At 61.1% G+C, this 461373-nt stretch carries 420 protein-coding genes, 4 tRNA genes, 1 other RNA gene and 6 pseudogenes (2 of these 431 running past the window's edge); 217 read left to right on the top strand and 214 right to left on the bottom strand.

Translation table 11 applies throughout. The annotated features are described in order from the left end of the window. Window positions 1–249, top strand: the 3' portion of a protein-coding gene (gene cobM, locus ACMTA2_RS12210) for a precorrin-4 C(11)-methyltransferase (protein ID WP_413795047.1). 498 nt of this gene lie to the left of the window's left edge; 249 of the gene's 747 nt are visible here — the last part of the coding sequence; the start codon falls outside the window, past its left edge; it ends in the stop codon at window positions 247–249. 121 nt (window positions 250–370) lie between these two features. On the opposite strand, the gene nfuA is transcribed toward cobM, so the two are convergent. Both nfuA and ACMTA2_RS12200 read right to left on the bottom strand, forming a co-directional pair. Then, a complete protein-coding gene (gene nfuA, locus ACMTA2_RS12205) occupies window positions 371–955 on the bottom strand; it encodes a Fe-S biogenesis protein NfuA (protein WP_003182850.1) in 585 nt (194 codons plus the stop codon). Window positions 956–1070: 115 nt separating this feature from the next. Then, entirely contained in the window at window positions 1071–3362 is a 2292-nt protein-coding gene (locus ACMTA2_RS12200; RefSeq protein WP_413795046.1) for a fatty acid cis/trans isomerase, read from the bottom strand. 156 nt (window positions 3363–3518) lie between these two features. Between ACMTA2_RS12200 and metH the strand changes: the two genes are divergently transcribed. Both metH and ACMTA2_RS12190 read left to right on the top strand, forming a co-directional pair. Beyond that, window positions 3519–7229, top strand: a complete 3711-nt coding sequence (gene metH / locus ACMTA2_RS12195; protein WP_413795045.1) for a methionine synthase — start codon at window positions 3519–3521, stop codon at window positions 7227–7229. 54 nt (window positions 7230–7283) lie between these two features. Further along, complete coding sequence (locus tag ACMTA2_RS12190) at window positions 7284–7502, top strand: DUF2970 domain-containing protein (protein ID WP_413795044.1); 219 nt, start codon at window positions 7284–7286, stop codon at window positions 7500–7502. Window positions 7503–7587: 85 nt separating this feature from the next. Here ACMTA2_RS12190 and ACMTA2_RS12185 read toward each other — a convergent pair whose 3' ends face one another. Continuing rightward, window positions 7588–8715, bottom strand: a complete 1128-nt coding sequence (locus ACMTA2_RS12185) for an ABC transporter substrate-binding protein (protein WP_413795043.1) — start codon at window positions 8713–8715, stop codon at window positions 7588–7590. A gap of 501 nt (window positions 8716–9216) precedes the next feature. On the opposite strand from ACMTA2_RS12185, the gene ACMTA2_RS12180 reads away from it, so the two are divergent. Both ACMTA2_RS12180 and ACMTA2_RS12175 read left to right on the top strand, forming a co-directional pair. Beyond that, window positions 9217–10875, top strand: a complete 1659-nt coding sequence (locus ACMTA2_RS12180) for a nitrite/sulfite reductase (protein WP_413795042.1) — start codon at window positions 9217–9219, stop codon at window positions 10873–10875. After that, complete coding sequence (locus tag ACMTA2_RS12175; RefSeq protein ID WP_042728924.1) at window positions 10859–11353, top strand: DUF934 domain-containing protein; 495 nt, start codon at window positions 10859–10861, stop codon at window positions 11351–11353. Before ACMTA2_RS12180 ends, ACMTA2_RS12175 begins: the two co-directional genes overlap by 17 nt. A 478-nt stretch (window positions 11354–11831) precedes the next feature. On the opposite strand, the gene sohB is transcribed toward ACMTA2_RS12175, so the two are convergent. Continuing rightward, window positions 11832–12863, bottom strand: a complete 1032-nt coding sequence (gene sohB, locus ACMTA2_RS12170) for a protease SohB (protein ID WP_413795041.1) — start codon at window positions 12861–12863, stop codon at window positions 11832–11834. A 226-nt stretch (window positions 12864–13089) separates the two neighbouring features. On the opposite strand from sohB, the gene ACMTA2_RS12165 reads away from it, so the two are divergent. The 4 genes from ACMTA2_RS12165 (at window position 13090) to ACMTA2_RS12150 (ending at window position 17029) form a co-directional block, all read left to right on the top strand. After that, window positions 13090–13800 carry a histidine phosphatase family protein gene (locus ACMTA2_RS12165; protein WP_413795040.1) on the top strand — a complete coding sequence of 237 codons (711 nt, stop codon included), beginning with the start codon at window positions 13090–13092 and terminating at the stop codon, window positions 13798–13800. Between the two features lie 52 nt (window positions 13801–13852). Then, complete coding sequence (locus tag ACMTA2_RS12160; RefSeq protein ID WP_214509083.1) at window positions 13853–14167, top strand: SCP2 sterol-binding domain-containing protein; 315 nt, start codon at window positions 13853–13855, stop codon at window positions 14165–14167. 216 nt (window positions 14168–14383) lie between these two features. Further along, complete coding sequence (locus tag ACMTA2_RS12155; protein WP_413795039.1) at window positions 14384–16102, top strand: hydrogenase maturation protein; 1719 nt, start codon at window positions 14384–14386, stop codon at window positions 16100–16102. A 63-nt stretch (window positions 16103–16165) separates the two neighbouring features. Next, entirely contained in the window at window positions 16166–17029 is an 864-nt protein-coding gene (locus tag ACMTA2_RS12150; RefSeq protein WP_003200177.1) for a LysR family transcriptional regulator, read from the top strand. Window positions 17030–17209: 180 nt separating this feature from the next. On the opposite strand, the gene ACMTA2_RS12145 is transcribed toward ACMTA2_RS12150, so the two are convergent. Then, entirely contained in the window at window positions 17210–17446 is a 237-nt protein-coding gene (locus ACMTA2_RS12145) for an HP1242/YdcH family protein (RefSeq protein ID WP_413795038.1), read from the bottom strand. Window positions 17447–17663: 217 nt separating this feature from the next. Here ACMTA2_RS12145 and ACMTA2_RS12140 point away from each other — a divergent pair, with 217 nt between their 5' ends. Then, window positions 17664–18185 carry a DUF4142 domain-containing protein gene (locus ACMTA2_RS12140; protein ID WP_413795037.1) on the top strand — a complete coding sequence of 174 codons (522 nt, stop codon included), beginning with the start codon at window positions 17664–17666 and terminating at the stop codon, window positions 18183–18185. Between the two features lie 223 nt (window positions 18186–18408). Here the strand turns inward: ACMTA2_RS12140 and ACMTA2_RS12135 are convergent, their stop codons facing one another. The 7 genes from ACMTA2_RS12135 to ACMTA2_RS12105 all read right to left on the bottom strand — a co-directional run bounded on the left by ACMTA2_RS12135 (window position 18409) and on the right by ACMTA2_RS12105 (window position 28001). Then, window positions 18409–18690, bottom strand: coding sequence for a hypothetical protein (locus ACMTA2_RS12135; protein WP_413795036.1), 282 nt, complete (start codon window positions 18688–18690; stop codon window positions 18409–18411). Window positions 18691–18796: 106 nt separating this feature from the next. After that, window positions 18797–20908, bottom strand: a complete 2112-nt coding sequence (locus ACMTA2_RS12130; protein WP_413795035.1) for an ATP-binding protein — start codon at window positions 20906–20908, stop codon at window positions 18797–18799. 162 nt (window positions 20909–21070) lie between these two features. Beyond that, on the bottom strand, window positions 21071–24169 hold the full coding sequence (locus tag ACMTA2_RS12125) for an error-prone DNA polymerase (RefSeq protein WP_413795034.1): 3099 nt from the start codon (window positions 24167–24169) through the stop codon (window positions 21071–21073). Continuing rightward, window positions 24145–25566, bottom strand: coding sequence for a Y-family DNA polymerase (locus tag ACMTA2_RS12120; protein WP_413795033.1), 1422 nt, complete (start codon window positions 25564–25566; stop codon window positions 24145–24147). The genes ACMTA2_RS12125 and ACMTA2_RS12120 overlap by 25 nt, the downstream gene beginning before the upstream one ends. 7 nt (window positions 25567–25573) lie before the next feature. Continuing rightward, window positions 25574–26206: a translesion DNA synthesis-associated protein ImuA gene (gene imuA / locus ACMTA2_RS12115; RefSeq protein ID WP_413795032.1), complete on the bottom strand. Its 633-nt coding sequence runs from the start codon at window positions 26204–26206 to the stop codon at window positions 25574–25576. Next, the gene (gene lexA / locus ACMTA2_RS12110; protein ID WP_413795031.1) at window positions 26206–26823 is read right to left on the bottom strand and encodes a transcriptional repressor LexA; all 618 of its coding nucleotides are present in this window, start codon (window positions 26821–26823) and stop codon (window positions 26206–26208) included. The genes imuA and lexA (ACMTA2_RS12110) overlap by 1 nt, the downstream gene beginning before the upstream one ends. Window positions 26824–26957: 134 nt before the next feature. Further along, window positions 26958–28001, bottom strand: a complete 1044-nt coding sequence (locus ACMTA2_RS12105) for an AraC family transcriptional regulator (RefSeq protein ID WP_413795030.1) — start codon at window positions 27999–28001, stop codon at window positions 26958–26960. Between the two features lie 206 nt (window positions 28002–28207). Between ACMTA2_RS12105 and ACMTA2_RS12100 the strand changes: the two genes are divergently transcribed. Further along, a complete protein-coding gene (locus ACMTA2_RS12100) occupies window positions 28208–29152 on the top strand; it encodes a SphA family protein (protein ID WP_413795029.1) in 945 nt (314 codons plus the stop codon). Between the two features lie 278 nt (window positions 29153–29430). On the opposite strand, the gene ACMTA2_RS12095 is transcribed toward ACMTA2_RS12100, so the two are convergent. From ACMTA2_RS12095 to ACMTA2_RS12085, 3 genes are read right to left on the bottom strand one after another with little or no spacing between them, the layout of a single operon-like run. Then, complete coding sequence (locus ACMTA2_RS12095; RefSeq protein WP_413795028.1) at window positions 29431–30828, bottom strand: efflux transporter outer membrane subunit; 1398 nt, start codon at window positions 30826–30828, stop codon at window positions 29431–29433. Then, window positions 30825–33971, bottom strand: a complete 3147-nt coding sequence (locus ACMTA2_RS12090; RefSeq protein WP_413795027.1) for an efflux RND transporter permease subunit — start codon at window positions 33969–33971, stop codon at window positions 30825–30827. The genes ACMTA2_RS12095 and ACMTA2_RS12090 overlap by 4 nt, the downstream gene beginning before the upstream one ends. 2 nt (window positions 33972–33973) lie before the next feature. Further along, the gene (locus ACMTA2_RS12085) at window positions 33974–35167 is read right to left on the bottom strand and encodes an efflux RND transporter periplasmic adaptor subunit (protein WP_413795026.1); all 1194 of its coding nucleotides are present in this window, start codon (window positions 35165–35167) and stop codon (window positions 33974–33976) included. Between the two features lie 112 nt (window positions 35168–35279). On the opposite strand from ACMTA2_RS12085, the gene baeS reads away from it, so the two are divergent. Both baeS and ACMTA2_RS12075 read left to right on the top strand, forming a co-directional pair. Continuing rightward, window positions 35280–36698 carry a sensor histidine kinase efflux regulator BaeS gene (gene baeS, locus ACMTA2_RS12080; protein WP_413795025.1) on the top strand — a complete coding sequence of 473 codons (1419 nt, stop codon included), beginning with the start codon at window positions 35280–35282 and terminating at the stop codon, window positions 36696–36698. Between the two features lie 2 nt (window positions 36699–36700). Next, window positions 36701–37384 carry a response regulator gene (locus ACMTA2_RS12075; RefSeq protein WP_413795024.1) on the top strand — a complete coding sequence of 228 codons (684 nt, stop codon included), beginning with the start codon at window positions 36701–36703 and terminating at the stop codon, window positions 37382–37384. Between the two features lie 146 nt (window positions 37385–37530). Here the strand turns inward: ACMTA2_RS12075 and ACMTA2_RS12070 are convergent, their stop codons facing one another. From ACMTA2_RS12070 to ACMTA2_RS12060, 3 genes are all read right to left on the bottom strand, one after another. Further along, a complete protein-coding gene (locus ACMTA2_RS12070; RefSeq protein ID WP_413795023.1) occupies window positions 37531–37980 on the bottom strand; it encodes a hypothetical protein in 450 nt (149 codons plus the stop codon). A 107-nt stretch (window positions 37981–38087) separates the two neighbouring features. Next, window positions 38088–39350, bottom strand: a complete 1263-nt coding sequence (locus ACMTA2_RS12065) for an ATP-binding protein (RefSeq protein WP_413795022.1) — start codon at window positions 39348–39350, stop codon at window positions 38088–38090. Next, entirely contained in the window at window positions 39347–40030 is a 684-nt protein-coding gene (locus ACMTA2_RS12060) for a response regulator (protein WP_413795021.1), read from the bottom strand. The genes ACMTA2_RS12065 and ACMTA2_RS12060 overlap by 4 nt, the downstream gene beginning before the upstream one ends. 225 nt (window positions 40031–40255) lie before the next feature. Between ACMTA2_RS12060 and bamA the strand changes: the two genes are divergently transcribed. The 4 genes and pseudogenes from bamA to ACMTA2_RS12045 all read left to right on the top strand — a co-directional run. Next, a complete protein-coding gene (bamA, locus tag ACMTA2_RS12055) occupies window positions 40256–42622 on the top strand; it encodes an outer membrane protein assembly factor BamA (RefSeq protein WP_413795020.1) in 2367 nt (788 codons plus the stop codon). A 137-nt stretch (window positions 42623–42759) separates the two neighbouring features. Beyond that, window positions 42760–43023 carry a hypothetical protein gene (locus ACMTA2_RS12050; protein WP_003203536.1) on the top strand — a complete coding sequence of 88 codons (264 nt, stop codon included), beginning with the start codon at window positions 42760–42762 and terminating at the stop codon, window positions 43021–43023. Between the two features lie 81 nt (window positions 43024–43104). Then, on the top strand, window positions 43105–43191 hold the full coding sequence (locus ACMTA2_RS31540; protein ID WP_442087941.1) for a small membrane protein YohP: 87 nt from the start codon (window positions 43105–43107) through the stop codon (window positions 43189–43191). Window positions 43192–43259: 68 nt separating this feature from the next. Then, window positions 43260–43532, top strand: a pseudogene (locus ACMTA2_RS12045) (DKNYY domain-containing protein); the annotation flags it as partial. Here the strand turns inward: ACMTA2_RS12045 and ACMTA2_RS12040 are convergent. The 11 genes from ACMTA2_RS12040 to urtA form a co-directional block, all read right to left on the bottom strand. Beyond that, the gene (locus ACMTA2_RS12040; RefSeq protein WP_413795019.1) at window positions 43529–44569 is read right to left on the bottom strand and encodes a zinc-dependent alcohol dehydrogenase family protein; all 1041 of its coding nucleotides are present in this window, start codon (window positions 44567–44569) and stop codon (window positions 43529–43531) included. The pseudogene ACMTA2_RS12045 and the gene ACMTA2_RS12040 sit on opposite strands and share 4 nt — an antisense overlap. 15 nt (window positions 44570–44584) lie before the next feature. Further along, window positions 44585–45070 (bottom strand): NAD(P)/FAD-dependent oxidoreductase, encoded by a 486-nt coding sequence (locus tag ACMTA2_RS12035; RefSeq protein WP_413795018.1) that lies wholly within the window; start codon window positions 45068–45070, stop codon window positions 44585–44587. A 150-nt stretch (window positions 45071–45220) separates the two neighbouring features. Beyond that, window positions 45221–46264, bottom strand: coding sequence for an AAA family ATPase (locus ACMTA2_RS12030; RefSeq protein ID WP_413795017.1), 1044 nt, complete (start codon window positions 46262–46264; stop codon window positions 45221–45223). Between the two features lie 3 nt (window positions 46265–46267). After that, window positions 46268–47311, bottom strand: coding sequence for an aliphatic amidase (locus ACMTA2_RS12025; protein ID WP_413795016.1), 1044 nt, complete (start codon window positions 47309–47311; stop codon window positions 46268–46270). 14 nt (window positions 47312–47325) lie between these two features. Next, on the bottom strand, window positions 47326–47673 hold the full coding sequence (locus ACMTA2_RS12020) for an FmdB family zinc ribbon protein (RefSeq protein ID WP_413795015.1): 348 nt from the start codon (window positions 47671–47673) through the stop codon (window positions 47326–47328). Between the two features lie 36 nt (window positions 47674–47709). Then, window positions 47710–48939 (bottom strand): formamidase, encoded by a 1230-nt coding sequence (fmdA, locus tag ACMTA2_RS12015; protein ID WP_413795014.1) that lies wholly within the window; start codon window positions 48937–48939, stop codon window positions 47710–47712. 153 nt (window positions 48940–49092) lie between these two features. Then, window positions 49093–49782: an urea ABC transporter ATP-binding subunit UrtE gene (urtE, locus tag ACMTA2_RS12010; protein WP_413795013.1), complete on the bottom strand. Its 690-nt coding sequence runs from the start codon at window positions 49780–49782 to the stop codon at window positions 49093–49095. A gap of 10 nt (window positions 49783–49792) precedes the next feature. Continuing rightward, complete coding sequence (gene urtD / locus ACMTA2_RS12005; RefSeq protein WP_413795012.1) at window positions 49793–50551, bottom strand: urea ABC transporter ATP-binding protein UrtD; 759 nt, start codon at window positions 50549–50551, stop codon at window positions 49793–49795. Further along, the gene (urtC, locus tag ACMTA2_RS12000; RefSeq protein WP_413795011.1) at window positions 50548–51735 is read right to left on the bottom strand and encodes an urea ABC transporter permease subunit UrtC; all 1188 of its coding nucleotides are present in this window, start codon (window positions 51733–51735) and stop codon (window positions 50548–50550) included. The genes urtD and urtC overlap by 4 nt, the downstream gene beginning before the upstream one ends. A gap of 10 nt (window positions 51736–51745) precedes the next feature. After that, on the bottom strand, window positions 51746–52663 hold the full coding sequence (gene urtB, locus ACMTA2_RS11995; protein WP_413795010.1) for an urea ABC transporter permease subunit UrtB: 918 nt from the start codon (window positions 52661–52663) through the stop codon (window positions 51746–51748). Between the two features lie 116 nt (window positions 52664–52779). After that, window positions 52780–54024, bottom strand: coding sequence for an urea ABC transporter substrate-binding protein (urtA, locus tag ACMTA2_RS11990; RefSeq protein ID WP_058542510.1), 1245 nt, complete (start codon window positions 54022–54024; stop codon window positions 52780–52782). Between the two features lie 319 nt (window positions 54025–54343). Here urtA and ACMTA2_RS11985 point away from each other — a divergent pair, with 319 nt between their 5' ends. The 3 genes and pseudogenes from ACMTA2_RS11985 to ACMTA2_RS11975 form a co-directional block, all read left to right on the top strand. Next, window positions 54344–57736, top strand: a complete 3393-nt coding sequence (locus tag ACMTA2_RS11985; protein ID WP_413795009.1) for an ATP-binding protein — start codon at window positions 54344–54346, stop codon at window positions 57734–57736. Then, window positions 57711–58403 (top strand): response regulator, encoded by a 693-nt coding sequence (locus tag ACMTA2_RS11980; RefSeq protein WP_413795008.1) that lies wholly within the window; start codon window positions 57711–57713, stop codon window positions 58401–58403. The genes ACMTA2_RS11985 and ACMTA2_RS11980 overlap by 26 nt, the downstream gene beginning before the upstream one ends. A 398-nt stretch (window positions 58404–58801) precedes the next feature. Further along, window positions 58802–59128, top strand: a pseudogene (locus ACMTA2_RS11975) (NAD(P)-dependent oxidoreductase); the annotation flags it as partial. A 157-nt stretch (window positions 59129–59285) separates the two neighbouring features. On the opposite strand, the gene ACMTA2_RS11970 reads toward ACMTA2_RS11975, so the two are convergent. Continuing rightward, on the bottom strand, window positions 59286–59876 hold the full coding sequence (locus tag ACMTA2_RS11970) for a TetR/AcrR family transcriptional regulator (RefSeq protein ID WP_413795007.1): 591 nt from the start codon (window positions 59874–59876) through the stop codon (window positions 59286–59288). Between the two features lie 100 nt (window positions 59877–59976). Between ACMTA2_RS11970 and ACMTA2_RS11965 the strand changes: the two genes are divergently transcribed. Together ACMTA2_RS11965 and ACMTA2_RS11960 are read left to right on the top strand one after the other, a co-directional pair. Further along, a complete protein-coding gene (locus ACMTA2_RS11965) occupies window positions 59977–60735 on the top strand; it encodes an SDR family oxidoreductase (RefSeq protein WP_413795006.1) in 759 nt (252 codons plus the stop codon). Between the two features lie 258 nt (window positions 60736–60993). Next, window positions 60994–61728 carry an NADPH-dependent F420 reductase gene (locus ACMTA2_RS11960; protein ID WP_413795005.1) on the top strand — a complete coding sequence of 245 codons (735 nt, stop codon included), beginning with the start codon at window positions 60994–60996 and terminating at the stop codon, window positions 61726–61728. A 422-nt stretch (window positions 61729–62150) separates the two neighbouring features. On the opposite strand, the gene ACMTA2_RS11955 is transcribed toward ACMTA2_RS11960, so the two are convergent. From ACMTA2_RS11955 to thrS, 9 genes are all read right to left on the bottom strand, one after another. Beyond that, window positions 62151–62227: transfer RNA gene (locus ACMTA2_RS11955), tRNA-Pro, on the bottom strand. Window positions 62228–62316: 89 nt separating this feature from the next. Continuing rightward, window positions 62317–62673 (bottom strand): MerR family transcriptional regulator, encoded by a 357-nt coding sequence (locus tag ACMTA2_RS11950; protein WP_003179985.1) that lies wholly within the window; start codon window positions 62671–62673, stop codon window positions 62317–62319. Next, window positions 62654–62956, bottom strand: a complete 303-nt coding sequence (gene ihfA, locus ACMTA2_RS11945; protein WP_002553164.1) for an integration host factor subunit alpha — start codon at window positions 62954–62956, stop codon at window positions 62654–62656. Before ihfA ends, ACMTA2_RS11950 begins: the two co-directional genes overlap by 20 nt. Before the next feature lie 3 nt (window positions 62957–62959). Beyond that, complete coding sequence (gene pheT, locus ACMTA2_RS11940) at window positions 62960–65338, bottom strand: phenylalanine--tRNA ligase subunit beta (protein ID WP_413795004.1); 2379 nt, start codon at window positions 65336–65338, stop codon at window positions 62960–62962. A gap of 179 nt (window positions 65339–65517) precedes the next feature. Then, window positions 65518–66534, bottom strand: coding sequence for a phenylalanine--tRNA ligase subunit alpha (gene pheS / locus ACMTA2_RS11935; protein ID WP_003203624.1), 1017 nt, complete (start codon window positions 66532–66534; stop codon window positions 65518–65520). A 109-nt stretch (window positions 66535–66643) separates the two neighbouring features. Further along, entirely contained in the window at window positions 66644–67000 is a 357-nt protein-coding gene (gene rplT / locus ACMTA2_RS11930; protein WP_002553161.1) for a 50S ribosomal protein L20, read from the bottom strand. Window positions 67001–67030: 30 nt separating this feature from the next. Continuing rightward, a complete protein-coding gene (gene rpmI / locus ACMTA2_RS11925; RefSeq protein WP_002553160.1) occupies window positions 67031–67225 on the bottom strand; it encodes a 50S ribosomal protein L35 in 195 nt (64 codons plus the stop codon). Window positions 67226–67285: 60 nt separating this feature from the next. Beyond that, on the bottom strand, window positions 67286–67837 hold the full coding sequence (gene infC, locus ACMTA2_RS11920; protein WP_169432615.1) for a translation initiation factor IF-3: 552 nt from the start codon (window positions 67835–67837) through the stop codon (window positions 67286–67288). Continuing rightward, entirely contained in the window at window positions 67837–69759 is a 1923-nt protein-coding gene (gene thrS, locus ACMTA2_RS11915) for a threonine--tRNA ligase (RefSeq protein ID WP_413795003.1), read from the bottom strand. The genes infC and thrS overlap by 1 nt, the downstream gene beginning before the upstream one ends. 370 nt (window positions 69760–70129) lie before the next feature. Between thrS and ACMTA2_RS11910 the strand changes: the two genes are divergently transcribed. Continuing rightward, a complete protein-coding gene (locus ACMTA2_RS11910; RefSeq protein WP_018608945.1) occupies window positions 70130–70432 on the top strand; it encodes a hypothetical protein in 303 nt (100 codons plus the stop codon). A gap of 289 nt (window positions 70433–70721) precedes the next feature. After that, window positions 70722–70934 (top strand): cold-shock protein, encoded by a 213-nt coding sequence (locus ACMTA2_RS11905; protein WP_003179963.1) that lies wholly within the window; start codon window positions 70722–70724, stop codon window positions 70932–70934. 68 nt (window positions 70935–71002) lie between these two features. Here the strand turns inward: ACMTA2_RS11905 and ACMTA2_RS11900 are convergent, their stop codons facing one another. Together ACMTA2_RS11900 and ACMTA2_RS11895 are read right to left on the bottom strand one after the other, a co-directional pair. Next, window positions 71003–71317 carry an I78 family peptidase inhibitor gene (locus ACMTA2_RS11900; RefSeq protein ID WP_413795002.1) on the bottom strand — a complete coding sequence of 105 codons (315 nt, stop codon included), beginning with the start codon at window positions 71315–71317 and terminating at the stop codon, window positions 71003–71005. Window positions 71318–71473: 156 nt separating this feature from the next. After that, window positions 71474–71779 (bottom strand): hypothetical protein, encoded by a 306-nt coding sequence (locus tag ACMTA2_RS11895; RefSeq protein ID WP_186706636.1) that lies wholly within the window; start codon window positions 71777–71779, stop codon window positions 71474–71476. 130 nt (window positions 71780–71909) lie between these two features. On the opposite strand from ACMTA2_RS11895, the gene ACMTA2_RS11890 reads away from it, so the two are divergent. Further along, window positions 71910–72107: a hypothetical protein gene (locus ACMTA2_RS11890; protein WP_413795001.1), complete on the top strand. Its 198-nt coding sequence runs from the start codon at window positions 71910–71912 to the stop codon at window positions 72105–72107. A 44-nt stretch (window positions 72108–72151) separates the two neighbouring features. Here ACMTA2_RS11890 and ACMTA2_RS11885 read toward each other — a convergent pair whose 3' ends face one another. The 8 genes from ACMTA2_RS11885 to ACMTA2_RS11850 form a co-directional block, all read right to left on the bottom strand. Then, entirely contained in the window at window positions 72152–73180 is a 1029-nt protein-coding gene (locus ACMTA2_RS11885) for a nucleoside hydrolase (RefSeq protein WP_413795000.1), read from the bottom strand. 30 nt (window positions 73181–73210) lie between these two features. Then, a complete protein-coding gene (rbsD, locus tag ACMTA2_RS11880; RefSeq protein WP_413794999.1) occupies window positions 73211–73615 on the bottom strand; it encodes a D-ribose pyranase in 405 nt (134 codons plus the stop codon). Then, window positions 73612–74526, bottom strand: coding sequence for a ribokinase (gene rbsK, locus ACMTA2_RS11875; RefSeq protein WP_413794998.1), 915 nt, complete (start codon window positions 74524–74526; stop codon window positions 73612–73614). The genes rbsD and rbsK overlap by 4 nt, the downstream gene beginning before the upstream one ends. 23 nt (window positions 74527–74549) lie before the next feature. Then, on the bottom strand, window positions 74550–75569 hold the full coding sequence (locus tag ACMTA2_RS11870) for a LacI family DNA-binding transcriptional regulator (protein WP_413794997.1): 1020 nt from the start codon (window positions 75567–75569) through the stop codon (window positions 74550–74552). A gap of 3 nt (window positions 75570–75572) precedes the next feature. After that, window positions 75573–76550, bottom strand: coding sequence for an ABC transporter permease (locus tag ACMTA2_RS11865; RefSeq protein WP_413794996.1), 978 nt, complete (start codon window positions 76548–76550; stop codon window positions 75573–75575). Further along, complete coding sequence (locus ACMTA2_RS11860) at window positions 76547–78100, bottom strand: sugar ABC transporter ATP-binding protein (protein WP_413794995.1); 1554 nt, start codon at window positions 78098–78100, stop codon at window positions 76547–76549. Before ACMTA2_RS11860 ends, ACMTA2_RS11865 begins: the two co-directional genes overlap by 4 nt. A gap of 55 nt (window positions 78101–78155) precedes the next feature. Beyond that, complete coding sequence (locus ACMTA2_RS11855) at window positions 78156–79115, bottom strand: sugar ABC transporter substrate-binding protein (protein ID WP_413794994.1); 960 nt, start codon at window positions 79113–79115, stop codon at window positions 78156–78158. Between the two features lie 133 nt (window positions 79116–79248). Continuing rightward, window positions 79249–79695: a hypothetical protein gene (locus tag ACMTA2_RS11850; protein ID WP_413794993.1), complete on the bottom strand. Its 447-nt coding sequence runs from the start codon at window positions 79693–79695 to the stop codon at window positions 79249–79251. Window positions 79696–79899: 204 nt separating this feature from the next. Here ACMTA2_RS11850 and ACMTA2_RS11845 point away from each other — a divergent pair, with 204 nt between their 5' ends. Both ACMTA2_RS11845 and ACMTA2_RS11840 read left to right on the top strand, forming a co-directional pair. Further along, entirely contained in the window at window positions 79900–80199 is a 300-nt protein-coding gene (locus ACMTA2_RS11845) for a DUF1654 domain-containing protein (protein ID WP_413794992.1), read from the top strand. 5 nt (window positions 80200–80204) lie between these two features. Then, on the top strand, window positions 80205–80894 hold the full coding sequence (locus tag ACMTA2_RS11840; RefSeq protein ID WP_413794991.1) for an endonuclease: 690 nt from the start codon (window positions 80205–80207) through the stop codon (window positions 80892–80894). A gap of 155 nt (window positions 80895–81049) precedes the next feature. On the opposite strand, the gene ACMTA2_RS11835 is transcribed toward ACMTA2_RS11840, so the two are convergent. Next, the gene (locus ACMTA2_RS11835; RefSeq protein WP_413794990.1) at window positions 81050–81415 is read right to left on the bottom strand and encodes an SPOR domain-containing protein; all 366 of its coding nucleotides are present in this window, start codon (window positions 81413–81415) and stop codon (window positions 81050–81052) included. A 247-nt stretch (window positions 81416–81662) separates the two neighbouring features. Between ACMTA2_RS11835 and csrA the strand changes: the two genes are divergently transcribed. Continuing rightward, complete coding sequence (csrA, locus tag ACMTA2_RS11830; RefSeq protein WP_003179932.1) at window positions 81663–81857, top strand: carbon storage regulator CsrA; 195 nt, start codon at window positions 81663–81665, stop codon at window positions 81855–81857. Between the two features lie 191 nt (window positions 81858–82048). Here csrA and ACMTA2_RS11825 read toward each other — a convergent pair whose 3' ends face one another. The 3 genes from ACMTA2_RS11825 to ACMTA2_RS11815 all read right to left on the bottom strand — a co-directional run bounded on the left by ACMTA2_RS11825 (window position 82049) and on the right by ACMTA2_RS11815 (window position 85810). Next, window positions 82049–82510 (bottom strand): DUF2214 family protein, encoded by a 462-nt coding sequence (locus ACMTA2_RS11825; protein WP_413794989.1) that lies wholly within the window; start codon window positions 82508–82510, stop codon window positions 82049–82051. Between the two features lie 198 nt (window positions 82511–82708). Next, window positions 82709–84091, bottom strand: coding sequence for a cysteine--tRNA ligase (cysS, locus tag ACMTA2_RS11820; protein WP_413794988.1), 1383 nt, complete (start codon window positions 84089–84091; stop codon window positions 82709–82711). Window positions 84092–84112: 21 nt separating this feature from the next. Further along, a complete protein-coding gene (locus tag ACMTA2_RS11815; RefSeq protein ID WP_413794987.1) occupies window positions 84113–85810 on the bottom strand; it encodes a glutamine--tRNA ligase/YqeY domain fusion protein in 1698 nt (565 codons plus the stop codon). A 249-nt stretch (window positions 85811–86059) separates the two neighbouring features. Between ACMTA2_RS11815 and ACMTA2_RS11810 the strand changes: the two genes are divergently transcribed. Then, a complete protein-coding gene (locus tag ACMTA2_RS11810) occupies window positions 86060–86563 on the top strand; it encodes a peptidylprolyl isomerase (RefSeq protein ID WP_413794986.1) in 504 nt (167 codons plus the stop codon). Further along, on the top strand, window positions 86560–87309 hold the full coding sequence (gene lpxH, locus ACMTA2_RS11805) for a UDP-2,3-diacylglucosamine diphosphatase (RefSeq protein ID WP_413794985.1): 750 nt from the start codon (window positions 86560–86562) through the stop codon (window positions 87307–87309). The genes ACMTA2_RS11810 and lpxH overlap by 4 nt, the downstream gene beginning before the upstream one ends. A 129-nt stretch (window positions 87310–87438) precedes the next feature. Here lpxH and ACMTA2_RS11800 read toward each other — a convergent pair whose 3' ends face one another. The 7 genes from ACMTA2_RS11800 to ACMTA2_RS11770 form a co-directional block, all read right to left on the bottom strand. Then, on the bottom strand, window positions 87439–88968 hold the full coding sequence (locus ACMTA2_RS11800; protein WP_413794984.1) for a DHA2 family efflux MFS transporter permease subunit: 1530 nt from the start codon (window positions 88966–88968) through the stop codon (window positions 87439–87441). 163 nt (window positions 88969–89131) lie between these two features. After that, window positions 89132–90331 (bottom strand): efflux RND transporter periplasmic adaptor subunit, encoded by a 1200-nt coding sequence (locus ACMTA2_RS11795; protein ID WP_413794983.1) that lies wholly within the window; start codon window positions 90329–90331, stop codon window positions 89132–89134. 15 nt (window positions 90332–90346) lie between these two features. Beyond that, window positions 90347–91816: an efflux transporter outer membrane subunit gene (locus ACMTA2_RS11790; RefSeq protein ID WP_413794982.1), complete on the bottom strand. Its 1470-nt coding sequence runs from the start codon at window positions 91814–91816 to the stop codon at window positions 90347–90349. Continuing rightward, window positions 91813–92286, bottom strand: coding sequence for a MarR family winged helix-turn-helix transcriptional regulator (locus tag ACMTA2_RS11785; protein ID WP_122568152.1), 474 nt, complete (start codon window positions 92284–92286; stop codon window positions 91813–91815). The genes ACMTA2_RS11790 and ACMTA2_RS11785 overlap by 4 nt, the downstream gene beginning before the upstream one ends. Window positions 92287–92443: 157 nt before the next feature. Continuing rightward, entirely contained in the window at window positions 92444–96130 is a 3687-nt protein-coding gene (locus ACMTA2_RS11780) for a translocation/assembly module TamB domain-containing protein (RefSeq protein ID WP_413794981.1), read from the bottom strand. Then, entirely contained in the window at window positions 96127–97854 is a 1728-nt protein-coding gene (locus ACMTA2_RS11775; protein ID WP_413794980.1) for an autotransporter assembly complex protein TamA, read from the bottom strand. Before ACMTA2_RS11775 ends, ACMTA2_RS11780 begins: the two co-directional genes overlap by 4 nt. Before the next feature lie 65 nt (window positions 97855–97919). Further along, window positions 97920–98564 (bottom strand): GNAT family N-acetyltransferase, encoded by a 645-nt coding sequence (locus ACMTA2_RS11770; protein WP_413794979.1) that lies wholly within the window; start codon window positions 98562–98564, stop codon window positions 97920–97922. Window positions 98565–98741: 177 nt separating this feature from the next. Between ACMTA2_RS11770 and xthA the strand changes: the two genes are divergently transcribed. Next, window positions 98742–99554 (top strand): exodeoxyribonuclease III, encoded by an 813-nt coding sequence (gene xthA / locus ACMTA2_RS11765; protein WP_003203684.1) that lies wholly within the window; start codon window positions 98742–98744, stop codon window positions 99552–99554. A gap of 195 nt (window positions 99555–99749) precedes the next feature. Continuing rightward, the gene (locus ACMTA2_RS11760) at window positions 99750–101084 is read left to right on the top strand and encodes a substrate-binding domain-containing protein (RefSeq protein ID WP_413794978.1); all 1335 of its coding nucleotides are present in this window, start codon (window positions 99750–99752) and stop codon (window positions 101082–101084) included. Window positions 101085–101278: 194 nt separating this feature from the next. Here ACMTA2_RS11760 and ACMTA2_RS11755 read toward each other — a convergent pair whose 3' ends face one another. Together ACMTA2_RS11755 and ACMTA2_RS11750 are read right to left on the bottom strand one after the other, a co-directional pair. Then, window positions 101279–102517, bottom strand: coding sequence for a M20/M25/M40 family metallo-hydrolase (locus tag ACMTA2_RS11755; protein ID WP_413794977.1), 1239 nt, complete (start codon window positions 102515–102517; stop codon window positions 101279–101281). An 85-nt stretch (window positions 102518–102602) separates the two neighbouring features. Beyond that, window positions 102603–103688 (bottom strand): diguanylate cyclase, encoded by a 1086-nt coding sequence (locus tag ACMTA2_RS11750; RefSeq protein WP_413794976.1) that lies wholly within the window; start codon window positions 103686–103688, stop codon window positions 102603–102605. Window positions 103689–103953: 265 nt separating this feature from the next. On the opposite strand from ACMTA2_RS11750, the gene ACMTA2_RS11745 reads away from it, so the two are divergent. The 3 genes from ACMTA2_RS11745 (at window position 103954) to ACMTA2_RS11735 (ending at window position 107198) form a co-directional block, all read left to right on the top strand. Next, window positions 103954–104883, top strand: coding sequence for an alpha/beta fold hydrolase (locus tag ACMTA2_RS11745; RefSeq protein WP_413794975.1), 930 nt, complete (start codon window positions 103954–103956; stop codon window positions 104881–104883). A 123-nt stretch (window positions 104884–105006) separates the two neighbouring features. Continuing rightward, window positions 105007–106383, top strand: a complete 1377-nt coding sequence (hglS, locus tag ACMTA2_RS11740; RefSeq protein ID WP_413794974.1) for a 2-oxoadipate dioxygenase/decarboxylase HglS — start codon at window positions 105007–105009, stop codon at window positions 106381–106383. Between the two features lie 296 nt (window positions 106384–106679). Next, window positions 106680–107198 carry an Hcp family type VI secretion system effector gene (locus ACMTA2_RS11735; protein ID WP_413794973.1) on the top strand — a complete coding sequence of 173 codons (519 nt, stop codon included), beginning with the start codon at window positions 106680–106682 and terminating at the stop codon, window positions 107196–107198. Window positions 107199–107561: 363 nt separating this feature from the next. Here ACMTA2_RS11735 and ACMTA2_RS11730 read toward each other — a convergent pair whose 3' ends face one another. The 6 genes from ACMTA2_RS11730 to ACMTA2_RS11705 all read right to left on the bottom strand — a co-directional run bounded on the left by ACMTA2_RS11730 (window position 107562) and on the right by ACMTA2_RS11705 (window position 114399). After that, window positions 107562–107735, bottom strand: coding sequence for a hypothetical protein (locus ACMTA2_RS11730; protein WP_413794972.1), 174 nt, complete (start codon window positions 107733–107735; stop codon window positions 107562–107564). A gap of 24 nt (window positions 107736–107759) precedes the next feature. After that, window positions 107760–108002 carry a hypothetical protein gene (locus ACMTA2_RS11725; protein WP_413794971.1) on the bottom strand — a complete coding sequence of 81 codons (243 nt, stop codon included), beginning with the start codon at window positions 108000–108002 and terminating at the stop codon, window positions 107760–107762. 65 nt (window positions 108003–108067) lie between these two features. Continuing rightward, on the bottom strand, window positions 108068–109138 hold the full coding sequence (locus tag ACMTA2_RS11720) for a lipocalin-like domain-containing protein (RefSeq protein ID WP_413794970.1): 1071 nt from the start codon (window positions 109136–109138) through the stop codon (window positions 108068–108070). After that, window positions 109128–111596 (bottom strand): ABC transporter permease, encoded by a 2469-nt coding sequence (locus ACMTA2_RS11715; protein WP_413795637.1) that lies wholly within the window; start codon window positions 111594–111596, stop codon window positions 109128–109130. The genes ACMTA2_RS11720 and ACMTA2_RS11715 overlap by 11 nt, the downstream gene beginning before the upstream one ends. Beyond that, a complete protein-coding gene (locus ACMTA2_RS11710; protein WP_413794969.1) occupies window positions 111596–112264 on the bottom strand; it encodes an ABC transporter ATP-binding protein in 669 nt (222 codons plus the stop codon). Before ACMTA2_RS11710 ends, ACMTA2_RS11715 begins: the two co-directional genes overlap by 1 nt. Window positions 112265–112701: 437 nt before the next feature. Further along, the gene (locus ACMTA2_RS11705; RefSeq protein ID WP_413794968.1) at window positions 112702–114399 is read right to left on the bottom strand and encodes a sulfatase-like hydrolase/transferase; all 1698 of its coding nucleotides are present in this window, start codon (window positions 114397–114399) and stop codon (window positions 112702–112704) included. A gap of 375 nt (window positions 114400–114774) precedes the next feature. Here ACMTA2_RS11705 and ACMTA2_RS11700 point away from each other — a divergent pair, with 375 nt between their 5' ends. The 16 genes from ACMTA2_RS11700 (at window position 114775) to ACMTA2_RS11625 (ending at window position 133171) form a co-directional block, all read left to right on the top strand. Beyond that, window positions 114775–116139, top strand: a complete 1365-nt coding sequence (locus ACMTA2_RS11700) for a UDP-glucose dehydrogenase family protein (RefSeq protein WP_413794967.1) — start codon at window positions 114775–114777, stop codon at window positions 116137–116139. Further along, window positions 116136–117191 (top strand): NAD-dependent epimerase, encoded by a 1056-nt coding sequence (locus ACMTA2_RS11695; RefSeq protein ID WP_413794966.1) that lies wholly within the window; start codon window positions 116136–116138, stop codon window positions 117189–117191. The genes ACMTA2_RS11700 and ACMTA2_RS11695 overlap by 4 nt, the downstream gene beginning before the upstream one ends. Beyond that, the gene (locus ACMTA2_RS11690; protein WP_413794965.1) at window positions 117188–117934 is read left to right on the top strand and encodes a sugar transferase; all 747 of its coding nucleotides are present in this window, start codon (window positions 117188–117190) and stop codon (window positions 117932–117934) included. Before ACMTA2_RS11695 ends, ACMTA2_RS11690 begins: the two co-directional genes overlap by 4 nt. Further along, complete coding sequence (locus tag ACMTA2_RS11685) at window positions 117935–118579, top strand: CpsD/CapB family tyrosine-protein kinase (RefSeq protein ID WP_413794964.1); 645 nt, start codon at window positions 117935–117937, stop codon at window positions 118577–118579. A 20-nt stretch (window positions 118580–118599) separates the two neighbouring features. Further along, window positions 118600–119622: a polysaccharide biosynthesis/export family protein gene (locus ACMTA2_RS11680; protein ID WP_413794963.1), complete on the top strand. Its 1023-nt coding sequence runs from the start codon at window positions 118600–118602 to the stop codon at window positions 119620–119622. A 15-nt stretch (window positions 119623–119637) separates the two neighbouring features. After that, the gene (locus tag ACMTA2_RS11675; RefSeq protein WP_413794962.1) at window positions 119638–121230 is read left to right on the top strand and encodes a GumC family protein; all 1593 of its coding nucleotides are present in this window, start codon (window positions 119638–119640) and stop codon (window positions 121228–121230) included. Further along, window positions 121227–122330 carry a glycosyltransferase family 4 protein gene (locus ACMTA2_RS11670; RefSeq protein ID WP_413794961.1) on the top strand — a complete coding sequence of 368 codons (1104 nt, stop codon included), beginning with the start codon at window positions 121227–121229 and terminating at the stop codon, window positions 122328–122330. Before ACMTA2_RS11675 ends, ACMTA2_RS11670 begins: the two co-directional genes overlap by 4 nt. Continuing rightward, window positions 122327–123697 carry an O-antigen ligase family protein gene (locus ACMTA2_RS11665; protein ID WP_413794960.1) on the top strand — a complete coding sequence of 457 codons (1371 nt, stop codon included), beginning with the start codon at window positions 122327–122329 and terminating at the stop codon, window positions 123695–123697. Before ACMTA2_RS11670 ends, ACMTA2_RS11665 begins: the two co-directional genes overlap by 4 nt. Beyond that, window positions 123694–124662, top strand: a complete 969-nt coding sequence (locus ACMTA2_RS11660; RefSeq protein WP_413794959.1) for a glycosyltransferase — start codon at window positions 123694–123696, stop codon at window positions 124660–124662. The genes ACMTA2_RS11665 and ACMTA2_RS11660 overlap by 4 nt, the downstream gene beginning before the upstream one ends. After that, complete coding sequence (locus ACMTA2_RS11655) at window positions 124655–125791, top strand: glycosyltransferase family 2 protein (RefSeq protein WP_413794958.1); 1137 nt, start codon at window positions 124655–124657, stop codon at window positions 125789–125791. Before ACMTA2_RS11660 ends, ACMTA2_RS11655 begins: the two co-directional genes overlap by 8 nt. A 9-nt stretch (window positions 125792–125800) precedes the next feature. Next, a complete protein-coding gene (locus ACMTA2_RS11650) occupies window positions 125801–126817 on the top strand; it encodes a polysaccharide deacetylase family protein (protein WP_413794957.1) in 1017 nt (338 codons plus the stop codon). Next, a complete protein-coding gene (locus ACMTA2_RS11645) occupies window positions 126814–128118 on the top strand; it encodes an oligosaccharide flippase family protein (protein ID WP_413794956.1) in 1305 nt (434 codons plus the stop codon). The genes ACMTA2_RS11650 and ACMTA2_RS11645 overlap by 4 nt, the downstream gene beginning before the upstream one ends. A gap of 113 nt (window positions 128119–128231) precedes the next feature. After that, window positions 128232–130166: a hypothetical protein gene (locus ACMTA2_RS11640; protein ID WP_413795636.1), complete on the top strand. Its 1935-nt coding sequence runs from the start codon at window positions 128232–128234 to the stop codon at window positions 130164–130166. Further along, a complete protein-coding gene (locus ACMTA2_RS11635) occupies window positions 130163–130852 on the top strand; it encodes a GNAT family N-acetyltransferase (protein ID WP_413794955.1) in 690 nt (229 codons plus the stop codon). Before ACMTA2_RS11640 ends, ACMTA2_RS11635 begins: the two co-directional genes overlap by 4 nt. A 5-nt stretch (window positions 130853–130857) precedes the next feature. Further along, a complete protein-coding gene (locus tag ACMTA2_RS11630; RefSeq protein WP_413794954.1) occupies window positions 130858–132021 on the top strand; it encodes a GNAT family N-acetyltransferase in 1164 nt (387 codons plus the stop codon). 211 nt (window positions 132022–132232) lie between these two features. After that, entirely contained in the window at window positions 132233–133171 is a 939-nt protein-coding gene (locus ACMTA2_RS11625; RefSeq protein ID WP_413794953.1) for an alpha/beta hydrolase, read from the top strand. 169 nt (window positions 133172–133340) lie between these two features. Here ACMTA2_RS11625 and ACMTA2_RS11620 read toward each other — a convergent pair whose 3' ends face one another. Continuing rightward, window positions 133341–134054, bottom strand: coding sequence for a FadR/GntR family transcriptional regulator (locus tag ACMTA2_RS11620; RefSeq protein WP_413794952.1), 714 nt, complete (start codon window positions 134052–134054; stop codon window positions 133341–133343). 379 nt (window positions 134055–134433) lie between these two features. On the opposite strand from ACMTA2_RS11620, the gene gudD reads away from it, so the two are divergent. Further along, window positions 134434–135780 carry a glucarate dehydratase gene (gene gudD, locus ACMTA2_RS11615; protein WP_413795635.1) on the top strand — a complete coding sequence of 449 codons (1347 nt, stop codon included), beginning with the start codon at window positions 134434–134436 and terminating at the stop codon, window positions 135778–135780. 182 nt (window positions 135781–135962) lie between these two features. Here the strand turns inward: gudD and glgB are convergent, their stop codons facing one another. The 3 genes from glgB to ACMTA2_RS11600 all read right to left on the bottom strand — a co-directional run bounded on the left by glgB (window position 135963) and on the right by ACMTA2_RS11600 (window position 143720). Then, window positions 135963–138197 (bottom strand): 1,4-alpha-glucan branching protein GlgB, encoded by a 2235-nt coding sequence (glgB, locus tag ACMTA2_RS11610; protein WP_413794951.1) that lies wholly within the window; start codon window positions 138195–138197, stop codon window positions 135963–135965. 11 nt (window positions 138198–138208) lie between these two features. Further along, window positions 138209–141553 carry a maltose alpha-D-glucosyltransferase gene (treS, locus tag ACMTA2_RS11605; protein ID WP_413794950.1) on the bottom strand — a complete coding sequence of 1115 codons (3345 nt, stop codon included), beginning with the start codon at window positions 141551–141553 and terminating at the stop codon, window positions 138209–138211. 169 nt (window positions 141554–141722) lie between these two features. Next, window positions 141723–143720 carry an alpha-1,4-glucan--maltose-1-phosphate maltosyltransferase gene (locus ACMTA2_RS11600; protein WP_413794949.1) on the bottom strand — a complete coding sequence of 666 codons (1998 nt, stop codon included), beginning with the start codon at window positions 143718–143720 and terminating at the stop codon, window positions 141723–141725. 211 nt (window positions 143721–143931) lie between these two features. Between ACMTA2_RS11600 and ACMTA2_RS11595 the strand changes: the two genes are divergently transcribed. The 5 genes from ACMTA2_RS11595 (at window position 143932) to ACMTA2_RS11575 (ending at window position 149134) form a co-directional block, all read left to right on the top strand. After that, a complete protein-coding gene (locus ACMTA2_RS11595) occupies window positions 143932–144096 on the top strand; it encodes a hypothetical protein (protein ID WP_171061344.1) in 165 nt (54 codons plus the stop codon). 691 nt (window positions 144097–144787) lie between these two features. Next, a complete protein-coding gene (locus tag ACMTA2_RS11590) occupies window positions 144788–145645 on the top strand; it encodes an McbB family protein (RefSeq protein WP_413794948.1) in 858 nt (285 codons plus the stop codon). Beyond that, window positions 145642–146436 carry a SagB/ThcOx family dehydrogenase gene (locus ACMTA2_RS11585; protein ID WP_413794947.1) on the top strand — a complete coding sequence of 265 codons (795 nt, stop codon included), beginning with the start codon at window positions 145642–145644 and terminating at the stop codon, window positions 146434–146436. The genes ACMTA2_RS11590 and ACMTA2_RS11585 overlap by 4 nt, the downstream gene beginning before the upstream one ends. Then, entirely contained in the window at window positions 146433–147632 is a 1200-nt protein-coding gene (locus ACMTA2_RS11580; protein ID WP_413794946.1) for a YcaO-like family protein, read from the top strand. The genes ACMTA2_RS11585 and ACMTA2_RS11580 overlap by 4 nt, the downstream gene beginning before the upstream one ends. Before the next feature lie 737 nt (window positions 147633–148369). Next, window positions 148370–149134 carry an AAA family ATPase gene (locus ACMTA2_RS11575; protein ID WP_413794945.1) on the top strand — a complete coding sequence of 255 codons (765 nt, stop codon included), beginning with the start codon at window positions 148370–148372 and terminating at the stop codon, window positions 149132–149134. Here ACMTA2_RS11575 and ACMTA2_RS11570 read toward each other — a convergent pair. Continuing rightward, window positions 149085–149582: an MgtC/SapB family protein gene (locus tag ACMTA2_RS11570; protein ID WP_413794944.1), complete on the bottom strand. Its 498-nt coding sequence runs from the start codon at window positions 149580–149582 to the stop codon at window positions 149085–149087. The two genes, ACMTA2_RS11575 and ACMTA2_RS11570, sit on opposite strands and share 50 nt — an antisense overlap. A 139-nt stretch (window positions 149583–149721) precedes the next feature. Here ACMTA2_RS11570 and ACMTA2_RS11565 point away from each other — a divergent pair, with 139 nt between their 5' ends. The 3 genes from ACMTA2_RS11565 (at window position 149722) to mapR (ending at window position 153274) form a co-directional block, all read left to right on the top strand. Next, a complete protein-coding gene (locus ACMTA2_RS11565; RefSeq protein ID WP_413794943.1) occupies window positions 149722–149958 on the top strand; it encodes a DUF3203 family protein in 237 nt (78 codons plus the stop codon). 317 nt (window positions 149959–150275) lie between these two features. Then, the gene (gene ccoG / locus ACMTA2_RS11560) at window positions 150276–151688 is read left to right on the top strand and encodes a cytochrome c oxidase accessory protein CcoG (protein WP_413794942.1); all 1413 of its coding nucleotides are present in this window, start codon (window positions 150276–150278) and stop codon (window positions 151686–151688) included. Window positions 151689–151864: 176 nt separating this feature from the next. Continuing rightward, a complete protein-coding gene (mapR, locus tag ACMTA2_RS11555) occupies window positions 151865–153274 on the top strand; it encodes a GntR family transcriptional regulator MpaR (protein ID WP_413794941.1) in 1410 nt (469 codons plus the stop codon). A gap of 114 nt (window positions 153275–153388) precedes the next feature. On the opposite strand, the gene ACMTA2_RS11550 is transcribed toward mapR, so the two are convergent. Both ACMTA2_RS11550 and ACMTA2_RS11545 read right to left on the bottom strand, forming a co-directional pair. After that, a complete protein-coding gene (locus tag ACMTA2_RS11550) occupies window positions 153389–154135 on the bottom strand; it encodes an SDR family oxidoreductase (protein WP_413794940.1) in 747 nt (248 codons plus the stop codon). A gap of 78 nt (window positions 154136–154213) precedes the next feature. After that, entirely contained in the window at window positions 154214–155092 is an 879-nt protein-coding gene (locus tag ACMTA2_RS11545) for a Dyp-type peroxidase (protein WP_413794939.1), read from the bottom strand. A gap of 227 nt (window positions 155093–155319) precedes the next feature. On the opposite strand from ACMTA2_RS11545, the gene ampC reads away from it, so the two are divergent. Then, complete coding sequence (gene ampC, locus ACMTA2_RS11540) at window positions 155320–156468, top strand: class C beta-lactamase (protein ID WP_413794938.1); 1149 nt, start codon at window positions 155320–155322, stop codon at window positions 156466–156468. 165 nt (window positions 156469–156633) lie between these two features. On the opposite strand, the gene ACMTA2_RS11535 is transcribed toward ampC, so the two are convergent. The 3 genes from ACMTA2_RS11535 to ACMTA2_RS11525 form a co-directional block, all read right to left on the bottom strand. Then, window positions 156634–157179 (bottom strand): DUF4174 domain-containing protein, encoded by a 546-nt coding sequence (locus ACMTA2_RS11535; protein WP_413794937.1) that lies wholly within the window; start codon window positions 157177–157179, stop codon window positions 156634–156636. Window positions 157180–157443: 264 nt separating this feature from the next. Next, complete coding sequence (locus ACMTA2_RS11530) at window positions 157444–158229, bottom strand: sulfite exporter TauE/SafE family protein (protein ID WP_122568104.1); 786 nt, start codon at window positions 158227–158229, stop codon at window positions 157444–157446. 107 nt (window positions 158230–158336) lie between these two features. Next, complete coding sequence (locus ACMTA2_RS11525) at window positions 158337–159041, bottom strand: hypothetical protein (protein ID WP_413795634.1); 705 nt, start codon at window positions 159039–159041, stop codon at window positions 158337–158339. 341 nt (window positions 159042–159382) lie between these two features. Here ACMTA2_RS11525 and ACMTA2_RS11520 point away from each other — a divergent pair, with 341 nt between their 5' ends. Both ACMTA2_RS11520 and ACMTA2_RS11515 read left to right on the top strand, forming a co-directional pair. Next, entirely contained in the window at window positions 159383–160531 is a 1149-nt protein-coding gene (locus ACMTA2_RS11520) for an aldose epimerase family protein (protein ID WP_413794936.1), read from the top strand. A 129-nt stretch (window positions 160532–160660) separates the two neighbouring features. Next, window positions 160661–161482: an aldo/keto reductase gene (locus ACMTA2_RS11515; RefSeq protein WP_413794935.1), complete on the top strand. Its 822-nt coding sequence runs from the start codon at window positions 160661–160663 to the stop codon at window positions 161480–161482. Between the two features lie 170 nt (window positions 161483–161652). Here ACMTA2_RS11515 and ACMTA2_RS11510 read toward each other — a convergent pair whose 3' ends face one another. Continuing rightward, complete coding sequence (locus tag ACMTA2_RS11510; RefSeq protein WP_413794934.1) at window positions 161653–164016, bottom strand: DNA polymerase II; 2364 nt, start codon at window positions 164014–164016, stop codon at window positions 161653–161655. 312 nt (window positions 164017–164328) lie between these two features. Between ACMTA2_RS11510 and ACMTA2_RS11505 the strand changes: the two genes are divergently transcribed. From ACMTA2_RS11505 to ACMTA2_RS11485, 5 genes are all read left to right on the top strand, one after another. Next, window positions 164329–164769, top strand: coding sequence for a CBS domain-containing protein (locus tag ACMTA2_RS11505; RefSeq protein ID WP_413794933.1), 441 nt, complete (start codon window positions 164329–164331; stop codon window positions 164767–164769). Window positions 164770–164838: 69 nt separating this feature from the next. Further along, window positions 164839–165435: a paraquat-inducible protein A gene (locus ACMTA2_RS11500; protein WP_413794932.1), complete on the top strand. Its 597-nt coding sequence runs from the start codon at window positions 164839–164841 to the stop codon at window positions 165433–165435. Continuing rightward, a complete protein-coding gene (locus tag ACMTA2_RS11495; protein ID WP_413794931.1) occupies window positions 165432–166091 on the top strand; it encodes a paraquat-inducible protein A in 660 nt (219 codons plus the stop codon). The genes ACMTA2_RS11500 and ACMTA2_RS11495 overlap by 4 nt, the downstream gene beginning before the upstream one ends. Further along, on the top strand, window positions 166072–167730 hold the full coding sequence (locus ACMTA2_RS11490) for a PqiB family protein (protein WP_413794930.1): 1659 nt from the start codon (window positions 166072–166074) through the stop codon (window positions 167728–167730). The genes ACMTA2_RS11495 and ACMTA2_RS11490 overlap by 20 nt, the downstream gene beginning before the upstream one ends. A 17-nt stretch (window positions 167731–167747) precedes the next feature. Further along, complete coding sequence (locus ACMTA2_RS11485; protein WP_413794929.1) at window positions 167748–168284, top strand: PqiC family protein; 537 nt, start codon at window positions 167748–167750, stop codon at window positions 168282–168284. A gap of 35 nt (window positions 168285–168319) precedes the next feature. Here the strand turns inward: ACMTA2_RS11485 and ACMTA2_RS11480 are convergent, their stop codons facing one another. The 6 genes from ACMTA2_RS11480 to ACMTA2_RS11455 form a co-directional block, all read right to left on the bottom strand. Next, window positions 168320–168949: a glutathione S-transferase family protein gene (locus ACMTA2_RS11480; RefSeq protein ID WP_413794928.1), complete on the bottom strand. Its 630-nt coding sequence runs from the start codon at window positions 168947–168949 to the stop codon at window positions 168320–168322. A 60-nt stretch (window positions 168950–169009) separates the two neighbouring features. Further along, on the bottom strand, window positions 169010–169729 hold the full coding sequence (locus tag ACMTA2_RS11475; protein WP_413794927.1) for a hypothetical protein: 720 nt from the start codon (window positions 169727–169729) through the stop codon (window positions 169010–169012). 114 nt (window positions 169730–169843) lie between these two features. Continuing rightward, window positions 169844–170938, bottom strand: coding sequence for a DUF1615 domain-containing protein (locus ACMTA2_RS11470; protein ID WP_413794926.1), 1095 nt, complete (start codon window positions 170936–170938; stop codon window positions 169844–169846). A gap of 210 nt (window positions 170939–171148) precedes the next feature. Then, on the bottom strand, window positions 171149–172123 hold the full coding sequence (gene hemB, locus ACMTA2_RS11465; RefSeq protein ID WP_413794925.1) for a porphobilinogen synthase: 975 nt from the start codon (window positions 172121–172123) through the stop codon (window positions 171149–171151). A gap of 116 nt (window positions 172124–172239) precedes the next feature. Continuing rightward, window positions 172240–173097: a PhzF family phenazine biosynthesis protein gene (locus tag ACMTA2_RS11460; protein ID WP_413794924.1), complete on the bottom strand. Its 858-nt coding sequence runs from the start codon at window positions 173095–173097 to the stop codon at window positions 172240–172242. Next, window positions 173094–173792, bottom strand: coding sequence for a glutathione binding-like protein (locus ACMTA2_RS11455; protein ID WP_413794923.1), 699 nt, complete (start codon window positions 173790–173792; stop codon window positions 173094–173096). The genes ACMTA2_RS11460 and ACMTA2_RS11455 overlap by 4 nt, the downstream gene beginning before the upstream one ends. A 315-nt stretch (window positions 173793–174107) precedes the next feature. Here ACMTA2_RS11455 and ACMTA2_RS11450 point away from each other — a divergent pair, with 315 nt between their 5' ends. Beyond that, on the top strand, window positions 174108–174782 hold the full coding sequence (locus ACMTA2_RS11450; RefSeq protein ID WP_413795633.1) for a histidine phosphatase family protein: 675 nt from the start codon (window positions 174108–174110) through the stop codon (window positions 174780–174782). A gap of 122 nt (window positions 174783–174904) precedes the next feature. Here ACMTA2_RS11450 and mnmH read toward each other — a convergent pair whose 3' ends face one another. Together mnmH and selD are read right to left on the bottom strand one after the other, a co-directional pair. Beyond that, window positions 174905–176011 (bottom strand): tRNA 2-selenouridine(34) synthase MnmH, encoded by a 1107-nt coding sequence (mnmH, locus tag ACMTA2_RS11445; RefSeq protein ID WP_413794922.1) that lies wholly within the window; start codon window positions 176009–176011, stop codon window positions 174905–174907. After that, entirely contained in the window at window positions 176011–177045 is a 1035-nt protein-coding gene (gene selD / locus ACMTA2_RS11440; protein ID WP_413794921.1) for a selenide, water dikinase SelD, read from the bottom strand. The genes mnmH and selD overlap by 1 nt, the downstream gene beginning before the upstream one ends. A gap of 297 nt (window positions 177046–177342) precedes the next feature. Between selD and ACMTA2_RS11435 the strand changes: the two genes are divergently transcribed. The 5 genes and pseudogenes from ACMTA2_RS11435 to ACMTA2_RS11415 all read left to right on the top strand — a co-directional run bounded on the left by ACMTA2_RS11435 (window position 177343) and on the right by ACMTA2_RS11415 (window position 180843). Next, window positions 177343–178293, top strand: coding sequence for a nucleoside-specific channel-forming protein Tsx (locus ACMTA2_RS11435; RefSeq protein WP_413794920.1), 951 nt, complete (start codon window positions 177343–177345; stop codon window positions 178291–178293). A 46-nt stretch (window positions 178294–178339) separates the two neighbouring features. Then, entirely contained in the window at window positions 178340–179365 is a 1026-nt protein-coding gene (locus ACMTA2_RS11430; protein WP_413794919.1) for a purine-nucleoside phosphorylase, read from the top strand. 250 nt (window positions 179366–179615) lie between these two features. Then, window positions 179616–179897 carry a hypothetical protein gene (locus tag ACMTA2_RS11425; RefSeq protein ID WP_413794918.1) on the top strand — a complete coding sequence of 94 codons (282 nt, stop codon included), beginning with the start codon at window positions 179616–179618 and terminating at the stop codon, window positions 179895–179897. A gap of 57 nt (window positions 179898–179954) precedes the next feature. Next, window positions 179955–180158: pseudogene (locus tag ACMTA2_RS11420) on the top strand (hypothetical protein); the annotation flags it as partial. Window positions 180159–180255: 97 nt separating this feature from the next. Next, a complete protein-coding gene (locus ACMTA2_RS11415) occupies window positions 180256–180843 on the top strand; it encodes a DcrB/PsbP domain-containing protein (RefSeq protein ID WP_413794917.1) in 588 nt (195 codons plus the stop codon). A gap of 123 nt (window positions 180844–180966) precedes the next feature. Here the strand turns inward: ACMTA2_RS11415 and ACMTA2_RS11410 are convergent, their stop codons facing one another. The 5 genes from ACMTA2_RS11410 to ACMTA2_RS11390 all read right to left on the bottom strand — a co-directional run bounded on the left by ACMTA2_RS11410 (window position 180967) and on the right by ACMTA2_RS11390 (window position 185501). Then, window positions 180967–181683: an alpha/beta hydrolase gene (locus ACMTA2_RS11410; RefSeq protein ID WP_413794916.1), complete on the bottom strand. Its 717-nt coding sequence runs from the start codon at window positions 181681–181683 to the stop codon at window positions 180967–180969. A gap of 65 nt (window positions 181684–181748) precedes the next feature. Beyond that, a complete protein-coding gene (locus ACMTA2_RS11405; RefSeq protein ID WP_413794915.1) occupies window positions 181749–182861 on the bottom strand; it encodes a succinylglutamate desuccinylase/aspartoacylase family protein in 1113 nt (370 codons plus the stop codon). 104 nt (window positions 182862–182965) lie between these two features. Beyond that, on the bottom strand, window positions 182966–183745 hold the full coding sequence (locus ACMTA2_RS11400; protein ID WP_413794914.1) for an ABC transporter substrate-binding protein: 780 nt from the start codon (window positions 183743–183745) through the stop codon (window positions 182966–182968). A gap of 976 nt (window positions 183746–184721) precedes the next feature. After that, window positions 184722–184859 (bottom strand): hypothetical protein, encoded by a 138-nt coding sequence (locus ACMTA2_RS11395; RefSeq protein ID WP_413794913.1) that lies wholly within the window; start codon window positions 184857–184859, stop codon window positions 184722–184724. Between the two features lie 207 nt (window positions 184860–185066). Beyond that, window positions 185067–185501, bottom strand: coding sequence for a rhodanese-like domain-containing protein (locus tag ACMTA2_RS11390; RefSeq protein ID WP_413794912.1), 435 nt, complete (start codon window positions 185499–185501; stop codon window positions 185067–185069). Window positions 185502–185603: 102 nt separating this feature from the next. On the opposite strand from ACMTA2_RS11390, the gene ftrA reads away from it, so the two are divergent. After that, window positions 185604–186572 (top strand): transcriptional regulator FtrA, encoded by a 969-nt coding sequence (gene ftrA, locus ACMTA2_RS11385; protein ID WP_413794911.1) that lies wholly within the window; start codon window positions 185604–185606, stop codon window positions 186570–186572. A 162-nt stretch (window positions 186573–186734) separates the two neighbouring features. Here the strand turns inward: ftrA and cobF are convergent, their stop codons facing one another. Together cobF and ACMTA2_RS11375 are read right to left on the bottom strand one after the other, a co-directional pair. Continuing rightward, window positions 186735–187490 (bottom strand): precorrin-6A synthase (deacetylating), encoded by a 756-nt coding sequence (gene cobF / locus ACMTA2_RS11380; protein WP_413794910.1) that lies wholly within the window; start codon window positions 187488–187490, stop codon window positions 186735–186737. Further along, a complete protein-coding gene (locus ACMTA2_RS11375; RefSeq protein ID WP_413794909.1) occupies window positions 187487–188065 on the bottom strand; it encodes a histidine phosphatase family protein in 579 nt (192 codons plus the stop codon). The genes cobF and ACMTA2_RS11375 overlap by 4 nt, the downstream gene beginning before the upstream one ends. A gap of 299 nt (window positions 188066–188364) precedes the next feature. Here ACMTA2_RS11375 and ACMTA2_RS11370 point away from each other — a divergent pair, with 299 nt between their 5' ends. The 8 genes from ACMTA2_RS11370 (at window position 188365) to ACMTA2_RS11335 (ending at window position 196652) form a co-directional block, all read left to right on the top strand. Then, a complete protein-coding gene (locus ACMTA2_RS11370; RefSeq protein WP_413794908.1) occupies window positions 188365–189219 on the top strand; it encodes a MurR/RpiR family transcriptional regulator in 855 nt (284 codons plus the stop codon). A gap of 2 nt (window positions 189220–189221) precedes the next feature. Further along, window positions 189222–189866 carry a cysteine hydrolase family protein gene (locus ACMTA2_RS11365; RefSeq protein ID WP_413794907.1) on the top strand — a complete coding sequence of 215 codons (645 nt, stop codon included), beginning with the start codon at window positions 189222–189224 and terminating at the stop codon, window positions 189864–189866. Further along, complete coding sequence (locus ACMTA2_RS11360; protein ID WP_413794906.1) at window positions 189863–191212, top strand: type I glutamate--ammonia ligase; 1350 nt, start codon at window positions 189863–189865, stop codon at window positions 191210–191212. Before ACMTA2_RS11365 ends, ACMTA2_RS11360 begins: the two co-directional genes overlap by 4 nt. Beyond that, on the top strand, window positions 191196–191948 hold the full coding sequence (locus ACMTA2_RS11355; protein ID WP_413794905.1) for an N-formylglutamate amidohydrolase: 753 nt from the start codon (window positions 191196–191198) through the stop codon (window positions 191946–191948). The genes ACMTA2_RS11360 and ACMTA2_RS11355 overlap by 17 nt, the downstream gene beginning before the upstream one ends. A gap of 71 nt (window positions 191949–192019) precedes the next feature. Next, entirely contained in the window at window positions 192020–193369 is a 1350-nt protein-coding gene (locus tag ACMTA2_RS11350) for an APC family permease (protein ID WP_413794904.1), read from the top strand. Window positions 193370–193479: 110 nt separating this feature from the next. Continuing rightward, window positions 193480–194496 carry an arginine N-succinyltransferase gene (locus ACMTA2_RS11345; RefSeq protein ID WP_413794903.1) on the top strand — a complete coding sequence of 339 codons (1017 nt, stop codon included), beginning with the start codon at window positions 193480–193482 and terminating at the stop codon, window positions 194494–194496. 61 nt (window positions 194497–194557) lie between these two features. Beyond that, the gene (astA, locus tag ACMTA2_RS11340; protein WP_413794902.1) at window positions 194558–195592 is read left to right on the top strand and encodes an arginine N-succinyltransferase; all 1035 of its coding nucleotides are present in this window, start codon (window positions 194558–194560) and stop codon (window positions 195590–195592) included. A 190-nt stretch (window positions 195593–195782) separates the two neighbouring features. Next, complete coding sequence (locus ACMTA2_RS11335) at window positions 195783–196652, top strand: isocitrate lyase/PEP mutase family protein (RefSeq protein ID WP_413794901.1); 870 nt, start codon at window positions 195783–195785, stop codon at window positions 196650–196652. Between the two features lie 219 nt (window positions 196653–196871). Here ACMTA2_RS11335 and ACMTA2_RS11330 read toward each other — a convergent pair whose 3' ends face one another. Then, complete coding sequence (locus ACMTA2_RS11330) at window positions 196872–198101, bottom strand: acyl-CoA dehydrogenase (RefSeq protein ID WP_413794900.1); 1230 nt, start codon at window positions 198099–198101, stop codon at window positions 196872–196874. A 178-nt stretch (window positions 198102–198279) separates the two neighbouring features. On the opposite strand from ACMTA2_RS11330, the gene ACMTA2_RS11325 reads away from it, so the two are divergent. The 3 genes from ACMTA2_RS11325 (at window position 198280) to ACMTA2_RS11315 (ending at window position 200780) form a co-directional block, all read left to right on the top strand. Next, on the top strand, window positions 198280–199209 hold the full coding sequence (locus tag ACMTA2_RS11325) for a LysR family transcriptional regulator (protein WP_003200002.1): 930 nt from the start codon (window positions 198280–198282) through the stop codon (window positions 199207–199209). A gap of 119 nt (window positions 199210–199328) precedes the next feature. Further along, on the top strand, window positions 199329–199730 hold the full coding sequence (locus ACMTA2_RS11320; protein WP_057447765.1) for a MerR family transcriptional regulator: 402 nt from the start codon (window positions 199329–199331) through the stop codon (window positions 199728–199730). A gap of 150 nt (window positions 199731–199880) precedes the next feature. Beyond that, window positions 199881–200780: a hydroxymethylglutaryl-CoA lyase gene (locus ACMTA2_RS11315; RefSeq protein WP_413794899.1), complete on the top strand. Its 900-nt coding sequence runs from the start codon at window positions 199881–199883 to the stop codon at window positions 200778–200780. 653 nt (window positions 200781–201433) lie between these two features. On the opposite strand, the gene ACMTA2_RS11310 is transcribed toward ACMTA2_RS11315, so the two are convergent. After that, window positions 201434–203131 carry an AMP-binding protein gene (locus ACMTA2_RS11310; RefSeq protein WP_413794898.1) on the bottom strand — a complete coding sequence of 566 codons (1698 nt, stop codon included), beginning with the start codon at window positions 203129–203131 and terminating at the stop codon, window positions 201434–201436. 262 nt (window positions 203132–203393) lie between these two features. On the opposite strand from ACMTA2_RS11310, the gene ACMTA2_RS11305 reads away from it, so the two are divergent. From ACMTA2_RS11305 to ACMTA2_RS11290, 4 genes are read left to right on the top strand one after another with little or no spacing between them, the layout of a single operon-like run. Continuing rightward, on the top strand, window positions 203394–204557 hold the full coding sequence (locus tag ACMTA2_RS11305) for an isovaleryl-CoA dehydrogenase (protein WP_413794897.1): 1164 nt from the start codon (window positions 203394–203396) through the stop codon (window positions 204555–204557). 11 nt (window positions 204558–204568) lie between these two features. Then, window positions 204569–206176, top strand: a complete 1608-nt coding sequence (locus ACMTA2_RS11300; protein WP_413794896.1) for a carboxyl transferase domain-containing protein — start codon at window positions 204569–204571, stop codon at window positions 206174–206176. Between the two features lie 13 nt (window positions 206177–206189). Continuing rightward, window positions 206190–207008: a gamma-carboxygeranoyl-CoA hydratase gene (locus ACMTA2_RS11295; RefSeq protein ID WP_413794895.1), complete on the top strand. Its 819-nt coding sequence runs from the start codon at window positions 206190–206192 to the stop codon at window positions 207006–207008. Next, the gene (locus ACMTA2_RS11290) at window positions 207005–208954 is read left to right on the top strand and encodes an acetyl/propionyl/methylcrotonyl-CoA carboxylase subunit alpha (RefSeq protein WP_413794894.1); all 1950 of its coding nucleotides are present in this window, start codon (window positions 207005–207007) and stop codon (window positions 208952–208954) included. Before ACMTA2_RS11295 ends, ACMTA2_RS11290 begins: the two co-directional genes overlap by 4 nt. 29 nt (window positions 208955–208983) lie before the next feature. Here ACMTA2_RS11290 and ACMTA2_RS11285 read toward each other — a convergent pair whose 3' ends face one another. Continuing rightward, window positions 208984–209631, bottom strand: coding sequence for a LexA family protein (locus ACMTA2_RS11285; protein ID WP_413794893.1), 648 nt, complete (start codon window positions 209629–209631; stop codon window positions 208984–208986). 130 nt (window positions 209632–209761) lie between these two features. Here ACMTA2_RS11285 and ACMTA2_RS11280 point away from each other — a divergent pair, with 130 nt between their 5' ends. Together ACMTA2_RS11280 and ACMTA2_RS11275 are read left to right on the top strand one after the other, a co-directional pair. Continuing rightward, window positions 209762–210103: a DUF6124 family protein gene (locus ACMTA2_RS11280; protein WP_413794892.1), complete on the top strand. Its 342-nt coding sequence runs from the start codon at window positions 209762–209764 to the stop codon at window positions 210101–210103. 492 nt (window positions 210104–210595) lie between these two features. Next, window positions 210596–211747: a M14 family metallopeptidase gene (locus tag ACMTA2_RS11275; RefSeq protein ID WP_413794891.1), complete on the top strand. Its 1152-nt coding sequence runs from the start codon at window positions 210596–210598 to the stop codon at window positions 211745–211747. A gap of 201 nt (window positions 211748–211948) precedes the next feature. On the opposite strand, the gene ACMTA2_RS11270 is transcribed toward ACMTA2_RS11275, so the two are convergent. Together ACMTA2_RS11270 and ACMTA2_RS11265 are read right to left on the bottom strand one after the other, a co-directional pair. Next, on the bottom strand, window positions 211949–212485 hold the full coding sequence (locus ACMTA2_RS11270; protein WP_413794890.1) for a cytochrome b: 537 nt from the start codon (window positions 212483–212485) through the stop codon (window positions 211949–211951). Then, complete coding sequence (locus ACMTA2_RS11265) at window positions 212482–213564, bottom strand: catalase family peroxidase (RefSeq protein ID WP_413794889.1); 1083 nt, start codon at window positions 213562–213564, stop codon at window positions 212482–212484. The genes ACMTA2_RS11270 and ACMTA2_RS11265 overlap by 4 nt, the downstream gene beginning before the upstream one ends. A gap of 168 nt (window positions 213565–213732) precedes the next feature. On the opposite strand from ACMTA2_RS11265, the gene ACMTA2_RS11260 reads away from it, so the two are divergent. Then, window positions 213733–214239 carry a sigma-70 family RNA polymerase sigma factor gene (locus tag ACMTA2_RS11260; protein ID WP_060738305.1) on the top strand — a complete coding sequence of 169 codons (507 nt, stop codon included), beginning with the start codon at window positions 213733–213735 and terminating at the stop codon, window positions 214237–214239. Beyond that, window positions 214236–214988, top strand: a complete 753-nt coding sequence (locus tag ACMTA2_RS11255) for an anti-sigma factor family protein (RefSeq protein WP_413794888.1) — start codon at window positions 214236–214238, stop codon at window positions 214986–214988. Before ACMTA2_RS11260 ends, ACMTA2_RS11255 begins: the two co-directional genes overlap by 4 nt. A gap of 134 nt (window positions 214989–215122) precedes the next feature. Here the strand turns inward: ACMTA2_RS11255 and ACMTA2_RS11250 are convergent, their stop codons facing one another. Beyond that, complete coding sequence (locus ACMTA2_RS11250) at window positions 215123–215959, bottom strand: IclR family transcriptional regulator (RefSeq protein WP_413794887.1); 837 nt, start codon at window positions 215957–215959, stop codon at window positions 215123–215125. Window positions 215960–216206: 247 nt separating this feature from the next. Between ACMTA2_RS11250 and ACMTA2_RS11245 the strand changes: the two genes are divergently transcribed. The 8 genes from ACMTA2_RS11245 to ACMTA2_RS11210 all read left to right on the top strand — a co-directional run bounded on the left by ACMTA2_RS11245 (window position 216207) and on the right by ACMTA2_RS11210 (window position 224461). Continuing rightward, on the top strand, window positions 216207–217232 hold the full coding sequence (locus ACMTA2_RS11245; RefSeq protein ID WP_413794886.1) for an ABC transporter ATP-binding protein: 1026 nt from the start codon (window positions 216207–216209) through the stop codon (window positions 217230–217232). Beyond that, window positions 217229–218098: an ABC transporter permease gene (locus ACMTA2_RS11240; protein ID WP_413794885.1), complete on the top strand. Its 870-nt coding sequence runs from the start codon at window positions 217229–217231 to the stop codon at window positions 218096–218098. The genes ACMTA2_RS11245 and ACMTA2_RS11240 overlap by 4 nt, the downstream gene beginning before the upstream one ends. A gap of 6 nt (window positions 218099–218104) precedes the next feature. After that, window positions 218105–218899 carry an ABC transporter permease gene (locus tag ACMTA2_RS11235; RefSeq protein ID WP_413794884.1) on the top strand — a complete coding sequence of 265 codons (795 nt, stop codon included), beginning with the start codon at window positions 218105–218107 and terminating at the stop codon, window positions 218897–218899. A 7-nt stretch (window positions 218900–218906) separates the two neighbouring features. After that, on the top strand, window positions 218907–219197 hold the full coding sequence (locus tag ACMTA2_RS11230) for a (2Fe-2S)-binding protein (protein WP_413794883.1): 291 nt from the start codon (window positions 218907–218909) through the stop codon (window positions 219195–219197). Window positions 219198–219354: 157 nt separating this feature from the next. Then, window positions 219355–220710 carry an FAD/NAD(P)-dependent oxidoreductase gene (locus tag ACMTA2_RS11225; RefSeq protein ID WP_413794882.1) on the top strand — a complete coding sequence of 452 codons (1356 nt, stop codon included), beginning with the start codon at window positions 219355–219357 and terminating at the stop codon, window positions 220708–220710. Continuing rightward, window positions 220707–221822 (top strand): NAD(P)/FAD-dependent oxidoreductase, encoded by a 1116-nt coding sequence (locus ACMTA2_RS11220; RefSeq protein ID WP_413794881.1) that lies wholly within the window; start codon window positions 220707–220709, stop codon window positions 221820–221822. Before ACMTA2_RS11225 ends, ACMTA2_RS11220 begins: the two co-directional genes overlap by 4 nt. An 18-nt stretch (window positions 221823–221840) precedes the next feature. Further along, on the top strand, window positions 221841–222902 hold the full coding sequence (locus tag ACMTA2_RS11215) for an ABC transporter substrate-binding protein (RefSeq protein ID WP_413794880.1): 1062 nt from the start codon (window positions 221841–221843) through the stop codon (window positions 222900–222902). A gap of 233 nt (window positions 222903–223135) precedes the next feature. Next, window positions 223136–224461, top strand: a complete 1326-nt coding sequence (locus tag ACMTA2_RS11210) for a leucine-rich repeat-containing protein kinase family protein (protein ID WP_413794879.1) — start codon at window positions 223136–223138, stop codon at window positions 224459–224461. Between the two features lie 202 nt (window positions 224462–224663). Here ACMTA2_RS11210 and ACMTA2_RS11205 read toward each other — a convergent pair whose 3' ends face one another. After that, window positions 224664–225368 (bottom strand): YebC/PmpR family DNA-binding transcriptional regulator, encoded by a 705-nt coding sequence (locus ACMTA2_RS11205; protein ID WP_003183149.1) that lies wholly within the window; start codon window positions 225366–225368, stop codon window positions 224664–224666. A gap of 218 nt (window positions 225369–225586) precedes the next feature. Between ACMTA2_RS11205 and ACMTA2_RS11200 the strand changes: the two genes are divergently transcribed. Both ACMTA2_RS11200 and ACMTA2_RS11195 read left to right on the top strand, forming a co-directional pair. Further along, complete coding sequence (locus ACMTA2_RS11200) at window positions 225587–226993, top strand: type VI secretion system Vgr family protein (RefSeq protein ID WP_413794878.1); 1407 nt, start codon at window positions 225587–225589, stop codon at window positions 226991–226993. A gap of 126 nt (window positions 226994–227119) precedes the next feature. Beyond that, a complete protein-coding gene (locus ACMTA2_RS11195) occupies window positions 227120–227668 on the top strand; it encodes a cytochrome b (RefSeq protein ID WP_413794877.1) in 549 nt (182 codons plus the stop codon). 6 nt (window positions 227669–227674) lie between these two features. Here ACMTA2_RS11195 and ACMTA2_RS11190 read toward each other — a convergent pair whose 3' ends face one another. After that, window positions 227675–228583, bottom strand: a complete 909-nt coding sequence (locus tag ACMTA2_RS11190; RefSeq protein WP_413794876.1) for a 1-aminocyclopropane-1-carboxylate deaminase/D-cysteine desulfhydrase — start codon at window positions 228581–228583, stop codon at window positions 227675–227677. A 188-nt stretch (window positions 228584–228771) separates the two neighbouring features. Then, window positions 228772–230811: an oxidoreductase gene (locus tag ACMTA2_RS11185; protein WP_413794875.1), complete on the bottom strand. Its 2040-nt coding sequence runs from the start codon at window positions 230809–230811 to the stop codon at window positions 228772–228774. A gap of 240 nt (window positions 230812–231051) precedes the next feature. Here ACMTA2_RS11185 and ACMTA2_RS11180 point away from each other — a divergent pair, with 240 nt between their 5' ends. Next, window positions 231052–232182 carry a nitrilase-related carbon-nitrogen hydrolase gene (locus ACMTA2_RS11180; protein ID WP_413794874.1) on the top strand — a complete coding sequence of 377 codons (1131 nt, stop codon included), beginning with the start codon at window positions 231052–231054 and terminating at the stop codon, window positions 232180–232182. A 2-nt stretch (window positions 232183–232184) separates the two neighbouring features. Continuing rightward, the gene (locus ACMTA2_RS11175; RefSeq protein WP_413794873.1) at window positions 232185–233222 is read left to right on the top strand and encodes an AraC family transcriptional regulator; all 1038 of its coding nucleotides are present in this window, start codon (window positions 232185–232187) and stop codon (window positions 233220–233222) included. Between the two features lie 279 nt (window positions 233223–233501). On the opposite strand, the gene ACMTA2_RS11170 is transcribed toward ACMTA2_RS11175, so the two are convergent. The 10 genes from ACMTA2_RS11170 to ACMTA2_RS11125 all read right to left on the bottom strand — a co-directional run bounded on the left by ACMTA2_RS11170 (window position 233502) and on the right by ACMTA2_RS11125 (window position 244106). Then, window positions 233502–234407, bottom strand: coding sequence for a DUF2242 domain-containing protein (locus ACMTA2_RS11170; protein ID WP_413794872.1), 906 nt, complete (start codon window positions 234405–234407; stop codon window positions 233502–233504). Window positions 234408–234807: 400 nt separating this feature from the next. Further along, entirely contained in the window at window positions 234808–236679 is a 1872-nt protein-coding gene (locus ACMTA2_RS11165) for a SurA N-terminal domain-containing protein (RefSeq protein ID WP_413794871.1), read from the bottom strand. A gap of 224 nt (window positions 236680–236903) precedes the next feature. Next, window positions 236904–237176 (bottom strand): HU family DNA-binding protein, encoded by a 273-nt coding sequence (locus ACMTA2_RS11160; RefSeq protein ID WP_002552737.1) that lies wholly within the window; start codon window positions 237174–237176, stop codon window positions 236904–236906. A 149-nt stretch (window positions 237177–237325) separates the two neighbouring features. Then, on the bottom strand, window positions 237326–239722 hold the full coding sequence (lon, locus tag ACMTA2_RS11155) for an endopeptidase La (RefSeq protein ID WP_014339302.1): 2397 nt from the start codon (window positions 239720–239722) through the stop codon (window positions 237326–237328). 188 nt (window positions 239723–239910) lie between these two features. Then, window positions 239911–241194 carry an ATP-dependent Clp protease ATP-binding subunit ClpX gene (clpX, locus tag ACMTA2_RS11150; protein ID WP_024778305.1) on the bottom strand — a complete coding sequence of 428 codons (1284 nt, stop codon included), beginning with the start codon at window positions 241192–241194 and terminating at the stop codon, window positions 239911–239913. 107 nt (window positions 241195–241301) lie between these two features. Beyond that, a complete protein-coding gene (gene clpP, locus ACMTA2_RS11145; RefSeq protein WP_003183177.1) occupies window positions 241302–241943 on the bottom strand; it encodes an ATP-dependent Clp endopeptidase proteolytic subunit ClpP in 642 nt (213 codons plus the stop codon). A 93-nt stretch (window positions 241944–242036) separates the two neighbouring features. Continuing rightward, entirely contained in the window at window positions 242037–243347 is a 1311-nt protein-coding gene (tig, locus tag ACMTA2_RS11140; RefSeq protein WP_003199860.1) for a trigger factor, read from the bottom strand. Window positions 243348–243769: 422 nt separating this feature from the next. After that, window positions 243770–243854 (bottom strand) — tRNA-Leu (locus ACMTA2_RS11135). A gap of 58 nt (window positions 243855–243912) precedes the next feature. Next, window positions 243913–243988 (bottom strand) — tRNA-His (locus tag ACMTA2_RS11130). Between the two features lie 41 nt (window positions 243989–244029). After that, window positions 244030–244106, bottom strand: a tRNA-Arg gene (locus ACMTA2_RS11125). 281 nt (window positions 244107–244387) lie between these two features. Here ACMTA2_RS11125 and folD point away from each other — a divergent pair. Next, on the top strand, window positions 244388–245242 hold the full coding sequence (gene folD, locus ACMTA2_RS11120; protein ID WP_413794870.1) for a bifunctional methylenetetrahydrofolate dehydrogenase/methenyltetrahydrofolate cyclohydrolase FolD: 855 nt from the start codon (window positions 244388–244390) through the stop codon (window positions 245240–245242). Between the two features lie 331 nt (window positions 245243–245573). Beyond that, window positions 245574–246512, top strand: coding sequence for a D-alanyl-D-alanine endopeptidase (gene pbpG / locus ACMTA2_RS11115; protein ID WP_413794869.1), 939 nt, complete (start codon window positions 245574–245576; stop codon window positions 246510–246512). A gap of 44 nt (window positions 246513–246556) precedes the next feature. Here pbpG and ACMTA2_RS11110 read toward each other — a convergent pair whose 3' ends face one another. Beyond that, on the bottom strand, window positions 246557–246751 hold the full coding sequence (locus ACMTA2_RS11110) for a DUF6021 family protein (protein ID WP_413794868.1): 195 nt from the start codon (window positions 246749–246751) through the stop codon (window positions 246557–246559). A 100-nt stretch (window positions 246752–246851) separates the two neighbouring features. Further along, window positions 246852–247529 (bottom strand): peptidase C39 family protein, encoded by a 678-nt coding sequence (locus tag ACMTA2_RS11105; protein ID WP_413794867.1) that lies wholly within the window; start codon window positions 247527–247529, stop codon window positions 246852–246854. Between the two features lie 223 nt (window positions 247530–247752). Here ACMTA2_RS11105 and ACMTA2_RS11100 point away from each other — a divergent pair, with 223 nt between their 5' ends. Then, complete coding sequence (locus tag ACMTA2_RS11100; protein ID WP_413794866.1) at window positions 247753–247917, top strand: hypothetical protein; 165 nt, start codon at window positions 247753–247755, stop codon at window positions 247915–247917. Window positions 247918–248002: 85 nt separating this feature from the next. On the opposite strand, the gene ACMTA2_RS11095 is transcribed toward ACMTA2_RS11100, so the two are convergent. Continuing rightward, on the bottom strand, window positions 248003–248752 hold the full coding sequence (locus tag ACMTA2_RS11095) for a TerC family protein (RefSeq protein WP_413794865.1): 750 nt from the start codon (window positions 248750–248752) through the stop codon (window positions 248003–248005). Between the two features lie 26 nt (window positions 248753–248778). Next, window positions 248779–249030 (bottom strand): hypothetical protein, encoded by a 252-nt coding sequence (locus tag ACMTA2_RS11090; RefSeq protein ID WP_413794864.1) that lies wholly within the window; start codon window positions 249028–249030, stop codon window positions 248779–248781. 138 nt (window positions 249031–249168) lie between these two features. On the opposite strand from ACMTA2_RS11090, the gene nhaR reads away from it, so the two are divergent. Continuing rightward, window positions 249169–250065, top strand: a complete 897-nt coding sequence (nhaR, locus tag ACMTA2_RS11085; RefSeq protein ID WP_413794863.1) for a transcriptional activator NhaR — start codon at window positions 249169–249171, stop codon at window positions 250063–250065. Here nhaR and ACMTA2_RS11080 read toward each other — a convergent pair. Continuing rightward, window positions 250062–251222 carry an MFS transporter gene (locus tag ACMTA2_RS11080; RefSeq protein ID WP_413794862.1) on the bottom strand — a complete coding sequence of 387 codons (1161 nt, stop codon included), beginning with the start codon at window positions 251220–251222 and terminating at the stop codon, window positions 250062–250064. The genes nhaR and ACMTA2_RS11080 overlap by 4 nt on opposite strands. 282 nt (window positions 251223–251504) lie before the next feature. On the opposite strand from ACMTA2_RS11080, the gene sstT reads away from it, so the two are divergent. Further along, window positions 251505–252737, top strand: a complete 1233-nt coding sequence (gene sstT / locus ACMTA2_RS11075; RefSeq protein ID WP_413794861.1) for a serine/threonine transporter SstT — start codon at window positions 251505–251507, stop codon at window positions 252735–252737. Between the two features lie 210 nt (window positions 252738–252947). Here sstT and ACMTA2_RS11070 read toward each other — a convergent pair whose 3' ends face one another. Further along, on the bottom strand, window positions 252948–253457 hold the full coding sequence (locus ACMTA2_RS11070) for a DUF1993 domain-containing protein (protein ID WP_413794860.1): 510 nt from the start codon (window positions 253455–253457) through the stop codon (window positions 252948–252950). Between the two features lie 130 nt (window positions 253458–253587). On the opposite strand from ACMTA2_RS11070, the gene ACMTA2_RS11065 reads away from it, so the two are divergent. Further along, the gene (locus ACMTA2_RS11065) at window positions 253588–254232 is read left to right on the top strand and encodes a YceH family protein (RefSeq protein WP_413794859.1); all 645 of its coding nucleotides are present in this window, start codon (window positions 253588–253590) and stop codon (window positions 254230–254232) included. Between the two features lie 3 nt (window positions 254233–254235). Here the strand turns inward: ACMTA2_RS11065 and ACMTA2_RS11060 are convergent, their stop codons facing one another. Further along, window positions 254236–255057 (bottom strand): shikimate 5-dehydrogenase, encoded by an 822-nt coding sequence (locus tag ACMTA2_RS11060; RefSeq protein ID WP_413794858.1) that lies wholly within the window; start codon window positions 255055–255057, stop codon window positions 254236–254238. 259 nt (window positions 255058–255316) lie between these two features. On the opposite strand from ACMTA2_RS11060, the gene ACMTA2_RS11055 reads away from it, so the two are divergent. Continuing rightward, complete coding sequence (locus ACMTA2_RS11055; RefSeq protein WP_063322141.1) at window positions 255317–255667, top strand: hypothetical protein; 351 nt, start codon at window positions 255317–255319, stop codon at window positions 255665–255667. Between the two features lie 96 nt (window positions 255668–255763). On the opposite strand, the gene ACMTA2_RS11050 is transcribed toward ACMTA2_RS11055, so the two are convergent. From ACMTA2_RS11050 to ACMTA2_RS11030, 5 genes are all read right to left on the bottom strand, one after another. Continuing rightward, window positions 255764–257284, bottom strand: a complete 1521-nt coding sequence (locus tag ACMTA2_RS11050) for a nucleobase:cation symporter-2 family protein (protein ID WP_413794857.1) — start codon at window positions 257282–257284, stop codon at window positions 255764–255766. Window positions 257285–257408: 124 nt separating this feature from the next. Next, the gene (locus tag ACMTA2_RS11045) at window positions 257409–258233 is read right to left on the bottom strand and encodes an arylamine N-acetyltransferase family protein (RefSeq protein ID WP_413794856.1); all 825 of its coding nucleotides are present in this window, start codon (window positions 258231–258233) and stop codon (window positions 257409–257411) included. Window positions 258234–258347: 114 nt separating this feature from the next. Then, a complete protein-coding gene (gene xth / locus ACMTA2_RS11040; protein WP_413794855.1) occupies window positions 258348–259142 on the bottom strand; it encodes an exodeoxyribonuclease III in 795 nt (264 codons plus the stop codon). Between the two features lie 69 nt (window positions 259143–259211). Then, window positions 259212–261788: a bifunctional diguanylate cyclase/phosphodiesterase gene (locus ACMTA2_RS11035; protein WP_413794854.1), complete on the bottom strand. Its 2577-nt coding sequence runs from the start codon at window positions 261786–261788 to the stop codon at window positions 259212–259214. Window positions 261789–261993: 205 nt separating this feature from the next. Continuing rightward, on the bottom strand, window positions 261994–263565 hold the full coding sequence (locus ACMTA2_RS11030; protein ID WP_413794853.1) for a GGDEF domain-containing protein: 1572 nt from the start codon (window positions 263563–263565) through the stop codon (window positions 261994–261996). A gap of 274 nt (window positions 263566–263839) precedes the next feature. On the opposite strand from ACMTA2_RS11030, the gene chrA reads away from it, so the two are divergent. Continuing rightward, entirely contained in the window at window positions 263840–265198 is a 1359-nt protein-coding gene (chrA, locus tag ACMTA2_RS11025) for a chromate efflux transporter (protein ID WP_413794852.1), read from the top strand. Here chrA and arsN2 read toward each other — a convergent pair. After that, window positions 265195–265626, bottom strand: coding sequence for an arsenic resistance N-acetyltransferase ArsN2 (arsN2, locus tag ACMTA2_RS11020; RefSeq protein WP_413794851.1), 432 nt, complete (start codon window positions 265624–265626; stop codon window positions 265195–265197). The genes chrA and arsN2 overlap by 4 nt on opposite strands. A 239-nt stretch (window positions 265627–265865) precedes the next feature. On the opposite strand from arsN2, the gene ACMTA2_RS11015 reads away from it, so the two are divergent. Then, a complete protein-coding gene (locus ACMTA2_RS11015; RefSeq protein ID WP_413794850.1) occupies window positions 265866–266354 on the top strand; it encodes a hypothetical protein in 489 nt (162 codons plus the stop codon). A 45-nt stretch (window positions 266355–266399) separates the two neighbouring features. On the opposite strand, the gene ACMTA2_RS11010 is transcribed toward ACMTA2_RS11015, so the two are convergent. Beyond that, window positions 266400–266636, bottom strand: a complete 237-nt coding sequence (locus ACMTA2_RS11010) for a hypothetical protein (RefSeq protein ID WP_413794849.1) — start codon at window positions 266634–266636, stop codon at window positions 266400–266402. Between the two features lie 144 nt (window positions 266637–266780). Further along, entirely contained in the window at window positions 266781–267998 is a 1218-nt protein-coding gene (locus ACMTA2_RS11005; protein WP_413794848.1) for an MFS transporter, read from the bottom strand. Window positions 267999–268199: 201 nt separating this feature from the next. On the opposite strand from ACMTA2_RS11005, the gene ACMTA2_RS11000 reads away from it, so the two are divergent. Further along, window positions 268200–269108, top strand: a complete 909-nt coding sequence (locus ACMTA2_RS11000; protein ID WP_413794847.1) for an AraC family transcriptional regulator — start codon at window positions 268200–268202, stop codon at window positions 269106–269108. Between the two features lie 114 nt (window positions 269109–269222). Here ACMTA2_RS11000 and ACMTA2_RS10995 read toward each other — a convergent pair whose 3' ends face one another. Then, window positions 269223–269498 carry a hypothetical protein gene (locus ACMTA2_RS10995; protein ID WP_413794846.1) on the bottom strand — a complete coding sequence of 92 codons (276 nt, stop codon included), beginning with the start codon at window positions 269496–269498 and terminating at the stop codon, window positions 269223–269225. A gap of 661 nt (window positions 269499–270159) precedes the next feature. On the opposite strand from ACMTA2_RS10995, the pseudogene ACMTA2_RS10990 reads away from it, so the two are divergent. Continuing rightward, window positions 270160–270354, top strand: a pseudogene (locus ACMTA2_RS10990) (BrnA antitoxin family protein); the annotation flags it as partial. Between the two features lie 92 nt (window positions 270355–270446). On the opposite strand, the gene ACMTA2_RS10985 reads toward ACMTA2_RS10990, so the two are convergent. Continuing rightward, the gene (locus ACMTA2_RS10985; RefSeq protein WP_413794845.1) at window positions 270447–271298 is read right to left on the bottom strand and encodes a TIGR03915 family putative DNA repair protein; all 852 of its coding nucleotides are present in this window, start codon (window positions 271296–271298) and stop codon (window positions 270447–270449) included. Then, the gene (locus ACMTA2_RS10980; protein ID WP_413794844.1) at window positions 271289–272509 is read right to left on the bottom strand and encodes a putative DNA modification/repair radical SAM protein; all 1221 of its coding nucleotides are present in this window, start codon (window positions 272507–272509) and stop codon (window positions 271289–271291) included. Before ACMTA2_RS10980 ends, ACMTA2_RS10985 begins: the two co-directional genes overlap by 10 nt. Before the next feature lie 222 nt (window positions 272510–272731). Here ACMTA2_RS10980 and ACMTA2_RS10975 point away from each other — a divergent pair, with 222 nt between their 5' ends. Continuing rightward, on the top strand, window positions 272732–273454 hold the full coding sequence (locus ACMTA2_RS10975) for a metallophosphoesterase (RefSeq protein ID WP_413794843.1): 723 nt from the start codon (window positions 272732–272734) through the stop codon (window positions 273452–273454). Window positions 273455–273497: 43 nt separating this feature from the next. Here the strand turns inward: ACMTA2_RS10975 and ACMTA2_RS10970 are convergent, their stop codons facing one another. The 4 genes and pseudogenes from ACMTA2_RS10970 to ACMTA2_RS10955 all read right to left on the bottom strand — a co-directional run bounded on the left by ACMTA2_RS10970 (window position 273498) and on the right by ACMTA2_RS10955 (window position 276428). Continuing rightward, window positions 273498–273875, bottom strand: a complete 378-nt coding sequence (locus tag ACMTA2_RS10970; RefSeq protein WP_413794842.1) for a c-type cytochrome — start codon at window positions 273873–273875, stop codon at window positions 273498–273500. A 102-nt stretch (window positions 273876–273977) separates the two neighbouring features. Further along, window positions 273978–274394 (bottom strand): annotated as a pseudogene (locus ACMTA2_RS10965) (IS5 family transposase); the annotation flags it as partial. Between the two features lie 128 nt (window positions 274395–274522). Continuing rightward, window positions 274523–274951 (bottom strand): hypothetical protein, encoded by a 429-nt coding sequence (locus tag ACMTA2_RS10960; protein WP_413794841.1) that lies wholly within the window; start codon window positions 274949–274951, stop codon window positions 274523–274525. Next, entirely contained in the window at window positions 274929–276428 is a 1500-nt protein-coding gene (locus ACMTA2_RS10955; protein ID WP_413794840.1) for a polymorphic toxin type 44 domain-containing protein, read from the bottom strand. Before ACMTA2_RS10955 ends, ACMTA2_RS10960 begins: the two co-directional genes overlap by 23 nt. A gap of 829 nt (window positions 276429–277257) precedes the next feature. On the opposite strand from ACMTA2_RS10955, the gene ACMTA2_RS10950 reads away from it, so the two are divergent. Then, on the top strand, window positions 277258–277473 hold the full coding sequence (locus tag ACMTA2_RS10950; protein WP_413794839.1) for a hypothetical protein: 216 nt from the start codon (window positions 277258–277260) through the stop codon (window positions 277471–277473). A 167-nt stretch (window positions 277474–277640) separates the two neighbouring features. Here the strand turns inward: ACMTA2_RS10950 and ACMTA2_RS10945 are convergent, their stop codons facing one another. The 3 genes from ACMTA2_RS10945 to ACMTA2_RS10935 form a co-directional block, all read right to left on the bottom strand. Continuing rightward, window positions 277641–277832, bottom strand: a complete 192-nt coding sequence (locus ACMTA2_RS10945; RefSeq protein WP_413794838.1) for a hypothetical protein — start codon at window positions 277830–277832, stop codon at window positions 277641–277643. Window positions 277833–278760: 928 nt separating this feature from the next. After that, the gene (gene umuC, locus ACMTA2_RS10940) at window positions 278761–280038 is read right to left on the bottom strand and encodes a translesion error-prone DNA polymerase V subunit UmuC (RefSeq protein ID WP_145132686.1); all 1278 of its coding nucleotides are present in this window, start codon (window positions 280036–280038) and stop codon (window positions 278761–278763) included. Next, entirely contained in the window at window positions 280031–280456 is a 426-nt protein-coding gene (locus ACMTA2_RS10935) for a LexA family protein (RefSeq protein ID WP_014338712.1), read from the bottom strand. The genes umuC and ACMTA2_RS10935 overlap by 8 nt, the downstream gene beginning before the upstream one ends. Window positions 280457–280553: 97 nt before the next feature. On the opposite strand from ACMTA2_RS10935, the gene ACMTA2_RS10930 reads away from it, so the two are divergent. Both ACMTA2_RS10930 and ACMTA2_RS10925 read left to right on the top strand, forming a co-directional pair. Then, window positions 280554–281258, top strand: coding sequence for an SOS response-associated peptidase family protein (locus tag ACMTA2_RS10930; protein ID WP_413794837.1), 705 nt, complete (start codon window positions 280554–280556; stop codon window positions 281256–281258). Window positions 281259–281380: 122 nt separating this feature from the next. Beyond that, complete coding sequence (locus tag ACMTA2_RS10925) at window positions 281381–281770, top strand: hypothetical protein (RefSeq protein ID WP_307571325.1); 390 nt, start codon at window positions 281381–281383, stop codon at window positions 281768–281770. 23 nt (window positions 281771–281793) lie between these two features. Here ACMTA2_RS10925 and ACMTA2_RS10920 read toward each other — a convergent pair whose 3' ends face one another. Then, entirely contained in the window at window positions 281794–282819 is a 1026-nt protein-coding gene (locus ACMTA2_RS10920; RefSeq protein WP_413794836.1) for a phage portal protein, read from the bottom strand. Then, window positions 282816–284576, bottom strand: coding sequence for a terminase ATPase subunit family protein (locus ACMTA2_RS10915; protein ID WP_413794835.1), 1761 nt, complete (start codon window positions 284574–284576; stop codon window positions 282816–282818). The genes ACMTA2_RS10920 and ACMTA2_RS10915 overlap by 4 nt, the downstream gene beginning before the upstream one ends. A 167-nt stretch (window positions 284577–284743) precedes the next feature. On the opposite strand from ACMTA2_RS10915, the gene ACMTA2_RS10910 reads away from it, so the two are divergent. From ACMTA2_RS10910 to ACMTA2_RS10855, 12 genes and pseudogenes are all read left to right on the top strand, one after another. Further along, window positions 284744–285574, top strand: coding sequence for a GPO family capsid scaffolding protein (locus tag ACMTA2_RS10910; RefSeq protein WP_413794834.1), 831 nt, complete (start codon window positions 284744–284746; stop codon window positions 285572–285574). A 43-nt stretch (window positions 285575–285617) separates the two neighbouring features. After that, a complete protein-coding gene (locus ACMTA2_RS10905) occupies window positions 285618–286625 on the top strand; it encodes a phage major capsid protein, P2 family (protein WP_413794833.1) in 1008 nt (335 codons plus the stop codon). A 10-nt stretch (window positions 286626–286635) separates the two neighbouring features. Continuing rightward, window positions 286636–287334, top strand: a complete 699-nt coding sequence (locus tag ACMTA2_RS10900; RefSeq protein WP_413794832.1) for a phage terminase small subunit — start codon at window positions 286636–286638, stop codon at window positions 287332–287334. A gap of 104 nt (window positions 287335–287438) precedes the next feature. Further along, window positions 287439–287900, top strand: a complete 462-nt coding sequence (locus ACMTA2_RS10895) for a head completion/stabilization protein (RefSeq protein WP_208667013.1) — start codon at window positions 287439–287441, stop codon at window positions 287898–287900. Then, the gene (locus ACMTA2_RS10890) at window positions 287900–288112 is read left to right on the top strand and encodes a tail protein X (protein ID WP_122567996.1); all 213 of its coding nucleotides are present in this window, start codon (window positions 287900–287902) and stop codon (window positions 288110–288112) included. The genes ACMTA2_RS10895 and ACMTA2_RS10890 overlap by 1 nt, the downstream gene beginning before the upstream one ends. A gap of 45 nt (window positions 288113–288157) precedes the next feature. After that, window positions 288158–288481: a phage holin, lambda family gene (locus tag ACMTA2_RS10885; RefSeq protein ID WP_003183304.1), complete on the top strand. Its 324-nt coding sequence runs from the start codon at window positions 288158–288160 to the stop codon at window positions 288479–288481. Continuing rightward, a complete protein-coding gene (locus ACMTA2_RS10880) occupies window positions 288478–289320 on the top strand; it encodes an N-acetylmuramidase domain-containing protein (RefSeq protein WP_413794831.1) in 843 nt (280 codons plus the stop codon). Before ACMTA2_RS10885 ends, ACMTA2_RS10880 begins: the two co-directional genes overlap by 4 nt. Then, on the top strand, window positions 289317–289523 hold the full coding sequence (locus ACMTA2_RS10875; RefSeq protein WP_413794830.1) for a hypothetical protein: 207 nt from the start codon (window positions 289317–289319) through the stop codon (window positions 289521–289523). Before ACMTA2_RS10880 ends, ACMTA2_RS10875 begins: the two co-directional genes overlap by 4 nt. Beyond that, window positions 289520–289963, top strand: a complete 444-nt coding sequence (gene lysB, locus ACMTA2_RS10870; RefSeq protein ID WP_339490604.1) for an Rz-like lysis system protein LysB — start codon at window positions 289520–289522, stop codon at window positions 289961–289963. The genes ACMTA2_RS10875 and lysB overlap by 4 nt, the downstream gene beginning before the upstream one ends. Then, window positions 289875–290063 (top strand): annotated as a pseudogene (gene lysC / locus ACMTA2_RS10865) (Rz1-like lysis system protein LysC); the annotation flags it as partial. The gene lysB and the pseudogene lysC, both read left to right, overlap by 89 nt. Then, entirely contained in the window at window positions 290060–290536 is a 477-nt protein-coding gene (locus ACMTA2_RS10860; protein ID WP_025569509.1) for a phage tail protein, read from the top strand. The pseudogene lysC and the gene ACMTA2_RS10860, both read left to right, overlap by 4 nt. After that, window positions 290533–291000 (top strand): phage virion morphogenesis protein, encoded by a 468-nt coding sequence (locus ACMTA2_RS10855; RefSeq protein WP_413795632.1) that lies wholly within the window; start codon window positions 290533–290535, stop codon window positions 290998–291000. Before ACMTA2_RS10860 ends, ACMTA2_RS10855 begins: the two co-directional genes overlap by 4 nt. Here ACMTA2_RS10855 and ACMTA2_RS10850 read toward each other — a convergent pair. Further along, complete coding sequence (locus ACMTA2_RS10850) at window positions 290997–292214, bottom strand: hypothetical protein (protein WP_413794829.1); 1218 nt, start codon at window positions 292212–292214, stop codon at window positions 290997–290999. The genes ACMTA2_RS10855 and ACMTA2_RS10850 overlap by 4 nt on opposite strands. 123 nt (window positions 292215–292337) lie before the next feature. Here ACMTA2_RS10850 and ACMTA2_RS10845 point away from each other — a divergent pair, with 123 nt between their 5' ends. From ACMTA2_RS10845 to ACMTA2_RS10770, 16 genes are all read left to right on the top strand, one after another. Next, window positions 292338–292910 carry a phage baseplate assembly protein V gene (locus ACMTA2_RS10845; RefSeq protein ID WP_413795631.1) on the top strand — a complete coding sequence of 191 codons (573 nt, stop codon included), beginning with the start codon at window positions 292338–292340 and terminating at the stop codon, window positions 292908–292910. Beyond that, on the top strand, window positions 292907–293251 hold the full coding sequence (locus ACMTA2_RS10840) for a GPW/gp25 family protein (protein WP_310663073.1): 345 nt from the start codon (window positions 292907–292909) through the stop codon (window positions 293249–293251). Before ACMTA2_RS10845 ends, ACMTA2_RS10840 begins: the two co-directional genes overlap by 4 nt. Further along, complete coding sequence (locus tag ACMTA2_RS10835; RefSeq protein ID WP_413794828.1) at window positions 293248–294159, top strand: baseplate J/gp47 family protein; 912 nt, start codon at window positions 293248–293250, stop codon at window positions 294157–294159. The genes ACMTA2_RS10840 and ACMTA2_RS10835 overlap by 4 nt, the downstream gene beginning before the upstream one ends. Further along, entirely contained in the window at window positions 294159–294776 is a 618-nt protein-coding gene (locus ACMTA2_RS10830) for a phage tail protein I (RefSeq protein ID WP_413794827.1), read from the top strand. Before ACMTA2_RS10835 ends, ACMTA2_RS10830 begins: the two co-directional genes overlap by 1 nt. Continuing rightward, the gene (locus ACMTA2_RS10825) at window positions 294773–296917 is read left to right on the top strand and encodes a phage tail-collar fiber domain-containing protein (RefSeq protein ID WP_413794826.1); all 2145 of its coding nucleotides are present in this window, start codon (window positions 294773–294775) and stop codon (window positions 296915–296917) included. Before ACMTA2_RS10830 ends, ACMTA2_RS10825 begins: the two co-directional genes overlap by 4 nt. Window positions 296918–296922: 5 nt before the next feature. Continuing rightward, window positions 296923–297324 (top strand): phage tail assembly chaperone, encoded by a 402-nt coding sequence (locus tag ACMTA2_RS10820; protein ID WP_413794825.1) that lies wholly within the window; start codon window positions 296923–296925, stop codon window positions 297322–297324. Window positions 297325–297435: 111 nt separating this feature from the next. Continuing rightward, on the top strand, window positions 297436–298605 hold the full coding sequence (locus ACMTA2_RS10815; RefSeq protein WP_413794824.1) for a phage tail sheath protein: 1170 nt from the start codon (window positions 297436–297438) through the stop codon (window positions 298603–298605). A 57-nt stretch (window positions 298606–298662) separates the two neighbouring features. Further along, window positions 298663–299178: a phage major tail tube protein gene (locus ACMTA2_RS10810; protein WP_413794823.1), complete on the top strand. Its 516-nt coding sequence runs from the start codon at window positions 298663–298665 to the stop codon at window positions 299176–299178. 50 nt (window positions 299179–299228) lie between these two features. After that, window positions 299229–299558: a phage tail assembly protein gene (locus tag ACMTA2_RS10805; protein ID WP_413794822.1), complete on the top strand. Its 330-nt coding sequence runs from the start codon at window positions 299229–299231 to the stop codon at window positions 299556–299558. 8 nt (window positions 299559–299566) lie between these two features. Further along, entirely contained in the window at window positions 299567–299686 is a 120-nt protein-coding gene (locus tag ACMTA2_RS10800) for a GpE family phage tail protein (protein WP_003183333.1), read from the top strand. Continuing rightward, a complete protein-coding gene (locus ACMTA2_RS10795) occupies window positions 299676–302621 on the top strand; it encodes a phage tail tape measure protein (protein WP_413794821.1) in 2946 nt (981 codons plus the stop codon). The genes ACMTA2_RS10800 and ACMTA2_RS10795 overlap by 11 nt, the downstream gene beginning before the upstream one ends. Before the next feature lie 5 nt (window positions 302622–302626). Next, window positions 302627–303067: a phage tail protein gene (locus tag ACMTA2_RS10790; RefSeq protein ID WP_027912651.1), complete on the top strand. Its 441-nt coding sequence runs from the start codon at window positions 302627–302629 to the stop codon at window positions 303065–303067. Further along, window positions 303064–304329 (top strand): phage late control D family protein, encoded by a 1266-nt coding sequence (locus tag ACMTA2_RS10785; protein ID WP_413794820.1) that lies wholly within the window; start codon window positions 303064–303066, stop codon window positions 304327–304329. The genes ACMTA2_RS10790 and ACMTA2_RS10785 overlap by 4 nt, the downstream gene beginning before the upstream one ends. Window positions 304330–304460: 131 nt before the next feature. Further along, complete coding sequence (locus ACMTA2_RS10780) at window positions 304461–304883, top strand: TIR domain-containing protein (protein ID WP_413794819.1); 423 nt, start codon at window positions 304461–304463, stop codon at window positions 304881–304883. Further along, on the top strand, window positions 304880–305851 hold the full coding sequence (locus ACMTA2_RS10775; RefSeq protein ID WP_413794818.1) for a caspase family protein: 972 nt from the start codon (window positions 304880–304882) through the stop codon (window positions 305849–305851). Before ACMTA2_RS10780 ends, ACMTA2_RS10775 begins: the two co-directional genes overlap by 4 nt. A gap of 23 nt (window positions 305852–305874) precedes the next feature. Continuing rightward, entirely contained in the window at window positions 305875–306396 is a 522-nt protein-coding gene (locus ACMTA2_RS10770; RefSeq protein ID WP_413794817.1) for a hypothetical protein, read from the top strand. Window positions 306397–306552: 156 nt separating this feature from the next. On the opposite strand, the gene ACMTA2_RS10765 is transcribed toward ACMTA2_RS10770, so the two are convergent. The 3 genes from ACMTA2_RS10765 to ACMTA2_RS10755 all read right to left on the bottom strand — a co-directional run bounded on the left by ACMTA2_RS10765 (window position 306553) and on the right by ACMTA2_RS10755 (window position 307520). After that, on the bottom strand, window positions 306553–306714 hold the full coding sequence (locus ACMTA2_RS10765; protein ID WP_413794816.1) for a hypothetical protein: 162 nt from the start codon (window positions 306712–306714) through the stop codon (window positions 306553–306555). Window positions 306715–306843: 129 nt separating this feature from the next. Beyond that, on the bottom strand, window positions 306844–307188 hold the full coding sequence (locus tag ACMTA2_RS10760; RefSeq protein ID WP_039011012.1) for a DUF2511 domain-containing protein: 345 nt from the start codon (window positions 307186–307188) through the stop codon (window positions 306844–306846). A gap of 11 nt (window positions 307189–307199) precedes the next feature. Continuing rightward, window positions 307200–307520 carry a helix-turn-helix domain-containing protein gene (locus ACMTA2_RS10755; RefSeq protein ID WP_256452446.1) on the bottom strand — a complete coding sequence of 107 codons (321 nt, stop codon included), beginning with the start codon at window positions 307518–307520 and terminating at the stop codon, window positions 307200–307202. An 84-nt stretch (window positions 307521–307604) separates the two neighbouring features. Between ACMTA2_RS10755 and ACMTA2_RS10750 the strand changes: the two genes are divergently transcribed. From ACMTA2_RS10750 to ACMTA2_RS10690, 13 genes are all read left to right on the top strand, one after another. Continuing rightward, window positions 307605–307817: a DNA-binding protein gene (locus ACMTA2_RS10750; protein WP_027912655.1), complete on the top strand. Its 213-nt coding sequence runs from the start codon at window positions 307605–307607 to the stop codon at window positions 307815–307817. A gap of 29 nt (window positions 307818–307846) precedes the next feature. Beyond that, window positions 307847–308320, top strand: coding sequence for a YmfL family putative regulatory protein (locus ACMTA2_RS10745; RefSeq protein WP_039011009.1), 474 nt, complete (start codon window positions 307847–307849; stop codon window positions 308318–308320). Next, entirely contained in the window at window positions 308317–308607 is a 291-nt protein-coding gene (locus tag ACMTA2_RS10740; protein WP_003183346.1) for an Ogr/Delta-like zinc finger protein, read from the top strand. Before ACMTA2_RS10745 ends, ACMTA2_RS10740 begins: the two co-directional genes overlap by 4 nt. Continuing rightward, entirely contained in the window at window positions 308604–308975 is a 372-nt protein-coding gene (locus tag ACMTA2_RS10735; protein WP_003199719.1) for a hypothetical protein, read from the top strand. The genes ACMTA2_RS10740 and ACMTA2_RS10735 overlap by 4 nt, the downstream gene beginning before the upstream one ends. A 75-nt stretch (window positions 308976–309050) precedes the next feature. Then, window positions 309051–309284, top strand: coding sequence for a hypothetical protein (locus tag ACMTA2_RS10730; RefSeq protein ID WP_413794815.1), 234 nt, complete (start codon window positions 309051–309053; stop codon window positions 309282–309284). A gap of 12 nt (window positions 309285–309296) precedes the next feature. After that, window positions 309297–312020: a toprim domain-containing protein gene (locus ACMTA2_RS10725; protein ID WP_413795630.1), complete on the top strand. Its 2724-nt coding sequence runs from the start codon at window positions 309297–309299 to the stop codon at window positions 312018–312020. A 25-nt stretch (window positions 312021–312045) separates the two neighbouring features. Beyond that, window positions 312046–312393 (top strand): DUF7673 family protein, encoded by a 348-nt coding sequence (locus ACMTA2_RS10720; RefSeq protein WP_413794814.1) that lies wholly within the window; start codon window positions 312046–312048, stop codon window positions 312391–312393. Further along, window positions 312363–312596 (top strand): hypothetical protein, encoded by a 234-nt coding sequence (locus tag ACMTA2_RS10715; protein WP_413794813.1) that lies wholly within the window; start codon window positions 312363–312365, stop codon window positions 312594–312596. Before ACMTA2_RS10720 ends, ACMTA2_RS10715 begins: the two co-directional genes overlap by 31 nt. A 58-nt stretch (window positions 312597–312654) precedes the next feature. Further along, window positions 312655–312924: a hypothetical protein gene (locus tag ACMTA2_RS10710; protein WP_413794812.1), complete on the top strand. Its 270-nt coding sequence runs from the start codon at window positions 312655–312657 to the stop codon at window positions 312922–312924. Next, the gene (locus ACMTA2_RS10705; protein ID WP_413794811.1) at window positions 312917–314911 is read left to right on the top strand and encodes a DNA cytosine methyltransferase; all 1995 of its coding nucleotides are present in this window, start codon (window positions 312917–312919) and stop codon (window positions 314909–314911) included. The genes ACMTA2_RS10710 and ACMTA2_RS10705 overlap by 8 nt, the downstream gene beginning before the upstream one ends. After that, window positions 314904–315530: a hypothetical protein gene (locus tag ACMTA2_RS10700; RefSeq protein WP_258690709.1), complete on the top strand. Its 627-nt coding sequence runs from the start codon at window positions 314904–314906 to the stop codon at window positions 315528–315530. Before ACMTA2_RS10705 ends, ACMTA2_RS10700 begins: the two co-directional genes overlap by 8 nt. Continuing rightward, a complete protein-coding gene (locus tag ACMTA2_RS10695) occupies window positions 315527–315778 on the top strand; it encodes a hypothetical protein (RefSeq protein ID WP_258690708.1) in 252 nt (83 codons plus the stop codon). The genes ACMTA2_RS10700 and ACMTA2_RS10695 overlap by 4 nt, the downstream gene beginning before the upstream one ends. Before the next feature lie 8 nt (window positions 315779–315786). After that, a complete protein-coding gene (locus ACMTA2_RS10690) occupies window positions 315787–316062 on the top strand; it encodes a pyocin activator PrtN family protein (RefSeq protein ID WP_413794810.1) in 276 nt (91 codons plus the stop codon). Here the strand turns inward: ACMTA2_RS10690 and ACMTA2_RS10685 are convergent. Further along, a complete protein-coding gene (locus tag ACMTA2_RS10685; RefSeq protein ID WP_413794809.1) occupies window positions 316037–317188 on the bottom strand; it encodes a site-specific integrase in 1152 nt (383 codons plus the stop codon). The two genes, ACMTA2_RS10690 and ACMTA2_RS10685, sit on opposite strands and share 26 nt — an antisense overlap. Before the next feature lie 92 nt (window positions 317189–317280). Here ACMTA2_RS10685 and dusA point away from each other — a divergent pair, with 92 nt between their 5' ends. After that, window positions 317281–318300 carry a tRNA dihydrouridine(20/20a) synthase DusA gene (gene dusA / locus ACMTA2_RS10680; protein ID WP_413794808.1) on the top strand — a complete coding sequence of 340 codons (1020 nt, stop codon included), beginning with the start codon at window positions 317281–317283 and terminating at the stop codon, window positions 318298–318300. Between the two features lie 177 nt (window positions 318301–318477). Beyond that, the gene (gene tal / locus ACMTA2_RS10675; RefSeq protein ID WP_413794807.1) at window positions 318478–319404 is read left to right on the top strand and encodes a transaldolase; all 927 of its coding nucleotides are present in this window, start codon (window positions 318478–318480) and stop codon (window positions 319402–319404) included. A gap of 200 nt (window positions 319405–319604) precedes the next feature. On the opposite strand, the gene rssC is transcribed toward tal, so the two are convergent. From rssC to ACMTA2_RS10660, 3 genes are all read right to left on the bottom strand, one after another. Beyond that, the gene (gene rssC / locus ACMTA2_RS10670; RefSeq protein WP_025212773.1) at window positions 319605–320087 is read right to left on the bottom strand and encodes an anti-sigma factor antagonist RssC; all 483 of its coding nucleotides are present in this window, start codon (window positions 320085–320087) and stop codon (window positions 319605–319607) included. Next, window positions 320087–321268 (bottom strand): two-component system response regulator RssB, encoded by a 1182-nt coding sequence (rssB, locus tag ACMTA2_RS10665; RefSeq protein WP_413794806.1) that lies wholly within the window; start codon window positions 321266–321268, stop codon window positions 320087–320089. The genes rssC and rssB overlap by 1 nt, the downstream gene beginning before the upstream one ends. Before the next feature lie 345 nt (window positions 321269–321613). Further along, window positions 321614–322303, bottom strand: a complete 690-nt coding sequence (locus tag ACMTA2_RS10660; protein WP_413794805.1) for an MlaA family lipoprotein — start codon at window positions 322301–322303, stop codon at window positions 321614–321616. A 202-nt stretch (window positions 322304–322505) separates the two neighbouring features. Here ACMTA2_RS10660 and pcrP point away from each other — a divergent pair, with 202 nt between their 5' ends. Beyond that, the gene (gene pcrP, locus ACMTA2_RS10655; protein ID WP_413794804.1) at window positions 322506–323126 is read left to right on the top strand and encodes an HAD superfamily inactivated hydrolase PcrP; all 621 of its coding nucleotides are present in this window, start codon (window positions 322506–322508) and stop codon (window positions 323124–323126) included. Between the two features lie 109 nt (window positions 323127–323235). Beyond that, window positions 323236–323499: a DUF4404 family protein gene (locus ACMTA2_RS10650; protein ID WP_413794803.1), complete on the top strand. Its 264-nt coding sequence runs from the start codon at window positions 323236–323238 to the stop codon at window positions 323497–323499. A 187-nt stretch (window positions 323500–323686) separates the two neighbouring features. Here the strand turns inward: ACMTA2_RS10650 and queF are convergent, their stop codons facing one another. Together queF and copI are read right to left on the bottom strand one after the other, a co-directional pair. Beyond that, window positions 323687–324517 carry an NADPH-dependent 7-cyano-7-deazaguanine reductase QueF gene (gene queF, locus ACMTA2_RS10645; protein ID WP_013692631.1) on the bottom strand — a complete coding sequence of 277 codons (831 nt, stop codon included), beginning with the start codon at window positions 324515–324517 and terminating at the stop codon, window positions 323687–323689. 61 nt (window positions 324518–324578) lie between these two features. Then, entirely contained in the window at window positions 324579–325124 is a 546-nt protein-coding gene (copI, locus tag ACMTA2_RS10640) for a copper-resistant cuproprotein CopI (protein WP_413794802.1), read from the bottom strand. A 157-nt stretch (window positions 325125–325281) separates the two neighbouring features. Between copI and ACMTA2_RS10635 the strand changes: the two genes are divergently transcribed. Both ACMTA2_RS10635 and ACMTA2_RS10630 read left to right on the top strand, forming a co-directional pair. Further along, window positions 325282–325962: a heavy metal response regulator transcription factor gene (locus ACMTA2_RS10635; protein WP_413794801.1), complete on the top strand. Its 681-nt coding sequence runs from the start codon at window positions 325282–325284 to the stop codon at window positions 325960–325962. Continuing rightward, window positions 325959–327317, top strand: a complete 1359-nt coding sequence (locus ACMTA2_RS10630) for a heavy metal sensor histidine kinase (protein WP_413794800.1) — start codon at window positions 325959–325961, stop codon at window positions 327315–327317. The genes ACMTA2_RS10635 and ACMTA2_RS10630 overlap by 4 nt, the downstream gene beginning before the upstream one ends. Window positions 327318–327485: 168 nt before the next feature. On the opposite strand, the gene ACMTA2_RS10625 is transcribed toward ACMTA2_RS10630, so the two are convergent. From ACMTA2_RS10625 to ACMTA2_RS10615, 3 genes are all read right to left on the bottom strand, one after another. After that, window positions 327486–328730, bottom strand: coding sequence for a lipoprotein-releasing ABC transporter permease subunit (locus tag ACMTA2_RS10625; RefSeq protein ID WP_413794799.1), 1245 nt, complete (start codon window positions 328728–328730; stop codon window positions 327486–327488). A 63-nt stretch (window positions 328731–328793) separates the two neighbouring features. After that, window positions 328794–329477, bottom strand: coding sequence for a lipoprotein-releasing ABC transporter ATP-binding protein LolD (lolD, locus tag ACMTA2_RS10620; RefSeq protein ID WP_162843734.1), 684 nt, complete (start codon window positions 329475–329477; stop codon window positions 328794–328796). Window positions 329478–329484: 7 nt separating this feature from the next. Further along, complete coding sequence (locus tag ACMTA2_RS10615; protein WP_413794798.1) at window positions 329485–330735, bottom strand: lipoprotein-releasing ABC transporter permease subunit; 1251 nt, start codon at window positions 330733–330735, stop codon at window positions 329485–329487. A gap of 94 nt (window positions 330736–330829) precedes the next feature. On the opposite strand from ACMTA2_RS10615, the gene ACMTA2_RS10610 reads away from it, so the two are divergent. Then, window positions 330830–331426, top strand: a complete 597-nt coding sequence (locus ACMTA2_RS10610; protein ID WP_413794797.1) for a PilZ domain-containing protein — start codon at window positions 330830–330832, stop codon at window positions 331424–331426. Then, on the top strand, window positions 331423–332145 hold the full coding sequence (locus ACMTA2_RS10605; RefSeq protein ID WP_413794796.1) for a glycerophosphodiester phosphodiesterase: 723 nt from the start codon (window positions 331423–331425) through the stop codon (window positions 332143–332145). Before ACMTA2_RS10610 ends, ACMTA2_RS10605 begins: the two co-directional genes overlap by 4 nt. Before the next feature lie 42 nt (window positions 332146–332187). Here ACMTA2_RS10605 and sthA read toward each other — a convergent pair whose 3' ends face one another. Then, complete coding sequence (gene sthA, locus ACMTA2_RS10600) at window positions 332188–333582, bottom strand: Si-specific NAD(P)(+) transhydrogenase (protein WP_003183399.1); 1395 nt, start codon at window positions 333580–333582, stop codon at window positions 332188–332190. Between the two features lie 211 nt (window positions 333583–333793). Continuing rightward, window positions 333794–334843: an FAD:protein FMN transferase gene (locus ACMTA2_RS10595; RefSeq protein WP_413794795.1), complete on the bottom strand. Its 1050-nt coding sequence runs from the start codon at window positions 334841–334843 to the stop codon at window positions 333794–333796. 173 nt (window positions 334844–335016) lie between these two features. Between ACMTA2_RS10595 and ACMTA2_RS10590 the strand changes: the two genes are divergently transcribed. Continuing rightward, window positions 335017–336315 carry an MFS transporter gene (locus ACMTA2_RS10590; protein WP_413794794.1) on the top strand — a complete coding sequence of 433 codons (1299 nt, stop codon included), beginning with the start codon at window positions 335017–335019 and terminating at the stop codon, window positions 336313–336315. A 170-nt stretch (window positions 336316–336485) separates the two neighbouring features. On the opposite strand, the gene ACMTA2_RS10585 is transcribed toward ACMTA2_RS10590, so the two are convergent. Then, the gene (locus tag ACMTA2_RS10585; protein ID WP_122567948.1) at window positions 336486–337949 is read right to left on the bottom strand and encodes a glyceraldehyde-3-phosphate dehydrogenase; all 1464 of its coding nucleotides are present in this window, start codon (window positions 337947–337949) and stop codon (window positions 336486–336488) included. 168 nt (window positions 337950–338117) lie between these two features. On the opposite strand from ACMTA2_RS10585, the gene mfd reads away from it, so the two are divergent. Genes mfd through ACMTA2_RS10570 form a run of 3 tightly spaced genes read left to right on the top strand, consistent with a single transcriptional unit; the run spans window position 338118 to window position 344849 of the window. Further along, the gene (gene mfd / locus ACMTA2_RS10580; RefSeq protein WP_413794793.1) at window positions 338118–341567 is read left to right on the top strand and encodes a transcription-repair coupling factor; all 3450 of its coding nucleotides are present in this window, start codon (window positions 338118–338120) and stop codon (window positions 341565–341567) included. A 10-nt stretch (window positions 341568–341577) separates the two neighbouring features. Further along, window positions 341578–342144 (top strand): CsiV family protein, encoded by a 567-nt coding sequence (locus ACMTA2_RS10575; protein WP_413794792.1) that lies wholly within the window; start codon window positions 341578–341580, stop codon window positions 342142–342144. Between the two features lie 11 nt (window positions 342145–342155). After that, a complete protein-coding gene (locus ACMTA2_RS10570; protein ID WP_413794791.1) occupies window positions 342156–344849 on the top strand; it encodes an SNF2-related protein in 2694 nt (897 codons plus the stop codon). A 231-nt stretch (window positions 344850–345080) separates the two neighbouring features. On the opposite strand, the gene nagZ is transcribed toward ACMTA2_RS10570, so the two are convergent. Then, complete coding sequence (gene nagZ, locus ACMTA2_RS10565; RefSeq protein ID WP_413795629.1) at window positions 345081–346079, bottom strand: beta-N-acetylhexosaminidase; 999 nt, start codon at window positions 346077–346079, stop codon at window positions 345081–345083. 184 nt (window positions 346080–346263) lie between these two features. Next, the gene (locus ACMTA2_RS10560; RefSeq protein ID WP_063322182.1) at window positions 346264–346971 is read right to left on the bottom strand and encodes a TetR/AcrR family transcriptional regulator; all 708 of its coding nucleotides are present in this window, start codon (window positions 346969–346971) and stop codon (window positions 346264–346266) included. 241 nt (window positions 346972–347212) lie between these two features. Here ACMTA2_RS10560 and lexA (ACMTA2_RS10555) point away from each other — a divergent pair, with 241 nt between their 5' ends. Both lexA (ACMTA2_RS10555) and sulA read left to right on the top strand, forming a co-directional pair. Then, on the top strand, window positions 347213–347821 hold the full coding sequence (gene lexA, locus ACMTA2_RS10555; RefSeq protein ID WP_003199651.1) for a transcriptional repressor LexA: 609 nt from the start codon (window positions 347213–347215) through the stop codon (window positions 347819–347821). 10 nt (window positions 347822–347831) lie between these two features. Then, window positions 347832–348305, top strand: a complete 474-nt coding sequence (gene sulA, locus ACMTA2_RS10550; RefSeq protein ID WP_003199648.1) for an SOS-induced cell division inhibitor SulA — start codon at window positions 347832–347834, stop codon at window positions 348303–348305. A 71-nt stretch (window positions 348306–348376) separates the two neighbouring features. Here the strand turns inward: sulA and ACMTA2_RS10545 are convergent, their stop codons facing one another. From ACMTA2_RS10545 to ACMTA2_RS10515, 7 genes are all read right to left on the bottom strand, one after another. Further along, the gene (locus ACMTA2_RS10545; protein WP_003183419.1) at window positions 348377–348610 is read right to left on the bottom strand and encodes a hypothetical protein; all 234 of its coding nucleotides are present in this window, start codon (window positions 348608–348610) and stop codon (window positions 348377–348379) included. Window positions 348611–348716: 106 nt separating this feature from the next. Next, window positions 348717–349241: a DUF6586 family protein gene (locus ACMTA2_RS10540; RefSeq protein WP_413794790.1), complete on the bottom strand. Its 525-nt coding sequence runs from the start codon at window positions 349239–349241 to the stop codon at window positions 348717–348719. A 207-nt stretch (window positions 349242–349448) separates the two neighbouring features. Further along, window positions 349449–352061: a type I DNA topoisomerase gene (topA, locus tag ACMTA2_RS10535; RefSeq protein ID WP_413794789.1), complete on the bottom strand. Its 2613-nt coding sequence runs from the start codon at window positions 352059–352061 to the stop codon at window positions 349449–349451. 115 nt (window positions 352062–352176) lie between these two features. Continuing rightward, entirely contained in the window at window positions 352177–352413 is a 237-nt protein-coding gene (locus ACMTA2_RS10530) for a DUF1653 domain-containing protein (RefSeq protein WP_025212748.1), read from the bottom strand. 110 nt (window positions 352414–352523) lie between these two features. Continuing rightward, window positions 352524–353699: an acetyl-CoA C-acyltransferase FadA gene (gene fadA / locus ACMTA2_RS10525; protein ID WP_186636541.1), complete on the bottom strand. Its 1176-nt coding sequence runs from the start codon at window positions 353697–353699 to the stop codon at window positions 352524–352526. A gap of 30 nt (window positions 353700–353729) precedes the next feature. Continuing rightward, window positions 353730–355877 carry a fatty acid oxidation complex subunit alpha FadB gene (gene fadB / locus ACMTA2_RS10520; protein ID WP_413794788.1) on the bottom strand — a complete coding sequence of 716 codons (2148 nt, stop codon included), beginning with the start codon at window positions 355875–355877 and terminating at the stop codon, window positions 353730–353732. Between the two features lie 487 nt (window positions 355878–356364). After that, window positions 356365–356802 carry a hypothetical protein gene (locus ACMTA2_RS10515; protein WP_413794787.1) on the bottom strand — a complete coding sequence of 146 codons (438 nt, stop codon included), beginning with the start codon at window positions 356800–356802 and terminating at the stop codon, window positions 356365–356367. Window positions 356803–356902: 100 nt separating this feature from the next. Between ACMTA2_RS10515 and ACMTA2_RS10510 the strand changes: the two genes are divergently transcribed. After that, window positions 356903–357343, top strand: coding sequence for a universal stress protein (locus ACMTA2_RS10510; RefSeq protein WP_413794786.1), 441 nt, complete (start codon window positions 356903–356905; stop codon window positions 357341–357343). Between the two features lie 111 nt (window positions 357344–357454). Here ACMTA2_RS10510 and ACMTA2_RS10505 read toward each other — a convergent pair whose 3' ends face one another. Beyond that, complete coding sequence (locus ACMTA2_RS10505; protein WP_413794785.1) at window positions 357455–359371, bottom strand: ATP-binding cassette domain-containing protein; 1917 nt, start codon at window positions 359369–359371, stop codon at window positions 357455–357457. Window positions 359372–359597: 226 nt separating this feature from the next. Between ACMTA2_RS10505 and ACMTA2_RS10500 the strand changes: the two genes are divergently transcribed. Beyond that, on the top strand, window positions 359598–361526 hold the full coding sequence (locus ACMTA2_RS10500; protein ID WP_413794784.1) for a transglycosylase SLT domain-containing protein: 1929 nt from the start codon (window positions 359598–359600) through the stop codon (window positions 361524–361526). Window positions 361527–361682: 156 nt separating this feature from the next. On the opposite strand, the gene ACMTA2_RS10495 is transcribed toward ACMTA2_RS10500, so the two are convergent. Further along, window positions 361683–363455 carry an ABC transporter transmembrane domain-containing protein gene (locus tag ACMTA2_RS10495; RefSeq protein ID WP_413794783.1) on the bottom strand — a complete coding sequence of 591 codons (1773 nt, stop codon included), beginning with the start codon at window positions 363453–363455 and terminating at the stop codon, window positions 361683–361685. 257 nt (window positions 363456–363712) lie between these two features. On the opposite strand from ACMTA2_RS10495, the gene ACMTA2_RS10490 reads away from it, so the two are divergent. Further along, window positions 363713–363892 (top strand): PA1571 family protein, encoded by a 180-nt coding sequence (locus ACMTA2_RS10490; RefSeq protein WP_053183318.1) that lies wholly within the window; start codon window positions 363713–363715, stop codon window positions 363890–363892. Between the two features lie 228 nt (window positions 363893–364120). Here ACMTA2_RS10490 and pdxB read toward each other — a convergent pair whose 3' ends face one another. After that, the gene (gene pdxB / locus ACMTA2_RS10485; protein WP_413794782.1) at window positions 364121–365263 is read right to left on the bottom strand and encodes a 4-phosphoerythronate dehydrogenase PdxB; all 1143 of its coding nucleotides are present in this window, start codon (window positions 365261–365263) and stop codon (window positions 364121–364123) included. A gap of 288 nt (window positions 365264–365551) precedes the next feature. Here pdxB and ACMTA2_RS10480 point away from each other — a divergent pair, with 288 nt between their 5' ends. After that, the gene (locus ACMTA2_RS10480; protein ID WP_413794781.1) at window positions 365552–366979 is read left to right on the top strand and encodes an MATE family efflux transporter; all 1428 of its coding nucleotides are present in this window, start codon (window positions 365552–365554) and stop codon (window positions 366977–366979) included. Here ACMTA2_RS10480 and tusA read toward each other — a convergent pair. Beyond that, a complete protein-coding gene (gene tusA / locus ACMTA2_RS10475) occupies window positions 366952–367203 on the bottom strand; it encodes a sulfurtransferase TusA (protein WP_003183455.1) in 252 nt (83 codons plus the stop codon). The genes ACMTA2_RS10480 and tusA overlap by 28 nt on opposite strands. A gap of 188 nt (window positions 367204–367391) precedes the next feature. Beyond that, a complete protein-coding gene (gene rlmM / locus ACMTA2_RS10470; protein WP_413794780.1) occupies window positions 367392–368465 on the bottom strand; it encodes a 23S rRNA (cytidine(2498)-2'-O)-methyltransferase RlmM in 1074 nt (357 codons plus the stop codon). Between the two features lie 172 nt (window positions 368466–368637). Between rlmM and acnA the strand changes: the two genes are divergently transcribed. The 3 genes from acnA (at window position 368638) to ACMTA2_RS10455 (ending at window position 374062) form a co-directional block, all read left to right on the top strand. Next, the gene (gene acnA, locus ACMTA2_RS10465; protein WP_413794779.1) at window positions 368638–371379 is read left to right on the top strand and encodes an aconitate hydratase AcnA; all 2742 of its coding nucleotides are present in this window, start codon (window positions 368638–368640) and stop codon (window positions 371377–371379) included. Window positions 371380–371630: 251 nt separating this feature from the next. Next, a complete protein-coding gene (locus tag ACMTA2_RS10460; protein ID WP_413794778.1) occupies window positions 371631–372419 on the top strand; it encodes a CPBP family intramembrane glutamic endopeptidase in 789 nt (262 codons plus the stop codon). A 77-nt stretch (window positions 372420–372496) separates the two neighbouring features. After that, entirely contained in the window at window positions 372497–374062 is a 1566-nt protein-coding gene (locus tag ACMTA2_RS10455; protein ID WP_413794777.1) for a methyl-accepting chemotaxis protein, read from the top strand. Between the two features lie 162 nt (window positions 374063–374224). Here the strand turns inward: ACMTA2_RS10455 and ACMTA2_RS10450 are convergent, their stop codons facing one another. Further along, window positions 374225–374914, bottom strand: a complete 690-nt coding sequence (locus ACMTA2_RS10450) for an alpha/beta family hydrolase (protein WP_413794776.1) — start codon at window positions 374912–374914, stop codon at window positions 374225–374227. 96 nt (window positions 374915–375010) lie between these two features. On the opposite strand from ACMTA2_RS10450, the gene ccoN (ACMTA2_RS10445) reads away from it, so the two are divergent. The 18 genes from ccoN (ACMTA2_RS10445) (at window position 375011) to ACMTA2_RS10360 (ending at window position 391548) form a co-directional block, all read left to right on the top strand. Further along, window positions 375011–376435 carry a cytochrome-c oxidase, cbb3-type subunit I gene (ccoN, locus tag ACMTA2_RS10445; RefSeq protein WP_339476824.1) on the top strand — a complete coding sequence of 475 codons (1425 nt, stop codon included), beginning with the start codon at window positions 375011–375013 and terminating at the stop codon, window positions 376433–376435. A 10-nt stretch (window positions 376436–376445) separates the two neighbouring features. Continuing rightward, window positions 376446–377054 (top strand): cytochrome-c oxidase, cbb3-type subunit II, encoded by a 609-nt coding sequence (ccoO, locus tag ACMTA2_RS10440; RefSeq protein WP_053120686.1) that lies wholly within the window; start codon window positions 376446–376448, stop codon window positions 377052–377054. A gap of 3 nt (window positions 377055–377057) precedes the next feature. Continuing rightward, complete coding sequence (locus ACMTA2_RS10435; RefSeq protein ID WP_413794775.1) at window positions 377058–377261, top strand: cbb3-type cytochrome oxidase subunit 3; 204 nt, start codon at window positions 377058–377060, stop codon at window positions 377259–377261. After that, on the top strand, window positions 377258–378211 hold the full coding sequence (ccoP, locus tag ACMTA2_RS10430) for a cytochrome-c oxidase, cbb3-type subunit III (protein ID WP_413794774.1): 954 nt from the start codon (window positions 377258–377260) through the stop codon (window positions 378209–378211). The genes ACMTA2_RS10435 and ccoP (ACMTA2_RS10430) overlap by 4 nt, the downstream gene beginning before the upstream one ends. A gap of 480 nt (window positions 378212–378691) precedes the next feature. Beyond that, window positions 378692–380134, top strand: coding sequence for a cytochrome-c oxidase, cbb3-type subunit I (gene ccoN / locus ACMTA2_RS10425; RefSeq protein WP_413794773.1), 1443 nt, complete (start codon window positions 378692–378694; stop codon window positions 380132–380134). Then, on the top strand, window positions 380134–380742 hold the full coding sequence (ccoO, locus tag ACMTA2_RS10420) for a cytochrome-c oxidase, cbb3-type subunit II (RefSeq protein WP_053120680.1): 609 nt from the start codon (window positions 380134–380136) through the stop codon (window positions 380740–380742). The genes ccoN (ACMTA2_RS10425) and ccoO (ACMTA2_RS10420) overlap by 1 nt, the downstream gene beginning before the upstream one ends. 5 nt (window positions 380743–380747) lie before the next feature. After that, window positions 380748–380933 (top strand): CcoQ/FixQ family Cbb3-type cytochrome c oxidase assembly chaperone, encoded by a 186-nt coding sequence (locus ACMTA2_RS10415; protein ID WP_003183474.1) that lies wholly within the window; start codon window positions 380748–380750, stop codon window positions 380931–380933. Then, window positions 380930–381913: a cytochrome-c oxidase, cbb3-type subunit III gene (ccoP, locus tag ACMTA2_RS10410; RefSeq protein WP_413794772.1), complete on the top strand. Its 984-nt coding sequence runs from the start codon at window positions 380930–380932 to the stop codon at window positions 381911–381913. Before ACMTA2_RS10415 ends, ccoP (ACMTA2_RS10410) begins: the two co-directional genes overlap by 4 nt. Before the next feature lie 147 nt (window positions 381914–382060). Further along, window positions 382061–382315 (top strand): type II toxin-antitoxin system Phd/YefM family antitoxin, encoded by a 255-nt coding sequence (locus ACMTA2_RS10405; protein ID WP_413794771.1) that lies wholly within the window; start codon window positions 382061–382063, stop codon window positions 382313–382315. Then, window positions 382315–382725, top strand: a complete 411-nt coding sequence (locus ACMTA2_RS10400; RefSeq protein ID WP_413794770.1) for a type II toxin-antitoxin system VapC family toxin — start codon at window positions 382315–382317, stop codon at window positions 382723–382725. The genes ACMTA2_RS10405 and ACMTA2_RS10400 overlap by 1 nt, the downstream gene beginning before the upstream one ends. Before the next feature lie 327 nt (window positions 382726–383052). Beyond that, window positions 383053–384468, top strand: a complete 1416-nt coding sequence (ccoG, locus tag ACMTA2_RS10395) for a cytochrome c oxidase accessory protein CcoG (protein ID WP_413794769.1) — start codon at window positions 383053–383055, stop codon at window positions 384466–384468. Window positions 384469–384479: 11 nt separating this feature from the next. Next, on the top strand, window positions 384480–385019 hold the full coding sequence (locus tag ACMTA2_RS10390; protein ID WP_413794768.1) for a FixH family protein: 540 nt from the start codon (window positions 384480–384482) through the stop codon (window positions 385017–385019). Window positions 385020–385152: 133 nt separating this feature from the next. Next, the gene (locus tag ACMTA2_RS10385; protein ID WP_413794767.1) at window positions 385153–387603 is read left to right on the top strand and encodes a heavy metal translocating P-type ATPase; all 2451 of its coding nucleotides are present in this window, start codon (window positions 385153–385155) and stop codon (window positions 387601–387603) included. A gap of 24 nt (window positions 387604–387627) precedes the next feature. Beyond that, window positions 387628–387846 carry a cbb3-type cytochrome oxidase assembly protein CcoS gene (gene ccoS, locus ACMTA2_RS10380; protein WP_413794766.1) on the top strand — a complete coding sequence of 73 codons (219 nt, stop codon included), beginning with the start codon at window positions 387628–387630 and terminating at the stop codon, window positions 387844–387846. Beyond that, window positions 387839–388522: a sulfite exporter TauE/SafE family protein gene (locus ACMTA2_RS10375; RefSeq protein WP_413794765.1), complete on the top strand. Its 684-nt coding sequence runs from the start codon at window positions 387839–387841 to the stop codon at window positions 388520–388522. The genes ccoS and ACMTA2_RS10375 overlap by 8 nt, the downstream gene beginning before the upstream one ends. A 189-nt stretch (window positions 388523–388711) precedes the next feature. Next, the gene (hemN, locus tag ACMTA2_RS10370) at window positions 388712–390094 is read left to right on the top strand and encodes an oxygen-independent coproporphyrinogen III oxidase (protein ID WP_413794764.1); all 1383 of its coding nucleotides are present in this window, start codon (window positions 388712–388714) and stop codon (window positions 390092–390094) included. A gap of 94 nt (window positions 390095–390188) precedes the next feature. Further along, entirely contained in the window at window positions 390189–390923 is a 735-nt protein-coding gene (fnr, locus tag ACMTA2_RS10365; RefSeq protein ID WP_413794763.1) for a fumarate/nitrate reduction transcriptional regulator Fnr, read from the top strand. Between the two features lie 76 nt (window positions 390924–390999). Next, window positions 391000–391548 (top strand): adenine phosphoribosyltransferase, encoded by a 549-nt coding sequence (locus ACMTA2_RS10360; RefSeq protein ID WP_046065271.1) that lies wholly within the window; start codon window positions 391000–391002, stop codon window positions 391546–391548. A gap of 126 nt (window positions 391549–391674) precedes the next feature. On the opposite strand, the gene recR is transcribed toward ACMTA2_RS10360, so the two are convergent. The 4 genes from recR to dnaX all read right to left on the bottom strand — a co-directional run bounded on the left by recR (window position 391675) and on the right by dnaX (window position 396168). Continuing rightward, window positions 391675–392277: a recombination mediator RecR gene (recR, locus tag ACMTA2_RS10355; RefSeq protein ID WP_413794762.1), complete on the bottom strand. Its 603-nt coding sequence runs from the start codon at window positions 392275–392277 to the stop codon at window positions 391675–391677. A gap of 66 nt (window positions 392278–392343) precedes the next feature. Beyond that, window positions 392344–393378 (bottom strand): NADP-dependent oxidoreductase, encoded by a 1035-nt coding sequence (locus ACMTA2_RS10350; protein WP_413794761.1) that lies wholly within the window; start codon window positions 393376–393378, stop codon window positions 392344–392346. 275 nt (window positions 393379–393653) lie between these two features. After that, window positions 393654–393992, bottom strand: coding sequence for a YbaB/EbfC family nucleoid-associated protein (locus ACMTA2_RS10345; RefSeq protein ID WP_003183512.1), 339 nt, complete (start codon window positions 393990–393992; stop codon window positions 393654–393656). A 64-nt stretch (window positions 393993–394056) separates the two neighbouring features. Continuing rightward, on the bottom strand, window positions 394057–396168 hold the full coding sequence (gene dnaX / locus ACMTA2_RS10340; protein WP_413794760.1) for a DNA polymerase III subunit gamma/tau: 2112 nt from the start codon (window positions 396166–396168) through the stop codon (window positions 394057–394059). Between the two features lie 143 nt (window positions 396169–396311). Between dnaX and ACMTA2_RS10335 the strand changes: the two genes are divergently transcribed. After that, the gene (locus ACMTA2_RS10335) at window positions 396312–397082 is read left to right on the top strand and encodes a substrate-binding periplasmic protein (protein ID WP_413794759.1); all 771 of its coding nucleotides are present in this window, start codon (window positions 396312–396314) and stop codon (window positions 397080–397082) included. Here ACMTA2_RS10335 and ACMTA2_RS10330 read toward each other — a convergent pair. Next, window positions 397028–398776, bottom strand: a complete 1749-nt coding sequence (locus ACMTA2_RS10330) for a putative bifunctional diguanylate cyclase/phosphodiesterase (RefSeq protein WP_413794758.1) — start codon at window positions 398774–398776, stop codon at window positions 397028–397030. The two genes, ACMTA2_RS10335 and ACMTA2_RS10330, sit on opposite strands and share 55 nt — an antisense overlap. A gap of 337 nt (window positions 398777–399113) precedes the next feature. Here ACMTA2_RS10330 and ACMTA2_RS10325 point away from each other — a divergent pair, with 337 nt between their 5' ends. Next, a complete protein-coding gene (locus ACMTA2_RS10325) occupies window positions 399114–399428 on the top strand; it encodes a helix-turn-helix domain-containing protein (RefSeq protein WP_053120652.1) in 315 nt (104 codons plus the stop codon). A gap of 187 nt (window positions 399429–399615) precedes the next feature. On the opposite strand, the gene ffs is transcribed toward ACMTA2_RS10325, so the two are convergent. The 6 genes from ffs to ACMTA2_RS10295 form a co-directional block, all read right to left on the bottom strand. Next, an RNA gene (gene ffs / locus ACMTA2_RS10320) (signal recognition particle sRNA small type) lies at window positions 399616–399712 on the bottom strand. A 288-nt stretch (window positions 399713–400000) separates the two neighbouring features. Continuing rightward, complete coding sequence (locus ACMTA2_RS10315; protein ID WP_413794757.1) at window positions 400001–401161, bottom strand: zinc-binding metallopeptidase family protein; 1161 nt, start codon at window positions 401159–401161, stop codon at window positions 400001–400003. A gap of 111 nt (window positions 401162–401272) precedes the next feature. Then, complete coding sequence (ligA, locus tag ACMTA2_RS10310) at window positions 401273–403630, bottom strand: NAD-dependent DNA ligase LigA (protein WP_413794756.1); 2358 nt, start codon at window positions 403628–403630, stop codon at window positions 401273–401275. A 255-nt stretch (window positions 403631–403885) separates the two neighbouring features. Beyond that, the gene (zipA, locus tag ACMTA2_RS10305; protein ID WP_413794755.1) at window positions 403886–404731 is read right to left on the bottom strand and encodes a cell division protein ZipA; all 846 of its coding nucleotides are present in this window, start codon (window positions 404729–404731) and stop codon (window positions 403886–403888) included. 257 nt (window positions 404732–404988) lie between these two features. Next, window positions 404989–408477 carry a chromosome segregation protein SMC gene (gene smc, locus ACMTA2_RS10300; RefSeq protein WP_413794754.1) on the bottom strand — a complete coding sequence of 1163 codons (3489 nt, stop codon included), beginning with the start codon at window positions 408475–408477 and terminating at the stop codon, window positions 404989–404991. 2 nt (window positions 408478–408479) lie between these two features. Then, the gene (locus ACMTA2_RS10295) at window positions 408480–409139 is read right to left on the bottom strand and encodes a GntR family transcriptional regulator (RefSeq protein ID WP_053186814.1); all 660 of its coding nucleotides are present in this window, start codon (window positions 409137–409139) and stop codon (window positions 408480–408482) included. 382 nt (window positions 409140–409521) lie between these two features. Here ACMTA2_RS10295 and xdhA point away from each other — a divergent pair, with 382 nt between their 5' ends. The 4 genes from xdhA (at window position 409522) to guaD (ending at window position 415659) form a co-directional block, all read left to right on the top strand. Then, a complete protein-coding gene (xdhA, locus tag ACMTA2_RS10290; protein ID WP_413794753.1) occupies window positions 409522–410976 on the top strand; it encodes a xanthine dehydrogenase small subunit in 1455 nt (484 codons plus the stop codon). Beyond that, on the top strand, window positions 410969–413368 hold the full coding sequence (xdhB, locus tag ACMTA2_RS10285) for a xanthine dehydrogenase molybdopterin binding subunit (RefSeq protein ID WP_413794752.1): 2400 nt from the start codon (window positions 410969–410971) through the stop codon (window positions 413366–413368). Before xdhA ends, xdhB begins: the two co-directional genes overlap by 8 nt. Window positions 413369–413492: 124 nt before the next feature. Then, window positions 413493–414335, top strand: coding sequence for a xanthine dehydrogenase accessory protein XdhC (gene xdhC, locus ACMTA2_RS10280; RefSeq protein ID WP_413794751.1), 843 nt, complete (start codon window positions 413493–413495; stop codon window positions 414333–414335). A 19-nt stretch (window positions 414336–414354) separates the two neighbouring features. Then, on the top strand, window positions 414355–415659 hold the full coding sequence (guaD, locus tag ACMTA2_RS10275; RefSeq protein WP_413794750.1) for a guanine deaminase: 1305 nt from the start codon (window positions 414355–414357) through the stop codon (window positions 415657–415659). Window positions 415660–415782: 123 nt separating this feature from the next. Here the strand turns inward: guaD and ACMTA2_RS10270 are convergent, their stop codons facing one another. Next, window positions 415783–416547, bottom strand: a complete 765-nt coding sequence (locus ACMTA2_RS10270; protein ID WP_003183531.1) for a GntR family transcriptional regulator — start codon at window positions 416545–416547, stop codon at window positions 415783–415785. Between the two features lie 326 nt (window positions 416548–416873). Here ACMTA2_RS10270 and ACMTA2_RS10265 point away from each other — a divergent pair, with 326 nt between their 5' ends. After that, window positions 416874–418064, top strand: a complete 1191-nt coding sequence (locus ACMTA2_RS10265; RefSeq protein WP_413794749.1) for a benzoate/H(+) symporter BenE family transporter — start codon at window positions 416874–416876, stop codon at window positions 418062–418064. A gap of 165 nt (window positions 418065–418229) precedes the next feature. Here the strand turns inward: ACMTA2_RS10265 and ACMTA2_RS10260 are convergent, their stop codons facing one another. Continuing rightward, window positions 418230–418574 carry a YggL family protein gene (locus ACMTA2_RS10260; RefSeq protein ID WP_212796847.1) on the bottom strand — a complete coding sequence of 115 codons (345 nt, stop codon included), beginning with the start codon at window positions 418572–418574 and terminating at the stop codon, window positions 418230–418232. Window positions 418575–418805: 231 nt separating this feature from the next. Here ACMTA2_RS10260 and dacB point away from each other — a divergent pair, with 231 nt between their 5' ends. Further along, the gene (gene dacB / locus ACMTA2_RS10255) at window positions 418806–420272 is read left to right on the top strand and encodes a D-alanyl-D-alanine carboxypeptidase/D-alanyl-D-alanine endopeptidase (protein ID WP_413794748.1); all 1467 of its coding nucleotides are present in this window, start codon (window positions 418806–418808) and stop codon (window positions 420270–420272) included. A 167-nt stretch (window positions 420273–420439) separates the two neighbouring features. Here dacB and ACMTA2_RS10250 read toward each other — a convergent pair whose 3' ends face one another. Together ACMTA2_RS10250 and rlmKL are read right to left on the bottom strand one after the other, a co-directional pair. After that, window positions 420440–422824, bottom strand: coding sequence for a sensor domain-containing diguanylate cyclase (locus tag ACMTA2_RS10250; protein ID WP_413794747.1), 2385 nt, complete (start codon window positions 422822–422824; stop codon window positions 420440–420442). Between the two features lie 141 nt (window positions 422825–422965). Then, on the bottom strand, window positions 422966–425236 hold the full coding sequence (gene rlmKL, locus ACMTA2_RS10245; RefSeq protein WP_413794746.1) for a bifunctional 23S rRNA (guanine(2069)-N(7))-methyltransferase RlmK/23S rRNA (guanine(2445)-N(2))-methyltransferase RlmL: 2271 nt from the start codon (window positions 425234–425236) through the stop codon (window positions 422966–422968). A gap of 530 nt (window positions 425237–425766) precedes the next feature. Between rlmKL and rmf the strand changes: the two genes are divergently transcribed. Further along, on the top strand, window positions 425767–425982 hold the full coding sequence (gene rmf, locus ACMTA2_RS10240; RefSeq protein ID WP_003223300.1) for a ribosome modulation factor: 216 nt from the start codon (window positions 425767–425769) through the stop codon (window positions 425980–425982). A gap of 321 nt (window positions 425983–426303) precedes the next feature. Here the strand turns inward: rmf and ACMTA2_RS10235 are convergent, their stop codons facing one another. The 28 genes from ACMTA2_RS10235 to ACMTA2_RS10100 form a co-directional block, all read right to left on the bottom strand. Beyond that, window positions 426304–427323, bottom strand: coding sequence for a quinone-dependent dihydroorotate dehydrogenase (locus ACMTA2_RS10235; RefSeq protein WP_413794745.1), 1020 nt, complete (start codon window positions 427321–427323; stop codon window positions 426304–426306). 98 nt (window positions 427324–427421) lie between these two features. Beyond that, complete coding sequence (locus ACMTA2_RS10230) at window positions 427422–428783, bottom strand: hypothetical protein (RefSeq protein ID WP_413794744.1); 1362 nt, start codon at window positions 428781–428783, stop codon at window positions 427422–427424. 45 nt (window positions 428784–428828) lie between these two features. Then, window positions 428829–429266, bottom strand: a complete 438-nt coding sequence (locus tag ACMTA2_RS10225; RefSeq protein ID WP_413794743.1) for a hypothetical protein — start codon at window positions 429264–429266, stop codon at window positions 428829–428831. After that, window positions 429256–429957, bottom strand: coding sequence for an HrpE/YscL family type III secretion apparatus protein (locus ACMTA2_RS10220; RefSeq protein ID WP_413794742.1), 702 nt, complete (start codon window positions 429955–429957; stop codon window positions 429256–429258). The genes ACMTA2_RS10225 and ACMTA2_RS10220 overlap by 11 nt, the downstream gene beginning before the upstream one ends. Beyond that, a complete protein-coding gene (locus tag ACMTA2_RS10215) occupies window positions 429929–430495 on the bottom strand; it encodes a secretion system protein (RefSeq protein ID WP_413794741.1) in 567 nt (188 codons plus the stop codon). The genes ACMTA2_RS10220 and ACMTA2_RS10215 overlap by 29 nt, the downstream gene beginning before the upstream one ends. Next, window positions 430482–431204 carry an EscJ/YscJ/HrcJ family type III secretion inner membrane ring protein gene (locus tag ACMTA2_RS10210; protein ID WP_413794740.1) on the bottom strand — a complete coding sequence of 241 codons (723 nt, stop codon included), beginning with the start codon at window positions 431202–431204 and terminating at the stop codon, window positions 430482–430484. Before ACMTA2_RS10210 ends, ACMTA2_RS10215 begins: the two co-directional genes overlap by 14 nt. Beyond that, entirely contained in the window at window positions 431201–431509 is a 309-nt protein-coding gene (sctI, locus tag ACMTA2_RS10205; protein ID WP_413794739.1) for a type III secretion system inner rod subunit SctI, read from the bottom strand. The genes ACMTA2_RS10210 and sctI overlap by 4 nt, the downstream gene beginning before the upstream one ends. Window positions 431510–431568: 59 nt before the next feature. Next, a complete protein-coding gene (sctF, locus tag ACMTA2_RS10200) occupies window positions 431569–431829 on the bottom strand; it encodes a type III secretion system needle filament subunit SctF (RefSeq protein ID WP_304553118.1) in 261 nt (86 codons plus the stop codon). Window positions 431830–431836: 7 nt separating this feature from the next. Beyond that, entirely contained in the window at window positions 431837–433012 is a 1176-nt protein-coding gene (locus ACMTA2_RS10195) for a PrgH/EprH family type III secretion apparatus protein (protein WP_413794738.1), read from the bottom strand. A gap of 129 nt (window positions 433013–433141) precedes the next feature. After that, complete coding sequence (locus ACMTA2_RS10190; protein ID WP_413794737.1) at window positions 433142–433636, bottom strand: transglycosylase SLT domain-containing protein; 495 nt, start codon at window positions 433634–433636, stop codon at window positions 433142–433144. Next, the gene (locus ACMTA2_RS10185; protein ID WP_413794736.1) at window positions 433633–434895 is read right to left on the bottom strand and encodes a winged helix-turn-helix domain-containing protein; all 1263 of its coding nucleotides are present in this window, start codon (window positions 434893–434895) and stop codon (window positions 433633–433635) included. Before ACMTA2_RS10185 ends, ACMTA2_RS10190 begins: the two co-directional genes overlap by 4 nt. A 180-nt stretch (window positions 434896–435075) precedes the next feature. Beyond that, entirely contained in the window at window positions 435076–435342 is a 267-nt protein-coding gene (locus tag ACMTA2_RS10180) for an acyl carrier protein (RefSeq protein WP_413794735.1), read from the bottom strand. A gap of 12 nt (window positions 435343–435354) precedes the next feature. Continuing rightward, window positions 435355–436446 carry an IpaD/SipD/SspD family type III secretion system needle tip protein gene (locus ACMTA2_RS10175; protein ID WP_413794734.1) on the bottom strand — a complete coding sequence of 364 codons (1092 nt, stop codon included), beginning with the start codon at window positions 436444–436446 and terminating at the stop codon, window positions 435355–435357. A 13-nt stretch (window positions 436447–436459) separates the two neighbouring features. Then, the gene (locus ACMTA2_RS10170) at window positions 436460–437512 is read right to left on the bottom strand and encodes an IpaC/SipC family type III secretion system effector (protein ID WP_413794733.1); all 1053 of its coding nucleotides are present in this window, start codon (window positions 437510–437512) and stop codon (window positions 436460–436462) included. Window positions 437513–437540: 28 nt separating this feature from the next. Then, window positions 437541–439301 carry a type III secretion system translocon subunit SseC family protein gene (gene sctE, locus ACMTA2_RS10165; protein WP_413794732.1) on the bottom strand — a complete coding sequence of 587 codons (1761 nt, stop codon included), beginning with the start codon at window positions 439299–439301 and terminating at the stop codon, window positions 437541–437543. A 2-nt stretch (window positions 439302–439303) separates the two neighbouring features. Next, on the bottom strand, window positions 439304–439786 hold the full coding sequence (gene sicA, locus ACMTA2_RS10160) for a type III secretion system translocator chaperone SicA (RefSeq protein WP_413794731.1): 483 nt from the start codon (window positions 439784–439786) through the stop codon (window positions 439304–439306). Window positions 439787–440071: 285 nt separating this feature from the next. Then, the gene (locus ACMTA2_RS10155; protein ID WP_413794730.1) at window positions 440072–441106 is read right to left on the bottom strand and encodes an EscU/YscU/HrcU family type III secretion system export apparatus switch protein; all 1035 of its coding nucleotides are present in this window, start codon (window positions 441104–441106) and stop codon (window positions 440072–440074) included. Beyond that, window positions 441081–441884, bottom strand: coding sequence for a type III secretion system export apparatus subunit SctT (sctT, locus tag ACMTA2_RS10150; RefSeq protein WP_413794729.1), 804 nt, complete (start codon window positions 441882–441884; stop codon window positions 441081–441083). The genes ACMTA2_RS10155 and sctT overlap by 26 nt, the downstream gene beginning before the upstream one ends. A 3-nt stretch (window positions 441885–441887) precedes the next feature. After that, the gene (locus ACMTA2_RS10145) at window positions 441888–442142 is read right to left on the bottom strand and encodes an EscS/YscS/HrcS family type III secretion system export apparatus protein (RefSeq protein WP_413794728.1); all 255 of its coding nucleotides are present in this window, start codon (window positions 442140–442142) and stop codon (window positions 441888–441890) included. A 9-nt stretch (window positions 442143–442151) separates the two neighbouring features. Beyond that, window positions 442152–442811 carry an EscR/YscR/HrcR family type III secretion system export apparatus protein gene (locus ACMTA2_RS10140; RefSeq protein ID WP_413794727.1) on the bottom strand — a complete coding sequence of 220 codons (660 nt, stop codon included), beginning with the start codon at window positions 442809–442811 and terminating at the stop codon, window positions 442152–442154. Next, a complete protein-coding gene (locus tag ACMTA2_RS10135; RefSeq protein ID WP_413794726.1) occupies window positions 442804–443712 on the bottom strand; it encodes a FliM/FliN family flagellar motor switch protein in 909 nt (302 codons plus the stop codon). Before ACMTA2_RS10135 ends, ACMTA2_RS10140 begins: the two co-directional genes overlap by 8 nt. After that, window positions 443709–444524 carry a SpaN/EivJ family type III secretion system needle length determinant gene (locus ACMTA2_RS10130; protein WP_413794725.1) on the bottom strand — a complete coding sequence of 272 codons (816 nt, stop codon included), beginning with the start codon at window positions 444522–444524 and terminating at the stop codon, window positions 443709–443711. Before ACMTA2_RS10130 ends, ACMTA2_RS10135 begins: the two co-directional genes overlap by 4 nt. Before the next feature lie 10 nt (window positions 444525–444534). Further along, window positions 444535–444999, bottom strand: a complete 465-nt coding sequence (locus ACMTA2_RS10125) for a type III secretion protein (protein WP_413794724.1) — start codon at window positions 444997–444999, stop codon at window positions 444535–444537. Then, on the bottom strand, window positions 444983–446269 hold the full coding sequence (gene sctN, locus ACMTA2_RS10120) for a type III secretion system ATPase SctN (RefSeq protein WP_413794723.1): 1287 nt from the start codon (window positions 446267–446269) through the stop codon (window positions 444983–444985). Before sctN ends, ACMTA2_RS10125 begins: the two co-directional genes overlap by 17 nt. A 15-nt stretch (window positions 446270–446284) precedes the next feature. Next, on the bottom strand, window positions 446285–448333 hold the full coding sequence (locus ACMTA2_RS10115) for an EscV/YscV/HrcV family type III secretion system export apparatus protein (RefSeq protein ID WP_413795628.1): 2049 nt from the start codon (window positions 448331–448333) through the stop codon (window positions 446285–446287). A 23-nt stretch (window positions 448334–448356) separates the two neighbouring features. After that, window positions 448357–449463, bottom strand: a complete 1107-nt coding sequence (sctW, locus tag ACMTA2_RS10110; RefSeq protein WP_413794722.1) for a type III secretion system gatekeeper subunit SctW — start codon at window positions 449461–449463, stop codon at window positions 448357–448359. Next, window positions 449460–451091, bottom strand: coding sequence for a type III secretion system outer membrane ring subunit SctC (sctC, locus tag ACMTA2_RS10105; protein WP_413794721.1), 1632 nt, complete (start codon window positions 451089–451091; stop codon window positions 449460–449462). The genes sctW and sctC overlap by 4 nt, the downstream gene beginning before the upstream one ends. Window positions 451092–451095: 4 nt before the next feature. Beyond that, on the bottom strand, window positions 451096–451827 hold the full coding sequence (locus ACMTA2_RS10100) for a helix-turn-helix domain-containing protein (protein WP_413794720.1): 732 nt from the start codon (window positions 451825–451827) through the stop codon (window positions 451096–451098). Window positions 451828–452052: 225 nt separating this feature from the next. Here ACMTA2_RS10100 and ACMTA2_RS10095 point away from each other — a divergent pair, with 225 nt between their 5' ends. From ACMTA2_RS10095 to ACMTA2_RS10065, 7 genes are all read left to right on the top strand, one after another. Then, on the top strand, window positions 452053–453264 hold the full coding sequence (locus ACMTA2_RS10095) for a CmpA/NrtA family ABC transporter substrate-binding protein (protein WP_413794719.1): 1212 nt from the start codon (window positions 452053–452055) through the stop codon (window positions 453262–453264). A gap of 14 nt (window positions 453265–453278) precedes the next feature. Then, window positions 453279–453854, top strand: a complete 576-nt coding sequence (locus tag ACMTA2_RS10090) for an ANTAR domain-containing response regulator (protein ID WP_060738484.1) — start codon at window positions 453279–453281, stop codon at window positions 453852–453854. A gap of 389 nt (window positions 453855–454243) precedes the next feature. Next, a complete protein-coding gene (locus ACMTA2_RS10085; protein ID WP_413794718.1) occupies window positions 454244–455455 on the top strand; it encodes a nitrate/nitrite transporter in 1212 nt (403 codons plus the stop codon). 9 nt (window positions 455456–455464) lie between these two features. Then, on the top strand, window positions 455465–457135 hold the full coding sequence (locus ACMTA2_RS10080) for a bifunctional protein-serine/threonine kinase/phosphatase (RefSeq protein WP_413794717.1): 1671 nt from the start codon (window positions 455465–455467) through the stop codon (window positions 457133–457135). A gap of 313 nt (window positions 457136–457448) precedes the next feature. Beyond that, window positions 457449–459902, top strand: coding sequence for a nitrite reductase large subunit NirB (nirB, locus tag ACMTA2_RS10075; RefSeq protein WP_413794716.1), 2454 nt, complete (start codon window positions 457449–457451; stop codon window positions 459900–459902). Beyond that, complete coding sequence (gene nirD / locus ACMTA2_RS10070) at window positions 459899–460216, top strand: nitrite reductase small subunit NirD (RefSeq protein ID WP_413794715.1); 318 nt, start codon at window positions 459899–459901, stop codon at window positions 460214–460216. Before nirB ends, nirD begins: the two co-directional genes overlap by 4 nt. Beyond that, window positions 460216–461373: the 5' end (the start) of a nitrate reductase gene (locus ACMTA2_RS10065; protein WP_413794714.1), read on the top strand. The gene runs 1560 nt beyond the window's last position; 1158 of the gene's 2718 nt are visible here — the first part of the coding sequence; the start codon lies at window positions 460216–460218; the stop codon falls past the right edge of the window. Before nirD ends, ACMTA2_RS10065 begins: the two co-directional genes overlap by 1 nt.

The following is a 461373-nucleotide window of genomic DNA, read 5'->3' as shown; positions in this document are numbered from 1 at the left end:
CACCTGGAAAAAATCGTCAGCGAACTGCTGCCCCACTACGGCGCCGACTGCCCGATTGCGGTGATCCACCGGGCGACGTGGCCGGATCAGGATTGGGTGATGGGGACGCTGGCAGATATTGCCGAGAAGGTGCAGGCCAAGGGTTTCCGCCGAACGGCGCTGATCCTGGTGGGAAGGGTGCTGGGCAATGATGTGTTCAGCGCGTCGTCGCTGTACCGCGCCGGGCATGCGCATCTCTATCGGCCCTGACACAATCGGCAGAGCCAACTTGGGAACCCCTGTGGGCACAGGCTGACGACTGAAACTAGTGTGGCGAGGGAGCTTGCTCCCTCGCCACACGCCGTTTCTTTCTATCCGCAGCGAACACCTATCAGTAGTAGGCGTTTTCTTTCTGCGTGTGGTCGGTCACGTCGCGTACGCCCTTGAGCTCCGGGATACGCTCGAGCAAGGTGCGCTCGATGCCTTCCTTCAAGGTCACGTCCGCCTGGCCGCAGCCCTGGCAGCCGCCGCCGAACTGGAGCACGGCGATGCCGTCTTCCACCACGTCGATCAACGAAACCTGGCCGCCGTGGCTGGCCAACCCCGGGTTGATCTCGGTTTGCAGGTAATAATTGATACGCTCGTTGACCGGGCTGTCGGCATTGACCATCGGCACCTTGGCGTTCGGTGCCTTGATGGTCAGCTGGCCGCCCATGCGGTCGGTGGCGTAATCGACGACCGCATCGTCCAGGAAGGCTTCGCTGAACGAGTCGATGTACGCGGTGAAGCTCTTGAGCCCCAACGCGGTGTCTTCGGGTTTTTCTTCCCCCGGCTTGCAGTAGGCAATGCACGTCTCTGCGTACTGGGTGCCGGGCTGGGTGATGAAGATGCGGATTCCGATGCCTGGGGTGTTCTGCTTGGACAGCAGGTCGGCCAGGTAATCGTGGGCGGCATCGGTAATGGTAATAGCGGTCATGGAAACTCCTCGCAGGCTTGCCGGCAGTTTACGCCAATCATCGCGCCGGACAAAGTCCTAGTATTTTTGTCAGGAAAGCATCCGACGGCACGGAGTTTGCCGCCGGACCTGTCGATCAGAGGTTCTGGTAGCGATTCATATCGAGCACACCGCTTTCCACAGGCTCCGTCTCCTGGATGTACTGGCTCAGGTCATGGAAGTAATGCCAGAACTGCGGATGACTGCGACGAATGCCCCAGCGATCGACGATCCGCTCGAACGCCGGCGCATCCTGGGCACTTTCCATTGCCTCGACGAACGCCGGCACTTGCCCGGCCGGAATGTTGAACATGAAGTTCGGATAGCTGCTGAGCACGCCCGGGTAGACCGTGAGCGTGTCCAGCCCCGGCTGGTAGCGCGCCTCCTCGCCCAGCAGGAACGCCACGTTGCTGTGGGCGCGGTTGCGCAACAGGCTGTAGACCTCTCGGTGACCGCTGGCGGTTTCGATGCGCAGCAGGGTCGCTTCCGGAAGTTGGTCGATTACCTTGAGCCCCGCCGCCGGGCGCGACACCAGTCGGCTGAGGGCCTGCTCGGCGTTTTGCAGTGTCGAATCGATGTTCGGGCGCGAGCAGTAGGCCCCGTCGCAACGGTTGATCGGATCGGGGTGCGCATTCAGATCGCCATAACGGGCCAGCAACTGCTGGGTGAAATCACGCTTGGGGTCACGTTCGTCAAGCTTGAGAGCGGTCGGTTTGTCATCGTCGATGGCCTCGTAATCGAGCCACATCTTGAATTTGCCGCCGGCCTGGTACCAGTCGTCAAGGTAGCCCTCCCGGGAGTCGGCCGGCATCAGGCGCAGGAAGTTCTGCTCCGCCCCATTGCGGATCAAATCGAAATACAGCCGGGTCTGGGCCTGGTGGGACACGTTGCCGAACACATCGAAATTCACCGCCAACTGATAATAGGTACGCTCCAGCAACGGGAAGTCGAACAACCACATCGTCTGCGGCACCTCCCCGATCAGCCCCTTGGTGACCGAAGCACTGTCGAAATGCCGGAAAATGCTCAGCAGTGCGTTGTCGTTGCCCGCCCACAGCGTCGACCAGCTCGGCGCCGGCAACTCGGCATAGCTGTCACGGCGCAGGGCTTCGTACTCGTTGCGTTTGTCGCGATAGTCGATCCACAGGCTGACGACGCTGCCCACATCGTCGTTCTGCCCCGGCATTGCCAGCAGCGGCGTGGCCTGGCCTCGGTAGTTCGGGTCTGTAATGTACAGGTCATGTTCGGGGGCCTGGAACAGTGCCCAGAAATTGTCGCGAATCACGTCCGTGGCAATCTGGCCCCGGCACACCGGCCCACGAATGAACGTACGCACGAAATACTCGGCGTTATCGAGCATGAACTGGTAGCGAGCCTGGGCCGGGATCGCTTCGAAGGTGGAAAACGGGTTGGCCCGGCGCTCCGGACCGTAGCCCGGCAATGCGGTAACCTGCCATTTGCCGCTGTAGAACAGACTTTTGATCCGCGCCATCTTCGCCGCGCTCAAGCCATAGGTGATATGGGTCTTGTGCACGATCACCCCTTGCACCGGCCAGAGCCGGTAATAGACGCGAGTGCCGGGATCGTCGTTCGGACGGCGGGTGTTGATCAGGTCAATGGGTTGGCCGGTGGGCGTGCGCGAACGCACCCACTGGAAGAAATGCCCCGGCTCGCCGCCCTTGAAATAGATGTGCGCCAGGAACCAGTGTTCGAACAACCAGCGGCCCACCAGGCTTTCCCGGGCGCCAGGGGCATTGAGCAGGTTCTCCCACTGCACCACCTGCAAGGCTTCGGCGGCGCTGGGTGCCAGGGCTTGCTGGTCGATCGGGGCACCGGCGGCCAGCCAGCGTTGCAGGGTCTGGTATTGCTGCTCGGTCAGGCCGGTGACCGCCAAAGGCATGCCTTCCCTGGGATGAGCACCTGCATATTCGTCGAATTGACCCGGCATCGCGCAACTGTTGTCACGTTCGAGGCCCAGGACGATGTCTTCCGGCAGCTTGGCGTTGGGCTGCAACGGCGTGCGGTGACCCAACTCCAGCATGCGCGCCATCAGCGCAGCCTGGCTGCCCTGGGCGTCAAGCACTGAGTAGAAGCCCTTGCGCTGCCAGGCGCGTGGGCCGGAGGCGTCATAGAACAAGCGGGTCGGATCGGCCGCCTGGCGCCGCTCGCCGTCATACACCGACAGCTTGCTCGCCCCCCGCGCCGCGCCTTCGCCACTGCCCAGGTTCAACTGGCAAGCGGAGTCGTAGCAGGCATGACAAGCCACGCATTTTTCCGTGAAAATCGGTTGGATGTCGCGGGTGTAGGAGATCGCGGGAGCGGGACTCCCGGCGGCTGCGGTAAAACACAACAGCAGCAACAGACTGCCGAATAAGACGCGGTACGGCATGTCTCGGGTCCCTAAGAGATAATCCGCCGATTCTACCGGGCCAGCATCGCCTTGCAAACATGAGCGATATTCATGCAAAAGCCCCTCATGATCAAATCCTGCGCAGGTTTGCTATCATCCCGACCTTCGTAATGGTCTTTTTTTCCAGGTAGTCCTATGTCTGATCGCAGCGCTCGCCTTTATCTTCTCCAGCAAGCCCTCAAGGAACGCATCCTGATCCTCGACGGCGGCATGGGCACGATGATCCAGAGCTACAAGCTGGAAGAACAGGACTACCGCGGCAAGCGTTTCGCCGACTGGCCGAGCGACGTCAAGGGCAACAACGATTTGCTGGTGCTCAGCCGTCCCGACGTGATCGGTGCCATTGAAAAAGCCTACCTGGATGCCGGCGCCGACATCCTGGAAACCAACACCTTCAACGCCACCCAGGTGTCCCAGGCCGACTACGGCATGCAGGGCCTGGCCTACGAGCTGAACCTGGAGGGCGCGCGCCTGGCTCGCCAGGTAGCCGACGCCAAGACCCTGGAGACCCCGGACAAGCCGCGCTTCGTCGCTGGCGTGCTCGGCCCGACCAGCCGCACCTGCTCGCTGTCGCCGGATGTGAACAATCCCGGCTACCGCAACGTGACCTTCGACGAACTGGTGGAAAACTACACCGAGGCCACCAAGGGCCTGATCGAAGGCGGCGCCGACCTGATCCTGATCGAAACCATTTTCGACACGCTGAACGCCAAGGCGGCGATCTTCGCCGTGCAAGGGGTCTACGAAGAACTGGGCGTCGAACTGCCGATCATGATTTCCGGCACCATCACCGACGCCTCCGGCCGCACCCTCTCCGGCCAGACAACCGAAGCCTTCTGGAACTCGGTGGCCCACGCCAAGCCGATCTCCGTGGGCCTGAACTGCGCCCTCGGCGCCAGCGAACTGCGCCCCTACCTGGAGGAGCTGTCGAACAAGGCCAGCACCCACGTATCGGCTCACCCCAACGCCGGCCTGCCCAACGAATTCGGCGAATACGACGAACTGCCGGCCGAGACGGCCAAAGTCATCGAAGAGTTTGCCCAGAGCGGCTTCCTGAACATCGTCGGCGGCTGCTGCGGCACCACCCCGGCGCACATCGAAGCCATCGCCAAGGTCGTGGCCGGCTATGCGCCGCGGCAGATTCCGGAGATTCCCCGGGCTTGCCGCCTGTCGGGCCTGGAACCGTTCACCATCGACCGCAGCTCGCTGTTCGTCAACGTCGGCGAGCGGACCAACATCACCGGCTCCGCCAAGTTCGCCCGGCTGATCCGCGAGGACAACTACACCGAAGCCCTGGAAGTGGCCCTGCAACAGGTCGAGGCCGGCGCCCAGGTGATCGACATCAACATGGACGAGGGCATGCTCGATTCGAAGAAGGCCATGGTGACCTTCCTCAACCTGATTGCCGGCGAACCGGACATCTCCCGGGTGCCGATCATGATCGACTCCTCCAAGTGGGAAGTGATCGAAGCCGGCCTCAAGTGCATCCAGGGCAAGGGCATCGTCAACTCCATCAGCATGAAGGAAGGCGTCGAGCAGTTCATCCACCACGCCAAGCTGTGCAAGCGCTACGGCGCCGCCGTGGTGGTGATGGCCTTCGACGAAGCCGGCCAGGCCGACACCGAGGCGCGCAAGAAGGAAATCTGCAAGCGCTCCTACGACATCCTGGTCAATGAAGTGGGCTTTCCGCCGGAAGACATCATCTTCGACCCGAACATCTTCGCCGTCGCCACCGGTATCGAAGAGCACAACAACTATGCCGTGGACTTCATCAACGCCTGCGCCTACATCCGCGATGAACTGCCGTACGCGCTGACCTCCGGCGGGGTGTCCAACGTGTCGTTCTCGTTCCGCGGCAACAACCCGGTGCGCGAGGCGATCCACTCGGTGTTCCTGTTGTATGCGATTCGCGCGGGCCTGACCATGGGCATCGTCAACGCCGGCCAACTGGAGATCTACGACCAGATCCCGGTGGAACTGCGCGACGCCGTGGAAGACGTGATCCTCAACCGTACCCCCGAAGGCACCGACGCCCTGCTCGCCATCGCCGACAAGTACAAGGGTGACGGCAGCGTCAAGGAAGCGGAAACCGAAGAGTGGCGCGGTTGGGAAGTGAACAAGCGTCTGGAGCATGCACTGGTCAAGGGCATCACCACCCACATCGTTGAAGACACCGAAGAATCGCGACTATCGTTCGCCCGGCCGATCGAGGTCATCGAAGGCCCGCTGATGGCCGGCATGAACATCGTCGGCGACCTGTTTGGCGCCGGCAAAATGTTCCTGCCCCAAGTGGTCAAGTCCGCCCGCGTGATGAAGCAGGCCGTGGCCCACTTGATTCCGTTCATAGAGGCGGAAAAAGGCGACAAGCCGGAGGCCAAGGGCAAGATCCTGATGGCCACGGTCAAGGGCGACGTCCATGACATCGGCAAGAACATCGTTGGCGTGGTGCTGGGTTGCAACGGCTATGACATCGTCGACCTGGGCGTGATGGTGCCGGCGGAGAAGATCCTGCAGGTGGCCAAGGAGCAGAAATGCGACATCATCGGCCTGTCCGGGCTGATCACCCCGTCCCTGGATGAAATGGTGCATGTGGCGCGCGAGATGCAGCGCCAGGACTTCCACCTGCCGCTGATGATCGGCGGCGCCACCACCTCCAAGGCCCACACGGCGGTGAAGATCGAACCCAAGTACAGCAACGACGCGGTGATCTACGTCACCGACGCCTCCCGTGCCGTGGGCGTGGCGACCCAGTTGCTGTCCAAGGAGCTCAAGCCGGCGTTCGTCGAGAAAACCCGCCAGGACTACATCGACGTGCGCGAGCGCACTTCCAACCGTAGCGCCCGTACCGAGCGCCTGAGCTACCCTGCCGCCGTGGCCAAGAAACCACAGTTCGACTGGAGCAGCTACCAGCCGGTCAAGCCGACCTTCACCGGCGCCAAGGTGCTGGACAACATCGACCTGAACGTCCTGGCCGAATACATCGACTGGACGCCGTTCTTCATCTCCTGGGACCTGGCCGGCAAGTACCCGCGCATCCTCACCGACGAAGTGGTCGGCGAAGCCGCCACCGCGCTGTACGCCGATGCCCGGGCGATGCTGCGCAAGCTGATCGACGAAAAACTCATCAGCGCCCGCGCCGTGTTCGGCTTCTGGCCGGCCAACCAGGTGCATGACGACGACCTGGAAGTCTATGGCGACGATGGCAAGCCACTGGCGCGCCTGCATCACTTGCGCCAGCAGATCATCAAGACCGACGGCAAGCCGAACTTTTCCCTGGCCGACTTCGTCGCACCCAAGGACAGCGGCGTGACCGACTACGTCGGCGGCTTCATCACCACCGCCGGCATCGGCGCCGAAGAAGTCGCCAAGGCTTACCAAGAGGCCGGCGACGACTACAACTCGATCATGGTCAAGGCCCTGGCCGACCGCTTGGCCGAAGCGTGTGCCGAATGGTTGCACCAGCAGGTGCGCAAGGAACATTGGGGGTATGCCAAGGACGAAAGCCTGGACAACGAGGCGCTGATCAAGGAGCAATACACCGGTATCCGCCCCGCTCCCGGCTACCCGGCCTGCCCGGACCATACCGAGAAGGCCACCCTGTTCCATCTGCTCGATCCCCAGGCCAGTGAAATGAAAGCGGGGCGTAGCGGCGTGTTCCTCACCGAACACTACGCCATGTTCCCGGCGGCAGCGGTCAGCGGCTGGTATTTCGCCCATCCCCAGGCGCAGTACTTTGCGGTGGGTAAGATCGATAAGGATCAGGTGCAGAGTTATACCGCACGCAAGGGTCAGGAGTTGAGTGTGACGGAGCGCTGGTTGGCGCCGAACCTGGGTTACGACAACTAAGTCCGCAGCTATTGGCTATGCTCTCCACATACGACCTTGTGTATGGAGAGCATCATGGACGAACCGACCGAAAATAAGGCGCCCACCCTCTGGCAAATGCTCCACAGCATTGGAGCGGCGGCCTTCGGCGTGCAAAGTGGAAAAAACCGCGCCCGCGACTTCACCCATGGCAAGCCGAGCCACTTCATCATCCTCGGCATCCTGTTTACGGTGATTTTCGGGTTGACGTTGTATGGGATCGTCAATCTGGTGTTGTACTTTGCGGGCGTATAGAACGCATCTGCACAGTGTGGAACCAGGTCTCTTTCGAACCGAAACAGTCCTATTGCCCGTCTCGCCAGCCTCGATCTGAGTCGCTCTAGCGCCGCCCCAGTGCATCGAGCGAAAACGCGTAGGGCTCGCCATCCGGATGGGACACCAGGCTGAAGCGCTTGAAATCCAGGCGATAGTCCTTGGCAGGATTCATGTTCAGCCACGCTCGAGCGCGGGCCGGATCGAGCGATTGCATCAGGTCGATCTGCTGGTTATAGCCGCCATGACGCGCGAGGTCGGTGCCCATTGCGTGATCATGGAGTAGCACCATGGCCCACCCTCCCAAGCTGAAGTGCCCGGTGAACAGCACGCTCAAACGCCCGTCGATACGGGCCTGGAGCGCCGCCCTGGAACTGTTCATGGCGCTGAACAACACATCCTTGCCCGGCTGGCGACCCGCCTCCTCGAACGCCTGCATGGCGCCCAGGGCCATTTCATCGTTGGCCGACCAGACCAGCGCGGTCTGCGGATAGCGCTTGACCAACTGGCTCGCCTGCTCATGAGCCCGTTCGCGATTCCACTCGCCATAGACCAACTGGCGCAGATGCACTTGCGGGTGCTCGGCCAGCGCCCGGAGCAGGCCTTTCTCGCGCAGTTGCGCCGAAGGGGTGAGCTTCTTCCCGGAAAAAGCCAGCAAATCGAGCGTCTGCCCAGGTGCCAGCGGCCCATGCTGGCGCAACAGCTCGGTGAGCATCAGGTAGCCACTGCGCTCGTCGTCGGGCACCAGGCTGCCAAGCAGTTCGGGAGGCGGCGCGCCCTGCTGTGCCAGCAGGCGGGTCTGGTCGCTGGTCAGCGTGTTGTTGACCAGGAACAGCTTGATCCCGCTGCCCTGGGCCAATTGCAGGATGCGCGGGGCAACATACTGTTCGTTGACCAGCACCAGGTAGTCCGGACGGTCAACCGACGTGATGACGTCTTGAGCCTGGCGGATCATGCGCTCGGGATCGCGCTCGCCGTACTCCACACGCAGGCGCAAACCCAAGCCATTAGCCGCGGCCTGCATGAACTCGCTATAGCTGACCCAGAACGTCTCGGTCGAACGCCCCGGATTGAGGAACACCACCGAAATCGCAGCCCTGGCCTGGGCTGAAGGAGAGACAGTGCCAGCGGCCTGCACTGGCAACCAGAATGACAGGCATAACAACGCTACCAGCCTGCAGATAAGCTTAAACATCCCGCCTGCCCCGAATAATACGCCACCCAGTATAACGACCCAGGTGGCGAACGGGCACCTGAACTTGGGCCCTTCATGGGTGCAACGGTTCGAGCGTTATTGATGACTGACCCAGAACACCGCGGTGCCCACCACCAGGATAATCAGGAACAAAATGGCCCAGGCATCAACGGTACTGTCGCTTTTCCTTGCTTTGGTCGGATTGCTCATTGCATCGCCTCTTGTCGGTTTTGTAGGTGATTGCATAGGGACTCGACCACAGTTAAGACGATGATTGCCCGCACGACAAATGTGGGTTAGGCAATAATCAATCTCATTAGTCGATTTGGTTCTTTACATATACTCAAACATCACTTTTGCGCATAACTCAAAACAGGTATCTTGCACCGGCTCCTCTAGGAGTGCGCGGCCGTGCGCGCAGAATTGCCGAGGCAGAACCCGATTCCAGCGAGCCAACATGCAGCTGTTTCTGATCGGCCCAAGCCTGAGACCGAGACTTATATGTACGTATATGACGAGTACGATCAGCGAATCATCGAGGACCGCGTCAAGCAGTTCCGTGATCAGACCCGACGCTATCTGGCAGGCGAGCTGAGCGAAGAAGAATTCCGCCCTCTGCGCCTGCAGAATGGCCTGTATATCCAGCGCTTCGCCCCGATGCTGCGCGTGGCTGTGCCTTATGGCCAGCTGACGTCGCGCCAGGTGCGCAAGCTGGCGCAGATCGCCCGCGACTATGACAAGGGCTATGCCCACATCAGTACCCGGCAGAACGTCCAGTACAACTGGCCGGCCCTGGAAGATGTGCCCGAGATCCTCGCCGAACTGGCCACCGTGCAGATGCATGCGATCCAGACCAGCGGCAACTGCCTGCGCAATGTCACCACCGACCAGTTCGCCGGTGTCGCGGCCGACGAGTTGATCGACCCGCGGCCGTGGTGCGAGATCGTTCGCCAGTGGACGACGTTCCACCCGGAATTCGCCTACCTGCCGCGCAAGTTCAAGATTGCCATCAACGGCTCGACCTCGGACCGTGCGGCCATCGAAGTCCACGACATCGGCCTGGAGACGGTCTACAACGCGGCCGGCGAGCTGGGCTTCCGCGTGCTGGTGGGCGGCGGCCTGGGGCGTACCCCGGTGGTCGGCGCATTCATCAACGAGTTCCTGCCGTGGCAGGACCTGCTGAGCTACCTCGACGCCATCCTGCGGGTGTACAACCGCTACGGCCGTCGCGATAACAAGTACAAGGCGCGGATCAAGATCCTGGTCAAGGCCCTGACACCTGAAGTGTTCGCCGAGAAGGTCGAAGCCGAGATGGCTCACCTGCGCGGCGGCCAGACCACCCTGACCGAAGCCGAAGTCCATCGCGTCGCCAAGCATTTCGTCGATCCAGACTACAAGGCCCTGAGCAATCAGGAAGCTGAGCTGTCTGCCCTGGACAAGGAACATCCTGGCTTCGCCCGCTGGCGCACCCGCAACACCCTGGCCCACAAGAAGCCGGGTTATGTCGCCGTGACCTTGTCCCTGAAACCGACCGGCGTCGCGCCGGGCGACATCACCGACAAGCAACTGGACGCCGTGGCCGACCTGGCCGAGCGCTACAGCTTCGGTCAACTGCGCACCTCCCACGAGCAGAACATCATCCTGGCGGACGTTGAACAGAGCCAGTTGTTCACCTTGTGGGGCGAGCTGCGCGAACAAGGTTTCGCCACGCCGAACATCGGCCTGCTGACCGACATGATCTGCTGCCCGGGCGGCGACTTCTGCTCCCTGGCCAACGCCAAGTCGATCCCTATCGCCGAATCGATCCAGCGTCGTTTCGACGATCTGGATTACCTGTTCGACATCGGCGAGCTGGACCTGAACATTTCCGGCTGCATGAACGCCTGTGGTCACCACCACGTCGGCCACATCGGCATCCTGGGCGTGGACAAGAAAGGCGAAGAGTTCTACCAGGTTTCCCTGGGCGGCAGCGGTAGCCGCGACGCCAGCCTGGGCAAGATCCTCGGCCCGTCGTTTGCCCAGGATGACATGCCTGACGTGATCGAGAAGCTGATCGACGTGTACATCGAGCAACGTACCGAAGACGAACGCTTCATCGACACTTACCAACGTATCGGCATCGACCTCTTCAAGGAACGCGTCTATGCAGCGAATCATTAAGAACAACGAGGTCATCGACGAAACCTGGCACCTGCTGCCAAAGGACGCGACCCTCGATGGCATCTCCAACTGCGACGACCTGATCGTGCCGCTGGCCCTGTGGCGCGATCACGCCCACGCCCTCAAGGCCCGCGACGGCGGCCTGGGTGTGTGGCTGGACGCCGACGAGGAAGCCGAGGAAATTGGTGATGATGCCAACCAGTTGCAGGTCATTGCCCTGAACTTCCCGGCCTTCACCGACGGGCGCAGCTACTCCAACGCCCGCCTGCTGCGTGACCGTTATGGCTTCAAGGGTGAACTGCGGGCCATTGGCGACGTGCTGCGCGACCAGTTGTTCTACATGCGCCGCTGCGGCTTCGACGCCTTTGCCTTGCGTGCAGACAAAGACCCCTACGAAGCCCTCGAAAGCCTCAAGGACTTCTCGGTGACCTACCAGGCTGCCACTGACGAGCCGCTGCCGCTGTTTCGTCGTCGCTGAAACAGCCCCATGAAAAAGCCCTGAGCCGGTTGTACCGGTTCAGGGCTTTTTTGTTGCTGAATGATCGATGCCCAGCTCAGCCCCCGCCCCCCTGTGGGAGCGGGCTTGCTCGCGAAAGCGTCAGGTCAGCCAGCATCCATGTTGACTGATACACCGCTATCGCGAGCAAGCTCGCTCCCACAAGGGATTTGTGGTGGACGCATATCCCGCAATCACCCGGGATCAAACTGTGGGAGCGAGCTTGCTCGCGAAGGCGTCAGGTCAGCCAGCAGCAATGTTGACTGATACACCGCTATCGCGAGCAAGCTCGATCCCACAAGGGACTTGTGGTGGACGCATATCCCGCAATCACCCGGGATTAAACTGTGGGAGCGAGCTTGCTCGCGAAGGCGTCAGGTCAGCCAGCAGCAATGTTGACTGATACACCGCTATCGCAAGCAAGCGCTCCCACAGGGGGATTGACGGTTCCGCCCCAAAGTTACCAGAACCGCTGCTGGGTCAGGCGGCTCCACCAATTGAGCAGCACGCGATCCACCGAACCGCTGGCCGCCATGCCGATCCGTTCCTGCAGGCTTTTGCGTTCGGCGTAGTGCAGGTGGTACAGCTCGGCACCCTTGGCGCGTTCGGCCAGGTATTCATCGCTGGTTTTCAGCTCGTCCACCAAGCCCTTGCCCTGCGCCGCGACACCCAGCCAGACCTCACCGGTCGCCACTTCATCAATGGCCAGTTGCGGGCGGTAGTTGGACACGAAGTTCTTGAACAGTTCATGGGTGATGTCCAGGTCCTCCTGGAATTTCTCCCGGCCCTTCTCGGTATTTTCGCCGAACACCGTCAACGTGCGTTTGTATTCGCCGGCCGTCAACACTTCGAAATCGATGTCATGTTTCTTCAGCAGCCGGTTGACGTTGGGCAATTGCGCGACGACGCCGATGGAACCCAGGATCGCGAAGGGAGCGCTGATGATCTTCTCGCCGATGCACGCCATCATGTAGCCACCGCTGGCCGCGACCTTGTCAATGCAGACCGTCAACGGCACGCCGGCCTGACGGATCCGAGCCAGTTGCGACGAAGCCAGGCCGTAGCTGTGGACCATGCCGCCGCCACTTTCCAGGCGCAGCACCACTTCATCCTTCGGCGTCGCCAGGGTCAGCAGCGCGGTGATTTCATGACGCAGGCTCTCGGTGGCCGAGGCCTTGATATCACCGTCGAAGTCCAGCACGAACACCCGGGGCTTGGTCGCCGGCTTGTCCTTGTTTTTCTTCCCGGCCTTTTCAGCCTTGCCTTCGGCCTTGCGCAAAGCCTTGAGCTGATCCTTGTCCAGAAGCGTCTGTTCCAGGCGCTCGCGCAGCCCCTTGTAGAAATCGTTGAGTTTGCTCACCTGCAACTGGCCGGCCGACTTGCGCCGCCCCTTGCTGCGCAGTGCAGCAAAACTGGCCAGCACCACCAGGATGGCGATCACCAGCGTCACGGTCTTAGCCAGGAAACCGGCGTATTCGATGAAAAACTCCACAGCAACTCCTTAAATGCAATGCGCCACTGAACGCAGGCGCGTGACAGCCCCAGCATACCCATGCGCCTGCGTCGCGACCAGCCAAGAAACCTATGGTTACCTTGACGCGAGCGAGCCAGGACAAGGCCGCAACGGACATTTCAAACAAGCGTATGTTTTTTCATTGACAGCTCACCGCCATCCCCATAACCTCGCCAAACCTTCAACGTACCGGGATGACGCGGACGTGGGCAGTATCTACCTGATTCGACATGGCCAGGCCTCCTTTGGTGCGGACGACTACGATGTCCTCTCGCCCAACGGCGTACGCCAGGCGCAAGTGCTCGGCGACCACCTCGCCGAGCTCGGTGTCGTATTCGATCGCTGCCTCTCGGGTGACCTGCGTCGCCAACAGGATACCGCCGTCGGTGCACTGGGCCAGATGTCTGCCGCCGGCATGCCGGTTCCCGAGCTGGAAATCGACACCGCGTTCAACGAGTTCGATGCCGACGCGGTCATTCGTGCCCTGCTGCCGGACATGCTCCCCCAGGAACCCGAGGCGCTGCATATCCTGCGTAACGCCGCGCAGAACCGCGCCGAATTCCAGCGCATCTTCGCACTGATCGTCGAACGCTGGCTCAGCGGCCAGTATGACCCGCCGGGCCTGGAAAGCTGGCTGGGTTTTGTCGAGCGGGTCCAGGCGGGCCTGCACCGCATCCTGGAGCAAGCCGACAACACCCATAAAATCGCCGTGTTCACCTCCGGCGGCACCATCACCGCCCTGCTCCACCTGATCACCCGGATACCGGCCCGACAGGCCTTCGAACTGAACTGGCAAATCGTCAACACCTCGCTCAACCACCTGAAATTCAGGGGCCGCGAGGTGGCCCTGGCTTCCTTCAACAGCCATGCCCACCTGCAACTGTTGAAGGCCCCGGACCTCATCACCTTTCGCTGAGTCCGGATTACTTGTAGACCCTTGCTGTACCACCCAAATAAGGATCGAAACCATGACCTCCGTAGCCGACGCCGTACAAGCCATGAAAGCCAAGTTCAACCCAGCCGCCGCTGCCGGCCTGGACCTGGTATTCGGTTTCCGCATCGACGACACCAAGAATTTCTCGCTGGTCGTCAAGGACAGCACCTGCGAACTGCAGGAAGGTGAAAACCCGGACGCCCAGGTGACCCTGGTGATGGACGGCGAAACCCTGCAAGGCATCGTCGACGGCAGCACCGACGGCATGCAAGCGTTCATGAGCGGCAAGCTGCGCACCGAAGGCGACATGATGCTGGCCATGAAACTGTCCGAGCTGTTCCCAGGCTGAGACTGCGCTCGCGTTCTTCGCGAGCCCTTGATTGCAAACGAATCCCGCCCCCGTGGCGGGATTCGTGTTTCTGCCCTCCGCTGATTCTGCCTTGCACTCATAACCTTGATCCCTGTCAGTTGTCGCGCCTCCCCCAGCCGCTAACGTAGCGCTTCCATCAAGCCAGGGACGGCACATCGGGAGCCGGCGCCTGCTCATCTCACGGAAGAGAGACTCATGCCCACACTGAAGATCATTTTGCTGTCGAGTGCCTTCAACGGCCTGACCCAACGCGTCTGGCTGGACTTGCGCGAGGCTGGCTATCGTCCCAGCGTCGTGTTGTTCACCGATCCTGCCTCGGTCTGCCGGCAAATCGAAGAAAGCGGCGCCCACCTGGTGATCTGCCCGTTTCTCAAGGACCGTGTACCCGAGCAGTTATGGCGCAATCCGCGGCGCCCGGTGGTGATCATTCATCCCGGAATTGTCGGCGACCGCGGCGCCAGCGCCCTGGACTGGGCGATCACTCGGCAGCCCGAACGCTGGGGCGTCACGGCATTGCAGGCGGCAGAGGAGATGGACGCCGGGCCGGTCTGGGCCACTTGCGAATTCGACCTGCCCCAAGGCCTGCGCAAATCCGAGCTGTATAACGGCCCGGTCAGCGACGCAGCCATTCGTTGCATCCGCGAGGTCGTGGAGAAGCACCTCGATGGTTTCATACCGGTGCCACTGGACTATGGCCGTCATGACGTGGTCGGACGCCTGCAACCGAACATGACCCAGGCCCATCGCACCTTCAGCTGGCACGACAGCAGCGCTTTCATCAAACGCCGCATCGACGCCGCCGACGGTCAACCCGGCGTACTCGCGAGCCTGGCCGGCGAACAGTTTTACCTGTACGACGCCCATCCGGACGTTCGCCACGGCCTGCCCGGCGAACTGCTGGCCGTGCGTGACGATGCGGTGTTGGTGGCGACAGGGGATACAAGCCTGTGGATCGGCGCCCTGCGCCGCAAGCCGCAGCCCGGCGACCAGACCTTCAAGCGTCCGGCGCGCCATGTTTTGTCGAACCGCCTCGAAGGCGTCCCGGTGCTCGACGGTTCCCTGGCCCGCCAGCCGTTCAGCGATGAGTCTTATCAGCCCATTCGCTACCGGGAATGCGGCCATGTGGGAGAGCTGACGTTCGAGTTCTACAACGGGGCGATGAGCACTGAGCAATGCCAACGGCTGGTGGCGGCATTGCGCTGGGCCAAGTCCCGCGACACCCAGGTGCTGTTGATCCGCGGCGGGCGCGGCAGCTTTTCCAACGGCGTGCACCTGAACGTTATCCAGGCCGCCGCCGCACCCGGCCTGGAGGCCTGGGCCAACATACAGGCTATCGATGACGTTTGCCTTGAGTTGTTCAGCGCACGGCAACTGGTGGTCAGCGGTCTGACGGGGAACGCCGGGGCCGGCGGTGTAATGTTGGCTCTGGCGGCCGATATCGTGCTGGCGCGCCGTGACATCGTGCTCAACCCGCACTACGCGACCATGGGCCTGTACGGCTCTGAATACTGGACCTACAGCCTGCCCCGCGCGGTCGGGCCGGACATGGCCTGGAAACTCACCCAGGACTGCCTGCCGATCAGCGCCCTCCAGGCGTTGCGCTACGGCATGGTCCAGGAGATCGGACCACGTTGCCCCGACGAGTTCGGCCTGTGGCTGCTGCAACGAGCCAACAGTGCGCTGCTCGATCCGAACTATGAAAGCATCCGGGTTCGCAAGGCCGAGCGGAGCTTGTCAGCGATCCAGGCGTGCCGCGATGGTGAGCTCGTGCAGATGCGACATGACATGGTGGACAATCGCCACGGCTTCGCCGACAAGTGCCGTGGTTTCGTCTTCAAGCACAAGGCCTGCCGCACACCAGAACGCCTGGTCGCCCCTTGGGCGCGAACAGCACAGGTCCAAGCCGTCCAATAATGTCCGGTATCGGCGAGGCGCGGCAGCTCTTACAATGCCCGCTTCCCCCGTATCGGCCTGAACATGGACATCGATCTCGCCCGCACCTTCCTGGAAATCGTCCGCCACGGCAGCCTCGCTGCAGCGGCCGAAAAGCTGCACGTGACCCAGACCGCGATCACCGCCCGGGTCCAGAAGCTCGAAAGCCAGCTTGGCTGCGCGCTGTTCGTACGCAACCGTGCCGGCGCGCGCTTGACCAGCGACGGCGAGGCGTTCGTGGTCTACGCCAACCAGCTCGTGCAGACCTGGGAAGCGGCCCGTCGGGACCTGCCACTGCCCGAAGGCTATCGCAACGTCTTGCACCTGGGGGGCGAGGTCAGCCTGTGCAATCCCTTGATGCTCGCCTGGGCCGGCGAGCTGCGCCAGAAAATTCCCGGCCACGCCCTGCGCATGGACATCCGCGACGGCGAGAAACTGCTGCAACAGCTGGAGCTGGGCCTGCTGGACGCGGCAGTGGTGTATCAGCCCGAATACTGGCCGCGCCTGCAGGTAGAACAGCTGCTGGAAGAGAAACTCATCCTCGTACGCCTGGCCGCCCGTCCCGAGCCCTACGTGTACATCGACTGGAGTGCTGACTTCCGGCGCCAACACGACACCGCGCTACCGGACAAGGCCAAGGCTGCCGTGACCTTCAACCTCGGCCCCCTGGCCCTGCAGTACATCCTGGAAAACGGTGGCAGCGGCTACTTCCGCACCCGAGTCGTGCAGAGCTACCTGGACAGCGGCATCCTGGAACGGGTGCCCAAGGCACCGGAATTCAACTACCCCACCTACCTGGTCTACTCCCGCGATCGGGATTCGGCGGCGTTGCAGCAGGCATTCGAGGTGTTGCGAGAGATCGTCAAGACCGGCAGCGACTGGTCGCAGCGCTGGGATCCACTGACCTGACAATGGGTGAGGCAAGACTTGCCTGGATGAGGACCTGTCGTGACGAGGGAGCTGGCTCCCGCTCGAGTGCGTAGCGCTCGCAAAATCCGGGAGCCGCTGCGCAGCCAGCGGGAGCAAGCCACTCCCTCGTCACAAAAGCCCTTCGCAATACGAAGGGCCCTCACAGGCTCGGTCCTGGGGCTACCGCTGCATCTGAGCCACGATCTTGTCCTTGACCAGTAATCGCTTCTTCTTGAGCGTCTCCAAAGCATCGTCGGACAACGCGCCGGAGGACGGTTTCTCGGCTTCGACCACCTCGGCATCAAGTTGGGAGTATTTTTGAAGTAACGAGTCGAGCCTTGGATTCTCGCTGCGTTTTTGCTGGATATGGTCTTTTGTGCATTTGAGATCCTGGCACAAATCGTGGGACACCGGCATGGAACACCTCCTTCGATGGGTCGGTGGCAGACGCCCTTGCGGCGCCCGTCGATTATCAGGATGGCCTCCTGGACGGGGTTCTGTCGACCGCCAATCCGACCAGCGGTGACCGTTCGTCGTACCGGATCGCTTGGCGATCAAACCTTTGCCGGTACGTCGCCCTCCATTGAACAGAGACGACAAGAATCGCTCGTTCAACTTGTGTGGAGACTTACCTATGGACAGATTCACCCTGCGTCAACTCGGCCTGGCAGTTGCCCTGAGTACCAGCATGGGCATGGCATGGGCCGCGACTTCCAACGACTTTGTCGACAACGCGGCGGCCGGTGGAATTGCAGAAATCGAGACCAGCAAACTGGCCTTGGAAAAAAGCCAATCGGCGGACATCAAGGCATTCGCCAACAAGATGATCACCGACCACACCAAGGCCAACGAAGAGCTGAAAGCCCTGGCGCAAAAGCATGACATCGAGGTACCCGACGACACCACGTTGATGAAAAAAGCCAAGGCGAAGATTCTCGACGTGCGCGATGAGTCTTTTGATGCGGCCTATGCCAACAACCAGGTCAAGGCCCACGAAGAAACCATCGCCCTGTTCAAGAAAGAAGCCGAAACCGTTACCGACGACAAGAAGGCTGGCAATACCGAACTCAAGGCGTTCGCCCAGAAAATGCTGCCAGACCTGCAACATCACCTGGAAGCCGCCAAGAAACTCCAGGCTGCGCATCCAAGCAAGTAGAGCGAGGCACGAAAAAAGCCCGGCGCTTGGGTCGGGTACTGCTCACTTAAAGAAAAACGGCGCCTCCCTTGGAAGGGAAACGCCGTTTTTTTCGAAGCGCCCCCCTGTGGGAGCGAGCGTGCTCGCGATATCGGTGGTTCAGTCACAGTGATGTCGAATTTGCCACAGTCATCGCGAGCAAGCTCGCTCCCACAACGAATCGGTGTCGCGCATCCTTGATGGGCTAGCCACCATCAGTGTCGATATCAGCGTCGGTATCCTCGCCAGATTTCGGCCGATCCGGATCAGGCTTGAAGCCGGGACTGAAGGTGTTGTCATTGTCCTGATGGTGGTGCTTCTGATCGACCTCAGTGGCGGCGCTGTCGGCCTGGTCTGTTCCGGCAGGGTCGACTGGCCGGGCGCTCGCAGGCTTGTCCGGGACTTGGGGATCGATGGCCGGATCGTTACGGGGGGACGGCGTCTGCGCCTGGCCTTGTTGCTGGGTGTTTGCGGGATCGTCGTTCATAGGCACCTCGTTCATGGCAGGGCCGGATGGATGACCGGTCTTGAACATTCGAAGGTGACGCGACGGCTTCGGTTCCATTTGTTTGCAGCTGCCTGCAGCGCCGCGATCAGCCGCCCAGCACACTCCTTACCATCCGGGTCAGCGCGTCCGGGCCGTAGGGTTTGCTCAACAAATGGGTATCGGGGCTCAGCTGATGATTCCGGGAGATGATGTCCCGGGTGTGCCCCGAGGTGAATAGCACCGGGACCGGCGGTTTCTGCATCTTGGCCCAGGCGGCCAGGTCGGAACTCTTGATCAGGCCGGGCATGACGACGTCGGTGAAGATCAGGTCGACCGAGATGCCTTCCAGCAGCAGCTTCATCGCCTCATCACCGTTGGCGGCCGTGAGGGTCCGATAACCGGACTGTTCCAGCAGTTCCACCGAGGCGCTGCGCACCTCGTCGTTGTCCTCCACCACCAGGATCGTCTCTTGCCTGCCGGACTGAAGCACGTCGTGTTGCTCGGCTTCGCCCGCTTCGGGCGCAAGGCTTCGAGGGAAATACATCCGTACTCGCGTGCCCTCGCCCAGATCGCTGGAGATCTCGATATGGCCGCCACTCTGCTTGACGAACCCGAACACCATGCTCAACCCCAGCCCGGTGCCCTGGCCATCGATCTTGGTGGTAAAAAACGGTTCGAACACGTGCTGCAGGACATCGGGCGGCATGCCGGCACCGCGATCGATCACCGACAGCCGGACATAGTCGCCGGCCGGGATCCCCCTGCCGGCACAGAACGCTTCATCGAGCCCGATGTTCTCGCCGATCAGGCGAATGGTGCCCTCGCCACCCATGGCGTCACGCGCATTGATCGCCAGGTTCAACAAGGCATTTTCCAGTTGATTGCGATCGACATGAATGCACCAGGGCGCATGGGGCAGGCTCACTTCAATGTGGATGGTTTCGCCCAAGGCCCGTTGCAGTAATTCACCCATGCCCTCGTAGATGCGCCGAGGGTTGTAGACCGCCGGTGACAAGGGCTGGCGCCGGGCAAAGGCCAGCAGTTGCGATGACAACTTGGCCCCCCGCTCCACGGCTTCGATGGCGGCACTGACCCGCCGTTGCACATTGACGTTGTCCCGTTCGTGGCGGGCCAGCAAGTGCAGGTTGCCAGCGATCACCTGCAGCAAATTGTTGAAGTCGTGGGCCACGCCACCGGTAAGGCCGCCAATGGCCTCGAGCTTCTGCGACTGGCGCAACTGCTCTTCCGCCGCCAACCTCGCCTGCACCTCGGTGGTGACGCGCTGCTCCAGGTCGCGGGTGAATTTGAGCAGGGACGCTTCGGCCGCCTTGCGCTCGTTGATATCAATCAGCACCCCCGGAAAACGCAGGGGCTTGCCCGTCCCATCGAACTCACATCGACCGCTGGCCAGCACCCAGCGATAGTGACCGTCGAGGCGACGAACCCGATACTCAGCGCTGTAAGGCACGCCGGTGCGCACGGTCAGTTCGACCCGCTGGTTGACCTCGTCAAGGTCCTCCGGGTGGATGCCCCGACGGGCAATCTCGATCGGCAGTGCCTCCAGCGAACAGTCGGGTGGGTAGTTGAAGGTACGGGCAAAACGCTCATCGCCCGACAGCGTGTCGGCCTGGATGTCCCAGACGAACGACCCCAGCAAGGGCCCGGCCGAAAGCGCCAGCTGGATGCGCTCATTGACCGCGCGGTAACTGCGCTCCGCCTCTTGCCGGGCACGCTCGGTCAATACGAGCTCCGTGGTTTCCACCACAATCGCCAACACGCCCGCCGGGGACTGGTCATCATCGGGCACCGGGCTGTAGTAGAGGTCCATCCACACGTCTTCAGGCTTGCCATCGCGCAACAGGACCAACTCTTTGCTGCGGTAGGACAAGGTGCCGCCAGCCAGGCAGACGTCCAGTACATGGCGATTGAATTCGGCGACCTCCGGCCAACCCAACTCCACTGCGCACCCCAGCAGGTAAGGATGGCGGCCACCGGCGAACTCGGCATAGGCATCGTTGTAGATCATGAAGCCCTGGCGGCCCCACAACATCACCATCGGCAGGGGCGAAGCCAGCAACAACTGGACGGCACTGCGCAGGCTGGCGGACCAGTGCTCGATGGCGCCCAACTCGGTCCGGCTCCAATCGAACGCCCGGATACGCCCGGCCATCTCACCGCCCCAGCCAGGGCAGCCGTGATTCTGGGATAAAAACGCCATGGTCGACTCTGAACCTCAAAATGCCTGCTGGGGATCGCCCACACAAATCCCTTGCGATCAGAGCTTCGAGCGCCGGGTTGGCGTTTGGTTTCATGGTGAGGTCATGACGCCGGCCTGTCTGGGCTGGGCACATGTTTCCCGTGGCGAGGAGCGGCAGTCGGTTTAGTGGAAGTCACGACTGCGAACATTGATACCCGCCAGCAATCCAGTCAGGTCGCTCAAGCGCCCGGCGATCAGGTGGCGGACCTCGCCGATGCTTTCCCAACGCCCGTCGACCTTGAGCAGTTGCGAGCCCACCAGGGTCTTGCGCTGGCGCTCGGCCAGGTCGCGCCAGACCACCACGTTGAGGTTGCCGAATTCATCTTCCAGGGTCACGAAGGTCACGCCGCTGGCTGTGCCCGGGCGTTGACGGCCGGTGACCAGCCCGGCGACGCTGACATTGCGGCCATGCTCCACGTCCTGCAGTTCCCGAGAGCTGCGACAGCGTCGGGCGCGTAGCTCGGGACGCAGCAGGGCCAGCGGATGAGGGCCCAGTGTCGTGCCCAGCGTGGCGTAATCGGCAAACAGGTTTTCTCCCAGCGTGGGTTCGGGCAGGGCCACGGGCGGTTCTTCCTGGTTGGGCAAACCGGCGAACAGCCCCAGCTGTTTCTGCACCCCGGCCACTGCCCAGCGGGCCCGATGGCGATCACCGGCCAAGCCCTGCAAGGCACCGGCGTCGGCCAGTTGCGCCAGGGCCCGGGCGTCGAGTTGCGCACGTTCGCCCAAGTCGGCGACATCCGTGAAGCCCCCCTGCCGCCGAGCTGCTTCGATACGGCGGGCATCGTCTTCCCGAAAGCCCTTGACCAGGCATAGGCCCATGCGGATCGCCGGTTGTCGGCCTTCCAAGGGTTCGAGGCTGCACGCCCAATCGCTGGCGCGCACGTCCACCGGACGGATCTGCAATTGATGACGGCGAGCATCCTGGAGGATCTGGTCAGGGCTGTAGAAGCCCATGGGCCAGCTGTTGATCAAGGCACAAGCGAACGCCGCCGGCTCATGGCATTTGAGCCAACTGCTGGCATAGGTCAGCAAGGCGAAACTGGCGGCGTGGGATTCGGGAAATCCGTAATTACCGAAGCCTTTGATCTGTTCGAAGATTTGCGCGGCGAACTCAGCGGTGTAGCCATTTTTCTTCATGCCGTCAGCCAGACGCTCCCGGTGGGGTTCCAACCCGCCGTGACGTTTCCAGGCGGCCATGGAGCGCCGCAATTGGTCGGCTTCACCCGGGGTGTAATCGGCCGCGACGATGGCGATCTGCATGACCTGCTCCTGGAACAAGGGAACACCCAGGGTGCGGTTGAGCACTGCCTTCAACGCTTCAGAGGGATAAGTCACCGCCTCTTCTTTGTTTCTGCGGCGCAGGTACGGATGCACCATCCCACCCTGGATCGGCCCGGGGCGTACGATTGCCACTTCGATGACCAAATCGTAGAACGTCTCGGGCCTCAGCCGAGGCAACATCGACATCTGCGCCCGGGACTCGATCTGGAACACACCGATGGTATCGGCGCGGCTGATCATTTCGTAGGTCGCCCGATCATCCTGGGGCAGCGACGCCAGGGCGTAGCGCTGGCCCCGGTAATGCTCGATCAGGTCGAAACAGCGACGAATCGCGCTGAGCATGCCCAAGGCCAGGATGTCCACCTTGAGTAGCCCGACCGCGTCCAGGTCGTCCTTGTCCCACTGGATGATGGTGCGCTCGGCCATGGCGGCGTTTTCCACCGGCACCAGGGTGTCCAGGGGCTGTTCGGAAATCACGAAGCCGCCAGGGTGTTGGGATAAGTGCCGGGGAAAGCCGATCAATTGCTGGGTCAGGCCCAGCACCCGGCGCAACACCGGGCTGTCCGGGTCGAAGCCGCCTTCACGCAAGCGCTCCACCGGCGGTGCCTCGTCGCTCCAGCGGCCACAGCAATCGGCCAGGGCGTTGACCTGGTCCGGCGGCAGGCCTAGGGCCTTGGCCACATCGCGCACCGCCCCGGCGCCGTGGTAAGTGCTGACCACCGCCGTCAAGGCCGCACGATGGCGGCCGTAGCGCTGGAACACGTATTGCAATACTTCCTCGCGACGGTCGTGTTCAAAATCGACGTCGATGTCCGGCGGCTCGTTGCGCTCCCGGGACAGGAAGCGTTCGAACAACAGGCAGGTGAGGCTGGGGTCGATTTCGGTGATACCCAAGGCAAAGCACACCGCCGAGTTGGCCGCCGAACCGCGCCCCTGGCAAAGGATATGGCGGCTGCGAGCAAAGCTGACGATGTCCTGCACGGTGAGGAAATAGCTGTCATAGCCCAACTCGGCGATCAGGCTCAGCTCCTTGTCGATCTGCACCCGCACCTTGTCTGGCACACCTTTTTTCCAGCGCTCGCGCATGCCACGCTCGGTCAGTTCCCGCAGCCAGGACGCGGGATCATGCCCTTCGGGCACCAGTTCGCGGGGGTATTGGTAGCGCAGTTGACCGAGATCGAAAGTGCAGCGCCGGGCGATGTTCAGGGTTTCATCGAGCAAGGTCCGTGGGTAGAGCGCGGCCAGATCCTTGTGGCTGCGCAAGTGACGTTCGCCGTTGGGGTGCAGGCGCTGGCCGGCCTCGGCTACCGTGACGTGGTGACGGATAGCGGTCATGGTGTCCTGCAAGGCGCGCCGGCCGCGCACGTGCATGTGCACATCGCCACTGGCCACGGCCGGGAGGTTCAAGCGCTCCGCCAACGCCAGCAAGTCCGACAGCCGACGCCGGTCGTCTTGCCCGCAATGCAACTGCACCGTCAACCACAGGCGCCCGGCAAAGATCGACTGGAGCCAGCGGCCGTGCTTTTCGGAATCCTGGCCATCGGGCACCCACAGCGCCAGCAGCCCGGGCAAGGGCTCGTCGAAATCCTCCCCCACGATGCGGTAGTGGCCCTTCTCACTGCGACGCCGGGCGCGGGTGATCAGCCGGCACAAGGCTTGATAGCCCTCCAGATTCTCCACCAGCAACACCAGTTTCGGACCGTTCTCGACCTGAATTTCGCTGCCGACGATCAACTGCAGCTCCAACTCCCTGGCCGCCTGCCAGGCCCGGACGATCCCGGCCAGGGTGCATTCGTCGGTGATCGCCAGGGCCTGATAGCCCTGCTGCTTGGCGCGACGGCACAACGCCAGGGCACTGGAGGCGCCGCGCTGGAAGCTGAAGTTCGACAGGCAGTGCAGCTCGGCATACTCAACGCTCATGCGAACCAGCCCTGCAGCCACAGCGGCCCGCCCTCGCCCACCGGCCGATAGGCCCAGCCCCGTTGTCCGCTGCGGGTCTCGATCAGATAGTAGTCACGGCGCACATCCGCGCCGTCCCACCAACCGGTCTCGATACGCTCGGGGCCCATGAGAATCCGTGCCTGGCCTTGCGGCAATGCCTGGGGGGCATCCAGCAGCCAGCCGGGACGTTGCACGCCATCGCGCACCGGACAGGCCTGGGGGCGGGACTGGGGTGTCATCTGCCAGGCGCATTCAGGTCGATGGTCGTCGCGAAACCCCAGGCCTTGCACCGCGTCATCCCCGAGTCGGGCCCGCAACCGTTCCCGCAATTGCTCCCAGGGCAATGACTGTTGCGGGCGTTCGTCGAACAGCTCCAGGCGCTGGGGCACGAAACTCGGCAGGTCTTCGGCGCTCAAGCGAAAGCCCCGCACCGGAGCCTCGACCTGCACCTGTTCCAAGCGACCGCGGGCCAGTTCGAAAAGCATCGCAGGATCCCGTTCGGCGCTGAGCAAGCCGACCTTGATCAGCGTATCCGGCAAACCGGCGTGCTCCAGGTGCAGGTCAAAGCGCTGCACGCCGCTGTCGCGTCCGCACAGGAAAGCCGACAAGTCACCGGTCAGCCGGCGCAACGGAAACAGCAGCGCCTGATGGGACTGAACGTCGTAGTTGAGTTCGATGCGCACATCGAAACGGTCCGGTGGCAGGTAGAACGACAGCGCCAGGGTACGACTGCCCGTCAACGCGTCGAGGTGCTTGAGCACCTGGGCCTCGAAACGGCGCGCCAGGGTGTACCGGGGCAAGGCCTGGACCTGGCTCAAGCGGCGCAGTCCCATGCGCGACAACGCCGTGGCGACGTCGGGCTCCAGGCCGATTCGCTCCACGGGCATGTGACCCAGGTATCGCTGCAAGGTCTCGGCATCGGGCACCACCAAGGCGTCATGGGCATTGGCCAACACCCGTGCCGCCACCGGGTTGGGGGCGGCGACGATACGATGACGAAAGCCCAGCTCGGTCAACTCGGCCCGCAAACGCGCCTCGAACACCGGCCAGGGCCCGAACAGGCCCAGGCTCGACTCGATCTCGAACAGCAGCGTGCGCGGGTAATGCACACTGACCTGGGCGCTGAAACGGTAGGCCCAGGCCGCCAGGAACTGTTGCCAATGTTCGATCTGCGCCGCGTCGTATTCGGCGGTGGCAAAGCCCTTGCTCAAGGCCTGGGCGGCAGTCATGGTCTGGCCGGGACGCAAGCCCAGGGCCCGGGCCGGCGCGTTCACCGCTTGCAGCACACGGCGCTGGGCCGGACCGGTCAGCAATGCCAGGGGTTGGTCGGGATCGGGGCGCTGGCGCAGCGCGGCGTCCAGCGCCAATTGCGGGAAAAGAATACAGACCCAGCGCATCCCAACCTCAATGCCCGGTTTGCGGGACGAGCGTGGCAAAGGCAATCGGCGCCGAACGGGCCAGCCCGCCCCGACACTTGAGCACGCGCAACTGCGCAGGCCGGGTATCGATGGCGATGCGCAAGGCCGCCGGCGACGGGTTGATGGCGTCCTGGATCGAGCGCCAGGCAAATGCCAGGGTCTGGCCGGTTTCCGCCGCCACTTGCAAGCGGCGCAAGGCCCGGTCGTCCGCCTGGCGGGGCCAGCACAGCACCGCGCCACAACTGCCCGAACGCAGGCATTGTTCGGTGGCCCACAGGGCATCACGCTCATCGGCGCGGATCACCGACAACTGGCGCAGGTCGACGCCAGCGTTCTGCCAGGCCTGGGGATAGGGCACGAAAGGTGGCGCCACCAACACGATCCGCTCCCCCGCCGCCGACAGCCGCGCCAGGGTCGGCCACACCAATTGCAACTCACCCACGCCCGGTGCGGCGATAAGCAGTTCCGTCAACGCCGCTTCCGGCCAGCCACCACTGGGCAACGCCGCATCCAGTGCTTCGTGGCCAGTGGGTTGCGGGCTGGCGGCTGGCGGCGCAGGCCGGCCCTTCCAGACCTGGCCGCCGTTGAACAGCGTGTCCAGCGCAACGACTGCGCCCATCAGCCTTGCCTCACCAGGCCACAGAACACCCCTTCTATCGCCAGGTCCTGGTCGGCCTCGACGATGATCGGCTGGTAGGCCGGGTTGCGCGGCAGCAAGCGCACCCGTTCGCCGATGCGCTCGAAGCGCTTGATGGTGACTTCGCCATCCAGGCGCGCCACGACGATCTGGCCGTTGGAGGCTTGGGGCATGCGCTGTACGCCCACCAGGTCGCCGTCGAGAATGCCATCCTCGATCATCGAGTCGCCCTGGACCCGCAGCAGATAATCCGGTGCCTTGGTGAAAATCGCCGGGTCCAGCATCAAGCGACTGTGGACCTCGGCATCGGCACCGATCGGCAGCCCGGCAGCCACTCGCCCCAGCACCGGCACGTCCAGCAACTCGAGCCGTGGCGGCTGGTTCAGCAAGCGAATGCCCCGGGCCTGGTGCGGATTGACTTCGATGAAACCGGCTTCGGTCAGCGCCAGCACATGCTTGCGCGCCACGCTGCGAGAGGCAAAACCGAACGCCTCGCTGATTTCAGCGAGGCTGGGAGGTTGACCCTGATCGGCGATGCGTTCGCGGATAAAAGTCAGGATGGCGGTGCGGCGGGGGGATAGAGTCGTCATGGAGTACATTTGTACTCTTTCGGGGTTTTCCTGACAAGCGCCGCCAGTCAGTTCACAGCTCGCCGGCACACGTCATCGTGGCGAGGGGGCTTGCTCCCGCTCGGCGGTGCAGCAGCCGTGGACACCTGCCTACTGCTCAATTGTCATGCCCCGGCGTTTTGCCCCTCATTGCGAAACGCGCTCGGGCTCATGCCGGTCCAGCGCCGGAACGCCCGGCGGAAACTGCGCACATCGCTGTAGCCGACTTCTTCGGTGATGCGTTCGATGGACAGCTCGGGGTTGGCGAGCAGGTTCAGGGTGCGGCCGCGGCGCACCTGTTCGAGCAAGGTCTCGAAGGTCAGGCTGTGTTCGGTCAGGCGCCGACGCAAGGTGCGACTGCTCATGTTGAGGTCGCTGGCGATTTTCTCGATGTGGCTGCCACAGGTCAGGTCCCTGGCAATTGCCCGTTCCACGGTCTGGATCAGGTCGATCTTCTGGTGGACCTCGGTGGCCTCCTGCTCCAGCAAGGCCAATGCCTGGCGCAGGGCCAACGGGTGGTGATTGGGCAAACGCATGTCCAACCAGCGCACATCGATCAGCATGCGATTGTGCCGACAACCGAAGCGCACCTCCGGCCCCAATATCCGCAGGTATTCCTGGGCATAGGACGGCGCGGCATGCATGAATTCCACGGCCAGTGGCTTGAAATCGGGCCCCGCCAGCGCCCGGCCATAGACCATCAGGCTGGCGAAGAACTCTTCCACGGCAAACACCTGGATCTCGGCGAAAGGCAGGCGGCAAGTCGCCTCGACCATGATCCGGTCCGTGGCCTCTTCGACACCGGTTACCGCGATGCCGCCGGTGGTGTGCTGGTAACGAACCCCCAGGGCGAAGGCATCGCGCAGGGTTTCGCACAGCGACAAGACATGACCGAGCAGACCAAGGGTGCCAAGCACGTTGCGGTCCCCCACCCACAACCCCAATCCCTGCCCGGGCAACAGCTTGAGTGCCCGCTGGATCATGATCACGGCCTGGCGGTAGGAGATGCGCTGGGCGGGATCTTGCAGATCATCGAGGCCGAACCCCAGGCCGCGACACAGTCTGGCGGCATCGAAGCCCTTGTCCGCCACCACCTCGGCCAGGGTTTGCAGCAGGAATGGCGATACCAGCGCCAATTCATAAGTGGGGTCGATGACTTTCATCTGCATGGGACGGGTTCCGGAGCACGTTAGGTGGCGTTTTTGTAACCGGTTATTTCATAAAGTTAGCATGAGCCGCCGCAGAGAGGGGCACAAAAATCTGGCCGCCCAAGTCCCCTGTCTGGCCGCCAAAACCCTGCCCTGTCAGCGGTGAACGGCTTATTTGTATGACTCGGACCTCCGGTGCATTTCCAACAATAATAATGAGCCCTCCCATGAACCCGATCCGCACGACATTCGCCTTGCAATTGACCCTCGGCCTGGCCTGCGGCGGTGCCCTGCCCGCCTGGGCTACCGAATCGGGGGTCGACAACATCGGCCCAGGCACCGACGGCTTTCTCGTATTGCCGCTGGAAGTCGACAGCCTTCCCGACCACATGGTCGCGTTCAACCTCTACTACAACCATTACAAGGCCCGGAAATTCAACATCAGCTCGTTGGGTGGGGAACTGCCGGACGTCGAAATCGAATCCACGGCAGTGGTCCCGCGTATCGACTACCTGAGCCCGTGGCGGGTGGCCGGTGGGCGCGCGGGGATCTACATTGCCCAGCCCTGGATCAAGCAGGAAGTCTCGGTGTTCGGCCTGCATGACACCCGCGAGGGCATGGGCGACACCACCATTTCGCCCATCGTGCTGTGGGACATGGGCAAGGACCTGACCTTGGCCGCGGCGGTGGAAATCACCGTGCCGACCGGCGAATACAGTACCGATCGACTGGCCAACACCAGCAACAATTTCTACACCTACAAGCCGCTGTTTTCCTTCACCTGGTTGCCCACGCAAGACACCGAGGTGTCGATGAAAACCACCTACAGCTTCAACCGCAAAAACAAAGACACCGACTACCGTTCAGGGCAGATTTTCCATTTCGATTATTCCGCCAGCTACCGCGTGACCGACAACCTGAGGCTGGGGCTCAACGGCTACTACCTCAAGCAGACCACCGACGACAAACAGTACGGCCGCACCGTGCAATTCGCCGGGCAGGACGTGGACGATGGGGTACGCGGCCAGGTCTTCGCCATCGGCCCGGCGCTGCACCTGACCTTCCTCAAGTACGCCAGCGCCGAGATTCGCTGGGCCAAGGAATTTGCTGTGGAGAACCGCACCGAAGGCGAAATGCTCTGGGCCAAGATCAGTATTCCGTTTGCGTTTTGAATGGATGCAGCCATATCGCTTGTTTTTCATAAGACCGCGTCGCCTGCTTCGCGAGCTTGCTCGCGATGGCGATGGGTCTGTTTGCGGTGATGTTGGATGTGCTGACGCCTTCGCGAGCAAGCCCGCTCCCACAGGATGGGGATCGATCGGGTGGCCTGGCGTTCGCCACAATTCCCTGTGGGAGCTGAGCTTGCTCGCGATGGCGGCGGGTCAGTTTGCAGGGGTGTTGAAGGTGCTGACGCTATCGCGAGCAAGCTCAGCTCCCACAGAGGGACTCCTTAATTCCAGCCGCCGCCCATCACCTTGTACAACGTCACGCGGTTGCTCTGCTCGGTCAGGCGCAGGGTGATCAGGTCCTGCTGCGCGCTGTACAGGGAGCGCTGGGCGTCGAGGGCTTCGAGATAGCTTTGCGAACCGCCACGGTATAACGCGTCGGAGAGTTCGAAGCTCTTGCGGCTGGCGTCGGTCAAGGCCTGTTGGGCCTCGATACGGCGATCCAGCGTGCTGCGCTCCGCCAGGGCATCGGCCACTTCCTTGAATGCGCTCTGCAGTGTTTGCTGGTAGGTCTGCACCTGGATCTCGCGCTCCGTCTTGGCCGAGTCCAGCGTCGCGCGGTTACTGCCGGCATCGAAGATCGGCAGGCTGATGCTCGGGGCAAACGTCCATGCGCCACTGCCGGACTTGAACAGGCCGGACAAGGCCGAGCTTGAGGAACCGGCATTGGCCGTCAGGCTGATGCTGGGAAAGAACGCCGCACGGGCGGCGCCGATGTCGATATTGGCCGACTTGAGCGTGTGCTCGGCGGCCAGCACATCGGGGCGTCGTTGCAACAGGCTGGAAGGCAGCTCTGCCGGCACCTGCACCAGCGCCGCGGCCGATTCCAGGTACGCGCCCGGCAACAACTCTTCGGGAATGTCGCTGCCCACCAGCAGGCGCAATGCGTTGCGATCCTGCAGGATCTGGCTTTCATACGCCGCCGCGTCGACCCGCGCCGACTCCACAGTGGTTTGCGCCTGGGCCACGGACAGACCGGAGGAGCCGCCCAAGGCATGGCTGCGCTGGGTCAGCTCGTAGGTCGCCTGCTGACTGCGCAAGGTCTCCTGGGCCAGGTGCAGGCGCTCGTTGTCGGCCGCCAGGGTCAGCCAGGCCGTCGCCACTTCGGCCACCAGGCTGATCTGCGTGCTGCGTCGGGTTTCGGTCAGGGACAGATAGTCTTCCAGGGCTTCGTCCTGAAGGTTCTGCACCCGTCCAAACAGGTCCACTTCATAACTGCTCAACCCCAGTTGCGCACTGTAGTCATGGGTGGTGGCCGCCGAGCCCGTGTTGGACAACGAACCGGACGTGCGACTGTGGGTGCCACTGACACTGGCATCGATCGAAGGCAAGGACTCGGCGCGCTGGATGCGGTATTGCGCCTGGGCCTTTTCAACGTTCAGGACCGCCAGGCGCAGGTCGCGGTTGTTACTCAGCGCCAGGGACTGCAAGCGCGCCAGGCGGCTGTCGGTGAAGAAATTTTGCCACTCGATATCGGCGCTCACCTCGCCCTTGGGCGTGCTGGCGACCGGCAGCCATTGCTCGGAGACTGGCGCCTCAGGGCGTTCATACTGTGGCGCAAGATTCATGCAGCCACCTAACAGCGTGAGGATGGCCAGCAATGGCCAGCGAAACTTGATCATGCGTCACCTGACTGGGCGGATGGAACAGAGGTCGAAGCCGTGGAAACGCGGCCGAAACGCCGGCGAATCTGCACGAAAAACAACGGGACGAAGAAAATCCCAAGCACCGTGGCGGACAACATGCCGCCCAGCACACCGGTACCGATGGCCTGGCGTCCGGCGGAACCGGCGCCGCTACTCAGGGCCAGGGGCAAGACGCCGAACATGAAGGCCAGGGACGTCATGAGAATCGGCCGCAGGCGTTGGCGCACGGCGATCAGCGTAGCCTCGCGCAAGCTGTTGCCCTGTTCTTGCAGGTGCTTGGCGAACTCGACGATCAGAATAGCGTTCTTGGCCGCCAACCCCACGGTGGTCAACAACCCGACCTGAAAGTACACGTCGTTGCTCAAGCCACTGACACGGGTGGCCAGCACCGCGCCCACCACCCCCAGCGGCACCACCAGCATCACCGAGAAAGGCACCGACCAACTCTCATAGAGCGCAGCGAGGCAGAGGAACACGAACAGCACCGAAATCCCGTACAGCAACGGTGCCTGCGAACCGGAAAGGCGCAACTGATAAGACTGCCCGGTCCACTCGTAGCCGATGCCCTCCGGCAATTGCTTGACCAGCGCTTCCACCGCATCCATGGCGTCCCCGGAACTGACGCCGGGCGCCGGATCGCCAACCACCTCCAGCGAGGCGTTGCCGTTGTAGCGTTCCAGCAACGGCGAGCCGTAGCTCCAGGAACTGCTGGCGAACGAGGAAAACGGCACCATTTCATCGTTGCTGTTGCGCACGAACCAGTGCTCCAGGTCAGCCGCCTGCATCCGCGCCGCAGCCTCACCCTGGACGTAGACCTTCTTCACCCGCCCCTGGTTGAGGAAATCATTGACGTAAGTGCCGCCCAACGCCGTGGACAGCGTGGTGTTGATGTCGCTGGTGCTCAGGCCCAAGGCCCCGGCCTTGCGATCATCGATGCTGACCTTGAGCTGCGGTGCGTCGTCAAGGCCATTGCTGCGTACGCCGAGCAAGCGAGGGTCCTGGTTGGCCAGCTCAATGAGTTTTTCCCGTGCCGCCACTAGCGTGTCATGCCCCAGGCCGGCGAGGTCCTTGAGTTGCAGGTCGAAGCCCGACGTCTGCCCCAGGCCGCGCACGGCCGGCGGTTGCATGACGAACACATTGGCATCGCCGATGCTCGACAGCGCCATGGTCGCGCGCTGGGCGAAGGACGCCGCATCCTGCCCCGCTCCCGTACGCGCGCTCCAATCCTTGAGCCGGATAAATGCACGGGCACTGTTCTGGCTGTTGCCGTTCATGCCCAGGCCGGAAATGCTGATCAGCGCTTCGACTTCCGGCTGTTCGAGCAAGTAGCTTTCGAACTGCTTGACCACCACTTGCGTGCGGCTGTCCGTGGCCCCGACTGGCAACTGCACCTGGGCCATGAGAATGCCCTGGTCTTCGTCAGGCAGGAACGAGGTCGGCAGGCTGAAATAACCGGCGGCCATCACCAGCAGTACCAGCCCATACACCAGCCAGCCGACGCGCCCGCGCTGCAAAATGCCCCCCACCTGACGTTTATAGGCCTCGGCAGCGCGCTCGAACGTGCGGTTGAACCAGCCGAAGAATCCACGTTGAGCGCCATGGCCCTGACCATCGGACGGCTTGAGCAAGGTCGCGCACAATGCCGGCGTCAACGTCATGGCGACGAGTACCGAGAGCACCATGGCCGAGACGATGGTGACCGAAAACTGCCGGTAGATAACGCCTGTGGAGCCACCAAAAAACGCCATGGGAATGAACACCGCACTGAGCACCAGGGCGATGCCGACCAGGGCGCTGGTGATTTCATCCATCGACTTGCGCGTGGCGTCCAGGGCCGAGAGCCCCTGCTCGCCCATTACCCGCTCGACGTTCTCCACCACCACAATCGCGTCGTCCACCAACAGGCCGATGGCCAGGACCATGGCGAACATGGTCAGGGTATTGATCGAATAACCGAACAGCGCCAGCACGCCGAATGTCCCCAGCAGCACCACCGGCACCGTAATCGCGGGGATCAACGTGGCCCGCAGGTTCTGCAGGAAAAGGAACATGATCAGCACCACCAGGACAATCGCCTCGCCCAGTGACTTGACCACTTCTTCGATGGACAGGCTGACAAAGGGTGTCGTGTCGTAGGCAATCACGTTCTTGAGTTGCATCTCCGTCGGATAGAACGGCTCCAGCTCCTTGAGCTTGGCCTTCACCGCCTCGCCCACGTTCAGGGCGTTGGCCCCGGCGGCGAGCTGGACGCCCATGGCGGCAGCAGGTTTGCCGTTGAGGGCAGAACTGACGTCGTAGCTTTCACTGCCCAATTCAACCCGCGCCACATCCCCAAGCAGCACCACCGCACCGTCGCTGCTGGACTTGACCACCACATTGCGAAACTCTTCGACGGTTTGCAGCTTGCTGCGGGCGCTGATGGTGGCGTTCAACTGCTGCCCCTTCACCGCTGGCACGGCACCGAGTTGACCGGCAGAAACCTCGGTGTTCTGTGACTCCAGGGCCGTGCTGACATCTGAAGGCATCAGCGCGTATTTTTCCAGCAGGGCCGGGTCCAGCCAGATGCGCATGGCATAGCCGGAGCCCAATGTCTGCACATCGCCGACACCGTCGATGCGGCTGATGGAATCGAGCAAGGTGCTGGAAATGTAATCGCCGATCTGCGTGCCGGTGACGCTCGGATTGTCAGAGGCCAGGGCGGCAATCATCAGGAAGTCCGAACCGCCCTTCGTCACGGTCAGGCCCTCGCTTTGCACCGACTGCGGCAGCCTCGACTCGGCCTGTTGCAGCTTGTTCTGCACTTGCATCTGGGCCACGTCCGGGTTGGTGCCGGCGATGAAGGTCAGGCTGATGCTGGCGCTGCCATCCGAGCTGCTGGAGGCCGACATGTAGGTCAGGTTGTCCAGGCCCTTCATTTGCTGTTCGATGACCTGGGTTACCGAGTCTTCCACGGTCTTGGCCGAGGCGCCGGTGTAGGTCGCGGAAATGCGCACCGTCGGCGGCGCGATGTCCGGGTACTGTTCCAAGGGCAACTGGCTGATGGACAAGGCGCCAGCGAGCATGATGACGATGGCGATGACCCAGGCGAAAATCGGCCGGTCGATAAAGAAACGCGCCATGTTCAACCCTCCTGCGCAATGGCAACAGGCGTCGCTTTCTGCGTACGGCTGCGGGTGCCGGCGTTCTGTGCCACGACGGTTGCACCGACCCGGACTTTCTGCCCGCCCTCGACAATCACCTGGTCTCCCGCGTTCAGCCCCGCCGTGACCCACCACTGGTTATCCACGGCGCGGTCGATGGTCAGCATGCGCTGCTCGACTTTGCCATTGACCACCACCAGCACCGAAGTCGCACCGCTGGCACTGCGGGTCACCGCCTTCTGTGGAATCAGGATGGCCTTGTCATCCCGCGCCTGCTCCAGCACCGCCCGCACGTACATGCCCGGCAACAACAGTCGGTCCGGGTTGGCGATTTGCGCCCGTAGGGTCACCGTGCCCGTGCCCTCATTGACGCTGACCCCACTGAACTTCAAGCGACCTTCATGGGCATAGGTGCTGCCGTCATCGAGCTTGAGGCTGATCCGCGCTTCACCTTCGCCATTGCTTTGCAGCGCACCGCTGGCCAGGTCGCGCTTGAGCCGCAACAGTTCGGTGGTCGACTGGGTGACGTCTACATACATCGGGTCCAACTGCTGCACGGTGGTCAGTGCGCTGTCCTGGTTGGCCACCACCAGTGCGCCGGGCGTGACCGTCGAGGTTTCGATGCGCCCACTGACGGGGGAACTGATGCGGGTATACGCCAGGTTGATGCGTGCGGTGTCGACATCGGCCTGGGCCACTTGCACTTCCGCTTCGGCGGTCAGCAGGCTGGCCTGGGCATCCTCGTTGTCCTGCTGGCTGATGGCATCGATCTTTACCAGCTGGGCATCACGCTTGGCCGTGGCCTGGGCCGACTTCAAGGTGGCGCGTGCCTTGGCGAGGTTCGCCTGGGCCTCAGCCAATGCGGCCTTGTAAGAGGAAGCATCCAGTTGATACAACGCCTGCCCGGCCTTGACCTCGGCCCCTTCGACAAACAACCGCTGCTGGACGATACCGCCGACCTGCGGGCGTATCTCGGCGACCATGAACGCCTGGGTGCGTCCGGCCAGCTCAGTGGTCAGCGCCTGACTTTGCGGCTGCACGGTGATCACCGAGACCTTGGGCGGTTCGGGCGTGGGTGCCGATTCGCCGGAGCAACCGCCCAACGTGAACAAAACGATCAAGCACACCAGGATGGCGGCGGTCACCAGGGATTTGGCGAATAATTTGGTCGACATAAATGCCTCTGCAAGACGGATGGTTCAAGCCAGGCGCCATACTGCGAGGCAAATGTGCAGGAAAATTGAAGATTGCCCGCCGCCCTTGAATCTTCATCGCACCAGGGCCTAAATGGTCGGGCCATTCATCGAACTGCCCGAGCCCATGAAACTGAGCATCTCCACCAAATTGTTTATTGCCGTCATGGCCAGCGTGCTGTTTGTCATCCTGAGCATGGGGGCGGCCAACGGCTGGAGCTTTGGCAACGGTTTTCTCGACTACCTCAACGAACAGGCACTGTTGCGCATGAAGCCGGTGCTCCCTCGCCTGGCCAAGGCCTACGAGCGCGAAGGCGACTGGGAATTCCTGCGCAACCAGCCGGATCGCTGGTTCGAGCTCCTGCGTCCGGAACCGGGCGAAAACACCACCCACCCAGGGCGCCCCCCCATGCCGATGTCCGACCTGACCGGGGCGGTGTTTCGCCTCGCCCTGCTCGACCAACAAAAGCAATTGGTCATGGGTTATTCGGCCATTGGCGACGACGCCCTGATGCGCCCGATCGAAGTCGCCGGCAAAACCGTCGGCTGGCTGGCGGTGACGCCGTTCCAGAACGTGACCGAAGCTGGCGGTGAACGCTTTCGTCAGTACCTGGTGCGCACCAGCCTGGCCGTGGGCGTGCTCTCGTTGCTGTTGGCGATGCTGATTGCCTGGTGGATCGCCCGTACCCTGCTTGACCCGGTCAAGCGAGTGGCCGCCGCCACGCACCGGTTGGCCGCCGGGGAATACAGCAACCGCGTGTCGGTGGCCTCCAATGACGAAGTCGGTCAGCTGGCCCGAGACTTCAACCAGCTGGCGTATACGCTGGAACGCAACGAAAAAATGCGCCGGGAATTCATGGCCGATGTATCCCACGAACTGCGCACCCCGTTGTCGGTATTGCGCGGCGAGCTGGAAGCCATCGAAGACGGCGTGCGCACTCTCGACCCATCCTCGATGAAATCGCTGCAAGGCGAAGTCAGCATGCTCAGCAAACTGGTGGATGATCTCTACGAACTGTCCCTGGCCGATGTCGGCGCGCTGACCTACCGCAAGAGCGAATGCGATCTCAACGACTTGCTGGACGGTTGCGTGGCGATGTTCAAGGAGCGCTGCAATGCCCGGCATCTGCGTTTGGAGCTGGAGCTGCCGACAACGCCGCTACGGTTGGAGGCCGATCCCAAACGCTTGCAGCAACTGTTCAGCAACCTGTTGGAAAACGCGGTGCGTTATACCGACGAGGGTGGCGTGCTGCGCATTCGTGCCACCAGCGAGGACGACGTCGTACGCATTGATTTTCTCGACTCTGGCCCCAGGGTCGATGCGGATCAACTGCCGCGACTGTTCGAGCGTTTTTACCGCGGCGAAACCTCACGCAATCGCGCCAGTGGCGGCGCCGGCCTGGGACTGGCCATCTGTCACAGCATCGCCCTGGCCCATGGCGGCAGCCTCAGCGCCGATCACTCGCCTTTGGGCGGCCTTTGGCTGATCCTGCGTCTACCACGGAATGCCTGAACATGACCCCTGACAGCCCAATCCTTATCGTCGAAGACGAACCCAAACTGGCCGCATTGATGCGCGACTACCTGATCGCCGCCGGCTACGCGACACAGTGCCTGGACAATGGCCTTCAAGTGGTGCCGGCGGTACGGGCCAGCGAGCCGCGGTTGATCCTGCTCGACCTGATGCTGCCGGGGCGCGACGGCCTGCAAGTGTGCCAGGAGCTGCGCAGCTTCAGTGCCGTGCCAATCATCATGATCACTGCCCGCGTGGAGGAAGTCGATCGCCTGCTCGGGTTGGACCTGGGGGCCGACGACTACATCTGCAAACCCTTCAGCCCGCGTGAAGTGGTGGCCAGGGTCAAGGCGATCCTGCGGCGCAGCCCGCAACTTCTCGTCACCGCGCCAGCCCGGCTGCTGATTGACGAAGATCGCTACCAGGCTTCACTCGATGGCATCGCCCTGGACCTGACGCCCTTGGAACTGCGCCTGCTCAGCACACTGGCCCAGTCCCCGGGGCGGGTGTTTTCCCGGGATCAATTGCTCGACCGGATCTATTCCGATCATCGAGTGGTTACCGATCGTACGGTAGACAGCCATATCCGTAATCTGCGGCGCAAGCTCGAACAGGCCTGCCCGGCGGAGAATCCTATCGAGTCGTTGTATGGGGTGGGCTATCGGTTTCAGCTTGCTGACGTTTGAAGCTTGGATGTGCCGCCGCCTTCGCGAGCAAGCTCGCTCCCACAAGGATTTGTGGCGTATGCGAGGTCTGTGAACACTCGAAAAAACTGTGGGAGCCGGGCTTGCTCGCGAAAGCGGTGGGTCAGCGACACAGATGCTGAGGGGCTCTATTGATCCGCCGAATAGATAATGGTTTGCGCACTGCCCCCCGTAGCAGGCCGTCGGGTGAAGTAGGTGTCGCCTTCGTCTGTCTGGATCTCGTAGTCGGCCTTGCTGGCGACCCGGCTCGATGCATCGGTGTGCTTGATGATTTTCAGCACCCGCTGGAACTTCACGCCTTGCGTGCCGTTCTGGGCGGGGCCGGTGAGTACATTGACCTTCTGGAACCAGCCCTTCTGCTTATTGTTCGACACCAGGGTGCCGCTCAGTGCTTCAAAACGCTCAATACGGGTAAATCCCCAGAGTGTCTGTTCCTCGACCACCTTACCCGGGGTGGCGGAACCGGTGAAGACAAACAGGTTAAGGCTCGGATTGTCTTCGCAGAAGAAGTCATAAGGCACCAGACCGTCAACCATTCTCTTGCCGGGAACGAAACCCTTCTTATGAACCAGAAACATGAACACCTCCACGCTGAAACACCAGCAAACGCTGAGTAAGTTTGAGCGCAAAGTCTACTGAGGCGGGGCGTACAGGGCCGTCAAGCCAATGTAATATCGTGTAAAGATCACGCCCTACGAGGCAAGCTGATTTCCACAGTCAACCCACCGGACGGCTCGTTGCGCGCCAGGATGGTGCCACCGTGTATTTCCACGGCCCTTGAGGCAATGGCCAGCCCCAGGCCGAAGCCGGCACTGGCTTCGTTCAAGCCACGTTCGAACGGGCTGAAAATGCTCTGTAGCCGCGAATGTTCAACACCCGGCCCCTGATCGCTGATCTGCACCGTCAGGCCGTCTGCGGCGCCATTGACCTCGGCCACGATCATCACCGTGGTGTTTGGCCGGGTATGGCGCACCGCGTTTCGAATGACGTTCTCGAAGCACCGATACAACAGCTCACCGCTGACCCGACTGACAAATGCCGGGCATGCCTGCAAGGTGACCTGGCAGCCTTTCATTTGCGCTTCAAATCGGGCGTCCTCGACGATCACCGACAGCAACTCGACCACATCGATTGGCTCGCGCTCGATACTCTCCGGTCGCCCCTGCAGGCGTGCCAGGGTCAACAGCGCTTCGATCAGCGTGTCCATGCGCACCGACTCACGATCAATACGCCCCACCATTTCCAGACGAGCCGGATCTTGCTGCAGCAGCCCGATGGCCGCTTGCATGCGGGTCAGCGGTGAGCGCAATTCGTGGGAGATGTCGTGCAGCAAGTGTTGCTGGGCGTCTACCAACAGCTTCAACTGGTTGGCCATTCGGTCGCAGTCTTCGGCCAGATCGACGATTTCATCACGTCGCGCGCCCATGATCGGCTTGACTCGGATCTCGAAGCGCCCCTGGGCCACGTCACTCATGGCGCGCCGAAGATAGGCCAGCGGCCATGCCAGGTAGAACGCCATGTAACCGCTGAACAGCGCACTCATGACCGTGCCGATGATCAACGGCGTCCAGTGGCTCGGCCCTCTGTCGCCTTTTTTGCCCAAGGGATGGGTTGACTTGAGGGACAGCACGATGCCGTCCTTGCCGATGATCGACCGTTCGTAGGCCGGTTGCGGCACTGGCGTGCCGGCCAACAGCTGACCTGTGCTGTCATAGACGCCAACGGCCTGGTCATCCGGGTGTTCCCACACCGCCAGCAATTGCCGGCCCGACTCGATGCCAAACTGTCGCAATAGCTGCTCTTCTGTGGCAAGGACCGTTTCCAGATGAGGATCACCAGGCCTGGAACTGCCGATGACCAAGAAGCCCAACCCGACCAAAAACGTCAAGCTGGTGGCGAGCCAGAACGCCAGGAACAGTTTCCAGAACAGCCGGCTGGGCTTCATCATTCGGCGATCAACAGGTAACCGAGACCGCGCACGCTCTGAATCCAGGCCTTGGCATCGGGGCGCGGTCCCAGTTTGTGGCGAATGCTGCTGATGTGCACATCGATGCGCCGGTCATAGCGAGTCAAGGGGCAGCCCAAGGCATTGAGCGACAGGTTCTGTTTACTCACCACTTGCCCGGCACAACGGGCCAGTTCCTCGAGCAAACTGAACTCGGTGCTGGTCACCCCCAGCTCGCGTCCCTGCCAGAGCGCCTGGCGCTTGCCGGGCCACAGGACCAGCGGCCCGGTCCTGATGACTTCACTGGTGGGCTGATCCACTGGCTGCACCCGGCGCATGATCGCCCGCAAACGCGCCACCAGTTCCCCCGGCGAACTGGGCTTGGGCACATAGTCATCGGCACCCAGCTCCAGACCGGTGATCTTGTCGATGTTGTCACCACGAGCCGTCAGCAACACCACCGGCACCTGGCTCACGGCCCGAATGCGCCTGAGCACCTCGATACCCGACAATCGCGGCAGCATCACGTCCAGCACCACGATGCTGTAGCGACCGGACAGCGCTTGCACCTCGCCTTCCTCCCCCGTGTGCACGGCAGTCGCCTCAAAGCCTTCGCGCTCCAGGTATTGGCTGAGCATTCCCGTCAGTTCCTGGTCATCGTCGACTAGCAATACAGAGATCATGGGGCGCTCTTGAGTAGGTGTCGGCCCATTATCGCCCGTGTGCCGCGCACCGTCATCGCCGCAGGCCAACCTTTACCTAACTTGACATTGGGTTAACCGCACCAAACGCAGCGAACTTTTATGCTTGCTCGCCACCAGCCCGCTCGCTCCCGCGGTGACTCGTCTTGCGGTGAGATATCCGCGTCCACCTACACCACCTGTCGATGTGTCCTGGATAAGATCTTGATGAATTTTTCGCGCCTGCTCTGCTCGGCTGCACTGCTACTCAATGTCACACTTGCCCACGCCCAAGGCTTCAAAATTTCCGATATTCGTATCAACGGCCTCCAGCGCGTTTCCGCTGGCAGCGTCTTCGGTGCCTTGCCGTTGAACGTCGGTGACAACGCGGATGAGCGGCGCCTGGTGGAGTCCACGCGTGCGCTGTTCAAGACCGGCTTCTTTCAAGATATCCAGCTGGGCCGTGACGGCAATGTCCTGGTCATCACGGTAGTCGAGCGCCCGTCGGTCGCCAGTATCGAGATCGAAGGCAACAAGGCGATCTCCACTGAAGACCTGATGAAAGGCCTCAAGCAATCCGGCCTGGCCGAAGGCGAGATCTTCCAGCGCGCCACCCTCGAAGGTGTGCGTAACGAACTGCAACGCCAGTACGTTGCCCAGGGCCGCTACTCGGCCACCGTCGACACCGAAGTGGTGCCGCAGTCGCGCAACCGCGTCGGCCTGAAGGTCAACATCAACGAAGGCACCGTGGCAGCCATCCAGCACATCAACGTGGTGGGCAACACGGTATTCCCCGACGAAGACCTGATCGACCTGTTCGAACTCAAGACCACCAACTGGCTGTCGTTCTTCAAGAACGACGACAAGTACGCCCGTGAAAAGCTCTCCGGTGACCTGGAGCGCCTGCGCTCCTATTACCTGGACCGTGGCTACATCAACATGGATATCGCTTCGACCCAGGTCTCCATCACCCCGGACAAGAAGCACGTCTACATCACCGTCAACGTCAACGAAGGCGAGAAGTACACCGTTCGTGACGTCAAGCTCAGTGGCGACCTGAAAGTGCCTGAAGACCAGGTCAAGTCGCTGCTGCTGGTGCAGAAGGGCCAGGTGTTCTCGCGCAAGCTGATGACCACCACCTCCGAGCTGATCACCCGTCGCCTGGGTAACGAGGGCTACACCTTCGCCAACGTCAACGGCGTGCCACAGCCCCATGATGAAGACCACACCGTCGACATCACCTTCGCCGTGGACCCGGGCAAGCGCGCCTACGTCAACCGCATCAACTTCCGTGGCAACACCAAGTCCGAGGACGAAGTGCTGCGCCGTGAAATGCGCCAGATGGAAGGTGGCTGGGCGTCGACCTACCTGATCGACCAGTCCAAGACCCGCCTGGAGCGCCTGGGCTTCTTCAAGGAAGTCAACGTCGAGACACCAGCGGTGCCGGGCGTCGATGACCAGGTCGATGTGAACTACAGCGTCGAAGAGCAGGCTTCCGGCTCGATCAGCGCCAGCGTCGGTTTCTCGCAAAGCGCCGGCCTGATCCTTGGCGGCTCGATCACCCAGAACAACTTTCTCGGCACCGGCAACTACGCCAGCCTGGGCCTGACCCGCTCGTCCTACCAAAGCAAGTACAACATCGGCTTTACCGATCCCTACTTCACGCCAGATGGCGTGAGCCTGGGCTACAACCTGTTCTACAACGCCACTGATTACAACGAATATTACGATGACGATTATTCGTACTATTCCATCAATAGCTACGGCGCCGGCACCTCCCTCGGCTACCCGATCAATGAAACCTCACGGTTGAATCTCGGCGTGACGGTGCAACATGACAGCATCGAACCGGGGACCTACAGCGCCGATGAGATCTACGATTTCATCGAGCGTGAAGGCAAAGACTTCACCAACTTCAAGGCTAATCTCGGCTGGTCCGAATCGACCCTGAACAAGGGCGTGCTGGCCACTCGGGGACATTCGCAAAGCCTGAACCTGATGGCGACGGTGCCTGGCAGCGATCTGAGCTTCTACAAGATCGACTACACCGGGCAGGCCTTCCTGCCGGTCACCGACGCCACCTCGCTGCGTTTACACACCAAACTCGGCTACGGCAATAGCTACGGTTCGACGGACGGCCTGCCGTTCTATGAAAACTACACCGCCGGTGGCGAAGGCTCGGTGCGCGGCTTTGAAAGCGGCACCCTCGGCCCGCGGAACACGCCGGCCACCGGTACCTATGCCAGCGCCGGCCAAGCCTACTACTCGGACCGGGACACCGAGTCACTGGGCGGCAACATACTGATCACCGGCGGCGTGGAGTACCTGTTCCCACTGCCCTTCATCAAAGACAACAAATCACTGCGTACCTCGGTGTTCTGGGACGTCGGTAGCGTCTATTCCGACAAGTGCTACCTGAGCACCACCCAGGGATGCGATGGGGTCGACCTCGGCCAGATGGCCAGTTCGGTGGGGGTCGGGGTGACCTGGTATAGCCCGCTGGGCCCGTTGAGCGCCAACGTCGCCTTTCCGGTCCGAACGCCGGATAACGCTGATACGCAGGTGTTCCAGTTTTCCTTGGGGCAGACGTTTTAAGCGGTGGGGTCAGTCATAAGCAGGGGTTGCTGCGCAACAAACGCAGCTCACCAATAAATCTCAAAAACAGAGGATAACGGCCGATACCCAGGATAAGACCCCGCGACTGGGGTGCAGGACAGAATGGTAGGTCAGTCATGACAGAGATTTATTTGCTGATAGCGCACGGCACGGACCAAGGCGAAGCTTACGTTCTGGGCTGGTTCGATGACCGGAGCAAAGCCCGGGAAGTGGCCGAGCAGAAAGAATGGGAAGCGTACCGCGCCAGCCTGAAGGAGAAACATCCATGGTCCAGCCACAAACCGCTGGCGCCGGACCAGACGGACTATCGCCGCTACTGGATCAAGACCATTTCCAAATTCGAGCATGTGCCGGTGCCAAGGTCCTTTGCGGTTCATTGATCACCACGAATGAATATTCAACGAAACGAGCGTTATCGGTAGCGGTCTAGACGATTAAGCCCATCCGATGAGAGCGTTCTTATGTTGAAATTCCTTGGCGGTACCGTAGGTATCATCTTCCTGATTGGCCTGATCGTGGTGATTGCGCTGTTCAAGTTCATTTTCTGAGCATGGCGGCGGCGATCATTGGCCTGGTGTTCTATCTCCCCGGAGAGCAGATCGCAATAACATGACAATCACAGGGACGGATGCCGCTGGAGGTGGCATTCGACCCTGATGAAGTACGCGTGCCCCATCCCGATTTCCTGCAACTGGGCACGCGCAAGTTGTTCTGCCACCGACGCCCGCTGAGCGCCAAGCGGATCGACCTGACGACCCTCCAATTCCTGAATGAGCGCTACGCCCGTGACCAACATCGCCTCTATCACTACGACGGTTATGCAACCCTGACCGAAGTCGACGAAGCGCATTATCGGGAATCCCTCGGCCAGCCGGCGGCGAACGCCTAGAACTGCGTCACGACCGTAACGCCTGCCGTGTCAAACCGGTCCATGTTCATGAGCGCATCAATCGATTGTTCAAGGCTGATGGTCTTGCCAACCAGTTTTTCAGGCGCCAGCTTGCCGGACGTGATCATCTCCATCATCGCGCCGTAACGGTGAGCCTGCATACCATGGCTGCCGCAGATCTCCAGCTCGTAGGCAATGACCTTGCTCATGGGGATTGCCGGCGTGCTGTGGTCCGCCAGCATCAAACCGACCTGGACATGCTTGCCGCGCCGCCTCAGATTATTGATGGAGTTGAAGCAGGTCGTAGGATGGCCCAGGGCATCCAGCGAAACGTGAGCGCCGCCCTTCGTAATCTCGAGTACCGCCTCGGTGACATCCGCCACCCGGCTTGCGTTGACCGTCGCGACGGCACCGAGCGACTGGGCAAGCTTGAGCTTATCGTCGGAGATATCGATGGCGATGACGTTCGCTCCGATAGCGTGGGCGATCATCACTGCGGACAACCCCACCCCACCACAGCCATGAACCGCCACCCACTGGCCCGCCGAGACCTTGCCTTGATCGACAACCGCACGGAACGAGGTGACGAAACGACAGCCCAGGCTCGCCGCCGTGGCGAAGTCCATGCTCTCCGGCAGCGCAACCAGATTCAAATCCGCCTTGTGGATCCCCACATACTCGGCGAAAGAGCCCCAATGGGTGAAGCCCGGCTGAAACTGGCTGTGGCACACCTGCTGGTTGCCGCTATTGCATTCCGGGCATGCCCCACAGCCACCGACAAAAGGCACGGTGATGCGATCGCTCACCTTCCACCGGGTGACATCCCTCCCCACCTCAGCCACGATCCCTGCCAGTTCGTGACCGGGCACATGGGGCAGTTGAATATCAGGGTCATGGCCTTTCCAGCCATGCCAGTCGCTTCGGCAGACGCCCGTGCCAAGAACCTGAACAACCACACCGTGACGCTCAGGGGTCGGGTCTTCGACGGTCATCAAACGCGGGGGTTGGGAAAAGGCTTCGTAAACTACGGCTTTCATGAGAATCCCTCTACTTTAGAAAAGCGCTATGTCTGAATCCGGGTTCGCGGACAGGCCTTGCCGCGAACCAACGCCAACAGTAACCACAAATCCCCCTGCACGTAAAAATCTCTGTCGCTTAGAGGTTGCAGCTGTACTGGTATTCGAAGGGGAAGTATCCTGGCCGACACCTCTGAGTGTCGCTGAAGCAAAATTCCGTTGTTTCGGCAGACCGACAAAATACAGTCCGGGCAGATGCTTCGCCTGCCCGTTACGATGAGCCCAATATTCATCGCCTGGGCATTCCAACCCGCTCAAAAATTTCAGGTTAGGGCGAAATCCTGTAGCAAACACCAAACTATCAACCTCAGTGTGCTGCCCATCAGACCAGATCACGCCGGTTGGTGTTATCGCCTCGAACATCGGTTTACGCTCGAAAAGCCGTTGCTTGAGGACTCGACGATAAATCCCGTCATCGAGTACCGGCGTACTTTGATCACTCAACCAACGGGTCTTTTCCAACCCTGACCACTTCAGCCACCGATGCATGCTTATGCACGCGTCAACACTCTGCAGCTTGATGCACTGCTGAACCGACAACGAGGCACTGGATGCGGGTCAGGATCGCCGGCAAGCGGGATATCACGGCGGACCGCGATCCGGTGTCGTCTCTTACGTCAATGGAACAACGGTGAGCCTGTTTGATTCGACCGTCGCAGTCATCTGCATTGCCTGCGGATAAACCAGCAGACACTCAGCGATGGCAGGCTCCAGCTCAACCCGCACTCGCCTTGTCAGGGCCCGAGCACCGAAGCGCGGGTCATGCTTTCGGCACAGCCAGTCGCTTGCCGCAACGTCCAGGACCAGCGTACGGCGATGCTGACCGAGACGTTGATTGAGTTTGTTCAGTTCGATCTGCAACAACGCTTCCAGCCACTGGGTTTCGATGCGTTGGAAAACCAGGATGCGATCAATGCGGTTTAGAAATTCCGGTTCGAACCAGGCGTGCAACGCTAGCTCCAACATAGCCTGCTCACCATGTGGGGCGATGCCGAGCCAGCGCCGCCAACCGCGTGAAAAACGTTCCCTGTAGGTGGTCGCTTGCCGGGCTCCAATGTTACTGGTCATGAAGATCAGGCTATTGCGAAAATCCAGCGTCCGGCTACCGCCTGCCAAGGTCAGTTGACCGTTCTCAAGAATACCCAACAAGCTGCGCACCACTTCCTTGCTGGCCTTTTCCAGTTCATCGAACAGCACGATGCCAGGGCGACTGTAGGTACCTTGGATCAATTCGCTATTGAACAGACTAACGCCCTCTTTACTCCCCACATAACCAGGTGGCGCTCCGGTGAGCGCCGCCGAGTAATGCTCCTGGGCCAGGGTGTGCATGTCGATGCGACAAAAAGCATCGGCGCGACCGTGTATGGCCAGTGCCAGCAAGCGGACGATTTCGGTCTTGCCGACACCGGTCGGCCCCATGAACAGGTTCACCGTCAACGGCCTCTCACGGTCACCAATATCGGCCTTAACCACGTTTAGCAACGCCTCGACCGCGCTCATGGCCTGTTCCTGGCCGACAATTCGACTGCGCAACAACGCCATGACTTGGGCGGGATTGAAGACGAAGCGCGAGGTCAACAAATCGGCTGTTGGTGATGCACTGGTCAGGCCAGGCTGTGGGTGGTTTGGGTCGATGCGATCATTCACCAAAGGCACGGTTTAGCCTGCGTATTTTTCTTTACCGTCGTGGGGAATTTCTCCCACCGGGCAATGAGCCACGCCGACGGTGCTACGGGTCAGTTTTTCGACGTTTTCCCGGGCCTTCTGCGCATCCAGTACCCAGGTGCGGTAAAAGTCGAACGGGCAGTCAGCCACGCCCTTGTCGCCGTCCCCGGAGTTATAGACGCCGGTGTAACCGCGATGCAGCAGCTTGAACAAATGATTCTGTGATTGATCGTTCGCTCGCGCATCGCGGATTTGCGAAACGGATAATTGTGCGTACTGAATGCCCATTTCCTCTTCACCGCATTCACCCAGGGTGCGACCGTCGAAGCCAATAATCGCCGAGTGACCAAAGTAGGAATAAACCCCATCGAAGCCGGCCGCATTGGCCACGGCCACATAGCAATTATTGGCCCAGGCCATGCTTTTGGACATCATCACCTGCTGCTCTTTGGCCGGGTACATATAGCCCTGGCAACGGACGATCAACTCCGCCCCTTTCATTGCACAGTCGCGCCAGATCTCCGGGTAGTTGCCGTCATCACAAATGATCAAGCTGATTTGCAGGCCCTTGGGACCCTCGCAGACATAGGTCCGATCACCCGGATACCAACCTTCTATAGGGCACCAGGGAATGCACTTGCGGTATTTCTGGACGATTTCGCCCTGGTTATTGATCAACACCAACGTGTTGTACGGGGCTTTGTGGGGATGTTCCTCATGACGCTCACCGGTCAGTGAAAACACCCCCCACGTGTCTGCCGCACGGCACGCGGCGGAAAAGATCGCAGTCTCTTCGCCTGGAATGCTGGCGGCAGTCGCCATCATCTCATCGTGGTCGTACATGATGCCCATGGTGCTGTATTCAGGAAACACCACCAGGTCCATGCCGGGGAGGCCGCTTTTCATACCGATGATGATGTCGGCGATCTTGCGGGCGTTTTCAATGACCTCGGCTTTTGTATGCAGCCGCGGCATTTTGTAATTGACGACCGCGACACCCACGGTGTCCGGGCTGCTGGAAATATCACCATGACGCATGAAATTTACCTCTGTTAATGGCTGATCATCCAAGGTCTGGAGCCGGTTTTACTCTTGAGCCCCTGTGGATTTTCCTTGGTCGGGGCCAGCGGTTTGCTCGGTGCGCAACAACTGCACCCACTGGGGTGACGACGGTTCTGCTGGTACTCGCCAAGCGTCTGCGGCGCGTGGGCACTTCGCTCGTTGGTCGCCATGGCCTGGCGTTGACTGCTCGACAACGTCGTCAGTGCTGGCGCAGACAACAGCAACCGCCCTCCCGGGCCCGCGCAAAACGGGCACTGGCACGACTCGTGCCGTTGGGCCATGGGCCGCAACATTGTGAAAGAGCCGCAGGTTTGGCATTCGTACTCATAAGTCGGCATGGCGCTCTCCGGACATTGATCGGGCTCGGGCGTGTCTCACAGGTCCGGGGCGATCGGCAGATCGATACTGCCGTCGAGGTGTTTGGTGGGGCCATTGGCGTTGGGGTTGATGTCGAACTCGAAGATTTCGGTGGGCAACCAGAGGGTCGCGCAGGCGTTGGGGATGTCGACCACGCCGCTGATATGCCCTTGCACCGGCGCAGAGCCCAACAGTGCATAGCCTTGGGCGGGCGAATAACCAAACTTGGTCAGGTAGTTGATCGCATTCAGGCAGGCCTGGCGATACGCGATATTCACGTCCAGGTAGTGCTGTTTGCCGGCTTCATCCACCGAGATACCTTCAAAGATCAGGTAGTTCTGGTAGGTCGGGATAATCGGACTGGGTTTGAACACCGGGTTCTTGATCCCGTACTTGGCCATGCCGCCCTTGATCAGCTCGACTTTCATATGGACCCAGCCGGCCATCTCGATAGCACCGCAAAAGGTGATCTCGCCGTCGCCCTGACTGAAGTGCAGATCCCCCACCGACAACCCGGCGCCTTTGACGTAGACCGGGAAGAAAATCTTCGAGCCCCGGGACAGGTCCTTGATATCGCAGTTACCACCATGTTCACGCGGCGGCACGGTGCGTGCGCCCGTGGCCGCGGCATCATCCCGGGCCTGGCCTTTGAGCTTGCCCATGTGCGCGGTGGCGGCCAGCGGGGGGTTGGCCAAGGGCGGCACGCGGGTCGGGTGGGTGTCGATCAGCTCCTGCTCGCGGCGGTTCCAGTCACCGAGCATGACCGGGTCGGGCAGGCAACCGATCAATCCGGGGTGGATCAGGCCGGCAAAGTTGACCCCGGGAATGTGCCGCGAGCTGGTGAACATGCCTTTGAAATCCCAGATGGCTTTCTGTGCGCTGGGAAAGTGATCCGTGAGGAATCCGCCGCCGTTCTGCCGCGAGAAGAAACCGTTGAAGCCCCACATGGATTCGGCCTTGGCGCCGATGTCCAACAGGTCGACCACCAGCAGATCTCCCGGCTCGGCGCCATGCACGCCCACTGGACCGGACAGGTAGTGCACGGTGGACAGGTCGACGTCACGCACATCCGAAGCGTCGTCGTTGTTCTTGATCGCGCCGGCGGTCCAGTCGTAAGTCTCAAGAATAAAGTCATCCCCCGGCTTGACCCAGCAAGCCATGGGAATGTCCGGATGCCAGCGGTTATGGATCTGTTCGTTCTCGGTGGCGGGCTGGTTGAGGTCGACTTTGATCAAGGTATCGGTCATGGCGAAGCTCCTGAACATTAGGGATGTACCGCGTTGGAACCAGTCTCGAATGGCGGCACGAATCGGCCAATACGTTGGATGACGTACCCCTTCGAGCTGGCTTGCCAGCTGCTGCAAAGGGGGCCGATAAACCATCGCGCCGCCCGGCCGCGCCTACACGGAGAGGTAGCGACTGATGGTGGCTTCGTCGACCTTGTCCCGGGTCTCCTCGATCACGAAGCGACCCTTCTCGATCACCAGGAAGCGGTCGGCGATTTCCAGGGTGAATGACAGCACCTGCTCGGAGACCACAATGGTCAGGTCGCGCAGGTGGCGGATCTCTTTCAAACTGCGGGCGATATCCTTGATGATCGACGGCTGGATGCCCTCGGTGGGTTCATCGAGCAACAACACCTTGGGATTGGTCGCCAGCGCCCGGGCAATCGCCAGTTGCTGCTGTTGCCCGCCCGAAAGGTTGCCCCCCTTGCGCGAGCGCATGTCGTGGAGTACCGGAAACAACGCATAAAGGTCTTCGGGCACCTGGCCCCTGGCCGATGCCGGCAGGCCGGTCTGAATGTTTTCCAACACCGTCATGCTGGGGAAAATCATCCGCCCCTGAGGCACGTAGGCGATGCCGTGCTCCACCCGCTCGTGGGTTTCCAGGTTCGAGACTTCCTGGCCATCGACGCTGACCTGCCCCCGCCACTGCGGAAGGATGCCCATCAAGCTCTTGAACAGCGTGGTCTTGCCCATGCCGTTGCGTCCCATCACGGCGACGATTTCGCGCTTGGCCACGGCCAGGTCGAGGTCGTGGAGTATCTGACTCTGGCCGTAACCACAGGACAGCTTGTCTACGTTGAACATGCCTGCTTCCTCAATGGCCTAGATAGACTTCGATGACTTTCGGGTTGTTCTGCACCGACTCCATGCTGCCCTCGGCCAGGACCTTGCCCTGGTGCAGCACCGTGACCTTATGGGCGATGCTCTTGACGAATTCCATGTCGTGTTCGATCACCAGCACCGAGCGTCCCTGGCTGATGCGCTTGAGCAGTTCCGCAGTCTGTACGCGCTCGTTGACGCTCATCCCTGCGACCGGTTCATCGAGCATCAACAGGTCAGGGTTCTGCATCAGCAGCATGCCGATCTCCAGCCACTGCTTCTGGCCGTGGGACAGCAGGTCGGCCTGCTGCTGCAGCAGTTCGCCGAGAAAGATCTCCCGCGCCACCTCTTCAACCCGGGCAATCACTGCGGCACTGCGTTTGAAGAACAACGCGCCAAACACCTTGCGCCCCGCCGGGTAGGACATCTCCAGGTTCTCGAACACCGTGAGGTTTTCGTAGATCGACGGGTTCTGGAATTTGCGCCCGACGCCGGCACGGACGATGTTGTACTCGCGCATCGTGGTCAGTTCCTTGCCATCGAACTGGATGCTGCCGCTGGTGGCGCGGGTCTTGCCGCAGATCAGGTCGAGCACCGTGGTCTTGCCCGCGCCGTTGGGCCCGATCACCACCCGCACTTCATTGCGGTCGATGTACAGGTTGAGGTTGTCCACGGCCTTGAAACCGTCGAAGGACACCGTCAGCCCCTCGATAACCAGCACCGGCTTGTTCATTTGAAAACCCACGGCGGTCATGGCTGCGTCTCCAGCGAAGGACGTTCCGGAGCCGGGGTCGGCGGCGCAGTGCGCGGCGTCTCCGGCAGGGGCGCGGCAACGGCGGCTTGCTGCGGGGTACGCCGCAATAAGCGGCCAAGGGCCTGGCGACCATGGCTGTCCCAGAGTCCGGCCAAGCCATTGGGAAAGTACATGACCACGGCAATGAACAGCCCGCCCATCAGGTACAGCCATAGCTCGGGAAAGGACTCGGAGAAATAGGTCTTGCCGTAGTTCACCAGCAAGGCCCCATACACCGCGCCGAGCAGCGACATGCGCCCGCCGACGGCGGCAAAGATCACCATCTCGATGGACGGCACGATGCCGACGAACGAAGGCGACATGAAGCCCACCTGCAAGGCGAACATGGCGCCGCCAATGGCCGAGAAGGCAGCAGCGATGCAAAACACGAAAATCTTGAAACTGGCCACGTCATAACCGGAGAAGCGCACCCGCTCCTCTTTGTCGCGCATCGCCATCAGCAGCCGCCCGAGCTTGGACGCGAGGACGAAGCGGCCGATGAAAATGCAGCCGAAGAGCAAAGCCGCGTTAATGAAGTACAAAAGCAACTTGGCGCTGTCGCTGCGCAGGTCCCAGCCGAGCAGCGTCTTGAGATCGGTGATGCCGTTGACGCCGCCGGTCAGGCCCTGCTGGCCGACGATCAGCACCGTGAGAATCAGTGCGATGGCCTGGCTGACGATGGAGAAATAAACATCCCCCACCCGCCGCTTGAACAGCGCCATGCCAATGATGAAGGCCAGCACTACCGGCACCAGGATCACCGCCAACAGGGTGAAGCTGAAACTGTGGAACGGTACCCAGAGCCAGGGCAGTTCGGTGATCTGGTTCCAATCCATGAAATCCGGAATGCCCGGCGTCGACTGGATTTTGGTGCTCTGCGGGTCGGAGGCTTCGAGCTTGAGAAACATCGCCATGCAGTAGCCGCCGACGCCGAAGAACACGCCTTGCCCGAGGCTGAGAATGCCGCCATAGCCCCAACACAACACCAGGCCGACAGCGACGAAGGCATAGGTCAGGTACTTGCCCACCATGTTCAGGCGAAAGGCATCCAGGGTCAGCGGGAAGACCACGAAGATCAGCAGCGCCAACAGGCCCACGCCCAACAGGTTCTGCTTACCCGCCAGCATCTTGTCTAAAAGCTTCATTGGCTCGCCTCTACTTGCGCACTTTGATGGAGAACAACCCTTGAGGGCGCAACATCAGGATCAGGATCACCCCGGACAGGGTCAGCACCTTGGCCATCGAACCACTGAGGAAAAACTCCGAGATCGATTGGGTCTGGGCAATGACGAACGCCGACGCAATAGTGCCGAACAGGCTTTGTGCGCCGCCGAAGACCACCACCAGGAAGGTGTCGACTATGTACTGCGAGCCCGCGGTGGGCCCGGTGGAACCAATGGTGGTAAAGGCCGCGCCGGCCACCCCCGCGACACCACAACCGAGGGCAAAGGTCATGCGGTCGACCTTGCGTGTATTGATGCCCACGGCACGGCTCATCAACCGGTTCTGTACCGTAGCCCGTACTTGCAGGCCCCAGCGTGAGCGGTAGAGCAAGAGAAAAATGGCCCCGGTGAGCAGCAAGGTCAGGGCCATCATGAACAGACCGTTGCGCGGGATCTCGATGGACTCGGTGAGGTTGAACGAGCCCATCAGCCACTCCGGCGGCGTGGCGCTGACTTCACGGGCGCCGAACACCGAACGGAAGGTCTGTTGCATCACCAGGGACAGCCCCCAAGTCGCCAGCAGCGTGTCCAGCGGACGTTTGTAGAGCCGACTGATCATCGCCCACTCCACCAGCCAGCCAATGGCCCCGGCCACCAGAAACGACAGGACGATGGCGATGAAAAAGTAATAGGGTTGAAACCACGGGGTGAAATGGCTGGTCAGGCTCGAACAGACATAGGTGGTGTAGGCGCCGATCGTGAGGAACTCGCCGTGGGCCATGTTGATGACCCCCATCTGGCCGAAAATGATCGCCAGCCCCAATGCCATCAACAGCAGCACGCAGAACACGGACAAGCCGTTGAACCCCTGCATCGCCGCGATGGCACCAAATTCCGATAGCCATTCCATGATGATGGACTCCTGCTTGGAGGGAGGATGTGGAAAACCGTTGGAGCCCCATCGCCAGCCAGCCATCTCCTACACAACGCCCGTAGGAGCTGGCTTGCCAGGGATGGCGCCAGCCCTTACTGGTAGCCTTTAGGAAAAGGATTCGGTTCGATCAGATCGGACTCGTACACCACTTTGAACTGGCCATCGGGCTGTACTTCACCGATGCGGGTCTTGCTCCACAAGTGATGGTTTTCATGCACTTTGACGTAGCCTTCAGGCGCGGTTTTCAGCTCGATGCCCGGCGAGGCTGCAACCACTTTGTCGACATCGAAGCTGCCGGCTTTTTCCACCGCAGCCTTCCACAGCCATGGGCCCAGATACGCGGCCTGGGTCACGTCGCCGATCACCGAATCCTTGCCGTACTTGGCCTTGAAGGCGTCGACGAAGGCTTTGTTGTTGGGGTTGTCCAGGCTCTGGAAGTATTTCATCGAGGCATAGAAACCGGCCATGTTCTCGCCGCCGATGCCCAGCAATTCATCTTCGGTGACCGAGAGCGTGAGCAAAGTCTGCTTGGCCGAATTGACGCCCGCCGCATTGAGTTGTTTGTAGAAGGCCACGTTGGAGCCACCCACCACTGCGGCGAACACCACGTCGGGTTTCTTCAGCTTGACCTTGTTGATCAGCGAACCGAACTGGGTGTTGCCCAAGGGGTAGTAGTCTTCGCCGACCACGGTGCCGTGCAGCACGTTTTCAATGTGCTTGCGGGCAATCTTCATCGAGGTGCGTGGCCAGATATAGTCCGACCCCACCAGGTAGAAGGTTTTGGCGCCTTTGGTCTTGGCGATCCAGTCGAGGCTGGCGAGGATTTGCTGAGTGGCTTCCTGGCCCGTGTAGATCACGTTCTTCGACTGCTCCAGCCCCTCGTAGAAAGTCGGGTAGTAGAGCAGGCCGTTTTCTTTCTCGAAGATCGGTAGCACGGCCTTGCGCGAGGCCGAGGTCCAGCAGCCGAACACCGTGGCCACCTTGTCGTTGACCAGGAGCTTCTTGGCCTTCTCGGCGAAGGTCGGCCAGTCGGAAGCGCCGTCTTCCTGGATCACCTTGATCTGCCGACCGAGGATGCCGCCTGAAGCGTTGATCTGCTCGATGGCCAGGCGTTCGGCCTGGATCGAGCCGGTCTCGGAAATCGCCATGGTGCCGGTGGCCGAGTGCAACTGGCCGACCGTGACTTCAGTGGCGGTCACCGCCAGGCCGGTGCTGTTAGCCTCGTCCGCCCATACACCCTGGCTGAACACACTGGCAGCCAACAACGACAGGGCCGCCGCCCCCAGCGCCAGGCGGCGCGGCAACAGGCCTTTAGTCCGGATCAATCGTGGTTCCATGCTGCTACTCCTCTGCGGTGACGCTGACAGCTCGCCTTGGGCGGCCGGCAACGGTGGTGGCATCAGCATGGCGGCGCGGATCGGTGACGGGTATACGCAGCCTGACGTAAGCGCATACGTCATTTGACGTAGGGAAAAATGCACCAAGGCGGCGCACGCTATGGCTCCAGGTCCCGACCGACCGGCACTGCGCGGACGCGCGCGCAGGCAACAGCTGGCGCGGCAAGACGGTGCGGCGCAGGGCATGGAAATTGCTCGGCTATCCGCCACGGGCACACCCGCCAGGCACGGAGCGCCTTGACCCCAGGAGTCTTTCACCGTGCTTCCACCTGGCACCCAGCGCATCGCCAAGATCCGTCGCGACTACAACAGTTGGGTCGCCGACGAAACCATGGAAGACTACGCCCTGCGTTACACACCAAAGTCCTTCCGCAGGTGGTCGGAGCTGCGCATCGCCAACACCGCCCTGGGCGCGGTGTCGTTCCTGGCCCTGGAGGCGATTGGCGGGGTACTGGCCCTGAGCTACGGCTTCACCAACACCTTCTGGGCGATTCTCGCCGTGAGCCTGATCATCTTCCTCACCGGCCTGCCCGTCAGCTACTACGCCGCCCGCTACGGCGTCGATATGGACCTGCTGACCCGCGGTGCCGGCTTCGGCTACATCGGCTCGACCATCACCTCGCTGATCTACGCCAGCTTCACCTTTCTGTTCTTCGCCCTGGAAGCCGCGATCATGGCCCTGGCCTTGGAGCTGTACTTCCATATCCCATTGGCCTTTGCCTATGTGATCTGCTCTGTGCTGGTGATCCCCCTGGTGGCCTATGGGGTGACCCTGATCAGCCGCCTGCAACTCTGGACCCAGCCGTTGTGGCTGGTGCTGCTGGTGCTGCCCTATCTGTTTGTGCTGCTGAAAAACCCCGAGGCCTTCAGCGACTGGACCAGTTTCCAGGGCCGTGATGCCAGCGGCGACTTCAATCTGCTGGCGTTTTGCGCAGCCTGTACCGTGGCCCTGTCCCTGGTGACGCAGATCGGCGAACAGGTCGACTACCTGCGCTTCCTGCCGGAAAAAACCGCGGCCAACCGCAAGCGCTGGTGGGCTGCCCTGCTCTGCGCCGGCCCCGGCTGGATCCTGCCCGGCGCCCTGAAAATGTTCGCTGGCGCCTTCCTGGCGTTTCTCGCCCTGCAACATGAGATCCCCATCGAGCGCGCTACGGAGCCGACCCAGATGTACCTGGTGGCCTTCGGTTATGTGTTCGCCTCGCCGGAATGGGCCCTGGCGGCCATGGTGCTGTTCGTCTTCGTCTCGCAGATGAAGATCAACCTGACCAATGCCTACGCCGGTTCCCTGGCCTGGTCGAACTTTTTCGCCCGGGTCACCCACAGTCACCCCGGCCGCGTAGTTTGGCTGGTGTTCAATGTGGCCATTGCCCTGATGCTGATGGAGCTGGGGGTATTCGACGTCATCGACCAGGTGCTCGGTCTCTACGCCAACATCGCCATCGCCTGGATCGGCTCGGTGGTCGCCGACCTGGTGATCAACAAACCCTTGGGGTTGTCACCGAAATACATCGAGTTCAAGCGCGCTCACCTCTACGACATCAACCCGGTGGGCGTCGGCTCCATGCTGATTGCCTCGCTGCTGTCGGTCCTCGCCCACTTCGGTCTATTGGGTGCGCTGGCCCAGGCCGCTCCGCCCTTCGTCGCCCTCGGCACCTCGCTGGTCATGACCCCCCTGCTGGCCTGGGCCACTCGCAGCCGTTATTACATCGCCCGCACCAGCGATCCGCTATTGCTGCAACCGGTGGCACCGAGCACGCAGATCACCTGCGGCCTGTGCAGCAACCCGTTCGAAACCGCCGACATGGCTTTCTGTCCGGCCTACGGCACGCCCATCTGCTCACTTTGCTGCTCGCTGGACGCGCGTTGCGGCGATCGCTGCAAACCTCACGGGCGTCTGTCGGCGCAGTTCGAAGCGCTGTTGCATTGGTTGCTGCCCAATGCCACGGTGCCTCGCCTGCACACCCGGCTGGTGCATTACCTGGGCCTGCTGCTCGCGCTGATCCTGATGCTCAGCGGCGCTCTGGCGCTGATCTATGGCCAGGCCTCCCAGGGCCTGCCCCACTCGCCGCAAGCCCAGGCGACGCTGTACCAGGCATTTTTCCAGGCCTTCCTGACACTCTCGGTACTGGCGGCCATCCTCGCCTGGTGGGTGGTTCTGACGCGGGAAAGCCGCCGCGTGGCCCAGGAAGAATCGGACCGCCAGACCCTGCTGCTGATGCAGGAAATCGAAGCCCACCGCTTGACCGACCAAGCCCTGCAAGATGCCAAGGAGGCTTCCGAGGCGGCCAACGCGGCCAAGAGTCGCTACGTCACCGGACTGTCCCACGAACTGCGTACGCCGTTGAACAGCATCCTCGGTTTTACCCAGATCCTGCAGCGCGACGCGGCCATGCCGGAGCAGCATCAGGATGCCCTGGCGACCATTCTGCGCAGCGGCTCGCACTTGCTGTCGCTGATCGACGGGCTGCTCGATGTGGCCAAGATCGAGGCCGGCAAACTACGCCTGGAAGCGACGGAAATCCCCTTCCCGGAACTGATCCACGATCTGGAACTGATGTTCACCCCACAAGCCCGGGACAAAGGGTTGCGCTTTCGCCTGGAGCTGATCGGCAAGATGCCGGCGGTGGTGCGAGGCGACGAAAAGCGCGTCCGGCAGATCCTCATCAACCTGCTGGGCAATGCGGTCAACTTCACCGACAGCGGCGAGGTCTGCCTGCGGGTCAGTTACATGCGCGAGACAGCAACCTTCGACATCATCGACACGGGTATCGGCATCGACCCCGAACACATCGAGCGAATTTTCCAGCCTTTCGAACGTGGTGATCTCATGCGCCAGGACAAGGGTGTTGGCCTGGGCCTGACCATTACCCGCATGCTCACCTCGCTGATGGGCGGCGAGTTGCAGGTCAAGAGTCAGCAGGACAAGGGCACCTGTTTCCAGGTGCGCCTGTTTCTCTCGCAAGTACGGGTGCCGCAGGCGGTGATCCATGTCGAACACGACATCATCGGCTACCAGGGGCCGCGGCGTCTGGTGCTGGTAGTGGACGACCATGTGGACCATCGCAAGGTCCTCAGCGGCATGCTCACGCCCCTGGGCTTTGAAGTGGTCCAGGCCAGCAACGGCCAGGAAGCGATTCGCCAGGTCGCCCTGCTGGGGCCGGACCTGATCCTCATGGACCTGTCGATGCCGACGATGGATGGCTGGGAAACCAGTCGGCTGATCCGCCGCAACGCGTTGTCCACGGCACCGATCATCGTGATATCGGCCAACGCCTTTAACGACGAGCGCGAGCGCAGCCTGGCCAGTGTCTGCAACGACTACCTTGCCAAGCCGGTACACACCCCGGAGCTGCTCGAGCGGATCCAGAAACAGCTCGACCTGCACTGGCTGCGCCGCGAAAAACCAGCCCCTGCGACATTCCCCGAACCAGGGATATTGCCCTCACAGCCTGACCTCATCGCCCTCGGCGAACTCAGCGCCATCGGCTACGTACGCGGCCTGCACGAAAAACTCGACGCCATCCAGGCCGAGACGCCAGCCACCGCCCCGTTCATCAGTTCGCTACGCAAACTGCTGAAAAACTTTCGCCTGGACGAAATCAACCGCGCCCTCAAGGAGGCAGAAGATGAATGCACTGACCACAGTCGCTGAACCCGGTGTCGTGTTGATTGTGGACGACACCCCGGACAACCTCGCCATGCTCTCCGACGCCCTCAACGATGCCGGCTACATGGTGCTGGTGGCCCTCGACGGGCTCAGCGCCCTGAACCGCATCGAACGTCGGCGTCCGGACCTGATCCTGCTGGATGCGATGATGCCGGGCCTGGACGGCTTCGAGACCTGCCGGCGGATCAAGGAGCACCCGGCCAACGCCGATATTCCGGTGCTGTTCATGACCGCGTTGACGGAAAGCAGGCATGTGGTCCAAGGCTTTGAAGTGGGTGGCAGCGACTACGTGACCAAGCCGATCCAGACCGACGAAGTGCTGGCCCGGGTCGCCGCGCACCTGCGCACCTCGCGCATCCTGCTGTCGGCCCGAGCGGCGTCACAGCCAGCCGCGCCGAGCCTGGACGACGAACCGGCGCAAAGGGTGCTGTCGGCACGCTTTCAGCTCACCGGTCGGGAAGTCGAGGTTCTGCGCTGGGTAGCCTGCGGCAAGACCAACCGCGACATTGGCACCATCCTCGATCTGAGCCCACGCACCGTGAACAAACATCTGGAACATGTGTACGTGAAGTTAGGTGTAGAGACGCGCACAGCAGCGACCTCCGTGGCCTTGTCGGCCATGACCGATTCTCGCAACAGTGCTGCAAGGTAAGCCACGATAACCAGACATATTGTCGGATGAGCACCCGGGCCGTTTTCGTCCATGACAGAACCTGGTGGATGAAGCAGGAACGTTAGAAACGGCTCTGGATGTTCAGCCCAGCCACCCAGGCATTGTTGACGTCGCTGACATCGCCCGGATTGTGCATGCAGTGGATGTTAGGCACTGTACGAAAAGTGATGTCGCAAACACCCCACAGCACAGGCTAACGAGGCCATCGCGGCATAACATTTCGCGATCCAGAATATCCGTGGAAGTGAATGTGGGGGTATTTTCCAGGCATGAAAAAGCCCAACCTTTTCAGATTGGGCTAAGTCATTAAAGAATATGGTCGGGATGAAAGAGGGGAACTGGAAAAATACCATCGATGCATCCCATTTTGGGAGTGACGTGAGCTAGCGTTGATGGGCGCGGAAAGTATCTTGATCAACGTTTCTCGTGGCCCTGTGGTTGATCAGGACGCACTCATTCAAGCGCTTGAAGAAAAGACGATACGAGCAGCTGGTTTAGATGTTTATGTGAAAGAGCCGCTAGCGAGTTCAAGGCTTTTCAAATTAAAGAACCTGGCCACCGTACCTCATATCGGCTCTGCGACAACCGATACGCGCAATGCAATGGCACAGCGTGCTCTGGAAAATTTGCTTATGGGTCTCGAAGGACAGCGACCGAGAGACCTCGTGATTGTCCACGGGCTAGGACGCAGGTGGACGGAGTGACGACAAGGACGCTGGCAGTATGGCCGCCGTACTGGATGGAGCGCGGCTTATAAATTGGAGCACCTACTCAAGCTCAAGCCGACTCTAAACAAAACCGGCTTTTGGTCGATGCGCTCCGTTTCCTGTTGTCGCCGACGCGTGTCCTGATTTCTGGATGCTAGACGTTATTCTTTTTCAGGCTTTCGGGGCTGCCTGCGCATAGACCATCCATTACCAAGTTCATCAGTCTGTCGAGACGCGAGCGCCATTCGCTCTGGGAATCCATTTGCCATATTCCAGCGATGGCTAGAAAAAAGTCGTCGTTAGTAATCCCGCTACGAATCGTTCCGGCCTTTTCATTTGCCCTCAAAAGCGACTCTGCAGCTGCCTGGACTGGAGCGTATCCCGACTTCCCTGGGAACTCGTAAATAGACGCAGCTTGTTGTATCGCAGTAGCGAGTCCTGCCTTTGTCATTGCATATTCAGCGAGGCAGTCCATCCATTCTCGGAGGGCCTCCTTAGGTGGTTTTGTCGCGAGGAGCTGTTCCGCCAACGATGCCACCTGCTGCATCTCGAATTGATAAACCTCGAATACCAGCTTCTCTCTGGTGGCAAAGTGGCGATAGAACGTGCCCTGTCCCACCCCAGCCTTCTTCGCAATCGTGCTCAACGGAACCGCAGGATCGCTAGTCAGCTCCACCACCGCGACCTCCAGTATCCGTTCACGGTTTTTCTTGGCGTCAGAACGCATCACCAACTCGTCAGTCATGAGCAAAGTTTTCCTTCATTGCGTTGCTAAACGGACAATTGTCCGGTACCTTTCTGCAAGTGGACACTTGTCCGCTTAAGCATCGTTTCTGGAGTTTACTATGAACAGCACTGGCAACACGATTCTGGTTACTGGCGGCACCTCAGGCATTGGCCTCGGTCTGGCGCTTAGGCTTCACAAGGCGGGCAACAAAGTCATCATCGCGGGACGTCGCAAGGCTCTGCTCGACAAGATCGCGTCGGAGCATCCAGGTATTGAATCAGTATTGCTGGACGTCTCCGATCCACAATCCATCCAGCGCAGCAGCGAGGCGCTTGCGGCCAGCCACCCAAATCTGAACGTCCTCATAAACAATGCTGGCATCATGCATTGGGAGGATCTGACTGACCCGGAATACCTGAGCACCGCCGAAGATATCGTGACAACGAACTTACTTGGCACGATTCGCATGGTATATGCATTCACCCCCCTGCTGATCAAGCAGCCCAGTGCAACGATTGTGAATGTCAGTTCGGCGTTGGCATTCGTCCCGCTACCTGCGACACCGACATACAGCGCAACCAAAGCGGCAGTTCATTCGTTCACTCAAAGTCTTCGAGTGCAGCTAGAGGACTCGCCGGTCGAGGTTATCGAGCTTGCGCCGCCGGGTGTACGTACCACTTTGCTTGGGCAGGAAAACGACGAACACGCCATGCCCTTGGACGAGTTTCTGGATGAAATCTTCGAACTGCTCGAGATCTCTCCGACCCCACGCGAACTTGTCGTCGAGCGCGCCAAGCCATTACGGTTTGCTGAAGCGAGCGGTTCACATCATGAGATATTGAAAATGCTAGCGGGATACAAACAACCGGCAGAATGATGTCAACCGTGTGAGTAGCATCTGATGCCATCGCTGTAACCAGATGGCATCTGCTTGGCTGGACGCTCAGTCGCCTCTCGCTCAGCGTGCTTGAGTTCTAACCAGATAAGTACGACGTTGCCATGATGGATCTCGAGGTCGGTGCCACGGAAAATCAGTTTGAAGCTCTCATTCACAGCGCTCAAGGATTGATAGGCACCGCTTGTTGAGAAGACAAGCAATAGCTTGATTATTGTCCGTAGGTGAGGGTGTATTGAAATGAAAATCGGAATTATCGGCGCAGGCCACATTGGGGCGACTCTTGCCCGCAAGCTCGCTGCGTGCGGCCATGAAGTCAAACTGGCAAACTCGAAGAGTCCTCATACCCTTCAAAACCTTGCCAACGAAATCGGTGTAAGCGCGGTGACTAAAGAAGATGCTGTGTCCAACGTGGATGCCGTTATCCTCTCGATCCCCTTTGCAAAATACCCGGATCTCCGGCAAACGTTGAGTAATGTTCCCGAGAGGGTCGTTGTCATTGACACCTCCAATTATTATCCGGGGCGAGACGGGGCAATTAAAGAAGTAGATGACGGTAAGCCAGAAAGCGTTTGGGTAAGCGAGCAAATTGGACGCCCGGTCGTTAAGGCATGGAATGCCGTCCTCGCAGCGACTCTTGCCGAGCACGGCCAACCAGCCGACTCGTCCTCACGCAAAGCCCTACCTGTAGCTGGTGGTGACATCAATGCTGAAGCAATCGTGCAGGATCTTGTAGAGGATACCGGCTTTACCGCACTTGCCGCTGGAAGCCTTGAAGACTCATGGCGTCAGCAACCAGGCACACCTGCCTATTGCACCGAACTGAAGTTACCAGAGCTGAAGTCGGCCTTGTGCGCGGCAGACAAGTTGAGGGCGCCTCAAAACCGGGATGCCCTGATGGCCAAGTTCATGATTCCCGGTGGCAATTTCACACACGAGGAAATTGTTGCCATGAATCGGGAACTAACAGCCTGACTATCGGGAGCCCCTAACCTCCATCCACTAGCAGTCTGGAAGTACACTGAAGGCCACCCAGTTCCATCTTGGTTTTCTGTCAAAAATCGCCATTCGCGATCGCTCGCATATTGGCGGAGATTGGGGACAACAATGGGAGCATAACGCACTTTTTTTGCCCTTAAACTACCGTTCTAGAGCCAAGTAAAAATGTTTTTTGGCTATCGCTCCCGCGAAACTCCAAAAAATCGTCGAAACTGCTGATGGATGTCCATGCCATCGACGTGCTGGGATAATTCGTTGAAAACGAAATGGATCACGATGTAGTCGACAGACGTAGAAGCCACCTAGATCCAGAATATTCGTGGGAGTAAATGTGGGAGTATTTTTTCAGACATGAAAAAGCCCAACCTTTTCAGATTGGGCTAAGTCATTGAAGAATATGGTCGGGACGGAGTGATTCGAACACTCGACCCCTAGCACCCCATGCTAGTGCGCTACCGGACTGCGCTACGCCCCGACTAGGCGTGAATCTTGTTCCGCTTCTCAACGGAACGCTCAAGAATATATCGCAAGCTTTTGAAAACTGGAAGTATTTAAAGCAGAAATTTATTTCTTGAGCACCACCAGTACATCTTCGAGCTCGGCGATCATCTGGCGGATCATCTGTTTGTACTGGGTTGTATCGTCTTTGGCTTCATCACCGGAGAGGCGCAAGCGCGCACCGCCAATGGTGAACCCCTGATCGTAGAGCAGCGCGCGGATCTGCCGGATCATCAGCACGTCCTGTCGCTGATAATACCGACGGTTTCCGCGGCGCTTGACCGGGTTGAGTTGAGGAAACTCCTGCTCCCAATAGCGCAGCACGTGCGGTTTTACCGCACATAGCTCGCTGACTTCACCAATGGTGAAGTAGCGTTTGCCCGGGATGACGGGTAGTTCGTCGTTATGACTTGGTTCCAGCATAAGCCTCAACTCGGGCCTTCAACTTCTGCCCTGGACGAAAGGTGACCACACGGCGAGCCGTGATCGGGATTTCTTCTCCCGTTTTCGGATTGCGGCCAGGCCGCTGGCGTTTGTCCCGCAGGTCGAAATTGCCGAAACCGGACAATTTGACCTGTTCGTTGTCTTCCAGAGCGTGCCTGATTTCTTCGAAAAACAGTTCGACCAATTCTTTGGCCTCCCGTTTATTCAGGCCCAGCTCCTCATACAGACGTTCCGCCATCTCAGCTTTCGTCAGAGCCCCCATACGTCACTTCCTTAACGTGGCGTTCAACCTGGTTTCGAGCGAGGTGAGGATATTCTGCGTTGCGGTATTCACCTCATCGTCATTAAGAGTGCGCGATGGATGCTGCCAGGTCAAGCCAACTGCAAGGCTTTTTCTATGCGGATCAATGCCTTTACCCTGATACACGTCAAATAGCCTGAGGTCCGTCAGCCATTCGCCTGCATTTTCACGGATTACGTCCAGTACAGCACTGGAAGCAACGTCACGGTCGGCCAGCAACGCAAGGTCACGACGCACTTCAGGAAAGCGCGATAACTCTTGGAATTTCGGCATTTTCCCCTGCGCCACTTCGGCCAGGACCAGCTCGAAAACAAAGACTGGACGATCAAGGCCCAGGGTTTTCGACAGTTCAGGGTGAATGGCACCGACATAGCCTACTTCACGCCCGTCTCGCTCGATGCGTGCGGTCTGACCCGGGTGCAGCGCCGGGTGCTTGCCCGGGACGAACGTGAATGCGTCGAGCGCACCGGCGAAGCCCAGCACCGCTTCCACGTCAGCCTTGACGTCGAAGAAGTCGACGACATCGCGACCTTGCGCCCAACCTTCCGGCAAGCGACTGCCGCAGACGACACCGGCCAGCATCGGCTCTTGTTTCAAGCCTTCCAGCTGCCCGACAAAACGCAGACCGCTTTCGAACAGGCGCACGCGATCCTGCTGGCGGTTGAGGTTGTGCTGCAGCGATTTGACCAGGCCCGGCCACAGGGACGAGCGCATGGCTGCCATGTCGTTGGAAATCGGGTTGGCCAGCAACAGCGGCTCGACGCCTGGGCTGAACAGCTCGAACTGGCGTGGATCGATGAAGCTGTAGGTGATCGCTTCCTGATAACCACGGGCCACCAGCAGGCGGCGCAGTTCCGGCAGGTCGCTGCGGGCTTCAGCCTTGGCCTGTGGGGCCAGGCGCGCTTGCGGGTAGCGAACCGGCAGGCGGTTGTAGCCGTACAGGCGGGCCAGTTCTTCGATCAGGTCGACTTCCAGGCTGATATCGAAGCGGTGGCTCGGCACTTCGACGCGCCACTGCCCTGCCCCATCGGCGCTGATGTTCAGGCCCAAGGCACTGAGCAGGCGTTCGACTTCGACCGGATCCATTTCCATGCCCAACATCTGGGTGATGCGTTGGGCACGCAGGGTGATCGGTGCGATTTTTGGCAGGTGCTGTTCGCTGACGGTTTCGATGACCGGGCCGGCTTCGCCACCGGTAATCTCCAGCAGCAGGCCGGTGGCACGCTCCATGGCTTCACGGGCCAGCTGCCAGTCCACACCACGCTCGTAGCGGTGCGAGGCGTCGGTGTGCAGGCCATAGGAGCGGGCCTTGCCAGCGACGGCGATCTGGTCGAAGAACGCGCTTTCCAGGAATACATCGCGGGTCGTCTTGGAGACACCGCTGTGCTCGCCGCCCATTACGCCAGCAATTGCCAAGGCGCGAGCGTGGTCGGCAATCACCAGGGTGTCGCTGCGCAGGGTCACTTCCTGGCCGTCGAGCAGAACCAGCTTCTCACCCTCTTCGGCCATGCGTACGCGGATGCCGCCGTTGATTTCGGCGAGATCGAACGCATGCAGCGGCTGACCCAGCTCCAGCATCACATAGTTGGTGATGTCGACGGCGGCGTCGATGCTGCGCACATCGGCGCGACGCAGGCGCTCGACCATCCACAGCGGCGTCGGCTTGGACAGGTCGACGTTACGGATCACACGGCCCAGGTAGCGCGGGCACGCGGCCGGCGCAAGGACTTCAATGGAGCGCACTTCGTCGTGCACGGCCGGCACGCTCGCGACCACTGGACGCGTCACGGGAACGGCATACAACGCGCCGACTTCCCGGGCCAGGCCGGCCAGGGACAGGCAGTCGCCACGGTTCGGCGTCAGGTCCACCTCGATGCTCGCATCGTCCAGGCCCAGGTATTCACGAATATCCTGGCCCACCGGCGCATCCGCCGGGAGTTCCATCAGGCCATCGTTGCCTTCGCCAATCTGCAGCTCGGCCTGGGAGCACAGCATGCCGTTGGACTCGACGCCGCGCAGCTTCGCTTTCTTGATCTTGAAGTCGCCCGGCAGTTCGGCGCCGATCATGGCGAACGGAATCTTCAGACCCGGGCGCACGTTAGGCGCGCCGCAGACCACCTGGAAGGTTTCCGCACCATTGCTGACCTGGCAAACCCGCAGTTTGTCAGCGTCCGGGTGTTGCTCGGTGCCCAGCACCTCGCCCACTACCACACCGCTGAAATCACCGGCAGCCGGCGTGACGCTATCGACCTCGAGGCCGGCCATCGACAGGCGAGCAACCAGCTCGTCCCGACTTACCTGCGGGCTTACCCAGCCGCGCAGCCATTGTTCACTGAATTTCATCCTGCTCTCCCAATAGATTCGTTACGGACTGCGACCTAGGCCTTGTACGTAAAGTGCCTGCGCGACGACCATGCTGCGTTGAAAACAGGCTCGGAATGCTCATTTACAACCAGTAAACTCCGCTTCCTCGCCTGTTTTCGCCTTGCCTGATCGCCGCTCGGCGACTTTTCGTACAAGCCCTAGCGAAATTGCGCAAGGAATCGCAAGTCGTTGTCGAAGAACAGGCGCAAGTCATTCACACCGTAACGCAGCATGGCCAGGCGCTCGACGCCCATGCCGAAAGCAAAGCCCGAGAACTCTTCCGGATCGATCCCGGACATACGCAGCACGTTCGGGTGAACCATGCCGCAGCCCATGACTTCCAGCCAGCCCGTCTGTTTGCAGACGCGGCAGCCTTTACCGCTGCACATCACGCACTCCATGTCGACTTCAGCCGATGGTTCGGTGAACGGGAAGTACGAAGGGCGGAAACGCACGGCCAGTTCTTTTTCGAAGAACACCCGCAGGAACTCTTCGATCGTTCCTTTCAGGTCGGCAAAATTGATGTCGCGATCAACCAGCAGGCCTTCGACCTGGTGGAACATCGGCGAGTGGGTGATATCGGAGTCGCTGCGGTACACACGGCCTGGGCAGACGATGCGGATCGGCGGCTGTTGCGATTCCATGGTGCGGACCTGTACCGGAGAGGTATGGGTGCGCAACAACATGTTCGCATTGAAATAGAAAGTGTCATGCATCGACCGGGCCGGGTGATGGCCTGGGATGTTGAGCGCTTCGAAGTTGTGGTAGTCGTCTTCGACCTCAGGGCCTTCGGCAATGCCGTAGCCGATGTGGGTGAAGAACTGCTCGATGCGTTCCAGCGTCCGGGTCACCGGATGCAGGCCACCGGAAGTCTGGCCACGGCCAGGCAGGGTCACGTCGATGGACTCGGCGGCGAGCTTGGCAGCCAGATCCGCCTCCTCGAACAATGCCTTGCGCGCATTGAGGACCTCTGTGACACGCTCCTTGGCAACGTTGATCAGCGCACCGACCTGCGGACGCTCTTCGGCTGGCAGGTTCCCCAGGGTCTTCATCACCTGAGTCAACTCGCCCTTCTTGCCAAGGTAGTGAACCCGGATTTGCTCCAGGGCATTGATATCTTCAGCGCTTTGCACAGCCTCTAGTGCTTGAGCGACCAGCGCGTCCAGGTTTTCCATGTACAGACTCCAGATACAAAATAGGGGAAGAGCTTTAAGGCTCTTCCCCTATTTATGACGTTTGACACCTGGGCCCACAGAGGTGAGCCCCGGTGACTGCCGGGGGTACTTAAGCCAAGGTGGCTTTAGCTTTCTCGACAATCGCAGCAAACGCCGCTTTTTCGTTCACTGCCAGATCAGCCAGAACCTTACGGTCGATCTCGATGGACGCTTTTTTCAGGCCAGCGATGAAACGGCTGTAGGACAGACCGTTAACACGAGCACCAGCATTGATACGAGCGATCCACAGAGCGCGGAACTGACGTTTTTTCTGACGACGGTCACGGTAGGCGTATTGGCCTGCCTTGATTACCGCTTGCTTGGCAACACGGAATACGCGGGAGCGCGCGCCGTAGTAGCCTTTAGCAAGTTTCAGAATTTTCTTGTGACGCTTACGGGCAATGACGCCACGCTTTACACGAGCCATGAGTTACTTCCTCTATTCTTGATCCAAAAATTAACGAAGGCGCAGCATGCGCTCGACTTTTGCCACGTCAGACGGATGCAGCAAGCTGCTACCGCGCAGTTGACGCTTACGCTTGGTCGACATTTTGGTCAGGATGTGGCTCTTGAAAGCGTGCTTGTGCTTGATACCGTTAGCAGTTTTCAGAAACCGCTTAGCAGCACCACTTTTGGTTTTCATCTTTGGCATGTTCGGATACTCCGCATTCAGTTGATAAACATAATCGCAAGGCCTGCCGTGCCCTGGTGATTACTTCTTCTTTTTCGGGGCGATGACCATGATCAGCTGGCGTCCTTCCATCTTAGGATGCTGTTCGACCGAACCGTACTCGAGCAGGTCTTGTTCAACCCGCTTGAGGAGTTCCATCCCCAGCTCCTGGTGGGCCATCTCACGGCCGCGGAATCGCAAGGATACCTTGGCCCTGTCCCCGTCACTCAGGAAACGTACCAGGTTGCGCAGTTTTACCTGGTAATCCCCTTCCTCCGTCCCTGGACGAAACTTGATTTCTTTTACCTGAATCTGCTTCTGGTTTTTCTTCGCCGCGGCAATCTGCTTCTTCTTTTCGAAGATCGACTTGCCGTAGTCCATCACCCGGCAAACAGGTGGGACTGCGTCTGCGGAAATTTCTACCAGATCAAGCTTGGCTTCTTCAGCAATACGAAGCGCTTCATCAATCGAGACGATGCCAATCTGCTCGCCGTCAGCGCCAATTAACCGAACCTCGCGTGCCGAGATATTCTCGTTGATCGGGGCTTTCGGTGCAGCTCGTTTATCTTGTCTCATTTCACGCTTAATAATAATTACTCCAAATCTGGGCGACCACGCCGGGAAACCGCTTGCGCGAGGAACTCAGCGAATTCGGCGACGGGCATCGAGCCCAGGTCAGCACCTTCACGAGTACGCACAGCGACAGTCTGCATCTCGACCTCCCGATCTCCAATAACCAAGAGAAAGGGAACCTTGAGCAAAGTATGCTCGCGGATTTTAAAGCCGATCTTTTCATTTCTCAAGTCGGACTTGGCACGAAATCCGCTTTGGTTGAGAGTTTTTTCGACTTCGGCGGCAAAATCTGCCTGTTTATCAGTGATATTCATGATCACTGCCTGGGTCGGCGCCAGCCACGCAGGGAACGCACCCTCGTAGTGTTCGATCAGGATCCCGACGAAACGCTCAAACGAACCGAGGATCGCGCGGTGAAGCATGACCGGGTGCTTGCGACTGTTGTCTTCGGACACATATTCAGCGCCCAGACGGATCGGCAGGTTGAAATCGAGCTGCAAGGTACCACACTGCCACACACGACCGAGGCAATCTTTCAGCGAGAATTCGATTTTCGGACCGTAGAAGGCCCCCTCGCCCGGCTGCAGGTCGTACGCAAGGCCCGCGCTGTCGAGGGCGGCGGCCAGGGCCGCTTCGGCGCGATCCCACAGCTCGTCGGAGCCGACGCGTTTTTCCGGACGAGTGGACAGCTTCATCTCGACATCGGTGAAGCCGAAGTCCCGGTAGACATCCATCGTCAGCTTGATGAAGGCGGCGGATTCGGCCTGCATCTGCTCTTCGGTGCAGAAAATGTGCGCATCGTCCTGGGTAAACGCACGCACGCGCATGATGCCGTGCAGCGCACCCGACGGCTCGTTGCGGTGGCAGGCACCGAACTCGGCCAGGCGCATCGGCAGTTCGCGGTAGCTTTTCAAGCCCTGGTTGAACACCTGCACGTGGCAAGGGCAGTTCATTGGCTTGATGGCGTAGTCGCGGTTTTCCGACTGGGTGGTGAACATGTTGTCGGCGTAGTTGGCCCAGTGCCCGGATTTCTCCCAGAGGCTGCGGTCGACCACTTGCGGCGTCTTGATCTCCAGGTAGCCGTTCTCACGCTGGACCTGGCGCATGTACTGCTCGAGCACTTGGTACATCGTCCAGCCGTTCGGGTGCCAGAACACCATGCCCGGGGACTCTTCCTGGGTGTGGAACAGGCCCAGGCGCTTGCCGATCTTGCGATGGTCGCGCTTCTCGGCTTCTTCGATGCGCTGGATGTAGGCCGCCAGTTGCTTCTTGTCAGCCCAGGCAGTGCCATAGACGCGCTGCAATTGCTCGTTCTTCGCATCGCCACGCCAGTAGGCGCCGGACAGCTTGGTCAACTTGAAGGATTTCAGGAAGCGCGTGTTCGGCACGTGCGGACCACGGCACATGTCGACGTATTCTTCGTGGTAGTACAGGCCCATGGCCTGCTCGTCCGGCATGTCTTCCACCAGACGCAGCTTGTAATCTTCGCCCCGGGCCTTGAAGACCTCGATGACTTCGGCGCGCGGGGTGACTTTCTTGATGACGTCGTAATCTTTCTCGATCAGCTGCTGCATGCGCTGTTCGATGGCCGCCATGTCGTCCGGCGTGAAAGGACGCTCGAAGGCGATGTCGTAATAGAAGCCTTCATCAATGACAGGCCCGATGACCATCTTCGCGCTCGGGTACAGCTGCTTGACCGCGTGGCCAACCAAGTGCGCGCAGGAGTGGCGAATGATCTCCAGCCCCTCTTCATCCTTGGGCGTGATGATTTGCAGCGTAGCGTCGCTGTCGATGACGTCACTGGCGTCGACCAGTTTGCCGTTGACCTTGCCGGCCAAGGTGGCCTTTGCCAGGCCCGCGCCGATGGATGCGGCGACCTCGGCTACGGAAACCGGGTGATCGAACGAACGTTGACTGCCGTCGGGAAGAGTAATAGTTGGCATGGCGCCTCCTCTCCTAGTGGTGACCCCTACCAAAGGTCACGTGGGTTGGGATGAGCCAGTACAAGATCCAGTCCAGGCCATTCAATGACGAACGCCTGCCTTACAGCGGCAGGAGCCTTGCGGCCAACCGGGAAAACCGAACCAGAGTGACTGGGATTCAAATCAGGGTTATTCGGACTTTTGCCACCGGGACGAACGAGCGTCCACAGCCTGGAAATAGCCGAGCCCGGCATGCTAGCACAGATGAACGGTCATCGCCGCGCTCGAATTGAAGCAGGCGTAAATCCACGGTTTTTATGCCAGAGTGCTGAACTGAACCGAGCGCAACGCCTCAGATATCAAGACATCGACCCGAAAGGAGCATCTTCGCATGCGTCTCAATACATTGTTTGCAGTAGTCGCCCCACTCGCCCTGCTGCTTCCACTGACCGCCCATGCCGACTGGCCCAAAGGCGAGCGCGAAAAATACATGGCCCAATGCACGGAGGCGGCAACACCCCAGATCGGCCCGGCCGCTGCCAAGGCGCATTGCGCCTGTGGCGCCGATGCGATCAAGTCCTATCCAGCCTCGGACATCCAGGCCTTGATGGACAACAAGGCCACCCCGGAACTGCAGCAAAAGGCGCTGGGGCAGATCGCGAAATGCAAGGCCGACAACAAGACGAAAAAGTGAGAAAGCAGGCTTCCTGAATGGGCCCGGCAGGGTTGAAAAACACTGATTTCAGGCTTTTTTGAACGATTTATTCAGGTTTTACAGCTTTTTTTATCGTCTTTACTTTCGGCTGAAAGCCTTTAAAACCGGGCCTTTCAGCGGGCAAAGGCGGTAAAGTAAACACGACTGATTGGCAAACAGCGCCTGCGGGGGGCTCCCAAATCGAACATTTCGACTATGATACCCGGGTGTGCCCAGTTGGCCTGAGCAGCACAGTACACTGAAAATATATGTTTCTTGGAGATACACCATGTCTAATCGCCAAACCGGCACCGTTAAATGGTTCAACGATGAAAAAGGCTTCGGCTTCATCACTCCTCAAGGTGGCGGTGACGACCTGTTCGTACACTTCAAAGCTATCGAAAGCGACGGTTTCAAAAGCCTGAAAGAAGGCCAGACCGTTTCCTTCGTGGCTGAGAAAGGCCAAAAGGGTATGCAAGCTGCACAGGTTCGCCCAGAGTAATTTCTCGGCGCACTAAAAAAACCCCGTCCATGTGACGGGGTTTTTTATGGGCGATTGAAAACCGCCTGTCAGCCGCAGTTCACCCGGTTGATCACCAGGTTGGCATCGGTATTGAGATTCAGGCGATCGGAGCGGTACTCAAGCGTCACCATGTCGTTGGGCTTGAGGATCCGGGCATTCTGCGCGCCAGCACGGGTACGGGCCTGCTCCAGCAACTGTGGCGAGGCCTTCTTTCCGATGACGAACTCGGCGGCCTTTGCTTCGCAGCGGCTGTGACCGGTCTCGGTCGCCACAGGGTCTGGGGCCGATTCAGAGGTGCTGCTGCAACCGCTCAAGAACATGGCGGCCAGCAAAGTACTCAATGACGCGAGCTTCCAAGGCATGAAGCCTCCTTTTTTCAATGAATAAACAGAGAGCGTGCGACAACCCAAACGACGCTTGGTTTCAACACGGCAGCCCATCAGGCGGGAAAGGCTGGCAGTTTGCCTGAGCCCGTTCCCGCTGTTCAGGCCTGAATCGTGACTGGATATGAACGCCGCTCAATAAACATCGATGTAATCGAAGGGTGGATTGGGCCAATTGTCCTTCAGTGCGTTGTAGATCTGCATGACCCAGACCTCATCGCTGGCAGCGACCCGCCCGACGTAGCCCGAGCCCTTCGCCCAGGTCTCGAGCCGAAACCGCAAACCATCGATATCTGTGCCCCCGACCACACCCGAGGACAAATAGGCGATGCCACCCTTGGTCACGCGCAACTGGGTATGCTCGTCGTCACTGGCCGAGGCCAGCAGTTGACGAACCGCCTCAACGGTCAGGCCGTCAGGAGCGTTCAAATCGATCTGCACGGCGGGGCTCCTTTGAAAAATAAAAAAACAAGTGTCGCACAGCCCTCCCCCCTATGCCTAAGTCGCAGTGCCAAACCCCGGGTAAAAATGCTTAACTCCACCTACAGCCCTCCAACTCGCGAGCCCGACCATGAGCACCGTCAGCATCGAAGCCACCATCAATGCCAAATGGTCGGAGGGCCACAGCTCCTATAGCCCGGGCAGCCCGGAGGAACTGACAGTCATCTGCATAGAATTATTGGTCAAGGAGTTGGGGACAGAGGTCGCCCGCAACTTCATCCAGCAGGCGTTCGAACGCTACCCGAGCATCGTCGACGCCGTGGACTGAGGCACGCACCCGCAGGTCAGCCTGCGGGCGCACAGCCAGGAAGGTTACTTCAGACGCGCCAGGCGCTCGGTCAGCAGGTCAAAGAAGCCCTGTGCATCACCGTTTTCCACCCAGAACGCGTTCTTCGGCGCCTTCAGGCCGTCGTACCAATCGACGATGGTCTGCCCGAGCGTCGGCCCCTCGCGACTGTCCACGACGACATTGACCGAACGGCCGGTGAACAATTGCGGCTTGAGCAGATAGGCAATCACGGTCGCGTCATGCACCGGGCCACCCGTCATGCCGTAGTGCTCCATGTCGCCCTTGACGTATTCATTGAGGATATCGCCCACCAGCTTGCTGGCGTTGTTGTTCAGCGCCGCGATCTGCTTCAGCCGTGCTTCGCTGGTGAGGATCTTGTGGGTCACGTCCAACGGCAGGTAGGTGAGCTTCACACCGCTCTTGGCCACCACCTCGGCCGCCTGCGGGTCGGCGAACAGATTGAACTCAGCCACTGGCGTGATATTGCCGCCGTTGAAATGGGCACCGCCCATGATCACCACTTCCTTGATGCCCTGGACAATGTCGGGCTCCTGGACCAACGCCAGTGCCAGGTTTGTCTGCGGACCCAGCATGGCTATGGTGATGCTGTGGGGCTTGGCCGCCTTCAGCGTGTCGATCAGGTAGTTGACGGCATTGCCCTTGGCCAACCCCTTCTTCGGCTCGTGCACGGTGACACCCGACAGGCCTTCCTTGCCATGGATGTTTTCCGCGTAGATCGGGGTGCGCATCAACGGTTTCGGCGCACCGGCGTAGACCGGCACGTCTTCGCGCCCTGCCCATTCGCGGGCCAGGCGAGCGTTGCGCGAGGTCTTGTCCAGGCGCACATTGCCGGCAACGGTGGTCAGCGCACGGATATGCAGCTCCTCGGGCGACGCCAGGGCGAACAGCAGCGCCACCACATCGTCGGCGCCTGGGTCGGTGTCGATGATCAAGTCGATCTTTTCCGCCGCCTGGGCGCTCGTTGCGGTGATCAGTGACAAAAGCAGCAGACTCCGGATCAGTTGATGCATTTTCTGAGCATAGCGGTGCATGGCGCACTCCTTGTGCAGGGTTGAACAGGATTAGAACGTGACGCCGGCGACCAGCACGATATTGCAGTATGGCGAGCACTCGCCTGTGCGAATGATCGCCCGTGCCTGTCGGCTGATGACCTTGAATTGTTCATGATTGACCAGCGTCCGCTCACCCAGCGCCCCCTCGGCATTGAGCGCCTCCAGGGTCGTCAGGGCCGGCGGTTGCTTGTCGAGAATTTCCTCGGCCAGGACATGGCTCTCCACCTGCATTTCGCTGAGCACCACCTTCAAGGTGCTGACAAAGTCAGGAATGCCATGGGTCAGGGCCAGGTCGATCAGTTCGACCTGAGGTGGCACGGGCAGGCCGGCATCACCGATGACCACCTTGTCGCCATGGCCCAGGGAAGCGATCAGTCGGGACAGTGCCACATTCAATAACGGCGTCTTTTTCATGATTTGAAAGCCTGTACTTCCAGCAACGTGGGGATTGACGGTTGCGCGCCGGCGCGGGTGACCGACAGCGCGGCGGCGACCTGGCCGAAACGAATCGCATCGACCTCGCTTTTGCCGCTGGCCAGGGCCGCCGCGAAGCCGCCGACAAAGGTATCTCCGGCGGCGGTGGTGTCCACTGCCTTGACCCGTGGGGCCGGGAAGTGTTCGAAGCTTATGCCGTTGGCGAACAGGAGTCCTCCCGCGCCCAAGGTAACGATTACCTTGCCGGCACCGGCGGCGATCAGATGCGCCGCGGCGGCTTCAGCGGTTTCCAAAGAGTCCACCGCCAACCCGCTCAGCACCGCTGCTTCGCTTTCATTGGGAATCAGGTAGTCGATGCAGGCGTACCAGTCGGCCGGCAACGCACGGGAAGCCGGCGCCGGGTTGAGGATGACGATTTTACCCAGCTCACGCCCGCGCTTGAGGGCATGGCCGACGGTGGCATCCGGTACTTCGAGTTGGCAGATGATGACATCGGCGCTCTGCAGCACCTCATCGACACTGTCCAGGACCTCGGCGGTGAGCGCACCGTTGGCACCGGCCACGATAACGATCGCATTCTGGCTATTGTCGTCGACGACGATCAACGCCACGCCGCTAGCCCCCTCCACCACGTTGACCGCCTGGCAGTCGATGCCCTCGACCAACAGCCCGCCACGCAATTGTTCGCCGTAGGCATCAGTGCCCACGCAACCGACCATCGATACGTGGGCACCCAGGCGCGCGGCGGCCACCGCCTGGTTGGCACCCTTGCCGCCCGGGATGGTGGCGAACGATTCACCGATCAGCGTTTCACCGCCACGGGGCAGGCGCGGCGCCCGGGTTACCAGGTCCATGTTCAGGCTGCCTATTACCACTACGTTTGCTGGCATACATCTCTACTCATCAATTCGGTTCAGCGGTATTGGGCGAATGTACCGGACAGCGGTGCAGTCGACTCACGCAGGACAATACTCGGCGTCACGATGCGCTGGTCGGTGGCCAGGCCCGGCGTCGCAATACGCCGCAGCAGCACTTCAGCCGCCATCTCGCCGAGCTGCAGGATCGACTGCCCCACCGTGGTCAACGCCGGGTAGACATAGCGGCTCATCTGGATGTCATCGAAACCGATCACGGACAGCTCACTGGGCACGCGCACGTTGCGTTCCGCGGCGGCGCGCAGCACACCGATGCCGATCATGTCGTTGGCCGCGAAGATCGCGCTGGGCGGCTGCCGTTCAAGCAGTTGCGCGGCGGCGCGATAACCACCGGTACTGGTGAAATCGCTCTCGAGCATGCGCTCGACGGGCAGCTCGATACCGGCTTCTTTCAGCGCGCGGCAGTAACCGGCCAGACGCATTTGCGCCACACTGGTATCGGCCGGGCCGCCGATGAAGGCGATATCGTGATGCCCCAATTCCAACAGGTGTCGGGTCGCCAGGTAGGCGCCGTACTCATGATCGATGCGCACCAGGTCCGCATCGACGCCATCGAGCCCACGGTCGACGATCACCATTGGCGTGCGCACGTTGGCCAGCCCCTCGGCCAAGCCGACATCACCGCCGGCGGACGCGAAAATCAGGCCATCGATGCGCTTTTCCAGCAGCACTCGCAGGTAGCTGCGTTGTTTGTCCGGGTTGTCGTCGGAGTTGCACAGGATCACGCAATAGCCGTTGCGCTCGCAGTAATCCTCGATCCCCCGGGCCAACTCGGCAAAGTAAGGGTTGAGGCTGTTGGGCACCAGCAGGCCGATGGTCGCCGTGGTCTTGGCCTTGAGCGAGCGGGCCACGGCACTGGGCACGTAGTCCAGGCGCTCGATGGCGGCCTCGACCTTGAGCCGCACTTCCTCACTGACCGGCCGCGTCTTGTTCACCACGTGGGACACGGTGGTGTAGGAAATCCCTGCGAGCGCGGCTACATCCTTGATCGTCGCCATGGTTCAGGTCCGCCGACTGGCGCGCTGGCTGCGATAGGTATCGAGCACGACCGCCACCACGATCACCGCGCCAGTAATGATGCGTTTGGTCGGTTCAGTGGCGCCGATCTGCGCCAGGCCCGCCGCCAGCACGGAGATGATCAATACGCCAAAGAAGGTGCTGATGACCGAGCCTCGCCCACCCATCAGGCTGGTGCCGCCGATGACTACCGCAGCGATCACTTGCAGTTCCAGCCCTGAGCCGGCGTTCGGATCCGCAGCCTCCAGGCGGGAAATCTGGAACAGCGCCGCCACACCGGCCAGCAGGCCCATCAGGCTGAATACCAGGATCTTGTAGGGCTTTGGATTGATACCGGCCAGCCGCACGGCCTCCTCATTGGTGCCGATGCCGATCAGGTAGCGGCCGAACACCGTACGGGTCAACACCGCCTGGGCAATGAAGATCACCAGCAAAGCGATGATGAATGAAGGTGAAATGCCGAAGGCAATGGGGTTGGACAGCCAGGCGAACGAGTCGCCGATGTAGGCGGTCCGGGAACCGGTCATCTGGTATGCCAGGCCCCGGGCCATTTCCAGCACGCCGAGGGAGACGATGAACGATGGGATCCGCCAGGCCACGGTGATCGAACCGGTGACCGTACCCGCCAGCGCCGCCACGGCCATGCCGAGCAAGGCCGATGGCCAGACGCTCCAGCCCCAGCCGAGCACGGCCACGCTGACGGTCGAGGCCGCAAGCGCCAGCACCGACCCCACCGACAGGTCGATGCCGCCGATGATCAGGATGAACGTCATGCCGACCGCCAGCACCATGAGGTCGGGAATCTGGTTGGCCAATGTGCTGAACGTGTCGTAGGACAGGAAATGGCTGCTCAGGACCGAGAACAGCGCGATCATGGCCAGCAACGCGCCGGCCAGGCCCAGATAGGTCCCGAGGCCATAGAAGTTGCCATTCGATTTACCGACGGCAGATGCGGTTTTCATGAAAAATCCCTAGGCGCTGCTTCGTTGAGCAACGCATCACGTTTCTGGTAGCCGGCGAATGCGGCGGCAAGCAAATCATCCTGGGTCCAGCTGTCGCGCTCGAAGGTGTCGATCAGGCGTCCGGCGGACAGCACGCCGATCCGGTCACAGATCAACATCAATTCCCGCAGGTCACTGGACACCACCACCAGCGCCTTGCCCTGGCGCGTCAACTCGCCGAGCAGCGCATAAATATCGAATTTGGCGCCCACATCGATGCCACGGGTCGGCTCGTCGAACAGCATGACCGTGCAATCGCGTTCGAGCCAACGACCGATCACGACTTTCTGCTGGTTGCCGCCCGACAGCTCGGACACCAACTGGGTCGGGCTGGAACTGCGAATGCGCATGGCATCGACCTGCCGTTGCGCCAAGGCCAGCTCTGCACCGCCATTGACCAGGCCGGCGCTGGAAATCTGCGGCATGTTGCCCAGGGCAACGTTGGCGGCAATGGATTGGGTCAGCAGCAGGCCTTCGCCCTTGCGGTCTTCGGTGATCAATGCGATGCCATGGGCCACCGCGTCGGACGGGGAGCGAATGCTCACGACCTGGGCCGGCGAACCCAGCGCCACCGTGCCGCTGTCGGCCGGGTCGGCACCGAAGATCAGCCGCAACAGTTCGGTGCGCCCGGCCCCGATCAGGCCCGAGATACCGAAGATTTCGCCACTGCGCACCTCGAAGGACACGTCACGGACCTTGTCGGAACGGGTCAGGCCCTTGACGGTCAACGCCGGCGCGCCGATCTGGCGCGGGCCAAGGTCGATATGCTCGCCCAGCTCCCGGCCGACCATCAGGGTCACCAGTTGCTCGCTGTCGTAATTGGCCATCGGCTCGACGCAGACCAGGTTGCCATCGCGCAGTACCGCAATGCGCTGAGCGACGCGCGCCAGCTCTTCGAGGCGATGGGAAATGTAGATGATGGACACGCCGCGCGCCTGCAAGCGCGTGATCTGCTCAAAGAGCATCTCGACTTCACGGGCCGTCAGCATGGCGGTCGGCTCATCGAGAATCAGCACATGGCAATCGCCGATCAGGTTGCGCGCGATCTCCACCATCTGTTGATGACCGATCCCCAGTTCGCCGACCAGCGTGTCGGGATCGATTGCATCGAGCCCCACCTGGGCCATGGCCTCGATGGCCGCCTTGCGCAATTGCTTGCGACTGATCCAGCCGCCATGGCTGGGCAGGTTGTCGAGAAACAGGTTTTCCGCCACGGACAAGGTTGGCAGCAGGTTGAGTTCCTGCATCACCATGCGCACGCCCAGCTCTTCAGCCTGGGTCCGGCTACCCGGGCGATAATCCTGTCCCTGAAACTGCATCTGCCCGGTCGTGGGCGTCACCAGCCCACCGATGATCTTGGACAAGGTACTTTTACCGGCGCCATTTTCGCCGGTCAGTGCCAGCACCTCTCCACGCATCAACGTCAGGTTGATATCGGTCAGTACCGGCTGGGCATAAGTCTTGCCGATACCGCTGACGCACAGGACAGCGTTCGGATCGCGAACGGACATAACAAACTCTCCAATGCGCTCGCCCGGATGGACGAGCACCGTTGTGTCGCCAGGATTACGGCTTGGTCACCAGCTCGACCGGAGTTTCGATAACGCCGTTGGTGCCGCTGTCGACTTTTTCACCCTTGAGGATCTTCAGCGCTGTCTCGATGCCGAACACAGCCTGCTTGGCGGCGAACTGATCGGCAGTCGCCAGGACACGACCGTCCTTGAGCATCGGCTTGATGGCATTGATGTTGTCGTAGCCGACCACCTGCACTTTGCCCGCCTTACCCGCCGCGCGCACGGCCGACACAGCGCCCACCGCCATGCTGTCGTTACCGGCCAGCAGCGCCTTGATGTTCGGGTATTCGCTGAGCATCGACGCGGCAACCTGATTGCCCTTGTTGATTTCCCAATCGCCGGATTGCAGGGACACGACCTTGACCTGCGCCGCTTCCATTGCATCCTTGAAGCCTGCGGTGCGCGCCTGGGCATTGGTAGTAGTGGACACGCCTTCGATGATGCCGACTTCGTCACCGGCCTTGAGCTGCTTGGCCAGGTACTCGCCCACCAGGCGCGCCCCTTTGCGGTTGTCCGGGCCTACGAACGGCACGTTGATGTTCTTGCTCTTGACCACGTCCGGATCGAGCTGGTTATCGATGTTGATCACCGTGATGCCGGCGTCGACGGCTTTCTTGATCACCGGCACCATGGCCTTGGAATCCGCTGGCGCGATGATCAGCGCGTCGACCTTGGACACGATCATCTGCTCGACGATGCGGATCTGGTTGGCGGTGTCGGTTTCATCCTTGATCCCGTTGGAGATCAGGTCGAAATCGGCGGAGTGTTCCTTCTGATAAGCCTTGGCGCCGTCTTCCATGGTCAGGAAGAACTCGTTGGCCAGGGATTTCATGACCAGGGCGACCTTGGGTTTTTCGGTGGTCTGGGCGAATGCCGAGGAGATAGGCAGCGCAGCGGATGCGGCCGCGAGCATGGCAACAGCGAGAAGGCGTCCAGCGAATGGCAACTTCATGGGTTCACTCCGATCTTATGATTATTGTGAGCAAATCAATGCACGGAACGCCGCGCAAACGTTTGCGTGAAGTGAACTATGGTAAGGCTTCGGGGATTTGTCAACGTTGCGGTTTTATCCGCAACGTCGCAGCTCAGGCCGTCGTATTGACCACCGTACCCGAACCGGCGCCCTTTGCCAGCTCCGTGACCAGACGGCCGGTGACCTCCAGCAACGCGCCACTGGTGTCGGCGATCTGTCCCTGCACCGCCATGACCGCCGAGGTCTTGGCTTCCGCCGTTGGGTAATCGCGCGCCTGTGCGGCGGCCAGTTGTTGCTGCTGCTCCCTGAGCTGCTGCTGAAGCTCTTGCATTCTTTTGAGCAGCACCTGCACGGCCACGCTCTGGGTACTGCCGCCCTCCTTCGCCTGGTCGGCGGGTTCAGTGCCCATGCCCGTGCGGACCTTGCCCGAGGTTCGCGTTGTACCCAGGGCCTCATCGGTGGCCTGGGCTTCTGCCTCGCTCAAAGCCTTCAGGGTGGCTGCGGATTTGCCGCCGATGCTCACCGCCGCCGCATTCGGAAAGCCGATGGAAAACGACATGTCAAAACTCCATAAGGGGGGATTCCTACGAAGGACATCGCCCGCCGAAGCGCTTTCTTTAGCACCCGCTGAAATCAATCGATGACTTCGCCCCCGGGGCGGGTGACACCTGTTTACGCAAGCCGATAAAAAATCCCTTTCTCCTACACCAAAACGGAAAAAGTGCTGTCAGACGATCTTCTTGAATTTTAAGTAGTTGCGTAAATGCCTACGGTTAAATACTGTATACCCGTACAGCTCAATAAGGATAATCCTGTGGCCACCCCCTCCGCTGCAACCACCCCCTTAGACGCCTATACGCGACTTGGCCTTCGGGTCTCGAAAATCATCAACGCCCCCACCGCGCAAAAAGCCAAGGCCGCGCTGATCTTCCGCCTGCCCGACGAGCCGATGGATGACTGGGAGCGCCTCCTGGAAGAAATCGACGAGAACGACAACGTGACCCTCGCCTATCGCGACGATGGTGGTGTGCAGGTTTTCTGGGTTGTGCCGAAGGAAGATTGAGCCTGATGAGTGTTCGCTGTTTAGCTTTTCTGCTTGTGTTCATCGCCATGGGCGCACAGGCCGGTGCCCCGCGCACTTTCAACGAAGCCAAGAAAATCGCCTGGAAACTCTACGCCCCGCAATCCACCGAGTTCTACTGTGGCTGCAAATACACCGGCAATCGCGTGAACCTGGCCGCCTGCGGTTATGTCCCGCGCAAGAATGCCAGCCGTGCCGCCCGCATCGAATGGGAGCATATCGTTCCGGCGTGGCAGATCGGCCATCAGCGTCAATGCTGGCAACAAGGCGGTCGCAAGAATTGCACCCGTCATGATCCGGTCTATCAACGGGCCGAAGCCGACCTGCACAATCTGGTGCCTAGCATCGGGGAGGTGAATGGCGATCGCAGCAATTTCAGTTTCGGCTGGCTGCCAGAGCAAAAGGGCCAATACGGCTCATGCCTGACCCAAGTGGATTTCAAGGCCAAGAAGGTCATGCCTCGCCCCTCCATCCGAGGGATGATCGCCCGGACCTATTTCTACATGAGCAAGCAATATGGCCTGCGCCTTTCAAAACAGGACCGGCGCCTGTATGAAGCCTGGGACAAGACCTACCCGGTCGAAAGCTGGGAGCGTCAGCGCAACCAGAGCGTGGCATGCGTCATGGGACGTGGCAACGAGTTCGTGGGGCCGGTGGACATGAAGGCCTGCGGCTGACCTCGCGCTTGTGAACAGCACAAAACCAACTGTGGGAGTGAGCTTGCTCGCGATAGCGGAGTGACAGACAACAGTTTGTCGACTGATACACCGCTATCGCGAGCAAGCTCGCTCCCACAGGTTTTGTGGCTTGACTGACGTGTTTGTACTGCCGATTACTGGGCCGTCGGGTAATCCACCACCAACGTCTCGATGTTGCGTTTTTTCGCCCGGACCAGGGCGGCCGTCACCTGTTCCTGCTTGGCTTCGGCCTCAGCCTTGGAACTGAAAGGACCGACCAGGACGCGCTCCTTGCCGTCTTCACGCACCACGTTCGACATGAAGCTGTGTTCGATGAGCCAGCCGGTCAGGTCGCTGACCGCCTGCGGCGTTTCGCCGCGAACCTCGACGGCCCACTGCGGCGCGGCAGCGGCGGCAGGTGCGGAGGTCGCTACAGGTTTGGGCTTCGGCGCTTCGACGTCACGCCCCTCACCGCATCCTGCCAGCACCAATACCGCGATTACCCAAGCCAATTTGCGCACAACATTTCCCCTGGAAGACATGAGGCACGGATTTTAGCACCCGTGCCCGCCAAGATCGCCGCAAACAATGCTCAAAACACGAGAATCCTGTCCGGCGTCTCTGTATAGTCGCACCCTGGGAATTAATGCTGCATCTGCACGTCAGAAAGAGGCACCCACATTGTGACACTTAGCACTAATCTATAAGCAGTACCGACATCTGCACTGTCTGAATCAGGTGCCCTATAAAGCAATCAAGGAGAACACCATGCTGATACTCACCCGCAAAGTCGGTGAAAGCATAAACATTGGTGACGACATCACGATCACCATTCTGGGCGTGAGCGGCCAACAAGTCCGGATCGGCATCAACGCCCCGAAAAACGTTGCGGTGCACCGCGAAGAGATCTATCAGCGTATTCAGGCTGGCCTTACCGCCCCCGACAAGCCGCAAACCCCCTGAACACTGCAGCAGTCCGCAGCCAGCCCGTTTGCATCGTCGCAATGGCTGGCTAAAGATTCTGGCCGACCGTAACTCACCCTGCCCCCCATCTTTTTTCGTCCAGCCCGTTGAACCGATACTAATGACATGGCGCTTAGCATGGCTGTCAGACGTTTCGTTTTAATGATGACGAAGCAAGCGTTCGCGGCCGGTCAACCCAGGCTCACGCCGCGCGCCATGCCCGTGGCGGCGATCACCATCAAGATCAGCAGCAAGGCTTCGATGTGGCTGATCCGTGCAAACCGGGCGGCTTTCGAAGGATCGATCGCAGCCCCTTTGCCCAGCGCCATCCGCCATTTGATCAGGGCGATCATTGGCGCGATCTCAAGCAACAGGATCAGCAGGAACAAAGTCATCTTCAGGTGAAACAGCGGTTGGTGCAGGTAATAATCCGTGCCTTTTTCGTACCCGCCGAACGCCCGCATCCCACCGGTCACCAACAGCACCAGCGCCAGCGCCGACAGGCCCCACAGGTTGTCAGCCATCAGCACATTTCGAACCGCATCGACACCAGCAGCCAGGCGTCGTAGCGCCGTGCCGCGCGTCAGCACCGCCCAGAACCCGAGGGCGAAGGCCAGAAGATGTATTGCCGCGAGAGACCAATGAGCCAACATGGGAGAGCCCTGTCAGAGAACGTCGAATCGACCTGACAGTACTAGCTCATAAAACAATGATTGCCAGACTGGCCACAAAAAAATGTGGGAGCGAGCTTGCTCGCGATGGCGGTGTAACAGTCGACAACAACGTTGCCTGACATTCCGCTATCGCGAGCAAGCCCGCTCCCACAGGGGTATTGCGAACGCTAAAAGATTTTAGTCCGCCAGGCGCCAGGTAGTGCCGCCCTTCCCGTCTTCCAGCACCACGCCCATGGCGGTGAGCTGGTCGCGGATGCGGTCGGATTCGGCCCAGTCCTTGTTCGCCCGCGCCGTCAGGCGCGCCTGGATCAAGGCCTCGACCTGGGCGGCGTCCACACGGCCTTCTGCGCCGGCCTGCAGGAAGTCATCGGCTTCGAGCTGCAACACACCCAGTACGCTGGCCAGTTCTTTCAGGCGAGCCGCCAGACCAGCCGCCGCATTGAGATCGCTCTCCCGCAGGCGGTTGATCTCACGCACCATCTCGAACAGCACCGCGCACGCTTCCGGCGTGCCGAAGTCATCGTTCATCACCTCGGTGAAACGTGCCACGAACGCTTCGCCACCGGCGGCCGGCACGGTAGGCAGCCCTTTCAACGCATGGTAGAAACGCTCCAGGGCACCCTTGGCGTCCTTGAGGTTGTCTTCCGAATAGTTGATAGCGCTGCGGTAGTGGCTGGACACCAGCAAATAACGCACGACTTCAGGGTGGTACTTGTCGAGCACGTCGCGGATGGTGAAGAAGTTGTTCAAGGACTTGGACATCTTCTCGCCATTGATGCGGATCATGCCGCAATGCATCCACGCGTTGGCGTAGGTCTTGCCCGTGGCCGCTTCGCTCTGGGCGATCTCGTTTTCGTGGTGCGGGAACTCCAGGTCGCTGCCGCCGCCATGAATGTCGAAGGTCTCGCCCAGGCAGCAGGTGGACATCACCGAGCATTCGATGTGCCAGCCCGGACGCCCGGCCCCCCACGGCGACTCCCAGCTCGGCTCACCCGGCTTGGCGCCCTTCCACAGCACGAAGTCCAGCGGGTCCTCTTTCGACTCATCGACTTCGATACGCGCGCCGATGCGCAGGTCTTCGATCTTCTTGCGCGACAGCTTGCCGTAGCCCAAGAACTTGGCGACGCGGTAGTACACGTCGCCATTGCCCGGTGCGTAGGCGTAGCCCTTGTCGATCAAGGTCTGGATCATGCTCAGCATGCCCGGGATGTGGTCCGTGGCGCGGGGCTCCAGGTCCGGCTTGAGGATATTGAGGCGCGCCTCGTCCTCGTGCATGGCCTGGATCATGCGTTCGGTCAGCGCATCGTAAGGCTCACTATTTTCGCGGGCGCGGTTGATGATCTTGTCTTCGATGTCGGTGATGTTGCGCACGTAGGTCAGGTCATAACCGCTGAAACGCAGCCAGCGGGTCACCAGGTCGAAGGCGACCATGCTACGGCCGTGCCCGATGTGGCAGTAGTCGTACACGGTCATCCCGCAGACATACATGCGCACCTTGTTGCCATCCAGCGGTTTGAAGACTTCTTTGCTCTTGGTGAGCGTGTTGTAGATCGTAAGCACAGGGTTTCCCTTAAGACTTGATCACTGACCCCAGGAATCGCGCAAGGTCACGGTACGGTTGAACACCGGGCTACCTGGTTTCGAGTCCTTGATATCCGCGCAGAAATAACCTTCGCGCTCGAACTGGAAACGGTCTTCCGGCTGTGCGTTGCCTAGCGATGGCTCGGCACGACAACCCGTGAGTACTTGCAGGGAGTCAGGGTTGATGTTGTCCAGGAAGCTGGCGCTGTCTTCGGCCTTCTCCGGGTTCGGCGAACGGAACAGGCGATCGTACAGGCGCACTTCGCACTCGACGCTGGTGGCGGCCGGTACCCAGTGGATCACGCCCTTGACCTTGCGACCTTCCGGGTTCTTGCCCAGGGTGTCGGGATCGTACGAGCAACGCAGTTCGACGATGTTACCGTCGGCGTCCTTGATGGCTTCGTCGGCACGGATCACGTAGCTGCCACGCAGGCGCACTTCGCCAGCAGGCTCCAGGCGCTTGTAGCCTTTGGGAGGCTCTTCCATGAAGTCGTCGCGGTCGATATAGATTTCCCGGGCGAACGGCAGGACGCGCACGCCCATGTCTTCCTTCGGGTGGCGCGGCAGTTCGAGGTTCTCGACCTGGCCTTCCGGGTAATTGGTGATCACCACTTTCAGTGGACGCAGCACGCACATGGCACGCGGGGCACTGTGGTCGAGGTCGTCACGGATGCTGAATTCCAGCATGCCGAAATCCACCACGCCGTCGGAACGGTTGGTACCGACCATCTCGCAGAAGTTGCGGATCGACTTTGGCGTGTAGCCACGACGACGGAAGCCCGACAGCGTCGACATGCGCGGGTCGTCCCAGCCGTTCACGTGCTTCTCGTCCACCAGTTGCTTGAGCTTGCGCTTGCTGGTGATGGTGTAGTTCAGGTTCAGGCGGCTGAATTCGTACTGACGCGGGGTGGCCGGCACGGGCAGGTGCTCGAGGAACCACTCGTACAACGGACGATGGCTTTCGAACTCCAGGGTGCAGATCGAATGAGTGATGCCTTCGATGGCGTCCGACTGGCCGTGGGTGAAGTCATAGTTGGGATAGATGCACCATTTGTCGCCGGTCTGGTGATGATGGGCATGACGGATACGGTACATGATCGGGTCGCGCAGGTTCATGTTCGGCGAGGCCATGTCGATCTTGGCGCGCAACACCCGCGCACCGTCCGGGAACTCACCGGCGCGCATGCGGGCGAAGAGGTCGAGGTTCTCTTCCACGCTGCGATCACGGAACGGGCTGTTCTTGCCCGGCTCGGTCAGGCTGCCGCGGTATTCCTTGGCCTGCTCGGGGGTCAGGTCGCACACGTAGGCGTTGCCGGACTTGATCAGCTCCACCGCCCAGTCGTGCAACTGGTCGAAATATTGCGAGGCGTAGCGCACCTCACCGGACCATTCGAAGCCCAGCCACTTGACGTCGCTTTCGATCGCGTCGATGTATTCCTGGTCTTCCTTGGCCGGGTTGGTGTCGTCGAAACGCAGGTGCGTGACGCCGCCAAACTCCTGGGCCAGGCCGAAATTCACACAGATCGACTTGGCATGGCCGATGTGCAGGTAGCCGTTGGGCTCCGGCGGGAAACGAGTGACGATCTGTGTGTGCTTACCCGAGTCCAGGTCCGCCTGGATGATCGGGCGCAGGAAGTTGACCGGCACGGCCGGGCCGGTCTTGGAATTCGAGGTAGGGTCGACAGTGGGCTTGCTCATAGGATCCTTGAACGTACAAGTGCGCGGCCGGGTGCGGCCTGATAAATCAAAGCCCGTATCATAGCCGATGCTGTCAAGCACCTGACAGGCCAGGCCGGCAAACGATTGAATTTAATCGACGGCCAGATGAAAAACAGCCTCGAAATTCGTGTCTGGCGCGCTAAACTGCCCAGCCTGGCCATTGCAGCCGGACCGGTTGCGGGCGTTCGCGCCCCCGAAACCCACGAATTTCTTGAAAGAGTAGTAATCATGACCCAAGTCAAACTGACCACCAACCATGGCGACATCGTCCTGGAACTGAACGCCGAGAAGGCACCGATCACCGTTGCCAACTTCGTTGAATACGTCAAGGCCGGCCATTACGAAAACACTGTTTTCCACCGCGTCATCGGTAACTTCATGATTCAGGGCGGTGGTTTCGAGCCGGGCATGAAGGAAAAGAAAGACAAGCGCCCAAGCATCCAGAACGAAGCTGACAACGGCCTTTCCAACGACAAGTACACCGTCGCCATGGCCCGCACCATGGAGCCGCATTCGGCCTCCGCGCAGTTTTTCATCAACGTCGCCGACAACACGTTCCTGAACCACAGCGGCAAGAACGTCCAGGGTTGGGGCTACGCCGTGTTCGGCAAGGTCACCGCCGGTACCGACGTGGTCGACAAGATCAAAGGCGTCGCCACGACCTCCAAGGCCGGCCACCAGGACGTCCCGGCAGAAGACGTGATCATCGAGAAAGCCGAGATCATTGAGTGATATTGCTGATTTCAGATTTGCATCTGGAAGAGGAGCGCCCGGACATCACCCGGGCGTTTCTGGATTTACTCGCCACACGCGCCCGCTCGGCGCAAGCGTTGTACATCCTGGGCGACTTTTTCGAAGCCTGGATCGGCGACGATGCCATGACGCCGTTCCAACGTTCCATCTGCCAGGCCCTGCGCGAATTGAGCGACAGCGGCACGGCCATCTTCCTGATGCACGGCAATCGCGACTTCATGCTGGGGCAGGCCTTTTGCAAAGCGGCCGGCTGCACCCTGCTCAAGGACCCGAGCGTCGTGCAGTTCAATGGCGAGCCGGTGCTGCTGATGCACGGCGACAGCCTCTGCACCCGCGACGAAGGCTACATGAAGCTGCGGCGCTGGCTGCGCAACCCGGTCACGCTGTTCGTCCTGCGGCACCTGCCGCTGGGCAGCCGTCAGAAACTGGCGCGCAAACTGCGCAGCGAAAGCCGCACGCAGACCCGCATGAAAGCCAATGACATCGTCGACGTCACGCCCGAAGAGATCCCGCGGATCATGCGGCAATACGGCGTGAAGACCCTGGTCCACGGCCACACCCACCGCCCCGCCATCCACAAGCTGCAACTGGGCGAACAGGCCGCCCGGCGCATCGTGCTGGGCGATTGGGACAAGCAAGGCTGGGCGTTGCAGGTGGATGAACAAGGGTTTGCGTTGGCGCCGTTCGGGTTCGGTAATGCGCAGTTGGCGTTGCCAAGCACTTAAAGACCCCATGGAATCCCTGTGGGAGCGAGCTTGCTCGCGATAGCGGAGCGTCAGTCGACATCACAGTGACTGTCATGCCGCCATCGCGAGCAAGCTCGCTCCCACACTGGACTGCCTTTCACCTCTGAATCAATGCCCCGCCGAAGCCGGCCCAGCCTTCGCCGCGAACGGTGGCTTGGCCAGCCATACCAGCACGATCAAGCCCATGAACGCCCACCCCAACAGCGTGAAGTAATCCACGGTGGAAAGCATGTACGCCTGACTGGTGAGAATCTGATCGAGCTGGGCATAGGCCGGTGCGCTCGCGCCGCCAAGCTGGTTGAGGGCCTCGCGGGTACTCGGTTCGAACGTGCTGATGTTCTCGCTCAGGTAGGCATGATGCAAATCGGCCCGGCGGATCCAGATCCAAGTGGTCAACGACGCGGCGAAGCTGCCGCCCAGGGTGCGCAGGAACGTCGCCAGCCCCGCGCCGTCGGCAATCTGGTGCGGCGGCAGGTCAGACATCAGGATGCTCAGGGTCGGCATGAAGAACAGCGCCACACCGATACCCATGAACAACTGCACCATCGCAATGTGCTGGAAATCCACCTCGTTGGTGAAGCCGGCGCGCATGAAGCAGCTCAGGCCGATGGCCAGGAACGCCAGCCCGGCCAGCAAGCGCAGGTCGAACTTATGGGCGTACTTGCCAACGAAGGGCGACATCAACACCGGCAGGATACCGATGGGCGCCACTGCCAGCCCGGCCCAGGTCGCGGTGTAGCCCATCTGGGTCTGCAACCACTGCGGCAGGATCAGGTTGATGCCGAAGAACCCGGCATAGCCGCCTACCAGCACAAGGGTGCCGATGCGGAAATTGCGATAGGCGAACAGACGGAGATTGACCACCGGATGACGGTCGGTCATTTCCCAGATCACGAAGACCGCCAGGGCAATGACCGAAATCACAGCACCCATGATGATGAAGTTCGACTCGAACCAGTCCAGGTCGTTGCCCTTGTCGAGGATAACCTGGAGCGCGCCGACACCGATGATCAGCGTGATCAAGCCCACATAGTCCATCGGCTGATGGCTGGTGACCACCGACCGCGCCTTGAGCTGCTGGTGTACCACCCACGCGGCGAAAATCCCGATGGGCACGTTGATGAAAAAAATCCACGGCCAGCTGTAGCTGTCGGTGATCCATCCGCCGAGGATCGGCCCGGCAATCGGTGCCACCACCGTGACCATCGCCAGCAACGCCAGGGCCATGCCCCGCCGGGCCGGCGGGTACACGGCAATCAGCAGGGTCTGGGTCATTGGGTACAACGGCCCGGCCACCAGCCCCTGCAATACGCGAAAGCCAATCAGCTCCGGCATCGAGGTGGAAATGCCACACAAGAACGAAGCGAGCACGAACAGCATCGTCGCCCACAAAAACAGCTTCACCTCGCCAAAGCGCCGACTCAGCCAGCCAGTGAGCGGCAGGGCGATGGCGTTGCTCACCGCGAACGAAGTGATCACCCAAGTGCCCTGTTCCGAGCTGACGCCCAGGTTGCCGGAAATGGTCGGCAAGGCGACGTTGGCGATGGTGGTGTCGAGCACTTGCATGAACGTCGCCAGCGACAGCCCGATGGTGCTGAGCAACAGGCTGGGCGGCGTGAAGGACGCGTTATTGCTCATTGCGAAATCCTATGAAGCGAAGGTGGCAAAATCCCTTGGGACAAGACCCAACTCCTGTGGGAGCGAGCTTGCTCGCGATAGCGGTGTATCAGTCACCACCGATGCTGGCGGGTCCAATGCCATCGCGAGCAAGCTCGCTCCCACAGGTTCATCCCATAACTGACTAACGCTGCGCAGTCTTGCTCGCCGCAGCGCTGTTGTCGTGGATCAGGCGGGTGATCATCGCGTCGGCATCCGCCAGTTGCCGGTCATAGACCTGGGTGCTGAACGAGGCTTTCTGCGGTGGCTGCTGGGCCAGTACCGGACCGCTCTGGTCACGCAGGTTGACACTGACCTGGGTCGACAGGCCGACCCGCAACGGATGCTTGGCCAACTCCTGGGCATTGATGTGAATACGCACCGGTACCCGCTGGACGATCTTGATCCAGTTACCGGTGGCGTTCTGCGCCGGCAGCAAGGCAAATGCGCTGCCGGTCCCGGCGCCCAGGCTGTCGATGGTGCCGCTGTACTTCACATCGCTGCCGTACAGGTCGGCTTCGATGTCCACCGGCTGGCCGATGCGCATGTCGCGCAGTTGGGTTTCCTTGAAGTTGGCGTCGATCCACAACTGATCCAGCGGGATCACCGCCATCAACGCCGTGCCTGGTTGCACCCGCTGGCCCAGTTGCACGGTGCGCTTGGCGACATACCCGGTGACCGGCGCAATCAAGGTACTGCGGGCGTTGGTCAGGAAGGCCTGGCGCAATTGCGCGGCGGCGGCTTGCACGTCGGGATGGGACGACACCACGGTATCGTCCACCAAGGCGCTGGTGGTCTTGAGCTGTTGCCGGGCATTGGCCAGGGCGTTCTGCGCCGAGATCAGGTCATCCCGGGCATGGGACAGTTCTTCCCGGGAAATCGCCCCGCCGGCCGCCAGGTTCTTGCGTCGGCTGTAGTTTTCCTGGGCTTTCTGCACTTCGGCCTCTTGGGCATTGACCTGCGCCCGCATGCCGTCGACGTTGCTGTACAAACCACGTACCTGGCGCACGGTGCGGGCCAGGTTGGCCTGGGCACTTTGCAGTCCGACCTCGGCGTCGTTCGGGTCGAACTGCACCAGCACCTGGCCTTCACGCACTAGGTCGCCGTCGTCGGCACCGATGCTCACCACGGTCCCGGTGACTTGCGGGGTGATTTCCACCACGTTGCCGTTCACATAGGCATCGTCGGTGCTTTCGCTCCAGCGGCCATACAGTTCATGCCAGCCCCACACCCCCAGGCCTGCGAGGATGACGATCAACGCCAGTGCCAACAACATGACCTTGCGCTTGCGTGGATTGCCGCTGTCTTGCGTTTGTTGGGATTGAGTCGTTTCGGCAATCGCCATGACAAGTACCTCGAATCAGTGGGTCGGCGTGGCAGGGGTCGGCGTGGCAGCCGCCAGGTTCTGGGTTTCGAAACCACCGCCCAGGGCCTGCATCAGTTGGATCGACAAATCGATTTGCTCGGCATTCAGGTTCGCCAGTTGGCGCTGGGCCTGGAGCAACTGCTGCTCGATGCTCAGCACGTCCAGGTAATTGCCGATGCCGGAACCGTAGCGCTGGACCACGGTGTCGTAGGAGCTCTGTGCGATATCGGTGGCATGTTGCTGGGCGCCAATCTGGCGAGCGATGTCGCGCAACTGGTTGATGGTGTCGCTGACATCGCCAAGGGCCGTGACCAGGCTCTTGTTGTACTGCGCCACCGCCAGGTCGTAATCGGCGTCCCGGGCATCCAGGTCCGCTCGCAGGCGTCCGCCGTCGAAGATCGGCAGCGATACGGTCGGCGCCACATTGAAGAAGCGGCTGGGCGAACCGAACATCGCATCGCCCAGCAACGACTGCACCCCCGCCGCCGCGCTCAGGTTGAGGTTGGGATAGAAGTTGGTCTTGCCGGCCTCGATGTTCTTGCTCGCCGCCTCGACCCGCCAGCGCGCTGCGATCAGGTCCGGACGGCGGCCCAGCAGCTCGGCCGGCAGGTTCGACGGCAAGGCGACCGCGCTGGCTTGGAGCACGTTGGGCCGGGCGATTTCATTGCCGCGGTCCGGGCCCTTGCCCAGCAACACCGCCAGGGCGATCTTGGCGCTCTGCAGGCGTTTATCGGCGTCGATCAGGGTCGCATCGGCGCTGGCTTCCAGACTTTCGGTCTGCTGGAACTGGTATTCGCTGTCGATCCCGGCGGTGAGGCGACGCTTGCCCAGGTCGAGCATCTGGCGCGTGCGCTTGAGGTCTTCGGCGGCCAGGTCATGGATGATGTGGGCCTGGCCCAGGTCGCTGTAGGCCCGGGCCACATCGGCGGCCAGGGTCAATTGCGCGGCCTGGCGATCGATCTCGGCGGCACGGGCCTGGCCCAGGGCGGCTTCCCAGGCGGCGCGCTGTCCACCCCAGAGGTCGAAGTTGTAGTTGAAGTCCACACTCAGCGAACGCAAGGTGCTGTATGCCCCGCCCTGCCCTTGCGGGTCCTGGTCACGGGCCAGGCGCGAACGGCTGACGCTGCCGCTGGCATCCAGGGTCGGCAGGCGCGCCGCATTGGCAGCATAGGCCGCGGCACTGGCCTGGTGGACCCGGGCGCTGGCGACCTGCATGTCGGGACTATCGCGCAGTGCTTCACGGATCAAGCCGTCAAGTTGTGGGTCACCGAGGCTTTTCCACCAGTCGCTTTTCGGCCACGCGGCCGGCGACAGCGTGACCCCGTTCAGCGACTGTCCAGCCTGGAGGCTCTTGGCCTCGAGGCTGACGCCTTCGGTCTTCAGGCCGCTGTAGCTGGCACAACCGGCGAGGCTCATGGCCAACAGCACCAGGCTCAAGCGGGTACGCAAGGTTTGACGTTTCATTTCTCCCCCAATCGCAACACCGTGATGGGATCACCGGCGGCGAGCAGTATTTTCTTGAGGATGTCTTCGAGGGTTTGCAGCTCCTCTCGACTGATGGCGCCGGCCAACTGGTTCATGGCGTCGGCACCGATGAACGGCAGGCGATCGGCGAGGGCCTGGCCGGCTTCGGTCAGCACCAACTGCACCTGGCGCCGGTCCTCCGCCGAGCGCTGGCGGACCAGGAAACCTTTCTGCTCCAGGCGATCGAGCATTCGCGTCATTGAGCCGCTGTCCAGGGACAGGTAGCGACACAGCTCGACCGGCGTGTCGATGCCGTGCTGGGCCATGATGATCAGCACCTTGAACTGGGCGGCGGTAATACCGACGGGTTCCATGTGGGTGTCGATGATCCGGTCCTTGAGCAGCGCGGCGCGACCGAGCAGCATGCCGAGGTGACAATTGTGAAAGTCGTCAGGGGTGAAGTGCTTCATCTGGACACCGTTTGCTGCCTAGGCAGTGAATGTATGTCGAGATATTACTGCTTAGGCAGCAAATGTCAAACAAATAGTTAGCTTGCTACGCATGGCCGGACGAACGCGGATAAAAATGTGGGAGCAAGCCCGCTCCCACAATGATTGGAGAAGGACTTCAGAAATCGCGCTTGTAGAAAATATCCAGCGAGCTGGCGACGCCGCTGGCGGCTTCGAGGTACACCTTCTTGCTGAGCTTGTAGCGCAGGGCAATGGTGTTGGCCGGTTCGAACACGCCGACGCCATAGCGCAGGCTCAGTTTTTCCGACAGGTTGCCGCTGGCGACCACGCTGGTGGTGTTGCCACTGCCTTGGGTGTCGAGCTGGAAATCATCGATGCCCAGGTTACTGGCCAAGCTGCTGGTCACCCCGGAACTGCCCATCAGCCCCAGGCCCAGCGCCGCCTGGGCGAGCATGTTGTTGTCCTCGCCCGTCGTGCTCAGCGGTCGTCCCAGTACCAGGTAGGACAACGCCTGTTCCTGGCTCATGGCCGGTTCCGAGAAGATTTGCGTGGTCGGTTGCTCGGCGCTGCCGCTCAAACGGATGCCGGCGATCACATCGTCGGTCTGGCGAATCGCTTCGATGTCCAGGTAGGGCTGGTCGATGGGCCCGGCGAACAGCAGCCGTGCCCGGCGCACCGTCAGCCGTTGCCCGTAGGCCCTATAACGGCCGTCGTTGAGCCACAGTTCACCGCGGGTGTCCATGTTGTCGCCGATGTGCACTTGGCCCTGGACGTTGGCCGTCAGGCCGAAACCCGAGAACGCGAGTTTGTCCTGGCCGACGATCACGTCGATGTCCATCGCCATGGCCATCGGCGCCTTGCCCTCCTCGGTCTGGTGGCCGACGATCACCGTGTCATCCGACACCTTGACGGTGGACGGCGGCAGTTCGCGAACGGTGATCTCGCCTTTGGGTACAAGGACCTTGCCGGCGATGGATAGCTGCTCGCCCTGCATCGTGATGTTGAGGTCCGGTGCCACCTCGAGCACAGCGTAAGGCTCGACGGTAACCGGCAGTTGCGACCCCTTGAGGGCCAGGTCCAGGGTCAGGGCTTCGCCCCAGCCGATGTTCCCGGTCAGGCTGCCCTGCCCGCGCTTGCCACTTTTCCAATCGCCGTGGAGCCGTACCGTTTCGCCGGCAATCATCGCTCGCACTTGCAAGGCTTCGAGGCTGACTGGCAGTTCCGGCCCGGACACTTCGCCGTCGCTGAGTACCAGGTTGCCGTTGACCTGGGGCGCGAGCAAACCACCCGACAACGTCCCGCTGCCGTTCAGGTGACCGGTGAGGGTTTGCACCATTGGCACGAACGGCCGGGCCACGGACAGGTCCAGGCCGGTCAGGCGGAACGAACCGCTCAAGGGCTTGCCCGCCGGCAGCGGGTTGATCTGCGCCTGGAGCATCAGTTCACCCAGCCTGGCGCCGACGAAATTCAGGTCGGTGTCGATGCGCTTGGGGGTCAGGCGGCTGTTGAGCGTCAGGGTCTGGTACGGGAAGTCCAGCCATTGCGGCTTATCGCCCTCCTTGTCCCGAATCCGTAAAGTACCGCCACTGGCGTCCACCAGGATCCGGCCATTCGGGCCACTGGCTGGCAGGTCCAGTTGCAGGTCAGCGTTGAGCCGGCCCTGCCAGGCAAAATCCTTGGGCATCCACTGGGCCAGGCTTTCGATGGGGAATTGCTTGAGGTGATAGCGCAGTTTCGGCTCCGGCATCAGCCGCTGATCTTCGCCACACAGACTGGCATCAAAGGAACGCCAGCAATGAGCGCCGACGTTGAGCGTGCCATCGGTCAGGCGCTCCAGTTTCGCCGGGGCTTGCAGGCGCCAGGCTTGACCGCCGGCCTGCACCTCGCCGCTGGCCAGGCGCCCACGCCAATTGCCTTGGTCGAGGGCGCCGTCGAGTGCCAGGGTCGTGTCGAGCTGCGGCCCTTGCAAGTCCAGGTTGAGTGTTTGCCGCTTGATGTCGCCCTGCCCACTGACGGTCAGCACGCCCAGGGACGTTTCACCGGCGCGGATGCCGCTGGCCTTGAGGTCGAGCTTGCCGCGCTGGGCGCTGTCGAGGGTCGCGTCCAGGTTCAGGCTTTGCAGGCGATTGTCCCGCAATGCCAGTTGCGAGCCTTGCAGGCCGAGCTTGCCTTGGGGGGCCTTGAGCGTGCCGGCCAGGTCGACCCGACCGACCACCTGGCCGCGCAGTTGGGGCCAGAGTTGGGCCAGGCGTGCGAGCTTGATGTCGATCTGGCCGCTCAGTTTCTCTTGCAGGCTGCCGGTGCCGTTGATGCGGTTGTCCCCCAGGCGGATGTCCAGCGCGCTGAGGTTCCACTGCTCGCCGGCGCCGCTGCCCTTGACCTGTAACAGCGCCGGCTGGCCGCGCAGCTTGCCCTTGAGATCCAGATCCGCGTCGAGGTCAAGGCGATCATTCTTCATCGCGCCTTTGCTGCGCAATGGCCCGGCCAGGGTCCCAGGCAGCTCGCCGAGCCAGTACGCCGGGTTGATGGCCGACAGTTGCAACGCGGTGTCCCAGGCAATGCCGTCGGCAAATTGCAGATTCAGGTGCCCTTCGGCCTTGCCCTGCCCCGCCACCAGTTTGAGCTGCGGCAAATGGATTTGCATCAGGTCGCCACTGAACGGGCTGTCCAGGCTGAAGGCCCCGGCGGGTCCGTCCAGCGCGGCTTGGAAGTTGCCCAGGTATTGGCCATCGGTGTACGAGATTTCGCCGTTGAAACTGCGCAACGTCACTTGCGGCTCGTCGATCAGCGGATAAAGGCTATGCCAGGGGAAATCCAGCCAGGCAACTTTCGCCTCGGCACTCAGGCCTTCGCGCCAGTCCACGTGTCCGCTGAGTTTCAGGCTTTGCTGATTGCCGGCGTCCAGGTCCAGGCCCGCGACCTGCGCGCCATTGGCGTCCACGGTGCCTTGCAGCAACAACACCACCGGCCCTTTTTCGGCGGGCAATGTCGCCTTGCCGAGCAGTCGATAGCCACTTTTCAGATCGCCTTCGCCAGTCAACTCCAACTGATTGAGCAACAAGGTATCGGGCAGATCGGCGCTGGCCTTGAAGCCGTCGGCGGTGACGCGAACCTGGGCGGGCAGGTTGTCCGCCAGCGGTTGCAGCTCACCGGTCAACCGGCCTTGCAGGTAACCGCTGCTGTCGGCCTTGAGGTTGAGGGTCTTAAGCAGGTTGCCGTCGACTTTCAGGTCCAGCGCCCAGGGCGTTGTGCCCGGCGCCGGCAAGGTCAACCGGCCCTCGGCGCTCAATGGCCAGTCACCGCCCGGTTTCAGCAGGCCGGAGAGTTTCAGGCTCAGCTCATCGCGCTGCAATTGCACCGAATCGATCTGCATGCCCTCGGCGGTCCAATGGGCAACCAATTGCAGCCCCTTGAACTGCTCGCTGCCGTTGAAAGACAGGCTGCCAACCTGCACATCGCCCAGCTCGATGGCGAGCGGCAAGTCCAGGTCCGGCAAGCTGATCGGGCCGCTGCTCGGTTCATCGGCAGAGGCCGGCAATTGCAAGGCGACCTGGTCGGCCTTGAGCTGTTCGATGCACAGGGTCATGCGCGCCAGGCACAGCGGCGACCAGGCGAATATCAGCCCATCCACTTCAACCCCACTGGCGCCCTGCTGCCACAGCAGGTGATCGGCGCTCCACTGCCCGCCCAGCCGGCCCTGGAAATTCTCCACGGTCAGCCCCGGCACCAGACCGAGGGCCCAGCGACTGCCAAAGGCCGTGCCCAGCACCACGCCCAAGACCAGCACGAGCGTCAGAAGCCCTCCGACGAGCGCCAGCAGCGACCTCTTCAAACCACGCTTCACAGCTCAGGCCCCATGGAAAAGTGCAATCGAATGCCGCCTTCATCGTCCATCGCATGGGCCAGGTCCAGGCGGATCGGCCCCACCGGCGACACCCAGCGCACGCCGACACCCACACCGGTCTTCAGGCTGGGCAGTTCCAGGCTGTTAAAGGAGTTGCCCTGGTCGACGAACGTCGCTACCCGCCACTTTGGCGCGATGGAATATTGGTATTCGAGGCTGCCGGCAACCATGTAGCGACCACCGATTCGGTCGCCCTCGGAGTTTTCCGGCGACAGGCTCTGGTAGTCGTACCCCCTCACGCTCTGGTCGCCACCGGCGAAAAAGCGCAGGGACGGCGGGATGGACTTGTAGCCATTGGTGGCGCTGCCGCCGATCTGCGCCCGAGCCAGCAGGCGATGCTTGTCGAACACCGTGGTCAGTCCCTTGACCATGGCAGTGCCGTACAAAAGGTTGTTGTCCGAGCCCAGCCCTTCCTTGGCGACCTTGGTGTCGAACTGCAAACGGTAGCCGTTGTGCGGGTCGATGCGGTTATCGCTGCGCAGGTAGGAATAGCTCACCCCTGGCATCAACAGCGTGCTCAGGCCCGCGTCGTCGCCGAGGCGGTACTCCTCGCGCTGCCACTTGAGCGACACCACTCGCTGCCAGCCGCTGGGCAACTTGCTGTGCCATTCAGGGCCCACGGTGAGCAGTTTGCTGAGGCTGTCGGTACCGGCCAGCTCTTCATATTGATACCCGCCGGCGTAGCGCATCTTGTCGGTCAGCGGTGGGTCCAGCGGCACGTCGTACCACAGGCCGACGTTCTGCCGGGGCGCCGACACCTCCGCTTCCCAGCCGTAGCTGTGGCCTTGGGGGTTGACCCAGTGGCGCGTCCAGTTGGCTTTGGCCCGGGGGCCGACGTCAGTGGAAAAACCCAGGCCCAGGCCCATGGTCCGCGGCTTGCGTGTGTCGAGCTTGACCGCCACCGGGATCACGTTGTCGGTAGCGGCGGTGGGCGCGGCATCGACGCGCACGCCTTCGAAATAACCGCTCGATTGCAGTGCCTGGTTGAGTTCTGCGATGAGTTCGGAGTCGTACGCCGTGCCGGCTTTGAACGGCACCATGCGTTGCAACAGGTCTTCGTCGAATGGCGTGTCACCCTGGAAGCTCACCGGGCCCAAGGCATAGCGCGGGCCGCTGTCGTAGACCAGCTCGATGTCGGCGACGCCGGCCTGGGGGTCCACCAGGAGTTTCTGCTGGGTGAAGCGCCCGCTGAAAAAACCATAGCGCGAGGCCTGGTTCTGGATCACCCGCTTGGCATCTTCATAGCGACCATGGTTGAGCACCGCACCGGGTTTCAGGGCGGCGTTGCTGGGTACGCGAAAGGCCTTGAGCGACGCCGCCGGGCCATCGATGCGCACGGTGACGCTGCGCAGGTGCACCGGCTCGCCGGGGTCGATGGTCAGCACCAGGCGCGGGTCCTTGCCGCCCTTGACCTCACTGTCGATCTGCGGCTGGTAGTAGCCCAGCGCCTGGGCGGCCTTGCGCGCCTGCTCCTCGGCGCCGCGGCTGAAGCGCAGCAAGGCTTCCTCGTCACGATCACCCAAGCCCCCGATGTAACCTTCTACGTTGGCCTTGAGTTCGTCATTGGAGGGCTGGACACGCACTTCCAATTCACTGTTTGCCAGCGCCGCGCAACTGAGAGACAGCAAAAGCGCGCCGCCGGTCATTCTTCCTGGGAGATTCATGGCGCGGATGCTATCACGAGCGTAGGTGCCTGATAGAGCCGGACATTTCCTAAAAGTTCGCCCGACTATGCGGTTGCGCTTTGCAGAATCTGCGGATTGGCGTGGAAGAACACATGTTCGCGGATCGGTCCCACCGCCACTTCACCGACTTCCTCGTAGCCCTGGCGCTTATAGAACTCAAGGTAGCGCGGATTGCCAGTGTCCAGCACCACCCCTTGGGAATGCTCGTCCACTGCACACCAGTTATGGACCGCCGTGAGCAACTGCTCGCCGAAATGCTTGCCCTGGAACTGTGGGTGCACCCCCAGCAGCGGCAGTACATGGACCGCATCGGACGGCAGGCAGGCCAGCACGGCCGCGTGGTATTCCAGGTAGCGCCTTGTGCAACGAAAACCAGTGCTCAAGACCATGCGCAGGCGCCAGGCCCAGCTTTCGGTAATACCCAGGCGCCGCTGCGGCGGGGCGATCAGGGCGATGCCGATCAGGCGATCATTGACCAACAGGCCAATGGCCGGCAGGTCCTGGAGAAAATGCTGCTTGACCAGCTCGCGCACCGTGGCCCGCACCCGCTGCTCATAACCGGGTCGCTCGGATTCGAACAGGTAGCTGAAGGTCGGCTCATGGCGATAGGCCTGGTACAGCAACGAACGGGCTTCACGGGAATAACCACTGTCGAGCATATGGACGTCGGCGATGGCGGTTTCAGGCATGGTGTTGGATCTCCTGGGGCAAGGCTCGGTGAGGCCCCGCTCTTATTGAGTACGAACCCGATAGGGTCGTGATCGTTCCTACATGCAAAGGACATTAGCAGCGCATTTGTCCTACTGCCACGCTGGCTCCCTTCCCACATGTCAGCTAGCATCGCAGTTTTGCCAGGACAGCCGACCATGAAGATCGTCTCCTTCAACATCAACGGGCTGCGCGCCCGCCCCCATCAGCTGGCGGCGCTGATCGAGAAGCATCAGCCGGATGTGATCGGGCTGCAGGAAACCAAGGTCCACGACGAGCAATTTCCCCTGGCCGAGGTGCAAGCCCTGGGCTACCACGTGCATTACCACGGGCAAAAGGGCCATTACGGCGTCGCCCTGCTCTCCCGCCAGGCGCCACTGAGCCTGTACAAGGGCTTCGAAGGCGACGACGAGGATGCCCAGCGGCGCTTCATCTGGGGCACCTTCGCCGATGCCAACGGCGTGCCGGTGACCATCATGAACGGTTATTTCCCACAAGGTGAAAGCCGCGACCACCCGACCAAATTCCCGGCCAAAGAACGTTTCTACAGCGATTTGCAGCAACTGCTGGAAAGCCGCTTCAGCAACGACCAGCCAGTGGTGGTGATGGGGGACGTGAACATTTCCCCGGAAGACTGCGACATCGGCATCGGCCCGGACAACATGAAGCGCTGGCTGAAAACCGGTAAGTGCAGCTTCCTGCCGGAAGAGCGCGAATGGATGGCCCGCTTGAAGAACTGGGGCCTGGTGGACAGCTTCCGCCACCTGAACCCGGACGTCACCGACCGTTTCAGTTGGTTCGACTACCGCAGCCGCGGTTTCGAGGACGAGCCCAAGCGCGGCCTGCGCATCGACCTGATCCTCACTTCCCACGGCCTGCTGCCGCGGGTCAAGGACGCGGGCGTGGACTATGAGCTGCGGGGCATGGAAAAACCGTCGGACCATGCACCGATCTGGTTGCAGTTGAGCTGATCGCGTCCCCACCTGTGGGAGCCAACTTGCTCGCGATAGCGGCCCAGCCGTCACATTGATCTTGAATGTGCCGCCGTCATCGCGAGCACGCTCGCGCCCCCATTGGATTTCGGTGCTCCGTCGCACCCCTGTCACCTTTCAGTAACCTGACTGACTTAATCTTCCGGCACGTCCTCGGGTTCAGAAGGTGCCGGCATGCGGCTGTGTGTTGTGATTTTCATGGGCCTCTGGCTGCCGTTCGTGGCATGGGCGGGCAACTTGCCTATCCCCGAACAAGGCCCGGCCTTGCGTCTCCAGGGCTCCAATACCATCGGCGCGGCGCTGGGACCGGCCCTGGTCAGGGGCTTGATGGAGGATCAGGGGCTGCTCAAGGTCCACAGTGAAATCACCGGTCGCGACAACGAGCAGCGCATCGTCGGCCAGACCGCCGATGGCCGACGGGTACAGATCGACATCGCCGCCCACGGCTCCAGCACCGGTTTCGTCGCCCTCAAGCAGGCCAGCGCCGACCTGGCGGCCGCCTCCCGGCCCATCAAGGACAACGAGCTGAAGGACCTGTCGTCCCTGGGCGACCTGAAAAGTCCTGCCGCCGAGCAGGTCATCGCCATCGATGGCCTGGCGATCATCCTTCACCCCCACAACCCGCTACGCCAACTCGATACCGCGCAACTGGCGCGGATATTCAGCGGCGAGGCGAAAACCTGGGAAGCCGTCGGCGCCACGGGCGGCCCCATTCATCTGTATGCCCGGGATGATCAGTCCGGTACTTACGACACCTTCAAGGAACTGGTGCTTAACCGCCAGGGAAAACAGCTGGATCCTACAGCGCTGCGCTTCGAGTCCAGCGAACAGCTGTCCGACGCGGTCAGCCAGGATCGGCAAGGCATCGGTTTCATCGGCTTGCCCTACGTGCGACAGGCCAAGGCGCTGGCGATTGTCGACGGGGCTTCACAACCCATGCTGCCGCTCAACCACCTGATCGCCACCGAGGACTACCCTCTCTCCCGGCGCCTGTTCTTCTATTTACCGCCCCGGGACGCCAACCCCTGGGCCGAGGCATTGGTGGCGTTCACCCAAAGCGACAAAGGCCAGGCCATCGTCGCGGCCAACGGCTTCATCGCCCAGACCGTCCAGGCCATGGCCGTCACGCCGCATGCACTGATGCCCGAGGGTTACCAAGCCCTGAGCCGCCACGCCCAACGCTTGACCGTGAACTTCCGCTTCGAAGAAGGCAGCGCCAGCCTGGACAACAAGGCCCACCAAGACCTGGCCCGCGTGCTTGACTATATAAAGCAACACGGCAAGCTCGACCGACGCGTGACGCTGGTGGGTTTTGGCGATGCCAAGGACGACCCGGCGCGAGCCGACCTGCTCTCCAAACTGCGGGCCATGGCGGTACGCCGTGAACTGGTCAAGAACGGCGTGACACTGCGCGAGGTGCGTGGCTTCGGTGCACTGATGCCGGTGGCGGCCAACAGCGAAGATGAAGGACGGATCAGGAACCGGCGGGTGGAGGTGTGGGTGTACTGAACCCGCCAAGCGTCGCAAACCACTGTGGCGAGGGAGCTTGCTCCCGCTCGGCTGCGCAGCAGTCGTAATCCGGCTTGCGCGGTTCATCTGTTTTTCCGTGATGTCTGGTGTGGGGCTACTGCGCAGCCCAACGGGGATAAATCCCCTCGCCACAGGAGTTTGTCCTTGCCGCAGGTTGTTTTCAGCGCTGAATGCTATCGATTAGCCAATTCCATGATCATCCGCGACAGCAGATAAATCCTGGGCACTACGCTCTCGACTTCCGCGTACTCCTCCGGCGTATGAATGTTGCCACCGACGATGCCAAAACCATCCAGCGTCGGCGTGCCGACACCCGCCGAGAGGCTGGCATCCGCCGCGCCGCCGCTGCCCTCCTCGGTGAGTTTGCGCCCCAGTTCGCCATAGATGCCTTGGGCTATGGCCATCAACCGGTCCGACTCCGCCGTCTGGGGCATCGGTGGCAGGCCGCGCTTGAGGCTGGTGGTGACTTCGGTGTCTGCGATCAACTTGTCCTGCGAGACCCGGGCCAGGTCTTTTTCGATGCGGTCGAATTCTTCCGGCACCGCCGCACGCACATCAGCCTTGGCGCTCGCCTGGTCGGGAATCACGTTGGTCCGGTCGCCGGCCTCGATCACCGTGAAGTTGATGGTGGTTTTCTTTTCCGCGTCGCCGAGCTTGCCCAGTTGCAAGATCTGGTGTGCGGCTTCCATCGCCGCATTGCGCCCCTGTTCCGGCGCGACGCCGGCGTGGGACGCTTTGCCCTTGACCTCCACCAGCGCCGTGGCACTGCCCTTGCGCCACACCACCAAGCCGTCGGCCGGGCGACCCGGTTCGAGGTTGAGGGTCACGTCATGGGCCTTGGCGGTTTTCTTGATCAGATCGGTGGCGGCGTCCGAGCCGGTTTCTTCGCTGGCGTCGAGCAGGAAAGTAATCTGCGCGTAGTTCTTGAAGTCCAGGTTCTTGAGCACCTTCAAGGCGTAGATCCCCGCGACGATGCCGCCCTTGTCGTCCATCACTCCCGGCCCGTAGGCGCGACCATCCTTGATATGGAACGGGCGTTCGGCGGCCGAGCCCTCCTTGAACACCGTGTCCATGTGGGCCATCAGCAGGATTTTCGCTTTACCGGTGCCCTTGAGGGTCGCCAGGATGTGCTGGGTACCGTCCGAGTTCGGCACTTTCTCAATGGACGCACCCAACTTTTTCAGCTCGTCGATGGCAATGTCGCCGACCTGGGTCAGCCCCGGCACGTACCCGGAGCCGGAGTCGATATTCACCAGCCGCTCCAGCAACTTCAGGGCCTCGCCCTTGTACTGCTGCGCGTCGGTCAGGATTTGTTGATGGGGTTGGGCAAAGGCCATGGGGGTGAAGGCGCCAAGGGCCAGGCTCAGGCCGAGGCTGACGGCCAGACGGGAGCGAACAGCGGTCATCGTCATGATTTCATCCTTGTTCCGTATCGAGAGAGTGCCATGGGCACCCTACCCGACAATGAACCAAGGCTCCAGGCAGCAAGAGGTCATCTCAGACAGAAACGGTCGACGCTTCCAACAGTGGTCGATGGCGGTGGCAAATGACCCGGTTGCGCCCGCTGGTCTTGGCTTCGTACAGCGCCTGGTCTGCATCGTTGAGCCAGAGGGTCGCGTCGGCATAAGCCGGGTTGAAGACCGCAACGCCAATACTCAGGCTCACTTTCAGCGCCGGGTCCCGCTCGTAGCTGAGGGTCGCGAAGCGCTCGCGCAAACCGTCCATGGCCTGCACCGCGTTGTGTTGGGTCAAGTCCGGCAAAATCACGCCGAACTCGTCGCCACCATAACGCCCGACAATGTCGGCGGAGCGCAGGTTCTGCCTGAGCAGCTTGCCAAGCTGACGCAGCACGATGTCGCCGGCCCCGTGGCCATAGGTGTCATTGATGATCTTGAAATGGTCGATGTCGATCAATGCAATCGCGCCACGGGGCGTCCCGTCTGCTGGTTGGCGCACGCAACGCTGGAATTCCTCGTTGAGGCGATCTTTCCAGGCGCCATGGTTCAGCAACCCGGTCAGGCTGTCGGTACGACTCAGGGCCAGCAGTTCACGCTTTTGCCGGCCCAGGGTGTGGGCCTGGCGAAAGCAGATCCAACCCAGTGCCATCGGATACAAGCACAGCAGTGGCAGACACGCGTAGATCTGCGCCGGGCTGGTCATGGGCACGCTGGTCAGCGGGAAGATGAGCGTGCCCACGGCGATGCCCGCCACCTGAGCCATCACCCCAACGAGCAGGAAACGCAGGCCACCGATGGCGACGTTGTTCATCGCCATCATCGCCAGCGTGACGGCCGTGGGCAGCGGGTTGAATTGCATCGCCACGACCCAGACGCCGCCGAGAAAGGCATCGATCAGCAGATTGCGGTGTTCGGCGTGGTAAGGCACCGCGCTGCGGCGGGCCCACCAATAAGACAGGTGCGGCCAGAGCAGGCCATTGAACAGCATGAAGCCCCAGACCCAGGGTGCCGGATCGAGGGGATAAAGTGCGGCGCTGACCAGCAGCAACCCCAGCGTCAGGCCCAGGGTGCGCGATACATAGAGCCTCCTGGCCAACGACAGTCCCTTTTTTCCCGGTTTTTGCATGGACGCCTCTGCACCGCGGGTCCCGAGTCATCGGGATGGGGTTGCCTGGAGTCTATCAGGGCAGCATCAAATAGCCACCATTGATGCAGGGGTATTTATTCACATTCAAATGCGAGACTCTGCTGGGATTTTGGCTATATATGACAAGGAATCCGTGAGCCTTCGGAAAGGAGGCCCCTGGGCACCGATGCTTCGGATTTAAGCTTCACTTATCACCGACTGATCCGATTAATCACATTCTGTCGCAGCCCATGGAGGGCAAAACATGCTGGTGTTGTTGGTAGTTCTCGCTGTACTTATCGCCTGGAGCTGGTTGACGTACCCCGGCATCGGCCATGTGATCTACGACATGAACATGGCCTTGGAGGCACGCCTTTACCGGTTGCGCAAAATCACCGTGCCCATCAGCGAAATGACCGTGTCGACCTGGCAGGGCGGGCCCTATGAAGCGTCCGCCAGCATTCTGATGCTGCACGGCTACAGCGGCGACAAGAACCTCTGGCTGCGGGTTGCCCGGCATTTTGTCGGCGACTATAGGGTGGTGATCCCCGACCTCCCCGGCCATGGCGAAACCGGCTTCAAGGCTGGCGGCGGCTACGACATCCCAACCCAGGCACGACGGATCATCGAGTTGCTCGACGCCTGCGGCCTGGACAAGGTCCATGTGATCGGCAATTCCATGGGGGGGCATCTCGCCGCGTGGCTGGCGGCAACGTCGCCTGAACGCGTACTGACCCTGGCGCTGCTCAATCCAGCCGGCGTCACCGCGCCCCAGCCCAGCGACATGGACCGCCAATTGGCCGCCGGGCGTAACCCCTCCCTGGTGCATTCGCAGGAAGAATTCATGCCGTTCTACGCAATGACCATGGCCTCGCCACCCTGGGTGCCGGGCGTGGTGATGGCGGCCGTGGCCGAGCGTTATATGCAGCACCGCGAAGAACTGGCGGAGATCTACACCGACTTTCGCGCCAGCCCGTCGATGGAGTCCCACTTGGCCGACATCCGCGCCCCTTCGCTGCTGCTCTGGGGCCGCCAGGACCGGGTGATCGACGTCAGCAGCGTGCCAGTGTGGAGCAAGGGCATCGCCGACTTGCGCGTGGAAATCTGGGACGGGATCGGCCACCTGCCCATGATCGAACAACCGGGGAGAACCGCTGCGCTGTACCGTGGTTTTCTCAGCGGGCTGAGGCAGTAAGCATCGAGCGGGTGGATCAGTCCCTGGCAGAATGAAGTCCTGAAGATTCTTCGTTTGCCGGGGCCGGCGAAGGCTGCGATCTTTCGTCCAACTTTCCCACCGCCTTCGCCAGGAATTCTTACGATGAGCTTCGTCAGCCCCGACTTGATCCGCCAACGCTTCTCCAGAGCGATGTCCGACATGTACCGCGACGAGGTGCCGCTGTACGGCGCCCTGATGAAGCTGGTGGAACACACCAACGCCCAGGTGCTGGCCGAACAGCCGGAGCTGGCCGCGCACCTGCGCAGCACCGGCGAACTCGAACGCCTGGACCTGGAGCGCCACGGTGCGATCCGCGTTGGCACCGCCGCCGAGCTGGCGACCCTGGGACGACTGTTCGCCGTCATGGGCATGCAGCCGGTGGGCTACTACGACCTCACGCCAGCCGGGGTGCCGGTGCATTCCACAGCCTTCCGCGCAGTGCATGAAAGTGCCTTGCAAATCAGCCCGTTCCGGGTGTTTACCTCGCTGCTGCGCCTGGAGCTGATCGAGAATGCCGAGCTTCGTGCCTTTGCCGAGTCGGTGTTGGAGCAACGGCAGATCTTCACCCCCGGGGCCCTTGAGCTCATTGACCTGGCCGAACGCCAGGGTGGCCTGACCGAAGCCCAGGCCGAGGACTTTGTCCTGCAGTCCCTGGAAACCTTTCGCTGGCACCACAGCGCCACGGTAACCGCCGAACACTACCGGCAGTTGAGTGCCCAGCATCGCCTGATCGCCGATGTGGTGGCGTTCAAGGGCCCACACATCAATCACCTGACGCCACGCACCCTGGACATCGACATCGTCCAGGCGCAGATGCCCGTGCAGGGCATCACTCCCAAGGCGGTGATCGAAGGCCCGCCCCGTCGCCGATGCCCGATCCTGCTGCGCCAGACCAGCTTCAAGGCCCTGGACGAGCCCGTTGCATTCACCGACCAGCCACAGGCCCAAGGCAGCCATAGCGCCCGCTTCGGCGAGATCGAACAACGTGGCGCCGCGCTTACGCCCAAGGGCCGCGCACTCTATGACCAATTACTCAATGCCGCACGCGATGCACTGGGGGCGTTTCCCAACGAAGCCAACGCCGAGCGCTACAACGCGCTGATGGCGGAACACTTTGCCGCCTTCCCGGATAGCCACGATGAGCTGCGCCGACAGGGATTGGCGTATTTCCGTTATTTTCCGACGCCCAAGGGCATCGCAGCCAAGGGCACCCTTGGGCAAGCGGCCTCCCTGGAAGACCTGCTCGAACAGCAATACCTGCGGGCCGAACCCCTGGTGTACGAAGACTTCCTGCCGGTCAGCGCCGCTGGCATCTTCCAGTCGAACCTCGGCGATGCCGCCCAGAGCCATTACGCCGGACAGTCCAATCGCCAGGCTTTCGAGGCGGCGCTGGGGCGCGCGACCATCGATGAGCTGGGGCTGTACGCCCAGACGCAACAGCGCTCCATCGATGAGTGCAGGGCTGCATTGGACGCATAGGAACGCGCTGAAGGAAAACGGCAAGAAGTTGCCCGACAGGCGTGCAGCACGACGCCCTTTCCTTGGTCATTCTGCCCGGCTGTCGCGGTTGCCCGGGTAGCCGCCAGGACCTGCAATGCGTCGGGCAAGCGTTTGTGTGCTTTGCTGCCCGCCGGCAGGGGATAGCGTCCCTGGATAAAACCAACCTATTGATATCTATAGTTTTTTTAAAGATGGCATAGCACTTGATAACCGTCAGGGCACCTCGGGGCGATTCCCGTCCCAGGCTCTAAGTTATCCAGGAAGGAGAGCATCCCTTGGCTACCCCCGCATATATGGCCATCGTCGGCACCAAACAAGGTCTGATTACCGCTGGCGCATTTACCGCCGACTCGGTAGGCAATACCTATCAGGAAGGTCATGAAGACCAAATACTGGTCCAGGGCTTCCAGCACCAAGTGATCATCCCGCGCGACCCTCAATCCGGCCAGCCAACCGGCCAGCGCATACACAAGCCCCTGGTCGTCACCAAAGTGTTCGATAAAGCCTCGCCCCTGTTGCTGGCCGCCCTGACCAGCGGCGAAGTCATGGAAGAGGTAGCGATCCAATGGTTTCGCACTTCGAAGCTAGGCGCTCAGGAACACTACTTCACCACCACGTTGTTCGACGCGATCATCGTGGAAATCAAGGATTACATGTTCAACTGCCAGGACCCGGCGAACGCGCACTTTACCCATCTGGAGGACGTGCATTTCACGTATCGCAAAATCACTTGGACCCACGAAGTCAGCGGCACTTCCGGTTCCGATGACTGGCGCTCGCCCGTCATCGCCTGATGTTCTCGAAGCAACCGTTCACGCATTGACCAACGCCGTTGGTCAATGTGCATTCAAATAATCGACAGTTATTTACTCGGAAGGTGTTCGCCCAGTGCGACGGCCTCGGCAATCCATGCACTGGTAAAGAGCCTGACACTGGGCGAACGGGCTTAATAATAATGGAAGTTCAAGAATATGTCCGCGAAGTCGTTTAAATAATTGTTTATCTTCGGTGGTAAGTGCCGAGGATCCAGTGTGCGTACAACCCCTCCGTTAGCGATACAAACACTTATACAAAACATGGACAAGCCGAAAAAACTATCCATGCAAGAAAGTTAAACAGCCATTAAAAACTCTTTTTAATACCAGGGTGACGCAACGTCAGTCACGCCGTCCGGTTTTTTGCGCATCAGTGTCCCCCGCTTCAGGGTCACCGTGTTGCTGTTTGCGCTTGGCCGGGTCATTGGGCCGCAAGGCATCGTTATCGCGCTCCACTTCGCCGGGCAATGCTGGCGCATCCGGGTCAGGCCGGGTTTGATCGGGGCTGTGCTTCATGGCGAACTCCTTGGATTTCGGGATTCAGGCATCGGGATCGGCAACTTCTTCCGCGACATTGGCGTCTGGAGAACGCTGGTGCAATTGCTCGGCCTGGGTCTTCAAATCCTGCCAACGTGCCAGGTCGATGGCGCCTTGGCCGAACAGGTCATTGGCCACCCGCATCAGCTCAGTGAAGTGGGCATCGGGGGACTGCTGCCAGTAGGCCTTGTCGTCGAACAACTGCTGCCAGACGGCTAGCGACGCAAGTTTGAGGTCATCGCTCATGGCGGGCTCCTGCGAGACATTCATGAGTTATGAGGGTCGACGTTCGCAGGGAGTTCCGGCGATTCTCAGTAACCGGTCATTTCCAGGTAACCCGTGCCGCCCTGGTTTCCCGTCAGTCGCACCGGCCCCTCCCAATAGGGAATGCGCAAGTCCATCCAGGCCTTGGGGTTGAGTGCCTGGGTGGTGATGTCGAGTTGCTTGCCGGGGATCCTGATGGACCAACGTACCGGCATCGAGCGACCGGCGACCTGGGCGGTGTCCAATGGCACCAGGGTGATCTCCCCGGCGTGAAGGGTTTGCGCCCGGCCCTGAGCATCGATCCAGGTGCCCGTAAGGTAGGGCGCGCCGTCCTTGTGGCGCATGCGGTAGAGCATCAGGTGCTCGCCGCTGTCCAGGTGCAGAGAGAACCAGTCCCAGCCGGTCTGGTTGGCGCTCAGGGGCTGGCTGCTCCATTCGCGGTCGAGCCAGGCCGGGCCGCTGACCGCATAGCGCTGCCCATCGATTTCCAACTCACCACTGGCCTGGAAGAACGGCTGGCTGTAGTAATACGAGGCCTGCCCCTGTTCGGATTTCTGGCTGAAACCTTGCTCGCCCTGCAACACCAACGGACGGCTCGACGTCAGCCGCAAGGCATAGCTGAAGCGTCGGTCCCGCGCCTTCAACTGCATATCCGCCAACGGCTCGGCCGCGCAAGCCTGGCTGGTGAACTGCCAGTCGTCGATCCAGGCATCGAAGGGCACCGCCTGCACCCCGGCCTGTCCTACTCCGCCTCGGGCATAACGCTCGGCGGCATGGTGCACGGTGGCGGACGTGACCGCCGCGTGACCGAGCCAGATCGTCTGGTTGCGCCAGCCACTGGCCTGGGGCTGCGCATTCAAGGCGCTGCGAAACAGCGTCCATTGCACGCCGAACTCCCGGCCGTGGGTGTCCTTGAGGTTGGCGGTGACGTACCACCACTCGATACGAAAACCTTCATGAATGCCGTGGTCGGTCGGGAAACTGAATGGCCGCCCAGGCACAACCGGCGTGAACGCGACAGCCTGGTCACCGAGGCCGGCAAAGCCCTTTTGCGTCGGCGCCGAGTCATCACAGCCGCTGAGCAACGCCAGCAGTAACACGCCCATCTTAATCTTCATGGGCAAAGGTCCTCAGCAGATCCGCCGGCTGCGTGCGGTACAACGCATACAGCGGCCAGGCCGATGCCAGCAGCGTAGCGAGCATCGCCAGGGCCAGCAACTGCGCCAACTGCAACGGGAACACCCGCAACGGCAGGCGCCAGCCGAAGGCCTGCACGTTGATCACCGCGTCCAGGCACCAGGCCAGGGCAATCCCCAGCGGCAAGGCCAGGACCAGCGTCAGCAGCGCCAGCAGCCAGGTCTGGCCGAGGTTGAGCAACATCAACTGCCGACGCGTCACCCCCAGTGCCCACAGCGGCGCCAACTGGCCGAGGCGACTCTGGCTCTGGGTCAACAGGCTGATGAACAACGCCACCCCGGCCACCGCCAGGGTCAAGCTGTTGAGGGCGGCCGTGGCGGCGAAGGTGCGTTCGAATACCTGGGTCGACCAGCCCTTGAGCCGGGCCTGGTCGATGATGCGACTGTCATCCAGGCTGAACCGGCTTTGCAGGGCCGTCAGTAGCGCCGCAATCGCCGACGGCTCAATGCGCAGGTTGAAACGATTCGGCGTCAGGTTCGGCCAGTGCGCCAGCAAATGATTGGCGTTGACCAGCGCATGGCCCTTGGGATTGCCGTAGTCGGCGTAGATTCCGACGATGCGCAGTGCCCATGGCCCCTTCGGCGTGGGCAGGGTCAACGAATCGCCGATCCCCACCTTGAGGCGCCGGGCCAGCTGTTCGCTGAGCATGAGGGTGTCGGCGCCGGCCAGTTGCTCCCACGGCTTGTCGCCGGAGGACTCCAGCAGTGGCCAATGCTGGCGATAGTGCGGGTGGTCGATGATGCCGTGGATATCCGTCGGCCAACCCTGCAAAGGGATCGAGACTTGCCAGAGGGGAACGACGGCGGTGATCGCCGGTTGCTGCTTGAGCCAGGTGTGCAGTTGCTCCGCCTGGGCCGGGGTTTGCGGGTTGATGTACAACTCGGCACTCAGCCGTTGTTCGAGCCAGTGGCTAAAGGTCTGGCGGAAACCGGCGGTCATGCTGCCAGCGCCGATGTTCGCCGCCAACGCCAGCAGCAAGGCCATGAGCGCCAGGCTCAACGTCGGCAATTGCTGGCGGCAATCGGCGAGAAACCATTGTCCGAGCACCGAGCGACTGCGGCGCAACAGCTGCTTCAGCGCACCATTGAGCAACACCGGCAACGCCAGCGCCGCGCCCAGCAGCAAAGCGGTCATCAGGACAAACCCGCTGGCCAGGCTGTCGCCCCAGACCAACGCCGAGACGGCAACCCACGCCGCTCCTGTGGCGACCCACCCCTGGCGTCGCAGCCAGCGACCATGGGCCTGATGCCAGGCCTGGGGGTTGGCCACCGCCAGCAAGGGCAGGCGCGCCGCCCGCAACAGGCTGTCTGCGCCGGCCAGCAGCGCGCCGAGCAAGCTCAGGCCGACACCGCTGAGCCACCCTCCCACACTCAGGTTCAAGTGCCCAGCCACTTCGGCACCGTACAAACCCCGCAGGCTCGCCGCGACATCGGGCAACAACAGGCTCGCCAGCCAGTAGCCGCTGAGCACCCCGGCGATGCCACCGAGCAAGGCCAGCACCCCCAACTCGATGGCCAGGCTGGTGACCAGCATCCGCGCACTGACACCACAGGCCCGCAAGGTTCGCAACAGACTGCGACGCTGTTCGAGGGCCAGGCCGATGGCGGCGTGAACGATGAACAACCCCACCACGAACGATAAAAAACCCAAGGCATCGAGGTTCAGGTGAAAACTCTCAGTCAGGCGCGAGAGGTTGTTTTCTTCATCGGCGCGCTTGAATTGCAGGCGATCGCTGAACGCCTCCGGCAACGCGGCGTTGAACGTGGCGGGCAACAGCAGCCGCGACAGCTGGTTCGGTAACCCGAGCACCGCTTGGGCAAAACCGATGTCCATCAACAGCACGCCCGGGGCCATGTCCACTTGGACATGCAGCGGTGGCAGGGGCCGCCCATCGACAGTACGAGGCCGATCGCCCTCGCCCAGTCCCAAGGCCTGCAAGGTCTGCGGGGCGACCCAGGTGCGACCGGGCTCGGTAAAAAACGCCACCACCTCGTTCATCTCCCGCACCTGCCCCGCCAGGGCCGCACCAGGTGGTAGCGACACCGGGTCGATGCCCATCAGTTGCAGGCGCTGGTCCTCGTGTCCCTCGAGCAGTACCCGGGCCTGCAACATCGGCGAAACCGGCCAACCCTGGCGTCGCAGATCGACAAACCATTGCTGAGGGAAGGTGCCGCCACCGGGTGCACTGAGGCTGGCCTGGGGTTCGCCGCCGATCAGTTGGCTGGCCCGGGCGTAGCTGTCCCGGGCCTGACTGTTCAGCGCTTGCACGCCGGTGAGCAGGCTGGTGGCGAGCCACAGGCCGATCAGCACGCTGAAGAATTGCACCGGGTGTTGGCGCCAGTGGCTAAGCAGGGCCTTGAGGGTCTGGCGAACGATCATCACCCCTGGGCCACCTGCGCCAACCGCCCGCCGTGCAATACCACGCGCTGGGCCAGGCGAGCTGCCACCCGTGGACTGTGGGTCACCATCAGCAGGCTGGTGGGGCTGCCCTCCAGCAGTTCCAGTAGCAGTTGCAGGACTTCGTCGCTGGTGGCTTCGTCGAGGCTGCCGGTGGGTTCATCGGCCAGCAACAAGGGCGGTTGCGAAGCCAGCGCCCGCCCCAGCGCCACCCGTTGCTGCTGGCCGCCGGAAAGCTGCTCGGGATAACGGCGCAGCAGCGCTGAAAGCCCGAGACGTTGCACCAGATGGGCTTGCCAGGCCGCGTCATAACGACCGCACAGACGCGCCTGGAACGCCAGGTTGTCCTCCACCGACAAGCTGCTGATGAGGTTGAACTGCTGGAACACCAGGCCGATTTCCGTGCGTCGCCAGTTCGCCAACTGGCTTTCGCTCATACCGTCGAGCTGATACACGCCACTGCGAATACTGCCGCGATCCACCTTGTCCAGCCCGGCCACCAGGTGCAGCAAGGTGCTCTTGCCGCTGCCGGACTCCCCCATCAGCGCCAGGCTGCTGCCGGGCATCAGGGTCAGGTCGACGCCCTGCAACACCGGCAAGGGGCCTTGGGGCGTGGGGTAGCTTTTAAAGACATTGCGGACTTCAAGCATGAAAAGGCTCGATGGATGAACGTGGGGGTCAGGATAGCGGAGTTGAGTGATGGGCCCCATCGACCAATACAGCTGTGCGCCCCCATTTCGCTGGTGAACCTTGGTATTTGATTGGCGGGTGGGGGCATCCCAGATCAACGTCCACCGCGAGGCGGCCTGATAGCCAACCTGGTTCTTGGCGGGACCGCGTTTCTCCTGTGGGAGCGGGCTTGCTCGCGAAGGCGGTAGATCAATTCGCAGTGATGTTGAATGTGCCGGCGCCATCGCGAGCAAGCTCGCTCCCACAGTGGTTCTGTACCGGACATAAATTTTGTGTTCACCGAAGATCCAGTGTGGGAGCGGGCTTGCTCGCGAAGGCGGTAGATCAGCTCGCAGTGATGTTGAATGTGCCGGCGCCATCGCGAGCAAGCTCGCTCCCACCAAGAACTCAGCACCAGTCAATGCCCCACCGCCATCTCGACCTGGCCGGACTGCGGTGTCACGATGTCCCCCAAGTCGATGTGTTTCCAAGCCGGTTTCGCCCCCAACCGCGCATTAAAACGATAGTTGAAAGTGAAATCATCATCGGTGGGTTGGCTCAGGGATTTCCCATAGGCCGATTCAACCCCAGCCGGGTCGTAACCCATCAACTGCAATAGCGTCGGGAAGATGTTGTAGTGGCTGGAGCGGTCCTTGTTCCGGGCCCAGGCGTTGCGCCAATCAAGGGTCTGCAATTGGCTGCCCTGGATCACCACCAACGGCACCAACCCCTCTTCGGCCACCGGGTTGCTGTCGCAATGGGTGTTTAGCCCTGGGTTGCCGCGCTCGTGCAAGTCCTGGCCATGGTCGGAGGTGTAGATCAACACGGCACGGCTCAAATCGGCCTGCTGGAAGATTCGCGTGAAGAACTCGCCGATGTTCCACAGCAAAGTGTTCTGGTAGGCGTTGCGGTACAACACCCAATCATCTTTCTGCCCATTGAAGCCCTCGCGGCTGCCGGTATCGGTCACTTCCTGGAACTGCCCGCGCGGCAAGGCCGGGCGATAGCTCATGAAGTCATCGGGGTATTTGTCGTGTACCGGGAAATGCGCCCCGACCTTGTTGATCACCACCAGTTCGGCCTGGTGGTCGCCCAGCAGTTCGATCAACTTCGCCGCCGCCGCCATGTCGCGGTCACGCACGCGGGTCTGGTCGAATTGGACGAATTCGTCGATGTCTTGTTTTTCCAGTTCGGTCATCAGGTTCTGCAGGTTGCCGCCGGTGCGCTGGGCGTCGATGTAGACGGTGCGCAAGCCGGCCTTCTTGGCGTACTGCCAGATCGACGGGCGGGTGCTGTTGATGCGTATGTAGTCGTCCCGCGTCCCCCCGTAGCGCAAGGTGACATTGGTGTCGGCGCTGCAGTTGGCGATGGAAGCCGCGTAGCCGAAATTGAAGATGTCCACGCCCTCGGGCGGCGTCTTCAGGCTGCTGTGCACGCCAAACGGCGCGTTGATATCCAGGTAATTGCCGCCGACGCTTTCATCGATGATCAGCACGATGTCCTGCTCGTTCAAAGACGATCGCCGCTTAAGGTTGACCGGCTCCCGGGGGCCGATAGTGTTGTGCAAGGACTCGTAGGCAAAGAGATTCAAATAGACCAACGGCGTGTACATCACCGGCAGGCCCCGCGCGCCCTCGCCCGCCCGCACGAACAGCACGCCACTGAGCAACACCACGCCCAGCATGGGTGCGAGCACCGGCAGATAACCGGGCACTCGCAGCGCCCGCCGAGGCTTGAGGGCGATGCCGAACAACAGCAACAAGCCGCCGATCACCGCGTTGATGATCACCTCGCGATACTGATAGGCCGCCTCTTGGATAAACCCTCCCGAGTACACCAGCGAAACGAACTGGCTGTAGGTCAGGTAACTGTCCGTGACCTGGGTGTACACCTCGAAAAAAACCGCTGAAACAAACAGCGCCAAGGCAAACACATGCCTGACCAAGGTCTGGCGGATGTAGGCGCACATCCACAGCGCCACCACCAATAGCACGAACATGGCGCCGAACAGCAAGGTCGCCAAGCCCAGGCCCAACGCATCGAGACGGTCGAGGTAATAGGCGTACCCCTTGAGCAGGTACAGAAACAGCAGCAATTCCTTGAGGTAGCGGGCCATGTTTTCCTCGACCGGATCGCGGTGTCAAAAGCGCTTCGTTCCTGCACGTTAGCAGCCGATCTGCAAAGCGCAAGAAACGCCCCTCCCAATCACGCGTCAAAAAAAAGTTACCCCAAAAACGACACGAAAACACGTTACAAAATATAAAAATCTATGGATAACGACCGTTTATCGCTTTGTTAAATGCCATTTACACCCAGCAAAACAGCCACTTTGCTAGAACAGTCAATGACTTGATATCAAAAGGCCCGGTTTCACTTGAATTGCCAACACTGACAACTGTCATTTTGCTGACACGCTTTTCTGAAGCTGCGCTATACCCCTCTAAACAGTTTCATCCGAGTTACATCATTCGGTCTGCGAGGCGCGCCAAAAATGGACGTGAGCGTATTTGGTACGGGGTATGTCGGGTTGATCCAGGCGGCCGCAATGGCCGACGTCGGACACCGCGTTCTGTGCATCGACATCGACCCGAACAAGATCCGGCAGCTGCAACAGGCCGTGCCGACCATCAGCGAGCCGGGGCTGTCCGATCTGCTCGAAGACAACATCAAGGCCGGACGCTTGTCGTTCAGTTCCCAGGCCAGTGACGCGGTCAATCATGGCGAGCTGATCTTCATCGCCGTCGGCACCCCCGCCGATGAAGACGGCTCGGCCGACCTGAGCCATGTGCTGGCCGTCACCCGGCAGATCGCCGATTTCATGGACAGCGATCGCACCCTGGTCATCAAGTCCACGGTGCCGGTGGGCACCGCCGACAAGGTGGCCGAATGCGCCCGCCAGGCGCTGGCTCGGCGAGGCCTGAAACAGCTGAATGTGCGGGTAGTGTCCAATCCCGAATTCCTCAAGGAAGGCAGCGCCCTGGCCGATTGCATGCGCCCGGACCGGATCATCGTCGGCACCGCCGACCTGGTGGCCCGCGACCAGATGACGGAGCTCTATGCGCCCTTCTGCCGCAACCACGAAAAACTGATGTTCATGGACAACCGCAGCGCCGAACTGACCAAGTACGCCGCCAATGCCATGCTCGCCACCCGCATCAGCTTCATGAACGAACTGGCCAACCTCACCGAACGCTTGGGCGCCGACATCGAAGCGGTGCGCAAGGGCATCGGCTCGGACCCGCGCATCGGCTACCACTTCATCTACCCCGGCTGTGGTTTCGGCGGTTCTTGCTTTCCCAAGGACCTGCGGGCCCTGTTGCACACCGCCGAACAAAGCGGCATGCCGCTGCGCCTGCTGCGCAGCGTCACCGACGTCAACGACAGCCAACGGCACATCCTCTTCGAGAAACTGGCAAAGCAATTCCAGGATGGCCTGGCCGGCAAGTCGATTGCCATCTGGGGCCTGGCGTTCAAGCCCAACACCGATGACATGCGCGAAGCCCCCAGCCGCTACCTGATGGAAGCGCTGTGGCGTGAAGGCGCAAGGGTCCAGGCCTATGACCCGGAAGCCATGTCCGAGTGCCGTCGCCTCTACGGCTACCGCAAGGACCTGAACCTGTGCGCCACCCGCGATGACACCCTGGAGGACGCCGACGCCCTGGTGATCTGCACCGAGTGGAAGAACTTTCGCGTGGTGGATTTCGACCTGCTGGCCAGCAAGTTGCGCGCCCGGGTGATCATCGATGGCCGCAACCTGTACAACCCCGAACACTTGGCCGCCGCCGGGCTCTTGTACCGCGGTATCGGGCTGCGCCACACCGTGCCCGGCACTCCGGCAACAGGGCCGCAAGCGTGAACATCCTGGTCACCGGCGCAGCCGGTTTCATCGGCGCCCATGTCGTGCTGCGGCTGCTGCGCGACGGTCATCGGGTGTGCGGGCTGGACAATTTCAACGACTACTACGACCCACAGCTCAAGCACGACCGCGTGGCATGGGTGAACGACCAGGTCGGCACCTTTCCCTTGGCGCGGCTCGACCTGGCCGACGCGCCGGCCATCGACGAACTGTTCCAGACCCGGCGCCCGGACGTGGTGATTCACCTCGCGGCCCAGGCCGGCGTGCGTTACTCCCTGGAAAACCCGCAGGCCTATGTCGACAGCAACATCAGCGGGTTCCTGAGCATCCTGGAAAGCTGCCGCCGGTATCCGGTCAAGCACCTGATCTACGCCTCCTCGAGCTCGGTGTACGGCGCCAACCCGCGCACGCCGTATTCGGTGCGGGACAACGTCGATCATCCGCTGTCGCTGTACGCGGCAAGTAAAAAAGCCAACGAGCTGATGGCCCACAGCTACAGCCACCTGTTCGGCATTCCCTGCACCGGCCTGCGCTTCTTTACCGTGTACGGTCCCTGGGGCCGGCCGGACATGTCGCCGATCCAGTTTGCCCGCGCCATTGCCGAAGGCAGAGTGCTGCAGTTGTTCAACCACGGCGAGCACCAACGGGATTTCACCTACATCGACGACATCGTCGAAAGCATCGCCCGCCTGATCGACCGTGCGCCCCAGGTCACGCCCTTGCTGGATCACGAACAACCGGACCCGGCCACCAGCCGGGCGCCCTGGCGGATCTACAACATCGGCGGACAACACCCGGTGGCGCTGCGCACCTATGTCGCGCTGCTGGAAAAACACCTGGGACGAACCGCCCACGTCGAGCTGCTGCCGCTGCAAGCCGGAGATGTGCTCAACACCTGCGCCGACGCCAGCGACCTGGCGCGGGCCACCGGTTTCAAACCCTGCATCGAACTGGACGACGGCCTGGGTCGCTTCATCCAGTGGTTCCGCGATTACTACCCCCTGCCCGCCCACACGCCGCTCGCGGCCCAACCTCAGCGGAGGAGTCTATGACTCGACATGAACAAGCCATCGAGATCAATGTCCCGAGACGCGACAAACGGGTCGACCCCGACCACCGCAGGCGCCTGGACGCAGCGATCCACCGTCAGGGCCGTGGTTGGTTGACCGGTCGCGACGGCGGTCGCCCCTGGACGGTCTCGCGCACCAATCGGGTGGTGGCCTGCCTCGGCGCACTGGCGATCCTGGTGGTGTTCTGCCCACTGCTGCTGGGCCTGGCACTGCTGGTCAAACTTTCCAGCCCTGGCCCGGTGCTGTTCATACAGAAACGCACCGGTTATCGCGGGCGGGTGTTCGGCATGTACAAATTCCGCACCATGGTCGCCAACGCCGAGGCGCTCAAGGAGTCGCTGCGCCACCTCAACAAACACGGTGCCGATGCCATCGACTTCAAGATCGACAACGACCCGCGCATCACACCCATCGGCCGGTTCCTGCGTCGCAGCAGCCTCGACGAACTGCCGAACCTGATCAACGTCGTGACCGGCGACATGCGCCTGGTGGGCCCGCGGCCGACCTCGTTCAACGCTTATCGCTACAAGGACAACCATCTTGTGCGCCTGAGCATCTACCCCGGCATGACCGGCCTGTGGCAGATCTCCGGACGCAGCAATATCGACTTCGACCAGCGCGTGGAATTGGACCTCAGCTACATCGCTGAACAAAGCCTGTGGCTGGATGTGAAGATCCTGATGCAAACCCCCTTCAAAGTTTTCAGCGGCCACGGAGCGAGTTAAATGGACGGTTCAACGAATATCCTGACCATAGCCAGCCCGAGCGAGACCAACCTGACCTCGACCGTGCTCGACCCTTCCCTGCGGATCCTGCTCTTGACGTCCGCCAACACCGGCACCGGCACCAGCACCAGTGCCATGGCGCTGGCCGCTCAACTGGCGCAGATGAGCAGCGGGCGCGTGTTACTGGTGGATGCGAGCCAGTCGCCGCACAACCTCAGCCAGCAATTGTCGCTGCACAAGGAACGCGGTTTCACCGACCTGCTGTTCAACAGCCTGGCGCCGCCCTTGTTGCAGGATTGCGTGGTGCAGGCGTCCAGCCTGCCCTTCGACATGCTGCCCCACGGTCGTCTGGGCCGCAATGCCGAGCAGCTGAGCCCCGAGCGCCTGCGCCCGCTGTTCAGGCAACTGGCGGCGCAGTACCGCTTTGTGGTGATTGACGCCGACGCGGTGTACTCGGCCAGCGACACACTGGTGCTCAGCACCCAGGTGGATGGCGTGGTGCTGGTGGTGCGCGGTGAAGACACCCGCTGGGAAGTGGCCCAGGCCGCCCGCCAGCGCTTGTCCCAGGCGGGCGCGAAAGTGGTGGGCAGCGTGTTCAATCGCCGCAAGTACTACATGCCCAAATGGCTCTACAACAACCTGTAAGCCCGCAGAAGGATGATGAGATGAACGCCAGAATGCTTGTCCTGCTGTTGCTGCCGCTTGCCGGTTGCTCCAGCACCACCGATACCCGTTCGATGCCGGTGCAGATCCTCACGGCCGCGCCGGCCAACGCCCAGGCCACTGACATGCCCAAGGTCGAACAGACCCTGAGGCCGCAGGATGTGCTGGATGTGATTTTTCACATCGACACCACCTCTTCCCAGGCTTACCGCGTGCAACCGGGCGACCAGGTTGCCCTGAGCTTCACCGCCGCCAGCCAACTCAACGGCACGCAACAGGTGATGCCCGACGGCAGTATCGAACTGCCGGGGGCCAACACCTCGGTGAAAGTCTCCGGCCTGACCACCGACGAGGCGCGCCTGGCAGTGCAGCGCGCCTACAACCAGAAGATGCTGTTCCAGCCCAATCGCAACCAATTGACCGTAATGGTGACCAGCCCGCTGTCCGGCGAGACGAACCTGCGAAACACCTTGACCCACCCGGCCACCGGCATGAGTCGGGAAATCATCGTGGGTCGGGATGGCTACGCCAGCTTCCCGGAAATCGGTGCCGTGCCGTTGCAAGGCATGACCGTCACGCAGCTGGAAACCTTCCTCAACGAGCGCTATGCCCAACTGCCCGGCCACATGACGGTGGACGTGCTGCTCAAATCCACCGGCGGCAACGAGATCTACGTCCTCGGTGAAGTGGCCCAACCCGGTTCCTACCCGATCCGTCGACCGATCTCCGTTCTCGAGGCACTGACCCTGGCACGGGGCACAAACGTCAAGGCAAGGCTCGACTCGGTGGTGATCATGCGTCGCAACGGCAATCAGGTTGAAGCCCGCCACTACGACGTGGAGAAGGCCCTGAGCGGAGACGCCTCCCAGATCGCCTACCTGCAGCCGGAAGACATGCTGTTCGTGCCCAAGACCGGCCTGGCCAAAGCCGGTGAAATGGCCCGGCAATTGGCCGATGTGGTGCTGTTCCAAGGCGTTGGTGTCAGCTTCGGCTACGACCTCGACAAAAACAGCGACAGCAACTGACCCAGGTGACCGATCATGACCCCCAAGGAAAACTATTTGCACGAGTTCTTCAGGATCTTCTTCGCCAACAAGCAGTGGGTGAAGCGCATCTTCCTGATTTTTGCCGTGATCGCCCTGGTGCTGCCCTTGATGCTCAAACAGAGCTTCGATATCACCGCCCAGGTGATCGTCCAGTCGAAAAAACTTTCCCAAGGCGACGCCACGACTTCGCTGAACCAGGAAAACGCGACGTTCGTTCCACCGACACTGTCGGACATGGAAACCGAGAGCAACATCCTGCGCTCGCCGGCGTTGATTCGCGAAACCATCAAGACGCTGCGCGACCAGGGCGAGTACACCCCAAGTCCGGGCATCCTCAACAAGTGGGTGAGCGAACCGCTCAAGCGCTACGTCACCCAGCCATTGCGTGAGTACGTCATCAACCCGTTGCGCGACGGCTTGGGACTCGAGGTCGATCCGGTACGCGACACCGTGCTCGATACGCTGACCGACGAGGCCATTGAAAACCTGAAGATCGAGACCTTGCCCGGCTCCAACGTCATCTCCATTGTCTACAGCTTCGGCGACCCGGCCCAGGGCACCCGGTTCGTGGCGCAACTGCTGGAAAACTACCTCACCGGTCGCCAGGACCTGCAATCGATAGAGTTGCCCCAGACGTTCTACGAGCAGAAAAAAGTCCAGTACCAGGCCCGCCTTGACGGCTTGGAGGGCAACCGCCTGACGCTGCTTGAAGGCGTGGGTTCTTCCGATCCCAAGGAAGAAATCACGTTTCGCTTGAATGCGATCAACACCGAGGAGCAGGCCCTGAACCTGTACCAAGACCGTCTATTGCAAGGCCAACGCTGGCTGGATTACCTCAAGACCAGCCTGGCGGCGGCGAACAGCGCGCGATTCAACGACTACACCTTCCCATTCACCTTCACCACCACCATGGACAACATTGCCTTCGAAGACCGGGAAATCAGGCAAATGAGCGAGCAATTGACCAGCCAGGTCAGCCGCTACCTCAACGACCTGGCGATCTTCCAGCCCAGCAGCGAACCCATGCTGCTGGCCCGGGAGCAGATCATGCGCACTCGCCAGCAATTCCTCAAAGTGGTGAACAACCGCATCCAGGAACGCACCACCGACCTGGCGGTGGTCAGTTCGGTGATCAACCAGAAGGTCGAACGTATCGCCGCCTTCAAGGAGCGCATCCACCAACTTCAGGAAACCCAGAGCAAACTGCGGCAGATGGACACCGAGATCAACGCCCTGCATGCGGCGTTCTCCACCTATGCCCAACGGTTCGCCGAAGCCAGCTCCGCCCGTTCACTGGACAACGACCTGTCCAACGCCCGGGTACTGAGTCCGCCTTTCGAACCCACCTCTGCGGCGTTTCCCAAGCCGATGCTGATCATCGTCTTCGGCTTGTTCAGCGGCCTGCTGTTGGCGATCGCCCTGGTCTATGTGCGTGAGTTCTTCGACCATCGCTTCAAGCATCCGGCGCAAATCGGCCACCAATTGGACCTCCCGGTGCTGCTGGTGATCAACGAGCAGTCGCCCGAGCAGATCAACCCGCACCGCAACTGGAGCGTGCCCAGCCTTGTCCATTGGGTGAAAAATTGAACGCGCCGTTCAGCCCGTCCCACGGCAGCCCTCCCCTGTCGATCATTCATCTGCTCGGCAGCGGTGGTTTCTATGGGGCCGAGCGGATGCTGCTCGACCATTGCGTGGCGACACCTGGCCAGCATCAGGTGCTGTTCCTGGCGGCGCCGCCGACCTTGATCACGCGGTTCCGCCAGGCCGGAATCGACTGTCACCACTGCGCCAGTTGGCCCGAACTGTTGCAGCATCTGCGGCAACGGCGCGCCGAGCGCCCGCTGATCAATACGCACAACTTCAAGGGCCTGTTGTTCGGCTGGGCCGCGGCGACCCTGTTGCGCCTGCCGTTGGTGATCACGCAGCACGGCTTTACGCCGCGCAGCCCCAAGCAGCGGTTCTATACGTGGTTGAGTCTGCAACTGTGCCGTACCGCGCCGGTCAAGCGCGTGGTGTGCGTAGCCGAAAGCATCGCGGCGCTGCACCGCCAGGCCAGCGTGAACGCAAAGAAACTCGACGTGATCCCCAACGGTCTGCCGGCCGTCACGACGCCGCTGCCCCATCGCGACGACAGGCAACGCTGGCGGGTCGGCTATGTCGGCCGCTTGAGCAACGAGAAAGGCCCGGACCTGTTCCTCGACGCGATGATTCCGTTGTGCAAGCGCCATGCCTCGCTACACGCGGTCATGCTCGGCGACGGGCCGGAACGCCAGCCCTTGCTCAAGCGCATCGTTGACGCCGGGCTGCCCATGCGCATCGAATTGCCCGGTTATCAGACGGACATGAACGACTGGTGGAGTCGCCTCGATGTGCTGGTGATCAGTTCACGCACCGAAGGCACGCCGATGATCCTGCTCGAAGCCATGCAGGCCGGCGTGCCCGTGGTGGCGTTCGGCGTCGGTGGCATTCCCGATATCCTGCAAGACCGCCACAACGGCCTGCTCGCCGCGCCGGCCGACAGCGAAGAATTGGCACGCCAGATCGAAACGCTGTTCAGCGAACCGCACCTGGCGCGGATCCTCGCCGACAACGCGCGCCGCACCCAACGCGACCGTTACGACCTGCGCATGCTGGCCGAACGCTGGTCGCAACTCTATATCCGCACGGCACGGGAGGCTCGGCCATGATCGTCCCGCTCTCGATCGTCGGTCTGCTGGGGCTGGTGTGCCTGGCATTGCTGGCCAGCCCTTATCCGTTTCTCGCACCGGGTGCAGTGCTCGGGCTGGTGGGTGTTGCTGCGCTGTACCGCAAGCCCGCCTGGGGTTTGCTGGGCATTGCCGCGCTGCTGCCATTCGAAGGCCTGTTCAAGGACAACACGTTGTCCGGCAGCAAATTCCTCGGCGTGGCGCTGATCCTGATCTTGATGCTGCAGTTGGCGTTGCACCAAATCCCTGCGACGCGCTTGCGTAGCAATATCTGGAAGCCATTGCTCGGCTTTATGGTGTTGTATGGCTTGAGCCTGTTGATCTCGGAAAACATGGACCTGTCCCTGACGCAGATGCGCGAACTCGCAGTAGGACCGATCCTGTTCATGATCACCTTGTTGATCGGTCGCGAACTGAACCTGGAGATGTTCGCCCGGCTGATGACCGTGAGCGTCGCCGCGACCTGCGTGCTCGCGATGTTTTCAGCCAAATACCAGGAACAGGGCCGTGCCTTGGGTTTGCTGGAAGACCCGAACGCCTTTGCGCTGTTGATTGCGTTTACCGTACCGCTGGCATTGTTGTTGACCCTACGCAGCCAGAACCTGCTGCACCGGTTGTTCTGGGGTGGCGGTTTAATCCTGTTGCTGGGTGGAATGACCAAGACCGAATCGCGTTCAGGACTGGTCGTGTTGTTGCTGACTCTGATGATCGGGTTGTATCACTATCGGGCGCAGCTACCACGCGTGCGTCCTCGTCACCTGGGGTTCGCGATGCTTGGCCTGGCACTCATGGTCCCAGCGACAATCGTCTTGATGCCTGCCAGCTACGTGGCGCGCATCCAGTCATTGAGCATCCTCAGCGCCGGCACCAACGACCACAAGGATGGATCCCTGGGTCGCCGCGCCTCATACATCGTGGTGGGCAGCCAGATGATCCGCGAGAAGCCGATACTCGGTTCGGGCCCCGGGACGTTTCCACAGCACTACGCCCCCACCGGCTACGCCAAGGCGTTCTCGGCCAATCGCAAACGGGGGGATCTGTACCGCCAGGCCCATAACACCTACCTGGAAATCTTCAGCGAAATCGGCGTACCCGGCGGCCTGATGTTTGTCGGCATCATCGGACTGGGCCTCTACAACCTGGTGCGCGCGCGCCAACTCTGGCTCCAGCGCCGGGACTGGGCCCAGGCGGACCTGTTGACGCACCTGGGCATGAGCTTCCTGTCGCTGGCGTTGTTCCTGATGTTCCTCAGCGCGCCGAACCACAAGTTACTGTGGATCATGCTCGCCTTGTCCAGCATCTTGCGCTACGACGCCGAGCAGGCCGCCCCGCAGGAGGCCCGTTCATGAGCCGCATCAGTATCGTCATCCCGATGTACAACGAGGCCCGGCACATCGGCCGCACGCTGCAGGCCGCGCAACGGGCCGCCAATGCCGCCCGTCTTGCGTGCGAGTTGATCGTGGTCGACAACGGCTCGCAGGATCAGGGCCCGGAGATTGCCCGGCAGTTCGGTGCGCAGGTTCTGGTGGTTCCAGGCGTGCTGATCGGCGCCCTGCGCAATCGCGGAGCGCAGGTTGCCAGCGGTGAATGGCTGGCCTTCATCGACGCCGACATCGAAATGCCCGAGGACTGGCTGACGCATTTGCTGGAGTTGGAGACCGCAGACGTCGCCGACGTATTCGGCCTGGACCTGTACACCCCCGCGCAAGCCCCCTGGTACGCCACGGCCTGGCATCGGCGGACCTCGCTCCCCTTGCGACACACCATGCAGCGCGTGGATTGGCTGCCCACCGCCAACCTGCTGATGCGCCGCCAATGGTTCGACAGGGCCGGCGGGTTCAACGAGACGCTGCGCACCGGTGAGGACAAGGACCTGACCCTGCGCCTGACAGCCAAGGGCGCACGGTTACTGTCGATCAATGAATACACCGCCCTGCACTGGGGCTACGAAATGAACTGGCGCGAATGGATGGGCAAGGAGCTGTGGCGCCAGGGCAGTCTGGTGCAATTGCTGCGTACCAATGGCTTGAGCCTGCGCCTGTTGCGCTTCCCGATGCTGGCTGTGCTTGTCTGGTTGCTGGACTTGCTGGCGATCTTCGCACTGGTCACTGGCGCGCCTCAACATGCACTCATGATGGGGCTGTTGACGACCGTTCCGGGGTTGGTGCTGAGTCTGCACCAGAGCCACAAGCACCGTAACCCATGCCTGACCCTGCAGCTCTGGGGCCTGCACTGGGTACGCCTGCACCTGGCCGGCGCCGCGCTCATCCTCAGCCTTTGTCATTGGAAAGCAAGGAGGCCTGCCCGTGGCTGAGTTCATGTTCTGGTTGTGCCTGTTACTGCCGGTATACGCCTACCTGGGTTACCCATTGCTGCTGACGCTCGCCGGGCCATTTTTCCCCAGGCCCAGGCCCGAGCCGCTGCCTGCGCAACGAGTCAGTGTGATCGTTGCCGCGCACAACGAACAGCGCAATATCGAGAACAAACTGCGCAATCTGCTGGCCCAGGACTATCAGGCGGCCAGCCTGCAGATCGTTGTCGCCAGCGACGGCTCCACCGACCAGACCGTGGCCCTGGCGCGCAGCTTCGAAGATCCGCGCATCGAGGTACTCGACCTGCCGCGCCAAGGCAAGAACAGTGTGCTCAACGCCGCGGTCAGTCGTTGCACGGGCGATATCCTGGTGTTTACCGATGCGGATGTTCACTGGCTCGACGGCACGTTGGAGCGCCTGCTGGCGCCGTTTGCCGATCCTGGGGTCGGCGGTACTGTCGGTAATATGAACATTCCCGTCCCAGGCTCAGGCCTGAGCGTGGGCGAAAGCCTGTACCGCCACTACGAAGCCTGGCTGCGCCGGGTGGAAAGTCGCACCGGGTGCACGGTCTCGGCCGACGGTGCGCTGCAGGCGTTGCGCCGCGAGCTGTACCAACCGATTCCAGCCCTGGTCAACGACGATTTTTTTATCAACACCTGCGCGCCGGTCACCGGCAAGCGCGTCGTCTATGTCGACGACGCCAAGGTGCTCGATCAAGGCGTGGACGAAGCCGGCCGACAGTTCAGCCGCCGCCAACGCGTCACCGTCGGCGGCCTGATCAGTCTGGCGGCCCGGCGTGAGCTGCTCAACCCGCTGCGCCATGGCCTGTACGCCATCGCATTGATCAGCCACAAGCTGATCCGCCGGCTGGCGCCGGTGCTCTTACTGCCCCTGCTGGTGGCCAACCTCTGGTTGCTCGATGAACATGGTTTCTATCGCCTGACCCTGTCTGCCCAACTACTCGGCTACGCCTTCGCCGTGGCCGGCCTGCTGGACGTGCGTCATCGCTTGCCCAGACCGTTTCGCCTCGCCGCGTTCGTGCTGGTGACCCTGGCCGGCATGGTCGCCGGCCTGTGGCAGTTCTTGCGCGGGCACAGCTACAACCAATGGACCCCCGATCAGACTCGATGAGTGCCTGACATGCCGATCAATACCCGCATCAAGACCACAATCAAGCGCACCGGCGGCTGGCTGTACCTGAACACGTCCCTGGGTCGCCATGCATTACGCGGCGCCGGCATCATTCTGATGTTGCACCGGGTACTGAACAACGACCGCGCCGCCGAACTGCCCCATCGAAACGAGCTGTGCGTAGGGCCCGAGGCGTTCGAACACTTGTTGATCTGGCTGCAACAGCATTTTGAATGCGTGCCATTGATGACCTTGTTGCTGGCCGATCCCGAAAGCGTTCCAAACCGTCCCCGGGTGGCCTTGACCTTCGACGACGGCTGGCGCGACAACGCCATGAACGCCTTTCCCCTATTGCGCCAGTACCAGGTGCCGGCGAGCATTTTCCTGTCCACCGATTTCGTTGGCAGCCGGCAGCATTTCTGGTGGGAAAGCATCGGTGAAACCCTGTGGGGCAGCCATGGGCAGGTGGCGCGGCGCTCGCTGATCGAGCACTTGCAGCACGTCGGCCGACCGTTACCAGTGCTGCTCGATGACATCGACGACGAGCGTCGCAGCCTGGCACTGATGCACTACCTGCAAAGCCTCAAGAGTCTCGATCCACGCACTTTGAGCGACCTCACCGAAACCTGCCCGCACGGTTCCCAACCCCAAGCGCTGGACTGGCCCCAGGTGCGCATGCTCGAGGATTCCGGCCTGGTCCGCTTCGGCCCCCATGGCGCCAGCCACGCGATCCTGACCGGGCTGGACGACCAGCGCCTGCATGAAGAACTGACCCGCAGTTGGACGGCCTTGGAAAATGGCTGTGCCCAGCCCTTGCCGGTGTATTGCTACCCCAACGGTGATAATGACGCGCGTGTGCGCGAGCAGGTGGCGGCCCACGGTTTTGCGTTCGCGCTGGGCACCGAGGCCGGACTGTATCGCCATGACAGCGACCCTCTGAACCTGCCACGTTTGGGCGTTAGCCAACGCAACGCCTGTCACCCTGAGTTATTGGCCTGGCGTATTCGCCAAGGAGCCCGTTCATGAACCGCACACGTTACCTCAGGCTCTTGGTGATGAGCATGGGCACGAGCCTGGCGATGATCGGCCTGCGCCTGTTGCGTAACGTGTTGCTGGCACGAATCCTGGGGCCCAGCGAACGCGGGCTGTTGGCGCTGCTCAGCACCCTGCCGGACCTGATCAGTGCCACCACCAGTGGGGGGCTGAATTCCGCCGTGGGTTATCAGGCGGCGCAGCATCGCTCGATGAGCCTGTTGCTCAGCCACGTGCTGGTCTTCGGTTGTCTGCTGGCGGGGTTGCTGACGCTGCTGGTGGTGGCGCTGGTACGTGAGTTCGGCGCCGAACTGGATATCACCGCACAACTGGGACTGCTGGCCTGGCTGCTGTTGCTGGCCGTGCCGCTGGCGGCGCTCAAGACCGGCCTTCTGACCCTGCACAATGCCTCCGGCGGCGTCGGCGCGTTCAACGCCTTGCGGCTGATGGAATCCCTGATCCCACTGTTGCTGTTCGTGGCGCTGTTCTGGATGTGGAAAGACAAGGCGCTGGAAGCGGCGCTGATCAGTTGGCTGGTGGGCCTGAGCCTGGTGGTGCTGGCGGGCTGGATGTGGTTGCGTCGCGATCATGCGATCACTCTGCACTGGGATCGCACCGGCCAGACCGAACTGTTGCGTTACGGTGTCCGCAGTCATCCGGACCTGTTGTTCCAGCAACTGATGACGCGCTCGGATTACCTGTTCATCGGCGCGCTGTTGGGCAGCACGGCGCTAGGGCACTACGCCATGGCCAGCGCGGCGGCCGAACTGCTGCATATCGTGCCGGAAGCGGTCACCACGCCACTGATGAAACGCCTGCTGCAGCAAGACTCGGACATGAGGCGCTTGACCCCCCTGGCCTTGCGCCTGACCGCCACGGCCATGCTGGGCGCCTGCCTGGGCATGATACTGGTCGGAGAATGGCTGATCGTTACCCTGTTCGGCATCGCCTATCAACCGGCGTACCCGGCCCTGCTGGCGCTGCTGCCAGGGGTGTTCGGGTTGTGCTATGCCAGCATCCTGCGCCTGGACCTGCTGGGCAAGAACCGCCCCGGCACCGTTTCGCTGCTGATGGGCGGGGGGGCGCTGTTGAACCTGATACTGAACCTGATTTTGATCCCGCGCTACGGCATCGTCGGCGCTGCCGCCGCGTCCTCGATCGCCTACCTGGGTGTCACCCTGGCAATGCTTGTAATGTACTGCCGCCTCAGCGGCGTGGCGCTGTGGCAGACGCTGATCATCCTGCCCAGCGATTTGCTGCCAATGCGTGAGATGCTATTGAGGAAATCCGCTTGAATACCGTCACCCGTCAGGCCGCCATCGCGAGCAGGCTTGCTCCCACAGGGTCCGGTGCCGGGCAAAGCACCCGTGCCCACTGCATAACCCTGGTGGGAGCGAGCCTGCTCGCGATGGGGCTGGTCTTGGCAACCTCAGCCCAAGGCGCGTCCATGCAATGGACCGGCATCCGTGACGGCAGCCTGTACCTGCAAACCGACCGCCAGGACACTGTCACCGTACGCTGGGTGCCCGCCTGGCAAGCCGAGGCCAATGTCGAACACCTGTATCTGCTCGACGGCCAGGGACGATTGGCGGGTGAGCGCCTGGTCAAGGCGGATCAGCCCCGTGGTGAACAGCAATGGCCGCTGCCGCCGGGTGCCGCCAATTATCGCCTGGAAATTCCCGGCTACAGCTTCCGTCGCTACTCCGTCGAGCACGACGCGCGCACCCGCGCCCTGTTTGCACCGGCAAAGGTGCATTTCAATGCCGAAACCCACGACGGCGACGAGCTGTATTTCAAGGTAGCGGCTGGCGAACAGGCGGTGCTGGCAGGCAAGTTCCACGGCGGCGTACGGGCGCTGCAAGCCCGGCGCGTCAGCGACGGCAAGCAGTTGCAACTGAACCTCAAGCCATACCGGGCTTATTGGCAGTTCGATCAGGTCGCCCTGCCGATGGCTGATGTCGAACAAATCTGGCGCTTGCATCTGCAGGGCAACGGCAAGGCCGCGTTCTGGCTGGACGGCACCGCCAACCTGTTCGCCCAGGACCCGGCGCAGCTGCTGCCACTGCGCCAGGATCCGGGGCAGACCCACCTGAAACTGTACAACGAGACGCTCGGCACGACCCCCAAGCTGGGCGTCGCCCTGCCCTACGAATTATTGCCGCCGTCCAGCTACGCCGTGCTCGATACGCTCAAACCCCAGGCGGCAACCCTTTACAGCTTCGTCGATATCACGGCGGCCAGGGGCACTTATGAAGATGCCTTCCGACGCTTGTACCAGGACCGCTTCGCTATCAGCCATAACTTCACCCTGTTGGCCGCCAGCCAGCGCCGGTCCGATCTAAAGCCCGACCGGACCAGTCACAGCGGCTTGCAAGCCTGGCTCACGTCGACCCGCGCCTTGGGCGGCAAAGGCCTCCATTACCTCAGTTTTGCCGATGAGCCGAACCTCAATTACCCAGACTTCGCCAGTTTCCAGCAAATGTTCCAGAGCATGGCTGCCCAGGTCCGCGCCGATCCTGCCAACGCGCGTGCCGGTGTCCGCATCGCCATGCCGGCCAGCTCCCAGTTCACCAACGGCCCCTTAATCGAAAATGCCGCTGACAAGCGTGGGATCGACTGGGCACGGCGCCTGCTGGCGACGTCCGACGACCAGATCGACGCCCTGGCCTGGCATGAATGGATGATCCGCGACCTGCTGGCGACCCGGGTCTACCGCGACAGTGTCCGTCAGGCCGCCAACCTGGTGGGACTGGACAGCCAGGGTCGGCCGCGCAAGGCCTTGCTGTTGGACCAGACCAACATGTCCAGCGGCTCGAGTCTCAGCCCTTACGATCAGGAAACCCATTACGCCGCCCTGTGGTGGACGTCGGTGGCCATTAACGCCTCGGCCGATGGCTGGCTGGACATGCTCAACTGGTTCATGGCCGCCGACGAACCGGAGTACCCCAAAGGCATGGTGCGAGTACTGGACGATCAGCGCTTCGAGCTAAAGCCCGTGGGCCTGGCCCAGCAGTTCATTCAGCAACACTGGCTCGATCAGGTGCTGCGCCTGGACAACGATGCTTTTGAAGTCGACGTACTGGCCATGGCCACCGGCAAGCAACGCAGTCTGCTGGGCGTGAACAAAAGCACGCGAGCCCATCAGGTCAGCCTCGACAGCACGGCCTGCCCCCAGCCAGACATGACCCTGATGTATTTCGGCCAAGACAACCGCAGCCACAGCGCTCCGTTTGATTGCAAGTCTGGCCAGGTCGGTTTTCTCCTGCCGGGGGAAACCGTGTTCGCCCTCAGTTGGACAGCTCCCTTCTCTCCCAACCCTGCCGCTCGTCAGGAGGCACCATGAACGCTCTGCAAACATTGCGTGATCGCATTCAGAAAAAAGGACTGCACGCCGTTCTAAAGCAGCTATGCAGACGCTACGTATTTTCCCACACCCGACTGGTGTGGCTGGAGCATGATATACGGACCCCGCTCCCCCCACACACCCTCAAGCCGTACCCACCGATGCGCCTGGAGTTCATCACGGTCAGCAATGCCGATGCTTTTGCCCGGCACTTCGGCGACCGTGTCGAAACCATGCGCGAGTTGGCGGCCGAGGGCTACACAGGCTTGATGTATCTGGATGATCAGGGCGACACCGTGGGCTTCGCCTGGGCCAGTACACGGGACTATTTCGATCGCCATTTCTACCGCTGCAACTTTCCGATCAAGCCTGGCGAGTACTTTCAGTTCGGTGGCGAGGCGATTCGTGAATACTGGGGCACCAGTATCTCGGCGGACATGCAGTTGGAGGTGTGGAAAGTCATGGCGGACCACGGTTGCAACACAATGGTCGATGTCTGCGATTTGCAAAACATCCAAGCGATCAAGATGCATATCCGCATGGGCTTCCAGGAGCGCGGGCAGATCACCCACCTATACCGTTTGCTCGGTCATTGGCGGCTCCTGCGCAATACGTCTTACACCGGCACGGTACTGGACGCGTTTCGCAAACCGGCCCAGCCGACTGCCTCGACTTCGGCGGCCTGATCCCCATGACGATCCGGTTCCAATGGTGCCGCTCACTGAGCGCGGAGGATTTTCCTGTATCAGCTTATGAACAGCTGCTGACCCAGGTGGCCGACGCAACACCGTTCAATACCCTGGCCTGGCTGCAAGCGGCGGAATTCGCCCTGTTGCCCGAGCAGCAATTGCATATTCTGCTGGGCTGGCAGGACCAGACCTTGTGCCTGTGCCTGCCCCTGATATCAGGACTCGAGCCTATCGTCGGGCTGCGGTTCCGGGTGTTGCATCACTTGGGTTTTCCAATGGCAGACCGCATCGCCCTGCTGGCGCGCCTGGACGCCGAAGACATGGTCCAGGCGCTGATGCAGATCCGTCAGCACTTGCCTCACGCGTTGCTGCAATTGAATGAAGTGATCGAGCCGGTCGGAGAGCAAAGCGTCCTCAGCGCCTGGATGGCGCTGAGCTCAACCGGGGAGCGGCGGCTCAGTTGCCGGGTTCCGGTGCACCTGATCAACGACAGTGACCGTCAAGAGATATCCGGCGATCCACGCTACAAATTGCGCCGGGCGCGCAAGCGGATCGCCGCTTGCGGTGCCGAAATCCGTCGAGTGACGCCGGACGCCATCAGCATCGGACAGCTGTTGCGAGCCCTGGCCGACGTCGAGACCGCCAGCTGGAAAGGTGAGGAAGGTGTCGGCATCTTCGCCGACCCCAGGCGCCGACAATGGATGAATCACGCCTTCACCGCCCTCGCCGCCCAAGGCCTGGTGCGGGTGGTGCTACTGGAGCTGAACGGCGAATGCATCAGCTATCGCCTCGGCCTCCTGGACCAGGGCCGACTGTACGACTACAACCTGGCGTTCCTGCCGCAGCACGCCGACCTGGGCAGCGGCCGGGTATTGCTCGAGGAGTGGATTCGTTGGGGGTTGGACGAGAACTGGCGCTGGATCGATGCATCACGGGTCAGCCTGGAGAACTCCAGCCATCAGTTACACGAACGCATGACCGGCCAACTGGAGCATTGGCGCTGGAGTTTTTATTCCTGGCAGCCCGGTGGCTTGCTCCTGGGATCGGCCTTGCGACTATGGAAAAGCTTGAAGCCATGGCTTGGCAAACGCCGGACCAAACCGACCGCGACGACAGCATCGTCCTCCCCCAGAGAACCGGCAGAACGCCAATGCCTCGTCGAGTGATCGTCAACGTTGACGATGTCGGGCCCGCCTTAGCGAAACGTACTGCACAAGCGCCTGGCGGGCGTTCAAGGACTAAGGCCCACCCCCACCAGCGAGGCACGGCGATCGATGACCTAAAGCGCGCTTCAGACGAATGACAACCCGAAATCCCTGCGCCGCTTCCTGGGAATCTGCTACAAGGCATCTTCGGTTTCCAGTCGCGGATTCATCAATGTCTTCACTCTTGTTTTCTGGCCTGAAACGACGCTGGTTGGCCTGGCTGTGCATGGGCGCACTCGTGGTGGGCCTGCCGGTGGGCTGCGGGGTGTTGCAGCACAAGGAGCGGGAACTGGTCTTTCGCATCGAGCCGGGGACGGCGAGCTGGTTCAGTGGGCTGCCCAGCGGTGTGCAGGCGTTCGATCTCAAGCCAAAAAGCTTCAAGGCCGGGGAGAATATCCACGGCTGGTGGTGGCCGGCCGAACGCGAGAACGCGCCGGCCATCTTGTACTTGCATGGTGTGCGCTGGAATTTGACCGGCCAATTGTTTCGTATCCAGCAACTGCGGGCACTGGGCTATTCGGTCCTGGCCATCGACTACCGCGGCTTTGGCAAAAGCCATGGGGACCTGCCATCGGAAGCCAGCGTCTACGAAGATGCACGCATCGCCTGGGAGCGTCTCAAAACCTTGCAACCAGACCCAAGCCTGCGGCTGATCTATGGTCACTCCCTGGGCGGCGCCGTCGCGGTGGACCTCGCTGCGCAGCTCGGTCAGCAGGCAGCGAAGGATGGCAAAGCCCAGGTCCGAGGCCTGGTGATCGAATCCACCTTCACCTCCCTGGGGGATGTCGCCACCGCGATGGCCAATACGTCCCTGCCGGTGCGCTGGTTGCTGTCGCAGAAGTTCGATTCCATCGACAAGATCGGCGAGATCAACATGCCGTTGCTGATTGTCCATGGCGCCGCCGACCGCTACGTGCCGCCACGGTTCAGCGAGCAACTGTACAACGCCGCCCGGGAACCCAAGCGCCTGTTGCTGGTGCCTGGGGCCACGCATAACAACAGCATGAGCCTGGCGGGCAAAAACTACCGGCAGGCGTTGGATGCACTGATGAAAAGCGCGCCCATCCCCGTGGCCGGAAACGCCACCACCGGTCCGGCCAAAGCGGGCTGAGCCACGGCAATATCCACGTCCCTCCTGTGGGAAGCGGTGGGTCAGTCATGGAAATGTTGAGTGTGCCGCCGCCATCGCGAGCAAGCTCGCTCCCACAGCTGAGAACACCTCGAAAAACTGTGGGAGCGAGCTTGCTCGCGATGGCGGAGGGTCAGGCGACGATGAACCGTCAGGATCCCGCGCCAAACCGGTCACGGCTATTGGTCAGGTGCAGCCACATGGCGGCGCGGGCGGCGTCCGGGTCCTGGCGCTTGATGGCGTTGAAGATCGCCTCGTGCTCAAGGCTGGCCCACTGCGCCAGCTTGCTTAAATCCGCCTGGCCACGCTCGGCCACGTTCACTCGGGTCCTGGGGATCATCGCACTGCCCAGGTGCTGCATGATTTCGACAAAACAGGCGTTGCCCGTGGCTTCGGCGATCAGCAGATGGAAACGCCGGTCGGCTTCGACACAGCTGTCGTTGTTGTTGGACAAGCGCTGGTAGTCATCCAGCGCCTGGCGCATCTGCTGCAGTTGGTGTTCGCTGCGGCGCTGGGCCGCCAAGGCGACTGCCTGGGTTTCCAAGCCCAGGCGCAGCTCCAGGATCGCCCGCACTCCGGCCGCGGTGTCGACGTTCAGTCGCAGCCCCGGCTCGCCGGTTTGCGCCAGCACGAAGGTGCCGATGCCGTGGCGGGTCTCCACCAGCCCCGAAGCCTGCAACTTGGAAATCGCCTCGCGCACCACCGTCCGGCTGACGCCGTGGGCCTGCACGATGGAGCCTTCCGAGGGCAGCTTCTCGCCCGGCTTCAACTGCCCCAGCAGGATGCTCTGGCTCAGCTTCGCCACCAGGTCGTGTGCCAGGTTGTGGGTACGCTTGCGCAGAGGGGCTTCGGTGTCTTGCGGCATCGCCGGGGTTCCTTGAAGACAGGCTGAGGGATCGTATCACCCGCAAGCGCCAAATATCTCATCAATACGCCCTCAACTTGTATGACAACACTCAAGGGAAGGCCATTTCGGACAAAATCATTATTCAAACAGCACGGCTTCCCTCGGGCCAAAAAGACGCTGATTGACATTAAGCCAATTGAAAAATCCCGGCAATCATTGAATTAAACCGCTTATCACCCTCTCCGACCCTGCTGAAAAACAGCTTGTCATTCGAAAAATTCGAGTTGTATGATGTCTATCAACATCAGCACCTGCACGATGCCCCGCATAACAATAACGAGTGGGAGAAAAACCAGTGAACACATCCAACCTCAAGGCGAATACCGGAGCCGATTCGGTGGCGACCCTTTCAGAAACCAGCAAAGCCCCGATCATCACCAGCATGCAGGTCGTGCCCGTGGCCGGCCATGACGGCATGCTGCTGAACCTCAGCGGCGCCCATGGCCCGTTCTTCACCCGCAACATCGTCATTCTCAAGGACAACGCCGGCCACACCGGCGTGGGCGAAGTGCCCGGCGGCGAGCGCATTCGCCAGACCCTCGAAGACGCTCGTTCGCTGGTGGTCGGCAGCCCCATCGGCACCTACCAGAAGATCCTCAACACCGTACGCCACGCTTTCGCCGACCGCGACGCCGGCGGTCGCGGCTTGCAGACCTTCGACCTGCGCATCACCATCCACGCCGTCACCGGCCTGGAAGCGGCCTTGCTGGACCTGCTCGGCCAGCACCTGGACGTACCGGTGGCAGCCCTGCTCGGCGAAGGCCAGCAGCGCGATGAAGTGAAGATGCTCGGTTACCTGTTTTATGTCGGTGATCGCCAACAGACCGACCTGCCCTATCGCAGCGAACCGGACGCCGACAACGACTGGTTCCGCGTGCGCCACGAAAAGGCCCTGGACGCCGACGCGGTGGTCCGCCTGGCGGAAGCGGCGCAGGCCCACTATGGCTTCCGGGACTTCAAGCTCAAGGGCGGCGTGCTTCAAGGCGACGCAGAGATCGAAGCGGTCACGGCGCTGGCCGAGCGCTTTCCCCAAGCGCGCATCACCCTGGACCCGAACGGCGCCTGGTCACTCAAGGAAGCCATTCGTTTGTGCCGCGACCAGCACAAGGTGCTGGCCTATGCCGAAGACCCTTGCGGTGCCGAAAATGGCTATTCCGGGCGCGAAGTGATGGCCGAGTTCCGCCGCGCCACGGGCCTCAGGACCGCGACCAACATGATCGCCACCGACTGGCGCGAGATGGGTCACGCCATCACCTTGCAGTCCGTGGACATCCCCCTGGCCGACCCACACTTCTGGACCATGCAGGGTTCCGTGCGCGTGGCGCAGATGTGCAATGAGTGGGGCCTGACCTGGGGTTCGCATTCCAACAACCACTTCGACATTTCCCTGGCGATGTTCACCCACGTGGCCGCCGCCGCACCGGGCGACATCACGGCCATCGACACCCACTGGATCTGGCAGGACGGCCAGCGCCTGACCAAGGCGCCGTTGCAGATTCAGGGCGGCTGCGTGCAAGTGCCGAAAAAACCGGGGTTGGGGATCGAGCTGGACACCGACCAACTGGCCAAGGCCCATGAGCTGTACAAAGGCATGGGCCTTGGGGCACGGGACGATGCGGTGGCGATGCAGTTCCTGATTCCAGGCTGGACCTTCAACAACAAACAGCCGTGCCTGGTGCGCTGAAGGAATCACAAAAGTCCTTCAGGTGAGCACATCCATGTGGGAGCGGGCTTGCTCGCGAAGAGGGCCTGACAGTCAGCATCGATGTTGACCGTCAGACCGCTTTCGCGAGCAAGCCCGCTCCCACATTGGAACTGCGGTGATCTTTGATTCTGTAACCGCCACAGTTGTCCTCTATGTAACCCCTAACCCTCCGGCCGCAGGATCAGCACTGCCAACGGCGGCAGGTTGAGTTCCAGGGACAAGGCCTGGCCATGGCTGGGCACTTCCTCGGTAGGGGCTCCTCCGCCATTGCCATAGTTGGAACCGGCGTAGGTGTCGGCATCGCTGTTGAGCAATTCGACCCAGCGCCCGCCGAACGGCACGCCGACCCGGTAGGCCTCGCGCGGCACCGGGGTGAAGTTGGCGACCACCAGCACCGGCCGGCCCTCCTTGCTCCAGCGCAGCCAGGCGTAGACGCTGTTGAGGGCATCGTCGCCAATCAGCCACTGGAACCCCTGGGGCGCGTCATCCTGGTCGTGCAACGCCGGTTCTTCGCGGTACAGCCGGTTCAGGTCGCTCACCAACTTCTGCACGCCCCGGTGCTCAGGGTATTGCAGCAGGTACCAATCCAACTGCTGGTCGTGGTTCCACTCGCGCCATTGGCCGAACTCACAGCCCATGAACAACAGTTTCTTGCCGGGATGGCCCCACATGAAGCTGAGGTAAGCCCTGAGGTTGGCGAATTTCTGCCAGCGGTCGCCGGGCATCTTGTCGATCAGCGAACGTTTGCCATGGACCACTTCGTCGTGGGAAATCGGCAGGACGAAACGCTCGGACCAGGCATACACCAGGCCGAAGCTCAGTTCGTTATGGTGATGGGCACGGTACACGGGATCCTGCTGGATATAGTGCAGCGAATCGTGCATCCAGCCCATGTTCCACTTGTAGGCGAAACCCAGGCCGCCCTGCTGGGTGCTCTGGCTGACCCCCGGCCAGGCCGTGGACTCTTCGGCGATGACCAGTGCCCCCGGTGTTTCCAGCGCCACGACGTCGTTGAGGTGCCGCAGGAAATCGATGGCTTCGAGGTTTTCCCGCCCGCCGTGACGGTTGGGCACCCACTCGCCGGCCTTGCGCGAATAGTCGCGATACAACATCGAGGCAACGGCGTCCACCCGCAGGCCGTCGACGTGGAAATGCTTGAGCCAGTGCAGTGCCGACGCCAGCATGAAGCCGTGCACTTCGGTGCGGCCCAGGTTGTAGATCAGCGTGTCCCAATCTTGGTGGAAACCCTCCAGTGGGTTGCCGTACTCGTACAGCGCAGTGCCGTCGAACTGGGCCAGGCCGTGGGTGTCGGTGGGGAAATGCGCCGGCACCCAGTCGAGGATGACCCCGATATTGGCCTGGTGGCAGGCGTTGACGAACACGGCGAAATCGTCCGGCGAACCAAAGCGTGCCGTTGGCGCGAATTGCGACAGCGGCTGATAGCCCCAGGAACCACCGAACGGGTGTTCCATGATCGGCATCAGCTCGATGTGGGTGAAGCCCAAATCCTTGACGTACGGAATCAGCCGCTCGGCCATCTCGTGCCAGTTATATTGCCGGGCCACCTCCCCCGCCTCGTCGGTTTCGCACTGCCAAGAGCCGGCGTGCAACTCATAGATCGACAACGGCGCGCCCGGTAGCTGGCGCTCGCGACGGTGCTGCATCCACTCGTCGTCCTGCCACTCGATCTTCAGGGGTGAGGCGACTTTCGACGCCGTGTCTGGCGGCATCTGCGTGGCCAGGGCCACTGGGTCGGCCTTGAGCGGCAAGATGCCGTGGGCGCCGAGGATTTCATATTTGTAACCCTCACCGGCACCCAGCCTGGGGATGAAGATCTCCCATACGCCGGACGGATAACGGATGCGCATCGGATGCCGACGCCCGTCCCAGACGTTGAAATCCCCGACCACTGAAACGCGCCGGGCATTCGGCGCCCAGACCGCGAAGCGCACGCCGTCGACACCATCGACGGTGGTCAGTTGCGCACCTAGGCAGGAACTGAGGTCGCGGTGATTGCCCTCGGCAAACAGGTAAAGGTCCATCTCCCCCAGCAACGGACCGAAGCTGTAGGGGTCTTCGGCAACCTGCTCGCCGCCGGCCCAGCGAGTGCGCAGCAAATACGCCTGGGCATGGTCGAAATGGCCGACGAACAATCCCGGGGTTTCGGTGAGTTGCAGCTCCCCGAGCTCTTCGCCGCCCTCCCGGGCCAGCACATGCACGCTCAGGGCACCGGGCAGGTAGGCGCGGATGAACTGGCCGCCAGCGCCATCGCCATGGGGCCCCAGGATGGAAAACGGATCGTGATGTTCGGCGCGTACCAGCGCGTCGATGTCATGGGGCGCCGGCAGCAAGGATTCCTTGGCCTGCCCCTGGGGTTCTTTGTTCGAGACACTCATGATTCTCTCCACTAAATCGGTCCGGCTACGTCGGAAAAGGGTTGCAGCCCACTCAACAACCCGACCAGACCGTGCAGCGGCACGGGCAGCCAGGTGGGGCGATTCTCGGCTTCATAGGCCACTTCATAGGCCGCCTTCTCCAGGCCGAACAACGCCAGCGCGGCGTCTTCGCCTTCAGCATCCTTCCACTCATGGGCAAGACTAGCTGCCGCCAGCCGATATGCCTCGACAAATGCCTGGCGAGCCTCTTTCAAATAACGATCGGCGACCCGTTGCCGCGCCGCATCGGCATCGGCCGTGCTGTCGACGGTGTGCAAGTGAACCGCCATGGCCGCCGCATAATCGAAGGAGCGCAACACACCGCTGACGTCCTTGTACGGGCTGTGCTTGCCCCGCCGTTCATGCAATGGCCGCGCCGGCTCACCTTCGAAGTCGATCAGGTAGGCGTCGCCCTTGATCACCAAGACCTGGCCCAGGTGCAGGTCGCCATGGACGCGGATGCGCAAGCCGCCGGCGGCCTTGCCGGCCAGTTCCTGGACGTGGGCCAGGACGGTTTTCTTGTGTTCCAGCAAGCGTGCGACCATGGCCTGGTCGGCGGGGTTCAATTGGCCTTGGTTCTGCTTGAGCAGGCGCAAGGCGTTTTCCACTTGGGCGGCCACGTCCTTGCCGATGGCCTGGGCTTCCTTGGCGTTGGTAGTCTGCGGCGCAAAGTCCGGATCGTCGGTGGCCCGGGCCAGCACCTGGTGCATTTCCCCCAGGCGCTGGCCGAGCATGCCGGCGAAATCCTTCAGTTCGCCCAGGGCGTTGTAATGTTGCTCCTGCTCGGACACGGCGTCCGCCAGCTCATCGCGCAAGGCGCGCTCGAGGTTGTTCTGGGTCCACTCCCAGGCATCGCCCTGATTGCTCAGGTAGCCTTGGGCAATCATCAGCAGGGCATCCTCGCCCTGGGCGTCGCGGCGAACCACCGAACCCAGCAGCGGTGAAATATTGCTGAAACCCGCTGCGGTCAGGTAGGCACTCATTTCCAGTTCCGGGTGCACACCCGAAGCGACCTTGCGGATCAGTTTGAGCACGAGGCTGCCCCCCACCACCACCGAACTGTTGGACTGTTCGGCGGACAGGTAGCGCACCTCCGGCTCGTCTCCCAGGTTCAGCGCGGCCAGGCCTTCGGTGGGCTCGAAGCGCAATTCACCTTCGGCGAACGGCAGTACCGTGGCGGCCTGCATGCTCTGCAGCACGGCGCGCACGAAGCTTTCCAGGCTGAATGCATCGGTGATCAAGCCCACCTGGCGCACCCGACGTACCCGCGACAAGGCCAGTTGCTGCGGCAACGCCGCACCGACCTGGTCTTCGGCGAGCAGGCCGAACGGCAGTTGATACCGCAGAGTCTGGCCGCCGCTGGTGACATCGATTTCGCTGAGCAGCACCGGGTGCTGCGGATCGCCGAAGCGCACCCCATAGACAATGTCGACCTTCTCGATCGCACTGTCCTTGCCGGCGAACCAGCGCCGGTTCTGCAGCCAGCTTGGCAGGATGGTTTGCTCCAGCGTGGTGCGCGACGGCGCTTCGAGCAATTCTTCCAGGCGTTTCTTCAGTACCAGGGTGGTGAAGTCCGGCAGGCTCTGGGCCGGCTCCACGTGCCAGCTCGGCATCTGGTTTTCTGCTGCCAGGGCGAACCAATAGAAGCCGTAGGGCGCCAGGGTCAGCAGGAAATTCAACTGACCGATGGGCGGGAAGGCATTGCCGCCGAGCATCTCCACCGGGACCATGCCGGCGTAGGCCGACAGGTCCAGCTCGGCGGCCTGGGCGCTGCGGGATACGTTGGCCACGCACAGGATGATCTCGTGCTTGCCGTCGGGTCCGGTGTATTCGCGGGTATAGGCCAGGATCCGGCGGTTGCTGGGCGAGAGCATTTTCAACGTGCCACGGCCAAAGGCCTTGGACTGCTTGCGCACCGCCAGCATCCGCCGCGTCCAGTTGAGCAGCGAGTGAGGGTCGCCCGCCTGGGTCTCGACGTTGACCGACTGGTAGCCGTATTGCGGGTCCATGATCGGTGGCAGGACCAGGCTGGCCGGGTCGGCGCGGGAGAAGCCGCCATTGCGGTCGATGGACCACTGCATCGGCGTACGCACGCCATCGCGGTCGCCCAGGTAGATGTTGTCGCCCATGCCGATTTCATCGCCGTAGTACAACGTTGGCGTGCCGGGCATCGACAGCAGCAGACTGTTGAGCAGCTCGACGCGACGACGGTCGCGCTCCACCAGCGGCGCCAGGCGCCGGCGAATGCCCAGGTTGATGCGCGCCCGACGGTCGGCCGCGTAGTAGTTCCACAGGTAGTCGCGCTCCTTGTCAGTGACCATCTCCAGGGTCAGTTCATCGTGGTTGCGCAGGAAAATCGCCCACTGGCAATTGGCGGGGATCTCGGGGGTCTGGCGCAGGATGTCGGTGATCGGGAAACGATCTTCCTGGGCCAGGGCCATGTACATGCGCGGCATCAGCGGGAAATGGAAAGCCATGTGGCATTCGTCGCCGTTCAGCCCCTGGGCGTCGACATCGCCGAAGTACAACTGGGTGTCTTCCGGCCACTGGTTGGCTTCGGCCAGCAACATGCGGTCGGGGTAGTTGGCGTCGATCTCGGCGCGGATCAACTTCAGGACATCATGGGTCTCGGGCAGGTTTTCGTTGTTGGTGCCGTCGCGCTCGATCAGGTACGGGATGGCGTCCAGGCGCAGGCCGTCGATGCCCATGTCCAGCCAGTAGCGCATCACCGACAACACGGCCTTGATGACCTGCGGGTTGTCGAAGTTGAGGTCGGGCTGGTGGGAGTAGAAACGATGCCAGAAGTACTGGCCCGCCACCGGGTCCCAGGTCCAGTTGGACTTCTCGGTGTCGAGAAAAATGATTCGCGTGCCGTCGTACTTGTGGTCGTCATCGGACCAGACGTAGAAATCCCGCGCCTTCGAACCCGGCTTGGCCTTGCGCGCACGCTGGAACCAGGGGTGCTGGTCCGAGGTGTGGTTGATGACCAGTTCGGTGATGACCCGCAGGTTGCGTTTGTGGGCCTCGGCAATGAACCGCCGTGCATCGGCCATGGTGCCGTAGTCGGCGCTGACGCCACGGTATTCGGCGATGTCATAACCGTCGTCGCGCCGGGGAGAAGGATAGAACGGCAGCAACCAGATGGTGTTGACGCCCAGGTCGGCAATGTAGTCGAGCTTCTCGATCAGGCCGGGAAAGTCGCCGATTCCGTCGTTATTGGAGTCGTAATAGGATTTAACGTGGACCTGGTAAATCACCGCATCCTTGTACCAGAGCGGGTCTTTGATGAAGGTGGCAGACCGGGGTTTCTTCGCCATTTGCAACTCCTGATAAATTCAATAAAGCCGCGGGAGACAGGCTTGTGAGGTCTTTTTGTGTTGTGAGGCCTGCGCTTTGTGGGAGCAACGCGTGCTCGCGATGCAGGCACCTCGATTCCTCAGGGAGACCGCGCCCTCTTCATCGCGGGCAAGACTTGCTCCCACAGCGTCACGCCACGCTGATCCGCCAGATTCCGAACGGCTGGTGCGCCGGGTCAATCCGCATGAACTGGTACTTGCCGTACCAGGTCCAGCGGTGTCCGTTCATCAGATCTTCGCCCTGGGTCTGGGCATCGTCGGGCAGGCCCATTTCCCATAGCGGCAATTCGAAACTGGCTTCCTGGGGGTTGTGCGGATCAAGGCTCACCGCCACCAGGATGAAATTGCTGCCATCGGCTGTGCGCTTGCCGAAATAGAGAATGTTGTCGTTCCAGGCGTTGTAGATTTTCAGGCCCAGGTGGGTATGCAGCGCCGGGTTCTGCCGGCGGATGCGGTTGAGCTGGGCGATCTCGGCAATGATGTTGCCCGGCGCGGTGTAGTCCCGGGGACGGATCTCGTACTTCTCCGAGTTGAGGTATTCCTCCTTGCCGGGTACCGGGGCCGACTCGCACAGCTCGAAGCCTGAATACATGCCCCACAGGCCTGAGCCCATGGTGGCCAGCGCCGCGCGGATCAAGAAGCCCGGGCGCCCCGATTGATGAAGAAAGGCCGGGTTGATGTCTGGCGTGTTGACGAAAAAGTTCGGCCGATAGCATTCACGCCAAGGCGACTCGTTGAGCTCGCTGAAGTAGGTTGCCAGCTCGGCCTTGGTGTTGCGCCAAGTGAAATAGGTGTAGCTCTGGGAATAACCGACCTTGCCCAAGCGCGCCATCATTGCCGGGGTGGTAAATGCTTCGGCCAGGAAGATCACTTCGGGGTATTGGGCCCGGACATCGGCGATCAGCCATTGCCAGAACGGCAGCGGCTTGGTGTGAGGGTTGTCGACGCGGAATATCTTCACGCCCTCCTTGACCCAACCCACCACGATGTCCCGCAACTCCACCCACAGGCTGGGAATCGCATCGGCCGCGTAGAAGTCGACGTTGACGATGTCCTGGTATTTCTTCGGCGGATTCTCCGCGTATTTGATCGTGCCGTCCGGCCGCCAGCTGAACCAGCCCGGGTGCTGCTTGAGCCAGGGGTGGTCCTGGGAACACTGGATCGCGAAGTCCAACGCGATCTCCAGGCCGTGGTCAGCGGCCGCCGCCACCAGGCGCCGGAAGTCCTCGCGGCTGCCCAATTGCGGGTGAATGGCTTCGTGCCCGCCCTCTTCGCTGCCGATGGCATAGGGGCTGCCCGGGTCGTCGGGACCGGCGGTGAGGGAATTGTTCGGGCCTTTGCGGAAACTGCGGCCAATGGGGTGGATCGGCGGGAAGTAGAGTACGTCGAAGCCCATGTCCTGGATCACCGCCAGGCGCGAATGCACGTCGTTGAACGTGCCATGGCGCTGGGGATCATCGGTGATCGAGCGAGGAAACAGCTCGTACCAACTGGCAAACTCAGACAGCTTGCGCTCCACATCCAGCGGGTATTCGGGGCTTATGCTCAAGTAAGGTCGATGATCGGCCAGGGACATCAGGTCGGCACTGCGTGGGGCCAGGAACAGCGCGACCTGTTCAGTCGGCAGCAGGCCGGAGAGTTCGTGGTGCAAGGCCGCCAGTTGCTCGCTCAGTTCACCGGTGCTGCGCTCGACGGCCATTTGCACCTGGTTGCGCCCTTCCTGCAACTCCAGGCTGATGGGCACCCCCGCAGCGAATTTCTTCTCCAGCTCGTAGCGGAAACTGGCGAACTGATCGATCCAGGCCTCGATGCAAAAGACATAACGGCCTTGCTCCGGCACATTGAACTGGCCGCGCCAGCCGTTATTGCCCAAATCGCTCATGACCTCGCTGTTCCACACGTCATCCTGCAACGATCGCCAGCGAATACGCACCGCCAGCTTGTCGTGACCGTCGGCGAACACTTTGCAGGTCACCGTCACGTCCTGCCCGGCCACGGCCTTGGCGGCGAATTGCCCGCCGTCGATCACCGGCATGGGGTTTTCAATCGCAATGCGCGGCAACAACAAGGCTTGAGACAACGGTAAATGCGGGTTGTAGGCCAAGTCAGATGGGTGTTCAGCAGTCATCGAGCATCACTCCTTTTACGCCCCATGGACGCGCTTGTGGCGGTAAAGGCCCAACGGGTCCTCGAAAAAAACTCACTTAAACTCCGAACCGGGACAACGGTTAAAAGTTCAGCGGGATTTGCCCTCGATGCATCCGGGATCAAACCCGAAACACGGTGGTCAACAACCATAAGCACGACTCAAGCCATGTGCGTTACGGAGACCCGTCCTGATGAATATTCCCATCCCGGCCGAAACACCCGATCCGAACATCGACGACCCGACCTTGCCCCCACCCGGTCCTGAACCGGAACCGATTCCAGAGAAAGACCCACCGCTCGACCCCCAACCACCGTTGGGCGATCCGCCGAGCGAGGCGCCGCCGGAGCGGGTTTGATTCAAGCGTAGTTGTTCGAGAGGTGACGGGCGTCAGCGTTCTGCTCTAGAGCGGAATGACCGTTCGTCGCCTAGCGGAAAATAAAAAGCAGAAATAGACTGTGTCAAGAGTAGGAAACTTCCCACCTGAAGAATATTTAATCGTCATCTACGTCTAGGTATAAGACCCGCGTAATTATTTGTCCTGCATAAGATTTTTTATCCCGTCACCCACGCATTTCTTCCTTACCCCACTAACGCCACCTATTAGCGAAAAAAAACGCATCAGAACTTTCTCTTGGGCGTGAAAGACGCTTCCTACGCCTCAAAAAAAACGTGATTGCCAACCTATCTAATCCTCGCTAAAAATTAAGTCGCCGGCAAAGCTGCACGGCAAACTTACTCAAGGAAAGAGGAATTTAAATATGAAGCCGAACAACAAACCCGAGAAATTAGGTGAAGTAATATTTTTATTCACAGACGACTTCGGCAACACACCATATACACCGACTGTAGGAGGATCAGGTAGCGCAGGTGGTTGCGGGGGAAGCGGCGGATGCGGCGGTGGTGGTGGATGTAAAGGTGGCAGCGGAGGGAGTGGAGGCAGTGGGGGCAATTCAGCAACACAATCCGGCAACCACTAATAACAACCAATGATAACGCGGGCCTTTCGAATATTCTCAACTATCGAAAGGCCCGACCGAGAACTCGCCATGAAATTAAGCATATCCAACTACGAATTACTAAATTTCGAGAACACCAACGCCATTGTCTCGGAAAAAGGAATCGCACGCATCGACTCCCCAGCGATGCTGAAGTTGCTTAAAGAACTAAAATCAGTTGAGTGCATTACCAAAAGCGATCTTAACGAACTATTCGCAAATAACAATCTCGAACCAACAAATGCATATAACTTCCTGACCTCCGCCATACATATCAATACAGCAAAAGACCTCAATTATTTCAAGAGCACATTGATCGCGCACGACTGGAAAAAAACATCAAACTTAGAAGAAATTCTATCGCGCGAAATCGAACACCTGAGCACTTGCAGCCTGGAGGATCTGGGTCTCTATACGCCCCACAAAGAAGAACGCTACATCATTATATTATGTTCAAAGTATAACTATACGGAGATAAAAAATCTTTATTTCTCCAGCGCAAGAAAATGGCCAAAATCGGCAATAAGTGTTTGCTATGGCAGCGCCGACCTTTTTTACATCAGCCAACCATACATTCCGGAAATAGGTAATCCATGTCATTTCTGCACCATCGATAAATTGATCAGCAACGAAATCCACTCACCTTCAGTCAATACCTGGTCAAAGCTGCTCAATTTTTGCAAAGGCAAAAATATCAATTTGCCCAACACAAAACCAACCCTTCTCCAAGAATCATTAATACTAGGAGCGATCGCAAGGGTAAGCCGACTCGTTTCGGGGACAACGACCTCCCAAAAATATCAAGATAATATCTTTCAAACAACAACGATAAATCTTAACAATGGCCATATCAGTCAAGCCTCAGCAACGCATTGGTATTTGTGCGACTGCCTGGGTGCTAAAAAATGAAGCATATACCTCACGATTATTACCTTCGTTTTCTAGACCCTCTTGTTCACGATGACGTGCTGTCCTTTCATACAAAAGGCAACTATACAATCCATCCAGCCACCCAACAATCAACCAATCTCCACTTCCTCACAGAACAGCAACTGGAAACTTTAACTGGAAATGAGTTAAAGCTTTACCCGGACATCAGCATTGAAATTCAAATGAACCCGCACCCTGATATTGACCCAGCGCTAATAAGAAATGAGTCAGAAACTCTATTTAATGAGGCCGAGATCGATTTCAGCACCATTGAAAAACTCGTCACGCCGTTAACGAGACTAAAAGCCAATGAAAGCAAACGGGGCTACCCAAGCGGCGGAGCATTATACCCTGTCGAGATTTTTATCTGCTCGCTTGCGCGAGACAATAAAACATGGCCCTGCAAAGAAAAAGTCCTACACCTCTTGCCACAATCAAAGACATATGAAGTCGTTTTAGGCACAGAGAACGTAGACGAACTCCGAACGGCCATTCTGCCAGAGAGTAGCGACATTGGTTATCCGAGCCTAGCGCTGATATATACTGCCTATCTACCAAAGGCTTTATTCAAGTATCGATATCGCGGCTACCGCCTGGCAACCATGGAGGTGGGATCAATTTACATGCTGATAGAACTCAGCGCCAAATCCCTGAACTTACGTTGTCGTCCTTGGTCGGCATACACCGACACGATGGTTTGCAAGACACTCAAACTTAATCCTGCACTCTTTGTTCCAATGTGCGTGCACTATATAGGGAGGCAGGGATGAATATTTACAGCAGAGAAAATCAGCTTATTGATGCGCGATTCACATATCAGCCAGCTAATCTGTTGACTTTCCCATCTACGGTGGAGATCACCGATCCTTGGGAAAATGGTGGTTCGGGGGCAGGCAATGGCTCACAGGCGCTCAGAGCTGCTGTAGGGGAATTTTTTGAGCGGCAGCATTTCTATGTGGACGTAGTACCAGATCTGAGAAGCGGTTTGAGCTATTCGTTGAGCGAAGGCGAAGTATCAAAATTTACCCAAGCATTTTCTCAAACAAAAAAGCAGCATATCGCTCAATCAGCGCTGAGTGCACATCAATACAACTTAAGCCAAGTTTTCCGTCTATCAGATCTATCCTCCTGTCACATTCCCACTGCGTGCATCACCTTAAGCAGCGTGCGAACCGAGACAGAGAATGTCATTTATCCTCTTCGTGACACATGTGGGTGTGCCTTTGGTTGGCACCCTGAACATGCCATTCTAGGCTCATTAAAAGAATCCCTTGAAAGGCAGTTCTTACTAAAGTTCTGGCTAACTGGTATTTGCGTCAAGGTAATCGACGTACCGACGACAGAAACTGCGTTGGCAGGGACCGGGGCTGAGACGCTACGTACAGCCCTAGCCAGGAGTGGCCAATTATCCTTTATTGACATATCCGAATCTGGATATCCAGGCATTTGCATCTTGGCAGTATACGGACAACGGAGCAAAAAGCACAACGTCCATTATTGCGCAGGAATGGCTTACGCCCCCACCTTGGAACTCGCGATGGAAAAATCGCTATTGGAGCTATGGCAGACTTACCGATTCATTGATCTTTTCCAATCAACAGGACAAAAAATAGAGAACATCCATGACTCATATTTAAGATATTTCCTCCATTGCAATCGCTTTGAAATTTACGAAGATATTACATCAGTCCAAACCCGAGAACTAGCGCCATCACACTTTACTACGAGGCCTTTTTCTTTAAACTCACTTCTAAATAGCATTGCCAGACACAACGCGCTCGGCTACATATACCTCAAGGCGATTCCGATAGAGGATAGCCTGGGGTATTGCAGCAAGTTTGTATCACCTGACTTTTTTATGCACATGAACAACTCACAACACATTAACTTAAAGAACCTATACTCCGAGCCTTTCTTCCAAGAGATACTACCAACACGTACAGAACAAATGGTTCCATTCCCATAGGACAAAGCAATGAAACGGCATATATTTTACCGCTCAATAAAACTAACTGTTTTATTTCTGAAAGAACAATTCAAGGAGCCCACCGCAATATTATGGACAATAATATCACCCAGTTTACTTTACTACTTATTGCGGTACACCCGCGATCACCAAAGCAAGCTGAATTCTGACTACATGGAGGACAGTGCATGGTTCTATGCTTACATTGCATCGAGCGTTGGGTTATTCGGGTTTTCACTATACATCATAGGCCGACGAGAGAGCGGATTCGTCCGCTCCTTCATCTACTCCACGGACTCAAAAATAGTTTTTTTGACAGCTCAACTTTTGTCCTACTCATTAATCGCAATTATTTACTGCTGCACCTTCTATGCCCTCACCAAGGTTCTCTCTGGCGAATTCTACGGACTCGAGCTACTGAACATCGCGACGCGATTCTATGCTTGCTTCCTAATCTTTTGTTCCATTGGACTCTTGCTGACATTACTCCCCCTGACCTTCCAAAACTCAAGCACATTGTTCTCCATCATTCTATTTACAATGATCGCCCTGGGATTCGCCAACCCTATCATTGACGATATTGGTTATCTGAACCCCTTACAGACAGCCAAAAATATCATGCGCACCGGCCTTCTGAAAAACATCGAGGCACTGGCTATCTCAATTACAATCCTGTTAGCCACGCTTTTGTGCTCGATGAAATACCTTCGGATAAACCCTATATGGAGTCGCTATTAATGAGTGCATTGACTATCGACCAGCTCAACATTAGCTTTCCAGACAAAACACTATTTCGTCAAGCCTCACTGCGTATCGAACCAAACTCAATTACAGGAATACTGGGTCCAAATGGGTCTGGAAAAACAACGTTCTTCGACATTTTGTGCAACATAAGGAAAGCCAAGGGTCAGAATCTCAACAACAGCTTTAGCACCCAGTTGTATTTATCTCAAATCATCACCACACCACCGGTGCTGCGTATGCATGAGATATTCCAGATGGCTACGATATTGAGTTCAGATAAAAAAACCACTCAACAATGTGCATTAAGCAAAATAGCCAAATGGTGCCCGGAACTCATTGAACGCTATAAAGAAATCTGGAAAAAAAAATCTGCTGTCTGCAGTTATGGTGAGAAACGTTGGTTTTTCACCCTTTCGCTTCTCGCGCTGGAACCCGATCTGTTGATCTTGGACGAACCCACCGCAGGTGTCGACCCGGAGTTTCGCCATTACACGTGGCAATGCCTCAAGCAAGCCGCTAACGAGGGAACCGCCATCGTTGTGTCGTCTCATAACATTGAGGAAGTTGCAGCGAACTGCAATTCTTTTTATATGATCATCGATTGTCAGTTTAAAAAATTCCGTTCGGCACACGAATTCACATCGGTATTTAGCGCTGGCTCGCTGGACGAGGCATTTATAAAGGCAGCCTCAGCGTCGCCGTTGCCATTCAATCGGGATCTTTCTCCAACGCCCGGACAATCACCGGCATCACACTGAAAATAGCCAGCGCCAATACCGTACTCAACACAGCTGTCGCTTCCCGCCCCAACCCGGCGGCGACGCCAATGGCGGCGGTCATCCACAAGCCGGCCGCCGTGGTCAGACCTTTGACGTGGCTTTCGTCACCGTCGCTGTTTTTCAGGATGGTGCCGGCGCCGAGAAAACCGATGCCGGCGACCACCCCTTGTATCACCCGGCTCATGGCATCGGCCTGGGACCCGGACATCTGCGGCACCAAGACGAACAGCGCCGCCCCCAAGGCCACCAGCATGTGGGTTCGCACGCCAGCGGCCTTGCCCTTGTGTTCGCGCTCGAAACCCAGGATGCCGCCAAGCAACGCGGCCATGACCAGACGCACCGTGACCTGGGTCATCTGCTGGGCATCGGTGATGTCGGCGAATTCCGCCTGCAGGGTTATCCAGACTTCATGCCACCAGGCGCTCATGGACCGTCCTCTTTTTCCATTCGATAAAACGATGGACCGCACGCAGCGCCAGAGGTGCGCCCGACCGCTGATCAGCCGCGACGAACCCTGGCTGATGAGTAGGGCCTAACACTCAGGACATTGAGGAAGGAGCGACGTCATGCTTGAACAAATCGACAAAGACAACACCTGCCATATCAAGACCGCCAACGGAACGAAGCGACGTCCCGCCGGCGAGTTGGTCATCATCACGGACCCGGACAAGGCCATGTCAGCCGTGGAGATCAATGGCGACCTGGTCTACCTCACCGAAGCCGAAGTGGATGCCCTGACCGTGGCCGGCGCGATCGATAAGCGCCAGCACCTGAAAGCCACCGACGGCGGTTCGGCAATCTGAATCCCAATCCACAGGCAACAGACGCAATGTGTGGCGAGGGGATTTATCCCCGCTGGGTTGCGAAGCAACCCTAAAGACCCTCGACCGGGTCAATCCGGTATACCAGGTGCAACGACTGGGAGGTGCTTCACACCCCAACGGGGATAACCCCCCTCGCCACAGTGATATGTTCGGCACTTCCTGGGTGCATCAAAGTGTCGCAGCGCCTGGGCTTGGCCGCATCTGATCCGGTTTTTATCGAAACACCTGAGTCTGTTATGCAAACAGTTCCATGGTCATAGTGCGCCGGCCAGATAGAGGCTGATGAGCGACCGACCATGAGCGATAGAATCCCCGTCCAGTTGATACAGACGTTCGAACCTGCGCCAACGAAAATCAAGGCCAGGACCACCGACAACCTGATCCACACACGCAGCTTCACCGGCGTGTTCCGCACCTTGCGCATCAGTGGTGCGGGGGTTCTGTTCCTGCTGTTCTTTGGCACGGTGTGGTTGAACTGGGGCGGCCGCCAGGCGGTGCTCTGGGACCTTTCCGAAAGCAAATTCCACATCTTTGGCGCGACCTTCTGGCCCCAGGATTTCATCCTGCTGTCGGCCCTGTTGATCATCGCGGCCTTCGGCCTGTTTGCAATCACCGTGTTTGCCGGTCGCGTGTGGTGCGGCTACACCTGCCCGCAGAGTTCCTGGACCTGGATCTTCATGTGGTGCGAGAAAATCACCGAGGGCGAACGCAACCAGCGGATCAAGTTGCAAGCAGCGCCCTGGGGCCTGAACAAGCTGTTGCGCCGCAGCGCCAAGCACACCTTGTGGCTAGCCATCAGCTTGCTCACCGGTCTGACGTTCGTGGGCTACTTCACGCCGATCCGCCCTTTGGCCGAAGAACTGCTGACCCTGCAGATGGCTGGCGTGAGCTTGTTCTGGGTGCTGTTCTTTACCGCAGCCACCTACCTCAACGCCGGCTGGCTGCGCGAAGCGGTGTGCATGCACATGTGCCCCTATGCACGCTTTCAGAGCGTGATGTTCGACAAGGACACCTTGACCATCTCCTACGACACGGCCCGTGGCGAAATCCGCGGCCCGCGCAAGCGCGAGGTGAAGCCGGCCAATGTTGGCCTGGGCGACTGCATCGACTGCCAGATGTGCGTGCAAGTCTGCCCCACCGGCATCGACATCCGCGACGGCCTGCAGATGGAATGCATCGGCTGCGCGGCCTGCATCGATGCCTGCGACTCGATCATGGACAAGATGGGCTACGCCCGTGGCCTGATCAAATACACCTCCGAACATCAATTGCAGGGCGGCAAGACCCACCTGCTGCGACCTCGGCTGATCGGCTATACCGCCGTGCTCCTGGTGATGATCGGCGCGCTGGCCGTGGCGCTGGTGCAACGGCCCATGGTGTCGCTGGACGTCAGCAAGGACCGTGGCCTGTTCCGCGAAAACAGCGCCGGCCAGATCGAGAATATCTACAGTCTGAAAATCATCAACAAGACCCAGCAACGCCAGGACTATCACCTGTCCCTGGTGGATGGCGCCGGCTTCGTCCTGCAGGGCAAGACCCAACTGAGCCTCGCCCCCGGGGAAATCGTCGACGTGCCGGTGTCGGTGGCGATGCTCAGCGAACGGCCCGGCAAAGGCTCCCAGGAAATGATCTTCAAGGTGGCCGACAGTGACGAGCCGAGTATCTACAGCATTGCCAAGAGCCGTTTTGTCGCACCGATGAATCGTTGAAGCTTTAAGATGCCGGGCATGTGGGAGAGCGTGTGGGAGCAAAGCTTGCTCGCGAAGAACGATGACGCGACCTTCCTGTCGATCAGTGTCGCCTGCGTCGCAAGCAAGCTTTGCTCCCACAGACTCTCCCACCGTAAAAAAGCGCAAACCACGCGTCATTCAAGACTGGGCCCACCATGAAACGCTACGAGAAATTCGCCGACGACATCGCTGAACTGATCCGCTCGGGCATGCTGGGGCCCGGCCAGCGCGTGCCGTCGGTACGCTACGCCAGCCAGACCTACGGTGTCAGCCCATCCACGGTATTCCAGGCTTATTACCTGCTGGAGCGACGCGGCATGATCCGGGCCCGGCCGCGCTCCGGCTACTTCGTCAACACCCATGCGCCGAGCCCGTTTTCGGAGCCTGCGATCAGCAGCCAGGTGCACGAGTCCACCGAAGTCGACGTCAGCGAACTGGTGTTTTCGGTCCTGGACTCGATCAAGGACCCGGCCACCGTGCCGTTCGGCTCAGCCTTTCCCAGCCCGACGTTGTTCCCCTTGCAACGGCTGTCCCGCTCGCTGTCCAGCGCAACACGGGACATGGACCCGCGGATCGTGGTCACGGACATGTCGCCAGGCAATCCACAATTGCGGCGCCAGATCGCCCTGCGCTACATGGTGGGCGGGCTGATGCTGCCCATGGAGGAGCTGCTGGTCACCAACGGTGCCCTGGAAGCCTTGAACCTGTGCCTGCAAGCCGTGACCGAGCCCGGCGACCTGGTGGCGATCGAGGCACCGGCGTTCTATGCCAGCCTGCAGGTTTTGGAACGGCTCAAGCTCAAGGCCGTGGAGATTCCCGTCCACCCGCGCGACGGTATCGACCTGGATGTGCTGGAGCAGATGCTGGAGCGCCATCCGATCAAGGCCTGCTGGTGCATGACCAGTTTCCAGAACCCCATGGGCGCGACCATGCCCGAGGAAAGGAAACAGGCGCTGGTGGAATTGTTGCGCCTCCATCAGGTGCCATTGATCGAAGACGACGTCTACGCCGAGCTCTACTATGGCCAACAAGCCCCCAAGCCCGCCAAGGCGTTCGACACCGAAGGGTTGGTGATGCATTGCGGTTCGTTCGCCAAGAGCCTGGCGCCGGGTTATCGCATCGGCTGGGTCGCCGCCGGGCGCTACGCGCAGAAGATCGAACGGCTCAAGCTCATGACCTCGCTGTGCGCCTCGATGCCGGCCCAGGCCGCCATTGCCGACTACCTGCAACACGGCGGCTACGACCGTCACCTGCGCAAACTGCGCTATGCCCTGGAAGAACAGCAAAACGCGATGCTCGCTGCCATCGCCCGCTATTTCCCGGCCCAGACCCGGGTCAGCCAACCTGCAGGGGGTTACTTCCTGTGGCTGGAGCTGCCGGAGCAGATGGACTCGCTGAAGCTGTTCCAGATGGCCCTGGCCCAAGGCATCAGCATTGCCCCGGGCCCGATCTTTTCACCGACCCGGCGCTTCAGGAATTGCATCCGCCTGAACTATGGCAGCCCGTGGACCGAGGCCTCGGAAAAAGCCATGGAGACGTTGGGGCGGATCATTCGATCGTTTTGAATTTGGGTTGTCTGTCAGGCCGCCATCGCGAGCAAGCTCGCTCCCACAGGAAACAGTGTCCAATGTGGGAGCGAGCTTGCTCGCGATGGCGGCCAGAACAGACACCCCCAGGACTCAGCGCCCGCCCCCCAGATCCACAAACGTGCCGGTCGCATAGGAAGCCTTGTCCGACAGCAGCCAGACAATCGCTTCGGCGACTTCATCCGGACGGCCGCCGCGGGCCATGGGGATCGCCGATTCCAGCTTGCTGACCCGGTCCGGATCACCGCTCAGGGCATGGAAATCGGTGTAGATATAGCCTGGACGTACCGCGTTCACGCGGATGCCTTCGCCGGCCACCTCCTTGGACAGGCCGATGGTGAAGGTGTCCAGCGCCCCCTTGGAAGCCGCGTAGTCGACGTACTCCCCCGGCGCCCCCAGGCGGGCGGCCACCGACGAGACGTTGACGATGCTGCCGCCCTGCCCGCCATGCTTGGGCGACATGCGCAGCACCGCATGCTTGGCGCACAGGATCGGCCCCAACACGTTGGTCTTCATGATCTTGAGGATGCGAAATTCGGACATTTCATCGAGCCGGGATTTGTGGGCGACCGTGCCGGCGTTGTTCACCAGGGCGGTGACACGGCCGAGTTCGGCATCCACCCGACTGAACAGGGCGATCACTTCATCTTCGATGCTCACGTCGGCGCGCACGGCAATCGCCTGTGCGCCCTTGGCCCGGACCTGTTCGAGTACTTCTTGCGCGGCACTTTCGTCGGACTGGTAGTTGATGCAGATCCGATACCCCAGGTCGGCAGCCAACAACGCCGTGGCCGCCCCGATTCCGCGGCCGCCACCGGTGATGACGATGACTTTATCCACGCTTGCTTCCCCCATTCCACGGATAGACGTCCGGCCCAAGAATAGCGTTCACGTCACGCTTTGCACAAACCGCTGCGCTTACCGGGCCAGGGCGCGCAGATCCAGGCGTCCGTCCAGCAGCGGCGGGCACCAGTAATAGCCACCGGTGATTGGCCGGCTCATGCGATACAGGCCATCGGTGATGCCGTCTTCCAGGCCACTCATGCGCCGCAGTTGTGCCTCGAAAGCATCGAGGGAGAAACCGAACGCCAGGAACATCAGCCCCGCACGGTCGCCTTCGATCCACGGCATGGAGCGACGGACCACGAACGCCTCCGGGGCGAAGCTTTCCTGGGCGGTGCGCTTGACGTGGGCCGATTCCGGCGCGTCGTCGATTTCTTCGTTGTCGCTCAGGCGCCGGCCCATGATGTTGTCGCGTTCATGGGGGTGCATCGCCGCGAAACCGTCCAGGTCGTGTTGCCACTGCTGGATCGCGGCGAAACTGCCACCGCGCAGCCCATCGGCGCCTTGGGCCAGGGCGGCGGCGATGGCCGCTTCGTCGTGCGGGTTTTCGGTACCGTCTTCATAGCCGGTCAGGTCATGGCCGGTCATGTGGCGGAAGGTTTCGTTCATCTGCACCAAGCGCAGCGCCGGGGCCAACGCCGCCTCGATGGCGCGGCTGCGGTGCATCAGCTCGCCGCGGTCTTCGCCATGCAACCAGCACCACAGGGCGTGTTGGGTCGAGGGGTTGTCCACACCTACCCCGGCCAACGCAGGAAAAGCCCGCAGGCCATCGACCTGGACGCCCAGCGCCTGGACCAGCGACTCGCCAAAGCCGACCACGGCCCGGCCATCGAGCAGCAACAGGAGTTTGTCTAGCGCAGCCGGCAATGCCTCGACCGATTCCAGGGCGAAAAACATGTGACGGGCCTGAGGCGGAACAGGGGTGGCGAGAATGCCGGGCTGGTAGTAACTCATGGGAACTCCTTTAGAAAGAGCCGCGAGTTTAACCGGCGGCCGCCGCTTTGTGTGGTTTGGCTTGAGGCACGATCGCCTCGGGCACCCCGACGGTTTTGTGAGAAGGTTCCCGCAGCCCCGTCAGACGAATCAGAAACATGCCTCGGCCCGATGACCTCGGATTGCCGGACAACCCAAAACGCCCTAGATTGACCACCCTCCAGGAAGGCCAACGAGAGCGCTGCACCATGCCAATTGCCAGATCGATACTCGCCGGGACTTTTTTCCTGGTCTGCGGGACGTCCGCTGTTTTTGCCCAGGAACGCATTGAAGACACGGTCAATGCCGTTATCCAGCCCTTGATGAAACAACAGGACATCGCCGGCATGGCCGTGGCGATCACCTACAAAGGTCAACGCCATTATTTCAATTACGGCGTGGCCTCCAGGGACACGAAAAAGCCGGTCACCGACCAAACCCTTTTCGAAATCGGCTCGGTCAGCAAGACCTTCACCGCGACCCTGGGTGCCTATGCCCAGGCCCAGGGCAAACTGTCCCTGGCGGATCCGGCCAGCCGCTTTGCGCCCGAGCTGCGCGGCAGCGCCCTAGAGGGCACTCGCCTGCTCGATCTCGCCACCTACACCGCCGGGGGCCTGCCGTTGCAGTTTCCCGACGAGTCGGACCATCCGGACCGGATGTTCAATTACTACAAGGCCTGGAAACCGCTCTACCCGGCCGGCACCCAGCGGCTCTACTCAAACCCGAGCATCGGCCTGTTCGGCTATCTGGCAGCCCGTAGCCTGGGGCAGCCATTTGACGAGGCGATGGAGCGCACGCTGATGCCAGGTTTGGGCCTCAAGCACAGCTATGTGCGGGTGCCGCAGGACCAGATGGGCGGATACGCCCAAGGCTATGCCAAGGACGGCAAGCCCGTGCGGGTCGGCACGGGTGCCTTGGATTCGGAAGCCTACGGGGTCAAGACCAGCTCAACGGACCTGATTCGTTTCGTCGAGGCCAACCTGCGACCTGAAAAACTGGACGCGGATCTGAAGCAGGCCATCGCCACGACGCATACGGGTTTCTACAAGACTGGCGGGATGAACCAAGGGCTGGGCTGGGAGTTCTACCCCGCCCCATTCACCTTGGACGACCTGCTCGCTGGCAACACACCGCAGATGGCCCTGGCCCCACAAAAAGTCGCCCCCCTGAACCCAACCCTCCCAGCGCAAGACGGCGCCTGGATCAACAAGACCGGCTCCACCAACGGTTTCGGCGCGTACGCGGCGTTCATCCCCGGAAAGGACATGGGGATCGTCATACTTGCCAACAGGAACTACCCGATCGAGGAACGGGTGAAAGCAGCGCACCGGATCCTGATGGCGCTGGATGGCCAATAACAAGGGCGACAAGCCCGGGATTTATCCCCGCTGGGCTGCGCAGCAGCCCTCCTAAGCGGTCACCCCGATCTGTCTGACACGCCAGATTGCCAAAATTCCAGGGCCGCTTCGCGCCCCAGCGGGGATAAATCCCCTCGCCACAAGGGCTTTCGGCCCTATTGGAAATCAATCCTCCAATGGCTTAACCACCGCCGGCTTGGCGGCCTTGCCAGGCTTGGTACCTTTCGCATCCTGGGCCGGTGCAGGCTCCGGCGCGGGAGGAGGCGCCGGGGGCGTCGCTTCTTTTTCCGCGGCGGGGAGTTTATCGACGGTGTCGAAGAGGTCTTTCAACTCGATCGCCCCGGAATGTTCAAGCTTCTTTTCTCCGTCCTTGCCCACCAGGATGATCTTGGTCTGGGCACCGGCGCCCAGCTTGAGCGAGCGGATCAGCGCCATGGTGCTTTGCGGGTCCAGGTCCTTGCCATCGCGCTGCCCAATCGTATTGAGCACGGTGTAGAGCACCATGTTGCGCTCGGAAAAACCCTGCTTGCCTGCCGGCTCATCCAAGGCCTTTTTCAGGCTGACCCAGGCCGGGTCGACCGTACTGGGCGCGATAACGATCAGGGGACGTGCCTTGCCTGCATCCATCGCCAGGGGTGAGTCGCTATCGGCAGCGAACAGGGGGCCGGCGATGGCCAGCAAGGTAGCGAAGGTCAACGACCGAATGAGCATGCGCCTCTCCTTTTGATAGTTACGCTGTACTGATTGCACAGGGCGGCGATTGTTCCGCGAGCGTCGCCCAATGCTGCGCCTGCCTGACTTGAAGCTTAGGCCAGGGGGGTCATTGCGCAACCGCAAGGAGAGCGCCGAAGTTGGGAGAGACTATTGTGGGAGCGAGCTTGCTCGCGATAGCGTCATGACGGCCAACAGAGAAGTCGACCGACAGACCGTTATCGCGAGCAAGCTCGCTCCCACATTGGACTTGAGCCGACCGTGCTAGAACGCCAGCTTGAACCCGATCATCGCCAACATCACCGCCAGGCAAGGGCGCAGCAGCTCGTCGGAAATGCGCCCCGACAGATGACTGCCCAGGTAAATCCCCGGCAACGAACCGATCAGCAGGAAACCCAGGATGTGCCAGTCCATGTTGCCCATGCTCGCATGGCCCAGACCTGCGACCAGGGTCAACGGAACGGCATGGGCGATCTCGGTCCCCACCAGGCGCTTGGTGACCAGGAACGGGTAGAGAATGAACAGCGCGACAGTGCCCAGGGCACCAGCGCCGATGGACGTCAACGCGACCATCGTACCCAGCACGAGGCCGGTGATGACCGTCAGCACATTGAGGCGCGTGCCGGAGGGGTTGTAGTGACCGCCAGCGCGGTCGTGGGCGAATTGCAGCAGACGCTTCTTGAACAGGATTGCCAGGGCGGTGGCGAACAACACAAAGCCCAAGGCTTGCTTGATCACCGCGTTCATGGCGTCGGGCGAGCTGTGCAGGCTGCTGAGAAACCACAGGGTCAGGCCGACCGCCGGCACGCTGCCCAAGGTCAACCAACCGGTGATGGCCCAGTCGATGTTGCGGTTCTTGGCATGAACCAGCACGCCGCCAGACTTGGTGATGGCCGCGTACAGCAGGTCCGTACCCACTGCCGTCGCCGGGTTGATACCAAACCACAACAGGATCGGGGTCATCAGCGAACCACCGCCGACGCCGGTCATTCCAACGATGAAACCGACCACCAGGCCCGCAACGACTAAACCGACATTACCGAAATCCATTGAACCCGTCTCAGCACGACCGCGTGAAAAATCTGGCCGCGAGCATAGCGATTTTTCTTATAACTCCCTATATCGATGTGATCTATCTTTATTCCTTTTTCCTCGTTTCACTGAACGGGCAGGAAGTTGAGGAACAGCAGGCTCTGGGCATAATTCAAGCCGATACGCCGGTAGCGCTCATCAAGCATCTGGGTGAGCAGGTCCAATCGGGCGACGATCTTGCCGAACTCCACGGCAAAACTCAGGTTACTGCCCTCCTCCGAAATCTCATTGGAAAACAGCAACGGCGTGCCGTCCTTGTTCTGCCGTTGGCTGAGCAGCCAAGTGGCTTTTTCGATGTTGCGCGCCGCATTGCTGACAAAACGCGGGTCGATGGTGTCGGTCATGTAGAACTCGAGGCGATTGCCGTGAGCGGTGACCAGCATGCTGCCGATGGCATAGATGAACGCCCCGACCCGATCACCGAGGAATTCCGGGCTCATGGCATAGCTCAGGGCGGCCAGGTCCTTCTTGCCCCCCAGGGTCGGCAAGGGTTGCTGCTGCTCGATGGCCATGCGCACCTGTTTTTCCGCGGTGCGAGCGTCGAGAAAGCCGGATTTGCGCAGTTCCTCGGGGTTGCGCAGGTAAAGCTTGTTCATCAGCAGGTAGAGACTTTGCAAATTGTCGTGCATCGCCAACGTGGCCATGCGGTCGACACTGGTCTGCAAGAACTCCTGGGGCTTGGCGTTGCTGAACTGCGTGACCATGTCCTGCCCCTGTTGATGGCTGCAACCAACGCTGAACAGCATCGATACAGCGACCAACCCGGCCATGCAGGCGTCACGCAACCTCGTCACAGAAGAAAAAACACCGGCCATCGAGTCTCAGTCTGGGCATGGGGAAGCGATGGGGCTCGCCGCTTCCAGGCCAAGGATAGAGCGGCAAAAAACGCAAAAGTGCGGCACCCGGGGTGAAAGCGCTCTCGTGGGCAAAATTCACCACTCTTAATTAGTCTTACTTTTTAATTGATAAATCCCTATTTATAGCTATAAATCCCTTCTTGACCTGTAAATAGAAAGACTACTGAACAGGAAAACCTTCGTCGTTGTCCGACCAAGTAACGGACCCGACCGCGTTAAAACAACAACAAAACAACAGGAAGGAAGGTCATACCATGCTTGAATCCAGACATTTGCTCACGGCCCTCGGAGTCTCTCTGATGATTGCCACCTCTTCCCAGGCCGCCGGCCTGACCAATGAACGCGCTGCCTTCGGCAAGACCAATGACGGCACGGCGGTCGAGAAATTCGTACTGCGCAACAGCCACGGCATCGAGGCGACCGTCATCACCTACGGCGGGATCCTCCAGTCGTTGAGCGTGCCGGACAAAAACGGCATGACCACCGATATCGTGCTCGGCTTCGACGATGTGCAGGGCTACCAGAAGAACGGCAACGTGTATTTCGGCGCGACCATCGGCCGTTTCGGCAATCGCCTGGCCGGCGGGGCGTTCGAGCTGGACGGCAAGCGTTACCAGGTGCCACAGAACGACAAGGACAATTCCCTGCACGGTGGACCACAAGGGTTCGATAAACGTGTATGGAAGGCCGAGCCCAGCAATGACAAGGATTCAGTGGGCGTGACCCTGACGTATCTGTCGGCGGACGGCGAAATGGGTTTTCCCGGCAACCTGAAGACTGACGTGACCTACAGCCTCAATGACAAAAACGAACTGCGCATCGACTACAAGGCCACCACCGACAAGCCGACCGTGTTGAACCTGACCAACCACAGCTATTTCAACCTGGCGGGTGCAGGCAACGGCGACATTCTCAAACAAGTCGCGACCCTGCACGCGGCCCGTTACACGCCGGTCACCGGCAAACTCATTCCCACGGGCGAACTGGCCCCCGTGGCCGGCACACCGATGGATTTCACCAAGCCCACCGCCATCGGTACGCATATCAAGGCTGATCATCCGCAGCTCAAGTTCGCCGAACCGAAACAGGGTGGCTTCGACTTCAACTGGGTGCTAGACGCCAAAGGTGACATAAACAAACTCGCCGCCGATGTCCAGGACCCGCAGTCGGGACGGCGCTTGCAGTTGTACACCACCGAGCCGGGCGTGCAGTTCTACACCAGCAACTTCCTTGACGGCACGATCAAGGGCAAGCAAGGCAAGGTCTACCCGCACTGGGGCGCATTTACCCTGGAAACCCAGCACTTTCCCGATTCGCCAAACCAGCCGGACTTCCCCACCACGCGACTTGATCCGGGCCAGACCTACACCCAGACCATGGTGCTGAAGTTCTCGGTGCAATAACGTCCCCATCCACTGATCGTTCCCACGCTGCCGGACACGAGTGACACGGTGCCTGGGAACGATCCCTACCTGAACACCTGATCTATCCTGCTGCCACAGCTTTATCGACCAGCACAACAGGAGAAGTGAATGAACACTCTGGAATTGGCCGGCGTAACCGTACCGGTGATTGGTCAGGGCACCTGGCACATGGGTGAAGAACCGTCCCATCACAAGAAAGAAGTGGCGGCCTTGCGGTTGGGGATCGAACTGGGCATGACCCTGATCGACACGGCGGAGATGTATGCCGAAGGTGGTGCCGAGACGGTCGTCGGCGAAGCGATCACCGGCCTGCGCGACCAGGTGTTCCTGGTGAGCAAGGTCTATCCCCACAACGCCAGTCGCAAAGGCATTCCCCTGGCCTGCGAACGCAGTTTGCGTCGGCTCGATACCGATTACATTGACCTTTATCTGTTGCACTGGCGAGGCCAGTACCCCTTGGCAGAAACCGTCGAAGCGTTTGAGCGTCTGCGCGAAGAAGGCAAGATCGGGCGCTGGGGCGTGTCGAATCTTGACGTTGATGACCTGGAGGAACTGGCCTCACCGGCCTGCGCCACCAATCAGGTGCTGTACAACCTGCAGGAACGCGGGATCGAATTCGACCTGCTGCCCTGGTGCCAACGACAGGGCATGCCGATCATGGCTTACTGCCCGATCGGCCAGGGCGGGCATTTGCTCAAGGATCACACCCTGGGACAAATTGCCGAACGCCATCGCGCCACACCGGCGCAGATCGCTTTGGCCTGGTTGCTACGCCAGGACAATGTCATCGCCATTCCCAAGGCCGTGAAGCCTGAGCATGTGCGCCTGAATGCCGAAGCGGCCAACCTCAGGCTAGAGCCTCAGGACCTGGCCGCCCTCGACCTTATCTTTCCCCGACCCCAGGGCAAGCAGCGGTTGGCGATGGTCTGACGCCGAAATACGAACCATCGGGAGCACTCTGATTGGTGGCGAGGGGATTTATCCCCGCTGTGTTGCGCAGCGACCCCACTGTCTCGCTGGAACCGATAAAGTGGCGAGCGCTGCGCACTCGAGCGGGGATAAATCCCCTCGCCACAGGTTCTGCATGGATACAGGGGATCTCAGAACAACCCCATCTGCCCACCCACCAACGTCGAGAAATCATCGTCCACAAACGGCAGGATCGCATCCGCCACCGGTTGCAGCTGTTTGCTCACGTAGTGATCGTAATCAATCGGCGCGCTACGGTTTTCCAATGGCTCGGGACCGGCGACGGTGATGACGTAGCTGATCCAGCCGCCATTCTGGTATTGCCGCGGACGGCCCTGGCGCTGGTTGAACTCATCGGCCAGTCGCGCAGCCCGCACATGGGGAGGGACGTTGCGTTCGTAGTCGTCCAACGGCCGCCGCAGGCGCTTGCGGTAGACCAGCCGTTCATCGAACGTACCGGCCAGGGTCTGCTGCACATAATCGCGCACATAATCCTGGTAGGGCTTGCGGTGGAAGATCCGCCCATACAGCTCCTGCTGGAATTGCCGGGCCAACGGCGACCAGTCGGTACGCACAGTCTCCAGGCCCTTGTAGACGATTTCGTCGCTGCCGTCGGCGCGGGTCACCAGCCCGGCGTAGCGTTTCTTGCTGCCCTCCTCGGCGCCCCGGATGGTCGGCATCAGGAAACGCTTGAAATGCGTTTCGAATTGCAGTTCCAGCGCGCTTTCCAGCCCGAACTCGGCACGCACCTGCTCACGCCACCATTGATTGACATGCGCCACCAGCTCGCGACCGATCCTCGCCGCCTCCTCCTGGCCGTGGGCGCGACGCAGCCAGACGAACGTGGAGTCGGTATCGCCATAGATCACCACATGCCCCAGGGCTTCGATCAATTGGCGGGTGCGTTGCATGATCTGGTGGCCGCGCAGGGTGATGGACGAGGCCAGGCGCGGATCGAAGAAGCGACAGCCACTGGAGCCGAGCACGCCATAAAAGGCGTTCATGATGATCTTCAACGCTTGGGACAGCGGCGCATTGTGTTCGCGCTTGGCGGTCTCCCGGCCTTCGGCGACCCGTGCCACGATGGCCGGCAGGCAGTGTCGAGTACGGGAGAAGCGCGCCCCGCGAAAACCGGGCACCGACGCCTGGTCATCCGGGTGGCGCAGCCCTTCGATCAAGCCCACCGGGTCGATCAGGAAAGTGCGGATGATCGACGGATACAGGCTCTTGTAGTCCAGCACCAGCACCGACTCGTAGAGCCCCGGCTGGGAATCCATGACAAAACCACCCGGGCTGGCCTCCGGTGGACGCTGGCCAAGATTGGGTGCAACAAAGCCCTGGCGGTGCATCAGCGGCATGTACAGGTGCGTGAAGGCGGCCACCGAACCACCACTGCGGTCCGCCGGCAGGCCGGTGACGCTGGCCCGTTCCAAGAGGAACTTGAGCAGCTCGGTCTTGGCGAAGATCCGCGTCACCAGCTCGCAGTCCTTGAGGTTGTAGCGGGCCAGGGCCGGCTTGTCCTCGGCGAACATGCGATTGATCTCGTCCATGCGCTGGTACGGGTTGTCGATGGACTTGCCCTCCCCCAGCAGCGTCTGGGCGACGTTTTCCAGGCTGAACGACGGGAAGCTCCAGGTGGCCGAGCGCAGGGACTCGATCCCGTCGATGATCAGCCGACCGGCCGCCGAGGCGAAGAAGTGGTTGTTGCGCGCGCCGTGCTCGCGCCATTGCATTTCTTCGCCTCCACGCCCCAGGCGCAGCGGCACCGCCAGCCGCCGGGAATGTTCATGCAGCACCCGCAGGTCGAACTGCACCAGGTTCCAGCCGATGATCGCGTCGGGGTCGAAACGGGCGAACCAGTCGTTGAGTTTCTTCAGCAGCAGCGTGCGCGATTCGCAGTATTCCAGTTGGAAATCCACGCCACTATCGTCGCCATTAGGTGGCCCTAGCATATAGACCTGGCGCTCGCCGCAGCCTTCCAGGGCAATGGAATACAAATCGCCCTGGGCGGTGGTTTCGATGTCCAGGGACACCAGTCGCAACGATGGACGGAAGTCGGGCGCCGGTTTCATCTGGACATCCACCAGCAAGCCGTCGGCGGCCGGCGTACCGCCGAACCACACCGGAGCGGTGATGAAGCGCTCCATCAGGTAGCGCTCCGGCGGCCGGATGTCCGCTTCGAACACCTCCACACCGGCGCGGCGCAACGTGGTGTCCAGGCGCATCAGTTGGGCGTGTTGCTGGCAATACAGGCCCAGCACCGGACGATGCTCGAAATCCAGCAAGTCCAGGGGGCGCAGCTCTACCTCTTTCTCCCCTTGCAGCAAGGCTTCGAGCTGGCCGCGCTGGATCTGCGGCACAAAGGCCACCGACGTTTGCACAGGCAGGCGCACGCGCCGGGGACCGGCGTCGGTCGCCAGCCAGAACTCGACTTCGGTGCCGGCCGGGGTATCGCGCCAATGCCGGGTCAGGACGAAGCCCTGCTGTAAATCCACCGCTGCAACCTCAAATTTTGCGTAGGCGACGATTCTACCTGTGGCGAGGGGATTTATCCCCGCTGGACGGCGAAGCAGTCCTGAAGCCTGCCAGCGCTGCGTGTCAGGTCGATGTCATCCGCTTATGGGGGCTGCTGCGCAGCCTGGCGGGGATAAATCCCCTCGCCACGACAGCGCCCGACCACAGGATGGGTGGTAATTGTCCGGGCAATGACGTTTTTGGATGACTGGCCGCCGCTTTACCGCTTGCTCTGCGCCGTTGGGTCTACGATGCTTGAACAACCAGCAAAAACAACACCCCGAGGCTTCCCCATGAAAACCGTCGCGCAGTTGCTCCGGCTAAAAGACGATAAGAACCAGCAAGTGCACACCATCTCACCGGACGACATGGTGCTGCAGGCCCTGATGCGCATGGCCGAGAAGAACGTCGGCGCCTTGCTGGTGGTGAAGGACGAAAAAGTGCTGGGGATCATCAGCGAGCGCGACTACGCGCGCAAAATGGTCCTGCACGGTCGCTCGTCGGTGGGGACGAAAGTGAGCGACATCATGGTATCCCCCGTGATCACCATCGACCCGCACCAGAATGTCGAGACCTGCCTGAGCATCATGACCGAAAAGCACCTGCGGCATTTGCCGGTGGTAGAAGACGGCAAGCTCGTCGGACTGCTGTCCATCGGCGACCTGGTCAAGGAAGCCATCGCCGAGCAAGCCGACCTGATCCGACAACTGGAGCAATACATTCGCGGCGAATGATCCCTGCCGGCGGGTTGCTCATTCTCAACGTACTTCTATATTGAAGGGGTTGTTCCTGCGAGCATCCCGATGGCCGCCACCGACCGACTGATCATTTGTGAACATTGCGATGCGGTGTACGAGCCGATGGTGCTCGCTGCGCACCAGAAAGCCGTCTGCGTGCGCTGCCATGCGGTGATCCAGCGCTACAACGGCCTGACCATCGAACGACGCCTGGCCTTGAGCGTGACGGCCGCGGTGCTATGGGCATTCGCCAACGTCTACCCGGTGATGAGCATCCGCCTCCAAGGCCTGAGCAACAGCGCGACGCTGTGGGATTCCATCGTGGCGCTGAGCCTGGGGCCCATCACCTTCATCGCCCTGGTGACTGCGGTGGCGATCATCATTGCACCGGCCTTCCAGCTGGCGCTGCTGCTCTGGGTGCTGGGCCATGCCTACCTCCAGCGACGGGCGCCTGGGTTCAGCCTGTGCATGCGCAGCCTGGAAACCCTGCGGCCCTGGAGCATGCTGGAGGTGTGCCTGCTGGGCGCGCTGGTGGCGGTGATCAAGCTCGCCGGCCTGCTGGACGTGCTCCCGGGCATCGGGCTGTTCGCCCTGGCCGCCTTGAGCCTGCTGATGATCCGCATTGCCGGGCGCGATGTCCGCGACCTGTGGGACAGCCTATGAACGGCCAGCCGCTGGACACCCCGCCAGACGCTCGCGACCTGGGCCTGTGCCTGTGCCACGGTTGCGGCCTGGCCTGCGACATGAGCGCCGAACCCCAGGCCTGCCCGCGTTGCGACGCCGCCCTGCATCGACGCAAACCCGACGCCATCACCCGCACCTGGGCCTACATGCTCGCGGCGCTGGTGTTCTACATCCCGGCCAACCTGCTTCCGGTCATGAATACCCAGATGCTCGGCGAAGGTGCCGACAGCACCATCATCAGCGGGGTCATCGAGTTCTGGCAGAGCGGCGCCTGGGACATCGCCCTGATCATCTTCATCGCCAGCATCGCGGTGCCCGGCATCAAGTTCGTGGTACTGACCCTGCTGCTGGTGACCGTACAACGGCGCAGCACCTGGGCCCAGGTCCAGCGGGCGAAGCTGTACCGACTGGTGGAGGTCATCGGCTACTGGTCGATGCTCGATGTGCTGGTGGTGGCCCTGGTGGCCGCCCTGGTCAAGTTCCAGGCACTGAGCGACATCGAACCGCGACCGGGAATCCTGTTCTTCGGCCTCGTGGTGCTGTTCACCATGTTGTCGGCCATGAGTTTCGACCCCCGGCTGATCTGGGACACTCAACCATCCGAGGAGGTCATGGATGAAGTCGCAAGCCACTGACGGGCCACACCCCGCACCCGGCCGGCCCCACGTCACCACCCGCCGCTGGACGGTGTCGCTGGTGTGGATCGTGCCGATCATCGCGGTACTGGTGGGCATTTCCCTGGTGGTCCACAACTGGCTGCAGGAAGGCCCCACCATCACCATCACCTTCAAGACCGGCCAGGGCCTGACCGCCAACAAGACCCAGGTGAAATACCGCAACGTGGTCATCGGCCAGGTCACCGACGTGCAACTGAGCGAAGACCAGAAGAACGTCACCGCCACGGTCAAGCTCGCCAAGACCGCCGACACCTTCACTCACGAAGATTCGGTGTTCTGGGTCGTACGGCCCCGCATCGGGGCCGGCGGCATTTCGGGGATCGACACCTTGCTGTCGGGGGATTTCATTGGGGCCGACGCCGGCCATTCGAAAGTGCGCGCCAAGTCCTTCACGGGCCTGGAGAACCCGCCGCCCATCACCTACGGCGAACCAGGCAAGCGCTTCACCCTGCACTCCCAGGACCTCGGTTCACTGGACATCGGCTCGCCGGTGTACCTGCGCAAGATCCCGGTGGGCCAAGTCGTGTCCTATGCCCTGGACGCCGAGGGCAAAGGCGTCAACATCGACGTATTCGTCAACGCACCCAACGATGTGTACGTTACCGAAAACACCCGGTTCTGGAACGTCAGCGGCGTGGACGTGAACGTCGGCGCCAATGGTTTCGCGGTCAAGACCGAATCGCTCTCGGCCCTGCTGCTGGGCGGCATTGCGTTTCGTGCGCCGGAGTACAGCCCCAACGACGTCCCCGCCAGCGAGGAGAAGACCTACGAGCTGTTTGCCGACCAGCAGAGCGCCCTCGCCCCGCCCGATGGCAAGGCGCAATACCTGGCCCTGCGCTTCGATCAGGCACTGCGCGGCTTGCGCGTCGGTGCGCCGGTGGAGTTCCTCGGGGTGGAAGTTGGCAGGGTGGTGGCCATCAATCTGGATTTCGATGAGAAACAGCGCAGCTTTCCGGTCAACGTCGGCGTGGTGATCTACCCGCAGCGCCTGGGCAAAGCCCATGAGAAACTGCTCAAGGCACTCAATCACGACCCGGAGGACGAAGCCGCCTCTGCCCGCCTGATGGGAAGCTTTGTCGATCGGGGGCTGCGTGCCCAGGCCCGCAGCGGCAACCTGCTGACCGGGCAGTTGTACATCTCGCTGGATTTCTACCCCAAGGCAGAAAAAGTCGCCTTCGACCCCACCGCCCGACCTGTGCGCATACCGACCATTCCCGGTAGCCTCCAACAATTGCAGGAACAAGTGCAGGCGATGGTCGAGCGAATCAACAAACTGCCGCTGGAAAGCGTCGCCAGCAACCTGAATGGCAACCTGGTGGAGCTGCGCAAAGGCCTGGCCCAATTCAACAGCAAGACGCTGCCAAGTGTGCAGAACACCTTGCAGGACGTCAGCAAGACCCTGCAATCGGCCAACTCGACCCTGGCCGAAGATTCACCGCAGCGCGAACAACTGACCCAGACCCTGGACGACCTGGGGCGCATGTCGCGCTCGCTGCGCGAACTGTCGGACTACCTGAGCCGCCATCCCGAATCGCTGCTTCGCGGCCGTCCCAAGGACGCACCGGCGCAGAACCTCACATTGCCGGTGAAAGAATGATTACAGGAGCCCGCCCCATGCCACTGACGCTGAAACTCACCCTGGTTGCCGTGGCATTGCTGCTCGGCGCCTGCCGCAGCGATCCGATCCACTACCACACGTTGAGCCCGGCCCAACCGGCCGGCCAATCGCGCTCCAGCGTGGACATCCAGATCGAACAGGTGAGCGTTCCGCCCCAGGTGGATCGCACCCAGATGGTCATTCGCCAAGGCAACAGCGGGTTGGCGATTCTGGAAACCGAATGGTGGGGCGCCAGCCTGGCCGATGAACTGCATAGCAGCCTGGACGAACAACTGAGCAACCCTGGCGCCCCCAAATCATTGCTGCGGGTAGAGGTGCAACGCTTTGACTCGATCCCTGGCCGCTATGCCCGCATGGATGTGCAATGGCGCCTGCGCAACCTGGGCAACGACGCTCGCCCCATCACGTGCCGCAGCAGCCTGCAAACGCCGGCGGGCGCCAATATCGACGAGCTGGTGACGGCGCATCAGGAGAATGTCCGGCAGTTTGCCGGCCTTGTCGAGCAGGCGGCTGCACGCAAGGCGTGTCCTTGATCCCGTAGGCGCAGCCTCGCTTCGCCCGGCAGTGCCTACAAAGACCAATGCAGCGACAGCACCGCCGCAACGCGCGGGTGGTGGTCGATGCGCTCCAACAACTCATGGAACGCCGGACGGGCGCTCAGCATCGCCTCCCGCGTATTTCTCCACTTCGTGATCACGGCCGCCAGGATATCCAGCGCTCCCGGTTCGTCACCGCCTAGAAAAGGTCGGGCCGGGAACTGGTCGGCAAACAGCGCCCAATTGCGATACAGCCGTTGCTGCGTGCCGGATATCAATCGCTGCCGAGTCGCTTCGTCCACCTCATCCAGCCAGCGTTCCGGAAAATCGATGATGCCGATGGGCGTGTAGCAATTGGCCGCGATGTAGACCAGGCCCCGTATGGCCTGGGCACGCTGGGTCGGGTCTTGCGGGAGCAGCTTCGATGCGGGGAAGGTCAACCCGAGGTGAATCAGGATCGCCGCCGCTTCGGTCAGCACCGAGCCATCCGGCAACTGCAGGGTCGGCACCTGTTTCAGAGGGTTGAGTGCCTCGAGCGCTTTTGCCGCATCGTTGTCTTGCGTCGAATAGGCATCGACCCGCCGATAAGCCACCTCACAGAGACACAGGGCAACCTCCACCGCCGAAGAACCGGATTGCCTGCAACCGAATAACTGATACATGAACGTACCTCCTGCATAAGCGTTATGCCGGTAGAGCCCGCGAGCCCCCTCAGTGTTCCATCAAGCTGACCGGTAGCGGGCCAACGAGCTATCACTGCCATCGATGTTCACCATCATGTCAATGAAGTTCTCTTGATGATCGCCCGGGACAACAATGGCCCCACACAAACCACTGCACCCCCGGAGCACACCATCATGAAACGCCAAGTCATCCTCAGCCTCGCTTTCTCCGTACTGGCCGCCAACGTATTTGCCGCCTCCTCCCAACCTGTCGTCGCCGAAGGCGGTTCCGATCGCCTGATCGAAAACCGTGTCGCCGAAGGCGGTGCTGATCGTCTGCTGGAACGCCGCGTCGCTGAAGGTGGCTCCGATCGACTGATCGAAAATCGTGTCGCTGAAGGCGGTGCTGATCGTCTGCTGGAACGCCGCGTCGCTGAAGGTGGCTCCGATCGACTGATCGAAAATCGTGTCGCCGAAGGCGGTGCTGATCGTCTGCTGGAACGCCGCGTCGCTGAAGGTGGTTCCGATCGACTGATCAAAAATCGTGTCGCCGAAGGCGGTGCTGATCGTCTGCTGGAACGCCGCGTCGCTGAAGGTGGCTCCGATCGACTGATCGAAAATCGTGTCGCTGAAGGCGGTGCTGATCGTCTGCTGGAACGCCGCGTTGCTGAAGGTGGCTCCGGTCGACTGATCGAAAACCGTGTCGCTGAAGGCGGTGCTGATCGCTTGCTGGAACGCCGCGTTGCTGAAGGTGGCTCCGATCGCCTGATCGAAAACCACGCATGAATTGCCTGGTAGCCTACCCGGTACACCGCTTAAGACTGATCCCACACCAAACCCATCCCCCTGAAAGCCCGGCCTCATCCGCCGGGCTTTTTCATGCCCAGTGCCTGGCTATCGCCCTGACGCCCGCGCCATGCATCGCTGATAACGCTCATCCACCCGCTTGGCAAACCATGCCGTGGTCAGCTTGCGCGTGATCTTCGGGCTCTTGAGCACAATCCCCGGCAATACCGCCCGAGGCAACGGCTTGCCCTCGGCCTTGTCAGCCAGTTCGAACACACGTTTGTAGAGTTTGCTGTCCTCGAACGCCAGGCTGTCGCCCAGCTCCAATTGATCGCGAATGGTCGGGTTGCGCATTCCCAACGACTTGCCCAGTGTGCGCACCGCCCGTTCCGTGCTACCCGGCAGGATGGAATCATGGGCAATCAGATCGCCATCCAGCGCCAGGGAAATGCCCGACGCCACGCTGACCGCATGCTGGAAAGCCGCGTTGCGACTGGCGTACCACCCGGCATTGAAGTCGGCAAAACGATACAACGGCTCGGTATAGTTCACCGGATAGCCCAGCAAATGCGCGATGCCGAAGTACATCCCACCACGGCGACTGAACACTTCGCGACGAATCGAGCCATCCACCGTGTAGGGATAGTCCCGCGCATTGGCCTGTGCAAACGCGATGCTGACTTGCATCGGCCCACCGGTGTGCACCGGATTGAAACCGCTGAACAGGGTCTTGCCCAACGGCACCATGTCGATGAAATCATCGAAAATCCCGCTCAGCTCTTTCTCGCTACGGGCCGCGTTGAGTCGATCACTGTAGCTTTTGCCATTGGGCGAACGCACCTCAAGCGCGCCGCTGACCAACAGCTCCGGAATGTGCACCTTCGCCGCACGGCGGTTGATCTCCTGGCGGGCGATCTTGCCCAGCCCCGGCACTGGCGGGTCGGCCTGGAACGTCGACTCCTGCTCGGTCACCGCCAGGACTGCACAGATGTTCTGCGTCGTGGACGGTATCTGCTGGGCCGCAAAGGCGACGTAGATGTCCGTCGCCCAACCTTCGCGATCCGTCGTCTTGGCCGGCAACAACTGCACGATCTGCTTCTTGACCTCAGCGGGCTGACGCTCAGGCTCCTGCGCCTGACGGCTGCCGCAACCGGCCAAGGCCAGCAGCGCAGCAAGGCTGATCATCAATCGGTTGAATTGCATGGTGCTCCATCGGGCTCGTTATTCCGGAGCAACCATACGATCAAAAGTGGATGCGGGCTATGCCCAATGTGGGAGCGAGCTTGCTCGCGATGGCGGCGGCACGGGCAACACTGATGCAAGCTGACTCGGCGCTATCGCGAGCAAGCTCGCTCCCACAAGGGAATGGCGATGAACATGGATCTCACACCCCACCCCGGGAGCAGCGCGGGATCAGATACCGCTCAGCGCCAGGTCCATGGCGAAGTAGGTGAAGATCAGGTCCGCTCCCGCCCGCTTGATCGCGCCAAGGCTCTCGCGAACCACGCGGGCTTCGTCGATGGCGCCGGCCTGGGCAGCGAATTTGATCATCGCGTACTCGCCACTGACCTGGTAGGCCGACAGCGGCAGGTTGGAAGCCTGGCGAATGTCGCGGATGATATCGAGGTAGGCACCGGCCGGCTTAACCATCAGCGCGTCGGCACCTTCCTGCTCGTCGAGCAGGGATTCGCGCAGGGCTTCGCGGCGATTCATCGGGTTCATCTGATAGCTCTTGCGGTCGCCTTTCAGCGCGCTGCCGCCCGCCTCGCGAAACGGTCCATAGAGCGCCGAGGCGAACTTGGTGGAATAGGCCATGATCGCCGTCTGGTTGAAACCGGCTTCATCCAGGGCCTTGCGAATCGCCTGGACCTGCCCGTCCATGGCCGCCGATGGCGCGATCACATCGGCGCCGGCACGGGCCGCCGCCACGGCTTGCTTGCCCAGGTTGACCAAGGTCCGATCATTGTCCACTTCATCGCCATGGAGGACCCCGCAATGACCATGATCGGTGTATTCACAGAAGCAGGTGTCGGACATCACGATCATTTCCGGCACGGCGTCCTTGCAGATCCCGGCCATGCGTGACACCAGGCCACGCTCGCTCCAGGTGTCGCTGCCGTCGTTGTCCAGGTGATGGGACACCCCAAAAGTCATCACCGACTTGATGCCGGCCCGGGCATAGCGCTCGATCTCGCCCGCCAGCTTCGACTCAGGAATACGCACCACACCGGGCATACTCTTGATCGGGACAAAATCATCGATTTCTTCTTCGACGAAAATCGGCAGCACCAGGTCGTTCAACGTGAACTCGGTTTCCTGGAACAGGCTGCGCAGGCTTGCATTGCGACGCAGACGGCGTGGACGTGCTTCGGGGAACTGGCTGGACATGGGACTCCTGGGCAAGAAATGCTGCTCGATTACCGGGAACAAAGCTTATGCCCTGGCCAGCCAGGGCACAAACGTCACGTGGAAAACAGCGTGTTACCCGCCCTGCAATAATCGCCTCACAAGGTCAACGAGCCATTGATGCACGTCACCACCGCGCCACCAATCCAGACCTCGTCGCCCAACTGCTCGACATGAATACGCCCGGCCCGACCCATCGTCAGCCCCTGGCTGACCACGTAGGATGCAGGCGCCAACCCCTTGCCCAGCATCCATTGCGCAAGCCCGGCGTTCAGGCTACCGGTGGCCGGATCCTCGGGCATGCCATCACCGGCAATGAAGCCCCGCACTTCGAAGTGCGCCTCATCGCCATCCACGGCCTGATCCCAGGGGGCGATCACGCCGACGGCCAGGTCCAGCAATTGCTGGTAATCGGGCTCAAGTGTCAGGACTTGCTGGCGATCCTTGAGCATCAACGCCAGCCAGCCGGCACCGTTATCGACCCATTGCGCCTCGACGATCGCCTCGGCGGCGAGCCCTAGCCCATCGCGTACCCGCTTCAGCAGTTCGGCGTCCAGCGGACCGGACTTGAGCAAAGGTGGCGCCAAAAATGCCAAACCATGATCGCAGCGGCGAACCCTGACCAGGCCAACGCCACACTCCTGCACGATCTCCTGTCCTTTTGGCACGCCTCCGGCTTCGAGCCAGGCGTGACAGCTGCCCAGGGTCGGATGCCCGGCAAACGGCAACTCGGTGGCAGTGGTGAAAATACGCACCCGGTAATCGGCCTCCGGATGCTGCGGCGCCAACAGGAACGTGGTTTCGCTGAGGTTGGTCCAATTGGCAAAAGCAGCCATGCGCGAGTCACTGAGCCCATCGGCCCCCAGCACCACCGCCAGCGCGTTGCCTTTGAGCGGCACATCACTGAACACATCCAGCTGCTTGTAATGGAATCGACGGGTGGTCGGATTACTCATTCCGGAATCTTCAATCCACGAGCCACGGCCGGTCGCGCCAGGAAGCGCTCCAACACCCGCGTCACATTGGGGAAGTTCTGGATACCCACCAAATCACCGGCCTCGTAAAAACCGATCAAGTTGCGCACCCAGGGAAACGTAGCGATATCGGCAATGGTGTAGCGCTCGCCCATGATCCAGTCCCGCCCTTGCAGACGGCCATCGAGCACCTTGAGCAGGCGCTTGCTCTCCTCGACATAACGATCCCGCGGCCGCTTGTCCTCGTAGTCCTTGCCGGCGAACTTATTGAAGAACCCCAACTGCCCGAACATTGGTCCGATGCCCCCCATCTGGAACATCAGCCACTGGATCGTCTCGTAGCGCGCCGCCGACGCCTGGGCCAGCAACTGCCCGCTCTTGTCCGCCAGATAAATCAGGATCGCCCCCGACTCGAACAACGCCAACGGCTGGTCGCCCGGCCCATGGGGATCGAGAATCGCCGGGATCTTGTTGTTGGGGTTCAGGGAAAGAAACTCGGGCGACAACTGGTCGTTGCTGGCGAAGTCCACTTTGTGGGGCTCGTACGGCAGGCCGATCTCTTCCAGCATGATCGAGACCTTCACGCCGTTGGGCGTGGGCAGGGAGTAGAGCTGGATCCACTCCGGGTATTGGGCGGCCCATTTTTGGGTGATGGCGTATGGGGTCAAGTCGGGCATGGGGTCGGCTCGGAAATGAAAGAAAGCCCGAGGATAATCCAAGATGTAGGGCACGGCATCACTGCCGTCATGGAATACACGTCATCCCTTCTTAATTTCGCAACATCCTGTCGTTAACGTTCGTCCCATCGCCTGACGGAGGTCGCTACAGTGCACCAGGATCGGCCAGGATCGAACCAAAGGGCTCGAAGAGACTCTGAGCAATGCCCCGAGGATCCGACGAGGCGTAACGACAGGGAAAACACCCGGGGCCGTCCGCTTCGCGGTGCCAGGGTTTGTCAGCCTGACTCAAGCGTGCTGAAGACTATTTATTCGATGATGAACCCACTGAATTTCGCCAGACGTTTCAAACACCGTTCGTGGCTGATGCTGCCGACCCTGCTGGTGGTCTGTGGCCTGGTGTTGTCGCTGGAGTCCAGCGTCAGCCGCGCCCAGCCAGCCGACGGTGTCCAGACCCTGGTCTTCCTGCGCCACGCCGAGAAGCCCGCCGGTGGCCTGGGCCAGCTCAATTGCCAGGGACTCAACCGCGCCATCGACCTGGCCACCCTGCTGCCGGCAAAATTCGGCAGGGCCGACTACGTGTTCGCGGCCAACCCTACCCGCAATGTCGAAGAGGGTGAGCTGGACAACTCCTACAGCTATATTCGTCCGCTGATGACCATCAGCCCCAGCGCCATCAAGCTCGGGTTGCCGGTGAACATCAACTATTCGGCCAACGACACCAGCGACCTGGCGGATGAATTGCTGGACGACAAGTACCACAACGCCACCATCTACACCGCCTGGTCCCATGGCTACCTGCCGGAACTGATCAACAAGGTCGCCGGTGAGGCGGTGGGCAAGAAGCAGACCATTACCGAAGACTGGGCCTCGGGAGACTTCGATTCACTGTATGTATTGACCCTGACCTGGCACAACGGCAAGGCCAGCCTCAGTAGCCAGAGCTACAAGCAAGGCCTGGACAATGGCCAGGAAACCTGCCCGACCTGATCAGTCGCCACTCCCTGTGGGAGCGGGCTTGCTCGCGAAGGCGATGGCACAGTCGACATCCCCGCCAACTGATCCGCCGCTTTCGCGAGCAAGCCCGCTCCCACAAGAGTCGACAGTGGATATCAAACCTGTCCCCGGGCCGCCCGCTCCCGCAGATATTCCAGCACCGCCGCCTGCTCCCCCGAGAACTCGATCCGCAGGCCCTTCTTTTCCCGCTGGAACACATACATCGGGTCGTAATACTCACGCAACAGGCCTTCGATCCACCCACGATGCAAATCGACGGCACCGCTGTTGGCCTGCTCGGCCAGGGCGGTTTCCAGGATGTCCTTCAAGCGTCGGTGACGGTCGCCGCCCAGGCGTTTGTGGATGTTGTCCAGACTGGTCAGCAATCGCTCGGAAAACAGCGAGAAACCTTCGTCGCCATGCACTGAGACAAATTCAGCACACAGGTCGACGACGTAATCCTGCAGGATCCGTTCGACCCGACGCTCCAGGCTGTCTTCCAGCCAGACCATCGGGACCTGTTGCATGCGCTGGTACAAGGACAGCGGCAAGGCGCAACTGCCGACCGCACGGCTCTCATCCTCAAGCACGAATTGTTCGATGCCGGCGGCGCGTTTTTTCAGCACGTCCACGGCCAGGCGGTTTTCAAAATCGATGTTGGAAGGTTGGCCGGTGGCACGCTTGCCGAAGCTGGAACCGCGATGGTTGGCATAACCTTCCAGATCCAGGCCGTTGCTCAGTTGACCCAGCGCTTCGGTCTTGCCGGTGCCGGTCATGCCGCCCAGCAGCACCAGGTCGCACTGGGTAACCGCCTGTTCGACCGTGTCCAGCAAGAAGGTGCGCATGGCTTTGTAGCCACCGCCCACCCTCGGGTAGTCAATGCCGGCTTCGTCCTTGAGCCACTGCTGGACGATCTGCGAACGCAGGCCGCCGCGAAAGCAATACAGCAGACCGTCGGGATGGGCCTTGGCGAACGCGGCCCAAGCCTGGATACGCTGGGCCTTGGTCTCGCCGGACACCAGTTGATGCCCGAGGACGATGGCCGCCTGCTGCCCCTGCTGTTTGTAGCAAGTACCGACACGTTGCCGTTCGTGGTCGGTCATCAAGGGCAAATTGACCACGCCGGGGAAAGCGCCCTTGATAAATTCCACCGGGGCGCGTGTGTCCATCATCGGCCGGTCATTGAGGAAGATGTCGCGGTAATCGGTGATGTCATGGCTCATCAAGACACCTCGACCGCGTAACTCTGTCGTTCGACCAGTTCGCCGATAGGTTCCAGCGCCAGCCCCAGTTCAGTGGCAACCCGCAGGAACTCGCCCTCACCTTCAGGGGTGACGGCAATCAGCAGGCCGCCGCTGGTCTGCGGGTCACACAGCACGCGCTTGTGCAGTTCCTGGACCCGCCCGACCTTGCTGGCGTAGCTGTCGTAGTTGCGCAGCGTACCGCCCGGTACACAGCCCAGATCGAGGTAGTATTCGACGCCCGGCAGGCGCGGCACCGCGCCATAGCGGATGCGCGCGGTCAGTTGGCTGCCGTCGGCCATTTCCACCAGGTGACCGAGCAGGCCGAAGCCGGTGACGTCGGTCATCGCGGTCACGCCGTCGAGCTTACCGAAGCGGCTGCCGGGTTTGTTGAGGGTGCACATCCAGTCACGGGCCAGGCCAACATCGGCGGCGCGCAGCTTGCCTTTCTTTTCTGCCGTGGTGAGGATGCCGATGCCCAGGGGCTTGGTCAGGTAAAGACGGCAACCGGCAGTGGCCGTGTCGTTGCGTTTCATGTGGCGCTTTTGCACCAGGCCTGTGACCGCCAGGCCGAAGATCGGCTCAGGCGCATCGATCGAATGCCCGCCGGCCAGGGGAATACCGGCCTCGTCACACACGGAACGACCGCCGCGAATCACTTCCCGTGCGATTTCCGGGGCCAGTACGTTGACTGGCCAACCGAGAATCGCAATGGCCATCAGCGGGTCACCGCCCATGGCGTAGATGTCGCTGATGGCATTGGTGGCGGCGATGCGACCGAAGTCGAACGGGTCGTCGACAATCGGCATGAAGAAATCGGTGGTCGAGACCACCCCGCGCTCCTCGTCGATGGCGTATACCGCGGCATCGTCGCGAGAAGCATTGCCGACCCACAGCTTGGGATCGAGGTTCTGCGCACCGCTGCCGGCCAGGATCACTTCCAGTACCTGGGGCGAAATCTTGCAGCCGCAACCGGCGCCGTGGCTGTACTGGGTCAGGCGAATCGGCTCGCTCATGGCATACCTCTGGTCAGTCAAGAAGGCCGATTCTAGCAGCAACGCCACCGGCTCTGTGCCGCGCCGGATATTCGTCCGTGCAACACTTTGGTGCCGCTTCGAGTAACCGGGGCATATCCAGCGCACCTTAGCTGACCAAAAGGACAGGAAAACCACCTGAATTCCAAGCATTTCAAGCCACTGCGAAAAACTGGCATTGGATATGCAAACGTTTGCGCAATCGACCACCTCCGGCGGATCGACGGTTTTTTCTCAATGACGGAACACGGCTTCGGCCCTCACGAACAAGGACTTTCCATGCACTGCACTTCCCGGTGTCGCGCTACACCCGGCGTATTGGCAGCCGCCCTGCTACTGACCGCCGTTACCGGACTACTCAGCACCACGACACAAGCCCAAACCACCGAGGTGTCCGCCCAGGGCGAAGCCCTCAGCCCCGAGGCCACCCCCTCGAAAAAAGGCGCCTACCTGTCGGACTGGTACAACCAGGACCTGACGCTCATCGGCAGCAAGGACATCAGCTTCGGCCCACGACCGGCCGACGATATCTATCTGGAATATGAATACTTCGGACGCAAGGGGCCCTTCGAGCTCTATGGCTACGTCGACATTCCAAAGATTTTCAACATTGGCAACAGTCACGACAAAGGGGTGTGGGACCACGGTTCCCCCGTGTTCATGGAGCACGAACCGCGTATTTCCATCGACTACCTGGCCGGCCGCAGCCTGGCCATCGGGCCGTTCAAGGAATGGTATGTGGCGTTCGACTGGATCTACGACCACGGCAGCAACAGCGCCAATCGCGCGAACACCTTGTACAGCGGCCTGGGCACCGACATCGACACCCACTCGAGGGTCAACCTGTCTGCCAACTTCTATGGCCGTTATCAATGGGAAAACTATGGCGCCAGCAATGAATACTCCTGGGACGGCTACCGCGCCCAGCTCAAGTACATCGTGCCCATCAGTCAGTTCAGCAATGGCGCATCCCTGACTTACATTGGTTTCACCAACTTCGATTTCGGTTCGGACCTGCACAAGGACAACCCCGCCCGCACCGCCAACGCGACGGTCGCCACCAACGTTTTGCTGTATTCGTTCACACACCTGCGCTTTACGCTGGTGGGCCGTTACTTCCACAACGGCGGCAACTGGCAGGACGGCAGTGAGCTTAACTTTGGCGACGGCAACTTCCGCGCCCGCTCCGATGGCTGGGGATACTACGCCGGCGTTGGCTATCAATTCTGAGCACACCATAGAAGCACCACTTCGAATCCATGGAGGTCACGAATACATGATCAATCGCCTGTCTATTTCAATCGGCCTGGCCTGCACGGCGCTGTTCTGCTCGACCGCCGGGGCCGCACCGCCGCTTCAACCCAAAGTGATGCTGATCACGATGTTCGCTCCTGAAGCGCAGAACTGGATCGATCGCCTCGAACTCAAGACTGAAATGCGCGTGTCGGGACTTTCCGCCGAATACCCGACGATCCGCTGCAATGCCGAACGGGTCTGCCTGCTGATTACCGGCATGGGCCAGACCAACGCCGCAGCCTCGACACTGGCCCTGGCGCTCTCCCCCACCGTCGACCTGCGCAAGAGCTATTTCCTGGTGGCCGGGATCGCCGGCATCAACCCGCACCACGGCACGCTGGGCACGACCGCCTGGGCCCATTACCTGGTGGAGTTCGGCACCCAATGGGAACTGGATTCGCGGGATGTGCCCAAGGACTGGCCCACCGGCTACCTGGGCATCAACACCAAGGGGCCGAACGAAAAGCCGCCGCTGGACTACAAGACGGAAGTCTTCGAACTCAACCCGGCCCTGCAAGCCAAGGCCTTTGCCCTCAGCCAGCAGGTGACCTTGGCGGAAAGCAAGGAATCGGCGGCCTGGCGCTTGAAGTATCCGTACGCCCCGGCCAACCAGCCGCCGGTGGTGACCCGCTGCGACACCCTGGCCGGTAACACTTGGTTCTCCGGCACGCGCCTGAGCGAGCGCGCCGAAGTCTGGACCCGCCTGCTCACCGATAACAAAGGCGTCTACTGCACGACCCAGCAGGAGGACAACTCCACCTACGAAGCCTTGCTACGAGCCAGCCGCGAAGGTCGGGTGGACATCAACCGCCTGGCCGTGTTGCGGGCCGGGTCCGATTTCGACCGTCCCGAGCCCGGTGGCGATGAAGTGGACAACCTGCTCAAGTACGCCGACCAAGGCGCGTTCGTCCCGGCGCTGGAAAACCTGTTCCGCACCGGCAACCCGCTGGTGCAAGACATCGTGAAGAACTGGTCGGCGTGGAAGAACGGCGTGCCAGGCCTCTGATCTTTCAGGGCCTGGCCCTTTGTGGCGAGGGGATTCATCCCCGCGGGGTCGCGAAACGGCCGCAAGTCTGCCCCCCGGATAACCGGGGTTCAGGACCGCTTCGCGCTCCAACGGGGATAAATCCCCTCGCCACAGGGAACCGTTGCATGATGGAGGCCAGGCTGTTCTCAGCGGCTCAACCAATGGAATTTTCCATCCTGGGAAGAATCACTTGAACATCAGCCGTGCGTACCTATCCAGGAGACCACCGATGTCCCTCGACCCTGCTGCCGACAGTACCCATCTTGATTACGGCCTCGACACGCTGTTTGGTCGTGACACCAAAAGTGTCGACTGCGAGTTCGAGGTCAAACGCCTCGATGACGGCGAACCGCCCTGGTTCGCGCTGCACGTGCGACCACCACTGCCGGCGGATCTGGATAAAGCCCAGATTGTGGTGTTCAACGCCGAAGGCCGACGCATCAGCGGTATTGTCCGGCGAACCGAGCGCCTGGCCGACGACAGCCTGCAATTGGACGTGGAACCCGACTAAGTGCTTCAGGCCGGGCTCCCACGGTGATCGAGCACCTCCTTACGTATCGCGCTGTTTGCCGCGCGGTCGGCGATGTTCGCGATGATTGCATTCTGCGTGGCGTACGCCCAGGTCGCCCAGCATCGCAACTGGCCCCTAGCGCTGGGCATCGCGCTAGGGGTCGGGGCCTTGGTGGCATTGATCCTTTCCTGGCTACCGGCTTCGCTGCCGTTGTCGAGCCTGATCGCCCTGGTCGCGCTGCTGACGGCGCCGCACACTTTTCTCCAAAATGACGGTTTCTTCTGCACTGGCGCTGGAGTCAGCTGCGACGGCCATGGGATGATCGGCGTCCAGGCACGACCATCTGTGGAGCGTTTCAATGTCATTGCTGAGTAAACAAGGCGCCGCCCTGTTGCTGGGGGCCATCGCCAGCCTGGTCGTAGTAGCCGCCCAAGCGGCCCCGGCCAAACCTGCCGGCGATGCAGCGGCGCAGAAAGTGTCGATGCTCGGCGGCAAGTTCACCTTCACCTTGCCCAAGGGCTTCACGGCGACGCCCCTACCCGCCGGTGAAGTGGCCCAGGGCACCGCTGGGGCGACAGGGACGATGTACAGCAATGCCACCAGCAGAACCGTGGTGATTGCCGCTGAGAACACCATCGTCAACGGTACGAATGTGAAGGACGACGATGGTGCATTCCTCGACACCACCATGGCCGACTTCGCCGCCCAACGCATCAAAGCCCTGCCGGACGCCAAGATCCTCAGTGAAAAAAGCCTGACCCAAAAAGGCACCGGCCTGGGTCTGCGTCAGCTCGACACCCGCGCGACCCAGGGCGGCGGGCCAACCCTCGACACCACGTTGCTAGGCGCCTCCGGCACGCGCATGGCCGTGGTGCAGATCATCTCCCGGGCCAGCGACAAGACCGGGCATGAAGCGTTGGTGAAACAGATCGCCAGCGGTCAGTAGCAAGCACCCCGGAGCATGTGGGAGCCGAGCTTGCTCGCGATGGCATCGGCACATCCTGGCATTGATGCAGGCTGATCCACCGCTATCGCGAGCAAGTTCAGCGCCCACAGGGACTTACGGTGGTCAGGGATTGAGCCGCTCCAGCCAGGCCCGCAGGTCCTGCACTTCCACGGCGCTGATGCTGTGGCCAACGCCCGGGTAGGCATGGAATTCCGGTTCCAGTGCCAGGGTCTTGAGGAAGGTGTTGGCCTCGGTGCCATCGTGGTAGGGAATGATCGGGTCTGCCGTGCCATGGCCGATGAACACCGCCAGTGTCCGTCGCGATTCGTCGGGCGTCAGTTCCGCCCGCAGCACCGACAGGACCCGCCCGCCCATCGCGGCAATGCCGCCGACGACTTCGGGGTGTCGCAAGGCCACTTCGTAACTCATCATCGCTCCCTGGCTGAAACCCACCAGGTAGACCTTGCTCGCGTCGGTCGAATACTTGGCCCGGGCCTTGTCGATGAAATCCAGCAGCATCTGGCCGCTGGCCTTCAGGTCCGAGGGATCACCGTCGTAGGCACCTTCGCCCTTTTTGGCGAACCACTGATACCGGCCCTGCTCCATGCGCTTCGGCGCCCGCACCGAAAGGTAATTGTAATCCCGCGGCAGCTCGTTCTTGAGTTCGAACAGGTCCTGCTCGTTACTGCCGGAACCGTGCAGGAAGATCACCAGCGGCCGGTTCCGGGCCTGCTCATCGGCTTGGGCCAGGTAGTTGAGCGGCAAGTCCGTGTGCAACGCGGGCTGGGCCTGCAACCCGGACGAGACCAGCAATAGAAACAGGGCGAGCGCTTTGAACATCGATCTTCCTCCATCGTTTCGATAGTCGCACGGCATGGCGCGTGCGGTGAGGTAGACAGCAGTGATCAGTCGTTGATCAATTTCCCCGTACGAATCGGCTCACGCCCGGCGACTTTTGCCTGCCAGATCCCCGGCTGCGTGTAGCGTCCACGGTCCAGGGCAAACAGCACGCCGCAGGTGCCGGCCCGCACAGTGGTGACCCGATCGTTCAGCGGATCGACCACCTCGAACAGCGGATCGCCCCGCTCCACCCATTCGCCGGCCTCACGCAGGAAGCTCACCACGCCGTGGTGCGGCGCGAACAGGTATTGAGTGCCTTCGAACGGAAAACCTTCACAGCACTGCGCCGGTGCGGGCGGCCACTCTCCGGCGATGAAACCTTGCTCGGCCAGGAACCCGAGGATGGCTTCACTATTGGCTCGGGCCTGCTCCACCCGGGTATCGCCCATGCTGCCCAGCTCCAGCGTGGTCGCCAGGTTCGCCGGTGGGATCGCCGCCGCGGGAAAGGCCTTGGCCAGGCGCAACCAGGGCGAGGAACAGGACTCGTCGAACGAACTGCCGCCCGAGTCCTCGCACAACAACGCCACCCCCGCTTTCAGACGCGCGGCCAGGGAGCGCCATTGCGGCCACTGTTGCGGCAAGGCGTACAAATGGATCGCCGCCTCGAAATCGCAATGCAGGTCCAGGGTGACGTCGGCGTCGCAGGCATGGCGCAGCAGCAGGCGATGCAGCGCTTCGAGTTGCGAAGGGGGTGGCGGCAGGTCATCGAGGACCTCGGCCATGGTCTGGCGGATCAAGGTGATATTGGCGGCCGGGTCGTCGCCCAGGCGATCACCGATACGTTGCGCCACTGGTGCACTGAGCTCCACGAAGGAACGGTTGAAGTTCTTGCCGCTGCCCAGTTCGAAACGCCCCATGTGAGCGCTTTGCAGATGTTGATCCAGGCCGATGGGATTGGCCACCGGCACCAGCTCGATCACGCCCTTGAGCATGCCCTGGGCCTCGAGGTCGTTGAGCCGCTGTTTCAATTCCCAGGCGGTGCGCATGCCCGGCAGTTCATCGGCGTGCAGGCTGGCCTGGATGTAAGCCTTGCGCGGGCCGTGGCCGTAACGAAACACACTGAGCCGGCGCTCGGTGCCCAGGTGGCTCCATGGCAAGGTATGGTCGATGCGTTGCATGAGGAACTCCGGATGACGGTATCTCGATAGGCGCAGCGTAAAACAATCGCCCATGAAAAAGGTGGCCGGCCGGGTCAGCGGCGGGCCACCTCGAGATTCAGCGATTAATGCCCGTAGACGTCGAAGGCGAAGTACTTGTCCTGCACCTTCTTGTACGTGCCGTTGGCGCGGATTTCGGTGATGGCTGCGTTGAATTGATCGGCCAGGGCCTTATCACCCTTGCGCACCGCAATGCCGGCACCGCCGCCGAAGTATTTCGCGTCTTCATAGGTCGGCCCGACGAAGGCGAAACCTTTGCCGGCGTCGGTTTTCAGGAAACCTTCGTCAAGGTTCACCGAGTCGGCCAGCATGGCGTCGAGGCGACCGGAGACCATGTCCAGGTTGGCTTCCTGTTGGGAACCGTAGCGCACCAGGTCGATTCCGGCGGGCACCAGCACTTCGGTGGCGAAACGGTCGTGGGTGCTGGCGCGCAGCACACCGACTTTCTTGCCCTTGAGTTCGGTCAGCGGGTCCTTGACCGCGGAACCTTCCTTCATCACGAAGCGGGCCGGGGTGTGGTAGTACTTGATGGTGAAGTCGACGTTTTTCTTGCGATCGTCGGTGATGGTCATGGACGACAGGATCGCGTCGATTTTCTTCACTTTCAGCGCAGGGATCAGGCCATCGAACTCCTGCTCGACCCAGACGCACTTGACCTTCATCTGTGCGCAGAGGGCGTCGCCGATATCAACATCGAAGCCGGCCAGCTTGCCGTCGGGGGTTTTCATCGAAAAAGGCGGGTAACCGGCTTCGATCCCGAGGCGGATCGGCTTGGCGTCCTCGGCCACGGCCGACAGGGACAACACGGACAGTGCCAAGGCACCGAACAAGGCTAGCTTCTTCATTTTCGCTCCTGAGTGTGCAGGGGTTTTATTGGTCATTATTGGCAGATTCGTAGGCAGCGTTCGGTCAACGAGGAACCGAAGTGGGCGGGAGTCTAGAGGGGTGCTCAGGAGGGGAATTGTGTGGAGGCGACAAATAGTTATGAAAATAATCAGGGTTGCCTGGGGAGTATTAGGTTTGGGAAAAACCTGACAGGTTTGTAGTTCGGGTGTATATCCGTTTCTTCGGTAACGGCCACTGGCGGTTCCGCTCTTACAGTGGCTCACTTTTGAGAAGCCCGGAAGCCGGCCCAGTCAAAAGTAAGCAAAACGCTCTAGCCCCACCACTCGGCACCTCGCCTAGGCTCGGTGTGCCTAAGATCAAAAACCGAAGCGAGGCGGCCTTATAGCCGACCTGTCTCTTTTGTCGTACTCCGATCCAACTGTGGGAGCGAGCTTGCTCGCGAAAGCGGAGGGCCAGTTTGCGGTGATGTTGGCTGTGCCTACGACATCGCGAGCAAGCTCGCTCCCACAAGTTTTTGGCGCTCCGCGTTCCGTTTCTGAAATCAATTGCTCCCCCTGGCCTTCTGAAAATCTCGTAGGAATCCCTCCCTTTGTGGCGAGGGGATTTATCCCCGTTGGGCTGCGGAGCAGCCCCTCTTTTCATCAGACCAACCCCATGCCCAGGATTTACGACAGCTGCGCCACCGAGCGAGAGCAAGCTCCCTCGCCACGGGGTTTGTGGGGAGGATTTCGCAACCCTAACAACGGATGAGACTTTGCACCGTCGAATGAAAACTCGGGCAAACTTGCCCGCGTTCATTTATGGCGGTTGCGGGTGGGAGATCTTCGGGTCTGCCGGGTTTGGTCTATTCCTCGGTCTGCGAACCCGCGCGCAACTGCCACCCGTTTGATTCGCAGCAAACAAGGTGGCAATTCATTTTCCTTGATAGAGCCCAACCTTATGACCGACAAATCAATCATCTAACCGCTTTACCCGCTAACCTCCATCGCCACCACCCACCCCATCCTGCTCATCGACCGCACCGCCCCATTGCCCGAACTCCACGCCTGCGTCAGCGAACACCGGCACGCCACCCTCGACTACCTGACGCTCATGGCCTGTACGACCCTGCAAATATCCTCATCGACAGTGAAATCGCCTTCGCGAGCAAGCTCGCTCCCACAGGGTGAACGCGTTCACTCTGAACCAGGCCGGGCTATAAGGCCGCCTCGCGTTTGATTTTGATCTGGGCCGCCCCGTTAAACCACGCTGGCCGATCGCAGGCATTTGCGCAGCGGGCATCCCGGCATAAATGCCGGGATAGCCGCGCAGGGCAAAAAGTCAGCAGTCGCAGCGGATCGCCTCGTCCGCCACGCGCTCCACCGAACCGGTCAGGCGAAAGCCTTCATCGAGCCAGCCCATGATGCCGCCGATCATCTCCTTGACCGGGTAACCCAAGGTGGCCAGACGCACCGCAGCCTTGTTCGCGCCATTGCAATGGGGCCCGGCGCAGTACACCACGAACAGGGTGGACTTGGCATAGGCGGCCAATGCCTGGGCGGTCAGTGAGCGGGTCGGCAGGTTGATCGCCCCAGGTACATGCCCACGCTCATAGGCCAGCGGTCCGCGTACATCCACCAGCACAAAATCGACGCTGCCGGCCTGTTGGCTGGCGTGAACGTCGGAACAGTCCGTTTCGAATGACAGGCGACGGCTGAAATGCTGCAGGGCGATATCGCACGGTGCGGCCGGGACTTCGCGAACCAGGCTGGTCATGGGTGTGTACTCCAGGGTAGATAAAGGCGTGAAGAGACTTTATCCCCCCGATGCTTGCCGCTACAGTGGCGTACAAGACACTCTGTGGGAATTTTCCGACAAATGCAGCCTATCCCGGGTCTGGTCGCGATCCTCGCCTACGACGGCCTCTGCACCTTCGAATTCGGCGTTGCCGTGGAGATCTTCGGATTGGAGCGGCCGGAATTCGATTTCCCCTGGTACGAGCATCGGATCGTCGCAGTCGATGACGGTCCGATGCGCGCCATGGGCGGTTTCCAGGTATTGGCCGACGGCGGCATGGAACTGCTCGAAACTGCCCGGACCATTGTCGTGCCAGGCTGGCGCAGCCGCAGCGAGCCACCGTCCCAAGCGTTGCTCGACGCGCTACGCAGGGCCCACGCCCGTGGCGCGCGCCTGCTGTCGATCTGCTCTGGGGCCTTCGTACTGGCCGCCGCCGGGCTGCTCGATGGCTTGGGCGCCACGACTCACTGGCGCTACACCGACGAGTTCGCCCAGCGCTTTCCCACTGTCCGGGTAGACCCGGATGTGCTGTACGTGGACTCAGGACAGGTCATTACCTCGGCCGGCAGCGCAGCGGGCATTGACGCTTGCCTGCACCTGGTGGCACGGGATTACGGTGTCCAGGTCGCCAATACTGTGGCGCGCCGGTTGGTGATGTCACCGCAACGTACGGGCGGCCAGGCGCAGTTCATTCCCTCGCCGGTCAGCCGTACGCCTCGCAGCGACCTGTCGAGCGTCATGCAATGGGCCCGCGAGCGCCTGCATGAACCCCTCGGCGTGCGCGAACTGGCCAGTCAGGCGGCCATGAGCGAACGCACCTTCCTGCGCCACTTCACCCAGGCCTGTGGCGTGTCGCCCAAGGCCTGGCTGCAGCACGAACGCCTGGCCCGGGCCCGCGAGCTGCTGGAAAGCACCGGGGACAACACCGACAACATCGCGCAACTGTGTGGCTATCGCTCGGTGGAGAGCTTTCGCGTGGCGTTTCGCAGCGTCGTGGGGTTGGCGCCGTCGGTGTATCGGGAGCGGTTTGGGCGGGGGTGTCAGCAATAGTACCGTCGGACATCTATGTGGCGAGGGGATTTATCCCCGCTGGGTTGCGAAGCAACCCTCTCAAAAGTCCGATTGATCCTGTGGGGTTTATTGGGGACTGCTTCGCAGCCAGCGGGGATAAATCCCCTCGCCACAACGGTGTTCGCACAAATGGGGGCAGTATCAGGGTTTGCGCAACAAATACGTATCCATGATCCACCCATTGGCCTTTCGCGCGTCCTTGCGGGTGCGCTCGATGTCATCGGCCACGTCCCCCAGCCGGCCGGCGATCAGGATTTCGTCCGGCGTTCCCACATAGGCCCCCCAGTAGATCTGCGTATCGGGATCGTTCACCTGGCGATAGGCGTCCTCGGCATCGAGCATCACCACCACACTCGCCGCATCGCCCACCTGTCCCGCCGCCAAGCGGCGTCCGGTGGTGATTTCCAGCGAACCGCCAATGTTGTTCAACGGCACTTTGTGCCGGGCGGCCAGGGCTTGGACACTGGTGATGCCGGGAATCACCTCGAATTCGAACGTGCAGCCGCCGGCGTCGAGCATCGCCTGCAGGATGCGCACGGTGCTGTCGTACAACGCCGGATCACCCCACACCAGGAAACCGCCCTGCTCCCCGTCGGACAGTTCTTCATCGATCAACCGTTCGAAGGTGGCCTGTTTCGCGCGATTCAGCGCTTCGACGCTGTCCTTGTAGTCCAGATCACCGCGGTGGCGTTCCGGGCTGTAGGCTTCGACGAAACGGTACGTGCGATCAACGATGTAATGTCGACAGATGTCGCGCCGCAGGTCCAACAACTTGTCCTTGGCGGGCCCCTTGTCCATAAGGAAGACCACGTCCAGGCGGTTCAAGGCTTTGACGGCCTGCATCGTCAGGTGATCCGGATCGCCGGCCCCAATACCAATGACCGATAACTTCTTCATCCCGGTGACTCCTGGCCAGGTGCCTGGACGCGCAATCGCCACACGCCATTGAAACGCAACTCCAGGGTGGACAACGGTTCAATGTCGATCCGATTGAATGTGGCGGCCGGGCAGCCCAAGACATTCATCAAGGCGGCGCGGATCACGAAGGGGTGGGTCACGGCCAGCAAGTGCCCCGCTCGGGTTTCCAGGCGGGTCAGCCAGTCGCCGACACGGCGACACAACCGGGCGACGGATTCGCCCCCATGGGGAGCCGCCTCGGCATCGTCGAGCCAGGTTTGCAGGGCCTGGGGTTCAACCTTGAGTAACTCATCGATGGATAATCCGCGCCAGCGTCCCAGGTCGCAATCGGCCAGGGACGAGTCCACCTGGAACGCATCACCGAACAGGGCGGCGGTCTGGCGAGTGCGCAGTTCCGGCCCGCATAGCAGCTCCCGAACGTTTCGATAGTCATGCCCGAGCGGCCCACGGCGCCCCAGCCAAACGGTGTCCAGGGCTTCGTCCAGGCCGAAGCGCGCCTGCTTCTGGGCTGCGGTGCGGGCATGGCTGATCAACGTCAGGCGAAGGGTTTGCACACTGTGACTCTCATCTGATCGGAGGGACGCATGGGAGGGATAATCATGGATTTAGTTGTACAGCACCTTATACGAAATCAAATAACTGAGACAAAAAGACGTTATTTCCGACATATCCAGAAGCATCGACTGACATACCAAGTTCGCTTGGCCGAGACCAACGCCTACAAGGCTTTCGCACAACTTTGGATCATTTTAAACCGAACGTAAAAACCACTGGACATGTAGCGCCAGCTACATAAATACTGTTTTCAGTAGTTATGAAAGAAATTCAACACTCATCCTCGCAAGGAGCACGGATGCCCCCCCTCAGAGACCTGATCACCGATCCCGGCCTGGTGTTGACGCCGGCGGAACGCAAGGTCGTACGTGCCCTGCTCGATCACTACCCACGCAACGGCCTCGGTCCGATGTCACGCCTGGCAGACCATGCCGGTGTCAGCGACCCGACCATCGTGCGGCTGGTGAAAAAACTCGGGTTTGGCGGTTATGCCGAGTTCCAGGATGCGCTGCTCAGCGACATGGACCATCGCCTGCGCTCCCCCCGCACCCTGTTGCAACCGCGGGCCAAGCTTCAGCAAGGCGATACCTGGAGCCAGTACCTGGCCTCCAGCCAACGCCACCTCATCGACACCCAGGCCCTGACCCAACCCGAAGACGTGCGCATTCTCGTGCAGTGGTTACTCGACAGCCGCCACCAGATACATTGCTTCGGCGGCCGCTTCAGCAGCTTCCTGGCCCATTACCTGCTCAACCATTTGCGGCTGCTGCGCGCCGGCTGTTTTGCCCTGGATGACAACGCCCAATTGCCTGACCGGCTGTTCGACGTGCAACGCCAGGACGTGGTGCTGATTTTCGATTACCGTCGCTACCAGGCCCAGGCCCTGCGCGTGGCCAGCGCGACCAAGGCGCGGCACGCCCGGGTCGTCCTGTTCAGCGACGTCTATGCTTCGCCGTTGCGCGAGCTGGCCGACCTGATCATCAGCGCCCCGGTGGAATCGGTCTCGGCTTTCGACAGCCTGGTGCCGGCGCTGGCCCAGGTCGAGGCCCTGATCGCCTGCCTGACCCTGCAATGCCCCGAGCTGGCCGAACGCCTGGAAGGCATCGACGCCTTGCGCTCGGAATTCAACACGCACCTGTTGGAGGAAAAATAAGGATGTTCTCGCTCCCCCACCGCTCGCCCCGGGATCTGCCGTTCACCTGCCAGCACACCGCCTTGCTGCTAGTGGACATGCAACGCGCCTGGCTGGAACCGCAATTCGATGCCCACCTGCACACCCGCGAGGCCGAGTATTTCATCCAGCGGGCCCGCCAGCAGGTCATCCCCAACCAGCAGCGCTTGCTCAACGCGATGCGCGAAGGGCAGCACAACGTGTTGCACACCCACATCGAAAGCCTCACCGCCGATGGCCGCGACCGCTCCCTGGATCACAAGCTGTCGGACATGCACCTGCCCAAAGGCAGCCCCGAGGCGCAGATCATTGCCGAACTGGCGCCACAGGAAAACGAAATCGTGCTGCCCAAGACCTCCTCCGGGGTGTTCAATTCCACCAACATCGATTACGTGCTGCGCAACCTGCAGACCCGGCACTTGATCGTCGCCGGGATCGTCACCGACCAGTGCGTCGACATGGCCGTGCGCGACGCCGCCGACCGCGGCTACCTGGTCACGCTGGTGGAAGACGCCTGCGCCACCTACACCGAACAGCGGCACCTGGCATGCCTGAACGCGATCAAGGGCTATTGCTGGATCACCAACACCGACACGGTACTCGCTCGTTTGCAGGAGATGCAGCCATGAGCCGCCTCGATGCCGCTCTCCTCGCGCCGCTGCCGGTCACGACCCTGGTGACCACCGACCTGATTGGCGTGACCCGCGGGCGCTCGTTTCCCAGCGATGAATTACCCCATTACGTCGCCGCCGGTTGTGGCTGGGTGCCGGCCAACAGCGCGCTGACGCCCCAGGACATCATCGCGCAGGCCAATCCTTGGGGCGCCTATGGCGACCTGCGGCTGGTACCGGACCTGTCCAGCCGGGTAACCGTCAACAATGGCCCCGATCCCCAGGCCCCCGCCCTGGACTTCATCCATTGCGACGTGCGCGAGACTGACGGTCGGCCCTGGGCCGCCTGCCCGCGCACCCTGCTGCAGGACGAAGTGGAGCGTTATCGCAGCGAACTGGGCCTGCAGGTCTTCGCCGCGTTCGAGCATGAATTCAACCTGGTTGCCACGCCTGCGCAGCCTGATCGCCTGGCCTTCAGCCTCCAGGCCCAGCGCCAGCAGGCCGGGTTCGCCGGGTGGTTGCTCAGCGCCCTGCGGGCCGGCGGCGTCGAACCGGAAATGTTCCTGCCCGAATACGGCAAGCAGCAATACGAAATCACCTGCCGCCCAACCCTGGGCGTGGCCGCTGCCGACCGGGCCGTGAACGTACGGGAAATCACCCGCGAGATCGCCCGGCAGATGGGCCTGGACGTGAGCTTCGCCCCCAAGGTTTCGGAACATGCCGTGTGCAATGGCGTGCATTTACACCTGAGCCTGCAAGACCTGAGCGCGGACCCGGTGCTGCATGACGCCGCCAGCAGCAACGGCTTGTCCAGCCTCGGCCAGCATTGGGCCGCGGGTGTGCTGCACTATCTGCCTGCACTGTGTGCGCTGACCGCGCCGACGCCGGTGTCCTACGAACGCCTGCAACCTCATCACTGGAGCGCATCCTATGCGTGCCTGGGACAGCACAACCGCGAAGCGGCGTTGCGCATCTGCCCGACCGTGAGCCTGAGCGGCAAACCGCTGGCGAACCAGTACAACCTGGAGTTCCGCGCCATGGACGCCACCGCCTCGCCGCACCTGGCGATGGCGGCGCTGTTGATTGCCGGGCGGCTGGGCATCCAACAACGGCTGCCACTGCTGGCTGTCACCGATGAAATACCCGATGAACTGGATGAAGCACAACGTCGCGCCCGTGGCATTATCGCCCTGCCGACAACCCTGGCCCAGGCACTGGACGGCCTGCGCCACAGCGGGGCGCTGCTCGAAACCCTGCCCGGCCCGCTGGTCGAAACCTACTTCGCCTTGAAGGCCCAGGAGCTGGCCTTGACCCAGGCACTCTCACCTGCCGAGCGTTGCGAGCACTATGCAAGAATCTATTGAATGCGCTGAATCGGGCCTTTACACCAGGCCAGCCTATCGATTGACCCGGGAGGAATCCGAACACCCGGTGCTGCTGGTGTGCGAACACGCCAGCCGTTTCATTCCCGTGGCGCTGAACGACCTGGGCCTGGACGAAACCGCGTCCCAGGAACACATCGCCTGGGACATCGGCGCCCTGCTCCTGGCCGAACGCCTGTCCGAAACCCTCGGTGCGACCTTGCTGTCGGCCAATTACTCACGGTTGTTGATCGACCTCAACCGCCCGCTGCACGTGCCCGACAGCATTCCGGCCCAGAGCGAGATCTACCAGGTCCCGGGCAACCACGACCTGGACGAGGCCACGCGCGCCTATCGCCAGCAGTGCCTGTTCCATCCCTTCCACGATCGGTTGCGAGCGTTGATCGACCAGCGCCTGGCTGCCAATCGGACGGTGCGCGTGGTGGGCATCCACAGTTTCACCCCGGTGTTCTATGGCCAGCCGCGCGCCCTGGAAGCCGGCGTGCTGTTCGGCGAAGCCAAGGACTACGCCCAGCGCATCGTCGACGGGCTGACCCGGCATTCGCTGCGGGCAGCGGGCAACCAGCCCTACAAGATAAACCCCCTCACCGACATGACGGTCCCGGTGCACGGCGACGGCCGCGGCCTGGATTCGGTGCTGATCGAAGTGCGCAACGACCAACTGCGCAGTTCCGAGGCGGTACGGACCTGGAGCGCCTACCTGGCGCCGCTGCTGTAGCGGCAGCAACAAGTGTCCAGCGACAGACAGCAAGCAAGCGCAACCCACACAGCTGAAAAGGAAAACGGCTCATGAGCATCGAGGCATTTGGCTACAAACAGGAATTGAAACGCGGCCTGTCGCTGACAGACCTGGTGGTCTACGGGATGATTTTCATGATCCCCATCGCACCGTTCGGCGTATATGGCTACGTCAATGCCGAAGCACCCGGGATGGTGCCGCTGGCGTACATCATCGGCATGGTGGCGATGCTCTTTACCGCGTTGAGCTACGGCAGCATGGCCCGGGCCTTTCCGGTGGCAGGTTCGGTCTATTCCTACGCGCAACGGGGCCTTAACCCACACGTAGGGTTCATCGCCGGCTGGTTGATGCTGCTGGACTACCTGCTGATCCCGCCGCTGCTCTATGTCTATGCCGCCATGGCGCTGAACCATTTGTACCCGGACATTCCCAAGGTCGGTTTCATCCTGGCCTTCCTGGTAAGCGCAACCTTCGTCAACCTGCGGGGCATCACGTTCACCGCGCGGATGAACATCATTTTCCTGCTGGCACAGCTGGTGGTGCTGGGGATTTTCCTGTTCTACGCCTGGAACGCCCTGCACGGCGGGGCCGGTAACGGCCAACTGACCCTGACGCCGCTGTACAGCCCGGAGCACTTCAACTTCGCCCTGCTGATGCAAGCCGTGTCCATCGCAGTACTGTCGTTCCTGGGCTTCGACGCCATTTCCACGCTGGCCGAAGAGATCAAGGGCGACCCGGGCCGCAGCGTCGGCAAGGCGGCGCTGGTGACCTTGCTGGTGATGGGGGCGATTTTCGTGGTGCAGACCTGGATCGCCACCGACCTGGCGGCCGGCATGGGTTTCAAGTCTGCTGACACCGCGTTCTATGAAATCGCCGAACTGGCGGCGGGCAGTTGGCTGGCCACGTTGACTGCGGTGGCCACGGCACTGGCCTGGGGCGTAGCGGTGGCGATCACCTCCCAGGCAGCGGTGTCGCGCCTGTTGTTCGGCATGGCCCGGGACGGCCAGTTGCCCAAGGTGCTGGCCAAGGTCCATCCGAAACACAACACCCCGTACATAAGCATCTACCTGGTGGCGGTGCTGTCGTTGCTGATCTGCTACCTGTTCATCAACGCTGTGGACACCCTGACCTCCCTGGTCAACTTCGGCGCCCTGAGCGGCTTCATGTTGCTGCACATCACGGTCATCAACCATTACTGGCGCCGCCAGCGGTCCGGCCAACTGATTCGCCACCTGATCTGCCCACTGGTCGGCTTCGTGATCGTCGCGGCCATCATGTACAACATGGGCGTGGCAGCGCAGAAGCTCGGCCTGATCTGGATTGCCGCAGGTGTGGTCTATCTGTGCCTGCTGAACAAATTCGGCAGTCGTACCGCACTGCCCGATCCTGCGGGCCAATGAAAAGCGCTGGTCGAAGGGTTCGGCCAGCCGTGGCAACAACGCGTGGACATCGACAGTGATCGTCAAGCCCGGTGCCCGTCATCGGGCTCTCTGGAACAGGAGTGCAATCCATGCTGGCCTTACGTCCAGTTCAATTAGCCGATCTGCCGCAACTGCAACGACTGGCGCGCGACAGCCTGGTGGGCGTCACGTCGCTGCCGGACGATACCCGGCGCCTGGAGGAAAAAATCCTCGACTCGTGCGCCTCGTTCGCGGCCGATGCGCAGGGGCCAGGTGCCGAGAGTTATTTTTTCGTCTTGCAGGACCTGGCATCCGGGCGCCTGGTCGGTTGTTCGGACATCCTCTCCCGAACCGGTTGCAACGAACCGTTCTACAGCCTGCGCAACCGACCATTTTCCAGCGAGTCCCGGGAGCTGAACATCCAACATGGTGTACCCGCGCTATCGCTGTGCCAGGACCTCAACGGGCAAACACTGCTGCGTGGTTTCCATATCGACGCCGAACGGGTGCGCACGCCGGCATCAGAGTTGCTGTCCCGGGCCCGGCTGATGTTCATCGCCGCTCACCCTCAGCGCTTTGCCGAATCGGTCATCACCGAAATCGTCGGTTTCAGCAGCGAAGACGGCCAGTCACCCTTCTGGGATGCCATCGGCCAACATTTCTTCGACCTGCCCTACGTCGAAGCCGAACGGTTGTGTGGCTTACAGAGCCGGACCTTTCTCGCCGAGCTGATGCCGCAATACCCGATCTACGTGCCCATGCTCCCGCCAGCGGCCCAGGCCTGCATCGGCCGGGTGCACCCCGACGGCCAGGAAGCCTTCGACATCCTCGAGCGTGAGGGTTTCGAAACCAACAGCTACGTCGATATCTTCGACGGCGGGCCGACCTTGCACGCCCGAGTCGCCCATATCCGCTCCATCACGCAAAGTCGCCTCACCACCGCCAGGCAGAGCCTGCAGATTGACGCACGGGGCCTGTACCTGGTGAGTAACGAGCGCCTGGAAAGCTATCGGGCCATCGTCGCCGAACTGGACGTAGACGCCGACGGCCCGGTGACCCTGTCGCCCGCCATGCTGACCGCCCTGGACATCCAGGATGGCGCGCGGATCCGGGTGGTTGCCTTATGAACCTCACTCAATCCCCTGGCCAGTCCCGACGTTTGGACCGACACGATGAAGGAGCTGCATCATGATTGTCCGTCCGGTGGCCATCACCGATCTGCCTGCCTTGCTGGAGCTGGCCCGTTGCGCGGGCCCCGGTTTCACCAGCCTGCCGGCCAACGAAGAGCGCCTCGCCCACCGCGTTCGCTGGGCCCAGCGGACTTTTGCCGGGCAAGTCGAACGTGCCGACGCCGACTACCTGTTCGTGCTCGAAGACGATGATCGACAGGTCGTGGGCATCAGCGCCCTGACCGGGGCGGTGGGGCTGCGCGAGCCCTGGTACAACTATCGGGTCGGGGTCACGGTCAGCTCGGCGCCGGAGCTGGGGATCCAGCGGCAGATCCCGACGCTGTTTCTCAACAACGAGATGTCCGGGCAATCGGAAATCTGCTCATTGTTCCTGCACCCCGACCAACGCCACGGCCACAACGGGCGCCTGCTGTCCCTCGCGCGCCTGCTGTTCGTGGCCGAGTTTTCCCATCTGTTCGGCGAAAAACTGATCGCCGAACTGAGGGGGCATGCCGACGAACAAGGCTGTTCGCCGTTCTGGGACAGCCTGGGACGGCACTTTTTCAAGAAGGATTTCAGCTACGCCGACCAGTTGTCCGGCATGGGCAACAAGTCGTTCATCGCCGAGCTGATGCCTCGCCAACCGCTGTATACCTGCTTGCTCACCGAACAGGCCCAGGCGGTGATCGGCAAGGCTCACCCGAACACCGAGCCGGCCCTGAAGATCCTCAGTGCCGAAGGTTTCAGCCATAAGGGCTACATCGACATTTTCGACGGTGGTCCGGTGATCGAGGCGCCCGTGTCGAAGATCCGCAGCGTACGTGACAGCCAGGCGCTGACCCTGACCATCGGCATCCCGGACGAACAGGCACAGGTCTGGCTGATCCACAACCGGCGCCTGGAAAATTGCCGCGTCACCAGCGCCCGTGCGCACCTGCATGGCCACACTCTCCTCGTCGATCGCCTCACCGCCAAACGCCTGCAGGTGCAACCGGGCGACACGGTGCGCGCCGTGGCATTGTCCAGGCAGGGGCAGCAGGCGGTAGCGGCGTAGTCCCTCGTGTTTGCGCCTGGCCGCAAGAGCACCGGCGGCCGAGCCTGCGGCCCGGTGGTCTAGCCTGATGCCATAACAACATCGCCCATGCACATTCGTCATCATCTTTGCGCTTGCCACGTGATAGCCTTTGGATCTTTCGGCGTTGACACTTTTGCTCAAGCCTTTCCATTCCATTGGTGGAACTCATATGTCCAGGCTTTCCCATCAAGATTTGCGTCGTAACTTTCGTCAACTGCTGGCATCCGAAACCTGCTACCACACCGCCTCGGTGTTTGACCCGATGTCGGCGCGCATCGCCGCCGACCTGGGCTTTGAAGTAGGCATCCTCGGAGGCTCGGTGGCGTCGTTGCAAGTATTGGGCGCGCCGGACTTCGCCCTGATCACCCTCAGCGAATTCGCCGAACAGGCCACCCGCATCGGGCGCGTGGCCCAATTGCCGGTCATTGCCGACGCCGACCATGGCTACGGCAATGCCCTGAACGTGATGCGCACCATCATCGAATTGGAACGGGCTGGCGTCGCGGCGCTGACCATCGAGGACACCTTGCTGCCGGCCCAGTTCGGGCGCAAATCCACCGACTTGATCGGGGTAGCCGAGGGCGTCGGCAAGATTCGTGCGGCGCTGGAGGCGCGCGTGGATCCGGAAATGGCGATCATCGCCCGGACCAACGCCGGGATTCTGCCGGTTCAGGAAATCATCAGCCGGACCCAGCAATATGAGCGCGCCGGGGCCGATGGGATCTGCATGGTGGGCGTGCAAGACTTCGATCACCTGGAAAAGATCAGCGAAAACCTGACAGTGCCGCTGATGCTTGTCACCTATGGCAACCCGTTGCTGCGCGACGACAAGCGCCTGGCCGAACTGGGCGTGCGGGTGACCATCGACGGCCACGGCGCCTACTTCGCGGCGATCAAGGCCACCTACGACAGCCTCCGCGAACAACGGCAGATCTTCACCCAGGCGTCGGACCTCAGCGCCACCGAACTGACGCACACCTACACCCAGCCCGAGGACTACATCCGCTGGGCCGAGGAGTACATGAGCGTCAAGGAGTAGCCTAGAGCCGCCATCGCGAGCAAGCTCGCTCCCACAGTGGGTTTACGGTGCGTCGTCTATCTCGGGCACACACCCCGTTCCCTGTGGGAGCGAGCTTGCTCGCGATAGCGGCGGTTCAGCTTGCATGAGTGTGGGACGTGCCAGCGCCATCGCGAGCAAGCTCGCGCCCACTGGGGATCTGTGGTGAATGCGATGGCGTTGCCAGGGTGAAACAGGCCTTCAGCGCCCGCTACGCAACATCTCCCTGGGCACATACTTGCCGAGCTCGAACTTGCCGATGGCGGCGCGGTGGACTTCGTCCGGGCCGTCGGCCAGGCGCAGGGTGCGTTGCATGGCGTACATGTAGGCCAGCGGGAAATCGTTGGAAACCCCCGCGCCGCCGTGGATCTGGATCGCCCGGTCGATGACCCTCAAGGCCACGTTCGGCGCGACGACCTTGATCTGAGCGATTTCACTTTTCGCCACCTTGTTGCCGACGGTGTCCATCATGTACGCCGCCTTCAACGTCAGCAGGCGCGCCATGTCGATTTCCATCCGCGAGTCGGCGATCTTGTCGATGTTACCGCCCAGGCGCGCCAACGGCTGGCCGAAAGCGGTGCGGCTGACGGCCCGCTTGCACATCAATTCCAAGGCGCGCTCGGCCATGCCGATGGAACGCATGCAGTGGTGAATCCGGCCCGGGCCGAGGCGCCCCTGGGCAATTTCAAAGCCGCGGCCTTCGCCCAACAGGACGTTTTCGTATGGCACCCGCACGTTATCGAACAGTACTTCGGCATGGCCGTGAGGCGCATCGTCGTAACCGAACACCGGCAGCGGCCGGACGATCTTGACCCCGGGGGTGTCCACCGGGACCAGGATCATCGAATGCTGGGCATGGCGTGGCGCATCGGGGTTGCTCAGGCCCATGAAGATCAGGATCTTGCAGCGCGGGTCGCAGGCCCCTGAGGTCCACCACTTCTTGCCATTGATGACCCACTGGTCGCCGTCGCGCTCGGCGCGGGCGGCCATGTTGGTGGCGTCCGAAGAGGCCACGTCCGGCTCGGTCATGGCAAAGGCCGAGCGAATCTCGCCACGCAGCAGTGGCTCGAGCCAGCGTTGCTTTTGTTCTTCATTGGCGTAGCGCACCAGCACTTCCATGTTGCCGGTGTCCGGCGCCGAGCAGTTGAACGGCTCCGGCCCCAGCAACGAGCGCCCCATGATTTCTGCCAGCGGCGCGTATTCCAGGTTGGTCAGGCCGGCGCCCAGTTCGGACTCAGGCAGGAACAGGTTCCACAGGCCTTCGGCCTTGGCCTTGGCCTTGAGCTCTTCCATGATGGCCGTGGGTTGCCAGCGGTCGCCCTCGGCCACTTGCCGTTCGAACACCGCTTCGGCCGGATAGACGTAGGCATCCATGAACGCCGTGACGCGTTCACGCAATTCCTGAACCTTGGGGGAATAGGCAAAATCCATGAGCAGCACCTTCTTGGCAGAGGTTGATTTCAGGTCATGAAAGCGATGCTAGTTCAGCTACGAAAATTTACCTAACCTATTCTCGGCGTGTATTAACATTCATCACCGATATATGTTTCACTGATTCGCATCGCCACCCGGCACCTCACAACACGTCCAAGAACAAGAGTGCAGCGCCATGAATCTGAGCAAGGTCGACCTCAACCTTTTCATTGTCTTCGATGCGATCTACACCGAAGCCAACCTGACCCGTGCCGGTCAGATCGTCGGCATCACTCAGCCTGCCGTGTCCAATGCCCTGGCACGTCTGCGCGAGACTTTCAACGACCCGCTCTTCGTGCGCACCGCCCAAGGGATGGTGCCGACGCCCATGGCCCAGAACATCATCGGCCCGGTGCGCAACGCCTTGTCACTGCTGCGAGTGTCGGTGCAGGAAAGCCGGATCTTCAATCCGTTGCAGGCGGTCAAGACGTACCGCATCAGCATGACCGACCTTACCGAAGGCGTAATCCTGCCGCTTCTGTTCCAGCGCCTACGCCGCCTGGCGCCGACGGTGGCGATCGAGAGTTTCCTGTCCAAGCGCCGTGAAACCACCAAGGAACTGGCCGCCGGCCGCCTCGACTTCGCCGTGGACGCACCGCTCAACACCGACCCGCAGGTGCGCCACGTCAAGTTGATGGAAGATCGCTACGTGTGCGCCATGCGCAAGGGCCACCCTTTGGCGGGCAAGGAAAAGATCAGTCTCGACGATTACCTGGCCCAGACCCACGTGCATATTTCCAGCCGCCGCAACGGGTTGGGTTACGTCGACCTGGCCCTCGGCAAGATGGGCATCCAGCGCAAGATCGCCCTGCGTTCCCAGCATTACCTGATGGCCTCCCAGGTGCTGCAGCAGACCGACATGGTCATGACGGTCCCGGAGCGCTTTGCACGGCGCCATGATTTGCATGCCTTCCTGCTCCCGGTCAACGACGTGCCACCGGTGGAAACCCACCTCTACTGGCACGAAAGCACCGACCAGGACCCGGCCAACCGCTGGATGCGCGAGCAGATGATCGAGCTGTGCCAACAAGTGACGGCCCATGAGAAGAAGCTCGACAAGGTTTAGGTGATCAAGATTGTGGGAGCGAGCTCGCTCCCACAGGTTTTGTGTGCAGAACCTCATTGCTTGACGCGAACGTCAACCTGCCTTTAGCTTAGCGCAGCCCTTTCGTTTCGAGCGCGTCCATGAGCAGCCAGACCTACAGCATCTCCGACCTCGCCCGCGAGTTGGATATCACCACACGGGCCATCCGTTTCTATGAAGAACAAGGCCTGTTGAGCCCGGAGCGACGGGGCCAGGAGCGCATTTATTCGCCGCGGGACAAGGTCAGCCTGAAGCTGATCCTGCGTGGCAAACGCATTGGTTTTTCCCTCGCCGAATGCCGCGAGTTGATCGAACTCTACGATCCCTCCAGCGGCAACCAGAAACAACTGCACAGCATGCTGGCGAAAATCGCCGAGCGCCGGGAACAGCTCGAACAGCAGTTACTGGACATTGAACAGATGAAGCTGGAACTCGACACCGCTGAAGAACGCTGCATCCAGGCGCTGGAGCAGACGATCAAGGGCGAGGAAATCGTCCAGTAACACTTCCCCCTGTGGGAGCGAGCTTGCTCGCGATGACGGCACATTCAACATCGACGCAAGCTGATCCACCGCTATCGCGAGCAAGCTCGCTCCCACAATGGGTTCATCATTGCGCTCGACATATTGGCAACTCACCACAGGTCAATACCCATGTCCCTCCCCTCCTTTGTACGCTTGATCGAAGTCGGCCCCCGCGACGGGCTCCAAAATGAAACCCAGCCCATCAGCGTCGCCGACAAGGTGCGCCTGGTGGATGCCCTGAGCGCCGCCGGCCTGGGCTATATCGAAGTCGGCAGTTTCGTCTCACCCAAGTGGGTGCCGCAAATGGCCGGGTCCGCCGAGGTGTTCGCGCAGATCCAGCGCAAGCCCGGCGTGACCTATGGCGCCCTGGCACCGAACCTGCGGGGGTTTGAAGATGCGCTGGCGGCGGGCGTGAAAGAGGTGGCGGTGTTCGCTGCCGCATCCGAAGCGTTTTCCCAGCGCAACATCAACTGCTCCATCAAGGAAAGCCTGGCGCGCTTCGCGCCAATCATGGAGGCCGCAAAACAACACGGCGTCAGTGTGCGCGGTTACGTGTCCTGCGTGCTGGGCTGCCCGTATGAAGGTGCGGTCAAGCCTGAGCAGGTGGCTTGGGTCGCTCGGGAGCTGTATGCCATGGGCTGTTACGAAGTCTCCCTGGGCGACACCATCGGCACGGGCACCGCCGGCGACACCCGAAGGATGTTCGAGGTGGTGGGCGCCGAAGTGCCGCGGGACAAACTCGCCGGACATTTCCACGACACCTACGGCCAGGCCATGGCCAATGTGTACGCCAGCCTGCTGGAAGGCATCGCGGTGTTCGACAGCTCCATCGCCGGCCTCGGCGGCTGCCCCTATGCCAAGGGCGCCAGCGGTAACGTCGCCACCGAAGACGTGCTGTACCTGCTCAATGGCCTGGGTATCGAAACCGGTGTCGACCTGGACGCCCTGATTGCCGCGGGTAGGCAGATCTGCGACGTGCTCGGCCGCCCTAGCGGTTCGCGTGTCGCCAAGGCCCGCAGCGCACAGTGAGGTGTTACCGCTGACTTTGTAACGGCGGCGAAACGAGTAACACGGAAACAATTTGTCAGGTTTGACGCGCCAGGTTTTTCAGCCAAAAAATGCAAGATATTGATTTATATAGAGTTTTAAAAGTTGGCACGCCACCTGCTATATCTCTGGCACAACAAGAATAAAAAAACGCGGCAAACCCAATAAAAACAAGACGAAACGACTCTGACATAACAAAAACAACACGGCAGAGACGCAGCTAACAGATTTTTTTGGAGAAGATGTGCTTTTCAGGGTGCTTCCAGGAGCAACCCGCAACCGGGCAGAGAATAATAAAACTACCTTCAGGTAGCTCCCGAATCGGTTGGATCGCAAAGCGAAAAAGCAGATCAGCGCTCAAAAAAATACGTTTGCTCTTGATCCCGGATGGGGATCGCCAAAAACAGCGGTAAAGGGCAACGGCTGCCAAAAACAACAACAGGCCGCCCCTCAATAATAAAAAAAGAGCACGCGACGACAAAATTAAAGGGGAGCTTCGGCTCCCCTTTGTGCTTTCCCGGATTTCCCATTTCCCCTGTGGGAGCGAGCTTGCTCGCGATGACTGCGACACAGCCAACCTATCTGTCAACTATCCCGCCGCCTTCGCGAGCAAGCTCGCTCCCACAGTATTGTGGCTAGCTTTGCTTATCGCGCAGTTCTTCGATGCTGATCTCGCGCATGCGGAATTTCTGAATTTTGCCGGTAACCGTCATCGGGAACTCTTCGACGAATTTGAAATGACGCGGCGTCTTGAAGTGGGCGATGCGCTCCTTGCACCAGGCTTGCAGCGCTTGTTCGCTGGCGTGGTGGCCGGGATGAAACTTGATCCACGCCACGATTTCTTCGCCATAACGCGAGCATGGGATGCCGATCACTTGCACATCCGCCACCGCCGGGTGGGTGAAGAAGAACTCCTCCAGCTCGCGCGGGTAAATATTCTCCCCGCCACGGATGATCATGTCCTTGTTGCGCCCGACGATGCAGACATAACCCTGCTCGTCCATGGTCGCCAGGTCGCCGGTGTGCATCCAGCCATCCGGGTCGATGGCCTCGGTGGTGCCCTTGGGGTTGTTCCAGTAACCGAGCATCACGCTGTAGCCGCGGGTACACAATTCGCCGACAACACCACGCGGGACGATATTGCCGGTCTCATCGATAATTTTACTTTCCAGTTGCGGCTGGGTGCGGCCAACGGTGGTTACGCGCAGTTCCAGTTCGTCTGAAGGACCAGTCTGCAACGACACCGGGCTGGTTTCCGTCATGCCGTAGGCAATCTGCACTTCGGCCATGTGCATCTCATTAATGACCCGCCGCATCACTTCGATGGGGCATGTGGCCCCGGCCATGATGCCCGTGCGCAGGCTGGACACGTCGAAGTCGCCCCGCTGGGGCTGGTCCAGCAGGGCGATGAACATGGTGGGCACGCCATACAGCGCGGTGGCTTTTTCCTCGGCAACGGCCGTTAGCGTCAGCAATGGATCGAAGGCATCGTTGGGGTAGATCATGGTGCTGCCATGGGTCATGCAGCCCAGGTTACCCATGACCATGCCGAAGCAATGGTAGAGCGGCACCGGGATCACCAGCCGATCACCAGCCGTCAGGCCCAGGCTTTCGCCGACCATGTAACCGTTATTGAGGATGTTGTGGTGGCTGAGGGTGGCGCCTTTGGGAAAGCCGGTGGTGCCGGAGGTGTACTGAATATTCACCGGCTGCTCGAAGTGCAGGCTGGATTGGCGCTCGGCCAGTTGTTCCGATGTCACCGCCGCACCCAATGCACTCAGTTGCGACCAAGGCAGGAAGCCTGACGGCGGCTGGGAATCGAGGCTGATCACACCGCGCAAATCCGGCAGGCGCTCACTCTGCAGGTGGCCGATCGGCTGCTCCGCCAGCTCTGGCGCCAGCGCTTGCAACATCGCGTGATAATCCAAGGACTTGAAAGCGCTGGCGCACACCAACCATTGGCATCCGGACTGTTTGAGCACGTATTCGAGTTCGGAAACGCGATAGGCCGGATTGATGTTGACCAGAATCACGCCGATCTTCGCACTGGCGAATTGGCTGATGCACCACTGGGCGCAATTGGGCGCCCACACGCCGAGACGATCACCGGTTTTCAAGCCTAGCGCCAACAAGGCTCGGGCATGCAGATCGACGGCCTCGGCCAGTTGTTGCCAGGTATAACGCAGCGATTGATGGCGAACCACCAACGCCTCGCCCTCCGGATAACGGGCCACCGTCTGGTCGAAAACCTCGCCGATGGTTTGCGCCAGCAAAGCCTTGGCCTGGGAACCGCGGGTGTAGCTGAGTTGCGAATGCAAACCAGGGTGATCCATGACGCGCCCTCTTGTTTTTATGAATGGATTGCTACGCTTGGCTGTGTACTGTGAAGCAATGTCTACAACGGAGCCTGTGGGAGCCAAGCTTGCTCGGCGTCACAAGGTCATGCTCAGGCAGCGCTATCGACCGCAATGACTCTGGACCAAGTTGACGTTAACGTAAAGGTCGTTGACAGGCATTTGTCGCAGGCTTACGTTAACGTAAAGGTGAGAGCGATCCCCTCCTCTCAGCACCCGATAAAAAAGCCAAAGGTGTCCCATGAGCTACCCATCCCTGAACTTTGCCCTCGGCGAAACCATCGACATGTTGCGCGACCAGGTGCAGGCCTTCGTCAAGGCCGAACTGGCGCCGCGAGCAGCGCAGATCGATATCGACAACCTGTTTCCCGCCGACATGTGGCGCAAGTTCGGCGACATGGGCCTGCTGGGCATCACCGTACCGGAAGAATACGGCGGTGCAGGCCTGGGCTACCTGGCCCACGTGGTGGCGATGGAGGAAATCAGCCGTGGTTCGGCCTCGGTCGCCCTCTCCTACGGTGCCCACTCCAACCTCTGCGTGAACCAGATCAACCGCAACGGCAATCACGAACAGAAAACCAAGTACCTGCCCAAGCTGATCAGCGGCGAACACATCGGCGCCCTGGCGATGAGCGAACCCAACGCCGGCTCCGACGTGGTCTCGATGAAACTGCGGGCGGACAAGCGTGGCGACAAGTACGTGCTCAACGGCAGCAAGACCTGGATCACCAACGGCCCCGATGCCAACACCTACGTGATCTACGCCAAGACCGACCTGGAAAAAGGTCCCCATGGCATCACCGCCTTCATCGTCGAGCGCGACTGGAAAGGCTTCAGCCGCAGCAACAAGTTCGACAAGCTCGGCATGCGCGGTTCCAACACCTGCGAGCTGTTTTTCGATGACGTCGAAGTGCCGGAAGACAACATCCTCGGCGCGCTCAACGGCGGCGTGAAAGTGCTGATGAGCGGCCTCGACTATGAGCGTGTGGTGTTGTCCGGCGGACCGACCGGGATCATGCAGGCCTGCATGGACCTGATCGTGCCCTACATCCATGACCGCAAACAGTTCGGCCAGAGCATCGGCGAATTCCAGCTGATCCAGGGCAAGGTCGCCGACATGTACACCCAGCTCAACGCCAGCCGCGCCTACCTGTATGCGGTGGCCCAGGCTTGCGAGCGCGGCGAAACCACCCGCAAGGACGCCGCCGGAGTGATCCTCTACAGCGCCGAACGCGCCACGCAAATGGCCCTCGACGCGATCCAGATCCTGGGGGGCAATGGCTACATCAATGAATTCCCCGCCGGTCGACTGCTGCGTGACGCCAAGCTGTACGAAATCGGTGCTGGCACCAGCGAGATTCGTCGGATGTTGATCGGCCGCGAACTGTTCAACGAAACCCGCTAACGGAGCTGACCATGGCCACGCTGCACACTCAGCTCAACCCGCGCTCGCCAGAGTTCATCGCCAACCGCGATGCGATGCTCGGACACGTCGAGGCCCTGCGCACCTTGCTCGCGCAAATCCGCCAAGGCGGCGGCCCCAAGGCCCAGGAACGGCACACCTCGCGGGGCAAGTTGCTGCCTCGTGAGCGCATCAACCGGCTGCTGGATCCGGGCTCGCCTTTTCTGGAAATCAGTCCACTGGCCGCCCACGAAGTCTATGGCGAAGACGTGCCCGCGGCTGGGGTGATTGCCGGCATCGGCCGCGTGGAAGGCGTCGAATGCATGATTGTCGCCAACGACGCGACGGTCAAAGGTGGCTCCTACTATCCGCTGACGGTGAAAAAGCACCTGCGTGCCCAGACCATCGCTCAGCAGAATCGCCTTCCGTGCATTTACCTGGTGGATTCCGGCGGCGCCAACCTGCCGCGCCAGGATGAAGTGTTCCCGGACCGTGAGCACTTCGGCCGGATCTTCTTCAACCAGGCCAATATGAGTGCCCAGGGCATCCCGCAGATCGCCGTGGTCATGGGTTCCTGCACCGCCGGTGGCGCCTATGTGCCGGCCATGGCGGACGAAGCGATCATGGTCCGCCAACAGGCGACGATTTTTCTCGCCGGTCCACCGTTGGTGAAAGCCGCCACCGGCGAGGTGGTCAGCGCCGAAGACCTGGGTGGTGCCGATGTGCACTGCAAGATCTCCGGCGTGGCGGATCACTATGCCGACAGCGACGAACATGCCCTGGCCCTGGCCCGGCGCAGCGTGGCCAACCTCAACTGGCGCAAACTCGGTGAGCTGCAGCAACGCCAGCCCATCGCCCCGCTGTACTCGAGTGACGAGCTGTACGGCGTGGTGTCGGCCGATGCCAAACAGCCGTTCGATGTGCGGGAGGTCATCGCTCGCGTGGTGGACGGTTCGGTGTTCGATGAGTTCAAGGCGCTGTTCGGAACGACGCTGGTGTGCGGCTTCGCCCACTTGCATGGCTACCCGGTCGCGATCCTGGCCAACAATGGCATCCTCTTCGCCGAGGCCGCGCAGAAAGGCGCGCACTTCATCGAACTGGCCTGTCAGCGGGGAATCCCGCTGCTGTTCCTGCAGAACATCACCGGTTTCATGGTCGGGCAGAAATACGAAGCCGGCGGCATCGCCAAGCATGGCGCAAAACTGGTGACCGCCGTGGCCTGTGCCAAGGTGCCGAAATTCACTGTGATCATCGGTGGCAGTTTCGGCGCGGGTAACTACGGCATGTGCGGCCGCGCCTACGACCCGCGGTTCCTGTGGATGTGGCCGAACGCGCGGATTGGCGTGATGGGCGCCGAACAGGCGGCCGGCGTGCTGGTGCAGGTCAAGCGTGAACAAGCCGAACGCAGTGGCCAACCCTTCAGCGCTGAGCAGGAAGCCGAGATCAAGCAACCGATCCTCGATCAATACGAAGAACAGGGTCACCCCTATTACTCCAGTGCCAGGCTGTGGGACGACGGCGTCATCGACCCGGCCCAGACCCGCGACGTGCTGGGCCTGGCCTTGTCCGCGTCACTGAACGCGCCTATCGAACCGAGCCGCTTCGGCGTGTTCCGGATGTAAACGGGGAATGCCCATGGATAACTTCAACACCCTCGAACTGCACACCGACCCACGGGGCGTTGCCACCCTGTGGCTCAGTCGCGAGTCGAAAAACAACGCGTTCAACGCCGAAATGATCCGCGAACTGATCCTCGCCCTGGACCACGTCGGCAGCGATTCAAACCTGCGTTTCCTGCTGATCCGCGGTCGCGGCAAACATTTCAGCGCGGGCGCCGACCTGGCCTGGATGCAGCAATCGGCCGAGCTCGACTACCACACCAACCTCGATGACGCCCGGGAACTGGCGGAGTTGATGTATAACCTCGCCAAACTGAAGATTCCTACCCTGGCCGTCGTCCAGGGTGCGGCGTTCGGTGGTGCACTGGGGCTTATCAGCGCCTGTGACATGGCCATTGGCGCCCATGAAGCGCAGTTCTGCCTGTCGGAAGTGCGCATTGGCCTGGCACCGGCGGTGATCAGTCCGTTCGTGGTGCAAGCCATCGGCGAGCGGGCGGCGCGTCGTTATGCCCTGACGGCTGAACGCTTCGACGGGCAACGTGCGAAAGAAATCGGCTTGTTGTCGGAAAGTTACCCGGCCGAGGCCCTGGATCAGCACGTCGAACAGTGGATCGACAACCTGTTGCTCAACAGCCCGGCGGCCATGCGCGCCAGCAAGGAACTGCTGCGTGAAGTCGGCAACGGCGCCCTTACCCCCGCGCTGCGGCGCTACACCGAAAATGCCATCGCCCGCATCCGCGTCAGCCCGGAGGGCCAGGAAGGCCTGCGGGCTTTCCTGCAAAAGCGTGCGCCGAACTGGCAAGCTGACTCGAATAATAAGGAGCCGCGTCGATGAGCGCCCCCGCCCTCACCACGTTGTTGGTGGCCAACCGCGGCGAAATCGCCTGCCGCGTGATGCGCACCGCCAAGGCCATGGGCCTGACCACCGTTGCCGTACACAGCGCCACCGATCGTGATGCCCGCCACAGCCGCGAAGCAGACATTCGCGTCGACCTGGGCGGCAGTAAGGCCGCCGACAGTTACCTGCAGATCGACAAGCTGATCGCCGCAGCGAAAGCCAGCGGTGCCCAGGCTATCCACCCCGGTTATGGCTTTCTGTCCGAGAACGCCGGGTTCGCCCGGGCGATTGAAAACGCCGGCCTGATCTTCCTAGGTCCACCCGCCGCGGCCATCGATGCCATGGGCAGCAAATCGGCAGCCAAGACCTTGATGGAAACCGCCGGGGTGCCCCTGGTGCCCGGTTATCACGGCGAAGCCCAAGACCTGGAGACCTTTCGCGACGCCGCCGAGCGCATCGGCTACCCGGTATTGCTCAAGGCCACCGCTGGCGGGGGCGGCAAGGGCATGAAAGTCGTCGAGGACGTCAGCCAGTTGGCCGAAGCCCTGGCCTCCGCCCAGCGTGAGGCTCAATCCTCGTTCGGCGATTCGCGGATGCTGGTGGAAAAATACCTGCTCAAGCCGCGCCATGTGGAGATCCAGGTATTTGCCGACCAACACGGCAACTGCCTGTATCTCAACGAGCGCGATTGCTCGATCCAGCGCCGCCACCAGAAAGTCGTGGAAGAAGCCCCCGCCCCCGGCCTGACCCCGCAATTGCGCCAGGCGATGGGAGAAGCCGCCGTGCGCGCGGCCCAGGCGATCGGTTATGTCGGGGCCGGTACGGTGGAGTTCCTGCTGGATGCGCGGGGCGAGTTTTTCTTCATGGAAATGAACACCCGGTTGCAGGTGGAGCATCCGGTCACCGAAGCGATCACCGGCCTGGACCTGGTGGCCTGGCAGATCCGCGTAGCCCAAGGCGAGCCATTACCGATCACTCAAGCGCAAGTGCCGCTGCTCGGTCACGCCATCGAGGTGCGGCTGTATGCCGAAGACCCGGTCAACGACTTCCTGCCGGCCACCGGGCGCCTGACGGTGTATCGCGAATCGGCCGAGGGGCCGGGGCGGCGGGTCGACAGCGGGGTTGAAGAAGGCGATGAAATCTCGCCGTTCTACGATCCGATGCTCGGCAAGCTGATTGCCTGGGGAGAAGACCGTGAACAGGCGCGCTTGCGGTTGTTGAGCATGCTCGACGAATTTGCCATTGGCGGGCTGAAAACCAATATCGGTTTCCTGCGGCGGATCGTGGCTCACCCCGCCTTCGCGGCAGCGGAGCTGGACACCGGATTTATCCCACGTTACCAGTCGCAATTACTGCCAGAGCCAGGCGAATTGGATGACGCGTTCTGGTTCGCCGCCGCCCAGGGGTTCGCCTTGGGCCTGCCTCCCCGCGTACGCGGCGATGACGCCGCGTCACCGTGGTCCAGCACCACCGGGCTGCGCCTGGGGCTACCCCGGGAAACCACCTTGCACCTGAGCTGCGAAGGCCAGAATCGTGCGCTGACGCTGGACGTCAAAGCCCGTTGCGCGGAACTCAAGGGCGAGCAGTTGGTCATCGAACACGACGGCCTGCACCGCAGCCATCGGGCCATTCGCCAGGACGACAGCCTGTACCTCCAATGGGAAGGTGACCTGCACCGGATCGACCTGTACGACCCACTGGCCGCCGCCGACGCCAGCCACAGCCATCAAGGCGGCCTGGTCGCGCCCATGAACGGCAGTATCGTGCGGGTCTTGGTGAATGCCGGCCAGACGGTGGAGGCTGGGGCCCAACTGGTGGTGCTGGAGGCCATGAAAATGGAGCACAGCATTCGTGCGCCCAAGGCCGGTGTGATCAAGGCCCTGTATTGCCAGGAAGGCGAAATGGTCAGCGAAGGCAATGCCCTGGTGGCGTTCGAAGAATAGGAATCGGCCCGCTCCCAGGGCCGATCCAGTCAGAACCTGATGGTGGCCTGTACCACCACACCGATGATGCGGCATTGCTCGGTGTACAGGTTTTTCGGGTACGTCGGATTGAGCGGAACCAGGTAACGCTGCCCGCTCTCTTCGATCAATTTGCGAAAGGTCGCGTCACTGCTGCCGGGCAAGCAGGCAACCACCAGTTTACCGGGTACCGCCTCGATGGCCGGATCCACCAGGATCGACATGCCCTCGGGAATGCTCAGCCCACTGGGTGCGGTCATCGCATCGCCCATCACCACCAGCCAGAATGCGTCACCCAGGGCGTGGTAGTCCGTCAGTTCATAGCGCGCGCGGCTGTAGGCGTCAGGACCGCCTTCGCGAACCTCGCCCACCTCGTGCCACTCACTGACCGGGTAACGGAAGTACGGGTTGTACTTCTGCGCCAGGGCCTTGCCTTCCTCGGTGGAGGTGTCCGGCTCGCGGATCACCATCGCCACTTCCAGAAACTCCAGCCCCAGCTCCCGCAGGACCCGGTTCATGTCTTCGACACTGGGCTGCCGGCGCTTGGTCAGCCAATGGCCGACGCCGCCCTGGGACATTCCCAACCGCTCTGCGAGCACCACTTGCGTGATGCGCAGCTCCTTCATCTTGGCCTTGACCAACTCTATCCATTTATCCATGTGCGGCACGATACGTGGGTGACTCCGACCATCAAAACACAAATTGTAGTATTTAAATTGTCGTCACAATTACGGTAAGTACTATTCTGGGTTCAGGCGTTCAAACACCCACACGGAGATCTTCATCCTCATGGACACACCCACTACGACCCCGCCCAGCAGCCCCTTCGACGGCACATTCCCTTCCCTGCAGGATTGCCCGGCGGCCAAGCGCGCCCTCGACTACTACTTGAAACCAGGTGTTTCGCCAGCCCAGGCAGAACATCGCTTCTTCGAGGTCAGTCACAACGTCAGCGCGGAAGAAGCCCTTGTCCACGCGTGCGATCTGCTGCGCTGCGCAGCGGCGACCGCCCATGAGTCCGCCAACCAGTTGGATGGTTCGAGTCGTGACCTGGCATTTTCGGTGGTACATATGATCGATCTGGTCAAGGTGATGCTTGACCGATCCCTGGATGGCTACCCTACTCGCTAGGGCCAACCCTTGGATGTCGTCGCGAACGCGGACGACGAGAAAAATTTTCCAATCGATGCGATAAAACCATTTGACTTGCAAATGATAATGATTATTATTGCATCAGCTGGTCGCGAGATCAGTCGATAGACCAGAAGACCTTAGGTCGGACTTCTGGAATATCTCCTCATCAGGCTAATCACGGTTTTTGACCCGGCTTTTTGCCGGGTCTTTTTTTTGCCGATTTTCGGCTTATGTCTTCAGGCTAATGAAGTCTTTTCAGGGTGCTGTCAATTCGATGGCGGCGATCATAGCAAATGAATATCCGTTTACAAGAGTCCCTTCCCACACAGCCGAAACTATCGACAACCAGCACTTGAGAATCAGTTGCAGACTCTCTAAGCTGGCTCGGCGTCCAGGGAGGACGCCCCCTCGTTTTACGTAACGTAAATCGTCCCGACATCACCTTTCTTGCGTGTAAAGTAACGGCCATGAAAATCCTTTCCAGGAATCGTGACCGTGGCTAAATCTTCCTTTGATATCAGTGCCAATTTCGACAGCGGCAACATCGAGGTCGTCGACATCAGCAACCCGTTGCAGTCGTTGCTCAAGATCAGGCCGGACACCCGCAGCGCCCACTTCCAGTGGTTCCACTTCAAGGCCAGCGGCCTGCATGTCGGCCAGGAGTATTCCTTTCGGCTGCTCAACGCCAGTCAATCGTCTTATAACAAGGCCTGGACAGGCTATCAGGCCGTTGCCTCCTACGATCACGTCAACTGGTTCCGCATTCCGACCCAATTTGAAGGCGACGCCCTGCGCTTTTATCTGGAGACCGAACAGACCAACGCCTGGTTCGCCTACTTCGAACCCTACAGTCGCGGCCGACATGATTGGCTGATCGAGCAAGCGCAGCACAAGGCCGGCACCGAACTATTGGCCGTCGGTAAAAGCGTGGAAGGCCGTGACATTCAGCTGCTGCGCAAAGGCAGCGGTGCCGAAGGCCGGCGCAAAGTCTGGATCATCGCCCAGCAGCATCCCGGCGAGCACATGGCCGAGTGGTTCATGGAGGGCGTGATCGAACGCCTCCAGCAGCATGACGATGCGCAACTGAACCGGTTGCTCGCCAAGGCCGATCTGTACCTGGTGCCGAACATGAACCCGGACGGCGCATTCCACGGTCACCTGCGGACCAATGCCATGGGCCAGGACCTCAACCGTGCCTGGCAGAACGCCAGTCCGGAAATCAGCCCCGAGGTCTTTTTCGTCCAGCAGCAAATGGAAAAGTACGGCGTCGATCTGTTCCTCGATGCTCACGGCGATGAGGAGATTCCCCACGTCTTCACCGCCGGTTGCGAAGGCAACCCGGGCTACACGCCGCGCATCGCTGAACTCGAAGAGCGTTTCCGCAGCCATCTCAAGCACCAGACCAAAGACTTCCAGACCGCTCACGGCTACACCCGCGACGAACCGGGCCAGGCCAACATGACCCTGGCCTGTAACGCAGTCGGCCAGAAATATGACTGCCTGTCCCTGACCCTGGAAATGCCGTTCAAGGACCACGACGATCACCCGAACCCAATCACCGGCTGGTCCGGCAAACGTTCGATGCAACTGGGCAAGGATGTATTGAGCACCGTCGAGGCCATGGTCGACGAATTGCGCTGATCCAACGACCTGATCAACCCTATCCAAAGTGGACACGCTGGGTGGGAGCAAGCTTTGCTCCCACCATTATCTAAGTCCCCTGAATCCCTGTGGGAGCGAGCTCGCTCGCGATAGCGGCGGATCAGCTTGCAGAGATGTTGGCTGTGCTGCCGTCATCGCGAGCAAGCTCGCTCCCACAGTATTTTGAGTCGCGCACCAACTTCAGCCCTTGCCGCGCAACATGCTGTCCAACACCTCGTCCCGGCGCACCCAGGCGTGAAACAGCGCCGCCGCCAGATGCACCAGCACGGTCACGAACAACACGTAAGCCAGGTATCCGTGGGCCTTGCGCAGCAGTGCGAACGTCTGGGCGTGGGCGGGCAGGATTGAGGGCAGTTGCAGCGACTCACCGAGCATCACCGGATCCCCCGCCGCCGAAATCATGCCCCAGCCCAGCAGTGGCAGAACCAGCATCAGGGCGTACAACAACACATGGGAGGCGTTTGCCGCCAGCACCTGCCAGCCCGGCAGATCGGCCGGCAGCGGCGGTTGGCGGGTGGTGAAGCGCACCAGCAGACGGACGATCACCAGCAGCAAGATCGCGATGCCCAATGGCTTGTGCAACTGCAGTAGCCATTCATGGCGTTCGGACACCGAGGCGACCATGCCCGCGCCGATAAACAGCATCGCGATGATCATCAATGCCATCAGCCAATGCAGCAGCCGAGCCAGCGGTGCAAAGTGACGAGGGGCGCTCATGGGCGGGACTCCTGGGTGGCGGGCAATGGGTTCACTTCGCTGGTACGGCGCAGATAGGAACGGGCATAGGCAGCGGATCGCGCGACCAACAACGGATCGTCAGACCCTTCGATTCCCTGGGGCAGGATCAACGGGTCATAGTTGATGTCGCGGCATTCGCCGTTGTCTTGCGCCTGGGTGCGCTCCAGCACCAACGTGCCGGCATTGAGCACCTTGCGGTCAGCGGGCCAGGCCTTGCTGGCGTCGTTCACCGGGTCACCGGGGTTGGCCAGGGTGATGTTCAGTTGCCAGCGCAATGGTCCGGCGGCGAGACGTTTCACCAAATCTTGCTCAAGGAAATCGGCGCCTTGGGGTGGCGTCGCATCGGCTGCGTCCTGGCTCAGCGGCACCACCCCCCAGCGCACGGCCTGGCGCTGCCCGGCGGGGTTGACCAGATAGAAGGCGTTGATGCCGTTGTAGGTTTCGGTGGCGTAACTGGCCGACGGCTTGGCGGTCTTGATCCATTGCAAGAACGGGACGGCTTCGGGATGCGCGGCAAAGAACGCCGGTACGGCGGTGGGATTCGGTTTCCCTGTGGCAGGGTCCGGCGACTGGGCTTGCTGGAGTTGGTAGAAAGCTTCGGGCGTACCCACGGGAAACACGGGCATGCTGTTCATGCCGGTGCGCCATTGCTGGCCGTTGGCCTGGGTAAAACGCAGCGCCAAGCTACGAATCGGCACACTGCCGTCCGGCGCATAAGGGTTGCCACTGGGCAAGGCGAAACGCCCGACCACCGGCGTTTTCGGCTGCGAGAACACCTGGGCGCTGGAATAGGCGCTGGCCTCGCCCGTGCTTTGGAAATAGCCCACGACGCAGACACCTTTCGAGTGGTTGCGTCGAAAGCCCGGGTGAACGCCGTTGTTTTTCTCCAGGACATTGACCAACGCCTCCGGTGTCAGGCGCTGTGGGTCGAGGCTGCCATTGACGTAGGCAAACGCCCCGGCCAGCGCGGCAACAATCACCGCGATGCCGCTCAGGCGCAGTGTCAGGGCGGCGGCACTCAAGGGCGGCCGGCTCGACGAGGGTGAAGGATCAACCATGAGAAAGCTCCAGGGCTCGAGGCCAATTGTTGGAAAGGACCCGTCAGACGAAGGGCTGCCAGGTTTATTCCCACACCTCGTATTTATTTTTCCTGCACTGGAATAATCTCGTTCGTGGGTCGTCTTTCCAGTCCCGGCGCAATGACTGCCCACAGAAGCCACACTTTCATGAACGCACTCGACGAACAGTTGCGCGAACTCATTCCCAGGCTACGGCGTTTTGCCGTGTCGCTGACGCGCAACCCGAGCAACGCCGATGACCTGGTGCAGATGTGCCTGGAACGGGCGTTGTCCAAATGGAACGACAAGCGCCCGGACGGCGATCTGCGGGCCTGGCTGTTTTCGATCCTGTACCGGCAATTTCTCGATGGCCATCGTCGTTCCCGCCGGTACGCGCGCATGCTGGAGTTTTTCACCGGCCGCGATGATGCCCATCCTTCGGCCGAGCGCAGCGTGATCGCGCAATCGTCCCTGCAGGCCTTCGATCAACTCACCACGGAACAGCGGGCACTGTTGCTCTGGGTGTCGGTGGAAGGCCTGAGTTACCAGCAAGTCGCCGACATCCTCGGCGTACCGACCGGCACGGTGATGTCCCGCCTGTCCCGCGCCCGCCAGGCCCTGCGCCAACTCAGTGATGGCGAAATCACCCGCCCCACCCTGCGGATACTCAAATGATCAGCATGCCCCCCAGCGACAGCGACCTGCACGCCTACGTCGATCGCCAACTGAGCGAGGCCGACTTGCGGCTGGTCGAGACCTACCTGGCCAACCAACCTGAAGTCGCCGCCCGGGTCCGGGCCTGGCAACAGGACGCGCAGCACCTGCGCACGGCCCTGAGCGGCGCCTTGCAACAGCCGCCCAACCCGGACCTCGACCCGGCCATGATTCGCCGACAGTTGAAACATCGCGCCCGCCGTCACCTGGCCAGCGCCGCAGTGTTGCTGCTGGCCGTCAGCGTGGGTGGTTTCGGTGGCTGGCAGGCGCGGCAAATGACCCTGCTCAGCGCCGCAGCGCCCATGGCCGATGCCCTGCAGGCGTACCGGTTGATTGCCCAGCAGGGCATCCTGCCGGCCGATTACCAGACCGGCGACGAGCAGCGCATGCAAGATTGGCTCGACCGCTACTTCATCCAGGCCGACCGACTGCCCGACCTGTCCGGCGCCGGCTTCAAACCGGTGAGCGGACGCTTGCTCAGCACCGAGCAGGGCGCGGCGGCGATGGTGGTCTATCAGGACCCCAGCGGTCAGAAAATCAGCTTCTACGTGCGTCCACCCGGCCCAAAAAACTTCCTTCTGCCCCGGGGCAGTCGCCGCGAGGGCGAGCTGCAAGCCGAGTATTGGTCCGGGCCGGGCTACAACTATGCGATGGTCATACCCAGTGATGCGCCGACGGTGCAAAGACTTAAGCAGACATTGGACTTCTGATCCGCACAGAACCCTGTGGGAGCGAGCTTGCTCGCGATAGCGGTGTGTCAGTCAACATCATTGTTAATTGAACGACCGCCATCGCGAGCAAGCTCGCTCCCACAAGGGGATCAGCGGTGGGCTTGAGACCGTGTTCATCCCTGCCCAAACACCTGCGAAGGCCTGCGCAGCAACGGGTCGAACGGATTGATCCGCGGTCCGATCAGGGCCGCCTCGCGCTTGAGCATGTCCACCACCGTCGGCAGTCGATCAGGCCCTAACCGGTCACTCACGGTTGCCACGCTCAAGGCGGCCACGGCTCGGCCGTCACGGTCCAGGATCGGCACGGCCACCCCGGCCATGCCTTGCAATACGCCAGTATTGCGCCCGGCGTAGCCCAGCGAGCGCACGTTCTCCACTTCCGAACGCAGGAAGACTTCGTCGTACAAATGGAAATCCTTGAGCCGCGGCAGGTTGTATTGAATCACCGTGTCGCGCTCTTCCTCCGGCAGGAACGCCAGGATCGCCAGGCTGCCTTGCCCCACGCCCAACGCCACGCGGCCACCGATGTCGCCGGTGAACGTGCGGATCGGAAACGGGCCCTCGCTGCGGTCCAGGCAGATGGCATCGAACCCACTGCGAGCGAGTAGAAACAGCGAGTCCCCCAAGGACGCCGACAACCGCAGCATGGCCGGACGCACCAGTTCGCGCAGGTTGCCGGTGTTGCCGGCGCGCGCCGCCAGGGCGAAGAATTCCAGGCTCAGGCGATAGCGTTTGCTGCGTGCATCCTGCTCGACCATCCCCTCGTCCATCAGGCTGCGCAACAAGCGATGCGTGGTGGGCTGGGACAGGCCGATGCGCTGGGCCAATTGCGTCACCCGCTCGCCACCTTCGACGGTATCGCCCAGGCTGCGCAACACGGCAAACAACCGGGAGACCGCGCCGACACCCACTTCGCCCTTGTCATTATTCCGATCAGTGGAATCAACCATGCTATTTCTCATTATTTAATTTACTCACCGAATGAAACTGAAAATAGTGTTCTCTTCAGTGAAATAGTCCATTGAGCCCATCCTATTCTTCGTCCTACTCTTCGTCCATACAGGGGCGATTCGAACAACACCGGCAGCCGACTTGAGGTCGAGCGCCAACGCACCCCAGCAGCACCCTTTCGTATCTGCCCATACAAAAAAGCGCGCCCTTGCGGCGACGCATAACAATCCCAGGTGGAGCGCAGCGATGGCTTTTGTGCAACTTGAAGGACTCGGCAAACGTTACGGCGACATCGACGCCGTGGTCGCTACCCACCTGTCGGTGGAAAAAGGCGAGTTCGTCTCGCTACTGGGGCCGTCCGGCTGTGGCAAGACCACCACGTTGCAGATGATTGCCGGCTTCGTCGAAGTCAGCAGCGGGCGCATCCTGCTGGACGGTCGCGACATTACCCACGCCAAGCCCGCCAGCCGTGGCCTGGGGGTGGTGTTCCAGAGCTACGCGCTGTTCCCCCACATGACCGTCAAGGACAACGTCGCCTTCGGCCTGCGCATGCGCAAAGTGGTCAATACCGAACTGCAACAACGGGTGGACCGCGTGTTGAAACTGGTACGCCTGGACCGCCACGCCGACCGCTACCCGCGAGAACTCTCGGGCGGCCAGCGCCAACGCGTGGCACTGGCCCGGGCGCTGGTGATCGAACCGCCGGTGCTGTTGCTCGACGAGCCGCTATCCAACCTCGACGCCAACTTGCGCGAAGAGATGCAATACGAAATCCGCCGCATCCAGCGTGAAGTCGGAATCACCACGCTGATGGTGACCCACGACCAGTCCGAAGCCCTGTCGATCAGTGACCGGGTCGTGGTGATGCAGGCCGGGCGGATCACCCAGATCGACGCGCCGTACACCCTTTACGAGCATCCGCGCACCACGTTCATTTCCGGCTTCGTCGGCAAAGCCAACCTGCTGCCCGGCATGCGAGACAGCGCAGGCGTCGTTCAAGCCTGCAGCCAGGCCGATGGCGAACTGACCCTGAGCCTGCGCCCGGAAAAAATCGACCTGTGCGAGGCCGGTTCAGGTCGGCTGCAAGGCACCCTCGTCAGCCGCTTCTTCCTCGGCAGCCAATGGCTGTACGGCGTCTCGACCAGCCTGGGTGAACTCTGCGTGGTGCGCCGCAACGACGGCTCCGCACCCTTGGTCGAAGGCACGGCGGTGGGCCTGGATTGGGACCCGGCGCTGCTGCGGGTGCTGAGCGCGGACGAGGTGCCGGCATGAAGCTGATCGATGCGATGCGCCGCGGTCGACAAGGCTACCTGATGTCGGCGCCGGCCCTGGCCTTGTACCTGGGCCTGCTGGTCATTCCCCTGGGCTTGACCTTGGTCCTGTCGTTCAACGTCTTCGACTACAGCTCGGGCATCGACGGCGACGCCTATACCTTCGCGCACTACACCAGCCTGCTGGGCGATCCGTACTTCTACGAGATCTTTCTGCGCACGTTCTGGATCAGCGCCCTGACCACCCTCCTCTGCGTGCTGATCGGCGTGCCCGAGGCGTACATCCTCAGCCGCATGGGCGCGCCGTGGCGCTCGATTTTCCTGATCCTGATCCTCACGCCGCTGTTGATTTCAGTGGTGGTGCGAGCCTTCGGCTGGAGCCTCTTGCTCGGTGCCGACGGCCTGGTCAACCAGGCCTTGCAAGCCTTCGGCGGCGCGCCGATGAGGCTGCTCTATACGCCATTCGCCGTGGTCATCGCCCTGGTCCACGTGATGCTGCCATTCATGATCATTCCAGTCTGGACCTCGCTGCAGAAACTCGACCCGACAGCCGAACAGGCCGCACTGTCCCTGGGGGCCAGCCAATTCACGGTGATCCGCAAAGTGGTGCTGCCGCAGATCATGCCCGGCGTGCTGTCCGGCACGCTGATTGTGTTCGGTCTCGCCGCCAGCTCCTTCGCGATTCCCGGCCTGCTCGGCGGACGGCGCCTGAAGATGGTCGCCACGTTGATCTACGACCAGTACCTGTCGGAACTGAACTGGCCGATGGGCGCGACCATTGCCGTCGCCCTTCTGCTGCTCAACCTGCTGATCATGCTGTCGTGGAACAGGATGATCGAACGCCGCTACAAGAAGTCATTGGGGTAATGGGTCATGTCCAGAAACGGTCCTTTCGCGCTGCTGTTCCACGCCTTGGTGGTGGTCTTCATGCTCGCGCCGCTGGTGGTGGTCTGCCTCGTCGCTTTCACCCCGGAAAACACCCTGAGTCTGCCGACCACCGAGTTTTCCCTGCGCTGGTTCCGCGCGGTGTTCGAACGTGCGGATTTTGTCGACGCGTTCTACAACAGCCTGGTCCTGGCGTTCTGCGCGGCCTCGCTGGCGACGCTGGTTGCGGTGCCGGCGGCCCTGGCGATCACCCGGCTCGAGTTCCCGGGCCGGGACTTCTTCAACGGCCTGTTCCTGTCACCGATCATCATCCCGCACTTGGTGCTGGGCGTCGCGCTGCTGCGTTTGTTTGCACTGATGGGCGTAAACGGCAGCTTCACCTGGCTGATCTTCGCCCATGTGCTGGTGATCACGCCCTATGTGCTGCGCCTGGTGCTGGCCTCGGCCATCGGCCTGGACCGCAGCGCCGAACAGGCCGCGCAATCGTTGGGAGCCGGGCGCTTCACGCTGTTCCGGCAAATCACCTTGCCGATGATCCTGCCGGGGGTGGCCGGGGGCTGGCTGTTGGCGTTCATCAACAGTTTCGATGAAGTCACGCTGTCGATCTTCGTCACCTCGCCGGCCACGCAAACCTTGCCGGTGCGCATGTACGTGTACGCCACCGAATCCATCGATCCGATGATGGCGGCGGTGTCGGCGCTGGTCATCGGGCTCACCGCGCTGACCATGATTCTGCTCGACCGGGTCTATGGCCTGGATCGGGTCCTGGTAGGCAAACAATGAGGGTGTCATGGCACTGCTGAAACGATTGGCCGAAAGCGACCGCCCGGCCCTGGACTTCACGCTGGACGGCAAGCCCGCTACTGGGCTGCTGGGCGATACGCTGCTGACTGCCGTGCTGACCTGCAGCGAACACCTGCGCGGCAGTGACTTCAGCGCCGAGCCCCGGGCCGGCTTCTGCCTGATGGGCGCCTGCCAGGACTGCTGGGTGCGCCTGGGGGACGGCCGCCGCGTACGCGCCTGCTCGACCCTGCTCGAAGCAGGCCTTCAGATCACCCGTGAACCGGGGCGGCTTGTATGAACCTGTTCGGCAGGCATGGCCTCTTCGCGAGCAGGCTCGCTCCCACAGGGGTACTGCGGCAGCAGCATCCACAACCAATCCCATGTGGGAGCGGGCTTGCTCACGAAGACGGCTTCGAGCGCAGCACAAATCCTCCGGCCCAGCCCATGAGGTGGCGATGAAACCAATAGCCATCATCGGCGCCGGCCCCGCCGGTATCCGTGCCGCGCAGACATTGGTCGCCCACGGCCTGTACCCGGTCCTGCTGGACGAAGCCGCCCGCGGCGGCGGGCAGATCTATCGGCGCCAACCGGCCAATTTCAAGCGCTCGCCTAGCAAGCTCTACGGTTTCGAAGCGCACAAGGCCAACGCCATCCACCAGACACTCGACACATTGCGCGCACAGCTCGATTACCGCCCCGACACCCTGGTGTGGAACGCCGAAGCTGGCCTGCTCGATACCCTGCATGAAGGCCGCGCCGACCGTCTCGAGTACGCCAGCGTGATCGTCGCAGCCGGTGCCACCGACCGGGTCCTGCCCGTGCCGGGGTGGACCCTGCCCGGGGTATACAGCCTCGGCGCGGCGCAGATCGCCCTAAAGTTCCAGGGTTGCGCCATCGGCGAACGGGTAGTGTTCGCCGGCAGCGGCCCCTTGTTGTATCTGGTGGCCTATCAATACGCCCGGGCCGGCGCCCATGTGGTCGCGGTGCTCGACAGTTCGCCATTCAGCGCCCAGGTCCGCGCCCTGCCCGGCCTGCTGGCACAGCCGGCCACTCTCGCCAAAGGCCTTTATTACCGCGCCTGGCTGACCGCCCGCGGCATCGCCGTGCATCAAGGCGCGAGCCTCTCTCGTCTCGACGGAGAACATCGGGTGCAGTCGCTGCAATGGCGCAACGCAAGCGGCGAACACACCCTCGACTGTGACGCAGTGGCCTTCGCCCACGGCTTGCGCAGCGAAACCCAGCTGGCCGACCTGTTGGGCTGCGAGTTTGCCTGGAACGCCCTCAATCGAGCCTGGCTGCCCCTACGGGACCGCGCCGGGCGCAGCAGCGTGCCGGGCATTTACCTGGCCGGTGACGGGGCCGGCATCATGGGTGCCGACGCGGCGGAAATGGCCGGTGAACGGGCGGCCCTGGCCTTGCTCGAAGACCTCGGCTACTCGACCGACCCGCAGCGTTGCACGTACCTGGAACAAACCCTTGAACGCATCGGCCGGTTCCGCGAAGGCTTGGAACGCGCCTTTGCCTTTCCTGAACACTGGGCCGCCGACGCTGACGATCACCTGATGATCTGCCGCTGCGAAGAAGTCAGCGCTGGCGACATCCGCCGCGTGGTGGGCGAAGGTCATTGGGAGATCAACCGGGTCAAGGCCCATTGCCGGGTCGGCATGGGGCGCTGCCAGGGGCGGATGTGCGGTGCCGCGGCTGCGGAAATCATTGCCTGCGCAAGTGGCCGCGCCGTCTGCGGCATCGGCCGCTTGCGGGCCCAGGCGCCGATCAAACCCGTGCCGTTCGGCCTGGAGGTCGAACCATGATCGAAGTGGATGCAGTGATCATTGGTGGCGGCATCGTCGGCGCCTCGGCCGCGCTGTTCCTGAGCCAGGCCGGACGTCGGGTGGCGCTGCTGGAACGCGACTTCTGCGGTTCACACTCCAGCGGCGTGAACTACGGCGGCGTGCGCCGTCAGGGACGACCGCTCTCGCAACTGCCGTTGTCGCAACGGGCCCATGAAATCTGGCGCCAGTTGCCCCAGTTGATCGGCATCGACGGCGAGTACCAGCGCAGCGGTCATCTGAAGCTGGCCCGCAGCGCTGAAGACCTGCAAGCGCTGCACGACTACGCCCTGGCCAGCCAAGGCTTTGGCCTGGATTTGCAACTGCTCGATCGCACGGCCCTGCATGCGCGTTTTCCATGGGTCGGCGCCGTCGCGGTCGGGGCGTCACTGTGCCCCGACGACGGCCATGCCAATCCGCGCCTGGTATCGCCAGCCTTCGCCCAGGCCGCTCGCCGGCAGGGTGCGCAAATCCACGAACAATGCGCTGTCAGTCACGTTGAGCACGACAGCCAACGCTTTGTCGTACACACCACAACGGGGCTGACGCTCCACGCGCCGTGGCTGCTGAACTGCGCCGGTGCCTGGGCCAGCCAGTTCGCCGCGCAATTTGGCGAAGCGGTGCCGATGCATGCCGGGCACCCGGCGATGCTGGTCACCGAACCCTTGCCCTTGGTCATGGACGCCAGCACCGGCGTCGAGGGCGGCGGCATTTATGCCCGCCAGGTCTCGCGCGGCAACTGCGTGCTGGGGGGCGGCCAAGGGTTTGCCCTGGACGCGGCTCGCGCCCGGCCGGGCCAGAACGCCGTGCTGGAAATCCTGCGCCAGGCTGTCGAGCTCTACCCGTTTCTGGAAGGCGCCCAGGCGATTCGTACCTGGAGCGGCACCGAAGGTTACCTGCCCGATCGCCAGCCGGTGATCGGCCACAGCAGCACCCAGCCGGGTCTGTTGCACGCGTTCGGCTTTGCCGGCGCGGGCTTCCAGATCGGCCCGGCGGTGGGCCAGGCGCTCACCGAGATCATCTGCAGCGGGGCTTCGACCACGCCGCTGGATGCGTTTTCCATCACCCGGTTTCACTCCATCTCCGTTGCTTGATAGAGGAAGGTCGCGCCAATGAATAACGTCAAACGCAGTGCACTGTTCGGCTTCTGCTCGCTGGGTTCCGCTTGCCTGGGCGCCCTGCTCCCGGTCACCCAGGCGTTGGCCGAGCCGACGCTTTACCTGGGCATGAACGGCGGCACCATGGAGCGGCTCTACGCCGACAAGGTCTTGCCGGCGTTCGAGAAAGCCAACAACGTCAAAGTGGTCATCGTGCCCGGCACCTCCGCCGACATCCTGGCGAAGGTCCAGGCCAGCAAAGGCAACCCGCAGATGCACGTGATGTTCCTCGATGACGGCATCATGTACCGCGCGATCGCCATGGGGCTGTGCGACAAGCTCGAGGACAGCCCGACCCTGGCGCAGATCCCGGCCAAGGGGCGTATCAAGGATCAGGCGGTGGCGGTCAGCCTCGGGGTGACGGGGTTGGCCTACAACACCCGGCTGTTCAAGGAAAAAGGCTGGGATACGCCCACCTCCTGGATGGACCTGGCCGATCCGCGCTTCAAGGACAAAGTGGTGTTCCAGTCGATGGCCTCGTCCACCTTCGGCCTGCACGGCTTTTTGATGTTCAATCGAATCCAGGGCGGCAGCGAAACCGATGTCGAGCCGGGCTTCAAGGCCTGGCCGAACACGGTGGGGCGCAACGTGCTGGAGTACATCCCGAGCTCGGCGAAGATATCCGAAATGCTGCAAACCGACGAAGCCGCGCTGTTCCCCCTGACGCCAACCCAGGTGACCGCGTTGAAACTCAAGGGCATGCCGGTGGAATATGCCCAGCCGAAGGAAGGCGCCGTGGTCCTCAACGTCGCCGAATGCGCCATCGCCCAAAACACCCAGCCGGAACTGGCGCAAAAACTCGCCGCGTTCCTGCTGAGCCCGCAAGCCCAGGCCATCGCTCTGGAAGAAGGTGACCAGATCCCCTCCAACCCCAACACCCCGACCACCGACAAGACCCATGGCCAGGTAGAGGCGATGAAGCGCTACCTGGAAACCGCGATTGCCGTGGACTGGGACCAGGTCAACGAACAGCGCCCGGCCTGGAACGCCCGTTGGAACCGCAGTATCGAGCGCTAGTGCGATCGACTGTGGCGAAGGGAGCAACACTGTTGTGGGAAAACTGCCGTGGGAGCAAGGCTTGCCTACGATAACGACGACGCGGTCTCTGAGAAGACGAGGCGCCTGCATCGCGGCGCAAGCCTTGCTCCCACATATAAATCCCCTCGCCACAGGGTTTTGTACCGGGCTGATTATTGGTTAACTGTCTGGCTACGGGCGCAAGCCCCCCTTGATCAACAGCGAACCCTGTCATGCATACCCTCGCCCAACTACGCGCAGGCCAGCTTTCGGGCATTACCCGGCTGGACCTGGCCTGCGGTTTGACGGAGTTTCCCCGGGAAATCTTCGAACTGGCCGATTCCCTCGAGATCCTCAACCTCAGCGGCAATCAGTTGGACACGCTGCCCGACGACCTGCATCGGCTGACCCACCTGCGCGTGCTGTTCTGTTCGGACAACCGCTTCACCGAACTGCCCGAATGCCTGGGCCGTTGCGGCGCCTTGACCATGGTCGGCTTCAAGGCCAACCGCATTACGCACGTCAAGGGCAGCGCATTGCCGCCACGGCTGCGTTGGCTGATCCTGACCGACAACTGCGTCAGCCAATTACCGGACGAACTGGGCCAACGCCCCTCTCTGCAAAAACTGATGCTCGCTGGCAACCGTTTGCAGCAGCTGCCGGCGAGCCTGGGTCAGTGTCATCGCCTCGAACTGCTACGCATCGCCGCCAACCCACTGACCGAACTGCCGCAATGGCTGCTCACGTTGCCAAGCCTCAGTTGGCTGGCCTACGCCGGCAACCCACTGGAAACCCAGGCAGAAGCGGCGGCCCTGAATACCACGACGCCTATCGAATGGTCGCATTTGCAACTGCAACAACAACTGGGCGAAGGCGCGTCGGGGGTGATTCATCAGGCGCTCTGGCAACCGCCCGGCCAGGCGGCACGAAAGGTCGCAGTGAAGCTGTACAAAGGCCAGATGACCAGCGACGGCTCGCCCCTGCATGAGATGCATGCCTGCATCACGGCCGGTCGCCACTCGAACCTGATTGAGGTGCTGGGTCAGGTTGCCGGGCACCCCGAGCAACAGGCCGGGCTGGTGATGGCGCTGATCGAGCCCAGCTACCGTAACCTCGCCGGGCTGCCGAGTCTGGCGTCGTGCAGCCGCGACGTGTATGCCGACGCGCTGCGCTTCAGCGCTCCGGTGGCCCTGCGCATCGCCCACGGCATTGCCTCGGTGGCAGCGCACCTGCACCGCCAGGGCATCACCCATGGGGATCTCTACGGGCACAATATCCTGTGCAATGACCAGGGCGATTGCCTGCTGGGGGATTTTGGCGCGGCGTCGTTCCACACCGCCACGGACAACCTGCAAACCCGCGCATTGCAACGCATCGAGGTGCGGGCCTTCGGGATTCTGCTGGGGGAATTGCTGGCGCGGATCGAACCAACGCTCAGTGCGCAGGATCTTGCATGGCTGCTGGATTTGGAGGCGCGCTGCTGTCAGCCGGATGTGCTGGCACGGCCGGGGTTCGATGAGATTGAAGGCTTACTGCGCGAGTTCAAACACAGCGGTTGAGCCAGCAGCACCAACCCGTCAAGCACACCACCTATTGTGGCGAGGGGATTTATCCCCGCTGGGCTGCGCAGCAGCCCCCTAAATCCTGCAGAGTCAGCCAGACATACTCAAGTCGTCTGGTTTTAGGGCCGCTTCGCGGCCCAGCGGGGATAAATCCCCTCGCCACATGTCCATCATGTCCCTGACCCAAACAGCGTGGTGCTTACCCCGCCAACCCGACAAACATGTCCTGCACGTCATCGTGGTTGTCGAGGCCTTCGAGGAAGGCTTCGACTTCAGCCATCTGCTCGTCGGTCAGGCCACTGACCGGGTTTTTCGGCTGGTAGCCCAGCTTGGCCGACAGCACGGTGAAGCCTTGCTCGGGCAAGGCCTTCTGGACGGCATCGAGGTCGGCAGGGTCGGTGAGGAACAACGTCGCGCCGTCTTCCCCTGGCTCGAAATCCTGGGCACCGGCCTCGATGGCGGCCATTTCCGGATCGGCGTCCGGACTGTCCGGCGCAGCTTCGATCATGCCGACATGGTTGAAGTCCCACGCCACCGAACCCGAGGCGCCGAGTTGGCCCTTGCGGAACGCGACGCGAATTTCGGCAACGGTACGGTTGATGTTGTCGGTCACGCATTCAACGATCAGTGGCACCTGGTGCGGCGCGAACCCTTCGTAGGTGACGCGGTGGTATTGCACGGTTTCACCGAGCTGGCCAGAACCTTTCTTGATCGCACGTTCCAGGGTCTCGCGGGGCATCGAGGCCTTCTTCGCCTGTTCGACCACCAGTCGCAAGTGCGCGTTGGTAGCGGTATCAGCGCCGTTGCGTGCGGCAATGGTGATTTCCTTCACCAGTTTGCCGAAGATCTTGCCCTTGGCGTTGGCAGCCGCTTCTTTGTGTTTAACCTTCCACTGTGCGCCCATTACTCACTCTCTTGTCTGACGCGCCGAGACATCTGCCGGCCGGCGCTGTGGCGCAAGTTTATACGGCCTAAACCGGCTGATCGACCAAAAATTCACCCTGCCGGATCGACATTTTCACAGTGTGTTGTAGGGCATTTCTGAAATGGCGGGCCACAAGCACCGTTTCCCCCTGCGGTTTCGTACCCTCTGCGCCTCTGTCCCTGCCCGTAGGAGGCGCGATGCGCAACGACATGGAAAGTCCCTTCAGCCTGACGCTCACGCAAAGCGACTTGCAACTGCAAGTCTTGCGGTTCAATGGCCGCGAAGCCCTCAACCAGCCATACCGCTTTGACCTCGAACTGATCGGCCTGGCCCCGCCGATAGATCCCGAGCTGCTCTTGGGGCATCCGGCCTTCCTGCGCCTGGAGGGCGAATCGGGCGTCCATGGGATTGTCCACAACGTTAGCCTGAGTGCCCCGGCGCCGAAGCGTATCGGCTATCGCTTGACGCTGGTTCCCTACCTCCAGCAACTGGAGCAAGGCCCACAGCGCCGGGTTTTCCATCGCCTCAGCGTGGTGCAATTGCTGCAACGCCTGCTGGAAGAACACGCGCTACCCGTCGACAGTTACCGTTTCGAACTGCCCCATGGGCAGTATCCGTGTCGTCCATTCTGCATCCAGTACGACGAAAGCGACCTGACCCTCCTGCAACGACTGTGCGAGGAAGAAGGCATTCATTACCACTTCGAACACGCTTCCCAGGGCCATGTCCTGGTGTTTGCCGAAGACCCGAAGAGCTTTCCCGCGCACCCCGTCGAGCTACCCCTGCGCCCGAACGACAGCCTGCTGCCGGCCATCAAACGCTTGTATTTGCGTCACCATCCAATGATGCCTGGCCTGCCCGTCGGGTTCAGTGACCGAGCCCCGCCCGAAGCCGAGGCCTCGGCGGCGAATCAACCCCTTGAGCGGATCGATCACGAAGCCATGCGCGGCAACCCGGCCTCGGCTCACCGTTACCAGACCGGTCGCCGCCACCTTGAACGGCTGCGCTGCCGGCAACGGGAAATCCATGGCCACAGTACCCAACCGGCCCTGCACGGCGGCGACATCCTGCAGGTCTGCGAACACCCGGTTTCCACCTTCAACGATCAATGGTTGATCACCGAGGTCCAGCATCGCGGACGGCAGTTCTCGATCCTGGAGCCGGACCTGCCCGCCGAACCGACGGCCCGTGACTACCGCAACCGGTTCACCGCCATTCCCTGGTCCACCACGTTCAGGCCAGCCCTCAAGCACCCCAAGCCCCGCATCCCCGGGTACCACCTGGCCCATGTGCTCGGCCGCACCGGCCAGCCGGCCAACCCCGATGAACGTGGCCAGGTGAGTGTCAGCCTATGGGCGCCGGACCAGGACGGCATCACGTTGCCCGTGTCGCGGCTGACGCTGGATGGCAGCCCCAGCCTGATGGCCGGCAGCGAAGTGCTGGTGAGTTTTCTCGATGGCGACCCTGATCGACCGGTGCTGTGCCCAGGGGCTGTCGATACCGGCGCAGGCCATCCCGCCACGCCCCTGAAATCGCCCCGAGGCAACCATGATGCGGGGCTGCTGTTGGACTGGCTGCTGAATCCGCCGGACTTGACTCCCTGACTCAACCCTGCGGCTTCATGCCGGCGAAACTGATCTGGCTCATGCAAACCCAGCGAAACGGGCTTACAGTAAACGGATAACGCCGCTCTAGACGGCGCTCGACCCTGATCGTTGGAGATACCTGCAATGCCCTGGAAAAACTCAGAAAGCCGCTACAGTACCGTCACGGTCACCTTGCATTGGCTGATGCTGGTTCTGCTGGCCGTGGTTTATGCCTGCATCGAGTTCCGTGGGATTTTCCCCAAGGGCAGTGGCGGCCGGACCCTGATCAAGGAAGCGCACTTCATGCTCGGCCTGACAGTGTTCCTGCTGGTCTGGCTACGCCTGTTCGCCCGCAGCATGGGCAAGGCTCCGGCGATTTTCCCGGCATCGCCTGCCTGGCAAACCGTCCTCGCCCGCCTGATGCACTGGGCACTGTATGTGTTCATGATCGCCATGCCGCTGCTGGGCTGGCTGATCACCAGCGCCGAAGGGCACTCGGTGATGTTCTATGGTTTCGATTTGCCGTTGCTCATCAATCAGGACAAGGATTTTGCCAAGCAACTGGAAGGCTGGCACGTGCTCGGCGGCACCCTCGGCTACTGGTTGATTGGCCTGCATGCCTTGGCGGGGCTGTACCACCACTATGTGGTGCGAGACAACACGCTGCTGCGGATGATGCCCAAACGCGGCTGACCGCCGTTACTCGAACCCCCGGCGGCCTTGCAAACCGCCGGTGTGGACGAAGACCAGACGGGTATCCGGGGCAAACCGTCCGGCCTCGACTTGCGTCTTGAGCAACATCAAGGCTTTGCCGGTGTACAACGGCTCCAGTTCGATGGCCGTCGTGGTTTCGATGAACTCGGTGAGTTCGGCATCGACCCGGGCGAAACCGCCACGGCTGCCGTCGAACAATTCATAAGGCGGACTGCAAAGGCCCGCCTCCCCCACGATGCGTTCGACTTGCTGCACCACGCCATGGTCCTGGGGCACCGCCAGCACGCCATAGACCGGGCGCTGCCCCGCTTCGGCCAACACCAGCCCGGCCAGCGACGTACCCGTACCACAGGCCAGCCACCAACCGTGAAAATCCGCCCACCCCAACGTCGCCAGTTGCTCACGGACGATGGCCGCCCACACCTGGCAGCCTTGTGCGCCGGGCAATCCTGAACCGCCCTCGGGCACCGGATGCAAATATGGATAGCGGATCTGCCACGGCGCCCAGAAACCCGGCGCGTGCCGCTCTCGGTATCCGCCATAACCCAACCAGTGCAGGTCCATGCCAAACACTTTCAGGTCGCGCACCGTCGGCGTGTCCTGGGGATGACCACGCAACAGCCCCGCCGTGGGAAACCCGAAGCGCTTGCCCGCCGCCGCCAATGCATGCAAATGGTTGGAATAAGCCCCGCCCAGGCTCATGACCCCTTCGGCACCGGCCTCATGGGCGGCGCGCAGATGATGGATCAGCTTGAACCACTTGTTGCCGCTGATCAGCGGGTCGATCCGGTCCAGGCGCAACACCGCCACTTCGACACCGGCACGGGCAAGCCAATCCAGGTAAAGGGGTTCGAGTCGGGGTTGAGGATGCCAGTCGAGGGCGGGAAGCAGCATGGCGGCAGGCCCGAGGGGAAATAGGCCGGCATCTTAACAGCTTGGCAGCGAGTGATTTCAGGCTCACCACATCCCCCTGTGGGAGCGAGCTTGCTCGCGATAGCGGTTAGTCAGCAGCATGAATGTTGACTGACCTGCAGCTATCGCGAGCAAGCTCGCTCCCACAAGGGTTTTCCTGAGGCGCTGCCTTACAACTGCGCCGCCAACCGCGAACCCTGGTTGATCGCCCGCTTGGCGTCCAGTTCCGCCGCCACGTCGGCACCGCCAATGAGGTGAACAGTCTGTCCCGCCGCTTCCAGGCCTTCCTGCAACTCACGCAACGGATCCTGGCCTGCGCAGATCACGATAGTGTCCACGGCCAGCACTTGCGGCTCGCCGGTTGCGCCGACGCGAATGTGCAGGCCATCGTCGTCGATCTTCAGATACTCGACGCCGTTGAGCATCTGCACCTGCTTGTTCTTCAGACCCGTGCGGTGAATCCAGCCGGTGGTCTTGCCCAGGCCGTCACCGACCTTGGACGTCTTGCGTTGCAACAGGAATACCTGGCGCGCTGGTGCATGGGGCTCGGCCTTGATCCCGGCCACACCGCCGCGCGCCTCGAGGTGGGTGTCGATACCCCACTCCTTCCAGAACGCCTCGCGGTCCTGGCTGGTGGAAACGCCCTGATGAACCAGGAATTCCGACACGTCGAAGCCGATACCGCCGGCGCCAATCACCGCGACACTGCGGCCCACCGGCTTGCGCTCGAGGATCACGTCCAGGTAGCTCAGCACCTTGGCATGTTCCACCCCCGGAATCGCCGGCACGCGTGGGGCGATACCGGTGGCGAGGATGATCTCGTCGTAACCGCCAGCCACCAATTGCGCCACATCCACCCGAGTGTCGAGGCACAACTCGACATGGCTGGTCTGCAATTTACGCTTGAAGTAGCGCAGGGTTTCGAAGAACTCTTCCTTGCCCGGCACGCGCTTGGCGATGTTGAACTGGCCACCGATTTCGCTGGCTGAATCGAACAGCGTCACCTGGTGCCCACGCTCGGCCGCCACCGTGGCAGCGGACAACCCGGCCGGGCCGGCACCGACCACGGCGATTTTCTTCACCTGGGTCACCGGCAGGTAGTTCAGCTCGGTTTCGTGGCAGGCCCGCGGGTTGACCAGGCAACTGGTGAGCTTGCCGCCAAAGGTGTGGTCCAGGCACGCCTGGTTGCAGCCGATGCAGGTATTGATTTCGTCGCTGCGACCGGCAGCGGCCTTGTTGACGAACTCCGGATCAGCCAGGAATGGCCGCGCCATGGAAACCATGTCGGCATCGCCTTCGGCCAGGATCTGCTCGGCCACTTCCGGGGTGTTGATGCGGTTGGTGGTGATCAGCGGGATGCTTACCGAACCACGCAGCTTGGCCGTGACCTTGCTGAACGCCGCCCGCGGCACCTTGGTGGCGATGGTGGGAATTCGCGCTTCGTGCCAACCGATACCGGTGTTGATAATCGTCGCGCCAGCCTGCTCGATGGCCTTGGCCAACTGGACGATTTCATCCCAGGTGCTGCCGCCTTCCACCAGATCGAGCATCGACAGGCGAAAGATGATGATGAAATTCGGGCCGACCGCTTCGCGCACCCGACGAACGATTTCCACCGGCAGGCGCATGCGGTTTCCATAGCTGCCGCCCCAACGGTCGGTACGGTGGTTGGTGTGGGCCGCCAGGAACTGGTTAATGAAATAACCTTCCGAGCCCATGATCTCGACGCCGTCGTATTCGGCCTTCTGGGCCAGGACCGAACAGGTGACGAAATCGCTGATCTGCTTCTCGATGCCCTCCCCGTCCAGTTCCTTGGGCTTGAACGGGTTGATCGGCGCCTGGATCGCGCTCGGTGCTACCTGCTTGGGGCTGTAGGCGTAACGCCCGGCGTGAAGAATCTGCATGCAGATCTTGCCACCGGCCTCGTGCACGGCACGGGTCACGATCTGGTGCTTGAGCGCTTCTTCTTCCGTGGTCAGCTTGGCCGCGCCGGAGTAGACACCGCCCTCGTCGTTCGGCCCGATCCCACCGGTGACCATCAGGCCCACGCCGCCCCGGGCGCGCTCGGCGAAATAGGCCGCCATGCGTTCGAAGCCGCCGGGTTTCTCTTCCAGGCCGGTGTGCATCGAGCCCATCAGGGTGCGGTTGCGCAACGTGGTGAAACCCAGGTCCAGCGGGGCCAGCAGGTGCGGGTAATGAGAGGCGGTCATGGGTAACTCCACATCGGGCGATCACGGTAAAAAGCGCAAGCTCTGCGGTTTGCGTCTGTCATGGCCACAGCGTAAGAGCCGCGCCCCAGGCGCTCAATGACCGTAACTGACAACTTAATGATCCAAATGCGCACAATGACTTGCACGCCCGCCCTTCGCTAATGCCTTGTTTTACCGTACCCTGCCCGTGACTCTTGATGAAAAATCACCAACCTGCACGCGGCTGCTGACTGTTTCCCCATGCGCAAATTTCTGTACCTGCTGTTTTCACTGGCCTTGATTGCCGCCCTGATCACCTACGCAGTATGGACGACCGATCGTCCGGTGGGTCATTACCTGTCAGACCTGCGCATCACACTGGCGGTCGACCAGGGCACGCCGGCCGACCACGGCAACCTGCTGGGCATCCAACCCGAATTGTTCCCCACCGACTACCAGAGCCCCGAACGCCTGCATCGCAAACTGGCGGCCTATCTGCAGGCGGCGCGCGACCAGGGTTTTCTCAATGCCAAGACCGTGGTGGTCCTGCCCGAGCACATCGGCACCTGGCTGATGGTCGGCGGCGAAAAAAACGAGTTGTACCAGGCCAGCACCTTGAAGGAAGCCATGCACTGGCTGGCCGTCAGCAATCCGCTGGCGTTTATCCAGGCACTCGTCAGTGCCCAAGGCGACAACCGACTGGACGATGCCTACCTGCGCATGAAAGCCAAAGGCATGGCCCACGATTATCAAGCGCTGTTCGGCGGGCTGGCCAAGGAGTTCGGCATCACCCTGGTGGCCGGTTCCATCGTGCTACCCGAGCCCAGCATCAGCGACGGCGAACTGAAGATCGGTCGTGGCGCGTTGTACAACAGCAGCCTGGTGTTCGGCAGCGATGGCCAGCCGATCGGCCAGCCACAACGCCAGCGACACCCGGTGTTCGAACAACAGGATGTGCTGGGTGCCCCTCCTCCGGCGGCCCCCGTCGTCATCGACACCCCTGCCGGGCGCCTCGGCGTGCTGATCGGCAGCGACAGCTGGTACCCACTCCACTACCGGCAGCTCAATGAACAGCGTGCAGAACTGATCGCGGTGCCAGCCTTCGTCATGGGTCGCGACACCTGGAACATACCCTGGAGCGGTTACAAAGGCCTGTCCACGCCGAGCGAAGTGAGCCTCAAGCCCGGTGAAGTCAGCGAGGGGCAAGCCTGGCATCGCCTGACACTGACCAGCCAGTTGCCCATCAGCCAGGCCCGGGGCGGCGTCAGCGTGTTCCTGCGTGGCCAGTTCTGGGACAGCGGCAGCGCCGGCCAGAGCTTCATCAGCCACGACGGCCAACACTTCCCCGATGGCGAAGCCCGTGGCGCCCGCTTGCTGAACCTGTGGTTGTGACCATGAAACCGAAGCCGATGCGCCTGGGAGACCTCTCGGTAGGCTTCGTCCACAGCCTGGCTGACGCGGTCGCCAGCCATGGACAGGATCCCGAGCCTTTGCTGAAACAGTACGGCCTCGATGCCGCGCGCCTGGCCGAGCCTGGGGCACGCCTGTCCATCCCGCGCTACATGCGCCTGGGCCATGCCGCGATTCAACAGACCCAAGACCCGGCCCTGGGCCTGCGCATGGGCCAGCTCGGGCGTTTGAGCCAGGCCGGCCTCGCGGGCGTTACCGCCGCCCAGGCGCCGACCGTGCGCGAGGCGGCTCGCTGCATGATCCGCTTCGAGCCGCTGTACGGCTCCAACTATCGCGGCCAATCGAGCTTCCATGAGGACGCCCGCGGCGCTTGGCTACGGTTCTATTCCATCAGTCCATATAACGCGTACAACCGCTTCGTCGTGGATTCGATCATTGCCGGCTGGCTGGCACAACTGTCCAGCGTCAGCGGCATCGCACTGCGGCCCGAACGGATCGAAATCGAGTTCGAGGAACCGACGTACCTGGAGGCCTATCACACGCTCGGTGACGGTCCGATCCAGTTTGGCGCCGAACACAATCAATTGCGCCTGGGCCTGGACAGCCTCGCCCAGCGCAACCCGCAGCATTGCCCCAGCACCTGGTACCATCTGGTCCAGTTGTGTGAACGGGAATTGGAACAACTGACCCGCACCCGCAGCCTGCGCGAGCGCATCATCCAACTGCTGGGACCGTTGCTCAGCGGCGGCCGAGAGCCCGACCTGGAAGAAGTGGCGGCACGCCTGAAGCTGCCAACCTGGACCTTGCGTCGCAAGCTGGCCGAGGAAGGCACGCAATTTCGCGCCATCCTCAACGACACCCGCCGCGACCTGGCCATGACCTATATACGCGATACCGAACTGGCGTTCGGGGAAATCGCCTACCTGCTGGGGTTTGCTTCAGCCGAAGCCTTTCAACGAGCCTTCAAGCGCTGGAACGACCAGACGCCTGGAGAGTTTCGTCGTAGCCATAGAGGGGGCTGAGTTTAAAGCGCTTGGCTCGCTCTCTTACAACTCGGTCGCATCTTCGGCGGGTTCCAGCGGGTCCAGTTCATAGGCCTGGTATTCCAGCAGCTCTTCCTGATAATCATCCATTACGTGTCCTTCCCCTGTCATTGAATCCAATGCCTGATGGCGCTGTCATCAGCTTAAAGCTGCTTTATGAACAAAACATGAAGCAAAGGCTTCATGAATCAAACGTAGCACAGGGTTGGAAAATTACCGGGTGAAGTGTGACAGGGCGTAACTCCCTGCCACAGGACCTCAAGAAGCCGGAAGCGGCTGGATCGGCTCGCTCGGAGGCGGCAACGAGCTGGAAGGTGGTGGAGGCGGTGTCACGGCTTCCGTCGTCGGCGCAGACTCGAACGATTCAGGCGCAATCGGCGCGGGCTCGCTCGGCGGTGCGACAGGCTCCGACACCGTGGGAGCGATTTCGACAGGGGCCGACACAGCCTCCTCTACCGGCGTGACCGGTGCGGGCGCAGGCGCAGGCGCAACAGGTTCGGGCTCGGGCTCGGACACAGGGGCTGGGGCTGGAATTGGAGCAGGCATCAGGGCAGCCGACTCGGTCTTGGTTTCCGGTACACCCAGTTCAGTTTCCGGCTTCTCGGCATTCCCAGCATTCTCGGCAGCTTTTTTCGCTTCGGGAGGCAGGAAGAGCTCCACCAAGGCAAAGAAACGCTCATAGAACTTGGCCGCCGACACCGTTTCGCTGGCGACCTTGACCATTGAATCGTCGGAAGAACCGATCGGCATCGACACCGAACCCAGCACGCCCACGCCCAGGCTGGCGGAGTTGTTGATTTTCTTCAGGGCATAACGGTCCTGCAAGGCGTTGGCGAACATGGTCGCACGGTGCCCTGCACCTCCGTCTTCGGCACAGACCAGGTTGAAACTGATCTCCATATGGGTGTCGCCGGTCTGCTGGAAACTCTTGTGGCCGCTGACCAGCTTCGGATCGCTGCTGGTAATGATGTAACCCTGGCTGAGCAACGCCCGACGCCCGGCCTCGCAGGTCGCCGCGTCACTCACCGGATACGTGCGCGAGAACGTGCCCGAATCATCGAAGTTCTCGTGTTCGTAGATGGCGGTTTTCTTCGACGAGCAACCGGCTGCGGCGGCCAGCAGCAATGCAAGCCCGACGGTGCGCATGGGAAATGATCTGAACATTGAGCATCCTGAGAAAAACGGTCCGGGGCGTATTGTGCAACAGAACGCGACCTGGCAGCGTGGCTAATCTTGTTTCAAGGGGGTTACAAGTTTACTGGGGGTTGTTTGCAGGAGAAAGACACCTATCCGGTCGATCGACGAACACCCGCCCAGGGCAACCAGCAGACACAAAAAACCTGGCGTTTAGCCTAATGCTGTTCACCTGACCCATTAATGAAGATTTTGATATTCAGTTCCCGAGAGACGTAGTTTTACCTGGACCGGTGTATATCCGTTTCTGCGGCAGCGGCCACGAACTTACTCAAAAAAAACCCAAAAAAATGGCGCTTCCCATTTCTGAAGAAGCGCCGTCTTTTTTTGTGAACAGCATTACAGCCAGGTTTGACAAAGCATCCAGCGATTAGAAACGCTTGATGTCCGCTTGGCTTTCCAACTGCTTGCGATACGCCGCGAAGTCCTGCTGGCCCACACGAGACGCAAGGTAGCGGCGATATTCCGCCTTCTCTTCGTCAGTCGGTGCCGCCGCTTCATTCACACCGTTCAAACGCACAATCACCAGGCTGCCGTCAGGCAAGGTCACGCTGCTGAACGTCGGCTTATCCTTGGACTCAGGCTTGGGCATGCGGAACAGTGCCTGCAGCACCGCCGGGTCGATGCCTTCCTGGTTGCGGGTGACCGCCTCGGTGGTTTTCCAGTCTTGGCCGTCGAGCGGTTTATTCAATGCGGTCTTGCCGTCACGCAAGCTGGCGATCAACTCGTCGGCGCGGGTCTTGGCCGCTGCGCTGGCGTGTTCCTTGGTCAGTTGAGCCCGAATCGGCCCGGCCACTTTTTCCAGGGGCAGTTGCTCAGGCTTGCGGTGCTCCTTGGCACGCAGCACCACGACGGTTTCCGGGTCCAGCTCGATGACGGTACTGTTGGCACCCTCCTCCAGCACTTCCGGGCTGAACGCAGCGCTGATCACGGCACGATTGGCCGCGATGCCTTCGCCGCCCTCACGACCGAACGGGGCGGATGTGTGGACGGTCAGCTTCAGGTCCTGGGCAGGCTGCGCCAGGTCGGACGCTTCGAACGAGGCATCTTCCAATTGCTTGGTCGCCTCCACGAAACGCTGCTCCACCTGTTGAGTCTTCAGGTCGCGAGTCAGTTTGTCCTTGAGGCTGGCAAAGGTCGGCACTTCAGGCGCTTCGACACCCAGCAGCTTGATCAGGTGCAGGCCGAAATCGGTGCGTACGGGTGCCGAGACCTGATCCTTGCTCAAGGCGTACAAGGCCTTTTCGAACGCGGGATCGTAGACGCCTGGACCGGCATAACCCAGATCGCCGCCGTTGCTCGCCGAACCCGGATCCTGGGAAAACTCCTTCGCCAACGCTTCAAACGACTCGCCTTTGGCCAGGCGGGCCTGGATCTCTTCGATCTTCGCCTTGGCCTGGGCTTCGGTGACCTTGTCGTTCACTTCGATCAGGATGTGTGCAGCCCGACGCTGTTCGGCCAGGTTGGCGATTTCTTTCTGGTAGGCCGCCTGCAGGTCTTCGTCCTTGACGCTGACCTGATCGAAGAAAGAGGCTTTCTTCAGCTCAAGGTAATCGATGACCACCTGGTCAGGCGTCATGAATTCCTTGGCGTGCTTGTCGTAGTAAGCCTTGACCTCATCATCCGTCAGCTTCACCGACGCGGGATCGGCCTTGATGTTCAAGGTGGCAAAATCACGGGTCTGCTTTTCCAGGCGAGCGAAGGCCAACACTTGGGCATCGGTGACAAAACCGCTGCCTGCCAGGCCGGCGCGCAACTGACCGATCAGCATTTCCTGAGCCAGCATCTGGCGGAATTGCATACGGCTGTAACCCAGCTGGCGGATCACCTGATCAAAACGCTCGGCGCTGAATTTGCCATCGACCTGGAACTCAGGCGTTTGCAGGATCACTTGATCAAGCGCAGCTTCGGAGAAAGCGAATTTCGCATCATGTGCGCCCTGCAACAGCAACTTGCGATCGATCAGGCCCTTGAGCGCCGAATCGCGCAGCATCTTTTCGTCCAGCAGAGAGGCGTCGAAATCCTTGCCCAGCTGTTGCATGAGCTGACGGCGTTGCATGTCGACCGCCTGGCTCAGCTCGTTCTGGCTGATGTTTTCGCCGTTGACCTTGGCCGCTTCGTTGCTGTTGGTAGTGGCTTTGAAAATGGCATCGAAACCGGTCAACGCCATCAATGCGACGATGACCCCGATGATGGTCTTGGCAATCCAGCCTTGTGAATTGTCCCTGATATTCTGCAGCATGCGTCCCCCAGAAACGGTTGAACTTCAAATTTAGGCAACCGTGGAGCGTGGGTAGAATCCGGATAGAAGAAAGGCGCATCCGAGGATGCGCCTTCTCGTAACTGGCGGAGCGGACCGGGCTCTAACCTGCAAGCCCTGGCGTGCCAGACCGGTTGCAACCGGCCCTATTACCGCTCCGCTGCCAAGCCAGGCATGACCCCGACCCGGATAAACTCAACGAAACCTTAGTTAACGGCTTCTTTCAGTGCTTTACCAGCTTTGAAGCCTGGCTTTTTGGCAGCAGCGATTTCCAGCGTCTTACCGGTCTGCGGGTTGCGACCGATACGAGCAGGACGATCGGTCACGGAGAAGGTACCGAAACCCACCAGAACAACGGAGTCGCCAGCCTTCAGAGCGCCAGTGACGGATTCGATTACAGCGTCCAGCGCACGGCCAGCAGCAGCTTTCGGGATATCAGCGGATGCAGCGATAGCATCAATCAGTTCCGACTTGTTCACTCTAAGTCCCCTTATATCTATTTGAGATGATTCTAAGTTTTTTTGGTGAAAGCAAAAACGAGTGCTGAATGGCCTGCAGACACTTAAGAGCCGCTTTATAACAAGGGCTCTAAAAAACTGTCAAGGAAGGCCCCCCAGGCAAATGCGTATTAATGCGTGCTAATTCTTTCCTTAGAGTCAGACTCTCGCTTTTCTTCCTTCGCGACAATCTCCGGAGCCACATCCGGCAAGGGCTCCGGCGCGTATTGCAGCGCAATTTGCAGGACCTCGTCAATCCATTTAACCGGTTTGATCTGAAGATCTTGCTTGATGTTGTCAGGAATTTCCTTCAGGTCGCGGACATTCTCTTCAGGAATGATCACGATCTTGATCCCGCCACGGTGCGCCGCCAGCAGTTTTTCCTTCAGGCCGCCAATCGCCAGGACCTGGCCACGCAGCGTAATTTCACCTGTCATGGCGACGTCGGCGCGCACCGGAATACCGGTCAATGCCGAGACCAGGGCCGTGCACATGCCTACACCGGCGCTTGGGCCATCCTTGGGCGTAGCCCCTTCAGGCATGTGGATATGCGTGTCGCGCTTCTCATGGAAGTCCAGGGGAATGCCCAGGCTCCGGGCACGGCTGCGAACCACCGTCAGTGCCGCGGTGATCGACTCGACCATCACGTCGCCCAGGGAACCGGTCTTGATCAGTTGCCCCTTGCCCGGCACCACGGCGGCTTCGATGGTCAGCAACTCACCACCGACCTGAGTCCAGGCCAGGCCGGTCACCTGACCGATCTGGTCCTGCTGCTCGGCCAGGCCGTAGCGGAACTTGCGTACACCCAGGAAGTGCTCCAGCAGGTCTGCAGTGACCTTGACCGCGAAGCGTTTTTCCAGCGCATGCTCCTTGACCGCCTTGCGGCAGACCTTGGCAATCTGCCGTTCCAGGCCACGCACACCGGCTTCGCGGGTGTAGTAGCGGATAATGTCGCGAATCGCTTCCTCGTCGAACTCCAGCTCGCCTTTTTTCAGGCCGTTGGCCTGGATCTGCTTGGGCGAGAGGTACTTCACGGCGATGTTGATCTTCTCGTCCTCGGTGTAGCCCGGCAGACGAATCACCTCCATCCGGTCCAGCAATGCTGGCGGAATATTCATGGAGTTGGAGGTGCAGAGGAACATCACGTCCGACAGGTCATAGTCGACCTCCAGGTAGTGATCGTTGAAGTTATGGTTCTGCTCAGGATCGAGCACTTCGAGCAATGCAGAGGCGGGATCGCCGCGCATGTCGCTGCCCATCTTGTCGATTTCGTCCAAAAGGAACAGCGGATTGCGCACGCCGACCTTTGTCATTTTTTGAATCAATCTTCCCGGCATCGAACCGATGTAGGTACGGCGATGACCACGAATTTCCGCCTCGTCGCGCACGCCACCCAGGGCCATGCGTACGAATTTTCGGTTGGTCGCATGGGCAATCGACTCCGCAAGGGAGGTTTTACCGACCCCAGGAGGACCGACCAGGCAAAGAACCGGACCGCGAATCTTTTTCACGCGTTTCTGTACGGCGAGGTACTCAAGGATGCGTTCCTTGACCTCTTCCAGGCCGTAATGGTCGGCGTCGAGGATGTCCTCGGCGCGCGCCAGGTCCAGACGAACCTTGCTCTGGGCTTTCCACGGCACCTGGACCAGCCAGTCGATGTAGGAGCGCACCACGGTGGCTTCGGCGGACATCGGCGACATTTGCTTGAGCTTGTTCAGCTCAGCCTGGGCCTTGGCCAAGGCATCCTTGGGCAGGCCGGCGGCATCGATGCGCTTTTTCAGCTCTTCGATTTCGTTATGGCCTTCGTCGCCATCGCCCAGCTCTTTCTGAATGGCCTTCATCTGCTCATTCAGGTAGTACTCGCGCTGGCTGCGTTCCATCTGCTTCTTGACGCGACCGCGAATGCGTTTCTCGACCTGCAACAGATCGATCTCGCCGTCGAGCAAGGCGAGCACGTGCTCGACACGGGCCGACAGGTCGATGATTTCCAGGATTTCCTGCTTCTGCTCGATCTTGAGGGCCATGTGGGCCGCCATCGTATCAACCAGACGCCCAGGCTCATCGATGCTGTTAAGCGACGACAGGACCTCTGCAGGCACCTTCTTGCCCAGTTGCACGTATTGCTCGAACTGTGACAGCAGGCTGCGGACAAACACCTCTGATTCACGCTCGGGCGCATCGACCTCTTCGATCAGCGACACTTCGGCCCGGCAATGGCCGTCCACTTCGCTGAAACGCTCGACCGTACCGCGCTGCTCGCCTTCGACCAGCACCTTGACGGTACCGTCGGGCAACTTGAGCAATTGCAGAACCGTTGCAATCGTACCTACGCGATACAGTGCGTCTTCGCCGGGATCGTCATCGGCTGGATTTCTCTGAGCCAGCAGGAGAATCTGCTTGTCACCCGTCATCGCAGCCTCAAGGGCTTCGATGGACTTCTCGCGCCCCACGAACAGCGGGATAACCATGTGCGGATACACCACGACATCGCGCAATGGCAGGAGAGGCAATTCGATGGTTGTCTTCATGATTTCGCCTCTACGGCGGCCCTAGGGCCGGAAACAGATGGAAGTAAGCTTGAAACCAAGATGGGGGCAGCCTTTAAAAAAAACAAGCGCTAAGGCAAATGCCAGACGGTTAAAAGAAATAAAAAGTCATACACAACATAAAAGCAAAGGGGCCCGAAGGCCCCTTCTTTGTTCCGGCAGCGGGACGCTTAGGCGTCCGGTGCGGCCTTGGCAGCCGGCTCACTGTTTTCATAGATATACAGTGGCTTGGACTTGCCTTCTATAACGCTTTCATCGATCACGACTTTACTCACCTCGGACTGCGAGGGGATTTCATACATCGTGTCGAGCAATACGCCTTCGAGAATCGAGCGCAACCCACGGGCACCGGTCTTACGCTCCAGGGCACGCTTGGCGACCGACTTCAGTGCGTCGGAACGGAACTCCAGGTCTACACCTTCCATTTCGAACAGCTTGGCATACTGCTTGGTCAGGGCGTTTTTCGGCTCGGTCAGAATCTGCATCAACGCGGCTTCATCCAACTCGTCCAGCGTCGCCAGGACCGGCAGACGACCGACGAATTCCGGGATCAGACCGAACTTGACCAAATCGTCAGGCTCGACTTCACGCAGGGACTCACCAACCTTCTTGCCCTCTTCCTTGCTGCGCACTTCGGCGTTGAAACCGATGCCACCACGGGTGGAACGGTTCTGAATAACCTTTTCCAGGCCGGAGAACGCACCGCCGCAGATGAACAGGATGTTACGGGTGTCGACCTGCAGGAATTCCTGCTGCGGATGCTTGCGACCGCCTTGAGGCGGAACGGAAGCGACCGTGCCTTCGATCAACTTTAGCAAGGCCTGCTGCACGCCTTCACCAGAAACATCCCGGGTAATGGACGGGTTGTCGGACTTGCGGGAAATCTTGTCGATTTCGTCGATGTAGACAATGCCCATCTGGGCCTTTTCCACATCGTAGTCGCACTTCTGCAACAACTTCTGAATGATGTTCTCGACGTCTTCACCGACATAACCCGCCTCGGTGAGGGTGGTTGCATCGGCGATGGTGAACGGAACGTTCAGCAAACGAGCCAGGGTTTCGGCAAGCAGGGTCTTACCCGAGCCTGTCGGGCCGATCAGCAGGATGTTGCTCTTGCCGAGTTCGACCTCGTCATTCTTTTTGTCACGCTGGTTCAGGCGCTTGTAGTGGTTGTACACCGCTACGGCCAGTACCTTTTTCGCACGCTCCTGACCAATCACATACTGATCAAGGATGCCGCTGATTTCTTTAGGCGAAGGCAATTTATGCGCGCTGCTCTCGGCCTGGGCTTCCTGCACCTCCTCGCGGATGATGTCATTGCACAGGTCGACGCACTCGTCGCAAATGAAGACCGAGGGGCCGGCAATCAATTTGCGCACTTCATGCTGGCTTTTGCCACAGAAGGAGCAATAGAGCAGTTTGCCGTTGTCCTCGCCGTTGCGGGTGTCAGTCATTCGATCGATCCAAATCCGATAGGCTTGCAACACAAGATGAAGGCAATTGCGGGCTTTTTCAAGCCCGCAGGCGGCCGGTCATCCCAACCACCTGCATTTTGAGCGGCTTAGGCAGGCATTTGACGCTTGTTGATCACAGAGTCGATCAGGCCATATTCGGCTGCACGCTCGGCGCTCATGAAGTTGTCACGTTCGGTATCGCGCTCAATGGTTTCGAGGCTCTGGCCGGTGTGATGGGCCAGCAGCGAATTCAGGCGCGAACGAATGTGGAGGATTTCCTTGGCATGGATGTCGATGTCCGACGCCTGGCCCTGGAAGCCGCCCAATGGCTGGTGAATCATCATCCGCGAGTTAGGCAGGCAGTGACGCTTGCCCGCTGCGCCGCCGGCGAGCAGGAAAGCCCCCATGCTGCAGGCCTGGCCGATGCAGATGGTGGAGACGTCAGGCTTGATGAACTGCATGGTGTCGTAGATCGACATGCCCGCAGTCACCGAACCGCCAGGTGAGTTGATGTACAGATGGATATCCTTGTCCGGGTTTTCCGCTTCAAGGAACAACAGTTGCGCCGCGACCAGGTTGGCCATGTAGTCTTCAACGGGGCCGATCAGGAAGATGACGCGTTCCTTGAGCAGACGCGAGTAGATGTCATAGGCACGTTCGCCGCGGGCGGACTGCTCGATAACCATCGGGACCAGGCCGCCTGCGGCCTGGATGTCAGAGCTCTGCTGATAAAAAGAATTGCGGGACATGTCTCGCAGTCACTCCCAAATAGTTATGTCTTGAATACGCATAAGCCAGCACGAAGGCTGGCTTATGGGTGTTTATTTCTTACCGCAGAACCATCAATCGGCTTGTGGAGCTTCCACCGGCTTGACCGCTTCTTCGTAAGAGACCGCTTTATCGGTCACGCTAGCCTTCTGCAGAACAGTATCCACAACTTGTTCTTCCAGCACAACCGAACGGACTTCGTTCAGTTGCTGGTCGTTCTTGTAGTACCAGGACACGACTTGCTCAGGCTCTTGATAGGCCGAGGCCATTTCCTGGATCAGCTCGCGAACGCGGGCTTCGTCGGGCTTGAGCTCGAACTGCTTGACCACTTCGGCGACGATCAGGCCCAGTACGACGCGGCGCTTGGCTTGTTCTTCGAACAATTCGGCAGGCAGTTGGTCCGGCTTGATGTTGCCACCGAACTGCTGAACGGCCTGCACACGCAGACGGTTCACTTCGTTGTCCAGCAGAGCCTTCGGCACTTCGATCGGGTTGGAGGCCAGCAGACCGTCCATGACCTGGTTCTTGACCTTGGACTTGATGGCCTGGCGCAGCTCACGCTCCATGTTCTTGCGAACTTCGGTGCGGAAACCTTCCAGACCGGTTTCCTTGATGCCGAACTGGGCGAAGAACTCTTCGTTCAGCTCAGGCAGCTTCGGCTCGGAAACAGTGTTGACGGTCACGGTGAACTCGGCGGCTTTGCCAGCCAGGTCCAGGTTCTGGTAGTCCTCAGGGAAGGTCACGTTCAGAACGCGCTCTTCACCGGCCTTGGCGCCAACCAGGCCGTCTTCGAAACCAGGAATCATGCGACCCGAGCCCAGCACCAGCTGGGTGGCCTTGGCGGAACCGCCAGCGAACACTTCACCGTCGACCTTGCCGACGAAATCGATGTTCAGTTGGTCTTCGTTCTGGGCAGCGCGCTCAGTCACTTCGAAACGGGTGTTCTGCTTGCGCAGGATGTCCAGCATCTTGTCCAGGTCGGCATCCGACACGTCAGCGCTCAGGCGCTCGACAGCGATGGACTCGAAACCGGCAACCGTGAACTCCGGGAACACTTCGAACGTGGCGACGAACTCCAGGTCCTTGCCTTTTTCCAGCACTTTAGGCTCGACGGACGGAGCACCGGCCGGGTTCAGCTTCTGCTCGACGACCGCCTCGTAGAACGAAGACTGGATCACGTCGCCCACGGCTTCCTGACGCGCATCAGCTTCATAACGCTGACGGATCACGCTCATTGGCACTTTGCCTGGGCGGAAACCTGGGATTTTGGCCTTTTGGGCAGTCTGCTGCAGACGCTTGTTGACCTGAGTCTCGATGCGCTCAGCCGGCACGGTGATGCTCATGCGGCGCTCAAGAGCAGAAGTATTTTCAACAGAAACTTGCATGGATATTCCTCGTTGCACAGACGTTGGCCGGGCGTTTCCGACCCCAGAATCAAGGGCATGCATTCTAGTAGGTCAAACTCAAGAAGTCACCCTACTGAAAACGCGCTGGAAACAGGCGCCGGATTTAGGACGAGGCAAACGGTCATGCCTCGTCCGGATTGCAAATACAGCCGGCTCAGTCCAGGGCTCTGCGCCAACGCTTCTATATATAGAAGCGGCTTGTCCGATCGCCCGGCACCCGGCCTCACGAGGAGACCGACGGGCATGCCGCGCATTATCACGAAACACATTCGCGACAAGCCGACCGCTGCGCACAACCGCAAAAACAGTGCCGACGCCAAACACAGAACCACTGAAAACAAAAACGGCGCAGCCCCTTTCAGGTACTGCGCCGTTTTCTGCTATTTAAATAGCGACTTGTATGGTGCGGACGGAGAGACTCGAACTCTCACACCTTGCGGCGCTGGAACCTAAATCCAGTGTGTCTACCAATTCCACCACATCCGCGTATCAAGCTTTTAAAGCAAAGGCGCCAGATTGTTAGATCTGGCGCCTTTCTAGAATATGGGGTGGACGATGGGGATCGAACCCACGACAACGGGAGTCACAATCCCGTGCTCTACCAACTGAGCTACGCCCACCATATTGCCTTGTTGCCTTACTTGTGCCAAAGCTGCCTAATTGGCGCACCCGGCAGGACTCGAACCTGCGACCATCCGCTTAGAAGGCGGATGCTCTATCCAGCTGAGCTACGGGCGCCTTTTTAATCTGTATTCTTGGACGATTACAAACTAAGTGCTTTCAGTTTTGCCGAGTTGAAACAACCAACTCCGCTCCACCTTCTTAACCAGTGCTAGGCTGTGCCCGACAAGTGCGACGAATGTTATAGACGGCCTGATAGGTCGTCAACTCTTTTTTAAAAAAAATTCATTTAATTAAAGGGGTTAGGGGAATTTGCAGACCAAGCGCCTTTGCCCTCACGCCCCGGCATGCGAGAATGCGTTCTCTTTTTTTCCCCTCTCGATGGTTAACCACGCGCAATGACTGCACAACTTATCGACGGCAAATCGATCGCCGCCAGCCTGCGCCAGCAGATCGCCCAACGAGTCACCGAGCGCCGCCAGCAAGGCCTGCGCACGCCCGGCCTTGCGGTGATCCTGGTCGGCAGCGATCCTGCCTCTCAGGTTTATGTCTCGCACAAGCGTAAAGACTGTGAAGAGGTCGGCTTCCTTTCCCAGGCCTACGACCTGCCTTCCGAAACCACCCAGCAAGTGTTGGCCGATCTGATCGACCGCCTGAACGACGATCCGAACATCGACGGTGTTCTGCTCCAGCTGCCGCTGCCTGAACACCTCGACGCCTCCAAGCTGCTGGAGCGTATCCGCCCGGACAAAGACGTCGACGGTTTCCATCCTTATAACGTCGGCCGCCTGGCCCAGCGTATCCCACTGCTTCGCCCCTGCACCCCCAAAGGCATCATGACCCTGCTGGAAAGCACTGGCGTGGACCTGTATGGCCTCGATGCCGTGGTGGTGGGGGCGTCCAACATCGTTGGCCGTCCGATGGCCATGGAGTTGCTGCTGGCCGGCTGCACCGTGACCGTGACCCATCGCTTCACCAAGGACCTGGCCGGTCATGTCGGCCGTGCCGACCTGGTGGTGGTGGCTGCCGGCAAACCCGGACTGGTGAGGGGCGAGTGGATCAAGGAAGGCGCCATCGTCATCGACGTGGGTATCAACCGCCAGGACGATGGCAAGCTGGTGGGCGACGTGGTCTACGAGACTGCCCTGCCCCGTGCCGGCTGGATCACCCCGGTACCTGGCGGCGTCGGCCCGATGACCCGCGCCTGCCTGCTGGAAAACACGTTGTACGCGGCCGAGACGCTACACAGCTGATAGACGCGCCAACAAAAACCTGTGGGAGCGAGCTTGCTCGCGATGCCAGTGGACCAGCCAACATCCAGGTTGACTGACACGCTGCCATCGCGAGCGAGCTCGCTCCCACAGGTGTTTCCGGGGCCCGGACTTAGCCGCCAGGTATGTCAGTCGCGCAAACTACAAAATGTTCAGATTCGATTCGCCAGAATCGCCCTTCATTAAACTTTATTTATTCACAAGCCTTGGCGATACAGGCATATAGCGCTGCCATCACCCATACTCCTAAAATGCGACGTTTTTTTTAAAATCGTTGCTCAACGGCACCTTCAACTCCATCGAGTCTACTCGCGTGAAAATCCGTCTTTCGATCATCAGCCTGTTTATCGCGTTCACAGGCCCCTTCATCACGCAAAACGCCGTTGCACAGGAAACCATCGCAGCCCCGCGGGACACGACAAAACTGCAAGTCGCCTCGGGCAGCGCCATGCTGCTGGACCTGCAGACGGACAAAGTCGTCTATTCGAGCAACCCGGACGTGGTGGTGCCGATCGCTTCGGTGACCAAATTGATGACCGGCCTGATTGTGCTGGATGCCAAACAGAACCTGGATGAATACATATCCATCACCATTGCCAACACCCCAGAGATGAAGGGCGTGTTTTCCCGGGTCAAGCTCAACAGCGAACTGTCGCGCCGGGACGTGCTGCTGATCGCCCTGATGTCTTCGGAAAACCGCGCCGCCGCCAGTCTCGCCCACCATTATCCCGGCGGCTATGCAGCGTTCATTGCCGCCATGAACGCCAAGGCCAAGGCGCTGGGCATGACCAGCACCCATTACGTCGAACCCACAGGCCTGTCGATCCACAACGTCTCCACCGCCCGGGACCTGACCAAGCTGCTGATCGCCGCCCGTAAATACCCACTGCTGAGCGAATTGAGCACGACCAAGGAAAAGACCGTTACCTTCCGCAAGCCTGTGTATAGCCTGGGCTTTCGCAACACCGATCATTTGGTCCACAAGGCGAACTGGGATATCCAGCTGACCAAGACGGGCTTCACCAACCAGGCTGGCCACTGCCTGGTGCTGGTGACGAAAATGGGTAATCGCCCGATGGCGCTGGTGATCCTCGATGCCTTTGGCAAGTACACGCACTTCGCCGATGCCAGCCGGATCCGTAGCTGGGTGGAAACCGGAAAAAGCGCGGCCGTGCCGGCGGTGGCCCTGCAATACAAGGCCGCCAAGAATCTCAAGAGCCGCCAGAGTGGCGTGGTGGAAGCTTCCAAGTAATCCACGGCAAATAAAAATGCCCCGACTCGTCGGGGCATTTTTATTTATGGCTTCAAGTCACCCAACGGATCATAAGGCTTGGGCTTGCGCTCATCCTGCTCGTCCAGAGGCGCCTTGGCCGGCCCCACCGGATCGACTTGAGGATCCTCAAGATCCGGCGAGTCCGGATCGAACCCCAAGTCATCACCGCTGGAATGTTCCGACGAATGTGGCCCCTCAGGTGTTTTCGACTGTGCCATGCGTGCCTCCTCCAATCGCGGTCGGAAAATGCCCAACCCTGACGATAAGAGCCTCAGGCCTGCCGGGTCGTGCCCGGCAAGTGACGAACGGGGCGACCGATCAATGCGCAGCACCGAGGGCCTTGGTCGCCCGCGCCGCGGCTTGTTCCTGCCCGGCGCCGGCCAGATCGGCCGCCGCCTTCAGCCAACGTTGCGAGTCGACATTGGCGGGAAGTTGCGTGGGTCGCTGGACCAGCACCGCCCAGCCGCCCGCGCCCTGGAAGGCCGATTCGAAGGCACTGAAACTCATCAACTGCCGCCGGCTCATGCCTGCACGCAGCAAGACCGTCTGCTTCTGACGGTTGTAGCCGACGAGAATCCCATACCGGGGCTCGGCCCAGAACGCTGAACCGTCGATATAGCGCACCAGCACCGGATAACCCGCCGCGACCTGCTCCAACAGCGCGGGCAGTTTGGCGTCGAGGGGATACACCAGCAACCCGTACTCGCGCGCCAACGTTGACATGTTCTGCTGTAAACCGGCTTCGCCTCCCGGCAGGTGCAACGGTTTTTCCAGTAACCCCGGGGTGATCACAGTGCCTTGCAACGTCAGCAGCGCGGCCAGGGACTGAGGGGCCCCCTGATGCATTTCGCCACGGTAGAACGGCACGCTGTTGAGTTCCACCCGTTCGGGCAGGCGTTGGATCTGCGGCGATACGCTGCCCGCACAACCCGTCAGGGCGACGAGGCACGAAAGCGCCAGCACCCATGATCGAAACGATGAATTGACCGACGACATGATGACTCTCTTGTTCAGGCACCCGACATCCGGGCCGGGCTTGGGTCGACGATCATAAGGTGCGCACAGCCCCGGGTATAGCCATAACCCTCGTTTTACGACGGCGATAGAACGAACCGATCCGAACACCAGGACCATAGATCGATTGGCTGAAACACTTGAGCGACTAGACTGTCCATAGTACTGGTGCGTTATCCCGGATCGGGGATAGAAGGAGGCACAAATGAGCCTGACGACGACAATCCTGATGCTGATATTCGGCTGGCTGAGTGTAGCCACGGCCATGCTGTGGGGGGTGCTGCGAGTCGCTCGCCGCCATCATCACGCGCCACCCGCGCGATCGGAAAGAGCCGCTAAACCGGCCCGGCGCCACGCCGCCGCGCACTGACCGCTCACTGTCACCCCTATCGTTCTCAAATCCCCAAAAAAAAACCACCCGGGCCTGGACCCGGGTGGCGCTTGTCTGCCTGGAATCAGGCGTTGTCGGCCAACGCCTTCTCCCTGGCCCGACGGGACAACATGTTCAACACCTCGATCGCCGCCGAGAACGCCATGGCCGCATAGATATAGCCTTTCGGTACATGGGCGCCGAAGCCTTCGGCGATCAGCGTCATGCCGATCATGATCAGGAAACCCAGGGCCAGCATGACCACGGTCGGGTTGTCATTGATGAACTTGGCGAGCGGTTCGGCCGCCAGCAGCATCACCAGCACCGAGACGACAACTGCGATGATCATGATCGGCAAATGCTCGGTCATGCCCACGGCGGTGATGATGCTGTCGATGGAGAACACCAGGTCCAACATCAGGATCTGACCGATGGCCGCGGCAAAGCCCAGGGTCACACCGGACGTGGCCGACTTGGGATCATCCGGCGCCGGGTCCATGCTGTGGTGGATTTCAGTGGTCGCTTTCCACAGCAGGAACAGACCACCGGCGATCAGGATCATGTCCTTCCAGGAGAACGCCTGGCCCAGGATTTCGATGACCGGTTCGGTCAGCTGCACAATGAAGGCAATGGTGCTCAACAAGCCCAGGCGCAGGATCAACGCCATGCCGATACCGATCCGCCGTGCCTTGGCGCGATGCTGTACGGGCAGCTTGTTGGTCAGAATCGAAATGAAGATCAGGTTATCGATGCCAAGCACGATTTCCATCACGACCAGAGTCGCCAGGGCGATCCACGCGGTGGGGCTGGCGGCGAGCTGTAAAAGATAATCCATGGGGCAGTCCTGACTGATGTGACGCGTTAGATGGTTTTGGTAGGGGTTTGGGTTTCGTCAGCTTCGTCCGCCGACTCTTTCTTCGGGCTGACCAAGCCGCCGGTGGCTTCGCTGATCGCCTGCTCCGCCGCTTTGTGAGTGTCATCGATGGCCTGCTTGGCGGTTTCCGCCGCCTGTCCCATCAGTTGCTGGGCACTTTTTTCAGCCTGTTCACAGCCCGCCAGCGTCGTTACCGATATCACGAACAGGGCGGCAAGCCCCAGGGTTTTGTATGTCATGGAATGAATGCCTCTTGGGGAATAGAAGGAGCACGGAAGTGGCCCACCAATGGCCAGGCATTCTAGAGAGGCGAATACTTCAGGAAAATTCGTATTTTCAGCGGTTATACTTCGGTTTTTACGAAGCCATGTGAACCCATGCTCAATTATCGACAACTGCACTACTTCTGGGTGGTGGCGAAAACCGGCAGCATCGTGCGAGCGTGCGAGCAGTTGAACCTGACCCCACAGACCATCAGCGGGCAGATTTCCCTGTTCGAACAGACCTATAACATCAAGCTGTTTCGCCGCGTCGGGCGGCAGCTGGAACTGACCGAGGCCGGCCGCCAGACCTTGCCCTACGCCGAACACATGTTCCAGTTAGGCGGGGAGCTGGAATTGATGCTGCGGGCCCAGCCCAACGAGCAGCAAACGCTGTTCCGGGTCGGGGTGGCGGATGTGGTGCCCAAATCCATCGTCTACCGGCTGCTGGCGCCGACCATGGAGTTGAGTGAGCCGCTGCGCATCACCTGTCGCGAGGACAAGCTCGAACGACTGCTGGCGGACCTGGCGATCCAGCGTCTGGACCTGGTGATTTCCGACAGCCCGATGCCGACTCACCTGGACATCAAGGGTTATAGCCAGAAGCTGGGGGAATGTGGGATCAGCTTTTTCGCCACCGCGACGCTGGCCGAACGCTACGGGCAGGACTTCCCCCACGGCCTGCACGATGCTCCGCTGCTGATTCCCGGACCGGAAACCGTGGTGCGCAGCCGCTTGCAACGCTGGTTCGCCGAACAGCAGATCCAACCGCGCATCGTCGGCGAGTTCGACGACAGCGCACTGATGCAGGCCTTTGGTCAGTCGGGCAGTGGGATCTTCATCGGCCCGAGCGTGATCGCCGAAGAGGTCAAGCGCCAATACGGCGTAGAAGTGATCGGCCAGACCGATGCGGTCAGCGAATCCTTCTACGCCATTTCCGTGGAACGCAAGGTCAGCCATCCCGGCATCGTCGCGATTGCCGAAGGTGCCCGTCGCGAGCTGTTCAGCGCCTAATTACCCATGCAAGCAGTGCGGGGCTTGAAGGTCATCAGGAGCAACGCCAGCAGAATCGATACAAAGATGAACCCGGCGGCCGCAAACCCGACACTGCCCAGGCCCAGGGTATCGATGACCCGGCCACCGACCATCGCCCCCAGGCCAATCCCCAGGTTCGCCCCGGCAATATTCAACGAGGCGGCAAACGCCGGGGCCTGCGGGGCCGCCTTCATCAGTCGCACATGGCTGACCAGGAACAACGCGGCCTGGGTCACGCCCCAGATGCCCATCGCCGCCGCCAGCGCGAGGGGCGAATGAATGCTCGGCACCAACGCCACCATGCCGCCGATCAGGAACAGGCAGAACACCATCGACGCAATCAACGGATGCCGGTCCACCGCCCGGCCGCCCAGGGAATTGCCCAACAGCCCGACCGCGCCGAAGCCCATCAGGCACCAGCCCACCAGGGTGCCGTCGAATCCGGCGAGGCGCTCGAGGATATCCGCCAGATAGGTGTAGGCGGTGAACATGCCGCTGAACACCAGGATCGACAACAGCACGTGCCCTTGCATCAAGGGGCTGCGCAAGATCTTCAATTGCGAACGGAAACTCACCTGATGCTGGTGCAGATTGGTTTTCGGCAAATAGATAAACAGCAGTAAAGCCTTGGCGAAAGCGATGACGGCCAGGATCGCAAACGCGCTGCGCCAGCCAAACGCATCGGCAATCAACGTGCCCACTGGAATGCCAAACACCGTGGCACAGACGATGCCGAAGCCGATCCGGGCGATGGCCCGCCCGGCCAACTGCGGCCCGACGATGTCCACCGCCGTTTCACTGGCCAGCGCCCAGAACACCGGCAGACCCAGGGCCGGGATCAACCGGGCAATGGCCATGACCCAGATGTTGGGAGCGAAGGTGGCCAGCAGGTTGGCCAGGCCAAACATCACCAGCACGCTGATAAACAGCTTGCGCCGCTCGAAGCGGGCGAACCACGCCGTCAGGAATGGCCCGAACGCCGCCACTGTAAACGCGAACAACGTCACCAGCAGCCCGGCCTGGGGAATGGTGACGTGCAGGTCGCGGGCAATGGAGGGCAACAGGCCAACGATGACGAACTCCGTGGTCAGCACGGTAAACCCGGCGGCCGACAACAGGAAAATGGGTAACAACATGCAGAACTCCAGCAAAACGACGACACCAGCGCTAGCCCTGGGGCCCGCTGGCGGTAAGAAAATGAGAACGACAAAGCCTAACAGAATGCGCGCGTCATACAAACGCACGTCATGGCCCGGATATGGGTGACGGACTGTCACAGGTCCGTCAGTTTTTTTACCGGTTGTGCTAAAGTCCGCGGCCTGCAAACGCCGTACTTTCTCTCGGTCCGCTCATGTGGCCTGCCCGCTTGTTGCCCTGATTCGTCGACCGTCGCACACAATAAAATCAGAGATGCCGCTATGACAGCTTCGTCCGTTACCCCTCTGCAACGCCTCAAACGCACCAGCCTGGTGACGCAAATCGTCATTGGCCTGATCGCGGGTATTGTCCTGGCATGGCTGGCGCCCGACCTGGCGAAGTCCACTGCATTCATCGGCAACGTCTTCGTGTCCGCACTCAAGGCGGTGGCGCCGATCCTGGTATTCGTGCTGGTCATGGCGTCGATCGCCAACCACAAGCACGGTCAGGAAACCCATATCCGCCCCATCCTGTTTCTCTACTTGCTGGGCACTTTCGCCGCGGCGGTGGTCGCGGTGCTTGCCAGTACGCTGTTTCCCTCCACCCTGGTGCTGACCACCCATGATGTCGCCGTCACCGCGCCCGGCGGCATCGGCGAAGTGCTGCAGGGCCTGTTGCTCAGCGTGGTGGACAACCCGGTCCGCGCCCTGCTCAACGGTAATTTCATCGGCATTCTGGCGTGGGCCATCGGCATGGGCATCGCCATTCGTCATGCTGGCCAGACCACCCGCACCGTACTCGAAGACCTGTCCAACGGCGTGACCGTGATCGTGCGCCTGGTGATCCGCTTCGCCCCGCTGGGGATCTTCGGCCTGGTGGCCTCGACCTTGGCCACTTCCGGCTTCGGCGCCCTGCTCGGCTACCTGCACCTGCTGACCGTGCTGATCGGCTGCATGCTGTTTGTGGCGTTGGTGGTCAACCCACTCATCGTGCTCTGGAAACTGCGTCGCAACCCTTACCCGCTGGTGTTCAAGTGCCTGCGCGAGAGTGGCATCACGGCGTTTTTCACGCGCAGCTCCGCGGCGAATATTCCAGTGAACCTGGAACTGAGCAAACGCCTGGGCCTGCATGAAGACACCTATTCGGTGTCGATCCCCCTGGGCGCGACCATCAACATGGCCGGCGCCGCCATTACCATCACCGTACTGGCCCTGGCGGCCGTGCATACCCTGGGTATTGCGGTAGACCTGCCCACGGCCGTTCTGTTGAGCGTGGTCGCCGCCGTTTGCGCGTGCGGCGCCTCCGGAGTGGCAGGCGGTTCGCTGTTGCTGATTCCCTTGGCGTGCAGCCTGTTTGGCATTCCCAGTGAGATCGCCATGCAAGTGGTCGCAGTGGGCTTCATCATCGGCGTCCTGCAGGACTCGGCCGAGACGGCGTTGAACTCGTCGACGGATGTGCTGTTCACGGCGGCGGCGTGCCTGGGTGAGGAAGAGAAGCTCGCCCGTACGGCGTAACAACTGCCGTGGCTATTGGATTGTTATCGCGAGCAAGCTCGCTCCCACAGAGGGCAGCGGCGCTCACACAATAGCCGCTACACAACAATTCCCCTGTGGGAGCGAGCTTGCTCGCGATAGCGGCGATACATCCACCGAGGATGTAACAGACAGCCACAAAAAAGCCCGGGACGGCTCACACCGTCCCGGGCTTTTTCATGCCTGCGGGGTTTAGAACGCGCCCATGTAGTCGCGCTTGCCCACTTCCACGCCATTGTGGCGCAGCAATGCGTAGGTGGTGGTGACGTGGAAAAAGAACTGCGGCAGGCCGTAGGTCAGCAGGTAGTTCTGGCCGCTGAAGCGCTTCTCCTTTGGCGTCCCGGGACGGGTAACGATTTCAATACCTTCCTTGCCATCGATCTGCTCAGGGCGGATACCGTCGATAAAGGCCAATACCTTGGCGATCAGGGCTTGCAGCTCGGCGAAAGTGGTCTCGCTGTCGTCATACTTCGGCACTTCGATTTCGGCCAGGCGCGCGGACACACCCTTGGCGAAATCCACCGCGATCTGCACTTGGCGTACCAGCGGGAACATGTCCGGGTACAGGCGGGCTTGCAGGAAAGCGTTCGGGTCGATGTTTTTCGCGGCGGCGTGGGCTTCGGCCTTGTTCAGAACATCGCTCAACGCGTTGAGCATCTGCTTGAAAACCGGGACGGAAGCGGCGTACAGGGAAATAGTCATGGCAATCTCATGCAGGTGGCAGGAAAGAATGAATCAAACGGCTGCGATTATAGCCACGGCTTGTTGCACGACTTGTCTTTTATTGCGCAAGGATTAGGCTAGGCGGCTTCCACAGCATAGGGAACGCGCGATGAGCATCGAAGAACAACATCAGGCCGAAGAACCACGGCTCAATAGCACGGAAATCCGCATCCTCGGCGCGCTGGTTGAAAAACAGGCCACCAACCCGGAAACCTACCCGCTGACCCTCAACGCCCTGGTACTGGCCTGCAACCAGAAAACCAGTCGCGAACCGGTGATGAACCTCAACCCGGGCCAGGTCGGCCAGAGCCTGCGGGCACTGGAAGGTCGCGGCTTTACCAAGCTGGTGATGGGCAGCCGCGCCGACCGCTGGGAACATCGGATCGACAAGGCCCTGGAGCTGGTACCGGCCCAGGTGGGCCTGATGGGCCTGCTGTTCCTGCGTGGCCCACAAACGGTCAATGAGCTGCTGACCCGCAGCGCACGGATGCACGAATTCGAAGACGCCGAACAGGTGGTGCATCAGCTCGAACGCCTGATCGCCCGGGGTCTGGCGCTGCTGGTGCCACGCCAGGCCGGCCAGCGCGAGGATCGCTATGTACACGCCATGGGTGACCCGGCGGACATCGAAGCGATTCTCGCCGCCCGCCAGCTCCCGGTGGAGCGCAGCGGCGGTGTCTCGCAAGAACGCATCGAAGCGCTCGAGGCGCGGATCGCCGCACTGGAAGAACGCCTGGCGCTGCTGGAAGGGTAGCGCCTACGCCGACCGGGCGAAGGCCACGGCTTTTTCGAATTGCTCAAGGTCCGGCCGCACGCCGGTGTACAGCACAAACTGTTCCAGGGCCTGGATCGCAATGACTTCCAGCCCGGTGATGACCCGTTTGCCTTCGGCCTGGGCGCGCACGATCAGCGGCGTTTGCGACGGGATCGCCACGACATCGAACACGGTTTCGGCCGCAGCGATGGTCTCGGGTTCAAACGCCAACTGGTCGGCTTCCGGGCCACCGGTCATGCCGATCGGCGTGACGTTGATCAGCATTTGTGGCCGTCGGGCCCCCAGTTCAGATTGCCATTCATACCCCAGGGACTCGGCCAGGGCTCGCCCGGCGCCTTCATTGCGCGCAACGATCAGGCCGTTCTTGTACCCGCCATCACGCAAGGCGCTGGCCACCGCCTTGGCCATGCCGCCGCTGCCGCGCAGGGCAAAGGTCGAATCCTTGGGGACGGCGTGGCTTTGCAGCAATTGGGCGATGGCGATGTAGTCCGTGTTGTAGGCCTTCAGATGGCCGTTGGTGTTGACGATGGTGTTGATCGACTGGATCGCGGCGGCGGAAGGGTCCAGCTCGTCCACCAGGGCGATACAGGCCTCCTTGAACGGCATCGACACGCCGCATCCGCGAATGCCCAGTGCACGGATACCCCTCACCGCGCCAGGCAAGTCCTGGCTGCTGAACGCCTTGTAATAGAAGTTCAGGCCCAGTTGTTCATACAAATGATTATGAAAGCGCAGGCCGAAGTTTCCGGGACGCCCCGAGAGCGACATGCACAATTGGGTGTCTTTGTTGGGATTGATCTGCATGCGTATCTCCTTGCATTCACTTTCGGACAGACGGAAACGCCGTCGCGAAAGGTTTATTCGATGATGATACCCGCCAGGCCGGGCCGGTCTCAGGCCGCTGGATGACACGGCGCGGTAAACAAAAGCGCTTGAGACCTTACACAATATTTACCCAACGGCGTTGCAAATCCTGAGAAAATCGCTGTCATAGCAGTATCCCCGCGACCCTCATCGGGTCTGTTGCAGACCACAGGCGCCGGGGCCGAAACGAGGAACAGCCATGAATCGTAGACTTCCCATCATCGCCCTGCTCATGGGGGCACTCGCGGTCACCGGCCAGGCATCCGCCCACGGTCGTGGTGGTTGGGAGGGGCCCGCCGTGTTTGGTGCCATTGTCGGTTCGGCCATTGTTGGCTCAGCCATCATCAACCGTGATCGGCCGGTGTATGTGCAACAGCCGGTCTACGTCCAGCCACAACCGGTCTACTACCAGGCCCCACCACCGGTCTACTACCAGCCGCAGCCTGTGTATGTCGAGCGACCGATCTACTATCGCCCGGCACCGGTGTATTACGGGCCACCACGGGGCTATTACTACGGCCCGCCCCGAGGCCATTACGGTCGCTGGTAATCGGTCCAGCACAAAAAAGCCTGTGATCAATGATCACAGGCTTTTTCATATTCGCTGGATAACCCCTTGGCGAGAGCGCTTGCTGCGGTGTATCCGTCAGACGTGCTCGCCGCTTTTCAATCGGATCGGCGCAGGCTCCGCCGGCTCGTGAACGGGCTCCGCCACCACCGGAATCTCGTTGCCATCGCAGTCATGCAACTTGCCTTCACTGAAATAATCGCCTTCGCGCAACGCCGCCAGGTCCTGGTAGCGCAACACCCGCTCGGTGCCGGCGGCGAAGACAGACTGCTGGTCGGAGTTGCCCGTGGTGAAGTGGTTGAACGCCAGGTTCAGCACGATCGCCATGATGGCCGAAGAACTGATGCCCGAATGGAAGATGGTCGCGAACCAGCTGGGGAAATGATCGTAGAAGTTCGGTGCGGCGATGGGGATCATGCCGAAGCCGATGGAGGTGGCGACGATGATCAGATTGACGTTGTTGCGGTAATCGACTTTCGACAGCGTGCGGATGCCGCTGGCGGCCACCGTGCCGAACAGCACGATACCGGCACCGCCCAGCACCGAGGTCGGTACCGCGGCGATCACCCGCCCCATGAACGGCAACAGGCCGAGCACCACCAGGAACACCCCGCCGGTGGCCACCACGAAACGGCTCTTGATCCCGGTCACTGCCACCAGCCCGACGTTCTGGGCGAAGGCGCTCTGGGTGAAGGAACCGAAGATCGGCGCGATCATGCTCGACAGCATGTCGGCCCGCAAACCGTTGCCCAGGCGCCTCGAGTCGACTTTGGTGTCGATGATCTCGCCCACCGCCAGGATGTCGGCAGAGGTTTCCACCAGGGTCACCATGATCACAATGCACATCGACAGGATCGCCGCGATATGGAACGTCGGCATGCCGAAATGGAAGGGCGTCGGGAAGCCGAACATCGGGCCCTGGCTGACCGATGAGAAGTCGGCCATGCCGAGGAACACCGCGATGACCGTTCCCATGACCATCGCCAACAGAATCGACAACCGCGAGATGGTTGCGCTGCCCATCTTGCTCAGCAGCAGCACCAGCACCAGGGTCACCGCGGCCAGGCCAATGTTCGCCATGCTGCCAAAATCGGCGGCGTGGCTGTTGCCGCCCATCGCCCAACGCGCCGCCACCGGCATCAGCGTCAGGCCGATGGTGGTGATCACAATGCCGGTGACCAGAGGCGGAAAGAACCGGGTGATACGTGAAAACACCGGAGTGATCAGCAAACCAATCAGGGACGCGGCGATTACCGCGCCGAGGATGGCTTGAAAGCCCCCTTCCCCGCCGCTGCCCACAATCGCCACCATGGTCGCGACACCCGAAAACGATACGCCCTGCACCAAGGGCAATTGGCAGCCGAAAAACGGCAGGCCGAGCGTTTGCAGCAACGTTGCCAGGCCGCCGGCGAACAATGACGCGGCAATCAACAGACCGATGTCCGCCGGCGAAAGCCCGGCCGCCTGGCCGATGATCAACGGCACGGCGACGATGCCACCGTACATGGTCAACACATGTTGCAGGCCGTAAGCCATATTCGCGCCGACGCCGAGGTTTTCGTCCTCGGGCCGTGGGAGTGAAACATGGGGCGTTTTCATGGTTCGGGGATTCCCTGTTTTTTGTTATGGGCACACTGTATTCAAAACTCAGGACAAATGTCCATAGAGTTGTATACAACTTATCCCATGCACGTCTCCAACAGTTCCTCGGCCAACGGCGTTTCTACGCCTGGAGCAACCCCACGATCGCGGGCCGCAACAGCTCCCGTGGCGGTACGCGCAGGCTGAATTCCTGCTCCAGCAAATCAATCAACTCATCGGCATCGCTGATCACGCGCCGCTCGCTCTCCTGTCCCATGCGGTGCACGGCATAGCTGTTGCCGTTCAAGGTCTTGCGCAAACCAACACCCGTGCGGGCCACCATCAACCGGCCCATGAATGGCGACTCCGGATGATTGCAGACGTACCAATTGCCGACGGTGTAGTCGATGTCTTCCTGGCGTTGCAGATCGAACAGGTACATCGGCCGCCATTCGTCGGCAACATTGGCGCGCAACAGATAACCGTCCGCGTGGGCCTCGATGCGGTACGGCTCATGGGGCGTGACCTGGGCCTCACGGCTGTCCAGCAACAGCGGCGCGGTGGGTACCATGCCGCCAAAACCGACGTCGGTGATGTAGCGCACCCCCTCGATCGTCACTAGGCTGAGCCGATGGGTCCGGGCGGGCCAGGCGCCCTCAGGCGCATTCATCACCACGCGCCCGGTAATGCCGCGGGCGTCGAAACCCAGTGCCTGCAATAGCGCCAGGAACAACTGGTTGAGTTCATAGCAATAGCCGCCGCGCCCGTCCTCGAAAACCTTGCGCTCGACCGATTCAAGGTCGATGGGCACGGGCTGGCGCAGCAACGTCGAGAGGGTCTCAAAGGGAAATTCGGCGGTATGGCGCCCTTGCAACTGACGCAAGGTGTCCAGGGTCGGCGCCGGTGGCGCGTCGAAACCCAGGCGGCGCAGATAGCGGGCCGTGTCACTCAGTTGGGGATAACTCATGAGGGTGTCCTTTTCCGGGGGCCGCGCAGCGCTCACAACAAGCGCAAGGCCGATGGGCGCCAGGTATAAGGTATTCCCCTTGCAGAGACAACAATCAACCGCAGCCCTGCCCCGTCAGCGTCGTTTGCGCGAGGCCAGCCGGATCCAGGTCGGCGCATGGTCGCTGGGGTGGGGCTGGTTCCTGACCCAGGCGTCCACGCCTGCCTCGCTCAGGTAGGCGCTGGCGACCGGGTTGAGCAACAGGTGATCGATGCGCAGTCCGGAGTTCTTTTGCCAGTGCTGGCGGAAATAATCCCAGAAGGTGTAGATCCGCTCGTCCGGGTACAGCTGGCGCAGCGAATCGGTCCACCCCTGCTCCAGCAACCGCTGGTAGCACTCACGACTTTCGGGCTGTAACAGCGCATCCTTGAGCCAGGAGCGCGGGTTGTAGATGTCCATGTCGGTGGGCACCACATTGTAGTCACCGGCCAGTACCACGGGATGATCACTGGCCTGCAGCCCCTGGGCGTATTCGATCAGCCGTTCGAACCAGGCCAGCTTGTAGTCGAATTTGGGACCCGGTTGCGGGTTGCCGTTGGGCAGGTAAAGGCACCCCACCAGCACGCCATGCACCGCCGCCTCCAGATAGCGGCTGTGGCTGTCGTCATCCCCACCGGGCAGGCCTCGGCGGCTCTCCAACGGCTGCGCATCACGGGCCAGGATCGCGACACCGTTCCAGGACGCCTGCCCATGCCAGATCGCCCCATACCCCGCCGACTCCAGCTCCGCAGCCGGGAAATCCTTGTCCACGGCCTTGAGCTCCTGCAGACAGGCAATGTCGGGCTTCTCCCGTTCCAGCCATTCCAGCAGGTTGGGCAGCCGCGCCCGGATGCCATTGATGTTGAAGGTCGCGATCCGCAGTTTTTTCATAGGGCCAACACTCGAAATGCCACGTCACTAGCTGTGACCGGCAACCGGACGCGGTGGTTGCAACGGTCTTCATGAGCCTGTTTTCGGCAAGCGCCTGCCGTTCTCCAGCAACTGCGCGAAGGCTTGCTTGTCGATCGGCCGGCTGAGGAAATAACCCTGTACTTCGTGGCACTGGTCCGAGCCCAGTGAACCGAGTTGGGCCAGGGTTTCCACGCCTTCGGCGGTGACCGTCAGCCCCATGGCCTTGCCCAGGTTGATGATCGCCTGCACCACGGCACGGTCGTTGCTGCTGTTGCTCATGGAGGCGATGAAGCGCTTGTCGATCTTGATGCCGTCGAATGGATAGGTGCGCAGGTAACCCAGGGACGAATAACCGGTACCGAAGTCGTCCATGTTCAAGCGCACGCCCAGCTCCTTCAGGGCATTCATGACCTGGAGCGCCCCATCGACGTCGTTGAGCATCACGTTTTCAGTGATCTCAAGCTCCAGGCGGCTCGCCGGGAAACGGGTTTCGATCAGCACCTGCCGCACATCTTCCACCACATCGCTACGCTCGAACTGCGCCGGCGACAGGTTGACTGAAACCATCAGTTCCCCCGGCCAGGTCAGCGCGGTTTCGCAGGCTTCGCGCAACACCCAACGGGAAAGCGGGACAATCAGGTCGGTTTGCTCGGCCAAAGGAATAAAGGCATCAGGGCCCAACAAGCCCTGGGTCGGATGCTGCCAGCGAACCAGGGCCTCGACCGCCACGATCTCCCGACCATCAACGGTGTAGCGCGGCTGGAAATACAGGATGAATTCGTTTTTCTTCACGGCCTGGCGCAAATCGCTTTCCAGTTGGCGGCGATGCTGGATCTGATCGTTCATTTGCGAGGCGAAATAACACCAGGTTTTCTTGCCTTCGGACTTGGCCTGGTACAAGGCAATGTCAGCGCAGCGGATCAGTTCACCAGGCACATACCCCTGGCGGCGGCTCACGGCGATACCGATGCTGGCGCCAATGTGCAACGAATGGGTTTCGTAGAGGATCGGTTGCTGCAGGCTGTCGATCAGCCGTGCACAGAATCGGTCGATCTCGGTGGTGCTCTCCATGTCGTTGAGCACCACCACGAACTCGTCGCCCCCCAAGCGCGCCACCAGGTCTTGCTCGCGGGTACTGTCACGCAGCCGCTGGGCCACCTCCAGCAACACCGCGTCACCGGCCGGGTGGCCGAGGGAGTCGTTGATCGGCTTGAAGTTGTCGAGGTCCACCATCAACAACGTCAGGGGCACCGAATGTTCCTTGGCCACCAACGCATCATCCAGGTGTCGCGCCAGCTTGTTGCGGTTCGGCAGGCCGGTCAGTGCGTCGTGCATCGACAGATGCTGGACCTGGGCATGGGCCGCCACTTCATCGGTGATATCACTGGCGGTACCGCGATAACCCACCACTTGCGCCTTGTTGTAGATCGGGCGCGCCGACACCCGACAGAAGCGTAATTGCCCGGAATGATCGCGGTAGGAACAGCGCAAGTTGCTGGCGCTCTGTTCCTCCGTCAGCTTGCCTAACCAAAGGGCAATCGGCGTGGTATCGCAATACAACAGTTGCTCGATATCCTGCCCCAGCCATTGCTGGTCGGAGAACCCGGTGACTGTATTGAAACGCCCCGACAGATAAGTGATGTGCTGCTGCCCGTCGATTTCCCATATCCAGTCCGACGCCGCTTCGGCCACGGCCCGGAAACGCTCTTCACTGGCCTCGAGGGCGTGCGCCGACCGTTCCAGGCTGTCGTAACTGGCGTCAACGTGCCGCGCAGTGCGCATTGCATAACGAAAAAAGTAAGCGGTCAGCAAGGCCAGGATCAACAGCGCGCCCCCCAACGGCGGCACCAGGGACCAAAGCAGTTGCTGGCCCGGGCGCTCCAGCCGGGACACCAGGCTGTAGCCGGTACTGTCCAGCGGCACGGCCGGCTGGCCGGGCTCGAGCTCGGTGTCTTTCTTGAGATTCAAGTCAGTGAGGCCGTAACTCTTGCCCAATTTGCGCAGCTTGACCGGCGTCAACTGGTCGACGAACAACAGGACCGAGGTGCCTTTGGCCTCGACCTGGGGCCGTTCGTCGTTGGGCAGAATCACCGACGCCGTGACGACGGCCGGCCAGCCCTCGAACAACGTATAACGGATCGTGGACATCGTCAGGTCAGGCTGCGCCTGGAGTGCGTCCACCAGGTCCGTCAGCGGCGTGTCCATATAAGCCGCCGCATCCGGTGGGACATTGCGCCCGCGCACCACCGCATACTTGGTGCGTTGCCGATCAATGACAAACACACCCTCGTATTCATCATTGGTGAACAGGGTCTTGCCCATGTTCTGTTCGGCGTAGGCCCATTGCACATCGACTTCACCGTTGAGGCGCTCGTAGGCCGTGGTCCAATAGGCATAACTGGCGATGTAGTTTTTCGAAGCGGTGATGCGATTCTCGAGGGCGCGCTCGGTATAGAAATGCGTCTTGCGCACGTCCTGCGCATCGAGCTTTTGCGCAATGTTGAACAGCGCAGCAATCGCCACCAGGACACCCAAGACAAACAGCCCCGCGACGGCCACGACCAGGCGACGGGTAATCGGTGTGTGACGTGCGGTGCCTGAAGGGGTATCGGCAGTGGAATCCATTGACCTGCTCCTGTCCTGTCATCGCTGGCTTCGATACCTGGGAAGGGAAGGACCGAGGCCAGTCGCTCCTAACCTTGGCAACCGCTGCTCGAACAATTGGCGAACCCACGTTTTTTTTGCGAAAGGGCCGACACGCCTCTTGCCGGACACCAGCACGATGCCTGAATAGTTGACCGTGGCAGGCCTTCGATGATTCCAACCGATCTCATCGATCCGAGCGCGCCAGCCTATCGAGTCCTTCTTCGGTCGATAGCACCGCCACCCGGTTGCGGCCGCTGTGCTTGGCCTGGTATAGCGCCGCATCGGCGCGCTGGATGAAGACTTCGATGCTGTCCAGGCTGGTGGGCACAAAGGCATAGCAACCCAGGCTCACCGTGAGGTAGCCGGTCGGGGAGCCGGAATGGGTGATGTGCTTGTCGATGACGCTGCGGCGGATCTGCTCGGCCAACGCCATGGCCCCCGCAAGATGGGTGTCGGGCAACAGCACCGCAAACTCTTCGCCGCCATACCGTACCGCCAGATCCGCCTTGCGATGGCAACAGCTCTTGAGCGCCTTGGCCACTTCCGCCAGGCAATGATCCCCGGCCACGTGCCCATAGGCGTCGTTGTAGCGTTTGAAAAAATCGATGTCGAGCATGATCAGGCTCAAGGGGCTGCGCTGGCGGGCGCCCCGGCCGAACTCGATATCCAGGGCCCGCTCGAACAACCGCCGGTTCGCCAGTCCGGTGAGGCTGTCATGGGTGGCAATCAGTGCCAAGGCTTCCTGAGCCTTGCGCAAGTCCGCTTCGATCTTTTCACTGTTACGTACCTGACGCACGAATACCCAACCGAACAAGCAAATCCCCAGGACCACCAGCCCCACGATAAGGGTGGATTGGAAAGCCCGCTCATGCCAGCCCGCCAGAATCGATTCTTCGGACATCGCGGTGGTGACCACCAGCGGATAAGCCTGCAGATGTTGGTGCCCATACAACCTGACGACACCGTCGGCGGCTGACCGGATGATGGCATCGCCAAACATCCCGTCGGTCGCGGGATGGTTGTAGATCCCTTCATCGACCAGCGGGCGACCGATCCGGGTCTCCTCGAAGGGGCGACGGGCCAACAGCGTCCCGTCGGACAAAGCCAGGGCCATCTCGCCTTGATCATCCAGGCTGAAGCTTTTGAAGAAGCGGTCGAAGTAGGACATCTTGATGCCGGCCATCAACACGCCTTGGAAGTTGCCGTCTCGATCATTCAAGCGCCGGGACACCGGAATGATCCATTCACCGTTTTGCCGACTGCGGATCGCCGGGCCGATATGGGCGATCAGGGAGGCGTTCTGTTGGTGGAAAACGAAATACTCACGATCCGCCACCCCTGCTCCCCTGTGCAGGTTGTCGAAGGAAGTCGTGATCCAGTGACCGTGCTGGTCGAAAAGGAACAAGCCATGCAACTGCTCGAGCGATTGCACGCGTCGGGCAAGGGTTTGTTGCAAGCGTGGCAATACCGCAGGGCCGAATCCATCAATCTGAATCCAGTCTGCCAGGCTGGCCAGGACCAGATCGGCCTGGAGGAAGGTGTCCTGGGCCTGCTGAGCCATGGCCCGAGTAAGGGTGGCCGAAGCGATGCGCGCCGATTCCAGATCGTGGCGGCGGGACTGTTCCACCTGCAGATAAAGCAAACCACACAGGCATAGGCACACCGCCGCGATAAACGTGACCGCGGCCTTGAGCAACGGCAGGCGCTTCAGGGCACCGGCAGGCGTGTGGAAAGGATCGTAAATGGGGATTGGCAAGCGAGTTCCTGAAGAGGGCAATACATAAGCGAATTCGCTCATAACCCCCAATATTCATGAGCTTAGCCTACCGCTTGTGAGGCGGCAATTTGCCTGTGCGGCGGAGCCGATGGGTGGCGCAGTGGATCCAAAACCCCGCCGGCCAACCGGCAAAAATGTGCTCTCCTGAATGAAGACATGCCCGTGTTTACAAGCAAACTTTTGCCGGGGGCTATTCAAATCGCGTAACGCCCCATAACGTGGTCGCCTTTGACTTCCAAGTGCGCCATCGACCATGAACAAACCGAACCGAATCGATGATGAGCAGACCCTGGCCCGACCTGGCGCCGTCAGCCTGCGCGAAGCTTTCTGGTTCTGGCTCAAACTGGGTTTTATCAGTTTCGGCGGCCCTGCGGGGCAGATCTCGATCATGCATCAGGAGTTGGTGGAACGTCGGCGCTGGATTTCCGAGCGGCGCTTTCTGCATGCCCTCAACTACTGCATGCTGCTGCCGGGCCCCGAGGCCCAGCAACTGGCGACTTACCTCGGCTGGCTGATGCACCGCAGCTGGGGCGGAGTGATCGCCGGGGCGTTGTTCGTACTGCCTTCGCTGTTCATCCTCATCGCGTTGTCCTGGCTGTACATCGCCTTTGGCGAGGTGCCGGTGGTGGCGGGTATTTTCTATGGCATCAAGCCCGCCGTGACGGCCATCGTGGTGCATGCCGCCCACCGAATCGGCTCCCGCGCGCTCAAGAACAACTGGCTGTGGGCGATCGCGGCGGCATCGTTCACCGCGATCTTTGCCTTTGATCTCCCCTTCCCGCTGATCGTGCTGGGCGCGGCGGCCATCGGTTATTTCGGCGGTCGCTGGGCACCGGATAAATTCAGCCTGGGCGGTCACGCGACCCAACACCAGTCCTTCGGCCCCGCCTTGATCGACGACGATACACCGCCCCCGGAGCACGCCCGGTTCAGCGCCACCAGGCTGGCACGATTAGCATTCATCGGTGCCCTGTTGTGGATCGTGCCCATAGGCCTGCTGACCGCCGTGTTCGGCTGGGCCGGCACATTGACGCAAATGGCCTGGTTCTTTACCAAGGCCGCACTGCTGACCTTCGGCGGCGCCTATGCGGTCTTGCCCTACGTGTACCAGGGTGCCGTCGGGCACTTCGGCTGGTTGACGCCGACGCAAATGATCGACGGCCTGGCCCTGGGCGAAACCACGCCTGGGCCGCTGATCATGGTCGTGGCTTTTGTCGGTTTCGTCGGAGCCTACGTGATGCAGGTGTTCGGCCCCGAACAGGCCTTCCTCGCCGGGGCCGTCGCGGCCACGCTGGTGACCTGGTTCACGTTCCTGCCCTCGTTCCTGTTCATCCTGGCCGGCGGCCCGCTGGTGGAATCGACCCACAACGCGTTGAAATTCACCGCCCCACTGACCGCGATTACCGCGGCGGTGGTCGGGGTGATCCTCAACCTGGCCTGCTTCTTCGGTTACCACGTGCTCTGGCCCAACGGTTTTGCAGGCACCCTGGACTGGCCCTCGGCGATCATCGCAATCGCCGCGGCCGTTGCGCTGTTTCGCTACAAACGCGGGGTGATCCAGGTATTGCTGGCGTGCGGCCTGGCCGGGCTGGCGGTGCATTTGCTGCGCTAGACGAGGCGTTTGCTCAGGTACGTCGCCGAGGCCGGGCACAAGGTCTTGAACTGGGCCGTCGCGCGGATCGAAGCGGGCGCCAGCGAGCGATCCTCCTGCTGATAGCCCTGGCCGGAAAAAAACGCCGCGGCGCTGTCGGTCAACAGGTGGAGCCGCTCTACCCCCTCGCGTCTCGCAAACGCTTCGACAGCGGCCAGTACCGCCACCCCAGCCCCCCGCCCCCGCTGCCCCTCAAGGACAACCAACGAGCGCAGCAACCGCTCGGCCCCCTCCCCCTCGATGCCAGCAAACCCCACGTCGACACCCTGGTGGTTGAAGCTGAAGAACTGGCGACCGGAATATGTCAGGTCGTCCACGGGTAGCCCGGCCTGGGTGAGAGCATCACGCAATGGTCCCAGGTCGTTATTGCTTAGCACTGTCATACGCATGGTGGGTGCTCGTCTATGTCTTGCCTTGATCATCGGGCGCCCCGATCGATGTCCGATTCATAATGATCCGAAACACGTGATCAGCGCCTTAGCCATTTAAGCATTGTCGAAATGAACAGAACGCTCAGGCAATGCTTCCATGTGCCGAAGGCGCTTGCTTCCAGCCCCCATGACCTGGCGCAAATGGACACCCCGGCCCATCAGCTAAGCTCAGCCTATCATCACGACAGGGAATCGACATGAGCAAGGCAGACGAGCTAGCGGCCAAACTGAGGAAAACCCAGCAGACCCGAGCGGATACCGACAACTGCGCCGACCTGGCGATCGAGCACTGGCCCGCCCAGGTCTACGAGCTGTATCGCCAGATCGAGAGCTGGCTGGCCCCCGTGTGCGAGGCGGGCCTGGATATTCGGCGCAACCCCACCCATGTCTTTGAGCGTCATTCCAGCGGTTCGACGTACAACTACGCCATCGATCAACTGATGATCGAAGGCAATCATCACCGCATTTCATTCGACCCGATTGCACGTTTCTCGCCCAAGGGAGAGGGCTGCATTGAAGTCCACATGCAGGACCAGGAACACTGCATCGTGCGCACACTCGGTGAGCATGGTGAATCGCGTTGGCATCTCCACGCCCTGCATTCGGCGGGGCAACCGCGCCCTGAACCCACCCTGCTGCACGAGGACGCCTTGCTCGCCTTGGTCGAGGAAGGCCTTGGCCTTTAACGCAAATGGGCGACCCGAGGTCGCCCATTTTCATTGGAGCACACGCTAGATCTGCGGCGCTGACTCGATTGCTGGATCGCTTCCGGGCACCGGTAGCGTCAGTGCCAGCGCCGGTCTTCCCAGCAGTTTGTTCAAGGCATTGTCGATTTCGTCAGCCGCGCCTTGCGCGTATCGAGCATCCGCCCAGCTCCAGTACGGATCGGACATCAGCCCACCCACGGCGTGTGCGCACAATTCATCGCTGCTGATGCCCATCTTCCCAGCCGCGGCGATCACGGCCATGAGGGCTTGCTCCAATTGGGAAATTCGCTCGGTCGTCACAATGAACCAACGTGATGGATAACAAACCCCAAGCATAACAAGCCATCAATATGCCACCAACCTCAGGCGCCCAACGGTCGCTCTCCTTGGGTTACATGACTCACCTCAACCCGCTGTGCCATAGGACGCTGCATCCGCAATCGATGAGGACGTCCGGACCGCTGAGCGAGCCGCCAGCATCGCAAGAACAGCGGCAACGCCCAGCACCGCCGCACTGGTTTCGAAGGTCGCGCGATAGCCACTCAGATCAAACAGAACGCCCCCCACTGTCGCGCCCCCGGCGATGGCAAGCTGGGCGATCGCCACCATCAGGCCGCCGCCGGCTTCGGCCTCTTCCGGCAGCGTTCGCGAGAGCCAGGTCCACCAGCCAACCGGGGCGGCCGTGGCCACCAGGCCCCAAAGGCCGAGCAGGAGGGTCGTGATCGTCACCGAGCCGCCGCCCACCACCAAGGCAATGGCAATCGCGGCCATCAGCAGAGGGATGACGATGAGCGTCCGATAGAGATGGTTTTTCAAGCAGGCCCCGATCAGGAAGGTGCCCAGCAGCCCCGCCACACCGATCACCAGCAACATGAAGGACAGCATGGAAACGCTCACCTGCGTCACCGTTTCAAGAAACGGCCTCAGGTAAGTGAACAGCATGAACTGGCCCATGAAGAACGTGCTGAGCGCCAGCATCCCCAGCGCGACCGGTGCCCGGGTCATCAACTTGAGAACGTTGGTGCTGCCCTGCTTCGCCTGCGAAGGCATGGAAGGCAGGCGCAACAGCAGCCAGACCAGGGCAATGGCGGCGACAGGCACGATGCAGAAAAACGCACCACGCCAACCGATGATCGTCCCCAGGAAACTGCCCAGCGGCGCAGCGACTACCGTCGCCAAGGCATTACCGCCATTGACGATGGCCAGTGCCTGCGGAACCTGATCGTCCGGCACAAGCCGCATGGCCGTGGCCGCCGACAGCGACCAGAACCCGCCAATCGCCACGCCGATCAACCCACGACCGACCATGAATACCGCGTAGTTCGGCGCGAACGCCACCACGGTGCCTGAAACGATCATCAGCAGGGTCAGCCCCAACAGGAGCCATTTGCGATCGACCCGAGCGGCGATCGAGGCGATGAACAGGCTGGTGACCAGGGCAAAGGCGCCCGAGACGGCTATGCCTTGACCGGCCTGCCCTTCACTGACGTGAAGATCGGCAGCCACTGGCGTCAGCAAGCTGACGGGCATGAACTCCGAGGCCACCAGCACGAACGCAGCGAGGGCCATGGCAAATACCGCGCCCCAGGCGAGCTGGGCTTGTGGCAATGGGTGATCGGTCATTGAACGACAATCCTGTATTGCTTGATGGAGCTGTGGAAGCAAGATTGTATTTTCAGGGCCCGGTCCGGCCGACCGATAACGCATTACGCTGGGATGCTTGCCTGATCCTGTGAGTTCTTCCATCGTGCATAGGCAACGCTTCGCTTGGCGCGTTAATGTTCTGCCTATAACGCTTGAGCCAAGACGACACCCGGAGCCGACATGGCCATCCAACGCAGATCCGTACACGAGGTATTGACCGCCGTCATCGGCGCCTGGACCCCACACCCGGGCGACGTCGAAACGCCCATCCCCGGCCTCGTCTTCTTCCGGCGCGAAGCCCCGGCGCCGCCGGTGATTTGCATGATCGAGCCGAGCATCGTGCTGGTGGCCCAAGGCGAGAAGCAGGTGTGGATCGGTGGCGAAGCCTATGGCTACGACACCGGGCGGTTCCTCATGACCTCCCTGGACATCCCGGCCAATTCCGAAGTGCTGCAGGCAAGCCCGGAACGACCCTGCCTGGGCCTGGTCCTGAGGCTCGACTTGCGCATGGTGGCCGACCTGGTCGCCCAAGGCAGCCTGTCGCCACCGCGTGATCGAGCAGTCGGGATCGGCGCGGGAATCGGCACCGCGACTCCCGACCTGCTGGCGCCATTCGCACGCCTGCTGGGGTTACTGGATGAACCCGAAGCGATCCCCATACTGGCACCGCTGATCCAGCGCGAAATTCACTACCGACTGCTGCTCAGCGACCAGGCCGCGCGGCTGCGGCAGATCGCCTCGGTCGATAGCCAGGGCTACCGGATCGCCAAGGCCATCGACTGGTTGAAATTGAACTACACCGAGTCCGTGCGCGTGGACGACCTCGCGGCGCGGGTGCAAATGAGCGCGCCGACGTTTCACCACCACTTCCGCCAGCTCACGGCGATGAGCCCGCTGCAATACCAGAAATGGTTGCGGTTGAACGAAGCCAAACGCTTGATGCTCAACGAGCATGTGGACGTGGCGAGTGCGGCCTTCAAGGTGGGCTACGAAAGCCCTTCCCAATTCAGCCGCGAATATGCCCGCTTGTTTGGCATGCCGCCCAAACGAGACATTGCGGCGTTGCGCGGGCCAGCCAAGGCTGGTTGATTCATCATCGCCCCGGGATTAACGGTGGGAGCACAGCTTGCTCCTACAGGTTCCAGGCTGCGCAGGATGATGAGCCAGGCAATGCAGGCGACCTTGTGAGGTCGCCCACTTCCATTACGACGCCAGAACCTGCGCCTGCAATCGCCGCCCGATCACATCCAGCAAATCACACCCGTCGCGCAGCGGGATCGCCAGCACTTGGGCAAAATCATGGAGTACCACCGCGTCCGTACTGATGTCGGAACGCATGGCGAGGTTTTCCACCAACTGTGTGACAGCGGCGATGCGGTAAGCGGCGGTGTCGTGCAACACGTCCAACGGCGCTTCCGTGTCGATCAGGAGCGCGTGGAAATTGTTTTCGATACCGGTGATGGGCATGTAGCGGGACATGGGGGTTACTCCTGCGGGAATGGGAGGTCAGTGGCGGATTGGGATGCCGCTGGCAAAGGGGGCGAATCCGGGAGCGAGATTCGGATATCCAGCAGGAGATATTCTTGGGTGACGCTAGACGAAAGCCACCTTGGATGGGCTGTGGCTTTCGGAGGGTTGGGGGTGAGTTTTTTCATTGGCTGATTCCTTAGTGAGAAAAAATCTGCCGACATCACTTCCACATGATGGGTGGCAGCTGTACGCGGGTGTGGAAGGTCCGAGCACTAAGGATCTCGGCGCGTCCGAAGACGCCCCGCGTACAGCCGCCATAATTTAACAGCAGACATAAGAAAAGCACCTGCTTTAAATTTTGCGGCGCTACGCGCCTTAGTGAGTAAGGGCTTCCACACCCTGCCGCTGAATTTGCAGCGACGGAGAGAACTTAGCGCATGGGGTGATTGGGTGGATAGTCAGCGGGGAGCGACGCAGCTTGAGGGAAATTTCCGATGGGGGTGTCCGACGATGAATTGGGCTGCGCAGCTAGGGGCGACAAGGACAAATCTCGAAACGAATGAGTGCTCAACACTTTGGCATGGTCGAAGATTCCATCGTATTGTGAGGCGCAACCACCAACGCACCAGTAGCGTCAAAAATGAACTGCGCAGTACCTGGAAATTGACCGATGAAAGAAGAGTACGATTTCAGCACGGCCAAGCGTGGCCCCGTTATGAGCAACAAAGGAAAAACGCGTATCACCATCATGCTTGACGATGAAGTGATCAAGGCCGCTCGCGAGCGCGCCGAAAATGTCGGCACTGGATATCAAACCGTCATCAACCAGCTATTGCATCAAGCCTTGATCTCCCAGGCGGCCAAGATATCTGGATGAATTGAGAAGCTCAGCTTACCTAGGGGTAAGGCGCTGTCTGGTAGGCGCACTCCCCACGCCGACAACTTGAGCTCTTTTATCTAATCCTCAACAACAGCACCAACAACTATCCGCTTACCGATTTGCGCCCCCACTTCCAACGCCTGCCCATCCCGCTGCTTGCCCCGCCGTGCCAACCCCACCAGTCGAGGAATCAGCTCTCCCTCCGGCAAGTGCTGCCAGAATCGCCCCGGCATGTGCTGACGCAACGCCTGCGGATTGAGCCGCGCCGGGTTGAAGATGTGCCTGTAATAGGTCCGCCACAGCTCAGCGCCGGGATCCTCAGCGTGACGCGCCCAATGCTGCCACTGCTCGGGGCAACGTCGCTGGTAATCCAATGACTGCCCATCGAAACGGATACCGTCGCGCGGCGTTGCGATCAGCCAGCGTTGTTGCCCCAGTCGCTCGGCAAAATGGCCACTGGCGCTTTCGAGGATGTCATGGGCCGGCTGGTGAAAGGCGACCAGATCCAGCTGCAGTTGCTCGGCCAATGCTTGCGGCAAGGGGATGAAGCGCACAAAGGCATGCAGGTGATGAGCCTCGCGCTGGACCTGCTTGATCCGCCGCTGCAGCTCACTGCCCAGACGGTCGCCCGCGAGCATTGCAGTACGATCGCCGTGGGCAACCCGCCAAAGCACTTCGTACAGCAGATTCCAGCGTTGTTCGCCCTGGTAGCGGCCAGCCTGTTCGAGTTGGGTCAGCAAGGCTGCGGGAACCCGCGTACGGAACGGGCCCGGCCCTTGGGGCAGCGGCGCCGGCATGGCCAAAAGATCGGCGACCGGTCCTTGGGCCCACGTGACATCGCTCGGGTCGATGCCGTGGCCGAGCAGCGTTCGAGCCTGGTCCCGCCACGTAGCGAAATCATCCTCGCAATCCAGGGCAATCACGACCAAAACCCCATCTGCACCGGCCGCTGGGGGTCGCGCAACCGCGCACGCAGCAGGCCGCTGCGCACCTGGGCATCGGCAGGCCGGTAATCGCTGGTGACAATGAACGGTCGCGCCTTCTCCAGCACGCACCGCAACTGCACCAGGTCGTCATAACGAATCCGCCGCTCCCGGCGCAGCGCAACCAGACGCTGCACGCTACGCAGGCCAATCCCTGGAATACGCGCCAGCAATGCGGGTTCGGCGCGGTTGATATCCAGCGGGAACACCTCTCGATTGGCCAGCGCCCACGCCAGCTTGGGGTCGATGTCCAAGTCCAGATTGTGGGTTTCGCTCAAAAGCTCGCCTGCCTTGTAGCCGTAACCGCGCATGAGAAAGTCGGCCTGATACAGCCGGTGCTCGCGCAGCAACGGCGGTGCCGCCAAGGGCACGCTGGCCGGGCTGTCGGGAATCGGGCTGAACGCTGAATAGTAAACCCGTCGCAAACCGTACCCCTGGTAGAGCGACTCAGCGTTGCTCAGGATGGCGTGATCATCGGTGGCATCCGCCCCCACAATCACCTGCGTGCTCTGCCCGGCCGGGGCGAAGCGAGGTGCCCGCGGCTCTCCGGCCACCGCCTGTTGCCCCTGGTGGATGGTGCCCATGGCCTGGCGGATGGTCGTCAACTGCTTTTCCGGCGCCAGGCGCTTGAGGCTGATATCGGAGGACAACTCGATATTCACGCTCAAGCGATCAGCCAACCGCCCCGCTTCCTCGATCAACAGCGGATCGGCATCGGGGATGGTCTTGAGGTGGATATAGCCACGAAACTGGTGCTCCTCACGCAACAACCGCGCCACCCGTATCAACTGCTCCATGGTGTAATCGGCCGAGCGAATGATGCCGGAACTCAGGAACAGACCACTGATGCAATTGCGGCGATAGAAATCCAACGTCAGCCGCACCACCTCCTCGGGTGTAAAACGCGCCCTCGGCACGTTGCTGGAGCGGCGGTTGACGCAATACTGGCAGTCGTACAGGCAGAAATTGGTCAGCAGCACCTTGAGCAGCGAGACACAGCGCCCATCCGGCGTATAGCTATGGCAAATGCCCATGCCATCGGTGGCTCCCAGCCCCTCACGACCACGGGAGCTACGCTTGGGGGCACCGCTGCTGGCGCAGGAGGCGTCATATTTGGCAGCGTCGGCGAGAATGCCGAGCTTGGCGATAAGCTGCATGGATCGATCTCAGATACTGTATATAAGAACAGTATTTTGGGGCGATCGGCATTGCAAGGGCCATTGATCAGTTCAACGCCCCAGGACACACTCCAGCGCAACTCACTCGATCAGTGGCGAAGCGACTTAAATGTATTGGCAACCCGATTCGCCCGTAAGATAGCTCCGGTAACCTGAAGCGCACCTCCCTCAGTCTTGCTACTTTCCCTCTAGAACACCGGCATGGATACGATAAGGACATTCCCCTCCAACCCAAAAGGCCGTGACTTTGTCGTGGGGGACGTTCACGGCCACTTCAAGCTTTTAAGCACCCTGTTGGAGCGCTCGAAGTTTGATGTTGCGCTGGATCGTCTTTTCTCCGTCGGCGACCTGATCGATCGCGGCCCTGATTCCGTGGAGGTACTCGACTGGCTTTCGCAGCCCTGGTTTCATGCGGTGCGAGGCAATCATGAACAGATGCTGATCGACTGCATCTCCGGGAACGGTGACATTCCCAGGCATACCCGCAACGGCGGAGCCTGGCTTTATGAGCTACAGCCCCCCGTCCAACATGAACTCTCCAAGGCGCTCCAGGCACTGCCCTGGATTATTGAAGTCGACTTATTGGACGGCAGAACCGTCGGCATCGTGCACGCTGAAGCCCCACTGACGCAAAAAGGTGACGACTGGCAGAAGGCCAAAGCAGCCCTGCAAGGGCAACTGGGAGAAATTTGTCGCCTGCGTGCGTTGAGCATGGCCCTGTATGCCAGGGAAAGGATCGAGGAGCAAAACGAGGATCCGATCAAGGGAATACAGCAACTCTATGTCGGTCACTCGACGGTGCCCAGGGTCACGAGCCTGGGCAACGTCGTCTATATCGACACCGGCTGCTCCTTTGGGGACGGAGCCTTGAGCCTGATCGAACTCAATGGAGAAACCATCATCCAGGTAAGCATGAGCCAATGATGCCTGCGCAACACATGGCCTTGGCTCACCCAACCGTCTTAAATCAACGGTGTTTTGAAATCACCCCCGCCATGTACTGGTTTAAATCGCGCAGATCCTGAACCTTCCAGGAGAACGGAGGCAGCCTTACTCTGTTCTCTTTCAACGTTCTTGGAATCAAGTCGCCATTTGGGCGAAGTATGATCGACGAGACGATAACGCCCGGATAATCATTCAGTCTTCTCTGGAATGAAGAGGTTGTCAGGTCAGGCGCAGGAGGCGTGCTTTTCTTGGCCAAGGGCCCGGCTCCCTTGAGGTCCGCTCCGTGGCACATGGCACATCTCTGTGAATAAAGGGTTTTCCCGTTGGCATTATCCGCGAAGGAAACCGATAGTTGAGCGAGCGATAAAGCGCCCAACAATGCGGTGAACCATACGTTCATTTTCAACTGTCCTTGTCGTTTCAATCAGATCTGAATCACCAGGCGTGGTGCGCGAGCAGTGGACAGGGCTGTATTGCGCACAGTGAATAGGAGAAAGCCATGCATGAGCAACTTGAAAAGCCTGGTTGATTGGCTAAAGCTTCGAGAGTGACCGGCAGGCTCGTGAGGCCCCTTTTTCCCGGCGGCAGAAGCGGATCGGGTTGCGCGTACTGCGCTTGAGTCGATCATCCAGGTGTGTAAATCGATCAAGCCTTGCTCATTCAATCTCAGCTGCAAGCGTTTGAGCATGTGATCAAATGCTCCTTGATTTCGCCATCCCCGAAACCCTTGATACACCGTTGACCACGGGCCGAAGCGCTCCGGCATATCTCGCCACGCAGCACCCGAGCAGAGCACCCAGAGCACGCCATCGAGCATGAGACGGTCGTTCAGGCGGGGCCGCCCCGGACCATGGGTTTCGGTGAAGAGATCGACAACCACAGTCCAGGCCTCATCCGAGAGTTCGTAACGCTTTGCCATCACAGAATTCCTTTCCGTTGATGGCGGGGACTCTACAAACTCTCAGCTCCCGAGGCGCGGCGATTGGGTTTCTCCGGACTTCGTACAAAGCCTAGTATCAACCCGAACCGCCAAATCGGCCTTCGCCCTCATGGAATATCTGAAGTCAGATCCAACTTAACGCGTTTCCACTCCCCATTAGCCTCATAATAAGCAATATTCCTATACTCATACACAACATCCAGTGTTCTGAGTTTAACCCTACCAGGCAAAGTCGCACGAACAGCACCAGAACTTTGCGTCACAAGAAATGGGCTACTTGACTTTATTTTATCAAGCGCTGCAACAGAGTCATCGGTTTTCTCGATGAGAAAATATCGATAGACAAAAGGGACTGTTGCCCCACCCGAGTCATAAAGTACTTCGTAGACAGCGCCGGCGGTATCAACTGGCGTCACTGAAATTATTTTTGATGGCTCCGGCAAGGATGAACCGCTAAAGAAAATATATGCTGCCTGAACAATACAAACCAGCAACAGGGTTAAAAAAGCCAATTTATAAGCCTTTGGTTTTAGCATATCTTATACCTGCCTTTATCCATATTTGGTCCATCCTATCATCACCGTAGGGTGACTCTGCCCACCACTTACCAAACTCCGCCTTTGATGTTCCCGCTATGGACTGAGCAGCACCAGCAGCTCTTAACAATACCTGCTCTGGAATACCCGCCGCGGTGCCAGTAGCACCGTAATTGAAATTACCAAACTCCTCAAATTCTCTACCACGCTGCTTATAATCCCACTCACCTTTATTTCGCACCTTAGTGTAAAACACTCCGAGAACGTAAGCCTCCCCACCTACAATTACTTCAGCCGCCTCTCTCCACTTCCTTGCCTCTTCCAAGTTCCCATCCAACTCAACACCCGGCGGCGATAACGGAGGATTACCTGAAGCAGCTCGCTCTTCCGATTGTTTTTCTTGAGCCGCAAGTAACTTTAACAGTCGACCTTCGAGACTACTGATCTCATCATTCAATACGTCGCTTCGATAGGCAGCTTGAATAGCTGCAAGTTCCTGCTCGAATGAAACATCAGGATCTAGATGATTATCCCGCGTACGTTCAAGAAAAGCTTTAAGATCCTGTCTCTTGAAATCCACGCCAGGGTACTTTCCCAATACTGAGCTCAGAGCAGATAGCTCTCTACGCTCATCAGTTAATACCTGATTCACCACCTTAATTCCCTTATTAACCCAATCAACAGGAGTCACTATAGAACCAGGAATTTTTGCGGCAGCCACATCAAGCTTAGACTGTACGTTCCTCTCGACATTGGCCTTATCAAATTTATATTTATTGACAATAGGATTTTTCTTTGCGTTGTACTTACCTGCCCAAACAGCCACCCCGGCCCACACCTTCAAGTTCTCTTTCTCTTCCGCAGCCGAAACAGCAGAAACTAAAGCCCGCGACTTGCCAGTTAAAATTTTTATTCGCTCCGCGAGCACCTTCCCTCTATACGCAGCAGTAATAGATCTGAGCCACGCCCTATAAGTTTCCAACGGTAGCCTACCATTACGCCTACCCATTATATTTACAAAATCAACTGCCCTTTTCTTCATATCTCGATCAAACGGACTGCCACCAAAAAAACTATTTGCCACCATCAAACTCTTAGTGAGCTCCGACGAGTCCTTTGACAACATTTTAGAAACAACATGTTCTTCAGCTTTCAACCTATCCAAGGAAGAACCATCAGCAAAACCGACAGCAGCATGAATTTCCGAGTCAAGTTCAGAGCTCAACTTACTAAAATAGGAACGATATGACTCATCGATGCTTCTGTTTATTTGAAAAATCGTAAAAATAACAGTCATTATTAGACGTTCGTTTTTAACGTCCCGCCGCTTAAAAAAATTCTCAACTTCTACAATCTCTACCACTTGCCCGTTCCAAGGTACCGGTTTTGCAACATACCCTAAAATAGGGCCCGGAGGATTAGGTAGTGGACCATCGGGAGTGATAACCAATGGTGGTAGCTCTAACGGTCCTGTCATATATTGCTCCTTTTATATTACTGCATGTATTTTTATCGGCATTCTTTGTACTTCAAGCCAGATAAATAGGCCTTACGACACTCTCTTTCCGATAGCGAAAAACACTCTATAAAAAAAACAGTTAATCACGCAACGAGTTTTTATGCGTTTATGCATAAACACACCAGATACGTCCACTGTCCAATGCAGTCGTCAACGCTTCCCCACGGTGCAACCGAAACCATCATTTGCAGCTTTAGCGGCTATGCAATCGACGTCGTACATAATTTAGGGAAGTTTCCTACGCACCATTTTTTTGCCGAACTTTATTAGGAAGCCTATATTTCCAACGTTTATCAATGATTTAATAGTTTTGAAGTTTTATGAAAAAAATGGGATGAAGAAAAGTGGATAGATTTATTCGAGCCCTGCATCGACCTACAATCCCAACATATCAACCAGCGCTCCAAGGTTCCCGACTGAACTGGGTATCTCTAACCCTGCCGGGAGATTCAGCGCTCTTTCCGATCAAGCCCGTCAGCCTTACCCGATCCCATTCCTGATAAACTCCCCTCCTCTGCCCTACCCATTCAGATTCCTCAATGTACTTAACCACTGCTGCCCCCCAATCACTCTCCCGCCGCTTCTCCGTCGCCCCGATGATGGATTGGAACTTCTAATTCTACAGGCCACGTAATACGCGCGTTGTAGCACCCTGCGCCAAGCTCCGTACCATTTTTGTACCAACGCCAGTCTAATACGTTGAAGCCCTGGCCCTTTCTCGTTTGCCCCAGCAATCCCGAGCATTGCTGCTGCTATGCTTAATTCCTTTCGAAAGGAGTCGGCGATAATGGCAAGCGAATACTCACTAGCGGATGTTCTGGAACGGCTTTATCAAAATCAACTGGCCCTAGAGGCGGCAGTAATGGAGCTGACCCTGTGGGCTGAGCAGCAAGACGCTGTGGAGGCAGGTGAGAATGTTCGAGGGGCGCTTAACACGATTACTGAAAACGCCGGATATATCAAACAAGGCTTGGCCCGGTTGAGAGGGGCGGATCTCCCCTAAATGGCAGTAGCGGCTGTTTGTTTATTGCCCTGCTGGCAGCGGATAAAAGCCAGGCTTTGCCGGCGTCTGGAGTGCGAGCGATCCGTAGGTTGCGACAAAAATAGATAGCGCGACCCGCGTCGTCGAATGCCCGTGGCAACGGACCGCGCCAATCAAGCGGCATCGTCTCAGCCACCTTCATTGTATTGACGAAGAAGATCATTCAAGACAGCTTCAAACTCGCCCAGCGGTAGCTTAGCCTTCAGTGCTGCCATCGTTTCTGAGGCGCTGCTGACGGCCGTTGCTTCATCCCTTCCAGTTCGGCAGGCCCACTCTCTAGCTGCACTCAAGATGGACTGCTCATCTATCTTTTCATCCATCGCTGTGTCCTCGTTCAAGCGGACGGGCGCCCAGTCTCCTAACCGCCCGACGTATAACGATAGCTATCGCGTCCCTGGCGTCAACGATCCATTCCGCCATGCCAAACGCACGTGTACGAGTTTCACCAGAGGCCCGTACTATCTGCCCTCCCCGTTACACCCTCTTTGACGAGCGTAGCCGTGCGCATGGGTGCGCTGTAATGCTTGTCGCTCCAATCCCTAGCATTGCCCAACCCAGTCCAGCCCCCATGTGAATCATCGACTCGAAAAAATGCCAGTCGCACGTACGCGTACGCACGTATGGGCTAGCAAAAGAGAAGTATCAGGGGGGGCAAAAAAAAAGAGTAACATGAGTAACATCGGTCCGATCAAGCCTGCAATCCATTGAAAACAAAGGACTTTCTCAGATCCGCAAAGAGTAATTTTTAAGTAATATTGAAGTAATCTGATTACTCTTATTTGACGTAACTCTCACAAAACAAAAAACCCTTTAAATTCAACGGCTTGAGAATTTATTACTTTTTTAGTTACCTCTTTGTTACTCATCTTTGTAATCAGCAAAGCCACGGAATACGTGGGCTCCAGGCCATCCCTTCCCCCTGATTACTGAAATTACTCTTTTTCTGACCCGCCCCCTTCCCCTCAAGCCAAGCGCCTGTCGAGACCAATGAGCGAACCCCCTCGGCATGCAGGGATCCGCAGGCTTTTGCATCTCCCAGAATCGTCAGAAGGCCCCCGGCCGGGCTCGTTTCGAGCAGTCCGCAGGTGTGCGGAAAAAAAGACCTATTTAGACCGGAGGCGCGGTGGGGGGACGACGGCGCGCGCCAGGTTTGAAGCACGCCACTGCCCGCCGATAGCGCCCCATTTCGGTGCGATTTCTTGGGGCGAAAAAAAACCGCCTCGGCGGGCGGCTCATGGGGTCAGCAGGTCATCGACAGGACACCTGCCACAGCTGGTCCAGCCTGGTCGTGTAGCTCTGGCTCATCATCTCCCGACGCATGCCCCAGTCAGGGTTGACGGGCACGCTGGCTGATCGGAGCGTCCCTCTGCCCCATCGCCCGTTGATCTGGTCCAACACCGCCATCAACTTCGTAGCGTCGGCTGGCTGAGAGGTGGCAAACAGGTCGTCGGTGTACTCCCCCTGCTGACATAGGTTCATCAACAGCACCTCAGCCTTGCTGTACTTGAAGCCCGGCCGAAACACGCGGTCGAGCGCGTCCACCGCTGCCTTGGTCAGCAGCCGCACATCATCGGTGGGGTACGGCATGTCGATCAGCACACCATTGGCGTACTTCGCCTCCTCCGGGTTGAACATGCCGGTGCGGATGCTGACGCGGATCTTCTTGCACAGCGACTGCTGCGCCCTGAGCTTTTCCGAAGCACGCATCATGTAGGTAGCCACCGCTTCCTTGATGGGTGCCAGGTCCGTGAGCCGCTTCCCGAACATCCGACTACAGCAGATTTCCTGCTTCGGTGGGTCCGGCTCGTCCAGCTCCAGGCACGGCGTGCCGGCCAGCTCCCGGGCGGTCTTCTCGATCACCACGCTGAACTTCTTGCGTAGCGTCCACGGGTCGGCCTTCGCCAGGTCCATTGCGGTCTTGATGCCCATGGCGTCCAAGTGAAGTTTCATCTTGCGACCGACGCCCCAGACCTCGGACACGTCGGTGTTGCGCAGAACCCAGTCACGCTTGAACGGGTCGCAGATATCGACCACACCGCCGGTTTCCACCTGGAGCCGTTTGGCGGTGTGGTTTGCCAGCTTTGCCAGGGTTTTGGTGTGGGCGATCCCCACCCCAACCGGGATGCCTGTGCAGCGAAGCACCTGGCTGCGGATCTTCCTGCCAAGCGCATCCCGGCCATCAATGCCGGTCATGTCGGCAAAGGCTTCGTCAATGCTGTAGACCTCGACGGCGGGCACCATTGATTCAATGAGTGTCATGACCCGCTCGCTCATGTCGCCGTAGAGCGCGTAATTCGACGAGAACGGGACGATGCCGTGCTTGTGCAGCTTGTGCTTGATCTGGAAATACGGTTCGCCCATCTTCACATAGGGCTTGGCGTCGTAACTGCGGGCGATCACGCAGCCGTCGTTGTTGCTCAGCACCACAATGGGCACGCGGGCCAGGTCGGGTCGAAACACGCGCTCGCAACTGGCATAGAAGCTGTTGCAATCGATCAGGGCGAAAACTGGCTGGGGTTTAGACATGGCTGCGCACGCTGCATGTAATGACGCCCCAGATCACCAGCTCGTCGCCCTCAAGCACGTACCTCGGTGGATACTTTGGGTTCTCCGACAGGAGAATCACCTCCCTACCGCGAATGCAAAGCCGCTTGCATACGGGCTCGTTGTTCAGCAGCGCTACGACGATGTGACCGTGCGCAGGCTCCAAAGCGCGGTCCACCACCGCGAGATCGCCTTCAAAAATACCAGCGCCTTGCATGCTCTCCCCAGCGATTGAGACCAGGTAGACATGCGGGGCGCGAATGTTCAGAACCTCATCCAATGAGATGTGCGCTTCGATGTGGTCCGCCGCCGGAGATGGAAACCCGGCGGGCACTCGAAACGAACACAAGGGCAGCTTCAGGCCACCCTCGGCAATAGGGCCTAGAATTGAAAAGCTCATGACGCACGTTCCAAAATACTGTACGAACATACAGTTAACTTTGTACAAGGTTGGCGGTCAATTTTGTATAGGAAAAATCTGACAGGCGGGACAACCCATGTGCGGGAGATTCGTGCAGTACGAGGGGATGGCGGTGTTTATGGAGGAGCTAGGGCCACAGCTCCCGCTACTCAGTGGTTTCGATGCGATACCGATCAACCGGTACAACATCGCCCCGACCACTCGCGTACAGATCCTGCACACCAGCGATGCCGGCCTTCACATCACTCCAGTCAGGTGGGGCTGGTCGCCATTTTGGGCAAAGGGAAAACGCCCCGATCCCATCAATGCGAGGGTTGAAACCGTCACGACGGGGAAATTTTTCAAACAGCTGTGGCCGAACGGACGTGCTCTGGTTCCAAGCGAGGGCTGGTATGAGTGGGTCAAAGATCCCAATGACCCGAAGAAAAAACAGCCCTATTTCATTCGCCTGAAAACCCAGAAGCCTATGTTCTTCGGCGCCCTTGCACAGGCTCAACCTGGGCTTGAGGGCCAAGAAAGCGATGGTTTTGTCATCATCACCGCAGCCAGTGACCAAGGTATGGTGGATATCCATGATCGAAAGCCCCTGGTGCTTTCACCGGACCTCGCCCGCGAGTGGTTGACTCCTGATTTGGAGCCAGCGCGAGCAGAGGAAATTGCACGGGAGCACTGCCGCCCTGTAGAGGATTTTGAGTGGTTTCTCGTGGGCAAGGCAGTGGGAAACGTAAAAAACCAGGGCGAAGAATTAATAACACCTACTTTGAGAACGACAGAAGGGTAAAAGTTATTCATGTCCTGAATTAATGGGCTAGGCTCCAGCTGGCATTATGCCTATCTTACAAACAGGCAGCTTCTCGAAACAAAGCCACCCAGCGATCAACGATAAAGGATGAGGGGAAGCACATGGGGCAGGAAAATTTTCACGCCAGCGTTCAATATGGCGACTTCAAAGGTACCGTAGCTGCTGATCGACACGATCAAAACGACATAGGCGAATACGCTCGAACTCGGGGCTTGATTAATGAGGGCGAGTTCTTGGTGGGTATTGAAGCATATGCAACAGAACTGATGGGCAAGCCTCAAGTTACTGACGTAGACGTTACCCTTCTAGTAACCCAATACGAAGGTTATGAGAACGTTCAAGAGGCCGTTGACTCGGGCGAACCACTTAAGGTTCGTAAAATTAAATTAGAGATGACTGTTGTTGAGTTTTTTACTCTCTTCAAACGATTCAGCCTGACAATATCAAACCACGGTTTAATAAATAATCGCGATGTTGTATTCGACGATTGACATTGAACCAGCTGAGCCCCTGCTTAGATGGCTGGGGCCAGCTCATAAGGTTTGAACCGCATCACCTCTTCACCTAACCAATCATTCAACTGCACCATTCGCGTCTGGATGGGCTCCAGCTCGTTGGCTGCATAGATCTGCGTCGCCTCTCTGATCGACCCGAACCCACCCGCGTTCTGCGGCACGATGCCCATCAACTGTGGCGGAATGCGCAGGCTCGCCAGCACGTCATCACGGGTCTGATTCTTGATTGAGTTGAATTCGTCTTTGGCCGCTACCTCGCTGACAGGGATTAGTTGAATCCCATCCTTCTTGCCCGTGGGCGAGTAAACAAACAGGTTTCGAAAATTCCCCGGCCCCTTCGACTCCTTCAGCGCTTTACGCAAAGAGTCGATATCCGCTTCAGTCTGCGCCGCATCGGTCATGTACAGGATAAAACCGGCATGACTACCGTTCTCGTAATACTTGCGCCGGAACAGCGTCGCCGACTCATTCAACAGCGCCGACTGCAACGCACTGATCCACTCCGGCAGCCCATAAATCTCCTGATGCAAATCCGCCTCGCGCAGGTGGAAGATGCTCCCCGGCTCAAACGCGTGTTCATTCTTCCAGCCCTGCACCTGGTAGAACTGCCCCTCCGGCCCGACCCGCATGTACTTCGCCAACGACGGCACCAGTTGCCTGGTGCTCCCCAGCACCGAACGACGCTTTTCCAGATAGCCATTGCCCAAGCACAGAAAGTCCAGGGCGAACTGTTCAAAAGCCGCCCGGGACAACATCGGATGCGGGACAAAGGTCTTGCTCAACAGGTTGCGCTTGAACATCAACCCCGAATGCAAATGCACGCTCGCTCCCACAGAACGGGCCAAGCCGTTAAGCGACAACGGCGGCTCATACCACCGCCCGTTGAACCAGCATTCCAGATAATCGAACACCTCCCGACCACCCAGCACCGGCGTCGGGTCACCGAAGCTGAACACCTGGGTACCCGCACTGGCGGCGTCGAGGGTGGCCGGCAGTAGCTCTTGGCTGGCAAGTTGTTCGGTCATGTGAAAATCTCCATTCGCCCGGTATTGGCAGCGGTCTGCCCTTCGAGCGGTTCGTTTTGCAATGCGTGGAAGAGCGCCCAGGCCAGGTCTGCATGGCCGGTGTTGTCGTTGCGGCCGGCGGTGTAGGTGAACTGACGACCGCCTGCGGTGATGGTTTTGCGAATCGCCATGAGCGACTGGGCCATGTCGGTCCAGCCGGCGTCGAACTCCAGCCGGCCCTTATGGATCACGTCGTAAGCCTTCAGCACCAGGCGGGTTTTCACCTCGGGCGAGTAGCTGAAAGTGGTCACCGCCGGGAAGAACTGGCGCACCAGCTGGGCCACGCCGCTGCCCAGGCCGGTGACGTCGATACCGATGTAGGTGACCCAGTAGCGGTCGCACACGCCCTTGATGGCGGCGGCCTGGGCGGCAAAATCCATGCCACGAAACTGGTGGCGCTCGAGCACGCGGAACTTGCCGCCGGGCACCAGGGGAGGCGCGACCACCACCAGGCCAGAACAATCGCCCGTCTCGGCTGGGTCATAGCCGACCCATACCTGACGGTCGCCGAACGGGCGCATGGCGAAAGGTTTGTAGTCCTCGGCCCACTCCACCCAGCTATCGACCATGCAAGACTGCAACACCGACAGCGGGAAGATGCTCGCGCCGTCATCGACGAACTCGCACATCAGCAAGTTGGCGAAGGCCTCGGGGCTGTACTCCCGGCGCAGCTCTTCGATGTCGAACAGATCGCAGCCGCCGCGCTCAGCATCGAGAATGGTGACGATCTGTCGCCACAACCGATCCTCACAAAACCGGCCCTGCTGAAGCGCGCCGTGGGTCACGTCCACTTTGGTGTGCTGCGCGGCAGGTTTGCCCTTGTTGAAACGCTCACCGGTCCAGAAGGTATAGGCCTCGTGGGCCATGCTCGACGGCGTCGAGAAGTAGGTTTTGCGCCATTTCTTATGCATCGCCATGCCCGAGGCGACCTTGTTCAACTCCTCGAATTTGAACGTCCAGAAGAATTCGTCGAAGTAGAAATTGCCGTGATAGCCCTGGGCGGTGCGGGCGTTGGTCCCGAGGAAAAACAGCTCGGCACCGTTGGGCAGTACAATCGGGTCACCCGTCAACTCGACGCCGATGATTTCCCGGGCAAAGGCCTGGATGTAGCCCCGGAACAGGTAGGCCTGGTTCTTCGAAGCCGACAGGAAAATCTGGTTGCGACCGGTGTCCAGGGCGTCGATAAACGCCTCGCGGGCGAAGTAGTACGTGGCGCCGATCTGCCGACTCTTGAGGATGACGCGGGTGCGTTGGTTGCCGGCCCGGTACCAGTCTTTCTGATAGTCGAAACAGCCGTCGATGAACGCCTCGCGCAGCAGCTCGATCTGGTCTTCGCTGATGTCGTTCTTGGGAGATTTTTTCTTCGGCCCCTCGTTGCGCTTGGCGAGGTTCGGGTTGAGGTCGGTTTCGGTACCACCGTCCTGGAAGCGCTGAATGCGGGCCTGGCGCTCAAGCTGTCGATGCAGCAGATCGATCTCCTTGAAATCGCCGCCGGTCTTGTTGTCCTTGAGGATCAACTGCACCAAGCGCGCTTCCAGGGCGCCGCCGATGCGCTCGACGTTGTCGGCCCGGTCCCACTCATCGCGGGCCTTCCAGCTGTGTAGCGTTTTTTCCTTTTCGCCCGTAGCCTCGGCAATCTCGCAGATGCGCCAACCCATCCAGTACAGGAACTTGGATTGGCGTCGTGGATCGATAGGCAGCAGGCAGGTCGTCGTCATGGCCGAGATGCTGCCGCCCAAGGCGACGACTCAATAGCGCCGCCCCTTGTACCCTCCCCGCCTACAGTCCCGCCTCGTTGCCGCCGCTCGCGCCCGTGACGACCATGCCCCTCATTGCAACGCACTGCTCAACCCAGCAGGCGCCCCACGCACTGAGGATTCCCGGCATGAAGAAGTTTCGCAGCAACTGGTTCCGCGTCGCCGTCGAGGGCGCTACTTCGGACAAGCGCACCATCAAACGCAGCTGGCTGGAACAGGCCGCCAAGAACTTCAACCCGTCCACCTACGGCGCCCGTATTTGGCTGGAGCATTTCCGCAGCCTGTTGCCCGATAGCCCGTTCAAGGCCTACGGCGATGTCCTGGCAGTGAAAACCGAAGAGGTGGACATCAACGGCCAGAAAAAACTGGCCCTGTTCGCCCAGGTTGAACCCACCCCTGAGCTGATCGCCATGAACAAGGCGAAACAGAAGATTTACACCTCCATCGAAATCGACGACAGCTTTGCCGACACCGGCGAAGCCTACATCGTCGGCCTGGCGGTCACTGACTCGCCCGCCAGCCTGGGCACCGACGTCCTGGCGTTCTCTGCCCAGAAACCTGACGCCAGCCCCTTCAAGGATCGCCACTACTCGGCAACGTCGATGTTTACCGAGGCGGTGGAAACCGAGTTGAAGTTCGAGGAAATCGAAGAGAAGCCCAGCATCGGCGCCCAGTTGTTCAACAAGGTGCAAGCGCTGCTGACCGGCAAGCAGGCCAAGGACGACACCGAATTCGCCCAGATCGGCGAAGCCGTCGAAGCCATCGCCGAACACGTCAAGGATCTACCCGACCAACTGGCCGCCGAAAAGAAATTCTCGGCGGGGCTGAAAATCCAGCTCGACCAGGTCAGCACGGAACTCACGGAGCTGAAAAACAAGCTCTCCACCACCCAGGACCACAGCCAGAAAACGCGCCCGCCTGTAACCGGCGGCAATGACTTGGTCGTGACCGACTGCTGACAGTCAGCCCAACCACAGCCCCGAATCATGAAGGACGATCAACATGCGTAACGACACCCGAGTACTGTTCAACGCCTACCTGCAACAACTGGCGCAACTGCATGGGGTGACTGACGTCACCACCAAATTCACAGCGGACCCAAGCGTTGCCCAGACCTTGGAAACCCGCATTCAGGAATCCAGCACCTTCCTCAGCGCCATCAACGTCTATGGCGTACAGGAACAATCGGGTGAAAAAATTGGCATCGGCATCGACGGCACCATTGCCAGCACCACCGACACCACCGTCAAAGACCGCGAGCCCCGCGACCCGAGCGGCCTGGACGACCGTGGGTACAACTGCACCCAGACCAACTTCGATACCGGCCTGCGCTATCAGAAGCTGGACCAGTGGGCCAAGTTCAAGGACTTCCAAGCACGCATCCGCGACGCCATCATCAAGGCCCAGGCACTCAACCGGATCATGATTGGCTGGAACGGGATCAGCCGTGCCGCTACATCCAACCCGCTCACCAACCCGCTGTTGCAGGACGTCAACATCGGCTGGCTTCAGAAAATGCGCCTGGAGAACCCTGCCCGGGTGCTGGATGAGGTGGTATCCGGTAGCGGCAAAATCGAAATCGGCGCCGGCAAGGACTTCGAAAACATCGACGCTCTGGTCGTCAGCATGGTCAACGAGTTCATCGAGCCTTGGTATCAGGAGGACACCGAACTAGTGGTCATCTGCGGTCGCCAACTGCTGGCCGACAAGTACTTCCCGATCATCAACAAGGTCCAAGCGCCGACCGAAATGCTGGCGGCCGACATCGTCACCAGTCAAAAACGGCTCGGCAACCTGCCAGCGGTACGCGTGCCGCACTTCCCGGCCAACGGCCTGCTGGTGACCCGCCTGGATAACCTGTCGCTGTACTGGCAGGAAGGTACCCGCCGCCGCACCGTTGTGGACAACGCCAAGCGCGACCGCATCGAGAACTACGAATCGGTGAACGAAAGCTACGTCATCGAAGACCTGGGCTGCGCGGCCATGGCCGAAAACATCACCCTGAACTGAGGCGGCCATCATGACCAACCCCTGCCGCCGCCACTTTGAACGTGTCACTGCCGCCATTGAGGCGGCAGCGACCGAACCCACCCAAACCATGGCCGGCGCTACAGCCTACGAACACCAGCTCAACCAACTGTTGCAAGACCGCCTGCGTCTGAAGCAGGTCCAGTCCAACCAGGGCAAGGCCGAACTCAAGCGCCAATTGCTGCCGAGTTACGAATCCTATGTGCAAGGTGTGCTGGAAGGCGGCCAGGGAGCGCAGGACGAGGTACTGACCACCGTCATGGTCTGGCGCTTCGATGCCGGCGACTTCACCGGTGGGCTCGACATCGCGACCTACGTGCTGGAACACAAGATGGTCATGCCTGACCGCTTCGCCCGCACCTTGGGCTGCCTGGTCGCCGAGGAAGTCGCGACGGCAGCGTTCAAGGCTCAGAAGGTTGGTGAACCGTTCGACCTGGCAATCCTGCACCGCACCGCCGAACTCACCGACGCCGAAGACATGCCCGACCAGGCCCGCGCCAAGCTGTTTCTCGCCATGGGCCGCGCCACGCTGGAAGGCATCACCGAAGAGGCCCCAGGACAACCCGGCCAGCTTCAGGCCGGTGTGGATCTACTGAAAAAAGCCATCTCCCTGCATGACGCCTGCGGTGGCAAAAAAGATCTGGAGCGGGCCGAACGCCTGCTCAACAAACTTGCCGGCCCTGCCGGCTAACCGAGCGTCCCCACGCACCCCGCCGGCTCGGGGCGGATCGGCCAGGCCGCTCCTCCTGAACGTGAAGCCCCGACCACCGGCGACCTATTTCTGAGTGCTGTTCCATGAGCGGATTCGTAGCCAGCGGCCCCGTCGCCAGCGGCCATATCAACACCGACGCCTTCTGGCCCTCGATTGATCTCGACGAGCTGCGAGCCACCCTGCGGATCGATGCCAGCGTCACCGCGCCACGTTTGGAAACCGCCGCCGTAGCCGCCGCCATCAGCGTCAACCGCGAGCTGAGCGGATGGCGCGCCGTCCAGCAGGCCGCAGGCCATGCCGAACTGGCAGACGTTCCCGGCGAAAAAATCAACGACGTATCTGTCCTGGTGCACCTCTACCGCCGCGCCATCGAAGCCGCAACCGGCGCCGAAGTGTGTGAGCGCTACCGCTCCTACGACAGCACCAACAGCGGCAACCAGAACGCCGAAGATCTCACGCCGAACATTGACGACTACCGCCGGGACTTGCGCTGGGCTGTACGTGACTTCCTCGGCATCAACCGCACCACCGTGGAGCTGATCTGATGCCCGTCACCGTCCGCGCCTTTCAAAACGACACCGTTGACGCCCTGTGCTGGCGTCACTACGGCCGCACGGCCGGCGTAACCGAAGCGGTACTCGAAGCCAACCCCGGCCTGGCCGACTTCGGGCCGATCCTGCCCCAAGGCCTGGCCGTGCAGATGCCCGAAGCCCAGACGGCCGCGCCACAGCGGCAAATGGTGAACCTATGGGACTGATCAACCTGCAACGAGCCCACGAACCCACCAACCCTGGATTACGGAATGAAGCGCATGCCTGAACGTCCCGACACCTGGGCCTGGCTCGCCGCCTGGCTCGAACAAAACTGGCCTGCCCTTTACGCGGGGATCCTGGCTCTGACCATCGCCGCCCTACGGATCATGTATGGCGGTGGCACCTTGCGGCGGATGGCAGTCGAGGCCCCCCTTTGCGGTGCCCTGGCACTGGCCGCCAGTCATGGCCTGGCGCTGCTCGGTATCCCCGCCTCAACCGCACCGTTCTTCGGTGGGGTAATCGGTTTGCTTGGCGTCGAGGGGACTCGCGCCGCAGCCAAGAAGTTTTTCACTCGCAAGGTAGAACAGCTATGACGACGCTTCGCCACGGCGACCGCTCCCAGGCGGTGCGCATCCTGCAAAAAAACCTGAACGACCACGGCGCCGCACTGGTGGTGGATGGCGACTATGGCGATTCCACCGAGACCGCCGTGCGGGCGTATCAGTTGAAAGTCGGTTTGGTCGCCGATGGCGTTGCCGGCGAAAAGACCCAGGCCACCCTGGCCGGCGGTGACTGCCAGCTCCTGTTGAGAAACGAAGACCTGGTGCAGGCCGCACAGATCCTCGACGTACCGCTGGCTAGCGTCTATGCCGTCAACGAGGTTGAATCGAAGGGCAAAGGCTTTTTGGCGAACGGCAAGCCGGTGATTCTGTTCGAACGGCACATCATGTACCGCCAGCTCGCCACGCCGCGCCACGAAGGCGACAACCCCGACGAACTCAAGCGCCACGCCGACCAGCTGGCCGCCGCCAATCCGGCCATCGTCAATCCGAAGTCCGGGGGCTATGCCGGCGGCACTGCTGAGCATCAACGCCTGGGCCATGCGCGCCTGATCGACGACACCGCCGCGCTGGAATCCGCTTCCTGGGGCGCGTTCCAGATCATGGGCTTTCACTGGCACCGCCTGGGCTATGCCAGCGTGCAAGCGCTGGTCGAGGACATGAGCGCAGGCGAGTCTCAACAGTTCGCCGCCTTCGTGCGTTTCATCCAGACCGACCCGGTGCTGCACAAGGCCTTGAAAGGCCGTAAATGGGCCGAATTCGCCAAGCTCTACAACGGCCCGGATTACCAGCGGAACCTGTACGACATCAAGCTCCAGCGCGCCTATGAGCGGCACGCTGAGTGCAGCTGCGGCCAGGCGGTGGCGGCATGATCGATCTGGAGGCGGTGCGCAAACTGAACGTCCAAGACGGCAACCTGTTGGTGGTGCCGGAAAATACCGAGCAGGCCGATATGGAATTGCTGTGCGAAGCCCTGGCCTACATGACCCCCGGTTGCCGGGTCGTAATCGTGCGAGGTCCGGTGGAGCTGATGGACGTCGGCGACATGAACAAACTGGGCTGGTACCGCGCATGAGTACCCTGCGCCAGGCGCTGTACGGCATCGCCCTGCTGGGCGCCCTGGCGCTGCTCATATGGGGCCAGGAACAACGCATCACCGTGGCCGAGAAGAACACCGAACTGGCGGGGAAGGACATCAAAATCGCCCGCGATGAAGCTGACAGGCTGCGCGCTAATCTCAGCACCCTGCAAAACACCCTGAACGACGAGCGCATTGCCCAGGCTGCCCTGCGAACCCAGCAGGATCAACTGCGCCAGGGCCTGGCAAAGCGCGAGCAAACCATCGAGGCGCTGAAACGTGAAAACGAAGACCTTCGCAACTGGGCTGACCAGCCTTTGCCTGAGCTTGCTCGCCGGCTGCGCGAGCGCCCCGCCCTCACCGGCGCCGACGCTTATCGTCAGTGGTTGTCCGGCCGTGGTGCCCTGCACCCTGCCGGCGACAAGCCCACTCAATAACGGCGATCAGCTCACCGACCAGGACCGCGTCGAAGCCGCCTGGGCTGAATGCGCCGGCCAGGTAGACATGGTGTTCAACCATCAACAGGCGGCCCCATGAACAAACCCGAAAGCCTGCGCGCCCATCTGCTGAGCACAGTGGCCGAACTCAAGCACAACCCCGACCGGCTGCTGATCTTCATCGACAACGGCAAAATCCGCTGCACCGCGGCTGCCTCGCTGTCGTTCGAATACAGCTTTGATTTACAGGTCATCCTCACCGACTACGCCGGTCACCCCGACAGCGTCATGTTGCCGTTGCTGGGCTGGCTGAGCGTGAACCAATCCGAGCTGCTGGAGAACTTGAACAAGTCCGCCGAGGGCATCCAGTTCGAGGCCGATATCCTAGACAACAGCAAGGTGGACCTGAGCCTGACACTGCCGCTAACCGAGCGTGTGGTTGTGGGGAAAGACGCCGATGGCAATACCACCATTCACCATCCTGGCGAACCTAAGCAGGTGGCCGCATTCCTTGACCCGGCGTGGATACCTGGTGCCCAAGGCACCGGCAGTGAATGGGTCGTGCCGAAGTGACCAACCGATTGGAAACGCTGGAGGATTGGGCCGCCGGCCTGCTGGGACAACTGGAACCGGCATCGCGCAACAAACTGGCCCGCAGCATCGGCCAGGCCCTGCGGCGCAACCAGCAACAGCGAATCATTGCCCAGCGCAACACAGACGGCAGCAAATACGCGCCGCGAAAGCAGCGCAACCTGCGTGGGAAGCAAGGGAGAGTGAAACGAAAGGGACAGATGTTTCAGAAGCTGCGCACGGCAAGTTTTTTGAAGGTCCAAGGCGACGGCAACGCTATCAGCGTAGGGTTCACGGGAAGGATCGCGAGAATCGCTAGGGTTCACCAGTATGGATTGAAAGATCGAGCCGAACGGGGAGCACCAGACGTAAGATATGAACAGCGGCAACTTCTAGGATTTACCGAGGCGGATCTTGATCTGATCCGCGACGGGCTGTTGGCACATCTGATTCATCAAGAAAGTTAAAATTTTGTACCTGGAGGATGCACCCGAAGTCGAGGAAACATGCCTGTTTCTAGCCCATGACTGAACACCTTATTGAAGGCGTCATAAAAATGCTCATCACCTTCGATAAAGCGAGTGTACTGGTGCAGTTCCGTGTATGACAAAGGGATACAGGCTACCCCTGTCGCCTTATAAAGCTCTAACATAGGAGGCGTATATTCATCATAATCATCATCAAAAAGCTCTCTCAATATCACCAGCCCATATATTCGCTTACCCGTCAAATCCACCTCAACTTCCTTTCCATCTATCAAAAAGACAAACGGAACTGTTCTCTTCAAATAACCAATAGCCCCTTTTACTTGACCAAGCCCGCCCTTTAGAGACTTTTTGGTTGCATTTCGTTTCTTCTCAATAGTTTTATTTAACGTACTTTCAAGATTTTGATTATCTTTAGCCTGTATAAGAATCACGCTACGATCAGTCACCACTAGGACATCGACCACTTCTTCTTTATCATTCACTCTCAAAGGGGCAAGATAGATTTCTTTAGATTTAAAGGTACGCTGAAGCAAAGCGACAATTTCTTTTTCTTGAAACGGCCCCGGTTCACTACGTTCCAAAGGAGCCGAACTGAATCCCGGACTGCCATGATAGTCATGAGCGCCAGGACGCATATCGAAGTATATGATGTCATCAGGCATAAGCGATTCTGTAAATGTCACTTTGATTGCTGAGGCATCGTCTGCTTGGCTGCTAAATCGAAACCATTCGGTGATGTGATTAAGGATCAAACTTTGATTCAAACCTTCGATAGAGGGAACAATAGCCCCTCTTAACATATCCTTATGCCGTTTAGTGGAATGGAATTCGGTTCTATATGCCAGCATCTCCCTTCCAAGCTCATCGAAGAAATGAACATCGACGATTGGTGCTTGGAATAACAAAGAAAAATCCTTAGCCATCAACTCTTTTATGAGCGCGCCACCTGACGTATAGGGGTGACGCTGATCATCAAAAAAAGCAGCTAGGAAAGCGAGAGATCGAACGCCAGGAATTTCGTACGGTATTAGATAGATAAGAAAGCCCTGCCTAACTTTAGCCGTTAAGATTGCTTCCTTAGAGGTTTTCACAATCAATTTCGGGATAGAATCTCCCTTGATAGTTATTGGGAGCAAGCCGATAGACAATTCATGAACTTTGCGCATCACGCTTGGATGCAGGATGGAAAGCATCAAATCACTCCTTGATACAACGATGTGTTCCATCACCTTAGCTTAGAAACGGGAACCTGTAGGCCGACTTCTTACACGGCAATATTGCTGAATTCATACGCGCGTGACGCCACCATCGGCGCCATGAACGACTTTGCCACCCTCGCCCGCCTGATCGAAAACCTCATCCGCTTCGGCACCATCGCCGCCGTCCAGATGCAGCCTCCGCGTGTGCAGGTCAAAACCGGAACACTGACCACTGCCTGGCTGCCGTGGATCGCTCTGCGGGCCGGCGCCGACCGAGAGTGGAACCCACCGACAGTCAACGAACAGGTTCTGCTCTTCAGCCCCTCGGGCCAACTCGGCAACGGCGTCGCCTTGACCGGCCTTTTCAGCGACCAGATCCCCGCCAACGGCGACCGCGAGGGCCTACACCGCGTCACCTACCGTGACGGCACAGTGATCGAGTACGACAGCGTCGCCCACCACCTCAACGCCACGCTCACCGATGGTGGCACCACCAACCTGGTCAGCACCGGCGGCATCAACATCGTCGGCAACATCACCCACCAGGGCGATTACACCCAGACCGGCAACCAGAACGTAACCGGTAAGGTCACCGTCTCGGTAGACGTGGTAGCCGCCGGCATCAGCCTGGTGAAACACCCGCACGGCGGCGTGATGCCTGGCAGCGGCAAGACGGGGAAACCGGAATGAACCGACACACCGGCGCCGCCATCACCACCGTGGAAAGCATCGCCCAATCCATGAGCGACATCCTCAGCACGCGCATTGGCACCCGAGTCATGCGGCGCGAATACGGCAGCCTGTTACCCGAGCTGGTGGACCACCCGTTCAACGACATCACGCGCTTGCAGGTATACGCGGCCACCGTCATGGCGCTAATGCGCTGGGAGCCGCGTATCAGCCTGAGTCGGGTGCAGTTCCAGGGCGCCACGCTGCAAGGTCAATCCTCATTGGACATCGAGGGCAGCATCGTCGATAGCAACGAGCCGCTGAGCCTGAGCGTGCCCCTGAACTTGGGGGGTAGCGCATGAACTCATTCGTCGCGATTGACCTGGGCCAGCTCCCCGCGCCCGAGGTCGTTGAGCAGGTTGATTACGAGCAGATCCTCGCCGAGCGCAAGGCCTACGCTATCAGCCTCTGGCCGGTCGAGGAACAGGCTGAGATCGCGGCACGGCTTGAGCTGGAATCTGAGCCCCTGACCAAACTGCTCCAGGAGAACGCCTACCGCGAGACGGTGTGGCGTCAGCGCGTCAATGAGGCGTCGGTCGCCAACATGCTGGCCCTCGCCAAGGGCAGCGACCTAGAGAACCTGGCCGGCAACTTCAACGTCAAACGCCTGGTCATTCAGGCCGCCAAGCCCTCGGCCGTGCCGCCGGTCCCGTTGCTGATGGAAAGCGACGACAGCCTGCGGGAGCGGGCTCAAATGGCGTGGGAAGGTCTCAGCACTGCCGGCCCGCGTAACAGCTATATCTTTCATGCGCGCTCTGCTGACGGCCAGGTTGCCGACGCCACTGCCGAGAGCCCCGCCCCGGCCGAGGCGGTGGTGACCGTACAATCAATCCTGGGCGACGGCACCGCCTCGCCCGCGCTGCTGGCAAAGGTCAATGCCTACCTCAGCGACGACGACCGCCGCCCTGTCGCGGATCGGCTCACTGTGCAAAGCGCCCAGGTCATCAACTACCAGGTCAAGGCCAAGCTGTTTCTCTCGACGTCCGGCCCTGAGAGCGAGTTGATTCTCGCGGCGGCCAATGCGCAGTTGCTGGCTTTCGTGCACCAACGGCGCCGCCTGGGCTTGGAGGTTTCGGAATCGATTATCCACGCCTCGCTGCACGTCGAGGGGGTGCGCAAGGTTGTGCTGGAGAACTGGGCGGACATCGTAGCCACGAAGTACCAGGCTCCCTACTGCACGGCTGTCGATTTGGCGCTGGGGGTTGAATAATGGCTGACGCGCCCCTTCTCCCAAGCAATTCGACGCCGTTGGAGCGCCAAGCGGCGCAGGCGCTGGCCCAGATCCAGCGTGTGCCGATTCCATTGCGCACGCTGTACAACCCCGACCTCTGCCCACTGCCCCTTTTGCCCTACCTGGCCTGGGCTTTCTCCGTGGACCGCTGGGACAGCAAGTGGACAGAAGCGGCCAAGCGCGCCGCCATACGCAGCGCGTACTACATCCATTCGCGCAAGGGCACCATCGGTTCACTACGCCGCGTCGTTGAACCGCTCGGCTACCTGATTGAAATCATCGAATGGTGGCAGACCGTTCCGGTCGGCCCTCGCGCCACCTTCAGGCTCAAGGTCGGCGTGCTCGACACTGGTATCACCGAGGAGATGTATCAGGAACTCACCTGGTTGATCGACGATGCCAAGCCCCTGACACGCCACCTCACCGGGCTCGCCATCAGCCTGGAGACCACCGGTTCAGTTTATATCGGCGCCTGCGTCACCGAGGGCGACGAGATTGATATCTACCCACCTACACAGCGAGACATCGAGGTCACGGGCTACATCCATCAGGGCGGCCGTGAACACCAGATCGACACCATGGACATCTACCCATGACAGACCAAAACAGCCAATTTTTCGCCATCCTCACCGCCATCGGTAAGGCCAAACAGGCCAACGCGGACGCGCTGGGGGTCCCCTGGACATTCGCGCAGATGGGCGTGGGCGATGCCAACGACACGGAGCCAATGCCCAACGAGCAGCAGACACAGCTGATTAACGAGCGCCGACGCGCCCCGCTGAATCAGCTCAAGGTTGACTCAGCCAACCCGAACATCATCATTGCCGAACAGGTCATCCCCGAGAATGTCGGCGGCTGGTGGATTCGCGAGGTGGGACTGTATGACGCCGATGGGGACCTAGTCGCCGTGGCGAACTGTGCGCCAAGCTTCAAGCCTCTGCTGACTCAAGGTTCGGGTCGTACTCAGGTGGTGCGGATGAACCTCATCGTCAGCAACACCGCCAACGTCGAATTGAAGATCGACCCGAGCGTTGTCCTGGCAACCCGCACTTATGTGGACTCCAAAATTCGTGATGAGCTGTACAAACTCGACAGCAAACAGTCAGTACGTGTAGCGACCACGGGAAATATCGCGCTTACCGGCCTACAGGTCATGGATGGAGTGACGCTGCTGGCGGGCGACCGGGTGTTGGTGAAGAACCAGGCGGCCGCTAAAGACAACGGCATTTATATCGCTGCAACTTCTGCCTGGCAGCGTGCGCCTGACGCCGACAGCAGCGCCGAAGTGACCTCGGCACTGATTGTGTCCGTCGAGCAAGGCATCACCCTAGCCGACACCCGCTGGCAACTGGTCACAGACGGTGCGATTGTCCTAGGCACCACGATACTGACATTTCAGAACGTGACGCAGGGGTTCGCGGCGATCAATTCCCCGGTTTTCCAGGGAAACCCAACGGCCCCGACGCCCGTCGTTACGGATAACGATATGTCCATTGCGACGACCGCGTTTGTTCGAAACGTGTTGGCCCGCTATGGCATCGCCAGTTATGGCTATGTGTGGAATGGCAACATCGACCTGATCAATGAAACGGGGGTTTACACCTTCAGCGACGGATCATCTGGAACTCGTCCCAAGAATCCTACAACCGGAGCTGAGATCCCGAGGGGTGTGTTTTTCCACATGGAGCGAGATAACACTCTCTCGGCACTACAAATTTGGGAGTCGGTCAATGCCGGTGTTGCTCTGACGTTTAAGCGCTCCCGTTTGAGTAACGGCGTATGGACCGCCTGGGCGCAGTTGTGGGATGAACTCAACACGCCTAAACAGGCAAGCCCGCTGGATCTGACCGCTGGGGCTATGTTGGCGGTCGGCGCTTTCGGGGCTGGACGAGCCGTCTTGAGCACCGAAGTGGACATGAACAATTATCGGGTCCCTGGCAATTATCTGACCCCTGCCGCCGGTCTGCTAAATCTCCCGCCCGACTGGCCTCCGGCTGCCCGTTACAGCCTGGTAGTTGAAGGCTACATGAGCACCAACTATCTGGTGCAGCGAATCACCGGTGGCTTAGCGAGCGGTCGGACGCCGGTTTTTGCCTCGCGCACCATGCAAAGCGAAGGCGAATGGACGCCTTGGCAGTTTGGCATCACCAGTGAGCAAGCGCCTTTTCGTGGCACCCAAGTATTCAAAACCGCAGGCGTTTTCACCTGGGCGGTGCCTGTTGGCGTGAAAAAAGCTTGGGTTACGGTTATCGGAGGTGGCGGGGGTGGCGGCCGTTCTGGAGTTTCCGGGGCTGGCTCCGGCGGCGGAGGGGGGGGAGGTTTCTCGCAAAGGCTGGTTGACCTGTCGAGCGTCACTAGCGTTACGGTGACCGTAGGCGCTGGTGGCGCTGGCGCTACCGTAGACGCGGCTGTTGGCGAAATCGGTGCAACGTCTTCTTTTGGGGCCTATCTATCTGCTACTGGCGGGGCCGGGGGCATGGGTAACGCCTCGTCCGGTTATGCGAATGGTCCTGGGAGTGGTGGGCTCGGCACTGGGGGAGACTTCAATACGTCACTTGGGGTTGGACAACACAGTTATGGGCCATACGGTGGGTCGGGTGGTGGTCCCGGTAGTCGATCCACGCAGGGGTCGGTCGCAGGTAATACAGGTGTTGGGCCTGGCGGTGGTGGTTCAGGTGCGGCCTTCGGCTATAACGGTGGCGCAGGTGCCGCCGGCAACGTAATCATTCAGTGGTGATCAGTATGTGGGCAAGAATCGAAAACGCACGGGTAGTCGAAACTACTGACGTTGATCCAGCCGAGCGATTTCATCCCGACCTGGTATGGCAGGCCTGCCCTATCGATACCCGGCCAGGATGGACTTTAGAGGAGGATGAGTTTTTACCCCCACCAGCAATCCCTGCCTCCGAACAGGCTGAAGCTGAGCGGGTGTGGCGCAACGCCGAACTGCAATCCACGGAGTGGCTGGTCACACGACATCGTGATGAACAGGACCTGGAGCGCCCTCCAACACTGACATTGGAGCAATTTTCAGAATTGCTCAACTATCGCCAAGCGCTTCGCGACTGGCCCCAAGCGGGAGCGTTCCCAGGGATAGAATTTCGGCCAGTTTCACCGGCTTGGATCATGGATCAGATCCAATAGGCGATGGTTTCTTTCCTGTAACCCCCTCCCCTACAAGCCCCCGCGCTCGCCCAACCGGCGCGCGCGCGGCAGCCTGTGCACTGTCATCCCAATCACTGCGCAGGCAAACCCATGGCCGATTATCTTCACGGCGTGCGGGTCATCGAACTCAACGACGGCACCCGCCCCATTCGCACCATCCCCACCGCTGTTATCGGCATGGTCTGCACGGCCGACGATGCTGATGCCACCGCCTTCCCGTTCGACACACCGGTACTACTGACCAACGTACAAACCGCCATCGGCAAGGCCGGCACCACCGGCACACTGGCGAAGAGTCTTCAGGCCATCGCCGACCAGACCAAGCCCTACACCATCGTTGTGCGGGTGAAAGAAGGCGAGACCGAGGCGGAAACTACCAGCGCCCTGATCGGCACCACCACGGCCGAGGGCAAATACACCGGCATGAAAGCCCTGCTCGCCGCCAAGGCTCGCGTTGGAATGGTGCCACGCATCCTCGGTGTGCCAGGCCTCGACAGCCTGCCGGTTGCCACCGCCCTGGTCACCATCGCCCAACAGTTGCGCGGTTTCGCCTACGTCAGCGCCTGGGGCAGCAAAACCAAGGAAGAGGTGGTCGCCTACCGTGACAACTTCGGCGCCCGTGAAGCCATGGTCATCTGGCCGGAGTTCCAGAACTGGAGCACCGTCACCAACGCGACCGTCACAGCCTCGGCCGTGGCCCGGGCATTGGGCCTGCGCGCCAAGATCGATCAGGACGTGGGCTGGCACAAGACGCTGTCCAACGTCGCGGTCAACGGCGTCACCGGCATCAGCGCCGACGTGTTCTGGGATCTGCAAAACCCGGCGACAGACGCCAACTACCTCAACAGTAACGAAGTTACAACACTCATCAATGAGGGCGGCTTCCGCTTCTGGGGTAGCCGCACCACCAGTGAAGACCCGTTGTTTGCCTTCGAGAACTACACCCGCACCGCGCAAATCCTCGCCGACACCATGGCCGAGGCGCACATGTGGGCTGTGGACAAGCCGCTGCACGCCTCCCTGGTGCGCGACATCATCGAAGGGGTCAACGCGAAGTTCCGCGAGATGATCGCGGCGGGCTACCTGATCGGCGGCAAGTGCTGGTACCCAGACGATGCCAACGACAAGGACACGCTCAAGGCCGGCAAGCTGTTCCTGGACTACGACTACACGCCGGTGCCACCGCTGGAAGACCTCACGCTGCGGCAACGCATCACCGACCGCTACCTGATCGACTTCGCCAGCAAGATCAACAGCTAACCAGGGCCTCCCCGCAAGGGGAGTTGTCCCCGCGTCAGCGCAACGGAGAACACCACCATGGCTATGCCCAGCAAGCTCAAGAACCTCAACCTTTTCAACGATGCCAACAGCTACCTCGGCGTAGTCAAGACCGTCACCTTGCCGCCGCTCGGTCGCAAGATGGAAGCCTATCGTGGCGGCGGCATGAACGGCCCGGTCAAGGCCGACATGGGCTTCTCGGACGACGGAATCCAGTTCGAATGGAAGACCGGCGGCCTGGATCTGATCGCCCTCAGACAGTTCGGTGCCGTCAACGCCTCAGGCGTCGCGTTGCGCTTCACCGGCTCGTTCCAGCAGGACGACACCGCAGAGATCAGCGCCGTGGAAGTCGTGATGCGCGGCCGGCACGAGACCATCGAAATGGGTGATGCACAGCCGGGCGAAGATACCGAGCACAGCATCACCACCACCTGCACCTATTACAAACTGATCGTCGATAACGAAGAGATCATCGAAATCGACCTGCTCAATTTCATCGAAATCGTCAATGGCGTGGACATGCTGGAAAAGCAGCGCCAAGCCCTCGGTATCTGATCATTCTCGCCCTGACCCAGGGCGGTTAACCCTGCAATCTGGAGCCACAAATGAAACCTGAAGATACCCTTGAAACCCTGCCGCCGCTTGACGACAACACGGTCACCCTGGACACCCCGATCACCCGTGGCAAGACCGTCATCGACAGCATTACCCTGCGCAAACCGCAATCCGGCGAGCTGCGCGGTGTGCAACTGGTGGACCTGCTGAACATGGACGTGGCCACCCTCATCAAAATCCTGCCGCGCATCAGCGCACCCGGTATCACCGCGCCCGAAGTCGCCAGCATGGACCCGGCCGACCTGCTCGCCTGTGGCAGCAAGATCTCCGGTTTTTTGTTGCAGAAGTCGGTGAAGACGGACGCGTCCCTCGTTGCGTAGAAGACGCCATGGCCGATCTGGCCGTGGTTTTCCATTGGGCACCGGCTGACATGGACCAGCTAGGCCTGCAAGAACTGATGGAGTGGCGCGAACGCGCCCGGGTGCGGAGTTCCACCGATGGCGAATGACTTAAAACTTCAGGTGTTGCTCAACGCCATCGACAAGGCGAGCGGCCCCCTGAAGGCCATCAACAACGGCAGCATCGGTGCCGCCCGCGCCCTCAAGGAAGCCCGCGACCGCCTCAAGGAACTCAACACCCAACAGAAGGACGTCAGCGCCTGGCGCACCCAGCGCGCTGCCGCCGAGCAAACCGAGCAAGCCCTCGTCGCCGCCCGCGACAAAGTACGGGCGCTGTCCCAGCAGTTCGCTGCCACCGGTGCGCCGACCAAGGCAATGACCAAGGACTTTCGGGCAGCCGTTCGCGAAGCGCAGAAGCTCAAGGAACAACATCAACAACAGGGCGTACAGCTCCAGGCCCTGCGCAGCAAACTGCAAGGCGCCGGCATCAGCACCAAGAACCTCAGCAGTCACGAACGCCAGCTGCGCGAGCAAATCAGCGCCACCAACGCCAGCATCAGCGAACAGGGCAAACGCCTGGTCGCGTTGAATGCCCAGCAGAAGCGCCTTGCCATCGAGCGCGCCAAGCTGGAGAAAACCCAGAACCTCGCCGGCAACATGGCGATGAACGGCGCCGCCGGCCTGGGTGTGGGATATGCCGCGAGTCGGCCGGTGGCTAAGGCCATCGGTGCCTTTGCGCCAAACGAAGACTCGGCCACGCAACTCAAGGTTTCGATGATGGACGACACCGGCAAGGTGTCTGAAGACTTCCAGAAAATCACCGATTTAGCGACCAAGCTGGGCGACCGCCTACCTGGCACTACGGCCGACTTTCAGGAAATGATGACCATGCTGCGGCGCCAAGGCCTCAGCGCCAAGAGCATTCTCGGCGGCACCGGCGAAGCGGCCGCGTACCTTGGCGTTCAGTTGCAGATGCCCGTAACAGCCGCGGCTGAATTTGCCGCGAAGATGCAAGACGCCACCCGAACGTCCGAAAAGGACATGATGGGGCTGATGGACATCATCCAGCGGGGGTTTTACTCGGGTGTAGACCCGACCAACATGCTCCAGGGCTTCAGCAAGATCGCGCCGGTCATGGACACCATCAAAAAATCGGGCATCGACGCGGCCGCCGAGCTGGCCCCGCTGCTGATCATGATGGACCAGGCTGGCATGGAAGGCGGCGCGGCCGGTAACGCCTACCGGAAGATCTTCCAGGCCGGCCTGGACAAGGACGGGGTCAAGGACGTTAACAAGATCATGGAGCTGGAAGGCAAAAACATCCGCTTCAAGTTCACCGACGACAAAGGCAACTTCGCAGGCCTGGACAACCTGTTCGCCCAGGTCGAAAAACTAAAGTCACTGAACGATGAGGACCGCACGTCCACAATCAAGCTGCTGTTCGGGGACGACTCCGAAACCATGACCACCTTGAACACCATGATGAACAAGGGGATCGCGGGTTATCGGGAAGTGCAACAGAAGCTGCAAAACCAAGCCGACCTGCGCAAACGGGTCAACGAACAACTCGCCACTCTCACCAACGTCATGGAGGCCGCAGAGGGCAGCTTCACTAACGCCCTGGCCGAGTTTGGCGCCGCTGTTGCGCCCGAACTGAAACAAATCATCAGCACCCTCGGGGAGGTTGCCAACAACATCGGCGCCTGGGCTCGGGAGAACCCACGATTGGCCGGCGGCCTGGTCAAGGTCGTAGCGGCTGTGGCCGGCCTGGCCTTCGTGTTTGGTGGCCTGGCATTGACGATGGCGAGCCTTCTCGGCCCATTCGCCATGGTGCGGTACGGCATGGGCATGTTTGGCATTCGCTTGGGCATTGTTAAGGCCCAGTTGATCGGCACGCGCACCGCAGCAGCAGGCGCCGGTACCAACATCGGCAGGCTTGGGAAAGTCTGGCGGTCCCTGGTAGCAACTCGCTCGGCGGGTGGTTTGCTCAGTGCGTTACCCGCTTTCGTTAGCAGCGCCCGCCTGGCTGCCGCCAGCGTGCTGCCGATGCTCGGCGGCGCGATCAGTGCGGTCGGTACCGCCATCATGGCGACGCCCATCGGCTGGCTGCTGGCGGCCATTGCTGCCCTGGTTGCTGCTGGCGTGCTGGTCTACAAATATTGGAACCCGATCAAGGGCTTCTTCCTCGGCTTCTGGCAAGGCCTGGTCGGGGCCTTGCAACCGGTACTCGATAGTTTCGCCGGGCTCGGCCAATCGCTGCTGAACCTGGGCCAGGCCGTCATGACGCTGCCAGGTGTCGGCGCGGCCATGGAGCTTCTGGGCAGCATCGCACGCCCCCTGTTCACTCTGATATCAGATGGCGTCAGCAGCCTGATCACCTGGTTCGGCCAGCTACTTGCGCCCGTCGAAGACGTCGGTGGCGCCGCTCAGTCAATGGGCGAACGTTTCGGTGCCGTCATCGGCAATATGCTCAGCCTTTTGTTAGGCCTGCCTGCACAGTTCGCTGAACTGGGCACGCAGATGATTCAAGGCCTGGCAAATGGCATCACCAACAGCCTGACCGTAGCCAAGGAGGCCATCACCGGCGCAGGCGATGCGGTGATTGGTTGGTTCAAGGAAAAGCTCGACATCCACAGCCCCTCCCGTGTGTTCGCAGAGCTGGGCGGCTTCACCATGGCCGGACTGGCCCAGGGGCTTGAGGGCAGTCAGAACGGGCCACTGAGCGCCATGACCAGCCTGAGCAAACAACTCACGGCAGCCGGCACACTGGCCCTCGGCGCAACCGCCATGCCGCTGGCCGCCATGCCGTTGCCGCAATTCCCGGTCGGGGCTGCCGCTGCCTCTTCGTTGTCGATCGATGATCGGGCGCCCATCAGCCCTGCCCCGGCGCCGGTTCATGACAGCCACGACACCTACGAAATCAACATCCATACCACGCCAGGCATGGACGCCCAGGCGATCAGCCGCGCCGTACGGGCCGAGCTGGCGCGCATCGCCAGCGAAAAGGCCGCTCGCCAGCGCAGCAAACTGTCAGATCTGGAGTAATCCCTATGATGCTTGCCTTGGGCATGTTCGTGTTCAGCCTGTCCACCGCCGCTTACCAGGAGCTGCAACGCCAAACCGAATGGCGCCATGCGAGCAACAGCCGCGTCGGCGCCGCTCCGGCTCGGCAGTTTGTCGGGCGCGGCGACGACACCATCACCCTACCCGGCGTCATCCTCCCGGAGCTGGCCGGCAGCGCCCTTAGCCTCGACGCTCTGCGGCTGATGGCGAACACCGGCAAGGCCTGGCCGATGGTCGAAGGCAGCGGCCGCATCTACGGCTTGTGGATTATCGATGGTCTGAGCGAAACCAAAACGCTGTTCTTCCGTGACGGCACGCCTCGGCGTATTGAATTCACGGTCAATCTCAAGCGCATCGATGACGACCGGATCGATCTGCTCGGCGCCGGTACCAGCGCAGGCGTCAACATTTTGAGGGCGCTGCTGTGATTGATGCTGCCCTGTCCAAGGTTACCGGCTACGTAGAAGACCTGGTCGAACGCTACCGCCGCGATGCGGCCTACCCGGTGCCGGCGTTTCGTATCACGGTCGATGGCAACGACATCGCCCAATTGATCAGCCCACGACTGATGAGCCTGGAGTTGACCGACAATCGCGGGATCGAGGCCGACCAGCTCAGCATCACCCTCAGCGACCACGATGGGCTGCTGGCGATACCGCCCAAAGGCGCGACCATCCGACTGTGGCTGGGTTGGAGTGATACAGGCCTGGTGGACAAAGGCACCTACACGGTCGATGAAACCGAACACAGCGGCGCGCCGGATGTTTTGAGCATCCGCGCCCGCTCGGCGGACCTTCGCAAAGGCCTTAAAACCAAGCGCGAGCGCAGCTGGAGCAACACCACCCTCGGCGATGTTCTGGGCGATATCGCCTTGGGCAACGGCCTCACCGCCACCATCGCCGGCGCCCTGGACGGATTGCCCATTCTTCAGCTGGACCAGGCCAACGAATCCGACGCCAACCTGATCAGCCGCGTGGGGGAAGAGTTCGATGCCGTGGTCACCGTCAAGGCCGGTTGTCTGCTGTGCCTGCCGGCGGGCGGCGGCAAGACGGCCACCGGCGCCGAGCTGCCGCATATAACCCTCACCCGCGCCGACGGCGACCAACACCGCTACCTGCAAGCCGACCGCGACAGCTACGACGGTGTGCGCGCCTATTTCTACGACGTGAACAGTGCGAAGAAACAGGAGGCCATCGCCGGTGGTGGTGAAAACCTCAAAGACCTGCGCCACACCTTTAGCGACCGCCAGTCCGCCCTGCGCGCTGCCCGGGCGGAATTCAACCGCCTGCAACGTGGTAGCGCGACGCTCAGCTACACCCTCGCCCGGGGTCGGCCTGACCTCATTCCCGAACTGACCTACACGCTTCAGGGCGTTAAGCCCGAGATCGACGAGATCATCTGGTACGGCGGTAACGTGCAGCACACCCTCAGCCCGGACAATGGATACACCGTCAGCCTGGAGCTGGAGAGCAAACTGCCCGAGGATACGGTTGAGGGGCTGGCCGAGGAAAACAAAGGCGATTACACCGGGATCATCGCGTACTACCGCGACAAGAAAACAGGGAAGGAAAAGACGGTAACTGCGGGGGATCAGAGCAAGCCGAAGCGGTTGCGGTGGTTGTATGCGACCGAGAAGACGGCGAAGCGGGCAGTGGATCGAGAGTTCTCAAAGCTAATGAAAAGCGTTTAAAACAAAATGGATTTGGAGCGCAAAAATATTGATATATATCAGGCAGATATAAAAAATATCTAAGCAGTGTTGGCAAAATGCCTTTACGAAGTCAAACTGCCCTTTCACTCATTTGCTTAAGGGACTGAAAGATGGCTGAACCACGCGCTTTTATCAGTTTTGACGTTGACCACAATAGCGATCATAAGATTCTATTTGCGGGCCAAGCTTGGCATTCGAAAACTCCATTCAAACACGAAGACTGGTCAGCTAAAAGTCCGATGCCTCAAGCTCAATGGGAAGCCATTGTCAAAGAAAAAATTAATAAAACGCACTTATTAATAGTGCTGGTCGGACGTCACATGAGTACTGCTACGGGAGTAGTTAAGGAAATTGAAATGGCGCGCTCACAAAACGTACCGATTTTTGGCGTATACGTTGACGACGCGGATACCACCAGCACACTCCCAACCGGCCTGAATAGAAACAGAGTTATTAGTTGGACTTGGGACGGGGTCGCGAACGCTGTCACTCAGATGATGGGAGAAGGTAAAAACGCAGTAGCAAAACCATGAAAAAAGCATTAATCGTCGGACTGAATTATTACGAAAAACTGAACCAATTGTATGGCTGCGTCAATGATGCCTATGCAGTCAACCAGGTCCTTGAGAGGCACATGAACGGCGAGTTAAACTTTGACACAAAACAAGTCACCGCCGTCGATGCTTCAAGCGCAATAACCCGAAAGCAACTAAAAGAAGACATTCGCAAACTATTTGAGGACGAGTGCAAGATTGCTCTGTTTTATTTCGCCGGCCATGGCCATGTTGAAGACACTGGTGGATACTTATTAACATCCGAATGTGCTGACGGAGATGATGGTCTACCCTTACAAGAAATACTGGATATAGCTAACGCCTCCAAAGCAATCAATAAAATCATAGTTCTGGACAGCTGCCATTCTGGAGTTGCAGGCTCATCAAGGGCATTAGGCGACAAAGCTCTACTAACCGAAGGAATGACAATACTCACAGCATCTACCGAAGGTCAGTATGCGCATGAGGAAAATGGATCGGGGGTTTTCACTTCGTTATTTGTGGACGCTCTGAACGGAGGCGCAGCAAACCTACTGGGTGATATAACACCAGGAAGCATCTACGCTCACATTGATCAATCACTCAGTCTTTGGGAACAGAGACCTGTATTCAAAACGAACATCAAAGCATTTACCTCACTTCGCAAGGTATCTCCACCTATTCAGCTAGCTGAATTAAGACAAATCAAGGACCTTTTCGAAACAGCTAGTTCAGAAATCGCTTTGGATCCCAGCTTTGAACCACAACCTCCAGCCCCCAACCATGGCATTGAACCAGATCCAAACAACACTAGAAAATTTGCAATACTTCAGAAACTTAACCGTCTGAATTTAGTAAAGCCTATCGATGAAGAACACATGTACTTTGCCGCCATGAATTCAAAATCGTGCAAACTTACAGTGCTTGGAGAGCATTACTGGAAGTTGATAAACAATAATAGAATCTAAAAACCTAAAGGAAATCTCGGATAATGGATATCAATTTATTCGGACATTATGAAAAAATCTACTTCCATGAACTAGCCCGAAAAGAGCAAATATTTTCCCGCCTAAGCATTCCGCTCGCGACAATTATCGCTATCGCTGGCTTTTACTCGGTCATCATTGGCGGCGATAGAGCAGCTCTGACGTTAGGAGCGAAAATCTGGTTTCTAACGATACTAGGCGTATCAGTATTTGCACTTTTTGTAGGCATTTACTTTTTCATAGACGCCTTGCTAGGCAGAATCGATAAGAATCTAGCAGCACCCAATACCATTGAAGAATACCGACTTGATCTCATTGATTATTATCACGACGAACCAGACGCAGAACAAAAAGTAGCTGAAGCCCTGCTTACATACTATTATGAAAACTACATGAACTGCGCCACAATCTGCACTTTCAACAACGACAGAAAAAGCTCAAGCCAATACTACTGTAATATTTCACTGATTATTTCAGCAGCGATTGCTGTAATAGCCTACGCGGTAATTACGATACCTAAACTTTAGGAGATACACATGACACAGAAGCCACCTCCTCCGCCGCCGCCGCCAACTCGAAATGTGAGAGGGGACGTGCGTCCACCACCGCCTCCTCCGCGCCCAGTGCAGCGACCTGGCAACAAGAAACCCTGAAAAAATAACCCGGCACTGCCGGGTTATTTTTTATTTTGGAATCAAGAGAACATTAATAAATCTAATAATGTCTCGCTGGCTGGCCTCATCGAGTAACCTGAAAAGCTGCACGACCGTACGTTCGCGCTCATTCAGTTCAGTCCACTTGATAGCTTTCGCTTGGTTGGTTTGCACCTCTTTCATCACCGACATGTGTCACTCCATTCAACACGTTCGGGCGCCCGGTACCAACATCGGCACCAACCAAAGCACCCGGGGAGTGCGTCATTCTCAGCATGTTTCGGTGTGTCACCAGCCCATCGTAAAAAAATTTATTGCAAATTAAGCCCCGCCGCAGAGCGCCTGAGCACGTTGCACGATATCGCTGTAGTCCATCTTGATGGATGGCATCGTTGGATTGGGCTTGGTGATGTCCTGGCCGTCCGACCAACCGCGATCTTTTGCCTGACTACGTGCACTCCCGCTCAATGCGTAGACGGTCCCATCCGACGTCCGGGCCAACGCCTTGGGCGACGGTCCAAAGCACAACAGGTCAACGCTATCGACCGTAAACGGCCAAGCGTCTCCATAGTCTTTGCTCGAAACCTTCTGGGTCTTTTCCTTGGCACCGCAGACACCCGAAGCGAGCATTGCCAGCACTGCTACCGATAACGTCATCCTTTTCATGTCCCAACTCCTTATTTTTTCAATGTAAAAGCCCTGAGAAGGCGCATCACCGCGCCCCTATCCTCATCGTCCAGGCTGCGCACGTGCATCACGATTTCTAAGTCATCGTCGGACAGCTGATCTTCACCCACAGATGAGCGCTGGCCGGTTACCACGTAAAGGACATCCACCCCTTGTTCAGCAACTGCTGCCAGGTAACTGGCATCCGGACTGCGCTCGCCCTTCTCATAGTTGTACTGACTGTTTTTCGAGGCGCCAGCCTTCGCCGCGAACTCGGTCTGATTGAAGCCCAAGCGCTCGCGCTCTTCTTTTAGGCGATCACCAATTCCCACAAACGTCTCCACGACGATTTGACATTCCCACAATCATGGGAAATACTTCGCCTGTCATCACACGAAATCACACGAAACGAGACTATGCCGAACGCATACCCCACGGAGCAAGCTTGCCGAAAGGCACGTGAGCGACTCGCGCATCAAGGCCTCTCTGCAAAAGACTGGGCCGATCAGCACAACTTGACCCCGTCCACGGTGTACGCCGTGTTGAACGGACAGAAGAAATGTCTGCGGGGCGAGTCCCACCGTGCTGCGGTGTTGCTCGGTATCAAAGACGGCGTCGTCACAAATTAGGCCCGTTGGCTCAGGTAGGAAACCAGAAGATGAAACGCTCAGTTCTAGCCAACCGCAAAGACGTAGTCAGCGCCGTCATTGCCGCTTACCCCGGGGGTCGGCACTACGCTGCGGCTGACCTTGGGATGCCGATCAAGAAATTTGATAACCAGGCCTATGAGAACGCTGGCAGCCGGCCGCTGAGCGACGAACATATCCATCGCCTCGAGCAAGTTGCGGGTACGTCATATCTCGCGGATTACATCACCGGGATGTATGGCGGCATGTTTGTGCCCGTCGCGGTGCCTGGAACGCTGGATAACGTCGAGCTGTACAACCGCTCAGTAAGAGCCGCCGCCAAGCGCGGATTGGTTGACCAGATCATTGCCCAAGCGCTGGACGACGGTGTCATTGAGCAGACTGAGGCCGAAGTCATTGTGTCGGCCCTGATGAAGTACATGTCAGCCCGCTACGCCGAAGTGCTAGCGACCATCCAACTGCACGGCCGGGGGTTCGCTGGGTGAGCACCTACAAACTAGTCTGCCCTCACTGCCTCGGCCGCATGCGTATCCGCACCAGCGAAGGCACGCACATCTTCCTGCGGGTGGCCTACCTGCAATGCACCAACGAGGCCTGCGGCTGGTCGGTGCGGGCTGAGTTCGAAATGACTCATGAAATGAGCCCCAGCGGTATGGCTAACCCCTCCGTCAAGTTGCCCATCGCCGACATTGCCCTGCGCCGTGCCGCGATGAAGTCCGCCAACGATCAACCCGACCTGCTCGACCAAATGGAAATGGAGTGTGCGCAATGAACCATGAAGAGCTTGACCACGACTATCGCAGCAGCATGCAACGGGTGGCGTTCGCCTACCTCCAACGGCACGAAGCACAGCACCTGGTGGACTCTGACCTGCTGTACGAAAACTGCGTTCGGCACATGACCACCGCACTGGAAGTGCCGGTATTCATGGCGCAGAAGCTGGTACACAACGCCTGGACCGAACTGCAGGTCATCAACCAGCGTAAGTGGATCGGTGTGGACTGGGGCAACAGCCCTGGCAGCACTGTCGTCCACCTGATCGATACCCGGGCCGACCTTCGGTACCCGGTTCCGGCAAGGCTGCTGCCGCAAACCCTGCTCGCCCAGCGCGATGACGCGCTGAAGCAACACCCTCAGTAACCCCCGTTTAAACAACCCGCCCTGCCCCGCCTCCCGTGGGTTTGGGTGAGCTTTGCCCGAAATCCGAGGTGGACCATGCAAATCGACGTCGCCATCACCGCAAAACTGCCCCGCGAAGAGGCCGAAGCGCTGCTCCAGGCGCTGCGGAACCAGTACGCCCAGCAGTTTAACGAGCATTGGTACGACGACCGCTTTCGCAGGATTCCCGAGGGTTTGCGGCATGGCTCGTTGCTCGCGGCCTTCCCTGTGATGTCCGCGCAAAAACGCCTGATTGGCGCCCTTAAACACAGTCTTGACGAAGCGAAGTAAGCCACGATGGAAATGGAACAAAGGCTGCGAGCCGACGTCATCCAGCGTATTGAGCGCGACTACCAGCTCAAGCACATGCCCGGCACCAACTACATGCGCAAGGGTGTATGCCCTGCGCCAAGCTGCGGCCAAAAGACCCTGTACACCTTCTACGATTCGCCCTGGACGTTGATCTGTGGACGACCGGAAAAATGCGGCCACCGTGTCCACGTCAAGGACGTCTACGACGACTTGTTCAACGACTGGAGCAAGAACGCACCGTCCACGCCAGATAACCCCGTTGCCACAGCACGCGCCTACCTTGAGTTTGCGCGAGGCTTCAAATTTGAGCTGATCGCCGGTTGGTTCACCCAGGAACACTACTGGGATAGCCGGCTGAACATTGGCAGTGCCACAGTGCGTTTCCCCCTGGAAAAAGGTGGCTACTGGGAGCGCCTGATAGACCGGCCTGACCGATTCGGCAAGATGAAAGCTCGCTTCCGCCCAACCGGCGAAGGCCTGCCAGGTTACAAGGGCGTCTGGTGGTGCCCGCCAAGCGTGGACCTGTTGAACGTCGATGAACTCTGGATCACCGAGGGCATCTTCGATGCCGTCGCACTGTTGCATAACGACACCTCGGCCGTGTCGATGATGTCCAGCGCACCCTGCCCTATCGACTCGCTCAAGGCCCTGGTCAAACTTCGCCATGACGCTGGCAAGCGCCTGCCACCCCTTGTCTGGGCGCTTGATAACGAGCCAGTCGCAAAGGCCAACATGCGCCGCTGGGCAAAGGAGGCCAGCGACCTGGGATTCACTTGCAAAGCGGCAGTTATTCCGCAGCCCAATGGCAGAAAAGTGGACTGGAACGACCTTCACCTACGGTGGAAGTCGATTGAGGGCGACGACAAACGCGCCGAGCAGATCGAGCGAGACTTCGACGAAGCCCTGCACCACGGGGACTTGCTGCTGGCTGATTCCGCCGAGGAAAAAGGGTTTCTCATCTACCTGCGTGACGAGCGCAAGGAATTCCATTTTTCGTTCCGCAAGCGCCTGTACTGGTTTCGGCTGGACCTTGAACGGTACGACCGAGCCATGGGTGACCTGGAGAGTTCGGAGCGGCATGAGGACCAGTTGCTCACTGACGAACAGCGCCGCTACAAGGCGTTGCGTCAATCGGGCTCGGTCACCAGCATCGCCAACTGCAATTTCCAGGCGCTGTATTACATGCGCAACGACCTGACCGACGAGGCCTGGTACTACTTCCGCATCGAGCGCCCGCAAGGGGCTGTCATCAAAAGTACGTTCACGGCCAAGCAGCTCACCTCTGCGCCTGAATTCGCGAATCGCCTGCTCAACGTTTCCAATGGCGCGATGTTCGAGGGTAGCGCCCAACAACTGAAACGGATCCTGGCGCCCCAGCTCGATTGCCTGAAAACCGTGAACACCATCGAATGGATCGGCTACAGCCGCGAGCACGGTGCCTATGTCTTCAACGATCTGGCGTTCTTCGGCGGGACGATACAAAAGCGCAACAAGGAAGACTTTTTCGACCTCGGCAAGCTGAGCATCAAGTCGCAGAGTCAGTCGCCGGTGCTGCACATCAATACTGACCTCAATGCCTATCACGAAGGTTGGTTCGACATTTTCTGGAGCTGCTTTGGCGTACAGGGCCTGGTGGTGTTGGCCTGGTGGCTGGGCGCCTTGCACGCTGAGCAGATTCGGCAGATCCACAAGTCCCTGATGTTTCTTGAGCTGGTGGGTGAAGCCGGTTCAGGCAAAACCACATTGATCGAGCTGCTGTGGAAACTGGTCGGCCGAACTGACTACGAGGGTTTCGACCCTTCCAAAGCGACAGCCGCGAGCCGTGCGCGAAACTTCTCGCAGGTCAGCAACTTGCCGGTGGTACTGATCGAGTCGGAGCGTGAACAGAAGGATGGTCAGCCGGTTAAGCACTTCGATTGGGACGAACTGAAAACCGCCTATAACGGCCGTAGCGTTCGCTCCACCGGCGTGAAGAACAATGGCAACGACACCCATGAACCGCCGTTCCGCGCGGCCCTGCTGATCGCGCAGAACAACCCGGTTAACGCCTCGGAACCCATTCTGCAGCGACTTTGCCACGTCCATCTGACGCGGGAGCACCACACGCCGGAAACCAAGCAGTTCGCCGAGCAACTGGAACGCATGCCGATGGAAAACATCAGCGGCTTCCTGGTCAAGGCCCTGCAACGCGAAGCCAACACCATGCGCTTGATGGAGGAAAACACCTCTCGCTACGAGCAGGAGCTGCTGGCCCAGCCCGGCGTGCGCACCGTGCGTATCGCCAAGAACCACGCCCAACTGCGCAGCCTGGTGGATGCACTGGCAGAAGTCGTGCCCCTGGGCGAACGCCGCAAAGCTCTCGCGCACGCTGAGGTCAGCCGCATGGCCTTGGAGCGACAGCAGGCAATCAACGCCGACCACCCGACCGTGCGCGAGTTTTGGGACCTGTTCGAATTCCTCAATGGCCTGGACGAGAAAGGCGCGCTTAACCATGCGCGTCGGGATGGGCTGATCGCTGTGAACCTCAACGAATTTGTAGAGATGGCCGCCAACAAGCGGCAGCAGGTGCCCGCGCTCAGCGACCTGAAACGCCTACTCAAGACCAGCAAGTCACCCAAATTTCTGGAATCGAACAAGCCCGTTAACTCGGCGCGGTTGCTCGACGCTTTCGACAAACCGAAAACCATTCGCTGCTGGGTTTTCCAGGGCGTTTAACCACCGCAACAACAGGAGACTTCGCATGAACACAGCGCCCCAAAAACAACGGACCAATTGGTTTCAGCAGTTGCAAGAGTTCGAAGCAAAGCGCCCCGCCATCCGCAAGGCCGGTATCGAGGCACTGAACCGCCTGGTCCCTGTCGCCCTGCGCGGTACAGGCCAGAGCGCCGTTGTCGGCCGTTTCCTGCTCGGGCTCTACAACGGCCACGACTACCCATTCGTGCTGACAAGCCTGCGCGGCCTCGACACGGGGTTGTTCGATGACTGCCTGGCCGTCCTGCAAATGGATTTCTCACCTGAACAGGAGGTGCACACCTACTTCCCCAACGGCGACGCCATATGGGCAGAACTGATCAGGGCTTGGGCATGAAGTGGGCGCCGAAGCGCAATAGAGACGGGCAAGCGCAGCAGAACTGCTGGATTACCGACAGCGGCTACACCGTCGCCGAGTGCCGGTTGCCAGAAGCGCGATACCCGATCACTCGCCCAGGCGGTGAGCTGCCTTTCGCTTATGCGAAGGACCGGGACGAAGTCATAGCGATCATCAAGCAAGACCAGGCCACAACGGCCTGAAAGATGGTGTCGAGGAGCGCCAACTCCCCGACACCTACCACCACTAAGGAGCAGCACCATGCAAGCACAGAACCCAAGCAGCAGCGCCGTAGAGGCTAGCACGAACCCTTTGAAAGTCGGCGACGATGTTTCCTTTGTCGTCGCCAGGACCATGGCGCGCAGTGTTGAATTCAGCGTGCGCAAGGGCACCATCAAGGCGATTGAAGACCAGGTCGCGCTGGTGGAATCACGCCACGGCCAGAGCTTGCAGCCACTCAACAAGCTCAGCCGTGAAGGCGAACCCAATGCACTCACCAAAGCCTTGTTGGGGGGGCGCGAAGATGCTTAAGCGCACCCTCACCCATTTCCACCTGTGCTGCGGGCTCGGTAGCGGCGCCGCCGGGTTCAGCGACTCCAAGCCCACCCTTGGCCCAGTCCAAGCAGAATGGCGATGCCTGGGAGGCGTTGACGTTGACCCGGCCGGGTTGCGTGACTTCCAGATGATGACTGGCGTACCTGGCACGCTGATGGACTTGTTTACCCGTCAGCAGTACATCGCCTTTCATGGGCAGCAGCCGCCCGCCGATTGGAAGGAGGCCACCGCCGAGGATCTGCGCCGCGCCGCTGGCAATGAAGACCCTGACGCCGTGTTCATCAGCAGCCCTTGCAAAGGCGCATCGGGCTTGCTGTCGGAAACAATGAGCCAGACGCCGAAATATCAGGCGCTTAACGAGCTGACGTTGCGCTGTGTCTGGCTGATGTGTGAGGCCTGGAAGCACAACCCCGTGTCGCTGATCGTGTTCGAAAACGTGCCCCGCCTGGCAACCCGTGGGCGGCACTTGCTGGACCAGATCAACAAGCTGCTGCGCCACTACGGATACGCCGTGGCCGAGACCACCCATGACTGTGGCGAAATCGGCGGATTAGCCCAAAGCCGTAAGCGTTTTCTGTTGGTCGCCAGGCACGTCGAAAAAGTACCGGCGTTCCTGTATGAACCGGAAAAACGCAGTCTGCGGGCCGTGGGCGACGTGCTGAGCCGCATGCCACTGGCAGGTGACGTGGAGCAGGCTGGGCCTATGCATCGGGTGCCGGCGTTGCAGTGGAAGACATGGGTACGCCTGGCCCTGGTTGAGGCCGGAAAGGACTGGCGCAGCCTGAGTCGGTTCGCGATCGAGGACGGCCATCTGCGCGATTTTGTAATCGTGCCGGAGTACCGCGCCGGTTATCTCGGTGTACATGAGTGGCAGGACACCGCCGGAACCGTGGCCGGCCGGTCGAGCCCTACCAATGGAAAATTCTCAGTAGCCGACCCACGGCCGGCGAGTAAATTTGAATACACCCAATACGGTGTGCTGCCCTACAACCGCCACTGCGGCGTGGTCACAGGCCAGCGAAGCCCTGGGCAAGGGACGTTCAGCGTTGCAGACCCGCGTATGAGCGGAGAACGGCATAACAATGTGTTCCGCGTGGTTCACAACGACCAGGCCGCCGGCACCGTCACCGCAGGGCATGGGCCAAGCTCCGGAGGCCAGGCCGTGGCTGACCCTCGGCAACCCTCCAAGGGCTTCGGCAAGTACCTGGTAACCGACTACAGCAAGCCGGCCGGTACCGTCATCGCCGGCAGCACCACCGGGCAAGGCGCTTTTGCCGTCGCGGACCCTGCCTATAAGAACTGGCACCCAGGGGCCAGCTCGCAAAAGTTGCGCATCACCCCCTGGGATGACAACGCCAGGACTGTGACCGGCTCACAACAGGTTGCCAGCGGAGCCCTATCCATCGCAGATCCGCGCCCGGGCATGTTCCGCACGAAGGGCGATGCCTATTTGACCGGTGGTCATTACGGGGTAGTCAACTGGAAGGATCCGGCAGGCGCTGTTTCCGCCAGTGCCTGCCACGACAACGGTCGGTGGTCGGTTGCGGACCAGCGTATGCCGGCGCCCAACGACAGGCTGACCTGCATGATCACCAGCCTAGACGGGACCTGGCACCGCCCCTTCACCACGCTGGAGCTGGCTGCGCTGCAATCGCTGTTCGATCCGGAGGAGCACTGGTCAGCAGATCCGCAGACCGCGCATGAAATCCGTGTGATGCAGCGTGTTCGCAAGATCGAGCAGGCGCGGTTCTTTCAACTGGACGGTGTCAACGACGGCCTTCACCGGGAGCGCATCGGCAATGCGGTGCCACGGGCGGCGGCGAAGGCGATGGCCGATGTGTTCGGTATGACGCTGCTGCTCGCCGAGGCTGGGGAGACGTTCATGCTCAGCAACGTGTCGATTTGGGTGCAGCCGGTGGCGATTGCGTTGAGTGTGGCTCAGCAGGAGGTTGGTCATGTCTGACCTCTTTTTCTTGCAGGACAGCCGCAGTAACGTCGGTAGCCGAGCCACGTTTTGGCGCAACGGTGGCGGCTACACCTCGAATCTCAATGAGGCAGAACAGTTCACGTGGGAACGTGCAGTGAAGCAGTACGAGAGCAGACAAACCGACCTACCGTTGCCCGTGAGCTACACGCGGTCTCGGTCAGAAACGGGAGTTGATTGCCAATACCTCACCCGCTCCGAAGCTGAGGCCAACCGCAACACGGACGGCCGTTTCTATGTGGCATATGCACGCGACTGGGATGGAAACGATCTGGTCTGGCTCGGGGGGGCTGGTCCGACGGCCAATCTGGAAGACGCAATACACCCCGGCGGCGAGGATGCATTTAATTACCGGTCGCAAGGATTTGATCTCTGGCCTTGCGGCTACATTGCCGCTCGTTCGCGCCCGGTTGTGCGGGCTTCGTTGCTCGATCACAAACAGGCGCTCCGGGAGGCCGGCCTGCGGTTGCCCAAGATCAAGGTCCAGCGCACAAGGACATACAGTAATCTCACTAACTGCGACGGCTGCGGACGCTTCCTGAGCGAGCGTCAGCGCTTCGACGACTGCCCGAACTGCGGCGCGAGGAATGCACCATGACCGTATACCTTTTGCTTTACCTGTGCGCGGATGCGACCCGTACGGATTGCCAGGTGGTAAGGGCTGATAGCTGGAACGGTCCTTCCGCCTACGAGCAATGCGCCGAAGTCGTGCCACGTCTGACCGAGACGTTGACTGCGCACAACCGAAAGCGGCATCGGTTCGTTTGCGAAATCCAGGCTGAAGTTGCACAACCGGCAGGACGTGCCGCCCGACCGACGCTCATTCATCAATCGTTTCGGATGTGAGGGACATCATGAAGACAGCCTTTATCCTGATGGCCCAGTACGACGGCCAGGCGATTATCTCGCTGGAGCAGGTCTGCCGGGACTACTTCACGCACCTGACGCCTGACATGTTTCAACGCAAGGTGATGAGCGGGCAGATCAAGATCCCCATCACCCGCCTGGAACGCAGCCAGAAGTCGGCCAAGGGGATCCATATCACCGACCTGGCCGCGTATCTCGATTTACAGCGCGCAGCCGCGGTTAAGGAGAACAATCAGCTCAACGGGTTAAAACACGCCGTTTGAGCCACTTCATTGATGCGGCGCCCAGTTGGACGGGCGCCCTCAATATCTCTTCGTACCATCCCCACTTCACATAGCGATCACCCTTGCCACGTAGGTGGGTGTAGCGCCTCAGCGAATTCCAATCCCTGTGTCCTGAAACGCTCGACACCCGGGGAATATCCCAGTCCATTTCGAACAGACGGCTTACACCTTCGTGCCGGAGGTCATGGAAGTGCAGATCCTGGATATTCAAGAGCTTGCAGGCCTTCGCCCAGGACGTGGAGATTGATTCAGGGCTGTAGGGGAAAATATCCTCCCCGGCACGGGGCATAGTCTGGAGGATCTTCCAGGCCTCGTCTGGCAGGTAACACCACACGTCGTTGCCGATCTTCTGGCCTGGGTTCTTCATGTCGCGAACCAACACGCGCTGGCCGGGCTCGTCGAGGTCGTCCCAGCGAATCCGGGTGATTTCGTCGAGACGGCGCGTCGAAAACAGCGCGAAGCCCACCACTTTCATCATGTTGATGATGCTTCGACGCCGAGCCTGCATGTCCTGGTAATGCTTCATGAGCTTGCCCAGCTCGTCCAGCGTAGGGCGCCGGTCACGCTCCCGGCTTTTCAAGTTGTAGCCGAGCTTGCGTAGTACGCGCCGTGCGCCACCCATCGCCATAGGATCGAGCTGATAACCCCACGCGTCTTTGCCAATGGACAGCACCGCACCGAGGTGCGCCAGGTCGTTGCCAGCGGTCTGCGCCTGGACGCCTCCCCCCTCGGGGCTCATTCGCCACAGCGCATAATCGACCAGGCACTGGGTGTTGATATCGGTATCAGCCAACTTGCCCATGTACGTTTCGCCGATGGCCGAAAGGGTTGCACGTTTGGTCTTTCCCAGCGGCCGGGCTTTCTCGACCTCGACCAGGTACTGATCGATCATGTCTTTGAGCGTGACGCCTTTTCGGTTCGCTCGCTCAATTGCACCTGGTTCATCCAGTTCGGATTCTCGCTTGCGCGCCCAGGCCTGCGCCGCCTGTTTCCGGGCGAAGGTCTGGCTCTCTTGGTAGACTGTTACCTTGTCGCGGTTGATGCGGATCTGAGCTGTGTAGCTGATGGTGCCGTCGGCCTTTTTGCGTAATCTGATCGTTGCCATGAGAATTGGTACACGTACTGTTTCGGTTGGTACATTGTACCAACCGCTTGGTAAAAACGCCCCAAAACCCCCGAAAATCGGTACGAAACGCGTTGAATACAAACACTGCAAAAACAGGCTCAAAGCTAGAGAATACGCGGCCTGAGCCGTCCCGGCGCTTCAGCGTGGCCCCCATGATGGATTGGACCGACGCCCACTGCCGCTACTTCCTGCGCATCCTCTCCAAACACGCCCTGCTCTACACCGAAATGGTCACCACCGGCGCGCTGCTCAACGGCGACCACGAACGCTTCCTGCGCCACCACGAAGCCGAACACCCCCTGGCCCTGCAACTGGGCGGCAGTGTCCCCGCCGACCTGGCCGCTTGCGCCCGTATGGCCCAAGAGCACGATTACGACGAGGTGAACCTCAACGTCGGCTGCCCCAGCGATCGGGTGCAGAACAATATGATCGGCGCCTGCCTGATGGGGCATCCAGCGTTGGTGGCTGACTGCGTGAAAGCCATGCGCGATGCCGTGTCGATTCCGGTGACGGTCAAGCATCGCATCGGCATCAACGGGCGAGACAGTTACGAGCAGTTGTGTGAGTTCGTCGGGACGGTGCGTGACGCTGGTTGCACGAGTTTTACCGTGCATGCGCGGATTGCGATTCTGGAAGGGTTATCGCCGAAGGAGAATCGCGATATTCCGCCGCTGCGTTATGACGTGGCCGCGCGGTTGAAGGCGGACTTTCCGGAGTTGGAGATTGTGCTCAACGGCGGGATCAAGACGCTGGAGGCGTGCCACGAACATTTGCAGACCTTCGACGGTGTGATGCTGGGGCGCGAGGCGTATCACAACCCGTATCTGCTGGCCGAAGTGGACCAGCAATTGTTCGGCAGCACTGCACCGATCATCACCCGGGCCGAGGCGCTGGCGCAGTTGCGGCCTTATATCGCCGATCACCTGGCGGCTGGCGGGGCGATGCATCACATCACCCGTCATGTGTTGGGGCTGGGCACCGGGTTCCCGGGGGCGCGGCGGTTTCGGCAGTTGTTGTCGGTGGACATTCACAAAACCAAGGACCCATTGGCGTTGCTGGATCAGGCGGGGCAGTTGCTGGAAGGCCGTTAACCGTCACTTGCTTTGAACCTGCGCGTTGTTTTGGCATCGTATCTACCGATACCGCCCCGGCCTTTCAAACAGCCGTTTTCAGGTTGTTGCCGCTGGGGCCGTCGATCCCCCTCCACGCCCTTGAGTGGCTGCCGGCCCTCGGGTAATGTCAACGGACCCATAGGACAGAGCACGCTCATGACTTCCAAGCTGGAACAACTCAAACAATTCACCACCGTCGTGGCCGACACCGGCGACTTCGAGGCCATCGCCCGCGTCAAACCCGTGGACGCTACCACCAACCCTTCCCTGCTGCTCAAGGCGTCAGCCATTCAGGGCTATGCCGAGCAACTGAACGCCTGCGTGGCGGACTGCAAGGGCGATGTGGGCCTGGCCAGCGACCGTTTTGCCGTGGCGGTCGGGCAAGAAATTCTGAAAGTGATCCCAGGGCGTATTTCCACCGAAGTGGACGCGCGCCTGTCGTTCGACACCGAGGCCATGTTGAAGCGTGCGCATCGTCTGATCGATCTGTACGAAAAGGCCGGCATTGGTCGGGATCGGGTGTTGATCAAGATTGCCTCCACCTGGGAAGGCATCCGTGCGGCCGAGCAGTTGGAGCGTGAAGGCATCCAGTGCAACCTGACGCTGCTGTTCTCCTTCGCCCAGGCCGCCGCCTGCGCCGATGCCGGGGTGTTCCTGATTTCGCCGTTCGTGGGCCGTATCTACGACTGGTACAAGAAAGCCAATGGCAACGACTACACCGGCGCTGATGACCCGGGCGTACAGTCGGTGACGCGCATCTACAACTACTACAAGGCCAATGACTACAAGACCGTGGTCATGGGCGCAAGCTTCCGCAACCTCAACCAGATCGAACAACTGGCCGGGTGCGACCGCTTGACCGTCAGCCCGGACCTGCTGGAGAAACTGGCCGCCGACGAAGGCAAGCTGGAGCGCAAGCTGGCGCCAGGGCAAGCTGGGGAGGCGCGCTTGAACCTCAACGAAGCGCAATTCCGCTGGTTGTCCAACGAGGACGCCATGGCGACCGAGAAACTGGCTGAAGGTATTCGTCAGTTTGCCCGGGACCAGGAGAAGCTGGAGGCGTTGCTGCAAGCCAAGCTTTGAGCTGATTCAGCCGGCATGCAAAAAGGGCGAACCTGGTTGGGTTCGCCCTTTTTTATGCGGCTTGGCTTAAGGGATGTGGCGGGTCGACAAACGCCATCGCGAGCAAGCTCGCTCCCACAGGGGATGTCAGAACGCCACAAAACCTGTGGGAGCGAGCTTGCTCGCGATGAAGCCGGTGCAGCCTACGCAAAGCCCAAGGCTCAAGGCCGCTCCAGCGCATTCACCAGATCATGGAAGGCTTCACGATTGGAATCGTTGAGCCCCATGAGAATCTTGTGGGCCTCGAGCACCTTGATCCGCACTTCCTCTTCGGACTGATCCTGATCAGGCAGGTCGTCCAGGCATTCAGGACACGGCACGGGGTCGCCCACGATGTTGAACACCTGGTCGAAGCCCATCGATTGCAGCAGACGGGTGATGTCGTTGTGGGTGGTGACGACGGTCGGCAGCAGGCCGACCTTTTGCCGCGACAGGATCGACAACTTGGCCAGCAGGCCCAATGTGGTGCTGTCGATGCTGCGGGTTTCGGTCAGGTCGATCACGATGGCGCTGAAGTTCAGCGCGGTGAAGATCCGCTCAATAGTCGCATCCAGCGCCGAACACAGGGTCAGGCGCACTTCACCGACAAACTTCAGGACAAAGGTGCCATCCTGCTCGGCGAATTGGATTCTACCGGTACTCATCAAAGGTTCCTGCTCAACACTAACAGGGCGATATCATCCGGCATCTCCCCGAGCGTGGCTAATCCAAACACTTGACGCAAGCCTTCCAGGCTGCCGCCCGCTGCACTCACCCGTTCAGGCAAGGCTGCTTCTTTCTCTTTGAGTGTAGGTTCTGTCAAAAGGTCCAAAATGCCATCAGACATCAGCGTCAGGCTGAAGGTCGGCGGCAATTCCAGCACGTGGTCCTCGTAGGTGGCCTCGTTGAACAGGCCCACCGGCAAGCCACGCCCTTCCAGGTAACGAACACTGTCTGGCGTGTACAACACAGGCAACGGCAGGTGACCGCCGATGCTATAGGTCAACAAACCCGTCTCCTCGTCGATGACGCCACCCACCATTGTGACGTGTTTACCCAGCTTACAACTGATCAGGCCTCGGTTGATATGCCCAAGGACTTCCGACGGCTTGAACTCTGGCAACGTGCCGTTGCGCTTGGATTCGAACAGCAGCCGCGTGGTCATGAACTTCAGCAGCACGGTCACGAATGCCGAGGACGCCCCATGGCCGGAAACGTCCGCCAGGTAGAACGCCACTCGACGCTCGTCGACCCGGAAATAGTCCACGAAGTCGCCAGACAGGTACAACGACGGGATGATCTGGTGGGCAAAACGGAAATCATCGACGGCCCAAGGGCTGACCGGCAGCATGTTCATCTGCACCTGGCGACCGGCGTTCTGGTCTTCCTGCAACAGGTTCAGGCTGGCTTCCAGCTCGCGGTTGGCGGTTTCCAGCTTTTCGCGGTAGCGCTGGTTTTCCACCAACAGGCGCGAACGGTCCAAGGCCCGGCGCACCGAATGCTCGAGCACCGCCAGGTCTTCAAGGGGCTTGATCAGGTAATCCGCCGCACCCAGGCGCAATGCCTCGACCGCGTCGTTCATCACGCCCGCACCCGAAACCACGATCACCGGGGTCTGCGAGGAAATCTCGGTCACCTGGCGAATGAGTTCGAGTCCGCCCATCTGCGGCATGCGCAGGTCGCAGATGACCAGGTCGGGCTTGTCTTGCTCGAATACCTGAAGACCCTGTTGGCCATTGCTGGCCTGCAGGACGCTGAAACCACTGTCTTCCAAGTAGGCTGCGAGACTGGCTCGCACCACTTCGTCATCATCGATTATCAGCAGCGTGGCACTGGTTTTTGGCATGTGGGCAAACGGCGCCAGAATTAGGTTGGCGTAGCGGGCTGGGCGGTCGGGCCTGGCACGCACTACTGGATTCGCTTTCTAGCCTCTCTGTCGTCCGGTTTCAGGCCCTTGCCCTACACACCGTAACATCAGAGGTGCCCTTCTAAGGCGCAGACGGTACTCCCATCCGCGGGGTGTTTCAAGCTCATGCAGATAGCCGCTTGCCGTCTTTATTTGTCAAAGCACAGAGAGTTATAAGAACCGAGCGAAGCGTAACTCAATGGAAGGATCAAACCCGATCAAGCACGGCTCCGAAACACAGAAGGCGGCCTTTTGGGCCGCCTTCTGTGGATTTACAGGTCGAGATTAAAAATCGTCTTCGACCTGGCCGTCCTTGACCTTGAATTCGCGGTTCTGCAGGTAGGCGTTGCGGATGAACACGTACTTGTCGCCGCTCACCATCTTCTCGGCCGATAACAGGCTGGCGCGGGTGTCGACGACGTTCAGGCCTCGAATGGAGTTACGCACCGAGACGTTATCGATATAGCGATACGGGGCAGTGTAGTCATCGACCAGTTTGGCCGGCGCATCACGCAGGGTACTTGGCCCCAGCAACGGCAGCATCACGTACGGACCACTGCCCAGGCCCCAATAGCCGAGGGTCTGGCCGAAATCTTCATCGCTGCGCTGCAAGCCCATCTGGCTGCCCACGTCAAAGAAGCCCAGCAGGCCGAAGGTGGTGTTGAAGATCAATCGGGCGGTGTCGACCCCTGCGGCGGCCGGCTTGGCCTGCAGTACGTTGTTGGCCAGGTTGCCCACATCGCCGATGTTGCGGAACATATTGTGGATGCCGTCTTCGAGGAATTGCGGCGTCACGTATTGATAACCCTGGGCCAGTGGCTTGAGCGCATAGGTATCCACGGTGTCGTTGAACGTGAAGATCGGACGGTTGATGCTTTCCCAAGGATCTTCTTCCGTAGCGGCCTGGGTGGCGAACGGAACCAGCAGGACGCAGGCGGGAAGACACAGCTGAGCTAAACGATGGCTCCAGCGCATAGGGGGAGAACTCCTTGGATGTGTTCAGGCAAGGGCGCCGAGCCCAGGCGGTAGCGGGCTAGTATAAGACGGAACGCGTGGATAGGCAGCACCCAAAAACACGCAGGCTGTAGGACTCTTCCACGACTGGCGTCCTTCATTTCACTGTCACCGGACTGTCATCGCCGCCTATTAGGCTGCTGGTTATTTCAAGGACGTTCCCATGCCCCGTGCTGAAGCCCTGCCCCTCCCCGTCCCCAGCCTGACGGCCGTACTGTTTGGCCTCAGCGGATGCCTGGTGGATTTCGGCGCACGCATCCGTCAGCCAGGGACCGCACCGGATGAGCATGCACAGCCGACCCCTGGCGCCCTTGAGAGCTTGCACCATTTGCAGCACCAGGACATTCCCTGCGCCTGGCTCGACGAATTGCCACCTGCCATCAGCCATGCCCTGGCGGCCTCACTGCCAGCGTGGGTCAAACCGCCGCAACTTCCAGCAACAAATAATCCGTGGCCGGCACCGCATGCCTGCTGGCAGGCCCTGATGACGTTGAACGTCCAGCAACTGGACGGTTGCGTGCTGGTCAGCGGCGAACCAAAACTCCTGCAGTCGGGGCTCAACGCCGGTCTATGGACCATCGGCCTGGCGTCCTGCGGCTCGCTATGCGGCCTGACACCGGGCGAATGGCAGGCACTGAGCCAACAGGAACGGGAAACCAAGCGTGCCAAGGCCACCGTGCAATTGTTCAGCCTAGGCGTGCATTCGGTGATCGATCACCTGGGTGAGCTCGAAACCTGCCTGGCCGATATCAGCCTGCGCAGGCTAAAAGGCGAGAAGCCCTGACCGGGATCATGCAGGGCGCGTGAGTGTGGATTACTCTTAAGGTAGGCCATGGACTTTTGACGTCGTGTCGCGGTCCATGGCTGTGCCTATCAATAAAGGGAGTACACCAATGCCTGCCCGTGAATTGCAAGAACAGCTCAACACACTGCGCGAGCAATTGGACCAGAATCCACCCCTGTCCGAAGCCGAACGCGCCGACCTGCAGGCGCTGATGGAACAGATCGAATTTGAGCTTGAGCTGGAAACCAAAACACAGGACACCAACCTCGCCGACAATGTGAACCTGGCCGTCGAACGCTTCGAACTGGAACACCCCACCCTTGCCGGGACCTTGCGCAACATTGTGCAAGCCTTGGGCAATATGGGGATCTGACCCCTTTAAATGCAAAAAGCCCTGCTATCACGAGCGGGGCTTTTTAATGTCGGCGATCTGAAATGCAATCCATTGTGGGCGCGAGCTTACTCGCGATAGCGGTGTGTCAGCCGACATCAATGTCGAATGTACCGGACTCATCGCGATCAAGCTCGCTCCCACAAGAGCTCACTTTCACAAGGAACGTTTATTGACGGACCAGACGGTGGTTCGGCAGTTGGACATCTTCGGTGCTGCGATACGGGTTGATATCCAGCCCACCACGACGCACATACCGCGCGTACACGGTCAATTTCTCTGGTTTGAGCAACCGCTGCAGGTCGAGAAAGATTCGCTCCACGCATTGTTCATGGAAATCCGAATGCTGGCGGAAGCTGACGATGTAGGCCAGCAGGCTGGCCGGGTCCAAGGCCGCGCCGCGGTATTCCACCGCCACGCTGCCCCAGTCGGGCTGGCTGGTCACCGGGCAGTTGGACTTGAGCAGGTGGCTGTGCAGGCTTTGTTCGACAATGCGCGAAGCATCGCAGCGCAGCAGCTCTGGCCGCGGGTGCGCGTAGGAGTCGACGCTGATGTCCAGATCGTCGATGCATGTACCGGGCAGCGCCACGATGCCTTCACGCTCCACGTCCTTGAGGCTGCGGATTCGCACACCCACGGCTTTGCCGGCAGCCGCCGACAGGTCTTGGCGCAGTGTGGCTTCCAGGCTGGCGGTATCGGCAAACGGAGTCTGGTTCAAGGAGTTGAGGTACAGCTTGAAGGATTTGGACTCGATGATATTCGGCGAATCCGCCGGGATCGCGAATTCACCGATGGCCACCACCGGCTTGCCGGACGGCAGCAGCCACGACAGCTCGAAGCAGTTCCAGAAATCCACACCCTTGTACGGCAGGGTCTCGGCCGTCAGGCCCAGTTCCGCCCATTTCGCCGTGCGCGGGATCGGGAACAGCAGTGACGGCGTGTAGGTGGCGATGTATTCGCTGGATTTGCCCAGCGGCGAATGTTCGGCTGCGGGATGCATGACGGAAACCTGACTGAAGAATCAGCCGATTCTATCAGCCTTTGCCGCAGCCTTTGAGTGCTTACTGACTGACTGTCAGGTCGCCCTTCATCCCGGCCTGGTAATGACCGGGGACATTGCAGGCAAATTCCAGCCGGGTTGCCTTATCAAAAGCCCAGGTCAGCTCGGCGGACTTGCCCGGCTCAACCAGCACGCTGTTAGCGTCATCGTGGCGCATCATGCCGTCTTTACCACCGTGCTCCATCGAGGCCGGATTCATCGAGGCATGGTCCATTCCCGACTTCATCCCGGTCGGCGTCAACATGCCGCTCTGTTGCATCTTGAGCATTTCCTGCTGGTGCTGGGCGTGCATCGCGGCGTTACCGAGGTTGAATTCGTGCAACAACTGGCCTTTATTGATCAGTACAAACCGCACCGTCTCGCCTGCCTTGATATCCAGCGCGCCAGGATTGAACGACATGTCGCCCATCACCACCTCGATGGTGCGACTGGCCTTGGCCGCCGGTGCGGGCTGGCCGAAATCAAAGTGCGCACCGGGAGATGCCCACAACGAGGTACTCAATACCCACGCAGAGGCGGCCAGGATCAGACGGTTTACCATCAACATGTTCATACTCCGACAAGGTAAGGTTCAACTTGCCCAAGACTCTAGATCGGTGCGGCTGCCAATTGACTGACTGTTGCATTACAACTCTGTCAGGTTGTGCCACGGCCCCGGCCGCCGCGGTATAACGCCCACGTTCAAACCATGCCCTGAGCTGCCCATGAAACTGCTGATCGTCGAAGACCAAACCAAAACCGGCCAATACCTGCGCCAGGGCCTGGGCGAAGCCGGGTTCAACGCCGACCTGGTGGCCGACGGCATCACCGGCCAGCAACTGGCCTTGAGCGGTGAATACGCCTTGCTGATCCTCGACGTGATGTTGCCCGGTCGCGATGGCTGGCAGATCCTGCAAGCCGTTCGTGGCGCCGGGCTGGATACGCCGGTGCTGTTCCTCACCGCGCGGGACGCGGTACAGGATCGGGTCCATGGCCTGGAGCTCGGCGCCGATGATTATCTGGTCAAGCCCTTTGCCTTTTCCGAATTGCTGGCCCGGGTGCGCAGCCTGTTGCGGCGAGGCAGTTCGACACAACAGGAAACCACCCTGCAACTGGCCGACTTGCGCCTGGACCTGATCCGCCGCCGCGTCGAACGCAGCGGTCGGCGCATCGATCTCACTGCCAAGGAGTTCGCCTTGTTGGAAATGCTTCTACGCCGCCAGGGTGAAGTGCTGCCCAAATCGCTGATCGCGTCCCAGGTCTGGGACATGAACTTCGACAGCGATACCAACGTCATCGAAGTCGCCATCCGGCGTCTGCGGCTCAAGATCGACGATGACTTCCCCAACAAACTCATCCACACCGTGCGGGGCATGGGTTATGTGCTTGAAGAGCATGGCCTGTGAGGGGCCGGTGGTCGCTGAGCAGCCGCCTGGCGCTGCTGTTCGCCGCCTGCACCGCGGTGGTGTCCTTGTTCGCCGGGGTCTTGTTCAGCCGCGGCAGCGAGGCGCACTTCATCGAGCTGGACCAGCAACTGCTCGAAGGCAAGCTGATCGGCCTGCGCCGGGCGCTGCAAGACCTCGATGCTGAGCAGACCCAGGCTCGCCTGGAAGATGAACTGAGCCGTCAGGCCGACCTGGCGCTGCGCATCAAGGGCAGCGATGGCGTGCGCTGGTACGACAGCTCGATCCGGATTCCAGCTCAATTGCCAGAGCGTCCCGGCCTGTCGACTCTCAGCGATGCCGACACCGATTACCGCGTATTGAACGCCCCGCTGTATCCCGACCGAGCCAATTCGCCGCAACTGACCCTGTTGCTGGACATCACCCACCACCAGCACTTCCTGCAACGCATGCAGCGCCTGATCTGGCTGACTGTCGGCCTCTCGGCCCTGGCCACCGCCCTGCTCGGCGCCTGGGCCGCCCGACGGGCCTTGCGCCCCTTACGACGCATGGGCGCCATTGCCGGCAGTGTCTCGGCCCGCTCACTCAACGCCCGACTGCCCGAAGAGCAAATGCCCGCGGAACTGGCGGAATTGGCCCACAGCATCAACGCCATGCTCGCACGCCTCGACGATGCGTTTCAGCGGCTCTCAGGGTTCTCAGCCGACATTGCCCACGAACTGCGCACGCCGCTGTCGAACCTGCTGACCCACACCCAGGTCACCCTCACCCGCGAACGCCCCTTGGAGGATTACCGCGAGGCGTTGCACAGCAACCTCGAAGAACTGCAATGGATGGCGCAACTGGTCAACGACATGCTGTACCTGGCCAAGGCCGACCACGGCTTGCTGGCGCTCAATCGCGAACCGCTGCAATTGGCCGAGGAAGTGGACGTGCTGCTGGACTTCTTCGCGCCGCTGGCCGAAGACACCAGCGTACGCCTGGGCCGCGAGGGCGATGGCCGCATGGAGGGTGACCGCAACATGTTGCGCCGGGCGCTCTCCAACCTGCTGGACAACGCCCTGCGCTTCACCCCCGCTGGCGGCGAAGTGCGAGTGCGCATTGTCGATGCGACTCAAGGGGTGAGCGTTAGTGTGGAGAACACGGGCGAAGGGATTGCAGCGGACTTGCTGCCGCGCCTGTTCGACCGTTTCTACCGCGCCGACCCGGCCCGCCGGGAGGGCAGCAGCGAACACGCGGGGCTCGGACTGGCCATCACCCGCTCGATCATCCGTGCCCACGGCGGGCAGATTCACTGTGAATCGGCCGATGGCTGGACGCGGTTCCTGCTCGAGCTACCGAAGGCAAGCCAGCCCTGACACAAAACCCTGTGGCGGGGGGATTTATCCCCGCTGGGCCGCGAAGCGGCCCCAAGACAGTCAATTCAACCTATCTGATATACCGAGCTATCAGGGTTTAGGGCTGCTTCGCAGCCCAGCGGGGATAAATCCCCTCGCCACAAGGGTCTCGCGACCATCCCGGAGTTATCAGGAATACCGCAACGCCTGCGCCGGTTCGATCTTCGCCGCGCGCCACGCTGGGTACACCGTGGCGAGGAAGCTCAGGATGAACCCGGCCGAGCAGATCAGCACCACATCACCCCGCTGCAGCTCCGACGGCAGGTTACTGACGAAGTACACATCGGAACTGAAGATGTGCTGGCCGCTGACCCGTTCCAGCCAGCCCACCATCGCGCTGACGTTCAACGCCGCGATCACCCCCAGCACGCCACCTATGAGCGTGCCGACGATGCCGATCACCGTGCCCTGGACCATGAAGATCGCCATGATCTGCCGCGGCGTGGCGCCGATGGTGCGCAGGATCGCGATGTCCGCGCCCTTGTCGTTCACCACCATGATCAACGTGGCGATGATGTTGAACGCCGCCACCGCGACGATCATCAGCAACAGCAAGCCAATCATGGTTTTTTCCATTTTCATGGCGCTGAACAGGCTGCCCTGGGTGTGGGTCCAGTCGTCAGCCTTGTAATCCGCCCCAAGGCCGGCGGCGATGTCGCCGGAGACTTTCGGCGCCGCGTACAAGTCTTTCACCGCCAGGCGCACGCTTTGTACCTGGTTCGGCTGCCAATGCTGCATCTGCGCGGCGTCAGCCAGGTGGATCAGCGCCATGGAGCCGTCCAGCTCGGCGCCCACCTTGAACACCCCCACGACATTCAAGCGCTGCATCCGCGGGGTGATGCCACCCGGCGCGGTGCTGACTTCCGGCACGATCAACGTCAGTTTGTCACCGACATTCAAGCGAAACCGCCGGGCCGTGATCTCGCCAATGACCACACCGAACTCGCCCGGCTTCAGGGCATCGAGACGCCCCTGGACGATATGCTGTGCAACGATGGACACCTTGCCTTCCTGGGCCGGATCGACGCCGCTGATCTGGATCGGCTGCATCGAACCTTTATGGCTCAACATGCCTTCCATCTCGGTGAACGGCACGGCAGCGGTCACTTCGGGGTTTTTCAGCGCCGCGGCGGCCACCGGCTGCCAGTCGTCGATCGGATTGACGCCGACGATCGTGGCATGGGGCACCATGCCGAGGATGCGCGAGCTCATTTCGCGCTGGAAGCCGTTCATCACCGACAACACCACGATCATCGCCAGCACCCCCAGGGCGAGGCCGATCATCGAGGTCATGGAGATGAACGAAACAAAGCGATTGCGGCGCTTGGCGCGGGTATAGCGCGTGCCGATAAAAATCGATAACGGTCTGAACATTCGCGGGGCACCGTATGAAAATAAAAGACCCGGCACGTGCATCGAGTGCCGGGTTGCGGTCGGTCAGATGGGCGTCAGGCAACCTTCCTGCAAGTGCAGGACGCGGTCCATCTGCCGGGCCAGGTTCATGTCGTGGGTCACCACCAGGAACGCCGTGCGCATCGACGTGCTGAGCTCCAACATCAAGTCCTGGATGCCTTGGGCGGTGTGGGAGTCCAGGTTGCCGGTCGGCTCATCGAGCATCACCAGGCCAGGCTTGTTGACCAGGGCCCGGGCGATCGCCACGCGCTGGCGCTCGCCACCGGATAGCTCGGCCGGCTTGTGTTCCAGGCGATGCCCCAGCCCTACCCGCTCCAACAACGCCGTGGCGCGCTGACGGGCTTCAGGAATCGCCGTGCGGCCGATCAGCAGCGGCATGCAGACGTTTTCCAGGGCGGTGAACTCGGGCAGCAAATGGTGGAACTGGTAGACAAAGCCCAGGGAACGGTTGCGCAGCAGCCCACGGGCCTTCTCGTTCAGCGCAGACAGCTCTTCGCCGGCCAGCCAGACACTGCCGGCGGTCGGCGTATCCAGCCCGCCCAGCAGGTTGAGCAAGGTACTTTTGCCCGACCCGGAGGTGCCGACAATCGCCACGCGCTCGCCCGGGTGCAGCTCCAGTTGCAGGCCCGACAACACCACCACCGACTCCGGGCCTTCCTCGTAGGATTTGCCCAGGTTGCGGCAGCTCAAGATTGCTTTTTCACTCATGCCCGACTCACTCATAACGTAACGCCTCCGCAGGCTGGGTGCGCGCGGCACGCCAGGCAGGATACAGGGTGGCGAGGAAACTCAGGACCAACGCGGCGCCGCAGACCATCAACACGTCATCGGACTGCAACTGCGACGGCAGGTAGTCGATGAAGTACACGTCGGCGTTGAGAAACTTGTGCCCGATCAGGCCTTCGAGGGCGGCGATCGCGGCGCTGACATTCAGTGCGGCGAACATCCCGACCAGGGCGCCGACGAACGTGCCGATCACGCCGATGACGGTGCCTTGGACCATGAAGATCCGCATGATCTGCCCCGGCGTGGCGCCGAGGGTGCGCAGGATGGCGATGTCGCCCTTCTTGTCGTTCACCACCATCACCAGCGTGGAGATGATGTTGAACGCCGCCACGGCGACGATCAGCAACAGCAACAGGCCGATCATGGCTTTTTCCATGCGGATCGCCTGGTACAGGTTGCCATGGGTGCGGGTCCAGTCCCGGGCGTAGTAACGGTCTTCGCCAAGTTGCTGGGCGAGGGTCCAGGCCACACGGGGGGCCTGGAACAGATCGTCGAACTTCAACCGCAGGCCCTGGACCTGATCCGGTTTCCAGCGATGCAGGCGGGCCAGGTCCTGGAGGTTGGTGACACCCAGGTAACCGTCCAGCTCGCCGGCCCCGACGTGGAAAATGCCGACCACGGTGAAGCGCTTCATGCGCGGGAACATGCCACCCGGGGTCACGGTGACCTCCGGGGCGACGAACGTCAGCTTGTCGCCGATGGCCACGCCGAGCTTGGCCGCGGCCTTGTCGCCGATGACGATGCCGAAGCTGCCTGGCGACAGGTCGTCGAGTTTGCCCTGCTGCATGAAGTTATCGATGATCGATACCTGCCGCTCGAGCCCGGGGTCGATGCCGTTGAGCAATACCTTGGACACCTTGCCCTCATGGGTCAGCAACCCCTGCATCTGGGTGAACGGCGCCACGGCCAGCACCTGCGGGTTCTGCTTGACCTTGGCGGCCAGGCTCGGCCAATCGCTGATGGCTTCGCCGGTCTCGAGGGTCGCGTGGGGCACCATGCCCAGCACGCGGGTACGCATTTCATGGTCGAAGCCGTTCATCACCGAGAGCACGACGATCATCACGACCACGCCTAGGGCCAGTCCGATGATGGACGTCAGGGAAATGAACGATACGAAATGATTGCGACGCTTTGCACGGGTATAACGCGTGCCGATGAATACGAAGAGAGGTCTGAACATGTCGGGGCTTGTTCGGAGGGAAAAGGAACGTCCTTGTGGCGGGGGTCACAAACCAGCTTTACACTCAGACCACCGCCGCTACCATGGGTTCGCCATGTCGACATTAGATGAAGAAGATCGCCGCGAATACTACCGTATCGAGGACATGATCGCACTGGAAATTCGGCCCCTGTCCATTCCTGAAGCTGCTGGCCAGGAAGTGTTGCAGGATGCTTCTCCATTGTTCAATCTGCTCAGCGAACTGCACCTGAGCGAATTCGAATCCCAGCACCTGCTGCGCCAGATCAGCGAGCGCGAACGCAGCATCGCGGCGTACCTCAAGGCAATGAACAAACGCATCGACCTGCTCAGCCAGGTCATTGCCCTGACGGTGCTCGGCGAAATCGGCGAACCGCAGCCGGTGATCATTTCCGAAGGCGGCGTCGACTTCCAGTCCCCCACGCCGATCACCGTCGGCACCCACCTGTCGATCAAGCTGGTGCTGATGCCCCAGGCCCTCGGCCTGTTGCTGAGGGCGCGGGTCACCCACTGCGACCCCAAGGGCGACGGCTACGACGTGGGCACCGAGTTCGAGCGTCCGACCGACGCCCAACGCCAGTTGCTGGCGCGCTACATCCTGCAGAAACAGGCGCAAGAACGCCGCCTGGCCCGAGAACTGAACGAATCAGGTATCAATAAGGAAGAACCGTGACCCTCATATATGGCCACCGCGGCGCCAAGGGCGAAGCGCCGGAAAATACCCTGACCGGTTTTCAGGAGTGTCTCAAGCACGGTGTACGCCGTTGCGAGCTGGACCTGCATCTTTCGATGGACGGCGAGTTGATGGTGATCCACGACCCGACCCTCAAGCGCACCACGGACCGGCGCGGCAAGGTGGTGGAACATTCCGCCGCCGAGCTGGTGACCTACGATGCGCGCAAGGGCGGTCCGGGATGGATCAAGCCGTGCCCGATTCCACGCCTGGAAGAGCTATTCGAAAAATGTGATTTCGAGCACTGGCAACTGGAGGTCAAGAGCGCCTCGCGCACCCGCGCGGCGGCCACGGTGCTGGGGATCCGCGAGATGGCCCAGCGCTTCGGGCTGCTGGACAAGGTCACCATCACCTCCAGCTCCCGGGAAGTGCTCAAGGCGGCCCTGGACCTGACCCCGGACATCTCCCGCGGGCTGGTGGCCGAATACGCCTGGCTCGACCCGTTGAAGGTCGCCCAGAGTTATGGCTGCGAGATTCTGGCGCTGAACTGGACCCTGTGCACGCCGGAACGCCTGGTCAAGGCGCAGCGCCAGGGGCTGCATGTGTCGGTGTGGACCGTCAACGAGCCAGCGCTGATGCGCAGGCTCGCCGACTTTGGCGCTGACAGCCTGATTACAGACTTTCCCGGTTTGGCCACTGCCACCCTTGAGAATTGCTGAAATCGGTCTCCCCGGCCGGCTCAGGCCACCGGCCGGAGCCGCTCAAAAAAGCCGGTTGAGCCCGTCATAGGCGGCTACCCGATAGGCTTCGGCCATGGTCGGGTAGTTGAACGTGGTATTGACGAAGTACTTCAACGTGTTCAGTTCGCCCGGCTGGTTCATGATCGCCTGGCCGATGTGCACGATCTCCGACGCCTGGTAGCCGAAGCAGTGCACGCCCAGCACTTCCAGGGTCTCGCGGTGGAACAGGATCTTCAGCATGCCTTGCGGCTCGCCGGCGATCTGCGCACGCGCCATGCTCTTGAAGAACGCCTTGCCCACTTCGTACGGCACCTTGGCCTGGGTCAGCTCCTGCTCGTTCTTGCCGATCGAGCTGATCTCCGGAATGGTGTAGATTCCGGTCGGCACGTCGTTGACGAAGCGCCAGCTGCCGTTGTCGACAATGCTGCCGGCGGCCGAACGACCCTGGTCGTGGGCGGCACTGGCCAGGCTCGGCCAGCCGATCACGTCGCCGGCACCGTAGATGTTCGGCACGCAGGTACGGTAGTTCTCGTCCACTTCGATCTGGCCGCGGCTGTTGACCTTCACGCCGATGTTTTCCAGGCCCAGGGTGTCGGTGTTGCCGGTACGGCCGTTGCACCAGAGCAAGGCGTCGGCCTTGATCTTCTTGCCAGACTTGAGGTGCAGGATCACGCCATTGTCGACACCTTCGACGCGGTCGTAGTCTTCGTTGTGGCGCACGGTGATGTTGTTGTTGCTGAAGTGATAGCTCAAGGCCTGGGAGATTTCCGAATCCAGGAAGCTCAGCAACTGGCCACGGTTATCCACCAGCTCCACCAGCACGCCCAGGCCGCTGAAGATCGAGGCGTATTCGCAACCGATCACCCCAGCGCCGTAGACAATGAGCTTACGCGGGGTGTGACCCAGGCTCAGGATGGTGTCGCTGTCGTAGATGCGCGCGTGGTTGAAATCGATGTCGGCCGGGCGATACGGGCGCGAGCCGGTGGCGATGATGATGTGCTTGGCCACCAGCTTCTCGACCACGCCATTGCCACAAACCACTTCAACGGTCTGCTCGTCGGCAAAGCTGCCGGTGCCGAAGAACACGTCGACACGGTTGCGGGCGTAGTAGCCGGTGCGCGAGGCCACTTGCTTGGAGATGACCTTCTCGGCGCTCTTGAGTACGTCCGGGAAGGAGAACCAGCGCGGCTCGCCGATGGCCCGGAACATCGGGTTGGTGTTGAACTGCATGATCTGCCGGACCGAGTGACGCAAGGCCTTGGACGGGATGGTGCCCAAGTGGGTGCAGTTGCCGCCGACCTGCCGACGGCTGTCGACCATCGCCACCTTGCGCCCTGCCTTGGCCGCGTTCATTGCCGCGCCCTCCCCCGCCGGGCCGGAACCCAGTACCACCACGTCGTAGTTGTAGACAGCCATGCGTACTCCTCAGAACAGGCCGCGACACCACACTTGGCACCGACGGCTAAATCATGCCGGCCTGCGGCATGAAGGAACAATTTGGGGCCGGTTCACGAGCCCGGCCACAGTCTATAGAAGCGTCAACGCCGCGCACATTACCCCTTGGTCGCGTCGTAGGCTAGTTTTGCCTGCGCTATTTCGCCACAGGTACGCTTTCATTGCGCTGTCATCATTGGGTTTTTCCGCTGCTGATCCGTTCAAACGTGTCGTTGGTACGGGTGACAAAACGATTGCCATCGCGCATCACGAAAAATACCCCGATGCCATGTTTTTCGGCATAGTCCCAACCCCGTTCAGGGCCGAGAATCAGCAACAGCGTCGATAGTCCATCGGCCATCAACGCCGAAGGATGAATCACCGTGACTGACGCCAGGTTATGTAGGACTGGCGCACCGACGCGCGCATCGAAGGTGTGGGAATAACGCGTCCCCTCCTGCTCGAAATACCGTCGGTAATCACCGGAGGTCGAAACCCCGTAGCCATTGACCTCGATGACACGCTCGGCTATTTGCCGGTCGTCCCGCGGCGCTTCCAAGGCAATGCGCCAGGCCGAACCGTCGGGTTTGCGCCCGGCAGCCTTGAGTTCACCCGTAGCTTCGGCCAGGTAACTGTCGATGCCCATGGCCTGGAGCCTGGCGGCGATCCGGTCGACCGCATAGCCCGCGGCGATGCTGTTGAAATCGACTTTCACCGCCGCGTCCTTGCACAACCGATCGCCGTCGATGCGCAAATGCCCATGCCCGACGTGCTGGCGCACCTGGGCCAAGGCTTCTGCGCTCGGCACTTGCTCTTCTCGGGATTGAGGGCCAAAGCCCCACAGGTTCAACAGCGGCTCCACCGTCAGGTCGAACGAACCGTCGCTTTGGGCGGATAACTGCTCGCCCACCCGGATCAACTCGAGGACCGGTCCCGGCATGACTTGGCAATGATTGGCCGGCAATGCATTGAAACGCTCGATGTCCGAGTCGCTGCGATAGGTCGAGAATTGCCGATCCACTTCGGCCAGGATGTTTTCCACCTCGGCCTGCACCGCTTTCGGACCGGCCCCGGCGGAATGCCTGACGTACTGGATGGAATAATGACTGCCCATGGTCGGGCCGTCGAAGCGCTCCAGGGTGTCGCCGCTACCGCAACCGGACAACGCGCCGGCCAGCACCACAAGCCCCACCCATCGTCCAGTTAACAAATCTTCATCCTCCCTCAAAACCGCGACGGCCATTATGGGCTTCAGCGCTAGTCAGTCCAGCTGCAAATCCTGTGGGAGCGGGCTTGCTCGCGAAAGCGGTCGGGCAGGCAGCATCTGTGTTGAATGTTCCGGCCTCTTCGCGAGCAAGCCCGCTCCCACAGGAGATACAACCTCCATACAAGATTTGCCAGAGTGAGTACCTACCCATGTCGTCCAACACGAGCAATGGCAAGGCGATTTTTCGCGTTGTCAGCGGCAACTTCCTGGAGATGTTCGACTTCATGGTCTACGGCTTCTATGCCACGGCCATCGCCAAGACGTTCTTCCCCGCCGACAGTGCATTCGCCTCGCTGATGCTGTCCCTGGCCACATTCGGTGCCGGGTTCCTGATGCGCCCCCTGGGGGCGATTTTCCTCGGTGCCTACATCGACCGCCACGGCCGCCGCAAAGGCTTGATCATCACACTGGTGCTGATGGCGATGGGCACCATACTGATCGCCTGCGTGCCGGGCTACGCCGTCCTCGGCGTAACAGCCCCGTTGCTGGTGCTGCTGGGCCGCCTGCTGCAAGGTTTCTCCGCGGGCGTGGAACTCGGTGGCGTTTCGGTTTACCTGGCGGAAATCTCCACACCGGGGCGCAAAGGATTCTTTGTCAGTTGGCAATCCGCCAGCCAACAGGCGGCCGTGGTGTTTGCCGGCCTGCTGGGGGTTGGCCTCAATCACTGGCTCAGCCCTCAGGAAATGGGAGACTGGGGCTGGCGCGTACCGTTCCTGGTGGGTTGCATGATTGTCCCGGCGATCTTCATGATCCGCCGTTCGCTGGAAGAAACACCTGAGTTCCAAGCAAGAAAACATCGTCCCAATCTGTCGGAAATTGTCCGTTCCATCGGTCAGAACTTCGGGGTTGTCTTGGCCGGCATGGCGCTGGTAGTGATGACCACCGTGTCGTTCTACCTGATCACCGCCTACACACCGACATTCGGCAAGGCCGAATTGAACCTGTCGGACCTGGACGCGCTGCTGGTCACGGTGTGCATCGGCTTGTCGAATTTCTTCTGGCTGCCGGTAATGGGAGCGTTCTCCGACAGGATCGGACGCAAACCCCTGCTGCTCGGCGCGACTGTCCTGGCGATCCTGACGGCGTATCCGGCGCTGTCGTGGCTGGTGGCGAACCCAAGCTTCAGCCATCTGCTGATCGTCGAACTGTGGCTGTCGTTCCTGTATGGATCCTACAACGGCGCAATGGTCGTCGCCTTGACGGAAATCATGCCGATCGAGGTGCGCACCACTGGTTTTTCCCTGGCCTACAGCCTGGCGACAGCAACGTTCGGCGGGTTTACGCCGGCGGCTTGTACTTATCTGATCCATGTATTGGATAACAAGGCTGCACCGGGGATATGGCTCAGTGGGGCGGCGGTGCTGGGGTTGATTGCGACCCTGGTGTTGTTCAAGGGCAATCGGCATGAACTGCGGACTGCGCAGGCCTCTGTAGCGGGTGGTGCCTGATAGATCGCTATCGCGAGCAAGCTCGCTCCCACAGGTGACCGAGTTGTTGCCAATGCATAGGGTCCAATGTGGGAGCGAGCTTGCTCGCGATGAGGCCAGCCCAGACACCACAAACCCCGGACAAAAAAAACGCCCCGACAAGTCGGGGCGTTTTCACAAGCGGCTAAGGCTTAGCGCGGGAACGCTGGCGGGTTCACACCGGCCATGTCTTCCATCACGCGAACCACCTGGCAGCTGTAACCGAATTCGTTGTCGTACCAGACGTACAGAACAACGCGGTTGTCTTGGCTGATAGTGGCTTCAGCATCCACGACACCGGCGTGGCGCGAGCCGACGAAGTCGGTGGACACCACTTCCTGGGAATTGACGAAGTCGATCTGCTTGTGCAGCTCGGAGTGCAGCGCCATGTAGCGCAGGTACTCGTTCATCTCTTCACGGGTGGCGGCTTTCTCAAGGTTCAGGTTGAGAATGGCCATCGACACGTTCGGTGTCGGCACGCGGATCGCATTGCCGGTCAGCTTGCCGGCCAGCTCAGGCAGGGCCTTGGCGGCGGCGGTGGCGGCACCGGTCTCGGTGATGACCATGTTCAGCGCGGCACTGCGGCCACGGCGATCGCCCTTGTGGAAGTTGTCGATCAGGTTCTGGTCGTTGGTGTACGAGTGAACCGTTTCGACGTGACCGTTGACGATGCCGAACTTGTCGTTCACTGCCTTGAGCACCGGCACGATGGCGTTGGTGGTGCAAGAGGCGGCGGAGACGATCTTGTCGTCAGCGGTGATTTCGCCGTGGTTGATACCGTGAACGATGTTCTTCAGCTTGCCCTTGCCAGGCGCGGTCAGGACAACGCGGTCGACACCCGGGCAGGCCAGGTGCTGGCCCAGGCCGTCGGCGTCACGCCATACACCGGTGTTGTCCACCAGCAGCGCATCCTTGATACCGTACTGGGTGTAGTCCACCTCGGTCGGGTTCTTCGCGTAGATCACCTGGATCAGGTTGCCGTTGGCCGTGATGGTGTTGTTTTCTTCGTCAATGGTGATGGTGCCGTTGAACGAACCATGGACCGAGTCACGGCGCAGCAGGCTGGCACGCTTGGTCAGGTCGTTCTCGGCACCCTTGCGCACCACGATGGCCCGCAGGCGCAGGCCGTCGCCGCCCCCGGTTTTTTCGATCAGGATGCGCGCCAGCAGACGGCCGATACGACCGAAGCCGTACAGGACCACGTCAGTGCCTTTACGAGCCGAAACGTTTTGCTGGCCAACCACATCGGCCATCTCTTCACGCACGAACTGCTCGGCGCTGCGGCCATTGCCTTCGTTGCGGAACTTGAACGCCAGCTTGCCCAGGTCCACCGAAGCCGCGCCGAGCTTGAGCTCGCTCATGGCTTTGAGCAGAGGGAATGTTTCGTGGACGGAGAGTTCGCTGTCGTCGGAGGAACGGTGGCGAGCAAAGCGGTGGGCTTTGAGGATCGCGATGACAGACTGGTTGATCAGGCTGCGGCCATAGATCGAGCTCACCACGTTGTTATTGCGGTAGAGCTGACCGATGAGAGGGATCATCGCTTCGGCGAGCGCTTCACGATCAATCCATTCACCAAGACACTGGTCGGGCTTCTGAGTCACGGTAACCTTCCACATGTAGGGGCTGAAAAAAGGGGCTACATTATGCCGCCGAGTCCTCGGCGGAGCAATGCGCGCCCGTCGCGCCGTGGTTTTCCTGCCTGCCCGGGTAGTCTGCGACTGACAGCAGCCCCCTTCCCCCGCTACAATTGTCGACTTTGTCGCAATGCTGGAGCTCAATCTTCCGTGCCCGTTCTGCGTCTTCCGCTTCTCCCTGCCGCTGCAGGTAAACAGCACTGGGGCAACCTGCCCGGTGCCGCCCTGAGCCTGGCTATCGCCGAGGCTGCCAGCGCTGCAAAGCGTTTCACCCTGCTGCTGACCGCCGACAGCCAAAGCGCCGAACGGCTGGAACAGGAGCTGAGTTTCTTCGCGCCGGATTTGCCGGTCCTGCATTTCCCGGACTGGGAAACCCTGCCCTACGATCTGTTTTCACCCCACCAGGACATCATTTCCCAGCGAATCGCCAGCCTTTATCGGTTGCCGGAGCTCAGTCATGGCGTTTTGGTAGTGCCGATCACCACGGCCCTACATCGGCTGGCACCGACCCAATTCCTGCTCGGCAGCAGCCTGGTGCTGGACATCGGCCAGAAGCTCGATGTCGAACAAATGCGCACCCGCCTCGAGGCCAGTGGCTATCGTTGCGTCGACACGGTGTACGAGCACGGCGAGTTCGCGGTGCGCGGTGCCTTGATCGACCTGTTCCCGATGGGCAGCAAACTGCCGTATCGCATCGACCTGTTCGATGACGAAATCGAGACCCTGCGCACCTTCGATCCCGAAAACCAGCGTTCCATCGACAAAGTGCAGTCGATCCGCCTGTTGCCGGCCAAGGAATTCCCGCTGCAGAAAGACGCCGTGACCCGCTTCAAGGCGCGCTTTCGCGAGCGCTTCGATGTGGATTTCCGACGCTGCCCGATCTTCCAGGACCTGAGCAGTGGGATCACGCCCGCCGGCATCGAGTACTACCTGCCGCTGTTTTTCGAAGAAACCTCCACCCTGTTCGATTACCTGCCCCAGGACACCCAGGTGTTTTCCCTGCCGGGCATCGAGCAAGCAGCGGAAAACTTCTGGAACGACGTGCGCAACCGTTACGAAGAGCGTCGCGTCGATCCTTCCCGACCCTTGTTGCCGCCGGCCGAGCTGTTCCTGCCGGTGGAAGACTGCTTTGCCCGCCTCAAGAGCTGGCCGCGCGTGGTGGCGAGCCAGCAGGATGTGGAAACCGGCGTCGGCCGTGAGCGTTTCCCGGCCAAGGCGTTGCCGGACCTGGCCATCGAAGCCAAGGCCACGCAGCCATTGTCAGCGCTGGCGGGTTTTCTCGACGCATTCCCCGGTCGCGTCTTGTTCACCGCCGAATCCGCGGGTCGTCGCGAAGTCCTGTTGGAATTGCTCGAACGCCTGAAGCTGCGACCGAAAACGGTGGACAGCTGGCCGGACTTCGTCGCCAGCAAGGATCGCCTGGCGATCACCATCGCACCACTGAACGACGGCCTGGTCCTGGATGACCCGGCCCTGGCGCTGGTGGCCGAAAGTCCTTTGTTCGGCCAGCGCGTCATGCAGCGCCGCCGTCGCGAGAAACGCGCCGACGCCGCCAACGATGCCGTCATCAAGAACCTCACCGAGTTGCGTGAGGGCGCGCCCGTGGTGCACATCGACCACGGTGTGGGCCGTTACCTGGGCCTGGCGACACTGGAAATCGACAACCAGGCCGCCGAGTTCCTGACCCTGGAATACGCCGAGGGCGCCAAGCTCTATGTACCAGTGGCGAACCTGCACCTGATCGCCCGCTACACCGGCAGCGACGACGCCCTGGCCCCGCTGCATCGCCTGGGTTCGGAAACCTGGCAGAAAGCCAAGCGCAAGGCGGCCGAACAGGTGCGCGACGTGGCCGCCGAACTGCTGGACATCTACGCCCGTCGCGCGGCCCGCGAGGGCTACGCCTTCGCCGACCCGAAAGCCGACTACGAAACCTTCAGTGCCGGCTTCCCGTTCGAAGAAACCGTCGACCAGCAGACCACCATCGAAGCCGTGCGCGCCGACATGCTCGCGCCCAAGCCCATGGACCGACTGGTGTGTGGCGACGTGGGTTTCGGCAAGACCGAGGTGGCGATGCGCGCCGCGTTCATTGCCGTGCACGGTGGCAAGCAGGTGGCGATCCTGGTCCCGACCACCCTGCTCGCCCAGCAGCACTACAACAGTTTCCGCGACCGCTTCGCCGACTGGCCGGTGACCGTGGAAGTGATGAGCCGTTTCAAATCCACCAAGGAAGTGAACGCCGCCGTGGCTGACCTGGCCGAGGGCAAGATCGACATCGTCATCGGCACGCACAAACTGCTGCAGGACGATGTGAAGTTCAAGAGCCTGGGGCTGGTGATCATCGACGAAGAGCACCGTTTTGGCGTGCGCCAGAAAGAACAGCTCAAGGCCCTGCGCAGCGAAGTCGACATCCTCACCCTGACCGCCACGCCGATCCCGCGCACGCTGAACATGGCGGTGTCGGGCATGCGCGACCTGTCGATCATCGCCACGCCGCCGGCCCGGCGCCTGTCGGTGCGCACCTTCGTCATGGAGCAGAACAAAAGCACGGTGAAAGAAGCCCTGCTGCGCGAGCTGCTGCGTGGCGGCCAGGTCTATTACCTGCACAACGACGTGAAGACCATCGAGAAATGCGCCGCCGACCTTGCCGAACTGGTGCCGGAAGCGCGCATCGGCATCGGTCACGGACAGATGCGAGAACGCGAACTCGAACAAGTGATGAGCGACTTCTACCACAAGCGCTTCAACGTGCTGATCGCCTCGACCATCATCGAGACCGGCATCGACGTGCCGAGCGCCAACACCATCATCATCGAGCGCGCCGACAAATTCGGCCTGGCCCAACTGCACCAGTTGCGCGGCCGGGTCGGTCGTAGCCACCACCAGGCCTATGCCTACCTGTTGACGCCACCGCGCCAGCAGATCACCCCGGACGCGGAAAAGCGCCTGGAAGCCATCGCCAACACCCAGGACCTGGGTGCCGGTTTCGTCCTGGCCACCAACGACCTGGAAATCCGTGGCGCCGGCGAGTTGCTCGGCGACGGCCAGAGCGGCCAGATCCAGGCCGTCGGCTTCACCTTGTACATGGAAATGCTCGAACGCGCGGTCAAGTCGATCCGCAAGGGCGAACAGCCGAACCTCGACCAACCCTTGGGCGGCGGGCCCGAAATCAACCTGCGGGTACCGGCACTGATTCCGGAAGACTACCTGCCGGACGTCCACGCACGGCTGATTCTCTACAAACGCATCGCCTCGGCCAGCGACGAGGAAGGCCTCAAGGACCTGCAAGTGGAGATGATCGACCGCTTCGGCCTGCTGCCGGAACCGACCAAGAACCTGGTGCGCACGACACTGCTCAAGCTCAAGGCCGAGCAATTGGGCATCAAGAAAGTCGACGGCGGCCCCAACGGCGGCCGGATCGAGTTCGAGGCGCAGACGCCGGTCGACCCACTGGTGCTGATCAAGTTGATCCAGGGCCAGCCCAAACGCTACAAGTTCGAAGGTGCCACGATGTTCAAATTCATGGTGCCCATGGAACGCGCGGAAGAGCGTTTCAATACCGTAGAGGCGCTGTTCGAGCGCCTCACTCCGACCACTGCTTGAAGGACGCCCCATGCGCCTGTTTCGCTCACTGACCTTGTTGTTGACCCTGGTCGCTCCCCTGGCGTTTGCCGACGACCTGTATCAGGTTGAAATGATTCTGGTACGCCAGAACGCCGAGCCGGCCATTATCAGCCGTGCCGCACCGGAAGACTGGGACGCCGGCGTACAACGCCTGGGCGCGGACAGCCAGCGTACGCCGGCCCTGGGCAACATCGTCGAGAAACTCAACGCCAGCGGCCAATACACGGTGTTGATGCACAAGGCCTGGCAGCAGACCCTGGGTGAACAGGGCCGCAAAGTCGCCATCAGCGACGGCGCCGAACAGTTCGGGCAATTCCCCATCGAGGGCACCCTGGAACTGAAGCTGGGCCGTTTCACCGACGTGGATGCCGATTTCTGGATCAACCAGATCGACGCCAATGGCCTGGTCACCGCCAGCGAGCGCCTTAAACAGCAGAGCCACACCAAGAATGGCCAGTTGAATTTTCTCGACAATGGCCACCTCGGCCTGTTGATCAAGATCACCTCGCTGACCGCGCCCGCGCCACGGCAGGCCCCTGACGTCATTCCGGACTGAATGGCGCGCCTATGCCCTCGCCCCTGAGCAAACCCCTGGCACCTTCCTGGGTCAATCGATTCAAGGAACAGAGCCTGGAGCGCGGGCGCCGTTATGCGCTGGAAAACCGCGTCAGGATCGTCGAGGCCGGCGACAGCACCATCACCGCCAGTTGCGAAGGCTCTGGCGGTAACGTCTACCGTCAGACCATTCGCCTTAAGGAGTCAGCCAAGGGCACACTGATTCTGCTCGAAGCCGCTTGCTCCTGCCCGGTGCGCATCAACTGCAAGCACTGCGCGGCAGTGTTGCTGCAAGTCCAGGAAACCCTGGCCTACCCGGCCGCCGAAAAAGACGCGCAATTGCTGGAGAAACTCCAGTCAGTGCTGGACAACCGCAGCCCCAAGGCGCCGCCCCAGGTGTTGGTGGACAACGTGCAACCGTTGCCGCGCCTGTGGCTGGCCAGTATCGAGTTCAGCGCCTTCGAGCCGCGCAACGGCAAGATGCAACGCTACATCCAGCACCGCGCAGCCCTGTCCTTCAGCTATCTGGACGAGTACGTCAGCGGCCAGCGCAACACCGATGTGTTGATTCGCCAGGAAACCCAGACGCTACGGATAAAACGCCACACCGATGTGGAACAGTCCTACCGTGAACAGCTGCGAATCCTCGGCTTCAAGGTGGCGACCCGACAAAGCAAGGCCCTGCCGGAAAGCGCTGGCGAACTGTACGAAATGGTCAACGACAGCGCTTGGCTGACCTTCACCCTCAATGACCTGCCGAAATTGCGCAGCCAAGGCTGGGAATTGCAGATCGACGAGGACTTCGGCTTCGACCTGACGGCGGTGGACGAATGGTACGCCACGGTCGAGGAAACGCCGGAGCGGGACTGGTTCGACCTGGAACTGGGGATCATCGTCAATGGCGAGCGGCTGAGCCTGCTGCCGATCCTGTTGAACCTGATGCGTTCGCACATTGAACTGTTCAACCCGGAACGCCTGGCCCGGCGCCGCGATGACGAGCTGATCCTGGTCAACTTGCCCAACCGCCCGAACTCCGAGTTCGGCCCGCAACAAGTGGCCCTGCCCTACGGTCGGCTGAAGCCGGTGCTAGCGACCTTGGGCGAGTTCTACCTGCAAGAGCCCGGCACCACCAAGCTGCGCCTCAACAGCGCGGACGCCTTGCGTCTCAACCCGCTGCAGGACATGCCGTTGACCTGGGAAGGCGGCGAACACATTCGCGGCCTGGCCCAACGCCTGCGGGATATCAAGGACTACACCGCCACCGCGCCAAAGGGCCTGAACGCGACACTGCGGCCTTATCAACTCGAAGGCTTGAGCTGGATGCAATCGCTGCGACAGCTGGAAGTCGGCGGCATCCTTGCGGACGACATGGGCCTGGGCAAGACCCTACAAACCCTGGCGCATATTCTCAGCGAAAAAAACGCTGGGCGCCTGGATCGGCCGTGCATGGTGGTCATGCCCACCAGCCTGATTCCCAACTGGCTCGACGAAGCGTCCCACTTCACGCCTCAGCTCAGGGTGTTGGCCTTGTATGGCGCGGGGCGCAAAAAGCATTTCGAACGGCTGGACGAATACGACCTGATCCTCACCACCTACGCCCTGCTGCCCAAGGATGTCGAGCGCCTGGCCGCGCAGCCGTTGCACGTACTGATCCTCGATGAAGCCCAGTACATCAAGAACCCCACCAGCAAAGCTGCCCAGGCCGCCCGCGAGCTCAACGCCCGCCAGCGGCTGTGCCTGTCCGGCACCCCGCTGGAAAATCACCTGGGGGAATTGTGGTCGCTGTTTCACTTCCTGTTGCCGGGCTGGCTTGGGGACGTCAAGAGCTTCAACCGCGATTACCGTGTACCGATCGAAAAGCGCGGCAGCGATGTACGATTGCAACACCTCAACGGCCGGATAAAACCTTTCCTGCTGCGCAGGACCAAGGAGCAAGTGGCGACGGAGTTGCCGCCCAAGACCGAGATCATCCATTGGGTCGAACTCAGCGACGCCCAGCGGGACGTCTACGAAACCATGCGCCTGGCGATGGACAAGAAGGTCCGCGACGAGATCACACGCAAAGGCGTGGCCCGTAGCCAGATCATCATTCTTGAAGCGCTCCTCAAGCTACGCCAGGTGTGTTGCGACCTGCGCCTGATCAACGATGCCACCCTGCCCGTCCGAGGCAGCACCTCGGGCAAGCTCGACAGCCTGATGGAAATGCTCGAGGAGCTGTTTGAAGAAGGCCGCCGGGTACTGCTGTTTTCGCAGTTCACATCCATGTTGGCGCTGATTGAGGATGAGCTTAAGAAACGCGGTGTCGACTACGCCATCCTGACCGGCCAGACCCGGGACCGACGCACCCCCGTCAAGGAATTCCAGAGTGGCAAGCGTCAGATTTTCCTGATCAGCCTGAAGGCCGGAGGTGTAGGCCTGAACCTGACCGAGGCCGACACAGTGATTCACTACGACCCGTGGTGGAACCCGGCTACCGAAAACCAGGCGACCGACCGCGCCTATCGTATCGGCCAGGAAAAACCGGTATTCGTCTACAAGCTGATTGCCCGAGGCACGGTGGAAGAAAAGATCCAGCTACTGCAAAAGGAAAAATCCGACCTCGCCGCCGGCGTCCTGGATGGACGCGTGGCCGGCGACTGGAAGTTGCAGAGCGAGGATATCGAAGCATTGTTTGCGCCGCTGCCGGACAAACTGGAAAAGCGCTGACCCGCCAATCCTTGTGGGAGCCGAGCTTGCTCGCGATAGCGGTGGGTCAGTTGGCGCAGGTGTTGACTGTGCGGCCGTCATCGCGAGCAAACTCGCTCCCACAGGTGATCTTGGGTGTTCATGAGTCTTGTGTTCACCGCAGATTGACTGTGGGAGCGGGCTTGCTCGCGATGTTCAGAGCGCGTAGATGTTGCTCCCACCTTGCTTCGAGATAGCGACTTTCAAAAGACGCTAATCAACCAACTGGGCAGCCCTCAGCGCCCCGAGCGCCGCCAGCCAGCGAGGGTCCTGGCGGTATTCAGTGGAGGCGTAGGCCTGGCCGCGCATGCGGGCGATCCGCGCCGAAGGCGTGACCTTCAGGCGCTGGGCTGCGCTCAAGGCAAGCTCGGCGGCCGCGCGATCGTTGCACACCAGGCCCATGTCACAACCCGCTGTCAAAGCAGCCTCGATACGACTGGCGGCATCACCGACCACATGTGCACCGGCCATCGACAGGTCATCACTGAAGATCACGCCCTCGAATTGCAACTCGCCGCGCAGGATGTCCTGCAGCCAGCGGCGGGAGAACCCGGCTGGGTTGGCGTCAACCTGCGGGTAGATGACATGGGCCGGCATAACGGCGGCCAACTGCTTGCTCAGCCTGGCAAACGGTACCAGGTCGTTGGCGCGAATCTGCTCCAGGCTACGCTCATCGTTCGGAATCGCCACGTGGGAATCGGCCTCGGCCCAGCCATGCCCCGGGAAATGCTTGCCAGTGGCGGCCATCCCGGCGGCGCTCATGCCGCGGATGAAGGCACCGGCCAATAACGCAGCGCGCTCGGGGTCGCCTTCGAAGGAACGACTGCCGACGACGGCGCTGCGCTGGTAATCGAGGTCAAGCACCGGAGCAAAGCTCAAGTCGAGACCGACCGCCAGCACTTCAGTGGCCATGATCCAGCCGCATTGTTCGGCCAGGTATTCGGCGTTCGGGTTGTCGGCTATTGCCCGCATCGCCGGCAACCGCACAAAACCCTGGCGCAACCGCTGGACACGGCCACCTTCCTGATCCACCGCCAACAGCAGGTCGGGACGGATGGCACGGATCGACGCGCTCAATTCCCGCACCTGACGTGGGTGTTCGATGTTGCGGGCAAAAATGATCAGGCCACCCACTTCGGGCTGACGCAACAGGTGGCGATCTTCGGCCGTCAGCCAGGTACCGGCGACGTCCACCATCAACGAGCCTTGCAGGCCAGCAGTCATAGGATTTCCTTGAAAAAGATGAACCCGCGCGGCGACACACCCACGACAGCGTTGCCAGGAGCCAGGCCCGGCAGGTCGCGGTGACGCAATGGAGGATAAGACGGATTCGAAACGAGAGTCGGCATGGGCGGCTAGCTTAGCGGATGTAGGCCGGCTGCGCACACCCATGCTCTTACGCCTTGGCGAGCGCCGGGGCGGATTTGCTGCGCGGGCGCAATTGCGCGGCCGCCATGGCTTCATCGGTCACGCCGGTTTCGGCGCGCATGCCAGCCGCCAGGAACGGCACCATCAACCGCATCACCTGCTCGATGGAGGTGTTCACGCCGAAATCGGTTTCCGCGATAGCCCGCAGCGCCTTGATACCGGACATGCTGAACGCGGCGGCGCCAAGCATGAAGTGCACCCGCCAGAACAGCTCGATCGGCGGGATACGCGGCGCCGCCTCGTTGACCAGCAACATGTAGCGCCGGAAAACCTTGCCGTACATGTCTTCAAGATAACGCCGCAAGTGCCCCTGGCTCTGACTGAAGGCAAGGCCCAGCAGGCGCATGAAAATGGACAGGTCGTTACCGCTGCGCGGTTGCACGACAAGGGCTTGCTCGACCAGGATTTCCAGCAGCTCTTCCAGGGTCGGCTTGACGTCAGGTTTGGCCTGCCGACGCTCCAGCTCGCGATCGAGACTCAGGCAGAACGGCCCGAGGAACCGCGAGAAAACGGCCTGGATCAAGGCCTTTTTCGAACCGAAGTGATAGTTCACCGCTGCCAGGTTGACCCCGGCCTTGCTGGTGATCAGACGCAATGAGGTTTCGGCGAAACCTTTTTCCGCGAACAATTGCTCGGCAGCATCGAGAATGCGTTCAACGGTTTCCGACTGGGCCATGGTTACTCCGCCTGACAAACACTTGTTTGAAACATACGTTTCAGCCCAAAGGTTGTCAAGCCTGCCGGGGCGTTTTGCGAACGCCCGGTCATGTATTTAACCACACCTTTTCACAGGCGGTAGCCCTGCCCTCTCCAACAACCCGACCGACCGTCCAGCGCCTCTTGAAAAAAGGAGGATTGCCAAGCGCCGCCCACTGTATATAATCCCAGTCACTGTATAAAAAGACAGAGCGATCAATATGCTAAAGCTGACGCCACGCCAAGCAGAGATTCTGGCCTTCATCAAGCGCTGCCTCGAAGACAACGGCTACCCGCCGACCCGTGCGGAAATCGCCCAGGAACTGGGGTTCAAGTCACCCAACGCGGCTGAAGAACACCTCAAGGCGCTGGCCCGCAAGGGCGCGATCGAAATGACCCCGGGCGCATCCCGTGGCATTCGCATCCCCGGTTTCGAAGCCAAGGCCGACGAAACCACCCTGCCAATCATCGGCCGGGTTGCGGCAGGCGCACCGATCCTTGCCCAGCAGCACGTCGAGGAATCCTGCAACATCAACCCTTCCTTCTTTCATCCCCGGGCCGATTACCTGCTTCGCGTACACGGCATGAGCATGAAGGACATCGGTATCTTCGACGGCGACCTTTTGGCCGTCCACACCACCCGCGAAGCCCGCAATGGCCAGATCGTGGTGGCGCGAATCGGCGACGAGGTGACCGTCAAACGCTTCAAGCGCGACGGCAGCAAGGTCTGGCTCATTGCTGAGAACCCGGAGTTCGCGCCCATCGAAGTGAACCTGAAAGATCAGGACCTGGTCATCGAAGGCTTGAGTGTCGGCGTCATTCGCCGCTAAAGGAGGCTTTATGCAGTTCCCTCACACACCACAACACACACAACTTCCGCTGTTCGAGGCATTCATGGCCCAACCGCTGGTTCCAGTCCTGAAAGAGGTCATCGAGTCGCCCTGGGGCGTCGAGCCCGAGGCTTTCAGCGAACTGTCGTTACGTGGTGCGGCCGGAAACTGCCTGAACCTGCTGGCGCCGATTCTGCGAGAACTCAGCCAGGACCAGGATGCTCGCTGGCTGACGCTGATCGCACCACCGGCCAGCGTCACCCAGGCCTGGCTGCGGGATGCCGGCCTGAACCGCGAACGCATCCTGTTGTTGCAGCCGCGGGGCACCCAAAGCGCTCAACAGTTGACCTGCGAAGCCTTGCGCCTGGGCCGCAGCCACACCGTGGTCAGTTGGCTCAACCCGCTAACCGCGACTGCACGGCAACAGTTGATCAGCGCCGCCCGTACCGGGGACGCACAAAGCCTGAATATTCGATTGGGCTAAGACAAACGCGGGGCTTCTCCAAGGCAGAGAAGCCGGCCAGTCACATTATTCAGAAAAGCCGACAGACGGGATCAATGAAGAACCCGCGGCCCCTCTTCCTTGTTGAATTCGCCTTCAACCAGGCGACCTGCCATCTGAACACCCACGCTCAGCATCGCCTTGGCGACTTCGACGTGTTGGCCTTGAAGGAATACTTTGGCATCTTCGGAGAAGTTCAGGGTAACCAGAGAACCCTCGTCCTCAGCCCTGCGCAGCTCGATGCGGCCATCAGGAAGTTCGACAATTTCTAGAAAGGACGTAGGCATAAAAGTCTGTTCTCCACGAAAGGCGAGGATTATATAGTCATCGGCCAGGCTCCGCTCGGGATCTTGACCAAGCGTTATCAACGAACGTAACGGCCCGAGGGGAAACTCAGCACTCGTTCAAACCTTCACGAAAGCGTATCGCCAGGCTCTTGAGGTTCTGACGCCAGCTCTCCAGCTCTTCCCGGCTCAACTCCTGCTCGGGCTCTTGTTCGTCCAGATTAACCGCCATGATCAACGGCTGGGTCACGTCCCCCTTGGGCTTGCGTGGGGCCCGCGGCGGCTCGAACAGCGCCGCATGGGCCGCCAATAGCTTCGCCAGCCAGGTTTCCGGGTTATGCGCCAGCTCGACCATCTCGGCCAACTCCGGAATTGCAATGGTTTCCAACGCTTCGCGGGTCAACAACAGCTCGGCCCGAGGCGCATTCGCTTGTGGCAGGCGATAGAAACCGGCGATTTCATGGCACAACCCCAACAACGCACCGTACAGGTGAAACAGCGCAGATTCGCGCCCAGCCTGGAGCAGCGCCGGGGAATTCATCGCACGTCCGTCCTCGGCCCGGGTGAGCGCTTCGAGCGACAGACCGGCGAAATAGATTTTCTGATTGGTGCGAGTGTAGAGTTCGTGGGCCATGGCGGCATCTCCCCAACGAAATGAAAGCTTCACGCAAGTGCGACAGTGTCGTGGATCAACCGAGGCCACTGCAAGCCAAAAACAAAAAGGCCGTATGAAAACCTATGGGTTGTCATACGGCCTTTTGTTCAGGCCGGTCCCGTCGGGAAGCTGCGCCGTTCAGGAGCAGCTCCCCACGCCACCGGGAACCCCGCTTAGCCGCGGGGATCAGCGCTTATCTTCAACCGTCCACTTACCGCCGTCGTAGTAGGCTTTCCAGCCAGTTGGCTTGCCGTCGACTTCGGTCTGCACGTATTGCTCCTTGGTCTTGCGGCTGTAGCGAATGACCGCTGGGCGCCCTTCCGGATCCTTCTGCGGTGCTTCACAGAGGAAATGGTACTTCGGATCGATCTCGTCCTTGTGCGGCACGATCTCCATCACCAATGGCGCACGGGTCTCACGGTTTTTCGGGAACTGGCTGGCCGCCAGGAACAAGCCGGAGGCACCGTCGCGCAGGATGTAGGTGTCGTTGACCTTCTCGCACTTGAGCTCAGGCATCTTCACCGGGTCCATCTTCGGCGGCGCCGCGTCACCGCTTTTGAGCAGTTTGCGGGTGTTCTTGCAGGTTGGATTGGTGCAACCGAAGAACTTGCCGAAACGGCCGGTCTTGAGCTGCATCTCACTGCCACACTTGTCACACTCCAGGCTCGGGCCTTCATAGCCCTTGATGCGATAAGTGCCCTCTTCGATCTCGTAGCCGGCACAGTCCGGGTTGTTCCCGCAGATGTGCAGCTTGCGCTTCTCGTCCAGCAGGTAGGCGTCCATTGCCGTGCTGCAGATCGGGCAGCGATGCTTGCCGCGCAGCACCAGGGATTCCGATTCGCCCTCGTCGTCCGCGGCGATTTCGTCGCCCGGCACCAGGTTGACGGTGGCCTTGCAGCGCTCCTTGGGTGGCAGGCTGTAGCCCGAGCAACCGAGGAATACGCCGGTCGAGGCGGTACGGATTTGCATCGGGCGCCCACAGGTCAGGCACGGGATGTCAGTCATGACCGGCTGGTTGGCACGCATGCCGCTGTCAGGGCTTTCGGCCACTTCGAGCTTTTTCTTGAAGTCGCCGTAGAACTCGTCGAGAACGTTTTTCCAGTCGCGCTCGCCCTGGGCCACATCGTCGAGGTTCTCTTCCATACCGGCGGTGAAGCCGTAGTCCATCAGGTTCGAGAAGCTCTCGGACAAACGTTCGGTGACGATGTCACCCATCTTTTCCGAATAGAAACGACGGTTGTGCAACGCCACGTAGCCGCGGTCCTGGATGGTGGAAATGATGGCGGCGTAGGTCGAAGGACGACCGATGCCGCGCTTTTCCATTTCCTTGACCAGGCTGGCTTCGGAGTAACGGGCCGGTGGCTTGGTGAAGTGCTGGGTCGGATCGAGCTTGATCAGCTTCATCACGTCGCCCTGGGCCATGTCCGGCAGGACATCGTCATCCCCAGGCTTGGTGATTTGCGGCATGACGCGGGTGTAGCCGTCGAACTTCAGGATGCGGCCCTTGGCGCGCAGCTCGAAGTCACCGGCACCGACGCTGACCGTGGTCGACAGGTATTGCGCCGGCAGCATCTGGCAAGCCAGGAACTGGCGCCAGATCAGCTCATAGAGACGTTCGGCATCGCGCTCCATGCCCGACAGCTTGCTTGGCTCGGTGTTGGCATCGGACGGACGAATCGCTTCGTGAGCCTCCTGCGCGCCTTCCTTGCTGCTGTAGACGTTCGGCGTGTCCGGCAGGTACTTCTTGCCGAACTCGCTTTCTATATAAGTGCGTGCCATCGCCACGGCATCAGCCGAAAGGTTGGTCGAGTCGGTACGCATGTAGGTGATGTAGCCGGCTTCATACAGACGCTGGGCCATCATCATGGTTTTCTTCACGCCAAAGCCCAGGCGATTGCTCGCGGCCTGTTGCAGCGTGGAGGTAATGAACGGCGCCGACGGCTTGCTGCTGGTCGGCTTGTCTTCGCGCTTGACGATGCTGTAGCTGGAAGCCTTGAGCTTCTCCAGCGCAGCCATGGCCTGGGCTTCGTTAAGCGGCTTGAAGGCCTCGCCCTTCTCCCGGGCCACGTCGAAGCGCACGGTGGCGCCCTTGGCAGTGCCGAGGTCGGCGTGGACTTCCCAGTACTCTTCAGGGATGAACGCACGGATCTCGCGCTCGCGCTCCACCACCAGCTTCACGGCGACCGACTGCACACGACCGGCCGACAGGCCGCGGGCGATCTTGGCCCACAGCAGGGGCGAGACCATATAGCCCACCACGCGATCGAGGAAGCGACGCGCCTGCTGGGCGTTGACCCGATCGATGTCCAGCTCGCCCGGCTGGGAAAAGGCTTCCTGGATGGCCTTCTTGGTAATTTCGTTGAACACCACGCGTTTGTAGCGGCTGTCATCCCCACCGATGGCTTCGCGCAGGTGCCAGGCAATGGCTTCCCCTTCGCGGTCCAAGTCCGTCGCGAGATAGATGGTGTCGGCATCCTTGGCGAGCCGGCGCAGCTCTTCGATGACCTTTTCCTTGCCCGGGAGGATCTCGTACTTGGCTTTCCAGCCATGTTCCGGATCGACCCCCATGCGCGAGACCAACTGCTTGCGCGCCTTGTCTTTCGGCGACAGCGCCGGCGCTTCACCGGCGGCAGCCTTGCCGCGCTTGGCAGCTGGCTCCTTGCTGGCGCTAGCCGAACCGCTGGTGGGCAGGTCTCGGATATGGCCGATACTCGACTTCACCACGTATTGGTTGCCCAGATACTTGTTGATGGTCTTGGCCTTAGCCGGGGATTCCACAATGACCAGCGATTTGCCCATGGATCAGAAAATTCCTGAATGCTAAAAAGTGAAAGGCGGTTGGCGCCTGACGCGGCACCGCTATATATAGTGGCTGCAAGGTGAGGTCAAGCGCAGGGTTGCCCGCATACCGGCCTCAAGGCTTGGAAAAAATGCTCTCCTCGGCCTGCACCAAAGCAAAGCGTGGCACCTGTTCGCCGTCAACCTCGACGGACTCCTGGAACATGCTCAAGGGGCGCACCCAAAAGCCATAATCGCCATACAGGGCTTGATAGAAGACCACTTCTTCCTCGGTCTCGGAATGCCGCGCGATGCTGAATACGCGGTACTGCGGACCTTTGTAATGCTGGTAGAGCCCAGGTTGTATCGGCATGCTTTGGCCCTCACTGAAATCTTTTCAAAATAAAAACAAAATTTTTTCTTATTAAACCCGGAAAAAACAAAAACCGGGGCACTTGGCCCCGGCTTCCATCGACGCAACGCTTAAACGCGTTCGAAGACAGTGGCGATGCCCTGGCCGAGGCCAATGCACATGGTCGATACACCGAAAGTGCCGCCATTCTGCTTCATGACGTTGAGCAGCGTGCCGGAGATACGCGCACCGGAGCAACCGAACGGGTGACCCAGGGCGATCGCGCCGCCGTGCAGGTTAACCTTCTCGTTCATCTTGTCGAGCACTTTCAAATCTTTCAGCACGGGCAAGGCCTGTGCGGCGAAAGCTTCGTTGAGCTCGAAGAAGTCGATATCGGCGATACTCAGGCCTGCACGCTTCAAGGCTTTCTGCGTGGCCGGAACTGGACCATAGCCCATGATCGCCGGGTCCACACCCGCCACGGCCATCGAACGGATCACCGCCATCGGCTGGATACCCAGGTCCTGGGCACGCTGGGCCGACATCACAATCATGCACGAGGCACCGTCGGTGATCTGCGACGAAGTACCGGCTGTCACGGTGCCACCCTTCGGATTGAAGGCCGGCTTGAGGGCCGCCAGGCTTTCCAGGGTAGTTTCCGGACGAATGGTTTCGTCGTAGTCGAACAGTTTCAGGAAACCGTTCTCGTCGTAGCCCTGCATCGGGATGATCTCATCCTTGAACTTGCCTTCCACGGTCGCCTTGTGGGCGAGCTGGTGGGAGCGCACGCCAAAGGCGTCCTGCTGTTCGCGGGTAATGCCGTGCATTTTGCCAAGCATTTCCGCAGTCAGGCCCATCATGCCCGAGGCCTTGGCCGCGTACAGCGACATGTGCGGGTTCGGATCGACGCCGTGCATCATGCTCACGTGGCCCATGTGCTCGACACCCCCGACGACGAACACATCACCGTTGCCGGTCATGATCGCCTGGGCGGCGGTGTGCAGCGCACTCATGGACGAACCGCACAAGCGGCTGACGGTCTGGCCCGCCGCGGTGTGAGGAATCTGGGTCATCAGCGAGGCCATGCGGGCGATGTTCCAGCCCTGCTCCAGGGTCTGGTTCACACAGCCCCAGATCACGTCTTCGACCTCGTTAGGGTCGACCTTGACGTTGCGCTCCAGCAACTTGCTGATCAGGTGCGCCGACATGTCTTCGGCGCGGGTGTTGCGGTGCATGCCGCCCTTGGAGCGGCCCATCGGCGTACGACCGAAGTCGACAATCACGACGTCTCTAGGATTCAAGCTCATAAATGTTCTCTCGCTCTAGTCGTTGGGCGCTTAACCGAAGAAACGCTGGCCGTTCTTGGCCATTTCACGCAGCTTCGCGGTCGGGTGGTACAGCGCGCCCAGATCAGCGTACTGGTCAGCCAGGGCAACGAACTCGGCCACACCGATCGAATCGATGTAACGCAGTGCACCGCCACGGAATGGAGGGAAGCCGATACCGTAGACCAGACCCATGTCGGCTTCGGCGGCGGTTTCAACAATGCCGTCTTCCAGGCAACGCACGGTTTCGAGGCACAGCGGGATCATCATCCAGTTGATGATGTCCTCGTCGGTGACTTCGCGCTGCTCGTAGACGATCGGCTTGAGCACTTCCAGCACCGACGCATCGGCGACTTTCTTCTGCTTGCCGCGCTTGTCGGTCTCGTAGGCGTAGAAGCCCTTGCCGTTCTTCTGGCCCAGGCGCTTGGCTTCGTAGAGCACGTCGACGGCCGAACGACGATCGTCCTTCATGCGGTCCGGGAAGCCTTCAGCCATGACGTCGCGACCGTGGTGGCCGGTGTCGATGCCAACCACGTCCATCAGGTAGGCCGGGCCCATCGGCCAGCCGAATTTCTCCATGATCTTGTCGATGCGCACGAAGTCCACACCGGCGCTGACCAGCTTGGCGAAACCGCCGAAGTACGGGAACAGCACACGGTTGACCAAAAAGCCCGGGCAATCGTTGACGACGATCGGGTTCTTGCCCATTTTCTTGGCGTAGGCCACGGTGGTGGCAACCGCCTGCTCGCTGGACTTCTCGCCACGGATCACTTCCACCAGCGGCATCATGTGCACCGGATTGAAGAAGTGCATGCCGACAAAGTTTTCCGGACGCTTGAGGGCCTTGGCCAACAACGAAATGGAGATGGTCGAGGTGTTCGAAGCGAGGATGGTGTCCTCTTTGACCTTGTCTTCGACTTCAGCCAGTACCGCCTGCTTGACCTTCGGGTTCTCGACAACCGCTTCGACCACCAGGTCGACGTGGCCGAAATCACCGTAGGACAGGGTCGGACGAATGCCGTTGAGCACTTCAGCCATCTTCGCGGCGGTCATGCGACCTTTGTCGACGCGCCCCACCAGCAGCTTGGCGGCTTCGGCCAGGCCCTGCTCGATCCCGTGCTCGTTGATGTCCTTCATCAGGATCGGCGTGCCTTTGGACGCCGACTGGTAGGCGATACCGCCACCCATGATGCCGGCGCCGAGCACGGCGGCCTGCTTCACGTCACGGGCGATTTCGTCATAGGCCTTGGCCTTCTTCTTCAGTTCCTGGTCGTTGAGGAACAGACCGATCAGGCTTTGTGCAGCCGAGGTCTTGGCCAGCTTCACGAAGCCGGCAGCCTCGACTTCCAGGGCCTTGTCGCGACCGAAGCTCGCAGCTTTCTGGATGGTCTTGATGGCTTCGACCGGCGCCGGGTAGTTCGGGCCTGCCTGGCCTGCCACGAAACCCTTGGCGGTTTCGAAGGCCATCATCTGTTCGATGGCGTTGAGCTTGAGCTTTTCCAGCTTCGGCTGGCGCTTGGCCTTGTAGTCGAACTCGCCGCTGATGGCGCGTTTGATGGTTTCAAGGGCCGCTTCCTGGAGCTTGCCAGGTTCGACCACCGCATCCACGGCACCGACTTTCAGTGCGTCTTCGGCACGGTTTTCCTTGCCGGCGGCGATCCACTCGATGGCGTTGTCGGCACCGATCAGGCGCGGCAGGCGCACGGTGCCGCCGAAGCCCGGGTAAATGCCCAGCTTGACTTCCGGCAGGCCGATCTTGGCCGTGGTGGCCATGACGCGGTAGTCCGCCGCCAGGCACATTTCCAGGCCGCCACCCAGGGCGATGCCATTGATGGCCGCGACGGTCGGTACATTGAGGTCTTCGAAATCGCTGAAAATACGGTTGGCTTCGAGGTTGCCAGCGATCAGTTCGGCATCGGGCAGCTTGAAGTTGTCGACGAATTCGGTGATGTCGGCACCGACGATGAACACGTCCTTGCCGCTGCTGACGATCACACCCTTGATCGAAGCATCTGCCTTGATAGTGTCTACAGCCTGACGCAATTCATTCAGGGTTAGACGGTTGAACTTGTTGACGGACTCACCCTTGAGGTCGAATTTCAGTTCGACGATGCCACTTTCAAGAGCCTTAACCGTGATGGCTTTACCTTCGTAAATCATCAACTGATCTCCACGATATGGAAGCTGAACAGTACACGTTGAACGCTGACCACTGGTTCGGCACTGACGTTACCGCCGATGCTACGCCAATCCGCCAGGCACACCCGCCAACGCGATAGTCGGGGTCTGTAGGAGCAGTCTGAAAATACAAACGCTCAATTCATACGCCCGTTTGATTTGGGTACGTCACCTTCACGGAATTTCCGACAATTGTCAATCGCCCTAAACACAGGCATTAACGCGACTTTACGGTCATTTCCGTACCCTACGGATCCGCAACACGGCGCCGCATGAGTGACCATTCATAGAATCAATCATTAGAAAAATCGCCCTAATTCCAGACATATCGGATCCAGCCGACTACGCTGTCGGGACGCGATTGAATTTTGCAAAATGAAGGGCGTTGCGAATGCACGCCCTGACACGAGATGGATTACCGGCCTGCCTGGCCAACCCGCCCGATGAGACTGTCGGGCTTTTTTATGCCTCAGGCCAGCGCCTTGAGCACACCGGCAATGGCCTGCAACACACTGGCTTCGCCTTTTTCGCCCCAGTACAAGGCAATCATTTGCCGATCGGCTTCGACCTTGTAGACGTTGGCTGGCAATTTTTCGAAATGATTGAGCAGGGACTCATCCTGGCAGACTTCCCGCCACTGATTGGCCCAGACACCCGGTGCAGTTTGCCAGTAGCTCCAACAGGCTGGCTGGCTGCCGCGCCGAGGCCGATAGTACTGGGCACAGGGGTTTGGCGGCTGCTGGCCGAGCCAGTGTGGCCACTCCTGGGGCGCCAGTTGCATGGCCAGGCCCAGGCGTCGGGCCTCCATGCGCAGCGCCATGCGACCGCTCTGCACACGGGACGGACGCAACCATGCCAGCGGACTTAACACCACCAACAGGATTGACAGCACTATCCAGACCGTCATATTCGTACTCCCCGATTCTGATGAGCCCATTGACCAGGTCGCGTCAATGCGCTTTAAACCAGCCATACTTACCGTATCGCAATTCTCTGGAGTGCCTTCCATGTACTACTCACACATTCTGGTCGCCGTCGACCTCACTGAAGAATGCGATCCGGTCGTCAAGCGCGCCCTCGCCCTCTGCGAAGGCCGAGACACCCAATTGTCGCTGGTGCACATCGTCGAACCGATGGCCATGGCCTTCGGTGGCGACGTGCCAATGGACCTTTCCCAGTTGCAGCAGCAACAATTCGACCAGGCCAAGGAGCGCCTTGACCGACTGATCGTGAAATACCCGGCCCTGAAGAAGGAGTTCAGCCACCTGACCTATGGTCAGCCGCGCCAGGAGATCCATCACCTGGCCAAGGAACAGGGTTGCGACCTGATTGTCGTCGGCAGCCATGGTCGCCATGGCCTCGCGCTGCTGCTGGGCTCGACCGCCAACGATGTGCTGCATGGCGCGCCTTGCGATGTGCTGGCGGTGCATCTGGTCAAGCGTACATAACACCTGTGGGAGCGAGCCTGCTCGCGAAAGCGCTGTGCCAGTCGACTGCACGATTGACTGTCATGCCACTTTCGCGAGCAGGCTCGCTCCCACAAGGGGATGTATTTCAGATCAAGCGTCCAGTTCAGCCCAACGCTCGACCAGTGCGTCCAGCTCGGCCTGCAACTGCTCCAGGTGCGCGATGACCTTGGCGGTTTCAGCCGCTGGCCGCTGGTAGAAGCCGACGTCAGCCATCTCGGCTTCCACGGCGGCAATCTGCTGTTCCTTCGCATCGATATCAGCGGGCAAGGCTTCCAGCTCACGCTGCAACTTGTAGCTGAGTTTTTTCTTCGCTGGGGCCGGGGCCGCGGCGGCAACCGGCGCGGGCTCGGCCTTGACCACGGCCGAATTCAGATCGGCCTTGCCGGACTTGCTCTCGGTGACCCCCAGCAGACGCGGCGAGCCGCCCTGGCGCAGCCAGTCCTGATAACCACCGACGTATTCTCGAACCAGGCCTTCGCCTTCGAACACCAGGGTGCTGGTGACCACGTTGTCGAGGAATGCCCGGTCGTGACTGACCATCAGGACGGTGCCGTTGAAGGTCAACAACACCTCTTCCAGCAATTCCAGGGTTTCCACGTCCAGATCGTTGGTCGGTTCGTCGAGCACCAGCAGGTTCGCAGGCTTGCTGAACAACTTGGCCAGCAACAGACGGGCGCGCTCACCACCCGACAGCGCCTTGACCGGCGTGCGGGCACGCTGGGGGCTGAACAGGAAATCGCCGAGGTAGCTCAACACGTGACGGCTCTGGCCATCGATGTCAATGAAATCGCGGCCTTCGGCCACGTTGTCGATCACGGTCTTCTCCAGGTCCAACTGATGGCGCAATTGGTCAAAGTACGCGACATCGATCTTCGTGCCCTCTTCCACCTTGCCGCTGGTCGGCACCAGGCCACCCAGCATCAGTTTGAGCAGGGTAGTCTTGCCGGTACCGTTGGCGCCCAGCAGGCCGATGCGATCACCACGCTGCAGGACCATGGAGAAGTCCTTGACCAGAAACGGGCCGCCCGGATGGGCGAAACTGACGTTCTCCAGCACCATGACCTGTTTGCCGGACTTGTCGGCCGTTTCCAACTGGATGTTGGCCTTGCCGGTACGCTCACGGCGTTCGCTGCGCTCAACGCGCAAGGCCTTGAGGGCCCTCACACGGCCTTCGTTACGAGTGCGACGGGCCTTGATGCCCTGGCGGATCCAGACTTCTTCCTGGGCCAGGCGCTTGTCGAACAGCGCGTTGGCGGTTTCTTCCGCCGCCAGTACCGCTTCCTTGTGCACCAGGAAGCTGGCGTAGTCGCCGTTCCAGTCGATCAGGCCGCCGCGGTCCAGCTCAAGGATGCGCGTCGCCAGGTTTTGCAGGAAGGACCGGTCGTGGGTGATGAACAGCACCGCCCCCTGGAAGTCTTTCAGGGCTTCTTCAAGCCAGGCGATGGCGCCGATGTCCAGGTGGTTGGTCGGTTCGTCGAGCAGCAGCAGGTCCGGCTCGGAGACCAGGGCCTGAGCCAGCAGGACGCGACGACGCCAGCCGCCAGACAATTCGGCGAGCGTCTTGTCGGCCGGCAATTGCAGGCGGCTCAGGGTGCTGTCGACCAGTTGCTGCAGACGCCAGCCGTCTCGGGCTTCGAGGTCGTGCTGCACGTGCATCAACTTGTCCAGATCGGCATCGGTGACGATGTTCTGGCTCAAGTGGTGATACTCGGCCAACAGCGCGCCGACACCGTCCAGGCCCTCAGCAACCACGTCGAACACGGTCCGCTCGTCGGCCACCGGCAGTTCTTGGGGCAACTCGCCGATTTTCAGGCCTGGCGCCCGCCAGACGGAGCCGTCGTCGGGCTTCTGATCGCCCTTGACCAGCTTCATCATGCTGGATTTGCCAGTGCCGTTGCGGCCGATGATGCACACCCGCTCACCACGGGCGATCTGCCAGGACACCTTGTCCAACAACGGCATAGCGCCGAAAGCAAGGGACACATCGCTGAATTTGAGCAGGGTCATGAGCTTCTCCAAAAACCGGGCGCGCATTCTACCTGAGATGAGGCCTCAGGGGTCCGCCAATTTCACCACTCAAGCATTCTGCAAATGCACGCTGCCTGACAAATGTTGCGAACTTGTACCGACGGCCCTGCAAAGCTTTCACCGGCTGCTGGCAAAAGGCTAAGCTACAGACAGTTACCCTGGGTTACCCCTTGGGCTTGTCTTGTTTTTTCTGCCCGGATGTCTCATGCGCAGTCGCCTTTTCAGTGTTTTATCGTGTCTTTTTGTATGTGCCACTGCCGTTCAATCCGCGCAGGCGGTGGATATCTCCACTCAACGCCAATATTACGACGAGGCCAAGCGCGCCTTGGCCAAGGGTGATTCCGGCCCATACTTTCGCTACAGCCAGGCCTTGCGCGATTATCCGCTGGAACCCTACCTGGCCTACGACGAATTGACCGCTCGCCTCAAGAGCGCCAGCAACGCCGAAATCGAGAAGTTCCTCGCCGAGCATGGTGACCTGCCCCAGGCCAACTGGATGAAACTGCGTTGGTTACGCTGGCTGGCCGAGCGCGGCGACTGGGCGACCTTCGTCAAGTATTACGACCCCAAACTCAACTTCACCGAACTGGACTGCCTCAACGCCCAGTACCAACTCAGCCATGGCCTGAAGGCCGAGGGCTATGCCAACACGGAAAAACTGTGGCTCACCGGCAAGTCCCAGCCCCAGGCGTGCGACGCGCTGTTCGGCCTGTGGGCCTCCCAGGGCCAGTTGACCGAGCAGAAACGCTGGGAGCGCGTCAAGCTGGCCGCCCAGGCGCGCAATTACCCGCTGGCCAACAGCCTGGTCAGTGGCTTGAGCACCCTCGCCCCCCGTGGCAAATTGCTGGTGGACGTGGCCCAAAAGCCCGAGCTGCTCAACCAGTCGTCGCGCTTCAGTCCGGCCGATGAACCGATGTCCGATATCGTCAGCCTCGGCCTGCGTCGCCTGGCCCGCCAGGACCCGGAAAAGGCCATGGCATTGCTGGATGGCTACGCCAGCACCATGCATTTTTCCCGGGATGAAAAAGTCGCGATTGCCCGGGAAATCGGCCTGACCCTGGCCAAGCGCTTCGACAGTCGCGCCTTGGACGTGATGACGAAATACGATCCGGAACTGCGGGACGACACCGTTTCGGAGTGGCGCTTGCGCCTGCTGCTGCGCCTGGCCCGGTGGGACGACGCCTACCAACTGACCCGCCGCCTGCCCGAGACGCTGGCCAGCACCAACCGTTGGCGCTACTGGCAGGCCCGTACGCTCGAGCTGGCCCAGCCGCAAAACCCCGAGGCACTGACGCTCTACAAGCATCTGGCCCGTGAGCGGGACTTCTATGGATTCCTGGCCGCCGACCGTTCCCAGTCGCCGTATTCACTCGTCAACAAGCCACTGGTGATGAGCCAGGCCCTGATCAACAAGGTGCGCAATACGCCCGGTATCCGCCGCGCGCTGGAGTTTCACGCCCGCGGGGACATCGTTGACGGACGCCGTGAGTGGTATCACGTCAGCCGGCATTTCAACCGGGACGAAATGGTCGCCCAGGCGAAACTGGCCTATGAGCTGAAATGGTATTTCCCGGCCATTCGCACCATCAGCCAGGCCAAGTACTGGGATGACCTGGACATCCGCTTCCCGATGGCCCACCGCGACACCCTGGTGCGCGAAGCCAAGGTCCGTGGCCTGCATTCGAGCTGGGTATTCGCAATCACTCGCCAGGAAAGCGCCTTCATGGACGACGCCCGCTCCAGTGTCGGCGCCGCCGGTCTGATGCAACTGATGCCTGGTACAGCCAAGGAAACCGCGCGCAAGTTCAGCATCCCCCTGGCCTCCCCCAAACAAGTGTTGAACCCGGACAAGAACATCCAGTTGGGCGCCGCCTACCTGAGCCAGGTTCACAGCCAGTTCAATGGCAACCGCGTCCTCGCCTCGGCGGCCTACAACGCCGGCCCCGGTCGCGTGCGTCAGTGGCTGCGGGGCGCCGACCACTTGAGCTTCGACGTCTGGGTCGAAAGCATCCCCTTCGACGAAACCCGCCAATACGTACAGAACGTGTTGTCGTACTCGGTGATCTACGGCCAGAAACTCAACTCGCCGCAACCGCTGGTGGATTGGCATGAGCGTTATTTCGATGATCAGTGATTAACACCCCCACAAAGCCCTCTTCTTTGTGGGAGCGAGCTTGCTCGCGATGGCGTCGGCACCTGCAACATGAATGCAAGCTGACTCACCGCTATCGCGAGCAAGCTCGCTCCCACAGGGCCTGCATCAAACACAGCATCCCCTGTGGACGCGGTATCACTCGGCTCCCGACGCCTGGCCAACACTGAACTGCAACGCCGCCAGCCGCGCGTACAGCGCATTGCTGGCGACCAGCGCCTGGTGAGTGCCCACGGCAACCACCTTGCCCTGATCCATCACCGCGATCCGATCGGCGTTTTTCACCGTGGCCAGACGGTGGGCGATGACCAGCGTCGTGCGGTTTTTCATCAGGCTGGGCAAGGCTTGCTGGATCAGGTGTTCGCTTTGCGCATCGAGGGCGCTGGTGGCTTCGTCCAACAGCAGGATCGGCGCGTCCACCAGCAACGCCCGGGCGATGGCCAGGCGTTGGCGCTGGCCGCCGGACAGACCCAGGCCACCGTCTCCCAAGTGGGTCTGATAGCCGTCGGGCATTTTTTCGATGAAGTCGTGGGCGTGGGCAATCTGCGCGGCTTCGCGCACCTGCTCGGACGTCGCTTGCGGATTGCCGTAGCGGATGTTCTCTTCGACCGTGCCGAAAAACAGCGCCGGATTCTGCGAAACCAGGGCGAAATGGCGGCGCAGGTCCAGGGGATCGAGTCGAGTCAACGGCACATCGTCGATCAGGATCTGCCCTTGCACCGGATCATAGAAACGCAGCAGCAGGTCGTAGACCGTCGACTTGCCGGCACCGGAAGGCCCGACAAGGGCCAGGGTCTCGCCGGCCTTGATCGTCAGGTCGAGACCGTCGACCGCATAACTGTCCGGTCGCGACGGATAGGAAAAACGCACGCCTTCGAGGCGCAAATCGCCGCGGACCCGCTCCGGCAACGTGACAAGACCTGAGGCCGGCGGCTGGATGATGTTCTCCGAACGCAGCAACTCGGCAATGCGCTCTGCCGCACCGGCCGCCCGCTGCAACTCGCCGATCACTTCGCTCAGGGTACCGAAGGCACTGCCGACGATCAGGCTATAGAACACAAATGCCGCCAGCTCACCGCCGGAAATCCGCCCGGCGATCACATCCATGCCGCCGACCCAGAGCATCACCCCCACCGCCCCCAGCACCAGCACGATCACCAGGGTGATCAGCCAGGCCCGCTGGGCGATGCGCTTGCGAGCGGTGTCGAAGGCCTGCTCCACCGTCGCGGAAAAACGGTGTTCGTCCTGGACTTGGTGGTTGTAGGCCTGCACGGTTTTGATCTGGCCGAAGGTTTCGGAGACGTAGCTGCCGACGTCGGCAATGCGGTCCTGGCTCTCGCGCGACAAGCTGCGCACCCGACGACCGAAGATCAGGATCGGCGCCAATACCAGCGGCAAGGCAATCACCACGATGCTGGTCAGCTTGGGGTTGGTGATGAACAACAGCACGATGCCGCCCACCACCATCAAGGCGTTGCGCAAAAACAACGACAGCGACGAACCGATCACCGATTGCAGCAAGGTCGTATCGGCGGTCAGCCGGGACTGGATTTCCGAACTGCGATTGTTTTCGTAGAAACCCGGGTGCAAGTACACCAGATGGTTGAAGACCTGCCGCCGGATATCGGCCACCACCCGCTCGCCAATCCAGGACACCAGGTAAAAACGCGCAAACGTACCGATCGCCAACCCCACCACCAGCACCATGAACAGGCCGATGGATTGATTGAGCAGGTGCGGTGAGCGGGTCATGAAGCCCTGGTCCACCAGCAAGCGGATGCCCTGGCCCATGGACAACGTAATGCCGGCGGTGACAATCAAGGCCAGCAAAGCGCCGACAACCTGTTTGCGGTAAGGGGCGATGAAGCCGCTGGCCAGGCGTATGGCACGGCGATGTCGGGTAGAAAGCATCCAAGGCGTCCGATGATTGCAGCAGAAAAGGCCAGCTCGCGACGCCGAAACGCAGCGGAACCAAGTGGAATCGCAATGAGTCAGGTTAAATATGACCACTACGACTAGCAGCTAGATGTTATCGGTCTAAAGTCTGGCTGGAAACGCAACTGTGTTTCTGATTGAGTGGAGGTGTCGCCATGAACCTACAAGGAGTGTCATGGCTCGGTCACCTGGCGACAATAAAGTAGGCACACAACCTGATGAGGAGACAGGCCATGTCCTTGCAACACAGCAGCGACGACAAGATTCAAGTAATCCGCACGCAACCGGACCAGTCTCTGGGCTGCTCGTTCATCGATGAACAGGGGCGCGAAGTACCCATTACCGAAGACATGATCCGCAAAGCCTGCAGTGAGCTGGAAAAACGACTGGTCAAGCCTGCCGAACAAAAGTGATACAGCCCGTCTTCAATTGGACCCGACGTTGATGTCGGGTTTTTTATGCCTGAAAGAACAAGGCTGCCATTGATCTCTGGCTTGGCACTCACTTGTGGCGAGGGGATTTATCCCCGCTGGGCTGCGCAGCAGCCCCATTGGTTCAAACTGACACACCGCAACCTTCAGATTTCGGGGCCGCTTCGCGCCCCAGCGGGGATAAATCCCCTCGCCACAAAAAGACGGCGTCTAGACGAGGGTGGCGCCCAACGCCGTGACAATCTGTTGCAAGGCCGCCGACTGCCCGTCGATACGTACCTTCAAGCTGTCGATTTCCCGCCGTGGCGGGTAAAGCTTGCGCAAGGCATCGAACGCACGGCGTTGTTCGTCGACGGTGCCCACCAGGCTACGGCGAAAGTTCGCGTCGTCGCCACGGGGGTCGTACACGCTCCGGCACAGCACCGCCAAGGCCCAGGCCGGGTCGGTTGCGGCATCCAGGGTGATGCCACCCAGCCACGGCCGAGGCAACAGGTCGCCGAGGCTGACCTCGACCGGTCGCTCCAGGAACGCGCACAAGGCCTGGTAGATCTGGGCCGTGCCTCGTTGGCGGCCATCGAGGCTGTAACCGGCAATGTGCGGGGTGGCGATCACGCACAAATCAGCCAGGTCCACATCCACGGTGGGCTCCTGCTCCCAGACATCCAGCACCGCTTGCAGGTCTTCACGCTCCAGCAACACCTCGCGCAGCGCGGCGTTATCGATCACTGGCCCTCGGGCCGCATTGATCAGCCAGGTGCCGGGCTTGAGCTGGTTCAGACGCACCTCGTCGAACAGGTGCCAGGTCGGTTGCTCGCCGTCGCGGGTCAACGGGGTGTGCAAGCTGATCACATCGCACTGCTCGATGATCTGCTCCAGGCTCACATAGTCGCCGCCCTCGGCGGCCTGACGCGGCGGATCGCAGACCTTCACGGCCCAGCCCAACCCCTTGAGCACCTCGATCAACCGCCCGCCCACCTGGCCTGCGCCGACCACGCCGAAGGTTCGTTGCTCAAGTTGCGCACCTTCGATTTCTGCCAGGGTCATCAGGCTGCCCAACACATAGTCCACCACGCCACGGGCATTGCAGCCCGGCGCGCTGGCCCAGCGGATACCGGCCTCGGCGAAATAATTCAGGTCCAAGTGATCGGTGCCGATGGTGCAGGTGCCGACGAAGCGCACCTTGCTGCCTTCCAGCAGGGCTCGATTGACCTGGCTGACCGAGCGCACCAGCAACACATCGGCCTGCTCGACCATCGCCCGATCGATACCCCGCCCGGCCACTCGGCGGATTTCACCGAAACCTTGAAAAAATGCATCGAGCAGGGGGATGTTTTCGTCGGCGACGATCAGCATGGCAGAGCTCCTTTGGCGGGATGGGCAGTGTAGGCGTTCCTCGCCATGGTGAGCCAGTGCATTACTTGAGTGAAAGGTAATGTGGCGAGGGGATTTATCCCCGCTCGACTGCGCAGCGGTCGCAGATATACAAGGGGGCTTCGCCCCAGCGGGGATAAATCCCCTCGCCACAAGGCATTCACGCATTTCTGTCCGTGTTTACAAATCCCCAACACAGGTTTTTTCCTGACCACTGCGTCAACGCGTAGAATTCGCCGCCTTGCGCTAATTCTTTCGGACGCTTCGCCTGTGAAACCTGTGATCGACACACCTGCCCTTATCTCCCGCCCGGCCCGGGTTCGCCTGGAGCTCAAGACGCTGCTGGCCCTGGCCTTGCCGATCATAGTGGCGCAACTGGCGACCACCGCCATGGGCTTTGTCGATGCGGTGATGGCCGGTCGGGTCGGTCCACGGGACCTGGCGGCCGTGGCCCTGGGCAACTCGATCTGGGTGCCGGTGTTCCTGTTGATGACCGGCACACTGCTGGCGACCACGCCGAAAGTGGCCCAGCGCTTCGGTGCCGGTACGTTCGACGAGATCGGCCCGCTGGTACGCCAGGCGCTGTGGCTGGCACTGGTGGTGGGGTTGATCGCGACCCTGGCACTGTTCAGCGCCGAACCGATCCTGCACATCATGAAAGTCGATCCCGAATTGATCGGCCCGTGCATGGAATACCTGCGGGGCATCGGCACGGGCCTGCCGGCCGTGGCGCTGTACCACGTGCTGCGCTGCTTCAGCGACGGCCTGGGTCGCACGCGACCGGCGATGGTGCTGGGGCTTTGTGGGCTGGCGCTGAACATTCCGCTCAATTACATCTTCATCTATGGGCACCTGGGCGTGCCCGCCATGGGCGGCGTCGGCTGCGGCTGGGCCACGGCCATCGTAATGTGGGTCATGGCCCTGGGCATGGCCGGTTGGGCCCGCTGGGCCCCGGCCTATCAGTCGAGTCGGTTGTTCAGCCGTTTCGACTGGCCACAATGGGCGGTCATCAAGCGTCTGCTAGGCATTGGTTTGCCGATCGGCATCGCGGTGTTCGCCGAGTCGAGTATTTTCGCGGTCATCGCGCTGCTGATCGGCAGCCTCGGTGCCACGGTGGTGGCCGGGCACCAGATCGCGCTGAACTTCAGCTCCCTGGTGTTCATGATTCCCTACTCCCTGGGCATGGCCGTGACGGTTCGGGTCGGCCAGGCACTGGGCCGCGCCCAGCCTCGCGAGGCGCGCTTCGCCGCTGGCGTGGGCATGGGCACGGCCCTGGCCTACGCCTGCCTCTCGGCAAGCCTGATGCTCGCACTGCGCGAGCCGATCGCGGCGATTTATACCGGCGACCCCGTGGTGATCGAAGTGGCCTCGATGCTGATCGTCTATGCGGCGTTGTTTCAGTTTTCCGATGCGATCCAGGTCACGGCGGCCGGCGCATTGCGCGGCTACCAGGACACCCGGGTGACGATGATCCTGACCCTGTTCGCCTATTGGGGCATCGGCCTGCCGGTGGGTTACGCCCTGGGCCTGACCGACTGGCTCGGCACCCCGAGCGGCCCGAGCGGGTTGTGGCAAGGCCTGATCGTAGGCTTGAGTTGCGCGGCGCTGATGTTGTCGATCCGCCTGGCCCGCAGCGCGCGCAAACAGATCCACCTGAGCCGCTCGATGGATCAAGCGAGTTTCTTGCGGATCCAGTAGAGATAGGTACCGGCCTCTTCCTGCTGGGCCACCAGTTCGTGGTCCAGGAACACGCAAAACTTGGGGATATCCCGGCGAGTCGAGGGGTCGGTGGCGATGACTTTCAGCAGGCCACCGGGGGCCAGGTCGCGGATGTGCTGGTGCAGCATCATCACCGGTTCCGGGCAATTGAGGCCCGTGGCATCCAGCGTGCCGTCGACCGGCGTGTCGTTCATTTCACTCATGTTCTACTCCTGGAACTGGCCGGCATTGTCGCGCAATGTCGGCGCTCGGTCACCCCTGGCTTCACACTGCCTCCTGTGGGAGCGAGCTTGCTCGCGATAGCGGTGGGTCAGCTTACATCCATATGGGAATGTACCGACGTCATCGCGAGCGAGCTCGCTCCCGCAGGGAACTCCTTCAATTCCGAGGGCTAGCGGGACTTCGGCTTTTTCGTGTCCAGCCGCCGCAGATGGCAGGTCACTTCCTCGCGATCGTGGTACAGCTGCTTGCAACCGATCTCCACCTTGATGCCCCGGGCCTTGAACCCCTCGGCGATGCGTTCGAGTAGGCGCTTCACCTCGGCATAACGCTGTTTCATTGGCAGCTTGAGGTTGACCACGGCCTCGCGGCAATGGCCCTCGCCAATCCATTCTTCCAGCATCGCCGCGTTGCGCGCCGGTTTCTCGACGATGTCGCAGACCATCCAGTCCACCGGCTGCTTGGGCTTGAACGTGAAACCGTCCGCCATCAGGTGCTGCACAAGGCCGGTGTCCATCAGGCTTTCGGCCATCGGACCGTTGTCGATGGCCGTCACCAGCATGCCACGGTTGACCAGTTGCCAGGTCCAGCCGCCCGGCGCGGCGCCGAGGTCCACGCCGGTCATGTCACTGTGCAAGCGCTCGTCCCATTGGTCCCGGGGAATGAAATGGTGCCAGGCTTCTTCAAGCTTGAGTGTGGAGCGGCTCGGTGCCTCCCGGGGAAACTTCAGCCGCGGGATGCCCATCGGCCACATCGCCGAATTATCCGCATCCGCCAGGCCAAGAAAGACTTCACGGCCACTCTTGAAGGTCAGCAGCAGGCGCGGCTTGCGCGGATCGTCCACCAGCTTGCCGGCCCCACCCAATGCCTTGCGCAGCGGCCCCTCGAACTTCTTGCAGAAGTTCGACAGTTCCTTGCCGTCATTGGTGTCGACCACCTCCAGCCACAGGCTGCCGCAGGTCGGGAAAGTGGTCATATGGGCCAGGATGACGCTGATGCGATCGGTTTCCGGCAGTTCAATGAACGTGCCACGGGCCCACTGGCGCGGAAAAATCAGCTCGGCAAAACGCTGCCCGCCCATCAGCCGCTCGGCGCCGTCCTCTTCAGTACAGACAAATTCGGCGCAGGCACTGGCCGGCTTGGCCTTGGCGTAGCCGGCCACGTTGAGCCGGGCCGCGTGTTCGGCGATCTCGGAACAGACCTCGCCCTCGAAGCCGGGCCGGCAGTGCATGAAAAGCGTGTTCATTGAAACTCCGTAGCAAAGCCTGTCACGAAAACCGCCGCATGATAGCGGAGTTCGGAACCGCGAACCTTGCAATAGAGTCCAGTGATTAGTCATACACTCAAAACAGGGCTAGGTTAAAGGCTCTGTCCGTTCCGTCAGTCCGTAGCCGTGCGGACTCAAAGGAGTGATTTCAATGCCGTCCCTCGATAGCCTGAAAACCCTTAAAACACTGCAAGTCGACGCCAAGACCTACCATTACTTCAGCCTGCCGGATGCCGCCCGAAGCCTGGGTGATCTCGACAAGCTGCCCATGTCCTTGAAGGTGCTGCTGGAAAACCTGCTGCGCTGGGAAGATGAAAAAACCGTCACCGGCACCGACCTCAAGGCCCTGGCCGGGTGGCTCAAGGAACGCCGCTCCGACCGCGAAATTCAATACCGCCCCGCCCGGGTGTTGATGCAAGACTTCACCGGCGTCCCCGCCGTCGTCGACCTGGCCGCCATGCGCGCCGCCATGGAAAAGGCCGGCGGCGATCCCCAGCGGATCAACCCCCTGTCACCGGTGGACCTGGTGATCGACCACTCGGTGATGGTGGACAGGTTCGCCACCCGCCAGGCGTTCGAGCAGAACGTCGATATCGAAATGCAACGCAACGGAGAGCGCTACGCCTTCCTGCGCTGGGGCCAGAGCGCCTTCGACAATTTCAGTGTGGTACCGCCGGGCACCGGCATCTGCCACCAGGTCAACCTCGAATACCTGGGCCGCACCGTGTGGACCAAAGAAGAGGACGGCCGCACCTACGCCTTCCCCGACACCCTGGTGGGTACCGACTCCCACACCACCATGATCAACGGCCTCGGCGTACTGGGCTGGGGCGTCGGCGGGATCGAGGCGGAAGCGGCCATGCTCGGTCAACCGGTGTCGATGCTGATTCCCGAGGTCATCGGCTTCAAACTCGTCGGCAAGTTGCGCGAAGGCATCACCGCCACCGACCTGGTGCTGACCGTCACGCAGATGCTGCGCAAGAAAGGTGTGGTGGGCAAGTTCGTCGAGTTCTATGGCGACGGCCTGGCCGACCTGCCCTTGGCCGACCGCGCCACCATCGCCAATATGGCCCCGGAATATGGCGCCACCTGTGGTTTTTTCCCGGTGGACGAGGTGACCCTGGACTACCTGCGCCTGTCCGGGCGTCCGGCAGAAACCGTGAAACTGGTGGAGGCCTATTGCAAGGCCCAGGGCCTGTGGCGCCTGCCCGGACAGGAGCCGGTGTTCACCGACACCCTGGAACTGGACATGGGCAGCGTCGAGGCCAGCCTCGCCGGCCCCAAACGCCCTCAGGACCGGGTCTCGCTGCCAAATGTCGGCCAAGCCTTCAGCGACTTCCTGGGGTTGCAGGTCAAACCCACCAGTAAGGAAGAAGGTCGCCTGGAAAGTGAAGGGGGCGGCGGCGTCGCGGTGGGCAATGCCGACCAGGTGGGCGAAACCGAATACGAGTTCGAAGGCCACACCCATCGCCTGAAAAACGGCGCGGTGGTGATTGCCGCCATTACTTCGTGCACCAACACCTCCAACCCCAGCGTGATGATGGCCGCCGGGCTGCTGGCAAAAAAAGCCGTGGAGAAAGGCCTGACCCGCAAGCCTTGGGTCAAGAGTTCCCTGGCCCCGGGCTCCAAGGTGGTCACCGACTACTACAAGGCGGCTGGCCTGACCGAGTACCTGGATAAGCTTGGTTTCGACCTGGTGGGCTATGGGTGCACCACCTGCATCGGCAACTCCGGACCGTTGCCGGACCCCATCGAAAAAGCCATCCAGAAAGCCGACCTGGCCGTGGCCTCGGTATTGTCGGGTAACCGCAACTTCGAAGGCCGGGTGCATCCGCTGGTGAAGACCAACTGGCTGGCCTCGCCGCCGCTGGTGGTCGCCTATGCCCTGGCCGGCACGGTGCGCATCGACATCAGCAGCGAGCCGCTGGGCAACGACCGGGACGGCAAGCCCGTGTACCTGCGGGACATCTGGCCCAGCAGCCAGGAAGTGGCCGCCGCCGTGGCCCAGGTCAACACCAGCATGTTCCACAAGGAATACGCCGCCGTGTTTGCCGGTGACGAGCAATGGCAGGCGATCGAAGTGCCGCAAGCGGCAACTTATGTCTGGCAGGACGACTCGACCTACATCCAGCACCCGCCGTTCTTCGACGACATCGGCGGCCCGCCACCGGCCGTCAGGAACGTCGAGGGCACCCGCGTGCTGGCCCTGCTGGGAGACTCGGTGACCACCGACCACATTTCCCCGGCCGGCAACATCAAGGCGGACAGCCCGGCCGGCCGCTACCTGCGCGAACAGGGCGTGGAAGCACGGGATTTCAACTCCTACGGCTCCCGACGCGGCAACCACCAGGTGATGATGCGCGGCACCTTTGCCAATATCCGCATTCGCAACGAAATGCTCGACGGCGAAGAAGGCGGCAACACGATCTACATCCCCAGCGGCGAGCGAATGCCGATCTACGATGCCGCCATGCTGTACCAGGCCACGGGCACGCCTCTGGTGGTCATCGCCGGCCAGGAATACGGCACCGGTTCAAGCCGGGACTGGGCGGCCAAGGGCACCAACCTGCTGGGAGTCAAGGCGGTGATCGCCGAAAGCTTCGAACGTATCCATCGTTCCAACCTCGTGGGCATGGGCGTGCTGCCGCTGCAATTCAAGCTCGACCAGAACCGCAAGAGCCTGAAGCTCACGGGCAAGGAAACCCTGGACATCCTCGGGCTGGACGGCGTCGAGTTGACCCCGCGCATGAACCTGCCCCTGGTGATCACCCGCGAGGACGGTCGCCAGGAGCGGATCGAGGTGCTGTGCCGGATCGATACGCTCAATGAAGTGGAATACTTCAAGGCCGGCGGGATCCTGCACTATGTCCTGCGGCAGCTGATTGCCAGCTAAACGCAACCCTTGTGGGAGCGAACCGCTCGCTCCCACAGGACTGTCCCAGGTGAACAGTTCAATCACCGTTTCTGTATAGACCTGCTTATAATCCCCCCCCACTGACGCTCACGGAACGGTGTCAGCCAGCGAAGTGCCCGCGCTGGCCATGAGTCGGCGTGGACACCTTTGTGCTCTTTGCGCGACATGGCAGCGTCGTAGACGCGGCGATCACGTTCGCCCAAAGCGCCACAGTCTAGAAAGGATGTTGTATGCCCGCTCTTCCCTGGCCTTACCTGGCCCTTCTCTCTCTCGGCTATGCCTTGGCCCTGGCCTACGGGCAACTGGCGTGGACGGCCGTCATCACTGTCGCATTGCTGTTGTTCGCCGGTTATGCCGTCCGCCAGCAAACAATGCCGCTCGGTCGGTTTCTCGGGCACATCCTGTTTCTGGTCATGGCCCTGGCGTTGGCGTTGCATTGGATGCCCGGCTTTTTCAACGGGCAGCTGATTCCCCCACAGCGCCTGACCGACGATGCCGCGCGGTTCGCCATGTACCTGAACCAGGACAAGCCCTTGATCGGCTTCTGGCTGCTACTGGCCTGCCCCTGGATCATCGGCCGGCGCTCGTTTCGCCTGTCGGTGTACGCCACGGCCCTTGGCCTGGGCCTGAGCGCGGTCTTGGCCCTGGGTGGGGCACTGCTGTTGAGCATGATCCACTGGGCGCCGAAGTGGCCGGATCACGCCTGGTCATGGGTACTCAATAATCTTTTGTTGGTAACACTGGTGGAGGAAGCGCTGTTTCGTGGCTACATTCAGGGGGGCCTGAGCCGGCGTTTCAAACATTTGGCCCAGGGCGACAACCTGGCGCTGCTCCTGGCCTCGCTGCTGTTCGGCCTGGTGCACGCCGGCGCCGGTTGGCAATGGGTGCTGCTGTCGGGCCTGGCGGGGGTCGGTTACGGCCTGGCGTATCGCTTTGGCGGCCTGGGTGCGGCGATTGCCACGCATTTTCTGCTCAACCTGCTTCATTTCACCCTATTTACCTACCCGATGCTGGCGTGATAGCGACAGGCAAAAATAACTTCAACTAAAACCTGACAACGCCGACAACCTTTCAAAGCCTTGCGGATCTACACACCATGCGTAACAACCAACCCGTCACACAGCGCGAAAGGACCTTCCCGGCCCAGCAACGATTGATTTCCACCACCGACACCAAGGGAGTCATCACCTACTGCAACGACGCGTTCGTTGAAATCAGTGGGTTTTCAAAGGAAGAACTGATTCGTTCGCCGCACAATCTCGTACGCCATCCCGATGTGCCATCCGCCGTGTTCGCGCACATGTGGGAAACGCTCAAACAAGGCTTGCCATGGATGGGCATCGTCAAGAATCGCTGCAAGAGCGGTGACCATTACTGGGTCAACGCCTATGTCACGCCCGTGTTCGAAGGCAATCAGGTGGTTGGCTACGAGTCGGTGCGGGTCAAACCCTCCGCCGAGCAGATCGCCCGCGCCGAAGCGCTGTATCAACGCATCAACCAGGGCAAGTCGGCAGTGCCGGGCAGCGACAAATGGTTGCCGATCCTGCAGGACTGGCTGCCGTTCATCCTGGTCAGCCAACTGGGCTTCGTCGTCGGAGCGTTTCTGAATTCCTCCTGGGGCTTTGCCCTGGCCGCCCTGCTGTCGGTGCCCTTGGGGCTGATGGGCCTGCAATGGCAGCAACGCGGCATCAAGCGCCTGCTGCGCCTGGCCGAACAAACCACCTCCGACCCGCTGATCGCCCGGATGTACACCGACAGCCGCGGCGTCCAGGCACGCCTGGAGATGTCGATCCTCAGCCAGCAAGCGCGCCTGAAAACCTGCCTGACGCGCCTGCAGGACACCGCCGAGCACCTCAACGACCAGGCTCGCCAGTCCAATACGTTGGCCCATGACAGCTCCAGCGGCCTGGAGCGTCAACGGGTGGAAACCGAACAGGTCGCCACGGCCGTCAACCAGATGGCGGCAACGACCCAGGAAGTCGCCAGCCACGTGCAGCGCACCGCCGATGCCACCCAGGAAGCCAATCGCCTGACCAGTCGCGGCCGCGACATCGCCGGGGAAACCCGCGAAGCCATCGAGCGGCTGTCGGTGGTGGTGGGTGAGACCGGCCACACCGTGACCCAACTGGCCAAGGACAGCGATGAGATCGGTGGCGTGGTCGACGTGATCAAAGGCATCGCCGACCAGACCAACCTGCTGGCCCTGAATGCCGCCATCGAAGCGGCCCGTGCCGGTGAAATGGGGCGCGGCTTTGCCGTGGTGGCCGACGAAGTGCGGCAACTGGCACAACGCACCAGCGAATCCACCGGGCAGATCCACGCCCTGATCGCCAAGCTCCAGCAGACCGCCACCAACGCTGTACAGACCATGGACGCCGGCCATCGCCAGGCCGAAGAAGGCGTGGCGCGGGTCATGGAGGCGGACGAGGCGCTGGTGGGCATCAGCGAAGCGGTGGCCCACATCACCGACATGACCACCCAGATCGCCGCCGCCACCGAGGAGCAAAGCTCAGTGGCCGAGGAGATCAGCCGCAACATCAGCAACATCTCGGAACTGGCCGACCAGACCTCTGGCCAAGCCAACAGCTCGGCGTTACTGAGTGAAGAACTGACCCGCACGGCCAATACGCAGTATTCGTTGGTGGAGCGGTTCAACCGCTGATCGTTGCTTGATCAAAAAACCCGGACAGCGAAAGCTTCCGGGTTTTTTGTTGCCTGATAGATCGCTATCGCGAGCACGCTCGCTCCCACAGGGGGGGCGCTCATTCCAATGCAATCCAATGTGGGAGCGAGCGTGCTCGCGAAGAGGCCAGGTAAGGCGCTATCAAGCCTGAAGAAACGGCGCCACCTTTCCCGCAGCAGCCTCCAGATGCTGCTCATGACTAAACCCCGAAGCCTTCAACGGCTTCAAATCGTGATCTCCCGCCACCAACCACAACACCTCGATGTTCGGTGACAAGGTGTAGCCCTGCACCGCCTCCCGATTGCCCAACGCATCGCGCTCGCCCTGGACGATCAAGGTCCGGGTCTTCAACGCCGCCAGATGCTCGACCCGAGGTTTCTCTGGCTTGCCCACCGCGTAGAAGGGATACCCCAGGCACACCAGCGCATCGGCGCCCAACTCATCGGCCAGCAGGCTCGCCATGCGTCCACCCATTGACTTGCCGCCAATGGCCAGCCGCCCAGCGACATAAGGTCGCGCCAACGCGTACACCTCACGCCAGCACTCCAACAGCTTAGGCGCCGGGTTGGGCGGACGTTTACCCCCATCCAGACGCCGCTGGGCCATGTAGGGAAACTCGAAGCGCAACACGTTGACGCCCTGTGCGGCAAGGCGCGCGGCCATTTCCTCCATGAAGCCGCTGTCCATCGGCGCACCGGCACCGTGGGCCAGTATCAGGGTCGGCGGCTCGGCACCCGTGGCCGGTTGCGCAGCCGTCCACAGCCAACCATGTTGTTCCAGGCACCGCGCCCATTGATCCCCGTCAATACTGGCCTTGTGCTGTTTGTCCATGCTTGCCTCGCTTTTAGTCTGCCTATAACTCCAGGCGAAGAACGCCGCACTGCCTTGCGCAGGCGCTCACTTCGGCTGAACCGTGGATGGGGAACCATGAACACTTCTATCAGTACCGCCTACAACTACAAGGTGGTCCGCCAATTCGCCATTATGACGGTGGTGTGGGGCATCGTCGGCATGGGGCTCGGGGTTTTTCTCGCCGCCCAATTGGTCTGGCCACAGCTCAACTTCGATTTGCCCTGGACCAGCTTCGGCCGCCTGCGCCCGCTGCATACCAACGCGGTGATCTTCGCCTTCGGTGGCTGTGCGTTGTTCGCCAGTTCGTTCTATTCGGTGCAGCGCACCTGCCAGACTCAGTTGTTTGCGCCGAAAATCGCCGCCTTCTGCTTCTGGGGCTGGCAACTGGTGATCCTGCTGGCGGCCATCAGCCTGCCGCTGGGCTACACCAGTTCCAAGGAGTACGCCGAGCTGGAATGGCCGATCGACATCCTGATCACCATCGTCTGGGTCGCCTACGCCATCGTGTTCTTCGGCACCGTGGCCAAGCGCAACACCAAGCACATCTACGTGGGTAACTGGTTCTTCGGCGGGTTCATCCTGACCGTGGCGATCCTGCACATCGTCAACAACCTGGAACTGCCGGTGAGCCTCACCAAGTCCTACTCGGTATACGCCGGGGCCACGGACGCGATGGTGCAATGGTGGTACGGCCACAACGCCGTGGGCTTCTTCCTCACCGCAGGCTTCCTGGGGATGATGTACTACTTCGTGCCGAAGCAGGCCGAGCGTCCGGTGTATTCCTATCGCTTGTCCATCGTGCACTTCTGGGCGCTGATCACCCTGTACATCTGGGCCGGCCCTCACCACTTGCACTACACCGCGCTGCCAGACTGGGCCCAGTCCCTGGGCATGGTGATGTCGCTGATCCTGCTGGCGCCAAGCTGGGGCGGCATGATCAACGGCATGATGACCCTGTCGGGTGCCTGGCATAAGTTGCGCAGCGACCCGATCCTGCGCTTTTTGGTGGTGTCCCTGGCGTTCTACGGCATGTCGACCTTCGAAGGTCCGATGATGGCGATCAAGACCGTCAACGCCCTCTCCCACTACACCGACTGGACCATCGGCCACGTACACGCCGGCGCCCTCGGCTGGGTGGCGATGATCTCCATCGGTGCGCTGTATCACATGATTCCGAAAGTCTTCGGCCGGCCACAGATGCACAGCATCGGCCTGATCAACGCGCACTTCTGGCTCGCGACCATCGGCACCGTGCTGTACATCGCCTCCATGTGGGTCAACGGCATCGCCCAGGGCCTGATGTGGCGCGCGGTGAACGAGGACGGCACGCTGACCTACTCCTTCGTCGAAACCCTTGTGGCCAGCCACCCGGGCTTCGTTGTGCGGCTGGCGGGCGGGGCGATCTTCCTCCTCGGCATGCTGCTGATGGCCTACAACACCTGGCGCACCGTGCGGGCCTACCAGCCTGCCGAAGCCGCCGCTGCCGCGCAGATGGCCTGAGGAGTCCACCATGAAACACGAAACAATCGAAAAAAACGTCGGCCTGCTGATGCTGTTGATGGTCCTGGCCGTGAGCATTGGCGGCCTGACCCAAATCGTGCCGCTGTTCTTCCAGGACGTGACCAACAAACCGGTGGACGGCATGAAACCCTACACCGCCCTGCAACTGGAAGGCCGCGACATCTACATCCGTGAAGGCTGCGTGGGCTGTCACTCGCAGATGATCCGTCCGTTCCGCGCCGAGACCGAGCGCTACGGCCACTACTCCGTCGCCGGCGAGAGCGTCTGGGACCATCCGTTCCTGTGGGGTTCCAAGCGCACCGGGCCGGACCTGGCTCGGGTCGGCGCGCGCTACTCCGATGACTGGCACCGTGCCCACTTGTACAACCCGCGCAACGTCGTACCTGAGTCAAAAATGCCCGCCTACCCATGGCTGGTAGCCCAGGCAGTGGACAGCAGCCACACCGAAGGCAAGCTGCGCGCCATGCGCACCCTCGGCGTGCCGTACACCGACGACGACATCGCCGGCAGCGTGGCCTCGCTCAAGGGCAAGACCGAAATGGACGCACTGGTGGCCTACCTGCAAGTACTCGGCACTGCCATCAAGAGCAAGAGGTGAGCCATGGTTCTTGAAATGAGCACTGGAATGATCCGCGGCCTGGGCACCGTCGTGGTGTTCATCGCCTTCATCGGGCTGACCCTGTGGGTATTCAGCAGCAAACGTCGCCCAGAGTTCGCCGAAGCGCGCCTGCTGCCGTTCGCCGACGAGCCATCTGCCGACATCGCCACCCCCCAAGACCCTGCAACAAGGAGTACCCGGCCATGACCACCTTCTGGAGTACGTGGATCTGCGTACTGACCATCGGCAGCCTCATCGGCCTGACATGGCTGCTGATCGGCACCCGCAAGGGCGAGACCAAGGGCAGCGTCGACCAGACCATGGGCCACAGCTTCGACGGCATCGAGGAGTACGACAACCCGCTGCCGCAGTGGTGGTTCCTGTTGTTTGCCGGCACCCTGGTGTTTTCCGTCGGCTACCTGGTCCTCTATCCGGGCCTGGGCAACTGGAAAGGCATCCTGCCAGGCTACGAGAACGGCTGGACCGGCGCCCATGAATGGGAAAAGGAAATGGCCAGGGCCGACGCCAAGTTCGGGCCGATCTTCGCCAAATTCGCCGCCATGCCCGTGGAAGAAGTGGCCAAGGACCCACAGGCCTTGAAGATGGGTGGTCGCCTGTTCGCCTCCAACTGCTCGGTCTGCCACGGCTCGGACGCCAAGGGTGCCTTCGGCTTCCCGAACCTGGCCGACAGCAACTGGCGCTGGGGCGGCGCTGCCGACACCATCAAGGCCACCATCATGGGCGGCCGCATGGCGGCGATGCCAGCCTGGGGTGAAGTGCTAGGAGAGGCCGGGGTCAAGAACGTGGCCGCGTACGTACGCCACGGCTTGGCCGGCCTGCCTCTGCCGGCGGACAGCGGTGCCGATCTGCAAGCCGGCCAGCAGGCCTTCAACACCACCTGCGTCGCCTGCCACGGCGCCACCGGCCAGGGCACCGAAGCCATGGGCGCGCCGAACCTGACGCAACCGGCCGGCTTCATCTACGGCACCAGCCTGACACAGTTGCAACAGACCATTCGCCACGGTCGCCAGGGCCACATGCCGGCGCAGAACGAGTTGCTGGGCAATGACAAGGTGCAACTGCTCGCGGCCTACGTCTACAGCCTGTCCCAGGGTGCCGGCACCGAGCGTCTGCAAGCGGAACACAAAAGCGAATAAATCCTGACACACGAACAGCCGCATTCATCTGGATGCGGCCGCTTCGTGCCCCTGCGCGACGCATTGTCGCACCCTCCTATCGCCTTCCTTTCGGTTCACAGGAATCGGGTCTAAGCTTGCCTTTGCGTGCGCTGGCGACTGCCGGTTTCAGGTCGACCCGACCCGATGCGTTCGACAATCGTTCGACAAAAAGGCCGCAAAGGCAGGTGAATACCGGCTGTTGCGACAGTTGCCTGGCATCACCCGAACGCCGTGTTCGAACACACCCCGTTACAACCGACCCGAGCCCCTCGCCTCTTTCCTTCGTTGCGACATTTTGCCGAGGGCCAATTTTGTCCCTACTCACCACATGGAAAGGCCGCAGAATCAGCTTTGGAAAGCATTGACCCAGGTCATGGCGCGTTGCAATGACCCCCCGCTTTCTCCATACTTGCGACCGATTTTTATCCTAATAAAACACCCAAACCGTGGAACCTTAGAATGAGCACAGCAATCAGTCCGACTGCTTATAACTATAAGGTAGTCCGCCAGTTCGCCATCATGACGGTGGTCTGGGGGATCCTTGGCATGGGGCTCGGTGTCTTCATCGCCTCGCAACTGGTCTGGCCGGAGTTGAACTTCGATCTGCCATGGACGACATTTGGACGCCTGCGCCCGCTGCACACCAACCTGGTGATCTTCGCCTTCGGTGGTTGTGCGTTGTTTGCCACTTCTTACTACGTCGTGCAGCGAACCTGCCAAACGCGACTGATCTCCGACAGCCTCGCCGCCTTCACCTTCTGGGGCTGGCAAGCGGTCATCGTCGGTGCGATCGTGACCTTGCCAATGGGTTTCACCACCACCAAGGAATACGCGGAACTGGAATGGCCCCTGGCTATCCTGCTGGCCATCGTCTGGGTGACCTACGGTCTGGTGTTTTTCGGCACCATCGTCAAGCGCAAGACCAAGCATATCTACGTCGGTAACTGGTTCTACGGTGCCTTCATCGTCGTGACCGCCATGCTGCACATCGTCAACCACGCCTCCCTGCCGGTCAGCTTCTTCAAGTCGTATTCGGCCTACTCGGGCGCGACCGACGCGATGATCCAGTGGTGGTACGGCCACAACGCCGTGGGTTTCTTCCTGACCACTGGCTTCCTGGGGATGATGTACTACTTCGTGCCCAAGCAGGCCGAGCGTCCGATCTACTCCTATCGCCTGTCCATCGTCCACTTCTGGGCACTGATCACCCTGTACATCTGGGCCGGTCCTCACCACCTGCACTACACCGCACTGCCGGACTGGGCCCAGTCCCTGGGCATGGCGATGTCGATCATCCTGCTGGCGCCAAGCTGGGGCGGCATGATCAACGGCATGATGACCCTCTCGGGCGCCTGGCATAAACTGCGCACCGACCCGATCCTGCGCTTTTTGGTGGTCTCCCTGGCGTTCTACGGCATGTCGACCTTCGAAGGCCCGATGATGGCCATCAAGACCGTCAACTCCCTGAGCCACTACACCGACTGGACCATCGGCCACGTACACGCCGGTGCGCTCGGCTGGGTCGCGATGATTTCCATCGGCGCCATCTACCACATGATCCCGAAACTGTTCGGTCGTGCGCAGATGCACAGCACCGGCCTGATCAACGCGCACTTCTGGCTCGCGACCATCGGCACCGTGCTCTACATCGCCTCGATGTGGGTCAACGGCATCACCCAGGGCCTGATGTGGCGTGCAATCAACGACGACGGCACCCTGACCTACTCGTTCGTCGAAGCCCTGCAAGCCAGCCACCCGGGCTATATCGTTCGAGCCCTGGGCGGCGCGTTCTTCGCCAGCGGCATGCTGTTCATGGCCTACAACGTGTACCGCACCGTTCGTGCCTCTGACCCGGCTGAAGCTGAAGCCGCCGCCAAGATCGCCGTAGTTGGAGCTCACTGATGAAGCACGAAGCAGTAGAGAAGAATATCGGCCTGCTGGCCTTCTTCATGGTCATTGCCGTGAGTATCGGCGGCCTGACCCAGATCGTTCCGCTGTTCTTCCAGGACGTCACCAACAAGCCGGTCGAAGGCATGAAGCCGCGCACCGCCCTTGAACTGGAAGGCCGGGACATCTACATCGCCAACGGCTGTGTAGGCTGCCACTCGCAGATGATTCGTCCGTTCCGCGCCGAGACCGAACGCTATGGCCACTACTCGGTTGCCGGTGAAAGCGTCTGGGACCACCCGTTCCTGTGGGGCTCCAAGCGTACCGGGCCGGACCTGGCCCGCGTTGGCGGCCGCTACTCCGACGACTGGCAACGTGCGCACTTGTACAACCCGCGCAACGTGGTGCCTGAATCGAAAATGCCGGCCTACCCGTTCCTCGTAGAAAACAAGCTCGACGGCAAAGACACCGCCAAGAAAATGGAAGTCCTGCGCGCCTTGGGCGTGCCTTACACCGACGAAGACATCGCCGGTGCCAAGGATGCCGTCAAGGGCAAGACTGAAATGGACGCGCTGGTGGCCTATCTGCAAGGCCTGGGCACCATCATCAAAAGCAAACGGTGATCTGGATGGATATCGGGATGATTCGTGGCCTGGGCACCGTCGTCGTGATGGTGGCCTTTATCGGCCTGGCCCTGTGGGTGTTCAGCCCCAAGCGCAAGTCGGAGTTTGACGACGCCACCTTGCTGCCGTTCGCGGATGATCCCGAAGCCATCAAGCACGTCGAGCAAGCTTCTAGGAGTAACAAAGAATGACTACGTTCTGGAGTCTGTACGTCACAGTCCTCAGCCTGGGAACGATCTTCGCCCTGACCTGGCTGCTGCTGTCGACCCGCAAGGGCCAGCGCAGCGAAGCCACCGAAGAGACGGTTGGCCACTCCTTCGACGGGATCGAGGAGTACGACAACCCACTGCCGAAGTGGTGGTTCATGCTGTTCGTGGGCACCATCGTGTTCGCCCTCGGCTACCTGGTGCTCTACCCGGGCCTGGGCAACTGGAAAGGCCTGCTGCCAGGCTATAACTACCTGGACAACGAAAAGCAGACCGCCTTCGCCAACGGCCAGACCGGCTGGACAGGCGTTCACGAGTGGGAAAAGGAAATGGCTCGTTCGGACGCCAAGTTCGGTCCGATCTTCGCCAAGTTCGCCTCCATGCCGATCGAAGAAGTCGCCAAGGATCCGCAAGCCCTGAAGATGGGTGGCCGCCTGTTTGCCTCCAACTGCTCGGTCTGCCACGGCTCCGACGCCAAGGGTGCCTATGGCTTCCCCAACCTGACCGACGCCGACTGGCGCTGGGGCGGCGAGCCGGAAACCATCAAGACCACCATCATGGGCGGCCGTCACGCCGTGATGCCGGGCTGGGCTGCGGTGGTTGGCGAACAAGGCGTGGCCGACGTGGCCTCCTACCTGGTGACCAGCCTGCACGGTCGCAAACTGCCGGAAGGTGCCAAGGCCGATCCGGCCAACGGCCAGAAACTGTTCGCGGCCAACTGTGTGGCCTGCCACGGTCCTGCCGGCAAGGGCACGCCCGCCATGGGCGCACCTGACCTGACGCATCCGGCCGGTTTCATCTACGGTTCGAGCTTCGCTCAACTGCAGCAGACCATCCGCTACGGTCGCCAGGGCCAGATGCCGGCCCAGGCCGACCTGCAAGGTAATGACAAGGTCCACCTGCTGGCGGCCTATGTCTACAGCCTGTCCCACGGCGAAAAGGCTCCGGCCACTGACGCCCAGTAAGGCTTACGCCTGAAACACGAAAGGCCCCGTCAATTCACATTGACGGGGCCTTTTTCATGGCCGGCCCGATAGAAGGCAGCCCTCTGCATTGCCCTCAACCCGCCCAGGTAGTAACGTACCTACATTAAATCCAGCAAGGGCACGCTCATGTCCATCACCACCATGTCCAGCCGCGAATTCAACCACGACACAAGTGGTGCCAAAAAAGCCACCCGCGAAGGGCCGGTCATCATCACCGATCGTGGCAAGCCGGCCCATGTGCTGCTAAGCATTGAGGAGTACCAGAAACTGACCGGCATCGGCGCCAGCATTGCCGAGCTGCTGGTCATGCCCGATGCGCCGGATATCGACTTCGACACCGAGCGCGCCGTCATCACTCCACGATCGGTAGACCTGTCCTGATGTATCTGCTCGACACCAACGTCATTTCGGAATTGCGCAAACCCCAGGCCGATAAAAACGTACAGGCCTGGGCCCGTAGCGTGGCCCCTCCCAGCCTGTATGTCTCGGCGATTACCGTGTTGGAACTGGAAACCGGTGTATTGCGCTTCGAACGCAAGGATCCGAACCAAGGCAGCCGCCTGCGTGCCTGGCTGGACGACCACGTCCTGCCCGCCTTTGCCGGCAGGATCCTGCCTGTCGACCGTGCCGTCGCATTGCGTTGCGCGCGCCTGCATGTGCCTGATCGCAGCAACGAATGCGATGCGCTGATTGCCGCCACGGCACTGATCCATGGCCTGACCGTGGTCACACGCAACATCGCGGACTTCGAGGCCAGCGGCGTCGCGCTGCTCAACCCGTGGGACGCCTGACACTGCGGCTGCGGCTGCCCGGGCCGGCTTCCCGCTTCGTCGAGACAAACACTACCAATGCAATCGCGACCCACCCTGGCGGCGCCAGAAGAGACTTCATTGGCGTCTTCCGCTACGGCTGGACGGCTATACTCGACAAGTCAATTGATCTGGGTCATGACTTGTTACATCCGCTACACCATTCGACCCTTGCGCCCAACGCGACCAAAGGTCGCACCCTTGAGCTAGAGCGACAGGCGTATCATTGCGCCACTGCAACACCCCTTTGTGACCGTGGTCGGCACGTACTGGCCTTGGCACGTTTCCACTGCCGTGGGATGCATTTTGATGAGCAATCAGATTCCGGTACATGACGTTACCCCGCCTGCCAAGGACGCGAACAAAAGCGTCGACCTGTACGCCTCTCGGGAAAAGATCTACACCCGCGCTTTCACCGGCCTGTTTCGTAACCTGCGGATGTTGGGCGGTGCATTCCTGTTCCTGCTGTATTTCGGTACGGTCTGGTTGAACTGGGGCGGTCATCAGGCCGTCTGGTGGAACCTGCCGGAACGCAAGTTCTTCATTTTCGGTGCGACTTTCTGGCCCCAGGATTTCATCCTGCTGTCCGGGATGCTGATCATTGCCGCGTTTGGCCTGTTCTTCATCACGGTTTATGCCGGACGGGTGTGGTGCGGCTACACCTGCCCACAAAGCGTGTGGACCTGGATCTTCATGTGGTGCGAAAAAGTCACCGAAGGCGACCGCAACCAGCGCATCAAGCTCGACAAGGCCCCCATGGGCGCCAACAAATTCCTGCGCAAGTTCGCCAAGCACAGCCTGTGGCTGCTGATCGGTTTCGTCACCGGCGTGACCTTTGTCGGTTACTTCACGCCGATCCGCGAACTGGTGTTCGAGTTCTTTACCGGCCAGGCCGATGGCTGGTCGTATTTCTGGATCGGCTTCTTCACGCTCGCCACCTACGGCAACGCCGGCTGGCTGCGTGAACAGGTGTGCATCTATATGTGCCCTTACGCGCGCTTCCAGAGCGTGATGTTCGACAAGGACACCTTGATCGTGTCCTACGACCCGCGTCGTGGCGAAAGCCGTGGCCCGCGCAAGAAAGGCGTGGACTACAAGGCCTTGGGCCTAGGCGACTGCATCGACTGCACCATGTGCGTCCAGGTCTGCCCTACCGGCATCGACATCCGCGACGGCCTGCAGATCGAGTGCATCGGCTGCGCGGCCTGTATCGATGCCTGCGACAACATCATGGACAAGATGGATTATCCCCGCGGCCTGATCAGCTACACCACCGAACACAACCTCTCGGGGCAGAAAACCCATAAACTGCGCCCGCGCCTGATCGGTTACGCCTTGGTACTGCTGGCGATGATCAGTCTGTTGGCGGCAGCATTCTTCATGCGCTCGCTGGTGGGTTTCGACGTCAGCAAGGACCGCGTGCTCTACCGCGAAAACGCCGAAGGCCGGATAGAGAACGTCTACAGCCTGAAGATCATGAACAAAGACCAACGCGACCATACGTACGTCCTGGAAGCCGCCGGCCTGCCCGATCTCAAGCTGCAAGGCCGTCGGGAAATCAAGGTCGCGGCCGGCGAGATCTACAGCCAGCCGGTGGAACTGTCCAGCGCACCGGAACAACTGCCGTCGAGCACCAACGAGGTGACCTTCATCCTCAAGGATGCCGATGACGAAAGCGTACATGTCGAAGCCAAGAGCCGGTTCATCGGCCCACAAACTCGTTGAGAGAACTGAACATGCCTGCAGCAACCGCCACCAGCCCTTGGTACAAGCACCTCTGGCCGTGGATCATCATCGCGATCCTGACCTGTTCGGTGACACTGAGCCTGACGATGGTGACCATTGCGGTGAAGAACCCGGACAACCTGGTCAACGACAATTATTACGAAGCCGGCAAGGGCATCAACCGCTCGCTGGAGCGCGAGTTGCTGGCCCAGACCCTGCAACTGCACGCCAACGTGCAACTGGATGACGTCACCGGCGAGGTGAACCTGCGCCTGAACGGCGACAGCCGTCCCCAGACCCTGGAACTGAGCCTGATCTCGCCGACCCAACCGGAAAAGGACCGCAAGATCGTCCTGACCCGCAACGACAGCGAGCCGGGGCGCTACGTCGGCCAGTTGACGGACAAGATCGAAGGCCGGCGCTTTGTCGAATTGCTGGGGGTGGAAAACGACAAGACCTGGCGCCTGTTCGAAGAAGAGCAGATCAACCACGACCAGGCCATCCTGCTCGGCGATGAACCGCTGCAAGGCGCTGAAGACCTGAAAAGGTGACCTCTGCGCGTCGCGCTTCGCGAACAGGCTCGCTCCCACAGTTGATCGATGTTGATCATCCTTGTGGGGGCGAGCCTGCTCGCGATGAGGCCCTCCCCGACGATACGGATCCAGCGGTACCAATGAGCCCCAAATGAACACGCCCGTCCCCTGCTACCACTGCGCCCTGCCCGTTCCCCCTGGCAGTCGCTTCACCGCCGTTGTCCTCGGTGAAACCCGCGAGCTGTGCTGCCCGGGCTGCCAGGCGGTGGCCGAGGCCATTGTCGCCGGTGGCCTGGAGAGTTATTACCAGCATCGCAGTGAAGCATCGGCCAATCCCGAGACCCTGCCCGTCCAGTTGACCGATGAACTGGCGCTGTACGATCGCCCTGACGTACAGCAGTCGTTCGTCCGTCATGAAGGCGAACTGGCCGAAACCACCCTGTTGATGGAAGGCATCAGTTGCGCCGCCTGCGGCTGGTTGATCGAAAAACAGCTGCGCAGCCTGCCGGCCGTGGCCGAGGCGCGGCTGAACCTGTCCAACCATCGCCTGCATGTGCGCTGGGCCGACGCCCGGTTGCCGCTGAGCACGTTGCTCGCCGAGTTGCGCCAGATCGGTTACGTCGCCCACCCGTACCAGGCCGACCAGGCCTGCGAACAGCTCGCCGCACAGAACCGCCTGGCCCTGCGCCAATTGGGCGTGGCCGGCCTGTTGTGGTTCCAGGCGATGATGGCGACCATGGCCACCTGGCCGGAATTCAACATCGACCTAAGCCCCGAGATGCACACCATCCTGCGCTGGGTCGCCCTTTTTCTCACCACGCCCATCGTCTTCTATAGCTGTTCGCCGTTCTTCAAAGGCGCCATGCGCGACCTGCGCACCCGTCACCTGACCATGGACGTTTCGGTGTCCCTGGCCATTGGCGGCGCCTACATTGCCGGCATCTGGACGTCGATCACCGGGGTTGGCGAGTTGTACTTCGATGCCGTGGGCATGTTTGCCCTGTTCCTGTTGGCCGGCCGCTACCTGGAGCGCCGGGCCCGGGAGCGCACGGCGGCCGCCACCGCCCAACTGGTCAATCTGTTGCCGGCTTCGTGCCTGCGCCTGGCGGATGACGGCCAGAGTGAACGCATCCTGCTTAGCGAATTGCGTACCGGTGACCGGGTGCTGGTGCATCCCGGGGCGGTCCTGCCGGCCGATGGCAGGATCCTGGATGGCCAGTCCAGTATCGACGAATCCCTGCTGACCGGTGAATACCTGCCACAACCTCGCCAGGTGGGCGACGCGGTCACCGCCGGCACGCTGAACGTCGAAGGGGCCTTGACGGTCGAGGTGCTGGCCCTCGGGCAAGACACCCGATTGTCGGCCATCGTGCGGCTGCTGGAGCGGGCCCAGGCCGAGAAGCCACGGCTGGCGGAAATCGCCGACCGCGCCGCCCAATGGTTCTTGCTGTTCTCCTTGATCGCCGCTGCCGTCATCGGGCTGGTGTGGTGGCAACTGGACGCTTCGCGCGCGTTCTGGATCGTCCTGGCGATGCTGGTCGCCACCTGCCCCTGCGCATTGTCCCTCGCCACGCCGACCGCCCTCACCGCCGCTACCGGCACCTTGCACAAGCTCGGTCTGCTGCTGACGCGCGGTCATGTGCTGGAAGGCCTGAACCAGATCGACACGGTCATTTTCGACAAGACCGGCACCCTCACCGAAGGCCGCCTGGCGTTGCGCGCCATCCGGCCATTGGCGGCCCTCGACAGTGATCAATGCCTGGGCTTGGCCGCCGCCCTGGAAAACCGCTCCGAACACCCTATCGCCCGTGCCTTCGGCCGCGCGCCATTGGCCGCCGAGCAGGTGCAAAGCACCCCGGGGCTGGGGCTGGAAGGCTTGGTGACCGAACAGCGCCTGCGCATCGGCCAACCCGGTTTTGTCTGCGAACTGAGTGGCGCCGCCGTACCGCAAATGCCGGACGAACCCGGGCAATGGCTGTTGCTGGGCGATGAGATCGGGCCCCTGGCCTGGTTCGTCCTCGATGACCGCTTGCGCGCCGACGCCCCGGCCCTGCTGGCTGCCTGCAAGGCGCGAGGCTGGCGAACGCTGCTGCTGTCGGGCGACAGCTCACCGATGGTTGCCAGCGTCGCCGCCGAGCTGGGCATCGACGAGGCTCGGGGCGGCCTGCGTCCGGACGACAAACTGGCGGTGTTGCAGCAGTTGCACCAACAGGGCCGCAAGGTGCTGATGCTCGGCGACGGCGTGAACGACGTGCCCGTGCTGGCGGCGGCGGACATCAGTGTCGCCATGGGCTCGGCCACCGACCTGGCCAAGACCAGCGCCGACGCGGTGCTGCTGTCCAACCGCCTCGAGGCCCTGATCCACGCCTTCAGCCTGGCCCGACGCACCCGCCGGGTAATCGTCGAGAACCTGGTGTGGGCAGGGCTGTACAATGGCCTCATGTTGCCGTTCGCCGCCCTCGGCTGGATTACACCGGTGTGGGCGGCGGTCGGCATGTCCATCAGTTCGTTGACCGTGGTGTTGAATGCCCTGAGGCTGACCCGCCAACCGAAGGCGCAGGTTTTCGCCACCACGCCCGATACCCGCCCGCTGCCGGCCTGAGCCGCGCGGGCATGGAGTTCCGACATGCCAGCTCTCTACGTGATGATCCCGGCCGCGCTGCTGATCGTGGCCATCGCCGTGTACATTTTCTTCTGGGCGGTGGACAGCGGCCAGTACGACGACCTAGACGGCCCGGCCCACAGCATTCTGTTCGACGATCAGGACCCGAACCACAAGGCGGCGGTGGACGAAGCCAGTGGCGAGGCCCGCAAGCCGGAAGACGAGACCCCGCCCCATGCTTGACCTGGCGCCATTGCTGGTTTCGGCCGTCATCCTCGGCCTGCTGGGCGGCGGTCACTGCCTGGGCATGTGCGGCGGCCTGATGGGCGCCCTGACCCTGGCGATTCCCAAGGAACAACGCAGCCGCCGCTTTCGGTTGCTGCTGGCGTACAACCTGGGGCGAATCCTGAGCTACGCCACCGCTGGGCTGCTGATCGGCCTGGCCGGGTGGGCCGTGTCCAACAGCCCGGCGGCGATGATCATGCGGGTGCTGGCCGGCTTGCTGTTGATTGCCATGGGCCTGTACCTGGCGGGTTGGTGGAGCGGCCTGACCCGCATCGAAAGCGTGGGGCGTGGCTTGTGGCGGCACATCCAGCCCGTCGCCAACCGCTTGCTGCCGGTGTCGAGCCTGCCCCGGGCCTTGCTGCTCGGCGCCCTGTGGGGCTGGCTGCCGTGCGGGTTGGTCTACAGCACCCTGCTATGGTCCGCCAGCCAGGGCAATGCCGTGGACAGCGCCCTGCTGATGCTCGCGTTCGGCCTGGGCACCTGGCCGGTGCTGCTCGCCACCGGCCTGGCCGCCGAACGCGTCACCGCCCTGCTGCGCAAACGCAGCGTGCGCATGGCCGGTGGCTTGTTGGTGATTATTTTCGGGGTATGGACACTGCCGGGGCCGCATCAACATTGGCTCATGGGGCATTGACCAAGTCGCCCCCAATCGCGAGCAAGCTCGCTCCCACACGGAATCCTGGCGCAAGTCTCCTGTGGGAGCGAGCTTGCTCGCGATGAGGCCAGCTTCGACAACTCCCAATGCCCCTTGACGCAAATCAAAACGGCCACTCCCACGCGCCCCTAGACTCGCTCCATGCCAGTCTATCCGGGGAATGCCCGCATGCTCGACACCATTTGTTGGGACTCAAATCTCATCCGCCGTTACGACCTGGCGGGACCACGCTACACCTCATACCCCACTGCGGCGCAGTTCGGCGGCCAGGTGGGCACCTTCGACCTGCTCCACGCCCTGCGTGACAGCCGCAAGGCCCGGCGGCCTTTGTCGCTGTATGTGCACGTGCCATTCTGCGCGAACATTTGCTACTACTGCGCCTGCAACAAGGTCATCACCAAGGACCGTGGCCGCGCCCACGCCTATCTGCAGCGCCTGGAACAGGAAATCCAACTGATCGGCTGCCATCTGGACCCCACCCAGCGCGTGGAACAGCTGCACTTTGGCGGCGGCACCCCAACGTTCCTCAGCCACGATGAGTTGCGCCAACTGATGGCCTCGTTGCGCAAGCACCTGAACCTGCTGGACGATGATTCTGGTGACTACGGCATCGAAATCGATCCCCGGGAGGCCGACTGGTCGACCATGGGCCTGTTGCGTGAGCTGGGGTTCAATCGGGTCAGCATCGGCCTGCAGGACCTTGACCCGGCGGTGCAGCGTGCCGTCAATCGCCTGCAAAGCCTGGAAGAAACCCGGGCCGTGGTCGAAGCCGCCCGGACCTTGCAGTTCCGCTCGATCAACATCGACCTGATCTACGGGCTGCCCAAGCAGACCCCGGACAATTTCGCCCGCACCGTCGAGGAAGTCATCCACCTGCAACCGGACCGGCTCTCGGTGTTCAACTACGCCCACTTGCCGGAACGCTTCATGCCCCAGCGGCGCATCAACAGCCAGGACTTGCCGAACCCGGAGCAGAAACTGACGATGCTGCAAGGCACCCTCGAACAACTGACCGCCGCCGGCTACCGCTACGTCGGCATGGACCACTTCGCCCTGCCCGACGACGAGCTGGCAATCGCCCAGGAAGAGGCCACGTTGCAGCGCAACTTCCAGGGCTACACCACCCATGGCCATTGCGACCTGATCGGCCTCGGCGTGTCAGCCATCAGCCAGATCGGCGACCTGTACTGCCAGAACAGCAGTGACCTGAACCAATACCAGAACACCCTCGCCGACGGGCAACTGGCAACCAGTCGCGGGCTGATCTGCAATGCCGACGATCGGTTGCGTCGTGCGGTGATCCAGCAATTGATCTGTCATTTCCACCTGGCCTTCGCTGACATCGAGCAACGTTTCAATGTCGATTTCCGAAGTTACTTCGCACCGCTGTGGCCGCAGCTACAGGCGATGGCCGAGGATGGACTGATCGAATTGGACGACGACCACATCCAGGTATTGCCGGTGGGCCGCCTGCTGGTGCGATCCGTGTGCATGGTGTTCGACGTTTACTTGGAGCGACACAATCGCCAACGCTTTTCCCGAGTCATTTGAGCGCGACAATTTGACGAAGCAGCCGCACTGGCCGGAGTGACTGAGCTGGGGTACCCTTACGCCTTATGTGTGATTTCCCACAAGGATTTAAGAAATGTCCGAGCCAGTCAAACTGCGCGCCCACAACCAGGCCCATTGCAAGGATTGCAGCCTGGCCCCCCTCTGCCTTCCACTTTCGTTGAATCTGGAGGACATGGACGCGCTGGACGACATCGTCAAGCGGGGCCGCCCGTTGAAAAAAGGTGAATTCCTGTTTCGCCAGGGCGACGCGTTCGACTCCGTCTATGCCGTGCGCTCGGGCGCCTTGAAAACCTTCAACTTGAGCGACGGTGGTGAAGAACAGCTCACCGGCTTCCACCTGCCCAGCGAACTGGTGGGCCTGTCGGGCATGGACACCGAGACCCACCCGGTCTCGGCCCAGGCGCTGGAAACCACCTCGGTGTGCGAAATTCCCTTCGATCGCCTGGACGAGCTGGCCATACAGCTGCCGCAACTGCGCCGCCAGTTGATGCGGGTCATGAGCCGGGAAATCCGTGACGATCAGCAAATGATGCTGCTGCTTTCGAAAAAAACCGCCGACGAGCGTATCGCCACCTTCCTGGTCAACCTCTCGGCACGCTTCCGCGCCCGCGGGTTCTCGGCCAACCAGTTCCGCCTGAGCATGTCGCGCAACGAAATCGGCAATTACCTGGGCCTGGCGGTGGAAACCGTGTCCCGGGTCTTCACCCGCTTCCAGCAGAACGAGTTGATTGCCGCCGAAGGCAAGGAAATCCACATCCTCGACCCGATCCAACTCTGTGCCCTGGCCGGCGGCTCGATCGAAGGCTGATGGCCGCGCGCGGCTGAGGGATGTTCCCAGCCGCGCTATACTGCCGCGTTTGCAGCTCAGCCAGGACACCTCCACGATGGTCTTTGACTCCTTCGATATCAAATCCCTGATCCGCCCCGTGATCGACTTCCCCAAGCCCGGCGTGATCTTTCGCGACATTACCCCCCTGTTCCAATCCCCGACCGCCCTGCGACTGGTCATGGACAGTTTCGCCCACCGGTATGTCGAGGCCGACTTCACTCATATCGGCGCGATGGATGCGCGGGGTTTCCTGATCGGCTCGATCCTGGCCTATCAGTTGAACAAGCCGCTGATCCTGTTTCGCAAGCAAGGCAAGCTGCCGGCCGACGTGCTGGCCGAGGGTTACCAGACCGAATACGGCGAAGCCTTCCTTGAAGTGCATGCCGACAGCTTGTGCGAGGGGGATTCGGTGGTGATGTTCGATGACCTGATCGCCACCGGCGGCACGCTGATCGCCGCTGCCAACCTGATCCGCCGCATGGGCGCCAAGGTCCATGAAGCGGCGGCGATCATTGACTTGCCGGAACTGCTCGGCTCCCAGCGCCTGGAAGACATGGGGATTCCCACGTTCTGCCTGACGCAGTTCTCCCTGAGCGAAAAATAATGGGCAGGCAACAATCGAATCTGTGGGAGCGAGCTTGCTCGCGATGGCGGCTTATCAGTTGCATGGATGTCGACTGATCCACCGCTATCGCGAGCAAGCTCGCTCCCACAGGGTATGGGGTAGCTGTTACAAGGCGATCGGCTTGCGCCCCGCAAACGAATGCGCCAGCGTCCCACCGTCCACCAGCTCAAGCTCCCCGCCCAGGGGCACGCCGTGGGCGATGCGGGAGGAGATCAAGCCTTTGTTGTTGAGCAGTTGGGCGATGTAATGGGCGGTGGCTTCGCCCTCGACAGTCGGGTTCGTGGCGAGGATGACTTCCGTGAACGTGCCCGCCTCTTCGATCCGCGCGATCAACTGTGGAATGCCGATGGCTTCCGGCCCCAAGCCGTCGAGCGGAGACAAATGGCCCTTGAGCACGAAATAACGCCCACGGAAACCGGTCTGCTCCACCGCATACACATCCATCGGTCCCTCCACCACGCAAAGCAGGCTGTCGTCCCGACGCGGATCGGCACATTGCGGGCAGAGATCGTCTTCGGTGAGGGTGCGGCACAAACGGCAATGCCCTACGCCTTCCATGGCCTGACTCAGGGCCTGGGCCAGGCGCGAACCGCCGCTGCGATCACGCTCGAGCAATTGCAACGCCATGCGCTGGGCAGTTTTCTGACCTACACCCGGCAACGTTCGCAGGGCATCGATCAGTTGGCGAATCAAAGGGCTGAAGCTCATGGAGGAAATGTCCGACATAACAACGAGACGCGGTTTATACCCGCGCCTCCGATTAGCGTCAAATACTCAATCCTGCGCGACCCGCACCACCAACTTGCCGAAGTTGCGCCCTTCCAACAGGCCGATAAACGCCTGTGGTGCATTTTCCAGGCCGTCAACCACATCCTCGCGGAACTTGACCTTGCCATCGCGCACCCAAGGGGCCATGGCACTGATGAACTCCGGCTGACGATCACCGTAGTCGTCAAACACGATAAACCCTTGGATTCGCACACGCTTGGTCAACAAGGTGCGCTGCAGTGTCGGCAAGCGGTCCGGGCCGCTCGGTGCCTGATGATCGTTGTAGGACGCGATCAGGCCACAGAGCGGAATCCGCGCCTTGGCGTTGAGCAACGGCACGACGGCATCGAAGACCTTGCCACCGACGTTTTCGTAATAGATGTCGATGCCCTTGTCACACGCCCGCGCCAGTTCCTCGGCAAAATTCGCGCTCTTGTGATCGACACAGGCATCAAAGCCCAACTCGTCGACTACGTACTTGCATTTCTCGCTGCCGCCTGCGACGCCGACCACACGCAGCCCCTTGATCTTCGCCACCTGGCCGACCACCGAACCCACCGCCCCCGATGCGGCCGCGACCACCAGGGTTTCCCCGGCCTTGGGCTGGCCAATGTCCATCAGCCCCATGTAGGCGGTCATGCCCGGCATGCCCAATACCCCCAAGGCCATCGACGGGCTGGGCAGCCCGGAGGGGATGGGCATCACGTTGCGCCCGTCGCTGATGCTGTGGCTCTGCCACCCCGTGGCCCCCACCACCAGATCACCTGCCTGGAATTTTGGGTGCCGCGAACGCTCCACGCGACTGACCGCCCCGCCCGTCATCACCTCGTCGAGTTGCACCGGCGCCGCGTAGGAAGGCGCATCGCTCATTCGCCCACGCATGTAGGGATCCAGTGACAGGAACAGGGTCTTGAGCAGGATCTGTCCGTCCGCCAGGTCAGGTAGCGTCACCTGCTCAAGACGGAAATTCTCCGCGGTGGGAGCGCCCTTGGGGCGGGACGCCAGGACAATGCGCTGGTTGGAGGTCGATGCGTGTGACATGGAAGCGTCTCCTTGATCATTGAGTGGCACGTATAGGGAGCAGACCATGGCCGAGGGGACGGCGTTCGATGTTTATTCAGCGGGCACTTGTGGGAGCAAGGCTTGCCCGCGATACAGACACCTCGGTGTGTCGGAACGGCGCGTCATCGTTCATCGCGGGCAAGCCTTGCTCCCACAGGTAGGATTTCTAGCACCGCTCGCGCCTATGACAGAAACAAAAATGCCAGGCGCGATGCCTGGCATTGTGTGTAGCCCATCCCGACCGGGATGGCGAATCAGAACGGCAGTTTCATGCCCGGCGGCAGTTGCATGCCAGCGGTCATGCCAGACATCTTGTCCTGGCTGTTGGCTTCGATCTTGCGCACCGCGTCATTGACGGCGGCGGCGAACAGCGCTTCGAGCATTTCCTTGTCGTCTTCGCTCAGGCCTTCGACCACGCTTGGGTCGATGCTGACGCGCTTGATGTCGTGGCGACCCGTCATGACCACGGTCACCATGTCGCCGCCGGACTTGCCGGTGACTTCGGCGTTGGCCAGTTCTTCCTGCATCTTGGCCATTTTTTCCTGCATCTGCTGCGCCTGCTTCATCAGGCCGGCCATGCCACCTTTCATCATGGGAATCACCTCGAAAGTACTTGGATAAACAACGCATCCGGCCCGTTCGGCCCGGTGCCTTCAGTTATGAGCCCTGGGTGACCGGGGCCTCGACAGGTTCGATAGTATCGTGACGGACCACGGCGCCGAACTGTTGCATCATCTGCTGGATGAATGGATCGCTGTGGATCGACTCCTCGGCTTCGCGCTGACGGTCGGCACGCCGGCGGGACGCGGCCTGGGCCGGGGTCTCCTGCTCGGGCTTGATCAGCTCGATGGTCAGCGTCAAGGGGCGCTGGTGATACTGGTTCAGCGCATCGTTGAGGCGACGTTGCTGGGTCGCGTTGAACAGTGCGCTGTGGGCCGGGTCCAGGTGCAGCAGCCAGTGGTCGCCTTCCACGGCGATCAGCGTGCAGTTGGCCGCGATACTGCCGGTCATGCCGCTGATCGGCAGTTGGGGGAACAATTCCAGCCATTGCAGGGCCAGCCCGGTGGCGGGCATCGCCGCCGGTTCCGGCTCGGGCTCCGGGGCCGGCTCAGCGGCATGCTCGCTGGCCAGGTCGTCCAGGTAACTGTAGGCCGAATCCATGTCCGGCTCGATGTAATCCTCGTCCAGCGGCGGCTCGTCGTCCAGGTCGATGCCCGGCGTGGCGACATCGACGTCGGCCACTGTTGGTTCGGGCACCGGCGCGGCGACCCACTCAGGCGCATCGGGCACCACGCTGTCGGGCGTCGGCAAAGGCATCGGCGGCAACTCGGGCTGCTCGGCGATGGTCTCCAGGACCGGCTCCACGGCAGGTTGCTGGACAACCTCGGGCTCGATCGGATCGTTCCAGGGCAGATCGACAACGGCTTCAGCGACCGGTTCGGGCAGCGCCTCGACGCTCGGTTCAGGTTCTGGCTCAGGGACCGCGACAACGGGTGTCGGGGTCGGTGGTGCCACAGGTGCCACAGGTGCCACAGGTGCCACAGGTGCCACAGGTGCCGACGCTACCGGAGCCGAAGCCACTGCCGGCGCAACGACGGGCGCGGCAGCCACTGGCTTGGCGGAATCAGCTGTGGCCTGGCTGATCCCCACTGGCTTTAGCGCCTGCCTCGGGGCATCCGCCGTGTCGGCTGGCCGGAATGCCAGCATTCGCAGCAGAACCATCTCGAAGCCGCCTCGCGGATCCGGTGCCAGGGGCAGGTCCCGACGACCGATCAGGCCCATCTGGTAATAGAACTGCACGTCTTCGGCCGGCAGCGCCTGGGCCAGGGCCAGCACGCGATCACGGTCGCCGTGGCCGTTGTCGACGCCTTCAGGCAATGCCTGGGCGATGGCGACACGGTGCAACACGTTGAGGATTTCCGAGAGCACGCCATTCCAGTCCGGGCCCTGCTCGGCCAGGTGGCGCACCGCCTCGAGCAACGCTTTCGCGTCGCCTTCGATCAGCGCATGCAAGACGTCATAGACCTGGCCGTGATCGAGGGTGCCAAGCATGGCCCGGACGTCGGCGGCCATGACCTTGCCTTCGCCGAAAGCGATGGCCTGGTCGGTCAGGCTCATGGCGTCGCGCATCGAACCATCGGCGGCGCGGCCCAGCAGCCACAGTGCATCGTCTTCGAAGGGCACGTTCTCGACACCCAGCACGTGGGTCAGGTGCTCGACCACGCGCTCAGGGGTCATGTTCTTCAGGGAGAACTGCAAGCACCGGGACAGAATCGTTGCTGGAAGTTTCTGCGGGTCGGTGGTCGCCAGGATGAACTTGACGTAGGGCGGCGGCTCTTCGAGGGTCTTGAGCAGCGCATTGAAGGAATGGCTGGAGAGCATGTGCACTTCGTCGATCAGGTAGACCTTGAAGCGCCCGCGGCTCGGCGCGTACTGCACGTTGTCGAGCAGTTCGCGGGTGTCTTCGACCTTGGTACGGCTGGCGGCGTCGATCTCGATCAGGTCGACGAAGCGGCCCTCGTCGATTTCCCGACACACCGAGCACTCGCCACAAGGCGTGGAAGTGATACCGGTTTCACAGTTCAGGCACTTGGCGATGATCCGCGCAATGGTGGTCTTGCCCACGCCCCGGGTACCGGTGAACAGGTAGGCATGGTGCAGCCGCTGGCTGTCCAAGGCATTGATCAGAGCCTTGAGCACATGGGTCTGGCCGACCATTTCGCGGAACGAGCGCGGACGCCATTTACGTGCAAGAACCTGATAACTCATCGAAAACCGTCGCAACGAAGGAACATAAGCGGCTAATGCTAGCGGAGCAGGGGCGAAAATGCATCCGGTGCGCTCGTCTAATCTGACTAAGATTGGATCACGAACTCGGTTGTCGACACGGTTTTGCACAGTAAGGAGAGTTTATGCGCTCAGCCATGGGGGCTTTGCTGTTGTTGGGAACCAGTTGCTTTGCCGAGGAAGTACCCTTGCGTTTCGCCGTTACCGACGGCTGGGCGATGCCCATGGTGCAGATCGAACGAGGCCGCCCGACCCAGGGCATCCTTCCCGATGTAATGACCAGCCTGGCGACCCGGACCGGTCTGCCAGCGCAATTCCACGTCCTGTCCCGCGCCCGCCTCGACGGCGCCATGAAACACGGCGAGATCGACATGCGTTGCTACGTCAGCCCCGACTGGGTAAAGGACAGTGGCGATTACCTGTGGAGCATCCCGTTGTTTTTCCAGCGCGACCTGCTCGTCGCCACGGCAAGCACACCTGCGGCAGTCACACCGGCAACGCTGGCGCACCAAACCATAGGCACGGTGCTCAGCTATACCTACCCGACCTTGCAACCCTTGTTCAACAGCGGCCAATTGCACCGAGACGACGCTCGTAGCCAGGAGCAAGTGCTGGCTAAACTGCTGGCAGGCCGCTATAGCTATGCGGTCAGCAACCAATGGGCACTGGACTGGTTCAATCAACGCCATACTGCGGATCGACAACTCCATGCCGTGGCAGTGCTTCAGGAACAGCAGTTGAGCTGTTACGTGCGCAACGATCCGAACATTCCAGCGCAGCGCATCCTGAGAACCTTGCTGAACATGAAGACGTCCGGGGAAATCGACGCGATCGTCCAGCTTTACACTGGCCGCAGTGACGCATCGCAGGCCAGGAGAGAGACACCCTCCCCCTGATCGCCTGGCCGCTGCTGCCATTGCGACGGCGGGATGAACCCCTGCACCCAGCCGGGTATCTGTTCAGGCGGCATGGGCCGTGCGATGAAATAACCTTGTGCCACCTCACAGCCCAGGTCCAACAGCAGTTGGCCGTGCTCAAGGCTGTCCAACCCTTCGGCGACCACCTCACTACCAAACGCCCGAGCCAGGCCGATCACCGCTTTGGTCAATGCCAGATCGTCGCGGTCATGGAGAATGTCGCGGACAAAGGTCTTGTCGATCTTGATGGTTTGCGTGCGTAGATGCTTGAGATCATTGAGCGAGCAGTAGCCCGTGCCGAAACCACCCAGCGAAAACCCCACGCCCAAGGCATGGCAGGCCTGGAGGCAGGCGCTGACGTGGGCAAGGTTCTCCACCGCGACCGATTCGACAATCTGCAGATCCAACAGGCGTGGCGGTACCGCCGTATGCCGCTCCAACACCTGTCGCAGCCGCTCGACGAAATCCGCCCGCTGGAAATGCCGCGCCGAGATATTGATGCTCACCGGCCAGCCCTGCCCCGCTTGCTGCCATTGCTGCAACTGGATCAACACCTGCTCCATGACCCACTCGCCGATCTCGACGATCAAGTCGGTCTCTTCCACCAGCGGCAGGAACTCCCGAGGCGGCACCAGGCCACGTTGCGGATGCTTCCAGCGCAACAGCGCCTCCAGGCCGACCACGGTGCCGTGACGCATGTTGACCTTGGGCTGGAAATGCAGCCGCAACTCATTGCCGGCCAGCGCCTGGCGGACCCGCTCGACGGTCTGGTAAGTGGCTCGCACTTCCTTGTCCCGGGACACATCGAATAAATGGAAACGATTGCGACCGCTTTGCTTGGCCACGTACATCGCCTGGTCGGCGTGACGCAACAAGGTCTCGGCGTCTTCGTTATCCCACGGAAACAATGTGACGCCAATGCTGGCGAAGACCTTGATGTCCTTCCCGTCAATGCCATACGGCATGGAAACAGCGATCAACACCCGGTTCAACGCGGCATGCAACTCATCCATCCCACGTACATGGCGCAGCACCAGCACGAACTCGTCCCCACCCAGCCGCGCCACCACATCCTCGCCACGCACGATACTGCGCAAGCGCCTGGCGACCTCCACCAGCAGCCGATCGCCACTGGCGTGACCATAGCCGTCATTGACCGCCTTGAAGCCATCGAGGTCGAGCATGCACACCGCCAGGGGCAGGTTTTCCACGCGGGAAAACTCCAGGGCCTGGTCCAGCAGATCCGATAGATAAGTACGATTCGGCAGCCCGGTCAGCACATCGTGACCAACCCGCCATTGCAGGGAATGCAATAGACGACGCTTTTCGCTGACATCGAAGCGAATCGCCAGGTAGCGTTCGACTTGTCCTGTATCGTCATCGATCACTGGCACCAGGGTGGTGTCGACCCAATGCAGCGTACCATCCTTGGCCCGGTTGCAGATTTCCCCTTTCCAGACGTGGCCCAAGGCAATGGTGCGCCACATGGCGCCGAAGAATTCGTCAGGGTGCTGGCCGGAATTGAGCAGGCGATGGTTCGCGCCCAGCAACTCATCGCGCCGGTAACCAAAAAGGCTGCAAAATTGATCGTTGACGTAGGTGATGCGCCCGCTTAGATCGGTCTCGGAAAAAATCGCGGCGGCGTCAACGGCCCTGCGGTACTTCTTATCCATCGAAGCAGTCATCCATGAGTCAGGCTCATTTGTCGCGCGCGGTTGCACCGCCTTCAAGACAGGCGAAAATCAACTGGGCTCAAACACTTTGAGAGAAGCTGGAGCGCGGGCCCGGCGGTGCCAAGGGAGGGCTCGGCCCTGGCCTTGTAGCGTGGCAAGAAACACAAGGGCCGGTCTCTGCACCTGTCTCAGCTTCGGAAAGCAGGTCACCAAATACCCGTGCCAAAGGCTGATTCTACGAAACACATCACACTTTGCAAAGCAAGGTGATGGATCACGCGGTTGCCTAATGCGAAAATCTATCGTTAAGTTCTTGATTCTAAATGGGAATTAAGCGATGCAAATTTCAAGTTTGGGTCCAGCCATCAGACGCTACCGCAAAGTAGCGGGGCTTACTCAGGCTGAACTTGGCGAAAAAACCGGTTTTGACCCCAAAACCATCAGCCGCTTCGAAACCGGCACCTACACCCCCAGCGTCGAAGCCTTGTTCCTGCTTGCCAATGTGCTGGATGTACAACTGAAGGCGTTTTTTGCCGACATGGCCGATGAGGACGAACAGCGGGCGTACCTGTTCGGTGTCATACACAAAGCCACCCCGAAGGACCTGGGAAAGCTGATCGCAGCGGTTGACCAGGCCTTGTCCAAGCCTTGATGCAGCTATGAAAGAAAAACCGGGCCTGTTCATGCGAGACAGGCCCGGCATTCCTTGACGTTCGCTTGCCCTGTACGGCCAAAGGCTGGGCAACAGAAAACGCTGATTAGCATCAATCACTGAAACAGATAAGAGATTTTGAATTTGGCAAACCTTGCGAATGAAGGCTTGGGCGTTATGGAGGCAACCCCACCAGCCACACCCCGGCACACAATGTTCCCGCTGTGGCTGCTTCCTTCCGGATCTGACCAGGTTCACGGGTAATCGTTGCGGGGGGACCGATGGGGTCACCATAACGACGCCCGCCTGACGGCGAGCCGCGCCATTGTACCTATCTGGCGAGAAGTTACAACCGTTCGTGCCGGATTAAAAAACTGAAGGTGTTCAAGCACTTGCTATGGGAACAAAGCGTGTCTGCGATGAAATCGGCACATCCGGCATGATTGCAAGCTGACCTGTCGCTATCGCGAGCAAGCTCGCTCCCACCGGGGATCTGCGCTTCGTGTGGGAGCGAGCCTGTTCGCGAAGACGTCGGCACATTCAACAGGGTTCCAAGCTGCCTCCACAGAAAACTACAACAACACCTCATCCGCCCGTCCCCCCTCCTCCTGGATCACCAGGTGAATGAAATGCAGCTTGGTGATGACCGCCGCCGGCACGACGAACGGGTAGAAATCCGGCTGGCCCATGCTGCGGGACAGTTCGTTGAGCATGCCGGCCAATTCGATCCACGCGTTGACAAACGAGAGGAAGGCCGCGCCGCCAGCGTGTTCGGCGTCGTACAAGGTCTCGGGCGGGAACGGCTCGTAGTCGAAATCCATCTCCCGGGCACTCATGCCGAAGCCCAGGGCTGTGTCCACGGCGTCCATCATGTGCAGGTAATGGGCCCAGGTTTCCGCCCAGTCCTCCCACGGGTGCATGGTGGCGTAAGCGCTGACGTAACGGCTTTGCCAATCCAGCGGCGCGCCCTGCTGGTAATGCCTTTCCAGAGCGTCGGCATAACTGGCGCGCTCGTCGCCGAACAGTTCGCGAAACGCCTCGAGCCAGTGACTGTTGGCAATCAGCCGGTCCCAATAGTAATGCCCCACCTCGTGGCGAAAATGCCCGAGCAAGGTGCGATACGGCTCGCGCATCTGCTGGCGCACGTACTCACGATGGGCATCGTCGGCCTCCTTTATATCGAGGGTGATCAGCCCGCTGGCGTGGCCGGTCGTCGGCGGTTTGCCCTCGGGGTCGACGCCGATGAAGTCGAAAGCCAAGCCGATATTTTCGTCGACGGTTTTCGGGATGACCGGCAAACCCAAGGTAATCAGTTGCGCGACCAGCCTACGCTTGGCGGTCTCGACCTGCCGCCAGCGCTCAGGGTTTTCCGGAACCGTCAGGTCGGGAATGGTGCGGTTCAGGCTGCAGGCGATGCACAGGGTATCGCGCCCATTGTCCGGCAGCAGCCAATTGCAGGCCGCCGGGGTGTCGAGGTTGGCGCAACGGCGGAACAGTCCGGCTTGCGGATCGGCATCCAGCGTCCAGGTCCCGGCTTGTTCGCCAGGTTGCAAGGACGTCAGGCGACTCTGCTCAGGTTGATAACCCAGCGCCGCCAGGCAGGCCAGGCATTGGCTATTGCGAAAGAACAATGACTGGCCACAACGGCACGGCCAGACCTTGCTGTTACGTGACCGATCACCCAGGAACGGCGCGGCGATGCGTGAGCTCAGTTGTTCGAAGAAGCGGTACATGGCGATCTCTCCCTGGGGCCTGCAAGACTAGATCACCCTACGTCCATGATCGTTCCACGTTCTGTGTCATAGCGCCCTCGCCACAAGATCCCATTCGTGCCTCCCGAAGGACTAAACCGTGATGCCATGCTGACTCAGAAACACCACAAACGCGGCTTCATCCAGCACCTTGAGGCCCAGCTCATTGGCCTTGGTCAACTTCGAACCGGCGCCCGGCCCCGCCACCACGCAGTGGGTTTTCGCCGACACGGAACCGGCGACCTTCGCCCCCAGGCTCTCAAGCTTGTCCTTGGCAACGTCGCGACTCATCAACTCCAGCGAACCGGTCAGCACCCAGGTATGCCCGGCCTCGGGCAAGCCTTCGACGACTTTCTTCTCGCTTTGCCAATGCATACCGAAATCGCTCAACTGGCGTTCCGCCGCTTCGGCCTGCTGGCGGTTGGCGACAATGGCGAAAAACTCGCGCACGGCGTTGGCCTGCTTTTCCGGCAACGCCTGGCGCATGTCCAGCCAGTCGGCATTCATCACCGCTTCGAGTGAACCGAACTTGTCTGCCAGTTTCTGAGCCCCGCCCGGCCCGACCGAGGGGATGTTCAGTTTGTCGAGAAAGCCGCCCAGGGTCGTGCTGGCGGAGAACTCGGCGCCCAACTCGCCTTGGTCCTGGATCTCGAGACCGTGGCGCAGCAGGTCCTTGATCACTTGGCGGTTGTGTGGGTCTTCGAAGAAGCTGTGGATCTCGTGGGCCACTTCCAGGCCGACGTCAGGCAAGTAGGTGAGCACCTGGGGCAAAGCCGCTTGTACGCGCTCCAGCGAACCAAGGGAGCGAGCCAGGACCTTGGCGGTTTCCTCGCCCACGTCCGGGATACCGAGGGCGTAGATAAAACGCGCCAGGCTCGGTTTTTTGCTGTCGACAATGGCCGCCAGCAGGTTCTTGCTCGACAGTTCGGCGAAACCCTCCAGGTCGACCACCTGCTCGAAGGTCAGGGCATACAGATCGGCGGGCGAACCCACCAGCCCCTCATCCACCAGTTGCTCGACGCTCTTCTCGCCCAGCCCCTCGATGTCCATGGCCCGACGCGAGACGAAGTGAATGATTGCCTGCTTGAGCTGCGCGCCACAGGCCAGGCGACCGACGCAGCGGTACACCGCGCCTTCGCTGATGGTTTCACGGCCCTTGCTGCGTTTGATCAGTTGCGTGCGCTCCACATGGGAACCGCACACCGGACACTGCTGGGGGACTTCCACCGGGCGGGCATTTTCCGGGCGCCGCTCGGTGACGACTTGCACCACCTGCGGGATCACGTCACCGGCACGACGGATGATCACGGTGTCGCCGATCATCAGGCCCAGACGCGCCACTTCGTCCATGTTGTGCAACGTGGCGTTGGCCACGGTCACGCCAGCGACCTTGACCGGTTTGAGGCGCGCCACGGGCGTCACGGCACCAGTGCGACCGACCTGAAACTCGACGTCCAGCAACTCGGTGAGTTCTTCAGAGGCCGGGAATTTATGAGCGACGGCCCAGCGTGGTTCCCGGGCGCGGAAACCCAGTTCGCGTTGGGAGGCGATACTGTTGACCTTGAACACCACCCCGTCGATTTCATAAGGCAACGCGTTGCGCCGCTCGCCGATGTCGCGGTAGTAATCCAGGCATTCGTCAATACCATGGGCCAGCTTCAATTCACGGCTGATGGGCAGGCCCCAGGCCTTGAGCTGCTTGAGATTGCCGATGTGGGTATCGGCAATGTCCGCGGTCACCTGGCCGATACCGTAGCAGCAGAATTCCAGCGGGCGGTTGGCGGTGATCTTGGAATCCAGCTGGCGCAGGCTCCCCGCCGCCGCGTTGCGCGGGTTGGCGAAGGTCTTGCCACCCGCTTCCAGTTGCGTAGCGTTGAGGCGCTCGAAGCCGGCCTTGGACATGTACACCTCGCCGCGCACTTCCAGCAACGGTGGCCAGCCACTGCCCTGCAACTTGAGGGGAATGTTGCGCACGGTGCGCACGTTGACGCTGATGTCCTCGCCCGTGGTGCCATCACCGCGCGTGGCGCCGCGCACCAGCATGCCGTCCTGATACAAGAGGCTGACCGCCAGGCCATCGAGCTTCGGCTCGCAGCTGTATTCAACCGCCGCGCCACCGCCCAGCAAATCGCCCATGGGCAGATCGAGGCCTTCAGTCACCCGGCGGTCGAATTCGCGCATCGTGGTTTCGTCGAAGGCGTTGCCCAGGCTGAGCATCGGGATCTCGTGACGCACTTGGCTGAACGCCGACAGCGCCACGCTGCCGACGCGCTGGGTCGGGGAATCGCGGGTGACCAGCTCCGGGTGTTGCTCTTCCAGGGCCTTGAGCTCGTGGAACAGGCGGTCGTACTCGGCGTCCGGGATGCTCGGTTCATCAAGGACGTGGTAGCGGTAGTTGTGCTGGTCCAACTCAGTGCGCAACTGTTGGACGCGGGTTTCGACGGCATTCATGGGTGTTCTCTCATAAAGCAAAAGAGCAGCCTAGGCTGCTCAATCTTTTAAAATCGTCGGCAGTTCGCACCTGAATCTACCAATACAGAACCTGTGGCGAGGGGATTTATCCCCGCTGGGCTGCGAAGCAGTCCCAAAGCCATCCATTCAATTAGCCTGATCAGGCCGGAGCGTCAGGTTTCAGGGCTGCTATGCAGCCCAACGGGGATAAATCCCCTCGCCACAAAAGTCCCTCAGCTACAGTCTCTGCCGACTTCAGCGCTTCTGGGTCAGCGCCCGGCGCTCGAATTCGACGATGCGCTGGCGGTAGTGCTCGATGGTCTGGGCGGTCAGCACGCTGCGCTGGTCATCCTTCAGTTCGCCGTTGAGTTCCTGGGACAGCTTGCGAGCGGCGGCCACCATCACGTCAAAGGCCTGCTTGGGATAGCGCGGGCCCGGCAGGCCGAGGAAGAAGCTCACCGCCGGCGTGCTGAAATGATCGATGTCGTCGAGGTCGAACACCCCAGGCTTGACGGCGTTGGCCATGGAGAACAGCACCTCGCCGTTGCCGGCCATGCTTTCGTGGCGGTGGAAAATATCCATCTCGCCGAAACGCAGGCCGCTTTCGAGGATGTTCTGCAGCAACGCCGGGCCCTTGAAGCCGGCCGGGTCGCGGCAGATCACGCTGATCACCAGCACTTCTTCAGCCTGGGCCTGGTCCTTGTCGGCACTCGGGGATTTGTTCTCGTCCGGGAAGTCGCCGTCGCGACTGCTGAAGCTCGGCCCGCCATCCAGGTCGAGGTTCAGGTTCAAATCACCCTGGGACGGCTCGCTGTTGCGCTTGCCGCGCTTGGAACCCGACTCCCGGGGTTCACGGGCAGGCGCGCTCATCGACGGCAAGTCGTGCTCGTCCAACTGCGGCTCCTTGTGGGTGTCCAGCACCCGGGGCGGGCCCAGCAGCTCGGCGCTGTCATCCTCGTCGGGCAGGTTCGACAGGCTGCGATCCAGGCGAAACTTCAGTTTCCCCTTGCCGCCGCGCATGCGACGCCAGCCGTCGAAAAGAATACCGGCAATAACAATGATGCCGATGACGATCAGCCACTCGCGCAGACCGATTTCCATGTAATCCCGTGCCTCTATAAAAATGCTGAAAAATAAGGGGCTTAGCTATTTGCAAACCGCTTTAAAACGTGGCGCCAACTCTATGTTCTGAATGGCGTTTTGCCCACGCATACGAAAAATTGACATTAAACTAGCACGACCAAAGATAACTTTACACCGTCTGTCGCATAGGCTTGTGCCCAATCTGTGAATTGAACATCAGCCCCAGGGTAAAAAATACCTACAGCGGTCGAAGTAGAAGCCCTACAACCCGAGGCTCAGGCATCCACCATGGCCATGGCCTCCTCCACATCCACCGCCACCAGCCGCGAACAGCCGGGCTCATGCATGGTCACCCCCATCAACTGGTCGGCCATTTCCATGGCGATCTTGTTGTGGGTGATGTAGATGAACTGCACCGTTTCAGACATCTCCTTCACCAGCCGTGCGTAACGGCCTACGTTTGCGTCGTCCAATGGCGCGTCGACTTCGTCGAGCATGCAGAACGGCGCCGGGTTCAGCTTGAAAATGGCAAAGACCAGGGCCAGCGCGGTCAACGCTTTTTCGCCGCCGGAGAGCAAATGGATGGTGCTGTTCTTCTTGCCAGGAGGACGCGCCATGATTGTCACCCCTGTATCGAGTAAATCTTCGCCCGTCAGTTCCAAGTAGGCGCTGCCGCCACCGAAAACTTTCGGAAAAAGTGCCTGCAAACCGCCGTTGATCTGATCAAAGGTATCCTTGAAGCGATTCCGGGTTTCCTTGTCGATCTTGCGGATGACGTTTTCCAGGGTCTCCAGCGCCTCCACCAGATCATCGTTCTGGGCGTCCAGGTAGCGCTTGCGCTCGGACTGCTGCTGGTACTCGTCGATCGCCGCCAGGTTGATGGCGCCCAGGCGCTGGATGCGCTGGGCAATGCGTTCCAGTTCTTCCTCGGCGTCCTTCTCGTTCGCCCCGGCCACCAGGGTGGCGAGCACGCCGCCAAGGTCGTAGCCGTCTTCCAGCAACTGGTCCTGCAAGGCTTTGCGCCGCACTGTCAGAGCTTGCCATTCCATGCGCTGCTGTTCCATCTGGCCGCGGATCAGTTGCGACTGCTGCTCGGCCTGGCTGCGGCGCTTCTCGGCGTCACGCAGTTCGCGGTCGGCGTCCTCCAAGGCGATCTGCGCGGTCTTGAGCTCCTCGTCGACGCTCATGCGCTTGTCGAGCAACTCTTCGAGCTTGAGACGCAGCTCTTCCAGCGGCGCTTCGCCCTCCTCCAGGTTGAGGCTCAACTGCTCGCGTTTTTCGGTCAGGCGTTCGGACTGCATTTCCAGCCGCTCCAACGCCTGGCGCGTGGAATCGTGCTGGGCCTTGAGCGAGCCCAGGCGCACCGCCAACTGATGGGCATGGTCCTTGTGCTGGCGTGCTTCCTGGCGCACCCGGTCCAGGCGCTCCCGCAAGCTGTCACGCTGAGCCAGCAGCAGCTCGCGCTGCTCGGTGTCCTGCGCCATGGCATCGAGGGCTTCTTGCAGTTGCAAGCGCGCCTCGCCGATCTGTTCGTGCTCCAGCGCTCGCTGCTCGCCCAGCTCGGCGATTTCTTCTTCCAGGCGGGTGCGGCGCAGCGCCAGTTGTTCGACCTTGGCCTTGCCGGCCGACAGCTGCGCCTTGAGCTCGCCTTGCTGGCGCGCTTCATCCTGCAATAGCCGTCGCAGATGTTCGCGACCGTTCTCCTGCTGACGCTGTTGCGCCCGCAGGTTTTGCAATTCGGTTTCCAGGGCTTCGACGCTGGCCTCGCGCTCTTCGCGCTCGGCGCCCAGGCGCTGGATCTCCTGGCCGCGGGCGAGCATGCCGCTCTCGGCTTCGCTGGCCCGGCGCACCCGCAGGAAATGCCGACCCACCCAATACCCGTCACGACTGATCAGGCTTTCGCCGGCCGACAGTTGCCCACGCAGGGCCAAGGCCTGCTCAAGACTGTCCACCGGCTTGACCTGCCCCAGCCAGGGCGACAGGTCGACCTGGGCCTCGACCTTGTCCAACAAGCTACCGGGGATTCGCACGCTGTCGCCGGCCGGGCTGAGCAGGCGCAGATCGCCCTGGGTGAAACCCGACAGGTCGAAGCCACCGAAGTCATCCACCAGCACCGCTTGCAGGTCGGCACCCAGCACGGTTTCCACCGCCAGTTCCCAACCGGCATCGACCTTCAGGCCCTCGGCCAGCCGCGGACGCTCGGCCAGGTGCTGGTCGCGCAGCCATTCGGCGGTGCCGGTGCCCGGGTCCAGCGCCGCTTGCTGCAAGGCCTCCAGCGAGGCCAGGCGCCCATTGAGCCGCTGCAACTCACCCTGTCCCTGCTGCTGGTTCTGCAGGGCCAGTTGCAAAGCCTGGCGCAATTGCTCGAGGCGCTCGACTTGGGCATCTTCGCTGGCCTGCAGGTCTTCGAGGGTAGCTTCGCTGGTCGCCAGTTGCTCGCTCAGTTCCAGAATCGCCGCGTCTTCCGGATCCGCCGCGAGCAAGGCACGCTCTTCGGACAGGCGGCGCTGACGCTCGGCCAGGCGCTCCATGCTGGTTTCCAACTGCTGGATCCGCGACTGTTGGACTTCAGCCTGGCGCCGTGGCTCGGCCGAGGTCAGGTTGAAGCTGTCCCACTGCTCTTGCCAGCCGTGCATAGTCAGCTCGGCTTCTTCCAGGGCCGCGGCAGCCTCTTCGGCGGCGGCACTGGTGATCTCCTGCTCCGGCGTGAGCCTGTCCAGCTCTTCGCCGAGGGTCAACAGCAGCGTACGGTCGTGGCCCAGGTGGGATTCGGTTTCCAGGCGCGCGCGCTCGGCTTCCTTCAAATCATCCTGCAACTGCCGCAGCCGTTGCTGGCCATGCTGGATGCTTTGCTCGACCCGGGCGATGTCGCCCCCCACGGAATAGAAGCGCCCTTGCACCAGATTGAAGCGCTCGGACAGGTCATGATGGCCGTCACGCAGACGCTCGATGGCGGCGTCAGCGTTGCGTTGCTCGGCCACCAGGGCCTCGAAACTGACTTCCTGATTGCCGATGACTGCCTCACGCTGGCCAACCTGCTCGTTCAACGCCTGCCAGCGCAGGGCCGAGAGCTGAGCCTTGAGCTGGCGCTCCTCGCCCTTGTATTCCTGATACTTCTTCGCGGCCTCGGCCTGACGGTGCAATCGTTCGAGCTGACGTTCGAGCTCTTCGCGCAGGTCGGTCAGCCGCGCGAGGTTTTCGTGGGTGCGGCGGATGCGGTTTTCAGTCTCGCGCCGCCGCTCCTTGTATTTGGAGATACCGGCGGCTTCTTCGATGAAGTTGCGCAGGTCTTCAGGTTTGGCCTCGATCAGCTTGGAGATCATGCCCTGTTCGATGATCGAGTAGCTGCGCGGGCCCAGGCCGGTGCCGAGGAAAATATCGGTGATGTCGCGACGCCGGCACTTGGCGCCGTTGAGGAAATAGCTGTTCTGGCTGTCGCGGGTCACTTTGCGACGAATGGAGATTTCCGCATACGCTGCGTATTCACCCACCAGGGTGCCGTCGGCGTTATCGAACACCAGCTCGATGCTGGCCTGGCTCACCGGCTTGCGGCTGGTGGAGCCGTTGAAGATGACGTCGGTCATCGACTCGCCGCGCAGGTTCTTGGCCGAGCTCTCGCCCATCACCCAACGCACGGCATCGATGATGTTCGACTTGCCGCAACCATTGGGCCCGACCACCGCCGCCATGTTACTGGGGAAGTTCACCGTGGTCGGATCGACGAAGGATTTGAACCCCGCCAGCTTGATGCACTTGAGCCGCACGTTCAGGCCTTCGTCAGGGCAGAGACCACCAGGTCGCAACTGCGCTGGGCGTAGGCCGTGAGCACGATGCGGATCTGCGGTAAATCACGGGCCAGCACAGCGGCGAGCAGGCGCTGGAACAGGTCGAGGAATTCGCTCATTTCCGCCTTGCGCTGGTCCAGGGCCAGGAAATAGGCACGGCTCATGGCCGGTTGCAGGTTCTCGACGGTTTCCTGCAGGTACGGATTGTTGGCAAAGGGATAGGCGGCGCGCATCACGCTGAAGCTTTCATCGACGAAAGTGCGGATGTCCTGGCGCGCGTAGGCGTCGTTGAGACGCTGCTGGATCGCCACGAACGGCGCCATGTCGGCCTGCTCTTTCCAGCCATGGGCCACGGCGTTGCCCAGCAGGATGTACAGCTCGCTCATCAGTGTGCAGAGGCTGCGCACCTTGTGCTCGGTGAGTTCGGTGACGTGGGCGCCGCGGCGCGGCAGGATCGCGATCAAGTGGCGTCGCTCCAGGATCAGCAAGGCCTCGCGGACCGAGCCGCGACTGACGTTGAGCGCCAGCGTGACCTTCTGCTCCTGGATGCGCTCTCCCGGCTTCATTTCGCCGCGAATGATGCGTTCGGCGAGATGATGGGCGATTTGCTCGGCGAGGCTGTCCGGGGCCTTGAACGTCATGGTTGTCCTTCAAACTCTTCGATTTGCACAAGCGGCGCAGTGTAGCGCACTCGATACGTCATGGCGCAGGGCCTGTACCGGGTTTTTGGCACGATTCAAGCAAAAAAAGTTTGAGCTTTCCTGCTGAAACAGAACCTGTGGAAGAACCTGTGGGAGCGAGCTTGCTCGCGATAGCGGTCTGTCATCTTGCATCCATACTGAATATACCGCCGTCATCGCGAGCAAGCTCGGCTCCCACAGGGTTCTACAGTGTCCATAGATCGTTGTTCATCGACCAAATGGCCTTTCTTGACCTTCAAGTCAGAAAATCATTGACCGAAAAGTCAGAACTGATAAATTCAGTCCACGTCGATACAACAATAATGAGTCTGCGAGGCCTTCCGTGATCCAGTTTTTACTCAACCAGGAACTCCGTAGCGAGCACGCCCTGGACCCGAACCTGACCGTGCTCAACTATTTGCGCGAACACGTGGGTAAACCAGGCACCAAAGAAGGCTGCGCCAGTGGCGACTGTGGTGCGTGCACCGTGGTGGTGGGCGAATTGCACACGGACGCCGATGGCCGCGAACGCATTCGCTACCGCAGCCTCAACTCATGCCTGACTTTCGTCTCATCCCTGCACGGCAAGCAACTGATCAGCGTCGAGGACCTCAAGCACCAGGGCCAACTGCACAGCGTCCAGCAGGCGATGGTCGATTGCCACGGTTCGCAATGCGGTTTCTGCACGCCGGGCTTCGTCATGTCGCTGTTCGCCCTGCAAAAGAACAGCGAGCAACCCGACGCCCACCAAGCCCATGAAGCCCTGGCTGGCAACCTGTGCCGTTGCACCGGCTACCGGCCGATCCTGGCCGCCGCCGAGCAGGCTTGCTGCGGCAAGCAAGCGGACCAGTTCGACGCCCGCGAAGCCGAGACCATCGCCCGCCTCAAAGCCATCGCACCGACCGAGACCGGAGAACTCAACAGCGGCGACAAACGCTGCCTGGTGCCGCTGACCGTGGCCGACCTGGCCGATCTCTACGACGCCTATCCCCAGGCCCGCCTGCTGGCCGGCGGCACGGACCTGGCCCTGGAAGTCACGCAATTTCACCGCACCCTGCCGGTGATGATCTACGTGGGCAACGTCGCCGAACTCAAGCGCATCGAGCGTTTCGACGATCGCCTGGAGATCGGAGCCGCCACCGCCCTTTCCGATTGCTATGAAGCCTTGAAAGCCCAATACCCGGACTTCGGCGAACTGCTGCAACGCTTCGCCTCGCTGCAGATCCGCAACCAGGGCACCCTGGGCGGCAACATCGGCAACGCCTCGCCCATTGGCGACTCGCCGCCCCTGCTGATCGCCCTCGGCGCGCAGATCGTGCTGTGCAAGGGCCAGACCCGTCGCACCCTGGCCCTGGAAGACTATTTCATCGACTACCGGGTCACCGCCCGCCAGGAAAGCGAATTCATCGAAAAGATCATCGTTCCGCTGGCCAATACCGAACAGGCGTTCCGCGCCTACAAGGTCTCCAAGCGCCTGGACGATGATATTTCCGCAGTGTGCGCGGCCTTCAACCTGTGCATCGACAACGGCGTGGTCCGCGATGCCCGCGTCGCCTTCGGCGGCATGGCCGCCACCCCCAAGCGCGCCACCCATTGCGAAGCGGCATTGATCGGCGCGCCCTGGACCGACAGCACCGTCGAACGCGCCTGCGCCGCCCTGGCCGAGGACTTCACGCCACTGTCGGACTTCCGTGCCAGCAAGGAATACCGCCTGCTCAGCGCCCGCAACCTGTTGCGTAAATACTTCATCGAACTGCAAACGCCGCACATCGAGACTCGGGTGACCGCTTATGTCTAACCATCACGCCGTAGAGAAGACCCAGGCCGAACTGGCCGAGCTGTTCGCCCGCGACCTCACCACCGGGGTGGGCCGCAGCGTCAAGCATGACAGCGCTGCCAAGCATGTGTCCGGCGAGGCGCAGTACATCGATGACCGCCTGGAATTCCCGAACCAGTTGCACGTCTATGCCCGACTGTCGGACCGCGCCCATGCTCGGATCATCCGCATCGATACCGCGCCCTGCTACGCCTTCGAAGGTGTGCGCATCGCCATCACCCACGCAGACATTCCGGGCCTGAAGGACATTGGCCCGCTGCTGCCCGGCGACCCGCTGCTGGCCATTGATGACGTGCAGTTCGTCGGCCAACCGGTGCTGGCCGTCGCCGCCAAGGACCTGGACACCGCGCGCAAGGCGGCGATGGCAGCCATCGTCGAATATGAAGACCTGGAACCGGTGCTGGATGTGGTCGAAGCCCTGCGCAAGCGGCACTTCGTGCTCGACAGCCACACCCACCAACGCGGCGATTCGGCCACGGCACTGGCGAGCGCCGAGCATCGCATCCAGGGCTCGCTGCACATCGGCGGCCAGGAACACTTTTACCTGGAAACCCAGATCTCCTCGGTGATGCCCACCGAAGACGGCGGCATGATCGTCTACTGCTCGACCCAGAACCCCACCGAAGTGCAGAAGCTGGTGGCCGAAGTGCTGGGCGTGTCAATGAACAAGGTCGTGGTGGACATGCGCCGCATGGGCGGTGGCTTCGGTGGCAAGGAAACCCAGGCCGCCAGTCCGGCGTGCCTGTGCGCCGTCATCGCCCACCTCACCGGCCAGCCGACCAAGATGCGCCTGCCCCGGGTCGAAGACATGCTGATGACCGGCAAGCGCCACCCTTTCTACATCGAATACGACGTGGGCTTCGACGGCACCGGGCGTCTGCACGGCATTGCCCTGGAGCTGGCCGGCAACTGCGGTTGCTCGCCGGACCTGTCGGCCTCGATCGTCGATCGGGCGATGTTCCATGCCGACAACGCCTATTACCTGGGCGATGCAACCATCAACGGCCATCGCTGCAAGACCAATACCGCGTCGAACACCGCCTACCGGGGTTTCGGCGGGCCCCAAGGCATGGTCGCCATCGAAGAGGTGATGGATGCCATTGCACGGCACCTGGGGCTCGATCCGCTGGCGGTTCGCAAGGCCAACTACTACGGCAAGACCGAGCGCAACGTTACCCACTACTACCAGACCGTCGAGCACAACATGCTCGAGGAAATGACCGCCGAGCTTGAAGAAAGCAGCCAGTACGCTGAGCGCCGCGAGGCGATCCGCCGCTACAACGCCAACAGCCCGATCCTGAAAAAAGGCCTGGCGCTGACCCCGGTGAAATTCGGTATTTCGTTCACCGCCAGCTTCCTCAACCAGGCCGGCGCCTTGATCCACGTCTACACCGACGGCAGCATCCACCTCAACCACGGCGGCACCGAGATGGGCCAGGGCCTGAACACCAAGGTCGCCCAGGTGGTGGCCGAGGTGTTCCAGGTGGAGATGGACCGAGTGCAGATCACCGCGACCAACACCGACAAGGTGCCGAACACCTCGCCCACCGCCGCCTCCAGCGGTGCCGATCTGAACGGCAAGGCCGCGCAGAACGCTGCCGAAACCATCAAGCGACGCCTGGTGGAGTTTGCCGCACGGCAATACAAGGTCAGCGAAGAAGACGTGGAATTCCACAACGGCCATGTACGGGTACGCGATCACATCCTGACCTTCGAGGCATTGGTACAGCAGGCATATTTCGCCCAGGTCTCGTTGTCGAGCACCGGCTTCTACAAGACGCCGAAGATCTACTACGACCGCAGCCAGGCCCGTGGCCGACCGTTCTATTACTACGCCTATGGCGCGGCCTGCGCCGAGGTGATCGTCGACACCCTCACCGGCGAGTACAAGATGCTGCGCACTGACATCCTCCACGACGTCGGCGCCTCGCTGAACCCGGCCATCGACATCGGCCAGGTCGAGGGTGGTTTCATCCAGGGCATGGGCTGGCTGACCATGGAAGAACTGGTGTGGAACGACAAGGGCAAGCTGATGACCAACGGCCCGGCCAGCTACAAGATCCCGGCCGTGGCCGACATGCCATTGGACCTGCGGGTCAGGCTGGTGGAAAACCGCAAGAACCCCGAAGACACCGTATTTCACTCCAAGGCCGTGGGCGAACCGCCGTTCATGCTTGGCATCGCCGCGTGGTGCGCCATCAAGGACGCCGTGGCGAGCCTGGGGGATTACCAGCACCAACCGAACATCGACGCCCCGGCGACGCCGGAGCGGGTGTTGTGGGGCTGTGAGCAGATGCGGCAGCTGAAGACTGTGAAGCCTGCGCAAGCCGCGGCCGAGCTAGCTCCGCTTTAGACCTCTGTGCGGCTATCGCGAGCAAGCTCGCCCCCACAGGAATTTTGTTAACCCTGAGGTCCCCTGTGGGAGCGAGCTTGCTCGCGATGAGGCCCGAACAGACAACAAAGATGTCGAGGTGAATATGTACAACTGGATCAGCGCCCTCGCCGACCTGCAAACCCGCGGCGAACCCTGCGTGTTGGTGACGATCATCGAAGAACTCGGCTCCACACCGCGCAATGCCGGTTCGAAGATGGTCATCAGCGCCCGCCAGACGTTCGACACCATCGGTGGCGGGCACCTGGAATACAAGGCCATGGAAATCGCCCGGGACATGCTCGCCAGCGGCCAGCAGGATACCCATCTGGAGCGCTTCAGCCTCGGCGCGAGCCTGGGCCAGTGCTGCGGCGGCGTCACCGTGTTGCTGTTCGAACCCATGGGTCAGGTCCAGGCGCAAATCGCCGTGTTCGGCGCCGGCCATGTCGGCCGCGCCCTGGTACCGCTGTTGGCGAGCCTGCCCTGCAAGGTGCGCTGGATCGACTCGCGGGAAGCAGAATTCCCCGAACACCTGCCCCACGGTGTGCACAAGATCGTCACCGAAGAGCCATTGGATGAAGTCGACGAATTGCCCGCCGGCAGCTACTGCATCGTCATGACCCACAACCATCAGCTCGACCTGGAACTGAGCGCCGCGATCCTCAAGCGCAACGACTTTGCCTACTTCGGCCTGATCGGCTCGAAGACCAAACGGGTCAAGTTCGAACATCGCCTGCGCGATCGCGGTTTCGACAGCGCCACCTTGCAACGCATGCGATGCCCGATGGGCATCGGCGAAGTCAAAGGCAAGTTGCCTGTGGAAATCGCCATCTCCATCGCCGGCGAAATCATCGCCACCTATAACGCCGATTTCGGCCAGCACACCGTGCGCGCCGAACCGATTGCCAAACTGCTGCCGGCCTCGCGCCGCAGCCAGGCGAACCGTTGAACACTCGTTGAGAATTCCCATGCCCCTGACACGCAAAGCCTACCGCGCCGCCCTGCTCCACAGCCTCGCCGACCCGGCCGAAGTCGGTATCGAAGCCTCTTATGAATATTTCGAAGATGGTTTGCTGGTGGTGGAAAACGGCCAGATCAGCGCCATCGGCCACGCCCAGGACCTGTTGCCGACCCTGGCGGCGGATATTGAAATCACCCATTACCCGGACACGCTGATCACCCCGGGGCTGATCGACACCCACATCCACCTGCCACAAACCGGCATGGTCGGCGCCTATGGCGAGCAATTGCTGGACTGGCTTAACACCTACACCTTCCCCTGCGAAAGCCAGTTCGCCGACAAGGCCCACGCCGATGCCGTGGCCGATATTTTCGTCAAGGAACTGCTGCGCAACGGCACCACCACCGCGCTGGTGTTCGGCAGCGTGCACCCGCAATCGGTGAATGCGTTTTTTGAAGTGGCCCAGAAGCTCGACCTGCGGATGATCGCCGGCAAAGTGATGATGGACCGCAACGCCCCGGACTACCTGGTCGACACCGCCGAATCCAGCTACACCCAGAGCAAGGCGCTGATCGAGCGCTGGCACGGCAAGGGCCGGCTGCACTACGCCGTGACCCCGCGCTTCGCCCCCACCAGCACCCCGGAACAACTGGCCCTGGCCGGTCAACTGCTGTGGGAATACCCCGACTTGTACATGCAGACTCACATCAGCGAGAACTTGCAGGAAGTGCAGTGGGTCAAGGAACTGTTCCCGGAGCGCAAGGGTTACCTGGACGTCTATGACCATTACCAACTGCTCGGCGAACGCTCGGTGTTCGCCCACGGCGTGCACCTGTGCGACGACGAATGCGCACGCCTGGCCGAGACCGGTTCGGCCATCGCCTTCTGCCCCACCTCGAACTTTTTCCTCGGCAGCGGCCTGTTCAACCTGCCGATGGCCGAAAAGCACAAGGTGAACGTCGGCTTGGGCACGGACGTAGGTGGCGGCACCAGTTTTTCGCTGCTGCAAACACTGAACGAAGCCTACAAGGTGATGCAGTTGCAGGGCGCGCGGCTGAGCCCGTTCAAGTCCCTGTACCTGGCCACCCTCGGCGGCGCTCGGGCCTTGCGCCTGGAGGATAAGATCGGGACGCTGCAGCCGGGCACCGACGCGGACTTCCTGGTGCTGGACTACAACGCCACGCCGCTGCTGAGCTATCGCCTGAAGCAGGCCAAGGACATTGCCGAGCGGTTGTTCGTGTTGATGACGCTGGGGGATGACCGGACGGTGATGCAGACTTATGCGGCCGGTAAATTGGTGCATCAGCGGTAGATTTTTATTGCCTGTTGAATCGCCATCGCGAGCAAGCTCGCTCCCACAAGGATTATGTGAACAACACAAATCCACTGTGGGAGCGAGCTTGCTCGCGATTGACGGTATGACTGATTCAACCCATCAAAGCTTGGCCGTCGACCGCCCAGGCTTTTTGCTCTGCAACAAATGCGAGAACACCGCATGCAGGTCATCCGACGCGCTTTCCTCGTCGAGGTTGAGCTTGCTGTCGATGTGGTCCATGTGATGCATCATCAAGTCCACGGCCAGTGTGGCATCGCGGGCCTCGATGGCGTCGATCAACTGGGTGTGTTCGTCGTAGGAACAGTGGGAACGGTTGCCGCTTTCGTATTGAGCGATGATCAGCGACGTCTGGGACACGAGGCTGCGCTGGAAACTGATCAGCGGGGCGTTCTTCGCCGCCTCGGCCAGCTTGAGGTGGAACTCGCCCGACAAACGGATGCCGGCGCCGCGGTCGCCGCGGGAAAAACTGTCGCGCTCGTCGCTGACCATCTGCCGCAGCTCAGCCAGTTGCTCGGCCGTGGCATGCTGCACCGCCAGTTCGGTAATCGCCCTTTCCACCAGGCGCCGGGCCATGAATACCTGGCGCGCCTCTTCGACACTCGGGCTCGCCACCACCGCACCGCGATTGGGCCGCAGCAACACCACGCCTTCGTGGGCCAGGCGCGACAAGGCCCGGCGAATGATCGTGCGGCTGACCCCGAAAATTTCCCCCAGCGCCTCTTCGCTCAATTTGGTACCGGGCGCCAGGCGCTGTTCGAGGATGGCCTCGAAGATATGCGCATAGACAATATCGTCCTGGGTTCCGCTGCGGCCGGCTTTACCAGCTCGCGGTTGTTTCTTGAGGGGCTGCAACTGTTCGTTCATGGGCACTCGAGTCGGGAGAACTGCGGCGAATTGACCGTGACTGTAATACGGCACAGCGGGTCGCTGGCAAGTATCGCGTAAAAAACAGCTCGATTGTACACAACCTCTGATGGCAACACGACTGTACGGCTGTTTGGAGGCATGGCTGTATAGCAATCGCTCACCGGGTTGAGTTTAGGCTTAAACCCACCTTTCTGTGATACCTGTGGGAGCAAGGCTTGCCGGCGATAAAGCTGACGCGTTATGCCTTGGAACCGAGGCGTTCCCATCGCGGGCAAGCCTTGCTCCCACAGATGCATAACCTATAACAAGGAACACCGCCCACCATGACCGAAGTCACGACCACACCACTTCGTCCATTGGCCGACACATCGCCTTCGGCCATCGTCGCCGGGTTCATCGCCATGATGACCGGCTACACCAGCTCCCTGGTGCTGATGTTCCAGGCCGGACAGGCGGCGGGGCTGACCAGCGGGCAGATTTCCTCGTGGATCTGGGCGATTTCCATTGGCATGGCGGTGTGCTCCATCGGGCTGTCGCTGCGTTATCGCACACCGGTCACCATCGCCTGGTCGACACCCGGCGCAGCGCTGCTGATCACCAGCCTGGGCGGCGTGAGTTATGGCGAGGCCATCGGTGCCTATATCACCTGCGCAACCTTGGTGACGATCTGCGGCCTGACCGGCAGTTTCGAGCGCTTGGTCAAGCGCATTCCGGCTTCGCTGGCGGCGGCGTTGCTGGCGGGGATCCTGTTCAAGATCGGCAGCGAGATCTTCGTCGCCACCCAACATCGCACCGGCCTGGTGCTGGGGATGTTCTTCACTTACCTGATCGTCAAGCGCCAGTCGCCTCGCTACGCGGTATTGGCGGCGCTGCTGGTCGGCACGGCGCTGTCCGGCCTGCTGGGGCTGCTGGACTTCAGCGGCTTTGCCCTGGAAGTCGCGACGCCGGTGTGGACCACGCCACACTTTTCCCTGGCCGCCACCATCAGCATCGGTATTCCGCTGTTCGTGGTGGCGATGACCTCGCAGAACATGCCCGGCATCGCCGTGCTGCGGGCCGACGGCTATAACGTGCCGGCCTCGCCGCTGATCACCAGCACCGGGATCGCCTCGCTGCTGCTGGCGCCGTTCGGTTCCCATGGCATCAACCTGGCGGCCATCAGCGCGGCCATCTGCACCGGCCCTCACGCCCACGAAGATCGCAACAAGCGCTACACGGCGGCGGTGTGGTGCGGGATTTTCTACGGGATTGCCGGGGTGTTCGGCGCGACGCTGGCGGCGTTGTTCGCGGCGCTGCCCAAGGAGCTGGTGCTGTCCATCGCGGCCTTGGCGCTGTTTGGCTCGATCATCAATGGCTTGAGCATCGCCATGAGCGAAGTGAAGGAGCGGGAAGCGGCGCTGGTCACCTTCATGGTCACGGCGTCGGGGCTGACGCTGTTCTCCATCGGTTCGGCGTTCTGGGGGATCGTGGCGGGGGTGTTGACCTTGCTGATCCTGAACTGGCGCAACGATTGAAAGCATCGCGAGCAAGCTCGCTCCCACAGGGGATGTGTGTGGTTCACATCACTACTGTGGGAGCGAGCTTGCTCGCGATAGCGGCCTGACAGTCACCAACACCTAACAGCCAGGCACAAAAAAAGCCGGCACCCAAGCGGGCTGCCGGCTCTGACCATCAAGCAATCACGCCTTGGCGTTGATCGGCTTTTCCGGGTACCAGACGTCCATCAGCGGGCTGACTTCCACGCTGGTCAGCTCAGGACGCGCCTTGAGCCAGGCTTCAACGGCAGCGCGCTGCTCTTCGGTGACCGAACCACGCTTCTGCAGGCAAACCAGACCGTAGTCGTCGCCGCCGACATAGCCCAGGCCGTTGGCTTCCATGGCTTCTTTCAGGAAAGCGTCGAGGAAAGCGTCAATAGCCTCATCGGCCAGATCTTCTTTGAAATCCAGGTTCAGTTCGAAACCCAGCTCTTGAAATTCATCCACGCACAGCTTTTTGCGCAGACGCTGGGAACGGTTAGTCGCCATTGGAACAATCCTCATAAGTAATAACGGCCGGCACTTTACCAGTTTGGTGCGTCGATTGCCCGACTGATCGGGCCTATCGACCTACCGTCGGTAAAAAATAGCCCCAGAAGGGCTCAGGCACGGTCCAAGCCGTTGCGGCTTGGGGCATAATGCCGACACTTTCATGACCGTTGAGGGCGTTCATTTTCATGTCCTCGTTTTTTCCCCCTCGCCCGTAGGGTTTTATTTCACATGATCAAATCTTTGCGCCCACTGCTTCTGGCCAGCCTTCTTCTTCCCCTGGCCCTCCCTGTCACCACCCACGCCGCCACGATCAATACCGCCCTGTCGCCCAACGTGCAGAAGGCCCTCAAGGCCAGCAAACTGCAGAACGACGCCTTGTCCCTGGTGCTGGTGCCGCTCAACGGCCCCGGCACCCCGACCCTGTACAACGCCGACGTCTCGGTCAATCCAGCGTCCACCATGAAACTGGTGACCACCTACGCGGCCCTGGAAATGCTCGGTCCCAATCACCAGTGGAAAACCGAGTTCTACACCGACGGCACCCTCAGCGGCGGGATTCTCAACGGCAACCTGTACCTCAAGGGCGGCGGCGACCCCAAGCTGAACATGGAAAAGCTCTGGCTGCTGATGCGCGACCTGCGGGCCAACGGCGTGCAGCAGATCACCGGCGACCTGGTGCTGGACCGCAGCTTCTTCATCCAGCCACAACTGCCCGAGTTCAACGACGACGGCAACGACGAAAACAAACCGTTTCTGGTCAAGCCCGACTCGCTGCTGGTCAACCTCAAGGCCCTGCGTTTCGTCGCCCGCAATGACGGCGGCCGGGTGCTGGTGTCGGTGGAGCCGCCGATTGCCAGCATTCGCATCGAAAACCAGGTCAAGGCAGTCAATTCCAAGCAGTGCGCCGGCGGCGTGCGCTACAACCCGGTGCCCCAGGCGGACGGCAGTGTGACGGTGACCGTCGGCGGCCAGCTCGGTGACGGTTGCAGCTCCCAGACCTACCTGTCGCTGCTGGACCATGCCACCTATACCGCCGGCGCGGTGCGCGCGATCTGGAAGGAACTGGGCGGCAGCATCCAGGGCAGGGATCGCCTGGCCGCGACCCCAAGCAACGCCAAGGTGCTGGCCCGGGCGTTCTCCCCGGACCTGGCGGAGATCATCCGCGACATCAACAAATACAGTAACAACACCATGGCCCAGCAGTTGTTCCTGAGCCTCGGCGCGAAATTTCGCAACGAAGCCGACGGTGACGACGCCAAGGCAGCGCAACGGGTGGTACGCCAGTGGCTGGCCAAGAAAGGCATCACCGCGCCACACCTGGTGATGGAGAACGGCTCCGGCCTGTCCCGCGCCGAACGGGTCAGCGCCCGGGAAATGGCGGCGATGCTGCAAGCCGCCTGGCGCAGCCCGTATTCGGCGGAGTTCATCAGCTCGATGCCGATCGCCGGCACCGACGGCACCATGCGCAAACGCCTGAAAACCACCGCAATGGCCGGCGAGGCCCACGTCAAGACCGGGACCCTGAACACCGTCCGTGCCATCGCCGGCTACAGCCGAGACATCAATGGCAACACGTGGGCGGTGGTAGCGATCCTCAATGATCCGAAACCATGGGGCGCATCGTCGGTGCTGGACCAGGTGCTGCTGGACCTCTACCGCCAGCCGAAGCTGCCGCAGACGGCTTCGGTGCTCTGACCCAGCGCAAAACCCAATGTGGGAGCGAGCTTGCTCGCGATTCGGTCGGCCAGTTGATAGGGATGTGACTGACCTGGCGCTATCGCGAGCAAGCTCGCTCCCACAGGGGATTTGTGTCGTACACAAATTTTGTGTCCACTTTGACCCTATGTACCCTGCCTAAGTGGCTAACCCAACTGCACCTCGACCCGATCCCGCCCGGCCTGCTTGGCCGCGTACACGCCTGAGTCAGCCCTGAGCAGCAACGCATCGGCTCCCTCCCCGGCGCGCCAGGTGGCGATGCCGAAGCTCGCAGTGACGACCCCCACGTCCTCGATGGGCGCCGCCCGCAAGCCTTCCCACAACCCCAGGGCCAGGGCATGGGCGCTGTCGCTGTCAGTGTCCGGGCAGAGCACCACGAACTCTTCCCCACCCAATCGGCAGAACACATCGGTACGGCGCAACCGTTGGACGATGCGCTGGCAGACCGCCTGCAACACTCGGTCGCCCACCGCATGGCCATGCTGGTCGTTGATGCGTTTGAAGTGATCTATGTCGAGCATGATGACCGCCAGCCCGCCGGAACCGCGCTCGACCCGGGCCATCTCCGAGGTCAGCCGCTCCTGGAAGTAGCGGCGGTTGCGAATACCGGTCAAGGCGTCGGTCACGGACAGGGCCCGCAGCTCTTCTTCCACCCGCTTGAGGTCGGAAATATCCGAGATGTAGCCGTGCCACAACACTCCGCCGCCAGGCAGCTCCTCAGGCGTGGCCTCGCCGCGTACCCAGCGCAGGCCACGCAAGGGCAACTGCACCCGGTACTCTTCACGCCACGGGCTCAAGGTGTGGGCCGAAGCACGGATCGAAGCGCGGACGCGCGTACTGTCCAAGGGGTGGATACGGGAGAAAATCGCCTCGGCGTTCTGCACCAGGACATCGGGTTCCAACTCATAGATGTCGCGGATGCCGTCGCTGGCATAGATCACGCTGAAGCGACCATTGAAGTCCATCTTGAACTGGTAGATCCCCCCGGGCACATGAGCACTGAGCTTTTTCAACAACAGGTCACGCGCCGCCAGCGCTTCGTGGACACGCTGGCGTTCGGTGATGTCGATGCAGATCGCCAGGTGCCCGACCCACAGCCCCTGGTCATCGAGCATGGGTGTAGCGAGCATGTTCACGGTCAGATGGCTGCCATCGCGGCGCACCAGGGTCCATTCCCGCGCCTGCTGCCCACCCTGTTCGCCGCCTTCGAGCAGCATCGCATGGCAGGTGGGAATCGGCTTGCCAAAACGCGCGCCGAGCTGGGCGGCCCGGGCCTGGAGCTCGCGCGGTACATGCAGGCTTTCCAGGGTCATGCTTTGCAACACCTCGGCCCCCGAGTAACCGAGCATCTGTTCGGCGCCCACGTTGAATGTAGTGATAACGCCGCGCAAATCAGTGGCGATGATCGCGACCTGGGTCGCGGCATCCAGCACACCGCGCAACTGACCGTGGGTACCGCGCAACTCCTGCTCCCGGGCGCGCAGTTCACGGGTGCGTTGCTCCACCAGCTTCAAGGCCCGTTGCCGCTGGCTGACCAGCACGTAGAGCAAGGCACTGAGCAGCAGGCTGAGCAAGCCGCCAAGTACCACCATGCTCGAGACCGAAGAGCGATTGGACGACAGGAACACTCGGCTGGGCCGCAATTCCACCTGGTAACTGTGATCGGCCAGGTGCAACAGGCGGGTTGCCGATAAATCGCTGTCACCCGGCGCGTCGAGGGTATCGAACAGCACTTCCTCCCGATTGTCGGTGGACAGGTCCAGGACACGCATCGATAGGTTGTCATGCCCTGCGGCCGGTAAGCCATCGCCCACCAGTTGACGCATGTTGATGCCCGCCACCACGTAACCGAACGGTTCCTTGGCCGACGCTCGGGTGACCGGCGCCACCAGCAACACGCCACGGGCGAAGTCCGGTCCGACCCCCATCAGGTCCAACGGCTGCGAGACCACCACCGTGCCAAGCAAGCGCGCTCGCTCAAGCACGGCCCGACGCAATGGATGGGAAAGCAGATCGAAGCCCAGGGGCGACATCGAAAGCGGCTGGCTCTGGAGGTACAGCACCGGCACGTACTCGCCTCGCTCGGCGGCACGCCGCAGGCCGCCGCTATCGTCGGCCTCGCGGATGGCAAAGGATTCGTCTCCCTGGGCTCGCGTCCCTTGCTCGAAGGATTGGCGCAAGTCCCGAGATACCCGTGGCGCCCAGGCGAAGGCCAGGGTGCGGCGCAATAGCGGTTCGACGTAACCGTGGAACTCCGCGTTGGAAACCCCTGCCGAATTGGCAAAGAACCGCCTCAGGCCATCGAGACGTTGTTCCTGGTCCTGGAATCGCTCTTCGATGCGGCTGAAGCGCTCCTCGGCCTGCAACTCGAAGCGTTGGCGCAATTGCTGGTTGAACAGGTCCATCATCGCCCAGCTCAACACGCCGGTCAGGAAGGTTCCGGCCAGCAGCACCAGCGAAGCCACCAGCCAGGCCGACACGTCTTCACTGATAAAGCCCAGAATCCTGGGACGCACCTGATGCAATGCCATAAATACAACTCGCAAAGGTACCAGGCATAGGCACAGCCCTGGACACAGCCTAAGTTATAGCTATTAGCCATCACTTTGACCAGTCCCCGAATGAGCTAGAAGCCTTGAATTACAAGGCTCCGTGGATCCAATCGGCCCCGATCAACGGGCCATGATCTTCCAGGCACGGTGGATCTTGCCGTTGCGGGCAAAATCCGGATCAAGGGTCTTGGCGGTGATCTCTTCCACCGCGTAGCGCTCGCCGAGATTGTCCTCGAGCTGGAACTTGCGGAAGTTGTTGGAGAAATACAGCACACCGCCCGGGGCCAGGCGTGCCATGGCCAGGTCCAGCAACTGGACGTGGTCGCGCTGCACATCGAACACGCCTTCCATGCGCTTGGAGTTGGAGAAGGTCGGCGGGTCGATGAAGATCAGGTCGTACTCGTCACGACTGGCTTCCAGCCAGGCCATCACGTCGCCCTGCTCCAGACGGTTCTTGTCGGAAAAACCATTGAGCGAGAGGTTGCGTCGCGCCCAGTCCAGGTACGTTTTCGACAAGTCGACGCTGGTGGTGCTCCGGGCCCCCCCCTTGGCAGCGTGGACGCTGGCGGTCGCGGTGTAGCAGAACAGGTTGAGGAAGCGCTTGCCGGCCGCCTCTTTCTGAATCCGCAGGCGCATCGGCCGATGATCGAGAAACAGCCCGGTGTCCAGGTAGTCAGTGAGGTTGACCAGCAGCTTCACGCCGCCTTCGTTGACCTCGGTGAACTTGCCCTGGGCGCTCTGGCGCTCGTACTGCTTGGTACCGCTCTGACGCTCGCGGCGCTTGATCACCACGCGGCTCTTGTCGACGTTCAGTGCCTGGGGAATGGCCGCCAGGGCGTCGAACAGTCGAGCCGAGGCCTTTTCCGGGTCGATGGATTTCGGCGCGGCGTATTCCTGCACGTGGACCCAGTCATGGTAGAGGTCGATGGCCATGGCGTATTCCGGCATATCGGCATCGTAGACCCGGTAGCAGTCCACGCCTTCACGCTTGGCCCATTTACCCAGCAGCTTGAGGTTCTTTTGCAGGCGATTGGCGAACATCTGCCCGCCTTCGCTCAAGCGCGCCTGCTCGACCACGGGGGCCGGCGCAGGCGCCGGTTTGATCGGGTTGCCGTTCTTGTTGTACTGGCGCTCTTGCGGTACTTCAGGAGTTTGATCGTAGGCGGCCTGCTCACGCTCCACCTGGCGTTGTTCCGGGGTACGACGCTCCCCGGTGACGAATTGGTCCGGCAGCACCTTGATCAGCAGCAACTTGCACGGCAAGGCGCCGTTCCAGAACGAGTACTGCTTGTGGCTGCGAATGCCCATGCGCTTGCCCAGGTCCGGGGCGCCGGTGAACACCGCCGCCTCCCAGTTCAGGCACGCCTGGCGCAGGCGCTCGCCGAGGTTCTGGTAGAGGTAAAGCAGGCTGGCTTCATCGCCCAGGCGCTCGCCGTACGGCGGGTTGCAGATCACCAGGCCTTTCTGGTTCTGGTCCGGACGGGGCTCGAAAGTGGCGACTTCGCCCTGATAGATCTTGATCCACTCGCTCAGGCCCGCACGCTCGACGTTGTTGCGACCCGGCTGGATCAGCCGCGGGTCGGCTTCGTAGCCGCGAATCCACAACGGCGGCTTGGCCAGCCCGGCAGCGGCGCGGGCCGTGGCCTCTTCGTGGAGTTTTTTCCACAACGCCGGCACATGGCCGAGCCAGGCGGTGAAGCCCCACTGCTGGCGACGCAGGTTCGGCGCCATGTCGGCGGCGATCATGCCGGCTTCCACCAGGAACGTGCCGACACCGCACATCGGGTCGGCCAGTGCCCCGCCTTCAGCGGCAATGCGCGGCCAACCGGCGCGGATCAGGATCGCGGCGGCGAGGTTTTCCTTCAGCGGCGCGGCGCCTTGCTGCAAGCGATAACCGCGCTGGTGCAGGCTGTGGCCGGAAAGGTCGAGGGAAAGGATCGCTTCGCCGCGGTCCAGGCGCAGATGGATGCGCAGGTCCGGGTTGAGCTTGTCGATGGACGGTCGCTCGCCCGACGGCGTGCGCAGCTTGTCGACGATGGCGTCCTTGACTTTCAAGGCGCCGAAATGGGTGTTGTCGATGCCCGAGCCGTGGCCACTGAACTCCACCGCCAGCGTGCCATCGGCCAGCATATGGTCTTGCCAGTCGACATCCAGCACACCGTGGTACAGGTCTTCGGCGTCCTTCATCGCGAAGCGCTTGAGCACCAGCAACACGCGGTTGGCCAGGCGCGACCACAGGCACAGGCGATAGGCCGTTTCCATGTCGGCCATGCCGCGCACGGCCGAGGTGTGCTCGCGCGCCTCTTCAAGGCCAAGCCCGACGGCTTCCTCGATCAACAGGCCTTCGAGGCCCTTGGGGCAAGTGAGGAAGAGTTCGAAACGATCGGACATGGGATTTCCAGAGCCTTTGGCTAAGTGGACCGGGCAACGCATTGCCGGGCCGGGTTCAATCAGGTGCTTTTCTCAAGAGCACCCGCGTGGCACGAAAGTGTGCCGTTCCACCCTCGCCGCTCAGGTTAAAAGAGCTTAGATGCAGGGGCAGGTAAAAAATTCTGTGCAACAAATTGTGAAAACTCGACCCTTTCGTCGAATAGTACCCGAGTGCAACAGGGGGACATTCTCATTCAAGGAAAGACAGTCCCGTTGGCGCAGGGCCGATCATACAGGGGTCTTGCCCAAAAGCGGTCAACGAACATGAAGTTACTTATCGCCCTAACATCTTTAATGTTACGTGCTTATGACAAAACGATCATTCCATCCCTGTGACGCTTTGGTTAGAACTCAACACAGGTTGACGACGCAAAGGCGTCAACACCTCGGCTCGTCACGCCGGCAACGAGCCACCAACGGCAGAATGATTCTGCCCCGACCTCGATAGAGGTCGACGCTAAGTAACAGTCAACAAGTGAGGGCAACACCCTATGAGAAGACTTAAGCGTGATCCGTTGGAAAGAGCATTTTTGCGTGGTTACCAATATGGCGTTGGTGGTAAATCCCGTGAGCTTTGCCCCTTTACTCTACCGTCGGTACGTCAAGCCTGGATCAATGGCTGGCGAGAAGGACGCGGCGACAACTGGGACGGTATGACCGGCACTGCGGGTATCCACAGACTCAACGAACTTCACGCCGTCGGCTGACACAGGGCTTAACACTCAAGAACTCGACAATTTGACATCCCAATCGTTTTAACCACGCACGTCCCATCCGGACGGCGGGCTACGGCCCAGGGGGCTCCTTCGAGGAGCCCTTTTTAATGCCTGAACTTCATGAACAACACTGGTGCCTCACCTGTGACCACCGGTGTGGCGAGGGGATTTATCCCCGCTGGGGCGCGCAGCGGCCCTTCGATATATCGGTCAGCATGGGTGTTTCGGTCTTGCGATGTTGGGGGCTGCTGCGCAGCCCAGCGGGGATAAATCCCCTCGCCACAGAGGGCATGTGCAACCCTCAAGGCTGAATCAACCCAAGGCCGCGATAGCGTCCACCGACTCACGAATCAACGCCGGCCCCTTATAGATGAAGCCCGAGTAGATTTGCACCAGGCTTGCCCCGGCGTTGATCTTCTCGGCGGCGTGCCGGCCTTCGGTAATTCCGCCCGCCGCGATGATCGGCAAGCGCCCCGCCAACTCAGCGGCCAGCACCGTCACGGTGTGGGTGCTCTTGTCACGCACAGGGGCGCCAGACAAACCACCCGCCTCGTCACCGTGCTCCAACCCTTCGACGCCTTCGCGCCCCAGAGTCGTGTTGGTGGCAATCACCGCATCCATGCCCGTCTCGATCAAGGCCTGGGCCACCTGGACGGTCTCTTCATCGGTCATGTCCGGGGCGATCTTGATCGCCAGCGGCACGTGCCGGCCGTGGGTCAACGCCAGCTCCGCGCGACGCCGGGCCAGATCGGCCAGCAACTGCTTGAGGGAATCACCGAATTGCAGGCTGCGCAGCCCCGGGGTATTGGGCGAGCTGACGTTGACGGTCACGTAGCTGGCGTAGGCATAAACCTTGTCCAGGCAAATCAGGTAGTCGTCGACGGCACGCTCCACCGGCGTGTCGAAGTTCTTGCCGATGTTGATGCCCAGCACGCCCCGGTACTTGGCTGCCGCCACCCGGGCGAGCAAATGGTCGACACCGAGGTTGTTGAAGCCCATGCGATTGATGATCGCCTCGGCTTGCGGCAGGCGAAACAGCCGTGGCTTGGGGTTGCCCGGCTGCGGCCGCGGGGTGACGGTGCCGATTTCCACGAAACCGAAGCCCAGTTGGGCAAACCCGTCGATGGCCGCGCCATTCTTGTCCAGGCCCGCCGCCAAACCGACCGGGTTGGGAAACTCCAGGCCCATGACCGTCACCGGCAACTTCGCCGGGGCCTTGCAGAGCAAACCGTTGAGGCCCAAACGTCCGCCCGCGCCGATCAGGTCCAGGGACAGGTCGTGGGAGGTTTCCGGGGAAAGTTTGAACAGCAGCTCGCGGGCCAGGGTGTACATGGGCGGGTTTGACTCGATCGACGAAATGAGCCGCGGATTATAGCCGGGGTGGAGCGCTGGGAGCGAGCAGCCGATGGCAGCAAGCTCGGTGGGTTAGATCAAGCCAAGTTCGTATCCTTAAGGTCATAAGTGTTGTCCGTGCGTTTGGCGATGCTATAGATGAGTGCAACGTACAAAAACATCGCCAGCAGAGCGAGACAGCTATCAAGAGCATGGCCTTGTGTATCGTCGCCTAATTCGGACTTACTTAAGTAGTCCGCTAACAGCCCCCCGAACGCAGAGAGGGCTACTCCAAACGAGAAGCGTGCCCCCATAACATTCAAAAATGTATGGGCCATTTGAGTTTTGGTGGGCCATTGAAGAACCGTTTCCGTCTTCAAAGCCCGATGCTGCAAAGACTCCTCATCAGAAAAGGTCGAGTCCGTCCCTCGCCGGGGTGACAACCAATTGCTATTTTTAGAGGTAACAAGGACACCCGCATCGATCATCTGTGCGACAGTAGTCGACACAATGGGAAACAGGTCATCCCGGAAACAGTAATCAAGCCCCTGAGCCGCCCTGGCGAGACCATTCAATGGCATGAGTCTGGCCACTTCCGTCTGCGCAAATTGAAATGCACCAAAGAAAAAGGCTGTAACGCCGGTTGCCGCTGCGTTCGCGGGGCCAGCGTTATCTTTCAAAGGGGCGAACAAATCAGCCAACGCTCTGACCAGGTTATAGACAAGTCCGCCGGCCACTGTAGGGAAAAGATTCGTCGCCGCTCCTGTGGCACAGGCCCCGATTGCGAGTCCCGTCGCTCCGATTGTCAGGAACGCGGCCCCTAGCTTCGACGCCAAGCTCAACTCCCCTTCGAAATGCCGGAGCAAGGCGCCCGCCGCTACCAGGGCGGGCCCCGTCATTGCCGCCGCCACGCCAGCCCAGGCCCGACTGGCTTCAGATGTATCGCTTTCGCGAAGGGCTCGTTCGACGCCATAAATAACAAATTGACGCGCTACAGCGGCCAAGGCTATGACCAGCCCCGTGCGCCCGAGAAGATGGAGTCCATTGCGTCCAGGCTCCTTGGCGGATTCGAGCAGTTCCTTGCCAGCTTCAAGCACTTTTTCCATGCGGCCTACCCGCGTTTCGATGTTCGAAACTCCAGGTAAGCTGTTACCAAACACGGCCGCAGACGGACTCTCACCCTGGTCGATGTAGCGCTGGACCTGATCAACAACATCGCGGTCTGGTTCACCCAAGTTATTGCATAGTTCTTTCAGTGAACTATCTACCGAGCGGTCCATACGCGTCAGGAGCGCGGCGACTTTCTGAAGCTTTCCAAAATCGCTCTGCCGAAAATCCACGGTCTCTACATTCGAAACATCAAGCAGGCTTGCCTTGGATTCTGAGGGTGAAACGCTACCAGAGTCTGTTACAGCCACAGTAGAAGGCGCAGACGACTGGTTGGCATTCGTAATATGCATATTTATTTCTCTTTGTTAGTTATAAGGAAATTTCTCGAGCAATTCTTACCACTCACTTTTCTCCCAATCCTCATCCCCCATCGGCTGAAACACTTCACGCATCCACCCCGTGACAAACACCTCCATGGCAAACGCCAGCCCATTGGCGCCGCTGATTTCCTTGTAGAGCCGGGATTTTTCCAGCCCCTCGTCCTTCAATCGAAACAGCACCTGCAGCGTGATCGCCTTCAATGCGCTTGCGGTGGGGTATGCCGCGGTGTCGCCGCCAGCCCCCCGCAGCCCGCGCAAAAATTCATAGAGGGCCTTCTCGCCCTGCCCTTCCATCGCCAACAGCCATTGATAAAGCTGCTCGAACCCAGGGTCAGGGCGCTTGGTGTCGGCCAATGGTTCATGGGCGGCCAGCAAGCGCGATTCCAATGTTTCCACCGGTGAGCCGGCGTCGCGATCGAGGGTAACGGTGCCGGGCGTGGGTTCAATCTTCATGGGGCACATCGGCGGGAGCGGTTTGTGGAGCGAAACTGACACACAGCGCCGACAGCGCCTGCACCGCAGCCTGATCCAGCACCCGCACCGATTCCGGCAGGCCGGCAATGCTGGCCAACAAGCGCGGCGCCAGCCGCTCGCGGGTGGCTGCAAGGTCGTATTCCAGCAGTTGATCCGCCAGCCGCAGCACGTAGCGGTCCTGCGGGTGGTACTCCAGGAGCAGTTCGCCCGGCCAGTGCTTGCCCAGGCGCTCGCGCAGTTCATCGCCACGCGAGCGACAGTGCTGCGGCACCAACACCTGCAACACCGCGCCGCTGCCGCCAGGTTGCCCGGCCAGCCAGCGCACCAGCATGTCGTCCAGCCATTGGGGTTGACTCAAGGTGTGGGCGAGCAGGTCATCCGCAGCCCGGGCCAGTTGGTGATGCAATTGCTGGCGGAGGGTTTGGGAGGTCAACAAGCCGTCCGCCAGATGCCCGGCCGCCCGCAGGATGCCCTCGGCATAACCTTGCCGGAACGCCTCGGCGTGCACCGCTTCAGCTTCGCACTGCGCCTGTTCGACACACTCGCGAGCCCGCCGCTGAGCCTCGAGTTGCAAGCGCCGGCGGCGGCGGGCGGCGGCGATGTCCTCGCGGGCCAGGTGCACGTCTTCGCCAACGGACAGGTCAGCGATGGATCGGATCGAGTCGAGCATGTTGCACCGCCAGGAAGAAAAGCATCGGGTCCGGTTCAGGGACCGGCCACTGCCGGTGCAAGCCCACGACCGGTTCGGAAAACTGCAAGACCAGGCACTCCAGCAACCACGGCGGAACCTGCGTGTGCCAGCCCCACAGCGCATTGAGGCCGGCCGCTTCGACCTGCTCCATTGAAACCGGCAGGCCTTCGACCGGCAGGCCACCGCGAGCGCCCAGGCGATAACCGGCGAACCGGCGCACCGACGCCGGCAGGCACCGCAACGCGGCCCCCCGCGCCAAGGCGGGCAGCAGCCGATAGGCGCCCATCAGCAAGGCGATAGCAGGCAGGTGCCGCCAATGGCGAACCCACTGTTTTGCCACGCCGCCCAACACTGTCGAAGGCAACGCTCCTGGCAGCGCCAGCCGGTCGCGCACCATCCGGTTGAGCAGGCACCGTGCCTCGGCGTCCTCGAACTCCGGCGGGATCACCAAACGCTGCGGGTGCAGGTAAGACAAAGGCTCGGCGAGGATGCGCCGCAGGCATTCAACGTCCGACATCACGACGCCTCACACCGGCAAAGTGGTAAAGCCAGGCCACAGCTCCGGCCGCCAGCAATCCGCTCATCACCCCCAGCAGCCACGGCCAGGGCGAGTACCCCCGGGTGGCGAGCCGCGACGGCGCAACGTGCTGGGTCGGCGAGCGCCTGGACAGCACCACCGAAATGTTCTCGTAGTCCACCGCAGCGAAACTGTTCTTGAGAAAACGCTTGATGTCGTTGATCAGCAATTGCACCTCGACGTCGCGCTCATGCAGCACCACCGCCGAGAGATGGACAGGCGCGGCCTTGCGTCCGCCCTCGCCGGCATCCAGGTCATAACTGATGTGGACCCGCGCCGACACCACGCCTTCGAGCACCCCGAGCGACTGCTCGACGCGCTGTTCCAACGCCGAATACAACCGGGCTTTTTCCGCGCGGGGCGAGGCCACCAGGGCGTCGGAGGGAAACATCTCCGAAACTTGCAACCGCGGCCTGGAGGGCAGCGCATAGAGGTTGAGCAGGTCGACGGCGGCGGAGAAATCCAGCGGATCGATTTTCACCGCGTAACCGGTCTTGCCCGCGTCGACCTTCACCGCAGTGATGTTGTTGCGCTGCAGCACCGACAGCACTTCGTTGGCCTGCTGCTGATCCAACCCTTCCAACAGGCTCGGCTGGCGGCACCCCGCCAGGGCCAGGCACAACAGCACGCAGCAAAGGCCCGCTTTCATGAGGCTCGCAACAGGGTTTCGGCGGTGCCCACCGCTTTGCGCACCATCACGTTGAGCAAGTTGATGTCGACGTTGTACTGCCCGGTCAGCTCCTGCAGCTGGGCCAGCACACCAGGGTCGGTGATGTCCGGGCGTCGCAGCAACTGACCGATCGCCGAGACGTCCTGCCCGCTGTCGACGGCAGACCTGGCATAGCTGTCGATCAGTCGCGATTCCAGCGAAACGATCGGCCCCTCCTGGGGGCCGCGCAATTCAACGATGGCCGACGGCTCGATGGCCAACGGGTAAAGTCCTTGGATGGGCATACGGTGCACTCATGAAAAAGGCCATCGTCACGAACGATGGCCAGCCGAAAGAAAAAGCGTCAGCGAGCCGCCTGGATGATCGCCATGTCGATGTCCTTGAAGCCCTTGATCGTATTGGTCTGGGCGTTGCGAAAGACCGTGTACGAGGAAAAGGCGGTCTGGTAGGCCGCCAGCAGCCCGGGGTCCGAGGCGTCCTTCTTGAGCTCTTCAAGTGCCTTGTCCAGGGCCGCCTTGAGATTCTGGGCGCCGGCCTCGAACGCGGCGGCCTGTTCCCCGAGAAAGTCATCGGGGAATGTGATGGGGAGTCCGATACCTGCCATTCGTCACCTACTCTGTCTGTGTTGAGAAATGCCAGGACGAAGCGCTCGTCTTGACGTAGCCCTGCGGGCCGGTTTGAAACGACTTGCCTTTGAGCCCATCGTCCTTGAGCTCGACGGTGAAGTGCACGTAGCGATCCCCCCACTGCCGGTAAAAATCGTCGACGTACTGGTGCGCCGCGGCCAACTCGGCATCCTGCAAATTGCCCTCGACGGCAAACGTGACGCTGTCGCTGTGCTCGACCCGCCTGAAGGCCAGTGAAAGACGTTGCAAACCGCCCTGGGCCAAGTCGGCCAACACCCGGTCATCCTGCATCTGCACCACCACATCGCGGGCATAAGGCGCCGCCACAAGCAGCGTTTCGATCAGCCGTGCCTGACTGTCGGGCGTGAGCAGATTGCGTTGCGCGCTGAGTCGCAAGCGCGGCACTGACGGGTCCTTGAGATCGAGCGCATGCCAGGCCAGTTGCGGGTCATGGTCGATCAGCACCTGCTCCAGACGGCGCCGCTCCAGGTCCAGCGACAGCACCGTGCCGTCCAGGCTGGGATGGCGCGTCAGCACCTGACGACTCCAGCCGGCATCGCGCTCGCTGGAGACAAACACGTACACCACCTCATCGCGTCCGCCCAGCACCTGTACCTGGGCACTGGTGCCGGCAATCAACGCGCGAACATCGGTTTCAGGCGCCGGCCCCGGTTGCGCCACGAAGCCGAGCGCAACCGCCAATGCCGCCAGCACCAGGCCGCAGGCAATCCAGCGGGTCCGCGGGCTGCGCCACGCCTGGGGTGCGGCTACAGGGTCAGGCGCAGCGGGCGGATGGTTGAAAAGCTCAGGCGCCCAAGCTTCGTCCTGGGCTCGCAAGGCAATGTACAGGCCACCGATCTGGACCCTGGCCTGAAAGGCCGCATGGCGAACCTCGACCGAATCGCCGAGCACCCGCAACGGCACGCCCTGCGGCGTAATCTGATCGGCCAGCACCTCGAAGTTGCAGCCGCCGGTCTCCAGCGGAACGAAAATGGCCTCGGCAGGCACACTGGCCGAAAGCGTGCCCTCCCCCAACAGCTCCACCGCCCCGACCACGAACACCGTGGTGCCTTCGCCCAGCGCAAACTCGCAGCCCTGCAACGGGCCATTGAGTATCCGCAGGACGCAGGGCTGTAGCGTAGAGGCCGTCGGCACTGTCACCGTGCAAACTCCAGGGCAGTCAAATGAGCCGCCATGGTAGGCACCCCGCAAATTGGCTTCCTGATCAGAATCTGCCGGTTGCGCCGCGCCAGGGATCAGAATCCCTCGCCACAGGGGGGCTAGACAGGCTCATCCCTGCGGTGCCTCGGCTACAGGTCGTCCTGGCCGGCCCTGGATAAGCACTTGGTAGCGTTGCCAGACCTTGCGCGCGTAGCGCAGTCGTGCGGCCTGGCGTTGGGGTGAGTTGCCTGCGTTGTAGGCACCGACCGCCGTCCAGTTGTAACCGTAGCGGGCGATGAATTCGGCCAGCACCGACGCCCCGACTTCCACTGACAGGCACGGTTCCTCCAGCAACCGTCGCTCGGTAATCCCCCGGTGCTTCAAGCGCGGCAAATGGCTGCTGTTGACCTGCATCAGGCCGATGTCGCGGGTGCCGTTGCGGTTGTGGTTGATGGCGCCCGGCTGCTGCCCCGACTCAACCTCGGCAATCGCTTGCAGCAGCTCGGGTTCGATGCCATGCAACTGCCCGGCCTTGCTCCAACACCAGGCATTGGCCTGCGTCACGCCCAAGCCCAGGCCGAGACACACCGGCCAGCACAACCAAGGACTCCGACGCCCCCTCATGCCAGGCGTCGCTCGCCGGCCCAGGTCAGTTGCTCGTCAATGCGCACCTGCAACAGCTGGCCCCGGACACAGCCGGGATCGTGCGCCAGGCACTGGTCGATCACGCGTGCCGCCAGCTCGTTGCGCCCCCAGAACCAGTGATGCCAAGCGTGAAAGTACAACACGTCGGCCTGGTCGGCCGACAACAGGCAGCGTCGGAACAACACCTCGGCGGCCTGTTCGCAGCCGCGCAGACTGGTAAGCAGCGCCAATCTCGTCAACGCCGGGAGGCTGCCGGGGTCCAGCGCCAAGGCATTGGAAACCGCCACATGGGCCTCTTCGATGGCCCGTTCCTGCTCCACCACCCCGAGCATCGCCTGCCCCAACCAGACATCCGCCATGCCGCACCAGGGCGGCGCGTACCCGGCGTCGAGCTTCAAACACTGCCTGAACAGCACCGTCGCATCGCGCAAACTGTGGGCCGTGTGTCGTTGTACGCTGCACAGCCCATTGAGATAAGCCACCGCCACCGAGTAGGAACCACAGCGATCACCCGCCGGACGCAAACCGGGCACACGCTGGGCCACCAGGCACGTCAACGCGCTCAACGCCTCGCCGGCATCGCTGGCGTCCAGCGTCTGCCCATGGAGCAACGACTGGTCGGCGCCGCGCATCAACTCGACCGACCAGAGCGGCGCCCCGCCCGAACCGCTGGAACGCCCACTCAGGCAGTAATCCACCGACAACCGCCCGCCCCACGGACGCACATCCTGCGCAGCCCCGCCACAGGCCGCGATCAAGCCCGAGGGAATGACCCGCAACGCCTCGCCGAACGCCAGGGTCAACTGACGGATCATCACATCCTGCAGATCCAGCGCCGCCGTCTCGTCCAGATGGCGAAACGGCAGCACCGCCAACGAAGGCACCGTAGCCCTCGCCTGGCTTGGCCCATCGAGCGCCACCACCGGGCAGGTGAATCGATAACCCTGGCCGTACACCGTCGCGATGAAGTCCTTGTTGTCCTTGAGCAACTTGCGCAAGGCATAGATGCAACGGGTCAACGACTCCTCGGCCGTGTCCATGCGGGGCCAGACCTGGTCCAGCAAATGGTCCTTGCCGACCACCGAACCCGCCGAACCCAGCAACAGGCGCAGCACGTGCAACTCCTTGGGGGGAACATGGACACCTTGTCCATCTCGCGTCAGCGTTCCATCGCTTTGCAGTAGCCAGTGGTCGAACACGAATGACCCGACCGGCGTTTGATCAGTTGCACTGTCCATAATCGGAAACTTCTCTATAGAAAGTTACTGAGGCGCGATTGAGCCTGCCGGGGGGCAGGCTCGGGATAACGAGGCCGTGACTATAGGAAGATGCTTGGGAGGATTCCGTAGGCCGGGCACCACCCACGGTTGAAGAAAACACGTCGCAGGTCGTAGGAAAGGAAGTGATTAGCCGCAAGGCTATTTACGCTTCAGGACCTTCGCCTCCAGGACAGAGGCCACGATATCGCCAACGGACCGCCACCCCGCCACCTGATCCGAAGACAGTTCAACGCAGAAGGCGTCATCCACCCTCATGGCAACTTCAACCACGTCCACAGAGTCCATCTGCAAATCTTCCACCAATCGCGAATGACGGGTTATTTCCCGTTGCCGGGTCGAGAAGCATCGGGACAGCAGTTTTATCACCCCAGTGTCTACACACCCCTCGGCAATCGATACGCTCATTTAGCCCCCTCATCAAAAATTCAACATCGCCCGCAACATATCCGCGAACTGATTCAAATGCGCCGACAGCGTCTTGTTGAAGTTGTCGTGGTAGGCGTTGGCATTCGAATACTTCTGGGTCAACGACTGCAGCAGGTTCTTCATACGTTCTTCCTGGGCGTTGAAGCCGGTCTGCCACTGGTTGTACTTGGCGGTGTCCCAGGTCACGGTGCCGCCGCTGGCGGGCAGGCTGCTCTTCATGAGGGTGAGCGGGTCGAGGTCGATGACCACGCACCAGGTGCCGTCGCCGTTTGGCTTGAGACACCTGCCGGGCAGGCCCAGGGCCTTGAGCCATTTCTCGGCTTCGTCCTTGCTGGCGCCGCCTTCCCCTGGTTTTGGAAACAGCACCGAGGCCGGGTTGGGATGGCTGTATTTTTCGATCAGCCGGGTCAATGCGGCGCGCAGCGCACCGGCATCGAGCTTGACGTCCTTGCCGTCGTTCGCGCCCTCGATCCAGTCCTTCATCTGCGCGGTGATCTCGGCGTTGAAGTCGGCGAAGAAGTCCGAATAGGCGGCGATGATGTGCTCGTAGCCTGCGAGGTAACCGTTCTTGATCAGGTCGATCAACTCGAGGAGCTTTTCGAAGAAATCGTTCGAGGAATTGATCGAGGCGTCCAGCGCCTCGGCGATCTCGATGGGCTTGTCCTTGTCCAGGTGCACCTTGAGGTCGCGCAGGATTTCGCCTTGTTTGCTCTCGAGCTGGCGAAGCCGGGTTTCGTCCAGGGTGCTCATGCAGCCGGTCATGGCCGCGCTGCACTGACGCAATTGCAAGCTCCACAACTGCGACCGTGTGCGCTTGGCGTGGATCTGTTCGAAGACCTCTGCGAGATCCATTTTCTCCAAGCCTTCGGCCGTCAGGTCCTTCAATCGACCGGTAACGCCTGCCGAGCATTCGAGCGTTCGTTGGAGGTGGCGATTCAGTGTCTTGAAGGCGCGCTCCAATACATCCATCGGTTGGAAGGTCGACTGAGCCGTCCCGCTCATTTCAGGCGGGACCGGCACGGGATCCGCATGATCGGCATAGGTCGATTGCCGAGGCGTTTGGGTGACACCTTGAATGTCCATCTTATAAATACCCTCAAGCAGTTACGGCACGCACGACGTCGGCGCGCGATTGGAAAAGCTGCATCACCATGTCCATCAGTTTCTGCAACAACGCCGCTTCGGCCGCGTCTTTCTGCGCGACTTCATCAACCAGGCTCTTCTGGCTGTTCTGGGCGCTTTGCTGCAGCACTTCCTGCTCCCGCGCGGCGTGCTCGGCGAGGCGCACCACATTGGCCACCACTTGGCTTAAGTTCATCGACATGGCGCCGAGGGCGCGGCCGATTTCCAGTTTCTTCTCGATGCCCTTGCTGCCCATCTGGCTCAGCCAGTCGGAGGTCTGGCCAACCTTCTGGGCCTTGAGGATTTCGCCGTCGAACCAGGCCTGTTCCTGGGGTGTCAGGGTTGCACCCTTGGGTTTGAAATCGACAGTTGTCGGACGGGCGAAATCATCCAGGGTACTTATCGGGTAGGTGGTCTTCGGATCCCAGTCTTCCCGGTTGCGCTGCAGCTTGAGGTCGCGTTCGAGGTTGCCGGCGTCCAAGGCGTTGCGCCTATGCAGGTTGATGTCGGCGTGCTTCAGGGCTTGCCCGTGGAGGGTCTTGACCATGGAAAAACCGGCGACGGCGCCGGACACCACGGCAGCGGTTATGGCGCTATGCAACGCCGCCTGGCCGGACTCGACGATGGCCCTGCCCTGGGCCTTGGCCGCGTCGGACGCCATGACGGTGAAATGGCCACGCAGTTGCGCGTTGGCCACGCGTGCGATGTTCAGCGCGATGATCGCGGCTACCAAAACATTGGCGTGCTTTTCCCAGGCACCGGGGTCGAAGATCAGCTCGTTGCGCGCTTCGTCGCTGAGGGTCGTCGATGCCGTCAGAAAGTCTTGCCAATTCGCTTCGGTGGGCTGATAGGCGTTGATTCTGCGTTCGAGCTCAATCGCCGCGATGAAGCTGTTGCGTTCGAGCACCTGACTGGCGGTGGCCTTGTCGAACACCGCGGAACCGGAGCGATACGCTTTGGATGAGTGCCCTGGGTTGGAATCGACCCGTGCGGGGGCGATCCCGGTCGTCGCGTAAGGAGAGATCATCTTGGATGCCTTTGATCAGTGGTTGATTTCAAACATGCCGAACCATACTCAGGCTCACGGCATGGCTGCGTTGCAGGTCGGCGAAGACCTGTTCGATCTGTCGGGTCCTGTAGTGCATCGCTTGCCCGTAGTCCTCGACCACTTGCGTAAGGTAGCGGCTGATTTCCTCGCTGATCGCCATGCGCACCCGCACGTCGGCCAGGTGCACGGCGGCCTGGGCCTGATGCTTGCCGCTCTGGATCTGCAACCCGCCCTGCACCGCCACATTGCCGAACTCGGTGACGGCCTGGGCGATCTCCAGGTTCGCGGCGTAACGTGCCAACGTCACCGGGTCGGCGCCGTGGGTGATGAACCCGCGAAGTTGGGTGAGCGCTTGCGTCAGGGTGTTACCGACCGACGACGCCATCTGCTTCATGGCTTGCATGGCGGCGGGCGCAGCCTGGGCGGCCACGGAGGCGAGTTTCGAGGCGACGGCATTCACCAGTGGCCCAATCACCTGCACGCCGACCATGGCGACCAGGGCCACCGCTGCCAGGGTCGAGATCACGCCCTGGATCATGCCGGCGATCTGCGCGATGTCCTTGGCCTTTTCCGGATCGACGCCGAAATCGATCAAGAGTTGGGTGTAGAGCTCGGTGAACCGCTTGATGGCTTCCTGCATGACGATGGTCAGCGGTTTCATGGCCTCGGCCATGAACGACTTGCCGGTTTTTTCCTCCACCACCACATCGGCAATCATCACCGCCGCGCCAACCACCCCAACCACGATCAACGGCAAGTTGGCGGTCATGACCCCGGCAACGATGGTTGCAGCAGCCACGATCGCCCCGACGATCTTGCCGATGCAGCCCATGGTTTTCTGTAGCGCCTCGGCCTTGCGGACTTCCTCCAGGTATTTATCCGATTCACGCTTCATGTGTTCCTGGAGCTTGGCCTGCAACTCCTGGAACAGCGCCTGGCTGAGTTCCTCCTTGTTCTGCGCCGCCTCACCCAGCAACTCGATGATTTTCAGGCGATTGAGCAACGCCAATGCGCTGCTGCTGAGGGCTTTTTCATCGGTGTCCTGGGTGGCGGGGCCGCTCATGCCGGACACCACTACCCTGGCGACCACACCGCTCAAGGTGTTGGCAAAGGCATTGGCGATCCCGATCAATTTCAGGTGGGCCTCGGTCGCCGCGTTAAAGGCTTGGGTGTGGCTCGCCAACTGGCCCTTGAGCTGGTCACGACGGGTCAGTTCTTCGGTGTATTCGGCGGACCCTGGGTCCAACTGCGCCAGCCGGGCTTCGCTTTCGGCCAACAGTCCCTGCACATGCACGACCCGCTCATGCAATTGCTCGAGATGCTCCTGGCTGCTGCCGACCTGCCCCTCGGCCTCCGCCCAGGCCTGGAGGGCCGCAGCGTAATCGGCGGAGAGGTTTTCAAGCCCCTGCTGCCGAGCGCTCGCCATGCTCTGCAGCATCGCCAGGCGGTTCTTCAGTTTGTTGACGTCGACTTCACCGATCAGCTCGCTGATCATCGCCATCAACAAGGTGAACAGGTCGCCATGGGTTTCCTGCCTGTTACCGTCGGCCCGTAGCGGCGGATGCAACACCGGCCTGCCCAGGCTGGCGGTGGACGGGCCACCCTGGCCTTCGTAGCGCACCGACATCAGGTCCTCCAGCGCCTTCTGGCCGGCCTCGCGGTACTGCGTGGTCCTGGCGGCCTGGCTGGCGGCGGCGCCGTAGCGCTCAAAGGCCTCGGCGCGGTTCATCGTGACGCCCGGGTACGCCGGGCGGGTGATCTCACTCATGTTCAGTCCTCCGAACATTGCTGTTCCATGTGGGCCAAGGTGTCGAGATACACCGTGGCCTGCTCGCGCAGCTCGTCTTGCGCGGCGTGTTCGAGCACGTAGTCGAAGCACAACCGGGCCTTGCCGACCTTGCCCAGGGCCAGGTGGCACTGGCCGGTGTAGAACATCGGCCGGTAGTCGTCCTTGCCTTGGGCAAAGGCGATCGCGTACAGGTCGATCGCCTTCTGGTGGTTCTGCTTGAGCTGATGCACGGCCGCCAGTCCCATCCAGTAATGGCTGTTGTAGAAGTCGTAGATGCACAGGAAATGAAAGAACTTCTCCGCGTCATCCAGGCGCCCCTGCTCGTAGAACTCGAAGGCGAAGGCATAGAGGCTGGCCATGTGTTCGTCACTGATGCCTTGCACGTCTTTCAACGCCGCGCCCGCGAGCACCGCGTCGACGACGTCCAGGGCCACCTGCTCGTCTTGTTTGTTGTTGCGACTCATCGGCCACACTCCTGAAAAAAGCCAGCGTCGCTGACCCGTGCATTGAGCCAAACCACTGGCGGGGGCGCTGCCAAATTGCGCTCATTGGGGTGAGTGCCTTCCCCTGGTCGGCAGAAATCTTTTGTGGCGAGGGGATTTATCCCCGCTGGGCTGCGCAGCAGCCCCAAAACGGCAAACTCAATTGAAATGACACACCGCGTTGTCTGGTTTAGGGCCGCTGCGCGCCCCAGCGGGGATAAATCCCCTCGCCACAAGGTTATGCATGACGCTGGACTCACACCGGCCTCACGCCTGCTCCACCTGCTCCAGCCAGATCAGCAGGCGCAGCACTTGCTCCACTTCCTGCACCTGGAGAAAGCTGTAGCGCTGGTGGGTCTTGAAGATTCGCCGGGCCAGGGCCACGTCGTTGACCACCGGCACCCCGACCTCCTTGGCGTACGCCCGCACGGCCAGGGCGCGCTGGTTGGTTTCCATCAGGGAGATGAACGGCAGCAAGGTGATTTCCGGGCGGAAGTACACGCCAATGGCGATGTGGGTCGGGTTGGCGATGATCATGCGCGAGCTGCGCACGTCGGACTTGACCTGTTCCGACAGCAGTTCCATGTGCAGGTCGCGGCGGCGGCCCTTGATCTGCGGGTTGCCGTCCTGCTCCTTGTGTTCGCGCTTGACCGAGTCCTTGTCCATCATCTGGTCTTTCATGAACAACCCGTATTCGCACACTGCATCGAGCACGACGATCAACAGGACACAGGCCAGGAACGCCAGCACCAGCATCAGCAACAAACGCCCCCAGATCGCGAACAGATCGGGCGCCTGGGCGAACAGTTGGGCAAACAGCAATGGCCGTTGCGTGACCCAGACGACCCACAGCGCCAAGGCGAAGCTGCCCAGGTACAGCAGCGCCTTCACGGTGTCCTTGACGGTGCGCAGGCTGAACAGCTTCTTGAAGCCATTGATCGGGTTCAACGCACCAATATTCAGCTTCAACGCGTCGCTGGCCAAGGCGAAACCGCTTTGCAGCAAGGCCGGCACGGCACTGGTCAGCACGCACACCAGCAACAACGGCAACAACGCCTCCAGCCCCAGCAACACCCACATCATCGAGTACGCCTGCAGGTCGGCGTCAAAGCCGCTGTCGATGATCCGCCGGTAGACCTCCATGACTTCGGCCAGCGAGCTGTTGAAGACCAGGTAGCTGATGCCGCACAGGGTCAGGCAGGTGATGACCAGGTCCTTGGCCTTGAACGTCTGGCCTTTGCGGGCCGCATCCCGGAGCCGTTTGGCCGTGGGTTTTTCAGTCTTCGAGGCGCTGGACGACATGCCCGGCCTCCTCGCCATCCAGGTAGTCGGCCAACGACTCGGACGTGGAGCCCATGCCCAGGACTTCGTCCGGCAGGTGCACGCCGAAGTACAGCATCAACACCACCAGCGCCACCAGGCTCTTGACCGTCAGCGACACGGAGAAGGCGTTCATCTGCGGCGCATAGCGCGAGAGCAAACCGAGCAAGGCTTCGCTGATCAGCAAGGCGGCCACCACCGGCGCACTGATCACCAGTGTCTTGCCCACCAGCTGATCCAGCAGGGCATGAATGACCGGCAGGCTCATCTCGCAACCGCTCGCCAGCGGGCAAAGGCGGTAGCTCTGGGCAACGCTTTCAAGCATCAACAGCAGGCCGCCACCTTCGAGGTACACCGCCGCCGCGAACAACTGGAGAAAGTTCGCCAGCTCCGAAGTATCCACGCCGTTGGCCGGGTCCACCGTGCTACTGAGCATCGCGCCGCGCTGGTTGTCGATCAGGTTGCCCATGGCGTGCAACACCCAGAACGGCCAGCACAACAGCCCGCCCAGCAGCACGCCAATGCTCGCCTCGCGCAGCATCAAGCCAAGAAACGCCACGCTGTCGAGGGTGGGCACGGGCACGCCCACATAGGCCCAGAACCCCAGCGCCACCAACACGATCACCGCTTGGCGCGACACACCGGTGAGCACACCGCTGTTGAGGAACGGCAACATGAAGAAGATCGGCGCCAGTCGCGCCACGCCCAGCAGCGCCGCAGCGAACCCGGCGTACAGTTCGAAGAACAAGGTCATCGACATCGGCTAACCCAACGCCAGGCGGATGACTTCGCGACTGAAATCCAGCAGGGTTTCGCCGTACCAGCCCGAGAGCAGGAACAGGCACGCGGCGACCGCCAACAGCTTGAACCCGAACGGCAGGGTCTGCTCCTGCAACTGGGTCACGGTCTGGATCAACCCCACCAGCAGGCCGACCACCGTGGCGACGATGATCGGCCAGGCCACCATCAGCAGGATCAGGTACAGGGTCTTGTTACCGGCATAGACGAGGTCATTCATCGACAGGGCCTACGCCAGCAAGGTCAGGTATTGCTTGACCAGCCCGGTGGACAGCAGCGCCCAGCCATCCAGGGCGACAAACAGCACCAGTTTGATCGGTACCGAAATGATCACCGGGCTCATCATCATCATGCCCAGCGCCAGGAGGATGCTGGAGATCACCAGGTCGACGATCACGAACGGCAGGTACAGGTAGAAGCCGATCTTGAAGGCGCTTTTGATTTCGCTCAGTGCATAGGCCGGCAACAGCGAAAACAACGACGGCGCCAGGTCTTCCTCGGCATACGCATCGGCGTCGGCATCGACCTGGCTCGCCTGGGCACGTTCGAAAAACAGCGCCAACTCCGGGTCGGTGTACCGGCTCAGGTAATCCTTGTAGCTGCCCAGGCCGTTCTCGGCGAAATGCACCACCGATTCGATGTCGGTAAAGACCACCGCCTCGTGCTTGTAATAGTCATGGCCCTGCTTCACCACCGGCGTCATGACGAAGATCGCCAGCATCAGGGCGATCGCATTCAGCGCCATGTTCGAAGGCACCTGCTGCAACCCCAAGGCGTTGCGCACGATGACGAAGACGATGGAAAACTTCAGGTAGCACGTGCCTGCCGCCACCAGGAACGGCAACAGCGAAGCGAACGCCAGCAGCGCGATCAGCGAGACGTCATTCATCGGCGTCGTTCCGATAGACCTTGCGCAGTTCTACGCCCAATTGCGCGTCCAATTGCACCAGTTCGCCCACGGCCACGGGCTGGCCATTGGCGCGAACCTCGATGTGCCGCGCGGCATCGGCGGCCAGCGGGATCAGGTGCCCGTCGATGAATTGCGACAGCTGCGCCAGGTCGATGTCGTGGGTCGCGAGGACGAATTCCAGGCGTACCGCAAGCGTGCCCGGATCGACGGATGGGCCAGGTGACGGGATGGTCTGCGGATCGGCATCGGCCACGGTCGGTTGCATGTGTAAACCCTCTTCGGTGAATGTGAAAACGCCCAGGCAACGGTTGGCCAGGAAGCCGCGCTGGGTCCGCTCGCTGATGCGCAGGACATCGCCTTCACGCAGCCGCCGAAGACTTGCTGCGCGCAAGTCGCTGACGCCCAATTGCAACACCAGGCGCAACGGCAATGACTTGAGCCAGGTGTCCGTCACCGTGCCCCGTGGCGGTAAACGCATGACCCACACGCGCCCGCGAGGCGTATCGAGCCAGGGCACGTCGTGCGCTGGGCATCGCGCCCCTCCAACGCCCTCAATGTCCGCCAGCCGGCTGTAGTACAACTCGCCGACCTCCAGTGGAACGGGCCGAGGCACCGCCCGGAACAAGTCGACAATGCTCGACAACGGACACTCAGGCCCCACCCACGACTGCAAGGTCGGCAGTGCTCGATGCAGCCAGTCACGGGCCAGGATCAGCCCGTGCCAATCCCCGCCCTCGCCCTGCGCACGAAACCGGATGAAGCCGGATCGGTCCGGCACCCGGCCCAACCCGGCCGTCCGACCGGCCCGTCGCCAACGCTCAATCGCTTGCGTGCAAGCGTGCAGCCGGGGGTCGATCCGCCGCAGCTTCAAGGCCCTCACGCCGGACGCTCCGGCGCTTCGTCCTGATCGTCATCCGGCGCCTGCTGCGATCCCTGGCGCGGTTGTTCGCCGCCACTGTCGGTCAATCGCCAGGCCGACTCCCGCGCCTGGGCGAAAGGCTCCCTGAGTTGCTCGAAGACCAGGGCATCGCTGGGCCTGAGCATCAGGCGAGCGGACTCCTCCGGCAATCGATGGATCGTCACCTGGCCGCTGGCCGCACCGTTGTTGAACGGCACCTGCAGCAGCCCCCGCGCCACGTCCGGCGGAGTGGGCACCGTCACGTCGGGCGCTGGCAGCATGACCGCTGGCGGAAGGGACGCGGGGACGGTGTTGGGCACAGGGCGCATAACCTGTGGGCTCGGCGGAGACGGACGCAACGGTTCATCGACCACGACAGCGGACGGCTCGTCCGGCGTCGGCTCCATCGATACCGACTGCGTGGGTGAGTTGACGTGCTCAACGGCAATCTCCGGCCGCAACAGCGCTGGCATTGGCGCATCGGACAACGGACTCGCCTGTGGCAAAAGCTTCACGGTACGGCTTTGCTCGCGCACCACAGCCGTCGCGACCGTTCCACTCGGCGACGCGCCTCGGTGCTGAACGGCGTCGCCCTCCTCAACGACAGGCACCGCGTACCGAGCCACCCCGCGACCGCTTTCCAGCCAAGGTCGCGGGGAACCAAGCAACGCCGCCAGAAGGTCCAGCACGCCCTGGGGCAGGTCCTCCACCTGCACCGGGACAAGGATGTCCGGCCGCTCATCCATTAGTCCTTCGCCAACGGGCTCCAGGGCCTGGACCGGCCGAGCGGGCACCCCGACCACCTCATTCATCGCCCCATCCCATCCCCGTCATGTCTTCCTGCTCCCGTTCTTCCTGGCGCACCTGCGCCAGCCGTTGCAGGCATCGCTGCCGCTCGACCGCACGCTGATATTGGTGGTGCTTGCGTTGCAGGGCGCGCAGCCCCTCACGCTGTTCCAGCAACTGGTGTTCAACCGCTCGGCATTGCTGGTCGACACGGTCACGCTCGACCCGCAACAGATCGATCCGTCGCCGGATGACGGCCTGGGTGCGCAGCAGCGCCAACAGTTGCCCGTGATCCAGCACGCAGTCATTCGCGCGATGGCTGGCCAACAGTTCAAGCAGTGCTGTTTCCTGCGCCTCGAAGCCACGACACTCCTGCAACAGCGGCTGTAATTGCCGTTGGACGCGTAGTACCGCTTGCTCGCCGCGCTGTTGGCGCAACTGACTGAGGGCCAGCAAGCGGCGCCCATCAGATGAGGATTTCATGCAGGCTGCGCAGGGTTTCATCTGGCTCGCAACGCTCATCCGTGGGCTGACGCAGCCACTGTTCGAGGGCGTCGCGACAGTGCATCGCCCGGTCGTTGGCGGCATCCGCCCCCGGGCGGTATTCGCCCATGTCGACAAACACCTGCAATTGTTCAAGACGGGCCAGCGTGTCCCGGGCAGACGCGGCCAATTGCCGAGCCTGCGCCGTGGTGACTTGCGTCGCCACGCGACTGACGCTGCGCAAGACGTCGATGGCCGGGTAATGCCCCTTGGCCGCCAGCGCACGGCTGAGGTAGACGTGGCCGTCGAGGATGGAGCGAATCTCCTCGGCGATCGGGTCCGGTTCGTCGTCGCTTTCCAGCAGCACCGTGTACCACGCGGTGATGCTGCCGCCAGCGGTCACACCGGGGCGTTCCAGCAAGCGTGGCAAGGCATCGAACACCGAGGCCGGAAAGCCGCGCCGCGCCGGCGCTTCACCGGCCGCCAGGGCCAGGTCGCGGCGAGCGCGGGCGTAGCGGGTCAACGAATCGAGCAACAACACCACGCGCCGGCCCTGGTCGCGGAAGTACTCGGCGATGGTGGTGGCCAGCAGTGCCGAGTTGCAACGATCCACCGAGGAAAAATCCGAGGTGGCGTACACCACCACGCAGCGCGAACGCTGGGGCGACTGGCGCAAGTGCTCGATGAACTCGGTCACTTCCCGCCCGCGCTCGCCGATCAGGCCGATCACGAAGACCTCGGCGTCGGTGTGTGCGATCAGCATGTTGATCAGGGTGGTCTTGCCGGACCCGGCGGCGGCAAAGATGCCGAGGCGCTGGCCCACGCCGCAGGTCAGCAAACCATCGATGACCCGAATACCGGTGGGCAACGGCTCCGTCACCGGGCGCCGCTGTTGGTACGACGGTGGATCGGCGTCCACCGGGCAGTCCCGTTGCGCCAACGCCGTCGACGCAACCAGACGCTCGACAATGCGGCCCTGGGGATCGACCACGCTGCCGAGCAAGGCATCGCTGCAGGTCAATTGCAAGGTGGCGCCGGTGGGCACGATCATCGATTCCCGGGACAAGCCTTTCGCCTCGCCCAGCAGGCTGAGCAACACGGTGCCGGGCTTGAAGCCGATCACCTGCGCCCGGGCCGCTACCTCAGGCGAACGCCAGTGGCGGCGCACCTCACAAACCTCCCCCACCACCACCTCGTCCAGCGCCGCCTCGATCAGCGGGCCGCTCAGGCGCAGGGGGTGGGCGGCGAGTCGTTCCAGGCGCAGGTTCATTGACGGAAGATTTCCCTAGAGCGTTTTAAGGACATTGACCGAAACGGTCTCGGAGATTTCACCGAACGACATGACGTCCAGCTCCCGAAAGCGGCCCTCGATCAGTTTCTTGATGTAGCGCCGCACATCCACCGAGCACAGCAGCACCAGGTCCTTGTGGGCGATGTGCACGCTGTCCAGGCCGACACTGAGGCGGTCCATCAACTCCTCCGATTCGGCCGGCTCAAGGTTGAGGAAGCTGCCGCCCGAGGTTTGCCGGATGCCACGGCGTACCCCCTCTTCGAACTCCGGCGACAACAGCAGCACGCGCAAGTCGTTGCCCTGGGCAAACTTGTTGCTGATGTAGCGGGCCATGGCCCCGCGCACGTGCTCCACCAGCGCCAGCACGTCCTTTTCCCGGGAGGCCCAGTGCGCGAGCGACTCGAGGACGAGCTTCATGTTGCGCACGGAAATGCGCTCGCCGATCAGGCGCTGCAGCACTTCGGCGATCTTCTGCACCGTGACGTGGCGATACACTTCCTTGAGCAGGTCGGGATAGCGGCTTTCCATTTCGTCGAGCAGTTGCTTGGTTTCCTGCACACCGAAAAACTCGCGGATGTTGCGCGCCAGCAGCGTGACCAGGCAGCGATAGCATTCCTCGTCCGCCGGGCGCAGGTGATAGCCCAGTTGCTGCACCCGCTCGCGGTCGGCCGCGCCAACCCAGACCCCGCCCTGGCGATTGCTGTCGTTGCCGCGCACCAGGGCAAACCCCAGGGGCTCAAGCTCGGGCGAATAGTCCAGCAGGCGCCAGTGGTCGAAGTGAATGTCGAACTGTTCGGCGCGCACTTCATTGATCAGCACCGCCACTTGATGCGCCGGCAGCGCCTCGCTGGCTCGCAACCGGGGTTCGGGAATGCGCAACCCGTAGTCGACGAAAAACTGGCTGCGAAAGCGTGCGGCCCAACGCTGCTTTTCCAGCGCCGCAAGGCGTGCGGCGGGCACCAGCAGCATCAACGCGACGGTCTCCGTGGCGATGTTGTCGACGTCTTCGAGCAAGCCCGAATCGGCCTGCGGCGCGTCTTGGCCGGCGGGTTCGGCGCGCTGCTCGGCCGAGCCCTGGCGCCAGGCCTTGCGCTGACGCACGAACACCACCAGCCCGAGCGCACTGGCGATGGCCAGGAAGGTCAGCAACGGAAAGCCCGGTAACAGGCCGACGCCAACCGCCAGCAACGCGGTGACGCCAAGGACGAACGGGTTACCGAGCATCTGGCTGAGCATGTTGCGGCCCAGGTTGCTGTCGTCACCGTTGACCCGGGTGACGATGAACCCGGCGCCGATGGCGATCAGCAGCGCGGGAATCTGCGCCACCAGGCCATCGCCGATGGTCAACAGGGTGTAGGTCGACAGGGCTGTGGACATGTCCATGCCCAACTGCCCGACACCGATGGCCATGCCGCCGATGAAGTTGACAAAAATAATGATGATGCCGGCGATGGCGTCGCCCTTGATGAACTTCATCGCCCCGTCGAAGGAGCCGTACAACTGGCTTTCACGCTCCAGCACGCTGCGTTTTTCCCGGGCCTGGGCGGCGTCGATGGCGCCGGCCTTGAGGTCACCGTCGATGCTCATCTGCTTGCCCGGCATGCCATCCAGGGAGAAGCGCGCAGCCACTTCGGCGACCCGCTCCGAGCCCTTGGTGATGACGATGAACTGGACAATGGTAACGATGGAGAAAATCACGAAGCCCACCACCAGACTTTCGCCGATCACGAAGTCACCGAACGAGGCGATGATCTCGCCGGCATCGGCCTGGCTGAGGATCAGCCGGCTGGTGCTGATCGACAATGCCAGGCGGAACAACGTCGTCAGCAACAGCAATGCCGGGAACGTCGAGTAGCTGAGGATGCGCTCGATGTAGAACGAGCCCATGAACACCAGCAGCGAGATGACGATGTTCAGGCCGATCAGCGCGTCCACCAGCACCGTGGGCAAGGGAATGATCAGCATGGCGATGATCATCACCATCAAGCTCAGGATCAGCAGCTCCGGGCGCGCGCTGACGTTGCGCAAAAACCCATTGAGCATGGCGGCCAGGCTCCGGGACGGCATCACGGGCAACCACCGGCGCGGCGCTGCTCGATGCATTCATGGGCATGGGCGACATCGGCCAGGCGGGTGAACTGTTGCGCCAGGCGCAGCGGCGCGTCTTCATCGACGAACAACGGCGGCGGCAAGCCGAGGCTGAGCCGGCGCACGGTCTGCAACAGCGCCGAACGGTCACGGTGGGAACTGAGCAACACCGGCTCGCCCAAGGCACCGAGCAGCCATTGGTCGAGGTCATCGGGGTAGGCCAGCACGCCGAGCAGAAACACCAGCCAGTCGGCCTCATCGGCGTTGTGCCGGCAGACGAGTGCGTCGCCCAGCAGCGCGTCGATGAACAGCGCATCGGCCGAGCGCAGGTGCTTGAGGTCGGTCAGCCGCCCCAGCAGTTGACCGAACTCGGCGTGGGAACAACTGGGGTCCTGGGCACTGATATCGGTGAGCAATGCGGCTTCGATGAAGGCCAGCACGTTCATGCGCTGTGACGGCCCGTACAGGGCGATCCAATCCTGGTAGGCACTGAGCGGGCCATCGTCGGATTCGAGAAAGTCGCGGTAGGTTTCGCGCAACAGGCCGGCTCGCACCGTCATGCTCGCACCGAACATCCGCGCCTTGAGTGCCGCATTGATCCCGGCGTTCATGCGCTTGCGCGAGCCTTGGATAACCACCGTCTGCAACAGCGTTTCGAGGCGCTGGCGGGTACGGCTTTCCAGGTTGCGCCGGCGTAACAACGCACGCAACACCAGGGCCAGGTCGCTGTCGTCGGGGAACAGGTGCCGCGCCATGTCCAGCAGCCAGGCCACCGGTTTGTCCGCCAGCCGCGCCAGGCTCAGCACTTGCCGCGCCTTGGGCACGGTGTCGTCATCCAGCACGCGCTCGAAGGTGTCGCTCGGTGTGTCGGACTTGAGCTCGAACAAGCGCCGGCCCCGGAACTGGGTGAGCGCCGCCGACAGCTCGTCGCTGATCTGCACGATGCGCTGCGCCACCGCGGTCGTGGCGCTGTCGTCCGCGTTCGCGTCGGCGTCAACCTGCGGCGGTGGCTGCTCGGCGGCCTTCTCGCTGTTCAGGCGGGCCTGGGCGGCGCGTCCGCCCAGGGAAACCGGCAGCAGGATCATGGTTGCGACAGCCGGAAATAAGAACGACGCAAGCGCTCATGCTGCTCCGGGGTCAGCAACGGGCCGCCCGGCTCGATCGTGGCGGGTTCACCGGCCTGGCGAATTTCCTGGGGTTGGATCAGGAACACTCGCACGGTGTTGGCCGAGCGGCTCTGGCGATAGCTGAACAACCGGCCGAGCCACGGGATCGAGCCCAGCACCGGGACCCGACCGATCTGCTCGCCGTGGTCGTCACGGGTAAAGCCGCCCACCAACAGGCTCTTGCCCTGGGGCACCCGCGCCACCGTGCTGATGCGGGTGCGGCCCACTATTGGCAACGCACCCTGGCGCTCGTCCGAGGCCGGGCGCTCGACCTCGTTGCCGTCCTCGATGTTGAGCGACATCTCGATTTCGTCCGCCTGGGCGAAGCGCGGCAGAACGCTGACCAGGGTGCCGTAGGTCACGTGTTGCAGGTCGACGCTGCGCTCCCCCACCAGCGGCGCATAGAAGGTGCGGTTGTTGTCGAAGATCGCCGGGACGTTTTCCTGGGTCAGGATCACTGGGCGCGACACGACGTTGGCCCGCTGGGTGCGCTCCAGCGCCAGCACGCGGGTGACGAACGACGCACCGTCGAGGGTGGTCGCCGAACCGGCATTGAGCGAGGCACTGAACGTACCGCCGGACTTCACCGCGCCTTGCCAGTTGATGCCCAGTTGATTGAGTTCATCCTTGTGCAGGTCGATGATCCACAACGACAGTTCGACGTGGCGTTTCGGCGTGTCCAGCGCATTCACCAGGTTCTCGATAAAACGCACCTGTTCCGGCAGCCCCTTGACCAGCAGGCTGTTGGTGTCCGGGTAGGCCACCACGCGGATGTTGCCGGCGGCCACCTCACGCGCAAGGATGCGCGGCGCGGTGGGGTCTTGTTCCGAGGGCGTGTTCGCCAGGCCTTCGAGGGGAAACACCGGCATCATCGCCCGCGGTCGCTGCCCGGGCGCCTGGGCCACCGCAGGCTCAACCTGATGCTGCTCGCCGCGCAACAACGCCTCGATCACGCTGGCCAACCCCGGCAGCGTCACCTTGTCATCGCGCAGCTCGTACTGGCGATCGTTGACGAAGGTATTGTGCACCTGGATCACGCCGATCTGCTGCTTGCCCAACAACAGCTCCGAACGCTGGTTGTCCATCAACTGCGCGGCCTGTAGCACCAGGTCGACGTAGATTGGCGGCCCGGACACGTGAAAAGTGCGCAGGCCGTCATTGCGCAGTGGGTAGCGTGGGTCGTGCAGCCCGGATTGCTTGAGGAATGCCAGCAGCTTGGCCACCGTCAGGGTCTGCAACGAGGCCATCGAGCTCTTGATTTCCGAGCCGTCGTACAGGTAGATCGCCTGGCCGTCGCTGTACCAGATCAGGCCCATCTGCGCGCTGATGCGCTCGAACGTCTGCTGCGGCGTACGCAAGTCAAAGGTGCCGCCAACCCGCTTGGCCGCCGCCACCTTGCTGACGATGACGGGCTTGCCCAACGAGCCTGACAGCTCGCTGAAAAACGTTCGCGCACTCTGCTCGCGCGCCTCGAAACTGTAGACATCGGCCCGGGCCGCGAGGGGTGCGAGCAGCAGCAACGTCAGGGACAACACGCGACGGCTCATCGGCTCACTTGCCCGGCAGGTAGGTGATGTCAGCCAGGCGGCTGGGGGCGAACCCCACCAACTCGCGGACTTCCTTGGAGAAATGCGAGGAAGAGGCAAAGCCGAACGCCAGCGCCACGTCAGTCAGCGAACCGTTGCCCAGGCTCATCTCCAACAGCGCCTGGGCCGTGCGCCACCCGCGCAGGGCGGGCTTGGCCGCACTGCCCAGGGCCTGCCGGCAGAGCCGGCGAAAATGCGAGACCGACACCCCGTAGCGCTGCGCGAGGGTGTTGAGCTTTTCGCTGCGGGTGCCTTGCTCCAACAGAAAACGCACCAATCCGTAGCTTTCGTGCTGGCGCAACAGCTGGGCGACGGCGTGATAGCTCGGCGTGCCACCGAGCGCCTGTTCGATGAACCAGCGTTCGAGCCGCACCTGGGAGCGGACGACGTCATCCGCCACCGGCAACATGGCCCACGGCGCGGCCTCGGCTCCTTGCGTGACGAAGGCATCGCTCATGTCGAAGAACGCCTGCAATTTCACCAGCGGCGCCGGGCAGATCGGCAGTACGTGCCACTCGCCGCCGGAAAACTGCAAGGGGTCGCGCAGCACCACCAGCCCTTGCCAGCCGCTCGACAGCGCTTGGCGGTGCCCGCACCGTGCGCTGTCCAGCGCCACCGTGCCCTGGACGACCCGCAGGTGCACCACCCGTTCACGCGGGTCAGTCAATGCCGTGGAGCGAGATGATGTCTGCTGCACCGGTGTCTCCTTTGCAACGTGGCGAGTGGAAGGAGCGACAGAATGGAAGGCGCGGCGCCGGAAATCTTGATGGAAAAGTGATGAGCGACGGGCTGGCATATGCCTTGCACCCTTTTCGCTCATCGGTGCCCATTCCCTCGTCGGGATGAGCGCCACACGGTTTTGAGGACAAGGGCGCCGTCATCCAGCCGGATAGCGGCGCTTTCATGTGGAAGGTGATGCGCGATGAATGAAGTTCCAGCCAACCCCCTGGCCTGGGTCAACGGCAGCGATGCCCCGGAAAAGAGCGCGGTCAACCTCGGTTTCATGGCCTTGAGCGACTGTGCCCCAGTGGTGGTGGCCGCTACCCAGGGCTTCGCCCAGCCCTACGGCCTGACCCTGAACCTCAAGCGCCAGGCGTCCTGGGCCAACCTGCGGGACAAACTGGTCTGCGGTGAGATCGATGCCGCCCACAGCTTGTACGGCCTGGTCTACGCGGTGCACCTGGGCATCGGTGGCGTCGCGCCGACCGACATGGCGGTGCTGATGGGGCTGAACCAGAACGGCCAGAGCATCAACCTGTCCCACGGCTTGCAGGCCCAGGGCGTGACCAGTCCTGAGGCACTGGAACGGCACGTGCACCAAACTCGCCCGAAACTGACCTTCGCCCAGACTTTCCCCACCGGCACCCACGCCATGTGGCTCTATTACTGGCTGGCCGCCCAGGGCATCCATCCCTTGACCGACGTCGACAGCGTGGTGGTGCCGCCCCCACAGATGATCGCGCATTTGCAGGCTGGGCGGATCGACGGCTTCTGCGTCGGCGAACCCTGGTGCGCCAGCGCGGTGAAGCAGAACCTGGGCTTTACCCTGGCGACCACCCAGACCATCTGGCCCGACCACCCGGAAAAAGTCCTGGGTTGCACCCGCGCGTTCGTCGAGCAATACCCCAATACCGCCCGGGCCTTGGTGATGGCGATCCTCGAAGCCAGCCGCTTCATCGAACAAAGCAGCGAAAACCGTCGCAGCACCGCGCAACTGCTGAGTGCGCCCGAATACCTCGACGCCCCCCTGGATTGCATCGAACCGCGGCTGCTGGGGATCTATGCCGACGGCTTGGGCAACAGCTGGCAGGATCCCCATGCCATGCGCTTCCATGGCGGTGGCGAGGTGAACCTGCCGTACCTGTCCGACGGCATGTGGTTCATGACCCAGTTCCGTCGCTGGGGCCTGCTGCGCGAAGACCCGGACTACCTGGCCGTGGCCCGGGACGTCCAACAGCTCACGCTGTACCGCGAGGCCTGCGCGGCACTGGACATCGCGTCCCCGAGCCCGGACATGCGCAGCAGCCAACTGATCGACGGCATCACCTGGGACGGCTCGGATCCGGCCGGGTACGCCCGCGGCTTCAAACTGCACGCCCTGAGCGATGCGGCTCCCCTTCTCGCCAGCCGTTGACAGGAGCCACGACCATGCTGCGTATCCTGCTGATCAACGACACTGCGAAAAAAGTCGGCCGCCTCAAGGCCGCCCTGATTGAAGCCGGCTTCGAAGTCATCGACGAGTCAGGCCTGACCATCGACCTCCCGGCACGCGTCGAAACGGTGCGTCCGGATGTGATCCTGATCGATACTGAGTCACCCGGACGCGATGTGATGGAGCAAGTGGTGCTGGTCAGTCGCGATCAGCCACGACCGATCGTCATGTTTACCGACGAGCACGACCCCAATGTGATGCGCCAGGCCATCAAGTCCGGCGTCAGCGCCTACATCGTCGAAGGCATCCATGCTGCGCGCCTGCAACCGATCCTCGACGTGGCCATGGCTCGCTTCGAAAGCGACCAGGCCCTGCGCGCCCAGCTCCTGGCCCGGGACCAGCAACTGGCCGAACGCAAGCGCATCGAACTGGCCAAGGGCATGCTGATGAAGATGAAGGACTGCAACGAAGAACAGGCCTATACCCTGATGCGCCGCCAGGCCATGAGCCGCCAGCAGAAGCTGATCCAGGTGGCGGAGCAGATCATCGCCATGAACGAGCTGCTGGGCTGAAAGCCCCTTGGCCCCTGGCCCGGCGCCTTCGCGAGCAGGCTCGCTCCCACAAGAGACCGCGCTCCACATGTGGGAGCGGGCTTGCTCGCGAAAGCGGTCTGACATCCAGTATTGATATCGACTGACCCACCGTCTTCGCGAGCAAGCCCGCTCCCACAGGTTCCACAACCACAACTGTTGGCACAGATCTCGCTTAAGCAATCCCACAGGTAACCAACGGCGGTTGCCCCACCTACGACAAAGACGTCGCACACCCTTCTTGCCTCTCTGGCGATCCGGGTTGCGGCGTTTTTTTGTTTTGGCCCTTCGGGGCCGGTGGTGCGACCACAGACGGCGCACTGCTCTAAGCACTGACTCATTTCTCGAGACTTTTACAGCTGAGGTGCGCGATGAATTCAAGCTTCTGGAAATCCGGCCACACCCCGACACTGTTCGCGGCCTTCCTTTATTTCGACCTGAGCTTCATGGTCTGGTACCTGCTCGGCCCACTGGCGGTGCAGATTTCCACCGACCTGCACCTGACCACCCAGCAACGCGGCCTGATGGTGGCAACGCCGATCCTGGCCGGTGCAGTGCTGCGGTTGTTCATGGGCCTGCTGGCCGACCGGATTTCGCCTAAGACCGCCGGCATGGTCGGCCAGGTGATCGTGATCGGCGCGCTGTTCTGCGCCTGGAAACTGGGCATTCACAGCTACGAACAAGCCCTGCTGCTGGGCCTGTTCCTGGGCGTGGCCGGCGCCTCGTTCGCCGTGGCCCTGCCGCTGGCGTCCCAGTGGTATCCGCCACAGCATCAGGGCAAGGCCATGGGCATCGCCGGTGCCGGTAACTCGGGCACCGTGCTCGCGGCGCTGATCGCTCCAGTGATGGCCGTGGCCTTCGGCTGGACCAACGTGTTCGGCTTCGCGCTGATCCCGCTGGTGCTGACCCTGGTCCTCTTCGCCTGGCTGGCCAAGAACGCCCCCGAGCGACCAAAAGCCAAATCCGTGGCCGACTACCTCAAGGCCCTGGGCGACCGTGACAGCTGGTGGTTCATGTTTTTCTACAGCGTGACCTTCGGTGGTTTCATCGGTCTGGCGAGCGCCCTGCCCGGCTACTTCAACGACCAATACGGCCTGAGCCCCGTCACTGCGGGCTACTACACCGCCGCCTGCGTCTTCGGTGGCAGCCTGATGCGTCCGTTGGGTGGTGCCCTGGCAGACCGTTTCGGCGGCATCCGCACCTTGCTGGGCATGTACACCGTCGCGGCCGTGTGCATCGCCGCGGTGGGCTTCAACCTGCCGAGTTCCTATGCGGCCCTGGCTCTGTTCGTTTGCACCATGCTCGGTCTGGGGGCGGGCAACGGCGCGGTGTTCCAATTGGTGCCACAACGCTTCCGTCGCGAAATCGGCGTGATGACCGGGCTGATCGGCATGGCCGGCGGCATCGGTGGCTTCGCCCTGGCGGCGGGCATGGGTGCGATCAAGCAAAGCACTGGCAGCTATCAATTGGCCCTGTGGTTGTTCGCCAGCCTCGGTGTCCTGGCCTGGTTCGGCCTGCACGGCGTCAAGCGTCGCTGGAGAACCACTTGGGGTTCGGCAGCCGTCACCGCCGCCCGGGTATAACCTGCAACCATGAGCCTGCAATTGAGTTTCGCCGAAGCCAGTGCCATCGGCCCGCGGGAAGAAAACCAGGACGCCCTGCGCCTGGTCACCCCCGCCCCGGCCCTGGCCGCCAGCAAGGGGTACCTGTTCGCCATTGCCGACGGCGTGAGCCAATGCGCCGATGGCGGACTGGCCGCCCGTTCGACCTTGCAGGCCCTGGCCCTGGACTACTATTCCACGCCGCAAACCTGGGGCGTGGCCCAGGCACTGGACCGGCTGTTGCTGGCGCAGAATCGCTGGCTGCAAGCCAACGGTGGCGGGCAACCGCTGCTCACCACTGTCAGTGCCCTGGTCCTGCGGGGTCGACGCTTCACCCTGGCCCACGTCGGTGATTGCCGGGTCTACCGCTGGCACGCCGATCACCTGCAACGGGTCAGCGAGGATCACGTCTGGGAACAGCAAGGCATGCAACATGTGCTCAAGCGCGCCCTGGGACTGGATCAACACCTGATCCTCGATTTTCTCGATGGCGAGTTGCGCACCGACGAAACCTTCGTGCTGCTCAGCGACGGCGTCTGGGCGGTCCTGGGGGACACGGCCATCGCCGGCATCCTGCGCGACCAGCCGGACCTGGACCTGGCCGCGCAGACGTTGGTCAACGCCGCGCACCTGGCCGGTAGCCAGGACAACGCCAGTGCCTTGCTGGTGCGGGTCGACGCGGTGGGTGAAGCCAGCATCGGCGACGCCCTGATCCAGTTGCAGCAATGGCCCCTGCCGCCTGCGCTGAAACCGGGCCAGGTGTTCGAGGGCTGGCAGATCGAAAGCCTGCTCGGCCAGAGCCAGCAATCGCTGCTTTACCGGGTACGCGACGGCCAGGGCCAACCCTGGCTGCTGAAAACCCTGCCCGCGCAGCTACGGGACGATAGCCGCGCTGGGCAGGCCTTGCTCTCGGAAGAATGGTTTCTCAAGCGCATCGCCGGGCGGCAGTTCCCCGAGGTCCATGGTGTTCCCCAGCGTCAGCACTTGTACTACGTGATGCGGGAATATCCGGGAGCAACCCTGGCCGAGCTGTTCAACCAGGGCGGTCCGCTACCTCTGGCCCAGTGGTTGGACCTGGCGCAGCGGCTGGTACGGGCGGTGGGCCTGTTGCATCGAAGGCAGATCTACCACCGCGACATCAAGCCGGAAAACCTGCACCTGGGGGACGACGGGGAATTGCGCCTGCTGGATTTCGGCCTGGCCTACTGCCCGGGCCTGTCCGAGGACCAGGCCAACGTCTTGCCCGGCACGCCCAGCTACATCGCTCCGGAAGCTTTCGGCGGCACCGCACCCACGGCGCAGCAGGATTTGTATGCCGTCGGCGTGACCTTGTATTTCCTGCTGACCGGGCACTATCCCTACGGCGAAATCGAAGCCTTCCAACGCCCGCGCTTTGGCGTGCCGGTCAATGCCAGCCGCTATCGGCCGGACCTGCCCGAATGGCTCGGGCAAAGCCTGGACCGCGCCGTCGCGGCGGATCCGGAACAGCGTTTTGAAACCGCCGAGGAATGGTTGTTGCTGCTGGAACAGGGCGAGCGCCGCAGCTTGAGCGTCAGGCCCAGGCCATTGCTGGAAAGAGAGCCGCTGAAGGTCTGGCGGACGTTGGCTCTGGTGTCGTTGGTGGTGAACATTGTGCTGCTGTTCCTGGTGTTTCATAGCTGAGATCCGGTCGCGCTCCATTACCGGGCAACACGCTTTGATTCGGTGCAATAAATTCCCCTCCAACACCCCCGCCCCACGCTTCCCGCAATAAATCCGTGCCTTGGAGCCAGTTGGCACAACCACTGCATAATCCTTTTCAACAGACATAAGGCAACGCCTCCAACGATGAAGGCGGTGCTTCCCGAGAGAACGGGACCAGGACAAAGGCGTCCTCGCTAGCTTGCTAGCGGGACGCCTTTTTTTGTTTTCGTAAAAATGACCGAGCCAGTCCGATCGCCGTGATGAAACGGACCTGAGCTTGCGGAGAACCCTGATGAAAAAACTCAAACTGGTGATGATCGGCAACGGCATGGCCGGGGTTCGAACCCTCGAGGAACTGCTCAAGCTGAGCAACGAGCTGTACGACATCACGGTGTTCGGCGCCGAGCCCCACACCAACTACAACCGCATCCTGCTCTCGCCGGTGCTGGCCGGTGAGCAGACGTTCGAAGAGATCGTGCTCAACGACCTGAGCTGGTACCTGGACAACAACATCAAGCTGCTGCTCAACCGCAAAGTGGTGGAAATCGACCGGGTCAAGCGCCGGGTCATCGCCGAAGACGGCAGCGAAGCCGAATACGACCGCCTGCTGATCGCCACCGGCTCCACCCCCTTCATCCTGCCGATTCCTGGCAACACGCTGGAGGGCGTGATCGGTTACCGCGACATCGCCGACACCCAAGCGATGATCAACACCGCCAAGACCCACAAGCACGCCGTGGTGATCGGCGGCGGCCTGCTCGGCCTGGAAGCGGCCAACGGCTTGAAGCTGCGGGGCATGGACGTGACCGTCGTCCACATCGGTGAATGGCTGCTGGAACGGCAACTGGACAAGACCAGCGGCCAACTGCTGCAGACCGCCCTGGAAAACCGTGGCCTGACATTCCGCCTCAGCGAGCAGACCCAGGCCTTGCACGACGCCGGCAATGGCCGGGTCGGCTCGGTGCAGTTCAAGAACGGCGACATCATCCCCGCCGACCTGGTGGTGATGGCCGCCGGCATCCGTCCCAATACCGAACTGGCGGAAAAATCCGGCATCCCGTGCAACCGCGGGATCCTGGTCAACGACACGATGCAAACCTACGACCCGCGCATCTATGCCATTGGTGAATGCGCCAGCCACCGTGGCACCGCCTACGGCCTGGTGGCGCCGTTGTTCGAACAGGCCAAGGTCTGCGCCAACCACCTCGCACAACTGGGCTTCGCCACTTACAAGGGTTCGGTCACCTCGACCAAATTGAAAGTCACCGGCATCGACCTGTTCTCCGCCGGTGACTTCATGGGCGGCGAAGGCACCGAGACCATCACCCTTTCCGACCCGATTGGCGGCGTCTACAAAAAACTGGTGATCAAGGATGACGTGCTGGTCGGCGCCTGCCTGTACGGCGACACCGCAGATGGTGGCTGGTATTTCCGCCAGATCCGTGAGAACCACGCCATCAGCGAGATCCGCGATCACTTGATGTTCGGTGAAAACGCTTTGGGCGACGTCGGCCACCAGGGCCAGGACAAAGCCATGAGCATGGCCGACACCGCCGAAGTCTGCGGCTGCAACGGCGTGTGCAAGGGCACCATCGTCAAGGCGATCCAGGAACACGGGCTGTTCAGCGTCGATGACGTGAAAAAACACACCAAGGCCGCCAGTTCCTGTGGTTCCTGTGCCGGCCTGGTGGAGCAGATCCTGATCAACACCGTCGGCGGCGCGGCGGACGTCAAGCCGAAAAGCGAAAAAGCCATCTGTGGTTGCAGCGACCTCAACCACGGACAGATCCGCCAGGCGATCCGCGACCAGCACCTGCTGACCATCGCCGGGACCATGAGCTACCTGAATTGGCGCACCCCCAACGGCTGCGCCACCTGCCGCCCGGCGTTGAACTACTACCTGATTTCCACCTGGCCTGGCGAAGCCCACGACGACCCGCAGTCGCGCCTGATCAACGAACGCGCCCACGCCAACATCCAGAAAGACGGCACCTATTCGGTCGTCCCACGGATGTGGGGTGGCGTGACCAACCCTTCGGAACTGCGGCGCATCGCCGACGTGGCTGACAAGTACAACGTGCCCATGGTCAAGGTCACCGGCGGGCAGCGCATCGATTTGCTGGGCATCAAGAAGCAGGACCTGCCCGGCGTGTGGAAGGACCTCGACATGCCGTCCGGCCACGCCTACGGCAAGTCCATCCGCACCGTGAAGACCTGCGTGGGCAGCGAGTTCTGCCGCTTCGGCACGCAGAACTCCACACAACTGGGCATCGAGCTGGAGCACGACCTGTTCAACATGTGGTCGCCGCACAAAGTGAAACTGGCCGTCTCCGGTTGCCCACGCAACTGCTCGGAAGCCGGCATCAAGGACGTCGGCATTATCGGCGTCGACTCCGGCTGGGAGATGTACATCGGCGGCAACGGCGGGATCAAGACCGAGGTCGCCGAGTTTTTCGTCAAGCTCAAGACGGCCGAAGAAGTGCGTGAATACAACGGCGCCTTCCTGCAGTTGTACCGCGAGGAAGCCTTCTACCTCGAACGCACCGTGCACTACATGCAGCGGGTCGGCATGGAGCACATCAAGAAAGCTGTGCTGGAAGACCCCGAGCGGCGCAAGGCCCTCCACGAACGCCTGAAATTTTCCCTGTCGCTGGAACAGGACCCTTGGAAACAACGCCTGGAACAGCCTCAGTTGAAGAAAGAGTTCGAAGCCATCCCCGTGAAGAACCTGGAGGTGCCGGCATGAACTGGCTGGATATCTGCGCACTGGAAGAGATCAATATCCTCGGTTCGCGCATCATCAATGGCCCGAAAGGCGATATCGCGATTTTTCGTACCAGCGACGATAAAGTGTTCGCCCTCGATGACCGTTGCCCGCACAAGGGCGGCCCGTTGTCCCAAGGGTTGGTCTACGGCAAGCGGGTGGCCTGCCCACTGCACAACTGGCAGATCGACCTGGAGACCGGCCAGGCCCAGGCGCCCGACGTGGGCTGCGCCCATCATCATTCGGCCCGGGTCGAAAACGGCCGGGTACAACTGGCCCTGCGGGACGCAAGCTGATGAACCGCCAGATCACTGCCTCGACCTGCTGTTATTGCGGGGTCGGTTGCGGCGTCCTGATCGAGCATGACGACGAGCGCATCCTCGGCGTCAGTGGCGATCCCGCCCACCCGGCCAACTTCGGCAAACTGTGCAGCAAGGGTTCCACCCTGCACCTGACCGGCGACCTCGCCGCTCGCGCCCTCTATCCCGAGTTGCGCCTGGGCAAAGGCCTGGCCCGGGCCCGCACCGACTGGGACAGCGCCCTGGATCACGCCGCCAGCGTCTTCGCCGCGACCCTTGCCGAGCACGGCCCGGACAGCGTGGCGTTCTACATCTCCGGCCAATTGCTGACCGAGGACTACTACGCCTTCAACAAGCTCGCCCGGGCATTGGTGGGCACCAACAACATCGACAGCAATTCGCGGCTGTGCATGTCCTCCGCCGTGGTGGGCTACAAGCGCAGCCTCGGCGCCGACGCCCCGCCCTGCAGCTACGAAGACCTGGAATTGAGCGATTGCGTGATGATCGTCGGCAGTAACATGGCCTACGCCCATCCCATCCTCTTTCGCCGCCTCGAAGAGGCAAAATCCCGCCGGCCACAGATGAAAATCATCGTCATCGACCCCCGGCGTACCGACACTTGCGATCTGGCAGACCTGCACCTGGCGATCCTGCCGGGCACCGATGTCGCTTTGTTCCATGGGATTTTGCACTTGCTGCTGTGGGAAGACTGGGTTGACCGCGACTTCATCAAGGCCCACACCGAAGGCTTGGCGGAGCTGAAGAACCTGGTGCGCGATTACACCCCGAGCATGGTCGCCCAGCTGTGCGGCATCAGTGTCGAACAACTGCATCAGTGCGCCGAATGGGTCGGCACGTCGCCAAGCTTCCTGTCGTTGTGGTGCATGGGTTTGAACCAGTCCACCGCCGGCAGCGCGAAAAACAGCGCCCTGATCAACCTGCACCTGGCCACCGGGCAGATCGGTCGACCGGGCGCGGGACCGTTCTCGTTGACCGGTCAACCCAACGCCATGGGCGGACGGGAAACCGGCAGCCTGTCGAACCTGCTGCCGGGCCATCGCGAAGCCGCCAATCCGGAGCATCGTGCCGAAGTTGCCCACTACTGGGGCGTCGAGCAACTGCCCGCCACCACGGGCCTGAGCGCCATAGAGTTG

The organism is Pseudomonas medicaginis, from assembly GCF_965119365.1.
Lineage (GTDB): Bacteria > Pseudomonadota > Gammaproteobacteria > Pseudomonadales > Pseudomonadaceae > Aquipseudomonas.
Note: the sequence above shows the minus strand (reverse complement) of the source record. Positions and strands in the feature narration are given on the sequence as shown.

Coding starts and splice junctions, on each gene's coding strand:
- nfuA (WP_003182850.1), bottom strand. CDS start 955: ATGACCGCTATTACCATTACCGATGCCGCCCACGATTACCTGGCCGAC.
- ACMTA2_RS12200 (WP_413795046.1), bottom strand. CDS start 3,362: ATGCCGTACCGCGTCTTATTCGGCAGTCTGTTGCTGCTGTTGTGTTTT.
- metH (WP_413795045.1), top strand. CDS start 3,519: ATGTCTGATCGCAGCGCTCGCCTTTATCTTCTCCAGCAAGCCCTCAAG.
- ACMTA2_RS12190 (WP_413795044.1), top strand. CDS start 7,284: ATGGACGAACCGACCGAAAATAAGGCGCCCACCCTCTGGCAAATGCTC.
- ACMTA2_RS12185 (WP_413795043.1), bottom strand. CDS start 8,715: ATGTTTAAGCTTATCTGCAGGCTGGTAGCGTTGTTATGCCTGTCATTC.
- ACMTA2_RS12180 (WP_413795042.1), top strand. CDS start 9,217: ATGTACGTATATGACGAGTACGATCAGCGAATCATCGAGGACCGCGTC.
- ACMTA2_RS12175 (WP_042728924.1), top strand. CDS start 10,859: ATGCAGCGAATCATTAAGAACAACGAGGTCATCGACGAAACCTGGCAC.
- ACMTA2_RS12160 (WP_214509083.1), top strand. CDS start 13,853: ATGACCTCCGTAGCCGACGCCGTACAAGCCATGAAAGCCAAGTTCAAC.
- ACMTA2_RS12155 (WP_413795039.1), top strand. CDS start 14,384: ATGCCCACACTGAAGATCATTTTGCTGTCGAGTGCCTTCAACGGCCTG.
- ACMTA2_RS12150 (WP_003200177.1), top strand. CDS start 16,166: ATGGACATCGATCTCGCCCGCACCTTCCTGGAAATCGTCCGCCACGGC.
- ACMTA2_RS12145 (WP_413795038.1), bottom strand. CDS start 17,446: ATGCCGGTGTCCCACGATTTGTGCCAGGATCTCAAATGCACAAAAGAC.
- ACMTA2_RS12140 (WP_413795037.1), top strand. CDS start 17,664: ATGGACAGATTCACCCTGCGTCAACTCGGCCTGGCAGTTGCCCTGAGT.
- ACMTA2_RS12135 (WP_413795036.1), bottom strand. CDS start 18,690: ATGAACGACGATCCCGCAAACACCCAGCAACAAGGCCAGGCGCAGACG.
- ACMTA2_RS12130 (WP_413795035.1), bottom strand. CDS start 20,908: ATGGCGTTTTTATCCCAGAATCACGGCTGCCCTGGCTGGGGCGGTGAG.
- ACMTA2_RS12120 (WP_413795033.1), bottom strand. CDS start 25,566: ATGCGCTGGGTCTGTATTCTTTTCCCGCAATTGGCGCTGGACGCCGCG.
- imuA (WP_413795032.1), bottom strand. CDS start 26,206: ATGGGCGCAGTCGTTGCGCTGGACACGCTGTTCAACGGCGGCCAGGTC.
- lexA (WP_413795031.1), bottom strand. CDS start 26,823: ATGTACTCCATGACGACTCTATCCCCCCGCCGCACCGCCATCCTGACT.
- ACMTA2_RS12105 (WP_413795030.1), bottom strand. CDS start 28,001: ATGCAGATGAAAGTCATCGACCCCACTTATGAATTGGCGCTGGTATCG.
- ACMTA2_RS12100 (WP_413795029.1), top strand. CDS start 28,208: ATGAACCCGATCCGCACGACATTCGCCTTGCAATTGACCCTCGGCCTG.
- ACMTA2_RS12095 (WP_413795028.1), bottom strand. CDS start 30,828: ATGATCAAGTTTCGCTGGCCATTGCTGGCCATCCTCACGCTGTTAGGT.
- ACMTA2_RS12090 (WP_413795027.1), bottom strand. CDS start 33,971: ATGGCGCGTTTCTTTATCGACCGGCCGATTTTCGCCTGGGTCATCGCC.
- ACMTA2_RS12085 (WP_413795026.1), bottom strand. CDS start 35,167: ATGTCGACCAAATTATTCGCCAAATCCCTGGTGACCGCCGCCATCCTG.
- baeS (WP_413795025.1), top strand. CDS start 35,280: ATGGTCGGGCCATTCATCGAACTGCCCGAGCCCATGAAACTGAGCATC.
- ACMTA2_RS12075 (WP_413795024.1), top strand. CDS start 36,701: ATGACCCCTGACAGCCCAATCCTTATCGTCGAAGACGAACCCAAACTG.
- ACMTA2_RS12070 (WP_413795023.1), bottom strand. CDS start 37,980: ATGTTTCTGGTTCATAAGAAGGGTTTCGTTCCCGGCAAGAGAATGGTT.
- ACMTA2_RS12065 (WP_413795022.1), bottom strand. CDS start 39,350: ATGATGAAGCCCAGCCGGCTGTTCTGGAAACTGTTCCTGGCGTTCTGG.
- ACMTA2_RS12060 (WP_413795021.1), bottom strand. CDS start 40,030: ATGATCTCTGTATTGCTAGTCGACGATGACCAGGAACTGACGGGAATG.
- bamA (WP_413795020.1), top strand. CDS start 40,256: ATGAATTTTTCGCGCCTGCTCTGCTCGGCTGCACTGCTACTCAATGTC.
- ACMTA2_RS12050 (WP_003203536.1), top strand. CDS start 42,760: ATGACAGAGATTTATTTGCTGATAGCGCACGGCACGGACCAAGGCGAA.
- ACMTA2_RS31540 (WP_442087941.1), top strand. CDS start 43,105: ATGTTGAAATTCCTTGGCGGTACCGTAGGTATCATCTTCCTGATTGGC.
- ACMTA2_RS12040 (WP_413795019.1), bottom strand. CDS start 44,569: ATGAAAGCCGTAGTTTACGAAGCCTTTTCCCAACCCCCGCGTTTGATG.
- ACMTA2_RS12025 (WP_413795016.1), bottom strand. CDS start 47,311: ATGCGTCATGGTGATATTTCCAGCAGCCCGGACACCGTGGGTGTCGCG.
- ACMTA2_RS12020 (WP_413795015.1), bottom strand. CDS start 47,673: ATGCCGACTTATGAGTACGAATGCCAAACCTGCGGCTCTTTCACAATG.
- fmdA (WP_413795014.1), bottom strand. CDS start 48,939: ATGACCGATACCTTGATCAAAGTCGACCTCAACCAGCCCGCCACCGAG.
- urtE (WP_413795013.1), bottom strand. CDS start 49,782: ATGTTCAACGTAGACAAGCTGTCCTGTGGTTACGGCCAGAGTCAGATA.
- urtD (WP_413795012.1), bottom strand. CDS start 50,551: ATGACCGCCGTGGGTTTTCAAATGAACAAGCCGGTGCTGGTTATCGAG.
- urtC (WP_413795011.1), bottom strand. CDS start 51,735: ATGAAGCTTTTAGACAAGATGCTGGCGGGTAAGCAGAACCTGTTGGGC.
- urtB (WP_413795010.1), bottom strand. CDS start 52,663: ATGGAATGGCTATCGGAATTTGGTGCCATCGCGGCGATGCAGGGGTTC.
- urtA (WP_058542510.1), bottom strand. CDS start 54,024: ATGGAACCACGATTGATCCGGACTAAAGGCCTGTTGCCGCGCCGCCTG.
- ACMTA2_RS11980 (WP_413795008.1), top strand. CDS start 57,711: ATGAATGCACTGACCACAGTCGCTGAACCCGGTGTCGTGTTGATTGTG.
- ACMTA2_RS11970 (WP_413795007.1), bottom strand. CDS start 59,876: ATGACTGACGAGTTGGTGATGCGTTCTGACGCCAAGAAAAACCGTGAA.
- ACMTA2_RS11965 (WP_413795006.1), top strand. CDS start 59,977: ATGAACAGCACTGGCAACACGATTCTGGTTACTGGCGGCACCTCAGGC.
- ACMTA2_RS11960 (WP_413795005.1), top strand. CDS start 60,994: ATGAAAATCGGAATTATCGGCGCAGGCCACATTGGGGCGACTCTTGCC.
- ACMTA2_RS11950 (WP_003179985.1), bottom strand. CDS start 62,673: ATGCTGGAACCAAGTCATAACGACGAACTACCCGTCATCCCGGGCAAA.
- ihfA (WP_002553164.1), bottom strand. CDS start 62,956: ATGGGGGCTCTGACGAAAGCTGAGATGGCGGAACGTCTGTATGAGGAG.
- pheT (WP_413795004.1), bottom strand. CDS start 65,338: ATGAAATTCAGTGAACAATGGCTGCGCGGCTGGGTAAGCCCGCAGGTA.
- pheS (WP_003203624.1), bottom strand. CDS start 66,534: ATGGAAAACCTGGACGCGCTGGTCGCTCAAGCACTAGAGGCTGTGCAA.
- rplT (WP_002553161.1), bottom strand. CDS start 67,000: ATGGCTCGTGTAAAGCGTGGCGTCATTGCCCGTAAGCGTCACAAGAAA.
- rpmI (WP_002553160.1), bottom strand. CDS start 67,225: ATGCCAAAGATGAAAACCAAAAGTGGTGCTGCTAAGCGGTTTCTGAAA.
- thrS (WP_413795003.1), bottom strand. CDS start 69,759: ATGCCAACTATTACTCTTCCCGACGGCAGTCAACGTTCGTTCGATCAC.
- ACMTA2_RS11910 (WP_018608945.1), top strand. CDS start 70,130: ATGCGTCTCAATACATTGTTTGCAGTAGTCGCCCCACTCGCCCTGCTG.
- ACMTA2_RS11905 (WP_003179963.1), top strand. CDS start 70,722: ATGTCTAATCGCCAAACCGGCACCGTTAAATGGTTCAACGATGAAAAA.
- ACMTA2_RS11900 (WP_413795002.1), bottom strand. CDS start 71,317: ATGCCTTGGAAGCTCGCGTCATTGAGTACTTTGCTGGCCGCCATGTTC.
- ACMTA2_RS11890 (WP_413795001.1), top strand. CDS start 71,910: ATGAGCACCGTCAGCATCGAAGCCACCATCAATGCCAAATGGTCGGAG.
- ACMTA2_RS11885 (WP_413795000.1), bottom strand. CDS start 73,180: ATGCACCGCTATGCTCAGAAAATGCATCAACTGATCCGGAGTCTGCTG.
- rbsD (WP_413794999.1), bottom strand. CDS start 73,615: ATGAAAAAGACGCCGTTATTGAATGTGGCACTGTCCCGACTGATCGCT.
- rbsK (WP_413794998.1), bottom strand. CDS start 74,526: ATGCCAGCAAACGTAGTGGTAATAGGCAGCCTGAACATGGACCTGGTA.
- ACMTA2_RS11870 (WP_413794997.1), bottom strand. CDS start 75,569: ATGGCGACGATCAAGGATGTAGCCGCGCTCGCAGGGATTTCCTACACC.
- ACMTA2_RS11865 (WP_413794996.1), bottom strand. CDS start 76,550: ATGAAAACCGCATCTGCCGTCGGTAAATCGAATGGCAACTTCTATGGC.
- ACMTA2_RS11860 (WP_413794995.1), bottom strand. CDS start 78,100: ATGTCCGTTCGCGATCCGAACGCTGTCCTGTGCGTCAGCGGTATCGGC.
- ACMTA2_RS11855 (WP_413794994.1), bottom strand. CDS start 79,115: ATGAAGTTGCCATTCGCTGGACGCCTTCTCGCTGTTGCCATGCTCGCG.
- ACMTA2_RS11850 (WP_413794993.1), bottom strand. CDS start 79,695: ATGTCGTTTTCCATCGGCTTTCCGAATGCGGCGGCGGTGAGCATCGGC.
- ACMTA2_RS11845 (WP_413794992.1), top strand. CDS start 79,900: ATGCCTACGGTTAAATACTGTATACCCGTACAGCTCAATAAGGATAAT.
- ACMTA2_RS11840 (WP_413794991.1), top strand. CDS start 80,205: ATGAGTGTTCGCTGTTTAGCTTTTCTGCTTGTGTTCATCGCCATGGGC.
- csrA (WP_003179932.1), top strand. CDS start 81,663: ATGCTGATACTCACCCGCAAAGTCGGTGAAAGCATAAACATTGGTGAC.
- ACMTA2_RS11825 (WP_413794989.1), bottom strand. CDS start 82,510: ATGTTGGCTCATTGGTCTCTCGCGGCAATACATCTTCTGGCCTTCGCC.
- ACMTA2_RS11815 (WP_413794987.1), bottom strand. CDS start 85,810: ATGAGCAAGCCCACTGTCGACCCTACCTCGAATTCCAAGACCGGCCCG.
- ACMTA2_RS11810 (WP_413794986.1), top strand. CDS start 86,060: ATGACCCAAGTCAAACTGACCACCAACCATGGCGACATCGTCCTGGAA.
- ACMTA2_RS11800 (WP_413794984.1), bottom strand. CDS start 88,968: ATGAGCAATAACGCGTCCTTCACGCCGCCCAGCCTGTTGCTCAGCACC.
- ACMTA2_RS11795 (WP_413794983.1), bottom strand. CDS start 90,331: ATGGCGATTGCCGAAACGACTCAATCCCAACAAACGCAAGACAGCGGC.
- ACMTA2_RS11790 (WP_413794982.1), bottom strand. CDS start 91,816: ATGAAACGTCAAACCTTGCGTACCCGCTTGAGCCTGGTGCTGTTGGCC.
- ACMTA2_RS11785 (WP_122568152.1), bottom strand. CDS start 92,286: ATGAAGCACTTCACCCCTGACGACTTTCACAATTGTCACCTCGGCATG.
- ACMTA2_RS11775 (WP_413794980.1), bottom strand. CDS start 97,854: ATGAATCTCCCAGGAAGAATGACCGGCGGCGCGCTTTTGCTGTCTCTC.
- ACMTA2_RS11770 (WP_413794979.1), bottom strand. CDS start 98,564: ATGCCTGAAACCGCCATCGCCGACGTCCATATGCTCGACAGTGGTTAT.
- xthA (WP_003203684.1), top strand. CDS start 98,742: ATGAAGATCGTCTCCTTCAACATCAACGGGCTGCGCGCCCGCCCCCAT.
- ACMTA2_RS11760 (WP_413794978.1), top strand. CDS start 99,750: ATGCGGCTGTGTGTTGTGATTTTCATGGGCCTCTGGCTGCCGTTCGTG.
- ACMTA2_RS11755 (WP_413794977.1), bottom strand. CDS start 102,517: ATGACGATGACCGCTGTTCGCTCCCGTCTGGCCGTCAGCCTCGGCCTG.
- ACMTA2_RS11750 (WP_413794976.1), bottom strand. CDS start 103,688: ATGCAAAAACCGGGAAAAAAGGGACTGTCGTTGGCCAGGAGGCTCTAT.
- ACMTA2_RS11745 (WP_413794975.1), top strand. CDS start 103,954: ATGCTGGTGTTGTTGGTAGTTCTCGCTGTACTTATCGCCTGGAGCTGG.
- hglS (WP_413794974.1), top strand. CDS start 105,007: ATGAGCTTCGTCAGCCCCGACTTGATCCGCCAACGCTTCTCCAGAGCG.
- ACMTA2_RS11730 (WP_413794972.1), bottom strand. CDS start 107,735: ATGAAGCACAGCCCCGATCAAACCCGGCCTGACCCGGATGCGCCAGCA.
- ACMTA2_RS11725 (WP_413794971.1), bottom strand. CDS start 108,002: ATGAGCGATGACCTCAAACTTGCGTCGCTAGCCGTCTGGCAGCAGTTG.
- ACMTA2_RS11720 (WP_413794970.1), bottom strand. CDS start 109,138: ATGAAGATTAAGATGGGCGTGTTACTGCTGGCGTTGCTCAGCGGCTGT.
- ACMTA2_RS11715 (WP_413795637.1), bottom strand. CDS start 111,596: ATGATCGTTCGCCAGACCCTCAAGGCCCTGCTTAGCCACTGGCGCCAA.
- ACMTA2_RS11710 (WP_413794969.1), bottom strand. CDS start 112,264: ATGCTTGAAGTCCGCAATGTCTTTAAAAGCTACCCCACGCCCCAAGGC.
- ACMTA2_RS11705 (WP_413794968.1), bottom strand. CDS start 114,399: ATGGCCCGCTACCTCAAGGAATTGCTGCTGTTTCTGTACCTGCTCAAG.
- ACMTA2_RS11700 (WP_413794967.1), top strand. CDS start 114,775: ATGGACGTGAGCGTATTTGGTACGGGGTATGTCGGGTTGATCCAGGCG.
- ACMTA2_RS11690 (WP_413794965.1), top strand. CDS start 117,188: ATGACTCGACATGAACAAGCCATCGAGATCAATGTCCCGAGACGCGAC.
- ACMTA2_RS11685 (WP_413794964.1), top strand. CDS start 117,935: ATGGACGGTTCAACGAATATCCTGACCATAGCCAGCCCGAGCGAGACC.
- ACMTA2_RS11680 (WP_413794963.1), top strand. CDS start 118,600: ATGAACGCCAGAATGCTTGTCCTGCTGTTGCTGCCGCTTGCCGGTTGC.
- ACMTA2_RS11675 (WP_413794962.1), top strand. CDS start 119,638: ATGACCCCCAAGGAAAACTATTTGCACGAGTTCTTCAGGATCTTCTTC.
- ACMTA2_RS11665 (WP_413794960.1), top strand. CDS start 122,327: ATGATCGTCCCGCTCTCGATCGTCGGTCTGCTGGGGCTGGTGTGCCTG.
- ACMTA2_RS11660 (WP_413794959.1), top strand. CDS start 123,694: ATGAGCCGCATCAGTATCGTCATCCCGATGTACAACGAGGCCCGGCAC.
- ACMTA2_RS11650 (WP_413794957.1), top strand. CDS start 125,801: ATGCCGATCAATACCCGCATCAAGACCACAATCAAGCGCACCGGCGGC.
- ACMTA2_RS11645 (WP_413794956.1), top strand. CDS start 126,814: ATGAACCGCACACGTTACCTCAGGCTCTTGGTGATGAGCATGGGCACG.
- ACMTA2_RS11640 (WP_413795636.1), top strand. CDS start 128,232: ATGGGGCTGGTCTTGGCAACCTCAGCCCAAGGCGCGTCCATGCAATGG.
- ACMTA2_RS11635 (WP_413794955.1), top strand. CDS start 130,163: ATGAACGCTCTGCAAACATTGCGTGATCGCATTCAGAAAAAAGGACTG.
- ACMTA2_RS11630 (WP_413794954.1), top strand. CDS start 130,858: ATGACGATCCGGTTCCAATGGTGCCGCTCACTGAGCGCGGAGGATTTT.
- ACMTA2_RS11625 (WP_413794953.1), top strand. CDS start 132,233: ATGTCTTCACTCTTGTTTTCTGGCCTGAAACGACGCTGGTTGGCCTGG.
- ACMTA2_RS11620 (WP_413794952.1), bottom strand. CDS start 134,054: ATGCCGCAAGACACCGAAGCCCCTCTGCGCAAGCGTACCCACAACCTG.
- glgB (WP_413794951.1), bottom strand. CDS start 138,197: ATGAGTGTCTCGAACAAAGAACCCCAGGGGCAGGCCAAGGAATCCTTG.
- treS (WP_413794950.1), bottom strand. CDS start 141,553: ATGGCGAAGAAACCCCGGTCTGCCACCTTCATCAAAGACCCGCTCTGG.
- ACMTA2_RS11600 (WP_413794949.1), bottom strand. CDS start 143,720: ATGACTGCTGAACACCCATCTGACTTGGCCTACAACCCGCATTTACCG.
- ACMTA2_RS11595 (WP_171061344.1), top strand. CDS start 143,932: ATGAATATTCCCATCCCGGCCGAAACACCCGATCCGAACATCGACGAC.
- ACMTA2_RS11590 (WP_413794948.1), top strand. CDS start 144,788: ATGAAATTAAGCATATCCAACTACGAATTACTAAATTTCGAGAACACC.
- ACMTA2_RS11585 (WP_413794947.1), top strand. CDS start 145,642: ATGAAGCATATACCTCACGATTATTACCTTCGTTTTCTAGACCCTCTT.
- ACMTA2_RS11580 (WP_413794946.1), top strand. CDS start 146,433: ATGAATATTTACAGCAGAGAAAATCAGCTTATTGATGCGCGATTCACA.
- ACMTA2_RS11575 (WP_413794945.1), top strand. CDS start 148,370: ATGAGTGCATTGACTATCGACCAGCTCAACATTAGCTTTCCAGACAAA.
- ACMTA2_RS11570 (WP_413794944.1), bottom strand. CDS start 149,582: ATGAGCGCCTGGTGGCATGAAGTCTGGATAACCCTGCAGGCGGAATTC.
- ACMTA2_RS11565 (WP_413794943.1), top strand. CDS start 149,722: ATGCTTGAACAAATCGACAAAGACAACACCTGCCATATCAAGACCGCC.
- ccoG (WP_413794942.1), top strand. CDS start 150,276: ATGAGCGATAGAATCCCCGTCCAGTTGATACAGACGTTCGAACCTGCG.
- mapR (WP_413794941.1), top strand. CDS start 151,865: ATGAAACGCTACGAGAAATTCGCCGACGACATCGCTGAACTGATCCGC.
- ACMTA2_RS11545 (WP_413794939.1), bottom strand. CDS start 155,092: ATGAGTTACTACCAGCCCGGCATTCTCGCCACCCCTGTTCCGCCTCAG.
- ampC (WP_413794938.1), top strand. CDS start 155,320: ATGCCAATTGCCAGATCGATACTCGCCGGGACTTTTTTCCTGGTCTGC.
- ACMTA2_RS11535 (WP_413794937.1), bottom strand. CDS start 157,179: ATGCTCATTCGGTCGTTGACCTTCGCTACCTTGCTGGCCATCGCCGGC.
- ACMTA2_RS11530 (WP_122568104.1), bottom strand. CDS start 158,229: ATGGATTTCGGTAATGTCGGTTTAGTCGTTGCGGGCCTGGTGGTCGGT.
- ACMTA2_RS11525 (WP_413795634.1), bottom strand. CDS start 159,041: ATGGCCGGGTTGGTCGCTGTATCGATGCTGTTCAGCGTTGGTTGCAGC.
- ACMTA2_RS11520 (WP_413794936.1), top strand. CDS start 159,383: ATGCTTGAATCCAGACATTTGCTCACGGCCCTCGGAGTCTCTCTGATG.
- ACMTA2_RS11515 (WP_413794935.1), top strand. CDS start 160,661: ATGAACACTCTGGAATTGGCCGGCGTAACCGTACCGGTGATTGGTCAG.
- ACMTA2_RS11505 (WP_413794933.1), top strand. CDS start 164,329: ATGAAAACCGTCGCGCAGTTGCTCCGGCTAAAAGACGATAAGAACCAG.
- ACMTA2_RS11500 (WP_413794932.1), top strand. CDS start 164,839: ATGGCCGCCACCGACCGACTGATCATTTGTGAACATTGCGATGCGGTG.
- ACMTA2_RS11495 (WP_413794931.1), top strand. CDS start 165,432: ATGAACGGCCAGCCGCTGGACACCCCGCCAGACGCTCGCGACCTGGGC.
- ACMTA2_RS11490 (WP_413794930.1), top strand. CDS start 166,072: ATGAAGTCGCAAGCCACTGACGGGCCACACCCCGCACCCGGCCGGCCC.
- ACMTA2_RS11485 (WP_413794929.1), top strand. CDS start 167,748: ATGCCACTGACGCTGAAACTCACCCTGGTTGCCGTGGCATTGCTGCTC.
- ACMTA2_RS11480 (WP_413794928.1), bottom strand. CDS start 168,949: ATGTATCAGTTATTCGGTTGCAGGCAATCCGGTTCTTCGGCGGTGGAG.
- ACMTA2_RS11470 (WP_413794926.1), bottom strand. CDS start 170,938: ATGCAATTCAACCGATTGATGATCAGCCTTGCTGCGCTGCTGGCCTTG.
- hemB (WP_413794925.1), bottom strand. CDS start 172,123: ATGTCCAGCCAGTTCCCCGAAGCACGTCCACGCCGTCTGCGTCGCAAT.
- ACMTA2_RS11460 (WP_413794924.1), bottom strand. CDS start 173,097: ATGAGTAATCCGACCACCCGTCGATTCCATTACAAGCAGCTGGATGTG.
- ACMTA2_RS11455 (WP_413794923.1), bottom strand. CDS start 173,792: ATGCCCGACTTGACCCCATACGCCATCACCCAAAAATGGGCCGCCCAA.
- ACMTA2_RS11450 (WP_413795633.1), top strand. CDS start 174,108: ATGATGAACCCACTGAATTTCGCCAGACGTTTCAAACACCGTTCGTGG.
- mnmH (WP_413794922.1), bottom strand. CDS start 176,011: ATGAGCCATGACATCACCGATTACCGCGACATCTTCCTCAATGACCGG.
- selD (WP_413794921.1), bottom strand. CDS start 177,045: ATGAGCGAGCCGATTCGCCTGACCCAGTACAGCCACGGCGCCGGTTGC.
- ACMTA2_RS11435 (WP_413794920.1), top strand. CDS start 177,343: ATGCACTGCACTTCCCGGTGTCGCGCTACACCCGGCGTATTGGCAGCC.
- ACMTA2_RS11430 (WP_413794919.1), top strand. CDS start 178,340: ATGATCAATCGCCTGTCTATTTCAATCGGCCTGGCCTGCACGGCGCTG.
- ACMTA2_RS11425 (WP_413794918.1), top strand. CDS start 179,616: ATGTCCCTCGACCCTGCTGCCGACAGTACCCATCTTGATTACGGCCTC.
- ACMTA2_RS11415 (WP_413794917.1), top strand. CDS start 180,256: ATGTCATTGCTGAGTAAACAAGGCGCCGCCCTGTTGCTGGGGGCCATC.
- ACMTA2_RS11410 (WP_413794916.1), bottom strand. CDS start 181,683: ATGTTCAAAGCGCTCGCCCTGTTTCTATTGCTGGTCTCGTCCGGGTTG.
- ACMTA2_RS11405 (WP_413794915.1), bottom strand. CDS start 182,861: ATGCAACGCATCGACCATACCTTGCCATGGAGCCACCTGGGCACCGAG.
- ACMTA2_RS11400 (WP_413794914.1), bottom strand. CDS start 183,745: ATGAAGAAGCTAGCCTTGTTCGGTGCCTTGGCACTGTCCGTGTTGTCC.
- ACMTA2_RS11390 (WP_413794912.1), bottom strand. CDS start 185,501: ATGACCAGCCTGGTTCGCGAAGTCCCGGCCGCACCGTGCGATATCGCC.
- ftrA (WP_413794911.1), top strand. CDS start 185,604: ATGCAGCCTATCCCGGGTCTGGTCGCGATCCTCGCCTACGACGGCCTC.
- cobF (WP_413794910.1), bottom strand. CDS start 187,490: ATGAAGAAGTTATCGGTCATTGGTATTGGGGCCGGCGATCCGGATCAC.
- ACMTA2_RS11370 (WP_413794908.1), top strand. CDS start 188,365: ATGCCCCCCCTCAGAGACCTGATCACCGATCCCGGCCTGGTGTTGACG.
- ACMTA2_RS11365 (WP_413794907.1), top strand. CDS start 189,222: ATGTTCTCGCTCCCCCACCGCTCGCCCCGGGATCTGCCGTTCACCTGC.
- ACMTA2_RS11360 (WP_413794906.1), top strand. CDS start 189,863: ATGAGCCGCCTCGATGCCGCTCTCCTCGCGCCGCTGCCGGTCACGACC.
- ACMTA2_RS11355 (WP_413794905.1), top strand. CDS start 191,196: ATGCAAGAATCTATTGAATGCGCTGAATCGGGCCTTTACACCAGGCCA.
- ACMTA2_RS11350 (WP_413794904.1), top strand. CDS start 192,020: ATGAGCATCGAGGCATTTGGCTACAAACAGGAATTGAAACGCGGCCTG.
- ACMTA2_RS11345 (WP_413794903.1), top strand. CDS start 193,480: ATGCTGGCCTTACGTCCAGTTCAATTAGCCGATCTGCCGCAACTGCAA.
- astA (WP_413794902.1), top strand. CDS start 194,558: ATGATTGTCCGTCCGGTGGCCATCACCGATCTGCCTGCCTTGCTGGAG.
- ACMTA2_RS11335 (WP_413794901.1), top strand. CDS start 195,783: ATGTCCAGGCTTTCCCATCAAGATTTGCGTCGTAACTTTCGTCAACTG.
- ACMTA2_RS11330 (WP_413794900.1), bottom strand. CDS start 198,101: ATGGATTTTGCCTATTCCCCCAAGGTTCAGGAATTGCGTGAACGCGTC.
- ACMTA2_RS11325 (WP_003200002.1), top strand. CDS start 198,280: ATGAATCTGAGCAAGGTCGACCTCAACCTTTTCATTGTCTTCGATGCG.
- ACMTA2_RS11320 (WP_057447765.1), top strand. CDS start 199,329: ATGAGCAGCCAGACCTACAGCATCTCCGACCTCGCCCGCGAGTTGGAT.
- ACMTA2_RS11315 (WP_413794899.1), top strand. CDS start 199,881: ATGTCCCTCCCCTCCTTTGTACGCTTGATCGAAGTCGGCCCCCGCGAC.
- ACMTA2_RS11310 (WP_413794898.1), bottom strand. CDS start 203,131: ATGGATCACCCTGGTTTGCATTCGCAACTCAGCTACACCCGCGGTTCC.
- ACMTA2_RS11305 (WP_413794897.1), top strand. CDS start 203,394: ATGAGCTACCCATCCCTGAACTTTGCCCTCGGCGAAACCATCGACATG.
- ACMTA2_RS11300 (WP_413794896.1), top strand. CDS start 204,569: ATGGCCACGCTGCACACTCAGCTCAACCCGCGCTCGCCAGAGTTCATC.
- ACMTA2_RS11295 (WP_413794895.1), top strand. CDS start 206,190: ATGGATAACTTCAACACCCTCGAACTGCACACCGACCCACGGGGCGTT.
- ACMTA2_RS11290 (WP_413794894.1), top strand. CDS start 207,005: ATGAGCGCCCCCGCCCTCACCACGTTGTTGGTGGCCAACCGCGGCGAA.
- ACMTA2_RS11285 (WP_413794893.1), bottom strand. CDS start 209,631: ATGGATAAATGGATAGAGTTGGTCAAGGCCAAGATGAAGGAGCTGCGC.
- ACMTA2_RS11280 (WP_413794892.1), top strand. CDS start 209,762: ATGGACACACCCACTACGACCCCGCCCAGCAGCCCCTTCGACGGCACA.
- ACMTA2_RS11270 (WP_413794890.1), bottom strand. CDS start 212,485: ATGAGCGCCCCTCGTCACTTTGCACCGCTGGCTCGGCTGCTGCATTGG.
- ACMTA2_RS11265 (WP_413794889.1), bottom strand. CDS start 213,564: ATGGTTGATCCTTCACCCTCGTCGAGCCGGCCGCCCTTGAGTGCCGCC.
- ACMTA2_RS11260 (WP_060738305.1), top strand. CDS start 213,733: ATGAACGCACTCGACGAACAGTTGCGCGAACTCATTCCCAGGCTACGG.
- ACMTA2_RS11255 (WP_413794888.1), top strand. CDS start 214,236: ATGATCAGCATGCCCCCCAGCGACAGCGACCTGCACGCCTACGTCGAT.
- ACMTA2_RS11250 (WP_413794887.1), bottom strand. CDS start 215,959: ATGGTTGATTCCACTGATCGGAATAATGACAAGGGCGAAGTGGGTGTC.
- ACMTA2_RS11245 (WP_413794886.1), top strand. CDS start 216,207: ATGGCTTTTGTGCAACTTGAAGGACTCGGCAAACGTTACGGCGACATC.
- ACMTA2_RS11240 (WP_413794885.1), top strand. CDS start 217,229: ATGAAGCTGATCGATGCGATGCGCCGCGGTCGACAAGGCTACCTGATG.
- ACMTA2_RS11235 (WP_413794884.1), top strand. CDS start 218,105: ATGTCCAGAAACGGTCCTTTCGCGCTGCTGTTCCACGCCTTGGTGGTG.
- ACMTA2_RS11230 (WP_413794883.1), top strand. CDS start 218,907: ATGGCACTGCTGAAACGATTGGCCGAAAGCGACCGCCCGGCCCTGGAC.
- ACMTA2_RS11225 (WP_413794882.1), top strand. CDS start 219,355: ATGAAACCAATAGCCATCATCGGCGCCGGCCCCGCCGGTATCCGTGCC.
- ACMTA2_RS11220 (WP_413794881.1), top strand. CDS start 220,707: ATGATCGAAGTGGATGCAGTGATCATTGGTGGCGGCATCGTCGGCGCC.
- ACMTA2_RS11215 (WP_413794880.1), top strand. CDS start 221,841: ATGAATAACGTCAAACGCAGTGCACTGTTCGGCTTCTGCTCGCTGGGT.
- ACMTA2_RS11210 (WP_413794879.1), top strand. CDS start 223,136: ATGCATACCCTCGCCCAACTACGCGCAGGCCAGCTTTCGGGCATTACC.
- ACMTA2_RS11205 (WP_003183149.1), bottom strand. CDS start 225,368: ATGGGCGCACAGTGGAAGGTTAAACACAAAGAAGCGGCTGCCAACGCC.
- ACMTA2_RS11200 (WP_413794878.1), top strand. CDS start 225,587: ATGCGCAACGACATGGAAAGTCCCTTCAGCCTGACGCTCACGCAAAGC.
- ACMTA2_RS11195 (WP_413794877.1), top strand. CDS start 227,120: ATGCCCTGGAAAAACTCAGAAAGCCGCTACAGTACCGTCACGGTCACC.
- ACMTA2_RS11190 (WP_413794876.1), bottom strand. CDS start 228,583: ATGCTGCTTCCCGCCCTCGACTGGCATCCTCAACCCCGACTCGAACCC.
- ACMTA2_RS11185 (WP_413794875.1), bottom strand. CDS start 230,811: ATGACCGCCTCTCATTACCCGCACCTGCTGGCCCCGCTGGACCTGGGT.
- ACMTA2_RS11180 (WP_413794874.1), top strand. CDS start 231,052: ATGCGCAAATTTCTGTACCTGCTGTTTTCACTGGCCTTGATTGCCGCC.
- ACMTA2_RS11175 (WP_413794873.1), top strand. CDS start 232,185: ATGAAACCGAAGCCGATGCGCCTGGGAGACCTCTCGGTAGGCTTCGTC.
- ACMTA2_RS11170 (WP_413794872.1), bottom strand. CDS start 234,407: ATGTTCAGATCATTTCCCATGCGCACCGTCGGGCTTGCATTGCTGCTG.
- ACMTA2_RS11165 (WP_413794871.1), bottom strand. CDS start 236,679: ATGCTGCAGAATATCAGGGACAATTCACAAGGCTGGATTGCCAAGACC.
- lon (WP_014339302.1), bottom strand. CDS start 239,722: ATGAAGACAACCATCGAATTGCCTCTCCTGCCATTGCGCGATGTCGTG.
- clpX (WP_024778305.1), bottom strand. CDS start 241,194: ATGACTGACACCCGCAACGGCGAGGACAACGGCAAACTGCTCTATTGC.
- clpP (WP_003183177.1), bottom strand. CDS start 241,943: ATGTCCCGCAATTCTTTTTATCAGCAGAGCTCTGACATCCAGGCCGCA.
- tig (WP_003199860.1), bottom strand. CDS start 243,347: ATGCAAGTTTCTGTTGAAAATACTTCTGCTCTTGAGCGCCGCATGAGC.
- folD (WP_413794870.1), top strand. CDS start 244,388: ATGACTGCACAACTTATCGACGGCAAATCGATCGCCGCCAGCCTGCGC.
- ACMTA2_RS11110 (WP_413794868.1), bottom strand. CDS start 246,751: ATGGCACAGTCGAAAACACCTGAGGGGCCACATTCGTCGGAACATTCC.
- ACMTA2_RS11105 (WP_413794867.1), bottom strand. CDS start 247,529: ATGTCGTCGGTCAATTCATCGTTTCGATCATGGGTGCTGGCGCTTTCG.
- ACMTA2_RS11100 (WP_413794866.1), top strand. CDS start 247,753: ATGAGCCTGACGACGACAATCCTGATGCTGATATTCGGCTGGCTGAGT.
- ACMTA2_RS11095 (WP_413794865.1), bottom strand. CDS start 248,752: ATGGATTATCTTTTACAGCTCGCCGCCAGCCCCACCGCGTGGATCGCC.
- ACMTA2_RS11090 (WP_413794864.1), bottom strand. CDS start 249,030: ATGACATACAAAACCCTGGGGCTTGCCGCCCTGTTCGTGATATCGGTA.
- nhaR (WP_413794863.1), top strand. CDS start 249,169: ATGCTCAATTATCGACAACTGCACTACTTCTGGGTGGTGGCGAAAACC.
- ACMTA2_RS11080 (WP_413794862.1), bottom strand. CDS start 251,222: ATGTTGTTACCCATTTTCCTGTTGTCGGCCGCCGGGTTTACCGTGCTG.
- sstT (WP_413794861.1), top strand. CDS start 251,505: ATGACAGCTTCGTCCGTTACCCCTCTGCAACGCCTCAAACGCACCAGC.
- ACMTA2_RS11070 (WP_413794860.1), bottom strand. CDS start 253,457: ATGACTATTTCCCTGTACGCCGCTTCCGTCCCGGTTTTCAAGCAGATG.
- ACMTA2_RS11065 (WP_413794859.1), top strand. CDS start 253,588: ATGAGCATCGAAGAACAACATCAGGCCGAAGAACCACGGCTCAATAGC.
- ACMTA2_RS11060 (WP_413794858.1), bottom strand. CDS start 255,057: ATGCAGATCAATCCCAACAAAGACACCCAATTGTGCATGTCGCTCTCG.
- ACMTA2_RS11055 (WP_063322141.1), top strand. CDS start 255,317: ATGAATCGTAGACTTCCCATCATCGCCCTGCTCATGGGGGCACTCGCG.
- ACMTA2_RS11050 (WP_413794857.1), bottom strand. CDS start 257,284: ATGAAAACGCCCCATGTTTCACTCCCACGGCCCGAGGACGAAAACCTC.
- ACMTA2_RS11045 (WP_413794856.1), bottom strand. CDS start 258,233: ATGAGTTATCCCCAACTGAGTGACACGGCCCGCTATCTGCGCCGCCTG.
- xth (WP_413794855.1), bottom strand. CDS start 259,142: ATGAAAAAACTGCGGATCGCGACCTTCAACATCAATGGCATCCGGGCG.
- ACMTA2_RS11035 (WP_413794854.1), bottom strand. CDS start 261,788: ATGGATTCCACTGCCGATACCCCTTCAGGCACCGCACGTCACACACCG.
- chrA (WP_413794852.1), top strand. CDS start 263,840: ATGAACAAACCGAACCGAATCGATGATGAGCAGACCCTGGCCCGACCT.
- arsN2 (WP_413794851.1), bottom strand. CDS start 265,626: ATGCGTATGACAGTGCTAAGCAATAACGACCTGGGACCATTGCGTGAT.
- ACMTA2_RS11015 (WP_413794850.1), top strand. CDS start 265,866: ATGAGCAAGGCAGACGAGCTAGCGGCCAAACTGAGGAAAACCCAGCAG.
- ACMTA2_RS11010 (WP_413794849.1), bottom strand. CDS start 266,636: ATGGCCGTGATCGCCGCGGCTGGGAAGATGGGCATCAGCAGCGATGAA.
- ACMTA2_RS11005 (WP_413794848.1), bottom strand. CDS start 267,998: ATGACCGATCACCCATTGCCACAAGCCCAGCTCGCCTGGGGCGCGGTA.
- ACMTA2_RS11000 (WP_413794847.1), top strand. CDS start 268,200: ATGGCCATCCAACGCAGATCCGTACACGAGGTATTGACCGCCGTCATC.
- ACMTA2_RS10995 (WP_413794846.1), bottom strand. CDS start 269,498: ATGTCCCGCTACATGCCCATCACCGGTATCGAAAACAATTTCCACGCG.
- ACMTA2_RS10980 (WP_413794844.1), bottom strand. CDS start 272,509: ATGCAGCTTATCGCCAAGCTCGGCATTCTCGCCGACGCTGCCAAATAT.
- ACMTA2_RS10975 (WP_413794843.1), top strand. CDS start 272,732: ATGGATACGATAAGGACATTCCCCTCCAACCCAAAAGGCCGTGACTTT.
- ACMTA2_RS10970 (WP_413794842.1), bottom strand. CDS start 273,875: ATGAACGTATGGTTCACCGCATTGTTGGGCGCTTTATCGCTCGCTCAA.
- ACMTA2_RS10960 (WP_413794841.1), bottom strand. CDS start 274,951: ATGCTAAAACCAAAGGCTTATAAATTGGCTTTTTTAACCCTGTTGCTG.
- ACMTA2_RS10955 (WP_413794840.1), bottom strand. CDS start 276,428: ATGACAGGACCGTTAGAGCTACCACCATTGGTTATCACTCCCGATGGT.
- ACMTA2_RS10950 (WP_413794839.1), top strand. CDS start 277,258: ATGGCAAGCGAATACTCACTAGCGGATGTTCTGGAACGGCTTTATCAA.
- ACMTA2_RS10945 (WP_413794838.1), bottom strand. CDS start 277,832: ATGGATGAAAAGATAGATGAGCAGTCCATCTTGAGTGCAGCTAGAGAG.
- umuC (WP_145132686.1), bottom strand. CDS start 280,038: ATGTCTAAACCCCAGCCAGTTTTCGCCCTGATCGATTGCAACAGCTTC.
- ACMTA2_RS10935 (WP_014338712.1), bottom strand. CDS start 280,456: ATGAGCTTTTCAATTCTAGGCCCTATTGCCGAGGGTGGCCTGAAGCTG.
- ACMTA2_RS10930 (WP_413794837.1), top strand. CDS start 280,554: ATGTGCGGGAGATTCGTGCAGTACGAGGGGATGGCGGTGTTTATGGAG.
- ACMTA2_RS10925 (WP_307571325.1), top strand. CDS start 281,381: ATGGGGCAGGAAAATTTTCACGCCAGCGTTCAATATGGCGACTTCAAA.
- ACMTA2_RS10920 (WP_413794836.1), bottom strand. CDS start 282,819: ATGACCGAACAACTTGCCAGCCAAGAGCTACTGCCGGCCACCCTCGAC.
- ACMTA2_RS10915 (WP_413794835.1), bottom strand. CDS start 284,576: ATGACGACGACCTGCCTGCTGCCTATCGATCCACGACGCCAATCCAAG.
- ACMTA2_RS10910 (WP_413794834.1), top strand. CDS start 284,744: ATGAAGAAGTTTCGCAGCAACTGGTTCCGCGTCGCCGTCGAGGGCGCT.
- ACMTA2_RS10905 (WP_413794833.1), top strand. CDS start 285,618: ATGCGTAACGACACCCGAGTACTGTTCAACGCCTACCTGCAACAACTG.
- ACMTA2_RS10900 (WP_413794832.1), top strand. CDS start 286,636: ATGACCAACCCCTGCCGCCGCCACTTTGAACGTGTCACTGCCGCCATT.
- ACMTA2_RS10895 (WP_208667013.1), top strand. CDS start 287,439: ATGAGCGGATTCGTAGCCAGCGGCCCCGTCGCCAGCGGCCATATCAAC.
- ACMTA2_RS10890 (WP_122567996.1), top strand. CDS start 287,900: ATGCCCGTCACCGTCCGCGCCTTTCAAAACGACACCGTTGACGCCCTG.
- ACMTA2_RS10885 (WP_003183304.1), top strand. CDS start 288,158: ATGAAGCGCATGCCTGAACGTCCCGACACCTGGGCCTGGCTCGCCGCC.
- ACMTA2_RS10880 (WP_413794831.1), top strand. CDS start 288,478: ATGACGACGCTTCGCCACGGCGACCGCTCCCAGGCGGTGCGCATCCTG.
- ACMTA2_RS10875 (WP_413794830.1), top strand. CDS start 289,317: ATGATCGATCTGGAGGCGGTGCGCAAACTGAACGTCCAAGACGGCAAC.
- lysB (WP_339490604.1), top strand. CDS start 289,520: ATGAGTACCCTGCGCCAGGCGCTGTACGGCATCGCCCTGCTGGGCGCC.
- ACMTA2_RS10860 (WP_025569509.1), top strand. CDS start 290,060: ATGAACAAACCCGAAAGCCTGCGCGCCCATCTGCTGAGCACAGTGGCC.
- ACMTA2_RS10850 (WP_413794829.1), bottom strand. CDS start 292,214: ATGCTTTCCATCCTGCATCCAAGCGTGATGCGCAAAGTTCATGAATTG.
- ACMTA2_RS10845 (WP_413795631.1), top strand. CDS start 292,338: ATGAACGACTTTGCCACCCTCGCCCGCCTGATCGAAAACCTCATCCGC.
- ACMTA2_RS10840 (WP_310663073.1), top strand. CDS start 292,907: ATGAACCGACACACCGGCGCCGCCATCACCACCGTGGAAAGCATCGCC.
- ACMTA2_RS10835 (WP_413794828.1), top strand. CDS start 293,248: ATGAACTCATTCGTCGCGATTGACCTGGGCCAGCTCCCCGCGCCCGAG.
- ACMTA2_RS10830 (WP_413794827.1), top strand. CDS start 294,159: ATGGCTGACGCGCCCCTTCTCCCAAGCAATTCGACGCCGTTGGAGCGC.
- ACMTA2_RS10825 (WP_413794826.1), top strand. CDS start 294,773: ATGACAGACCAAAACAGCCAATTTTTCGCCATCCTCACCGCCATCGGT.
- ACMTA2_RS10820 (WP_413794825.1), top strand. CDS start 296,923: ATGTGGGCAAGAATCGAAAACGCACGGGTAGTCGAAACTACTGACGTT.
- ACMTA2_RS10815 (WP_413794824.1), top strand. CDS start 297,436: ATGGCCGATTATCTTCACGGCGTGCGGGTCATCGAACTCAACGACGGC.
- ACMTA2_RS10810 (WP_413794823.1), top strand. CDS start 298,663: ATGGCTATGCCCAGCAAGCTCAAGAACCTCAACCTTTTCAACGATGCC.
- ACMTA2_RS10805 (WP_413794822.1), top strand. CDS start 299,229: ATGAAACCTGAAGATACCCTTGAAACCCTGCCGCCGCTTGACGACAAC.
- ACMTA2_RS10800 (WP_003183333.1), top strand. CDS start 299,567: ATGGCCGATCTGGCCGTGGTTTTCCATTGGGCACCGGCTGACATGGAC.
- ACMTA2_RS10795 (WP_413794821.1), top strand. CDS start 299,676: ATGGCGAATGACTTAAAACTTCAGGTGTTGCTCAACGCCATCGACAAG.
- ACMTA2_RS10790 (WP_027912651.1), top strand. CDS start 302,627: ATGATGCTTGCCTTGGGCATGTTCGTGTTCAGCCTGTCCACCGCCGCT.
- ACMTA2_RS10780 (WP_413794819.1), top strand. CDS start 304,461: ATGGCTGAACCACGCGCTTTTATCAGTTTTGACGTTGACCACAATAGC.
- ACMTA2_RS10775 (WP_413794818.1), top strand. CDS start 304,880: ATGAAAAAAGCATTAATCGTCGGACTGAATTATTACGAAAAACTGAAC.
- ACMTA2_RS10770 (WP_413794817.1), top strand. CDS start 305,875: ATGGATATCAATTTATTCGGACATTATGAAAAAATCTACTTCCATGAA.
- ACMTA2_RS10765 (WP_413794816.1), bottom strand. CDS start 306,714: ATGTCGGTGATGAAAGAGGTGCAAACCAACCAAGCGAAAGCTATCAAG.
- ACMTA2_RS10760 (WP_039011012.1), bottom strand. CDS start 307,188: ATGAAAAGGATGACGTTATCGGTAGCAGTGCTGGCAATGCTCGCTTCG.
- ACMTA2_RS10750 (WP_027912655.1), top strand. CDS start 307,605: ATGCCGAACGCATACCCCACGGAGCAAGCTTGCCGAAAGGCACGTGAG.
- ACMTA2_RS10745 (WP_039011009.1), top strand. CDS start 307,847: ATGAAACGCTCAGTTCTAGCCAACCGCAAAGACGTAGTCAGCGCCGTC.
- ACMTA2_RS10735 (WP_003199719.1), top strand. CDS start 308,604: ATGAACCATGAAGAGCTTGACCACGACTATCGCAGCAGCATGCAACGG.
- ACMTA2_RS10730 (WP_413794815.1), top strand. CDS start 309,051: ATGCAAATCGACGTCGCCATCACCGCAAAACTGCCCCGCGAAGAGGCC.
- ACMTA2_RS10725 (WP_413795630.1), top strand. CDS start 309,297: ATGGAACAAAGGCTGCGAGCCGACGTCATCCAGCGTATTGAGCGCGAC.
- ACMTA2_RS10720 (WP_413794814.1), top strand. CDS start 312,046: ATGAACACAGCGCCCCAAAAACAACGGACCAATTGGTTTCAGCAGTTG.
- ACMTA2_RS10715 (WP_413794813.1), top strand. CDS start 312,363: ATGGGCAGAACTGATCAGGGCTTGGGCATGAAGTGGGCGCCGAAGCGC.
- ACMTA2_RS10710 (WP_413794812.1), top strand. CDS start 312,655: ATGCAAGCACAGAACCCAAGCAGCAGCGCCGTAGAGGCTAGCACGAAC.
- ACMTA2_RS10705 (WP_413794811.1), top strand. CDS start 312,917: ATGCTTAAGCGCACCCTCACCCATTTCCACCTGTGCTGCGGGCTCGGT.
- ACMTA2_RS10700 (WP_258690709.1), top strand. CDS start 314,904: ATGTCTGACCTCTTTTTCTTGCAGGACAGCCGCAGTAACGTCGGTAGC.
- ACMTA2_RS10695 (WP_258690708.1), top strand. CDS start 315,527: ATGACCGTATACCTTTTGCTTTACCTGTGCGCGGATGCGACCCGTACG.
- ACMTA2_RS10690 (WP_413794810.1), top strand. CDS start 315,787: ATGAAGACAGCCTTTATCCTGATGGCCCAGTACGACGGCCAGGCGATT.
- ACMTA2_RS10685 (WP_413794809.1), bottom strand. CDS start 317,188: ATGGCAACGATCAGATTACGCAAAAAGGCCGACGGCACCATCAGCTAC.
- tal (WP_413794807.1), top strand. CDS start 318,478: ATGACTTCCAAGCTGGAACAACTCAAACAATTCACCACCGTCGTGGCC.
- rssC (WP_025212773.1), bottom strand. CDS start 320,087: ATGAGTACCGGTAGAATCCAATTCGCCGAGCAGGATGGCACCTTTGTC.
- rssB (WP_413794806.1), bottom strand. CDS start 321,268: ATGCCAAAAACCAGTGCCACGCTGCTGATAATCGATGATGACGAAGTG.
- ACMTA2_RS10660 (WP_413794805.1), bottom strand. CDS start 322,303: ATGCGCTGGAGCCATCGTTTAGCTCAGCTGTGTCTTCCCGCCTGCGTC.
- pcrP (WP_413794804.1), top strand. CDS start 322,506: ATGCCCCGTGCTGAAGCCCTGCCCCTCCCCGTCCCCAGCCTGACGGCC.
- ACMTA2_RS10650 (WP_413794803.1), top strand. CDS start 323,236: ATGCCTGCCCGTGAATTGCAAGAACAGCTCAACACACTGCGCGAGCAA.
- queF (WP_013692631.1), bottom strand. CDS start 324,517: ATGCATCCCGCAGCCGAACATTCGCCGCTGGGCAAATCCAGCGAATAC.
- copI (WP_413794802.1), bottom strand. CDS start 325,124: ATGTTGATGGTAAACCGTCTGATCCTGGCCGCCTCTGCGTGGGTATTG.
- ACMTA2_RS10635 (WP_413794801.1), top strand. CDS start 325,282: ATGAAACTGCTGATCGTCGAAGACCAAACCAAAACCGGCCAATACCTG.
- ACMTA2_RS10625 (WP_413794799.1), bottom strand. CDS start 328,730: ATGTTCAGACCGTTATCGATTTTTATCGGCACGCGCTATACCCGCGCC.
- lolD (WP_162843734.1), bottom strand. CDS start 329,477: ATGAGTGAAAAAGCAATCTTGAGCTGCCGCAACCTGGGCAAATCCTAC.
- ACMTA2_RS10615 (WP_413794798.1), bottom strand. CDS start 330,735: ATGTTCAGACCTCTCTTCGTATTCATCGGCACGCGTTATACCCGTGCA.
- ACMTA2_RS10610 (WP_413794797.1), top strand. CDS start 330,830: ATGTCGACATTAGATGAAGAAGATCGCCGCGAATACTACCGTATCGAG.
- sthA (WP_003183399.1), bottom strand. CDS start 333,582: ATGGCTGTCTACAACTACGACGTGGTGGTACTGGGTTCCGGCCCGGCG.
- ACMTA2_RS10595 (WP_413794795.1), bottom strand. CDS start 334,843: ATGGCCGTCGCGGTTTTGAGGGAGGATGAAGATTTGTTAACTGGACGA.
- ACMTA2_RS10590 (WP_413794794.1), top strand. CDS start 335,017: ATGTCGTCCAACACGAGCAATGGCAAGGCGATTTTTCGCGTTGTCAGC.
- ACMTA2_RS10585 (WP_122567948.1), bottom strand. CDS start 337,949: ATGTGGAAGGTTACCGTGACTCAGAAGCCCGACCAGTGTCTTGGTGAA.
- ACMTA2_RS10575 (WP_413794792.1), top strand. CDS start 341,578: ATGCGCCTGTTTCGCTCACTGACCTTGTTGTTGACCCTGGTCGCTCCC.
- ACMTA2_RS10570 (WP_413794791.1), top strand. CDS start 342,156: ATGCCCTCGCCCCTGAGCAAACCCCTGGCACCTTCCTGGGTCAATCGA.
- ACMTA2_RS10560 (WP_063322182.1), bottom strand. CDS start 346,971: ATGGCCCAGTCGGAAACCGTTGAACGCATTCTCGATGCTGCCGAGCAA.
- lexA (WP_003199651.1), top strand. CDS start 347,213: ATGCTAAAGCTGACGCCACGCCAAGCAGAGATTCTGGCCTTCATCAAG.
- sulA (WP_003199648.1), top strand. CDS start 347,832: ATGCAGTTCCCTCACACACCACAACACACACAACTTCCGCTGTTCGAG.
- ACMTA2_RS10545 (WP_003183419.1), bottom strand. CDS start 348,610: ATGCCTACGTCCTTTCTAGAAATTGTCGAACTTCCTGATGGCCGCATC.
- ACMTA2_RS10540 (WP_413794790.1), bottom strand. CDS start 349,241: ATGGCCCACGAACTCTACACTCGCACCAATCAGAAAATCTATTTCGCC.
- topA (WP_413794789.1), bottom strand. CDS start 352,061: ATGGGCAAATCGCTGGTCATTGTGGAATCCCCGGCTAAGGCCAAGACC.
- ACMTA2_RS10530 (WP_025212748.1), bottom strand. CDS start 352,413: ATGCCGATACAACCTGGGCTCTACCAGCATTACAAAGGTCCGCAGTAC.
- fadA (WP_186636541.1), bottom strand. CDS start 353,699: ATGAGCTTGAATCCTAGAGACGTCGTGATTGTCGACTTCGGTCGTACG.
- fadB (WP_413794788.1), bottom strand. CDS start 355,877: ATGATTTACGAAGGTAAAGCCATCACGGTTAAGGCTCTTGAAAGTGGC.
- ACMTA2_RS10515 (WP_413794787.1), bottom strand. CDS start 356,802: ATGACGGTCTGGATAGTGCTGTCAATCCTGTTGGTGGTGTTAAGTCCG.
- ACMTA2_RS10510 (WP_413794786.1), top strand. CDS start 356,903: ATGTACTACTCACACATTCTGGTCGCCGTCGACCTCACTGAAGAATGC.
- ACMTA2_RS10505 (WP_413794785.1), bottom strand. CDS start 359,371: ATGACCCTGCTCAAATTCAGCGATGTGTCCCTTGCTTTCGGCGCTATG.
- ACMTA2_RS10500 (WP_413794784.1), top strand. CDS start 359,598: ATGCGCAGTCGCCTTTTCAGTGTTTTATCGTGTCTTTTTGTATGTGCC.
- ACMTA2_RS10495 (WP_413794783.1), bottom strand. CDS start 363,455: ATGCTTTCTACCCGACATCGCCGTGCCATACGCCTGGCCAGCGGCTTC.
- ACMTA2_RS10490 (WP_053183318.1), top strand. CDS start 363,713: ATGTCCTTGCAACACAGCAGCGACGACAAGATTCAAGTAATCCGCACG.
- pdxB (WP_413794782.1), bottom strand. CDS start 365,263: ATGCTGATCGTCGCCGACGAAAACATCCCCCTGCTCGATGCATTTTTT.
- tusA (WP_003183455.1), bottom strand. CDS start 367,203: ATGAGTGAAATGAACGACACGCCGGTCGACGGCACGCTGGATGCCACG.
- rlmM (WP_413794780.1), bottom strand. CDS start 368,465: ATGAACACGCTTTTCATGCACTGCCGGCCCGGCTTCGAGGGCGAGGTC.
- acnA (WP_413794779.1), top strand. CDS start 368,638: ATGCCGTCCCTCGATAGCCTGAAAACCCTTAAAACACTGCAAGTCGAC.
- ACMTA2_RS10460 (WP_413794778.1), top strand. CDS start 371,631: ATGCCCGCTCTTCCCTGGCCTTACCTGGCCCTTCTCTCTCTCGGCTAT.
- ACMTA2_RS10455 (WP_413794777.1), top strand. CDS start 372,497: ATGCGTAACAACCAACCCGTCACACAGCGCGAAAGGACCTTCCCGGCC.
- ACMTA2_RS10450 (WP_413794776.1), bottom strand. CDS start 374,914: ATGGACAAACAGCACAAGGCCAGTATTGACGGGGATCAATGGGCGCGG.
- ccoN (WP_339476824.1), top strand. CDS start 375,011: ATGAACACTTCTATCAGTACCGCCTACAACTACAAGGTGGTCCGCCAA.
- ccoO (WP_053120686.1), top strand. CDS start 376,446: ATGAAACACGAAACAATCGAAAAAAACGTCGGCCTGCTGATGCTGTTG.
- ACMTA2_RS10435 (WP_413794775.1), top strand. CDS start 377,058: ATGGTTCTTGAAATGAGCACTGGAATGATCCGCGGCCTGGGCACCGTC.
- ccoP (WP_413794774.1), top strand. CDS start 377,258: ATGACCACCTTCTGGAGTACGTGGATCTGCGTACTGACCATCGGCAGC.
- ccoN (WP_413794773.1), top strand. CDS start 378,692: ATGAGCACAGCAATCAGTCCGACTGCTTATAACTATAAGGTAGTCCGC.
- ccoO (WP_053120680.1), top strand. CDS start 380,134: ATGAAGCACGAAGCAGTAGAGAAGAATATCGGCCTGCTGGCCTTCTTC.
- ACMTA2_RS10415 (WP_003183474.1), top strand. CDS start 380,748: ATGGATATCGGGATGATTCGTGGCCTGGGCACCGTCGTCGTGATGGTG.
- ccoP (WP_413794772.1), top strand. CDS start 380,930: ATGACTACGTTCTGGAGTCTGTACGTCACAGTCCTCAGCCTGGGAACG.
- ACMTA2_RS10405 (WP_413794771.1), top strand. CDS start 382,061: ATGTCCATCACCACCATGTCCAGCCGCGAATTCAACCACGACACAAGT.
- ACMTA2_RS10400 (WP_413794770.1), top strand. CDS start 382,315: ATGTATCTGCTCGACACCAACGTCATTTCGGAATTGCGCAAACCCCAG.
- ccoG (WP_413794769.1), top strand. CDS start 383,053: ATGAGCAATCAGATTCCGGTACATGACGTTACCCCGCCTGCCAAGGAC.
- ACMTA2_RS10390 (WP_413794768.1), top strand. CDS start 384,480: ATGCCTGCAGCAACCGCCACCAGCCCTTGGTACAAGCACCTCTGGCCG.
- ACMTA2_RS10385 (WP_413794767.1), top strand. CDS start 385,153: ATGAACACGCCCGTCCCCTGCTACCACTGCGCCCTGCCCGTTCCCCCT.
- ccoS (WP_413794766.1), top strand. CDS start 387,628: ATGCCAGCTCTCTACGTGATGATCCCGGCCGCGCTGCTGATCGTGGCC.
- ACMTA2_RS10375 (WP_413794765.1), top strand. CDS start 387,839: ATGCTTGACCTGGCGCCATTGCTGGTTTCGGCCGTCATCCTCGGCCTG.
- hemN (WP_413794764.1), top strand. CDS start 388,712: ATGCTCGACACCATTTGTTGGGACTCAAATCTCATCCGCCGTTACGAC.
- fnr (WP_413794763.1), top strand. CDS start 390,189: ATGTCCGAGCCAGTCAAACTGCGCGCCCACAACCAGGCCCATTGCAAG.
- ACMTA2_RS10360 (WP_046065271.1), top strand. CDS start 391,000: ATGGTCTTTGACTCCTTCGATATCAAATCCCTGATCCGCCCCGTGATC.
- recR (WP_413794762.1), bottom strand. CDS start 392,277: ATGAGCTTCAGCCCTTTGATTCGCCAACTGATCGATGCCCTGCGAACG.
- ACMTA2_RS10350 (WP_413794761.1), bottom strand. CDS start 393,378: ATGTCACACGCATCGACCTCCAACCAGCGCATTGTCCTGGCGTCCCGC.
- ACMTA2_RS10345 (WP_003183512.1), bottom strand. CDS start 393,992: ATGATGAAAGGTGGCATGGCCGGCCTGATGAAGCAGGCGCAGCAGATG.
- dnaX (WP_413794760.1), bottom strand. CDS start 396,168: ATGAGTTATCAGGTTCTTGCACGTAAATGGCGTCCGCGCTCGTTCCGC.
- ACMTA2_RS10335 (WP_413794759.1), top strand. CDS start 396,312: ATGCGCTCAGCCATGGGGGCTTTGCTGTTGTTGGGAACCAGTTGCTTT.
- ACMTA2_RS10330 (WP_413794758.1), bottom strand. CDS start 398,776: ATGGATAAGAAGTACCGCAGGGCCGTTGACGCCGCCGCGATTTTTTCC.
- ACMTA2_RS10325 (WP_053120652.1), top strand. CDS start 399,114: ATGCAAATTTCAAGTTTGGGTCCAGCCATCAGACGCTACCGCAAAGTA.
- ACMTA2_RS10315 (WP_413794757.1), bottom strand. CDS start 401,161: ATGTACCGCTTCTTCGAACAACTGAGCTCACGCATCGCCGCGCCGTTC.
- ligA (WP_413794756.1), bottom strand. CDS start 403,630: ATGAATGCCGTCGAAACCCGCGTCCAACAGTTGCGCACTGAGTTGGAC.
- zipA (WP_413794755.1), bottom strand. CDS start 404,731: ATGGAAATCGGTCTGCGCGAGTGGCTGATCGTCATCGGCATCATTGTT.
- ACMTA2_RS10295 (WP_053186814.1), bottom strand. CDS start 409,139: ATGACGTTCAAGGCCCCGGACAGCCTCGCCGAGCAAATCGCCCATCAT.
- xdhB (WP_413794752.1), top strand. CDS start 410,969: ATGTCTAACCATCACGCCGTAGAGAAGACCCAGGCCGAACTGGCCGAG.
- xdhC (WP_413794751.1), top strand. CDS start 413,493: ATGTACAACTGGATCAGCGCCCTCGCCGACCTGCAAACCCGCGGCGAA.
- guaD (WP_413794750.1), top strand. CDS start 414,355: ATGCCCCTGACACGCAAAGCCTACCGCGCCGCCCTGCTCCACAGCCTC.
- ACMTA2_RS10270 (WP_003183531.1), bottom strand. CDS start 416,547: ATGAACGAACAGTTGCAGCCCCTCAAGAAACAACCGCGAGCTGGTAAA.
- ACMTA2_RS10265 (WP_413794749.1), top strand. CDS start 416,874: ATGACCGAAGTCACGACCACACCACTTCGTCCATTGGCCGACACATCG.
- ACMTA2_RS10260 (WP_212796847.1), bottom strand. CDS start 418,574: ATGGCGACTAACCGTTCCCAGCGTCTGCGCAAAAAGCTGTGCGTGGAT.
- dacB (WP_413794748.1), top strand. CDS start 418,806: ATGATCAAATCTTTGCGCCCACTGCTTCTGGCCAGCCTTCTTCTTCCC.
- ACMTA2_RS10250 (WP_413794747.1), bottom strand. CDS start 422,824: ATGGCATTGCATCAGGTGCGTCCCAGGATTCTGGGCTTTATCAGTGAA.
- rlmKL (WP_413794746.1), bottom strand. CDS start 425,236: ATGTCCGATCGTTTCGAACTCTTCCTCACTTGCCCCAAGGGCCTCGAA.
- rmf (WP_003223300.1), top strand. CDS start 425,767: ATGAGAAGACTTAAGCGTGATCCGTTGGAAAGAGCATTTTTGCGTGGT.
- ACMTA2_RS10235 (WP_413794745.1), bottom strand. CDS start 427,323: ATGTACACCCTGGCCCGCGAGCTGCTGTTCAAACTTTCCCCGGAAACC.
- ACMTA2_RS10230 (WP_413794744.1), bottom strand. CDS start 428,783: ATGCATATTACGAATGCCAACCAGTCGTCTGCGCCTTCTACTGTGGCT.
- ACMTA2_RS10225 (WP_413794743.1), bottom strand. CDS start 429,266: ATGAAGATTGAACCCACGCCCGGCACCGTTACCCTCGATCGCGACGCC.
- ACMTA2_RS10220 (WP_413794742.1), bottom strand. CDS start 429,957: ATGCTCGACTCGATCCGATCCATCGCTGACCTGTCCGTTGGCGAAGAC.
- ACMTA2_RS10215 (WP_413794741.1), bottom strand. CDS start 430,495: ATGTCGGACGTTGAATGCCTGCGGCGCATCCTCGCCGAGCCTTTGTCT.
- ACMTA2_RS10210 (WP_413794740.1), bottom strand. CDS start 431,204: ATGAAAGCGGGCCTTTGCTGCGTGCTGTTGTGCCTGGCCCTGGCGGGG.
- sctI (WP_413794739.1), bottom strand. CDS start 431,509: ATGCCCATCCAAGGACTTTACCCGTTGGCCATCGAGCCGTCGGCCATC.
- sctF (WP_304553118.1), bottom strand. CDS start 431,829: ATGGCAGGTATCGGACTCCCCATCACATTCCCCGATGACTTTCTCGGG.
- ACMTA2_RS10190 (WP_413794737.1), bottom strand. CDS start 433,636: ATGAGGGGGCGTCGGAGTCCTTGGTTGTGCTGGCCGGTGTGTCTCGGC.
- ACMTA2_RS10185 (WP_413794736.1), bottom strand. CDS start 434,895: ATGGACAGTGCAACTGATCAAACGCCGGTCGGGTCATTCGTGTTCGAC.
- ACMTA2_RS10180 (WP_413794735.1), bottom strand. CDS start 435,342: ATGAGCGTATCGATTGCCGAGGGGTGTGTAGACACTGGGGTGATAAAA.
- ACMTA2_RS10175 (WP_413794734.1), bottom strand. CDS start 436,446: ATGGACATTCAAGGTGTCACCCAAACGCCTCGGCAATCGACCTATGCC.
- ACMTA2_RS10170 (WP_413794733.1), bottom strand. CDS start 437,512: ATGATCTCTCCTTACGCGACGACCGGGATCGCCCCCGCACGGGTCGAT.
- sctE (WP_413794732.1), bottom strand. CDS start 439,301: ATGAGTGAGATCACCCGCCCGGCGTACCCGGGCGTCACGATGAACCGC.
- sicA (WP_413794731.1), bottom strand. CDS start 439,786: ATGAGTCGCAACAACAAACAAGACGAGCAGGTGGCCCTGGACGTCGTC.
- ACMTA2_RS10155 (WP_413794730.1), bottom strand. CDS start 441,106: ATGTCGTCCAGCGCCTCGAAGACTGAAAAACCCACGGCCAAACGGCTC.
- sctT (WP_413794729.1), bottom strand. CDS start 441,884: ATGTCGATGACCTTGTTCTTCGAACTGTACGCCGGGTTCGCTGCGGCG.
- ACMTA2_RS10145 (WP_413794728.1), bottom strand. CDS start 442,142: ATGAATGACCTCGTCTATGCCGGTAACAAGACCCTGTACCTGATCCTG.
- ACMTA2_RS10140 (WP_413794727.1), bottom strand. CDS start 442,811: ATGAATGACGTCTCGCTGATCGCGCTGCTGGCGTTCGCTTCGCTGTTG.
- ACMTA2_RS10125 (WP_413794724.1), bottom strand. CDS start 444,999: ATGAAATCCTCATCTGATGGGCGCCGCTTGCTGGCCCTCAGTCAGTTG.
- sctN (WP_413794723.1), bottom strand. CDS start 446,269: ATGAACCTGCGCCTGGAACGACTCGCCGCCCACCCCCTGCGCCTGAGC.
- ACMTA2_RS10115 (WP_413795628.1), bottom strand. CDS start 448,333: ATGCTCAATGGGTTTTTGCGCAACGTCAGCGCGCGCCCGGAGCTGCTG.
- sctW (WP_413794722.1), bottom strand. CDS start 449,463: ATGATCCTGCTGCCGGTTTCCCTGGGCGGACGCGCCGCCCAGGCCCGC.
- sctC (WP_413794721.1), bottom strand. CDS start 451,091: ATGAGCCGTCGCGTGTTGTCCCTGACGTTGCTGCTGCTCGCACCCCTC.
- ACMTA2_RS10095 (WP_413794719.1), top strand. CDS start 452,053: ATGAATGAAGTTCCAGCCAACCCCCTGGCCTGGGTCAACGGCAGCGAT.
- ACMTA2_RS10090 (WP_060738484.1), top strand. CDS start 453,279: ATGCTGCGTATCCTGCTGATCAACGACACTGCGAAAAAAGTCGGCCGC.
- ACMTA2_RS10085 (WP_413794718.1), top strand. CDS start 454,244: ATGAATTCAAGCTTCTGGAAATCCGGCCACACCCCGACACTGTTCGCG.
- ACMTA2_RS10080 (WP_413794717.1), top strand. CDS start 455,465: ATGAGCCTGCAATTGAGTTTCGCCGAAGCCAGTGCCATCGGCCCGCGG.
- nirB (WP_413794716.1), top strand. CDS start 457,449: ATGAAAAAACTCAAACTGGTGATGATCGGCAACGGCATGGCCGGGGTT.
- nirD (WP_413794715.1), top strand. CDS start 459,899: ATGAACTGGCTGGATATCTGCGCACTGGAAGAGATCAATATCCTCGGT.